Here is a 461,373-nt window from a genome sequence, read left to right as displayed (position 1 = left end):
CGGGCACAATCCGGATATCGGCTCCAGTCGGCTTTGGCGGTTACTTTCTGTCCAGCGCGATTTTCGATTTTCTAGCGACGTATCCGAAAACCAAAGTCGAGTTGCGCCTGACCGACGACAAGCTCAATCTGGTCGAGAACGGTATAGACCTCGCATTCCGCACCGGGACCCTTCCAGACTCCACGCTGATTGCCCGCAAGCTCGGCTCTACCCATAGAGTTCTGTGCGCCAGCCCGAACTATCTCGCGCGTCATGGCGTGCCGGTAGTTCCGGCGGACCTCGCCGGCCATCACTGCGTCATCGCGGGCCCGTCGACAGCCCATGCGCACTGGGTGTTGGAAGGCTCGCATGGCCAGGAAACGGTAACGGTGTCTGGACGCTTCGCCGCCAACGAAATGCAGGCGGTAATTGCCGCTGCAATCGCTGGCTACGGCATCGCCCAATTACCCCACCGGGTCGCCGAGGCGTCTATCAAGGACAGGCGGTTGCGCCGCGTTCTTGACGATTACACGACACCGATCGGCGGCCTGTATGTCGTATACCCGAGCAGCCGACACCTTTCGCCCCTGGTCAAGGCATTCATCGAGCTTGCAGCTGAGTGGTGGAGCACCGCCGAGCCGAAATTGGGTTTTTGTGTGGAAACGGGCGGGCCAACGTAACGAGATAGGCCCTGGTGGATACTAACCTTCCTGATAAAGGTCGGCGAAAGCTATAACGTGAAAACGCAATATGCTGAAACATCGTGCACGTTCATTGTCGGGGGCGTGCCTATCAGCCTCCGCACGGCCAAGTCGGCGCGAAAGAGGCTCCTGGATAGCGGCCGTCTCTTTATTGTTCGCCCTCCTGGGCGTAACCATTGGCAGCACTCAGGATCAAGGATGCAAAACGTTCCTTTCCCTTTTGCCAATCGTCCCAGATCTCTGCGAGCACGGCGGAAGAAAAGTAACTGGCGCCGGGTTGCAGTTTCGAGAGCCTGTGCTCGATACGGGCGACAAAGCGTCCTTCGAGGCTTCGCTCCAGATCATTCTTTGTTCCGAAATGATAGAGCAATCCGCCCTTGGTCATCCCTGCCTGCTCTGCGACTGCATTCAAGGTCAAACCTGTAATTCCGTGCGCCAGAAGAACGTCTTCGGCAGCATCAAGAATTTGATTGATTGTAATCGCACTGCGTCTCGAATTGGTCACTGCTGAAGTGCCTCCGATCGATCGCGAGGCTGCATGGTTTCCGGCAGCATCAAACCGAAGCTTTGCGAACGGTGCGCATCACCATTTCATAGTGCGTATTTATATAGATCGGGAGTTCAGGCAGCTTTGTATTATCCGCGCTCAGGAGCATATCGATTGCGTAGGTCAAAGCCGGGCTGATCAAGATTTGGCTAATATGGTCCTCGGCCCAAATTTCAAAGACGCCTTCTCGTACACCCTTCTGGAGAATCCGATCAAACATCGTCAGCAGCGGTTTGACGAACTGATCAAAATGGGTCGATACGAGTGTTGGAAAACTCCGGCCATCGGCAATGAGGAAACGAAGAATTTCGCGCGAATGCGGATTGACGGTCATGTGCTCGTAGAGCGTATCGAGAAATAGTCTCACGAGCTCATTGCACGACCGGTGCTGGTGCTGCTCCAGGAATTGGTTTTCGTCGAAGACCGGTTGCGAGAGTTTTCCAACGACGTCCTGGAACAGTTCTTCCTTGTTCTGAAAATAGAGATAGATCGTGCCTTTGGTGACGCCTGCGCGCGCGGCCACATCTTCGATTCGTGTTGCGGTATAGCCGCGCTCAACGAATTCCTCAAAGGCAGCCTGAAGGATTTCTTGCGGGCGTTGCGCTTTGCGGAGGGCTCGCGGCCCGAGTTCGTTATCTACCACGACAGGCCCCCGCGCATGTTTGGTTCCGACCATTTTCCCATCCTTATGCCGTTCAATTCCTGTAATTTAAACATTGACTGAACGGATAGTCAATAATATACCGCATTCACTTTTCATGGGATCTCTCATCATGTGGTCTGAACCAACCCAATCGCCCGTTAAGTCGTCCGCTCGACACAATCGGGAATTGTTGACACGAATAAGCCTGCTCGCGCTGGTACTAGTAGCCGGTTGCCAGCCAGATAACGCTCCTCCTCGATCGCCGACTCCCGTGGAGGCGGTTAAGGTTGCATTCTCGGATTATCTACAGACCGTATCTGTGTCTGGGGAAATACGGGCCAGGATAGACAGCGACCTGTCATTCAGAGTGAGTGGCAAAGTGATCGAGCGGCTTGTGGATGTGGGCGATCATGTCGCGGCCGGCGATCTCCTGGCGCGAATCGACCCCAAACAGCAACAGGCCGACCTTGCAGCGGCCAAAGCGGCTGTGCGTTCGGCGGAAGCGCAGGTTCGACAGGCATCGTCGGCGTTCGATCGGCAGAAGGCGCTTCTTGCACAGGGCTTTACCACTCGTAGCGCCTACGACAGCGCAGAAGAAGCACAACGAACCGCGCAAGGGTCGCTCGACGCGGCAAGGGCCCAGCTTGATACCGCCCACGATACGCTCTCCTACTCGGAGCTCAGGGCGGATGCTTCAGGCATTGTTACCGCTCGCCACATTGAAGTTGGGCAGGTAATGCAGGTCGCGTCCACCGCCTTCACGGTTGCCGTGGACGGACCGCGGGATGCCGTTTTCAATGTCTTTGAGGGGTCGGTGACAGGCAATCTGGGCGATCGCCGGGTCCAGCTTGCTCTGCTCGAAGACCCATTGATCACCAGCGAGGGAGTGATCAGGGAAGTTTCCCCTACGGTGGACGATGCTTCCGGTACGGTGCGGGTAAAAGTCTCTGTCCAAGACCCGCGTCCCAAAATGGCGCTGGGTTCGGTCGTGGTGGGAACGGCCAAGCTCCCTACGGTCAGCGCGGCGATCCTTCCTTCCTCGGTGCTGGCTTCCGACAACGGCAAGCCGGCGGTGTGGGTCATCGATCCGCAAACCCGCGCCGTCAGCCTGCGTGAGGTCGATGTGGCAGCATATGAGTCGATGAATGTGGTTATCGGGAGTGGTCTGAAGGCCGGTGAGCAAGTCGTGACCTCCGGAGGAAACCGGCTTCGGCCTTCGCAGATTGTTGCGGTTAAGAGCGAGGTTCAACCATGAGACGCTTTCTCGTCTATGGTGCGAGCGTTGCTCTTGCGGCATGCGTTCTCGCCTCATGCCAGCAAGAACAGGATGCTGCGGAGCCGAACATCGTGCGACCGGTATTGTCCACGGTCGTGAAGATTCAGCCGGTGCAAATTCGGGGGTTTGCTGGAAAAGTCGAAGCCCGTTTTGAAACCCAGCTCGGCTTTCGAACACTAGGTCGCATCGTTCGCCGCGAGGTTTCAGTTGGTGATCAGGTCTCCAATGGCCAGGAGTTGGCAGCGATCGATCCGCTCGCCCTCGAGTTGGCGGTGCAGTTAGCGGAAGCTAGCTTGTCGTCGGCGAGGGCACAACTTACCAATGCAGCCACAACGGAAGATCGCCAAAGAGCACTTCTGAGCCGGAACTCGGCGACCGAAGCAACGTTCGATCAAGCGCAACAGGCTCACGAAGCCGCCGTCGCTGCCGTTGTTCAGGCCGAAGCGAATCTGACGAAGGTGAAGGAAGACCTTGGCTACGCTATTTTGCGCTCCGATTTTGACGGCGTTGTCACATCCCTCCAGGCGGAAGTTGGACAGACAGTCACCGCGGGCCAGCTGGTCGCCGTTGTCGCGCGGCCGGATGTTCGGGAAGCAGTCGTCGATATCCCCGAAGCCATTGCGGGAACTATCAAGGTAGGCAGCAAATTCCAGGTCAACTTGCAGATTGATCCGTCAATTCGCGCTACCGGCACCGTGCGGCAGATCGCGCCGCAGGCCGACGAGGCAACGCGTACGCGCCGCACGCGCATTACGCTCGAGCAACCGCCGGAAGGATTCAGGTTGGGTACGACAATTACAGCATATCTCGCCACTGCGGCAGATTCACGAATACACATTCCGACCACGGCAATTCTGGACAAGGACGGCAAGGCCCTTGTCTGGCTCGTCGATGGAAAGCTTGGGACGGTCTCGACCAGAGAGGTCAAGCTGGACGGCCGTACCGACGCAGAGGCCATGGTGGTCGAAGGGCTGGTCGATGGCGACCGAATTGCGACCGCTGGCGTTCACAGCCTGAGCGAGGGTCAGAAAATCAAGATGACAGACGGGAAGTCACTATGAAGAAGTTCAATCTTTCCGAGTGGGCACTCGAACACCGCTCTCTCGTCTGGTATTTCATGATCATATTCACAATTGCCGGGATTCTTTCATACATCAATCTCGGGCGTGAAGAAGACCCCAACTTTACCATCAAGACTATGGTGATCTCGGCGCAATGGCCGGGAGCTTCAATCGACGATACGACAACCCAGGTCACCGAGCGGATCGAAAAAAAGCTCGAGGAACTCGATACCCTCGACTACACGCGCAGCGTCAGTTCGCCGGGCTCAACAACGGTTTTCCTGAATCTCAAGGATACCGTGCGCGGAGAGGCGGTGACCCAGACCTGGATCCGTGTGCGCAACTTGATCGGCGATATTTCCGGAGAGTTTCCGCAGGGCGTTGTCGGTCCCTTCTTCAACGATGAGTTCGGTGATGTCTTCGGAAACATTTACGGGTTCACCGCCGATGGTCTGAGCCGTAGGCAATTGCGCGATTATGTTGAAGATGTGCGACGGAAGATTTTGACCGTCCCCGATGTCGGCAAGGTCGAACTGGTTGGGGCACAGGACGAGGTCATTTATCTCGAATTTTCGACCAAGCAGATCGCCGCACTCGGCCTCGACCAGCAGGCCATCATCAGCACGCTGCAGGCACAAAATGCAATCACCCCGTCCGGCGTCGTGGAGACCGGCCCAGAGCGGGTAATGATACGTGTCAACGGCCAGTTTACCTCGGAAAAAAGCCTTGAGGCGATCAATCTGCGGGTCAACGATCGTTTCTTTAGGCTGAGCGACGTCGCCAAAGTAACCCGCGGTTATGTTGATCCGCCGACGAGCCTATTTCGCGTGAATGGCAAGGAGGCTATCGGCCTTGCAATCGGCATGAAGCAGAACGGCAATCTGCTTGAATTCGGCGAACATCTCAAAGCACAAATGAAGCAGATTACCGCTGACCTTCCGGTCGGCGTTGGGGTCCATCTGGTCTCCGATCAGCCGCAGATCGTGGAAGAGGCAGTGTCCGGTTTCACACGGGCCCTCTTTGAAGCCGTGGCCATCGTGCTGGCCGTCAGTTTCGTCAGCCTCGGCATGCGTGCGGGCTTTGTCGTCGCACTGGCTATTCCACTTGTTCTCGCCATCACCTTCATGGTGATGGAATATATGGGCATCTCTCTCCAGCGGATATCGCTCGGAGCGCTGATCATCGCCCTTGGTTTGCTTGTCGATGACGCCATGATTGCTGTTGAAATGATGGTGGCTCGGCTGGAGGCGGGAGACTCTTTACGAAAAGCCGCCACCTATGTCTATACATCCACCGCCTTTCCCATGCTGACGGGAACGCTCGTGACGGTTTCGGGCTTTATTCCTGTCGGCCTCAACAGCAGTTCCGCTGGTGAATTTACCTACACACTGTTCGTGGTTATCGCCGTCTCCCTCATTGTATCCTGGGTTGTCGCCGTGATCTTTACGCCGTTGCTCGGCGTAACACTTCTGCCCAAGACGATGAAGAACAAGCATGCCAATCCGGGCTGGTTTGCCCGGTTGTTTCAACGCATTCTCTTGCTTTGCATGCGGTTTCGTTGGGCGACAATTGCCGTGACAGTCGCCATTTTTGCCGTTTCACTCTACGGCATGGGCCATGTGCAGCAGCAGTTTTTCCCCAGTTCCGACCGGCATGAACTGATCGTTGACTGGAACCTGCCGCAGAACGCCTCGATCGTTCAAACCAAGGCGCAAATGGATAAGTTCGAGGCGGAACAATTGGCGGGAAATCCCGATATCGAGCACTGGAGTTCGTATGTCGGACAGGGTGCCATCCGATTCGTACTGTCCTTTGATGTTCAGCCTGCCAATCCATTCTTTGGCCAGACGATCATTGTAACCAAGAGTTTGGAAGCACGTGACCAGTTGCGGGATAAATTCCAGCAATGGCTCAAGGACCAGTTTCCCGGCACCGATGCCTTTGTACATCTCCTTGATATCGGTCCGCCGGTCGGACGACCCGTTCAGTACCGCGTCAGCGGCCCGGACCTTCAGCAAGTACGTAATTTCTCGCAACAGATGGCGAACCTCCTTGCCGAGAACCCGTCGATCGGCGACATCACGTTTGACTGGAACGAACCGTCGCGCGTTATCAAGGTGGATGTGTTGCAAGACAAGGCTCGGCAGCTCGGCATTACGTCCGAGAGCATTGCCTCGGCATTGAATGCGGTCGTTGGAGGCACCACGGTCACACAGGTCAGGGATTCTATCTATCTGGTTGACGTTGTGGCGCGTGCCCGCGCCGATGAACGGGGATCGATTGACCAGCTTCGCAATATCGAATTGCCGACCAGCAATGGCCAATCGGTACCCGCCGCTGCCGTTGCCAACTTCCACTATGAGCTGGAGCAGCCTGTCGTGTGGCGTCGCGCCCGCCAGCCCACAGTCACCGTGAAAGCAAGTATACCCGGTGCACTTCAGCCTGCGACGGTTGTTTCGCAATTGGCTCCAAAAGTGAAGGAGTTTACCGAGAAGCTTCCGGCTGGCTATGGTGTCGTTGTTGGTGGCGCTGTCGAACAAAGCAGCAAGTCTCAAGCCCCGATTGCCGCAGTTGCCCCCCTGATGCTGTTTGCAATGGTCACGCTTCTGATGATCCAGCTGCAAAGCTTCCAGCGACTGTTCCTTGTCTTCGCTGTTGCGCCGCTGGCCATCATCGGTGTGGTTGCGGCGCTGCTGCCAAGTGGCGCACCTCTCGGTTTCGTCGCACTGCTCGGCATTCTGGCGCTGATCGGCATCCTGATCCGAAACTCGGTCATTCTCGTTGTTCAAATCGAGGAATTGCGACGAGAGGGCAAAGACCCCTGGAGTGCCGTCGTCGAAGCAACCGAACACCGGATGCGGCCGATCATGCTGACGGCTGCCGCGGCCAGCCTTGCTCTCATTCCAATAGCCCGCGAAATCTTCTGGGGACCGATGGCATATGCGATGATGGGCGGCATTATCGTCGGAACAGTACTGACGCTTCTTTTCCTGCCAGCGCTTTACATCGCCTGGTTCCGGATCAAGGCGCCGGGAACGAGTTCGCCTGCCGGCCATTCGGAGGTGGTAGCAGACAGTCCGATCGCGAGCGAGAGCCTATGAAGGTGGGCAAACCGTCGAAACCTGTGAGATATACCGCCATCGCGCTGTCTTTCATGCTCTCGGCTTGTGCAACGCATCCTGGAAACGTGCTTGCGCCGGTCGCAGGGACTGCGCCGGATGCGAGTAGGGTGGACATGCTCGTCGCGACGACACGGGAACCGGTAACCGATCCGGGCGAACTCTTCTCCGGCGAGCGCGGAAAAGCAATTTCGCTGACAAATATCGTCGTCTCGGTACCACCCGACAAGAAGCGGAAAATCGGAGAGATCCAGTGGCCCGCCCGGCTCCCAGGTGATCCCGCGAGGGACTTTGTGACGCTCAAAACGGAAAAACTCGGCTCTGAAAGTCAGGTCCTCGATTGGCTAAAACACAACCAGGGACGAAAGAAGCGCGTCCTTGTTTTCGTACACGGCTTCAACAATTCCTATTCCGACGCAGTTTATCGTTTCGCGCAGATTGCGCATGATGCCGGGACGGATGCCGCGCCCGTCCTGTTCACCTGGCCGTCGCGAGCGAGCGTGTTCGATTATGTCTATGACAAGGAGAGCACGAACTTTTCCCGTTTTGCACTGGAAGAGCTACTTCGTCAGGCGGCGAAAAGTCCCGATGTAACCGAGGTCACGGTTCTCGCCCATTCGATGGGAAGCTGGCTTGCAGTGGAAGCGCTGCGTGGCATGGCCATGCGAGACAATGGCATCTCACCAAAGATCAGGAACGTCGTCCTCGCATGGCCGGATATCGATGTCGATGTGTTCCGGCGCCAGCTCATCGAAATGGGCCCTAAGCGCCCGCAATTTACAATCTTCGCCTCAAGGGGCGATCGAGCGCTCGCCGTTTCCAAATGGATTTCAGGTGATGTTGACCGTGTCGGTTCTGCCGATGTGCGGCCTTACGCATCCCAACTCAAGGCCCTCGGCATCACCGTCATTGATACAACAGACGTCAAGGCGGGCGATCCGCTCGCTCACAACACCTTCGCCGAAAGTCCGGAAATGGTGCAGCTTCTCGGTAAGCGCCTGTCCGGGCAGTCGCTCGATACAGGCGAAGTCACACTTGCCGACCGGGTCGGGATAACCGCACTGGGAACAATGCGGGTGGTGGGCTCAACTGCGGGTGCGGCAGCGACGGCGCCAGCCGCCATAGTCAGTCCTGCTGCGCGTCGCGAGTTTACTCGGCAGTTTCAGCAGGTCGGCACTTCACTTTCCCAATCGTTGAGCGGGCAAATAGCATACTAGGGTATAAGGCCATCGTGGGACACCGCTTGCGAATTGGCGTGGCTCGGCGAAGAGCTAACGCCTCACGTTCTACGCGCCAATTCAAAATCCCTGCTCAGAACGGTCGCCGTCTGATGGTTCTTGGATAGGTCGCGATGATCGTAGATTGCTCAGCGCGGTCACACAGACGATCGTTCGCGCCACCAATCCTGTGCTTGCAGTTTCCAGTAGGTGAGTTGCGCAGCGGTCAAGCCGCCAATGCCTCCAGCCCACACAAGACCAAACGGCTTGAATAATTCATAGCGATCGGACTCGCCCAGGATTGCCTCAGCGATCACCTTGCCGCCAATCGCTGTCGTGTTCAGTCCATGACCCCCAAATGCCGTGCAGTACCACACATCCGGGTGCAGTTGCCCGATCTGGGGCATGAGATGTCGTGCATATGACATCAGCCCTGACCAGGAAGTTTCGATTTTCAAGTCAGCGAGTTGCGGATAGGTGCGCGCCATTTCCCGGCGTAGTTCAGCGGCTAGGGCTGCAGATGACGCGGCCCTCGTGGTGATGCGCCCGCCCCAGAGCAGACGCTTGCCGCCCTCGACGACGCGATAATAATCCCCGGCTCGCCGATTATCGCCAACTGCGTCGGTCGTGGTGATGGCTTGGCGAATAAGATCCGGAGCTTCTTCTGTCATCATGACGTAGGTGGCGATAGGCAGAAAGCTGCGTTTCATTTTCGGAATTAGTCCCGTCGTATACCCTCCGCCTGCGACGACGACGCGCCGCGTTCTTATCTCTCCCCGAGCCGTCCGGACGATTTTCTCGGATCGACTGAAATCACATGATAAGGCCGGGCTGCCTTCAAATATTCTTCCGCCCAGTCGCTCGATTTCCCGCGCTACAGCGCGAAGATAATTGAGCGGATGTATGTGAAACGCCTGCGGATCGCGTAGCGCCTGAAAATAGCGTTTCGAGCGAAGGACATCCTGCACTTGGTCCCGGCTCATGTACTCGACAGAATAATCGAATTCGCGCTGGAGATAGTCAGCACGCGCGAGAAGAGTTTGGCTGTTCTCGTAACGAACTACGCGCATAATTCCGTGCGTGGGTGCTGCGGCGACAATGTCCAATTCACCGATTGTATCGCGCACAAATTTCATGCCTTCGATCGACAGGGCGTGCAGTTTGCGGGCGTGGTCAGCGCCCACGGCACGCTCGATCGCATCGGCGTCCTTGGCATAACCCGGACTGACAAAACCGCCATTGCGTCCGGAAGCGCCCCAGCCGATGCGTTCGGCTTCCAGTATAACGACTGCCTGGCCCGCGCGTAGCAATTGCAGAGCTGTCGTTATGCCTGCGAGGCCACCTCCGATGACGCAGGTGTCGCATTCCGCAATATCTGACAATACTGGAAAGGCGCAATTGTCGTCGATGGTTCGCCGGTAGAAAGTATCGATATAGCTCATTCGCGCTCGCTTATGGGTTGCCGTGAGGCGGGTGATCGCTGATAGGGGCGAAGCGATTGAAAACGCTGTGCCACATATATCTCCTGATGCTTCGACTATCTCCTGATGCTTCGACCGATCAGTGACGTAGGATTTTGCTCAGGAAGGCGCGGCTTCGATGAGTTTTAGGGTCGGAGAAAAACTCTTCGGGTGTCCCGGTTTCAACAACCGCGCCTTCATCCATGAATACGACCCGCTGTGCAACTTTACGGGCAAAACCCATCTCATGTGTCACCACCATCATGGTCATGCCTTCTTCGGCCACTCCTACCATCACGTCGAGTACCTCGCTGATCATCTCAGGATCGAGTGCCGAAGTGGGCTCGTCGAACAGCATGATTTTTGGGCGCATGCAGAGGCAGCGGGCAATGGCGACCCGCTGCTGCTGACCGCCGGAAAGTTCGGCAGGATAGGCATTGAATTTCTCGGCCAGTCCGACTTTCGCCAGCATTTCGCGTCCTGCAGATTCGGCTTCAGGGCGTGGAATTTTCCGAACATGGATCGGCGCGAGCGTGACGTTTTCGAGCGCTGTCTTATGCGGGTAGAGATTGAAGGACTGGAAAACGAAGCCAATCTCCGTGCGCAATTCGGTCATGTTGGTGGCGCGATCACCCAAACGCTGTCCATCGACCACAAGACTGCCGTCCTTGATCGTCTCAAGACCATTGATGCAGCGGATGAGGGTGCTCTTACCCGAACCGCTCGGCCCGCATACGACAACGACCTCACGCGGCTCGACGCTGAGCGTAATGTCCTTGAGAACGTGGAGCGCTCCGAACCATTTGTTGACGCCGCGAAATTCGATCATATCAGGCTGCCTTCATTGGTGGAGTTCGAATACTTCACAGTTGCACCTCGCCGTGGGCAGCATTCATGCGTCTCTCCAGCCGGCGGGCGAGCAGGATGAGCGGATAGCACACGGCGAAATAGCCGATGCCGACAATGGCGAACACGAGCAGCCCGTTGGGTACGCGCTGAACCACGAGCCAGCCGACACGGGTAAGGTCCGTCAGGCCAATAGCGGAGACGACGGACGAATCCTTGATGAGGAGAACGTATTGCCCAACGAGCGGCGGCAGGGAAACCCGCATCGCTTGCGGCAATACCACCTGCCGCATCCGTTGCCACTGTGACAGGCCGGACGCGAGCGCCGCCTCGACCTGACCCGTCGGCACGGAACGGATGCCGGCGGCAACGATTTCGCAAATGAAGCAGGCGGCGAGATTGGTCAGCGCGATGATGCCAGCCGTGAATGCGTCAAGTTCCACACCTAATTCCGGCAGGATAAAGAAGATAAGAAATATCTGGACGAGGAACGGTGTTCCCCGGATGAGATCGATCCAGACCCCGATGACCCTACTGATCAACCGGTTGCGGCTCGTTCTTAAGACGCCGAGTGTGAACCCGATCAAGGTACCGAGCACAAGGCTTATCCCGGACAGGGCAACAGTCATGCCAAGACCGCGCAATGCCAGAGGGTAGCTGCCGATCAGGCTTTGGAGCTGGAACCAGATCATGTGCGGCTCCCGATCGGTCGCACGCCGAGCCAGCTTGCCGACAGAACCGCCAGTAACTTCAATCCGTAATAGAGCACGAGATAGCACGCGGCAGTCGTAATGAAACCCTCAGCGGGCATGAAGCGGTCGGAGGCAAGAAGCTGACCGGCTCGTGTCAGTTCCGAAACGGAAATCAGTGAGAGCAATGCGGAGTCCTTCACCAGAACGATGGCCTGGCCGAGGAGGGGTGGAATGGTTACCCGGATGGCCTGCGGCAAGATCACAAGACGCATACGCTGGGCATAGGTCATACCTGAAGCCACGCCAGCCTCTACCTGTCCGCGCGAGATCGACAGGATGCCGGCACGGATGATCTCGGCAATGTAGGCGCCGCTGTTCAGGGACAGTGCCAGAATGCCGACGAAGAGCTCCGGCAACACCACGCCCAGTCGGGGCAGGCCGAAATAGAGAAAGTAAAGCTGTGCCAGCAGCGGCGTCGCACGGATCGCGTCGATATACATCTTGGCGGGAAGCTTCAGCACCTGTGAGCGCTGCAAGTTCATCGCACACAGGATGATGCCAACAGCAAGAGCACCTGCAAACGAAACGATGGAGAGCCAAAGCGTCGCGACGAATCCCTCCCCGAACAAGGGCAGGTATTCGACGATGGTGCGAAAGCTGAAGTTTTCAAGCATGCCGGGACGATCCCTCAGGCGGCGAAACGAGCGCAGTCACAAAGCGGTCGGATGGCTTACATGGGACCTGACAGGCCCCATGTAAAACCGTCCGCAACCACAATTGGCTAGTGGTCTTTCTTCCAGTCTTCAGAATTGACCCAGTAATCCAGGTTCTTCTGCAGACGGCCATCGAGGGCGACCTGATCGAGGAAGAGGTTCATCCAGACAAGGAGATCCTGCTCGTCGTAGCGCGTGGCGAAAGCGAGGGGTTCTTTCGATAGAGTTTCCGGCATGATCGTGAAGCTTCCGGCTGGATAGGCAGCCTGCTGACCCTTGACCGCCGACACATCGTTCACGCCGCAATCGGCCTGGCCGTTATTAATCGCATCAAGCAGGAGCGGACCGCCACCCTTGTAGCTTTTGATATCGGCATCCGGAAAAGTCGCCTTTGCCACTTTCTCACCCGTCGCGCCGAGGAGCACGGCGATCTTCGTGCCTTTCGCCTTGCATGCTTCCATTGTCCCGAACTTGCTGTCTGCCTTGGCGAAGACAGTGCTGCCCGTGTACATGAAAGGCTTGGTGAAGGCGACTTTCATCGCTCGTGCCAGTGTCGGGGTCATGTCCGCAACCAGCAGATCGGCCTTGCCGGAAAGAAGCGCCGGGATCAAGCCGTCCCAATCGTAATCCTGGAACGTGATTTTTACGCCCATTTCTTTCGCCATCAGTTCGGCAAGCTCGACCGAGCTGCCGGTGCGCTTGCCAGCCTGATCGACCATGGAAAAGGGAGGCCCTTGTGTCTGAACAGCGACCCGAAGTTCTCCGCGCTTGGTAATGTCGTCGAGAGTTCCGGCGTTTGCGAGGCTGGCGGTGGTCAGCAGCGCAAGTCCTGCTATAAATAGTTTGGCGATCTTCATTGGTATTCCTCCGTGTTATATTTATTATGTTCCCACCCTATTTGGGCTATTTGCTTCTGACGTCCGCAATCGTCCTCACCAGGAAACGTCGCAATAGTATTTTTTATATCAAGAATTACGATGTGCGTTTTGATCACCTAGTTTCAAGACGACACTTCGCGCGAGGACGCTTCTATGCCGCTCGACCAACAGCCCTTGGGCAGGCTCACCCATTTGTTGCACGCAGCCATGACAACGAACGTTTCGGTGCGCGTGATCTCTCCCGGCTCACCCACTCCCGGAATTAGTTCGCTGGTGACGCGATAGAGGTCAGCGACATCGCCAGCCACGACGACATCGACGATGATGTCGAAACGGCCGGTTACAACACAGGCCGAGTTGACGAACGGGAGCTCGGCTATCCGCAGCGCGATCTCGCGGGCGCGGCCATGCCCCCGGGCATTGATACCGACGATCGCAGAGATCAATTCGGGTCGCTCAGACAGATTTAGCAATCCGACAATTTTGATAAGGTTCTTGCTCAGGAGATTACGAAGACGCGAGCGCACGGTTGGCACTGATATCGCCATCTTTTCAGCAAGACGATTCACACCGAGCTGCGCATCTCGCGACAGCAGTTCGACCAACTTGCGATCCGTTTGATCCAAATGCTCTCGCAAGCGCCACACTTTCATAAATTGAAAAAATTGGAAGGATGTATTTCTATTATTGGAAGTATATATACTAAATTTTTTCCAATGCAATGTTTTGACTGTCCGTTGTCATGAATGAGGATTAAACACGAGACAACCACATCATCTCGAGCGAATAGACATTACGCTACAATCGAAAGTGCTCGAAATTCGCCTGTTATCGGCATCCGCACGTTACGGTCTTGAACAAACACCGGAATCAGAGCGTAATTTGAAGGGCTTCTTGCCCTTGCGGTTCGCTAGTCCACTCCTTTCGTCGCGTCCTCAACGACCGCTATTAGGCCGGTTGCGGACTCAATCTCAACGCGCAGATCAGTTTCATCAAATTTTTTAGTTGTGTTGAGTGCCTGGTGCAACGAGCCAAAACGAAGACGATAGTGTGCCGGAGACAAGCCCGTCGAGCGGCGGAACAGGCGGCCGAAGAAGCTCGTGTCCTCATAGCCGGCTTCATTGGCTATGGCTTCGATCCGCATATCGGTGGTTTCCAGCATTTGTTTGGCTTCTTCGAGCCGCAGCGCGTGCACATAGTCGAGGGGTTTCATGCCCGTCGCCTTGGCAAAGCGGCGGATAAACGAGCGTTCCGGCAGTCCGGAACGTGCTATCATGGCGGCGACCGGGGCGCGTGTCTTGTAGTTCATTGCCAGCCATTCCTGGCATCTGTTAATCACTGCATCGGTCGTCTGTCGCAGGCTCATGAGCGATGCAAATGGCTGCTGACCCATGTCATGCCACTGCAGCATGTAAACCTTGGCAACCTCCATCGCTTCCTTTAGACCAACAAAACGGGCGATAAGGTAGAGGGCAAGATCCTGCCAGCTCGATCCGCCGCCCGCCATGACGATGCGCTGCGCCTCGCCACTCAGCACGAGCGACCGATCCATCCTGACCTTAACGCCCGGATAGTTGTTCGTGAGAGTCGCTACATAGCCCCAATGAATTGTCGCCTCACAATCGGTGAGAAGCCCGGCTTCACCCAGCAGCACCGCACCTGAACAGGCGCTTGCCAGCATGGCGCCATTCGCATGGGACTGCTTAAGCCACCCTGCCTCGGGATCATAGCTTCCGGCTATGCTGTCACCAGGATTGACGAAGAAATCCGGGATGCACACGATGTCCGGCTTCGGGCATGATTTGAAATCATAGTCGGGCTTCACCCAGATTCCATTCGCGGCAAGGAACCGTTTTCTCGTGCGGGCGGCGATGTATGGGTACATGCGTTGTTCGCCAGCCTCGCCCGTCACGATAAAGGACCAATCACGGCCGGGAGAAGAAAACAGATCGAACATGCCGTACAGCGCGGATGCCGTAACTTCCGGCACAGCGAGAATGGCGACATTGATACGACTATTCGATGCGGGCATGGCAGAATTGACCGACTTTCAGCATTTCCGACTTTAGTACCGAACATCCGGCAGTGCTAGGTTCCCTGTTACAGGAGGAGCTAAGATGACACTTGACGAACTCCGCCGCGTATTGCACGGCGAACTGCTTGAGCCGGGAGCTGCTGCCTACGATGATGCCCGTATCGTGTGGAACGGGATGATCGACAAGCGACCAGCCCTGATTGCCCGTTGCCGCAATGCGGCCGACGTGCTGGCATCGGTCAATTACGCGCGGGTTCATGACCTTGCGATCGCCGTCCGAAGCGGCGGACACAATGTCGCCGGCTATGCCGCATGCGACGGCGGGCTCATGATCGACATGTCGCTCATGAATGCCGTTCGGATAGCACCTAGACTGGATGAGGCTTATGTTGAAGGCGGGGCCACATGGGCAGACGTGGATGCCGCAACCACACCTTTCGGGCGTGCCACCCCAGGCGGGCTGATTTCGATGACAGGCGTTGCCGGACTAACCCTATCCGGCGGCATTGGCTGGCTCCGGGGTACGCACGGCCTGAGCTGCGACAATATCATTGCCGCCGACGTGGTCACCGCCGACGGCCGTCTGATCCATGCGAGCGACACGGAGAATCCGGGCTTGCTGTGGGCGCTGAAAGGGGGAGGCGGCAATTTTGGCGTTGTCGTGAATTTTGCGTTCCGTCTCCACCCGATCGTCGACGAGACAATGTTCTGCGCTCCCGCCTATCCTGAGGAGCGGGCCAATGAAATTCTTCCGCAATGGCGCGACTACATGGCGACGGCTCCGGACCGGGTGAGCGGTCTGGCGGAGTTCTCTACCATTCCCCGTGATCCAGCCTATCCCGAAGACACTTGGGGAAAACGTGTGTTGGCACTCGCCACCGTCTATGATGGTCTGGCCGAGGAAGGAGAGCGTGTCATGCAGCCTTTGCGCAGCTTGGGCGAACCACTGCTCGATTTCAGCGGCCGCATGCCGTACCGCGTCCTGCAGACCCTCTATGACGGGTTGTTTCCCAAGGGCCGGGACCGCTGCTACTGGAAATCGACGTACCTTAGGAACCTGGACGACGATGTTATTGAGGCGATCACCGTGCACCTGGCGAAGCGTCCTTCTGAGATGACCTATGCTTCGATCTGGAAATTTGGTGGTGCGGTGCAGCGTGTTGCCTCCGCCGCCACCGCGTTTGGTGATCGATCCATGCCCTACATGCTCAGCCTCGATGCGATCTGGTCCAACTCTGGCGATGACGATGCCAACATCAGTTGGGTTCGCGATGTCTGGCAAGAAATGCAGCGCCATTCCACGGGCCGCATGTACCTCAACTTTCCCGGGCTCGGGGAGGGCGACAATCTCGTGCGGGACGCATACGGTGCGGAAACCTATGCACGGCTTCAGGAGGTCAAAAGGACCTACGATCCCGACAATCTCTTCCGCCTGAACCAGAATATTCTGCCGGAATGAGACCCGTCAGACTACCTGGTTCAGTTTCTGAAAGCGAAACTTCGCCCTTGCCCATTTTGCTGAAACTCGTTCGACCCCTTTCGCTTGCATTGCGGACCTTAACGAAGGACCTTCATCGCGGTGCGGTGGCCAACTCTTCGGTTCGGCGAAAATACCGATCGGCGGATTTGTCGTCGCCCTTAGCCCTGCGCCAGCAAAGCTAGGTTGTAATTCGTTTCCGGATCAGAGGGTCGCAGGCGAAGTGCCGTCAGATAGTGCTCTTCGGCGGCAGCCAACTCCCCGCTCTCATGTAGAATGACCGCTAAATTATTATGTGCCTCGGCGTATTCGGGCACAATCATCGCTGTTGGCATTCCGGCAGGCGTCTCGGATTCTTTAGTTTGGCGAGTTGTTTTTCGTTAAGACAAAGTGGAAAGCCCGCAAGGCGCATCGTCTCAACGAGGCGCTTCTGCTCGGCCTCGTTGAAGCTGGGGTCAGTCGCGAAAAGTTCGGCATTCAGATCGGGAAATGCCTGCAAAGCCTGTTGAACCCAGGATTTCGCCTCATCAAATCCTGCCAAGTGCTGCCAATGCGCCGGCCCTCAGGACCCATCTGCTGTGGGTGTAATTGGCAATCGTCTGACGGTCGAGCATACGCAAACTCTCCTCATAGCGGCCGGCCATGAAATAAGCCTAGGAGAACTGGCCCGAGGCCCACTTCGGGAAATGTGGATCGAGCTGCATCACTTGATCCACCAGTTCAGCACCACGCTCGGGCTCGCCAAACGTCGACGCCCAGCAGTATAGAAGATCAGGATTTCCGCTGCGGCCCGGGGCCAGACGGAGAGCCGTGTCGAACTCCGCCTTCGCCCGGACGAAGTCGCCCTTAACCCCCAAGCTCGTGCCCATGACGGCGTGCGCTTCTGGATCGCTAGGATCGAGCCTGACCGCCATTTCGCCGATACCAGAGGAAGCGCCAGTGATCAGTGCGGTATCATGCGAGTTCTTAGTCATCACAATCTCCATCAAGTTGAATTTGAAGCCCAATTAGAGCAAGCCTGTGCTCTCAAATGTCGTATATACATTCGACTGAGCGTAGGAGCTGACCGGTATCCACATGGACGCCTGACTGGGCTTCTCCTGAAAATTAGTCCTTCTTGTCCCAAACATTGCAGCGCCTCTCGGGTCAACATTAATGGGCATCGGCACCTCCCGCTGCTTTCGGCTTTTCGGCGAACAACAGGGCGATAGCCGCAATTGCGAGAAGGACACCGATTACCGCAAAGGTGTCGCCGAAGCCGAGGATCAGTGCCTGGCGCTTGACGAGCCGGCCAAGGGCGACCACGGCTTGCTGGGCGGCGAGGGCGTGATCGGACACGCCATGGGCCACGAAATAGCCGGTCAACTGGTCGAGGCGTTGGTGAACTTCATCCCGCCCCAGGGTGACGGATTGACCGATAATGTTGGAGTGGAACTGTTCACGCTTGGTCAGTACTGTTCCAAGCGTTGCCGTTCCAACGGCACCGCCGAGATTGCGCAGCATGTTCGTCAAACCCGATGCGGCAGCGGCATCTGCCGCGGCGATCCCGGCCGTGGTAATTGCCGTGATCGGTGTCAGAACGAGGGCTTGGCCGATTGCACGAACGATGTTCGGAATCCAGAACTGGTCGCCTGCGTTGTCGGGCGAAAGCATGACGTTCATGAAACAACTGGCAGCGAAGACGCTAATCCCCAGGAAGCCAATGTAACGCGCGTCGAAACGCTTCATCAGCATCGGAACAAGCGGGATAAGAAGCAACTGCGGCAGCCCGGTCCAGGCAAGCACATTTCCAATCTGCTCGGCATTGTAGCGCTGCACCTGCCCAAGGTATTGCGGCAGGATATAGACCGTACCGAACAGCGCGACACCGACGAGGACGTTCACCACCACACCAATGGCGAAATTGCGCTGCTTCAACAGGCTGAGCTTAACCAGGGGCTTTTCGACTGTCAGCTCTATCCAGATGAAGGTTGCGAGGAACGCGACGGCTACGGCGCTGAGCTTCAGGATGAAGGGCGACGAGAACCAGTCTTCTTTATTGCCTTCTTCAAGCACGGTTTGAAGCGCCGAGAGACCCACCGCCATGGTGAACATGCCGGCCCAGTCACCTTCTTTCAGCAGATGGAGTTGCATCGGCGTCTTGTCCAGCGTTGCGGCCAGCGCGATGGCCATGACAGCGCTTGGTAGCGCGTTGATAAAGAAGATGGTCTGCCATCCGTAGTTCTCGGTCAGATAGCCGCCGATCGTCGGGCCAATAGCCGGAGCGAAGGTGACCGAGAGGGCGAAGAGGGCGAGGCCGACCGGCTGTTGCGATTTTGGCAGCTTCGTCAACACCATGGTGAAGGCCATCGGAATCAGTACACCACCGGCAAAGCCTTGCAGGCCGCGCATGACAATCATTGAACCAAGATCATGCGCGAAGGCACAGGCTATGGAGAACAGCGGGAACAGGATCGTGTTCACAAGGATGTAGCGGCGAAACGAAAACACGTTGCTGAAATAGGCGGTGAGCGGAATGACAACGATTTCACCGATCAGATAGGACGTGGAAATCCAGGCACCGTTGTCGAGGCCTGTGCCGATACCGCCCTCGATATCGAGCAGCGAAGCATTGGTGATCTGGATGTTGAGGATCGCCATGAACGCGCCGATCATGCCGGCGAGAACAGCAACCCATTCCTTAGTGCCTGCGCCCGGTTGTGGGACCGACGCAGCGTTAAAAGTGATGGCAGACATGACACGATGCTCCTCTCGCGGCCCTTAATGGCTCTGGCGCTGGATAGCGTCCGCCTTGGTGTCGATGCTCGGTTGAACGGACATGCCAGGCCGCAGGTCGCCGCCAGCAGCGCTGTCGGAATCGAGGACGATCTTCACGGGAATGCGCTGGACGACCTTAGTGAAATTGCCGGTGGCGTTGTCGGGCGGCAGCAGCGCAAATTCCTGGCCGCTCGCGGGAGCAAGGCTATCGACGTGGCCGTGATAGACCCGATCTGGAAACATATCGACGTCGATATCGACCGGCTGGCCGGCATGCACGTCGGTGAGCTGCGTTTCTTTATAATTGGCGATAACGTAAACCGAAGCGGTTGGCACGACCGTCATCAGCTGCGTCCCTGCCTGAACGTACTGGCCGACGCGTAGCGTGCGGTTGCCGACGACGCCGTCGACGGGCGCTATAATTGTTGCGTAGGACAGGTTCAGTTCGGCCTGGTGCTGAACGGCGAGATCATGCTCCAGGGCCGCTTTTGCCTGTGCGAGCTCTGCTTTTAGAAGATCGACCTGCTTCATCGCAGCGTCTAGCGCAGCGCTATCGCGAACGACGGTGGCCTTCGCGGCGGCTATTTGCGAAGCGGCCTGCTGGGCATTCTGGATGTTGCCATAGCCGCTCGTGGCAAGCGTTGCGTACCGCTTGTTATTCTGTTCGGCAAAGATCGCATTGGCCTGGTCGACATCAATTGTGGCGCGCGCTGCTGCGATAATGGAATCCTGGATTGCAAGGGAGGCTTGCTTTGCTTCGATCGTTGTCTCGGCGGCCGCGACATCGCCCTTCGCCTGCTCGAGCGCCGTCTTGAAATCCCGATCGTCGATGCGGGCGAGGGGCTGCCCTGCCTTCACGGCTTCGTTGTCCTTGACGAGGACTTCGGCGATATAACCCGAGATTTTTGGCGCAACCGAACTGTTGTCAGCCTTTACATAGGCGTCGTCTGTCTCCACGTGGAAACGGCCCACCGTCCAGTAATCGTGGCCGTAATAGGCGCCAGCCGCGATCAGCACGATCACGGCTGTCCCGAGCAATAAACGGCGCCCGCGCTTGCGGACCGGCTTTTCGCTCGCAGCGGGCGAATAGAAAGCTTCTGGAACATGAGCGGGTTTGCCCGCATCGGCGGTTGGGACAACTTCGACAGGTTGAGCTACGTTGTTGTTGAAGGCTTGCAGCTTGCTCATTGTGGTCTCCGAATTTCCGGTCGCCGTCACATGGGCTGCGGCCTTTGGTTAATGAAAACTCCATTTAAGAAACTTGACGTTTTCCAAAATACGCCGTATAAATGCGTTGTCAATAACATTTTGGAAAATGATTATGGTCGTAAATCACAAAATTGAGAAACGCCCGCGGGGCCGACCGCAAGTTCGTTGCGACGATGATACGAAAAGTCTCATCATCGAAGCTGCCAACGGACAGTTTCACGAATGCGGCTACGCGGCGGCAAGTATGAGCGGGATTGCGCAAAACGCCGGCGTTTCGACCAAAACCCTGTACCGGCTGTTTCCCACCAAGGCAGACCTGTTTGCCTGCATGATTTCCGATCGCATTGGCCGCTTCTTCCTGGCGATCAATCCGGACGCCCCTACGAACGAAGATATGAGAGCAGGTCTCGAACGCATGCTGACCGCCTATGGCATGCTGACACTCTCGGACGACACGATTGATATCATTCGTCTCGTCATCGGCGAATCCGATCGGTTTCCGGAACTCGCGGCATCTTTCTATGAACGGGCAATCGTCAAAACGAATGCAGTGATGGAGGCCTGGCTTCGCGAACAAGTCGAGCATGGACGTCTTGCGCTTGACGATCCGCACGCTGCCAGCGGCATGCTGCGCGGAATGATGGTCATGGAGCCGCAACGCGCGGCCATGTTGCGCCAGATGCCAGCGCCCCAGAGTGAGGAAATCCGGGCACGCGCGAAAATGTGCGCGAAACTATTCCTGAAGGGATGTGCAGTCTAGCAGCTGATCCTTGGATCAGAGCTCTGTTATGCCAGGAAACACGATGAAGACGGATTGTCCAAACAAAATAGCAGGCACTCCTCTTGACAAAGTGCATACACACATATATGTTGGCGAAATGATCAAGTCGTCATCCATGGTCGCGTGCAACAGCTTCGCTACGAGGCAGGCGGCACGCTACATCACCAGGCTCTATGAGCGACACCTCGGGACAGCTCACGTTACGAGCACGCAGTTCTCGATACTGGTGTTGCTCAGCGAGACGTCGGGAATGACGATGAGTGAGCTTGCCGACGCATTAGTCATGGAGCGGACTTCACTTGTGCGCGCCATCAAGCCGATGGAAAGAGATGGCTGGCTGAAGGCGGAGCGGGTATCGCAGGATACGAGAAAACTTGTATTGTCGCTGACCTTACAAGGGCAGAACAAGGTCCAGGAAGCCTTGCCGTTGTGGCAAAAGGCTCAACAGGAATTTGAGGCCCAGGTCGGATCTGAACGAGCCGCCCAATGGCGGCATGATTTTCTAGAGTTGACGCGCGGAACGTAAGCTTTCTTGGCAGAGCAAAGCCGAGCGCCGATTAATGTGTATATACACATTAAAATGTCAATCACAAACAGAACGTAAGGAACATAGCCATGATTAGATTTCTGAAAACTGCAGGTAGTGTCATCTTCTATGGCATGATTGCTACTACGTCACCGGTTCACGCCAGTGAACAGCTTCCAAGTGTAAAAGAAGGGCAGGGCGTTGTGACCGCGCTCGGACCCAATGCGTCGGCCATAACCTATTGGGTCAGCCAGGCAGATGGTTGGCACGTCGTGACGACTGTCGATACAAAAAGTGCGGAAACCTCGGAGTCAGGCAATCACGCCGTTGTAAGATTTTCTGCGGTGCTGCAGCCGGGCCAGTCCCAATCGATTTCGATTCCGGTAACCATAGGCGAGCGGCAGCCGGAGCTGCTCATCCGCCGCGTTGCGGACCGGATCGAAGTCGAGCCAAACTCCGACTTGTTGAACTAATTCGACAAATCCGGACCTCGGCGCTATCCCCCAATCAGCGCCGAGGATCTGCGCCTTGTCCATGCGCAAGACCGACGCAAGTTGGGTAGCGGTTGTTGTCCCCGCCGCCGTAATTTATGAGGCGACTTTATGCATAGCGATCGTATGACCGCTCTTTTGAATAGCGCTCAGCCAGCAGCCCGAATTTTAAAACATAGAACAAATTTAAAGCGGCGGAGCTCGTTTATTGATTGCATCAATCATTTCCGATCAAGTGTCCATAACATCTGACTATGATGATGCTATCAACAAAAATATGTATGCAACGTGCAACTTACTGGTAGCACTCGACAATGCTGGGAAGGGTCCACACGGTCGCTTCACTTACTCAATGCAGTCGAGGCGAACCAGCGCAAAATAGTCAGCCCGTATGCACGATCCTCTCTTTCGCGCTTATCCGCAGGAAATTTACGAGGCCCTAAGTCCGACTGATCTGGAGAGCTCGGAGCCTGCCGCGCATCCCAATGCGGCATTGGTCCGAAATCCCTCAGAAAGTTTTCAACCTTTTATCCAACTTTTCACATCCTAGTTGGCCGTCATCGACACTTCGATTATTCCGTTGAATCGAAGTCGTCCTCCCTGCCGTGCAGCAGGGCGACGAGTGTGTGCAGGCCGCTGTCGAGCTGATCCATTGTCGGCGCAGCCAACGCCAACCTGACGGCATTCGGCGCATGACCGGGCGTGACGGCGAATGTCGTCGACGGCGTCAATGCAATGTCGCGTCTCGCTGCGGCAGCGACGAAAGCCTGGGAGCGCCAGTGTGCTGGCAACGTCAGCCACAGATGATAGCATTTTCCATTGGTCTGTATTTCGAAGCCCGAAAGGCGGTCAACCGCCAGTTTCTGACGCGCGCGTGCGTCTAGACGTTTCAGTCCAGCCAGCTCGGCAATCGTCCCGCCGCTCATCATCCGTTCCGCGGCCGCAAACGCAAATCCTGATGCGGTCCACCCGCCGGAACGGACCGAAGCGATCACGCTTTCCCGCAATCGATGCGGAGACACGATAAAGCCGAGCGTTAGACCCGGAGCGACCTTCTTGGAGAGACTGTCGATGAAAATGCAGGCGTCCGGCGCGAGTGCGGCAAGCGGCGGCTCATCATCGAGGAAACCGTAGACATTGTCCTCGATGATCGGAAGCCTGAGCCTTTCGACAACACGCAGCAGATCGGCCCGGCGCGCCGCAGGCATCGTCATGCCCAACGGATTCTGGATCGCCGGCTGAATGTAGATGGCCGAGAGATGGGCCTCACGGTGCGCCTTTTCTACCGAGTCTGGCCGTACACCGTCTTCGTCCATCGCCATTGGCACGAGCGCAATACCCAACCGGGCGGCGATACCCTTGATGAAGGGGTATGTCAGAGCCTCCACCCCGCAACGGCCGCCCGTAGGAACGACTGTAGCGAGAGCTGCGGCAATGCTCTGTCGCCCGTTGCCGGTGAATACGAGTTGTTCAGGGGCGGGGGACCAAGTGCCCTGCGACAGGTATGCGGCCGCAATGCTTCGGCTAGCCGGTGTTCCGACGCTGGTCGCCTGTCTCAACGCAGTATCAAGCGCGGCAGGTTTTTCGAGGCCATTCAGGCTTTTTGCGATAAGCGCGGTCTGGTTGGGAAGCATCGGGTAGTTGAACTCAAGGTCGATCCGGATGGCGCGCGGCTCAGATAGTGCCGCCGCGCCGCGCCTGGCATCGCCGGAGATGAAGGTGCCCCTGCCGACTTCGCCGACGGCAAGGCCACGGCGCAACAGCTCGGCGTAGACGCGGCTCGCCGTCGAGACGGCGATCTTGCGCTCATAGGCAAAGCTGCGCTGTGGAGGCAGGCGGTCGCCCGGCCTGAGCGTGCCGTCAGCGACTTCTTCGGCAATAATGTCAGCAAGATTTAAATATTCGGACTTCGACATTTATTGCTCCGAGTACAATGTTTTAATTGCACCGAGTACTCTATCGGAACATAATGGCTACGTCAAACCGGATTGCACCGGGAATTGCCAAGGTCTGTGGTCAATGAACACGCGGCGGCGCTCAGCAAGCGCTGGTGCCGGCGGAGTCGCATTACCGCAGAGCAACATCTGGAGGTCAAAATGTCTGCAACCCTTTCAACCATCGTGAGGCCGGCGCACGGCGCATTTCTTCGGACATTCAACGCTTGTTGGCAGCGGATCGCTCGCTATTGCGTCCGTCGCGCTGCCATTACAAGCCTGCGCGAACTCGACGACAAAGCACTCCGGGATTTGGGCATCGTGCGCTCTCAAATCGAAGCGGCTGCTTATGGCTTCGTGAACAACCCCAACCGGGCGAGGAGGTGATGATGGCCACCCCGGTTGCACCGGAGCTGACCGCTGCCACGATCTTGGTCGCGTTTGCCGGTGTATTCCTGATCAGCTTCATGAGAGGAGCGTTCGGTGGCGGATTCGCTATCGTCGGAATTCCCCTGTTGTCGATTGTAATGGATCCGGTTACCGCGGGCGGTCTGCTCGCACCCCTGTTCATCGCGATGGATCTGTTCGCGCTGCGCTACTGGAGGCCCTCGACGTGGTCGAGGCCGGACCTTGTGCTGCTCGTGCCGGGACTCATGGTCGGCATCGGGTTCGGCTATGGGCTTTTCCGCTTCCTCGACCACCGGGCCATCGCGATCGTGATGGCCGTGATCACCCTGATCTTTGTAGGCCTCTGGTTTCTGAGGGGCGGACAGGTGACGACCCGTCCGCGTTCGACGCCGAAGGCGATCGCTGCGGGTCTTACCTCAGGAGTGACCACGATGGTGGCGCATTCGGGCGGGCCGCCGCTTGCGATGTATCTGTTGCCCCTTGGCCTCAGCAAGGAAATCTACGCGGGAACAACGAGTATGTTTTTCACCGTAGGCAACGCCACCAAGGCGGTGCCGTGGCTGTTGCTGGTGAAGCCGACCGCCGGTGTCTGGGCATTGATGGCGATTTGTCTCTTGGCCATCCCCAGCGGCGTCTGGCTTGGGTGGCGGCTTAACGGAAGGCTGGACCAGCGTCAGATCTATCGCACCTGCTACGGATTGTTAGTTTTGACAGCGTTGAAACTCTTGTGGGATGGCGTTTCCGGATTTCTAGTTTGAGCGCAGTGGCACGATCCGGGCAGGAGTTGGTCAGGCAAATGTTAAGAGCAAGTGATACATTTGCCGTAATTATTATGGCCGCTGGCTTGCGGCAATAGCCCACTAGAAAGGCGTAACTTGCCGGCAGTGGTCCTAGCACTCATTAAATACACGGAGGAGATGAACCATGAGTGATCAAATCCAGGCAGATCGTCTCCATTTGGACGATCTCCATGTGGGGCAGCGCTTTGTCAGCGCCACTCACACGATCGATAAAACACAGATCAGGACGTTCGCCGCGCAATTCGATCCACAATTGTTTCATACGGACGAGGAGGCAGCCAAGAGTACGCTCTTCAAAGGTTTGGCAGCAAGCGGATGGCACACAGCCGCTATCACCATGCGGCTGAATGTGGAGGGCGGCCTGCCGCTGGCCGGCGGGATCATTGGGGCAGGAGGAGAAATAAACTGGCCGGCACCGACACGCCCAGGCGATACGCTGCACGTGGAAAGCGAGGTCATCGAAGTCACGCCGTCCCGATCAAAGCCGGATCGCGGTATCGCGGTCATCGTTAGCCGGACCATCAATCAGCGTGGCGAAATCGTCCAGACGCTCACGGCCAAACTTGTTGTTCCACGTAGAGCTACAGGCTGATCGTTGCAGGCATGCCGACTTTGCCAAAGATGGGATTTAGCAATAAAGGTGGGAATGCTTGCGGCGAAGTCTCGCTAATCGTGCAGAGGCCGACCAATGAGAGGCTATCGAACGGCAGCGTTCATTTCACAGGCAGAGACATAGGTTGGCGCTAGATTGCATCACATCTGCAAACTACGCAGGCGGCAAAAGTGCGTGATCTGTTATCTAAGAAACGCGTCCACCTCTTGAGTTCCGCGAATAGGCGATCTGCGTGGTTCGAATTAGCCCCCTTTAAGTCCACTCAGTCCAGAAAAGTGATGTTTGAAGCATTCTCGGAATTGATGGGGTTCACGCCCATTGAAATTGAGTCACGATCGCTTGGAACTGTTTCGCGTTTAGAGTCTATGGTTGCATCATCATTGGCGTTGCCCTGCGATGTCGGCTTTTTCCCACGGGCAGGTTCGTCGTTCGCAAAACGCTCGTGAGAGCATCGTTAAAAACGCAAAATGGGTGACGCATGGCGTTTTCTGGTGATCCGCGCGCGGGCAGGACCGGAGCGAGGAGGAGGCCAGGGCGAGCTTGCGCAAACGCCCTCTGCCATAGAAATCCGATCGCCATGACGTCCCCTTGCAAGAACCGCTGATCCGGGAGATTAGGCCCGAGCTTCGAGAATGAGGTTGAAGGGCGTCTCGGCAGCACGCCGAAAGTGTGTGAAGCCCGCTTTGCGGAATACTTCGGCGAGGCGGGCTTCGCCTGCCTGCGCACCAAGCACCATGCGGCCACCCTCAGAGATCGCGTGGGCGCAGCAGAGCGTGGTCGACGCGGCGTAATAGAGCCTGGCCACGGGTGAGACGTTGTCTTCGGCCCGATCGTTGGCGAAAGGCTCCACAAGCATCACGGTGCCGCCGGGTGCTAGGGCCTTGGCCGCGTGTGCCGCTGCGGCGAGCGGGTCGCCCATGTCGTGCAAGCAATCGAAGAAGCAGATCAGGTCGTAGCCGGTTCCCGGATATTCATCCGCCCGAGCTGTAGCGAAGGTTGCTTGGGCAACGCCTGCCTCAGCAGCGATCTGTCGAGCCTCGGCCACCGATTCCGGATGCGTGTCGAAGCCGCAGAAATGTGACACCGGGAAGCCTTGTGCCATAAGCACAGTCGAATGACCGTAGCCGCAGCCAACATCGGCCACGAGAGCGCCGGCCCGAAGCTTATCGACCACACCGTCGAGGGCCGGCAGCCATTCCGAAACCAGGCTGCCGCGATAGGCATTGCGGTAGAAGGCTGCGACCCCGCAATAGAGCCGCCCGTTATGATCTCCCCAAGGGACACCTTTGCCGGTCCGGAAAGCCTCCACCGCCTTGTCCTCGTCGAACCACATCGATGCAGGGACGGCCCAAGCGTTGGGAATGAAGACAGGGCTGTCCTCGTTGGCAAGGACAAAGGCCTGCTCCGGCGTCAGCTCATAGGTGTCGCTGATAGCGTGATATACAACGTAGCCGCCGGCGACCTGTGAGCCAAGCCATTCGCGCACGTAGCGTTCAGCGCAGCCGGCGCGGCCGGCCAGCTCCCGCGAGCTGAGCGGGCCGGTCCCCGCCATCGCCTTGTAGAGGCCGAGCCGGTTGCCAATGCTCACCATCACGCCGCCGTATCCGGCCGACAGATCGCCGACTGCGCGCGTGAGGAACGCATCGAGTTTAGCGGGGTCGATTGCACCGGGTTGGATACTGTCCATGTCCATGTCCATGTCTCCTGTTAAGCACCCAGAGGACCTGAGGCTTGGCAGAGGATCGCAGTTACGTTGACAGAGTGGCAGAGCGGGACTGGCCAGAATCGGGTCGTTCATGCCAGATGGCATTGCAACACAGGTGAATACTACTGATCCCCGGAATAGTGGCACGATCGCTATCTCGGTGTTATTCTGTCGTTCTTGCGTCCAGGGGATACGGAATGCCGCCTCACACCGCCTCGATGAGATCGGAGCCACTGCATGTGAGCCTCGTCGCTATTCCCGAGGCAGTGATGTCGACGCTGAGCGGCATCTTCGACGTGATGAACGCCTTCGCGATGATGCCTCCGTCAGGCAACGCCAGGTTCCATGCGCCGCCCTTTCGGGTCGAGATCGTGGGGCTCCGACCTGGCTCGCTGGAACTCGCCAGTCACGTACCTGTTATGGTCCAACGCAGCGTCGTCGCACTAGATGCAACCGACATCATCATCGTCCCTTCGATCTTGCTGGGGCCGGAGGGCTGGAAAAAGGGCCGACATCCGGAACTGGTGAATTGGCTGCGTGCGATGCATCGCCGAGGCGCTCTTCTCTGCTCAGCTTGCTCGGGCATTTTCCTGCTCGCCGAGACAGGGCTCTTCGACGGCATGGATGCGACAGTACACTATGGCTACGCCCGCGCCTTCGCGGCCGCCTTTCCGGCGGTGCCGATCCATCCGGAGCGCGTCCTGGTCATTTCTGGCAAGCGCGAGGATCTGGTCAGTTCCGGTGCCTCCATGACATGGCACGATCTGGTGTTGTACCTGATAGGCCGCCATGCTGGGGCTACCGAGGCACAGGCCGTAGCCCGGTTCTTCGCTCTGCAGTGGCATCAGGACGGGCTCGCGCCCTACATCGTGTTCGAGGGGCGCAACGATCATGGCGACCTCGCGGTCCAGGCCGCCCAGGAATGGATCGCCGCGCATTTTCCGGTGGCGAATCCTCTGGAAGAGATGATCCGACGCACCGGGCTCACCGAGCGCACCTTCAAGCGCCGGTTCACAACGGCGACCGGGCTGAGCCCGCTCGCCTATGTGCAGCGCCTGAGAATCGAGGACGCCAAGCGCCGCCTCGAGCGGACGGAGGCTTCGGTCGATGAGATCAGCTGGCAGATCGGCTATGAGGAATCCGCTTTTTTCCGCCGCCTCTTCAAGCGAGTGACCGGCCTGGCGCCGGGGGCCTACCGCCGGCGCTTCAAAATTCCCGATTACGCCCGGCCGCGCCTCCAGACGGCGCCACTCGACGGCTAAATGGTTCAGGGCAGCACCAATCAAAATGTGGCCTTATCGGCATTTTCAAAGGAATAGTTATGATAGCAGAGCATGATATTGCGACGGTTAGACTGCAGTATCGAGGAGACGAACATGTTCGAGGCAAAGGCCATCGCTGGCAGATCTGTTGCAACGTTTTGGTTACTGGCAGCATGGCAAGGGAACTGTCGATTATTTTCAGAGAGTTTCGATGTTCAAGGGCCGCCAGTTCGACCAATCTGTGATCCTGCTCTGCGTACGCTGGTACTACGCACAAGGCTTAATGTGGTGGGTACTAAGGTGGTTCTGCAATTGATGAGTTGATAACATATTGAGATATAATGATAAATTATAATTAATGGCGGAGAGAGCGGGATTCGAACCCGCGTTACGCTTTTGACGTAAACACACTTTCCAGGCGTGCGCCTTCAACCACTCGGCCACCTCTCCGCAATACGTCCGGCATGGGCCAGGCGGGTTAATTTTTCTCAGCCGGAAAGATCCGGCTTCGAGAGCACCGTCAACCATCGGTCACTCAGTCTGGATATGCACGCAACGCTTGTCGATGGTTAGCCGACAGCGACCCCGTGCGGCGCGCACTATAGTCAGAACAGTCGCTTGTTCAACTCCTATTTCAACATAATCGCGCTTTGCTGCGATTTCATCGATTCTCCGCTGAAATTGCTAAGAAATTTCTCGCACATTTCACCTTCTGCTATCAAAATACAGGTAGAATTGAATTCATTCTGCTGGTGTCGGGCGCTACAATGACGTTCCCTTTGGCCGAAGAGACCTCACGTATTTGGCGACTTATTTTTGGAGATAGATGTGATCCGATCGCTTTTCAGGCTTCTTGCCTACATTGCCCTCAGTCTGGCGATCATTGCCGCCGTTCTTGATGCCGCTCGCTCGGTCGGCGCATCGCACTTGATCATGACATCGCTGCAGGATAGCTGGCAGTCCGTTTCCGCGTCATCGCTCGCCCTTGCCGAAGCCAGCATCAAAACCCATATTTATCCCATCCTGTGGGACCCAATGATGCTCTGGGTGCTGGAAACGCCGACCTTTGTTGTTTTTGCCCTGCTCGCCTTTGTGCTCTATGCCCTGGGTTACAGGCGCCAGAACAGGGTAGGGCGTTTCGCAGCCCGTTGAAGCATTATGGAACCGCCCCTTTCGATGGAGGTACCTCGATGTTCATCATCGACATGTTCAACAAGAAAACCAAAATGCCCGAGGCTGCTCAAGCTCTACCGGGGCGAGCTACTCCCGTTGCCACCGCCGAAACACATTTCGTCAATGGACACGCGCTGAAGGGCCCATGGCCCGACAATCTCCAGACCGCCATGTTCGGCATGGGCTGCTTCTGGGGCGTCGAGCGGCTGTTCTGGCAAGTGCCCGGCGTGTATGTCACCGCCGCAGGCTACGCCGGCGGCATCACGCCAAACCCCACCTACCAGGAAACATGTACTGGACTGACCGGGCACAATGAAGTTGTGCTGGTGGTGTTCGATCCGGATGTCATTTCCTATGACGAGCTATTGACGTTGTTCTGGGAAGAGCATGACCCGACGCAGGGCATGCGGCAGGGCAATGATATCGGCACGACCTATCGCTCGGGCATCTATACGTTTACACCGGAGCAACACGCGGCTGCAGAAACAAGCCGCAATGACTACCAGAAGGCGCTCAGCGTTGCTGGCCGTGGCAAGATCACCACGGAGATTCTGGAGGTGCCGGAATTCTATTATGCCGAGGACTATCATCAGCAATATCTCGCCAAGAATCCGGCCGGCTATTGCAGCTTGCGTGGCACCGGCGTTTCCTGTCCCATTCCGCAGGCAAAGGCGATCTAACAGACTGACCTGACTGGATTTCAGAGCACCGCTTTCGCGATCGAATGATACTCCGGGCAATATTTGACCATAAGGCAAAATTTCGCGTGAAATTTGCCCGCTGGCATGCAAGATTGCTTTCGGGGCGGCTGCCGTCTGACGTGGCCGCAACGATTTTAAGGCTCAACAGAAAGTTGATCCTGCTCAACAAAATCCAGAGGGTTGGTATCAAATGAAGCGTATTGTTCTTGGACTCCTGGCTGCCACAGCACTGTCCGTCTCGGCCTTTGCTGCGGATGACAAGCCAGCCGTTATTTACGATCTTGGCGGAAAATTCGACAAATCCTTCAATGAAGCCGCGTTTAACGGTGCGGAGAAATACACGGCCGATTCCGGCGTCAAATATCGCGAATTCGAAATCCAGAACGAGGCGCAGCGCGAACAGGCGTTGCGCAAGTTCGCATCCGACGGCAATTCACCGATCGTGATCGCCGGTTTCTCTGCAGCTGCCGCGATCGAAAAGGTTGCTGGGGAGTTCCCGGATACCAAATTCGTCATCATCGACGCCGTCGTGGAAAAGCCGAATGTGCGTTCGGTCGTCTTCAACGATAATGAAGGTTCCTATCTGGTTGGCGTGATCGCTGCCAAATCGTCCAAAACCGGAACCGTCAGCTTCATCGGCGGCATGGATGTCCCGCTTATCCGTAATTTCGCCTGCGGCTATGTTGGCGGCGTCAAGGCCACGAATCCGGAGGCCAAGGTGATCCAAAACATGACCGGTGACACGCCGGCTGCCTGGAACGATCCGGCAAAGGGCGGCGAAATCGCCAAGTCGCAGATGGACCAGGGTTCGGACGTCGTCTTCGCTGCTGCTGGCGGCACCGGCATCGGCGTTCTGCAGGCAACTGCCGACGCCGGCAAGCTTAGCATTGGCGTCGATTCCAACCAGAACGGCCTGCATCCAGGCAAGGTTTTGACCTCCATGCTCAAGCGCGTTGACGTTGCGACCTATAATGCCTTCAAGGACGGAGCAGACGGCAAGTTCACCGCCGGCGTCAATGTTCTCGGTGTCAAGGAAGCCGGCGTTGACTATGCCGTTGACGACAACAACGCCAAGCTGATGACCGATGACGTCAAGAAAGCGGTCGAGGCTGCCAAGGCCGACATCATTTCCGGCAAGGTCAAGGTCCACAACTACAATACGGACAATGCCTGCCCGTACAAATAAGCGCTGATTCTTCAACGCCTCAAGGCCGCCGGCTAATTCATCCGGCGGCTTTGTCTTTCAGCCTGCAGCAAAAGTGTCGATCGAAGCTCAAGGAGAATGCCCATGACTGCGTTTGCCGTTCTTCTCAGTATTCTTGCTGCCATCACCATCGGCGCGATCAGTCCCGGTCCAAGTTTCGTTCTTGTATCCCGGATTTCTATCGCGTCATCGCGAACGCATGGCCTTGCTTCGGCTTTGGGCATGGGGGTTGGCGGCGCGTTGTTCGCGGCGCTGGCGGTACTTGGCCTGACAGCTCTGTTGATGCAGTTCGAATGGCTTTATCTCATGCTGAAGCTGCTTGGTGGGGCCTATCTGGTTTATATTGCCATCCGCATTTGGCGGGGTGCATCCGAGCCTTTGGCCTTGGCGGACACAAACGCCCCCACGGGAGGACTATCGATCTCCCGCGCATTTTTGCTCGGCTTGAGCACGCAACTCAGCAACCCGAAGACATCGATCGTCTACGCCAGTATTTTTGCCGCTCTTATGCCTCCAGCGCCACCGCTATGGCTCCTCTTTGCCTTGCCGCCTATGCTTTTTTGTGTGGAAGCCGGCTGGTACGCGGTCGTTGCCTTCGTATTCTCAGGCTCGCGCGCCCGGCTGATCTATGTCCGTTTGAAGCTGTGGATCGATCGCGGCGCTGGTGCAGTCATGGGTGCGTTAGGACTGAAGCTGATGGTCGAAGCTTTCAAGACGAGAGCCTGATCAAACTTCGCGCCAGAATGACAAGACCGGCATCGTCGCCGGTGAGTGTTTCGAAATCCTGCCAGCCGAGAGGCCGATAATAGTCGGGCTCGCTCGTGTAGAGATAAAGCTGTGTATGACCCAAATTGCGCGCCGAATTTTCAGTGGCGCCGATCAATGCTTTTCCGACACCCTGACCCCGCATCTCGGGCATCACATAGAGGCTGGCCAGCCATGGCTTCAAATGCGCATGGCTTTCAAGGTCATTGTCGATCAGAAGCGCGACGCCCACGGGCAATCCCGATGCGAAGCCGACAAATGCCTTCTGCCCGCTTGACGGATCCAGAAACCCGAGAAACCCTTCGACGGTCTCTTCCATCGTGCGACCGGCGGATTGGCCCCATTCTTCGAAATTCCAGCGCGCGCAGAGCGGCACGAGCTCCGGATGATTTTCCAGCGGTTCAACCCGGATCATCATTTGAATGTACTCCGCTCTAATAATGCGGCGGCTTGGTTACGGGAATATCGGGCGCGGTCTGCTCTTCAAGGACGAGAAACCGGTCGGTTAGAGCATCGAGCTTGCGGCGCATGCCTTCGATGACCTTCCACTGCTCGGTTACCTGGCCGGAAAGTTCCTCAATGGTCTTTTCCTGCTCGGTCACCAAAATCTCGAGGCGGGTCAAACGGTCCGTGTTATCGGCTGTCATTGCTCGTCTTCCTTACCCTGTACCCCTTTCTCTAATCCGGGTTTCGTCGCGGTTCAAGTTCGAGCGACTTGATGACTATTGAATCTTGCGTTTCTTGACTGGAAAGAAAAAAATCCCGTGTTAGGGTCAAAATTCGAAAAGACGATAAAAGCTGAACAACAGCGGATGGGGACATGGCCGAACCGGCGATTGAACTTATTGGAATTGATAAGCGTTTTGGTGCAGTCCATGCCAATCGCGACATTCATCTGCGTGTCGAAAAGGGCACGATCCACGGTATTATTGGTGAGAATGGCGCCGGCAAATCCACGCTGATGTCCATCCTCTACGGCTTCTATCAAGCTGATAGCGGCGAAATTCGCATCAATGGATCGACCGCTAAGATTACCGATCCCAATGCCGCTATCGCACTTGGCATTGGCATGGTGCATCAGCACTTCATGCTGGTGGAAAACTTCACAGTGCTGGAAAATGTCATGCTGGGCGTCGAGGGTGCCCCGCTGCTGAAGAACGGCATTGCCAAGGCCCGAGCCGAGCTGAAACGGCTTGAGAGGGAATATCAGCTCGATGTGGATCCGGATGCGATGATCGAGGAACTCCCCGTCGGGCTGCAGCAGCGCGTGGAAATCCTGAAGGCACTCTACCGCGGCGCGGAAATACTGGTGCTTGACGAACCGACAGGCGTGCTGACCCCGCCGGAGGCGGACCATCTTTTCCGTATCCTTGAACAGTTGAAGGATCAGGGAAAAACGATCGTCCTCATCACGCACAAGCTGCGCGAGATCATGGCGGTGACGGACAATGTTTCCGTCATGCGGCAGGGCGCTGTCGTTGCGACGCGCAAGACCGAGGAAACCACGGTGGAAGAGCTTGCCGAGCTGATGGTCGGTCGCCGTGTGCTCCTGCGGGTGCAAAAGGGCGAGGCCAAGCCGGGGGAAATCAAGCTTTCCGTCGAGAACCTCACAGTCCGCGACAGCCGCGGTGTGGTGATGGTGGACGACGCATCCTTCACGGTCCGTGGCGGCGAGATTGTCGGTATTGCCGGTGTGGCGGGCAATGGTCAATCACAGCTGATCGAAACCATCGCCGGTATCCGCACGGCTGTCTCTGGCCGCGTGCTTCTCGACGGGCAGGTCATCGATATTACGGGAGCCGCGGATCCGGGCGAGCTGCGCGATCGCGGCCTTGCCCATGTGCCGGAAGACCGTCATCACATGGGCCTGGTTCTGGCTTTCGAGGAATATGAGAACTCCATCCTCGGCTATCATGACGATCCGCTCTATCTCAATGGACCGTTTCTCGATCTCGACGCCATCCAGGCCGATGCGCGCAAGAAGATCGAGAAATATGACATCCGTCCGGGTGACCCCCGCCTGAAGACTGCTAATTTCTCTGGCGGCAATCAGCAGAAGATCGTCCTCGCGCGCGAAATGGAGCGCGACCCGGGCGTTCTCATCATCGGTCAGCCGACCCGCGGTGTTGATGTGGGCGCGATCGAGTTCATCCACAAGCGCATCATCGAAATGCGCGATGCGGGCAAGGCGGTCCTCCTCGTCTCGGTGGAGCTCGACGAAATCCGCTCGCTCTCCGACCGCATTCTGGTGATGTTCGCCGGGCGTATTGTCGGTGAACGCGATTCTGACGCCAGCGAAAGCGAGCTTGGCCTGCTTATGGCAGGTGTTGAACAGCAGGAGGCGGCGGAATGACGACGCAGGCACTGGTCGTCATCGATGTGCAAAACGCCATCGATGATCCGAAATGGGGCCGGCGCGGTCAGCCGGAAACCGAAGCCGCCATCGCCCGGCTGCTTGCCGCCTGGCGCGAGCGCCGCTTGCCGGTCATCCACATCCGCCACGATTCCACCGACCCGACATCGCCTTACAGGCCCGGCACGGAAGGCAATGAGTTCAAGCCGGAGGTAGCGCCGCAATTGGGTGAGCCGGTCGTCGACAAGCGCACCAACAGTGCCTTCATCGGTACTGACCTTATGGATGTTTTGGACGAATTGCAGGTGCACAGTCTCGTCATCACGGGCGTGCTGCTCGAAAACTCCGTCGACGCCACGGTTCGTATGGCAGCTAACCTGGGATTCGAGGTCACCGTGCCCGAAGATGCCGTCGCGAGCATCGACCGCAAGGATCATTGCGGCAAGCACTGGGCAGCTGAAGATGTCCACGCTTTGGCCCTTTCCATCCTTGATGGCGAATATGCCCGTATCTCAACCTCCGACGCGATCATCGAGACCTTGCCATGAGCCAGCCCTTTGCCAAATTGCCTGCCTGGGCCGACTATGGCCTCCTGCCGCTGATCAATCTGATTGTCGCTTTTTTCGTCGCCGGCCTCGTGGTCCTTCTGGTTGGTGAAAGCCCCATCGATGCGGCGGTTTTGATGGTCAAGGGCGCTTTTGGTTCGGGCGATGGTGTCGGCTACACGCTTTATTACGCGACGAATTTCATCTTCACCGGACTCTGCGTCGCGGTCGCCTTCCATTGTGGCCTGTTCAATATTGGCGGCGAAGGCCAGGCCTATATCGGCGGTCTCGGTGTTTCGCTCATCGGCCTCGGCCTTGGCGGCTTTCTGCCCTGGTGGTTGACGTTTCCTTTGGCAATCCTGGCCTCGGCACTGGTCGGTGCCCTGTGGGCGCTGATTCCGGCATGGCTACAGGCCAAGCGCGGATCGCATGTGGTCATCACCACCATCATGTTCAATTTCATCGCAGCAAGCATCATGGTCTATCTGCTTGTGGGTGTGTTGAAGCCGATGGGGAGCCAGGCGCCGGAGACCCGTGTTTTCGCTGAAGGCGGTCAGTTGCCAGGTCTTGGCTGGCTGCTCAATCTTGTCGGGCTCAATATGCGTTCGGCTCCGCTCAACATCAGTTTCCTGCTTGCTCTGCTGGCAGCATTTCTGGTGTGGGTGCTGATCTGGCGCACCAAGCTCGGCTATGAAATACGCACCATGGGCTTCAGTCCCAAGGCCGCGCGCTATGCCGGCATCAGCGAGCTGCGTATCATCATCATTACAATGATGATTTCGGGTGCACTCGCAGGCATGATGGCGCTCAATCCGATCATGGGCGCCCAGCACCGCATGCAGCTGGATTTCGTTGCGGGTGCTGGTTTTGTCGGCATTGCCGTTGCACTGATGGGCCGGTCGCATCCGGCAGGCATCGTCCTTGCTGCCATCCTCTTCGGCATGCTCTATCAGGGCGGCGCCGAGATCGCCTTCGACATGCCAAACATATCGCGTGACATGATTGTCATTATTCAAGGGCTGGTCATTCTTTTTGCCGGTGCGCTCGAACACATGTTCCGTCCGTCGCTTCAACGCATTTTCCAGCGGATCGGCCGGGCGAAACGCGAGACCGCGCCCGCTGTCGCAACGGGAGGAGGCCAGTAATGGATTCGCTCACCACCATCCTCCAGCTGTTCGATTCGACGATCCGGCTCTCCGCTCCCTTGCTTCTGGCGTGCCTGGCGGGGCTCTATTCCGAACGCGCCGGCATTTTCGACATCGGCCTTGAAGGCAAGATGCTTGCCGGCGCTTTTGCCGCTGGTGCGGCCGCCACCTGGTTCGGTTCAGCCTATATCGGCCTGCTTGCCGCCGTTCTCGTCTCCGTCGCGCTTGGCCTCGTTCATGGCTTTGCCTCCATCACCCATCGTGGCAACCAGATCGTCTCGGGCGTTGCGATCAACTTCATCGCCGCCGGCACCACCGTCATCCTTGGCCAGGCATGGTTTCAGCAGGGCGGACGAACACCCTCGCTTCCCAACGAAGCGCGTTTCAACCCGATCAACCTTCCGGGCGCGGAAGCACTGAAGGATGTGCCCGTCATCGGCCAGATCTATTACGAACTGATCTCCGGTCATTCGATCCCGGTCTATCTCGCATTCCTGCTCGTTCCGTTCACCTGGTGGGTACTCTACCGTACGCGCTTCGGTCTGCGTCTGCGTGCCGTCGGGGAAAACCCGGCTGCCGTGGACACGGCCGGCGTGTCCGTACCCTGGCTGCGCTACCGCGCGGTCATCTGCTGCGGCGTACTTTGCGGCATTGCCGGCGCCTATCTGGCGACAGCCCAGGGTGCAGGTTTCGTCAAGGACATGACCGCGGGCAAGGGCTATATCGCGCTCGCAGCATTGATCTTCGCCAAATGGCGCCCGGTTCAGGCGATGTTCGCTTGCCTGCTCTTCGGCTTTCTCGATGCGGTCGCAATCCGCATGCAGGGGCATCCCCTGCCATTGATCGGGGAAGTGCCCGTGCAATTGATGCAGGCCTTGCCCTATATTCTCACCATCGTGCTGCTCGCCGGTTTTATCGGCAAGGCGATCCCGCCCAAGGCGGGTGGTGTAGCCTATGTGAAAGAAAGATAGAATGAGCAAGGACCTCTTCGACGCGGCCTTTGCCGCCATGCAGAAAACGCATTCGCCCTATTCGCGGTTTCCGGTAGGAGCCGCCATTCGTACCAGCGACGGGCGCATCTATTCCGGCTGTAATATCGAGGTCATTTCCTATCCGGAAGGCTGGTGCGCCGAAACCACCGCCCTGTCGCACTTCGTCATGGGTGGCGGCGGTACGATCACCGAGATCGCCGTTGTCGCCGAAAAGAAGGCGAAATGCACGCCTTGCGGCGGTTGCCGTCAACGCCTGGCCGAATTCGCCGGACCTGAAACGCGCCTGCATCTTTGCGACAACAATGGCATTGTCGAAACGCTCACCATGAAAGAACTGTTTCCCTACGGCTTCGAAGCGGAAGTACTCGGCAAAGGTGCAGCATGATCGCACCTGCGACCGGAGCAATTATCCAAAAGCTCAATGGCCTGGCGCCGCGTGTTGCACTGGTGCTTGGATCCGGCCTTGGTTCATTGGTCGATGCCGTGGAAAATGCCATCCGCATCCCCTATGCCGACCTTCCAGGCTTCCCGCATAGCGGCGTTTCTGGCCATGCCGGCGAGGTCGTCGCAGGTTATCTTTCCGGCAAGCCGGTCCTGGTGCTGGCGGGCCGCGCTCACTATTATGAAAAGGGTGACGCCTCGGTCATGCGCCCTGTCATCGCTGCGCTTGCCGATCTTGGCATCGAGATGCTGATCCTGACCAATGCTGCCGGTTCAGTCCGCCACGATCTTGCACCCGGCAGCGTGATGTTGATCGAAGATCATATCAACTATTCCGGCCTCAATCCGCTCATCGGCGAGCCCTCTGACCAGCGTTTTGTTGGCATGACGACAGCCTATGACAGCAAGCTCAAGGACGCATTTGCCGTCGCGGCCGGCGAGGTGCAAGAAAAGCTGGCGATGGGCGTCTACATGTGGTTTTCCGGCCCGTCTTTCGAAACACCGGCGGAAATTCGCATGGCACGCACGCTTGGCGCTGATGCGGTCGGCATGTCCACTGTGCCGGAGGTCATTCTGGCACGTTTCTTCGGGCTGCGTGTCGCTGCCTGCTCGGTCATCACAAATTATGGAGCAGGCATGACAGGTGCGGAACTCTCGCATGAGGAAACCAAGGATGTCGCGCCGAAGGGTGGCGCACGGCTGCAGAAGATCATTCGGGCACTGGTTCGGGAGATCGGCTAAGCGATGTTGTTGCCCCAGGAAATCATCCGCCGCAAACGTGACGGACAAACACTGGATGCGGCGGACATAACCGCCTTCGTCAATGCCATGAGTTCGGGTGCAATCACCGAAGGCCAGGTTGCGGCCTTTGCCATGGCAGTGTTCTTCAATGGCATGAAACGCGATGAAGCGGTGGCTCTCACGCTCGCCATGCGCGATTCCGGCGATATTCTTGACTGGTCCGATCTGCCCGGTCCTGCGGTTGACAAGCATTCGACTGGCGGTGTTGGCGACAACGTCTCGCTGATGCTTGCGCCCATAGCCGCTGCCTGCGGCGCTTACGTTCCAATGATTTCCGGCAGGGGGCTCGGCCATACGGGCGGAACGCTCGACAAGATGGATTCGATCCCCGGTTATCGCAGCCAGCCGGACAATGCATTGTTCCGCAAGGTAGTGTACGAAGTTGGCTGTGCGATCATAGGGCAGACAGCCAATCTCGCGCCGGCCGACAAACGCTTCTATTCCATCCGCGATGTCACCGCGACGGTGGAATCCATCCCGCTCATCACCGCCTCGATCCTGTCGAAGAAACTTTCAGCCGGACTCAACGCTCTGGTATTGGATGTGAAGTCAGGCAACGGCGCCTTCATGGCCAGAAATCGCGATGCGGTGTCGCTTGCCGAGAGCATTGTCGCGGTGGCTCAAGGAGCCGGCCTGACGACGACCGCGCTTCTGACCGATATGAACGAACCGCTTGCTCTTGCTGCCGGCAATGCTGTCGAGGTGAGGAATGCTGTCGATTTCCTGACCGGGGATAGGCGGGACGCCCGTCTCGAAGCGGTCACGCTGGCGCTGGTTGCTGAGATGCTGGTCTCGGCAAAGCTCGCACCAAATCACAAGGTTGCGACGGAAAAGGCACGCGATGCCCTGAGCAGCGGCAAGGCGGCGGAAATTTTCGGGCGCATGGTGGCAGGGCTTGGCGGTCCGACAGATTTCATTTCTCGCATCAGCCATCATTTGCCGGTCGCACCGGTAACGCATGAGGTGAAAGCCCCCCAGACGGGTCATGTCTCGTCAATTGATACCCGCGCGATTGGTGTTGCGGTTGTGACGCTCGGTGGCGGCCGAATCCGTCCGCAGGATCCCATCGATCATGCGGTCGGAGTAACGGCCCTTCAGCCTATTGGCGCCCGAATGGACGAAGGCGAACCGGTCGCACTGGTCCATGCCCGCAGCCATGATGACGCCGCCGCAGCCGTGCGCGTCATCGAATCTGCTTATGGTTTTTCGGAACGCAAACCGCGCACCATCAATCCGGTATTCCGTCGCATCGGCGCCTGACTCACTTAGTCCCGTACATGCGGTCGCCAGCGTCGCCGAGACCCGGGACGATATAGCCTTTTTCATTCAAATGGCTGTCGATGGCCGCAGTGAAAACCTGCACGTCCGGATGCGCCTTGGTAAAGCGTTCTATACCTTCCGGCGCGGCGAGCAAGCAAAGGAATCGGATATTGCTTGCCCCGCGATCCTTCAGCTTCTGAATGGCGGCTATGGCGGAATTGGCCGTTGCCAGCATAGGATCAACGACGATGATCAGCCGGTTGACGATATCTTCGGGCGCCTTGAAGTAATATTCGACCGGCAGCAGCGTTTCGTGATCACGATAAAGGCCGATATGCGCAACGCGTGCAGCCGGCACGAGATCGAGCATACCTTCGAGCAGGCCGTTGCCGGCGCGCAGGATCGAAGCGAAGACCAGCTTCTTGCCTTCGATTACCGGCGCATCCATCTCCATCAAGGGTGTCTGGATCCTGATGTTGGTCAATTGCAGATCGCGCGTCACCTCATAGCACAGCAGGAGCGAGATTTCCTTGAGCAACCGCCGGAATCCCGCTGTCGAGGTATCCTTGTCGCGCATGATTGTAAGCTTGTGCTGGACAAGCGGATGGGAAACGATCGTGACGCCCATGGGAAGTCCCCTTTACTCTGAATTCACATGACCTTAGCTGCTCGACACCGATCCCGCAAAGAGCTCATCGGCAACGCGCACAGTTTTGTCGGGGTAAAGACGTTCGAGCAGCGCTGTTCGCGTATCTTCGTCGACAAAGGCGGCCTTGATTGCCGTTTCAGTCACCTTGTTGAGCATATCATCATCATAGCCGAAATAAGTCGCCGCGATCTCGTATTCCCGTGCAAGGTCCGTGTGGAAGTAGGGCGGATCATCGGAATTGAGGGTCACAGGCACACCGGCTTTTGCAAGCTCTGCAAAGGGATGCGCAGGAAAATCGCTATAGACGCTAAGCGAAATGTTCGACCCAGGGCAGCATTCGAGCAGGATTTGTTCGTCCGCCAGGCGTTTGACCAGATCGGGATTCTCGATCGCGCGTACACCATGGCCGATGCGCCCGGGTTTGAGTGCGTCCAGCGCGTCCGCAACGCTCTCCCATCCCGACAGTTCGCCCGCATGCACAGTGATCCCGAGCCCCGCACTGCGCGCCAGCGCGAACGCCGCTGTGAAATCCTTGGGGGCATGCATCCGCTCATCGCCCGCCATGCCAAAACCCGTGACCAGCGGGTGCGGATTGTCAACGATGTACTGCGCTGCTGCCAGCACGGCGTCTGGCCCTTTGTGGCGCAGGCCCGTCGCAATCATGCGGCCCTCAATGCCCGTCGCCGCCTTGGCGCGGCGCATGCCCTCGGCAAGACCTTCAATATAGGCCCGCGGGTCAAGCCCGGCGCTGATGGCATGATCTGTCGAGATGAACACCTCTGAATAGATGGCATCCTGCCTGCTCAATGACAGAAGGTAATCCTCGGCAAGATCGGCATAATCCTCTTCGGTTCGGAAGAGCATCGATGCCTGATCATAGGCACGCAGGAAGGAGGTGAAATCGTGCCAGACGAATTTGCCGCCCTGGACAAAGCTGGAAACATTGGCGCCATATTTGACAGCCTTTCGCTCGACCAGACCCGTGGAGGCGGCTCCTTCAATATGGCAATGCAATTCGGCTTTCAGGACCATTCCGGTCACTCCAAAAAAATTAAACAAATTATTCAACGCGTCGCTTCACCGCGCAACAGGACAATAGCCTTATGTGTTTCAATCTTCTATGGTCCGGGCAACGCAGATCAACAGGTAAACACAATGAGCCAGCAACGCACCGGGGCCCATGGCGGCATGGAAACATCCTTCGGCTTTCAGGATGTCAGCGATGGGGAAAAGCAGGCACGCGTCAATGATGTCTTCCATCGCGTCGCCAAGCGCTACGATGTGATGAACGACCTGATGTCGGGCGGCCTTCATCGCATCTGGAAGGATTCGATGATCGCCTGGCTGTCACCTTCCAAGACGGCGAATTGGAAAGTGCTCGACGTGGCTGGCGGTACTGGCGACATCGCCTTCCGGATCATTGAAGCTTCCAACCGCAATGCCCATGCGACCGTGCTCGATATCAACGGCTCCATGCTCGGCGTCGGGCGCGACCGTGCCGAGAAAAAAGGCCTTGCCGACAACACCGAATTTGTCGAAGCCAATGCCGAGGTGCTTCCCTTCCAGGATGCGAGCTTCGATGCCTATACGATCGCTTTCGGCATCCGCAATGTCCCGCATATTGACCGCGCCCTGTCAGAAGCCTTCCGTGTCCTGAAGCCGGGCGGGCGGTTCCTTTGCCTCGAATTTTCCGAGGTTGAACTGCCGGTCCTCGACAAGGTCTATGACGCCTGGTCGTTCAATGCCATTCCGAAAATTGGCAAGGCTGTGACCGGCGATGCCGACAGTTATCAATATCTCGTCGAGTCGATCCGCAAGTTTCCGCGTCAGGCTGATTTCGCCGAGATGATCCGCCAGGCTGGTTTCGAACGTGTGAGCTGGCGCAATTTTACCGGCGGCATCGCTGCGCTGCATTCCGGCTGGAAGTTGTGATTTCAGAGCTCTTTCCGACCATATTGACCTATTCTGTTTCTCGGCTGGCGAGACAATCCACGCGGAAGGTGGCGAGGTCGATGTGGTGCATCGGGCGAAGCCGCCTGACAAAGTGGGTGTCCGCCAGCCGGAAACCCGAAGGGACGGGGCCTGTTGCTCCAATCCCGGCGCAAAGCCACTCGCCCGCACCAAAAGTGCGGGTCTTCCTGTCTTTGCTTGTTCTTGTCACAACATGCCTCCGTCAGAATAGGTCAATATGGTCGGAAAGAGCTCTTAATGAGTAAGCTTGCAGCAACATTTCGCCTGATGCGGGCCGGATGGATCATGACGCGTGAGGGCGTCATATCTGCCTTGCCTGCGGAAGGCTTGAGCGGTCTTCCTGCGTTTGGTCATCGCATGGCCGGGCTCTTGGCCCGCCGGCGTGCAATGACCGCCCAGCGCTCCGAGCGTATGTCGCGCGCCATCAACAAACTCGGTCCATCCTACGTCAAGCTTGGCCAATTCCTGGCAACGCGGCCTGACGTGGTCGGAAATGAGGTGGCGGACGATCTTGCGCTCTTGCAGGACCAGCTTGATTTCTTTCCGATGGAGGCTTCGGTCAAGGCAATCGAAGGCTCGCTCGGACGGTCAGTCCAGGATCTTTATGTAAGCTTTAACGAACCAATGGCTGCCGCGTCGATTGCGCAGGTGCACCCGGCCTTCGTCAGAAGCAATGGCGAGCTCAAGAAGGTCGCCGTCAAGGTGGTGCGCCCGGGTGTCCGCCAGCGGTTCAACAATGATTTGGAGAGCTTTTTCCTGGTGGCGAAATGGCAGGAGCGTTATGTGCCTGCCACGCGCCGCCTGCGTCCCATCGAAGTCACGCGTACGCTCGCGCAAACCACCCGTATCGAAATGGACATGCGGCTTGAGGCGGCGGCACTGTCGGAAATTGGTGAAAACACCAAGGACGATCCGGGGTTCCGTGTTCCAACTGTGGATTGGGAGCGCACCGGACGCGACGTGCTGACGCTCGAATGGATCGACGGCGTGAAAATGTCGGACATCGAAGGTTTGCGCGCTGCCGGCCATAATCTCATCAAGCTCGCGGAAACGCTGATCCAGTCGTTCCTGCGCCACACATTGCGCGACGGCTTCTTCCATGCCGACATGCATCCCGGCAATCTCTTCGTCGATTCCGATGGTCATATTGTTGCGGTGGATTTTGGCATTACCGGCCGCCTGGGCAAGAAGGAACGCCGCTTCCTTGCCGAGATTCTCTACGGGTTCATCACCCGAGATTACGCACGGGTCGCCGAAGTGCATTTCGAAGCGGGCTATGTGCCGCATCATCATGATGTATCGAGCTTTGCCCAGGCAATCCGCGCCATTGGCGAGCCGATCCATGGCCAGCCGGCGGAAACGATTTCCATGGCGAAACTGCTGACACTGCTTTTCGAGGTCACCGAGTTATTCGACATGGAAACCCGGCCCGAGCTCGTCATGCTGCAAAAGACCATGGTCGTCGTTGAAGGCGTATCACGTACGTTGGATCCGCATTTCAACATGTGGAAAGCCTCCGAGCCGGTTGTCGGCGGCTGGATACGCCGCAATCTCGGCCCGCAAGGCATTCTCATTGATGCCCGCGACGGTGCGAATGCTCTACTGCATCTTGCCCGCCAGGCGCCCGAACTCCTGGCACGCGCCGATCGCTTGTCACAGGAACTCGACCAGATGGCGGCAAATGGTCTGCGCTTTGACGAACAGACAGCCAAGGCAATCGGCAAGGCGGAGGCGAGGCACACTCGCTCCGGGCGTATTGCTCTGTGGGTGATTGCAATTTGCCTTGTCATGATCACTTACAAGCTAGTCTCTTGAAGAAATACTGCCATTGGTGATATCAATGATTGCAAATTGCGTGGTGTCTTCGCGAAAGTGCAATCATATGGCCAGCATCACAATCCGCAATCTTGACGACACCATCAAGGAAAAATTGCGCCTGCGTGCCGCCGCGCACGGACGTTCGATGGAAGAAGAGGTCCGGCTCCTTCTCGGCGATCTGGCAAATACCACGCCGTTCGGGACTGTGGCTGCCGTGGTGGGCGAGCCTTCCGCCGTGTCGGGCTCATTATCCGGCCGGCGCGTACTTCTGATCATAGGCGGCGGTATCGCCGCCTATAAATGCCTTGACCTCATCCGGCGATTGCGCGAACGGGGCGCCCAGGTGCGGCCGGTCGTGACCAAGGCGGCGGAAGAATTTGTGACGCCGCTGGCTGTCGGCGCGCTCGCCGCTGACAAAGTCTTCACCGAGCTTTTCTCCCGCGAGGACGAGCACGATGTCGGCCATATCCGCCTGTCGCGTGAAGCCGATTTGATCGTCGTTGCGCCGGCGACGGCCGATCTCATGGCCAAAATGGCAAATGGTCTTGCGAACGACCTGGCATCTGCGGTGCTTATGGCGACCGACAAGCGCGTCCTGATCGCCCCGGCAATGAACCCGAAAATGTGGGACCATCCGGCCACGAAACGCAACCGCGCGACTCTGGAGAAGGACGGCATCCGTTTTGTCGGTCCGAACAGCGGCGAGATGGCGGAGAGTGGTGAAAGCGGTGCGGGCCGCATGGCCGAACCGCTGGAGATTGTTGCGGCGATCGAGACGCTGCTCGACCGCCGTCCCAAGCCGCTGACAGGCAAGACCGTCATCATGACCTCGGGCCCGACCCATGAGCCGATTGATCCGGTGCGCTATATCGCCAATCGTTCCTCCGGCAAGCAGGGCCACGCTATCGCCGCAGCACTGGCGAGGCTCGGCGCCACGGTACGGCTGGTTTCCGGTCCTGTGACAATTCCTGACCCCGAAGGCGTTGCGGTGACCCGCGTCGAGTCCGCGCGTGAGATGCGTGATGCGGTGGAGCAGTTCCTGCCCGCCGATGCCGCTGTCATGGTCGCTGCCGTGGCGGACTGGCGCACGGCAAAGGAGGCTGGCGAAAAGATCAAGAAAAAGCCTGGTGAAAAAGCCCCAGCACTGCAAATGGTCGAGAATCCCGATATTCTGGCCGGCGTCGGCCACAGTAAATTGCGACCACGCCTCGTTGTTGGCTTTGCCGCGGAAACCCAGGATCTGCTGAAGAACGCGCGCAAGAAGCTCGACAAGAAGGGTGCCGACTGGATCGTGGCCAACGATGTCAGTCATGAGACCGGTGTCATGGGCGGCGATCGCAACGCCGTGCGCATCGTCACCCGTTCAGGCGTGGAGGAATGGCCGGACATGAGCAAGGACGAGGTGGCCGAACGACTGGCTGCCAGGATCGCCGCTGCATTGCAGACGGTGGAGGTTTAGGGCTAAGACCGATAACCGTGAAAACGGAGTACCATCCATGATTCCCACCCTTGAAACCGACCGCCTTATCCTGCGTCCCCATCGGCGCGAGGATTTTGAGGCGGTTCACGCCATGTGGCAGCATCCCACGATCTACACGCAGATAACGGGAAAGCCATCGACCCGCGAGCAATCCTGGGCTCGCCTCTTGCGCTATGCCGGTCTCTGGCCCCTGATCGGTTATGGCTTCTGGGCAATGGAAGACAAGGCAACGGGACGCTTTGTCGGCGAGCTCGGCTTTGCCGATTTTCAGCGGGAGATCAGTCCGCCGTTCGGTGACGCGCCGGAAATGGGGTGGGTCCTTGCGCCGGAAATTCACGGCAAGGGCTATGGCAGCGAAGCGCTTGCGAGGGTTGTCAACTGGGGCGATACATTCTTCAAGCAGGATCGGGCGCTTTGCATCATATCGCCGGAAAATTCCGCCTCGTTGCGAATTGCCGAAAAGAACGGCTTTAACAAGGTCCTCGAGACAACCTATACAGATGAGCCCGTCATACTTTTGGAACGGGCGTTTCGCCCCAACTAATTGCCGTCGAGGCTGGCACGGCGCCGGCCTCGACATTGTGTAAGTAAGCCCTTACGGTTCTATTCGACGATAATCTGGGTGTATTCCTTTCTGAGTCGTTCGAAGTTGCCCCAGAATCCCGACGGCTTGTCTCCATTGAGATGATCGATGAGCACGCCGAGATGGGTGTGCCAGCCGCTCGCAACCATGACCATGGAATCGGCACTGGCAAGGCGCGTATGCGTTACCCTCAGCGAAGTGTCGGGGCCTTTCGCTTCGAGCTCGAACGTGACCTCGGAATCCTGTCCCCCGTCGGGCCAGGTAATGCTCAAGACATGTGGCGGTTCATAACGAAGAACCTTGCCCTCATTGGATGTGCCTTCCAATTTCTTGAATTCGGCCGGTGTCGTTTCGTCCGTAAGTTGCGAATGGTAAAAGGTCAGTTTGACGTCACCGCCGACATAATTGGCCATCGGGCCCTGCGCCAGCCATTTCTTGCGCTTGTCCGATTCCGTCAGATATGCCCAGACCCGTTCAATAGGGCCCGGCAGGATGCGTTCGATGCGAACCGTACGAGGCGCGGTGACAACGCCGAGCCGATCATTTCCAACATGCTCGTTCATTTCTGTCTCCTTGACGTTTTTTCAGGTGTTGATGGGTTCTTTGGCAGTTTCTCGGCCGTCTGAGCTGCGGCGTGATCCTCGGCGCGCAGGATTTCCTCAAGATCATCCAGACGCGCAGTCCAGAACCTTTCATATGTGCGCAGCCATTCCTGTGCTTCGGCAAGCCGCGCCGCTTCAAGCTGGCACATATGCGTCCTGCCCTGGACATGCCTGCGGACCAGCCCGGCACCTTCCAGGACCTTGATATGTTTCGATGCGCCCGCCAGCGACATGTTGAAGGGTGTCGCGAGATCGCTGACCGAACGCTCTCCGTCCGTAAGCCGATGCAGCATGGCCCTTCGTGTCGGATCGGAGAGGGCATGGAAGACGGCGTCGAGATGGGGTGTCTGAAATTCAACCATATGGTTTAATATCATCGCAAGCGTTATTAGTCAACCATTTGGTTGAATAACTTTCGCTTGCTATCAGATAACGAGAAAACCCTGTCCCAGAGGGTCGTTCTCTTCGACGACAAACTCCGCCTTGCCGCTGTAATAGGCATGGCCGGAAACGCGTGCGGTGATGGCATCGAAATCGCCGGCCTTGGTCTGCGAGGCAACAAAACCGGCAAAGCGCGACCCGACGATGCTCTCGAACATGCGTGCATTCCCTTCGCGGATCTGGCCTTTGGCGTGCATTGCTGCCAGGCGGGCTGTGACACCTGAACCGGTGGGCGAGCGGTCAAGCTGGGCATCGGCGAAGATACACACGTTCTTCGTCGGGCCTTCATTCCAGGCATCAACGCCATCCGTCAGGATCGAGCCGTAGAGGAACGCCAGATCCTTGTGGTCGGGGTGGTCGAGCGGCACCGCCTCTTTTACCGCTTCCGTCAAAATGGTCGCAGCCTCGATAAACTTTCGTGCCGGATCGCGGCCAAACTCGAGGCCGAATTGGTGGCAATCCGCCAGTGCATAGAAAGCGCCGCCATACGAAACGTCGAATTTGACCGTGCCGAAACCAGGCAGGTCGATGCTCTGGTCCGTAGCGAACAGGAAGGCCGGTACGCTATCGAAAGAAACGCCGCCGGATTTGCCGTCCCGCACTTCTACCGAAGCCACGACCATTCCGCAGGGACATTCAATGCGAACCGTCGTCACCGGCTCGGTCTTGGGCACGATACCGTAATCAACTGCATAGCGGCCAAGCGCGATGATCGCATGGCCGCACATGGTCGAATAACCCTCATTGTGCATGAACAGCACCGCGAGGTCAGCGCCGGGCAGATTCGGCTCCACCAGCAAAGCGCCATACATGTCGTAGTGGCCGCGGGGTTCGAAGATCAATATCTTGCGCAAGTGATCCAGCTTGTCGCGGACATAGGCGCGTTTTTCAAGGATCGTTGCCTTGGGCAGTCCAGGGTAACCGCTGGTGATGATACGCAGGGGCTCGCCGCCCGTGTGCATGTCGATGACCTTCAACGGCCCGTCCATCAGGCAATCCCCAGCAGCGCAGGCAGGTTGCGCATGTCGTCAAAAAGAATGCCGCCCGCCGCAGTCAAACCTTCCACATCCGCATGTTCATCGCCGCAATAGGAGAAGACTCGCATACCGGCGGCCGTGCCGGCTTTCGTACCGGCAACACTGTCCTCGATCACAACCGCCTGGGATGGTTCGCAGCCCATCTCCTTTGCCGCATGCAGAAACAGGTCGGGAAATGGCTTGCCGCGGGCCACCATGGAGGCGCTGTAGAGCACGTCCTGGAAATGACCGATAAGACCGGTCTTGCCGAGCGTGATATGCATCTTTTCGACATTGGCGGATGAAGCCACGCAATAGGGGAGTTCAGCCTTTTTCACTGCCGTAATAACGTCTTTAATGTAGGGGATGGCTTCGACACCATTTTCAAAAATGATGGGGATGGCCTGATACCAGCGGTCCACAAAATCCTCACCGAGTGAATAGCCTTCCGCCTCAACCTTCTCCTTCACCGCCCGCATTGGCATGCCGCAAAGATTCTTGCGGGCCTCTTCGAAGGTGATTGGATAGCCGGACGCACCGAGCATCTTGACGAGATGGTGATTGGCGAGTGTTTCGGTATCGACGAGAACCCCGTCACAGTCGAAAATAACCAGATCGGGGCGCGTCATTTCAACTATCCTTATCCGTGCCTTGTGAAAACAGCTGTTGCAGATCGCTAAATGGCACGCCTGTCTTGGTAAATTCGAAGGTGCCCTTGTCCAGAACCTCGCGCACAGCATCGCGTACCGCTGTAAAGGCAGCCGTCGTCAGGCGCGGGCCGAGTGAAATCCGGCGCACACCGGCTGACGCGAGTTGGCTGACCGTAAGCGACGCCGGAGCCAGTACACTTACCGGTTTTGAAACCGATGCGCAGATCGTGCGGATGCGCTCGAGATCGGAAATACCCGGGGCAAACAGCACATCGGCGCCAGCCTTTTCGAAGGCTTGCAAACGCTTGAGCGTGTCGTCGAAATCAGTCTTGCCATGCAGAAAATTTTCGGCGCGGGCTGTGAAAACAAAATCGCTCCTGAGCGCACGCGCGGCTTCGGCAGCGGCAGCAACACGTTCGACGGCCAGCGAAAAATCATAAATGGGCTTGTCCGGATCGCCCGAAAAGTCCTCGATGGAACAGCCGGCAAGACCGGCCGCTTCGGCAGCAAAGATTGTCTCTGCAGCGCTGTCGGCACTGTCGCCCTTGCCCTTCTCCAGATCACCGGAGATCGGTAGGTCCGTTGCCGCAACAAGATCGCGGCAATGCTGCATCATTACATCGAAGGTGATTCCACCGTCCGGCAATCCACGTGAAAACGCGAAGCCTGCGCTGCTGGTCGCGAGCGCCTTGAAACCCAGGGAGGCGAGAAATTTTGTCGTCCCCGGATCCCATGGATTGGGCATGAGAAAAATCTCGGGTCCTTCATGCAGCTGACGGAAAACCCTGCCCTTGTCCATGACGACCTCCCAGTCGAATTCAATCAAGAAGTGCCCGTTGACCCGAACCCCCCGGTACCGCGCGCCGTGTCGCTGGCATGCTGCCGCTCTTCGACAGCAAGCTGGACAACCGGTGCCAGAACGACCTGCGCAATACGCATGCCGCGTGTCACATAGAAATCGTCATCGCCGAGGTTAATCAATATTACTTTTACCTCACCACGATAGTCGGAATCAATCGTTCCGGGTGTGTTGAGACACGTAATTCCGTTCTTGAGCGCAAGGCCTGAACGGGGCCGGATCTGCGCCTCGAAACCATGCGGGATTTCAAAGATCAGACCAGTCGGTACCAGAGCCCTGCGGCCCGGCAGGAGCAGCAATGGCCTGTCTTCCGGCACGGCAGCGCGCAGGTCCATCCCGGCTGAACCGGCTGTTTCATAGGAGGGCAATTCAAGACCCTGTCCATGCGGTAGACGGACGAGGCCGAGGGCGGGGTTTCGTGGATGAGCGGAATCGGTTTCTTTAGACATGAAGAGACCTTTTTCACCAGACTGCAGGAACCGTCAACTCACAAGATTTGACACGTCCATTCTTTGCACACAATCTGATTTTATCCCCAGTCTCGCGCTGGCGATTCCCAAGAATGAAATCACACGGTATTGTCAGTCATCGCGTGACCAAAACCAGGTGATTCATGTGTCGTTGGGCAGCCTATCTCGGACCTCAGCTCTATCTTGAAGACGTTATTGCCTCCCCCTGTCATTCCCTGATCGCCCAAAGCCACGATGCGCATGAGGCCAAGACCCGCACCAATGGCGATGGTTTTGGTGTCGCTTGGTATGGCGAACGGGATGAGCCAGGCCTCTACCGCGATATCCTGCCGGCGTGGTCGGACCAAAATCTCAAGAGCCTGTCGCGTCAGATCCGTTCTCACCTCTTTCTCGCCCACGTACGCGCCTCGACCGGCGGCCCCACCAGCCGCATGAACTGTCATCCCTTTGTCTCCGGCAAATGGAGCTTCATGCACAACGGCCAGATCGGTCATTTCGACCGCTTGCGGCGCGGATTGGAAGCGCGTCTCGACGATACGCTCTACGCCCAAAAGCTTGGCTCGACCGATTCCGAACTGATCTTTCTGCTGATGCTGCAGCATGGTCTCGACAACGATCCGGCCGAGGCGCTGGTCGGGACTGTCAACGCTATCGTTGCGGAAGCCGAACGTGCCGGTGTGCCAGCCTTCATCCGGCTCACCGCTGCCTTCTCCGATGGCAAGCATCTCTACGCAGTCCGCTATGCCACGGATCGTTTCGCGCCGTCGCTCTACACGGCGAGCCTCGCGGCCAGCGCCGGCCTTTGCGTCGTCTCGGAACCTCTCGATGGCGAAGCCGGAAACTGGATGCCCGTCCCGCCCAATAGTTTTGTGACGGTCAGGAGCACCAAGCGAATTGCCATCGAGCCGTTCATGAGCGAAGAAAAATCCGGACAGCTCGTCGAAACCGTCTGACCTGCCATTCAGAATTGGCAGTCGACGGCAAGGGCTGCGGCTGATAGAAGGCGCGCAACCATTCCCTTATCGAGTTTGAGCCTTCTCTATGTCTTCTGCCGACCATCCCGTTTCCAAGCGTCGTACTTTCGCGATCATCGCGCATCCTGACGCCGGTAAAACCACGCTGACCGAAAAGCTGCTGCTGTTCGGCGGCGCGATCCAGCTCGCCGGTGAAGTCAAGGCCAAGAAGGACCGTATCCAGACCCGTTCCGACTGGATGAAGATCGAACGTGAACGCGGCATCTCGGTCGTCACCTCGGTCATGACCTTTGAGTATAAAGACTGCATCTTCAACCTGCTGGATACGCCCGGCCACGAAGATTTCGCGGACGATACCTACCGCACGCTCACCGCCGTCGATAGCGCGGTCATGGTTATCGATGCCGCCAAGGGTATCGAGGCGCGCACGCTCAAGCTTTTCGAAGTCTGCCGCATGCGCGACATCCCGATTGTCACCTTCGTCAACAAAATCGACCGCGAAAGCCGCGACCCTTACGAAATACTCGACGAGATCGAGCAGAAGCTGGCGCTGGATACGGCCCCAATCACCTGGCCGATCGGGCGCGGCAAGAGCTTTGCCGGAACGTACAATCTGCAGAACAACACGGTGCGTCAGCGCGATAGCGAAGATGTCCCGACGCCGGTCAACGGCCCGGAATCGTCTGGCGCCTCCGGTCTTTTGCCCGAAAACGAGCGTCAGGCATGGATAGACGAGGTCACGCTGGCACGCGATGCCTGCAATCCGTTCGACCTGCAGTCCTTCCGTGAAGGTCACATGACCCCGGTCTACTTCGGCTCGGCACTGCGCAACTACGGCGTTCGCGATCTGATCGAAGCCTTCTGCGACTTTGGCCCAAGCCCGCGAGCGCAGGATGCCGATACGCGCCGCGTCGAAGCGACGGAAGAAAAGATGACCGGCTTTGTTTTCAAGATTCAGGCCAATATGGACCCCAATCATCGTGACCGTATCGCCTTCCTGCGTGTGTGCTCGGGTAAGCTGTCGCGCGGCATGAAAGCCAAGCTGGTACGCACCGGCAAGCCGATGGGCCTGTCGGCCCCGCAATTCTTTTTCGCCCGCAGCCGCCAGATCGCCGATGAAGCCTGGGCCGGTGACGTAGTGGGTATTCCCAACCACGGCACTCTGCGCATCGGCGATACGCTGACAGAAGGCGAAGACCTGCTGTTCCGCGGCGTGCCGAACTTTGCCCCGGAAATCCTGCGCCGCGTGCGGCTCGACGATGCGATGAAGGCAAAGAAGCTGCGCGAAGCCTTGCAGCAGATGGCGGAAGAAGGTGTTGTTCAGCTGTTCCTGCCGGATGATGGTTCGCCCGCCATTGTCGGCGTTGTCGGCGCGCTGCAGATCGACGTTCTGACCGAGCGGCTGAAGGTGGAATATACACTGCCCGTCGGCTTCGAACCGGCACGCTTCACCATTGCCCGCTGGATTTCAGCCGACGATCCGGCTGAATTGCAACGCTTCATCAATGCCCACCGCGCCGATATTGCACACGACCTCGACAATGATCCGGTGTTTCTGGCGCAGAATTCCTTCTCGCTGTCCTACGAGGCGGAGCGCTGGAAGGCGATCCGCTTCGCTGCGATCAAGGATTATCAGGTCCGCGAAAAAGCCGCCTGATACTTGCGTTAGGTTCGGAGCTCCCGGCGCAGAATCTTGCCGACATTGCTCTTTGGTAACTCCTCGCGGAATTCGACTGAGCGCGGGCGCTTGTAGTTGGTCAGCCGCTCGGCGCAGAACGCCTTGACAGCGTCCTCGGTCAGCGCCGGATCCTTGCGTACGACGAATAGCTTGACCGTCTCGCCCGAATGTTCGTTGGGAATTCCGACGGCAGCAGCCTCGCGGATGCCGGGGTGCTCCATCGCCACTTCCTCGATCTCGTTCGGATAGACGTTGAAACCCGAGACGAGGATCATGTCCTTCTTGCGATCTACGATTTTGGTGTAGCCGCGCTCGTCCATGTAGCCCATGTCGCCGGACCGGAAGAAACCGTCCGCTGTCATGGCCTTCTCGGTCTCGTCCGGACGGTTCCAGTAGCCGGCCATCACCTGCGGTCCGCGAATGCAGATCTCGCCGACCTCCATCAAGGGAAGTTCCTTTCCATCATCGTCGCGGATGGAAAAATCCGTTGAGGAAAGGGGAAGTCCGATCATTCCGGAAAATTCCGTCGCATCCAGCCGGTTCGCCGATGCGACAGGGGAAGTCTCCGACAAGCCGTAGCCCTCGGTGATCAGGCAGCCTGTCACTTCCTTCCAGCGTTCGGCCACCGGCTTTTGCACCGCCATGCCGCCGCCAAGCGACAGGATCAGTCCCGAGAAGTCCAGTTTGCGGAAGTCTTCATTGTTCAGAAGCCCGTTGAACAGCGTGTTCAGGCCGGGGAAGATGTGCATCTTGTGCTTCTGCAGTTCCTTCACGAAGCCCGGTATGTCGCGCGGGTTCGGAATGAGCACGTTCAGCGCGCCCTGTTCCATGCCCATCATCGCGTTCACGGTCAAAGCGAAGATGTGATAGAGCGGCAAGGCACAGATGAAGGTCAGATCGCTGGGTCGCGGCTTGATGCGGTATGCAACATCGCACCAGAGCCGCATCTGTGCGACATTGGAGACGATGTTGCTGTGGGTCAGGATCGCACCCTTGGAAACGCCTGTCGTGCCGCCGGTATATTGCAGGAAGGCAATATCGGGCCCCTTCACCTCAACAGGTTTGAGGTTCAGGGCTGCACCCTTGGCCAATGCCGTCTTGAATGGCGTGTGACCTGGCAGTGACCAGGCAGGCACCATCTTCTTGACCCGCCGCACGACGAGATTCACCAGATGGCCCTTGAGGCCCATCATGTCACCCATCGCCGCTACGACCACATGCTGTACCGGGGTCTTGGTGAGCACCTTCGCCAGCGTCGCAGCAAAGTTTTCGAGGATGATGATGGCTTTCGCGCCACTGTCTTTAAGCTGATGCTCAAGTTCACGTGGCGTATAAAGCGGATTGACGTTGACGACAGTCAGGCCGGCCCGAAGGATAGCGGCGATGGTGATGGGGTACTGCAGCACATTGGGCATCATCACCGCGACGCGATCGCCTTTGACAAGTCCGCGCGACTGGAACCATGCGCCCAACGATCGCGAGTAGCGGTCGAGTTCGGCATAGGTGATGCTCTTGCCCATGCAGCTGAAGGCCGGCCGGCTGCTGTATTGCTTGAAGGTCATGGCGAACAAATCGCCAACCGACTCATATTGCAAAGCGGCGATATCGGCGGGTACGCCGTCGGGATAGGATTTCACCCACAACTTGGGCGTAGCCTTTGCCGTCTTGCTTGCAGGTTTCGCGGCATCAGCTTCCGGCTTTGGTGCTGCCGGTTTCGCCGGTGCAATTGAAGCCTTTGCAATCACCTTCGCAGGCGCTTTTGCCGGGCTGCTGGCCTTGGCCGTTTTCTCTCCTGCCTTTGCGGCAAGTACCTCTGTCTTTGACGCCGGTGTCTTGGCTTTGGCTGCCGGTTTCGCCGGTGCCTGGGTTGCAATCGGAGTCTTGGCAGTCACCTTTGCGGCCTTTGTCTTCGCAGGCGCTTTTGTCGGGCTACTGGCCCTGGTCTTATCTGCTGCCTTCACAGCAACGGCTTCGGTCTTTGGCGCCGGTGCCGGGGTTGCAATCGGAGCCTCGGCAGTCACCTTCGCAGCCTTTGCCTTCGCAGGCGCTTTTGCCTGGCTGCTGGCCACGGCCGTCTTGACACTACCGGTTGGCTTTTTCGAAGCTGGTGCAGCGGTCTTCGCCGCCTTGTCAGGTGCCGCTTTCGCGCTTGTGCGCGCGGGCGCTTTTGCCGGTGTTGTCTCTTTGGCCACATTAACCTCCCAGTTAGCTTTCTTTGAAGCCGGTACACGGTTCCCCAAAACCACGCCCATGCTACTCAACAATTCTATCTATTGCGAGAGGCGCCACCCATGCAAGTATTTACATTGACGTAAACGTAAAAATGATTGCGCCGCTAGTTATTGCAATTCATCCAAAGGGCATCATCCGGGCGCAAAGTTGCCATGGTTCGCCTCGACAAAGCACCCGCACTTCCTTCATCCTGTTCATCGATCGAAACTGGATTCGCCGTGGAAACAATAACCGTTGTCCTGCTGATGCTCCTGGCCGTCGTGGTCAGCGACTCCATCATCCGCATGCTGCCCCTGCCGGTGCCGCTGCCGCTGGTGCAGATTTGCCTTGGTGCGGCAATTGCTTCGGTCACCACCATTCGGGTGGAGCTTGATCCGGACATTTTCTTTCTGTTGTTCCTGCCGCCGCTCCTATTCCTCGATGGCTGGCGTATCCCCAAGGAAGGGCTTTTCCGCGACAAGGGCATCATTCTTGAAATGGCGTTGGGCCTGGTCATCTTCACCGTGCTTGGTCTCGGCTTCTTGGTCCACTGGATGATTCCATCTGTTCCGCTTCCCGTCGCCTTCGCTCTGGCGGCCATCGTCTCACCGACAGACCCGATCGCGGTATCGGCCATCGCGGCCCGTGTGCCGATCCCGTCGCGCATGATGCACATTCTCGAAGGCGAATCGCTGTTGAATGATGCCTCCGGCCTCGTCTGCATGCGCTTTGCCGTTGCGGCCATGCTCACCGGCTCATTCTCGTTATCCGAAGCCTTCTTTACATTTCTCTGGCTTGCCTTCGCCGGCATTGCCATCGGCGTTGGTGTCACCCTCGGCGTTACCCGTGGCAAGGCGTTCCTGACCAGGCATCTCGGCGAGGAGAGCGGGTCGCAAATCCTTATCAGTCTGCTCATTCCTTTCGGCGCCTATCTCCTAGCCGAACATGTCCATGCTTCAGGCATTCTCGCCGCCGTCGCTGCCGGCATCACCATGAGCTATGCCGAAAACACCGGCCAGTCGCTGGCACTGACAAGGGTGCGGCGCACGGCCGTCTGGGATACGGCGCAGTTTGCCGCCAACGGCGCCATCTTCGTCCTGTTGGGCGAACAGCTTCCGGGCATATTTTACGGCGCGGTCGAAAACGTCCAGCATGTCGGTAACTCAAGTCCCTGGTGGCTCCTGGTCTATGTGGTAGTGATCTACGCAGCCCTTGCAGCGTTGCGCTTTACCTGGGTCTGGGCGTCCTGGCGCATCGCATTGTCGCGTCCCGTGAACCGCCGTCAGGCAGTCGTGCGACCAAGTTGGCAACTCGTCGCCACCATGTCCTTTGCAGGCGTTCGCGGCGCGATTACCCTTGCCGGTATCCTGACGCTGCCGCTCTTTCTTACGGACGGAAGCCTTTTCCCCGCCCGCGATCTGGTCATTTTCCTTGCGACGGGTGTCATCATCCTTTCCCTGATCATGGCAAGCGTCTGTCTTCCCCGTCTCCTCAGGAATATCGACCTGCCCATCGAGGATTCGAACCAGAAAGAGGAAGACTACGCACGTATTGCCGCAGCGGAAGCGGCAATCATGGCGGTCGAGCGCGCGCAGCACGATCTGGCGGCCGGGCGAGCCGATGCTGACATCTATGCCGATGTGGCCACGCAGATCATGGAGCTTTACCGCCAGCGCATCGACGGGCGCATGCATCTTGGCGAGGAACGCGAACAGACGGCACGAAGCGAGGAGATCGGAAAGCTGCTCCATATTACTGCGCTGAAGGCAGAGCGGCAGGAAATCTACCGTCTGGTGCGGGCGAGACGGCTGGAGAGCACCATGGCCACCAAAATGGTCCGTGATATCGATCTGCTCGAAGCGAGGTATGGCTAGGCTCTTGTCAGACTACCTGATCTTCCAACACGAGCTGTGCACCCTTGGCTCCAACCATCATCGCGGCGGCATTGGTATTGCCAGAAATGATGTTGGGGAACACCGAGCAGTCGATGACACGCAAGCCTTCCAGGCCGTGAACCCGAAGGCGCGGATCGACCACCGATTGCGACGGATCGGGTCCCATGCGGCAGGTGGAAACCGGATGATAGACGGTGCCACTGCGCCTTCTGAAATCCGCAATCAATTCATCGTCGCTCTGGCAGGCGGGACCGGGCAGCAATTCCTCGACGATCAATTTTGACATTGTGGGTGTCGCGGCGATCCTGCGCAGGAACTTTACGGCATCGAGCATCTCGGCCACATCATGGCCGGTAGAAAATGCGTTCGGTATAATCCGCGGCTGCTCCAAGGGATCGTTGGAGCGAATATGGATCGAGCCGGTGCTCGTCGGGCGGCAATTGGAGAGACCGATGGAAAAGCCCGGCCAGGGATCAGGCGTCAGGATAGGCCGTTCGCCTGCCTTGGGTACGACGGTCGAAAACGCCTGGAAATAGAGCTGCATGTTGGCGCGTTTGCGCGACGGGTCGGTGCGGAAAAAACCGCCGCCCTGGTTCATGCTGATTGAGAGCGGTCCGGTTCGCAACAGCAGGTACTCGATACCGGCGAGCGCCTTGCCCCACCACGGCCGCAGCACCTGGTTCAGCGAAGGAACATTCGCCCGGTAGGTGTAGTTGATGCCGAGATGATCCTGCAGGTTCTCGCCAACCTGCGCATTGTTGTGCACCACGGGAATACCAAGCCGGCGCAGACGCACCGCATCGCCGATGCCTGAAAGCTCGAGCAGTTGCGGTGTGTTGACCGATCCGCCAGAAAGAATGACCTCGCGGTTTGCGTTCACCCTCTCGCGCTTGCCGCTACGCTCGAATTCGACGCCGGTGGCGCGGTTTCCTTCGAAAAGGACGCGGGTCACCATCGCCTGCGTGATGACGGTGACATTCGGGCGCTTCATTGCAGGCCGCAGGAATGCCCGCGCCGCGGACATACGCCGCCCGCCCTTGGTCGTCAGCTGGAACGCGCCAACGCCCTCCTGTGTCGCCCCGTTGAAATCAGGATTCCAGGCGAGTCCCGATTCCTGGGCGGCCTTGATCAACTGGTTGGCCAACGGGTGGAACAGCTTCGAGCAATCGGTCACCTGAAGCGGCCCGCCGCGTCCGAGACTGTTCGATGGTCCATCATGGTTCTCAAGCGAGCGAAAAATCGGCAGAAGGTCCGAAGCACCCCAGCCGGGATTGCCGTGGTCGCGCCACTCGTCGAAATCTTCCGAAGCGCCGCGAACATAGACCATGGCGTTGATCGAACTCGATCCGCCGAGCACCTTGCCGCGCGGCCAGTAGTCGGCATTGCCGCCGAGACCCGGGTCAGGCTCGGCCCGGTACATCCAGTTGACGGACTTGTCGTAGAACGTCTTGCCATAGCCAAGCGGCATCGAGATGAAGAACCGCCGGTCAGAGCCGCCTGCTTCAAGGACCAGTACGGAGTATCGGCCGTTTGCCGATAGGCGCTCCGCCACGACCGAACCGGCCGATCCGGATCCAACAATGATGAAGTCAAACGAGCGCATTCATTCCATTCCGGATGCGTTATTGCATGCGGGAAGGATACCCGGCTTCAGCTCCACAAACCCAAACGGCTTTCCGCCATGGCTTATGGAAATTACGACAGGGCAGGGGGTTTTGCACTCAGGTTCCGCTAACAGCCTGGTTGAAATTTTCGAAGAATTGCGTGGCGAGTTTCTTCGACGTCGACGAAATCAGGCGGCTGCCGAGCTGGGCGATCTTGCCGCCGACATCCGCATTGACTACATAGGCCAGCACTGTTTCGGCGCCCTCCTCAGTCAGGGTCACATCGGCACCGCCCTTGGCAAAACCTGCAATGCCGCCTTTGCCCTCGCCGGAAATTGTATAGGAAGAGGGTGGATTGAGATTGGTCAGTTCAACCTTGCCGTTGAAACGCGCCTTGACCGGGCCGATCTTGACGCCGACAGTGGCTTCAAGCTCCGTGTCGGAAATCTTCTCGAGGCTTTCGCATCCCGGAATACATGCTTTCAAGACTTCCGGATCGTTCAAGGCCTTCCAGACTGCGTCACGCGATGCGGCAATTCGCTCTTCTCCCGTCAAATCCATGCTCAAGTCCCTCCCTGGTGCAAAGAAGCTAGGGCATTTCCCAACCAAATAGAAGCGTTTCGATGCCGTAGGTCGGCCGGCATTTGCCGAACACATTTGCCCCGGCATTGAAAGGGCGGAGATTTTTGTCTGGATCGATTGAACTAAAACCGTTCCGGTGGCAGTTTGCCCACCATCAAGCGTGACTTCAGGAGACAGACATGGCGTCAGGACAAGCGAAAGACCTCAAGCGGTCGATTCAGGCATTGAAAGCACATTGGAAAAGTGGCGCACCGAAGAATATGCGTACGACCTTTGCCGATGATCCAAAACGCTTCTCCCGCTACTCGCTCCAGCTTGACGATCTTCTGCTCGACTGGTCGAAATGCCTTGTGAACGACGACACGCTTTCACTGCTTGCCGATCTGGCAAAAGCGGCCAGTGTCGAGGCGCGTCGGGATGCGATGTTTGCCGGCAAACCAATCAACAATACCGAAGGTCGGGCGGTGCTGCACGTTGCGCTGCGTAATCGCTCGGGCAAGCCGATCAAGGTCGATGGCGAAGATGTCATGCCCGGCATCAAGGAGGTCCTTGACCGCATGGCGGCCTTCTCAAATGGCCTGCGATCGGGTGCCATCAAGGGCGCAAAGAACAAGCCGATCACCGACGTGGTGAATATCGGCATCGGGGGGTCCGATCTTGGCCCGGCCATGGCGACGCTCGCCATGTCGCCGTATCATGACGGGCCAAAGCTGCATTTCGTCTCCAATATCGATGGCGCACACATCGCCGATACGCTTGCCGGTCTCGATCCCGCGACGACGCTGATCATCATTGCCTCGAAAACCTTTACCACCATCGAGACCATGACGAACGCCAGGACGGCGCGCAAATGGATTGCCGATGCGCTTGGTGAGAAGGCTGTTGGCCAGCACTTCGCCGCCGTTTCGACCGCTCTCGACAAGGTTGACGCTTTCGGCATCCCCGCCGACCGCATTTTCGGCTTCTGGGATTGGGTCGGCGGCCGCTATTCGATCTGGTCGGCCATCGGCCTGCCGCTGATGATTGCCATCGGCCCAGAGGATTTCGGCCGGTTCCTTGATGGCGCCCATGCGATGGACGAACATTTCCGCAAGGCTGCTTTGCCCAAGAACCTGCCGATGATGCTCGGTCTTGTCGGCTACTGGCACCGCGCCATCTCCGGTTATACCAGCCGTGCCGTAATTCCGTACGACCAGCGCCTCTCGCGCTTGCCTGCCTATCTGCAGCAGCTCGACATGGAGTCCAACGGCAAGGGCGTCACCGTCGATGGCAAACCCGTTTCCGGTCCCACCGGCCCGGTCGTCTGGGGCGAGCCCGGCACCAACGGCCAGCACGCCTTCTTCCAGCTCCTGCACCAGGGCACGGACACGATCCCGGTGGAATTCATCGTCGCAGCCAAGGGCCATGAGCCGCACCTCGATAACCAGCATGAGATGCTGCTCGCCAATTGCCTTGCCCAGTCCGAAGCCCTGATGAAGGGCCGCACACTGGAGGAAGCCAAGGCCCAGCTTGCGGCAAAGGACCTGCCGAAATCGGAAGTGAAGCGGATCGCGCCGCACCGCGTCTTCACCGGCAACCGGCCGTCGATCACGATCGTCCATGACAAGCTCGATCCCTACGCGCTCGGACGGCTGATTGCGCTCTACGAGCATCGCGTCTTCGTCGAGGCGCAGCTTTTCGGCATCAACGCCTTTGATCAGTGGGGAGTGGAACTCGGCAAGGAGCTGGCAACGGAACTCCTGCCGGTCGTTTCCGGCGAGGTCAAGCCGAAGGACAAGGACGCTTCCACGCAAGGGCTTGTCGCGCACTTGCGCAAGCGCCGGGGCAAATAAGGCTAATACAGAGCTGCGCTTATCTCTCCCACAAGGGGAGAGATAACGCGGCATCGGCTATTGGAAGTGACTGAGGAAGAGACGCAATGAAGACGGAAATGATCCAACTGGCCGGCGATGTGCCGGGCAACAGCATCGAACTGCGGGTCCTGCGTTTCGAAGGCAAGAATGAAAAGGCTGTGACAGCCTATCTGCAATCATCCTTGCATGGTTCGGAATTGCCAGGACAGGCCGCGCTGCATTTCCTCATTCCCATGCTGGAAAAGGCCGAGAGGGAAGGCCGCGTTGCTGGCTACATTACCGTCGTCCCGCAGGCCAACCCGATCGGCTCGGCGCAGTGGCTGGCGCATCAGCATCTCGGCCGCTTCGAATACTTCTCTAACGTCAATTTCAACCGGTCCTTTCCCCTGCTGGAGACGTTCGACACGTCCGGTCTTGCACCGGTCGATGCGCCGAAAGCCCTGGCCGAACGGCTGAAGGCGCAGCTCCTGCGTCTGGCATTGCCCCACGAAATCGTGCTCGACCTGCACTGCGACGATGAAAGCGAGAGCTATCTCTACATCCACCAGGCTTTTCTGCCGGAAATGTACGATCTTGCCTCGGCTTTGGGCTCGACAGCGATCCTCTCCTGGGACAGCACCGCCGATGCCGCGTTCGAGGAAGCATGCGCCCACCCGGTCTTGCAACTGCCCGAGGCACAGCGAAAGGCTCGTGCCGTCACGACGGTCGAGTTCCGCGGTCTGAACGATGTCGATGTCGAATCCGGCAGGGCCGATGCCGAGGGCCTTTACCGGTTCCTGGTGCACCGCGGCGTTGTTGTTGATCATGGTGTAGAGCTGAAGGTCGATTTCAACGGCCCTGTGACACCGCTCGAAAATGTCGAGATGATCCGCGCGCCGCAGGGCGGCATGATCCTGTTTCATGTCGATATTGGTGCCGAGGTGGAAGCCGGAGCCAAACTGGTGACGGTGGTGACGGTCCCCGGTGATCCGGACGGCGACATCACCTTGACCGCACCCCAGGCGGGCCGCATCCTCACCCGCCGCAGCCATCGTTATACAAGGCGCGGCGATGACCTGATGAAACTGCTGGGCACCAAGCGTTCTATCAATGCCAAGCCCGGCTCCCTGGAGGCTTGATGGGAACGACCCGCTCGTCGCACATCCGCGGCATTCTTTTCGACAAGGACGGTACGCTGGTTGACTTCAACCGCACCTGGTTCGGCATCACCATGGAACTGGCGCACAAGGCGGCGGATGGCGATGAGGTGCGGGCGCGGGTGCTGGTCGAAGCTGGTGGTTATGATTGGGAAATGGAAAAATTCCGCGGTGGCTCAGTTGTCGCTGCCGGAACCATTCACGACATTGTCGATCTCTGGCACCCGGAACTGACGCTCGAAGAAAAGCGGGCGCGTATCCGTGACTATGATGACTATGCCGTGCGCGAAGGCTCGCGCCGCGCCGTCGGCATCGAGGGCCTGCATGTAACGCTGGAGGCGCTGGTCAAGCAGGGTTTTGTCCTCGGCATCGCCACCAACGATTCGGAAGCCGGTGCGCGGGCGACAGCCGAAGCGCTTGGCCTGACATCATTGTTCACCGTCATCATCGGCTATGATTCCGTGGCGCGCGCCAAGCCGCATGCCGATCAGCTGCATCTTTTTGCCGCGAATACTGGTCTGGCGCCTGCTGCCATCGCCATGGTGGGCGACAATGCCCATGATCTTGAGATGGCCCATGCTGCGGGCGCCGGCCTTGCTGTTGGCGTCCTCTCTGGGAACAGCACCCTCGACGATCTCGGCCCGCTCAGCGATGCCATTCTTGGCTCGATAGCGGAACTGCCGCAGTTTCTAGCGCATCGGGAGAATTCCGCGCCGGCGTGAAGCGTCCGCCGTCAATTGCCATGATGACAATGATTTGGATGCTTGAAGCCATTCATGGTGCTATCAATTCGCTATGATCATAGCGTTGAAGCGAGGGCCGCATGGACAGTCAGGGTTTTGCCGTTGGAATAGCCGATGTGGAGGCTGCCGCGACGCGGCTTGAGGGCCAGCTTGTACGCACCCGGCTGATCGAATCCGAAGCCTTGAACGCCCGATACGATGCTCGCATCCTGTTCAAGCCGGAATGCCTGCAGCGCACCGGCTCGTTCAAGTTTCGCGGCGCCTATAACCGCATCAGCCAGTTCACCCCGCAGGAGCGTGAGCGTGGCATCGTGGCGTTTTCCTCGGGTAACCATGCGCAGGGTGTCGCCAGTTCCGCCCGGCTTTTCGGCATCAAGGCCGTCATCATCATGCCGAGCGATGCACCGCAGACCAAGATCGCCAATACGCGGTCCTACGGCGCGGAAGTTGTTCTCTTTGACCGTTACAGTGAAAGCCGCGAGGCCGTGGCGGTACCATACATCGAAGAGCGCGGCATGGTTCTGGTGCCACCCTATGACGATCCTTCCATCATGGCAGGGCAGGGTACGATCGGTCTTGAGCTGATCGCGGAGGCCAGGGAACGTGGACTGACGCTTGACGATGTCTTCGTGCCAAGCGGCGGCGGTGGTCTGATCAGTGGTATTTCGGTTGCGGTAAAGGCGGGCTCGCCGCAGACGCGCATCTGGGGCGTTGAGCCGGAAAATTTCGATGATCTGCGCCGCTCGCTCATTGCCGGCGAACGCGTAAGCAACGAGAGCGGCCATCGTTCGATCTGCGATGCGATCCTGACGCCGCAGCCGGGTGTTCTGACCTTCCCGATCAACAAACACAATCTAGCAGGCGGCATAGCCGTTTCCGACAACGCGGTCAGGGCCGCCATGCGCGATGCCGCCAACTATCTGAAATTGATTGTGGAGCCTGGCGGCTGCGTGGCGCTTGCAGCTTTGGCAACGGGCGAAGTGGATATCAGGGGCAAGACCGTTGCGGTGGTTCTTTCCGGTGGCAATGTCGATCTCGATATCTATGGCGGGCTGATCGCGGCTGCATGAACTATCGCAGGTAGGAAGAAACAAGGGAAACTGTCATCATACTGTTACTCTGCCGTCATAGCGGGTCGATACGGTTGAAATCCGTTCTCCCAGCCAGATAGCCAGAGGTAAACGCCATGAACGACCAATCTCAGACATTCCGCACAAGCCTTCTCGAGGAAAATGACGGTCCCGGCCACAACCCGACCGACAATGCCACCATGGGCGAACTCATTGCCGCGCGGTTTTCGCGCCGCGGGTTCCTGAAGGGCTCGCTTGCCGTTTCCGCCATTGCCGCAACCGTCAGCCCGATGGCGCTGATGCTCGCCGACGACGCGCGTGCCGAGAGCAAATCGGCCTTCACTTTCGAGGAAGTCGAGGCAGGTATTGACGAGAAACACCATGTCGCTGCCGGCTACGATGCCGATGTGCTCCTGCGCTGGGGCGATGGCCTGTTTCCGGATTCGCCGGAGTTCGATCCCTTGAATCAGACGCCGGAAAGCCAGGCCAAGCAGTTCGGCTACAACAATGATTATGTCGGCTACATTCCGATCGACGGTTCCTCTGAGCACGGCATCCTCGTCGTCAACCATGAGTACACCAATGAACATTTGATGTTCCCCGGCATCGTCAAGGTTGTCGAGGGCAAGCTTGAGGTTTCACCGGCTGACCAGAAGCGTGTCGATATCGAAATGGCTGCCCATGGCGGCACCGTCGTCGAGATCAAGAAGGTCGATGGCAAGTGGCAGGTCGTCAAGGACGGCAAGCTCAACCGCCGCATCACCGCGAACACGGAAATGCAGCTTTCCGGCCCCGTTGCCGGGCATGACCGCGTCAAGACCAATGCCGATTCGTCCGGCAAGAAAGTCTTCGGCATGATCAACAATTGTTCGGGCGGCGTCACACCCTGGGGTACCTACGTTTCGGGCGAAGAAAATATTCACGGCTATTTCCTCGGCAAACTGCCCGAGGACAGCAAGGAGGCCGCCAATTACAAGCGCATGGGCATCCCGGAAGGCGTCTACGACTGGGGCAATTTCCATGAGCGCTTCGATGTGTCGAAGGACCCGAACGAGGCCAACCGTTTTGGCTGGGTGGTCGAGATCGATGTGAACGATCCCAATTCCATTCCGAAGAAACGTACTGCCATGGGCCGTTTCAAGCACGAGGGTGCTGATTCCATCGTCGCCAAGGATGGCCGTGTCGTCTTCTATCTCGGCGATGATGAGCGTTTCGATTATGTCTATAAATTCGTCACCAAGGGTAAGTTCAATCCGGATGACCGCGCCGCCAATCTCGATCTCCTCGATGAAGGCACGCTCTATGTCGCCAAATTCGATGTCGACGGCACCATCGCCTGGCTGCCGGTTGTCTTTGGTGAGGGCCCGCTGACCGAAGCCAATGGCTTCCACTCACAAGCCGATGTCCTGATCGAAACCCGCCGCGCCGGTGATTTGCTCGGTGCAACGAAAATGGATCGCCCTGAAGATATTGGCCCGAACGGCGTCAATGGCAAAGTCTATGTCATGCTGACCAACAACACCAAGCGCAAGGACGATCAGGTTGATGCTGTCAACCCGCGCGCCAAGAACGCCTTCGGTCATATTGTCGAGATTGCCGAGGAAGATGGCAATTTCGCCGCCACCAAGGGCAAATGGGAAATATTGCTGAAATGCGGTGACCCGTCCGTTGCTGATGTCGGCGCCTCATTCTCCACCGACACGACGAAAAACGGCTGGTTCGGCATGCCCGACAATTGCGCGGTCGATGCGGATGGCCGCTTATGGGTGTCCACCGATGGTAATTCGCCGAAGGAAACCGGCCGCACCGACGGAATATGGGCGGTAGATACGGATGGCCCAGCCCGCGCCACGTCGAAGCTGTTCTTCCGTGTTCCCGTAGGCGCCGAAATGTGTGGGCCGCTCATGTTGCCGGATATGGCAACCATGATGGTTGCGGTCCAGCATCCCGGCGATGGTGGCGAAGATTGGAAAGGTTTCGGCCGTCCATCGTACTATGAGGACCTGTCGACCCGCTGGCCGGATTTCAAGGACAATATGCCGGTGCGTCCGTCGGTCCTCGCCATCACGAAGAAGGGCGGCGGCAAGATCGCGGTTTGAGTGGTCAATTCGTGGTTTTGACGAACGAGTGGGTTGATTTTGCGATGCACCTCCCTCTCCGTCATCCTCGGGCTTGACCCGAGGACCCACGACAAAGAAACGGTCCCGTTTCCATAAACTCGACGGAATCCAGCCGAGTACGGGTGTTGGTGCATGTTCTGTTGAAGGCAGGGTCCTGGAATGCCTTACGCGGTAATATCGCAGCGCCTTACGCACTAGAGAAGGGTCATGATCACCCCTCAACAATCTGAGGGGTGATCATGCAGCATTACTGCTTTGATGCTACCGTCACGGTCGGGTTGTCCCGCCCGAGATTCTGCAGCTCGATGTCGGCAATAGCCACCTTGCCGCTCTCCTTGGGGAAGGTGAGTTCCAGCTTTTTGAGGTTCGTCATATCGACCTTCACAAATGCTTGAAGCGGAATCGCCACCATGTTCAGCATCCTTACCTGGCCATCGGCGTAAGGCTTGTCGGCCGTATCGTCGATCAACGGCAAGTCCTTGTCTTTCGGCACGTCTCCCCCTTTCTTCTTTCTCGGAGCGTTATAGAGCGCGTCACTGAAGTCGCTTGCCTTGACGGTTGCCGTTTCCTTGCCGTCGCTGAGCGTGACCTCCACCTCCTGGCCCATGGGTCGTACCACGGCGATGCGGAATGTCAGCGAATCATAGCCCGCAGCGGAAAGGCCGGTGATGTCTTCGACGATCGATGCACCCTGTTTCGACGGATCCGTTTTCGACCAGGAAAGCTCGGCATGGTCGGCAATCGAAAGAAAGCCGCCACTGTTACTCGATCCTGCATAGGCGAAGCCTGCGAGCAATTGGGGGCTGCAGGTCCCAATCGTAGTCTCGCCTAACGGCATGGTGCAACTGGCGATACCGTTCTTGTCGAAGCCTGAAAACGTCGCCGCGTTGCCGAGTGCGTTGCGCGTGAGACTGTCGGTTTGATTGAAGCGGTGGATCAGCTTGGCGTTGCCGCCATTCGTCTGCACGGTCAGCACCGCGCGCTCGTCGCAGACTTCGTCTCCTACCGGGCAAGCTTCTGGCGGCAGTTGCTCGGTGCCATTCCAGTAATAGCCGAAATTCTGCTCACCGCCGACATGATAGCGCATAAAGGAATTGATGATGAATTTTCCACCGCGCCTCTGATCTTCCTCGTTCAGACGGACTGTGTCTTTTCTGCGCGGCTCACAATATTCGTTGGAAACGGGAACGAAATATTCTGCAACGTCAAATTTGCCGAAATAATCATCGTTTGTCCAAATGGTATTATAGTAATTGTGGTTGGCACCACGCACGAGGATCTGATAGCGCGGTGCTGTGTCGCCCGCGGGACCAAAGCGGTTATGATCGTAGGCCCGGGCGCCTTGGAGATTGTCGACGTCACCGTCGCAGGAGGGCAGCAGGTTTGCCAGCGGTACCTGGTCCAAGCCGGAATTGCCTGCAAAATCCGTCGGCGCCAGCATGAAGGCACCTTTGAATGCATAGGTCTCTGCATCTTTACCGTTCGCATACTTGCTGCCGGCAGCATAGAAGAGGTTGTATGTCTCGGCGGCGATTTTGAATTTCGCTTCGTCAATACTGGCTGGCCTTGTCCCCGCCCGTGGGATGACCGCGTCAGCGAGCAGAGTGTAAGCAAAGGGGTATGCAAATCGAAAGGCATCGGGATTGGCCTTCAACGCATCTTTCAGTTGCTTTTTCGTGACGCCCCGGCGGGTCTTGTTGAACAGGATCGTATTGGAAACGGCTTGTCCGCCGCGCGAATGGCCCATGATGCCGATGCGGGAAAAATCCATCTTGCCCTTCAATGGATTGAGCAGTCCGGGCGTTTTCCCGTCTTTTTCGAGCTGGCCATTTTCGTTGATCTGGCGCAGACGGTCGAGCGTTCCCAGGACGAGCTGCGCGCGTGAATGGCTCGACGCATCCCCTCCCGATGCGGTCAGTGTTTCGCCATTGATTGCATTTGCGTCGATCGAAAGCACGATATAGCCATGGTCCGCCAGTTCCTCGGCAAGGTAATTGTAGCCTTGGTAGTTGTCGAACTGCGGACCATGGTGCCCGTGCAGGAACACAATCACCGGACGCGGCGTTGTCGTTGTCGATTTAATCGGGTTTGCGAGCTCTTTGGGATATCGAATCCAGCCCTTGATCGGCGTGATGAAGACCTTGCGATTGCTGAAACCGCTCCAATCCCCGCTCGCCTCTGCGACGAGATCGCCCAGTTCATATTTGATCGTCGCCGTCGTCGTATACGTCTCACCATCGACCCTGTCCGTATCCGTGTCCGGGGCAATTCCGGTGAGGCGGGTTGCCGGTATCAAAATCGTTTCTTCCTCGCCACCCTTGGGTTCGGACGGCGGCGGGTCGGTCACCTCCGTCGGCCGCAATTCAGTGTCCGGAACCACCGTGACGGTGCCAAGAACCGGTTCATCTGCCACTTTCGACTCGTCGACACGTGGCTCCGGCAACACCGTATCGAATGTCGAACCTTGATCCGCTTGTTTCTCGTCGCCGCCATCGTTGCAGCCCATCAAAACGCCAAGGATGACGCCAAATAAACACGCGCGGCGCGTGCCGGATTCTACCCATTGCCTCATGTTGAAAACTCCCTGGGCCAACGCCCTCAAAATACATAAATAAAAACAACGATATCCGGCTTATGAGCCGACCCGAAAACCCGGTCTGCTCACAAACTTACAATTTCAAAAGCAAGGGCTATGCCAGACAGTGCGGGCTTAGACCAATGGACTAAGTGGTGCTGTCCGGCCAGTCGAAGGCCTGCTCACTCAAATGGCGCGCATGCTCCCGCACGTCACCGGGCCAAAGCTCTGTCAGGTCCGTGAACTGCTGATAATTGCCGGCGTAGAGCGCCTGCGCGGCCTCTTCGTAGTGCGGCTGGTTGCCGGCCATCGCCATCATGAAGCGGTCGGTCGCTTCCTGCGCCTGCCGCTTGGCAGAGCGGCCGCCTGTTGCGTTACGTGCCGTATCGACCAGCTTGCGTAACGTAACGGATGCGCCGCCCGGCTGGCTGTTCAGCCATTCCCAGTGCCGCGGCAAAAGCGTTACCTCACGTGCCGTAACGCCAAGTTTCGGCCGCCCCGGCTTGCGCGGCTCGTTATCGTTCAGCCGCGCCACGATCTCCGCATCGCTGCCGCGCAGGTCGAACTCGACCTGCCGGCCAGTCGCATCGTCGAAGATCAGGATCGTCTCGTGGGTCTCGCCCGCGCGCTTCACGCTGAGGGCCACCTCGGCTTGGCTTCCGCTGGCAATCTTCCGCGTGCCCTGAAAGGCCGTGCAGCTGTCTTCCGTCGTTTCCATAATCTCACCACCTGTTTGATGGCGACCTTTTACCCGGGTAAAACACCGCCGTCAATATACCCGGGTAAAATTAATTGCACCCATTGGCTGCGCGGCTCACGCCCGCCCTTCCAAAACGCCCCGAAATGCTCTATGTGGCGCGCATGAGCACTCCACTAGATCACATCCGTAATTTCTCCATCGTCGCCCATATCGACCATGGCAAATCCACCCTTGCCGACCGCCTGATCCAATCGACCGGCGGGCTGGAGCAGCGCGACATGAAGGAGCAGGTGCTCGACTCGATGGATATCGAGCGCGAGCGCGGCATCACCATCAAGGCGCAGACCGTCCGGCTCAACTACAAGGCCAATAATGGCGAGGACTATATCCTCAACCTGATCGACACGCCCGGCCACGTCGATTTCGCCTATGAGGTGTCGCGGTCGCTCTCCGCCTGCGAGGGTTCCTTGCTCGTCGTCGATGCCTCGCAGGGCGTCGAGGCGCAGACCCTCGCCAATGTCTACCAGGCCATCGACAACAATCACGAGATCGTCGTGGTGCTGAACAAGGTCGACCTTCCTGCCGCCGAGCCGGAGCGTATCCGTGAGCAGGTCGAGGAAGTCATCGGCATCGATGCGAGCCAGGCCGTGCTGATCTCCGCCAAGACCGGCCTTGGCATTCCGGATGTGCTGGAAGCCATCGTCAACCTGCTGCCGCCGCCGCGCGAAGGCGATCGCAGCAAGCCGCTGAAGGCCATGCTGGTCGATAGCTGGTACGATGCCTATCTCGGCGTCATCGTCCTCGTACGCATCATCGATGGCGTGCTGAAGAAGGGCCAGACCATCCGCATGATGGGCACTGGCGCCAAATATCCGGTCGAGCGCACCGGCGTGTTCACGCCGAAGATGCTCGCCGTCGACGAGCTCGGACCCGGCGAATTCGGCTTCATCACCGCCTCGATCAAGGAAGTGGCCGACACCCGCGTCGGCGATACCATCACCGAGGACAAGCGCCCGACCGATACGATCCTGCCCGGCTTCAAGCCGGCGCAGCCCGTGGTCTTCTGCGGCCTCTTCCCCGTCGATGCGGCGGATTTCGAGGATCTGCGCGCCGCCATGGGCCGCCTGCGCCTCAATGACGCCAGCTTCTCCTATGAAATGGAGAGCTCCGCCGCGCTCGGTTTCGGCTTCCGCTGCGGCTTCTTGGGGCTGCTGCATCTCGAGATCATCCAGGAACGGCTGGAGCGCGAGTTCAACCTCGATCTCATCGCCACCGCGCCGAGCGTCGTCTACAAGCTCAACATGACCGACGGCACCCAGCGCGAGCTGCACAACCCCGCCGACATGCCGGAAGTGATGAAGATCGCCACCATCGAGGAGCCGTGGATCCGCGCGACGATCCTCACCCCCGATGATTATCTCGGCTCCATCCTGAAGCTCTGCCAGGACCGCCGCGGCATCCAGATCGACCTGAACTATGTCGGCAAGCGCGCCATGGTCACCTATGATTTGCCGCTCAACGAGGTGGTGTTCGATTTCTACGACCGGCTGAAGTCCATCAGCCAGGGCTATGCCTCCTTCGACTATCACCTGTCGGATTACCGCGAGGGCAATCTGGTCAAGATGTCGGTGCTGGTGAATGGCGAGCCGGTGGACGCGCTGTCGATGATGGTGCACCGCGCCGCCGCCGAGAAGCGTGGCCGCGACCTTTGCGAAAAGCTCAAGGACCTGATCCCCAAGCATATGTTCAAGATCCCGATCCAGGCGGCCATCGGCGGCACGGTGATCGCGCGCGAAACCATCTCGGCCCTGCGCAAGGACGTGACGGCCAAGTGCTATGGCGGCGACGTCTCGCGCAAGCGCAAGCTTCTGGAAAAGCAGAAGGAAGGCAAGAAGCGCATGCGGCAGTTCGGCAAGGTCGAAATCCCGCAGGAAGCCTTCATCCAGGCGCTGAAGATGAGTGATAATTGAGGACTCCTCCACCCCTTACCCTCCCCCTTGTGGGGGCCGAAGGCGGGCGAGACCCGTGGCTCGCCCGGGAAGAGACTGCGAAGCAGTCGGGAGGGGTCTTTTGGAGGGCTCGAATCCGCACTGCGGTTGGCAAGAGTTGCCCCTCCCCGTCGCTTCGCTCCGACCCTCCCCACAAGGGTGAGGGCAAGGTCCCGTCGAAGCCCATGTATTCCTTCGCCTATAATCTTATGCGCCCAGCCACTCTCTCGCTTCTCGCCCTGATCCTGTGCAGCGTTGCACTCGCCGGCTGCACCACAACCGCGCCGCGCACCCCGCCTGCGGCCATGCCCGCCGTCCAGGGCGACCAGCCTGAACCGCCAACGCCCGGCATCAAACCGCTGACGGTGGAACAGGAAGAGCAGGTCGGGGGGTGAGTTTCATTGGTGATGGAGAACAAATACTGGCGACTAAGTTGCCACTACTACATGAAAATATTGGCTATCCGATAGGTCATAGCCTGTGAACTTACAGCATACTTTGCGGAAAGCCTGAGGATATCCTCGTCGCTTTCTAGGTCAATCGGATTGTCAGCAAGTTCACGCAAAAGAAATCTCTTAGGCATCAGAATTTCGGCAGCAAACTGATTTGCTTCGATTTCCTTCTCATCAACAGCCAAAGAAGAGGTCGCGTCGGCTGCTTTTGGATGCCTGCAGTTCACAACCAGTTGTATCTCGGTGACTTCTTTTCCTGTTCCGCCGCTGTCCTCACGGCCAAGCAATATGACCACATGGCAGACGGGTGCGCTTATTGCTCGCCCACCTGTCATACACGTTAACGGAGAACTACCATGGCTACTAATCCTCCCAAGGGTGATGGTCATCGCAACGGAGCAGTTCGCGATCGTTCGCAGACCTACAATCCCAAAACCGAAACATGGACAAAACGCGACTCGGATACGGGTCGTTTCATGGACGGCAAGAAAGACGGGACGCCATTCAAAGGCGTACGAAAAGAGAAGTAGGTTCTCGGCAATCCTCGGGTCCGCCCGAGGGTAGCAATCTTTCTAGCACCACATACCAGCCATGCACATATTGCACTGCACAATACCCAAGCTCGCGCTTATCTTATGCCTGTTGAAACAGTGCCATAAGGGAACGGGCCATGAGCTTTCTGATTGATTTTGCCACGCGCAGCCGCCGCAACAATGACAGTGCCTACCGTGAGGCTTTGGCCATGCTGCAGGGCATGAGCGCCAATGACCGTGCCGATATCGGCATCAAGCAGGCGGATTTTGCCCGCATCGCGCGCGAGATGAGCCGCCGCTGAGTTGTGCGTGGTTCGACAAGCTCACCATGAGGGAAGTGGGTGGGCTACATCGATGGTCGCCAACGTTGCAGAACTTCACTCCCTGCAAACAACACACCTCCCTCATGGTGAGCTTCATCATAGCGAGCCTGCCGAGATACGAACCACGCACTGTGCCGTGCAATGCGTGTTAGGTGAACAGGGCGGCGCTGCGATGAGACGGGTGCGGCAGGAGTTGAGCCGCCGCCGCTGAAATTTGCGCCCCAGCCGGGCTCTGAGGGAAGAAGGGCAGGCTTGGGAGGATGCTGCCCGCTTCGGTCAGGCCCGGCTTGAGGCGCGGGGCGCAGGAGGAATTCCAGGAAAAGTGGAACCGGTTTTCCGTTTAGCTACGCCGGGTAAACTCCATCACCCAGTTGGTTTCCCAGGTTTCCCCGCCATCCTTGGAGAACGCTTGCGCCCAGAGCGGCATGTCGGGCGAGGGCGTCCACAGGAAGCGCACGCGCACCGGCACGCCGTCATCCGTGTCGTCGCCGTAGAAAACCCCCTTGCCATTGTCGAAATGGCCGATGATCGGCGGAAACATCACATTGCTGCGGCTGTCGGACCAATGCAGCGACCACGACCCGTCGCGCGGGTTGAACAGGCGCACGGTCAGCCCGGCAAAACCCTTGGCCGGTATATCCATCTCGTCGATATTCGCCGTGCCTTCCAGCACCTTGTACACCTTCGACGTAGCGGGAAACTCATCCCACTCGTCCGATTGCTTGAACCGCTCCTTCAGCCGCAGGTTGCGAATGTTCCAGTCGCCGATGAGAAAATCGAAATCCGCCGCGCTGCCAAGTGTCTGTATCTCCGTATCCATCGCCGTGTCCTCCCGCGCACCATTCTGAGTGCTTTTCGTGGATGAATATAGCGCAGGGCTCCTGACAACCTTATGTCAGGAGGTGTCAGGAGGAGAGGGGTATTTTGGAGGCTGCTATCTCCCCTTGCGGGGAGCCGAAGGCGGGCGAGACCCGTGGCTCGCCCCGGTAGCGGTTTCAGCATCTTAGCGTAGCTAAGTGCTAGAAATCACAAGAGAGGGATAAGTTTTTGCACCCGCCAGTAAACCCCTCACTTGGATTTTCTAAGGGTTAGCTGCGCTAACGCCAAGAAAATCCTTTCTCTCCCGCAAGGGGAGAGATAATCGCCATCGGCTGTCGGCGCTCAACTTGCCCCCTGCAGCCCACCATCTCCCTCATGGTGAGCTTGTCGAACCACGCATTGTTGGATCGGCACGCAAAATAATCCCCCCAACTTATCCACGCCCTCCAAACCTCGTTTATTCTATCCCGGTCCTTTCCACGGGGAACTGCTTCCGGAGCCGTTCGAAGCGGGGAGAGGACCGGCGCCTCCGATGGCGGGTAACGGACCCGCTGTCCGGGGAAGTTGCGTCCAAGGGTTCCCCTGCCGGTACTAGGACCGGTGCGTGCTGGACGAGCACTGTGAGGGGCGGTGGGTCAGGTAAGGGCTACGAGCCCGGCCGCTGCCGTCGCGACGCGGAACGGATGCGATAGAAAAACGCCGGACGGGCGGTCTTCGGATCGCATATCACTACCAAAAGACGCGCTTCGACGACCGCCCGTCTTCCCAACCATTCAATGGCCAGACGCAAAAGCGGGCGTGGCAAAGCGGGCCCATAGGTTGAACGGAGCAGAGAAGGAACCGTCGATGAAGCAGGCTTATCGCATGAAGGAATTTCGATTATCACCCCCCGTGAAAGTCGGGGTGCGCCAGAACCCCTATGGCGATCCCATGCCCCCCTCGGAACTGCGCGCTCTCGAAGAACGAAGCAGCCTGCTTCTTGCCATCGCGCAGAGCGTGGCAACGGTTTTCGGTTACTACAAGACGTGTCGTCGCAAGACCTGCCAGCGGCACCGCTGCTGCAAGGAACGCGAGTCCGAATTGCGAGATTATCCCGACAGCGCGTTTCCTCCATGTGTTCCCGGGAAAGACACCACCAGTTTTTTCGTGGTGAGCGTCCAGATCATGCGTTGGGTCAACGCGGGCAAGCCCGTAACCTATAGCGAAGACGGCAGCTTCCAATGCGATGGGAAAGTGGTATCTAGAAAGACATGACAACGAAACCGCGCATCACCATTACCTATTGCACGCAGTGCAGCTGGCTCCTTCGCTCCGCCTGGATGGCGCAGGAGCTGCTCTCCACCTTTGGCGCCGACCTCGGCGAAGTGGCGCTGATCCCCGGCACCGGCGGCATCTTCGAGATCCATGTGAATGGTGATCTCGTCTGGGAGCGCAAGCGCGACGGCGGTTTTCCCGAGGCCAAGGTGCTGAAGCAGAAAGTGCGCGATATCGTCTGGCCCGAGCGCGATCTCGGTCATTCCGACGGGCATACCAAGGTGGAGGGTGCGTCCTTCGACAAGCTCAGGATGAGGGAGGAGGAGCCTGCCATGGACAAAGTGGAGGGTGCGTCCTTCGACAAGCTCAGGATGAGGGAGGAGGAGTCTGCCATAGACAAAGTGGAGGCTTCCAAGATCCCTCATGGTGAGCCTGTCGAACCACGCATGGTGGGAATCCCAGCTTCCCGAGGCGGGGCAGACGGGGTCCCCGTCAGCGACGAGCAAGGCGAGGAGCTTAAGGACGGGGCAAAGACTCTATGAGTAAGCCCGACGTTACCACGACGAAACTGGACGACGCCGCCCGCGCCGGCTGGTTGTATTATGTCGCGGGCAACACGCAGGACGAGATTGCCGCCAAGCTCGGCATTTCGCGCCAGTCGGCGCAGCGCATGGTGTCGCTGGCCGTGTCGGAAGGGCTGGTCAAGGTAAGGCTCGACCATCCGATCGCCCATTGCCTCGATCTTGCCGAACAGCTCAAGCAGCGCTTCGGCCTGAAGATGGCGGAGGTGGTGCCGACCGATCCGGGCTCCAGCTCGACGACGCTCGGCGTGGCCGATGCGGCGGCGGCGGAAATGACGCGCTGGCTGAAATCGGAAGCGCCGATCGTCCTCGGCATCGGCACTGGCCGCACGCTGAAGGCGGCGATCGAATTGCTGTCGCCGATCGAGTGTCCGCAGCACAAGGTCGTGTCGCTGACCGGCAATATCGCGCCCGATGGTTCGGCGGCTTTCTACAACGTCATTTTCAACATTGCCGACAAGATCAAGGCGCGCTCCTTTCCCATGCCGCTGCCGGTCATCGCCTCGTCGCCGGAGGAGCGCGAGCTGTTGCACAGCCAGGCAATGATTCGCCCGGTGCTGGAATTGTCGGCGCAGGCCAATGTCGCCTTTCTCGGCATTGGCGATCTCGAGGACGATGCGCCGCTCTTCGTCGACGGCTTTATTTCACGCGAAGAATTGCTGGCGCTGCGCGGCGCCGGGGCGGTCTGCGAGATCGTCGGACGCGCTTTTGATCGCAATGGCGTGCCCATCGAGGGCCTGACAAATGACCGCGTCGCCAGCGCGCATATCCCTTCGCGCGAGACAGCCATGGTCATCGCCACCGCCAAGGGGCCGAAGAAGATGCCGGGCATCGCCGCGGCGATAAAGGGCAAGCTTATCAATGGCTTGATCACTGACGAGCGTACTGCGGAAGCGCTGCTTTCCGGCGCCTGACTCTCATCTCCTGACCATCATTGCTGCAGCGCAGCGACGAATTGTACTTGACTTGTTTTGCCGTTGTGTGAGTATTTGCCCATCAGACAAGCAATTGCTCATAACATTCGGGAGGAATGAGATGTTATCAAGAACGCTTCTGCTCAGCGCCGTGTCTGCGCTCGCCATGGCGAGTTTCGCGCATGCGGAAACGCTGACCATCGCTACGGTCAACAATGGCGACATGGTTCGCATGCAGAAATTGACCGAGGACTTCACCAAGAAAAATCCGGACATCCAGCTCGAGTGGGTAACGCTCGAGGAAAACGTACTGCGTCAGCGCGTCACCACCGACATCGCCACCAAGGGCGGCCAGTATGACATCATGACCATCGGCACCTATGAAGTGCCGATCTGGGCCAAGCAGGGCTGGCTTCTGCCGCTCGACGGCCTGGGCGATGCCTATGACAAGTCCGATCTTTTGCCGGCTATCAGCGACGCCGTCTCTGTCGATGGCAAGCTCTACGCCTCGCCCTTCTACGGCGAAAGCGCCATGGTGATGTATCGCAAGGATCTTGCCGAGAAGGCCGGTGTGACCATTCCGGAAAAGCCGACCTGGGACCAGATCGCCGAAGCGGCGAAGAAGATGACTGACAAGTCGACCGAGACCTACGGCATCTGCCTGCGCGGCAAGGCCGGCTGGGGCGAGAACATGGCGCTCCTGACGGCGACGGCCAATTCCTTCGGCGCACGCTGGTTCGACGAAAAGTGGACCCCGCAATTCGATCAGCCGGAATGGAAGAAGGCGCTGCAGTTCTACGTCGACCTGATGAAGGAAGCCGGACCTCCCGGCGCCTCCTCCAACGGCTTCAATGAAAACCTCGCGCTGTTCCAGACCGGAAAGTGCGGTATCTGGATCGATGCCACGGTCGCGGCTTCCTTCGTGACCAATCCGAAGGAATCCAAGGTTGCCGACAAGGTGGGCTATGCGCTCTTCCCGACCGGCGGCGTCGAAAATCATGGCAACTGGCTGTGGGCCTGGAACCTCGGCGTTCCGGCTGGCACCAAGAAGGCGGAAGCCGCGCAGAAGTTCGTCTCCTGGGCAACCGACAAGGCCTATACCGAGCTCGTCGCCAGCAAGGAAGGCTGGGCCAACGTTCCTCCGGGCACGCGCAAGTCGCTCTATGCCAATCCGGAATATGAGAAGGCCGCTCCCTTCGCCAAGATCACACTCGACGCGATGAATGCAGCCAATACGAGCAAGCCGACCATCAAGCCGGTTCCCTATACGGGTGGCCAGTTTGTCGCCATCCCTGAGTTCCAGGGCATTGGCACAGCCGTCGGTCAGCAGTTCTCGGCGGCGCTTGCCGGTTCGATGACTGTCGACCAGGCTTTGCGGGGTGCGCAGGCGCTGACGACACGTGAGATGACCAAGGGCGGCTACATCAAGTAGGATCCTCCTGGCTCCGGACGGTTCCTGACGCGAATGTCAGGAGCCGCCCGGGCCTCCTTTTGCATTATCACTTTGACGTTCACTGCATTGGAACCTGACCATGGCTACGCTTCAGACACGCGCAACTGCCCGTTTCATGATGTCGCCCGCCGTCATCCTGCTGTTTCTCTGGATGATCGTGCCGCTTGTCATGACGCTGTACTTTTCGTTCCTGCGCTACAATCTGCTGATGCCGGGAACCGAGGAATTTGTCGGCTTTCTCAACTATCAGTACTTTCTGACCGACCCTGCATTCTTCACCGCACTCGGCAACACCCTGATGCTCGTCGGCGGCACGCTGCTGATCACCGTCATTGGTGGCATCCTGCTGGCGCTGGTGCTTGACCAGCCCTTCTTCGGGCAAGGCATCGTCCGGCTTCTGGTGATAGCACCGTTCTTCGTCATGCCGACGGTGTCTGCTCTCGTGTGGAAGAACATGCTGATGCATCCGGTCAACGGCCTGTTCGCATGGATCGCCCGCTCATTCGGGCTCCAGCCAATCGACTGGTTCGCCGAGCTGCCATTGTTCTCGATCGTCCTGATCGTTGCGTGGCAATGGCTGCCTTTCGCCACGCTGATTCTGCTCACCGCACTGCAATCGCTCGACGGCGAACAGATCGAGGCGGCAGAGATGGACGGCGCCGGGGCGATCTCGCGCTTCATCTATCTGGTGCTGCCACATATGTCGCGGGCGATCACCGTTGTCATTCTTATCCAGACGATTTTCCTGCTCAGTGTCTTCGCCGAAATCCTGGTCACGACCAATGGCGGTCCGGGCATCCAGACGACGAATATCACCTACCTGATCTATATGCAGGCGCTCCTGCAGTTCGATGTGGGCGGTGCCTCGGCCGGCGGCATTGTTGCAGTGATCCTCGCCAATATTGTCGCCTTCTTCCTCATTCGCCTCATCGGCAAGAACCTCGAGAGGTAGAGCCATGGCCCGCGCCGTCACCACACGACATAAGCTGACATTCACGATCCTCGGTTGGGCAATCGGTCTCCTGATCTTCTTCCCAATCCTGTGGACTTTCCTGACCAGCTTCAAGACGGAGGGAACAGCAGTCGCAACACCGCCGCAGTTCCTGTTCTTCGACTGGACCCTGGAAAATTATCACGAGGTTCAAATCCGTTCCGACTATATGAAGCACGTCACCAATTCCGTGGTGATCTCGGTGGGGTCAACGCTGATTGGCTTGGCTCTCGCCATCCCGGCGGCCTGGGCCATGGCATTTTCGCCAACCAAGCGCACCAAGGACGTCCTGATGTGGATGTTGTCCACCAAGATGATGCCGCCCGTCGGCGTTCTGGTGCCGCTCTATCTGATCTTCCGCGACTGGGGTTTGCTGGATACACGCCTTGGTCTTGTCGCGGTCCTGACCATGATCAACCTGCCGATCATCGTCTGGATGCTCTACACCTATTTCAAGGAAATACCGGGGGAGATCCTCGAAGCGGCGCGCATGGACGGCGCATCGCTGATGAAGGAAATTGTCTATGTGCTGACGCCCATGGCTGTGCCCGGCATCGCCTCGACCATGCTGCTCAACATCATTCTGGCATGGAATGAGGCGTTCTGGACACTGAACTTATCCGCTGCCAATGCTGCGCCGCTCACCGCCTTTATCGCGTCCTACTCAAGTCCAGAGGGCCTGTTCTGGGCCAAGTTGTCAGCCGCATCCACCATGGCGATTGCGCCTATCCTGATCATGGGATGGTTCTCGCAAAAGCAGCTGGTTCGTGGCCTGACCTTCGGCGCAGTGAAATAGGTTTTCAGGGAGGATTATTATGGGAAGTATTACGCTCCAAAAAGTATCGAAGTCATTTGGAACCACTGCGGTCATTCCAGAAATCGACCTTGAAATCGATGACGGTGAATTCGTTGTCTTCGTTGGTCCTTCCGGTTGCGGAAAATCGACCCTGCTGCGGATGATCGCGGGTCTCGAAGATCTGAGTGGCGGCAGGATCGTCATCGATGGCAAGGACATGTCCAATGAGGCGCCGGCGAAACGCGGTCTGTCGATGGTGTTCCAGTCCTATGCCCTCTATCCGCATATGAGCGTCTACGGCAACATCGCCTTTCCGCTGAAGATGGACGGGCAGGAGAAATCCGCCATCGACAAGAAGGTCAAGGATGCGGCGCATATCCTGAACCTGACCAATTATCTCGATCGCCGGCCGGGACAATTGTCCGGCGGCCAGCGCCAGCGTGTCGCCATCGGCCGCGCTATCGTGCGCCAGCCCAAGGCGTTTCTCTTCGACGAGCCGCTGTCCAATCTCGACGCAGCCCTGCGCGGAAATATGCGGCTCGAGATCAGCGATCTGCATCACCAACTGAAGACGACGATGATCTACGTGACCCATGATCAGGTGGAAGCCATGACCATGGCCGACAAGATTGTGGTGCTGAATGCCGGGCGTATCGAGCAGGTCGGCTCACCGCTTGAACTTTACCGCAGCCCGAGAAATGTCTTCGTGGCCGGGTTTATCGGTTCTCCACGCATGAATCTCATCGAGGGACAGGAAGCTGCCAAGCAAAATGCGACGACGCTGGGCGTACGGCCGGAACACGTGCGCATCACGAAGACCGAGGGTGCGTGGAAGGGCACAGTGGGAGTGACCGAACATCTCGGCTCCGACACCTTTATACACGTTCAGGTGGACGGGGTTGGCAAGATAACCGTGCGAACCGACGGCGATTTCAGCACCGAATTTGGCCAGCAGGTCTATCTCACGCCGGAGCCGGCACGGCTGCATCGCTTCGATGCTAATGGGCAGGCTATTTGATGACAACGAGTAATTGAAATGAACAGACTTGCAGGCAAGACGGCTTTCATAACGGGTTCGGCGCGCGGCATTGGCCGTACGTTCGCGGAAGCTTACATGCGCGAAGGCGCCGCCCATGTGGTGATTGCTGACATCAATCTGGAACGTGCACAGGAGACGGCAAAGGAACTTGGCAGCCAAGCACACGCGGTACGCCTTGATGTTACAAATCAGGCATCGATCGATGCAGCGGTCAAGGAAACCGTTGACAAGTTTGGCGGCATCGACGTGCTCGTCAACAATGCAGCGCTGTTCGATCTGGCGCCGATCGTCGAGATCACGCGTGAAAGCTACGACAAGCTCTTTGCCGTCAATTTCTCCGGCACATTGTTCACATTGCAGGCCGTTGCCAAGGCAATGATCGCCCGTGGCAAGGGTGGCAAGATCATCAACATGGCCAGCCAGGCTGGCCGGCGCGGCGAGCCGCTCGTGGCGATCTATTGCGCCACCAAAGCGGCGGTGATCAGCCTCACCCAGTCAGCTGGGCTCAACCTGATCGAGCACGGCATCAATGTAAACGCGATCGCGCCGGGCGTTGTTGACGGAGAGCATTGGGAGGGCGTGGATGCGCTTTTCGCCAAATATGAGAATAGGCCACGGGGCGAGAAAAAGCGTCTCGTGGGCGAAGCCGTTCCCTACGGGCGCATGGGCACCGCAGAAGATCTGACAGGCATGGCGATTTTCCTCGCGAGTAGCGAGAGCGATTATATCGTCTCCCAGACCTACAATGTCGATGGCGGCAATTGGATGAGCTGACGTTTCCCGCGCCGCGGCAAGAGCGGCGCAGGCGCATCTTACATGAAAAGAGGGGTTAGGCCCGATGACTGTTAAACTCTCCAAAGCCACGCTGCAGAACCTGCCGAAGAATGTCGGCGTCCCCAGCTATAGCCAGTCCGATCTGAAAGCCGGAATCATCCATTTCGGCATCGGCAATTTTCATCGCGCGCATCAGGCAGTTTACCTCGATGAATTGTTCAATGCCGGGTCAGATCATGAGTGGGGCCTTGTCGGTGCTGGCGTTCTCGCCTCCGACGAAACAATGCGACAGAAGCTGCAGGCGCAGGATTGGCTGACGACTGTGGTCGAGCAGGATAGCGGCCACAGGACTGCGCATGTCACCGCGTCGATGATCGACTATCTGCAGCCTGGAGACACCGCAAATACCATCGCGCGCCTCGCCGATCCAGAAATTCGCATCGTATCACTGACGATCACGGAGGGCGGTTACTTCATCGATCCGGCATCGGGTGTGTTTAATCCAAAGCATCCGGCAATCATTTTCGACGCCGCCAATATCAAAGACCCGAAGACCGTCTTCGGCCTGATCCTCGCCGGTTTGATGCGTCGTCGCGGCGAGGGCACCGCGCCATTCACCGTGATGTCCTGCGATAATATTCCGGGCAACGGCCATGTGACCAGCGATGCCGTCAGCGGGCTTGCCGCGTTGATCGACCCGAATTTGGCCCAATGGGTTAAGGACCATGTCGCGTTCCCCAACAGCATGGTCGATCGCATTACGCCTGCAACGACAGACCGGGAGAGGGGACTGCTTGCGACGGATTTCGGTGTCGAGGATAACTGGCCAGTCTTTTGCGAACCATTCAAGCAATGGGTATTGGAGGATCATTTTCCGGCGGGACGCCCGGCCCTGGAGAAGGTCGGTGTGACCTTCGTCAAGGATGTCGCGCCCTTTGAACTGATGAAAATCCGCATTCTCAACGGCGGCCACGCGGCCATCGCCTACCCAGCATCGCTGATGGATATCCATTTCGTGCACGAGGCCATGGAAGAACCGTTGATCCGCAACTTCCTGACGAAGCTCGAACGTGAGGAGATCATCCCCGTTCTGCCGCCGGTGCCGGGCACTTCCTTCGACGACTATCTCGACCTTATTGTGAAGCGGTTTTCCAATCCGAAGATCGGCGACACCATTCAGCGCCTGTGCCAGGATGGATCCAACCGCCAGCCGAAATTCATCCTGCCGACGACAGCGGACAGGCTGAAGGCGGGAAAAGGCATAACTGGACTTTCGCTGGTTTCTGCGCTCTGGTGCCGATTCTGTGCCGGGACGACCGATAGCGGCAAGCCGACGAACTATCTCGATGCAAGCGCCGAGCGATTGAAAGTGGAAGCTTTGAAGGCAAAGGGCGATCCGAAGGCATTTCTGGCAATGACCGATATATTCGGCGAAGTCGGTGTATCGCCGATTTTCGTGGAATCATTCTCGCGAATCCTGCGGACCCTGTGGGACAAGGGCGCGCGCGAGACTTTGAAGCTTTACCTTGCCGACAAGCTCTGAAATGGCAAAGCCCGCTCTTGTCATTTTCGATTGTGATGGTGTCCTTGTCGACAGCGAACCCATTTCCATTGCTGTCCTGCTTGAGATGATCGCCAAGAGCGGGACCACATTGTCCGAGGATGACGCCTATGACCGGTTCCTCGGACGCAGCATGACAACAATCAGCAAGATCTTGCATGAGGAATATGGCTTTGCTGCAAGCGAGGCAGACCTCGACGAGATGCGCGCCAACCTCTTTGCCCGTTTCGAGCTGGATTTGAAACCCATTCCGGGCATTGCTGAAACGCTACGCGCACTTGATGTGCCGCGATGCGTCGCCTCGTCGAGTCAACCGGACCGCATTCGCTTGTCCCTCAAACTCACGGGGCTGCTCGATCTTCTCGATCCGCACATCTTCAGCGCCACCATGGTCAAACGCGGCAAGCCGGCGCCGGACCTCTTTCTGCTCGCGGCAAAGACCATGAAAACTTCACCGAAGGATTGCGTCGTGATCGAAGACAGTCCCGCCGGGATTGAAGCGGCGAAAAGTGCGGGGATGCGGGTCTGTGCCTTTACCGGCGGTACGCATTCGCGCGGCGGACGGTTGGAGGCGGCCCTTGCGTCTCTTAAGCCAGACCGTATATTCAACGACATGTTGCAATTGCCCCGCTTGCTCAGAGATCTTTCGATAACTTCACCCTGATGGCCAGCTGATGCGATTTTCTGCGCTTCCGGTGCTCATGGACGCTGACTTATCAGGTTGAATTGTCAAAAGGCCTCACATGACAGCAAGTAATATCGAAAGTTCGTTGATGCCGAAATTCGTCTGTGCGGTGGATGTTGGAACAGGAAGCGCCCGTGCGGGCATTCTCGATGCGACGGGAAATCTTCTTGGCCGCGTTGAGCATCCGATTTTGATGAACCGTCCGCTTGCAGATCATGCAGAGCATGATTCAGAAGATATCTGGAAGTCGGTATGCATAGCGGTACAGGGCGCCATCGCAGCATCCAAAGTCGATCCATCCGATGTTGTCGGCATCAGCTTTGATGCCACATGTTCACTCGTTGTACGCGACGAGGATGGCATGCCGCTGACGGTCTCGACGTCGGGCGAGCAACGCTGGGATACGATCGTCTGGCTTGATCATCGGGCTCTGAACGAGGCAGATGAATGCACGGCAACGGGCCACAGGGTACTGAGCTATCTCGGCGGCGTGATGTCGCCGGAAATGCAAACCCCCAAGCTCATGTGGCTGAAACGGCATCTGCCGGATACGTGGAACAAAGCCGGCTACTTCTTCGACCTCGCCGATTACCTGAGCTGGAAAGCTTCAGGCTCACTTGCTCGCTCGCAATGCACTCTGACCTGTAAATGGACATATCTCGCGCATGAAAGCGAAGGCTGGCAGCCGGACTATCTTGAGACGATCGGCCTGGAGGACATGATAGCACGTGGGAACCTCCCTGATCATGCCAGCCCGATGGGTGCATTCGTCGGTACGTTGACGGTCGATGCAGCCAAGGCTTTGGGACTAACCACCGCATGTCACGTCGGGGCTGGGCTGATTGATGCCTATGCCGGTGCGCTCGGCGTTCTGGGCGGCTTTGCCGGGGACCTTTCGGAAATCGACCGGCACCTTGCCCTGATCGCGGGCACTTCAAGCTGCCTGATGGCGCTGTCGCAGGAGCCAATTTCCTTCAGTGGCGGCTGGGGCCCGTATTATGGCGTGGCCCTGCCGGATTGCTGGCTGAGCGAGGGCGGCCAGTCGGTGACTGGCGCCTTGCTGGATCATGTCATTCGCTGGCACGGCGCAGTCGGTGAACCAAACACGGCGATGCACAAGAAGATCACCGACCGGGTAATGGAATTGCGTGAAAAGGAAGGGCTCGATCTGGCCGGCAGGCTGCACGTTCTTCCTGATTTCCATGGCAACCGCTCGCCACTTGCCGATCCGCATGCGGTGGGCGTCATCAGCGGTCTCACGCTGGACGCGTCATTCGACAGTCTCTGCCGACTCTATTGGCGTACTTGTGTGGGTATTGCGCTCGGCGTGCGCCATATCCTCGATGCATTGAATGACAAGGGTTATGCCATTGACACCATGCATGTTACAGGCGGGCACGCGAAGAACCCGCTACTGATGGAGCTCTATGCCGACGCAACGGGTTGCACGGTGATCACCTCCGCCGCAGAGGATGCAGTGTTGCTCGGTACCGCCATGGTGGCAGCAACGGCGGCGGGGGTTTACGCTGATTTGCCTTCAGCCTGTATTGCTATGAAACAGGGTGGCCGTCCACGCCAGCCGGACCAAACAGCACGCAAGCGCTTTGATCGCGACTATCGCATTTTCCTCGAAATGCATGCCCAGCGGAAAGTACTGGACACGCTTCAATAAAGTTTAGTGAGCCTCATCCCAATTGTGCGCGGCGCGCGCATCGACGTGCAGCGGTACGGACAGTGAAATCGCAGGCATGGCGGCGTTCTCCATGACCGCGCGAATGACCGGAATTGTCGCCTCCACCTCCGCTTCCGCCGTCTCGAAGATCAGTTCGTCGTGCACCTGCAGGAGCATGCGCGCCGAGAGTTTCGCTTCGTCCAGGGCTGGCTCCATGCGTACCATGGCGCGGCGAATGATATCGGCGGCCGAACCCTGGATGGGCGCGTTGATCGCGGCGCGTTCGTTAAATGCCCGGTGTTGCGGATTAGATGAACGAATCTCCGGATAGTGCGCGCGCCGCCCGAAGATTGTCTCGACATAGCCGTGCTGGCGAGCAAACGCTTTTGTCGATTCCATATAGTCCTTGATGCCGGGGAAGCGTTCGAAGTAAGTGCGGATGTATTGGCCGGCTTCCTCGCGCGGAATGGACAGCTGATTGGCGAGACCGAAGGCTGAGATGCCGTAGATGATACCGAAATTGATCGCCTTGGCGCGGCGACGTACTTCGGAAGGCATATCCTTGACCGGCACGCCGAACATTTCCGATGCGGTCATCGCATGAATGTCGATGCCGTCGGCAAAGGCCTGAGTCAGCTGCGGAATTTCGGCGACATGCGCCAGGACGCGCAATTCGATCTGGCTGTAATCGGCGGAAATCAGCTTGTTTCCGGGCTCGGCAATGAAGGCGGTGCGAATCTTGCGGCCTTCGCTGGTGCGCACCGGGATGTTTTGCAGGTTTGGCTCGGATGAGGAGAGGCGTCCCGTAGAGGTTGCCGCCATGGCGTACGAGGTATGCACGCGCTTGGTACGTGGGTTGATATAGCCCGGCAATGCGTCGGTATACGTGGATTTGAGCTTGGTCAGCTGACGCCAGTCGACGATCTTGCGCGGTAGCTCATGGCCTTCGGCGGCAAGGTCTTCCAGCAATTGGGCCGAGGTGGACCATTGACCGGTCTTGGTTTTGGAACCGCCGGGAAGACCCATCTTCCCAAAAAGGATATCGCCCATCTGCTTCGGCGAACCGATATTGATCTTTTCGCCGGCCAGCCGGTAAATCTCTTCCTCGATGGCGGCCGCCGACTGGGCGAGGTCGCCGGACAGGCGCGAAAGGATCTGGCGGTCGACGGAAATACCGCGCTCTTCCATGCGTGCAAGCACGGGTATGAGCGGCCGTTCCAGCCGCTCATAGACCGACACCAGCCCATCGGCGACGAGACGTGGCTTCAATAGCCGCCAGAGGCGCAAAGTAACGTCGGCATCTTCGGCCGCATATTCAGTAGCGCGCTCGATCGCGACCTTGTCAAACGTAACTGACGACTTACCTGAACCAATCAGGTCCTTGTAGGCGAGGGGCTTGTGTCCCAGCCAACGGTCACAAAGATTGTCCATGCCGTGGCTGCCTTCGCCGGCATCAAGCACGTAGGAGATCAGCATCGTGTCATCGAGCGGGTGAAGATCGATGCCGTGACGATGCATGACGAGCCACTCATACTTCATACTATGTGCGATCTTGAGGACCGAGCGGTCTTCAAGAAGTGGCTTCAGCATGCGAAAGACGTCACGCTCGGGTATTTGATGCTCCACCAGTCCACCCCCAAGGAGGTCGCCCTCACCAGACTTGTGGTTGATGGGAATGTAGGCAGCGCGTCCTGGTCGCGTGGCGAGCGATAGACCGACCACTTCGGCTTGCATGGGATCGGCCGAATTGGTCTCAGTATCAAAAGTCACGATGCCGGCAGCCAATGCTTCGTCGATCCAGACCTGCAGCGTCGCAATATCGCGAATAGTTATATAAGCGCTTCGATCGAACTTCGCGGCAAGCGTCTCGTCGGTACGCGATTTGGCAAGGTCAGCAGGGGTTGCGGCTACATTCGATGCAGATTGCTTGGGCGAACCGACCGCCAGATTTGTTTCTGCCGATGCTTGACGGCCAGGAACTTGCTCATCGGCCGGCGCCACTTCAACGTCAGGTCCATGGGCCTCGGCCACCGCTTCGATCTTCAAGCGTGCCGGTTCAATCTCACTCGCATCGACGCCCGTTGCTTCGGCAGCGCGACGGGTCAATGAATTGAATTCCATGGTCTTCAAAAAGCCGATGAGCTTTTGACCGTCTTGGGGCTCCAGGCCGAAGTCCTCGATACCGACGTCAATTGGCGTGTCTTTCTTCAGTGTCACCAGCTGGCGCGAGATACGTGCCTGATCCGCATATTGAAGGATGTTCTCGCGCCGCTTTTGCTGCTTTATCTCGCCAGCGCGGGCAAGAAGCGTATCCAGATCGCCGAACTCCTCCAGCAATTGCGCCGCGGTTTTCGGTCCGATACCCGGAATGCCGGGTACATTGTCAGTCGAATCGCCAGTCAGCGCCTGTAGGTCGATCATCTTTTCGGGCGGAACGCCCCATTTCTCGATGACGTCCGGAATACCGATCTGCTTGTCCTTCATGCTGTCATACATCGACACGTTCGGTGTGATGAGCTGCATGAGATCCTTGTCGGACGAGATAATCGTCACCTCAGCGCCGGCTTCCTCAGCCATACGGGCGTAAGTAGCAATCAGATCGTCGGCTTCATAACCTTCCTTTTCGATGCAGGGCAGGTTGAATGCCTTCGTTGCCTGGCGGATCAATCCGAACTGCGGGATCAGGTCTTCCGGCGGTGCCGAGCGGTTCGCCTTGTATTCAGGATAGATTTCCTTGCGGAATGTATGCGACGAATAATCGAAGATAACCGCGAAATGCGTCGGCGTATCGCGGACCGATGTGTCCCTCGCCTCCCTCAGCAGCTTCCACAGCATATTGCAGAAACCAGAGACCGCACCGACCGGCAAACCGTCCGATTTGCGTGTCAGTGGGGGGAGAGCATGGTAAGCCCGAAAGATATATCCGGAGCCGTCGACGAGGAAGAGATGATCACCTTTTTTCATGGGCGATAGGATTAAATGATGATCTGCAAAAAGGGAATGACATGTCTTTCCGTTTCACCAGAAGATGCATTGGATTTAAGTTTATCCTGACACAGACGCATCACACGTTTGTTACAAAGATGTAATGTCGAGTGCCCTTGAATTGCCACGGTTTGCCCCCCAAATCCAAGGTGTCGACGTTAGATCGACGTCCGGGTCAAAAGGCTCGTCCCCCGCCTCACCCCGGACAGCGGCCAGCCTCATCCCCCTCTCCAGGGCTGACCGCAAATGAGTGTAGTGATCTGGTCGCCTGTGGTCCCCCCGCCACGGCGACCATTTCTTTTGTGAGCCAGCCGCTGGCACTTTTTTGTGCCGCCGCCGCCAAAATGCGCTAATAAGAATTCCCTTCATGAGTCCCGGTCCAAAGAAATCAGGAAATACCATGCCAGCTCTCGAACCTGTTTTGAACGCGATTGATACCAACCTTGACAACAGCCTGGAGCGGCTTTTCGACCTGCTGAAAATCAAGTCCATCTCGACCGATCCAGCTTTCAAGGCCGAATGCCGCAAGGCTGCCGAGTGGCTGGTCGCCGATCTGAAATCGATCGGTTTCGAGGCTAGCGTGCGCGACACGCCGGGGCACCCGATGGTTGTTGCCCATCACGACGGCCCGAGTGCTGGTGCCCCGCATGTCCTGTTCTATGGGCATTATGACGTTCAGCCGGTCGATCCATTGGAATTGTGGGAGAACGACCCGTTTGCCCCGGCAATCAAGGATGTTGGCAACGGCCGCAAGATTCTTACCGGTCGCGGTACTTCCGATGATAAGGGCCAGTTGATGACCTTTGTCGAAGCCTGCCGCACCTACAAGGCAGTGCACGGCCAACTGCCTGTGAGGGTCTCCATCCTGTTCGAAGGCGAAGAGGAGTCAGGCTCGCCATCGCTCAAGCCGTTTCTTGAAACCCATAGAGATGAACTGAAGGCGGATTTTGCTCTCGTTTGCGACACCGGCATGTGGGACACTCAAACGCCGGCCATCTCTGTCGGTCTGCGCGGTCTCGTTGGCGAGGAAATCGTGATCAAGGCCGCCGATCGCGACCTTCATTCGGGTCATTTCGGCGGGGCTGCCGCCAATCCGATCCACATTCTCACGAAGGTCCTTGCCGGTCTGCATGATGAAAATGGTGCAATAACAATCCCGGGCTTCTATGAGGGTGTCGATGAGACGCCTACCCAGATTTTGCAGATGTGGAACGGGCTGGGTTCGACGCCAGAAAATTTTCTCGGCCCCATCGGGCTTTCCATTCCTTCGGGCGAAAAAGGCCGCTCCATCCTCGAATTGACCTGGGCACGCCCGACTGCCGAGGTCAATGGCATTACTGGCGGCTATACCGGGCAGGGGTTCAAGACGGTCATTGCGGCTCAGGCTTCAGCGAAAGTGTCGTTCCGCCTCGTGCACAAGCAGGATCCCGCGAAGATTCGCGAAGCTTTCAGGGCGTTTGTTCGCGAACGCGTTCCAGCCGATTGCTCTGTGGAGTTCCACGAACACGGAGGTTCGCCAGCCATCCAGCTCTCCTACGAATCGCCATTGCTCACCAAGGCAAAAAACGCCTTGAGCGACGAATGGCCGAAACCGGCTGTACTGATCGCCATGGGGGGGTCGATCCCGATTGTTGGCGACTTCCAGCATATGCTCGGCATGGAATCGCTGCTCGTCGGTTTTGGTTTGGAGGATGACCGGATCCATTCGCCCAACGAAAAATATGAGCTGAACTCCTTCCACAAGGGTCAGCGGTCGTGGGCGCGCATTCTTGCTGCGCTTGCCAAGTAATCAGAAGAGATAATCCGATGGCCATCCGCTTTCACCGCAATGATCTTCCAGACCTGAACCACTATCAGGTTGATGCTGTCGCAATCGACACGGAGACGCTGGGACTTAATCCGCATCGTGACCGACTCTGCGTCGTGCAAATCTCACCCGGGGATGGTTCGGCGGATGTCATTCAGATCGAAAAGGGCCAGAAGGCAGCGCCCAACCTGGTAACGCTTCTTGGTGACGATGCCATCACCAAGATTTTCCATTTCGGCCGCTTCGACCTTGCCGTACTGTTCCATACCTTTGGCGTCATGCCGAAGCCGGTTTTCTGCACCAAGATCGCCTCGCGTTTGGTGCGTACCTATACTGACCGGCACGGATTGAAGGAAATTTGCAGCGAATTGCTGGATATAAACCTCTCCAAGCAGCAGCAATCGTCAGATTGGGCAGCGCCGGAGCTGTCGCAAGCGCAGCTTGAATATGCCGCGTCCGATGTTCTCTATCTGCATCGTCTGCGAACAATCCTGCAGCAGCGGCTGGATCGCGATGGGCGTGCCGAGGAGGCTGCGGCGTGTTTCGAATTCCTGCCCACCCGCTCCAAGCTCGATCTGATGGGCTGGGCGGAGCAGGATATATTTGCGCATAGTTAAGGTAGACGACTGGCCACTATTCTGCCGACGCCAATGCCTCCCTGCGAACAGGAGGGCTATCGATATGGGCCCATTGTGGCCGTTTGAACAGAAATTGCCCGTAGCCACTCCATTGGATAAGTCCGTACAGGATGACTGGGCCGAGCACCCCGCTGATGACGGTCAAGAGCGAAATCGTACCGATATCTGTGACGACACCGCTCTTGAGCAGAATAGTGCGGGCAAGCGCCATTGGCAGGAAAAAGGCGAGGTACACGACGATCGAATGCGCACCGAGCCAGCGCAGTGGCGTCACGATCTTTTTCCATGAGGAAAGGGAGCCGGCGATCAGCGCGGAGACCGATACGATGGCAAGGGCCCCAGCGGCGCCGGTAGCCAGCGAGATCAAGGGTACACTGCTCCAGCCGCCAAGCCCGCCCGATGTATAGCTCTCTCGCGGTATCCAGGCGGCAAAAGGCTCAGATGCAGGATGAAACACCAGCCAACCATTGACGAGAGCCCAGACGCCAAGAATGCCCAACGCTGTTTGCGGGCGTTGCCGCAGCCAATCGGCAAGCCGGAAAATCATCGGGGCAAAGGCGTAGCCGGCAAAGAAGTAGACAAAACGGCTGCAGAATTCGTCAATGACCAACCAGCCGGTGTGGATAGGCAATGTTTCGAGAATTGCAGCAATGATCAGAATTAGCCAGACATTGACACCCTTGAGAAGGCGCGTGACGACGAAGAACACTGGCAAGAGATAGATGAACCATAGGGTGCCGAAGGGCTGGATAAAGGCCAGAAGATAGGCGGAGAAGGCACTGCTTATACCGCTTTCCGCAACGATGCCCGGTGCCTTGAACAGGAACTGGATGGTCAGCCAGAGCATATAGAAATAGCCGAAGTGCACGATCTTGCGATCGGCGTAGCGCAGCCAGGGACGATCAATCACGAGACCCAGAAACAGGCCCGATATAAGAAAAAAGTCTGGCATGCGAAAGGGCTGCGCGAAAGCGACGACAGCATGCATCCAGCCACGTGCTCCGGCTTCGTTCTCTACGCCGAGAACCGAATGCATCATTACGACAAAGATTATGCAGATGCCTTTGGCAATATCGACCCAGTCGACGCGCGTCTTTTCGCCGGTGCTCATCGCTCATTGTCCCCAAACCAATTTCCCTTTGATACGGGAAAATGGAAAAGAGGAAGTAAAATTCGGGTGATGATTGACCTGGAAATGGCACCAGGGCCCGGAAAACAAAAAAGCCGGGCAAAGAGCCCGGCGAATTGTGAACGCTAATGCGTCCAGAGGGGAACACGCAACGAGCGAAAAATGGGAGGAGAACCGCTCGTTACGCAAGACTGAAAATAGAGCTCCCCCCGGCTCTTTTCAAGAGCTGCAAGATAATATTTTACGCGCGCGAGCATTTTTTGTCTGCGACGACCAATTTGGCCTGGTTTTAGCTGGCTGGCTGCGCAGTCTGACCGGAAAACTCCTGCATATCCTTGCAGACGCCATGGCCGCGAAGCTGACAGCCGCCGAGGCGATACTGGGCCTCCGCGGCAGGTGCAGGATTGAGGCGTGCAATGGCGCCGCCGCCGCAACCGCTCAAGATCGCCATCAGACCCGCAAGAACAACAAGACGCATTGGTTCACTCCGTGATTGTTGCGGTCAGACTAGCGTTGCCGGACGCTTTTCTCAATCAGGCGACGAGGTCCGCTCGCAATCCAATAAACCGGGCTTTAACCGCACCTTAAATCGCCGCATTTACCCTGCAACGGGTCGCGGATCATTCTTGCGGCTCATTTGGGGCGGGATTTCTTATCAATGGCACCACGCGACAGGGGCAGACAACGCATCGAGCCGGGGTTCAGTTCAGACCGCCGTTCGGGCGATGATTTGCGCGCGGATCCGGAGGACAGGCCAGTGGCGAAACGCAAGACCGCACGCAAAACCAGCAAATCAAAACGCGGCAGGTCCCGCCGTGGCAATGGCGGCGGCGGGTTTTTCAGCCTGTTGCGACGCATGGTCTACTGGTCATTCGTATTGTGCATCTGGGGCGGTATTGCCGTGGCGGGCACCGTCATCTATTTCGCGGCAAAGATGCCGCAGACGACCACCTGGTCGATCCCCGATCGCCCACCCAACGTCAAGATCGTTTCGGTGGAAGGCAATCTGATCGCCAATCGCGGTGCCTCCGGCGGTGAATCGATCAGCTTGCACGACATGTCACCTTACTTGCCTGAGGCGGTGGTCGCGATCGAGGATCGCAGGTTCTACTCGCATTTCGGCGTCGATCCGATCGGTTTTGCCCGTGCCATGGTTGCCAACGTCATGTCAGGACGATTGGTGCAGGGTGGCTCGACCATAACACAGCAGCTGGCCAAGAACCTGTTCCTGACGCCGGATCGTACGATCGAGCGCAAAGTGCAGGAAGTCATGCTTGCCCTGTGGCTGGAGCAGAAATACACCAAAGACCAGATTCTGGAGATGTATCTGAACCGGGTCTATCTTGGCTCGGGCTCCTACGGTGTTTCCGCTGCGTCCCGGCGCTATTTCGACAAATCGGCCAAGGAAGTCACGTTGCCGGAAGCGGCTCTGATCGCCGGGCTCCTTAAAGCGCCATCACGGCTGTCGCCCGCGCGCGATCCGAAAGCTGCCAGTGAACGCGCGCAGCTTGTTCTCGCTGCCATGCGCGAACAGGGCATGATCGGCGACAAGGAGCTGAACTTCGCGATGAAGCAGCCGGCAACGCGTGCGGCTTCCTATTGGAGCGGTTCGGAGCAATATGTGGCCGACCGGGTGATGGAAGAACTGCCGGCTCTGATCGGCGATGTACGCAATGACGTCATTGTCGACACGACGGTCGATCTTGGGTTGCAGAAACTCGGCGAGGCATCAATCCGTGACCTGATCAGCAAAAACGGTGAGAAGCTCAACGTTTCGCAGGGAGCGATGGTTTCGGTTGACGGCACTGGAGCTGTGCGAGCGCTCATCGGCGGTTACGACTATGCCAACAGTCAATTCGACCGCGCAAGCGAAGCCAAGCGTCAGCCGGGCTCGGCCTTCAAGCCGTTCGTCTACCTCTCGGCGCTGGAGCAGGGCTTTACACCCGAATCCGTGCGCAATGACGCGCCAATTCGCATAGGCAACTGGACGCCCGGGAACTACAATGGCAAATATTTCGGCAAGGTCACACTCGCCGAGGCGCTGGCACGCTCGCTGAATTCGGTTTCTGCGCAGCTCGTCATGGAAGTCGGGCCAAAAACGGTGGTTTCGACTGCGCATCGTCTCGGTATCGAATCCAACCTTACGTCCAATGCCTCGCTGGCGCTCGGAACATCAGAAGTCACTTTGCTCGAACTGACCGACGCCTTCGTGCCGTTCGCCAATGGCGGTTACAAGGCGCCGGTCCACATTATCCGCCGTGTGACGACCAATGAGGGCAAGGTGCTCTACGAATTCAAGAGCCCGGCGCTGAATCGGGTCATCGACCCGCGCAATGTCGGCATGATGAACGCAATGCTGCGACAGACCGTGGAAAGCGGCACGGCGACCAAGGCAAAATTTGGCTGGCCTGCAGCCGGAAAGACCGGCACCAGCCAGAATTTTCGCGACGCCTGGTTCATCGGCTATACGTCAAACCTGACAACCGGCGTGTGGTTCGGCAATGATGACGGCAAACCGACAAAGAAAATTACCGGCGGTTCGTTGCCTGCCATCGCCTGGAAGGATTTCATGGTCGCCGCGCACAAGGGCGTGCCCGTGACGCAACTACCGGGCGATTACCAGCTGCGCCAGCAGGTCAATGATGGCAATGATATCCTGCCCGGATCCGGCATCGATCCATCGGTACCGGCAGCCGAGGGTGTTCCTTCCGCGCAGCTTAATCCAACTGGCCCCATGCCGCAGGTCGATCTTGGCGATCAGACAGGCTCGACCCGTCCGGTGCCGCCGGCGAATGTTGGCGGCAATGGTGGTCAAAAAGGCCGCAAGACGACGCTGTTTGATCTGATCATGGGAAACTGATCGCTCCGGTCAGCTGGTCAGCGTGCGTTTCACCGCCGATTTCCAGCCTGCAATTTTGGTCTTGCGGGTTTTCTCGTCCATTTTTGGGGTAAACCGTGTATCGCGTTCCCAGGTTTTGGCGAACTCACGGCGGTTCGGCCAGATGCCGGCTTTTGACCCGGCTAGCCAGGCGGCGCCAAGCGCTGTTGTTTCGAGAATGACCGGACGATCCACGGGCGCATCCAGAATATCGGCGAGACGCTGCATGGTCCAGTCAGACGCAACCATACCGCCATCAACCCGCAGCACGGTTTTCGTATCGGAGGATTTCCAATCCTTGCGCATGGCATCGAGCAGGTCGCGCGTCTGGTAAGCAACCGATTCAAGCGCTGCACGCGCAAATTCCGCTGGGCCGGAATTGCGGGTAAGGCCATAGATCGCGCCGCGCGCTTCCGCATCCCAATGCGGAGCGCCAAGCCCGACGAAAGCCGGGACAAGGTAGACGTTTTGGCTAGGATCTGCCTGATCGGCGAGTTTACCTGTCTCGGGCGCTGAACCGATGAGCTTCAGCCCGTCCCGAAGCCATTGCACCGCTGCACCCGCGATAAAGATGGAGCCTTCCAGCGCATAGGTTGTTTTGCCGTTGAGACGGTAAGCAATCGTTGTCAGCAATCGGTTCTTTGACAGGACCATATCACTGCCCGTATTGAGAAGAGCGAAGCAGCCGGTGCCATAGGTGGATTTGAACATGCCAGGTTCGAAACAGGCCTGACCGATGGTCGCCGCGTGCTGGTCACCGGCAACACCAAGAATGGGGATCGCAGCGCCGAACAGATCGGCTTCGGCAGCGCCGTAGTTGGCAGCACAATCCTTGACCTCCGGCAGCATGGCGCGGGGGACGCGAAGGATTTCCAGCAGCTCATCATCCCACTCGTTTGTCGCGATATTGAACAGCAGCGTGCGCGAGGCATTGGTGGCATCGGTTGCGTGCATCTTGCCGGCGGTCAGTCGCCAGATGAGGAAACTGTCGATTGTTCCGAACAGCAATTCGCCATTGGCCGCGCGTTTGCGCGCGCCGGGAACCTTATCCAGGATCCATGAGAGCTTGGTACCGGAGAAATAGGGATCGAGCAGGAGGCCTGTCTTCCGGGTGAATTTCTTTTCGAGGCCCTGCTTCTTCAGCTTCTGACAGAAGGGCGCTGTACGCCTGTCCTGCCAGACAATAGCATTGTGGATAGGCTTTCCGGTTATCTTGTCCCAGACGATGACAGTCTCGCGCTGATTGGTGATACCGATCGCGGCAACGTCCCCTGCCTGTATCTTGGCATTCTCGATCGCTACTGCGCATGTGCTGAGAACAGACTGCCAGATTTCCTCTGGATCATGCTCGACCCAGCCGGATTGTGGATAGATTTGCGTGAATTCCTGTTGGCTCTTGCCAACTACCTTGCGATCTTTGTCAAAAATTATGGCGCGGCTCGATGTGGTGCCTTGATCGATGGCCAGGACGTATCCGTTCATGCTCTCCCCCTCATTTGCGCGCCAGGATATTTGCTTCGCTTGAGGGGATCAATCGTTGCGACACGATATGCCTCGAATTTTGCAGTGCAATGGGCTAATGGTTCTGCAACGGAGAACTCCCATGTCGAATGATGAACCACGCAAGGTACTTGTCCTGACGGGCGCAAGCAGGGGTATCGGCCACGCGACCGTCAAACGTTTCTCACGTGCCGGTTGGCGCGTCATTACCTGTTCACGTCAGAGCTTTGACGATAATTGTCCCTGGCCCGCAGGTCCCGAGGATCACATCAAAGTGGATCTTGCTGATCCAGCTGATGTCGACCATGCGGTCTCGGAGATTCGGCAAAGGCTTGCAGCGGAAGGCGGCAAACTGAATGCGCTGGTGAACAATGCCGGAATTTCGCCGAAGAACGGTTCTGGCGACCGGCTCGATTCGATCGAGACGCCAATGCAGACTTGGATGACGGTATTTCAGGTGAATTTCTTTGCGCCGATCATGCTGGCGCGCGGCCTGTTCCAGGAGCTTGAGGCAGCACAGGGATCGGTGGTCAACGTGACCTCGATTGCCGGCAGCCGCGTTCATCCCTTTGCAGGGACCGCCTATGCGACTTCCAAGGCAGCACTGGCCTCGCTGACGCGCGAAATGGCGTCGGATTTTGGTCCGCACGGCATACGCGTCAATGCAATTGCGCCGGGTGAGATCGATACGGCGATCCTGTCGCCCGGGACCGATAAGCTGGTCGAGCACCTGCCATTGCGCCGTCTCGGCAAAACGGCAGAAGTCGCCGAGACGATCTATTTCCTTTGCACAGAGTCGTCGTCCTATGTGACGGGTTCGGAAATCCACATCAACGGCGGCCAGCACGTTTAAGGATCGACCCTCCCCGCGAGGGGAGGGCATTGCACCCAACCGTCAAACGTAACGATTGACTACGTTTTCCAGATATTCCTGGCGGCCAGAACGGGGCTGGGGTTGGATTTTCTGGTCTTCGACACGCTTGGCGATGTCCTCGAGCGAGAGCTTGCCGGAGAGCATGGCCTGTGCGTCTGGCTTCGACCAGCCTGCATAGCGATCTTCGACGAAGCCGGTAAGAGCCTTGTCGTCGATCATCTTCGCTGCTGCCTTGAGGCCGCGTGCGCAGGTATCCATGCCGCCGATATGCGCGATGAGCAGATCCTGCGGATCGATTGACTGGCGGCGCAGCTTGGCGTCGAAATTGGTGCCGCCCGAGGTGAAGCCGCCGGCCTTGAGGATTTCGTGATAGGCCAGTGCCACTTCCGGAACATTGTTCGGGAACTGATCCGTGTCCCAACCAGACTGGTAATCGTTGCGGTTCATGTCGATGGAACCGAAAATACCGAGAGCGGCAGCCGTTGCGATCTCATGTTCGAAGGAATGGCCGGCAAGAATCGCGTGGCCCTGTTCGAGATTGACCTTCACTTCATTTTCGAGACCGAAACGCTTGAGGAAGCCGTAAACGGTCGCCGCATCGTAATCATACTGATGCTTGGTCGGTTCCTGTGGCTTCGGTTCGATGAGGATCGCACCCTTGAAACCGATCTTGTGCTTGTAGTCGACAACGAGACTAAGGAACCGCCCCATATGGTCGAGTTCACGCTTCATGTCGGTGTTGAGCAAAGTTTCATAGCCCTCGCGACCGCCCCAAAGGACATAGTTCTCGCCCTTCAGCCTCTGCGTGACATCGATACAGGTTTTGACGGTCGCCGCTGCGTAAGCGAAGACATCCGGATCGGGATTGGTCGCTGCGCCGGACATATAGCGGCGGTTGGAGAAGAGGTTGGCCGTGCCCCAGAGCAGCTTGGTGCCGGTCTTTTCCATTTTCCCGGCAAAATAGTCGGCGATCTCATAAAGGCGCTTGTTGCTCTCCGCAATTGTTTCGCCCTCGGGACGAACGTCCGCATCGTGGAAGCAGAAATATGGCGCGCCGAGGATTGAGAACATCTCGAAGGCGACGTCGGCCTTCAGTTTGGCGCCGTCCATCGTGTCGTTGAACCAAGGGCGCTCAAAGGTTTGACCGCCGAATGGATCGCCGCCCGGCCAGACGAAGGAATGCCAGTAGGCGATCGCAAAGCGTAAGTGATCTTCAAGGCGCTTGCCCAGCACAATCTCGTCTGGATTGTAGAAACGATAGGCAAGCGGATTGGTGCTGTCCGGCCCCTCATACTTGACTGGTTTTGTATCACCAAAAAATCCGCTGCTCATGACTGAACTCCTTTTAATGCTGGATAGAGATTGTGATAGCGATTGTACGCCGCGTCGAATTCGGCAGTGAGTCTTGTTTCCGGTTCGATGGTGTAATCGGTTGCAGGTGCGGCGCAGATTGCACGTGGATCGGCCTTCTCTGCTGCGATAAGGCCTAGGCGTGCCGCACCAAACGCCGCACCGAAATCACCGTCGGCAGGGACATCAACCGGTATATTGAGCGCCGTTGCGATAGCCTTAAGCCAATAGGTCGAGCGGGAACCGCCACCGACTGCAGTCACACGCTCGAGCTTGGTACCAGCCGCAGCAAGTGCGTGAAGGCAATCGCGGAAGGCGAAAGCGACGCCTTCGAGTACGGCCTGTGTCAGCGTTGCCCGGTCGCTGGCGTGTTCAAGGCCATGGAAGGAACCGCGGATGGTCGAATCGTTGAGCGGTGTACGCTCGCCGGAAAGATAGGGCAGGAAGGTCACGCCAGTTGGCGCGCGCAATTCATCGCCGAGTTCGCCAGTGAGCTCCGCCGGCTTGCGCGACGTGATGCCCGCATACCAGTTCAGGGCATCTGTTGCCGAGAGGATCACGCCCATCTGGTGCCATGTGTCCGGGAGCGCATGGCAGAATGTGTGAACTGCACTCTCTGGATTGGGCAAATAGGCACTGTTGGCGGCGAAAAGCACGCCGGATGTGCCGAGCGAGACAAAGGCATGACCTTCGCCGACAGTCCCCATGCCGCAAGCAGATGCGGCATTGTCACCGGCGCCACCGGCGACCACGACCGTGCTGCCCATGCCCCAGCGCGCGGCAAGGTCAGCCTTCAACACGCCCGAAACGTCGGTTCCCTCGACCAGCGAAGGCATGTGGCTGGTATCGAGGCCGGTTGCGGCAAGGAGGTCCGCCGACCATGCACGTTTGCCGACATCGAGCCACGAGGTGCCCGCCGCATCTGACATTTCCGACACATGCTCGCCGGTCAGCCACAGCCGCAGATAATCCTTTGGCAACAGCACGCGGCGCAGCTTCGCGAAAATCTCGGGTTCGTTGTTCTTGACCCAGACGATCTTCGGTGCGGTAAATCCGGGAAAAACGATATTGCCGCTGAGTGCACGAAATCGCGGATCTCTGTCGAGTTCAGCAGCTTCCTCATGGCTGCGCGTATCGTTCCACAGAATGCAGGGACGGAGAACTTGATCATTCGCGTCGAGCAGCGTTGCGCCGTGCATCTGGCCGGACAGGCCGATGCCCTTGACGGCAGCCAGCTCCTTGCCATGCGTGGCTTTGAGCGCCTGGATGGCATCCTCGGTTGCCTTGATCCAATGGGAAGGATCCTGTTCAGACCAGCCGGAATGCGGGCGCGAGATATCGAGCGTCCCGGTGCCGGAACCGACGACGGTTTGGTTCTCGTCAATCAATAATGCCTTGACGCCGGACGTGCCTAAATCGAGACCTAGATACATGGGTTTCCTTCCCTGAGTATTTTCTTACACGGCGCGTTTGAGTGGCGCTTCCTTGATGTCGCCGGGCGCGAAGATTTGCGTATCGAGATGAAGCAATGATGTCATCATGCAGCCCTGCAGAATGAGCGGATGCTCTTCCGGATAGCACCGGATATTGAGATCCTGAGTTGAACCCCATCCCGATGTGCCGGAAACGATGCCGCGCAGTTCACCTTCAATGAGATCGAAGACGCCGGCGCCCGGCCCGACCAGCGCGACGGGAACCGGGTCAATGAGGGAGAAGAGGCTGCGTAGGCCGGAGCCAATCGCCTGTCCGGCCTTGCGAAATGCTGCCCTCTCTTCACCATCGGCAGCCCGTGCACGATCGGCAACATCACCGAAAGTCGCCGCGTCGACATCTTGTGCCGGCTGGGTGTTTTCATCCTGACCGGACGTCCTCCTCAGGATGGCATAGTCGCTCGCATAGGCCTCGATGCATCCGTGCCGACCACAGCGGCAAAGTGCGCCGTTGGGAACGTGCAGCATATGACCGAATTCGGCGGCGGAGGAATGTGCGCCAACAAATTGCTGGCCTTTGAGGTAGAGACCCATGCCGATACCGTGGGAGAGCAGGATGGCCGCAAAATCCTCGGCATAATGCTCCGAGTCGATCCAGCGCAGTGCCTCGGCGATCATGTTGCAATCGTTGGCAACAGCCACTGCAACACCGTATCGTTCCGAGAGCGCTGCTCCAAAAGAGATATTGCTGTCGGGTGTGATTGGCGACCAAAGCATGGTGGCACTTGCCGCATCCGTTACGCCCTGCACGCCCATCGAGATATGCATCAGCCGTCCTGCAGTGGCTGGCCGGTTCTCCAGCAGATTGTCGAGCATCAGGCACATGGACCCGATCAGATCGTCGGTTGTCGCTTCGAGTGTGGGAACGCGCCGGAACTCCTCGGCGATCATCTGCCCCTTGTAATCGAACAGGACCGCATGGACGAGATTGAGTGCGAGCTCGACGGTTGCAACTGTAGCTATCTCCGGGTTCAACGTGAGCGCAACTTGGGGTCGTCCTCGGCGGTTGGATGTGACATCGCCGTCGCGACTTTCACCAATTATTCCCTCTGCGATGAGGGCTGTCGTGATGGCCGACACCGTGGATGGGCTGAGGCCGGTCTGGGCGACAATATCCGTGCGCGACAGGTGTCCGTGACGGCGCAGCGCCGCCAGGACAAGTCTTCGATTCTGGCGCCTGACATCGTCCGGTCGCGCGATCTCATCGATCAGCAAAATGATTTCCTCCCGAAATCTTTTTTTGTGCGCCGCAAAATTATTGTTGCGTTGCAATAGGTTATCCTACGCAAAACCAAGTTGACATGGAAATGGTTTTAAGTCACTATTTTTTTCGAGCCTCGAAATAAAGAGGTTTAGGTGCTGGCCGGAGGTGAAAGGCTTGCATCGATCAGTCAACGTGCTGCATGCACTGGGAGGGTTACCATGAAGAAATATGCAACCGCATTGGCGGGCGCTGCTGTCCTTGCCGTCTCCTTTGCCGGACCCGTTCTGGCGAAAGACAAGATCGTTGGCGTGTCCTGGTCGAATTTCCAGGAAGAGCGTTGGAAGACCGACGAAGCCGCTATCAAGAAGGCACTGGAAGCCAATGGCGACAAATACATTTCGGCTGACGCACAGTCTTCAGCTTCCAAGCAGCTGACAGACGTTGAAAGCCTGATCTCGCAGGGTGCCAACGCCCTGATCATCCTGGCACAGGATTCGAGCGCTATCGGACCGGCTGTCGAGAAGGCGGTTGCTGAGGGCATTCCGGTCGTTGGTTATGACCGCCTGATCGAAAACAAGGATGCGTTCTACATCACCTTCGACAACAAGGAAGTTGGCCGTATGCAGGCGCGCGGCGTTTTTGCTGTAAAGCCGGAAGGCAATTACGTCTTCATCAAGGGTAGCTCGGCTGATCCGAATGCTGACTTCCTTTTCTCGGGTGCACAGGAAGTGCTGAAAGAGGCAATCGACTCCGGCAAGATCAAGAATGTCGGTGAAGCCTATACGGACGGCTGGCTGCCTGCCAACGCCCAGAAGAACATGGAACAGTTCCTGACTGCCAACGACAACAAGGTCGATGCAGTGGTTGCGGCCAATGACGGTACTGCAGGTGGCGCGATTGCTGCGCTGCAGGCACAGGGTCTTGCCGGCACCGTTCCCGTTTCCGGCCAGGATGCCGATTTCGCCGCGCTGAACCGCGTCGCGCTCGGCACGCAGACCGTGACGATCTGGAAGGACTCCCGTGAACTTGGCAAGCAGGCTGCAGGCATCGCCTCGGCTCTCGCAGATGGCAAGAAGATGGAAGAAATCCCGAGCGTTCAGAAGTTTGCCGGCGGCGTCAACAAGGTTGAAGTCAATGCTGTCTTCCTGACACCCGTTCCGGTCACCAAGGACAATCTCGATGTCGTCATCGATGCCGGCTGGGTGAAGAAGGACGTCGTCTGCCAGGGTGTAAAGGCAGGTGCCGTACCGGCCTGCAAATAATACTGGTAAAATCTGTTAAGATTGAGCGCCGCTGGTCCACTGGACCAGCGGCGTTTTAAAAAGAAAATTGAAACTGGGAGAATAATATGAGTGATCCGGCCATCAGTCTTGACCGGGCCCGTGCTTCCGAACTTGGCATTGTTGCAAGGTTCTTCAAGGCGACGGAGCTCGACACACGCCTTCTCGGAATGATCGGAGCGCTGGTCATCATCTGGCTCGCCTTCCAGTTTCTTTCAGGCGGTCAATTTCTGACGCCGCGCAACCTGTGGAATCTGTCGGTGCAAACATCATCAGTTGCCGTGATGGCGACGGGTATGGTTTTGATCATTGTCACCCGCAATATTGACCTTTCGGTCGGGTCCGTTCTCGGTTTTGTCGGCATGATCATGGGCGTTACACAGGCCGAGTTTCTGCCGAAGCTGATTGGGTTCGAACATCCCGCCACATGGATCATCGCTCTTGGCATCGGCATTGCGACTGGCGCTTTGATCGGCGGCTTTCAGGGATTTATCATTGCGTTTCTCGGCGTTCCCGCCTTTATCGTTACGCTCGGCGGACTTCTGGTCTGGCGCGGTGCTGCCTGGTGGGTTACATCGGGCCGCACGGTTGCGCCCATGGACTCTACCTTCCGCCTCATGGGTGGCGGACCTGAGGGTTCGATCGGCGCGACCTGGAGCTGGGTCGTTGGTATCGTCGCTTGCCTCGCCATTGTCGGAATGATCATCAACAGCCGCCGCCAGCGCAAACGGTTCAACTTTCCCCGCCGCCCTGTTTGGGCCGAGGTGTTTATGGCCGCTGTTGGATGTGGGCTTGTGCTCGGAGCAATCGCTCTCGTAAATGCCTATTATTGGCCGATCGGCATCGTGCGCAAATATGCCGAAGCCAACAACATTACCATTCCCGATGGTGGATTGTTTATCTCGCACGGTATCGCAGTTCCTGTGCTGATCGCCGTCGCGACGGGCATCATCATGACCTTCGTCACGACCCGCACGCGCTTTGGCCGCTATGTCTTTGCGATGGGCGGAAATCCGGAAGCCGCTGATCTTGCCGGTATCAACACGCGCTGGGTAACGATGAAAATCTTCATCATCATGGGCATCCTCTGCGCTATTGCCGGCGCGATCTCCACCGCGCGCCTGAATGCCGCGACCAATGCGCAAGGCACGCTTGACGAACTCCTGACCATCGCTGCTGCAGTTATCGGTGGCACATCGCTGGCTGGCGGCGTCGGTACGATAGCCGGTGCAATGATTGGTGCCTTGCTGATGCAGTCACTGAGCTCCGGCATGGTGCTGCTTGGTCTCGATACGCCTTTGCAGAATATCGTTGTCGGTCTCGTTCTTGTTGTTGCCGTCTGGCTCGACACGATCTATCGCCGCCGTACCGCTTGAGGGAGGAACAATTATGACCAACACACAGGCACCTCTCATCGACATGGAAAACATATCGATCGCCTTCGGTGGTATCCGGGCGGTCGATGGAGCGTCGATCAATCTCTATCCTGGCGAAGTGGTGGCTCTTCTCGGCCATAATGGTGCCGGCAAGTCGACGCTGATCAAGATCCTCTCGGGCGCCTACAAGCGTGACAGTGGCACGATCAAGGTCAATGGCGAAGAAGCAGCAATCAGCAATCCACGCGATGCCAAGGGTTACGGTATCGAGACCATCTACCAGACATTGGCGCTGGCGGACAATGTCGATACGGCTGCCAATCTCTATCTCGGCCGCGAGTTGATGACGCCCTGGGGCACACTCGACGACGTGGCGATGGAGCACAGCGCACGCGAAGTCATGGGTCGATTGAATCCACGCTTTCAACGCTTCAAAGACCCGGTCAAGGCACTCTCCGGCGGTCAGCGCCAGTCGGTAGCCATTGCCCGCGCGATCCTCTTCAACGCACGCATCCTGATCATGGACGAGCCCACCGCCGCGCTCGGACCACAGGAAACGGCGCAGGTTGGCGAACTGATCAAGCAGCTGAAAAGCGAAGGAATCGGCATCTTCCTCATCAGCCACGACATTCATGACGTCTTCCATCTTGCCGACCGCGTGGCGGTGATGAAGAACGGTCAGGTTGTCGGCACCGCCAAGGTCGGCGATGTCAACGAGGATGAAGTGCTCGGCATGATCATTCTCGGCAAATGCCCGCCCGGAGCGATACCGGGACCCGGCGCCGTGAACTAAAACTTAATAAAAAGGCCGCTTCTAGCGGCCTTTTTATTGGATGATGCTGGGAAAATCAGATCGATTCGACCTGCTGAACTTCCGGAACGAAATGCTTCAGGAGATTCTGGATCCCGTGCTTCAGGGTTGCCGTGGATGACGGGCAGCCCGAGCAAGCGCCCTTCATGTGCAGGAAAACAGTGCCGTTTTCATAGCCGCGGAATGTGATGTCGCCGCCGTCCTGAGCGACGGCCGGGCGTACCCGGGTTTCAAGCAATTCCTTGATCGTATCGACGATTTCGGTATCGGCGCTATCGAAAAACTCGCCATCTGTCTCGCGCTGTGCGGTGTCGGCAACCTGGGATGCATTCGCCATGACCGGAACGCCGGACATGAAATGTTCCATGATCGCGCCGAGGATGGCGGGTTTCAGATGCTGCCACTCCGGGCCTTCGGTCTTGGTAACTGTGACGAAGTCATAACCGAAAAACACGCCGGTAACGCCGGGAACAGCAAAAATCTTGCCAGCAAGCGGTGAAGCTTCACCGGCACTTGCCGCGTCGCGAAAATCAGCAGTTCCTTCCTCAAGCACCACCTTTCCAGGCAGGAATTTCAAGGTCGCCGGATTAGGCGTTGCTTCAGTTTGGATAAACATGGCGGATCTCGCGTGTCTAGTTTAGAACCATTCAAAGGGGGATATAGGCCTTTAAACCCAACTCTTCAAGTCAAGATTGTATCACGTTTCGGCGAAGCAATCATGTAATCGCGTCGATATCTTCATCGGAGAGGTTATAGGGTACGACTGTCACCGGAATGGAAAAGGATTCGCGCCCAGCAAGTGACTGTACAAGAGGGCCGGGGCCTTCCTTGCCGGAACCGGCAGCCAGAACGAGAATGGCGATGTCCTGGTCTTCTTCGATCAATTTCTGGATCTGTTCGGATGTTACGCCCTCGCGCACGACAAGTTCCGACTCGATCCCGATCGTTTCGCGTACACTGGCGGCGAACTTGCTGAGCGTAGAATTGGCCCGCTCCTCGGCTTCAGCACGCATGATCTGTTCGACGCCCAAAAACGCCTGAAAATCAGCTGAATCGATGACGAACAGCAGCAAAAGCACGCCGCCAGTGGTCTTGGCCCGGCGTGAGGCATAGGCAACCGCTCGTTCACACTCCGGCGTCTCGTCGATGACGGCCAGAAATTTGCGGCGGTGACCCGCCTCGCGGCTCAGACGTTTTGATACCATATGCCCAACCTGCCCTATGCACTGATCGTTCGCAAGACCTGCCCCGGCTGCTGCCTAGTCCTGCAGAAAGCCCATAATATCACGGACATTGCGCAACGTCTTCTCGGCAAGAACGCTTGCGCGTTCGCCGCCATCTTTCAGAATCGAATCGACAAAGCCGGAATCGGCCGAAATGCGACGCATCTCCGCAGCGATCGGCGAAAGCTTTTCCACCGCAAGGTCGGCGAGAGCTGGCTTGAAGACGGAGAACTGCTGTCCGCCGAAATCGCGGATGACACTTTCCTTGTCGCTATCAATCAGCGCGGCATAGATTCCGACGAGATTGTCCGCTTCCGGGCGTTCCTTCAAACCTTCAACATCGGATGGCAATGGTTCCGAATCGGTCTTTGCCTTGCGGATCTTCTTCGAAATCGTATCCGCGTCATCGATAAGATTAATGCGGGACAGATCGGAAGGGTCGGATTTCGACATTTTCTTGGTGCCGTCGCGCAGGCTCATGACGCGTGCGGCGGGACCGCCGATGACTGGCTCCGTTAGCGGAAAAAAGCTGGCAATCGTTTCGTCGCCGGATTGCGTCTCGACGCCGAGGCCAAGTTCCGCAATGCGGTCCGAAAAATCCGTATTGAATTTCTGGGCGATGTCGCGCGTCAACTCCAGGTGCTGCTTCTGGTCTTCACCGACAGGCACATGGGTGGCACGGTAGGCGAGAATGTCGGCAGCCATCAGGTTGGGATAGGTAAAGAGGCCAACAGATGCGTTTTCACGGTCCTTGCCGGCCTTGTCCTTGAACTGGGTCATGCGATTCAACCAACCCATGCGGGCAACGCAATTAAAGATCCAGGCAAGTTCGGCATGCTGGTGAACGCGGCTCTGATTGAAGACAATATGCTTCTTTGCATCGATACCAGAGGCAAGGAAGGCGGCCGTGACTTCCCGCGTGTTCCGCATCAGTTCCGCAGGGCCACCCCAGACGGAAAGAGCCTGAGTGATCGCATGCTGGTCGACAACACAGTAAATGCAATTATTGCTTTCCTGCAGCGCAACCCAACGGCGGATTGCACCCAGGTAATTGCCGAGATGCAAATTGCCGGTTGGCTGGACACCGGAAAAGACGAGCGGTTCAAACGTGCTCATGAACTGTCCTTGATCGTTCGGGGATCGGGCCTTGCGGGCGCCGATAGCAATGAAGTCGCGGTTTTGGCAGAGGGGCGCGCTGTATTCAAGCCTTATCGACGCCAAGCCCTATTTGAGTTCCAGCAGATCCCATTTATTGCCATAGAGGTCTTCGAACACCGCTACACTTCCATACGCTTCGTGACGCGGTTCTTCGAGGAAACGCACCCCGGCTCGGACCATCTTGGCGTGATCATCCGTAAAATCGTCGCTATACAGAAAAAATGCGACGCGACCACCGGTCTGGTTGCCGATGCTCGCTTCCTGCGCCGATCCATCCGCCTTGGCAAGAAGCAGCCGGGCGCCATTATTTTCGGATGCGATGACCACCCAACGCTTGGTATCGGAGAGTGGCGTATCAATGACAAGGGAAAAGCCGAGCACGTTCGTATACCAGGCAAGCGCCTCGTCATAGTCGCGAACAACGACCGTGATCAGGCCAACGTGCCGGCTCATGGTGCAGTATCCTCCGGCGGCGTTTTTGCCCTGCGTTTCACATTGCGGCGTATCATGCTGAAACTGGCGCCGCCCGTACCGAAGGCAAGCGCGAAATAGAGTATCATAGACAGGACGACCAGCGACATTACTGCGACAGCCTGCGTATACAGCGGCGCATGCGGTGCAAGTGCGGGACCCATCCACACAATTGCGTAATAGAGCGCAAGCCCCATGAGGCCGGCGGAAACGAACAGACGCGGAATACGTGTAAGAAGCGGGATGTCGCGGCCCCAATGGCCACGCCAAACAAGCGTTGCGAAAAGCAAAAGCGCGTTGGTCCATCCGGCGACGACTTCGGCGGTTGCAATACCCGTCTCCGCCAGGATCGGGAATAGGGTGAGGGCTAAAGTAACATTCACAACCACTGCAATAGCGGCGAAGATCATCGGCGTGCGCGTATCCTCGCGCGCGAAGAAGCCGGGCAGAAACGCCTTGATCAACACGAAAGCCGGAAGGCCAAGCCCGTAAATCGCAAGAATATTGCCGACGGTGTGTGTCGACGCGGTAGAGAAATTACCGCGTTCGTAGAGCATGCGAACGATGGGCTCCGACATGACCAGCAACGCAGCCGCAGCGGGTAGCGTCAGGAACAAGGTGAACTCCACCGATCGGTTCTGCAGGCTGCCCGCCTCCTTCAGATTACCGGAGCGCAAGGCACGGGCTAATTCTGGCAGGAGAACGGTTGCGACCGCGATGCCGACCACACCGAGAGGCAGCTGATAGATCCGGTCGGCATAGGCGAGGGACGAGATGGCACCCGACTTGGCCGAGGCAATATTCGTATTGATGAGCAGATTGATCTGGGTGATGCCACCGGTGACGGCGGCCGGCAGGGCAAGCACCAGCAGACGTTTGACATTGGCGGTCAGGTGCGGCAACCGGAACCCGATGGAGATGCCGGCATTGCGTACCGCGAACCAGACAATAGCAAGCTGAACCACACCCGAGACCATTACACCCCAGGACAGAGCATAGCCCACTTGCCTTCCATCCTGGCCCTTCAGCCAGGCATAGCCCAGCACGCCAATCAGGATCACGTTCAGAAAGACCGGCGCAATCGCCGCAGCGAAATAGCGGTGCAGGGAATTCAGCATCCCGCTCATCATCGCTGCAAGCGACATGCAGGCGAGATAAGGGAACATGATGATGGCCATCGACACAGTATTGTCGAACTTCATCGCATCCTCGACGAAACCGGGTGCGATGACGAAGCGCACGATCAGCGGCATCGACAGTTCCATCAGGATCGTCAGGCTGAGGAGCACTGTAAAGAGGACACCAAAGACCTCTTCGGAAAAGCGCCGTGCACCCTCGAGACCATTGGCTTCGATTTCCTTCGCAAACAAGGGTACAAAGGCTGCGTTGAATGCCCCTTCCGCAAAGAGCCGCCGGAAGGTGTTGGGAAAGCGGAAAGCCGCATTGAAAGCATCTGCTACCGGACCTGTACCCAGTGCGCTGGCCATCAGCATCTCTCGGGTGAAGCCGAAGACGCGGCTCATCAGCGTGCCGGACGCTACAGTCGCGAATTTCTTGACCAGACTCATTCTACTCTGCCGACATGAGGATATTTTGCCGTTGTGGCTGCGCGGTTGTGATGTCGCCTTCACCAAAGATAGCGAGCAGTTTCTTGCGGATGCGGTTCTGTCTTGTCGCGTTGGTGATCTGATGGCCGACGAGGTCGGTGACGTAGAACACGTCGATGACCTTTTCACCGAAGGTCGTGACATGCGCCGAGGCGATATCAAGCGATAGATCGGAAATCACACCGGTAATTTCCGAAAGGAGGCCGGGGCGGTCCAGCCCCTCCACTTCGATGACGGTGAATTTGTTCGAAAGCGTATTGTTGATTTCGACGCGCGGTGTGATCCGGAACGCCTTGACGGCGCGTTTCGGTTTGGTACGGGCGGCCAGCATTTCCGGTAGGTAAGACTTCCCGGACAGTACGTCCTCGATCAGGCGGCCAACCCGCATTGCACGGCGCCGTTCGTCATCATCCGTCGGAAATTCGCGACTGATGAGGATCGTATCGAGCGCGCGTCCATCACTGGTCGTGAATATCTGCGCATCGACAATATTCGCACCGGCTGCAGCACAGGCGCCAGCGATGATGGAAAGCAGACGCGGATGATCGGGCGATAGAACGGTAATTTCCGTTACGCCCTCGAAATCATGAGTTTTGACCATGGTTGCAAGGGTTTTTTCGCTTGAGTCGGACTCGCGTACGAAGTTGGCGTGGCGAATCTGGTCATCGAGGCTGACAGTCAAAAGGTAGTTTTGATAATGCAGTGCCAGATAGGATTGGCGCTCGACCTGAGGCCAGGACGAGAGCGCATGGTCGAGTTGCGCGCGAGCATGGTCGGTGCGCTCCTTGCGCGAGACTTCCGAAAAGCCACCGGTCAGCATCAATTCCGTCTCATAGAAGAGATTGCGCAACAACTGGCCCTTCCAGCCATTCCACACGCCCGGTCCAACGGCCTTGATGTCGCAAATCGTGAGAACCAGCAGCAGCTTCATCCGGTCGAGGGTCTGCACGATCTCGGCGAAATCCTCGATCGTCTTGCGGTCGTTGAGATCACGCGACTGTGCCACCATACTCATAGTCAAATGCTGTTCGACGAGCCAGGCAACGGTTTCCGTATCGGTTTTCGACAGGCCAAGGCGCGGGCCAACGCGCCTCGCGATGCGGGCACCAACGATGGAATGATCTTCCGGACGGCCCTTGGCTATATCATGCAGCAGCAAGGCCACGTAGAGGAGTTTACGGTCCTTCTTCAGGCCGGGCATGATCTGGTTGGCGAGGGGGTGTTCCTGCCCGAGATCGCCGTGATCGATTTCCGACATCACCGCGATACAACGCAACAGATGCTCATCGACAGTATAGTGATGATACATATTGAACTGCATCATCGCGACGACCTTGCCGAAGTCGGGAATGAACTTGCCGAGAACGCCGGATTCGTTCATGCGTCGCAGGATGAGTTCGGGATTGCGCTCCGAGGTGAGGATTTCAAGGAAGAGCCGGTTTGCCTCGGGATTTTCCCGCAAGTCGGTCTTGATCAATGAAAGTGATCGCGTCACCAGTTGCATGGCATCCGGGTGAAATTCCAGCCCGTGCTCGTCGGCCAGATGAAACAGGCGGATCAGATTGACGGGATCCTTATGGAAAACACCGTCATTGGCGATGGTGATGCGGTGATTGTCGACAACGAAGTCGCTTGTGCCAGCAAGTTTGCGCTTGCGCCGTGAGAAGGTAAGAAAAATCCGGTTGAAGCCCGGAACATGCTTGGCCTGTTCCTCTTCCAGCGCCGCGCAGATGATGCGGGTGAGGTCCCCGACTTCCTTGGCGACGAGGAAGTAGTGCTTCATGAATCGCTCGACATCGCGCTGGCCGGGATGCGCTGTGTAGCCGAGCCGCCGGGCAATCTCGCTCTGGATATCGAAAGAAAGTCGCTCCTCGGCCTTGCCGGTCAGGAAATGCATGTGGCAGCGCACTGCCCATAGAAGATCTTCCGCCTTACGGAAAATCTTGTGTTCAGCAGGGGATAGGACGCCAAGTGTTACCAGCTCGTCGCTCGTCTTTACGCGGTAATAATATTTGGCGATCCAGAACAGCGTATGCAGATCGCGCTGGCCGCCCTTGCCTTCCTTGACATTGGGTTCAACCAGATAGCGTGTTGCGCCCGCCTTGCGGTTGCGTGCATCGCGTTCGGCGAGCTTGGCCTCGATGAACTGTGGGCCGGTTCCCTTGACGACTTCCTCGTCGAAGCGTTGCACCAGTCTGGTGAAGAGCTCTTCATTACCGCAAAGATACCGTGCTTCAAGGATCGTGGTCCGGATGGTCATATCGGACAGCGAAAGGCGGATGGACTCGTCAAGGTTTCGCGTGGCGTGACCGACTTTGAGCCCCGCATCCCAAAGCATGTAGAGAATATACTCGACGACCTGTTCGCCCCAGGGTGTCTGCTTGTAAGGCAGCAGAAACAACAGATCGATATCCGATCCAGGTGCCAAGCCACCACGCCCGTATCCGCCAACGGCGATAATAGTCATGCGTTCCGCTGTGGAGGGATTTACCGCGGGGTAGACGTGGGTGATGGCGAAGTCGTAGAGGGCCGAAATAACCTGGTCCATAAGCCAGGAAAGCCGGATAGAGCAGAGTGTACCACCTGCGTCCTTCATCAGCATTTCTTCCGCAGTCTTGCGGCCCGCGCTCAGCGTTTCTTTCACCAACTGCAATACACTGTTGCGATCGACGGAAGCTGCGCCTTGTTTCTTCGCGGATTTGACCAGATCTTCAAACTGACGATGAAGTTTGGCCGGGTTGAGTATCTGTTCCAGTTTCAGGTCTGAGGCGCTCATGAACACGACTTTACGAATGATGGCCGCACGCTATAGCGCGAATTTACTTCAAACGAAACGATTACATTTGAAGTGAGCGTTTCTCGTGGCATTCAAGATGTCGGGTTTGTGGCCAGGCCTTTCAATCGGTAGAGCGTATCCAGCGCTTCGCGCGGCGTCATCTCGTCCGGATTGACCATGGAAAGGGCGGAAAACAGAGCGCTATCTTTGCCTTGAACTGGCTTTGGCGGCTGACGTTTCACCTCGACCGAGAATAGCGGAAGATCGTCGATCAGCTTGTCCGCCTTGCCGGAAGTCTCCCCCGCTTCGAGCTGGTGCAGAACGTCGCGGGCACGGTTGACCACTGCCTCGGGTAACCCGGCGAGGCGGGCGACCTGCACACCATAGGACCGGTCAGCCGCCCCCTTGGCAACCTCATGCAGGAAGACGACATCGCCGTCCCATTCCTTGACCCGCATCGTCACATTGCTCAGCCGTTCAAGTTTTTCCGAAAGCGCGGTCATTTCGTGGAAATGCGTAGCGAAGATTGCCCGGCACTGGTTCTTTTCGTGCAGGTATTCGACCGCCGCCCAGGCAATGGAGAGGCCGTCGAACGTGGCGGTGCCGCGACCGATTTCGTCGAGGATCACCAGCGAATGGTCGCTGGCCTGATTGAGGATGGCAGCGGTTTCCACCATTTCGACCATGAAGGTAGAACGCCCCCGCGCAAGATCGTCGGAAGCACCGACGCGCGAAAACAGACGGTCGACAATGCCGATATGGGCGGAGCCTGCCGGAACAAAGGAACCCATCTGCGCCAGGATCGCGATCAGCGCGTTCTGGCGCAGGAATGTTGATTTACCGCCCATGTTTGGGCCCGTCAGCAGCCAGATTGCGCCTTTGCCCGCGCCTTCTGGAGAGAGATTGCAATCATTGGCGACGAAAGGATTGGCTGCCTGCCGCCGAAGCGATTGCTCAACAACCGGATGGCGCCCCGCGACAATCTCGAATGCAAGGCTGTTATCGACGAGCGGACGGCAGTAGCCCTGTTCTTCGGCAAGAGCTGCCAACGACACGGAAACATCAAGAGCCGCCAAGGCTGCGGCACCTGCTCGTATCGCGTCGGCATTGGCAACCGTTTCATTGGTCAGAGCTTCAAAGATGCCAAGCTCGATGGAAAGGGCGCGTTCAGCGGCATTGGCGATCTTGGTTTCGAGTTCTGCCAGCTCCGTTGTCGTAAATCGCATGGCATTGGCGATCGTCTGACGGTGGATGAACTTTCCCTTGGCTTCATCGGTATCGGTCATGACCGAGCTGTTGTTAGCGGTCACTTCGATGAAATAGCCAAGCACATTATTGTGCTTGATCTTCAGCGATTTAATCCCTGTCGCTTCCATATAGTCGGCTTGGAGGCCGGCGATAATACGCCGCGAATGATCGCGCAGCGCCCGCATTTCATCCAGTTCGCCGTTGTATTGTGCCCGCACAAATCCGCCATCACGCTTCAAAAGCGGCAACTCATCGGCGAGTGCCCGATCGAGATGCGTCGCGAAATCAATTGGCAGCCCACCAAGACACTCGCGGACCAGTGCGAGTTCAACAGGCAACTCCTCTCCTTGAAATAGCTTGGCGATTTCCCCTGCGGCTTCGAGGCCGCGGCCGAGAGCACCCAAATCGCGTGGGCTGCCACGCCCGACGGCAAGCCGCGACAGGGCGCGAGGCATATCAGGTACCCCCTTCAGCGCTTCGCGCATCAAATCGGCCAGTGATTGACGTGCGAGAAAATAAGAAACGGAATCAAGCCGTTCCGCAATAATCATCGGATTGGTGAGGGGCGAGGTCAGCCGTTCCGCGAGAAGCCGGGCACCCCCGCCCGTCACCGTGCGATCGATCGCTTTCAACAGACTTCCATCACGATTGCCGGAAAGCGTGCGCAAGAGTTCAAGATTAGCTCGTGTAGCGGGATCGATGAAAAGTGATGAGCCTTCCGACTCCCGCTCGGGCCGCATCAGAGGGGGGCGCTCGGCAATCTGGGTCTTCTCGACATAGGCAATGGCGCCAGAAATAGCTGAGAGCTCGGCACGCGAAAACTGGCCAAAGCCATCAAGCGTGCTGACATCGAAATAACGCTGGATGCGGTTTTCCGCCGTGGCACTGTCAAAGAGACTCGGCGGCTGCGGGCTCACGGAACGACCGATGACATCGAAAACCGGCCGCAGATCCGGGTCATGGAATACCGGGTCCGCGACAACCAACTCGCGTGGATCGACTCGCAGAATGTCGGCGAGCAGCCGGGAGGGATCGGTCTCACTGACACGGAATGTGCCGGTGGAGATATCGATCCAGGCAAGCGCGAACTGGCCCTGGCCGGATCCCTTGATGCGGCCGAGCGTCATCAGGTAATTGGCTTCCGACGGATCGAGGAGCCTTTCCTCCGTGATCGTTCCCGGTGTTACCAGGCGCACAACGTCCCGTTTGACGACAGATTTCGCTCCGCGCTTCCTCGCCTCGGCCGGATCCTCGATCTGTTCGCATACGGCGACACGAAAGCCGCGCGCGATCAGCTTTTGCAGGTAATCGTCAGCGGCATGAACGGGCACACCACACATCGGGATATCTTCACCGAGATGTTTGCCGCGCTTGGTCAGCGTAATGCCAAGCGCCCGCGAAGCTTCGACCGCATCATCGAAAAACAGCTCGTAGAAGTCACCCATGCGATAGAACAACAGGCTATCGGGATTCGTCGCCTTGATCTCGATATACTGCTCCATCATGGGCGTTGGTCGCGCCAATGGCTCAGCCTCGTAGGGCGAAGGTTCGTTGTAAGATGCCAGTTCGGCCAAGACAGTCTCCTGATATTCAGGAGCAATCTATTCGCTATCGCAGGATTTACACACCTCTAAGCAGCTCATCGATCGCTTTTCTCCACAGATGATGAGGTGACCGCGGAATGTAATATGACTTTAGCCGAAGCGTTTCGCTTCAGCGGCATAATGACTGATATAGCGTTCCGAAATGCGGCTGACTGGCAGGATAATGAAGACATCGGTTGTACCAAAATCGTGATCGACCACAGCGCCGTCGCCAATCATCGCGCCAAGGCGCAGGTAACCCTTAATCAGCGGCGGCATGGCAAACAGCGCGACCCTGGAGTTGATGGCCTCGGTGGGGACAAGATCCATTGGCTGGTACAGTGCGGGCAACGCGCGAACATCCCAATCGGGTGTGGCACGGCAATTGTGCTGCAGGAAAGACAGCGGCAGTGCATGGGCGGCCGGAACCGTACCGTGGAAGGACGCACACCCGAACATCACACCAATGGAATGGTGTCGGCAATAGGTCCATATGCCCTGCCACAGCAACTCAACGGTCCGTTTTGACCGGTATTCGGGCAAGACACAGGAACGCCCAAGTTCGAGAAATCGCAATTCGGGCTTCGCAGCTACAAGGCGGTCAATCGAATATTCGCTGGCTGAATAGAAGCCACCTGTCTCAAAGGCTTTTTCCGAGCGCAGAAGCCGGTACGTACCGACGATCTGCTTATGCTTGGGTCCTGGAATCGACGTATCATAGACAAGAAGATGGTCACAGAAGGGATCAAAGCGATCGGCGTCGCGCTGTTCCATTGTCGCAGAGCCTTTGGCCCCGAGCTCATCAAAAAACACTTTGAATCGGAGCTGCTGCGAAGACGCTATTTCGTCCTCTGTCTGCGCAAGGCACACTTCCATTGTGCCGATGCGACCTAGCACCGAAACAAGGCGTGGCGCCGTAAACGGCGAGGGTGTTGAATCAACCTGCGACATCATGCGCTGATCTTTAGTAGCTGATGCAGGTTCAAGCAAGGCAATGCCCATAGCGATTCGCTCTCTTACGAGGTTAATCGGTAAATCGTTTATCTCTGAATACAACAAATGGATGACGGCTACATGACGTGGAAACGGGCTAATTTCCCGTATTTGCGTCAGTTTTCTCCTGGCTCCCCGCCTCGGGCACGCCGGTCGCGCAGCCAGACAAAAATTTCCTCGATCACCACCATTGCCGCACCAATTGATATGCAGGCATCGGCGAGATTGAAGACGGCAAACGACCACGATGGCAGGTGGAAAAGAATATAGTCGACGACATATCCATGCAGACTGCGGTCAATGAGATTTCCGATCGCACCGCCAATAATCAGCGCAAAGCCGAAGCGGGAAATCCAGCGTGCTGATGCGGTGCTCCACCAAAGATAGCTGACAAATCCAATGACAATGACCGTCAGTCCGATCAGGGCAAGATCGTGGAGGCCGCTGAGCATTGAAAAGGCGATGCCATTATTGTGAACACGAAAAAGTGCCAGAAAGGGCAAGAGATCAATCTGTTGCTGATAGTCCATGCCGGTCTCGACCAGATATTTGATGATCTGGTCGCTGATTACAGCGAAGGCAATGACGGCAAAAAGACTGTAAATGGATCTATTTTTCATCAATCTTTTTTTCTTACGTTCCACTGTCGAGCTTCAGTGCGTCACGCCTGATCTCGAACAACATGACGCCCGTTGCAATGGCAAGATTAAGCGAATCGGCACGGCCTTCCTGTGGAATGCGTGCGAGTTTGTCGCAGGCAGAGGCCAACGGGTCAGGCAGCCCCTGCTGCTCGTTGCCCATCATGAGGATGACCGGTTTGTTGGCATAGGGAATCGTGCGGTAATCGACGGCACCTTTAAGGTGGGTTCCGACGACCAGTCCCGAAAAACTCTTTCGCCAGGATAGAAATTCAGCTTCGGTGGCGCGTACCAGCGGCATGGCAAAAACCGAACCCATGGTGGCGCGAACAGTTTCCAGCGAAAACGGATCAGTCGTATCGCCAATCAGGATGATCCCCTTAGCACCCACGGCATCTGCCGTGCGGATGATCGTTCCGAGATTGCCTGGATCCCGCACGCGATCGAGCGCGACATAGACCTCGTTGCCCTGCGGTTTGATTGCGGACAGGGAATGGACTTTCTGTTCAAAAACACCGACGACCATTTGCGGGTTGTCACGCCGCGTGATGGCAGCGATTATCTTTTCGCTGACTTCGAGTACGTCACCGCCCTTGGCAATGGTCCGGGCAGCGACCTGCTCGACGAGAGAATTGCCCTTGCCAGCCTTGGAGTAGACCAGGGTTCTGATCGTCCAACCAAGATCAAGCGCATCAATGATCAGTTTCAGGCCTTCGGCAAGAAAAACACCCTGCTGGTCGCGGAACTTTTTCATCGCCAACGCGCGCAAATCCTTGACGATCGGGTTGGTCAGGCTGGTGACTTCCTTGACCTTGCCGGGGCGAGCAAGTCCGCTGCCCCGCTGGTAATCTTCGTGTCTGGTCATTTCGCACCCCAGCGGCTGAAAAGGGAGGTGGAGAGGGCGCGCGCCGATGAGCGTTCGCGCAGGATAAGCTCACCGGACTGTACCTCGCCGCCAAGACCGGTGAACGCGTCCCGCATCAGCTCATGGATGGCGAAAAACGAGGCGCGAATTGAATAGGCGGTCAATACCACAGCAAGTGGGTTAGGCGTGAGTATGGCGCGACAGAGATCGACCATATCAGGCAGATTGTCGAATAATTGCCAGACTTCGCCATTCGGTCCGCGGCCATAGGCCGGCGGGTCGAGCAGGATAATATCGTAGCCGCTGCCGCGCCGTTCTTCGCGGGCGACGAATTTCATCGCGTCCTCGCAGATCCAGCGAATGGGTTTGCCGGAAAGCCCAGCCATTTCCTGGTTTTCCCGTGCCCAGACGATGGCTTTCTTCGATGCATCCACATGCGTGACTTCAGCGCCGGCACGTGCTGCGACCAGCGAGGCAACACCCGTATAGCCGAAAAGGTTCAGTACTTTGACAGGGCGTTTCGCGTTGCGGATCAGGCTATCCATGTGGGACCAGTGCGTACCCTGCTCAGGGAATACACCCACATGCCGGAAGGACGTGAACCGGCCAAAAAACGGGATACCGTCAAAGGCAAGCGGCCAGGTCTCGCCGAGCGGCACTTTAGGAAAATGCCAGCGGCCGACACCTTCCTCATCCGTATTGCCGGTAAAGATCGCGTCAGCCTTGTCCCATTCGGCCCTGTCCGAGGCGGGGAGCCATATGGCCTGACCTTCGGGCCGTACGATCCGGTAGGGGCCGTATTGCTCAAGCTTCAGCCCATTGCCACTGTCGAGTAACGCATAATCGTCCGAAGGAAGAGTTTCGAGGATCAACCCGGTTTTTTCCTGCGGACGCGCGCCGGTGCGCCGGATCAGCACCCGCTTCGGCTGCGGTTCCGCACGTGGCGTGGTCTTTGTCTGCACATCGCCATCCGAAATGCGCGTTGACTTGGCAAATTGCGGGCGCGGCTTGGTAGCGCTCTGCCGATGTGCGGCGCTTGTTGGAATATTGCCTTTCGGACCTGTGCCCTTGGCCTTCCTGATTTTTCCGCCAGGCGATTTCAAATCGTGCTTTCCTCGTAGTGCTTTGGAGGTTTCCTATGCCATGACGAGGAAAGGCGAAAGCAAAAACGCTCAAGCTGATGCTGAGATTGCCTTTTCATAGATAAGAATCCCCGCGGCAAGGTCTTCCAAGGCCGCGCCAACTGACTTGAACAGCGTGATTTCGTCTGCTGATTGACGGCCGTTGATAGTTCCACGCGTTAAATCAAACAAATCGCCGATCACGTGGCTTGTCGTCACGATGCCGGCCTTGATAGGTTGCACGATATCGCCGCCTTCTTTCAAAGCGCCGTCCTTTGTATCGACAAAAACCCGGGCGCGCTTGACACACTCGTCATCGCTCTCGCGCATCGACGGCGTAAAGGCACCGATCAGATCGACATGGGCGCCTGGTTTCAGATGCCTGCCCAGGATGAGCGGCTCTGTGGAAAGCGTTCCGGCGCTGATGATATCGGCTTCAGAAATCGCGGCATCCTTGTCCTTGACGGCCTTGGCGTTGAAGCCATCCGCAACGAGATCGGCGGCAACTTTTTCCGCACCGGCGAAATTGCGGTTCCAGATTGAGATTTCCGTGATGGGTCGGACAGCGCTGTGCGCTCGTGCCAGAAAGCCGGAAAGTGCGCCCGCACCAAGCACAACGAGCTTTGACGCATCCGCGCGCGCGAGGTAGCGGGCGGCCAGTGCCGATGCACCTGCCGTGCGCCACAGCGTGAGGCGTTGCCCATCGATCAGCGCCTTGGGTTCGCCGGTCTTGCCATCGAGCAAAAGATAGACGCCCATGACAGCGGGTTTCGAAACGACGCCATTATCAGGCGATACGGTAACGATCTTGACGCCCATGTAACCTTTCGAGGAATCGCCGAGGGCATCGAAATCCGACCAGGCAGGCATCAGTAGCAATGTGGAGGCAGCGCCGTCCGGGCGATCAACAGTGTGATGGTGGCGCACGGGCTGGATAACGCCCTGGCGGAATGCCTGCTCGATCGCAGTGATCATGTCCGGCCAGTTCAACAGCCCGTCGACCTCGGCCGGGGAGATCAGTTTCATGATAAATCCTTGATTATATGTCGCTCAATAGAGCGAAGGAAGATTCGGTGTAGAGGTCGTCTCGGCCGCGGCTTTTCGCGCTTCCTTACGCAAAAGCTCTGCTTCCAGTTTGCGCTGGCGCGCCAGCTTCCGGTGTTTTCCCTGATTGTACCAGGTCGCCAAACTGCCAAGAACCAGCCCGATAATGAGGGCGATAAATAGCCAGACGAACAATGGGGCAGAATAGGAAAGGAGGGGGTTTCCGGGATTGAACGGGTCGATCGTAAGGGACACCGCTCCGCGATTGGCCACCGACAATGCGATCAGAATGATGGCAAGCGGCACAAGAATGAGGGCGACGACAATGCGATTGACCATATTTCTCTCCTGGGCGCCGCTTCAAAACGCGCGGTGAATGCGCCTCACCCCTGGGTGTTGAGCCTGTCGCGAAGTTCCTTGCCGGTCTTGAAGAAAGGTACCCACTTTTCCTCGACATCGACACTTTCACCGGTGCGTGGGTTGCGGCCGCTGCGCGCCGGGCGGTTTTTTACTGAAAAAGCGCCAAAACCGCGGAGCTCGACCCGATTGCCTTCAGCCAGTGCGTCGGTGATCTCGTCAAAGATGGCACCGACAATGTTTTCCACGTCACGTTGAAACAAGTGTGGATTGCGGTTGGCAATGATCTGTACGAGCTCTGATTTGATCACAGCGAAATCCCTTCCGGTTCAAGATCAGGCGGGCATAGTCAAAAAGCTACAAACTTAACGACTATGTCACTGATCTTATGTGTTTAATATCTTATTGCGCCCCGACAGGCTTGCCGTCAACGTGCCAAACAGAAACGAGCCCGTCAAGGAAGATACGATCTCCGGTCAATTCCCGCAGTATTCCAGCACTTTCCTGCGGAATGCCGAGAAATTGAGCAAGCATTTTCAGCGCGGATTGGGAGAAGAACAGACCGAGCGACGACTTTTCGACAGGTTTCCATTCGATAACGGGCAATTTGTCATTAACGCCCCTGGTTTTTAGCCAGCCGATGGCTTTGTCTTCGCCGCCGAGCTCATCAACGAGCTTGTTGGCAACCGCCTGACGCCCGGTAAAGACTGACCCGTCGGCCAGCGCCAGCGCTTGTTCGTGAGTGAACTTGCGCCGTTCCTGTACGAGGCCAACGAACCAGTCATAGGAGTCGATGATCATGCGATGGATCATGGCTTTGGCTTCGTCACTGGCGGGATTGAAGAAGTTGGGCTCTGCCTTGAGCGGGCTCGATTTAATTGTCTCGACCTTGACACCGAGCTTCGTGAGGAGTTCCGAGATGTCGGGATATTGGAACAGCACACCTATAGAGCCGATGATCGACGATTGACGGGCCACAATGTGATCGGTGGCGCTGGCAATCATATATCCGGCCGAAGCGGCCAATGTCCCAACCTGCGCAACGACGGGCTTCTTCATGGCAAGTTTGCGGACAGCTTCGTAGATCGCCTCGCCGCCGGCCGTCGTACCGCCGGGGGAATCGATAGAAAGGATGACACCTTTTACCGCATCCGAATCCTCAACATCCTGCAGGCGTTTGAGCAATTCATCATTCTCAAAAATTGTTCCCTCGACGCGAACCTTGGCGATATGCGGCGCAGATTTGCCGGAGAAACTGTCTGATCCTGTCGTAAAGAAATAGAGAGAAATCAATGCAAGGGCGAGAAGAAGGAGCGTGAACGCCCGCCAGAATGTCAACTTTCTGCGGAGCCGTCGTCTGTCGATAATTGCGTCAGCGGTATTTGCCATCGTCCTATCCGTTCGCTCTCAAGTTCGGTTCGGTACTCTTCTGCGACAACATCTTATGGAAGTCCAGACGTCACACTGCGTCGTTTGATCGGCACACGCACCTTGTATCTCGTTCAATGACGGCATACTTGTTGCCTCGAATACAACTTGTGCGACAGGTACTCGTCCATTTCATCGAAAAATAACCATATTGGCGTTCAACTAGCCATATCATTGTAATCGGTAAGCGCAGCCAGTCTTATGTCCATCGAAAGAAACGATCTGCATCCGGAACGTGATGCTACCGCTGATGCTGACCACCATGCCGAGGTGGCACGGCAATTTGCTGCCTCCGATAAGGATTCCACGGTTTTTCGCGCAGCTGAACGGCATTCCCGGCGTGTTCGCTTCTTGAAGTTTGCTTTGCCGACCGTCGCCTTGATTGGCGCAGCGGTGTTTTCCTGGTTTACTTTCTTTTCAACATCCAGCGTGCCAAGCAATATTTCGCTCGACAATGCTGGAATCGAAGACGGCAAGCTGGTTATGACCAATCCCAAGCTCGACGGGTTCACCAAGGACAAACTGCCTTACAAAATGAGCGCGGTGCGGGCATTGCAGGAAGTGGGCAATAGCAACGTGATTTCCCTCGAAGGGATCGATGCGGAAATTCCGCTTGGCACAGAGTTGCGTGCTCAGGTTAAGGCGAAGTCCGGAGTCTTCGACAATGCGAACCGGCAGTTGACACTCGACAGCGACATAAGCTTGACAACATCCGATGGCATTACAGCACGGCTACAATCGGCTGATATCGATATAGCCGGGAACGCCATGTCGACCGATCAACCGGTCAGCATAAACAACAGCAATTCGAGTATTACCGCAGACAGCATGCAAATCACTGAAAACGGTAAAGTAATGACTTTTGAAAAGCGCGTAAGGCTTGTCATTCAGCCTACAAAGCTGCAAGAAGGTGGCAAGGAAATCAAATCGCCAGAGTAATGTCTGAGAGTGATTGCTGATTTCAAGGGAATATCCTGGATTTAGGAGAGAAGACGATGTCGTGCGGGGCAAGACTGATCAGCATTTCGACCGTTGCATTGGGTATATTGGCATCTTCCATGATCATTCCTGCTGCGGCACAGGATGCCGGCGCTGGGAAGGGCATCAAGCTCTCTGGCGACCAGCCGATCCAGATCGACGCAGACAAGCTGGTCGTGCATGACAATGAGGGCACCGCGACCTTTACCGGCAATGTCACAGTTGTTCAGGGGGCAACGCTGCTGAAGGCTGGCTCGATGATTGTTTACTACGTCAAGGGCGCCAAGAAAGACTCTGCCGACGCCACTGCGGCTGACGCGCCGAAAACCGGCGGGCTTGCCGGACCAGCGTCGCAGGACATCGATCATCTCGAGGTCAATGACAAGGTTTACGTGAAATCCGAGGATCAGGTCGCGACTGGCGATCACGGCACGTTTGATATGAAAACGGAAGTGCTGGTTCTGACCGGTAACAAGGTTGTCCTGACACAGGGCGACAATGTCGCCATCGGCTGCAAATTGACTGCACAGCTCAAGACTGGTGAAGCCCAGCTTGAAAGCTGCAAGAGCGGCCCGACAGGCCGCGTCTCCATCGTTGTCGCACCCAAGAACGCGCCGAAGAACTGAGCCTGTAGTGTCCTTGTTTTCGCGTCGCTCCACCAGCAAGATTTCCGTGCGGCCAGACTCCAGCGTTTCTGAAATGCGACCTGCCGATCCAGCGGCAAAGGATCGTATGAAGGGGACACTGGTCGCGCGTGGCATCACCAAGAGCTATAATGGCCGCCAGGTCGTGAACGGCGTCTCCTTCGGGGTCCGCTCTGGCGAAGCCGTTGGCATTCTTGGGCCTAACGGTGCGGGTAAGACGACGTGTTTCTATATGGTCACCGGTCTTGTGCCGGTCGACAAGGGCACAATCGAAATTGACGGATTCGATGTGACGACGATGCCGATGTATCGCCGTTCCCGGCTCGGTATCGGCTATCTGCCTCAGGAAGCATCGATTTTCCGCGGTCTTTCTGTCGAAAACAATATCAAAGCCGTTCTTGAGGTGGTCGAAAAGGATCGGAGCGCGCGAGCGCAAGAACTCGATTCTCTTCTCGAGGAATTTCATATCGCCCACTTGCGCAAGGCTCCGGCGATCTCGTTATCTGGCGGCGAGCGTCGCCGCCTCGAAATTGCCCGTGCTTTGGCGTCCAGGCCTAATTTCATGCTGTTGGACGAACCTTTTGCCGGTGTTGATCCGATTGCCGTTGCAGATATTCAGCAGTTGGTGCGCCATCTGACTGGTCGCGGTATTGGAGTGCTCATCACCGACCATAATGTGCGCGAGACACTCAAGCTGATCGATCGGGCCTATATCATTCATGCTGGTCAGGTGCTTACCCATGGCCGCCCGGATGAAATTATTGCCAATCAGGATGTTCGCCGGCTTTATCTCGGTGATCAGTTCAAGCTCTGATTTTTCCTGTTTTAGGGCTTTACTTGTAAAAAATTGCGCTTCTAACACTCGTTTTGGTTGAAAATTAGCGTGGCGCGACGTTTTTTGACTTGTTGTGATTGACAAGCAAGGATTGGGCCAGTTCTGTACATCCGCAAGGAATTTCGTACAGGAGCGTCTTCGTTTATCATGGCCTTGTCGCCAAAACTCGATCTCAGGCAAACTCAAGCGCTGGTGATGACGCCGTTGCTCATGCAGTCGATTCGGCTGCTGCAACTGACGCACGTTGAACTCGAACAGTTCATCGAACAAGAGATCGAAAAGAATCCCCTGTTGGAGCGCGATGAGACCTATGGCGAACGTTTTTCGCTCGACGAACGGAATCCTGGGGATGATCGCGGCTCTGGCGAGGCAGGTGATTTCAACAGGGTTGCCATAAGCGGGGACTCCGACGCGCATGAGGATCGCCCCGATCCGAATGGGCAGAACGATCATTGGCTCGTCAGTGGCGAGTCGACAAGTTCCGGCTCGATGTCCGATACGTTCGACAGTTCCCTTGAGAATATTTTCCCCGACGATCCGGGCACACAGGATTTTATTGCGGGCGATCTTGCCTCGCAATGGAAGTCGTCGTCAGGCGATGGTTACGTTTCCGTCGGTGGCGAAGGCTATAATCTCGAACAGGTAACGGCGTCGCCACTCACCCTGCGCGATCATGTCGGCGAGCAGATCATCTTTGCCTTCGAAAATGCTGCTGACCGCATCATTGCGGCGGAACTGGCTGATCATCTCGATGAAATGGGATATTTGCGCGCTGATGTTGACGAGGTCGCCGAAAGGCTCGGCGTCGACGTGGCCCATGTTGAAAAACTCATTGCCGTACTGCAAGGGTTCGAACCGGCCGGGCTTTTCGCGCGGGATCTCGCCGAGTGCCTGGCTCTGCAGCTTCATGCAAGGAACCGGCTTGATCCGGCCATGAAAACGCTGTTGCAACATCTGGAACTTCTCGCAAAACGCGATTTTCACACTCTGAAGAAACTATGTCATGTGGCTGATGCGGACATTCTCGACATGCTGCAGGAGATCCAGCTTCTCGATCCAAAACCAGGAACAGCGTTTTCTTCCGGGATAGCCGACAGCATCATTCCTGACGTACAGGTGGATGTGGCACCCGACGGAACCTGGCGGATCGAACTCAATCCGGATGCCCTGCCGCGCGTGCTGGTCAACAACAGCTATTACGCAACGGTATCGAAGGCCAAGGTATCGCCTGCAGAGAAAACGTTTCTCAGCGAGTGTTTGCAGAATGCCAATTGGCTAACCCGCAGTCTCGATCAGCGTGCTCAGACGATTCTGAAGGTCGCCAGCGAGATCGTTCGCCAGCAGGAAAACTTTCTTCTGCATGGCATTGCCCACTTGAGACCGTTGAATTTGCGCAATGTGGCCGATGCAATTGGCATGCATGAGTCGACCGTCAGCCGTGTTACGGCAAATAAATATATGCTGACCATGCGCGGTGTCTTTGAACTGCGTTATTTTTTCAATGCGGCCATTTCCGCAACTGAGGGGGGCGAGCAGCATTCCTCGCAATCGGTTCGCCACCAGATCAGGCAACTTATCGACGCTGAAGCGCCGGATGACATTCTATCGGACGATACAATCGTCGATCTGCTGAAGGAACAAGGGGTCGATATTGCCCGGCGCACTGTTGCCAAGTATCGGGAGGCTATGAACATTGCTTCTTCTGTCCAAAGACGGCGCGAGAAAAAAGCCCAAACCTCTGTGCGCAAGAGCGATGGAAGGTCTGGATTCGTCCGCCACGCGGGTGTAGGATTCACGCGAGTGGGCAAGTGAGCCGGACCAAAGAAGTTCGGTCAGGGAGAGAAGCGCCGGTAATTTGCGACAATCGGAGCGAAAGCGCGCGTTAGGACATGAAGAATCAAAGGTGAAATGTGATGGAAAGCTCGCACGGAATGTGCGGGATGTCTTTGCTCGGCTCTCAACAACAGTGTAGATTGGCTCGGGCAATGAAAATCACAATGAAGGTGAGGTATCATGAGTCTGCGTGTATCTGGGAAACATATGGACATTGGTGACGCTTTCCGCATTCGGATTGAAGAGCGGATCGGGGAGATGGTGACCAAATATTTCGATGGCGGATATACCGGCCACGTAACCGTGGAAAAGCAGGGATCGCGATTTATTGCCGACTGCCTCATCCGCTTGGATACGGGTACGGTGCTGCAGGCAGCAGGCGAAGCGCAGGATCCGGTTCTTGCCTTTGACGCAGCGGGAGAGCGTGTCGACAAACGCCTCCGCCGCTACAAGCGGCGCTTGAAATCGCATCAGGCCCCAGGTTCGAATGGTGTTTTCGATGACGTTTCCTACCGCGTCATGGCGCCCGTGCCGGATGATGATGAAGATATTCCAGAAGACTATGCTCCAACCATCGTCGCAGAGACGTCGATGGCACTCAGAAGCATGAGTGTGGCATCAGCGGTCGTGGAACTCGATCTGAAAGATAGTCCTGTGGTTGTCTTCCGCAACTCTGGAAGTACGCAGGTTAATATCGTATATCGCCGCCCTGACGGAAATATTGGCTGGATAGATCCCTCGGCAGTGGCCGGCCAAAACGCTGCCCGGTAATGAGCAAAACGGATTCGTAGCGAAATTTGAACTATCGTTCGCGCTCGTGTAAGAGCGCGGACGGTAACTGGAAGGAAGAGAGATAATGGATCTGGGTGATCTCATTCAGCCTGACGCTGTCCTGCCCGCATTGAAAGTCAATTCCAAAAAACAGCTTTTGCAAATCATGTCGGAAAAGGCAGCCGCCTTGACCGGTTTGAGTGAGCGAGAGGTATTTGACACCGTCATGCAGCGCGAGCGCCTTGGCTCCACTGGTGTCGGCAATGGAATCGCCATTCCACACGGGAAGATCAACAGCGTCAAACGCATTGCTGGCGTTTTCGCCCAGCTCGAGACGCCTGTCGATTTCGAAGCGCTCGACGACCAGCCGGTCGATATCGTGTTTCTGTTGCTTGCGCCCGAAAATGCCGGTGCGGATCATCTCAAGGCCTTGTCACGGATCGCCCGTATGCTGCGGGATCCAGAGCGTATTGCAAAACTGCGCACTGCCCATGATGCGAGCCTGCTCTATGAGCTTTTAACGTCGCAGCCCACTTCAAACGCGGCTTGATTCACCGTTTATGCGTTTCAGCGAAAGCCGCCTCCGGGCGGCTTTTTCATGAGGAACGGTCGATCTTCCGCCCGTAAAGCTCAAGCCGATGATGGATAATGTCGTAACCAAGAGATCTGGCGATCTCCTCCTGCAGCTTTTCGATCTTGTCCGACTTGAATTCAATAACTGCGCCCGTATCGACGTCGATCAGGTGATCATGATGTTCACCGTGCGCCTGCTCAAATCGTGAGGGCCCGCCATTGAAGGCGTGGCGATGGATTGCTCCCATCTCCTCCAGCAGATTCATTGTGCGATACACGGTTGAGAGTGAAATGCTGTCATCGATCTCGATGGCGCGATGAAAGATCTTCATCGCGTCCGGGTGATCTTCCGTTGATGTCAAAATATCGAGAATGATCCGGCGTGGACGAGTGATGCGCACGCCTGCATTGCGCAGCTCTTTTTCATAATCCGGCTTCTGATTCAGGGCATGTTTCATGCGCGCAATTATGCGCCAGATCGGCGTCAGTTGCAAAGATTCTCAACTGGATAATCCAGCGAAACAGTTCGCGTGTTTCATTCAGGCCCTTCTCACGGCGAGAAAGAGACCGCCGCCAGCGAGTGAACGCGGGCGGCGGATTGATGTTACCCGGTAATGGCGGCGGCATCACTGACTGTGCTGCTTGGCGGCACTTCCACAAGTACCTTGTGCTCGCCTGAGGTTTCCAGCGGAATTCCACCATCGGCCTTGGTCAGCTTCTTGCCGTTGACGGTGACCTTCTTGCCGCCCTTGGCGGCCGGCTTTACCTCGACAGTGTAGCGGGCATCACCGTTGCGCAGTACAAAACTGAAACCGTCCCAATCCGATGGCAAGGCCGGATCGACGAACAGCCGGTCGTTCTGCCGGCTGATGCCGAGAATGCCTTCGGTTGCAACGCGATAAAGCCAGCCGGCCGAGCCAGTATACCAGGTCCAGCCGCCGCGTCCGCGCATCGGATCGACCGAATAGACATCCGCAGCCACCACGTAGGGCTCGACCCGATAGGATTCGGCCTTTTCCGCGTCCAGCGAGTGGTTCACCGGATTGAGTTTCCTGAACCAGCGATAGGCCTCATCAGCATCGCCAAGTCTCGCCATGGCAAGCACGGCCCATGTTGCGGCATGGGTATATTGCCCGCCATTTTCACGTACGCCAACCGGATAGCTCTTGATGTAGCCGGGATCGTGCCGCGACTTGTTGAAGGGCGGTGTGAACAGCTTGATGATATCCACTTCGTCATCGACGAGATGCGTTGCCACCGAATGCATGGCCTGCTTCGCCCGGTCCGGTTCGCCATAACCAGACAACACGCTCCACGACTGCGCGATGGAGTCGATCTTGCACTCTTCGCTCTTCTTCGAGCCAAGCGGTGAGCCATCGTCGAAATAGCCACGGCGATACCATTCACCATCCCAGCCGTCCTTTTCGAGAGCCGCCTTCAGGCTTTCGATATGAGCTTCCCAGCGCTGGATGCGATCCGTATCCTTGAAGTGTCTGGCGATGGGCAGGACGTCGCGCAACGTGCTGATCAGGAACCAGCCAAGCCAGACGCTTTCACCCTTGCCCTCTTCGCCGACACGGTTCATGCCATCGTTCCAGTCGCCGGTCAGCATCAGCGGCAGGCCGTGGGAGCCGGTACGGGCAATGGCGAGATCGAGCGCGCGGGCAGCATGCTCGTAGACGCTGACCTTCTCGCTGGAGATTGTCGGCTGATAGAAGGCATCGTGCTCGCCATCTTCCAGCGCCCGCCCCTCGATGAACGCGACCTGCTCGTCGAGAATGCTCATATCGCCAGTTACCGAGGTATAATGGGCGATGGCGTATCCGAGCCAGACAACGTCGTCGGAGATCTTCGTTCTCACACCGGCCCCTGTTGTCGGCAGCCACCAATGTTGAACATCACCTTCCTTGAACTGGCGGGCGGACACATTCAAAATCTGCTTTCGAGCAAGCGATGGATCGAGAATGAGCATGGACAGCGTGTCCTGCAGCTGGTCCCGGAAGCCGAAGGCACCACTTGCCTGGTAGAAGGCCGAACGCGCCCAGATGCGGCAGGCAAGGCTCTGATAGGGCAGCCAGCGATTGACCATCACGTCGAATGCATCGTCCGGAGTATCGACCTGCAATCCATCAAGGAAGTTCGTCCAGATCGCTTTGGAGGCCGAGAGCGTTTCCTCGAATGGACGCTTGTTATGTTCCGCGAGGATGCGGCGTGCCTCGTCGGCATTGCCGGCATCGCCCATATAGAACAGCACTTCCCTGGTTTCACCGGCAGCAAGTTCGATATCGATTGCAAGCGCGGCACATGGATCGCCACCCGCCTCGACAAGGTTCGACAAAGTCTTCGCCTGAAGCACGGCTGCTGGCCGATCGACCGTACCGAGCGCGCCCAGGAATTCGGCGCGGTCGGCTGTAACGGATTGCGGCTTCACATTGCTGGCGAAGAACGCAACGTTTGTGCGACGGTCGATGCCGTAGGGGTTGCGGGCGAACAGTACGCCAGTTTCCGTGTCACAGGACGGCACGATGAACGGCGCAGTCTTGGCCCGGGCATTGCCAAGCATCCACTCCACAAAGCCGTAGACGCGCAGTCGCTTGGCCGAACCGCCGTGATTGGTGATCTTGAGGCTTGATACACGTACTGGCAATTGCGGATCGACGGTATGGGTCAATTCCAGCCCGACGTTGCCATGACGCGAGAGGAAGGTTGAATAGCCCTGTCCATGTCGCGTTTCGTACTGGACGGAAGGATCGCGCAACACTGAAGCCGTGGGGGCGAATGCTGTGTTTTTATCGAGGTCCAACACGTAGATCGCTTCACCGGAACGGTTGATAACCGGATCATTCGACCATTGCGTCAGCTGGTAGTCACGGCTGTTGCCGGACCAGGTAAAGCCTGCCCCTTCCGCCGAGACATGGAAGCCGAAGCCGGGGTTGGAAATGACGTTGATCCAAGGTTGCGGCGTGTGGGTGTGGTTTGCGAGACGAATGACATATTCGCCGCTCGGCATGTCAAAGCCGCCAAAACCGTTCCAGAAAGCCAGATCGTCTCCGGAAGTTTTCGACCGGCGTTTGCTTATCAATTGCGTCGGTGCGGGAGCGATACCGCGCATCTCGTCAAGACCCGTGTCGACCGTTGCAATGACCTTCCCTCCGGCGTCGGCAACGGGAACAAGATCTGCACTGAGGCCTTCCATCCGTTTCAGCTGTTCGGCCAGCGAGCCGTTCTGTGCATGCATGACGATACGGGCCGAAGCCAGCAGGGTGTTGTAGCTTGCATCACTCATCTGGTCGCGGCGAACAGTGAAAATATGAACGCGTGGTCCCAGCTGGGCACCGCGCGCACGGCTGTTTTCGCAGATCGCTTCAAGACCACGCTGAAAATCCTGGGCGTAGGAAAAGGAGCGTTCGTTGATGACGACCACATCGACAACGAGACCCTTTGCCCGCCAATATTCATGCGCCCGGAGGAGGTTCCGTAAGGTCTCCATGTCAGCTTCATCATCGATGCGCAGGGCAAGGATCGGGAAGTCACCGGAGATGGACATCGGCCAAAGTTCGGATTGACTGCCAAGACCGTTTGCAATGCTTTCGGATGGCATCCGCAAAGTCTTGTCAGGATAGATCAGGCTGGTTGCAACGCGCTGAAAGACTTGCGCCTCGTCGGGGTTGATCCCGATATGATGGAGACGCACCTGCGAACTCGTCCAGGACAACGAGAATTCGCGAGCGAAGCAATCCGGATGGCGGAAGCGTCCAACGACTTCTTCCAGCTCCTGCCGGTTTGAGCGCACGAGCGTCCAGAACACCAGCGTAACCTTCTTGTGTGCCGGTACGCGAACGCGACAGCGCAACGAAGCGATCGGGTCCAGCACAAATCCCTGGCTGCCACTCAGGGTCGCGCCTTCGTCGAAAGCCGCGGGATTGCGCAGGGAACGCCCGCGCCCAATAAAGGCTCTCCTGTCGGTTTCGGCCTGGACTTCGCGCATGGCACCCGAACTGTCGCTAACCATATGCGCAACATGAATGTCCGGTTCGCCGTTGCCGCGCTTGCGGCGCGTAGCGTAGATCGTATCGCCGCGCTGATCGATCTCGGTTTCCACGAACATCTTGGCAAAAGCCGGATGAGCCGTGTCTGTATCATCATTGGTCAACACCAGTTCTGCATAGGACGTCACTTCAATGATACGGTCCTTGGTCCCTGTATTGGTGATGACGATGCGACGGCCTTCGCCATCGGAATCGGAGGCGACAATGGCCTCCACTGTGGAATGCAGCGTGCCGGTTTCCTTGATGAACTCCGCCTTATAGTCGGTGAAGATCGTCGTACTTTTTTCGCCTGCAACGCGCACCGGATCACCCGTCGCCGACCACCATTCGCCATTTTCCATATCCCGCAGGAACACGAAGGTGCCGTAGCCGCTTTCCAGCATGTCAGGCTGAAAGCGCGTGATCGCAAGTCCATTCCAGCGGCTGTAACCGCCGCCATTGGCCGTGACCATGACCGAGTAATGGCCATTCGACATGAGCTGCGTCGCGCGGGGAGCACTCAGCGGGTTCTGTATGATGTGGATGGAAGGTGTCTCTTCGCTACTCTCGACCGCCTTGCGCATCGGATTCTCGGCTTTGGCCTGGAGAACTGGAATCTCACGCGGTGCCTTCTCCTGCAACAGAAGCTCTGCGGCTTCGATGACAGGGTCGGCGTGGAAACGGTCACGCATACGGCCTTCAAACACGACATTGTTAACGGCGACGATCGACATGCCGTGATGGTGCGCCATGTAATTGCGGACCACAGCATATTCTTCGTCGTCTCGAACACGTGACTTGGTAAAATCCACGGCGTCGTAGAAACCGTACTTGCCAAGAGCACCCATGTCGCGCAGGCGCTGCAGATTCTTGACTGCTGCCGCAGGCTGATACTGGCTCGCCATGATACTTGCATAGGGGGCCACGACATAATTCTTGGAGAGCCCGCGCTTGAGACCAAGCGTGGGGACACCGAAGTTGGTGTACTGATAGTTCATCTCCGGATCACGCGCATTGTAGGCGGCTTCCGAAATGCCCCATGGCAGGCCCTTGGACTCGCCATATTCGATCTGACGCTGAACGATCAGCTTGTTGGTCTGGTCCAGCATGCTGCCGAGTGGTTCGATCATGACCAGAGGCGGCATGAGGTACTCGAACATGGACCCGGACCAGGAGATCAGCGCACCACGCCAGCCAACCGGGACCAGCAGGCGCCCAAGCCGGAACCAGTGATCGACCGGGATGTCGCCCTTGGCTATGGCGAACAGGCTCGCCAGACGCGCTTCGGAAGCCAGAAGATCGTAGCAGCTTGCGTCCAGCTCATTGGTCTCCACACGGAAGCCGATTGACAGCAGGCGCCGTTCCTTGCGCTCAAGGAAGGTAAAGTCCGTATCGAATGCCAATTGCCGTGCACGTGTCGCAAGCGTCACCAAACGCTCACGCAAGACGTCCGTGCCCTCATGCGTGCCAATGGCATCGTCCGTATGAGCCTGGCACGTCTTGACCAGCAAGAGTGCCCATTCATTGGCCGTTGCGCTGACGGGACTTTCAAGTTCACCGTGCAATTCTTCGGTGAGGCGTTGAATGTCGCCGGCAAAAAGTGACAGGTTGATCGTGCGCAGAGAAGCCGTCTCCGGCTCTTCCTTGATCGTGGTGATTGCTCGGCGGAAATTCGAAACGCGCTCATCGAGACGGCGGCGCAAGGGTCTGAGAACCCGTCGGTCATCCGGAATATCGCTGATCGCTTCTTCCAGAATATCGCTAACGTCGAGAACACCATCGAGATCGCTCTGTAGATAGACCGAGGGTGCCTCTGCCCATTTCTCAAGCGCGGAGGAAAGGGCAACGAGATGGCCCGCAAGATTGCCGCTGTCTACCGCCGAAACATAGAGCGGAAGCAATGGCCGCAAGGTGGTTGTCTCATACCAGTTGTAGAGGTGGCCGCGATATTTCTCCATCTTCTCAAGGGTGTCGAGCGTTTGGTCGATACGCGTCAGCGTTTCATTGAAGCCGATCCAACCGAAATCCCGTGCTGCGACAGTCGAGAGAAGATACATGCCGATATTGGTCGGCGATGTGCGCGTGGCGATGACCGGATGAGGATCTTCCTGGAAATTGTCCGGCGGAATGAAATTCTGCTCCTTGGTCACGAATGTATCGTAATAGTGCCAGGTCCGACGGGCATAGCGGCGCAGTTCGCCCTTGTCGGAAGAGCGAACATTGAGATCGTCCAGCGGTTTGGCTGACCGGCTGACCAGCCATGCAATCGTCGGCGAAAGGAACCAGATCACTGCAAAGGGCACAGCGAGGAACCACGCCCGGCTGTGAGCAGCAAGTGGCAGGCCAATGGCAACCACGGCAACAAGCATCGCAGGCCACATCAGCTGCGTGTAATAGCTCAATGTGTCGGGGGAACTGGTCTTGGCCTGGGCAGCGGCGCGCCATTCGAGAAGGTGCTTACGCGAGATAAACAGGCGATAAAGCGTGCGCACGATCGCATCGGCCATCAAGCAGGCCATGTTGGCGAGGAACGTGATGCGCAGTGCAATATCTGCTGCACCCGAGAAAATATCGGTAAAGATCGCCTGTACATGCCCCTTGAGCGACAGGTTCATGTCTGTCGGCACGAGATTGGTGAACAGAATCATCGTCGGAACGATGAACATGCTGAAGATCAGGAAACACTGCCACAGAGTGGCGAGTCCTGGCGGGAGCAATGTCCACCCGGCTATGGCTGCAATGATCCAGAATATCGGCGCCAGGGAGCGGCGCAGATTGTCGACCATCTTCCAGCGCGTGACAGCCGTCACACCGGGCTTGGTGCTGAATAGATAGGGCAGCAGCTGCCAATCGCCGCGAGTCCAGCGATGGTGGCGGGAGATGTCGACGTTGTAGCCGGTCGGATAATCCTCGACCACCTCGACATCGCTGACGAGAGCACTGCGTGCATAACCGCCTTCGAGCAGATCATGGCTGAGGACAGAATTTTCGCCGATCTTGCTGTCAAGAGCTGCTTCAAAAAAGTCGACGTCGTAAAGTCCCTTGCCGGTGAATGTTCCTTCACCAAGAACGTCCTGGTAAACGTCGGAAACCGCGAAGACATAGGGGTCGATGCCGCGGTTTACGGAGAAGACTCGCTGCAGGAACGAGGCATCGTCGCCGGTGGTAAGCGAGGGCGTCACCCGCGGCTGAAGAATGGAATAGCCGCTGACCACGCGACCCGATTTCGGCCTGTAGATAGGACGATTGAGCGGATGCACCAGCTTGCCTGCGAGGCGGTTGACCGAATCCGGTGTCAGCCGTGTATCGGAATCGAGCGTCATTACAAATTTGATGTCGGTCGGCACTTCCTCATTCGTGGGGAAATAGGTCGTGTCCTTGTCGCCGCGCAAAAGCATATTGAGTTCGTGCAGCTTGCCCCGCTTGCGCTCCCAGCCCATCCAGCAATTCTCTTGTGCATTGAACAGGCGCTTGCGGTGCAGCAGGAAGAAGCGAGGATTGTTCTGGGTGTAATGGTTGTTGAGCGCAGTGATTTTTTCGCGCGCATAGTCGAAAATATCGAGATCGTCGTCGGTCTGCTCGACCTTGCTGTCGGCCCAGTCGGTCAGGAGCGCAAAATAGACCTCGCCTCGCGGATTGGTGAGATAGTGCACCTCGAGATTGCGGATGTGTTCATCGACGGAATCACGCGATGTGATCAATGTCGGCACGGCAACAAGGGTCTTTGCCTCCTGTGGCAGTCCGTTCTTGTATTCGAAGCCAATGAGCCGCGTTGGCGGCATGAACATTGGTATGATCCAGTTGACGAACCCGTTGGCCGTCTCCATCGTGGGGAATACAGCAAGAAGGGTGAATAGCAGCGTCAGATCGCTGGATAGGCCGAAACGCCGCAGCCAATAGTGGATCAGGAGCAGGATGGCGATCGAGAAGAACGACGCCGGCGCCCAGAGCCCTGCCAGGCCAAGTTTGCGGTAAAAGCGCACCCAGCGCTCAAGAACTGTCGGCCTATAGCTACAGGTTGCTTCAAGTTCCGCGCGGCCTTCGCCGGCAAGATAATAGCCGACGTCCCGTTTCCGCTGCTCGGTGACACCAACCTCGGCACCTGTCTCTTCCGCGCTCTTATGTGCGAGATCGAGGGCTGCCTCGGTAATGTCCTGTTCGCTCTTGCCCGAACGGCGGGCAATCTTTTCAATGGCAACGCGATAGGCATTGCGCGAATGGAAATCGAGCGCATCAAAATTGGAATGCTCGCGCAGCACGGCGTCCACGCCGCTGACAGTTTCGAACCAGGTGATCCAGTCGACGTCGTCAATGGATTTCAGGCTGCGGATGAGATTGCCCATCGTCACGCCGCCGGTAGACTGGCGCGTATGTTCCTGGATGATGGCATCTTCAGCATCGCTGCCGTTCTTTTCGAGCTCTTCTTCGAGCCATGCCACCGCCGCACCGGAATGGGTAGCGCCGCCGCGCAGTCGATAAAGCAAATGGGTGGCAAAGGTACTGTCGCGCGCCGCAGTGGCATACTGGGCCAAAAGCTGCGGCAGCGTATCCTTGTCGGAATTCAGGGTGATTTCATCGGCGACACTGTTGGCGTAGGCGCGCATACGGCGGGCGCGCTCGACGCGTAGGGACAGGCGCCGGGCATTTTCGATCAGGATAAACCGGACGGCAGACGGCAGCGCCCACAATTCACCGATATGCAGCGGCCCGACGGTCTGGAAGCCTTCAACGATGGCACTCAGGCTGTTCAGCGAAAATTGGCTGTCGGTATGGGCGACATACAGCCATGCAAGCGCCATGACCCGCGGAATTTCCGGCTTGCTTGTCAGTGACGGCAATTGCCGGAAGAATTTTTTGGGAAGGTCGCGCTCGACCTGCTGGATATTCTGGTCGACGAGGTAATAGTTGTCGAGCAACCATTGTGCCGCCGGTGTGATGGTCTCCCCTTTGCGCGCTGCGGCATCGGAAGAACGATAGGAATGCAGGATCAGACGGGCGTTTTCAACGGTTCGCTGCTCGAAAACCATCGGCTCGTAATCGGGCAGGCGGACATCCTCGCCTCTCGCCACGCGGGCTCCCAGGTCCCTCAGATCATCAATGGACTTATAATGAGCTCTGATGGGGTTGGGCTGGACAGAAAGGATCTGACCAACAGTTTTCTTCTGGGATGCGAATGCTTGAAAAAAACTCAATACGGGCATTTGCCTTCGTTTCGGTTGGGAAGAAAAAATCTTCGAGATTGCAACACAGAGTTGGTGATGGGTCGAGTACCCATGAGTCAGTTTACGATCTAATCAGGTCATGGCAATTAAGCTATCACCACTTTTGTTGTTAGCGATCAGTTTTGATGAAAATGAGTCAGATTTCCATTAGGCTTTGTGTGTAGTTTTGAACCATTGCCGCGAAACACGCGGATTGTTCGGAAAGTTCGCTTCCAAACAAGAAAGACCGGGATTTGCTCAATCCCGGTCCTCGTGTTCGATGCTGTTTGTGTCAGCTCTTTGGAAATGTCCGCCAATGCTTGGGACGGAATGCAATCCCGCTCATTTCCTTCGCGGGATGTTCGGCAGAAATTCCTATTTCGATGCGTTCGGAAGCTCCGCCGACTTCAAGCTCGACCCGCCTTGTCGCGCCCACACGGCGGCTTGCCACCACGGTTCCGGTGATGCATGCGTCAGAATTTTCAACAAGTTCGACATCGTGGGGCCTGAAGTATAGCGATGCGTCGCCGTCGGGAAGATCGCTCTTGAGGCCAATCTTCCGGTCAGCAAGCCACAATTCGCCGTTTTCGACACGGACCCCGAGGACGCTCGATTCGCCGATGAAACTATAGACGAAGGGTGAATTCGGCTTGTCATAGACCTCATCGGGAGTCCCGATCTGCTCGATCCTGCCTTGGCTCATGACGACGACACGGTCCGCCAGTTCCAACGCCTCATCCTGGTCATGCGTCACAAAGACTGTGGTGTGCTTGGTCTTATCGTGGATCTCGCGCAGCCAGCGGCGCAATTCCTTGCGCACTTTTGCATCAAGTGCACCAAAGGGCTCGTCGAGAAGCAGTATCCTGGGTTCGATCGCCATCGCCCGGGCGAGGGCAACGCGCTGGCGCTGGCCGCCGGAGAGCTGCGCTGGATAGCGCTTTTCGAGACCGGAAAGCTGAACGAAATCCAGAAGTTCCGATGAGCGCCGGCGAATTTCCTCGCTGCTCGGGCGATTGGAATTGGGCCGAACCTTCAGACCAAAACCAACATTGTCGATCACCGTCATATGCCGGAACAGCGCGTAGTGCTGGAAGACAAATCCAACATTGCGCTCCTGTACCGATTTCAGTGACGCATCTTCGTCACCGAAGAAAACCTTGCCTTCAGTTGGCGACTCAAGGCCGGCAATCAGCCGCAAAAGCGTTGTCTTCCCCGATCCGGATGGTCCAAGCAGGGCGATCAGCTCGCCCGAATTGATTTCAAGCGACACGTCGTGCAGCGCTGGAAAGCGATCGAATTCCTTGCGTACACCACTTACGCGAACGTCCATTTTTATTCCTCTCAGTGTCCGCCGGCTGCGCGAAGCTCCGTCCCGTATCTCAGCTCCAGGAGAGACTTGAGAACGAGAGTTACCAGCGCAAGCAACGCCAGAAGCGAAGCCACCGCAAAAGCAGCGACAAAATTATATTCGTTGTAAAGAATTTCGACATGCAGTGGCATTGTGTTGGTCAGGCCGCGAATATGGCCTGAAACGACGGACACTGCGCCAAATTCCCCCATGGCCCGGGCGTTGCACAAAAGCACGCCATAGAGCAAGCCCCATTTGATATTGGGGAGGGTGACATGCCAGAACGTTTGCCAGCCATTGGCACCAAGCGAGAGGGCTGCTTCCTCGTCCGTTGTGCCTTGTTCCTGCATCAGCGGGATCAGTTCCCGTGCAACGAAGGGGAAAGTGACGAAAACGGTAGCAAGGACGATGCCGGGAACCGCAAACAGAATTTCAATTCCGTGCGATTTGAACCAGGGTCCAAGCACGCTGTGCGAGCTGAACAGGAGCACGTAGACAAGGCCGGAAATGACCGGCGAAACTGAAAACGGCAGATCGATCAAGGTAGTCAAAAACGCCTTGCCCTTGAATTCGAACTTGGCGATTGCCCACGCTGCAACGACGCCAAAGATGACATTAAGCGGTACCGCAATGGCTGCCACGAGCAAGGTCAGGCGTATCGCAGCGAGCGCGTCGGCTTCGGCAAACGCGGCGAAATAGGCGGCAGGTCCCTTCCGGAAGGCCTCGACAAAAACCGAAACGAGCGGCAGCACAAGGAATAGCCCGAGGAAAATCAGGGCTGTACCAGTCAACAGGTAGCGGGCCGTTCGTCGTTCTGTCGTCGCATGCCGGGCCATGGCCGTCGGGTCGGTGGTTCGCGGCTGATCAACTGCCATAACCATACCTCCTGCGGCTCCAGGCCTGAATGAGATTGATCACAAAGAGCATGAAAAACGAAATCATAAGCATGATCGTGGCGATCGCCGTCGCTCCGGCATAGTCGAATTCCTCCAGACGGATCACGATCAAAAGCGGCGCAATTTCGGAAACGTAAGGCAGGTTGCCGGCGATGAAGATGACGGAGCCATATTCACCAACAGCACGGGCAAATGCCAAGGCGAAACCGGTGAGAATTGCCGGTTGCAATCCTGGCAGAAGCACCTGGGTAATTGTCTGAAACCGATTGGCACCGAGCGTTGCGGCAGCCTCCTCCACCTCCTTGCGAATTTCTTCCATCACTGGCTGCACTGTCCGGACAACGAATGGAAGACCGACGAAAATCAGGGCGATGGTGATACCGACCGGTGTAAACGCGACCTTGATGCCTAGAGGCTCCAGCAAATGCCCAATCCAGCCATTCTTGGCATAGATCGACGTCAGCGCGATACCTGCGACGGCCGTTGGCAGCGCAAAGGGCAGGTCGACGATGGCGTCGACGATGCGTCGACCCGGAAACCGATAGCGTACAAGCACCCATGCGACAACAACGCCGAAAACGACATTGATCACAGCCGCCACAAGGGACGTGCCAAAGCTGATCTTCAGGGCGTTTACAGTGCGTGGGTCAATGGCGACATGCCAAAATCCTGAAAAGCCCAAGGATGCGGAGCGCCATACGAGGCCTGTTAAAGGGATGAGTACAATCAATGCGAGGTAGGCAAGAGTGAAGCCGAGTGTCAATCCAAACCCTGGAATGACACTCGGCCTCTTAAACCGCCAACCCGCTTTCGCGAGGTTGGAAATCATGCTGTTACTGTTTCGGCTTATAAATCTGGTCAAACGTTCCGCCATCTCCGAAGTGGTAGGGCTGTGCTTTCGCCCATCCACCGAAGATTGGATCATCGATCGTCACCAGTTTCAACTCCGGTAATTTTTTCACTAGGTCGGCTGGGACCAATTCCGGTTCTGCCGGACGGTAGAAGTGCTTTGCGGCCAGTGTCTGACCCTCTTCCGAGTAGAGATACTGAAGATAGGCTTCTGCCGTTTTGCGCGTGCCTTTCGCGTCGACATTCGCATCAACGACGGCAACCGGTGGTTCGGCCAGAATCGACTGTGGCGGAACGACGATATCAAACTTGTCGGCGCCGAATTCGGCCAGCGAAAGATAGGCTTCGTTTTCCCAGGCTAGCAGCACGTCACCAAGTTCACGCTGGGCGAAGGTGGTCGTCGAACCGCGGGCACCGGTGTCAAGAACCGGAACGTGCTGGAACAGCGTGCTGATATAGTCCTTGATCTTGGCTTCATCGCCGCCAAATTGGCCGTAAGCCCAGGCCCAGGCCGCCAGATAGTTCCAGCGCGCACCGCCCGAGGTCTTCGGATTCGGCGTGATGACTTCTACACCGTCCTTGACCAGGTCGCCCCAATCCTTGATGCCCTTCGGATTACCTTTTCGCACAAGAAAGACAATTGTCGACGTATAGGGGGCAGAATTGTGCGGATATTTAGTACGCCAGTCGGGATTGATCTTGTTGGTCTTGGCGATGGCTGAAATATCGCTTTCGAGCGCCAGCGTCACAACATCGGCGTCGAGCCCGTCAATGACAGCGCGTGCTTGTTTACCCGAACCGCCATGGGAGGTCTGGATTGTGACTGTCTCACCCGTGTCGGCCTTCCATTTCGCTGCGAAAGCCGCATTGAAGTCCTTGTAGAACTCGCGTGTCGGGTCATAGGACACGTTCAAAAGCGTAGTGTCCGCACGGGCAGCAGACATCGGCTGAAAGGCGACCGTTGCTGTGAGCAACACAGCCGCCAGTGATAGGGAAAGTCGGGAATGTTTCATGCCTGCCTCCGTATGATTAGAACTGAAGCGTAGCAGAGCCCCTCCAAATAGGGGCGTTAGAAAGAATTCCTTTTATATGGAAAAATTAGAATATTCTACCAGATCATCATAGGCTACTGAAACAGTCGTCTATTCCACAGGAGCATAGGATTTCCGCCCTGCCTCTGAGAGCTGCGTAATGGTGTACGGAAGCGGCCGTAAAACCCTCGAACCGACCCATTCTCGAGAAGTGCTTATTGCCGAATAAACCTTCCAGGCCGGATCGCCCCTCTAGACGACAGCTATTTGCGAAACAGAAGTTTCATCGGCGTAGCGTCGGCTATTTTCATATAGCCGGCGGGCTGTGCATCGGTAAGTGCCTGCGTCTTGATCGGCATCACGAAAATTGCTGCCGTCAAAAGCGCAGTCGCGGCGATGGAAAGGCGGCGTTCCATGCGTGAATTGATGATCATGCTCTTTCCCTTTCTCAATGATATTTCGCCCGAAGGGGGCGGGAAATGATGTCGTCGATAGCGGATTTCGGAATCGGCAAAAGCACCTGATCCAATTCGACCAGGGTTTCAGCAAAAGTGATCGCAGCGTTCTCGACTTCCTCCTGGCGGGAGGGGCATGCCATGGCATTGAGGCAGGTTCGTGCCGCAACCATGTCGCAATTCTGAAGACCGGCGATCAACCCCAAAGTCAGGCATTCTTCCCGGCAAACATGATGTGAGCCGAACGGAAAGGTTTTGAGCGGACAAAGCGCACAATGGCGCAAGGTGCGGATGAAAAATGACAGCTCGGAAAGCGCACGGTTGCCGTTACGGCTACCGAGGAGTTCGCTGTAGAGGCCGTAGGCCATCTCCCATGCGATGACAGAACCAGTTTCGAAACCGGCGGCCCAACGCCGGTAACCCTCTAGCACTAGCTTTTCCGGCGTGCGGTCGAAATAGCAGCCTGTGCCATTGCCGGCTTCAGATGCGCGCGGATACATCGTTACCCCCATCCTGTTCATTGTTGCATGTCAGGGCTGGAGGCCCGTTGCGGCAGATAGGGACGGCTGGGTGCGTCAGCCTGTTAGGGCCCGAAGTAGAAGATAAATGCTGCCTGCGCAGCAGGGAAACCACGCGCAAGCGTGGCAGAAAAAGACCTATCATAGGGTCCTCCAATCGAAAGGGTTCAAGGCCCAGACATCAAAGGGATGCGCTCTTGCGCTTTTTGCATAAAGGCTTTGGAAAATTGCAATGTCAAACATTAATTGTTTAAAACCTATAAAAATATCAATAGGTTAGAATAATTCTAGGAAATTATGAGTTTTTTAGTATACAAATGTCGGCATTGACAGGAAATGAGCATATTCGCCCCCGCCGAACGGCGGTCCGAAGGGGGCAATGTCGTGTCCGGATCAACCTGCAATCAGCAGCCGTAATTTCTTCATGGCGATGTCCGGGCTTTCCTTGTAGTCGATCGTGCTTTTCAGTCGGGCATCGCGATCGAGCAGCATGACGGATGCGGTATGGTCCATCGTGTAGTCGCCATTTTCAGTTGGCACTTTCTTGGCATAGATCTTCCATCCCTTGAGAAGCTTTTCCACTTCGTCCGGCTTGCCGGTGATGCCGGTGATTCGGTCCGTGAAAGCGGATGTATAGCCCTTCATTACATCAGGCGTATCGCGTTCGGGATCGACGGAAATGAAGAAGACGCGCAGATCCTTGCCTTCATCGCCAAGCGTCTTGAGCCAGCCAGCCATTTCGAACAGCGTGGTCGGGCAGACTTCCGGACAATGGGTGAAGCCGAAGAACAACGCCGTCGGATGGCCTTTGAAGGCGGCTTCGGTAATCGGAGCGCCATTCTGATCGATCAGGGTAAAGGGCACGCCAAGTTGCGCGCCTTCAGCCTTGTTGCCGAAACGGGTATTAGCGTAGGTGAACACCAGAAAGAGCGACAGGGCGGCAATGACCGCCCACAGCCCAAAGCGCAAAAGACGAAAATTCATCAGTTATGTTCCATGCCGGCTGCGTTTGCCGGTCCGACCATGAATTGGACCTCGACCTTGCCTGCCTTGGCAAACTCAAGCGTGACAGGCACCATATCGCCCTCTTTCAGTGGCGCGGTAAGATTGATCATCATCAGATGCGTGCCGCCTGGGGAGAGCTCAGCGGTGCCGCCGGCGGGGACTTCGAGACCGTCTTTCAATTGACGCATCTGCATCACATTGCCGTCCATCTTCATTTCATGCACTTCGACACGTTGGGCCGCCGGGCTCGAGCCGCCGATCAGGCGATCGGCTTCCTTCGACTGACTGGTGATCGTGACATAGCCGCCGCCAACCTTGGCGCCCGGCAGCGTGGCGCGCGCAAATGCTCCGCTCAATACAAGATCGCCCACTTTTACAGGGGCCATCATATCGTCGCTCATCGCGGCAGCGTCGCCTTTGCCCATGGCGGAATGGTCATGTGATTGAGCCGCGGCAAAGGAAGCTGAGCTGGCCAGCAGCGCGAGCGCGGCAATTCGGGAAAAGGATCTCATTGGATGTCTCCGATTGCTTAAGAGAATACACGTTTCAAAGGCGAGGGGATGCGTGTGACTAGCTGGTCGAGAACCAACATGGCCAGGATAGCGAACCCGGTAAGCGGAAAGAGGATGCCGAAGCCGAGAATGATGAGCTTCAGCGTGACAAAGACACTCTTTTGCGATGGCATCGGCGGGACGCCGAGCCGGCCTGAAGGCCGACGCCTCCACCACATGACAACCGCCGAAAGCGAAGTCAGGACAATGGCAAGGCAGGTCATAAGCATGACGATCTGGTTGGCCAGGCCCAGATACTCGCCTTGGTGAACGCCGATGCCGAATTCGATTGCCCTGGCCCCCGCGCCATAATCGGCAAACTTCAGATCAACGAGCGGTTTGCCGGTATACTGGTCGAAGTGGATCGTTCGTTGCTTGGCAATATCGTCCGGGAAAATGGCCGCCGTATAGACCCCCTTCTTGCCGGACGGGAGCGAAACCTCGAAACCCGGTGCCATGCCTGCAGCGTTAGCCGAAGCAACGACCTGATCGAGACCGATAGGCTGTGCGGTGTCGCTTGGCGTCGATGTCGGCACCGGAGCGCTTTCGACCGTCCATCCGGCATGGGTCAGCACATCCTTGGTGGGGATCTTTGAAACCGGCACATCGTCCCAGAGCTGCGCCGGATAACCGAGGCCAGCGCTCGACAATGTCACGTTGACCTTGTCGCCCCAATAGCCCGACCAGGGCATGCCTGTTATTGCCAGGAAGAAGATCAGGGCACCCGCTGTGGCGCCGGTCACCGCATGAACATCCCGCCAGAACACGCGTTTGTCGGGCGTGCCCCGCACGCTAATGACGCCGCCGGTCTGCTTGCGCGGCCACCAGAGATAAAAGCCGGTAACGACGAGAATGAGCGCGAGCCCGCCGACCGCCTCGACGATGCGATTGAACGCGAAACCGAAATAGTCGAGGCTGTGGATCTTCTTGACGACCCAGTTGAATTCCTCTTTCTCGCCGACCTTGCCAAGAACGGAGCCGCTATAAGGATCGACGAACACGAGAACATTGCCGGTATTGGTGCCGACAGTAACGCGAGCCGATTGCGTTGGCACAGTGGGAGCACGATAGCGCAATACTTTCGCCCCCGGTATCGCGGCCTTGGCATCGTCGGTCAGCAGCGATGGAGCCAGAGCTTCGCCGCGCGGCTGCACCACATTGCGATAGGCGAAGGCCGTATTGTCGATCTCGTCCTTGAACAGGTAGAGACTGCCGGTGATGGCCAGGTTGAGCATGAAGGGGATGACCAGAAGGCCGGCGAAGAAGTGCCAGCGCCAGATGGCGCGGTAGAGCGAAAGACTGATGTCATTGGGCTTCTCGGAAGCCAGGCTTGAGACGGTCATAGGTGTTCCATTCGTCTGACAGCAAAGGTGGCGGACTGCATCTGCAGGCCGTCGCGACGCGCCGCGGACGGCGCATTGTTTCTGTCAGGCGAGGGGAGGTGCTTGTGGCGGAGCCGATGGGGGATAGAGGCTGCGCGCGATCAGGATCGCTTCGCGCTGTATCGCAAGCGATTGAGCCGGCTGTACTTTTGGACCAGCCGTGAAGGTCGGTGCGGGCAGAATGAACGATGCGGAAAGCCGGCAGGCCTCGCAACCGGTGCCATGCCAGGCGCTCTTGTGCAGGTCCCTATCGTCGATGCCTGGGAGACAAAGTACGGGAACAGTGCCATCTGGCAGCGTATAGGCCGCAAGATCGATCTGGTCAGCGCGCTTTGCTTCGATCGGCTGGTGCGCGAAAGCAACGAACACGAGCGCCAATGCGCACAGCATGCGCACCGCCAATCGCCAATCGTTCCAAATCTTGCGCATCAACGCCTCATATTCCAGTCAGATGCAGACAAGTACATTAGCCCGGCGCCGAAATCTATGCGGCAAAGCGACAGCGAATGTTTAGATACTGGTGATCTCGACCAGCCATGCGTTCTTGGGGATGCTGGTGAATGCCAACCCTTCGGTAGCAAACAGATGAATTACATCGTCTAGCCCAAACGCATCTCGTGGCGAAACCTCCGCGGCCGAGCGGAAAAGCACAAATGTTTCCTCTGCATTTGCCACGATCCCGGCTTGGTCAAGCCGTCTGACATTGGCCGAAAATCGTCCGCGCCGAACCATGACGTTGAGATCCGTGACTTCGCGAATAACCTCGGCGCTGGTCGGCACATCGCCGGGGAAGGCGATGGCCGGAGAGGTCGGGCCAATCAATGTCGCTTGGCCGCCGCCGATCGTTAGCCGCATCTCGCCGTCCAACACGGCGAGAACCCGGTCAACATTGGCAAACGCGGAAAAAGGGCCAGAGCTTGGCACTTTTGCCATGCTGATGCGCCAGTCGAAATCGCTAACCGTTGCACCTGACGGTGAAATCGCGATCTCGGTCGTGAATCCGCCGCCATTTTTCCATGGCATTTGCCGGTGATCGCCGGCGCGCAGAATGCGCATCAGCCAAGAATACCCGGCAGGTTCAGACCCTTTTCCCTGGCGCATTCAATGGCGATCTCATAACCCGCATCGGCGTGACGCATCACCCCAGTGGCAGGATCGTTCCACAGCACGCGACCAATACGCTCCGCAGCATCGTCGGTGCCGTCACAACAGATCACCATGCCGGAATGCTGCGAGTAGCCCATGCCGACGCCGCCACCATGATGCAATGACACCCAGGTGGCACCTGAAGCGGTATTGAGCAACGCGTTCAAAAGCGGCCAGTCGGAGACCGCATCGGACCCATCCTTCATCGCTTCCGTTTCGCGGTTGGGCGAGGCGACGGAACCGGAATCGAGATGGTCGCGACCGATGACGATCGGCGCCTTGAGCTCACCGGTGCGCACCATTTCATTGAAGGCGAGGCCAAGGCGATGGCGGTCACCGAGACCTACCCAGCAGATACGGGCCGGCAGACCCTGGAAGGCGATGCGCTCACGAGCCATGTCGAGCCAGTTGTGCAGATGCGTGTTGCCCGGGGTCAGTTCCTTTACCTTGGCGTCGGTCTTGTAGATGTCTTCCGGATCGCCCGAAAGCGCCGCCCATCGGAACGGACCAATGCCCCGGCAAAACAGGGGGCGGATATAGGCGGGGACGAAGCCGGGGAACGCGAAGGCATTTTCCAAGCCCTCGTCCTTGGCCACCTGCCGGATATTGTTGCCATAATCGAGGGTCGGTATGCCCCGGTTCCAGAATTCGATCATCGCTTCGACATGTTCACGCATCGATGCACGCGCGGCTTTCTCAACGGCCTTTGGATCGCTTTCGCGCTTTTCGCGCCATTCTGCCATGGTCCAGCCCTTCGGCAGATAGCCGTTGATCGGGTCATGAGCGGAGGTCTGGTCGGTGACGATATCGGGACGCACGCCGCGGCGCACCAGTTCCGGAAGCACATCCGCCGCATTGCCAAGCAAGCCGACGGATTTGGCTTCGCCCGCCTTGGTCCAGCGGTCGATCATCTCCAGGGCTTCATCCAATGTTTCAGCCTTGGCATCGACATAGCGGGTGCGCAGCCGGAAATCGATCGAGTCGGGATTGCACTCGACCGCCAGGCAGCAGGCACCGGCCATGACGGCGGCGAGCGGCTGCGCGCCGCCCATCCCGCCAAGTCCGCCGGTCAGGATCCATTTTCCCTTGAGGTTGCCGCCATAATGCTGGCGGCCTGCCTCGACAAAGGTCTCATAGGTGCCCTGAACAATACCCTGCGTTCCAATATAGATCCACGAGCCGGCGGTCATCTGGCCATACATGGCCAGACCTTTCTTATCGAGTTCGTTGAAATGGTCCCAGGTCGCCCAGTGCGGCACGAGATTGGAATTGGCAATCAGCACGCGGGGGGCATTGGCATGGGTCTTGAACACACCGACCGGCTTACCGGACTGGACGAGCAGCGTCTCATCCTCGTTCAGCGTCTTCAGCGTGGATACGATCTTGTCGAAATCGTCCCAGGTACGGGCCGCACGGCCAATGCCGCCATAGACCACCAGCTCATTGGGGTTTTCGGCAACATCCGGATCGAGATTGTTCATCAGCATCCGCAGGGGCGCTTCGGTCATCCAGGATTTGGTGTTGAGCTGATTGCCCCGGGGGCTGCGGATTTCGCGGATGTTGTGCCTTGGATTGTTCATTTCCTGCTCCCCAATTTGATGGCGGTCTGTTCGATGATTTCGAGAATGTCCTGGAGATGCCTGCGCAATTTTTCCGCCTTGGCCTCATCAAGGGCAAAGGGCGGTGTTTCAGTCGCCAAATGCGATGATTGCGTCAGTTCCATCTGGATGGCGTGGATGCCAAGGTCTGGCTGGCCGTAGTGGCGCGTCGTCCAACCACCCTTGAACCGGCCGTTGATGACGGCGTCGTAACCGCGTGCCGCAAAGACGATACGGCCGACCGCCGAGGCGATTTCGGGTGAACAGCTCTTGCCCTCATTGGTGCCGATGTTGAAATCCGGCAGCTTGCCCTGAAACAGAAACGGGATATGCGAGCGGATGGAGTGACAGTCATAGAGTATGGCGAGGCCACAAGCCTCACGCACCCGCTTGATCTCTTCGGCCAGAGCGGCGTGATAGGGGCGGTGAAACTGCTCGAGCCGTGATTTCGTATCCGCCGGCGTCGGCTTTTCGCCATTACGCCAGATCGGCTTGCCGTCGAAATCCGTGTCCGGGATCAATCCCGTGGTGTTTTGCCCAGGATAAAGACTGACGCCTTCCGGATCGCGATTTGCATCGATCACATAGCGATGGAATGTGGCTCGTACCGTTGTTATGTCCGGAAGCAGGCCATCATAAAGCTTGTCGATGTGCCAGTCAGTGTCGGCAAGCAGCTGGCCGTTTTCATTAAGCCGCCCCCAAATATCGGAGGGAACATCCGTCCCTGTGTGCGGGAATCCGAGAATGATCGGGGATAACCCCCGGTTGACTTCGACAACACTCATAGGCCCGTGTCCAGAACCGGAAGAATTTCGGCAGAGATCGCGGCGTTGAGCGCACCTGAAGCAACAAGATCGGAAACTGCTTTCAGATCGGGTGCCATATAGCGGTCCTCATCGAGTGTCGGCACTGCCGCACGAATAACGCTGTGGGCGCGCATCAGTTCCGGGCTGGTCTGCAGCGGGCTGCGCAAGTCGACGCCCTGCGCAGCGGTCAACGCTTCGATACCGATGATCGAGAACAGATTATCGGTCATTTGCAGGAGCCGGCGCGCACCATGACAGGCCATTGACACATGATCTTCCTGATTGGCCGAAGTTGGTGTCGAATCGACCGACGCCGGATGGGACATCTGCTTGTTTTCCGACATAAGCGCTGCGGATGTAACTTCAGCGATCATCAACCCTGAATTGAGGCCAGGCTTCCGGGCAAGGAAGGCGGGCAGTCCGTAACTGAGGGCCGGATCGACCAGCAACGCGATACGGCGCTGCGCGATCGAACCGATCTCGCAGATGGCCAGCGCAATCTGGTCGGCTGCAAACGCCACGGGTTCGGCGTGAAAATTGCCACCCGAGACGACAGAGCCATCGCTCAGCACGAGCGGGTTGTCGGTCACGGCATTGGCTTCGATTTCCAGCGTACGGGCTGCCATGCGCAACAGGTCGAGGCAGGCGCCGTCGACCTGCGGCTGGCAGCGGATGCAATAGGGATCCTGCACGCGCTCGTCGCCTTCGATATGGCTCATCCGAATGGGCGAGTTTTCGAGCAGCCGGCGCAAGGCAGCACCGGTATCGATCTGGCCGCGATGACCGCGCAGGCTGTGAATATCCGGGTGGAACGGTGCCGAGGAACCCATGGCGGCATCGGTCGAAAGGGCGCCCGTGATCAGCGCCGACTGGCCAGCCCGGTGAGCCCGGAAGAGACCTGCCAGGGCAAGGGCGGTCGAAACCTGCGTCCCGTTGATGAGCGCGAGGCCTTCCTTCGCCGCCAGAACAACGGGTTTCAGCCCCGCCTTGGCAAGGCCATCGCCTGCGGGCAGCTGCTTGCCATCAAACATGACATCGCCTTCGCCGATCATCGCTGCCGCCATATGTGCCAGCGGTGCAAGATCCCCGGAAGCGCCGACAGAACCCTTTTCCGGAATGACCGGGATCACGCCCTTCTCCAGCATGGCTTCGATGAGGCTGATGAGCTCAGGGCGGACACCGGACGCGCCGCGGCCGAGTGAGATCAACTTCAGTGCCATGATCAGGCGGACGATGTTTTCGGGCAATGCATTGCCGACACCGCAACAATGCGAAAGGATCAAATTGCGCTGCAGGGTCTCGACGTCCGCCGCCTCAATCTTGATCGAGGCGAGCTTACCAAAGCCGGTATTGATGCCGTAGATAGGCTCGTTGCCGCCGGCAATTTCGGCGATGCGACGGGCCGCGGCCTCGATCCCCGGATGAAAGGAAGGATCGAGCTTGGCGGAGCCTCCCTGCCAATAGATTGTTTCTAAAACAGCAATTGGCACGGAGCCGGGGTGAAGCGTGATGGTCATTATGATGCTTTCAAAACAAGCTGATGGAGTGGGTTGAAGCCGATGCGGTAGCAGAGTTCCGCTGGTTGCTCTGCGTTCCAGATGGCGATTTCGGCGCGCTTGCCGGGCGCTATGGTGCCAATCTCGGCTTGCAGGCCAAGCGCGTGTGCCGCCTCGCGTGTGGCCCCAGCGAGTGCTTCTTCCACCGTCAGGCGAAAGAGCGTGCACGCCATGTTCATGGTCAAAAGCAGCGAGGTGAGGGGCGAGGTACCGGGATTGCAATCGGTCGCGACGGCAATGCGAACGCCTGCATCGCGCAAGGTTGCTACGGGCGGCGCGCGCTCTTCCCGCAGCGCGTAGAAGGCACCGGGCAGAAGCACCGCGACGGTTCCCGCCGCCGCCATGGCTTTCGCACCCTCTTCGTCAAGATATTCAAGATGATCGGCCGATAGTGCGCCGAAGGACGCTGCAAGCTTGGCGCCACCGAGGTTCGACAACTGCTCTGCGTGCAGCTTCACCGGCAGACCGAGCGCCTTGGCCTTTTCAAAGACGCGGGAGATTTGCGCGGGTGAGAAGGCAATACCCTCGCAAAATCCATCCACCGCATCGACTAGGCCCTCCGCGTGGGCGGCTTCAAGACCGGGCAGCACCACTTCTGAAATGTAGTCGTCAGCGCGGCCGCGAAACTCAGGCGGCACGGCATGGGCTCCGAGGTAACTGGTCAGGATCCGCACCGGACGCATTGTGCCAAGGCGGCGCGCGACACGCAGCATCTTCAGTTCAGCCTCGATGTTGAGCCCGTAGCCAGACTTGATTTCGATGGTCGAAATGCCCTCAGCCAAAAGCGTATCGAGCCGGGGCAGGCTTTGCGCGACAAGTTCGTCCTCGCTCAAGCCGTTAGTCGCCTTGACCGACGAGACGATGCCGCCACCGGCCCGCGCGATCTCCTCATAGCTAGCGCCTTCCAGCCGCATTTCGAACTCGCGGGCACGGTTGCCGCCGAAAACCAGATGCGTATGGCAATCGATCAAGGCCGGGGTTGCCAGCCTGCCGCCGAAATCCTGGCGCTCTACACTGTTCCAGTCGCCTGGAACATCCTGCCCGACCCAGACGATCCGCTCGCCATCAATGCCAATCGAGCCATTCTCGATCAGGCCATAGGGCGCGCCGGTATGCTCCAGCGTAGCGATCTTCAATCCGGACAGAATTTTTCTCATCGGCCTTCACAGCGTCCCCATTATGGTCTTGCTCATATCATTATTATGTATATACATATTATGTCAATCGGTTGCGGGAGAAGAAATGAGCGAAGCCACAAAATCTGTTTTTGCGCGGAAAGCCCTCACGCCGAAAGGCTGGGAAGACGACGTCCTCGTGCACATGGATGTCGCAGGTCGCATCGCTTCGGTCGAGCCAAAAAGCGCAGTTTCATCAAATGCTTACTCGGTTGACGTCCTGCTCCCCGCGCAGGCCAATCTGCACAGCCACACCTTCCAGCGCGGCATGGCCGGGCTTTCCGAAGCGCGCAGCCCGGCTGGACGTGACAGCTTCTGGACATGGCGCGAGATCATGTACCGCTTTCTTGATATCCTGGGCCCCGAAGACATCGAGGCGATCGCCGCCTTTGCCTTCGTCGAGATGCTGGAGTCGGGTTATTCCAGCGTCGCGGAGTTCCATTATGTTCACCATCAGCCGGGCGGCGAGCCCTATGCCAACTTAAGCGAATTGTCGGAGCGGATCGCAGCGGCGGCCAGCGCGACCGGCATTGGTCTGACGCTGCTGCCAGTCGCCTACGCGCAGGGCGGCGTTGACGGGCGCACACTGGCGGGCGGGCAACTACGCTTCGGCAACGATCTGGAGCGTTATGTCAAACTGGCACAAGCTGCTGAAAAGGCTGCAAAAAGCGTCAGCCTCGACGCAGGTTTCGGTGTCGCCCCACATTCGATCCGCGCCGTGAACGAGCGCGACCTTAAGGCGCTGGAACAGCAATTCCGCGGGATGCCCTTCCACATTCATATTGCCGAGCAGATACCGGAGATCGAAGAGGTGAAGGCGGCCTATGGCCAGCGCTCGATGAGCTGGCTGCTCGATCATCTGCCGGTCAATGAGCGCTGGTGCCTGATCCATTCCACCCATATGACGCCGGAGGAAACGCAGCGGGTTGCACAAAGTGGCGCCGTGGTTGGACTTTGCCCGATCACAGAAGCCAATCTAGGCGACGGAATATTCAATGGAGTCAACTACTTGAGCGAAGGTGGCCGCTTCGGCACCGGATCGGATTCGAACATCCGCATCTCGCCATCGGAAGAATTGCGTCAGCTCGAATACAGCCAGCGGTTGCGGGATATCGCGCGCGTTACCCTGTCGGTCCAAGGCAAGTCCTGCGGCCGCACGCTTTATGACACGGCTTTGGCGGGCGGTGCTCAGGCTCTCGGTCGCGATGCGGGCAGCCTTGTGCCCGGCAAATGGGCGGACATGATCTCCTTAGATGTTGAAAGTGCTGCACTTTTTGGCCTGACCGGCGACAGGTTGCTTGACGGCTGGATTTTTGCGGGCGACAGGCAGGCCGTCAGCGATGTCTGGTCGGCGGGGCGCCATGTGGTGCACGAGGGCCGGCATCGCGACCGGACGGCGATAGTCAAAACCTACAAAACTCGCCTGGCAGCGATACTGGAGAGAGTGTGACGGCAACCGCGCGAAAATCATTCCATGCCATCAAGGCGGAGATGGCGCGGCGCATCGCCGAGCGAGTCTGGGCGCCCGGCGCGCTGATTCCGGGCGAGGAAGTGCTGGCCGTCGAGTTCAGCTGCGCAAGGGCCACGGTTAACCGCGCCTTGCAGGAACTGGCGCGCGGTGGCGTGCTGGTGCGCAAGCGCAAGGCTGGCACCCGCGTCGCACTCCACCCGATGCGCGAGGCGCGCTTCGTCATTCCGATCGTGCGCCAAGAGATTGAAAACAAAGGCGGAATCTACCAATTCCGCCTGCTGTCCAATAAAGTTGAGAAGGCACCGGTGACCGTCACCAAACGGCTCGGCCTCACCAAAGCCAAAGAGATGCTGCATGTCCGCTGCCTGCATCTTTCCGATGGCAAGCCCTATCAATACGAGGATCGCTGGGTCAATCTCGATGCCGTACCCTCTATCCGCCATGAGACATTCGAGACGATCAGCCCGAATGAATGGCTGGTCACCCATTCGCCGTTCTCACAGGCCGAAATCGTTTTTCATGCCGATCTGGCGGGGGGTGAAGAGGCTGAAATCCTTGGCGTCAACGAGAAGGATTCGGTGTTCGTCATCGAACGTCTGACCTTCGTGCTGCAAAAGCCCATCACCTTCGTTCGCATGAGCCACCCGGGCTCGCACCGCATGGTCACTCAACTCTAGGCAACCAAATTGCACCGCGCGGTTGATAAAATGGTGCCAGAATCGCAGATTCGCGTGCCATTTTCGCCGGTTCCTTGCGAATTCTGACCGTTCTCGTGCGAAACCGCCCAATAGCTGGGGAAACACGTTCAAGTTTCGCGACTCATCGTGCCACGAGCCGTGCCGGCCGGTACACCGCCTCGACAGATTCGCGATGAATGGGTCAGGCCATCGGTTTCGTGGACAAATGACCATTGGCGTTTCGCTTCAACTGCACTATTTGAAAGCATCTTCGTATTACGCAATTCCGATTGGGAAAACCGCTTCACACTTTTCCTGGAATTGCTCCAAGGAATGACAGGGATGGAATTGCAATGGCAGGCGTGACGAAAGACCAGGTCCTCGAACAGCTGAAGACAGTGACCGGTCCAGACTTCAACAGCAATATCGTCGAGCTCGGCCTCGTTTCGGATATTTTCATTGCCGATGGCAAGGTGTTCTTCTCGATCACCGTGCCAGCCGCGCGCGCCCAGGAACTGGAGCCGCTGCGCGCTGCCGCCGAGCGCGTCGTCAAGAACATGCCGGACGTCACCGGCGCCGTCGTCGCGCTGACCGCGGAGAAGAAAGGCGGGCCGACCAGCGACGATGCACCGCCCAGAGCCGCGCCGTCACCACGCCCCGTACAGCGGCCGGCACCGGCGGGTGCGGTTCCACCACCGCGCGTACCCGCCCAAGGTGCACCGGCACAGCCTGGACATACGCACGGCCACGCCGCGGCGCCGGTCAAGGCTGGTGTACCCGGCGTCGGCGCGATCATCGCGGTTGCCTCGGGCAAGGGCGGTGTCGGCAAGTCGACCACGGCGGTCAACCTCGCTCTGGGGTTGCAGGCCAATGGCCACCGCGTCGGCATTCTCGATGCGGACATTTACGGGCCTTCCATGCCGCGCCTGCTTGGCCTGCATGGCAAGCCGGAAGTGATATCGGGCCGGGTGCTCAAGCCGATGGAAGGCTACGGCCTGAAAGTCATGTCGATCGGCTTCCTGGTCGATGAGGAAACCCCGATGATCTGGCGCGGACCGATGGTCATGTCGGCACTGACGCAGATGCTGCGCGAGGTGCAGTGGGGCGATCTCGATGTACTGGTTGTCGACATGCCGCCCGGCACCGGCGACGCGCAATTGACCATGGCGCAGCAGGTACCGCTGGCGGGCGCCGTCATCGTCTCGACGCCGCAGGATCTGGCGCTGATCGATGCGCGCAAGGGCCTCAACATGTTCAAGAAGGTCGATGTGCCTTTGCTCGGCATTGTCGAGAACATGAGCTATTTCATCGCGCCGGACACCGGCGCCCGTTACGACATTTTCGGCCATGGCGGCGCGCGCAGGGAAGCGGAGCGCCTCGATGTGCCGTTCCTCGGCGAAGTGCCGCTGGTCATGGAAATCCGCGAGACGTCCGACAGTGGAAAACCGGTGGTCGTGAGCAATCCCGATGGTCCGCAGGCAAAAGCCTACCGCGAAATCGCCGCCAAGGTCTGGGACCAGCTTGCTGCGGCGAAGGGTGGAAGGGCGGCTCCGGCGATCGTGTTTGAGTAGAGCCGTAGCTGTTCCGGATTAAATGGTTCTAGATCTCAAGGCTCTTGCCTTTGCGGAAGCGCAGGGCCCCTTATTTTTCTTGGGCTTATCTCCATCGGGTAATTTGCATCTTCCCACGCGGAACATCCATCGGCGAAATAGGAGACTTTTGTATAGCCCCATGCCAAGGCTTTGGCAGATGCGAAGGCCGCGTCCGCGCAATACTTGCCCTGGCAGGCGAAGATGACGTCCTCGTTCTTGCCAACGGCCTGGGAAAGCGCGTCTGCCGAGAGAACAGTTGTTGCTGGCAGGTTGATGGATCCAGGGATATGTGTGTGATCGAAACCTACAGTACTGCGAACATCAACAAGCTTGGCGCCTTGGTCGTACAGCCGTTTGGCCGTGGCCGCAGCTATTTTTGACGTGCCGTTAATTGAGAATTCGCCGTTGACCCTGCTGACAGGTCGCGCATAGGTCTCATATGGAATATCCGTTCCTGCTCCCTCCGGCACGCCGGCCTTGCGCAAACCCTCCAGCAGCTGGTTGCGATAGGCCGGGTCATAATCGAACATGTCGTCATACCATCGCCATGCGATTCCCTGCACCGTTAGCGGACCCCGGCCATCCGGTACGGCAATGCCATTGAATTTGGCGATGTTGAGCTGAACGCCACCCGTGCGCCCCAGATGGCCCAGACCCGACGCCAGTGTTGCGTAGTCGTCGGCAATATCCCATTCCAAGGCGATCAGGAATTTGAGCGTCTCGACCGCGTTCTCATATTTCTCCTGGTGGAATAGGGAGATCGCCAATGTCCGGAGATAATCCGGTGGATATTTCGGATCGAGACGCATGGCCAGCCGCACTGCCTGTTCCGCTTCTGCCGCTCGGCCGGTGGCGTTCAGAAAGCGTGCCTTGCGGATGTGGCTTTCAGGCTCGTTCGGGTCGAGCCTGATTGCGCGGCTGATTTCAATGAGGGCCTGGTCATAACCGCCATGCGCCGCCAGAACCTCCGACGAGATCGCATAGGCGAGGGGGCATTGGTACAGCATGGCCATCGGCAGGCTCTGATCGACACGATGCATCGCTTTTTGGAACGCCAGATTGCCAGAGTCCCAACGGGAAACCGCCATTCGCCAGTTTGCTGCAGCGAGTGCTGCATGAGCGCGGCTATAATAGGTGTCCAGGCCTACGGCTGTATCGAAAAGCGCAATTGCCTTTAGCGTTTCCTTGTCGGTGTTGCGGCGAAAATGCCCCCAACCCTGGAGCAAGGCGTCATAGGCTTCGGGGGTCGTCTCCGCCGGTTCCGGTTCAGTCGCCTGTGCGGCCGCGACGTCGATCGGCAGCGTCGATGTGATTTCTCCGATGATCTTGTTCTGGAGCGCAAAAATGGTGGCCATGGTCCCATCATAACGCTTGTCCCATAGGCGCTGATTACTGATCGCGTCTATGAGCTGCGTCTCGATCCGAATTTGCTTCCCATCACGCCGCAGATTGCCCTCCAGTACATAGCGCACGCCCATATCCTCGGCGATGTCTTGCACCTTCGTGGGCCTGCCCTTGTAAGTGAACGCCGAATGGCGAGCGACAACGAAAATGCCCGGCAATTTCGATAGCCCTGTGATCAGATCTTCCGTTATTCCGTCGGCGAAATAGGCCTGCTCGGGATCGGAACTGAAATCATCGAACGGCAGGACGATGATCGACGGCTTGTCGGGAAGTGGAAACTTCATGCGGGCAATGAACGCTGTTTCCGCATTTGTCTCGCTTGGCCGTGACCAGAAAGCAGACCCGGCAGCTGATAAGACAAGCAGGGCAAGTACCGCGAGCATGGCCCATTGGTGCCATGGCCTGATGCTGAATCGCTTGTCGCGTGCGGCTCCTTCGAACCGTACGCGATACGTACGCACGGGCCGCGTGATGTTCTTCACATGCCGCTCGCCGATGAATTCCAGGGGCAGTTCGAGCTTGCCCTGTAATTGATCATAGGCGGTCCCGGATACGAAGAGCCCGCCCGATTCGCAGAGCTGTTCCAGGCGAGCGGCGACGTTTACCCCATCGCCGAGCAGGTCATCACCTTCAACCACGACGTCGCCGAGATTGACGCCCATGCGAAAAATAATGCGGTGATCGGGTGGTGTCGCCGATTGGCGTGCAGCAATTTCCCTTTGCATAGCAACCGCGCAAACGACAGCGTCGACGACTGAACCAAATTCCACAATCGCGCCATCGCCCATGAGCTTGACAATCCGCCCGTGATATTCGGCCAGCAAGGGCCCGATGACTTCGGAGCGCAAAGCTTTCATTGCGGCCAGCGTGCCAGCCTCGTCGGCCTCGATAAGTCGCGAATAACCCACAATGTCGGCAGCAAGAATTGCAACCAGCCGCCGCTCGGCGTGATCTGCTCCCATGGCACCCTCTCCAGCAAGGTGAAGAAGCCCTTGCTATTGGGTCCTGCGTTGGACGGGACACTACCGTCTTTCCGACCTCGCGAATTCTACTCTCGTTTCCTTCTCTCTGCGAGTGAGGTCTTTTTGGCGATCCTGTCATTTGCTGTTCGATATTGCGTGCTCGTGCGCGCCAATGGCTCACGCCATTTCGACCAGATTCATAGCTCCGCGTAGACAAAACTTGCTCTAGCGTATCGCGCCGGTTCGGGGCATCTTGGTGATGGGAGAATAGTGAACATGGCTGAGGGAGGATGGCCAATGCGCTGCTTTACGATACTTGGACCCTCGCAGACCGGCAAATCCACGGTGGTGGAAAAGCTGGCCGCGCTGGAAGGTGCACCGAAGAGATCGGTCTCTCCATACGGGCTGGGCCTGACGGAGTTCACCTTCGGCAATGAAGCATGGTGTGCATTGGATACGCCGGGATCGGGCGAAGCCCTGGCCCATGCGCAGGATGCGCTCCTGGCAAGCGATGCCTGCATCCTGTGTGTTTCACCCGCGCCGGAAGAGGCTGTCCTCGCGGCCCCGTATCTGCGGGTCATCGAAGCATCGGGAACGCCGTGCATCCTCTTCGTCAACCGGATGGATGAACCAAGGGGACGGCTGAGAGATGTCATCGCCTCCCTGCAGGACTATGCCAGCCACACGCTGATCCTCCGGCAGATTCCAATCAGGGAAGGTGACAAGATCGTTGGCAGTTGCGACCTGATTTCGGAGCGGGCCTGGCGCTACCGGGAAGGCCAGCCATCATCGCTGATCGAGATCCCCGAAAGCGACGTGGAGCGTGAACACGAGGCGCGGGCCGAATTCCTCGAGCATCTTTCCGAATTCGACGATTGGCTCCTGGAAGAACTTATCGAAGACCGCGAACCGCCCAGCGACGCCATCTATGCCATCTCCTCGCGGGTTCTGCGGGAGAACAAGATCATCCCGGTACTCGTCGGCGCCGCAAGCCACAGCAACGGTATCATGCGGTTGATGAAGGCACTCCGCCATGAAGCACCGCCGGTCGAGACGCTGCGAAAACGGCTCGCCGCTGCTGGCAACGGCAATGAAACTGCATTGGCGGCCGTTGGCTTTCATGCCTACTATCGCCAGAATGTTGGCAAGACCGTGCTTGTCCGTGCGATTGCCAATGGGCTGAAACAAGGGGCGGTGCTGGGTGGATCACGGTTGGGGCCGGTGCAGGATCCAGGAACGGGCAAGCCCATTGCGACGGAAACGCCAGCAGCGGGATATGTCTTCGCCACGGTCAAGTCCGATCACCTGCCTGTCCCGTCGCTGCTGACGGCCGATGCCGCTCTCCCGGCACCCGAATGGACGGCACCGCCGACACCGATGCTCGAAAGAATCCTGGTACCGGCAAGCGAACGCGACGAAACCAAGCTTTCGGAAACACTGGCGAAACTTACCGAGACGGATCGCGGTCTGAAGGTCGTGCAGGAGGAGGGGACCGGTGCCCAGCTGATCTCCGCCCAGGGACCTGTGCACTTGCGCGATCTTTGCAAGACGCTGGCCGAGGTCTTCCACGTGGATGTATCGGACCGGATGCCCAGCCCGGTTTACCGGGAGACGATTTCAAAATCGTCGGACGTTCATTACCGCCATCGCAAGCAGACCGGCGGCGCCGGACAATTTGCGGACGTGAAACTGAGCGTCCACCCCAATGGGCGCGGCGACGGTTTCACCTTTGCCGAAACCGTCAAGGGTGGCGCCGTTCCGCGCAACTTCATCCCGGCCGTCGAGGCGGGGGCTCGCGAGGCGATGGAAAAAGGTCCCCTGGGTCTTCGGGTCATCGATGTCGGCGTGACGCTGACCGATGGCCAGCACCATTCCGTCGACAGTTCGGAGTTCGCGTTCCGGGCGGCGGGCAAAATGGGTGTACGCGATGCGCTTGCCCAAGCTTCCGCCGTGCTGATGCAGCCGATATTCCGGGTGGAGATTCACATCCCTTCCATCCACTCCGGCAGTCTTGTGCCGATCGTCTCGGCCTTCAAGGGGCAGGTCCTCGGGTTCGACCGGGACGAATCGGCAAAGGGGTGGGATAATTTCCGGGCTCTCATTCCCGGCAGCGCGCTCGACGAACTGGCACGTTCTTTGCGCTCCGCTACGCAGGGCATCGGCACCTACTCCAAGAGCTTCGATCATTTCGAGGAATTATACGGCAAGGAAGCGGAGGCGATCATACAGGCGCACGGGTCGCACGCGAATTAGAGCACGTTTGTCGGGGCAAGCCACCGGTCTTGCGCTAGAGCAAATTTTGTCTATTTAGAGCCAGTTCTGTTTCCCGGACGGCGAGGCAATCCACGCGGAAGGTGGCGAGGCCGATGTCTTTCCATCGGACGAAGCCAGCTGACAAAGTGGTTGGCCGCCATCCGGAAACCCGAAGGGCCGGGTGAATTCGGGCCAAATCCTGCGGTCTTCGGCGTCGTCCGATGGATAAACATCGGCCTCGCCAAAGCCCTTGACCTTGTCCACGAATTCCCTCCGGCAGAACGACTCTAAATAGATAAAACTTGCTCTAGATCGTCTCCTGTTTTGGCGGAGGCAATGCATCCCCCTCATCCGACCCTTCGGGCCACCTTCTCCCCGCTGGGGAGAAGAAAGAGGTGGCAAGGGTGGAGCGCACTATTCTCCCTTGGGGAGAGGGCGCGATTTTGTCTAAACAAGCATTGCGCTAGTTGGCTGTGTCGATGATTTCGAGTCGACGCTCGATCCGGTCCAATCGGCTGTCGGTTCGATCTGCCCTTCCCGCCAAGCTGGCAAAATGGTTCATTTCAGAAGAAGCAAAACCTGCCATAGCGATCTCAAGCGCAGTCATCCGTGTTTTGATGTCCTTCGTCTCGGATTTGATCGAGGCAACATCAGCACGGATTGCACGAAGATGGTCCAGCACCAAATTGTAAGTCGTATTCGTCATTGGAAATCCTAAGCTAAAATAATGCTCAGATTCTATCAGATCGAAACGCAAGGTCCAGAGCCGATCACGTGATCACGCTGGGCTTGTCGCGGCCCGTATGGACCTTGATACCGGCGAGATCCTCGGCGGCGCGGATGAGATCGGCAAGCGCGCTCTGGGTTTCCAGATCATGGCGCTTCGGATCGGGCTCGTAGCGCTCGACATAGACGCGGATCGTTGCGCCCGACGTTCCGGTTCCCGACAAGCGGAAGACGACGCGCGAGCCGCCTTCGAACAGGACGCGGATGCCCTGGTGCTTGCTGACCGACTTGTCGACCGGGTCGTGATAGGCGAAATCATCGGCGGTCTCGATGGTCAGGCCCTGGACCGACGTTCCGGGCAGCTTTGGCAGTCTCGCGCGCAGATCGTCGATCAGCGTATTGGCCGCAGCGGTATCGACGCCCTCATAGTCGTGACGCGAATAATAGTTGCGGCCATAGGTTGCCCAATGTTCCTTGGCGATCTCGATGGCGCTGACACGCCGCACCGCAAGGATGTTGAGCCAGAGCAGAACGGCCCAGAGCCCGTCCTTTTCGCGTACATGGTTGGAGCCGGTGCCGGCGCTTTCCTCACCGCAGATCGTCGCCATGCCGGCATCGAGCAGATTGCCGAAGAATTTCCAGCCGGTCGGCGTTTCATACATGCCGATCTTCAGCTTCTCCGCGACGCGGTCGGCGGCGCCGCTGGTCGGCATGGACCGGGCGATGCCCTTGAGCCCTGCCTTGTAGCCGGGTGCGAGATGCGCATTGGCCGCAAGCATCGCCAGCGAATCGGACGGGGTGATGAAAATGCCCTTGCCGATGATGAGATTGCGGTCGCCATCGCCGTCGGAGGCGGCACCGAAATCCGGACCATCGGGAGACATCAGGAGATCATAGAGGTCCTTGGCATAGACGAGGTTCGGGTCCGGATGGTGCCCGCCGAAATCCGGCAGCGGCACGAAATTGACGCAGGTGCCTTCCGGTGCGCCAAGGCGGTGTTCGAGAATTTCCTTGCCATAGGGTCCGGTGACCGCATGCATGGAATCGAAGCGCAGGGTGAAGCCTGATTTGATCAGCGCGCGAATCGCATCGAAATCGAACAGTTCCTCCATCAGCGCGGCGTAATCGGCGACCGGATCGAGGATCTCCACATCCATGCCGGCGAGTTTTTGCGTGCCGATGGTGTCGATATCGACGTCCGGCGCCTCGGCGATGACATATTGCGTTATCGTCTTGGAGCGGGCGAAGATCGCTTCGGTGATTTTTTCCGGCGCAGGTCCGCCATTGCCGATATTGTATTTGATGCCAAAATCCTCGGTCGGGCCGCCGGGATTGTGGCTGGCGGAAAGAACGAGCCCGCCAAACGCCTTGTATTTGCGGATGACGTTGGAGGCGGCGGGCGTCGACAGGATGCCGCCCTGGCCGACGAGGACCTTGCCGAAGCCGTTGGCGGCCGCCATCTTGAGGGCGATCTGCACCACCTCGCGATTGTAGTAGCGGCCGTCGCCGCCGATCACCAGGGTCTTGCCCTTGAAGCCCTCGAGCGAATCGAACACCGACTGGATGAAGTTCTCGACATAGTTTTTCTGCTGGAACTCCGGGACTTTCTTGCGCAGGCCGGAGGTTCCGGGCTTCTGGTCGTCGAATGGCGTGGTGGGAACGGTTTTGAACATGATGTTTTCCTGGCCAGTTTATGCGCAACTTCTGAAGTCTACAGGGCGCAATCTATGGGCGGCCTATCGATCAGGTCAACACGGCAAAATTCGGTTCGGCAAATAAAAAGGCCGCTCGAAAGCGGCCTTTTCGATTAATCCATGAGCCAGCAAATTACCTGACGACGACCTTGGCGCCGACTTCCGCGCGGTTGTAGAGGTCGATAATGTCCTGGTTCATCAGGCGGATGCAGCCGGAGGACATGGCCTTGCCGATCGACCACCATTCCGGCGTGCCGTGCAGGCGGTAGCCGGTGTCGCCACCCTTGTTGAAGAGGTAGAGCGCGCGGGCGCCGAGCGGATTCTGCAGACCGGGATCCATGCCATCGCGGAATTCGGCAAGTTCAGGCCGGCGCTGGATCATTTCCTTCGGCGGTGTCCATGTCGGCCATTCGCGCTTCAGTGCAACGCGTGCGGAACCGTGCCATTCGAAGCCCTGCTTGCCGACGCCGATGCCATAGCGCATCGCCTTGCCGCCACCGAGGACGTAATAGAGATATTTCGCACCCGTATCGACGATGATCGTCCCCGGTGCCTCGCCGCCCTCATAGCGGACTTCCTGACGCAGGAACTGCGGCGGGATCTTGGTGCGAGGAATTGCGGGAATGACATAGCCGGCGTCAACGACGGAATTATAGGAAGCGGTCGAAAAGCTGAATCCGATGGTCGAACAGCCGCTCAGAACGGTTGCACCCATCAGTCCAACCGCAAGGACGATAGTCTTCAGTTGCATGGTCACCCCATTGAATATTATGCGAATCTGTGTTGGCTTTTTCTATTGCCTCTGTAGGGCCACTATTGTTAATGCCTGATTAACCGTAAAGCGTAGTTTCCTGTTAACCATGCCTTTCTTCAACGTTGCGGTGCGTTTTCTCGCGCATGGTTGCAAATTTGCCGATATTGTTCAGGCCATGCCCCTTGTGATTCCAGGTCAGACAAACCCGCTCGCCGACGGGCGGCAATCGGAAAACGCCATGCTGGTGCGGCGCGGCGTGCAGCGGCTTTTCCTTGAGCTCGGTCTAGCAGTGATGCCGGAACTGCCGCTGGCATCGGGCCGCCGCGCCGATCTCGTGGCACTGACGCGCAGCGGTGAAATCTGGATTGTCGAGATCAAGTCGTCGATCGAGGACTGGAAGGTGGACCGCAAGTGGCCGATCTACCGCGAGCATTGCGACCGGCTGTTCTTCGCCACGCATCCCGGTGTTCCGGCGGAAATCTTCCCGCAGGATTGCGGGTTCATCCTTTCCGACGGCTATGGTGCGGAGATCATCCGCGATGCGCCGGAGCACAAATTGGCAGGCGCAACGCGCAAGGCCATGACGCTGCGATTTGCCCGGGTCAGTGCGGCGCGCATGACGCTGGCCGAGCTGTCAGGCATCCATCTGCCCGAGACGGATTTGGAGTAGGTACATACGGCAGATGCCGATTATCTCTCCCCTTGCGGGAGAGAAAGCGATTTTCTTGGATTTAGCCCCTTTGCTAAATTCTTGGAAAATCCAAGTGAGGGGGTAGTTCGGGGAAGCAAATCCCCTCTCTTGCGATTTCTAGCACTTGAGCTTCGCTGCGCTCGCTAAGATGCTGAAATCGCTTTCTCCCCCACATGGGGGCAGATAAGCGTGGCACCTAACGAGGTGCACGCTTTGCCAATATGCGCTGCAGGGTGCGGCGATGCATGTTGAGGCGGCGGGCCGTTTCGGAAACATTGCGGTCGCACATTTCGTAGACGCGCTGGATGTGTTCCCAGCGGACCCGGTCCGCTGACATCGGATTCTCCGGCGGGGCGATTTTCTCACCGGAGCGCCGGGTCAGCGCGGCAAAGACCTCATCCGCATCGGCAGGCTTCGACAGATAGTCGATAGCGCCGAGTTTGACCGCGTTAACGGCCGTCGCAATATTGCCATAGCCGGTCAGGACGATTGCCCGTGTATCCTCGCGGCGCGCGCGGATGGCCTCGATGATGTCGAGACCATTGCCGTCGCCAAGGCGCATGTCGACGACCGCATAGGCGGGAGCCTGGGTCTTGACGCTGGCAAGACCCGCTTCAACCGAGTCGGCGATGGCGACAGTGAAGCCGCGGGTCTCCATGGCACGCGCAAGGCGCTGCAAGAATGGCTTGTCGTCGTCAACAAGAAGAAGCGTGCGATCACCGCCAATGGCTGCAATATCGTCCTGATCCGTGTTGTCCATCAGGTTTTCCTGCTCATTTTCTACAAATATACTCCGTAGAGCATTGTGCGGTAAATAGAATGCGTTTCATTACCGTATAATGCTCTAATGGTTCGCAATGAACAAAATGTCAAAGATTATCAATCTGGCATCAATTGATTGCGCGGCCAGGTCACGACGACTTCCGCGCCCTGGCCCGGATCGTTGCGGTTGCGGAAGGTAATGGAGGCCCCTGAGCGCTCCAGCAGCGTCTTGGCAATGAACAGGCCGAGGCCCAGTCCGCCGCCATGTTCATTGGTCTCGCGATCGCGCCCGGTGGTGTAGGGCTCGCCGATACGGTCCAGAATATCGGGCGCGAAACCCTTGCCATCGTCGCTGACGATGATCTCCAGGCTCTTGTCGGTCCAGCCCCAGTTGACCTCGATGGTCTCGCGGGCAAAATCGACCGCGTTCTCGACGAGATTGCCAAGGCCATAGATGATGCCAGGATTGCGGCGGATGACCGGCTCGATACCCTCGCCGCGCAATTTGGTCACCTTGATGTTGATGCCGAAATTGCGATTGGGCTCGATGACTTCCTCGATCAGCGAGGAAATCTTCAATCGCGACATGTGTTCCTCGCTGGTCGAGGAAAGGCTCGTCAGCCGTTTCAGGATTTCGCGGCAGCGTTCCGTCTGTGAGCGCAAGAGCTCGATGTCTTCGGCGTAGCGTTCGTCCTGCTTCAGGCTTCGCTCCATTTCCTTGGCGACAAGCGCGATGGTGGCAAGCGGCGTGCCGAGTTCGTGGGCGGCGGCAGCAGCAAGCCCATCCAGCGCGGAAAGGTGCTGTTCACGCTGCAGGATCAGTTCGGTGGCGGTCAGGGCGTCAGCGAGCAGGCGGGCCTCTTCGGCGACGCGGTAGGCATAGACGGCTGTGAAGGCCAGCGCCGAAACCACGGAGCACCAGACGCCGGCGATCAGCACGAAGGGCAGCTGCATCGTCTCGCCGGGATACCAGGGCAGCGGCAGATACACGTTTGCCAGGAGGGTGGCGCAGATGGTAACGAGCAGGCCGAGCGCCGCGGTCGCATAGGCCGGCAGCGACGTCGCGGAAATGATGACCGGGACGATCATCAGCACGGCAAACGGGTTTTGCAGCCCGCCGGTCATGTAGAGCAGGCCCGCCACCTGCAGGATATCGAAGGCAAGAACCGTAATCGCCGCGCGCGGCTCGAGCCGGTGGTTGATCGGATAACGGAACGACATCAGAAGGTTGAGCCATGCCGAGCAGGCGATCAGCGCGAAGCAGATGCTGACGGGGAAGGGAAATTTGAGATAGAGAGCGACGAAAAGTACAGCGATGCTCTGGCCGGCGACGGCAAGCCAGCGCAAGCGGATGAGCGTTGTCAGCCGCAGGCGGCGCGACAGATAAGATGAGCGTATGCCGAAATCCTGAACCATGGGGTGCTAAAGATCGGAGTCTTTGCTAACAGGCAAGAGCGAGAAAGCCCGGACCTCGTCGCGAAATCTGCAAAACGCAGTCTCCGCCTGGAGTGCTCTGTTCCGCACAACCTCACTGTCCAGCATCAATCCATAGCTGTTTCGTTCGCGGTGGCGAAAGGCACGCAGCACGTCCATGGCCTTATAACATTCATCGGTGATTACAGCCCCGCGAATGCCAGGAAATGGATGTGCCATTCGCTTCAGAAGTGAAATGTGCCAACCTTCACTGTGATCGACTTTGGCATCATCAACGTCGTTCGCGATCATTCCCATAACCCGTTCGCAGCCGGTATAGATTTTTTCGAGTCCTGAGGCGAGGCCTTGTATCGCGAGCCACAACCAGGCGGGTTCTGCATTTATCCCGTCGCGTTCGTAGATGGCGACGGCGCGAACCAGCATCTCGACCTCACTACCAATGTCACTCAGTTCATTTTCTATATCAACGAAGATGCCTCGCACAGACCGCCTCCTTGCTAAAACGGTCGCGTTTATGAGGAGGTATGTCATCAAAATAGATGACGTCGAACCGGAAACCTTGCAGGCAATCTTCGACGATACCCTCAATCCCATATTTTAGGTGACGAGGACATTCAAGAACGAGGAAATCAATGTCCGACGACTGACCGAAACGTCCGTTGGCGAGCGAACCGATTACCTTCACTTCTACCCCAAGTTCAGCGAGCGCTTCACTTGCAGCACGCGCACGGGAAACGGCCAGGCTTCGCCGGGTAGCAATCCGCGTGGCAGCGGATGGCTTGGAAGTGACAGCAATAGTCTTGTCAGCGCTCGGCACGGTCATTCCTGTATTTTTCTCATTTGGTAGATATGAGATTTCTACAGGGTCAAGTCAAATCCGCGCTGAATGCGTCACGTCCCGCGCGGCTTGGCGCGGCTGGTCGGCGTCGCGGAAGCCGGATCTTCCGGCCAGACATGCTTGGGATAGCGGCCGCGCATGTCACTGCGCACGTCTGACCACGAGCCTTTCCAGAAGCCCGGCAGGTCGCGGGTAATCTGGATCGGGCGGTGCGCCGGCGACAGCAGCTCAAGCAGCAAGGGGATCGTTCCGCCGGCGATAGCCGGATGCGTGGCAAGCCCGAACAATTCCTGCACGCGCACGGCCAGCACCGGTTCACCGGCATCGTAGCGGATCGGAATATTGGAACCCGTAGGCACCTCGAAATGCGTTGGCGCAAGTGCCTCGATCTTGCGCTGCAGATCATAGGGCACGGTAGAGCGCAGGCCCTCTATCAGCACGTGTGCCGGAATCTGGCCGAGTTGCGCCGTACCTTTCAGGAATGGCAGAAGCCAGTCGTCGAGCGTTGCGATGAGGGCAGCGTCGTCCATAGCGGGCCATGGTGCGCCAAGACCCTGATGCAGCCACGCGAGGCGGCGGCGCAGGATCGTCGCCTCTTTCGACCACGGCAGGATGTCGAGCCCGTGGGCGCGGACCGCGGCGATGACGCCGCGATCAGCCTCCTCGCCACTCGGCGCGGGCAGTGTCTTTTCGGAAAGCGCAATCGCACCGATGCGCGTGGCGTCGCGCGCCTGCAGGGCATTGCGAACCGGATCGTAGGTCACCTGCCGGCCGTTGACGATACGATTTGCCAGCGCCTCGCGGATTCCCGCCTCGGTCACCTCCGCTGCAGCAAGAATGCGTGCGCGCCCGGCACGTCCGGCGAGATCGGCAACGACCAGCCACGGCGATTTTGCCAGAGATGTGGTGGGATCGACTTCACCGCCCCGCCCGTTGGCGAGCGTGAACTGGCCATTGCCGCGTGCCTTGGCGAGGCGGTCGGGATAGGCACCAAGCAGCAGGCGGCCGACACTGTCCAGTTCCGCTGGTGCCGGTCCGCTATTTCCCGCCAGGCGTTTTGCCAGCGAACGTGCACGTATAGCGCGGTCACCCCGCTCGCGCTGGAAGCGGATGAGCCGAACATCGAGATCGATATCGTTGCCGCCGAGACCGCGTTCGGTGAGAAGCACGGCGAGTTCCGCAGCCCGCAAACCCTGCCCGCGTTCGCGCGCGGTCAGGACCATGTGAGCCAGCCGGGCGGGCAGAGCCAGCGCTCGCATGGCGTTGCCCATCGGCGTGACGCGGTCACCTTCCAGTGCGCCCAGGTTCTCCAAAAGTGCCTTGGCCTCCTTGATCGCCGGAGCCGGCGGCGCGTCGAGAAAGCCAAGGGTCGCCGGATCGGCAACGCCCCAAGCCGCGCAATCGAGGACAAGTCCGGTGAGGTCAGCTTCGAGGATTTCCGGCGGGGCGAAGGCTTCGAGTGCTGCCGTCTGCTCGGCGCGCCACAGGCGCAGCGCAATGCCGGGCCCGGTTCGCCCGGCGCGGCCGGCGCGCTGGTCGACGGCGGCGCGTGCCGCCCGTACAGTCTCCAGCCGGGTGAGGCCCGTTGCGGGTTCGAATTTCGGCAGGCGCGCCAGGCCGCTGTCGATGACGACGTGCACGCCGTCGATGGTGATCGAGGTTTCGGCGATGGACGTGGCAAGCACCACTTTGCGTTTGCCAGCGGGCGCCGGCCTGATCGCCTGGTCTTGATCGCGGCCCTCCAGCGCGCCGTAAAGCGGCACGATAAGTGTATCCGCGCCCACGCGGCCCTCGAGTGCGTCAGCCGTGCGCTCGATTTCGCGCTGGCCGGGGAGGAAGGCGAGGATGCTGCCGGTCTCGCTCCCCAGAATGTCACGAATGGCCTTGGCCATGGCGTCCTCGATCTTCTCGTCGGGATTGCGGGTCCGATAGCGGAGATCAATGGGAAACGAGCGGCCCTTGCTTTCCAGCACCGGCGCATCCCCGAGCAGCGATGCCACGCGCGCGCCATCCAGCGTCGCCGACATGACGAGGATCTTCAGGTCCGGGCGCAGTGCACCCCTCACGTCCAGCGCCAGCGCCAGGCCGAAATCCGCGTCGAGGCTGCGCTCGTGGAATTCATCGAAAAGCACGGCCGCAACATCGGTGAGGTCCGGATCGTCAAGGATCATCCGGGCGAAGACGCCTTCGGTGACGACGAGGATACGGGTCTTTGCCGACACCTTGTTATCGAGCCGCATGCGATAGCCGACAGTCGCGCCGACATCTTCACCCAGCAGGTTGGCCATGCGGCTTGCCGCGGCGCGCGCAGCAAGGCGGCGCGGCTCGAGCAGGATGATGGTGCGGCCCTCCCGCCAGGGTGCGTTCAAGAGATGAAGGGGAATGAGCGTCGTCTTGCCGGCACCAGGCGGCGCCACCAAAACCGCGGCGTCACCCTTTGCCAGAGCAGCGTCGAGCTCGCTCAGGATCTCGGTGACGGGGAGGGCAGGCAGGTCTTTCACGCGTTCGGTCCATTCGCAAGCATCGCGGCGTTTGACAAGGTTTGCTCGCCCAAGTCCACAAATTTTCGCATGGGGATGTCCAGGCGGCTCAATCCCAAATGGCAGGACTGAAGAACCCACGCCATTTTGACTAAATAATACGCAATTTCGTGCGCCGATTAAACTTTAGGCTAATTGACGTCTGCAGCTCTCATTTGAAAAGCTTTTCTTTTTACGGAGCTTTTTTAAAATGAATTTCAGAATTTTCTTATTATCGGTTTTGGCTTTTCTCGCAGCTTGCAATGAGCCGGATAATCCGACGTCCGGGGGGACCTTTGACAATAAACTGGAGGAGCAGCAGGTACGTCTGGATGGCCAGGCGGCGGACGACAAGCCGGCAACACTTCAAGAAACGGCAAGGCTGAATGCCGATGAACTGGTAAAGGCAGGCAAGATCAGGGATGCCGTCGATACGCTGCAAAGCGCCGGGCTGGAGCAGGAAGCCTTCGATCTGGCAGCGCCGGTAGACCACGCGGTGGATGACACGAACACATACGATACCACGGTGAGTGGCACGCTTGATCTGGCGCTCGTGGATGAAACCCCGGCCACCAAACGGCATGAAATGGTCATCGGCGGTCAGTCTATCAAATTCACGGCATCCGCGGGGCATCTCCTGGCCTATGCGCCGAAAGATCCGGACAAACCGGACCAACCCAAAGATGCCCAAGCGGCAATTTTCTATACGAGCTACACGCGCGATAATTTGCCCCTCGACAAAAGGCCGGTTACCTTTTTCTTCAATGGCGGCCCCGGTTCCGCTTCCATCTGGCTCCATATGGGAGCGCTCGCGCCCTGGCGTCTAGCGACCGGCAATCCCGAGGTGGCTGAAGGCGCGGAAATAGCTGCACCTACTGATTTCCCGCTCGTTGAAAACCGGGAAAGCCTTCTTGACCAATCCGATCTCGTCTTCGTCGATCCGCCCGGTACCGGCCATTCGGTTGCCGTAACGACCTACGACAAATCCGATCCGGCCAACCCAAAAACGGTCATTTCCCATACGAACCAGTATTTTTGGGGCGTCACGCGTGATGCGGATCTGATGCGGGATTTTATTACCCGCTATATCAATCTGCACAATCGTCAAAGCTCGCCCAAATATCTGTTTGGTGAATCCTACGGTGCGGGTATTCGTGTGCCGATCCTGTCCAATCTGCTGCTGAACGCCAAGGGCAGCCGGTATGATCCCGATCCCTCCGGCAAGCCGGCAAATTATCTGGCTGGCTCCATATTGCTGTCGCCGGTACTCGATATGAGCGTGAACTGCACGCAAAATATGGTGCTTACGGTGACCCCTTGCGGAGCATGGCTGCCCACATTCGCACTGATTGCGGACTACCATGGAATAGGGACAATGCGCGGAAATCTGACGGTTGCAGATTTCATCGACAAGGCTAAAAAGTATGTCGATGACATTTATCTGCCGGCCATAGATGCGGGGAAATCTAAAAAAAATGGGACAGGTTTCTCAAGGAAAATCCGCAATTCCCGGCAGACATGCAAAAATATACAGGCTTTGATGCGTTCGACGGGGCAAGCAGTCCGATTCTGAGTTTTGCCGACTTCAAATCAAGGCTGGTGCCGGGTTACCTGCTCAATGTCTATGACGGTCGCATGAAGGTTCTGAGCGGCGTACCTTATAATTTTGACTATTATGAGCAAGTCGGTTTCCACAATGCTTTCGCGAAATTTCTTCCGGCCTATATCGGTTACACCGCCAAATCTTATTATACGCACCTGAACTCGGATAACATCTCGCCCAACCGTTATTGGAACTGGAATCGCGGAGGACGCGAAACCAGGGCGACCACGACTGCAGTACCGGATGTGATGAGTGGCCTGAGCGTCGATCCCTCATGGAAAATCATGGTGGCGCATGGGTTTTACGATCAGGTAACGCCGTTCTACCCGACGGAACTCGATCTGCGCAAAGTGAAACTGACGGAGAGGATACCGCTCAAGACCTATGAGGGCGGCCACATGCTCTATTATCAGGAGAGTTCCCGCATTCAGTTCAAAAAAGATCTGGTGGAATTCTATCAGGCCCCGCCCTATTCGGCGCCGCCTGTCCATAATACGTCCTCCATGGCTGCGAATTAGGAGAGAACCAATGAAGAAATTTTGTTTCTTAAGCGCCGCCGCCTTTGCCGTTGCCGCCTTTCTCCCCGCATCCGTTTTGGCCGGGAGCCTGATCAAACCGGTCATTATCCAAACATCGCATCCGCTCCTGGTGACGATCGCCGATGGGATGGCCTATCCGCCGCCGCCCGGGACCGTGCGGCCCGAGTTCAATCAGGAAAATGTGCAGGCGGAGGCCGACCTTCAGTTGCAGGAGAAATATGATGCTGCGACCAAAAACGGCGCCAAACCACTGACTGCCGAACGCGCCAATGCGGTCGGGTGGGGGTTCATTGCGGATAGTTTTGCCGCAATTGACAGCAACCGGAATGGAATCGCCAGCCTGGTGGAAATATCCGCCTATCTGGATAGCCGCTCTGCAGTCCCCATTGAACGCAAGGCTAGCTCAAAAGTCCGTATCATTGAGTGATCCGGAAAGTTGCGGACAGAGAAAATCATCGGCGTCGTTTGCGAACGATAAATGTCGTTCGTTCGATTGACGATCGGCCATGCCATCCCGATAGTGCACACTTGCAAATCAGCATGTTGCACAGACGCATAGGGAGACATTCATGAAATCGCGCGCCGCCGTTGCCTGGGAAGCCAAAAAGCCACTGACCATCGAGACAATCGAGATCGGCGGCCCCAAGCCCGGCGAAGTGCTCGTCGAAATCATGGCGACGGGCGTGTGCCATACCGATGCCTACACACTGTCCGGCCTTGATTCGGAAGGCAAGTTTCCGGCGATCCTCGGCCATGAAGGCGCGGGCATCGTGCGTGAACTCGGCGCTGGCGTGACATCGCTTAAGGTTGGCGACCATGTCATCCCGCTCTACACGCCCGAATGCCGCCAGTGCAAAACCTGCCTGTCGCAGCGCTCGAACCTGTGCACCTCGATCCGCGCCACGCAAGGCCAGGGCGTCATGCCCGACGGCACCAGCCGCTTCTCCTGCGATGGCGGCGAAGTGTTCCATTATATGGGCTGCTCGACGTTCTCGAACTTCACCGTCCTGCCGGAGATCGCGCTGGCCAAGGTGCGCGAAGACGCGCCCTTCGACAAGATCTGCTATATCGGTTGCGGCGTCACCACCGGCATCGGTGCCGTGATCTATACGGGCAAGGTCTGGCCGGGCGCCAATGTCTTGGTCTTCGGCCTTGGCGGCATCGGCCTCAACGTCATCCAGGGCGCCCGCATGGTCGGCGCCGACAAGATCATCGGCGTCGATCTCAACCCCGGCAAGGTAGAGATGGCCAGGAAGTTCGGCATGACCCACTTCATCAATCCCAACGACGTCGGCAATGACAAAGTCGTGTCGGCCATCCAGGACCTGACTGACGGCGGCGCGGATTTCTCCTTCGATGCTACCGGCAACACCAATGTCATGCGCCAGGCGCTGGAATGCTGCCATCGCGGCTGGGGCACCAGCATCGTTATCGGCGTGGCGGAAGCCGGCAAGGAAATCTCGACGCGGCCGTTCCAGCTCGTCACCGGACGCAACTGGCGCGGAACGGCCTTTGGCGGCGCACGCGGCCGCACCGACGTTCCGAAGATTGTCGACTGGTACATGGAGGGCAAGATCGATATCGACTCGCTCATTACGCACAAAATGCCGCTCGAAGAGATCAATACCGCCTTCGACCTCATGCATGAGGGCAAGTCGATCCGCAGCGTCGTAACCTTCTAGAGCCTCGAGCGATCATGAACGCGCCTAACTACAAGGTTGTTTTGTCCGGCCTCGATGAACTCTCGCCGCGCGACCTCTACGCCATGCTGAAATTGCGGGTGGATGTCTTCGTCGTCGAGCAGAAGTGCCCTTATCCCGAGCTCGACGGCAAGGATGCCGACGCGCTGCATCTGCGCCTGCTTCTGGCTAAGGAACTCGTCGCAAGCGCGCGTATCCGCAAACCGGCGAAAAGCGACCCGGCAGCGCGGATCGGCCGGGTCGTCGTCTCGCCCGAACATCGCGGCAAGAAGCTCGGCGACCGGCTGATGGTCGAGGCGATCGCGCAATGCGAAAGACTCTATCCGCAAAGCCCGATCAAGCTCTCGGCGCAGAGCCACCTGAAGCGCTTCTACGAATCCTTCGGCTTTGTGCCGGTGTCGGAGGAATATCTCGAGGACGATATCCCCCACATCGACATGCAGCGGCCGGCCGCCATTGCATCGGAGTAGACAGGGCATGTGGAAGCGCCACAATCCATTTTATCTTGCTGCAATTATCGGCCTTGCCACGTTGGCGCTGGCTTTGGCGTTCGCGCCGCATGTTGCCTACGCCGCCGCGGCCAATGCGTTTTTTGTGGTTTACCTGACGCTCTCGGCCATCAAGGTCCGCAAACTGACGCCGGAATATCTGCGCAAGAATGCGGCGCGGTCGGATGAACCGGTCTGGATCATCTTCGCGGTCACCTTTGGCGCGGTTGTCGTCGCCGTCGGTTCGCTTTTCGTGTTGCTGAATTCCGGCCAGAACCCGCAACCCTTCGATCTTTCTCTGGCGCTTGCCGCGGTTTTTCTTGGCTGGATGACAATCCATATGATGGCAGCCATTCACTATGCCCATCTCTATTGGCAGCCGGACGAGGATGCCGAGGGGACCAAGGACAAGCCGCGAGAACATGTCGGCGGGCTGGATTTTCCCGGCGGCAAGGAGCCAGGAGGCATCGAGTTTCTCTACTTTTCCTATGTCATCGGCATGACGGCGCAGACCTCGGACACCGCCATCACCAGTACAGATATGCGCAAGATTAATTTGTTACATGCCATTATATCGTTCTTTTTCAATACGGTGCTTGTTGCCGCTGCGGTCAACGTCGCCGTTTCGCTCGGCCAATAACGAACACGACACGGGGAATTTATGGAAACGCTATCGATTGCCAAGAGTTTCGAGGGTACGCAAGGGGTCTATCGCCATCGCAGCGACGCCTGCCAATGCGACATGACCTTCGCTGTATTCCTGCCGCCGCAGGCGAAGAACGGGCCGGTGCCTCTGCTGTGGTATCTGTCGGGCCTGACCTGCACCCATCAGAACGTCATGGACAAGGGCGAATACCGCCGCATCGCTGCCGAGCTCGGCATTGCCATCATCTGCCCGGACACGAGCCCGCGCGGCGAAAACGTTCCGGACGAGAAGGATAATTGGCAATTCGGCAGCGGCGCAGGATTTTATCTCGATGCGACTGAAGAGCCCTGGTCAACCAATTATCGCATGGCTACCTATATCGCCGAGGAACTGCCTGAACTCGTGGCCGCCAATTTCCCTGTCGACATGAAGCGCCAGAGCATCTTTGGCCATTCCATGGGTGGCCATGGCGCCATCACGCTGGCCTTGAAAAATCCGGGCCTTTTCAAATCCGTCTCGGCCTTTGCGCCGATTGCCCGGCCCATCGTTGCCGGCTGGTCGCGGCCGGCTTTCGAGAAATATCTCGGCAAGGATGAGGCGGCGTGGCGCGCCTATGACAGCGTCGCGCTGATCGAGGACGGCCACAGGCTGCCGGAACTGCTTGTCGATCAGGGCAAGGCCGACGGGTTTCTCGACGATGGCCTGCGGCCGTGGCTTCTGGAAGAGGCATGCGAGAAGGCCGGGATACCGCTGACCCTCAACATGCGCGACGGCTACGATCACTCCTATTTCTTCATTTCCACGTTCATGGCCGATCATATCGCCTGGCACGCGCAGCGGCTCTAGGGTCCTGACCCTAGTTTCGCATCGCCATCTGCATGCGTGGATCCCTGCCAAAGGTGGCGATGCTGAAGCCAAGCCGCAGGTCTGGCAAGTCGCAGATAGCGTTGACGCCGTAGTTGGAAAAATGCAGGCGCCACGTCGTCATGCGTACCGGATGCGGCATGGCAAAGCAGGTGCAGGAGAGCAGAGCGAGATTGGCGCCGCCAAGCGGATCGCGCACGGAACTGTAGCGGATGAGTTCGATCCCGGCCTCGTGGGCCTTGTCGGCGATGTCTAGGCAGGGCGAATAATCGGTCGGATGCGTCCATTGCTCCGTCAGCTCCGAAAAAGGTGCGGCGGTCAGGTCAATGGCGTTGGTCGTGGCATAGCGCGCTTCGAAGGCCGTGAATTCCAGCGGGTTGCGCGGCCATGGCGTGCCGGGGCTTTCGACGAAGAAAAGCAGCCGGTAGAAGGCAGTTTCCGCGACGGCGGTTTCCACGATCTCGCTGGCATAGAAGACGCCGGGCGAATAGCCTTCGCGCCGGAAGCGTGAATTGCCGGGATAGCGGCCATAACGGAACGGCGTCGCCAGCAGATAGTCCAGATGCACACAATCGGGCGGCAGAGTAGGCTTGGTGGTCTCCAGCTCGTCTTCAAGCAGAGCCTGCTCGTCGAGCGTGTCGACCAGCTTCATGGTGGAGACACGGTGCTGCGCCTCGACGAGACGCCAGCAGGCACCGTGCATAGAACGCGATTCAGATCGGAGCGCGTCGGGCGTCCAGATAGGCGAGGACATGGGCGAGACCGTCAATGGTTTTGATCCGGTTGAGCGGCTTGCCGCCAAGCATGGTGTTGTCAGTTCGTATCCACTGGCGCGCGACCGCATCATCGCCGCCGACGATCGCATCGAGCGAGCGGTAGAGGCGGATGAACAGAAGAGCGAGTTCGTAGCTCTTGCCGGTGAGCGGTGCGCCGTCGAGATTGCGCTTCAGCCGCGATATACTGGGCTCGGACAGGCCGACGACGGTGGAAAGTTCCCTGGCGGTCAGACCCAGCAATTCCGACGAACGCAACAGCGCCTTGGAGACCACGGCGGTCTTCCCTGGGGTTGCTGGTAGGTGTTGCGCGGTGGTTCGCATGAGTCGTTCCTTTCACTGGAAATATATATAGAATAAATTTCTGGTGAAATCAACTACGCCGGTTATCTCTCCCCTTGCGGGAGAGAAAGCGATTTCAGCATCTTAGCCACTTTGCTAAGTGCTAGAAATCGCAAGAGAGGGGATTTGCTTCACTGAACTTACCCCTCACTTGGATTTTCCAAGGGTTTAGCAAAGGGGCTAAACCCAGGAAAATCCTTTCTCTCCCGCAAGGGGAGAGATTATCGGCATCAACCTTCCGACGCATCTACCGCCTCGCCGTCACGGTCATCGGCAGGCCGCCATCCGGCTGGGTCGTGAGTTTTTGCACCGGCCAGGGTTTGATGGTTCCCGCCATGTCGAAACGGTAGCGATGGAGCAGCGTTGCCAAAGCAATGATGGCTTCCTGCAAGGCAAAGCTGGCGCCAATGCAGACGCGCGGCCCGGCACCGAACGGCAAATATTGGAAGCGGTCGATCTTGTCGCGATTTTCTGGATGGAACCGGGATGGCATGAAGGCTTCCGGATTGTCCCAGTAGAGCCGGTGGCGATGCACGGTCCACGGCATGACAAGGACAGCCGCGCCCTTGGGCAGTTTCAGATCCTTGTACTGGTCATCCTCGATCGGCTCGCGGTTGATGGAGGGTGCCGGGGGATAAAGCCGCATGGCTTCTTCGAAGGCGGCGCGGGTGAAGGGCAGGGCGTCCAGCCATGCATGTGGCGGCGGGACTTTGGCCTGATCCATGAAGGCATCGATTTCCTGCTCGATGCGATCGCGCTCCCATGGCGCCCGTGCCAGTAGGTAAAGCGTCCAGCCAAGCGCTCGCGCTGTGGTCTCGTGTCCGGCGCCGATGAAGGTGATGATATTGTCCTCGATCTCGGCGCGCGACAGGCCCTCGGGCCCCTCGGCCTTGAGCAGCAACGTAAGGAAATCATTGGGGACCTTGTCGCCTTCCTTCTCCATGCGGGTCTTGCGCATCTCCATCGTGTTGGCGACGATCTGGCGGAAGAAGGCAAGGGCGCGCCGCCCCCGAATCTGGGTAAAGCGCGGCAGCCAGGCCGGCGCGCCGAGAAGATCGAGCGGATCGACGCGGCCCATGGTCTCGAACAGGCGGTCGACCTCGTGCGAAAACTGATCGGGATCGCCGGCGATCTCGCCGGAAAACAGCGTTTCGGCGAGAATGTCGTAGGTCAGCATCGTCATGTCGCGCGACACATCGGTGGTGCCGGTGAGACCTTCGTAGCGATCTGCAAAAACATCGGTTGTCCGCTTCATCGCCTCGGCGAAACCGTGGATGTGGCGCGGCGTGAACACTGGCGCCATGGCCTTGCGCGAGCGCTTCCAGACGTCGCCTTCCGCCGTCAGCAGCCCATCGCGCAGGATCGGACGCAGAATGCGCTGGCGCACCGCGGCCATCTTGTAATTCCTGGCATTGTCAACGAGCACATGGCGGATGAGGCCGGGATCATTGGCGATGATGGTATGCGCAAAGGACCAGTCGATTGAGACCCATGGTTCGTTGTAGGAAGGCTCGCCCCACAATTCGAGCGGATTGCGGTAAATGGTGCGGATCAGCTGTAATGTGCCGACCGGTCCGGTGCGCGGGATCGGAGCAGGTGGAACAAAAGCGGCTTGTACGGTATCCATTGGGCCTCCTCGGGTCTCATGTGGGGACAGGCGTGCGTGATTTCCACAAAATCGACCATTATACTTTCGCCCGATGACCATGGTTCTGCGGTGGTTTCGCCTTGACGCCAAGGCGCGAATGAGGTCTGTTTCGACGCATATTTTATGCGCCCTGATGACTGCAATCACAGACAATTTTTCAGATATTCAATTTCAACCGATCTTTATTGTGAGGCTTTTTCATCATGCTTTTTCGCCTGTGCTGGCTTTTGCTGGCGGTTTTCCTTGCATCGTGTAGCGGATCGGATTCGGAGGAGGATCATGCCGCCAGCACGTTTGAAACTCTGTTTGAATGGCCCCGGCCACCGACGCCGAGCCCCGATCGGCATACCCTCCTTTTGGAGCGATCCCGATTACGGGCCAGAGGGCAATTTCGGTCCGCGCGATTTTACCGAAACGCCAACCAGCAACGTGCACACGATTTACTTGAATGGCAATGCGATACAATTCGCGGTAACTGCCGGTCATCTGAAGGCGGAAGGTTCGCGCTACCCCTCGGCGAGCAGCCATGGGAAGGCAGCAATTTTCTATACTGCCTATACGCGCGATGAACTGCCCAAGGGCACGCGGCCGGTGACGTTCATTTTCAATGGCGGGCCCGGCGGCGCGTCGGCCGTGCTTGACCTGAATTTTCTTGGACCAAAACGGATCGACTGGAATGCACCCCAATCGGCAACTTTGCCCCTAGTCGACAACCCCAACACTTTGCTCGAAAAGACCGACCTCGTCTTCGTTGATCCAGTCGGTACTGGATATTCCAAGGCGGTATATCCCAGTCGGAACGATGAATTCTGGAGCGTCGATGAGGACGCAAGCGTGCTCACCGATTTCATCATCCGTTACATCAATGCCAATCATCGTCAGGAATCGCCCAAATATATGTATGGAGTTTCGTATGGGGGCATTCGCGCTCCAGTCATCGGACGGATGCTCTTGGAAAGCGGGACAGCCAAATATGCCGACAAGAAAAATTCAAAGAACGTTCTCACCGGTTTGATCCTGAACTCGCCGATGCTCGACTATGAGGCAGACTGCCTGTCGAGTTATGTATCGTGCGGCGGTTCGGTTCCGACCTACGCAATGGTCGCTGACTATCATAAAAAATCAACAGAGCGCAGCGGCAGGCCAATCGAGACATTTCTGGCTGACGTCCGCCCCTTTGTCCTGAAATACAATGACAACTATAAATCGTCGTTCAGTGGCGTCGATCAACGAGCGCCCGATCGTTCAAAATGGGAAGCTTTCCTCAAACAACCTGAGGCGCCGCCCTTCCTCAACAGGCTCTATCAGCTAACGGGGATAGGCAAAATTTACGAGCCTGGCGATAACGCTTCCAACAACCCCTGGATAGCCGAACCAAACATGGACAGCTTTGAATTCGGCTGGTTTTTCGAGGCAGGCAAAGACAGGAAACTCTTGCTTGCCGACGGGCGGGAGACCATTGCATTTGACGATACCGATTTCGCAATTGACCGTGAATCCTATTTTTCCCCGCTTGCTCAACGCTATCAAGAGCAGTTTATCGGCTACTATTCCAATTTGCGTTATATGAGGAGCAACGGTGAAATCATCGGCAAGTGGGATTTCTGGTCACATCATCCCGATGATCTGGTCAATCCTGGCAGGTTTGTGTCAAGTGTTCCCGATCTTTCCGAGAGCATTAGCCTCAAACCTGATTTGAAGATTTTGGTTCAGCACGGATATTATGACCTGAATACGCCTTTCCATCAGTCCGAACTTGTTCTTGCCGCATTGCCGGAAGCGATGAAAGTGCCGGTTAAACTGTATGAAGCCGGTCACGGTATTGGTCCTGAAGATGGCCCAAAGGACAAACTCTTCCTCTACACCCGAGTGCGGAACGACCTTAACGCATTTTATGATCAGCCTGCAGGCATGCTGACTGCCATGTGGTCACCTTCTCGGGGCGCCGAACCGCCATCAAAGCGCTCGAAACAAGGCGCGGTTCCCCTTACCCGCGAAAGCGTAAGCGCCGCCGTCGACGCGCGCATCAGAGCCCTTTTCGATCGTGCGGCTGACCCCGCGATACAGCTCGTTACCCTCAGTTCGGCGGAAAAGTCGGGCGTGGGTTACTTCATCGGTCAATTTGCGGATATGGACCGGGACAGTGACGGAGCGCTCTCCTTCAAGGAGGTCAAGGGTTTTTTCGACGCGCAGTCGCCAATTGCGAAGCCTGAATCGAAGGCGCAACAGGGTATCGAAAAGCAGGAGATTCAGATCATAGAGTAACGCAGATTGTGCGCGGGATCGGAGCAGGTGGGACAAAAGCAGTTGTTGCCTGTTCGTCGCGCCGGTTACTCGATCGGTCTTTGACGCGGGAACGGGTATAAATCGTCAAAAAGTCCACCAATTGGCCATGATCCGTGGATAGAGCGGGTCTCATGAATTGGAAAAACCGACATTAAACACTATATCTAGGACTGTAACCGGGCATGATTCGCCCGGGCTATGATATAAGGACGGGCGCCCCGTTCCCCTTCCAGGAAAAGATTGAATCTACATGAGTGATACACCCGAGCTGACAGTCGAAACCTCGCCGGAGTACGGTGCGGAATCCATCAAGGTTCTCAAGGGGTTGGATGCGGTTCGCAAACGGCCCGGCATGTATATCGGTGATACGGACGACGGGTCCGGCTTGCACCACATGGTCTACGAAGTCGTCGACAATGCCATCGATGAGGCACTGGCGGGCCACGCGACGCGCGTCACCGTGACGCTGAATCCCGACGGTTCCTGCACGGTGACCGACAACGGCCGCGGCATTCCGACCGATATGCACTCCGAAGGCGTATCGGCCGCCGAAGTCATCATGACGCAGCTGCATGCCGGCGGCAAGTTCGACCAGAACTCCTACAAGGTTTCCGGCGGTCTACATGGCGTCGGCGTTTCGGTCGTCAACGCGCTCTCCGTCTGGCTGAAGTTGAAGATCCGCCGCCAGGGCAAGATCCACGAGATGAGCTTCACCCACGGCGTCGCCGATGCGCCGCTCAAGGTTACCGGCGATGCGGGCGAGGAGACGGGAACAGAAGTCTCGTTCCTGCCGTCGACCGACACATTCACCATGGTCGAGTTCGACTTCAAGACGCTCGAACACCGCCTGCGCGAACTGGCCTTCCTCAATTCCGGCGTGCGCATCCTGCTTGCCGATCGCCGGCATGCCGATCCGGTTGACCTGGAGCTGTTCTATGAGGGCGGCCTGACCGCCTATGTGCGCTATCTCGACCGTTCGAAGAAGGAACTGGTCAACGAGCCGATCTATATTCGCGGCGAACGCGATGACACCACGGTGGAAGTCGCCATGTGGTGGAATGACAGCTACCACGAGAACGTCCTCTGCTTTACCAACAACATTCCGCAGCGCGATGGCGGCACGCACCTTGCCGGTTTCCGTGGCGCGCTGACGCGTCAGATGACCGGCTATGCCGAGACGTCGGGCCAGGCAAAGAAGGCAAAGGTCACGCTGACCGGCGACGACTGCCGCGAAGGCCTGACGGCCGTGCTTTCCGTCAAGGTACCGGATCCGAAATTCTCGTCGCAGACCAAGGACAAGCTTGTTTCCTCGGAAGTGCGCGCGGTCGTCGAAAGCCTCGTTAACGAAGCGCTCTCGACCTGGCTCGAAGAGCACCCGGCGGAAGGCAAGATTCTTGTCGACAAGGTCATTCAGGCGGCCTCCGCCCGTGAAGCAGCGCGCAAGGCGCGCGACATCACCCGCAAGAACTCGCTCAGCATCAGCTCGCTGCCGGGCAAGCTTGCCGATTGCCAGGAAAAAGACCCGGCCAAGTCCGAAATCTTCATCGTCGAGGGTGACAGCGCGGGTGGTTCCGCCAAGGGCGGCCGTTCACGCCAGAACCAGGCGATCCTGCCACTGCGCGGCAAGATCCTCAATGTCGAGCGCGTCAAGCTGGACCGCATGCTCTCCTCCGACCAGATCGGCACGCTGATCCTGGCGCTGGGCACCAGCATCGGCAAGGATGAGTTCAATCCGGACAAGCTGCGCTATCACAAGATCATCATCATGACCGACGCCGACGTCGATGGCGCACATATTCGGACGCTGCTCTTGACGTTCTTCTTCCGCCAGATGCCGGAACTGATCGAGCGCGGCCACATCTATATTGCGCAGCCGCCGCTCTATAAGGTGTCGCGCGGCAAGTCCTCGCAATATATCAAGAATGAAGCCGCCTTCGAGGAATTCCTCATCGACTCGGGGCTTGAGGAAGCATCGCTCGAATTGAGCACCGGCGAAGTGCGGACCGGTATCGATCTGCGTGCCGTGATCAATGACGCGCTTGCCGTGCGTCATCTGCTGCAGGGGCTGAACACCCGCTATGACCGCGCGGTCGTCGAGCAGGCGACCATTGCCGGAGCGCTCAATCCGGAAGCCATCTCCGATACGGTAAGGGCGCAAAGCCTGGTGACGGAAGTCGCCGGTCGCCTCGACCTGATTGCCGAGGAAACCGAAAAGGGCTGGACCGGCCGTCTTGCAACACCGGACGACGGCCTCGACGGCTATATCTTCGAGCGTTCGCTGCGCGGCGTGAAGGAAACGGTCACTCTCGACATGGCACTGATCGGCTCTGCCGATGCGCGTCAGCTCGACCGCTATTCGGGCCGGTTGCATGACATTTATGCCAAGCCGCCAGTCCTGCGCCGCAAGGAAAAGTCCGATTCAGTTGCCGGCCCGATTGCACTGCTGGAGGCTGTGTTTGCCGCCGGGCGCAAGGGCCTGTCATTGCAGCGCTACAAGGGTCTCGGCGAGATGAATGCCGACCAGTTGTGGGAAACGACGCTCGATCCCAATGCGCGCTCGCTACTGCAGGTTAAGGTCAACGACGCCACCGACGCCGACAGCCTGTTCTCCAGGCTGATGGGCGACGATGTGGAGCCCCGCCGCGAGTTCATTCAGGACAATGCGCTGAGTGTGGCCAATCTGGATGTTTAGGAATGGATCGGTGGTGCAGTGATTTCAATGCACCACTGTTTATTCGGATAGCTAATCGAAGAACCCTAACCCAGACGTTCGGCGATCCAGAGCTTGATAAGGGCTTGTCGGGTCACGCCAAGCCGCCGGGCCTGTCTGTCCAGACCTTCCACTACCCATATGGGAAAGTCGACATTTACCCGCTTGAGTTCTTCGTTGGGCCGGCGGGCCTTCGACCAATCCACCTGTTCGGCAATATCTGCCCCCTCGTCGAAATTGCGGTCAAAATCACTCGTTTTCATAGTATTCGATTTCCTGTCTTCGGGCCCGGCGAACCGAAATGATGCGAACCTTATCGCTTCTGTGAACGCATATTGCTGACCAATGCTTGCCTCTGAGTAAGCCAATTACGAGAAAACGCGGCTCTCCATCCAATTTGGCTGGAGCTTCCAGCATCCGTTCATCTTTCCAGAGCGATTGTGCTTCCTCAAAATCAATACCGTGTTTGATTTTATTGGACGCGCTCTTTGCCGGATCGTACTCAAACAGCATGGATCAGTATTGGTATAAGAAATATACCATTTCCGCACATGTGTCGACGAAAATATCGGGTTCGATGTTTGGTCATGCCTGATGCTATCGTTTGACACCAACCACCACCACGACCTGCAGGTTGAATCGAACCCCCGCGTTTTTATACTTTTGTACAATTACTCTCTTGCCTGTTCGTGAGCGTCATGATCTTTTGTCGAAAAGGAAGTGAGGTTCCGGGGATTGGCCACGATTACCCGGCGAACATGCGGACTTTTCAAGCCAATCTAATCGGGAATAGAAATGCAGCCTGTCTTTGATGGTCACAACGATGTGCTTTACCGGTTGTGGAAACATTCGAGAGACGGGGCCGACCCGGTTCAGGAATTCATCGAAGGCACGAGTTCCGGCCATATCGACAAGATCAGGGCGCTCAAGGGCGGTTTGATCGGCGGCCTCTGTGCCATTTACGTCCCTTCCGGCGATCTTGCCTTCAAGGCGCCCGATGCCAACGGCCATTATTCGACACCGCTTGCTGCGCCGCTGGAGCGCGCGCCCTCGCTCGATATCGCGCTTGAAATGGCTGCGATCGCCCTGAAACTGCAGCGGGCCGGCGGCTGGAAGCTCTGCCGCAGCACCGCCGAGATTGCTGAATGCATGCGCACGGACATGTTTGCCGCTGTTCTCCATATGGAGGGTTGCGAGGCAATTGGCGCGGACCTGGCGGCGCTCGATGTTTTCTACGCGGCGGGGCTGCGTTCGCTCGGCCCGGTCTGGAGCCGCAACAATATCTTTGCCCACGGCGTGCCCTTCGCCTATCCGATGGATCCCGATACCGGTCCCGGTCTGACATCCGCAGGTGAAGAGCTGATCGAGGCCTGCAATAGCCTCGGTATCCTCATCGATCTCGCGCATATCACAGAGAAAGGTTTCTGGGATGTGGCGCGCATCAGTGAGCAGCCGCTCGTCGCCAGCCACTCCAATGTCCATGCTCTGACACCTGTCGCGCGCAACCTGACGGACAGGCAGCTCGATGCGGTGCGCGAAAGCAAAGGGCTGGTCGGTCTCAATTATGCCGTCGCGATGCTGCGTCCCGATGCACGGGAAAATGCCGATACGCCGCTCACCGATATGGTTCGCCACATCGACTATATGGTGAACCGCATGGGCATCGACTGCGTGGCGCTTGGTTCTGATTTTGACGGTGCTAAAATCCCGGGAGAAATTGCTGACGCAAGCGGCAACCAGAATCTTGTCATGGCGTTGCGCGATGCCGGATATTCGGAAGACGATCTTGCAAAGATCTGCCGTGAAAACTGGCTGCGCGTATTGCGCGTCGCCTGGCACGAAGAAAACCAAGAAACGGAGGCCTAGGATCTAGGCCAGAGCTCTAAAACAGGGAACCAGTACAATGTTGATGACCAAGATGAACCCAAAATTCCGGCTTCTGCTCGGTGGTGCGGCAGTCTCCGCCATTCTGCTTTCCGGTGTGCCGGCTTTCGCGGAAACGCCTGCCGATACGCTGGTCGAAGCCTTTGCCATCGACGATGTTATCACGCTCGATCCCGCTGAGGCTTTCGAGCTTACAATGGGCGAAATCAACGGCAATACCTATGACAAGCTTGTTCGGCTCGATATCAACGATCCTTCGAAGATCGTTGCAGATATCGCCGAAAGCTGGACCGTTTCCGATGACGGCCTGACCTACACGTTCAAGCTCAAGCCGGATCTGAAATTCGCTTCGGGCAACCCGATCACCGCCGAGGATGTCGCCTATTCGTTCGAGCGCGCCATCAAGCTCGACAAGAGCCCGGCTTTCATTCTGACCCAGTTTGGCCTGAAGGCCGATAATGTTGCCGAGAAGGCCAAGGCAACCGATGCGTCAACCTTTGTCTTCACCGTGGATCAGCCCTATGCGCCGAGCTTCGTGCTGAACTGCCTGACCGCGACCGTCGCGTCCGTCGTCGACAAGAAACTGGTCTCCGAACACGTTGTCAGTGACGATTTCGGCAATGCCTGGATGAAGACGGGCTACGCCGGTTCCGGCCCGATGAAGATCCGCGACTGGCGCGCCAACGAGATCATCGTTCTGGAGCGCAACGACAATTATTATGGCACCAAGGCGTTGCTCAACCGCGTCATCTACCGCCACGTCAAGGAAAGCGCGGCGCAGCGCCTGCTGCTCGAAAAGGGTGACATCGATGTTGCCCGCAATCTCGAGCCAAACGATCTGGAGCAGGTCGTCAAGAACAAGGATATCACGACTGTCAATGCGCCGAAGGGTACGATCTACTATTTCAGCCTCAACCAGAAGAACCCGAACCTGGCGAAGCCAGAAGTGCGCGAAGCACTGAAATACCTCGTCGATTATGACGCAATCGGCGAAAAGCTGATCAAGGGCATTGGCGAAATCCACCAGACCTTCCTGCCCAAGGGCATCCTCGGCGAACTGGACGAGAACCCCTACAAGCTCGATGTCGAGAAAGCCAAGGGCCTGCTTGAAAAGGCAGGGCTCAAGGATGGCTTCTCTTTCACCATGGATGTACGCAACAACCAGCCGGTGACCGGCATTGCCGAATCCGTGCAGCAGACCATGGCGCAGGCCGGCGTGAAGCTGGAAATCATCCCGGGCGATGGTAAGCAGACGCTGACCAAATATCGCGCCCGCACCCATGACTCTTACATCGGCCAGTGGGGCGTCGATTACTGGGATCCGAATTCCAATGCGGAAACCTTCACCACCAATCCGGATAATGCCGATACGGGTACCAACAAGACCCTGGCATGGCGCAATGCCTGGGATGTGCCGGATCTGACCAAGGAAACCAAGGCAGCCCTGCTCGAGCGTGATGGCGCCAAGCGTGCGCAGATGTATCAGGATCTGCAGAAGAAGGTTCTCGAAACCAGCCCGTTCGTGCTGATTTTCCAGCAGACCGAAGTTGCAGGTCTTCGCGCGAACCTGAAGGGTTTCAAGCTCGGACCTTCATTCGATACGAACTACGTCTTCAACGTATCGAAATGATCGGGGGTTACCCCGAGAGCTGAGAGAATGAGCAGTACCGAAACACAATTGGAGTCCAGGCGTACAGGCGCCTGGGCCTCAAATCTCTTATGGGCGATTGGCAGGTTTCTGCTGATCGGCGCCATCACATTTCTGGGGCTTCTTGCCGTCACGTTTTTCATAGGGCGGGTCATACCGATCGATCCAGCGCTTGCCATTGTTGGCGACCGGGCGCCCGCGCATGTCGTGGAACGCGTGCGAGAGGAATATGGCCTCAACCTGCCGATTTACCAGCAGTTCGTGATCTATATAAAAGACGCATTGCAGGGCAATTTCGGCAATTCGGTACTGACCACCAATCCCGTCATGACCGATATCAGGCGGGTCTTCCCGGCAACCATGGAGCTGGCCACATTCGGTACGCTCATTGGTGCCTTGTTCGGTGTGCCGCTCGGCGTGCTGGCCGCAGTCAAGCGCGGCAGCATCATCGATCAGATCGTCCGCATCATCGGCCTTATCGGCTATTCGGTGCCGATTTTCTGGCTCGGGCTGCTGGCCCTGCTGGTATTCTACGCAAAGCTCGGCTGGACCTCCGGCCCTGGCCGTATCGACGTGGTCTACGAATATACATTCACTCCGATCACCGGCTTTTACCTGCTCGATGCGATCTTGCAGCGCAACTGGGATGCGTTCTGGAATATTTTCAGCTTCATCATCCTGCCTGCGTCGCTGCTCGGCTATTTTTCGCTCGCCTATATCAGCCGCATGACGCGCTCTTTCATGCTCAACGAGCTTGAACAGGAATATATCGTTGCGGCGCGCGCCAAGGGCCTGTCGGAAACCCGCATCATCTGGGGCCACGCGCTGCGCAACGCGGCTGTTCCGCTGGTGACGGTGATCGCGCTTTCCTATGCCGGACTGCTGGAAGGCTCTGTCCTCACCGAGACCGTATTCTCCTGGCCGGGACTTGGCATGTACATCACCAATTCGCTGCAGAACGCCGACATGAATGCGGTGCTGGGCGGAACCATCATCATCGGCACGGTCTTCGTTGCCATCAATCTGTTGTCCGATGTCCTGTATCGGGCGCTTGACCCACGGACGCGCGCGCGATGAGTGAGCTTTCTCCTACCAAACCCTTCTCGCGCCGCGAATGGCTGATGAGCGACCGGCCGCAGTCGCGTATGCAGGCAAGGCTTGGCCGCGCCTATCTGGTCTGGAGCCGCTTCGCCAGCAACCGGCTGGCCGTTGTCGGCCTCGCTATCATCATCGCGCTGCTGCTGGTTGCGGCCTTCGCCAATGTGCTTGCCCCGCACTCGCCGGTAGCAGGCGATCTGCGCAATGCGCGCCTGCTGCCGCCCGGCGGCGAATACTGGCTCGGAACAGACGATCAGGGGCGCGATATCCTCTCGCGCCTCATTTATGGTTCGCGGTTGACGCTCTATGTCGTCATCCTCGTTGCCATTATCGCCGCGCCCATCGGGCTGCTTGTCGGCACGATCGCCGGCTATGCCGGGGGCTGGGTCGATTCCATATTGATGCGCATTACCGATATTTTCCTCGCCTTCCCCAAGCTCATCCTGGCACTGGCCTTTGTGGCTGCACTTGGTCCCGGCATCGAAAACGCCGTCATCGCCATCGCCATCACCTCTTGGCCGCCCTATGCGCGCATCGCACGGGCCGAAACGCTGACAGTGCGCAATTCCGACTATATCGCCGCGGTGCAGCTGATGGGTGCCTCGCCGACGCGCATCGTCCTGCGCCACATCATGCCGCTGTGCCTGTCCTCGCTGATCGTGCGGGTGACGCTCGACATGGCAGGCATCATCCTGACCGCCGCAGGGCTCGGCTTCCTAGGCCTCGGTGCGCAGCCGCCGCTGCCCGAATGGGGCGCGATGATCGCCTCCGGCCGCCGCTTCATCATGGATCAGTGGTGGGTGGCCGCAATGCCAGGCTTTGCCATCCTGACTGTCAGCCTCGGCTTCAACCTGCTTGGCGATGGTCTGCGCGACGCCCTCGATCCGCGAGGTAGCAACCAATGAGCACGATGCTTAACGTCGAAGACCTGCGGGTCCAGTTTCCGACCCGCACCGGTGTTATCGATGCGGTGCGCGGGGTTTCCTTCACCCTTGGCCGTGAACGTCTTGGCATTGTCGGCGAATCCGGCTCCGGGAAATCACAGACCGGCCGGGCCATCATGGGGCTGACGCCACCCCATGCGAAGATTACTGCCAGGACATTGAATTTCGATGGCATCGACCTGCTCAGCGCATCGGTGAAGCAGCGGCGGGCACTGCGCGGCAATCGCATTGCCATGATCCTGCAGGACCCGAAATATTCGCTCAACCCGGTCATGAGCATCGGCCGGCAAATCGTCGAAACCTTGCGGACGCACGAAAAGGTAAGCAAGGCCGAGGCGCGCAAGCGTGCGCTCGATATGCTTGCCGCCGTACAGATCCGAGATCCGGAGCGGGTCTATGATTTGCACCCGCACGAGGTCTCCGGCGGCATGGGCCAGCGCGCCATGATCGCCATGATGCTGATCACCGGGCCCGAACTGCTGATTGCCGACGAGCCGACCTCGGCGCTTGATGTTACCGTGCAGTTAGATGTCCTGCGCATACTCGACGATCTGGTGCGCGACCGCGGCATGGGGCTGATCTTCATCTCGCATGATCTGCGTCTCGTCTCGTCCTTCTGCGATCGGGTCATCGTCATGTATGCGGGGCGTATCGTCGAGGAAATCGCCGCGACGGACCTGCACAAGGCGAAACATCCCTATACGCAAGGCCTGCTCAACTGCATGCCACAGATCGACAATGACCGGCATCCGCTGCCAGTACTCGACCGCAAGCCGGAGTGGGCGGCATGATGAATGCGCTGACGACTGAAAATCTCGAAGTGGTGTTCAACCGGTTTCGCGCTCTGCGCGGTGTAAGCATCGAGGTGTCGCCGGGCGAATCCTTCGGTCTTGTCGGTGAGTCCGGTTCCGGAAAATCCACGCTCCTGCGTGCCGTAGCAGGCCTCGCGCCAGTCAGTGGCGGGACGATTACCGTCAACGGCAAGACGCTCGGCTCGACGCGGACCAAGGCGTTCTACCGCGAAGTGCAGATGGTGTTCCAGGATCCTTATGGTTCGCTGCACCCGCGCCAGACAGTGGACCGGCTGTTGCTGGAGCCGCTGGTCATCCATGGCTTCGGCGACATCGAAAAGCGCATCCTGCGCGCACTGGATGAAGTGGGGCTCGGATCGAGTTTTCGCTTCCGCTATTCGCACCAGCTCTCCGGCGGCCAGCGCCAGCGCGTTGCCATCGCCCGCGCTCTGATCCTGGAGCCGTCGATCCTGCTTCTGGACGAACCGACCTCGGCGCTCGATGCCTCGGTCCAGGCGGAGGTCTTGAACCTGCTTGAGCAAATTCGGCGCGACCGCAAGCTGACATTCGTCATGGTCAGCCATGATCTGGCCGTCGTCACCCATATGTGCGACCGCTTGATGGTGATGCAGAATGGTGCAGAGGTGGAGCGTCTGACAGCATCGGAGCTGGCCAAGCGCAAGGTGACGCAGGAGTACACGCGAAACCTGCTGGTGGCGAGCCAGGGGTTTGTCCGGCCGGACGCAGCGCTCTAGGGCAGAAACTTTCATATGATTTTTACCATTTCGGTAATGAATCCGCGGAAATCGCGTCTCGGCACCCCGATCGTGAAAATCTGAACGAATTTCCTAAGCGGGCATTTACTCCAGGAAATCAATTGTTCCACTCAACGACTGGAGTGGGACATGAAGCGTTTTCGAGATTTCCTGAAAGACCGCAGCGGGGCCACGGCCCTTACATTCGCATTGATGCTCGTGCCGATCATGGGGATGACCGGGCTTGCTGTCGACTACAGCGTCGCGACCAATGAACGGGCCACGTTGCAGGATGCTGCCGATGCGGCGGCGCTAGCTGGTGCGTCAGTATTTACCGGTGCAAACAAGCAAGCTGCCGAAGATCGCGCAAGGGCTTATCTGAAGGCAAATCTCGGGATGGCCAAATACGGTGCAGTCACAGTCAATTTCAGCGCTGCGAACCAGCGAATAACCGTCAGTCTCGCTGGGCAGACTCAAACAACGTTCATGCGTATCCTCAATCAGGACACGATGGCGGTTGGTGTCAATGCGCAGGCATTGGCACCCCTGAAGCCAAGCAGTGCTACAATCAAGGTCGATAATATCTACGGTCACTGGTTCAAGCGCGTCACCGTTGTTGCCGTAAAAAACGGCGTTGAGACCACTGTTGGAACGGTTGTGTATCAACCCACAGATCACAGCTTTGAGAGTGGAAGAGGCACCGGTACAACCGTTCCGACAAAGGATCAGATGACAACGATCACGCTTTCAGATTACGACAGCGTCTATTTGAAAATGCAAGTCAAGGAAGACGGCTGTGATATAGGATATCGCAATCCCGACGCATCGAAAACGATTGTTAAATGTGTAGTTGACGCGAAGAAGACCAGTTACAACAGGACGTATACGACAAACAATAAGGACACGGTACATTATCTCTTTGTCGACGGGAAACAGCTTCCCCCTCAGTCAACGCCACCCCTCACGGACATTTTCAGCTGTGACGGCGGAACTCATAAGCATGCTTGGGAAGACGGAGGTGGTTGGGCGAAACAGGACGTCTTCTACACCGTGACATCGGCCTGCAAATCCGTCGATGGCGAACTTGTCCGTCTGACACACTGATCAACCGAGCGGCGCAATTGACTTTGATCTTGCGCCGCTCCATCATGACTTCATTCCGAGGGGGGCACTGTACAGTGCTGAGATAGCGTCGAGCTGGACCCTTGAACCTGATCCGGGTTATGCCGGCGTAGGAACGGGAATTGAGCATTCTTCACGCCCTCTGCCTTGTCTTCGCACATATCCGGATCTCCAACCTGTTCACGATGGAGTCCAGACTGTGCGACCAAAAGTAGATTTCCGGCTGAATGCCATCGTCGATGTCGACGCGATCGGCGGCGACAAGGATCTGGGCGAGCTTGCACTTGCAGCCGCCCGTGGCGGCGCCACGATCATCCAGTACCGCGACAAGAATTCACCGACGCGCTCGATGGTCGAGCGGGCGCGGGCAATCCATGCGGCGCTGAAGGGCACGGGTGTGACGCTGGTCATCAATGACCGCATCGACGTGGCGCTGGCTGCTGGGGTCGAGGGTGTGCATATCGGCCGCGAGGATATGACTGTCGGCGATGCCCGTGCCTTGCTTGGACCGGGTGCGATCATTGGCCTGACCGTTAAAAACGAAGCCGACGCGCAGGCAGCCATCCAGGGCGATATCGACTATGCCTGCATTGGCGGTCTGTTCGAGACACCGGCCAAGCATAATCCCGACGGTCCGATCGGCTTCGACGGCTTCAGCCGCCTGGCGCCGATCATCCGCAGGGTGAAACCAAGCCTGCCGATTGGCGCTATCGCCGGCATAGACCTTGAGCGGACGCCGCCTGCCATTGCTGCCGGAGCGGACGGTGTCGCGGTCATTTCGGCGATCTTCCGCCAGGCCGATCCGCAAGGCGCAGCCGCTGCCTTGCGCGCCGTGGTCGATGCATCGCTCAAGGAGCGGGCATGACCGCAATCGCCCCGACCGCCATTGCCATGACCATTGCCGGGTCCGACAGCGGCGGTGGGGCGGGAATCCAGGCGGATCTGAAGACCTTCTCGGCGCTCGGCGTCTATGGCACGAGCGTGCTCACCGCCATCACCGCACAGAACACGCGCGGGGTTACCGCCATCGAGAATTTGTCACCCGGCATTATCCGCGCCCAGATCGACGCGGTGCTGTCGGATATCGACGTGCAGGCGATCAAGATCGGCATGGTTTCGACGGTCGAGACAATCGAGACCATAGCAGGGGCGCTCGAGCATTGGGGTCGAAGGGCCGTGCTCGATCCGGTGATGGTGGCGACGTCGGGCGACCGCCTGCTGCAACCGGAGGCGATTGAAGCTTTGCGGCAGCGACTACTGCCGCATGCACTGGTGCTGACGCCCAACCTGCCTGAAGCGGCTTTGCTGACGGGCGAAGCCATCGCGGCAGACGAAGCGCAAATGGCACGGCAGGCGGAGCGGTTGCTGGCACTTGGCCCTGCGGCTGTGCTGATCAAGGGCGGTCATGCGAAGGGCGAATTGAGCACCGATCTGTTATTTGATGGCGAGACAGTGCATCGCTTGTCGAGCCCGCGCATCGCGACCAATCATGATCATGGCACAGGCTGCACGCTGGCAGCGGCGATTGCTGCCGGGCTGGCGAAGGGCGCGGATTTGCGCGGGGCGGTGGGGCAAGCGAAGGCGTATCTGACGGCGGCGATGGCCGCTGCCGATGATCTCAGAGTGGGGCAGGGACGCGGGCCGGTGCACCATTTTTACCGGTGGTGGCCGGCGTCGCAGCCGTCATGATGTCCTGCCGCTCGAATGGCAGGGGAACCACCGCCGGAAGCACGACCTGTTCCTCGACATAGGCAAGTTGCGTCGGTGTCGTGAGCGTGGGCGTCTGGGTGACCGGTTCAGATGCGGGCGCACCAGCTGTTGCAGTGGCGGCCACCGCAGGGGCGACAGGATCCGTGTCCGGCTCCAGCACGCCCAGCAGGCCCTTGCGCTTGGCCTGATAATAATAGCCGCGGGAATAAAGCCGCACCGCTTGATCCGGATTGTTATCGGCGACCTTGTAGGCCCCCGCCAGATATTTCACGCCATATTTTAGGTTGGTCTCTGCGTCGAGCAAGTCCTTGGCGCTGCCGTCATGGCCGAGGCCACGCGCTGTTGCCGGAAGCAGTTGCATCAGCCCCCAGTAAGGGCCATTGCGCGCTTCAGGATTGAAGCTGCTTTCGCGCTTGACCACGCGGCGAACGAGCGATTCCGGCACCGCGTAGGCCACGGAATATTTGGAGATCAGGCCATCGACCGATTTGTTCGAGGTCTTGGCCGCTGGCTTGGTTTCCGCAGCGCCGGCGAGGCGCGGCGATGGCTCGGGAACCGGGGCGGAAGCCGCATTGGGCAGTTTCGGGTCGGTTGTCGTGCAGGCGCCGAGTACGAGAGCCAGGCTCAGGCAGGCGAAGGTGCGCAGCAATCGGGTATCAGGCAGCATTTGTCACCGGTTCGAAGAGGCGGATGTCTAATGGTTGGCTTCTCATAGCTTGTTCGGATGGCTCTGCGGCAATCACTTTCCAATACAGATTGTTACAAATGGCGTAACGCAAGATGCGGCGGCCTGACTATGAGACGGTCGAGACGTTGGAGCACGCCTTGACTCCAACATATATATCAATGTATCAATTGAATATTGGTAAGGCCAGTTTACCAATCGAGTGCGGAAAGGGAGAGCCGTGCGGGGAGGATCAATGTTCGCAGCCATTCAGCCGCGCCGGCTATATCGCCAGGTGGCGGACCAGATTCGCACCCTGATCGAAAGCGGCAAGTTTGCCGTTGGCGAACGGCTGCCGGGTGAGCGCGAACTTGCCGAGGAACTTGGCGTATCCCGCCCGACCATTCGGGAAGCTCTGATTGCGCTCGAAGTGGAAGGACTTGTACATATCCGCATGGGGTCCGGCATTTATGTCACCGGTCTGCAACGCGAAAAGCCTGTCCTGGCGCCAGCGGAAGATCTGGAGGGGCCGTTCGAACTCCTGCGCGCGCGTTCGCTCATCGAATGCGCCATTGCCGAGGAGGCCGCGAAGGTCATAACGCCCGATCATACTGAGGCCATGGACGCTGTCCTGACCAAGATGGCACAAACGTTCAACAGTCCGCGTACATCCATTGCGCTCGATCGGACCTTTCACACGACGATTGCCAACATCATCGAAAACTCGGCGCTCAACCGCTTTGTCGGTGAGCTCTTCGACCAGCGCATGACGCCGTATTTCGAAAAGCTCGCGAGTTATTTCGAAAGCCCTACGTCGTGGCGCGAGGCATTCGAGGAGCACCGGGCCATTCGCGATGCCATCGCCTCCGGCGATCCGGCGCGCGCCAAGGAAGCCATGCGGTTTCATCTGCAGCAGTCGCAATTGAGATTTTCCAGGAGTTTCGATGAAGACCTGGAAAGCGAGAAAGGCCGTTCCGCGAAGGGCGGCCGAAACGGAAACATCAAGATCTGAATTCAAATCTGGGAGGAGAAAGACATGAAGATCAAACTGACAACAATTCTGGGCGCGGTTGCCGCGCTCGCATTATCGGCCGCAGCGGCACAGGCGCAGACCGCGCTGAAGTGGGCGCACGTGTACGAAACATCCGAACCATTCCACACGGAATCCGTCTGGGCTGCGGAAGAGATCGGCAAGCGGACCAATGGCCGCTACAAGATCGACGTTTTCCCGGCATCGCAGCTGGGCAAGGAAGCCGACATCAACCAGGGTCTGAAACTCGGTACCGTCGACATCATCATTTCCGGTTCGAGCTTTGCCGCACGCGACTACAAGCCGATCGGCGTGACCTATTTCCCCTACATTTTCCGCGGTCCGGAGCATCTGATCGCCTATACCAAGAGTGACGTATTCAAGCGGCTCGCGGCCGGTTATGAGGAAAAGAGCGGCAACCACATTGCTGCCGTCAGTTATTACGGCACCCGCCAGACCACGTCGAACAAGCCCATCGCCAAGTGTTCGGACATGCAGGGCCTGAAGATCCGTGTGCCCGACGTTCCGGCCTATCTCGCCATGCCGCGTGCCTGCGGCGCCAACACGACGCCGATCGCCTTCGCCGAGGTCTATCTCGCACTGCAGAACGGCACGGTCGAGGCGCAGGAAAACCCGCTGACCACCATCGAAGCCAAGAAATTCTTCGAGGTGCAGAAGAACATCATCCTCACGGGCCACATCGTCGATCACCTCAATACGGTGGTTTCCAAGCAACTCTGGTCCAGCCTTTCCGATGAAGACAAGAAGATCTTCAGCGACGTGATGCTGGAAGCGGCCGAAAAGACCACAAAGATCATTGCCGACAAGGAAAAGGCACTGGTCGCGAGTTTCAAGGAACGTGGCTTGAGCGTGACCGATATTGACAAGGCCGACTTCGAGAAGAACGTCGTGGAGAAGGTGAAGTTCGAGGATTTCGGCTACGAGAAGTCCGATTGGGAAGCCATTCGCGCCATCAAGGAATGACCTACCATGGCCGGGCGATCTTGTTGCCCGGCCATTTCTCCTGAGGCCTGACGACCGGAGACTCACCCATGTCAAAAGAAGTTCACACACAGATTACCGCCGAGGAAATCGCCCATTCCTTCGAGGAAGCGGCGCCTGTCGCGAATGTTGCGGATTATGCGATCGAAGACTGGCTGACGCTCATCGTCTTCTGGCTGATGACCGGCTGCGTCTTTCTGCAGTTCTTCACGCGCTATGTCATGAACGACAGCTATGCCTGGACGGAGGAGATCGCCATCAATTGCCTGATCGGCGTGGTGTTTCTCGGATCGGTGCTGTGCGTGCGCGTATCGCGGCACATCCAGGTGGACGTGCTCTACCACTACCTTCCGGCATCCATTGCCCGCGTCCTGGCGATCTTCGTCGATCTGGTGCGCATAGCCTTCTTCGTCTACGCCGTCTGGTTGATGTGGCGCTATGTCGACATCGTCGCCGACGAGCGCATGGTGACGGTGGACCTGCCCCGCAACATCGTTTTCTACGGTGTCCTGCTTGCATTCGTCCTGATGCTGTTTCGCGCCATTCAGGTTTTCATTAGCAATATTCGCCGCGGTTATTCCGTTCTGGAACGCCCCGAAGAATTCCAGAAGATCGAGGATTGATCGATGCTATTGCTTGTCGGAACATTTCTCGTCCTCATGCTCGTCGGCGTGCCGGTGGCCATTTCCATGGCCGTCGCGTCGGTTCTCTATCTCGTGTTCTTCGGCGTTGCCCCTGACATCATCGTCGCGCAGCGCATGATCGCCGGCGTCGAGAGCTTTCCCCTGCTCGCCGTACCCTTCTTCATCCTTGCCGGCAATCTGATGAACTCCGCCGGCGTCACCGGCCGCATCTATTCCTTCGCCGTGTCCCTTGTCGGCTGGATGAAGGGCGGTCTGGCACAGGTCAACATCATCGGTTCTGTGATCTTTTCCGGCATGTCGGGAACGGCGCTTGCCGATGCTGCCGGTATCGGCACCATCGAGATCAAGGCAATGAAGGACCACGGTTATCCCGTGGAGGCGGCTGTCGGCGTGACCGCTGCGTCGGCAACGCTCGGCCCGATTTTCCCGCCATCGCTGCCCTTCGTCATCTACGGCATGATGGCCAATGTCTCCATCGGCGCCCTGTTCATGGCCGGCATCTTGCCAGGGGTCGTCATGACCGTGCTGATGATGGTTACCGTCGCCATCTTCGCCTATATCAAGAGGTGGGGTTCCGATGCGCCATTCGAGGTGAAGCAGCTTCTGGAAGCCTCGCTTGAAATCGTCGTGGTTTTCGCCGTCCCGCTGGTCATCTATCTGCTGACCCTGACCGGTCTGTCCGTCAATGCCTCCGTCGGTATCGCCCTCGTCCTCTTGCTGGCTGCCGACTGGTATTTCGACTTCTCCGCGGTCATGGCACTGATGACGCCGGTCATCCTGATCGGCGGCATGACCATGGGCTGGTTCACACCGACGGAAGCGGCCGTGGCGGCCGTGCTTTGGTCGCTGTTCCTCGGCCTGGTGCGTTATCGCACGATGACACTTTCGAGCCTCGCCAAGGCCAGCTTTGATACGATCGAGACCACCGCATCGGTGCTCTTCATCGTGACCGCGGCCTCCGTCTTCGCCTGGCTGCTGACCGTGAGCCAGGCAGCCCAGCTGCTGTCGACGGCCATTCTCTCGATCACCGAGAACAAGTGGGTCTTCCTGATCCTGGTCAATCTGCTGATGCTGTTCGTCGGCTGCTTCCTCGACACGATCGCGGCCATCACCATCCTGGTGCCGATCCTTCTGCCGCTCGTGCTGAAATTCGACATCGATCCGGTGCATTTCGGTTTGATCATGACGCTCAACCTGATGATCGGCCTTCTGCATCCGCCGCTCGGCATGGTATTGTTCGTGCTGTCGCGGGTAGCCAAGCTTTCGGTCGAGCGTACCACCATGGCAATCCTGCCCTGGCTCGTTCCGCTCTTCATCGCACTGATCGCCATCACCTTCGTGCCGGCGATTACCCTCTGGCTGCCAACACAATTGGGTCTGATCAAATGAGTACCAAAAGTATTGCTGCAACTCTCTTCGGCGCGGAAGATCTTCGCGTCGTGGATGTCGAACTCGGCGATCTCCAACCCAACATGGTGCGGGTCAAGTTCGGTGCCGGAGGCATATGCGGCTCGGATATGCACTACTTCCGTCATGCAAGGACTGGTGATTTCGTTGTCACCTCACCGCTCATCCTCGGCCATGAGGTGGCCGGTGAGATTGTCGAGGTCGGCAGCAATGTCAGCGGAATGGCTGTGGGCGAACGGGTTGCGGTCAATCCGTCCCGCTGGTGCGAACAGTGCGTCTATTGCCATGAGGGGCGCGCCAATCTTTGCGAGAATATCTATTTCATGGGCTCGGCCTCGAAGACCCCGCATATGCAGGGCGGGTTTGCCAGCCTGTTCGATGCGACCGCAGCGCAATGCGTCAAGGTGCCGTCGGACCTGCCTTTCCAGGCGGCAGCGCTGGCCGAACCGCTGGCGGTCTGCCTGCACGCGGTGCGCCGTGCGGGACATGTGAAGGGCTTTTCGACCATCGTCTTCGGCGCCGGTCCCATAGGCCTTCTGACCATGCTTGCGTTGAAACATGCGGAAGCGGGCTCGGTCACCATGGTCGACGTCGCCGCCGCACCGCTGAAATTTGCCGAAGAGCTCGGTGCCGACCAGATCGTCGATCTGTCGAAGGGCGAAGAGCAGCTGGCGGAACTCGCGGCGGCCACACCTTTCGACATCGCCTTCGAGATCTCCGGAACGGCGGCAGGGCTTGCCTCGGCCATTCGCACCGTCCGGCGCGGCGGCACGGTGGTGCAGGTCGGCAACCTTGCCGGCGGGACAATTCCCGTTCCCGCCAATGCGGTGATGGCGAAGGAACTGGACCTCGTCGGAACCTTCCGCTTCGGCGAGGAGTTCTTCGAGGCGGTCGAGTTGATCGTCGAGGGCAAGATCGATGTGCTGCGGCTGGTAACTGGCGAGTACAAGCTTTCCGATGCGCCTGAAGCCTTCCGGGTGGCCCTCGACAGGTCGCGCAGCGTCAAGGTGGTCCTAACGGCCTAAACCTTTTTGGTAATAGGACAGGGAGCGACAATTTGCTGTAGTTGTTCTCGCTTGGCGTAGCTGCGCAAATCGGCTAACAAGCGCTGGTAAAGCTGAAATGTTTAACCATCCTGCGCTAGATTTTTTATTCTTTCGCAAGTTCAGAGATCCGGAAAGTAAACGTGCCGCGAGTCTATATGTCGTTGTATTCACTTCCGAAAATCGTAGCTTTGATGGGGCTGGTGCTTGGCCTCGCAAGCGGCTGCACCACGGCCGCGACGCTCGATCCGGTTGGCACGGGTGTTGCGCCCGTTTCGGAAAAATCCGCGTCCATCGTTGTCGATGGCAGCACGGGTGTCGTACTTTATCAGGCGAGCGCCGATCTGCCGCGTATTCCTGCATCGCTGACCAAGATGATGACGCTGTACCTGACATTCGAGGCGCTGCAATCCGGCCGCATAACCAAGTCGACGCTGATTCCCGTGTCGGCCCACGCGGCATCCCAGGCACCAAGCAAGCTCGGCTTCAAGCCGGGTCAGACAATCGATATCGATACGGCGATCAAGGCGATCGTGGTGAAATCCGCCAACGACGTGGCGGTAGCACTAGCCGAATACCTCGGTGGTACGGAGGAACAGTTTGCCACGCTGATGACCGACAAGGCGCACCGGCTCGGCATGAGAGGCACGACGTTCCACAATGCCTCGGGACTGCCCGACCCGCAGCAGATCACCACGGCACGAGACATGGCGCTGCTTGGCCTTGCCTTGCGCAGGCATTACCCCCAGCAATATTATTATTTCGGCACCCAGGATTTCGTCTTCAACGGCAAGCTTGTTCGCGGTCATAACCGGGTGCTTAGCCAGTTGAACGGTGCAGACGGCATCAAGACCGGCTATGTCCGGGCTTCCGGGTTCAATATCGTCACCTCCGTCAGCGACAATGGCCGCCAGCTTGTTGCGGTGGTCATGGGTGGCAATACGGCGAAGATCCGCGATGCGCAGGTCGTCAGCCTGGTGAACACTTATCTACCTCAGGTTGCTTCCCGCTGAAGGCAGCCTCTGCCGGCATGAACCATTTCTTGTGAAGCTCATGCCGGCGTGACCACTGCCGGGGTAGAACCTAATCCCAGTCTGGTGCGAGATTGCGCGGACTGACGATGCGGCCATCCGGTCGTGCGAGAGCGTGCAGGGCCCGCATCTCATCCGACGACAGCTCAAAATCGAAGATCTGGAAATTGCTCTTCGCGCGTTCTTCACTGACGGTCTTCGACAGGGTGACCACGCCGTCCTGCTGCACGAGCCAGCGCAGAACCACCTGGGCTTCGCTCTTGCCATGGGCAGCAGCAATCGCCTTGATGGTCGGATCGCCGATCACCTTGCCATCGGCCATGGCGTAGTAGGCGGTGATGCTCATCCCGGACTTTCGTGCTGCATCGAGCACGGGCGTCTGATCGAGATAGGGGTGATATTCGACCTGGTTGGTGACGATCGGCGCCTTGCTCAGCGCAACTGCTTCCGCCATCAAAGCGGTGTTGAAATTGCTGATGCCGATATGGCGAACCTTGCCGGCATCACGCACTTCGTTCAAAGCGCCTATACGTTCCGCCAAGGGTACATCGCTCTGCGGCCAGTGCAGAAGCAGAAGGTCGACGTAGTCGGTCTTGAGTTTCTTCAGGCTTTCATCGACTGACCGGATGAAATCGTCATGCCGGTAACGGTCGACCCAGACCTTGGTCGTGAGGAAAATATTGGCGCGGGGAACGTCCGAGCTGGCGATCGCCTGGCCGACCTCGGCTTCATTGCCATATATCTGCGCCGTATCGATGTGGCGGTAGCCGAGTTTGAGGACTGCCGGGACCATGCGGAGCACGTCGGCGCCCGGCATACGGAACGTGCCGAAGCCGATTGCGGGGATCTTTGCGCCATTGGCGTCTACATTGAACATTATTCTTCCTTTCGATATTTCAGGCGATGACGAGTTGCGCGGCAGCACGCCTGTCGAGCATCTGGCTCCAGAGGGTCAGGCCGAGCGCGCCAACCACGAGAAGGGCACCGACCCACGGCGTTGCGCCGAGACCGAGCGGTGAGGCGACGATGATGCCGCCGAGGAATGCGCCGCCGGCAATGCCGAGATTGAAGGCGGCGCTGTTGAGGGCCGAGGCCACATCGACGGTATCAGGCGTATGGATCTTGGCAAGCTGTACCACGTAGAGCTGCAGACCTGGCACATTGGAGAAGGAAAGCGCACCAAGCGCGGCGAGCGTCACCAGAGACCATATGGGCGATACGACGGTGAATGTGAAGGCCGCAAGGACAATGGCCTGCAGCAGGAACATGACCGCGAGAGCACCAACCGGATTGCCATCGGCGACGCGTCCGCCGACCATATTGCCGACCGCGATGGAGAGACCGTAGAGGACGAGGATAAGGCTCACCGTCGAGCCGGCATAGCCGGTGATTTCCTGCAGTACCGGGGCGAGGAAGGTGAACATGACGAAGGTGCCGCCATAGCCAAGCGCCGTCATGGCAAAGGCGAGAAGCAGGCGGCCGCTGCCCAGCACACGCACCTGATCGATGAGGCGGGCCGGAGCGGCCTTGGCGATCTGCGACGGAAGCAAGGCCGCAATGGCGATGAACGCGATCACGCCGAGTGCGGAGACGGCCCAGAAGGTTGCACGCCAGCCGAGTTGCTGGCCGATGAAGGTGCCGAGTGGGACGCCGGTGACGATGGCAGGCCGAGGAACATCATGGCGATGGCGGAGGCACGGCGGTTGGGCGCTACCAGATCGGCCGCAATGGTGGCACCGACGGAGAAGAACACGCCATGGGCAAAGGCGCTGAGCACGCGGGCGACGAGCAGCAGTTCGTAGCTTGGTGCGAGCGCGGCGGCGGTATTGCCGACGATGAACAGCGCCATCAGGCCGAGCAGCAGCGGCTTGCGCTCGATGCGGCCGGTGAGGGCGGTAAGGATCGGCGCGCCGAAGGTGACGCCAAGCGCATAGACGCTGACGATGAGGCCGGCGAGCGGCAGGGAGATATTCAGATCGCCGGCAACAGTGGGCAGAACGCCGACGATGACGAACTCTGTCGTCCCGATGGCATAGGCGCTGATTGTCAACGCCAGAAGAGCGAGAGGCATTGTCTTGTCCTTTGAATGGAGGCTGTCTTGGGAACCAGCCTGAGAATTGCGAAAATGCGGAACGAATCCGGTTGGGGCTGAATATGCCCCTTCGCCATTACCTTGATAATTACCTGGTATTGCTCAATACTTGTGAAGTGAGTTCACAAGTGAAGAGGTGTCTGCATGGACAATCGAGCCGGCGAGATGGATGTTTTCGTGCAGGCAGTGGAACTCAACAGCTTCTCCGCTGCCGGGCGGCGGCTCGGTTTGTCACCTTCCGCTGTGAGCAAGATGATCAGCCGCATCGAAGAACGCCTCGGCACCCGCCTTCTCGTCCGCTCAACCCGCACGCTGCAATTGACACCGGAAGGCGAGATCTATCATCAGCGGGCGTTGCGCATTGTCGCGGAGATCGAAGAGGCCGAACGGGCGGTGGCCTTTGGCGCGTCAGCCGCTCCACGCGGATTGCTCCGGGTCAATTCGTCGGTGCCTGTCGGGGTTACCTGCATTCTGCCGCTGGTGCCGAAGTTCCTGGAGAAATATCCGGATGTCGTTCTCGATGTTTCCTTGAACGATGGCGTTGTCGACCTGATTGAAGAGCGGGCCGATATCGCCATTCGTGTCGGTCCCATGCGCGATTCCACACTCAAAGCGCGCAAGCTCTTTGAAAGCCGCCTCGTTGTAATCGCGTCACCGGCATATCTCGCCGAACACGGCGAGCCACTGCACCCGCGCGACCTGCCCCTGCACAATTGCCTCAACTTCAATTTTCGCCGCGTGCTCAATGAGTGGCCCTTCAGAAATCCAGAAACCGGTGAAACGGACACGCTGGCCGTGTCGGGAAACTTCCTGGCCAATAATGGCGCAACTGCTCGCGATATGTGCGTTGCCGGGCTTGGCATTGCACGGCTCGGACTTTTCCATGTGCGCGAAGATATTCAAGAAGGCCGACTCGTTGTGCTGCTGGAGGAGTATAATCCCGGCGATCTGGAACTGACACACGCGGTCTTTGTCGGGCATGAATACCTCGCGACACGCGTGCGCAGTTTTGTCGATTTTCTGTCGGAGAATATCGGCTCCTGTGCCGAGTTGCCTGTACCCAACGGTGTCCTGACCAATTCGGGGTGAAGTAGGTGATGACCGAGGCCAAAAGACTTGAAGTTGTGCGCCGCGCTTATGCCAGACAAATTCTGGCCAGCGTCGGCGTTGATGATGCGCGTATCGAGCAAGCCTTTGCGCAAGTGCCGAGAGAAGATTTCCTCGGCCCGGGACCCTGGCCGATAAGCCGTTTCGGCCTGGGCTATGTTTACACCCCGAACGATGACCCCACGTATCTCTACACGGATGATCTGGTCGGGATAGCGCCGGAACGGCATATCAACAATGGCGAGCCTTCCCTGCATGCGCACCTGTTGTGGTTCGCGCAGGTGGAGGAGGGCGAGCATGTTGTGCATGTCGGAACCGGCACTGGCTACTACACGGCCATCATGGCTCAGTTGGCCGGACCCTCCGGGCGTGTCACCGGCATCGAGCTGGAAGCTGATCTGGCGGAGCGCGCGAAGGAATACCTGGCCGTGTACCCGAATGTCGAGATCGTCCAGGGGGATGGAACGGTCGTGCCGTTTGAACCAGCAGACGTGATCTACGTCAATGCAGGGGCGACGCGGCCCGCGGATTTTTGGCTGGACCGGCTCAAGGAGGGCGGCCGGCTGGTCCTGCCTCTGACCACGGATGACGGGTTTTCGTCGCTCGGCCGCGGCATGCGACCGCGGGGTGCCGTATTCGTCATCACGCGGCAAGGCGAGGAATTCTCGGCACGCTGCGTTTCCGGCGTTGCCATCTATCCCTGCGCCGGGATGCGGGATGCCAAGTCGGAGAAGGCTCTCGCGATCGCCTTTGGGAATGACGGTCTGAAACGGGTAACACGCCTGTATCGAACCGAGGACATTCCGGAGGATCGATGCTGGCTGAAGGGCCCCGGATGGTGCTTCGCTTACGAATGAAGCGATGAAACCGGATCAGCCTCTTTGGCTGCCGGCGTCCGGTTCTTGAGATTGAGAAGATTTCCGGAAAGAATCAACGCCGCGCCAACAGCCGTGAAGATGTCGATGCGCTCGGCGTAGATCAGCCAGCCGAGCACGGCCATCAGCGGCACGCGCAGGAAATCCATAGGAATGACCACCGTCGCATCGGCATAGAGCAGGGCCTTCGCCATGCAGAAATGCGAGAAAGTGCCGGTGAAGGCGATGATGATTACCCATGGCAGGACGTGCAGCGAGGGCCATTGCCACACATGCAGCGCAGGCAGCAGGCCGATGGCGGACTGGATGGTCAGCATCCAGAAGATGATCTTCACGACGCTGTCGGTGCGGGTCAGCGATTTGACCATGGTGAACGAAATGCCGAAGGTGAAGGCAGCGCCAAGCACGATCAACTGACCAACTTCAATTGTTGCAAGACCAGGCCGGACGATGATGGCGACGCCGATAACGCCCAGCGCGATGGTCAGGATCCGCCAGATGTTCAGCCGTTCCCCGAGAAAGGCAACGGCCATGAGAGCCGTCCAGGCTGGCGTGGTGAATTCGATGGCGATCACCTGCGCCAGTGGGATCAGCGACAATGCCTGCAGCCAGGCGAATTGGCCGGCATAGTGCGCGGTATTGCGTCCGAGATGCTGCCAGATGCGGTTGGTCTTCATTGCCCGGAAGCCGCCGGAAGAGCGGATCAATGGATAGAGCATGACAAGGCCGATGACCGAGCGCATCTCCATGATCTGGAAGACATTCAGTTCCCTGGAGGCTTCACGGCCGGAAATCGCCATGAGGATGATGGCGGTGAGCGATCCCATCATCCAGAACGCCGCCTTCAGATTGGACTGCTGCACCTCCATAATCGGGTGGGCTATTTCGCGTAGACGCTGGCAAAATCCGCGAAGCCCTTGACCTCGATCGGATTGCCGGATGGATCGCGGAAGAACATAGTCCACTGTTCGCCGGGCTCGCCCTTGAACCGGACCAGCGGCGGCATGACGAAATCGACGTCTGCCTGCTTCAGCCGGTCGGCCAGCACATTCCAGTCTTCAAGCGGCAGAATGACACCGAGGTGCGGCATCGGAACCATATGGTCGCCGACCTTGCCGGTATTCGTCGTCTCGAACGGCTTGCCGAGATGCAGCGATATCTGGTGGCCGAAGAAATCGAAATCCACCCAGGTGTCGGTGCTGCGGCCTTCTTCACAGCCCAAAATGCGCCCGTAGAATCTCCGGGCTTCGTCGAGATCGGTTACGTGATAGGCGAAGTGAAACAGTGAGCGCATTGGAATGTCCTGAAGCGGGGCGGGAGTGCGCCGGAAAGACTTGCTCTAGCAGCAAGGTGAAAACCAGACAATGAGCGGTTGCAGGAAATGCAGCGTTTCCACCTCTGTCCGAGGGAACCAAGTGAGCCAACTATGAGTTGTAGAGAGCTACATTCGTCTGCATCCCGAAAAACAGGAAGTTTGAAATGTCGATTTTGATCAGTCTTCTGATCACCGTTCTGGTGATCTTCCTAGTCCTCTACCTCATTCAAATGCTGCCACTGGATGGCCGCGCAAAACAGATTGCCCAGGTGATCGTGATCGTCATAGGCATTATTTCTCTGCTGCGATATCTCGCTGTTTTCTAAGCATCGAAGCGGGCGGAACCGTCGGCTCCGCCCTTTTCAGCTATTTTCCAGTTGGCCCAGCAACCAGTCGCGGAAAGCGCGAATCTTCGGCACGTTGCGCCGCGCTTCCGGGTAAACAAGCCAGTAGAAATGGTCGGCGGTGCCGACAATATTGAACGGTTGGATAAGCTGGCCTTGTGCCAGCTCGGTCTCATAGAATACAGGGGTCAGGATTCCTACACCCTGTCCGGCAATGACGGCTTTCCCCTCAAGATGCTGGTCGCCAAAGCGGCTGCGCGGATCGCCGCGCAAATCGGGTTCGGCAATTCCCGCCGCACCGAACCAGAGTTTCCACCAGGGATCGCTCGGATCGACGATCGGCAGTTTGAGCAGGTCCTCAGGTTTTTCGATACCGCCGATGGTGGCAGCCAGCGCAGGGCTGAGCATAGGCGTGAAGTCGGCATCGAAGATCTTGTGTGTGATCATCCCCGGCCATTGTCCGCTGCCCGAGCGTATGCCGACATCGGCATCATCGCGTGAAAAATCAACGACTTCGCGGGTGGCCTGTAGCCGGACGGCCAGTGCAGGCTGTGCCAGCTGGAACGAGCCAAGGCGCGGAACCAGCCAATTGGCGGCAAAAGTCGGGATTGTTGTGATGGTCAAAACGCCGTCGGCATTCTCGCGGGTGGCAGCAATTGCCCCACGCATCAGATCAAAGGCCTCGCTGATCACCGGCGACAGCCGTGCTCCGACCTCGGTCAGGATCACCTGGCGCGGACGGCGCAAGAACAGCGCCGTACCGATGCGCTCCTCAAGAAGCTTGATCTGATAGCTGACCGCCGCCTGCGTCATACTGAGCTCTTCGGCGGCCTTGGTGAAACTGCCGTGGCGCGCCGCGGCTTCAAAGGCCCGGATGGCGGCAAGGGGTGGGAGATTCATGCATGCCCTCGCATAAGGTGTCCTTATGCATGATACGTGGCGTTTTGTTGGAAAACAAGCGCGGCAAGGCGCATCTAGTACTCAACGCCAAAGACGCAATGCGTCGCCAACATTCGGAGTTGAGGTCATGAACACTGTATCAACACCACTGAGCAAAGTCGTAAGCCACGGCTCCTGGTGGAGCCGGATTGCCAATCCGGCAAAGCCAGACAATAACAATGAACAATCATCCCCCATCGATGCGGAGGATTTCTCGGACCACATGCTGCGCGATATCGGCCTGCACGATGGCCGCCCCATGCGGGGCGAGCGGCCGGAGCCAAACGATCTGACCGAGTTGTTCAAGGACTATACAAAACGGTCCCTGTAACGATGATACGCTTCAGGAGTCGAAGTCAGTCTCGAGTTGCTTTTCGAGTGCGACAAGGTCATCGGGCAGCGGCATGCCCATGGCCTTGAGCTCGTTGAGCTGTTCACGCAGGTTCTCATGAATCTCATGGGCATCCGTTGGCCGCTGGACCATCGCTTCGAGCAGGAGGGCTATCCGGGCCTTGATGTCTTCGAACGCCATGATGGTTCCTTTCTCGTCTCATGCACTAACACCATTATGGTAGCAGATTATGTGCCGCCGGAATATTGCGTATCAGAGACCTTTTCCATCCATTCGGCAGATTTGCCGTCAAGCATTTCCTGCATGGCGATATGAACCATGGTGGTTGACGGACCTGCACCGTGCCAGTGCTTTTCACCAGGTGGAATCCACACCGTGTCGCCAGCCTTGATCTCCCGCAAAGGTTCTCCCCAAACCTGAACAAGCCCTAAGCCGGAAACCACGTGCAACGTCTGGCCAAGAGGATGCGTATGCCAGGCAGTGCGTGCGCCGGGCTCGAACCTGACCGCTACCGCCTGGAGGCGGGCAGGCGCTGGCGCCTCAATGATCGGATCCTGCCAGACGGTACCGGTGAACCAATCCGACGGGGCGCGACGCGACGGAACCGAGCCAACTGCTTTAATATCCATTACGCACCTCCTTTGGCTTCCGGCATGTCTGTCCAATCCTGCGTGTCAGGGAATGGCGTTGCCGCTGCCGATGCTACCACCGAATCGAGAAATCCCGGAAAGCGTTTCTCCAGGTCATCGCGGCGCAGCGTCAGCATACGCTTCGTGCCCTCGGGGCGAACATGAATGACACCCGCTTCACGCAGTTTTGCCACGTGGTAACTGAGTGCGGTCTTCGAACCGAGTTGAAGAAACTGACCGCAGGTCATCGCCTTTTCGCTGTTGCGGGCAAGAATGGCGATCATCATAAGGCGCGTTTCGTCGCCAAGCGCGGCAAGAACGATGGGAAGTGCAATGTCCTCGGTGTCCGGATGCGGGAGATAATTTGTCATGGGCATGTAATAGCAATTGGCAGGAGAGATTTCAATGTTCAACATTTATTGAACTTTGTGCTTGACTTTTGGCCGAGAAAGTTTCTTAGTTCAACGATCATTGAACATTAAGGTCTAATCTCATGGATATTCGTCTCGTCGGATTGGCGCTTGGCACGTTCGCCATCGGCATCGAGGGATTCGTGGTTGCCAGCCTCCTGCCGCAGATTGCCGGGGACACTGGTGTCACGCTCGTCCAGGCTGGCTATCTCGTCGTTACCTATGCCTTTGCCTATGCGATCGGCGCACCTGTCGTTGCCGCGCTGACCGGATCGCTTGACCGGCGCATTGTGCTGACCGGCAGCACCCTGGTCTTCGTCTCCGGGGCCCTTCTGGCCGCCGTTTCACCCACCTATCTTCTGTTGATGGCTGCACGGCTACTGATTGCCGTGATGGCTGGCCTCTATGCGGCAACGGCGCAAGCGACCGCCGTCGCCATTTCCGAACCGCATCATCGCGCCCGGGCGATCGCCGCCATTGTTGGCGGAACGACGCTTGCCGTGGCCTTCGGTGCGCCGCTTGGAGCCTTCATCAGCGCCTTCGCGGGATGGCGCGGCACCTATCTTTTCATCGCACTCATCGGGGCGTTTGCAGCACTGGTCGTCTGGTTCATGCTGCCACGCGGCCTCTACGCGGACCGGCTGACCATCGCGCAGCGTCTCGGCGTGATCCGCCATCCTGGGCTGCTTCCGGCGCTGCTAACAATGCTGCTCTATATGACCGGTCCGTTTGCTGTGTACACCTATATCGCTGCGGTCGCCGTGGATGGTACGGGTCTCAGCCGCTCGCTGATGCCTGTGGTCCTCCTCGCATTCGGTATCGGTGCGGCGATCGGCAATGTCCTCGGCGGACAGTTCTCCGACCGCTTTGGCGCGACGCGAACCGTAGTCATAGCCTCGGTTCTCAATGCTGTCGTGCTGATGTCGGTAAGCTGGATCATGACCTTGCCGAACGATATTGCCGGCCCGAGCCTGATTGCGATCATGGTGATCTGGGGCGTCATTGCCTGGATGTTCCCGCCAGCGCAGGCAAGCCGCGTCCTCGCCATCGCGCCGGAAAGCGCGCCGCTGGCCCTGTCGCTGAACTACTCGGCGCTCTATCTTGGCGTGGCATTCGGCTCGATGATCGGCGGTCAGGTCATCGCCCATATCGGCCTTGAATATCTCGGCTGGATCGGCGGCTTGTTTCCGCTCATGGGACTGGTTGTGATGCGGCTGGCCAACAGCGGCGCCCGCAAGGAGGAATTGTCGATCGCCTAGACTAGGGTGACAGGATCTATTCGGCTTTGACAGCCTTGTGCCCGGTGGTCTCGGTGATCGAAATACGGAAATAGACCGGTTCCAGGGATCGCTCCTGCTCCCTGATGACAGTCTTCACGTAGGCAGGCTGCCACCATTGGGCATGCTTATTCAAAAGTGCATGGGCTGCGTTTCTGGCGTCGACGTGATGGGGTTCTCTCGTCAACTCTTCGAAGCGCCCGGTTACGATGACACTCTGCCAATTATTGGTGGAGGAAATTTCGTCGAACTCGACGCAGACGTGCGGATTGGCGCGCATATATTCGACTTTGCGGCCGGCAGTGGTGAAAGAATAGAGAAAGACGCCGTTATAGGCAAAGGTCAGCGGCACCACATAAGGCTGATTATCCTTCACGCAGGCCAGTCTGCCGATCGTTGCCCTTTCGAGCAATTCCCGGATTTCCTGCTGAGTCATCTCTTTGATAATCATGATGCGCACCCCTGTGGGGCCAGAATTTCAGCCCCGATATGGAGCGTCAAGAGTTTTCTTTCTGTTCGAATGCACTGCGGTCCTTGCTGCTCCACATGTCGGCCGCCTCGAGATTGTCTTCCATGGCGATCCGCTCATGCTTCTCTTCGTTATCACGAATCCGGTACTGCAAAGACCCGCCCGAAGCCGGGAGCGTTGCCATGATGCAGAATGTGGCCGTCGACTTCATCTTGCTGCCGCCCCAGCCCTTCATGCGGACTTTCTGGCCAATGGCAAAGCGGTGGACAGGTGTTTCGACTATGGGGTAGCGCCGTCGCATGTTCATCAGGTTTCTCCTGGTAAGGGAATGAATGGTTGAATTGACGATATGTTTTCTTAGCGTCGCCAGCGCAGGTCTCCTCGAAGAGGAGCTTCTCTGCTGCATTCCATTGCGCGCTTTTGAAAATCGACAGTTTGGAAAGAGATTGGCGGGTCGAGTGTCTCTGACGCCGCGAAGAGCCAAGGCTTGGCCAAAATACGATCCAGACAGGATGACGAGCAATAGCGCTTTAATTGAGGCGGACGCCTGTTTTCGAAGAGAAAGATAAATATTACAAATATATACCAGCAATATCATCTTTTGTGTTATGATAGTTTTCTAAAAAAATCGCAAATAAGTCAAACAAATTCGCTGATAAAGCCTGAATTTGACATCAGCATTATTTATACCAGAGCGATAAGATATTGGAGTTCGCTGAAACTCATTATACGAGACGGGAATATTTGTTCGATGAAAGTTACCAAGTTTGAAAGCAATCGAAGCCGAAACGCGAGGGCCTTGAGTGCCTGGGAGAACGAAGGCGGAGCCGTGGCCAGTGGTCACCGCAATCATCATTATGGCAGGCGCATCGAGGCAAACAAATCCTGGACGGTCTATCATGTCTTCAGCGGCGTGCCGGCAAATTTCGGCAGCGGATCCATGGTTGATCTCAGTGAAAAAGAGGCCACAACGATGATGATTTCCCTTAATGCCAACAATGCGGAAAGACGCAGGGCCATCAAGCTCAAGCAGGCCCCGCTTGTCGCCCCGCAATTTTGATCGGTATTGACGATGGCGCTTAATTTTCCCAATCGCAGCCGCAGTTATGACCCGGTGAGCAAGCGCGTGCGCTTCACAGGCTATGACGGCTTGTTCCAGGTGCCCTTCCTCGTCGAGATCGACGCGTTGTCCGAAGCAACAGCAACACCCGATTCAGTAGAGAACGCCTACCTCGCGGCTTTCGACGCCGCCCGGACGTCGATACAGGCGGCGGCGATGAAAGCCTATGCGCATGGCCGCAAGGCAATATACGTGCTGACCGCCGCGGATATCCGCTAGGCGGCCACGACGGCGTATCAATTCGCACGGGATAAAGAAAAGTGTGGACCGGATGGGACAGGCGCTCGTCTGCCGTTTCGTTGGCCAGGATTGGAAACCGGAAAAACGCTCCTGTTCGCCTTGCCATCGTGTTCGGTTGACACGGTCACACACTTTTCACTGAGTTAACGGGTCGGTTGGAGGATTGTTCCCGGCGCGTCTCTTACGTGACGGGCACTGCCGGGAGCGTCCTGGCTTCGCGAAACGAGATAAGCCTGTGGCGATTTTCATCCCAGAGCACCAGCTTAACGCAGCGCAAGCTCTCCAGGATGGTGATACGACCGACATCGCTGAGTTCCGGATAATCCTTGAGCACTTCCGGCAGCCGGTAACAGGGAACCCTGCTGGAGAGGTGATGGACATGATGAATGCCGATATTGCCGGTCATCCAGCGCAGCACTCCCGGCAGCACATAATGGGATGATCCGTGCAGCGCGGCTTCCTGGAACTGCCAGTCGTCACCCTTCGACCAATGCGTCTCTTCGAACTGGTGTTGCACGTAGAACAGCCAGATACCGGCAGCGCCCGCCAGGGTGACGATCGGCAGGTGGATGAGAAGGAACGGGCCGACACCAATCAGCCACATCAGACATACCGCCATAACCGCTATTCCAAGATTGGTCGCCATCGTCGAGACCCAAGGCTCTACTCCCGCTCGCATCATGCCGAAGGGCAGTCTCTGCTTGAGAATGAAAACCCAGATGGGCCCGATGCCGAACATCACTGCCGGATGGCGATAAAGCCGGTAGCCCAACCGACCCCAGCGCGAAAGGGCACGGTATTCGGCAACAGTCAGGGTGGTGATGTCGCCATCGCCGCGTTCGTCGAGATTACCAGCGGAGGCGTGATGCAGGGCGTGGGTGCGCCGCCAATAGTCGTAAGGCGTCAGCGTCAGAACGCCGATAACCCGTCCGGTCCAGTCGTCGGTGTGGCGGTGCGCAAAGAAGGAGCCGTGGCCGCAATCGTGCTGGATCATGAAGAGCCGCAGCAGGAAGCCAGCTGCCGGAACGATGAGCACGAGGCCCCACCAAAAACCGTAATGCACCGCCGTCCAGGTAAGTGCCCAGAAAATGGCGAAGGGGACGACGGTAACGGCAAGCTCGAACGCGCTGCGTCCCCGATGCGGCTTGCGATAGTTAGAGAGAATTTTGGGCCAAGAGCGTTCGCCCGGGCCAATTGCGGGTAGGATTTTGGAGGAAGAAGTTTTCATCGGCCATAATAGGCTTGGCGGCGTGGCGCGCGCAAGATGGCGGATCGAAAAACCTTTGGGTGATGATACGGCGGAACAGTTCAGGGGAAATGCGTCCGCATCGCTTACTTGTTCGTGGTACGCCAGATGTCCTTCTCGTTTTCGTCCGGCGTCATGGCGCGATAGAACCAGAGTCCCTTGTCATGGTAACGAAGCCGCATGATGCGGCCGCTGATCATATCCCCGCCAAGGGATTTTACCGGCCTGTCAGCCGAGTAGGGCCGCCATTCCGAACCATACAGAACCCGGGAAACCAATGGCCACATCCTGCGTCCTCTTGAGCTGAAACCCATTTTAGGATGAACCGGCGTGACAGGATCGTGACCCATATTCATCCTGTTCAAATGACTATTTCGGGTTGCAGGACGGCCCCGCGCCGCGCTGACAGGAAGCGTCGCACGGGCACGTCATACAGGTGGTAGAGCAGGGCGCTGCCGGCAATCAGGCACGGCATGAAAACCCAAAGCACACTGCTGCCGGCCAGTCCGGCTCTCCCGGCAACGTGTGTGAACATGAAAAGAAGCGGAAAGTGCACCGCATAGACCGGATAGGATATGTCCCCGAGGAAGCTTGCCAGAGGGCGAAGCTGCAAGGGGCATTCCAGCACGGTCCCGTAGTAAAGGATGGCGGGGCAGATGAGCAGCGCGATCACAAGATCGATCATTGTCCGGTATTGCTGAGGCGCGGGTAGGCATAGAGCCAATATGAGCGCAGTGATCGGGATCAGGGCCGCCCACGAGACTTTCCAGCCAAGGGCGGTCCTGTTGCGTGCCAGCAAGACACCCATGGTGAAGGCGAAAGTCACGCGTGCGAAGCCCGCATGGAGGGTTTCCCAATTCCAGCCGACATTGAGCGACTGCGCATGAATGACCGTGACCATCATTGCCAGAGCCGACAGGGCAGCCAGGCCAACCAGCGAACGGGACTTCCAGTGGACCAGCCACAGAGCAAAAACAATGTTGATAGCGATCTCCAGAAAAAGCGACCAGGCCGGTCCGTTCAATGGAAAAAGATCGTCCAGAGGCGGGAGTGTCGGAAGAATGGCAAGGCCAAAGACCGTCGAAAGCACGATTTGCGAACCGGTCAACGCATGGGGAGCAGCAAGCACCCAGGCACCGACGGCCTTGGCCATACCGAGGAGCAATCCGACGAGATAGAGCGGATAGAGCCGGGTCAGCCGTATGATGGCGAAGCGCTGAGGAGACGACAGGCCATTGCGCAGTTTTGCTTCATATATGCCTGCGATGACGAAGCCACTGAGCGCAAAAAAGAAGTCTACCGCGATATATCCTGCCGGGGCTATAATGGTCGTGACCGGACCCGCATGATAAAGCACGACCAAAATCGCAGCAACTCCGCGCATGGCATCCAGAGTATAATATCGTCTGCTTATGGGCATCCGGGCCCCCACTGAAACTACTGTTCGGTGCATGGGGCCAGCTTGGTTTTAGCTTTTCATATGCCTGAACTGCAATTTTGACCTGAGTAATTATTCTTGTGTTTTTATCAGTCACGGCCAAAGTGGCATGAACCGGCCCTCGCGTCATCGCTCAATTCGGATTAGTCCTTGGTCGATCGACGGGATGCCTCTCTGGCAGTCACAGCAGCGCCCTCTGAAATGCCAGCGGCACTTAGCGCCAGATCGCGTGGAACATGCCCCCGAAAAAGTATGGTCCAAAACTCCATACAGCCGCCCAGAGCCCGGCACCGAGGACGTTTGCCAGGAAGAAACTGTGCCAGGGCATGCCAACGGACCCCGCTAACAGTCCATTCAATTGCCGCAGTACAACGACAAAACGTGCGCTGAAGACAATGAAGGGTCCGCGACGCCGAAACAATTCTTCCAGCTTTGCAAGCCGTTCCGGAGTGAGTTTGACGAGCCAGCCATATCGCTGCAGGAGTGGCCGGCCACCAAAATGCCCAATAGCATAGCCTGTACTGTCGCCGAGTACCGCGGCGGACCAAACAGCGAAAAACAGGTCAATGATCGCGATGTCACCTCGGATCGCGAGAAGCGATGACGCAACAAGCGCACTTTCACCGGGAAGCGGCGCCCCCAGCGATTCCAGGTATACGATGACGAAGATCGCATAGAGCCCGTATTGCTGTATGTAAGGCTCGATGAATGACGCGCCGTTGTGCAGGAATTCCACAGGTTTGCTTTCGGTTGCATGAAATGATTCCGGAGGTAGTCAAGGCATACATCTCTGTCACCTCGTAACGGCGCCTTCGCACGGTTCGTGCGATCTACTCCTCAGAGCGGCTCGTGGTGTCACGATTGCGGTCGTATCGTCTCGTGAGTGGAAACGGCGGCAACCAGGACTCGCGACGGACGCTCCAGAGTTCGTAGGTTGGCATCAGTTGGTCAGGGGCATCCAGGGAGCCCAGGTTCACTTCGATTTCGTCCGCGGAGCGAGCGAAAACGGACGAGCCGCAGCGGGGACAGAAATACCGCCCGGCGTAGTCGCGTGTTTCGCCATCGATCGTCACCGCATCCTGAGGGAACACCGCGGAAACGTGAAAAAGCGCCCCATGATGCTTGCGGCAGTCGAGACAGTGGCAAATGCCGACCCGGTAGGGAAGGCCCGACGCCACAATTCGGACGTTGCCGCACAGGCAACCGCCCGTGAATCGGTCCATGCTGCGTCTCCTCAAAATCAAGCGGGCGGAATGTTTACAACGAACAGCACTGTCATGGCAATTGCCCGCTGCGGGCGCGAACGACGCCGCAAGATCGCAAGCCCCAACATAGCTCCGCAGAAATCTTGCAACTTTGCGCGGTTAGGAACATGGTTGTGGCTCAAGTCGCGCGGGATTTTTGTGACCGATGTGCATGCCGTTGCTTTAACGTAGCTTTTCAAATCACAAAGGACCTCCATCATGCCCGATCTTAAGGAAGGCCTCGATCGCCGCGATTTCATAATCGCATCTATAGCCACGGTCGGCGCGTCGGCTGCTCTCACCGTCAACGCTGGTGCTGCGAATGCCCAGGACGCAGCGGCACCCTCTGCCCATCCGGCATCAGGTACGGCCTATACCGGCGATGTTATCCAAGGGAAAAAGGTTGTCAGCGCGCTTGACGTCAACGACCTGGAGCCGGGTCAGAGGCACTTCTTGTATTTTCAGGGTGTGCAGATGCCCACGGGGCAGCACTGGTATGTGTCCGTGACGGTCGCCAAGGGAGCCAAGCCGGGCAAACGCGTCGTCCTGGTCAGTGGTGTGCATGGCGACGAGATGAGTTCTGTACATACGGTCCAGACCGTGATGAACCAACTCGATCCAGCGGAGATGTCGGGAACGGTGATGGCGGTCACGGACGTGTCCCGCCCGGCCATGGAAGCCATGCAGCGCAGATGGCCCAATTCGGGCAGGGGCATTGATCTGATCGATATGAATCGCGAATGGCCCGGGAACGAGAACGGTGCCACCGCGACCAGCCGGCACGCCGGGCTCCTGTTCAACCGTCTCCTCCGCCCGAACGCCGATGTTGCGATCGACTTCCATACCGGGACAACTGGATTCGACGTCACCGCATTCAATATTGCCAGCATGGATGTGCCCGAGATCAAGGCGATGGTGGAACTTTACCCCGTCAGCCAGATCTTCGACAATCATGCCTATCCCGGTGTCCTGCATAACGCGTTTGTCGACGCGGGCATCCCGTCCTTTTGCCCGGAGATCGGCGCTGCGCGCGTCCTGGACATTGAGATGATCTCCCTGTTCGTGGAAGGCACCATGAACGTCCTCAAGCATCACGGCATCATTGTCGGCCCAATGGGACGTACGGGCAAGGACGTGGGTGTTTTTGTCGGCAGCAGTGCGTTCCCGATCCTGGCAACCCAGGGCGGGTTGGTCGAGTATCTGGTCAAGCTCAACGACAAGGTCGAAGCCGGACAGAAGGTGGCCATCCAGCGCAATAGCTTCGGCGAGGTGGTTGCGGAGTATACAAGCAGCGTGGCTGGAGAGATGACTGGCAAGCGCAGCGATGCAATGTCCGAGCCCGGCAACCCCTTGGCATTTATCCTTTTCAACAAGGCGGCCCCGGAGGGAGTTGAGACCTATCCCGAGTAGTTCACAGTGTGAGCGATCTTTGCTTGTCCTAGTCGTCTTGCGATTGCGGCGAGCAAGAGCGTAACCTGGTGCCTTTTGGTCTGGAATGGTGATGAGATGGCGCACCCGACAGGATTCGAACCTGTGACCTCTGCCTTCGGAGGGCATTTGGCATGCCCCCGAACCCTGCTGCAAAGCCGACGCTTCCAAGGAAAGGCAGCGACAGACCCAGCGGGCTGCCGTGACGAATGAATTCGCGGCGGCTAACCCTGCCGTCCACGAGACCGTCGATCAGATGGTTTTCGAGATCAGTCCGGCCACGCCGGAGAATGCCGAGAATCTTTTAGTTCTTCATGGCTCTTTTCGTTCCCTGTTATTTATGATTGGTGACTCCGTGAGCTAAAGTAAAATCTGTCTCCCCACAGATTTTGTGATGTAGGCACTACTCATCGATCGACGTGATGACGGGGGCCTGATCAGGGTCTCACGCAGCACGACCGTAGAAGCCAATGCTCGTCGTGAGTGTACCTTTTTCACTCGCCGAGTTGTGGCTCGCTCCTAAATTGGCCAAGCTTTTGGAATTTTTCCCGCATATTGCCTTCGATATCCGGGTTGAAGACGATCCTATTGATCTCGCACGTCAGAATATTGATCTGAGGATAAGTTATGGAGAGTACCACTACCCGGCATTGAAGGTAGTTCCGCTTATGCATGACGCTGTCCTGCCAATGTGTGCCCCAACGTTCTGGCAAACGCATGGTAATGACGCATTTAATTTGGCGGACATCCATGAGAGTCAGTTCATCCACACAAATTGGGGGCCACACTACGTTTCGCATCCCACATGGGCGGATTGGTTTTCACAGATTGGGAGTTCCCGTCGGGTCGACCCGTCGCAAGGCCGGCGTGTCGGGCTTTCGAGCCTAGCAGTTTCTTCCGCGAGGCTGGGTTTGGGGATAGCACTGGGGCAGAAAACTGTTGCCCTCGGTGATCTGGAAGCTGGTCGTCTAATTTCGTTGTCGTCGGTTTCGGTTCCGTTAGGTCACCCCTATTGTGCATTCATCCCACGTTCAAAAAGTGAGCGGGAAGACATCAAACAACTGGTAGACCTTCTCAGCGATTCGCCCGGATTGTAGACGTGAATACACCCCATGCAGACATGCACATAACTTGTCGCTTGCTACGTTGGGACTCGTTGCTCGAGTTGTGAGAATAGAATCACCATAGGTTTATCAACAGGTAATAAACGCGGACCTTCGGCGTCTGATGGACTTCCCGTCATTTGAGATTGTGGGTCGCGAGTTTGATCGCACTCGTCCCCACCAGGGTCGCATGTGAACCCGCGGGGCATGGCATCTCGATCCGTCTTGTGTGTTTAGTAATCATTATGAAGCTGAGCTTAAAGACGCATCCTGATATCGGCGTCTTATCAAGGAATGCCGCTCGGCCTATCCTTCTCGGCGTCTGAAAGATTGAGAAGGAATGAGGCCTTGAGCTCACGAAATCGGTTCGTTGCGTCCGCGTTAGTTGCTGTGGCTATGTTCGCCTGTTCAGGTGCAACGGCTGATCAAAAGGTGATACCAGAGCCCTTGACGATCCAGGAGCAAGGTAGCTTCGCAGTCGGCGGCACCGTGATCACTACCCCCGGAACCTACAATAATAACAAACCTACATCCGAAGGGCAGAGTCTCCACGGGGATCATCTCTACGCTTTTTATCAAGTTCCGCAAAATTCAAAAGCGCTGCCTATCGTCATGCTGCATGGCGCCTTTCAGTCGGCGCGTAGCTGGGAAACGACATCGGATGGGCGCGAAGGTTTTCAGAACATCTTCCTGCGTCGGGGATACCCGGTCTATTTGGTCGACCAACCGCGTCGCGGGCGAGCAGGCAACAGCACCGTGGCTGCGACGATCGAGCCAACTCCTTATGATCAGCTTTTCTTCGATCAGTTCAGGATCGGCACCTGGCCGAACTACTTTGACGGCGTGCAGTTCGACCGCAAGCCGGAGACGCTCAACCAGTTCTTCCGTTCAGTTACGCCCAATACCGGGCCATACGATGCCGGGGTGATTTCGGCCTCGATGTCGGCGCTGTTCGGCTGGCGAAGTGGGGGCCGCGGACTACACGCAGAACCCGTTCACGCTGACCTATGAAGGCGCGATCACGAAGAATGAGCCGGGCAAGGTCAATATTCACCCGGTCACGTACAAGCTCAACGGCCTCGACATTTCCGCCAACGTTTATACGCCGGCAAACTACGATCCGCAGCAGAAATATCCTGCAATCGTCGTGGCGCACCCGAACGGCGGGGTGAAGGAACAGGTCGCGGGTTTATATGCGCAGCGCCTGGCGGAACAGGGCTATATCACGATCACCGCGGATGCCGCGTATCAGGGCGCGAGCGCCGGCCAGCCGCGTAGCGTGGACAAACCCGTATACCGCATCGAGGACATCCACGGTATGGCAGACTTCATCACCCGCTATTCGGGCGTCGATGTCGCGCGCCTGGGCCTGCTCGGCATCTGCGGTGGCGGTGGATATTCGTTGGCCGCGGCGAAAACCGACAAGCGGTACGAGTCAATCGCGACGTTGAGCATGTTCAACTCCGGACGGGTTCGTCGCAATGGCTTCGCGGATTCGCAACTGGACACCATCCAGGAACGCCTGCAGCAGGTTTCAGATGCCCGCGCGCAGGAAGCGGCCGGCGGAAAAATTCTCTATGCGGGAGATGCCAATCTGACGGACGAGCAGATCGCCAAATTGCCGTTTGAAATGTATCGGCAGGGCTACGAGTACTACTGGAAGACGCACGCGCACCCCAACTCGACCTTCAAGTACACCATGAGCAGTTTGCTGGACCTGATGCGCTGGGATGCCACCGACCAGATCGAACTGATCGACAAGCCGCTTCTGATGATCGCGGGCAGCAAGGCCGACAGTTTGTACATGAGCGAGGATGCATTCGCCAAGGCCACCGGCACGAAGGACAAGGAGCTGTTCAAGATCGATGGCGCAACACATATCGAAACCTACTGGGTTCCCAAATATGTGGATGCCGCAATGGACAAGCTGACGCCGTTTTTTGCCCGAACCCTTGTTTCCGACCGCTCATAACCCGTCGGCCCCATATCTTTACCGATGGAATGGAGTATCCAATGAAATTTCTCAGCAATATGTCACTCCTTGTTCTGTTTCTGGGCGCCATGGCGGTTCCCGCGTACGCCCAAGATCAGACACCCGCCGCGTCCGATGCAACCACCCCCCAGCAGCCGTCGCGCGCCCAGCAACTGTATGGCGATATCGCACCAAAGATGGCCGAACTGACGGACGAGGTACTGTATGGCGACATCTGGGAGCGTCCGGAGCTTTCCAAACGGGATCGAAGCCTGGCGACTGTCAGCGCGCTTGTCGCCATGAACCGCCCCGACCAGCTTCGTTCGCACCTTGCCATCGCCAAGCGCAACGGTGTCACCGAGACGGAACTGGTTGAGACGATCACCCATCTCGCATTCTATTCGGGCTGGCCGAACGCAGTGTCCGCGATCGCGGTCGCCAAGGAAGTCTTCAAGAAATGACGCAGACGCGTCAAACCGCAGAACGCCAAAGGAACGCAGTGAAACGCCAGGCCTTAACAATCACCTCCCTTGTCCTCGCCGCTTCGGTCGCCTCGGCTCAGTCCGATCAGGCGATCGCGGTGACGCGCGCCGGATCGCAACCGTCCACTATAGGCTCCGCCGAGAGTTTCACGGGTTCCGTCCGCATCGACTCACGCTTTAAGGGAAGTGGAGCGGCGCGGATAAGCGGCGGAACCGTCACTTTCGAGCCGGGAGCACGAACCGCCTGGCACACGCATCCACTTGGTCAGACGCTGATCGTAACGACGGGCATCGGCCGCGTGCAGAACTGGGATGGCGCCGTTCAGGAGATCCGGCCCGGTGATACCGTCTGGATTCCGCCCGGCGTGAAGCATTGGCATGGTGCAAGCGCCACGGTCGGAATGAGCCATATCGCTTTCTCTGAAGCGCTCGACGGAAAAACTGTCGAATGGATGGAGCAAGTTTCCGACGAGCAGTACGAGCGTTGATCGCCAGCCAAGCGAAACCGCCGCAGGCCGCCAGCGGCGGCCTGTTGACCACCCCATTTTTTCTCCGAACCCAAAGCGAGCTTGCTCTTGAAGATTTTTACAATTCCACTTGCATTGAGTGCCTTTGCCGCCTGCGCCGTTTCTCTGGTCGGTTGGCAAGTCCATGCAGAAACCAACCGGGTCAAGTTTCCCGACCTCGATGGGCTGGTGCACTACACGACTGTCAAGCGCGGCAATGTCATGGAACACATCATGACGACGCCTGCGGCTATCGAGGCCGTCAAGAGCGGCCAGCCGATTCCGGCGGGCACGCATTTTGTGCTGGTCGATCACCGTGATGGCGAGCTCTATCGGTACTTCGTCATGCAAAAGGGCGAAGGCTTTGGTGCGGACTATGAGGAGAACCGCCGCACCGCCGACTGGCAATTCCAATGGTTCTGGCCGGACAAGTCGATCAACATGGACGAAAACACCGCACGCTGTCAGTCGTGTCATCGCAGCCAGGAAAGTAGCGATTACCTTTACACGGCCTATCGCATCCCCCGGTTTAACGGCACTCCGGTCGAGTAGGGTGGGAGGCCAAGCGTTTGAGCCGCGTTTTCGTTTGTCGACTGGTATTCGATTTCATAGCCGCTGGCCTGCTGCTGTTCGGTCTCTCCTATTGGTGGCTCGGCAACATCGCCCATGAGGTGGCCGGAACCGCGATGTTCCTGCTGGTCATCGTGCACAATATTTTCAATCGCCGCTGGTATGGTACGATTCCGAAGACCCATCGCGAAGCGCGCCGACGGTTCAACATCGCGGTGACGTTTCTGCTGCTTGTTGCGATGCTGGCGTTGCTCGTAACCAGCGCGCTCATTTCCAATGCGCTGTCCGGTATCATGTCGGCCTATGGCGGCTTCGCCGTGCGGCAGATCCATACGCTGGCAGCATACTGGGTCCTGGTGATCCTATCCGTCCACCTGGGTTTGCGCTGGCCGATGATCATGGGTGTGGCACGCAAGCTGCCCGGCGTTTCAAAACCCAACGCCATACGGAGGCTTGTCCTGCGGGTGATAGCTGTCCTTGTTGCGACCCATGGGGTCTGGAGTTCGTTCGAGCTGGCCATCGGTACAAAGCTCTCCATGCAGATGACGCTCGACTGGTGGAATTTCGAAGAGTCAGTCGCAGGCTTTTTCATCCACTGCATCGCGATCGCCGGGCTTTACATGTTCCTGACCTACCATGCCATGAACTGGGTTCAGCGCAGGAAGCGCAAAAATCTCTGCGATGCTGTTAATGCCCATGTGGATGTCCAAACGCAGCAGGCTCGAATTCTGTCTAGGGTTGATCGCGCTGCCGAGGAGTATCGAAATACCTAACCTAACGCGCTTGGACCTACACCAGACCTCCGCCTCCGCCGCCCTCGCTGACGCGGAACGCAATGGATTCTGGCTCGCCGTTATCGGCCGAAGCTGCGCCCTCGTTGCGATCGCTTTCTTCTACCTGGCGATCTATGGGTATCCAAATAACGTCTACGTGGCGGGCGCAATCCTGGTGACCGCTGCGATCGGTCTGATTCCGCTGCGGCTGGTCAATAGCCGATATGAACGCATGGCCCGCTTCGTCCTGTTCGCATTCGATGCGGCGGCCGCGAGTGCCATACTTGCCTTCGCGCCGCTGAGCAGTGGGGATAATGTTCCTCAGAACCTCGTCTTTCTCTCCAGTCGCACCGAATATTACTACGTAATCCTGGCGACCTCTATTCTGGCGCTATCCCCGGCGCTGGTCATATGGACTGGACTTTGTGCCGTAATCGGTCTTGCCGGCGCCACCACATGGATCATGTTGGGCATGGAGCGCATCGTCAGTCTCGGAGATCTGCCGGCTTCGCCCTCGCGCGCGGATGTGCTTGAGGTCATCCTCAGTCCCGACTTCCTCGGCATTCCGGTTCGCATGATCGAGGGAGTGGTGATCGGGCTTGTTACGTGTATAGCGGCGCTGGCTGTCCACCGCGCGCGCAATGTAGTTCGAGCAAATGCCGCCGCCGAGGCCGAGCGAACCCGGATCCAGCGGATTTTTGGCCGTTATGTCCCGCCACAAGTGGCCGAGCAGCTCATCCAGGCCGGGCAACTGGCACCTCAGCAGCGCGCAGCGACGATCCTCTTCGCCGACATCGAAGGCTTCACGCGCCTATCGGAGACCTTGTCGCCCCCGCGCGTGATCGGAATGCTCAATAGCTTTTTCAGCGCAGCGACATCGATTGTCGACGACCGGGGCGGGGTTGTCGTAAACTATATCAGCGATGCATTAATTGCAGCGTTCAACGCACCTCTTCCCGCCGAGGACCATCCGGCGCGCGCGGTCGATGCTGCTCGCGATCTCCTTTATCTCGTTTCTGGACGCGAATTCGACGGCCACCGGATCCGTCTACGGATCGGTATAGCCACCGGGCCGGTGGCCGCCGGCACCGTCGGGGGTGAGGAACGCCACACATACACGTTATATGGCGATACCGTGAATTTGGCTCAGCGGCTCGAAAGGCTTAACAAGGAATTTGATACTGACTGCCTGATCAGCGGCCCTACTTTCGAGGCCGCGCGTTCAAACTGCGGTGATGCGGTCGCTATGGGGTCGGTGCAGGTGCGCGGACGTGAAAGCGCCGTTGAGGTTTTTGCTCTTAGCGGGCAATCACGGCGCTAGAGTGCCCCGCAACTAGGTGCTTCCGCCCTGTATGGTCATGCCATTAGGCCTGACCGGCGCGTCTGGGCGAGCCGCGTCAATTCCCGCGATAGCGGAGATTTTCGATAAGCAGCGTCAGGGCGGGCGAGGAGTGCCGCCGACTGGGATAGTAGAGGTGATAACCGGGGAATTTCGGGCACCAATCCTCCAGAACCCGCACCAATTGACCCTCGGCGATGTAAGGAAGGACCTGATCTTCGGGTATATAGGCGACCCCAAGACCGTCCAATGCTGAACTTAATCTCATGCCGAGACTGTTAAAGACGAGCTGTCCTTCTCCACGCACCTTGACCTCCCGATCATCCTTCTCGAGGCCCCAGGGAAATAGCCCGCCATAGGTCGGAAGCCGAATATTGATGCACTTGTGCGCGGCAAGATCTTGCGGTGTCTGCGGCAGCGAATATTGCTCAAAATACGCAGGTGATCCGACGACCGCCATCCGCATATCCGGTCCGATGCGCACGGCGATCATGTCTTTTGCAACTTGCTCGCCCATGCGAACCCCGGCGTCGTAGCCCTCAGAGACGATATCGGTCAGACCGTAGTCGATGATGATTTCAATTTGGATATCCGGATACTCGGGCAGGAAGCGTTTGAGAGCGGGTTGCAGAACAGAGATCGCAGGATGCTCGCCGGCAGTAATGCGAACTGTGCCGGCAGGTTTCTCGCGAAGCTCGCTCAAGGCGGCCAGTTCAGCTTCGATTTCTTCGAAACGCGGTGCGACGGTACGCAGCAAGCGTTCGCCAGCCTCCGTCGATGCGACGCTGCGCGTGGTGCGGGTCAGAAGCCGCAGGCCTAATCGCTCCTCGAGATTGCGGATGGTTTGGCTGAGGGCCGAGGGCGAGACGCCAAGTTTGGCGGCGGCGCGTGTGAAGCTCCGTTCCCTGGCAACGGTCGCAAATGCGGCAAGGTCGTTAAAGTTTTGCATCTGTATTTGTTAGCTCATCTAAAAGGCTCATGCGAATTATAGCATCTTATCGCAAGCTGCGGCAGGCGCTAAATTTATAGGCATCGCCGTTTGGTGGCCTCAGACAAGTACGCGTTTTCAGGATTTTCTGGCGCCACAGATCGCGGCGCGATCCTCGCCATCATCCGCAACCGTTCTGAAACGATCTGTCGCGGTGCTGGACGGCCCGCTCGATCGGTTGGAGACTGCAATGCAAACCCGCAAACTTGGAACACTGGAAGTATCCGCGCTCGGCCTTGGCTGCATGAGCATGAGTGCGGCTTACGGCCCGCCAGCTGACAACCAGGAGATGATCAAACTCATCCGCGCCGCCCATGATCGCGGTGTGACCCTGTTCGACACGGCTGAAGCCTACGGTCCGTTCGTCAATGAGGAGCTCGTCGGCGAGGCGATCCAGCCCATTCGGGACCATGTGTTGATTGCCACAAAGTTCGGCTTCGACATCAACCTTGAGACGGGCGATCGCCGTGGCGGCACCAACAGCCGGCCCGAGCATATCAAGGCGGTGGCCGATGCCTGCCTGAAGCGTCTGAAGACCGATCGCATCGACATTTTCTATCAGCATCGGGTCGATCCCGATGTGCCGATCGAGGACGTGGCGGGCGCGGTCAAGGAGTTGATCGCTGAGGCAAGGTCGAACACTTCGGTCTGTCGGAAGCTGGTGTTCAGACCATCCGCCGCGCGCATGCAGTGCAGCCTGTTACCGTCGTGCAAAGTGAATATTCCCTGTTCTGGCGCGGGCCGGAAGACGATCTTCTGCCGACGCTCGAGGAACTTGGCATCGGGTTTGTTCCTTTTAGTCCCCTCGGCGCAGGTTTTCTGACCGGCAAGATCGACGAGAATACCAAGTTCGATCCCACGGACTTCCGCAACAGTGTTCCACGCTTCTCCCCCGAAGCCCGCAAGGTCAACATGGCTCTGGTCGATATCGTCAATTCTGTCGCCGAGCGCAAGGGCGCGACACCCGCACAGGTCGCTCTCGCTTGGCTGCTGGCGCAGAAGTCGTGGATCGTACCGATCCCTGGCACTACCAAACTCCATCGTTTGGAAGAAAACTTGGGCGCGGTGGATGTGACACTCACTGGAGAGGATCTGGGGGAGATCGCAACGGCGCTGTCGAAGATCGAAGTTCAGGGTGAACGTCTGCCCGAGTCGGTGCTCAAGATGACCGGGCTCTGATTGTAAGGAGGGACGAACGGTGACAGATTCTGAAAATCCGACACGAAGAGAGATCCTCATGACGTCGCTGCTATTGTCTCTCACAGCAGGTGGAACGGCGTCCGTCTCTCCAACTGAGGCCGCGCGGCGCGCAGACGGCAAGTCACTTGTGGCTTATTTTTCGCGGAGCGGGAACACACGCGTCATTGCAGGCCAGATCAGCCGGACGCTGCCGGCCAACCTGTTCGAGATCGAACCCGAGCGGCCTTACCCCGATGATTACTTCGAGATGGTCGAGCAGGCGCGCCAGGAACGTAACAATGGCTATGAACCGCCGCTGAAAACCACGGTCGTGGGTGTCGCGTCGTATCAGACACTATTCCTAGGCTTCCCGATTTGGGGCGAAACGGCGCCCCCGGTTATCCGGTCGTTTCTAACCGCCCTTGATCTTTCGGGAAAGACTTTGATCCCCTTCATCACCCACGGCGGCTACGGCCTCGGAAACAGTCTTGCGGTCGTGCGCCAGCACGCGCCGCGAGCCCGGATAGTCGATGGCTTCTCCATGCAGGCGCCGCAGGAGCGACAGACGGTAACGCGGGTCATGGAGTGGCTTGGCAGCCTGAAGAGTGTTGATTGAACCTGACACCGCGCCAAAACGGGCACAGCAAATGCCCGCCCAGAGATCAGGAGCCTGCAACAATTAGCATTTACGCGGAACGAACTATGTGAAATGTACGGATCCACTGCGGACCTATGCCAAAATCAAATTGAACGATCCATCGACGACATGTTCTCGGTCTGTGCTGCGAAAGTCGCATAATGGCTTGTGTGGAACCGCACTCTCAAATGCCGCATTAAGTGACTCGGTAGTTCGAAGCCGCTCAAAGCGCCCATTGGAAATCACTCATTCCGATTTGCATTCAAGAATGATTTCCTCGGGGGCACGAAGGAGGCGGAGCTTGCGCAAAATTGGACATCTAACCACCTTGGAAGCTGAATCTTTGTCCTTCCGCGCTAAACGCTAAACAGCTCTCGATGTTGCGAATTCGTTCGCTGTAGAATTGCAGGCAAACGCGAAGCCGTGGGTGCTGCATCGGTCGGGACGTAAGCGGCCCTTTTACGCGGTGGGTCACTCTTCGCAGAGTGTCGTGAGGGCTGTCGCCGAAAGCTTGTCGAGTGCCAGATCCGGCAACAGGTCGTTGTCGGCGACAAGATTGCGGCCCACCGCCGCCGATAACAGGCTGGTGCCGGCTTCGTGCAGCAGCGCAGGCCGGCCGGCAATGCGGCCAAGAAGGCTGGTCGGTACGAGTCCGAAGGGCACGTCCTCGTAGATATATCTGCTGTCAGCGGTCGCGGGCCCGAAGCCGCCGCGACCCTCGCGGTGCATCTGCTGGTTCATCTCCGAAACAGTGCCCATCGGCACGTGGAAAGAGAGCGAAAAATGTTCCTGCACCGTACGGACAGAAAGTCCGAAGCTCTCGGCTATCCGGAGCCGTTCAAGGTCAAGCGCCTCAATCAAGTTCCCCACGGCGGGGGTGACGTGTTCGCCCTGTCCCCATGTCTCACCCTGCTCCATACGGGTCAAGTTGAGAAGCGCGATACCAAGATGGTTCTGCGGGTTGAGGTTCGATAGCGCGATGGCGAGAAGCCCATCGCGTTCGACGAAACGGTCGCCGAAGAGCTCGGTGCAAATGGCGGTGCCCTCGGCCCCCGTGGATTTTGGCAGGGTCGCGACGTCGACCTTTTGACGTATTGTATTGACCGAAACGCTAACTCCATCCAATTGTTGGCGGCCGGTCAAAAGGGTCGTGCCCCAGACAATGATGGGTAACCGTACACCGCGCTCTGCCAACCGCTTCGACAAATAGAGCGCACCGAAGGAGGTGTGTGAACTAATGATCACGGGCTGGCCAGATTTGAGGTGCGGCAGTGCGGAATCAAAGACCAAGCGATGACCGTTAGCGGGCAGGGCGATGATGATCGCATCGGTCCCGGAGACTGCTTCGGCGCAATTGTGGGCGACCTTAACCCGGCCGGAAAACTCGACCGCACCCGTTGCGGTAAGCAAAGCGCCCGCGGCGAGCTTTCGGACACGTGCGCCGGACGGAGACCATAGAACCGGCTCGTGACCGGCTTTGGCAAGGAATGCCGCCATACCGAAGGCGATTGCGCGCGCACCGAGAATACCAATCCGCATCGATCTGCTTCCCTTTTCCTCGTCTCGTTTGCCTTGCGCCATACAATTCGCAGCATTTTATACCCGAGTAACGACCGCCATACCGGCACAATTTTTCCCGCTGCCGAGCCCCGCCCGAATACTTTTCTACGAGAACGGCGAACAAAGAAAACTTGTGTTTTGTCACTAGCGCACAGAATGCGTTTTATGCACTATATCACTGTCATAATGCAAGGAATGCATGGTACCGATGGAAATCCGCGACCTGGAAACGTTTCTGGCAGTCATGTCGACCGGTAGTATAACCGGCGCCGCCCGTCTGCTTGATCGTTCCCAGTCGCAGGTCACGCGTCTAATACAGGATCTGGAAACCTCACTCGGCTTTCCGTTGTTCGAGCGGAATGGCCCCAAGATCGCCCCAACCGACCAAGGTATCGCATTTCATGACGATGCCGAGCGTTTCGTCAGCGGTATAGGCCATTTGCGGGATCGGGCGAAAGCGATTGCCGCGAGGGAGCCTGAGCCGATCGAGCTTGCTGCAACGCCGGCTTTCGCCAGCGGTATCATTCCGCTGGCGCTCGCGGAATTATCGGAAGACCGGCTGCCGCACGTAATCCATCTTCGCAGCATGCCGGCGGAGGCGGCTGTGCAGTCGGTCCTTGCCCGAACTGCGGACTTCTGCGTGACATCGCTGCCCGCCGATCAACCGGGTCTTGAGGTGCAGGGCTTCTTTGAGGGGCGGTGCGTAGCCGCAGTCGCGCCTCACGATCCGCTCGCGGCTCAAGCGGTCATTTCAATCGCCGATATCGCCGATCGTACGCTAGTGACTATGGCCAATCCGTTTCGTCTGCGCCATCACGTCGACCAGGCACTAGAAGCCGCAAAAGTGCAGCCCAAGCGCGTGATAGCAACCAATGCGGCCATGAATGCCGTGCAGATAGCGTCGACTGGTCTGGGTGTAGCGATCATCGAGCCGGCGACGGCCTTCGGCCTGCAATCGGCGCCGGTCGCGATTCGCCCGCTGGATGTCAATATTCCCTTCTTCTGGGCGATCTTTTCTGCCGCCGCCCGTCCACTATCGGCCTGCGCACATGAACTGATCGAGCGCATCGTGCGCATTGCCTCCGAGCGGATGCCGGATTTCGTCAGTCATGATCCGCGTCAGATGGCGCGCATCGCAGACAGGGGAGTCGCCGGGAAAACCGCTCGCGGCGCTGGGCAGTCGGATATTTGGCGCCGCAGGGGCCGCGTGACGAAAACGCCCGAGAACGAAATATGAGCCTGCCAAAATAAAAGAGGAGAATGACATGAAAGACATTACCGTGAATCGCCGCTCGACGTTAAAGCTGCTGGCCGCTGGCACAGGCGTCCTTGCTGCGCCAGCAATCATCCGTCCAGCTCTCGCCCAAAGCAAAGTTGTTAATATCACCACCTACGACAAGTTCGTGCCGCAGTCATTTATTGACCAGTTTCAGAAGGACAGCGGCATCGAGATCCGCATCCGGCTGACCGACGATCAGGGCAAGCAATACAATCTGCTCACAGCCGAAGGTGCGGCGCCCACTACCGACATCGTGACCGTTACCGGTCACCGCCTATCGCAGTTCATGGGGTCTAACCTGCTCGCGCCGCTCGACACCGCCCGTCTGAAGAACTGGGGCAAGCTCGCGTCCACATACAAAGGCGCCCCGCAGCTTACCGTCGACGGCAAAACCTATGGCCTGCCGCTGCTCGCCGGCTTCGAGGGACTTGCCCGCAACACGGAATATACCAAGGCCTCCGACAGTTGGGAGATCATGTTTGATGACGAATACAAGAACCTGACCTCCTACATTGTCTCTGACTTCCTCTCTATCGTCATGCGATATCAGGGCAGTGATGGCGACTACGTGACCTACGAAAATAAGGCGGACGTTGCTCAAGCTGCCACCGACAAAGCCCGCGATTTTATGATCAAGCATAAGGACAAGGTGCGCAAATACTACGACGCGGCGTCCGAAGTGCAGCAGATGTTCGTCAATGAGGATATTTACCTCGCACAGACGTGGTCGGGGCCCGCTGCCAAGCTTATCATGGATGGCCATCCCATCGAGATCTCGGTTCCGAAGGAAGGTACTTACGGGTTCCTCTACTCGTTCAACGTCGTCAACAACGCCCCGAACGGCGATGCTGCCTATGCCTTCCTCGACGCCATCCTCTCCTCGCCGGAGATCGGCGCGGCGATGACGCGCCAGTCCGGCTTCGCCTCGGCATTCGATGGTGTCGACAAGGTACTCGACGACAAGGAGCGCGCCGCTATGGCGCTGCCGCCGGAACAGGTCGAGCGCGTCCAATTCTTCAGCTCGGTTAACCGCGCCATGAAAAACGAGATGATCGACAAGGCCACTGCCGAAATCAAGGCGGCCTGAAGACCGGACGCATAGCGGCCGGCTGTTCGGCCGGTCGCTCACCAAGAATGATTGACTAGAGCTGGGAACTACCGAAATGGTGGACACAACGACGCAACCCCGAGCCGCCGCCTCGCTGGCGTCGCCCCGCTATGCCGGATGGATTGGCAGGGTGGTGGATTCCGGCCTCTACCGCAATACGATTGGACGCCTGGCGGACAGCCGCTGGATCAGGCTCGCCGTGCTTGCAGGTGTGCCGCTTATTTGGCTGGCCGTGTTGCATATTGGGCCAATCGTCCAGATGACCAACATCAGTTTCATAGCCAATTATCCGCCGCAGCCGGGAAAAAGCAGCGACTATACCTTTGCCAATTATGCGCTGTTCTTTTCCGACAGGCTTTATTTCATGCCATTCATCCGCAGCCTGATCTTCGCCGGCGTAGTCACCCTCTCGACGCTGGTGATTGTCTATCCGGTCGCCTACTACGTCGCCAAGGTAGTCCGGCCGAAGAACCGCATGCGCGCCCTGCTGCTGTTGCTCATCCCGTTCTGGGCTGGGGAACTCATCCGCACCTTCTCGATCATCATGCTGCTCGCCAATCGCGGCGCTGTGAACGTGCTGCTTCGGGAGTTGGGCTTTATCGACCGACCGATACCCATGCTTTACACTTTCTTCTCCCTGAGTTTCGGCGTCGTTTATCTCCTGGCGCTCTACATGCTGCTACCACTCTATTCGGCCATCGAGAAGATTCCAACGCCGCTGATCCATGCCGCGGCCGATCTCGGCGCCGGCCCCTTCCAACGCTTCCGACGGGTTATCCTGCCGCTTTCCAAAGACGGCATCGTTTCGGGTTGCAGCCTTGTCTATCTGACGGCCGTCGGTGTCTTTGCTGCACCTTTGCTGCTCGGCGGCCCGAATGCCGTCATCTTTCCGGAAATCATCGCCATGCTGTTCCACGGCTCGAACGACAAGTGGCCGGAGGGTGCCGCCTTCTCAATGATCATGCTCGTCGTATCGCTCACCACCGTTGGCCTGTTCATGCGCGTCGTCGGCGGTCGTTCCATTCGGCTGATGTGAGGAGGGTCCGATGAGAAGCTATTTTAACGACCTGCCCAGAACAGTACTCGGCGCATCCTACTGGCTCTTTTCAATCTATCTCGTGCTCCCCCTGGCGCTCATGATGGCGATGAGCTTCAAGGAAGCCAATTTCATCGCCTTCCCGATCGGCAACTGGACGCTCGACTGGTATGGCAAGGTGCTGCATGACAAGCAGTTTCTGGAAGCGTCGCTCTATTCCATCGGCATTGCCCTTGCGACCACCATCTGCGCCACGATCATCGGGGTCTGGATCGCGCTCCTGGTCTCGGCGGAAAACATCTGGGGCAAGGCCGCCATCTTCGCGCTCGCTTGCCTGCCCGCTGTCGTGCCTGGGCTGATCAATGCCATCTCAATGCGCATCTTCATCCGCACGGTGGACATTCCGACAGGCACTTTCGCAATCATCTTGTCGCATACGGTCCACGCGGTGCCCTTCGTGGTAATCATGGTGATGACCCGTCTTCGCTCCATGCCTGCCAACCTGGTGGATGCGGCTCGGGATCTCGGCGCCGATCCGTTTGTTGCTTTCCTGCGCGTTACAATCCCCTATCTGATGCCGGCTCTCCTGGGCGGAATGATTTTCTGCGTACTGACCAGTATCGACGACTTCGTGCGCACGTTCTTCCTCGGCGGCTACCAGCCGACGCTGCCCATGCTGATCTTTGCCAAGGTGCAGGGCGGCATGTCGCCGGAAATCAACGCCATGGCGACGATCGTACTCGTCGTTACTACTGTAGTCGGCCTCTACGCCGAATATCTCACCCGTCGTTCCAGGAGTTGACGCGAATGCAGCCTGTTGTCCACTTCAAGAATGTAAACAAGTTCTACGGGGAGCTGCCCGCCGTGGAGAACCTCGACCTCGCCATTGAGCCCGGCCAGTTCGTCACTTTGCTCGGACCTTCCGGCTGCGGAAAGTCGACAACACTGCGTATGCTCGGCGGCTTCGAGGATCTCACTACCGGGGAAATCTACCTCGATGGCAAGCCGATCTCGCATCTGCCTCCGCACAAGCGCAACGTCAACATCGTCTTTCAGGACTATGCCCTTTTTCCGCACCTGACGGTCGGACGTAACATCGCCTTCGGGCTGGAGTTGAAGGGCATGGAGTCGGGCGCGATCCACAAGCGGGTCACCGAGCTGCTCTCGCTTGTCGCGCTTGAGGACTATGCGGAGCGGATGCCTGCGCAGCTTTCGGGCGGCCAGCGCCAGCGCGTGGCTTTGATGCGGGCATTGGCACCTGATCCAAACGTTCTGTTGCTGGACGAGCCGCTCTCGGCGCTCGACGCGAAACTGCGCCAGCAGATGCAGATCGAGCTCAAATCCATTCAACAGAAGACCGGAAAGACTTTTATCTTTGTTACCCACGACCAAGAGGAGGCACTGACAATGTCCGACGTCATCGTTGTTATGAACAAGGGTAGGATCGAGCAGATAGGTAAGCCCTCCGAGCTCTACGCCCGACCGCATAGCCGCTTCGTCGCCGATTTCATCGGCCAGAGTAATTTGCTCGAGGGCACGATCGTTTCCGTCGTGGACACAGTCGCAACCTTCGACTGGCGGGGTAATATCGTGCATGCCGACCTGAATGGTTCGACGCCGACGCCGGGTGCGCAGGCCACCCTGGCGCTCCGGCCAGAGACACTTTACTGCCTGACGGCAAAGCCCGATGGCCGGCTGGCACTTAAGGGACGCATTGTCCATCGGGTCTTCAAGGGCGCCCATACGTCGCTCACCATAACCCTCGAAAATGGAGCGAGCCTTGTCGTCCAACTCGACCCGGTAGCGCTTTCGCATATTGAGGGCGACGAGGTCTGGGTGGGCTGGCGTGAACGGGACGCAGTACTGCTGGCGAGCTGAACTGGAGACGGATCATGATCAATAACCAACAGCAACAGCATCGGCTTGCTGACCTGAATGCGCGGGTGAAGCAAGATCTGAGCTACCTGAACTACCCGCCGGCCAATTGGTCAATGCCGGTGACGACAGAGAAAGGGCAGCCCGTCAGCGACGTCGTTGTCATCGGCGGCGGCATGTGCGGTCTTGTCGCCTGGCAAGCGCTGACGCGCGCTGGCATCACCAATCTGCGCATCGTCGACCGCGCGCCGAAAGGTTTCGAGGGGCCATGGGTCAACTATGCGCGCATGGAAACGCTGCGCTCGCCGAAAAACCTGCTCGGCCCGGCGCTTGGCATTGCTTCACTCAGCTTTCGTGCCTGGTTTACTGCGCTCTACGGCGAGGCCGAATGGGAGGAACTGTTTCGCATACCGCGTCCCATGTGGATGGAATACCTGAACTGGTATCGCGACGTCATGACGATACCCGTCGAGAACCAGACCCAAGTAACCCGCATCCTGCCGCGCGCGGACGGTCTCCTGGAGCTCGAAATTGGCGGCGGGCAAGCGCCCATTCTTACCCGCAAGCTGGTGCTGGCGACCGGCCGCGACGGGCTCGGCGAGCCCACTATCCCGGATTTCGTCAATGGCATGGAGCGGCTGAAATCGTGGGCGCATTCGGCTGACGACATCGATTTCGAACGGCTGAAGGGCAAGCGCGTCGTCGTCATCGGCGTCGGCGCCTCGGCGGTCGACAATGCGGCGGAAGCCTTGGAGCAAGGCGCGGACGAGGTCCGTCTTCTCGCCCGACGCAAAGAGATGCCGACGATCAACAAGCTGATGGGTATCGGCTCATATGGCGTAACAGCCGGCTTCGCGCAAATTTCGCCGGAATGGCGTTGGCGGCTGATGGATTATGCCGCTAAGCAGCAGACGCCTGCTCCGCACAATTCGACGCTCCGCGTCAGTCGTCATCCGAACGCCTATTTCCATTTCGACTGCGGCATCCGTTCAATGCAGGAGGAGGGCGGCGAGGTTGTCATCACCACAATCAACGACCGTATTTTCCTCACCGATTTCGTTATCCTCGGCACCGGCTTTTCCATTGATCCCATGAGTCGCGATGAACTCGCCCCCTATCAGGACAAGATTGCCTGCTGGGGAGACCGCTACACGCCGCCGCCGGGCGAACGGAACACCGAACTCGGGCGATTCCCGTGGCTTCATGACGACTTTTCCTTCACCGAAAAGGTTGTCGGCACGGCACCATGGTTAAAGGACATCCATTGCTTCAACTACGCCGCTTCGGTCAGCGTCGGCAAGGTCAGCGGCGACATTCCAGCGATCAGCGAGGGTGCGCTCTGGCTGGCCCGGGGCGTCGCCGCCTCACTCTTCATCCGCGACATCGACTACCATTGGGAGGCGTTGCTCGCCTATGAGAAACCTGAACTCGATGGAACCGAATGGACGGATGCCGACGCACCGGATCTTGTGCAGAAGACGGCTTGAGGTCCGATGGAACACCTTTCAGTAGATTGAGGATAAACATGAGCGCTCCTTCCAACTTCGACGTGATCGACACTGTTCTCGGCCTCGACCGCTTTGCGGACTTCAAGGCTCTGCGCGAGCAGCGCGCAAAGCTGAAGCACCTGACGCAGACGAGCTATCAGGCCGCTCTTCGCCCCGCCGAGCCGCGCAACTTCTCTTACCCGCTGAGAGCCGCATTGGCCGCGCGCATGGTAGCACTTTGGAAGTCACAGGAGCTTGTCTCCCACTACCACGCACTTCTGGACAGCGAAGAGGGCGGTTCGGAACTCCGCGCGATTACCGATCCGGCGTCAGAGGCCGCGGGGGTTAATTCGCGCGTTGCCGCAATCCTCGCCCATGTCGACTTGGTGACGCTTTCTCCGAAGGATGCGACCCGCGCCAACATCGACAAGCTTGCGACTGCCGGTCTCGACGATCGGGATATCGTGACGCTCGCCGGCTTAATCGCCTTCGTCAATTATCAGGTGCTGGTCGTGGCCGGCCTCAAGATGCTGAGAGACAACTGACATGTCGCACGCCGTACACGAATTCACCGTCGAGGCACTCGATTGGAAGCCCTATGTGAAGCCAGTCGACATGGACGCGGCAACGCCTGAGCAGCTCGAGGCGCTGAAGACGACGCCGTCCAACAGGAAAATTTCAGACTACGTGCTGGTACTTGCCAACGAGCCGGAAACGCTGAACGAACGCACGCCGCTCTTCAACGACATCATGTATAGCGAAGGCGGTCTTTCGCGCGGCGGTCGCGAGATCGGGGCACTTGCAGCCTCTTTTGTAAACCGCTGCATATATTGCGCGTCGGTGCACGCGGCCCGCTACATCCAACTCGAAAAGCAACCGGACGTGGTGGCAGAGGTCTTCAAGAACGGCCTCGACGCGGACCTGCCGGAGTTCGAACAGGCACTATTCAATTTTGGCGTCGATCTGACGGCGCATCCCGATAAGGTCGGCACCTATCAGTTCTACCATCTGCGCCAGATCGGCATGGACGATCTCCAGATCCTCGATCTCATCCATGCGGTCGCAATCTTCGGCTGGGCCAACCGGCTAATGCACACGCTTGGCGAACCGCATCGGCAGGAGTGAGTCGAAGCGAAGTGCACTCGTCGCGAGCGATGAGCTTGAGGAGCGGCCATGCAATGAACGCTCCGCCGTGCCAACGACGAAGGCCATCGCCACGAGATGCGCACGCGATAGTCTGTCGAGTAATCCGCCATTTCCGTCCAGTGGAGCCGGTGGTCACCTTTGCCGGGCGCACGAACAGCGCAATAGCGGCCGCTTCCTTGGGGGAGCCAACACGGCTCAGCAGCAACCGGTCGGCCGCCCACCCGAAGCAAACATTTGCTTCGATACTCTCAAATATCACTTACGTTTGAGTCCATCGCGCCAAGCAATCGCTTCTAGTTCGACCCGGACGGCGTCCTCGACGGCAATCACGGGTCGTGCCTGGAATTCAAAAGCAGGCCAGGTCGAGCATACCTTGTGAACGGCCAACGGATCATCGCAATCCACCAACATATGCCCACCCCACTCGCCCACTCGCACAACGAATAACTCGATCTTGAAATTGGCGGGTGCCTTCCATTGAGTGAAAACCTCCAGTATCCGCTTCTGGGCATTCTCGTACTCCGTAGGCGATCCTTGCGGACGTTCGAACCAGCTGATCATGTACTTCATCGTCATCCTCCACTATTTGAGCTGAAATCCTCGGAACGACTTAATCTTGAACAACAGCCTTGCGCGATTGGGCTTCCTTGACAAGTCGGCTCTTGGCGCTATGCGGACATTCCCAAACACCGATCAATTGAATTCGCGAGATTGCCATTCCACCGTTCGTTTCATGACGGCGACGTCGATCTCGCGCGCAACGGGATTGGATCGAATCCCTTCAGCGATGGCGATTAACCAAGTCAGCGTGACATTGGAGGATTCCGATGGAGTCGCTTAGCGAAGAGCGCGCGGGGGCTAGCGGAAGGAAGGATGGCTTCGATCATTGTAATTGCATCTATCGAAGTTGGTCGAGCAACTCCTTGGCATCAATGACATCGCGCGTATCAAAGCCCTCGGTGAACCAGGCGTAGACAGGCGCGAGCAGGTCGCAGGCTTTCCGCCGGTCTCCACGGTGGGCCCACAGGCGAGCAAGCGAGGTCGATGCGCGCAGATCGAGGGATGCGGCGTGCTGTTCCTGAGCTACCTCGATGGCGCGGAGATAATGTGCTTCGCTTCGCTCGACATCGAGTGCTGCTGAGCCGAGTAGTAGGAGATCTCCAGCGATCCGGTGAAGTTCCGACTCCCAGAGGCGCGCGCCGCTGGCCGCCACCTCGGCTATTGCTGGCTTCAATGCATTCATGCCGGCGTCTGCCTCGCCGGCCAGTCCACAGACGCTGGCGAAAAGGCACACATGAAAGCCAGTCACCTCCACGTCATCAGACAGGTCGGCTGCAAGGGCCTCTTGGATCGTGGTCATGCTCGTTCGAGCCTGCTGTTTGTTACCAAGCGCCGAAATGTAGGCCCTCTGCAGCGTGGCATAGGGTATCCAGCGGGGCACTCCATCACGCGCCATCTGCAACACCATCTCGATCTTTTCCCGAGCCGCGGCAGCATCGCCGCGAAAGCAGTGAAGGATGATCGCATACCAAAGGGCGTGCATAATGCTGGGGCGATGCGACAGTTTGCGGGCCAGGGCCAGGGCTTCTTCTGCTCGGGCCAGCGCCCGGTCTGGAAAGCCGAGCATCCACAGGCTTACCCCCTCGTGGGCAATGGCGCACACCGCAGGGTCGTGACCGCCGTACATGAAAGCGTGAGAAAAATGCTCGGGTCGGTAGAGGGCGAGACCCTGTGCCGTGTGCTCGCATACCGACTGCCACTCGCCGAGGCAGTATCGCGTCGTCCATTGGGTGTGCTGGGCTTCCAGCAGCAGGGAGTGGTCCCCGGAGCGCCGGGCAATCGTGACGAGCTGGTCGGCAAGGTCACGCGCCGTGCGCATCTGCCCCCGGGCGCGATTGCAGGTCCACAGTCCACGCAAGACGGGGAAGAACTGGGATGTCTCGCTGCCGAGTATGTTGCATAGCTCGTGTGCCCGTGTGTAGGCGGCCATGGCCTCGGCTGATCCATGGCCCTTAGCGGCGACCTGTGGAATGCCGAGTGCAAGCTGGAGGTCGATCTCGCGGTTGTGGCGTTCCGGAGTCTCGGGAAGTGTCGCGAGAAGATCGAGGCCGTTGGAGAGGTGGGCGATGGCTTCTGCGTTGGCCGAGCGATAATTGGCGCGCAGGCCCGCCTTGTGCCAGTACGATACGGCATCATCGAGCAGACCGCCCTCGGTTGCATGATGGGCAAGCACCTCCGGCTCCGCCTCCGCTCGGTCGGGAAAGCGTTCGCGGAGGACCGTGGCGATCCGGCAGTGGAGTTGCTGGCGTCGGCTCTTCAGCAGCGACTCGTAGGCGGCATCCCGCACCAGCGCATGCTTGAAAGTGTAGATTGCATCCGGGGGCGTGTCCCGGCAAAACGCGAGTTCGGCGCGGACGAGTTCATCCAGAGCGGTCCTGAGCTTCGGCTCGTCCATCTGCGCGGTCGCGGCGAGCAACTCGTAGCTGAACTCGCGGCCTATGACAGCGCCGATCTGCGCTATCTCCTTAACCGGCATCAACCGATCGAGGCGAGCCAGGAGCGAGTCCTGCAGCGTCGAGGGGATGGCAAGCAGCGGCAGCGAGCCGGTGAGCTCGTAGCGCTCGCCGGTTTCGCGGAGCAGTCCCGATTCGAGCACCGCCTTTGTGAGCTCCTCGACGAATAGCGGCACGCCTTCGGTCTTGGCGAGAATATGTGCTTGCACGTCGGCAGGAAGCGGCCGCCCGCCGGAGAGATGGTCGATCAACACCGCGCTTTCGCTCCGCCCGAGACGATTGAGGGTCAGCAGGGTCACATGCGGCCGGCCGGTCCAGCGTGGTATGAACTCGGGCCGAAAGGTAACAATCAGCAAGACCGGCATGCGCTCGATCCGATCGACGACGCGATCGAACAGCTCGAGGCTCGTGGGATCGAACCAGTGAACATCTTCGGCCGTCATGAGCACCGGCTGCTTTGCCGCGAGGCCTTCAAGTTGGGCAAGCAGTACTTGAAACGTCTTCGCTTTTTTCTGTTCCGGTCCATACTCGGGGAGGGAGTATTGACCTGATGTCGGGATCGCCAAATGTTCAGTGATTAATGGGATCGCCAATTTCGGGTCAGATACAGCCAAGACAAGCAGTGCCTGCAGCTTGGCCAACTTCACCTCGGGCACATCGTGGTGTTCGATTCCGGCTGCGCGCCGCAGCTGGTCCATCACCGGGAACAGTGCGCTGTTCGTGTGATAGGGGGAGCCGTGATAGCGCAGCGACAGGCATTCCTCGCCATGAAGTCGCTCACGCAGGGCGACCGCGACGCGCGACTTGCCGATGCCCGGCTCGCCCGACAGCAGAGCTACCTGACCGATGCCATCCTTTGCCAGCCGCCAGCATTCGAGGAGCGCGGCCAGTTCCTGATCGCGGCCGACGAGCGACGCGAGCCGCATCCCGTGCAGCGCCTCGAAGCGGCCCTCGGCTTGGCTCTCGCCAATGACCAGCCACGCCTGCACCGGAGTGGCGAACCCCTTGAGGTCGTGAGTGCCGAGATCCACCAGCTCGAAAAGCTCGCCAAGCAGCAGCCGCGTCGAGGCGGCGATGACCACACAGCCGACCTCGGCCAGGGATTGCAGTCGTGCCGCCAGGTTCGGCGTTTCGCCGACCACCGCCGCCTCCTGCGCAGCGCCCTCGCCAACGAGATCGCCCACGACCACCAGACCCGTTGCGATGCCCACCCGGGCCCCCAAGGGTTCTTTGGCTGGCGTCGCCAGCCGGGCGACTGCTGCGGCGATGGCGAGGCCGCCCCGCACCGCCCGTTCGGCCTCGTCCTCGTGCGCCCGCGGCCAACCGAAATAGGCCAGCACTCCGTCTCCCATGAACTTCGCGACGTGGCCATCCATGCGCGTGATCTCCGCGGCCACCGCGTGTTGGTACGTCCGGATCACCTCGGCCATTTCTTCCGGGTCCAATCGACCTGACAATGCGGTGGATCCGACGAGATCAACAAACATCACCGTCAGTTGGCGACGTTCGGCTTCCGGGCTGGGCGTTGAACCGGCCGCTGGCATGTCAGACTTGCCGAGCTCCGCAATCGCGGCCAACACGAGCTTCCTCGGGCCCATCGGGAGGCCCAGCGCTTCAAGGTCCGCATCCGACAGATGCGGGAGCACTTCGGGAGTGATCTCGTTCTTAGCGAAGGTCGTGGCATATTTGGCGAGCCCAAGGCCCGCGAGCCACCCGGCAATGTCCATGACATCCTCCGTGTAGTTCCGAGGTATACCCGACTATTGCGGCATACTGGCCTCAACCGGGTAGTGGGCGTCCTCCCAGGCGGGGAAGCCACCAGCAAAATGGTAGACGTTCTTGAACCCCCATACCAAAGCTTTGGCCGATGCGTAGGCCGAGTCTCCGCAATATTTGCCATGGCATGAGAAGATGACTTCCTCGTCCTTGTTTGCGGCGTTCGAAAGCGTGTCGTTGGATAAATTCTCCACGACAGATAAGTTGATGGCTCCTGGTACATGCCCGCGATTGAAGCTCAGGGTGGTGCGCACATCGACCAGTTTGACGCCGCGGTCGTGCAGCCGCTTGGCCGTGGGCGCGTCTATTTTCGTGGTACCCCTGACGTTGTACTCGCCGTTGCTCTTGCTTATCAGTCGAGCGTAGTCGTCATATGAAATATCAGTCCCGGCTCCCTCCTGCACCCCGGCTTTTCGCAGGCCCTCCTGCAGACGATCGCGGTAGGTCCTTTCGTAATAGAAAATGTCACCATACCAATACCACCCCAGTTCCTGAACAGTGAGAGGGGAGTAGCCGGCAGGAACAGTGAGCGCATCGTACTTTGCGATGTTGGCCTTGACGCCATCGGTGCGCCCGAGATGACCGAAGCTCGACACCAGCGTGGCATAATCCTCGGCCACATCCGATTGTCGAGTCACAAGGAGTTCGAGGCTCTCGACCGCATTCTCGTACTTCTCCTGGTGGAACAGCGACATCGCAAGGACCCGCAGATAGCTTGGCGGGTATTGCGGATCGAGCCGCATGGCCTGTCGCACTTCCCGTTCGGCCTCCGGGGCACGGCCCGTGGCGTTCAGGACACGCGCCTTGCTGATATGATTTTCTGGATCGTTCGGAGCGAGTTCCATGGCTCGGCTGACTCCGGCAAAAGCTTCGTCATAGTGGCCCTGTCTTGCCAGCACCTCGGCCGAGATCGCATAGGCAAGCGGATTTGGCTTTCGCATTGCCAAGGCCAGGTTTTGATCCACGCGTTCCATCGCCTTCTGAAAGCCGAGACTGGCCGCCTCCCAATTGGAAACCGCAATTCTCCAATTCGCCGAAGCGAGCGCCGCATAAGCACGGCTATAATTGGGATCGAGAGCGACTGCCGTTTCGAAAAGAGGAATTGCCTTGAGCGTCTCATCCTCGGTGTCACGGCGCAGATGGTCCCAGCCCTGGAGCAAAGCGTCGTAGGCCTGCGGGCTCTTGGTCTCCACCTGCTCGGATTCAGCTTTCTCCGCAGTCGTGAACTCGACTGTGAGTGCAGACACGATCTCGCCGATGACCTTGTCCTGAAGCGAAAAGATGTCGCTCATCGCGCCGTCATAGCGGTCAGCCCACAAATGATGACCTCCAAGAGCGTCTATGAGCTGTGCGTTGATGCGGACCTGGTCGCCCTGGCGTCGCACGCTGCCCTCCAATACGTAACGGACCCCTAGATCCTCCGCAACCTGCTGCACCTTCGTGGGTTTGCCCTTGTAGGCAAACGTGGAATTCCGAGCGATAACGAAGATGCCCGACAGCTTCGAAAGGTCCGTGATCAGGTCTTCCGTCATGCCATCGGCGAAATAGGCCTGTTCGGGATCCGAGCTGATGTTGTCAAACGGCAGGACCGCGATCGACGGCTTGTCAGGGAGGGGGAGTGCCATGCGGGCCATCGACGCCGTTTCGACACTCGTCTTCCACGGGCTTAACCATAGGACAGGGGCGGCAGCCAAGAGAAGCAGGGCAATTGTCGCGGGAATGCCCCATTTGCGAAAGTGTCGGATCTTAAACCGCCGACTGCGCTCGGATCCCTCGAACCGTACGCGATAGGTACGCACGGGCCGCGTGATGTTTTTCACATGCTGTTCGCCGATAAATTCCAGCGGCAGTTCGAGCTTGCCTTGCAACTGGTCATAGGCAGTACCGGATATAAAAAGCCCTCCGGACTCACATATCTGCTCCAGGCGAGCGGCGACGTTTACACCATCACCCAGCAAATCATCGCCCTCAACCACGACGTCGCCGAGATTAATGCCCATACGGAAGAGAAGGCGGCGTTCAGGTGAAACCTCCGCCTGGCGTGTTGCGACCTCCTTTTGCAAAGCCACCGCGCAAGCAACAGCATCTACCACAGAGCCGAATGCCATGATCAAGCCGTCGCCCATCTGCTTAACAATGCGCCCGTGATATTCCGCCACCAATGGGTCGATTGCTTCGCAGCGCAACGCTTTCATCGCGGTCAGCGTGCCAGCCTCGTCAGCCTCGATAAGTCGCGAATAACCCACAATGTCGGCGGCGAGAATTGCGACCAGCCGCCGCTCGGCATGATCTACTCCCATGGCCACCCTCTCCAGCGAGGTGAAGAACGCCTCGCTATTGGGTCCCTCGGTCGACGGGAACACTCACCGTCTTTCCGGCCTCCATAATTCTACTCCCGTTTCCTCCTCGCTGCGAGCAGGTTCTTTGGAGCGCAAGGTTCTTGCCCGCGTCTCGTTCAATCCAGTCGAGTCGCGACGAGTTTGCCGTCCATCATCATCGGGATGATTGCCAGTTTCTGGTCGGTCCCGCGCGATAGAATGTAAATGCCAAGCGCCTGGAAATCGACGACCGATGCGGGCTCGTGCCCTGTCTATTGTTGGGAAGAGAAGAAAACGGGCAGATTCCCTAGGGTCCTTCAAATGCTCAGTGGTCGAGATCAATACCATCGACGACGCGTATCGGTCAAAGTTTGCCCAACAGCGACGCCCAGCAGGAAACCGATAATACCGACGATGCCAAGTATAGAAGTCGTGGTGCCGGGGTTTTCGCGCGCAATCTCGGAAACTGCTTGAGCTTGCGTGCGCAGTTGCTGCGTTGCCCGTGAGGCCAGCGACGATGCGCCTTCAGACAGATCGGAGGCCTGGTCATGCGCATTGTTCAGTATTTTGGTGCTTCGCTTCGCTATCGTTCTGTTGATTTTCGCGATCTCGTTTCGAAGCGCCGCGATCTGTTTCTCCAGGGATTTTTGCATATTGTCAGCACTCGGTAGTGCAGGCTCAGGTGCGTCGGCCATGGGATTATTCCTTGAAATGCAGCTGCTAAGAAACGGTATTCACGCGGATTTGTTCCGAAGCGAGCTTAAGCTGTATCTGCAAATATTTGCTTGAAATGCCTTGTATCCGATGTAGTCCCGTGGGTTCCTACCCGTTTGGAGAGCCTCCACCGTCAACCGCTCCACAATACTTTATGGTTCCAACACGCCACTTCTCTAAATCAAGAGCTCAGTCAGCATCCGTCGGAGGCGGCGTGGGATGCCTGCGTTCCTCTAACTCGGCGGCGGTCCACTCAAGGAAGAGGCTGTAGGCGACCGCAAGCAGCGCCGGGCCGAGGAATATGCCAATGAGGCCAAAGGCGAGAACCCCACCAAGCAACCCGAACAGACCGAGCAGCACGGGCAGATTGTTGGCCTTACCGAGGACATAAGGCCTGAGGACATTGTCGATGCTACTGACAAGCAGCAAACCCCATGCCACAACGAAGACGCCCCACCAAAACATTCCCTGCATAATGAGCCATAGCGCCACCGCGCCCCACACAAGCGGGGGGCCGACGGGGACAAACGACATAACGAACGTGAGGAAACCAAGCACTAACGCCTGAGGAACGCCGGCGATCCAGAAACCGATACCAGCCAAGAGGGCTTGCGCAAGTGCCGTACCGATTAGGCCGTAAACGACGCCCTTCACGGTTGCTCCGACCACCATGAGCAGCTGTTGGCCGCGGGAGCCGGCGAATCGTTCGCTGATTTCGCGCATATAGGCTGTCATCCGTCGGCCGTGGAGATAGAAGAAAAAGGCGGTGAATACACTCAGCACGAGTTCAAGAAGGCCAATCCCGAATACCGTTCCGCCAGTTACGGCGATATCGGTGACGGGGCCGACCAACTTCTTGAGCTCAACGATGAAGGCGGGAGCGTCGTGAGCCAAGCTCTGCCAATAGCCAGCCAAGCTCGCCCCAACCACCGGCACCCCCTCGACCCAACGCGGTGGCGCCGGAGGACCTTGCTCGAGAATGCGGATCGTCCCCGTGATCAGGCTGCCTATGCTGTCCGCCAGAGCCGCCACCATGACGGCAAACGGGGCGACAAGAACGAGGACTACCAGCAATGTCATCAGGGCGGCCGCCAGTGCTTTGTAGCCGCCGACTGCCCGCTCGCACTTCTTATAGATGGGCCATGTCGAGAAACATATGACCGCCGCCCACAGGATGGCCGACAGAAAGGGCCAAAGCACAACAACGCAGCCGATCGCCAGCAAAAGAAGCGCAGCGACCCCCAAAATCTGTTCGATCGGCTTGCCGAGAGGTATCACTACCGATCACTCCTCGTCGGGCGGCTTGCTCGCTGCAAGGTGACTTCTACCGAAGCCCAAAATAACCGAGTACAAAGAGTACAATGACGACTGCTCCGACCAGCCATATGAGGTTGTTCATGCTATGCTCCTTGTCTGCGGCATCTCAACAATGCCGATAAACAGTCCGGTATCTCGTTGAGGCCGTATGGGATTGCTCAATACCAGTGTCCACGGCCGTGCCAACCGCTTCCGGCTAGTAGAACAATGAGAAGAACTACGATTAGAAGGGTGGTGGTATCCATGGACGTTTCCTATGAGTGCTCTTAGCCGCTCCGCGGCTCATGCCCTGAGCAAATGCGTGTTACTCGTGATGGCACTCCAATCTCAAGTAACGTGCGGCACCGCGCTATTGTTCCAGTGGAACGATCTGAAATCCTTCGCTATGAGATCTCGCTTGTAATCAACTGCGCCAGCGCGTTTCCGCCCCGGCGGCGATCCCATATCATAATGGCGGACGTGTTAAGTTTACGATGCCGGTCCATGAACTGCGTCCTCGGCACCTCGGGAGCGATCATGGGCACTAGATGATCAAGGGCTCAAGCGCGACCGTTCAAATGCTTTGCGCGTTCTCGGTAGGCTGCGTCGAAATCGCCGATATTATTTGACAACGCCTAATAGTCCATTTCGGACTTCGTCATTCAGTGCTGAGGTCGCTGGGCATTTTCCTTTCATCAAGACCGGCAGATGACATGAAAACCTCTCGTTCACCGTCCGGCCTACTCAAAACCGGATCGATAGCTAGCGCAAAGCGAGCCGATCAGAATGATGAACGAAAGGAAACGCCTATGTCTATTTCTAAGTGGAGCGCAATGGCTGCAGTCACCCTTCCTAAATACGGCGCTGACATCTCCGTGGATACCGCCAAGGTTATTGCCGCTGCAGCAACCAAGGAATGTGCTGCTCACAGCTGGCCAATGGCTATTGCAGTGACCGACACACACGGTGCCCTTGTATACTACGAAAAGATGGATGACACCGAACTCTCCCAGGCCGCCGTTGAAAAGGCCGCCGCAGCAGCCCTCTACAAGCGCCCGACACGTGCATTCTACGACGTAACTGCGAAAGCCGGTCCGTTCATGCTGACCATGCCTGGCGTCCTCGCTGCTCCTGGTGCGTGGCCGGTGATCAAGGACGGCAAGATCATCGGCGCTCTCGCTGCCAGCGGTGGCACGGGGGATCAAGACGACGTTTGCGCCAAAGCTGGCCTAGCCGCCCTCTAACGGTCATAGCGCGCGCGAGTGCGCCCCTTTCAAAGGAATAGGATCATGTTCAAATTCAATCCTGTCGATATTGCGTTGACCCTTGCACTGATCGCGGCTCCGATCATGCCAACACCCGCTGAGGCCGCTGAAAACTTTAGTGGCAGCAACACTGACGTTCGCACCATTCTGGCTTACAAAGCCTCCACCACTGCTTTGGAGAAGTTTCTGCCTGAGGGCTGGGAGCTTAGCCCGATCAAAGAAGGACCCTCTGCGGGCGCGAATCTGCAGGTCGAGTTCGTAGATCAGCTGTTTGCAGTTGGGACTGATGGAAAAGTCGGTGCGCCATACCGGTATGTGCTGTTTGGGATTCCCGTCCGCAAAAAGGGCAGTAGCGAAGATGTCCTGATGCTGTTCGACGGCTTGTCTCGCTGCGGCGCAGGCCCATACGAAATTGCGGAAAAAGCTACTGACGACGTTACTCGTTCGGTGAAGTACAGCTCGAATCCATCGGTGGTCACTGAATCGTGGACATTCGAAGGAGGCGGAGAGAAGGTTTCTCTGCAAGCAGAATTTGAGCGCGGTCCTCTCAAAACAGAGAAGGCTGAGAGCCATGTATATTCGCAGTTGAAGCCAAGCTTCTCCCGCATCTACCGTTACAACGAAGCAACTGACGTCGTTCAGGCTGAAGGTGCGAAGTCGGAACGTCTCCGCTCGTTTTTGCTCAAGGCAGAAGGCGGAAAACTTACCGCTGTCTTCGACGGGTCGCAAAGCCTGGTTTCCGTTGTCTCGCTGCCGGTTTATTCCCGCGACATCTTCGTGCCGACGCCGTAATCCACCCCCCGCCGTGGTGACAATCAGCGGGACCGCCAAATTCCCGTTACAATCCGACTGTCGCCGCGAGTGTCGCGGGCCGCCGCCTCTCCAGGCCTCGGCCTGCGAATGCTTTGTCCCTGAACTGGTCTCCGCTGCGGCTTTAATCCGAGTATCTCATGACACACCAACCACACACACGCTTGCAGACGCTCGCGGCGGAATCGGCGATGATCCTGGGAGCATTTCTCCTCGGCACTTCCGAATTCGCCGCCATGGGCCTGCTACCCGAAATGGCCCGCGATAGCCACGTCACGATTGATGTTGCCGGAACCTCTGTCACTGCCTACGCTCTTGGCGTCGTCATCGGCGCTCCGTTGATCGCAACAATGGCGGCTAAAACGCCACGCCACATGCTGCTGGTCTTTCTCCTTCTCTTCTGCGCGGCCGGAAATGCATTGTCTGCACTTACTGGTAGCTTTTCGACACTGATCGCAGCACGTTTCATGTCCGGCCTTCCTCACGGAGCATACTTCGGGATCGCATCCCTCATTGCAGCAACGTTGGCTCATCCGGGTAGGCGGGCGCAAGCCGTTGCCCGAGTTATGATGGGGCTAGGCCTTGCCAACCTTATAGGCGCTCCGGTCGGGACTTTCCTCGGAGAGCATACGACGTGGCGTCTAACGTACTTCCTGTTGGCAGCGCTGGCGGCCCTTGCGGCTATCATCTGTCGGGCCAGCGTTCCGGCAATTCAGGCTGCGCACGGCTCCGGTCCTCTCAAGGAATTGAGCGCTTTGGCAAAACCACAGGTTTGGCTGGCTTTCGGGATAGGTTCAGTCGGTCTCGGCGGCCTCTTCGCGGTATATACCTATCTGGTGCCAACCCTGGTGTCCGTCACTGGAATATCCGAAAGTCACGCCCCGCTCGTTTTGGTCGTGATCGGGCTTGGTATGTTCGTTGGAAACTTCTTGGGTGGTTGGCTCGCGGATCGAGGCATAATGCGGGCGATAGGCATACTGCTGGTCTTGAACCTCGTGGCCTTCGCGATCTTCTTCTTTAGTGTTCACAACACGATTGCGATCTCCATCAGCGTCTTCGTTGCTGGATTGGCGGCGCTCGCTCTCGTGCCGCCGTTGCAGGCCCGTCTTATGGATGTCGCTGGACACGCACAGGCGCTGGGCGCAATGCTAAACGGTTGCGCGATCAATGTTGCCAATGCGCTTGGTGCTGCCCTTGGCGGAGCGGTTATCGCGGCTCACTTCAGTCCGGCATCAACACCTTGCCCTCGATCCTTCACAGGGCCGATAGCCAACCTGGACCGGGCTTGTTCTCTCGCATGAACTTAATGAACGCGCCAAGGGCGGCAGGCATCTGCCGCCTGCTCGGATAAAAAAGATAGATGCCTGATATCCAGGAACTCCAGCCGTCGAGGAGCTGGACAAGTTCTCCCGACGCCAACGCATCTTTGACAAGGACTTTAGGAAGCAATCCGATCCCTCCACCGCCCCGAACGACCGAAGCTAGAACGCGCAAATCGTTGGCGACAAAGTGCGCACCTGTCGAAGGTTCAACCTTTTCCTCACCTTTTGTGAGCACCCACGGGTGGACAGTGCCGTCCCAAGAGGACCTCAATCGGATGCACCGATGTTCGTTGAGGCTAGCAGGGGTATCTGGTTCACCTTGCTTCTGAAGGTACTCAGACGAAGCCATAACCACTTCTTCGAATGGATCGACGAGGCGCACAGCGACCATATCCTTCTCGATCCGCTCACCGACCTGGATACCAGCGTCGATCCGACTTTCGACCAAGTCAACGTGAAGATCGTCGACCAGCATCTCTAGCTCGATGTCGGGATGAGTAGAAAGAAAGCGTCCAATCAAGGGGCCAACAATGAGCGTGGAAGCGGTCCTGGAGCCAAGAATCCGTAGGCGACCACCGGTCTCACTGCGAAATCTGTTCAGTCCGTCAAGAGCTACATCAAGGCTCGCCAACAGTGGCTCCAAGGAAGCTAGGAAATCCGTCCCTGCGTCAGTAAGGGAGACGCTGCGGGTCGTACGCGTTAAAAGGCGCACCCCAAGCTTCTCCTCCAAGCCGCGAAGGGTCTGGCTGAAAGTTGGAACCGAGACGCCGACATTGGCGGCGGCTCGCGTGAAGTTGAGTTGGCGTGCGACCTCGACGAAAGCAGTTAGCTCGCGCATTTCAGGTTTGTACAATAAGCGGCTCCCTGCCTTAGACCGACCCGATGTCAGTTGTAGAGTGCCCCACGGTAACTGGGATGTCACGCGAGTGCGCGATATCGCGATCACCGAAACCAGTTTTGCGCCGTCAAAAATGGGACCGTGCTACCTTCGCCCTGGCACGGAGAGTGCTCTTTAGTCGCTGCTCGATCTCCTGAGCAGTTCGATGGGGAAAGCGCCTGTGAAGCTCGTCGGACACTTCTCGGATATCACTACGGTCCATCGAAGATGCCCGGTCAGAGACTGCAGCGATGGCATTCAATAGGTTGTCATCGTCGGTCATGACGAGGAAACAGCTACCGACAGTGGCTGCTGCCAGAAACCGTATGAGTGAGAATCGTTCATATTGAAGCTTTCTCGTATCCCTTGAGCTTTTTCATGAACGCGCCAAGGTGTGGAAAGAGTTCGCTAAACAGCGGCTCCGCTCGATGCCGCAACACGACCTCGGTGAAGAGCTTGAGGCCGATGGTGAATTCAGCGGTCTCGCCATCGGGGAGAATAGCTTTATCGCGCATAAGTTCGAGAATCCGGATTAGATCGTCGTGATTGCTGGCATCAAACGTAAGAGTTCTGGCGTCAGAGGCGAAAGCAGCTTCGCCAAGTTCCTCGACTGTTATTCGATATGTGTGGGGCATTGAACGGGTCTCTTTCGTAGTGATCACCGACCGCAGATGGCCGCCGCCGATATGTCCTCAGCCCTTGTCAAAGTGTTGAATGTTCAGGCTGGGGGAGCCAAGCGTTCGATCCAACGCGTAAAATGATCAACCCAGGTTTCGAGATACCTCTTGGTGGATTCGACAACAACGTTGTCGTCAGCATCAACCAGGTCGTCGTTCCACGAGAGATAGATTTCTGGCTGCCCCATAACGACGACCTGGATCGCACCCAGGACGCTGCGAAGCTGGCTTTGCCCAACGGCCGATCCTATTGCACCCGGCGACGTACCGATGATTGCCCCAGGCTTGCCTGAGAAAGAGTTCTGGCCATAGGGACGTGTGCCCCAGTCGATGGCATTCTTGAGTACCGCTGTGAAGGATCGGTTATATTCAGGAGACATGAACAAAACGCCGTCTGCTTTTGCGATCCGCTGTTTTAGCTCGATCACCGCTTCAGGCACGTTTTCCCAAAGTTCGTCATTATACATTGGCACGTTAGCCAAATCGATGATGTCGAATTCAAGATGGTCCTTAGCCAGCCGGGCCAGCACCCGCGCGAGTTTTCCATTGATGGACTCGCGGCGCAGCGAGCCAACCAAAACTGCAACCTTTTTCATTGTATAGTCTCACACTTGATTTGGGATCAGCGGGGTATGTCCGCATTGGCATTACAGATAGAAACATGCTAAAATAATGTCAAGATATGTCTTAGATATAAGTTGAGAAACAAATGGAAGATAAACATAACGGTTCGCAGACGTCATCAAGCCGCCGCATGCTCGACAGCGACGAATTGGGATTGCTTCTGCTCCTTCTCATAGAAGGTAGCGACCCCCGGCATGGCTACGACTTGATCAAGGAGATCAAGAGGAGGTCGGGTGAAACCTACGCTCCGAGTTCGGGGATTGTGTATCCGCGCCTCGCCTTGATGATGGATCAAGACCTTCTGCAATCGTCGGCTCCAGACGTGCAGAAGCGTGCCTATCACCTAACCGAGCAAGGGATGCGGCATCTCGAAGAGCATCGAGATGAAGCTCAAGGTGTTCTGGCAAGGATTGAGGCCTTGCGTTTTCGAGGGGCAAATGTGTCAGCAGGACCGGTGGGTCGCGCTATGCAGAACTTGAAAACGGCGCTTGGCCAACAGCTCGCAGGAGACCCACCGAGAGAGCTACAGCTCGACGTCGCGGAGATAATCGATGAGGCGGTGCGGAAGATTGAGCGGTTGTAAGATCATTCTCCGGGGTGTCCACCGCCACATCAAATTATTGCGCTCCTAAAGTACACGATACCGCAGCGGGATTGTTCGATGTCGTGACCACTGACGTCAGCCCGATTTAGCGGCCTCAGATAGCGAACTGATATGTTGCAGGGACGAAATAGTATCCATCCCCCTTGCGATCCAGGAAGCCAATGGAGGGATGAGGCATGTGGTAGCCAAGGAAGGGAACCTTATCGGATGCAATCATGTCCAATACTCTCTTCCTGGTTGCCGCAGCGGCTGGCTTGTCCATGTCAAAGCGAACCTCCCAGTTTGGACGCTGCAATCCGAGTGCGTAGTGGACGACTGTGTCTGCCGCAAGGACGACGCGTCGTCCGTCGGACTCGATATTCAAAATCATGTGGCCCGGCGAATGCCCTGGTGCTGCGAGGGCAGTAATGCCCGGCAAGACACCCTCGCCGTCCGATACGAATGAAATACGTGGCGCAAGCGGTTTGACTTTCTCGATGACGTCGCGGTGGTTTGGTTCCGCCGCAGACCCGATCCGCGCCTCCGAGACCCAGAAGTCGAACTCGGTCGCGTTCACGGCATAGCGAGCTTTGGGAAACGTCTCGGCTCCAGCCTCTCGCAGCCCGCCAACGTGGTCTCTGTGTAGGTGGGTGAGGAACACCAAACTGATCTGATCGGGCGTGTATCCGGCGAATTGCAATGCGGCGAGCATTTTGCCAGCACCATTTGGCCTTCCATTTTCGCCGAAGCCGGTGTCGACAAGGATGACTTCGGTGCCGGTGTCGATGATGAGGGGCGCGTAGCTGACTACGAACTTGTCAGTCGGAAGGAAGTTTTCCTTTAGAAGTGCTTGGACCTCGTGTGGTTTGCGGTCCGTTCCATAGGTTTCCCAAGGTCGATTCTGAATTGTGCCTCCATCACTGACAATGGTGATCTTGAACGAGCCCACTTGGATTCTGGTTACGCGAAAATCCGACGGGGCTTCCGCTTCCTGAGCAAATGCGCTGGCGACGAAGGTATTCGATTGAAGCAGATATGGCGTTGCGAGACCCGACGCTGTTGCTCCAAGGAACCGTCGGCGTGTGGGCGATTGGATTTCGGTCATGAGTCGTCCTTGCGTGGTAAGGGCTTAAAATCGGCGCAGGAAACTTCATAATTAAAATATATCTCAGACACATCAAGACACGTCTTTGTTACTGTGGCCGGCGCGCGATCTGCCCGCTTCGCAGTCGGGCCAAAGAACGGCCCATTCTTCAGTCTGGCTTAAAGGTCCATTCCGAACCTCGTAATTCTCCCGGCTCCTCTAGTGGGGTAACTCCTGAGGCACGAAAGGTCACGCAATCGATAACCAGCGTGGCCCCAAGGCATCGTCCGGCCAAAGGAGTGATTTTATGAAGGCCTCTTGGATTTCGGCTGCGCTACTCGCCGCCTCAATTACCGTCTCGTCCGCTTATGCTCAGGATGGAGCGTGGCGAATGGCCAAGCCAATGCCCGTCGCGCAGAGCGAGAATTCGAGCGCCGTGATAGACGACAAATGGTACATCATCGGTGGCATCGATGTGCCCCAGACCGCGCCCGTCGGTTCCGTCATTGTTTATGATGCTAAAGCAGACAGTTGGTCTCGCCTAAAGGACATGCCGGAGCCAGCACACCACACCGCTACTGTCGGCCTCGACGGTAAGGTCTACGTGTTCGGCGGGTTCGTCGGGACGCCAGGTGCGCGGCGGTGGCAGCCAATTGCGGACTCTTTCTCGTACGACCCCAAAACTAATAGCTGGTCGAAGCTTGCACCGATGCCGATCGCTCGCGGTTCGGCGCAGGCTGTCGCATTGAACGGGAAGATTTACGTGATTGGGGGTGCCCATACTCATGAACACGGCCGCGAAATGAAAGAACCCCTCTGGGCCGGGGTGCCGAACATTGTCGGAAGGACAGTCGAGGAGTACGACCCCGCCACCAATACCTGGCGCGAGCGTGCCCCTATGCAGGTCGAGCGTAACCATTTCTTAGCGGCGGGAGTTGACGGCGAAATTTATGCGATTGACGGTCGAGTTGGCCTTCCTTTTGTGACAAAGAGCGATGTCACAGACCTCGTAGAAGCCTACGATGCGAAAGCCGATACGTGGACTTTCAAGTCCAGGTCACCGACCAGGCGCGGGGGCGTTTCAGGTGCAGCCTACAATGGCAAGATTTATGTGACTGGCGGCGAATATCAGGACCCTGAGGGCAAGCGGACATACTGGGCCCTTGAAGCCTATGACCCCAAAACCGACACTTGGCAAACGCTCCCGCACATGCAGATCGCACGGCACGGTTTCGTGGCTGGGTTCATTGGCAACGAATTCCATGTTGCTGGCGGATCGTTTCAATCGGACGGTATGCCCGGCATCAATGCTCAAATGGACACACACGAGGTCTACGCCGTGGCTAAGTAGCCTCGGGTCGCACAAATCGTGGTCGAACGAGCGTTTCCGCTCCACCACGATCACTCACATAGTCTGCATGGTGATGTCACGTTAACATGGGAAATACAGCCGGGACTGTCCTCTCGCCCGCATGATAGGGTCGCGATTGGATGCGTAGGCAGGGTCAAACTGAACGCCGAATAACAGTCTGGCTACGTCACCGAACGATCACGGGTTCCATCCGCCGCTGCCGTATTGACGGGTAATGATCTCGATAAGATGACCGTTCGGGTCCTCGAAATAAACGCCACGGCCTCCATCGTGGTGATTGATCTCGCCCGGCTGCGTCCGGCTAGGGTCAGCCCAGTACGGGAGATTCCGTTCACGAATCCTACTGAAGATCTCGTCGAACTCGGCTTCGCTGACCAGGAACGCATAATGCTGCGGCGTGATTTCGCCGTCGGTATCCATGTAGTCGAGGTTGGCACCGTTTTCGGTTGTGACCATCTGGAAAGGTCCCCAGTGCCTCGGGGCTGGAAGGCCAAGCATTTCCGCCAAGAATTTTGCCGATGCCTCGCTGTTGCGGGCCAACAGTATTGTGTGGTTGAAATCGATAGCCATGCCATTACTCCCTGTGATCTCTCCTCGCACGTTGCTCAGAGTTGTTCCACGACTGAAGCGATGCGGCACGAGATGGGATCGAAGACCATGATACCTCCAGAGTATAGACGGAACATTACTTAAATTGTGGACAGAACGAAAGACACCGAGGGTTTTCAGACTTCGGCTTTCCACCCGTTGCAGTCATCCGATTGATTTATGGACGGTGCACGTTGAACGGCCCAGGTCGATCCCAGCGGTCATTCGGCCCCTGGCGCCAATGCCGCTGTTGTCCGCTCCCGGTCGGTCAGGCTGCATTCTGGGCCCGATGGTACGCAACTAGAGCATTGGCGTGCCCATGACCCATTTTGTGCTCCGACTTGAGTGTGGAAACCATCTCCATGTGCTTCTTTCCTTCATTTCATCCAGCACCTTCAGCCAGTGGCTTATCGGCTTGCCGTATGTCTTCTCAATAGAAGGAAAATACGAAGCAGGGCCTTTCACCTTCGTCTCTGCCGACATCTGAGCTAACTCCTATCTTTGCCATCATCACGTCTATGAATCTGTTTCACCACAGGACGATTGATGGGCGCAAAATCCGACATCCGACTCATGATTATTTCTGCGGACCGCCTTGGATATTTCACGCCAAGCTAACAACCCTCTTTCCGGTCTTCGTTGAGCGGCACCGTAAAGTTATTGGCGAGGGAATACGGTCAGGCAGCGGCAGCGAGATGTGCAATTTCGCGCCACGTTGCCACGGCTGCACTGCGAAGATCACGATAGTCGGAGGATGAAAGGGCGTGTCTGGGAAAGTGAGACAGATTGGCAATCGGGTCGTGGATGGAGACGAAACGCTGAAGCTGGCTCGCTGACTTGAAGCGCTTCACCCACAGAGAAATGTCCTGGGTGAACATCGCGTCGACAACTCTAGGTTCTGCTTTTAACGATGCGACCGCTTGATCCCGCCAGTTTTCGGCAGCGAACCCCTGGGTCCAACTATGTAGCAACATCATGATTGCCATGGCTAGTTTCACGTTAGTTTCTCCGCCGCGACACCATCTGGTTGCTTTTTTCCTGATAGCAAGACTGTGCATGCTGCATCCTTGTCACATGGATTCGCCGAGCTTCAAATCCCTCTGGTGAGTATTTGGTGAGTTGTACTTTTTGGGTGAGAATGAAGGTACGGACAAAGCCCAGAAAGACTGGCGCACCCGACAGGATTCGAACCTGTGACCTCTGCCTTCGGAGGGCAGCACTCTATCCAGCTGAGCTACGGGTGCATGGGGCTTGCGGAAAGCTCGCATGCGCGAAGCGTTCTAACCGATGCGGCGCCCCGCTTCAATGGCGAATTTTGCTGATAGACAAGAAGTTGCGCAAACTTAATAAAGGCAGATCTCTTTAGGTTCGGGCCAAAGGGCGGCGTGTTGCAAGAGCACGGCTTCCAACCGCGATAACGAGCGCGACGACGATCAGACACCCCGCAACTGCAAACGTGATCCGCATACCGGTGGCAACGGCCTCGGGACGCGCCGTCGTAATATCGATCGTCGCCGACGCAAGCGCGAACACAGCGCCCATCACGGATGCACCGGTGATGAGCCCGAGATTGCGCGACAGGTTGAGCATGCCGGAAATGACGCCGCGCTGGTCCGGGCTGATATCTGTCATGACGGCGGTGTTGTTGGCCGTCTGGAACAGCGCGTAGCTGGTAGTGATGACGATGAGCGGGACTATGTAGCCGGGGAGGCCAAACGCCACCGGCATCAGGGAAAGGGTGAAGCAACCGGCCGCCATTCCGCCGAGCCCTATGACGGTCATGCGCCCGGCGCCAAAGCGGTCCGCAATGCGACCGGCCGGGACACCGGTCAGCGCTCCGGCAATCGGACCGGCCGACAAGACGAGACCAACAAGAGCAGCATCGAGCCCAAATACACGCGAAAGATAGAACGGTCCGACCACCAGCGTGACCATTATCACCGTGGAGACGAGCGCGCTCGTGGCGAGGCTCGCACTCAAGCCCCGGTCGCGGAACACCGCCAACCGGATCAAAGGGGATGCTGCTCTCGCCTCGACGAGCACAAACAAGCCGATTCCGCAGCCAGCAGCCAACAGCAGCGCCGTGTTGAGCGGACCGAAACTGCCGCGCCCGATCGTTACGGCGAGCGCATAGGCCCCAAGCGTCAGGGCAAGCAGCAGGGTACCCAAATGGTCAAAGCCAGCCCGATCCGCCTTCGGCGCCCGATGATCAACGGGCAGATAGCGAAGCGCGAGAAAAAAAGTCAGGAGACCAACCGGTACGTTGATGAGGAAGATTGCCCGCCAGCCGAATCCGGCAATCAGAACGCCGCCGAGCGATGGGCCGAGAGCGGTGCCAATCGAAGACATCGTACCAAGCAGCCCCATGGCGCTGCCAGTCTTTGCCTTTGGAACCGTCTCTCCGATAAAGGCCATGGTGAGGGCCATCATGATCGCCGCGCCGAAGCCCTGCACCGCCCGGGCGACAATGAGCAGCCAGAGCGTGGGCGCCATGCCGCTCACAGCCGAAGCCAGGGTAAACAGGATGAGCCCTGCCAGCAGCAGCCGGCGGCGGCCGGTGATGTCACCGAGCCTTCCGACGCTGACGATCAAAGTGGTGATGGCGAGGAGATAAGCCAGCACAATCCACTGGACCTGCCCGAAGGAAGCGTTGAACGCCTGTGCCATCGCCGGCAAGCCAATAGTGGCGATGCTGGTGCCGAGCGAGGACAGCAACATGGATAGTGAAAGGCTGGCGAGCGCCCAGCGAACCGAGGGTATTCGCTCAGCAGGGATGGCCTCATCTAGTGGAGCAATTATTGGCTTCATCATGAACTCCTTCTTCTGGTTCACCCCCGAAATGGAGTTCCCAGAAACGTAGTTCTTTACCTGACATGGCGGAAGGCGCATCATTTGCACTCTATTCGTGCGTTTGACGCTATGCCAGATCGAACCGATCATGCTACGATCGATGTATGCCGCGTCCCGATCTCAATCTGCTTGTTACCCTTGATGTGCTGCTTAGCGAAGGCAGCGTTGCCCGTGCCGCCCGACGGTTGCGGCTTAGTCCGTCGGCGATGAGCCGGGCGCTGGCACGCTTACGTGAGACGACGGGCGACCCACTATTGGTCAGGGCCAGTCGCGGTCTCGTTCCCACACCCCGAGCGCTCGAACTGTGCGAACGTGTCAGTCAGCTCGTGCAGGAGGCAGAAACGGTTCTTCGCCCTGCTGAGAAGCTCAACCTCAAACAGCTCGTTCGAACATTCACGCTGCGGACCCGCGAAGGCTTTGTTGAGAATTTCGGACCAGATCTCATTGCGCGCGTCAGCAAGGAGGCTCCTGGCGTGCGGCTATCCTTCGTGCAGAAAACAAGCAAGGACAGCACGTCTCTTCGCGACGGGAGCGTCGATCTGGAAACAGGGGTTCTAGGGAAGTCGACCAGTCCGGAATTGCGTGCGCAAGGCTTGTTTCGAGACCGCTATATTGGCGTCGTGCGGAAGGGGCACGCGCTGAGCCAAGGCGAGATCACACCCTCCCGGTATGCGGCGGGCAAGCACATCGGTGTCTCGCCGCGGGATATCGACAAGGGGGCGATTGATGAAGCCTTGAAGTCGTTTGGGCTGGAACGGGAGATCGTCACCATCGTCGGCGGTTTTTCAGCCGTGCTGGCTCTCGCTCGGGCCTCCGACCTGATTGCCAGCGTTCCCGAACGGCACACCGGAGCCCTGCGCACCGGAATGTTTAGTTTTCCGCTTCCGGTCGCCATGCCGGAGGTCACAATTTCACTGCTCTGGCACCCGCGGCAGGATGCCGATCCGGCGCATCGCTGGTTGCGCGCGTGTGTGCGGGACGTTTGCGCGGAGTAAACCACCCTACATCGGGAATATTGCGGGCAAGAACCATTGGCATCACGGTTCGTTTGCATGAAGATGGCTCCCTAAAGGGAACAAGCAATATGAACCTGCGCTTTGTCGAAACATTTCTTTGGATCGTCCGGCTGGGCAGTTTTAGCGCCGCTGCGGAGAAATTGAACACAACGCAAGCCTCGATTTCCAACCGCATCGCCACACTGGAGCGCGAACTTGGTGTTCAGCTGTTCGATCGTGATATGCGCACGGTAAAATTGACGCCTGTCGGTCAGCAGGCAGTTTCCAAGGCAGAGGAAATTGTGAAGGCGGTCGGTGAATTCCGTGAGGCGATTGCTGATCCGACCAGTCTGAAAGGTTCGGTCAGTATCGGAACCATCGATTCGATCGTTCATTCCTTCCTGCCGCGTCTCGTCGAGCGCGTCCAGGACCGGTATCCAGGAATTGCTATCGATCTCAACGTCGATACGAGCCTCAATATGGCGCGGGAAATAATCGAGCGGAAAATCGATCTCGCTTTGATCATGGGCCCCGCACTCGATCATGGCTTGGTGAATATCGATCTTGGCACTTATCGTTGCGTATGGGTGGCGAGCCCGAAATATGGGCTGGCGGGAAAGCAACTGACGCTGGCTGATCTTGCAAGCTATCCCCTGTTGGCCTTTTCAAAGGGAAGTGTTCCTCACCATGGGCTGTTGCAGCAGTTTCGTGAAGCAGGGATCGAGGCGCCAACGATCTCAAACTCCAATTCGCTTGCCACGATCATGCGCCTTGCCAAGGATGGTCTTGGTGTAGCGCCTTTGCCCCGCGTCATCCTCGGAGAATATGTCGATGCGGGCGCTCTGGAAATTCTCGATGTTACGCCCGCATTCCATCCGCTTACGTTTCATGCGGTCTATGCCGATCATCCGGACAGTCTTCTCCCGTCGATCATTGCGCAGATGGCAGCGGAAGTATCCCTTTGCATGGCGGATGCCTGAGCCCATCGAGGGCCTATAAGAAAATTCTATGGGACTGCTCAAGTATTTCGAGTTTGTCTGGGGCCGATATTTTTCGCACGATCTATCCATCGAAAATGGAGGAATGAGCGTGAAAGTCAGTCTGGTCCAAATGAACTCGCAGGATAGCAAGGCCGCCAATCTTGAAACGGCTGCGCGTCTCATCAACGAAGCGGTTGAGAACGAGTCGCCCGATCTTATCGTATTGCCCGAATATTATGCCTTCCTCGGTGAAGGCCGCGACAATATCTATGCCAACGGCGAGACGTTTCCGGATGGCGACGGCTACCGGCTGATGTCGGGCCTTGCCGCTCAGCACAAGGTCACCATCCATGCAGGCAGCGTTGTCGAGCAGGACGGCAATAAATACTACAACACCACCATCGTCTTCGGTCCCGACGGCGGCGAACTGGCGAAATACCGCAAGATCCACCTGTTCGACGTGGATACGCCAGGGGGCACGATCTATCGCGAGTCCGATACGATCAGCCGCGGCGAGGATGTCGTGACCTATCAGGTCGGCGATACGAAAGTCGGCTGTGCCATCTGCTATGACGTGCGCTTCCCCGAGCTATTCCGCAAACTGCGCGACGAGGGCGCCGAAGTCATCGTTCTTCCAGCAGCCTTCACCCTGATGACCGGCAAGGATCATTGGGAAGTGCTGGCCCGCGCCCGTGCAATTGAAACCCAGACCTATTTCCTCGCCGTCGGCCAGACGATGTCGCATGCCGAGGGGCGCAAATGGTGCTGGGGTCATTCCATGGTCATCGATCCATGGGGCCATATAGTGGCGCAATGTTCCGATGGTGTCGGCACCACCAGTTCCAAGCTCGACCTCGGTTACGTCACAAAAGTGCGCGGTGATGTCCCCGTCGCCCGCCACCACGTTCTTTGAGAGGTCGGATCATGTTTGAAGTCAATGAAATGCCGCGCCAGATCGATGCGGACCTGATCAGGCTCATGGAACGGGTCGAGACAGCCACGATCGGGCACTTCCTGCATTCGGGTTTTGTCGATCGCGAAATTCGCGCTGTCCTTCCGGAAAAGCGTGTTGCCGGAACCGCTGTCACGGTTCGCATCCCGCATGCGGACTCGACCATTTTGCATTATCTGACCAAGATCGTGCGGCCGGGCGATTTCGTTGCCATCGAACGGTGTGGCGATGATCGCCACGCCTGCTGGGGCGGTGTCGTCACCCATGCCATGAAACTCGCCGGTATTATCGGTGCGGTGATCGATGGGCCTGCAACGGATTTTTCCGAGATACGCAAGGTGGAAATGCCGATGTGGTGTCGTGGTCCTTCGCCGATAACGACAAAAATTCTGGGATTGGAGGGCGCGATTAACGTCCCGGTTACAGTCGGCGGTCAAGTTATCAAGCCAGGCGATGCAATTATTGCGGATGAGAGTGGCGTTGTCGTACTCGCACCGTCGCAGGCACGAGCCGCTGCCGAGAAAGCGCTCGGCATGCAGGAAAACGAAATCGCTTTGCTCGAACGTTTGCGCAATGGCGAATTCCTTCCCGACATTTCGGGAGCAACGAAAATCGTGGAGGGTCAAAAGCGTCAGGTCGCTTGATCGATACCAATCAACTCATAAAAACAGGGAACGAGATGATGTTTGCAAAACTTTCAATTGCTGTTTCAGCGCTCACAATCGCTGCGGTCTCCAGCGCCTCAGCGGAGACCATCACACTGACTGCCTATAGCGGGATATTTCAGGACCACTACACGAAGGCCGTGATCGAGCCTTTCATGAAGAAGTATCCCGACATTACCGTACAGTTCTACGGCATGCCGAATTCGGCGCAGATGCTTGGCACATTGCGTGCGCAAAAGAGCAGCCCTCAGATAGACGTGGCCATCCTTGATGTAAGCGTGGCAAAGGCGGGCACGGATGAGGGCTTGTTTGACAAGGTCGATGAAAGCGTTTCGCCGAACGTCAAGGATCTCTATCCCAACGCGCGTACCGAGGGTGTGGCGGGGGTCGGCGTTACCTTCGACAATCTGGTCATCATCTACAATACGGATCAGGTGAAGGACGCGCCGAAGTCCTGGAACGCGCTTTGGGACAAGCAATATGAGGGCAAATTGATCATCCCCGCAGTGCCGGATATTCAGGGGACGACATTCACTATTATTGCCAACAAGCTTGCCGGCGGCACCGATTACAAGTCCGACGTTTCCGCAGGCATCGCCAAGATTGGCGAGCTGGCTCCCGGTGTGCAGACCTGGGAGCCCAAGCCGGACGTCTATGCGCCCATCGCCAATGGACAGGCGGCAATGGCCATTGGCTGGAATGCCCGCGCGCAGATCTATTCCTTAACGTCAGGCGGGAAGCTTGGCGTCGCGCTGCCTGAAGAGGGAAGCGGGTTCCAGATAAACACGATCAATCTGGTAAAAAATGCCCCTGCGGGCGATGCCGCGAAGAAGTTCATCGACTACGCGCTCAGCCCCGAAGCGCAAGCGGCATTTACCAGTGAAATGTTCTATGCGCCGACAAACTCGAAGACGGTTGTTGCCGAGGCCGCTTTGAAACGCACGGCGGCAGACGATATGGATAAGATGATCGATATCGACTGGCTGGCGGTGGCAAAAGTCCGCGACAGCATCACCGAGCAATGGCGCCGCCGTATCATCCCGCTCAGCCGCTAAACTTCGAACAGCGAAAATTTGGAGGCTACAATGATGCATCAGACCATCAAACGCGATGGCGTTGAAACCGTTGGCGACCCGTATCTCTGCCTGGAAGGCGTCAATAAGAAATATGGTCTTGTCGAGGTCATTTCCAACCTGAACCTGGAGGTCAGGAAGGGCGAACTCATTGCCCTGCTTGGTCCTTCCGGATGCGGCAAGACAACGACATTGCGGATGATCGCCGGTCTGATCGCACCCACCGCCGGCAAGATCGCCGTCGGTGGCCGCGATGTGACCCATATCGCGCCTCATGGGCGCGATATGGGTCTGGTCTTTCAAAGCTATGCCCTGTTCCCGCATATGACCGTGGCGAAGAACGTGGCGTTCGGTCTTGAAATGCGCGACCTGTCACGTGCCGAGATTGCGAAGAAAGTTGCAAAGGCGCTTGCCATGGTCCAGCTCGAGCATCTTGCCGGGCGAAAGCCGCGGGAACTCTCTGGCGGCCAGCAGCAGCGCGTCGCCCTGGCTCGTGCCCTGGTCATCGAGCCCTCGATACTCTTGCTCGATGAGCCGCTTTCAAATCTCGATGCAAAACTCCGTGACGAGATGCGGGCGCAGATCCGTGACATCCAGCAGCAGCTCGGTATCACGACGGTCTTCGTCACCCATGATCAGGTGGAAGCCCTGAGCATGTGCGATCGCATCGTCGTCATGAAGGGCGGGCTCATAGAACAGGTCGGAACGCCGCACGAAATCTACGAACGGCCCGCGACCCCATTTGTAGCGTCTTTTGTGGGACGCACGAACCGCGTCAAAGGCAAGCGAACGGGGGATGCCGGTATACAAATAGGGTCTTCGATCGTCCGTTCGGCGAACGTGGAAGCGCAAGGCGATGTCACGGTGATGGTGCGCCCCCACCGGGTTCTCATCGATTGGGATGCAACTTCAACAGGTCAGGGCGAAACGGCAAACCGGATCGCCGCATCGCTTTCACGCATCACTTTCGTTGGCGATGTCATCCAGTATCACTTCGACGTCGATGGTTCCGAGTTCATCGTCGAAGAGTCCACGAAAAAGTCGCAAGCCAGCCATCGCCCCGGTGACAAGGCCGTGCTGTCCTGGAACGTCGAGGACACGCTGGTTTTCGGAGTGGATCAATGACCACGGCAACCTTCGATCAGCCTGTCGGAGCGCAGAAATCGTCCAGCGCTGCCGGCATAGCCATTGCCCTGCTGTTGCCGATCGCCCTGGTCAACGCCATCGGCTTTATTCTTCCCGTTCTCAATCTGGCAAGAATGTCGTTCAATGAGGCCCTGCCGGGCGGCGGCATTGCTGAAGCGTTCACCGCCGCCAACTGGACGGGGTTGCTTCAGGATAGCTTCTACATCGAACTCATCACGAATTCGATCGTTGTCAGTTTGGGTATTACCCTCGCAACCCTGCTGGTGAGCTATCCGATCGCCCTGTATCTTCATCGCGCGTCCGGTGCCTGGCGGACATTCCTGACGGTTCTGGTTATTTCGCCGCTGCTGACGTCTGCTGTGGTGCGAACCTATGGCTGGATCGCGCTCCTTGCCGAACAGGGCCCGGTTGCCAATGTGATTGCAGCGATGGGGTTTCAGCCGCCGCGGATGATGTTCAACACCACGGGCGTCGTCATCGGACTGACCGAGATACTCATGCCCTATATGATCCTGTCGCTGATGGCCGGATTCGGCCGGCTCGATCCCAAGGTCGAGGAGGCTGCCCGAACGCTTGGCGCTACACCTTTCAGGACGTTCTGGCGCGTTATTCTGCCTCTGACTGTCCCTGGTATCGCGCTTGGCTGTCTTCTTTGCTTCGTCCTTGCCATCTCCTCCTTCATTACGCCCAAGCTCATGGGCGGCGGACGGGTATTCCTGCTGGCAACGGAAATCTACGATCAGGCAATCGTAACGCTGAACTGGCCACTGGCCGCCACGCTGTCGATGCTGGTGCTCATCATCTTCGGAGCGGCATTGGCTGTCTATTCGCGCATCCTGCGTATGATCGAAGGGTAACGGTAATGGAAGAAAATCCCACCTCCTGGTTCATGCGGGTGACCGTAACCGTCCTGTTCCTGTTTCTTCTGGCGCCGGTGCTGCTCGTATTCCCGATATCCTTCAGTGGCGACCAGGTTCTCGCTTTTCCGCCGAGTTCATGGTCACTGCGCTGGTATGAAGCTTTGCTCGAAAACAAGGTGATGATGTCGGCGTTCCTGACCAGTCTTGGCCTTGCAACCGTCGTCACGATCCTGTCGCTGATCATCGCCATTCCCGCATCCTATGCGATCGTCAGGCTGAAGGTCACGGGATCGGAGTTCCTGTTCAACCTGTTCACCGTGCCATTGCTATTGCCGACGATCGTTCTTGGCCTCGCCATCCTGATCATTTTCGCTTCGATAGGTTTCCTGGCGACATTCACGGGACTGGTCATCGGCCATCTCGTGATCACGCTTCCCTATGCGTTGCGGGTACTGTCCGTATCGCTCGGCAATCTCAATCTTGCCTGCGAGGAGGCGGCTTCCTCGCTCGGTGCCAAACCATTGGTTATCTTCCGGAGGGTTACCCTGCCGATGATGGCGCCGGGCATCGTTGCGGCGACCGCACTGTGTTTCCTCGTTTCCTTCGATGAAGTGGTGATCACGCTGTTCCTGACGGGCCCGAGAATGACCACGCTGCCCGTTGAACTATTCCATCATGTCGAGAGCCAGGCTGATCCGCTGGTAGCAAGTGTTTCGGTCCTTCTGATCCTGATGACGCTGGCTGTGGTCATGATCGTGGACCGGACAATGGGTCTGACGAAAGCCTTTGTAAAATAGCTGGCAGAGGCAGGCTTTACGTCACCTCGGTCGACTGCGAATGCCTTGGCGAACGAATGCGGGTGTGGTGGCGAGGGGCTCGCCTGCTGTCCGGCCCTGATCGCTGATCAGGTGCCGGAAGGCGTCCATCGAAGCTGGCTCGCCCAGATAGAACCCTTGTCCCGCCGTGCATAGTTCGCCCGCCAGGAATTTGAGCTCGTCGGGCGTCTCGATGCCTTCGGCAAGGACTGGCAAGCCGAGCCCGCGTCCAAGCCCGAGAACGGCCTTGACGATGGCTGCTGCCTGTTCGTTCTTATCGACCGACTTGATGAAAGATCGATCGATCTTGATCATGTCGAAAGGAAAAGCCCGGACGTTCGACAGCGATGAATAGCCTGTGCCGAAATCGTCCATGGCAATGCGCACGCCAAGTGATTTCAACTGGCGCAATGTAGAAAGTGCCCGGTTGGTATCCTTGATCAGGGAAGTCTCGGTGATCTCAAGCTCCAGCCGCTGTGGCTGAAGGCCCGTCTGCAACAGGACGCTGTGTACCCGCTGCGGAAAGTCGTGACTATAGAGCTGTACCGCTGAAACATTTACCGCCACGGTCAACGGTCTCTCCCAGCTGGCCGCCTCCTGGCAGGCGACAACGAGCGCCCACTCACCCAATTGAAGGATAACGCCGCTTTCTTCGGCAATGGGAATGAACGTTGTTGGTGGCACATCGCCCAGGCGCGGGTTTTGCCAGCGCATCAACGCTTCGAAGCCGGTGATCTCCCCGGTATCGATCTGCATTTGCGGCTGATAGACCATGCGCATTTCGTTACGGGCCAAAGCGTGGCGCAGTTCCTGCTCGATCAGCCTGCGTTCCTTGGCTTCGATACCCATTGTCGCTTCGAAGAAACGATAGGTGTTCCGGCCTTCGGCCTTGGCGCGGTAAAGTGCCTGGTCCGCATGATTGAGCAACGTCTCGCGATCGTTCCCATCGAGCGGAAAGATCGCAATGCCAATGCTGGTCGATATCATCGAGCCGGTTTGCGCATTTTCGTTTTCCGCCTCGAGCGCGTCGAGAATGCTGTCGGCGAGCCGGCTCGCCGCCATTGGGGTGACGAGACCAGGCGCGATTATAGCAAATTCATCACCGCCCAGCCGCGCAAGCATGTCGGCCTGCCCGAGGAGCTGGCTGATGGTCTTGGCAACGCGCTGCAGGATTTCGTCGCCTGCCGCATGACCGAAAAGGTCGTTGGCTTCCTTGAACCGGTCGAGATCGAGGCAAAGCAGTGCAACGAAATTCTCGCCATTGATGTCGGTCGCTGCCATTTGCTGATCGAGCCGTGCGTTGAAGCTTCGGCGGTTTGGCAGAGCGGTCAGGGCATCATGATGGGCAAGATAGCTGATATGGGCCTCTGCCTCCTTGCGGGAGCGAAGGTCACGCACCGCGATGGCGCGATGCCGCTTTTCACCGAAATCGATGGTGCGCGCAATCAATTCGACCGGGATCGGTGCATTTGACGTAACCAGCTCCGCCTCGATCGAGTCGTTCTGATCGCTCATCAGCCTGGAGCGAATATTCGGATCCGCCAAGAATGTTTCGATCGACTTTCCAACAAGCGAGCGATTGGCCATCCCTACCATTGTGGCAAAACTGTCATTCGCGGTAACGATCGTTTCGCCATCGCAGATCACAAGACCTTCGACGGCTGCGTTCACCAGCTTGCGCATGCGTTCAATCTCGCGTGCGCGGCGGCGGCCGCGTATGTCGACACCAACACCGATCAGGCTGGCAACAAGGATAACAATGCTGCCCAACGCGACGGCCGCCGCGAGGAATTGAGAAGGAATTGCACCTGACGAAACGGTGATCGATGAATCCGGCGTGATCGAAACCGCGCCCATGGCAATGAAGTGGTGACTGCAGATCGCGAGGGTGAGCAGGATGGTTGCCGCAATCCTGTTCGCCATACCGCCTTCGCGACGCAGACGGCGGCGGCGCCGAAGACGATACCGAGCGCGACCGCCATAGTGACCAGGACCGGGTTCCACACGATGCGGCCCTCGACCTCGAAGGCAGCCATACCGGTAAAATGCATGGCCGCGATCCCCGCACCGATAATCGCCCCACCCGCGAGATCCGCATTGGGGCGTTCGCTGGTCACGGCAAACAGGGCACCGAGCCCGGTCATGGCAATCGCCATCAGCAGGGAAGCAGCCGTCAGCATGGCATTGTAGCCATGCGGAAGGTTAGGGGAAAAAGCGAGCATCGCAATGAAATGCGTAGCCCATATGCCGCAGCCGAAGGCAACAGCCACAACCCAGGCCCAGAATTGTTTATGAATGGCGCGACGCGCGTGACGAAGCAGATTGGCCGCTGCATAGGATGCAAAAATGCAGACAGTTGCTGCAAGAAGAACAAGGCGGAGATCATGCTCGTTGACGATACAATTGTATACAGTCAGCATTCCAGCCCCCCGTAGCCCGCTTTTAATGTCAAGAATGCTATTTCTTGATCTGTTAAGGCCAGCTTAAGGGAATTATATTTGCAGGTATAAATAGGAATGAAGTAAACAAAGGAAATATGACTTTTTATTGCAGGTTTGTACGGAAATATTGTAGGAAGATACAAAAGTTCACGAGAGCGAATATTCGCAACAGAGGTGCCGTTCCCGGTAGCCTCACCGGGAACGGCATTGGATTAATCCGGAGATCACTCGATGTCGAAAGAAACACCCTGCGCAAGCGGAAGTGCCGAGGAATAGTTCACCGTATTGGTGGCGCGGCGCATATAGGCCTTCCACGCATCGGAGCCCGATTCGCGTCCGCCGCCGGTTTCCTTCTCGCCGCCAAAGGCGCCGCCGATTTCCGCACCGGACGTGCCGATATTGACATTGGCTATGCCGCAATCCGAACCGTCCGGGCTGAGGAAGCGCTCGGCCTCCTGCAGGTTAAGCGTGAAGATCGAGGACGAGAGACCGGCGCCGACGGCATTGTGGTCGGCGATCGCCTTGTCGAAATTGCTGTACTTCATGACATAGAGGATGGGCGCGAAGGTTTCTTCCGTCACCGGACCGTCCTGCTTCGGCATCTCGACGAGAGCCGGGCGGACATAGTAGGCTTTGTCATGACCGGTATCGACGCGGGCGCCGCCGGTCACCTTGCCGCCGTGGTCACGGGCCGCAGCCAAGGCGTTCTGCATGTTATCAAAGGCTGCCTTGTCGATGAGCGGACCGACCAGTGCCGCTGTCTCCAGCGGACTGCCGACGGTGACGCTCTCATAGGCCTTCTTCAGGCGTGGAACCAGCGTGTCATAGACACTCTCGTGCACGAAGAGACGGCGGAGCGTCGTGCAGCGCTGACCAGCCGTACCCATGGCACCGAAGGCAATGGCGCGCAGCGCCATATCAAGATCGGCGGAGGGGCAGACGATGCCTGCATTGTTGCCGCCGAGTTCAAGGATAGAACGGGCGAAACGCTTGGCGAGACGCGGTCCGACCTCGCGGCCCATGCGGGTCGAGCCGGTTGCCGAAACGAGCGCAACCTTGGGATGATCGACGAGAGCTTCACCCACTGTACGATCACCCATCAGAACCTGAGCAAGACCTGCGGGAACGTCGCCGAAACGGGCTGCGGCGCGGTCAAAGATCGCCTGGCAGGCAAGGGCGGTAAGCGGCGTCTTTTCCGATGGTTTCCAGACAACGGCATTGCCGCAGACGAGTGCCAGTGCCGTGTTCCACGACCATACGGCAACCGGGAAATTGAAGGCGGAGATAACGCCAACGACACCGAGCGGATGCCAGGTCTCCATCATGCGATGGCCGGGGCGTTCCGTTGCAATGGTGAGGCCGTAGAGCTGGCGTGACAGGCCGACGGCGAAATCGCAGATGTCGATCATCTCCTGCACTTCGCCGAGACCTTCGGACGGGATCTTGCCGGCTTCGATGGAGACGAGACGGCCAAGTTCGCTCTTCAGCGCCCGCAGTTCCTCGCCGAACAAGCGCACGAGTTCGCCGCGCTTCGGCGCGGGAACCAGTCGCCACTCGCGGAATGCGCCTGCGGCCTTCTCGATGGCCTTAGCCGTATCATCAGCGGAATGAACGGCGATATCGGCGATTTTCTCGCCGCTCACCGGGCTGAATGAAGGCATTGTTCCGCCCGTGTAGGCGGCTTCGTTCACACCCAGCTTGGAAAGGAGTGCTTTAACTTCTTGAGCAATGGTCATCTTGCTTCCCTTTGTGCTTGCCTGTTTGGCCAAGTGGCCCAAGGCCTGATCGTTGACCGGTTTTTATCAGCCGGTACGGATTTTTGATACAGCCGCGCTTCAGCTTGCGAGCGCGACGGGTTTGAAATGCTGCCGGCAGCGTTCGATCGAGGCCTTTTGCAGGCCCTCATAATGCGCGAATTCATCGAGCACCGGCGTGCCGAGATCAGTTTCGAACTCCCGCTGGCTCGGGCTGGCCGTAAACTTCTGGCTGTCATCGTCGCCAAGATTGGATTGGAAAATACCGGCGGCGCTGACAGGAAGAAAGTCCTCATAGACGATCGGGTCGAACCGGACAGCGCCGAGCGCCACAAGTGCCTCGATATCGCAAGTATCACGGGCGGACAGGCCGCTTTGCGGGAAAGTCGGGACTGGCGTGTACCGGAAGTAGCCGAGGCCCTGCTTGCGGATTCTGTCCCAGTCATCCGGAAAGGCTTTGAAGGCGTCGGTGAGAGCTGCGATGTAGGCATCGGCGTTGGACCCGTCCGGGGCGGGGCGGACCACTTTGCGCGATTCAGTCAGGAGGCGGTCATAGAGCGCCCGGCCCTTGGGTGTGAGGGCAACGCCGCGCTGCTCGATCTCGCCGAACCGGGCCGTATGCGAGCCGGTTTCCCACTCACCTTGAGCATTGCGGAACGACACACTTTCTTCCAGTGCCTTGAACGATGTCTGGCGCAGGAGGATAGGACAAGCGCGCGTGGGAGGGCCTTCGATCACGGCCTTCGGTGAAATGCCGTAGGCCGGCATCAGATCCTGCACCGCATCGATGTCGAGCGTGCGCGGCGTCAGATGGTTGATATGCGGTCCCTTGAAGGACACGACGTCGGCGATCAGCCGGTGAGCATCGTGCAGCCGGCGGTAAAGGTCGCCGCTGACGCTTGCCTGATCATGCCAGCGGAATGTCGCGAGGATTTCCTTCACGAAAAGTGCGGCGTCGTCCAGTTCAAGCCCGCCTTGAGCCTCCGCCTTTTCGACGAGGGAAATTGCCTTGGGCGAAAATATCTGCCGCGCCTGCAGCGTCTTGCGCGCTTCTTCGCGCAGTTCGGCGTCTGCAATCAGATCAAGCCGCAACAGCGAGGTGAAGACGCGGAATGGATTGATCTTAAGTGCCGCGTCACCCACAGGACGGAAAGCGGTGGAGTGTACCGGAACGCCGGCTTCGCTCAGATCGTAATAACCGACCGGATACATGCCCATGACCGCAAAGACCCGGCGCAGCATTGCGAGTTCGGCTGGAGTGCCGACACGGATCGCGCCGTGGCGCTCTTCCGAAATTCGGTCCAGCGTGTCGGTCTGTTCCAGCCGGTGCCTCAGTTCCGGCGAGGCGGCCAGAGTCTGCGCATTCACCTTGGCGACCAGCGACAAAAGCGTTCCGTAGGCGGGGACCTCGGTTCGGTACATGGACGACATGGCCGCCGAAAATGACGCCCGGATCACGTCTGTCGAGATAAACGTAGCTGCGTTCATTGAGTAATATTCCGATTTGTTATTACGACAGCAAATTTTTGTGCTGTCATGCTCAATCTGGATTATAGATGGGAAACCAGCCTGCGGATTGCGATGATTCATACTGGGTTGATGCGAGACAAGAATGAAGTTAACTCGGCGCCTGATCCCTGACATCGATATTTTGCAGACGTTCGAGTGTGCTGCGCGGCATGGCAGTTTCACCCAGGCGGCGAAGGAGCTCAACCTGACCCAGAGCGCCGTCAGCCGCCAGATGAGCGAACTCGAAAGCCAGATCGGGGTCCTGTTGTTTGAGCGCGTTCGGCAACGCGTGGTATTGTCCGATGCCGGTCAGAAATTCCTTCCCGAAGTGCGCCGTTTGCTTGGTCTCACCGAGGAGACCATGCTGCGCGCCATGGCGGCATCGCAATCCGCATCCTCGCTAAGCATCGCCACCTTGCCGACCTTTGGCAGCCGCTGGCTGATGCCAAGGCTTCCTGATTTTCTGCGCCGCCATCCGGAAATGGCGCTAAGCGTCGCGTCGAGGTCACAGCCTTTCGATTTCGAGGAGGAGCCCTTCGATCTAGCCATCCACTATGGCCAGCCGGTCTGGGCGCACGCGACATGCACTTATCTCTGCAGCGAATTGATCGTGCCGGTCGGGAGCCCGGATCTTTGCGCGGCAAATCCGGTCAGGACACCCGGTGAACTGGCAAACTCGGCGCCGCTTCTTCATCTTTCGACGCGGCCCAAGGCGTGGGCCACCTGGTTCGAGACAGTACAGGCGGATATCGTCAGTCCTTACAAGGGACATCGCTTCGAGCACTTTTCCATGGTGATCGAGGCAGCCCTGGCCGGGCTCGGCTTTGCCTTGTTGCCGCGCTATCTGATCGAGCAGGAGCTCGCATCGGGGCGGTTGCTGGTGCTCTTTGACCAGCCGCTCCAAACCGAAAACAGCTATTATCTCGTTGTGCCGGATCATAAGAAGGAAAATCCGCTGGCGCAGAGCTTCTTTAGCTGGATTGCCGATCAGGTCACTGACAGGCAGACGGTCGCACCGGTCATTCGCTAATCGCATCATGTCTTCGAGGAATTTCATTTCCGCTGGCAAAATCGCGCCCTATAACGACAATTGACTTGATGCGCCGGTTGCTGCCGGTCCGACCCACGACGGTGATCCCATGCTGAATGATGAACGCTCCCATGGCTTGTGGGAAAAGACAGCGCCGCCTGCACCCAAGACGGAGCGATTGCAGGGCGATATTTCCGTCGATGTTGCGGTCATCGGCGCTGGCTTCACCGGATTGTCGGCGGCTCTGCATTTGGCGGAAGCCGGGACCAAGGTTGCCGTTGTCGATGCGGTCGAGATCGGGTTTGGTGGTTCTGGCCGCAATGTTGGTCTCGTCAATGCGGGCATGTGGGTCATGCCCAATGATCTGCCGGGCGTCCTGGGGCAGGTTCACGGGGAACGCCTTCTGGAACTGCTGGGCAATGCACCTCAGTCGGTGTTCAACCTTGTCGACAGGCACAAGATCGATTGCGAACTGGAACGCAACGGCACCTTGCATTGCGCGGTTGGCAGTGACGGGGTGAAACAACTCGAACAAAGAGCCGAACAATGGCTTTCGCGCGGGGCAGCGGTACGCCTGCTTGATGCGAGGGAAACCGCGACAAAGGTCGGCTCTACGGCCTATTCAGCTTCACTGCTCGACAACCGGGCTGGGACGATCCAGCCGCTCGGCTATGTCCGCGGGCTGTCAACGGCGGCACTGGGCGCCGGTGCTGCCATCCATACCGGAACGCCGATGACCGCAACGGAACGCGCCGGCAATCGCTGGATCGTGCGCACGCCGTCGGGCACGGTATCAGCTGAATGGGTGGTGGTCGCCACCAACGCCTACACAACATCGCCCTGGCCGGAGCTGCGGTCGGAACTGCTGCATCTGCCCTATTTCAATTTCGCCACGGCCCCGCTGCCTGAGGTCGTCAGAAATACAATCCTGCCGGAACGTCAGGGTGGCTGGGACACGAAGGAGATCCTGAGTTCCTTCCGTATGGACAAGGCGGGACGGCTGGTTTTCGGCAGCGTCGGTGCTTTGCGCGGTACCGGCATGCCTGTTCACAAGGCCTGGGCGGCGCGATCCATTCGCAAGCTTTTCCCGCAGATCAAGGATGTGTCATTCGAAGCAGGCTGGTATGGCCAAATCGGCATGACCAGCGACAACCTGCCGAGGTTCCACACGCTGGCGCCGAAGATCATCAGCTTCAGCGGTTATAATGGCCGCGGCATCGCGCCGGGCACCGTGTTTGGCCGCATCCTCGCCGAGCATATTGTCGGCAAGATCACCGACGCGGATTTACCGCTTCCGGTGACCCAACCAAAGGAACAAGGCTTGCGGACACTCCGCGAAGGCTATTACGAGGTCGGCGCGCAACTGGCCCATCTGGTCGGGAACAGGTTTTGAGACTTATCGCCGGTTGTGGCGTTCGTTTAACAGCACAATCAGCCATCCACCTGCAGCGAGTGCAAGCGGGAGGATAACAAAAGCGAATAGCTGAATGCCGTTCATTGCTTTAATCCGCTTAAGGTTCTTCGTGCCGCCAAATGTAGTGCTATTGCCGCGAAAAGCCAAATCCCAGTCCCAATCAAAAAAATCGAGGATGAGACAAAGGTCCCCGGCGCGGTGTAAATGGCGGCGGCACTAGGAGCTAGAACCCCAACTGTCACGCAAGAGGTCGAGGCTCGGTCGATTGAATTTGCAAGCAACTTGGTGCGCTCATTGTGAATGACCGACATGGTTACAGTTCTCAGGCCGTTAATAGATTGACCGTTCAAATAAAACTATGACTCTTGAGGGATGCGCGCTAGCCCGACAATAGGCTAACCTGATGCGCTGCCGCCGCGTTAACCCGACCTTCGCAATCGCTTGCCATTCTACGGCTCCCGGCATATCTCTAGGAAATGGACAGCAAGAAGCCGATGCGGCACACCAGACCGAGCGTCTCCGCCAGCATTCTCGCCGCGGTCAGGAACCGCAACAAACGCCCGACTGGCGTTACCCGAATCGTGCGCGATGATTTGCTGATCGCGTCCTACAACGTTCACAAATGCGTAGGCATCGACAAGAAGTTCGACCCCGACCGTATCGCCCATGTCATTGGCGAGATTGGCGCGGACGTCATTGCGATCCAGGAAGCCGACAAGCGTTTTGGCGAAAGATCGGGACTTCTTGATCTCGCCCGCCTGCATCGTGAAAACAGTCTTGTTCCCGTTCCAGTGACATCGCTTTATCCGAAAGGCCATGGCTGGCATGGCAATCTGTTGCTGTTTCGCGAGGGTGTCGTTCGCCGTGTGCAGCAGCTCGGGCTCCCGGGTCTTGAACCGCGCGGCGCCCTGGTGGTCGACATTGACCTTGACGCCGGGCCTCTGCGTATCATTGCTGCCCATCTCGGATTGCTCCGGCATTCCCGGCAACAGCAGTCGGAAGCTATCTTGAGAGCTGTCCATGCCGACCCGTCGCGCCCGACCTTGCTGCTGGGTGATTTGAACGAGTGGCGTGTGGGCAAAGGCTCTTCGCTGCACTTTTTGCATCCGGTTTTCGATCCGGCGAAGAATGCTGTGCCGAGCTTCCCGTCACGTTTTCCCGTATTGGCGCTTGACCGCGTTCTCGGCCATCCGCACAGCCTTGTCACGGCTATCGAGGTTCACGATACGCCTTTGGCTCGTGTGGCTTCCGACCATTTGCCGATCAAGGCTCATGTCAACCTGAAGTCGGCTTTGACTGAGACGGGCGTCAGAGATAGGGCGATCCTAGCCAGATAATCCGGTCGAGCAGGCGCACCCAGAACGAGCGTGCGCGCAGGCTTTGCAAGAGAACCGGTTTGGCCGATGCCATCGCCTGTTCGACGAGGCCCTCCACTTCGGAAGCGAATTGCGCATCCATGACCTCGAGATCCACCTCAAAATTCAGCCGCAGGGAACGCGGATCGAGGTTGGACGAGCCGACATAAGCCCACAAGCCGTCGATCGCCAGCAATTTTGAATGATTGAAATTGCCGCTGGCACGCCAGATACGGCAGTGGCCCTTGAGTATCTGGTCGAACTGGGCGGTCATGGCGCGATCGACGAGTTTTAGATTATTGATCGCAGGGACAACGATATCGACCTCCACCCCGCGGCGTGCAGCCGTAACGATCGCGCTGATCAACTCCCGGTCCGGCAGGAAATAGGGCGACATGATGCGGATGCGAGTCTGGGCGATGGAGAAAGCCCCCATCAGCATGCGGTGATTGGCTTCAAGGCTCCTGTCAGGCCCGGACGGGATGGCGCGGATGAAAACCGGTTCGCCTGCGTGCTTCTCCTGCGGGCCGATGAGCCAGCGCTCGCCCGAAAGGACCTCCTTGGTGGTGAATCGCCAATCTTCCGAGGCAATGTGGAACAGATCCGTGACGATAGGACCGGTGAGGCGGAAATGCGTGTCGCGCGCATTGTCTTCTCCCACAATCTCTGCCGAAAAACCGGCGCGGATATTCATGCCGCCGGTGAAGGCGACTGTACCGTCCACGATCAGAATCTTGCGGTGGGTTCGGAGATTCGCATAGGGCAGACGCAGGCCCATGATGATGTTGCCATTGAACACATCCACCGGGACACCGCCCTTGGCGAGGTAGCCCACAATGCTGGGAATCGAATAGCGGGCGCCTACGGCATCGATGAGCACCCGAACCTGGACGCCGCGTCTGACGGCCGCTATCAGCGCGTCGGCTATACGCAGCCCGATCTTGTCGCGGTCGAAGATGTAGGTCTCGACGAGGATGCTGCGCTTTGCAGCAGCGATCGCCTCAAGCATCGCGCAATAAGCGCCATCGCCGCTTTGCAGCATGACAATTTCATTGCCGGTCGTGAGCCGGCATCGGCTTACCCGATCGCCAAGTGTCTTCATGGCGACAAAGCGCTTCTCGAAATGCGCGAGGACATGCTGCTCGCTCGCGTCGAAACGCATCAGGTGGTCCTGACCGATCTCGTGCAGGAAAGCGCGTTGCGATGAGATCGAGGAGCGCCTGATGCGGTTGATGCCAGCGACTGCATAGATCACCGCGCCGATCACGGGCGACAGGATGATCACGCCGACCCATCCGATGGCGGCGCGCACCTCTTCCTTGGTCATCGTTGCGTGAACTGCTGCTGGCACGCCGAGGACGATCGACAGCACAAAGAAAATTTGCGGCCAATAGGTAGGGAGGTAATCAGCCATTGCTGGAGAATTTCATATCAAGACATCGAATCCCGGCGTGAACGCCATTCGGCCAGCGAAACCGGCTGGTCGGGGATGCGGATCTCAAAACTGGTTCCTGCTCCTTCGTTCTCACGCAATTCAATGGTCCCCCCATGGGCGCGAACAAGTTCATGAACAATGGCAAGTCCGAGACCCGTGCCGCCAGAGCGGGCCGAGCCTTTGAAGGCTGTGAACAGATTCTCGCGCGCCTTCGGTGGCAGACCCGGCCCGGTATCCTCGACGCCGATAATTGAAGTGGTGCCGATCTGTCCCGCTGTAATTGTCAACCGCTTGACGACCGATGGGTCGCTTCGCGAGTCGCCGCTCATCGCCTGGACCGAATTGCGGCAGAGATTGGAGATAATGCGGAAAAACTGATCGGGATCGACATCGATCTCGAAGGATTCCGGCACAAGGTTTTTGAAATCTATCCCGGATTTTGTATCGAGCCCCATCTTGGCATCAAGATCGAGCATCTCCTCGACGTCGCTGACAACGGTGCGCAGCTTCACGCGGCGGCGCTGCGGTGGCGCTTCCTGTGTGCCGCCATAGGCGAGAACTGTCTGCGAATAATTGATGGCGCGGTCGATCGTACGCACCAGTTTCGGCACGAAACGCTGGATCGCCGGATCGTTGGTGTTGGCGAGATGATCGGACATGAGCTGGGCGGATGCCAGAATATTGCGCATGTCGTGATTGATCTTGGACACCGCGAGGCCGAGATCGGCGAGGTGTTTCTGTTCCGAAAGTGTACGCTGCAATTGGCGCTGCATATCGGCCAGCTCGCGCTGGGCAATGCCAAGTTCATCCTCGCGCTGCTCCGGCTTGATGATCTTCTGCGGGTCATCGGGCGCTTGCGCAAAAGCCAGCATGTTGGCACTCATGCGCTGGATGGGGCGGATGAGCAGGCGGCTGATGGCGAGAAACACGAGGCTCGCAGTGATCAGCGAAATGAACAGTGAGATCAAAGCGACATTTCGGGCATAGCGCAGCATCGCATTGCGCAAGGGCGCATCGGATGTCAGCAATTCAATGATTTTTCCGGTATCGCCAACCGGACCATAGACCCGGATGACGCGGTGTCCGCCATTGATCAGGGTATCGAAGGCATCACGAATCACGGTGACCGGATCGGTCACCGTGATATCGATGTGTTTGTCGACCTTCGAAGGCATTTCGGAAACGGCCAGAAGACGGGATGCGCCTTTCTCGCGCAGCGCGATCGCTTTCGTGCCGGTTGCGAGCAGCACGTCATCCTGCACAGATTGCGGGATGTCCTTGTCGTCGCTCGCGGCAAGAACGACGCTGGCCGCTGCGACGGTGTTAAGCCGGTCCGAGAGCCAGCGTATGCGCATGTCGGCCATTGTGGGTACGAAAATCATCACTTCAGCCAACAGGCCGAACAGGAGCGTGAGGCGCAGCAACTTGCCGGAGAGACGCTTCAGAACCGGCAAACGCCTGCCGGCATGCAGCTGCATGTCGGTCTTTTCTGGCTTTTGCTGAGTTGCCGTCATTTGTACTCCACAGGCATTTGATGTAAGTCAAACGCTTTCCCGGCACAATAGAGCCTTTCTTGCCTGGATAGAAGCAATTCTGTTTCTCGGATGGCGAGACGGTCGACGCGGAAGGTGGCAAGAAAGGCTCTAATCAGTTGCCCAATTTTGCCTGTTTTTGAATCACGTCAATCAATTGACTTATCGGCATCAGCCCTCTATAAGCCGCGCACGTCCGGGTTGACCGCCCCGGCGGCGTATTCTTATGCGCTAATGGCGGTCCTGATATGCTCCTGTCAAAGAACAGACCACAAGAAGGGCCGCACACCGCGGTATTTAACAAATGAAGCGTACTTATCAGCCATCCAAACTTGTCCGCGCACGTCGTCACGGGTTCCGCGCCCGCATGGCAACGGCAGGCGGCCGCAAGGTTATTGCAGCGCGTCGCGCTCGCGGTCGCAAGCGGTTGTCGGCATAAGGCAGTCCGCACGGGTCCGTGCGGTTGGCACTACAAAATGAATGAGCAAAAGCCACTCCGCCTTCGTAAGAGAGCGGAGTTTTTGGCTGTTCGGGCTGGAGAAAAGCGCCGCGGTGTTTTTTTCCTCCTGGAAATCAAGGAACGGGAGGATCAGGATGGTCCGCCGCGCGTTGGTTTCACGGTCACCAAAAAGAACGGAAATGCTGTTATCCGCAATCGCATCAAGCGTCGCCTCCGAGAGGCTGTACGCGTCAATGTTGCAGATGACATGCAGCCTGGAACCGACTATGTGATCGTTGCTCGCCGCGACGCGCTCAATGCGCCGTTTGCGGACCTGACCCGGGAACTCTCGAAACGGGTTTCCAAGAAAACACAGACTCGGCGTTCGACGAAGCCTTAAGCGGCGCGGCACGACCCGACCCAAGGACTGACAATGGAAACGAACCGTAATTTCTTTATCACCATTGCCTTGTCCATTGTGATCCTGACGCTTTGGCAGGTGTTCTACATGAACCCTAAGATCGAAGCGCAGCGCGAACAGGCCCAGATCGAGGCCACGCGGCAAGGACAGACGCGCGTTGACGGGCAGGCGAGCACGCCTGCGGGAACGACTGCTGATGGAACGACGAACCTGCCAGCGTCGACGCCGGCAACGCCCGGCGCCAATATTCCCGGCCAGTCGCAGGACGCTGCCCAGTCAGGCAGCCTGACCCGCGCTGCTGCCCTTGGCCAGTCGAGCCGCGTCAAGATCGATACGCCGAGCCTTCGCGGCTCCATCAGCCTGACGGGCGCACGCCTCGATGATTTGCAGCTGAAGGAATATCACGAGACGGTCGACGACAATTCGCCGAATATCCAGTTGTTGAGTCCGGCACCGCTGGCCGACGGCTATTTCGCCGAGATCGGTTTCACCGGCAATGACCTGACAGGCACGGTTCCCGGCCCGGCGACAGTCTGGACCGTCGAAGGCAACAATACATTGACGCCGTCTACGCCTGTTACGCTGACCTTCACCAATGAGAAGGGCCTTATCTTCAAGCGCACGTTCAGCGTCGATGACAATTACATGTTCACCGTCAAGGACGCGGTGACCAATGCGACCGCTGCGCCTATTTCGCTTGCCTCATACGGCCGCGTCACACGCTTCTCGAAGCCTCTGCATGCGAGCACCTATGTCCTGCATGAAGGTCCGATCGGCGTGGTTGGCGATGACGGTCTTCAGGAATATACCTTCGCCGCGATCGAGAAGGAAAAGGAAGTCTCGCCGCCAAAGGCAACAACGGGCGGCTGGATTGGCATTACCGACAAATACTGGGCGGCGACGCTCATTCCTTCGACCGCCAAGCCATTCCAGGCGCGCATGTCCTATTTCGAAGACGGCCGTCCACGTTTCCAGAGCGACTACCTGTCCGATCCGACGACCATCGAGCCGGGCCAGTCGGCAACGATCGAGAACCTCATCTTTGCCGGAGCCAAGGAAGTCGGCAAGATCAATGCCTATGAAAAGGAACGCAACATTCGTCAGTTCGAATTGCTGATCGACTGGGGCTGGTTCTATTTCATCACCAAGCCAATGTTTTACCTGATCGACTGGCTCTACAAGGCCATCGGCAATTTCGGCGTGGCCATCCTGGTCGTGACCGTTCTCCTCAAGGCTGTTTTCTTCCCGCTTGCCAACAAGTCCTATGCTTCCATGGCCCGCATGAAGCTGGTTCAGCCGAAGATGACTGAAATCCGCGAGAAATATGCGGATGACAAAGTAAAGCAGCAGCAGGCGATGATGGAGCTGTACAAGACGGAGAAGATCAATCCGATCGCCGGTTGCTGGCCGATCCTGATTCAGATCCCGGTTTTCTTCGCGCTGTACAAGGTTCTCTATGTTACCATCGAAATGCGCCATGCGCCGTTCTTTGGCTGGATTCAGGATCTGGCTGCACCCGATCCGACATCGGTGTTCAACCTCTTCGGTCTGTTGCCCTGGGCCGTTCCAGCCTACCTGATGATCGGTGTCTGGCCGTTGATCATGGGCGTGACGATGTTCCTGCAGATGCGCATGAACCCGACACCGCCAGATCCGACGCAGCAGATGATCTTCAACTGGATGCCGCTGATCTTCACATTCATGCTGTCGAGCTTCCCGGCCGGTCTGGTCATCTACTGGGCGTGGAACAACACGCTGTCGATCACTCAGCAGGGCATCATCATGAAGCGCCAGGGCGTGAAGGTCGAGTTGTGGGACAACCTGGCGGGAATGTTCAAGAAAAAGCCCAAGCCGGCTGAATAAACGGGTTCCCCGGTTGCCCATTGAGTAACAAAAGCCCCCGGCCTGACCGGGGGCTTTCGTTTTACGGCGGTTGACAAGGTGTCGATAAACATTGATTGCAGGTCGTACGCGACATGCCGAGAAACGGACGGAAGAAAAATTGAGCGAAGCGCAGGAAACGACAAACAGGCTGATCGAGACGGGCAGGTTGCTCTTCGCGCAGGGCTGGGTATTCATCCGCGGCGTTCCCGCCATGAAGTTCCTGCCACCCGAAGGGCCGCTCGAAATAGCCTTCGCCGGCCGGTCCAATGTCGGTAAATCCTCGCTGATCAATGCCATCATCGGTCAGAAGGGCTTGGCCCGTACATCCAACACTCCAGGGCGGACGCAGGAACTCAACTATTTCGTTCCGGAGGGTCATTCCGGCGAAAATGGAGATCTCCCCCCGCTCGCGGTCGTCGACATGCCGGGATACGGCTTTGCCGAAGCGCCGAAGGAACAGGTCGATGCCTGGACACGGCTTGTTTTCGATTATCTGCGGGGCCGGACGACGCTCAAGCGCGTGTACCTGCTCATCGATGCCCGCCACGGCGTGAAGAAGAACGATGCCGAGGTGCTGGATCTTCTGGATCGTGCTGCCGTATCCTATCAGATTGTCCTGACCAAGATCGACAAGATCAAGGCCGCGGGCGTGCCGCGCCTCATGGAAGAAACGGCGCAGGCCATCAAGAAGCGCGCCGCCGCCTATCCGGTGATTTTGGCCACGTCGTCCGAAAAGGGCGCAGGGCTGGACGAGTTGCGCGCTGCCATCGCCTTGCTTCTCGAGGAATAGCAGGCAGGCATAAAAAGGCCCCGCATGATCCGGGTTATCGATGGATCACACGGGGCAAGTGCGCAGATGCCCGTCTGCGCAATCAGGCAAGTTTCCCGATTTACATTTTTGGCAGAAGAACCTTGTCGATGACGTGGATGACGCCGTTCGACTGCTTGACGTCGGCAATCGTCACATTGGCGACGGTGCCGTTTTCATCGGTGAGAGTGAGCTTCTTGCCCTTGTACTTGGCGGTCCAGACGCAGCCGCCAACAGTCTTGACCGGATGGGCGCCTTCGTCGTCATCCACCATCTTCATGATGGTTTTGGCGGAGGCATCAGCGGCGACCACATGACAGGTCAGGATCTTGGTCAGTTTGTCCTTGTTTTCCGGCTTGAGAAGAGTCTCCACTGTGCCCTTGGGCAGTGCCGCAAAGGCTTCATTGGTCGGGGCGAACACCGTGAACGGTCCCTTGCCCTCAAGGGTCTGGACAAGGCCAGCTGCCTTGACTGCGGCAACCAGCGTCGTGTGATCCTTCGAGTTCACCGCATTTTCGATGATGTTCTTGTTCGCATACATCGGGGCACCGCCCACGGTCGGGTTCTTGGCAAAAGCTGCGCCGGCAATCAGGACGGTTGAAAGCGCAATCAGGCGAAGTGATTTGTTTAACATCTCTATCTCCACTGTTTGTTTCCCCTCGGATGAGGTCAGCGAAGATACGGAAGGCTGCAGATTTAAGTTTCAGCCTGGTTCAGTTTTTATTTTGAGAGTTTTCTAGATACCGCGAACGGTTCCGGCAGCGACCACAGCTCCCGTCGGTGCTCCGCTCGGCGAGCCGCCAATGGGCTCGACCGAAATGGCCAGCGTTGTACCGTCACGCAGTTTCGTAGCAACAGCCTGTGGTAGATCAAATTCGGTCACTTGCGGCGACTTTAGCAGGCCGAGTGAAACCGGGGCCTCGTTGCCGGCGATCAACCATAGTTCAAGTGACTTGTCCTGCGGAATGTCGCCGGAAACCAGTGTCATTTTCAGTTTTTTCGTCGGATCGTCATAGATCGCCAGGGTACGGACCGGACTTCCTGCTGCCTCCAGGGACGCAACCAGTTGAGGTTTCGGTGTGCTAGGCTCGATCAGATCGCGGCCAAAACCAATGACGGCGAGGGCGAGGGTGGCAAATGCGAGGCCGCGCCAGAAATTGACGCTGCTCCATAACGGGATGCTGGGCAGAGATGTTTCCGTTCCAAACAGGCGATGATCTATCGCGCCTTTCAGATAATGCGGCGCTGTGGCCGGAGCGAACTGGTCATTCAGCGGATCGAAATGTTCCTGCCAACGCGCGACAAGGCGGGCGAAAGACTTGTCCGTTTCGATACGGCGCGCAACTTCGCGCCGCTGCGGTTCGGGAAGCACGCCCAGCACATATTCGGCGGCGACGAGATCGTCGCCTTCCGGGATTGTGTCGTCGGGTGGTATCGAGCTCATCCCTCCAGGCATTCCTTCAGTTTTAACAGGCTGCGGCGCAGCCAGGTTCTCATCGTATTCAAAGGCACATTGTAGCGGCTTGCCAATGCCTCGTAACTGTCGCCATTCAGATAAGCGCCCCGAACGGCATCAGCCCGCACTGGCTCCAGCTGACCAAGGCAATCATGTAGGCGCCGCGCTTCGCCGGCAGCCATCGCGGACTGTTCGGGATTGGGTGACGGCTCGGCAACGTCTACGGCCTGGTCCAGCTCGGCTGCAGCAGGCTTGCGCGCGCGCAGCACATCGATGCAGTGATTGCGGGCAATCGCGACCAGCCAGGAAATCGGGCTGGTATTGGCGACGGCAAATCGATCTGCCTTGTTCCATATCTTGACGTAGATATCCTGCAGCGCGTCTTCTGCTTCCGTCCGGTTACCCAAGATACGCAGACAGACACCAAAAAGTTTCGCGCTGGTGGAGGCGTAGAGCACATCGAAAGCCGCCCGGTCTCGAAGCGAGACACGCGAGATCAACTCCGATATGCCTTCAGGCGTCATGCTAATGGCGTTTCCAGCATCTTGTTTGCGCAATTTAAATCTGGCGACAGGTTGCGCTGTCAATGGCGCGATGACAAAAACGTTGGCGAACAGGCTAAATCATGTTTGCCCGAAACCGTCATTAGCGATAAGAACCCCCCGTCCTTCCCAAGCCGGAGCTTGCGTATCCATGTCCGATGCCGACCAAACCGCCGAAATCCAGGCAAGTCTGCTTTCCGCAGCTCTGCCTTTCATGCAGCGCTATGAAAACAAGACCGTGGTCGTGAAATATGGCGGACACGCCATGGGTGATGCGGCTCTGGGCAAGGCATTTGCCCGCGACATCGCGCTTCTGAAGCAGTCCGGCATCAATCCCATCGTCGTTCATGGCGGCGGTCCGCAGATTGCCTCGATGCTGGCGCGCATGGGTATCGAATCGAAATTCGAGGGCGGCCTGCGCGTTACCGATGCGAAGACGCTTGAAATCGTCGAGATGGTTCTCGCCGGTTCGATCAACAAGGAAATCGTCGCCCTCATCAATGCCGAAGGCGAATGGGCGATCGGCCTGTGCGGCAAGGACGGCAATATGGTTTTTGCCGAAAAGGCCAAGAAGACCGTCATAGATCCCGATTCCAACATCGAAAAGATTGTCGATCTGGGCTTTGTCGGTGAGCCGGTGGAAGTTGATCGCACCCTGCTCGACCTTCTTGCCCGCTCGGAGATGATCCCCGTCATCGCGCCGGTTGCTCCTGGGCGTGACGGCCATACCTATAATATCAATGCCGATACCTTTGCCGGCGCTATCGCGGGCGCGCTTGCGGCCTCGCGGCTTCTGTTCCTGACCGACGTGCCGGGTGTGCTGGACAAGAACAAGGAATTGATCAAGGAGCTCTCCGTCAGTCAGGCTCGCGCCCTGATCAAGGACGGCACGATCTCCGGCGGCATGATCCCGAAGGTGGAGACCTGCATCGACGCGATCAATCGCGGCGTCGAGGGCGTGGTGATCCTCAACGGCAAGACGCCGCATTCGGTCCTGCTCGAACTCTTCACCGAACGTGGTGCGGGGACGCTGATTGTTCCCTGATCACCTTTTGAGATGATCGAGGGGGATTCTACCTGGCCCCTTGATGTTTTGCAGCACAAGCTGGGTGTGCACATCGCGTACACCCTTCAGCCGCATCAGCCGGTGCATGACGAAATCGTTGAGGTCGTCGACGGTAGGCACCATGACGTGCAACAGGAAATCGTGCTCGCCGGTCATGGTCCAGCACGATGAAACCTCGTCCATGCGCTGGATCTCGGCGATGAAGCGCTCGGGCGAGTCGTCGCTATGGGTGTTGAGGCGAACCTGCACGAAGACTTCGACCATCAGCCCGATCGACCGCCTGTCGATGGTAGCGGCGAAACCCTTGATGACGCCGCTTTCCTGCAGCTGTTCGAACCGGCGCGCACAGGGCGTTGCCGACAGGCCGATCATTTGTGCGAGGTCCGTTACGGCAACGCGTCCATTGCTCTGCAGAATCTGCAGCATCTTGATTTCAAAGTCGCTCAATTGAGGTGATGCCACTCGAAATCCTCCAAATTTGACAATAATTCACCCATCATTGTGCGATACTGAGCTGATTAGGTCAAATTCTCTCATTTCCTCGTCGTATCCTTCGGCAAAGATCGGAAAATCGAGGAGGATACCATGACGATCAGCGTTGAAGCCTATGCCCGCGAATGCGCCGAGCAGGGATTGCGTGGCAACTACGCCGTTTGCCATGCGGATTTCACCGTCGAGCAGCAATACGACTATTCGGATGAGGACCAGGAAGTATGGCGCACCCTCTGCGATCGCCAGACGAAATTGACGTCGAAGCTTGCCCATCACAGTTATCTCGACGGCGTGGACGCGCTCGGTCTTCTGGATCGCATTCCGGATTTCCATGAGGTCAGCGAGCGGCTGCGCAAATTGACCGGCTGGGAGATTGTCGCCGTGCCGGGCCTGATCCCGAACGAGCCGTTTTTCGATCATCTTGCCAACCGGCGCTTTCCGGTGACCAACTGGCTGCGCAGCAAGAAAGAACTCGACTACATCGTCGAGCCCGACATGTTCCACGACTTCTTTGGCCATGTTCCCATCCTGAGCCAGCCGGTCTTTGCGGATTTCATGCAACTTTACGGTGAGAAGGGCGGTGCCGCTTCACGCATGGGCGGCGAGCAGTTGGCGGCCCGGCTTTACTGGTACACAGCGGAATTCGGGTTGATGCAGGAGGAAGGCGAGCTGCTCAAGGCGTTTGGCGCTGGCCTCATGTCATCGTTCACCGAATTGCAGTTTGCGGTAACCAGTCCCGACGCGCACCATGTGCCGTTCGATCTGGAAACGGTAATGCACACCGCCTATGAAATCGACAAGTTCCAGCGGGCCTATTTTGTTTTGCCATCATTTGCGGCGCTCAGAGATGCCTTCGAAAAGGCCGATATGCCGAAGCTGATTGCACGCTGGAAAGATGCGGAGCCGATGGATCCCGCGACCGTATGATGCCGCGCACGCAACCGGCTGTCAGCAGCCGGTTGCCGCAATTTCAGGCCGCATTCTTCATCTTGGACTGAATGCACACACAGTTGCGGCCGTTGCGCTTGGCCTCATAAAGCCGGCGGTCAGCGATCTGGAAATAATCGGCTATGTCGCCGCTCGATACGCCAACGATACCGCCAATACTGACACTGAGCGGTACACGTTCGTTTTCCGGTGTCCGGAATTCGATGTCGTTTACTTTGGAGCGGATGGTCTCGGCAATGGACTTAACCTGGTTCTCGTTGTCCGTCGCGAGATAAACGGCGAATTCCTCGCCGCCGATACGTCCTATACTGTCAGCCTGCCCGATACAGCCGCTGATACATTGCGCGATGGCCATCAAGGCACCATCGCCGTTGTAGTGACCGTGCATGTCGTTGATCTTCTTGAAATGGTCGGCGTCGATGATCAGGAGGGAACCTGCCTGTTGCGCGCGCACCCGGTCCACATAGTTGAAGAACGTCTCGCGATTGAGCAGTCCCGTCATGCTGTCGCGTGACGATTTCTCATACAGTTTGGCGTTGGTGATCTCCAGCTCCTGCATAACCCTGTTGAGGGTCTCAAGCGTCAGCCGCAGCTTCTCGGCCTGGCGGAAAACCAGGAAGGAGATGGCCGGGGAGATCAGCAGGGGACAAACGGTGGCGATGACATATCCCCTCGGGTCGTGCATGTCGTTGGCAGTCATCATGATTCCCGTGATCAACAGGGAACACGCCACTGAAATGACCATGACCATCGCGCATTTGAGGAGAATTCTATTCATGAACTGGCGACCTGAAGCCCTTCTTAGGTACTACGACGAATTAATGAAGCGGCTGTTAGCAGAAAAATTAAAAACGGTCGTAGTTCAGACTTTTTTCGTCTATTGATTCGGGAGTGAAACAGAATGCCTTGTGTCTGTTTCGGCTTCTTGTAAAACGGCGGAACCTGAGTCGCGTATGACAAATAAACCGGATCCCTTGAATTTTGCCCATGTGACTGATTGGGTCTTCGATCTCGACAATACCCTTTATCCGCATCATTCCAATCTGTTTTCCCAGATCGATGTGAAAATGACGGGGTATGTTGCCGATCTCCTGAAGCTTTCCCATGCGGATGCGCGCGAACTCCAGAAGCGGTTCTACAAGGATTATGGCACGACCCTCAAAGGTCTGATGGACCGCTACGATATCGATCCGGACGATTTTCTGCAGAAGGTCCACGACATCGATTATTCCTGGCTCGTACCAGACCCTTCATTGTCCACAGCCATCAAGCAACTGCCCGGCCGCAAGTTCATCTTCACCAATGGCGATCGCGGCCATGCCGAGCGTGCGGCCGGTCAGCTTGGCGTTCTCGAGCAGTTCGACGATATTTTCGACATCAGAGCGGCGGCACTGAACCCAAAGCCCGCCCGTGCGGCCTATGACCGGTTCCTTGATCTGCACAAGATCGATCCGGCCGCGAGCGTCATGTTCGAGGATCTGGCGCGCAATCTCGTCGAGCCGAAGGCCTTGGGTATGACCACGGTCCTGATCGTCCCGCACAATTTCGAGCCGACATTCTCGGAAATCTGGGAGCGCGATCCCGGCAATACCGACCATGTCGATTATGTTACCGACGACCTTGCCTCGTTCCTCAATTCCATTTTGCCGAAGCTGATGAGCGAGACCGTCTGATACGGTTACTCCAGGTCGTAGAAGGTTCGGATAACCTCCCAGGCTTCCTCGGCTTTGTCGACAAAGGTAATCAATTCGCGATCTGACGGCGAGATGACACCCTGTTCGGCGAGGAAATCGAAATTGATGGCCTTTTCCCAGAACGATTTGCCAAACAGCAGGAAGGGAATGCGCTCCATCCGTCCCGTTTGGATGAGCGTCAGCGCCTCGAACGTCTCATCCATCGTACCGAAGCCGCCCGGAAAGATTGCCATGGCTTTGGCACGCATCAGGAAATGCATTTTGCGGATGGCAAAATAGTGGAAATTGAAGCAAAGCTCCGGCGTGACATAGGCATTGGGTGCCTGTTCGTGCGGTAAAACAATATTGAGGCCGATCGTCGGAGCGCCAACATCCGCGGCGCCGCGATTGCCCGCTTCCATCACGCCTGGACCGCCGCCGGTTACGACCACGAACTCGCGATTATAGGTTGTGGAGGAGTAGATGGAGCAAAGCTGCGCGAATTTGCGCGCTTCGGCGTAATAACGCGAATTGGCTTCGAGGTTTTTTTTCTGCGTCTCGTTCTTGGCGGCCCAGGCAGCACCCCCCGGCTCGGGGATACGCGCGCCGCCGAACAGGACAACGGTGGAACGGATGCCGCGTTCAGCGAGCGCCATCTCAGGCTTCAGCAATTCCAACTGCAGTCGAACGGCACGCAAGTCGCGGCGCGTCATGAATTCAGGATCGGCGAAGGCCAGCCGGTAGGTAGCCGATTGGGTTTGCGGCGTGTCAGGCGCTGTCTCTACACGGCGCACCGCTTCTGAGGAGTGGGAAAACGGCGTCCAGCTATTTTTTTCATCGGTATTCAATTGTTCTACTCCTTCTGCGGACGCGTATGACGCTTACAGACATAAAATTCCAATCACCATCTAACATGGTAATGCCGAGATTGACCCTCTCCCAGACTTAACTTACTAGGCCATTGTTCTTAACCGCCCGTGTAATGGAGTGACCTCAAAATGTCCAAGCCCGATCTGACCAGTCTCGAAAAGACGATCGACAAGGCCTTCGATGAGCGCGATGCAATCAGCACCGAAACGCGCGGCGAAATTCGCGAAGCCGTCGAAACGTCGCTGCTGTTGCTCGACAGCGGTACCGTACGTGTTGCCGAGAAGCAGGCAGATGGGGTCTGGAAAACCAATCAGTGGCTGAAAAAGGCTGTTCTCCTGTCGTTTCGTCTCAATCCAATGGGCATTATTGAGGGCGGTCCGGGCGGCGCAGCCTGGTGGGACAAGGTGCCCTCGAAGTTCGATGGCTGGGGCGCGACAGAATTTGCCAAGGCAGGAATCCGCACTGTCCCGAACGCCATCGTCCGCCGCTCGGCCTATATCGCACCGGGTGTGATTCTGATGCCGTCCTTCGTTAATCTCGGCGCCTATGTCGGCGAGGGTACGATGGTCGATACCTGGGCGGGCGTGGGTTCGTGTGCCCAGATCGGCAAGCATGTGCATCTTTCTGGCGGCGTCGGCATCGGCGGCGTTCTGGAGCCGATGCAGGCGGGGCCTACGATCATCGAAGACAATTGCTTCATCGGTGCGCGTTCGGAAGTGGTCGAGGGATGCATCGTTCGCGAAGGCGCTGTCCTTGGCATGGGTGTATTCATCGGTAAATCGACTAAGATCGTTGACCGTGCGACCGGCGAAATTTTTTACGGCGAAGTGCCGCCCTATTCAGTGGTGGTTGCCGGTACATTGCCGGGCAAGCCTTTCCCCAACGGCGAGCCGGGCCCGGGCCTTTACTGCGCGGTGATCGTCAAGCGCGTCGACGAAAAGACACGCTCAAAGACGTCTATCAACGAGCTGCTGCGCGACTGATTTTAGTGGATCGGAGAGGGTCGTCTCGCCCTCTCCGGCACGTTTTCAGGCTCGTGCCGTCCGAATCTCCTCAACCGAATGGCTTCGGAGCGGCTTTCCCTCCGCCTGCTTCACGCAGCCGACAACCTTCTGCGTGAGGGGTATCGCGACATTTTTCTCGCCCGCCAATCGAACGATTTCACCCTGAAGATAGTCGATTTCCGTTGGGCGGCCACGTGAAAGGTCCTCCCACATGGAAGAACGGGCGCGAGGATCGATATTGAGCATCTTCTTCGCGACAATGCGGAAAAGAAAGTTGGGCAGGCGCAGGATCCAGGGAAGCAGCCCGGGCGACACGCCCTGAATCTTTGATGGCACGATGCCATGCGCTTTCATGACGTTCAGGCCCTCGATCATTTGATCGGCCAGAAGGAGCCGCCAGTTTCGATCAGCAAGCTGCTTGGCAAGAGGCAGATTCGACAAGGCGTTGGCTGCATTGTTAAGATTCATCAACAGTTTGCCCCACAGCACGCCCTGCATGTCCGGACTGTGGCGAACGTCGAGGCCTTGCACGGAAAGTTCATCGGCAAGGTCCCCCGGCTTATCGTCGATAAGAACGGTGCCTTCGGTCGTCCGCCTTACGATCAGCGCTGCGCCATCCGTTTCGGACTGAACGACGTTGAATGGCACCATACCGGAAATCACAGTGAAGCCAGTCGGCAGATTTCGGTGCAGGACCCTCGCGTTGTTGATGCCGTTTTGCAGGCTTATAACGATTGCCGTTGACGGCGCATGCCGGGCGATCAGCTTGGCGATCTCTTCCGTCGCACCGCTCTTGACGGCAACGAGAATGATGTCTGCCTGCTCGAAAGCCGCGGCCGGGTCGACTGCGAGCGCCAACCGCTCCGGCGGAACCAGTTTCTCCGTTCCATCCAGATCGACGATCTTAAGGCCATTTTGCCGGAGCGCGGCCTCAACACGTGGTCTGACCAGGAAGATCACATCCCTGCCTGCCGCCGCAAGACATCCGCCGACATAACAACCAATCGAACCGGCACCGGCAATGACAATCCGGCTATCGTCTGAGATCATGGTACTGGCCCCTGACTGACGCTGAGCACGCATTAAAACAGATGCGGCAATTGCGATCCAGTGCGTGACAGGATCATGCTTTTCTATTATCGCTTTGGACATGAAATCATCGACCGATCCTGTTCAGAACCTCGCCAAACTCATTGCTTGCCCGTCGGTGACGCCTGTCGAAGGCGGTGCCCTGACAGCGCTTCAGGCTATGCTTTCGCCGCTCGGCTTTTCCGTGGAAAGGCCGGTCTTCAGCGAGGATGGCACGTCCGATGTCGAGAACCTCTATGCGCGGCGTTCCGGCAACGGACCGCACCTGATGTTTGCAGGTCATACGGATGTCGTGCCCGTGGGCGATGAGGCAGCATGGACCTATCCCCCGTTCTCTGCTGCCATCCACAATGGCGAGATGTATGGGCGCGGTGCCGTCGACATGAAGGGCGGCATTGCCTGTTTTGCCGCCGCCGTGGCTCGCTACCTTGACAAGAATGGCGAGCTCAAGGGTTCGATTTCGTTCCTGATCACCGGTGACGAGGAAGGCCCGTCCATCAATGGGACAGGCAAGCTGCTGGAATGGGCCAAGGCGAAGGGCGAAAGCTGGGATGCCGCCATCGTTGGTGAGCCGACAAATCCGGACAAGCTCGGCGACATGATCAAGATCGGCCGGAGGGGCTCACTGTCTGGTACGATTGTCGTCAATGGCGTGCAGGGTCATGCCGCCTATCCGCATCTTGCCGACAATCCGGTGCGCGGCCTGGTAACGCTGGTGGACAGCCTGCTCTATCCCGTATTTGACGAAGGGACAAAGGACTTTCAGGCAAGCAATCTGGAAATCACCACCATCGACGTCGGCAATACAGCGGTGAATGTCCTCCCGGCCAAGGCAACGGCGATATTCAACATTCGCTACAATGACACGTGGACCGATGAAACGCTGATGGCGGAGATCCACAACCGCCTCGACAAGGCGTCCGGACGCAGCAAACTGCGCCCGGGCAAGAAAACACCTGTGAACTACGAACTGATCTGGCGCCACCGGCCAAGCCATGTATTTTTTACCCATGACGAGAAGCTGATTGGGACGCTGACATCGTCCGTCGAAGCTGTAACCGGCAACCGGCCACAGCTTTCGACCTCTGGCGGCACCTCGGATGCCCGCTTCATCAAGGATTATTGCCCGGTGGTCGAGTTTGGTCTTGTGGGCAAGACGATGCATATGGTTGATGAGCGGGTGGCGCTTGCGGATCTTGAAACGCTGACCCAGATCTATGAACGCTTTATCGCCGACTTCTTTGCGTAAACGAACATGAGTGATAATGCCGGATTTTGATGAAATTCAACGGTATCTGTGGGGCGCCTGGCGGATGATGAATGGTCATGCCGACGGCCTCGATCTGCTGGATTTTTCCGAAGACGGATTCTGGCAGTCGTTCCATGCCATCACGATTTCATTGCCGCCGCTGGTCCTCGGCTGGATTATCTTCGCCAATGACATGATTGCGCTGCGCCCGGAAACGGGAAACCGCTTTTCCATCATGGGCAGGGTGGCGTTCGTCGATCTTGCCGCTTGGGTCCTGCCGTTGGTCGTCTTGGCTTTCAGCGCCCGGCAACTCGGCATAGCCAAGCGTTTCAGTCCTTATGTGGTCGCCAGCAATTGGGGAACAGCAATCGCCGCCTGGCTGATGGTGCCTGCGACGCTGGCGCGGGTCTTGCTGCCGAATTGGCCGGGCCTGGCCACCGGATTCGGCCTCCTGCTCTATGGGGCCATCATGTTCCTGACCTACCGGCTGACTCACGTAGCGCTGAAGAAATCGCATACTTACACAGCAGCGTTCTTTGTTGCCCTTGTTGCCGGATCGCTATTCCTGATGGTCCTGCTTCAGGGCGTGCTGGGCATCGCCCTGCCAGACCCTGTGGTGATCGGATAATCCACGCCAATGAGATACAGGCCGTAGGGCGGTGCGACGGGGCCGCAGGCCTTGCGATCGCGCGCGGCAAGCGCTGCCGTGACATCATCGGCGTCCCAGCGGCCGCAACCGACTTCATTAAGCGTTCCGGCAAAGGAACGGATCTGGTTGTGCAGGAAGGACCGGGCAGACGCTCTGATTTCGATGATTTCGCCATTACGCGAAACGCTTAAATGATCGAGTGTTTTGACCGGGCTTTTCGACTGGCACTGCGTTGCCCGGAACGTGGTGAAGTCATGCGTGCCGATGAGCCGCTGCGCCGCGTCGTGCATGGCGTCCGCGTCGAGCGGCTTCTTCACCCACCAGGCGCGATGCGCTTCCAGCGGGGCGGGAGGCCGGCGATTGATGATACGGTAGAGATAGTGCCGGCCCGTCGCCGAAAACCGCGCATCGAAATTGCCGCCGACCAGCTCGACATTGATGATGCCGACGGTTTCTCCGGCGATGACCAGATGTGCGTTCAGCGCTTCGCGCACCTTTGAACTGCTCCAGTCCTTCGTCAAATCCACGTGGGCGACCTGCGCAGTCGCGTGCACGCCGGAATCGGTGCGTCCTGCTGCGCCAAGAGAGATCGTTTCGCCGCAGAATTTGAAGATGGCCTGCTCGATGGCCGCCTGGACGGTGTGACCGTTTTCCTGCCGCTGCCAGCCCGCATAGGGAGTGCCGTCATACTCAATGGTCAGTTTGTAGCGCGGCACTAAAGCGCTCCAAAGGCTGGAGCATAGATCAGTGTCCCGGATGACGGCGCATCGCCAAAAGCATAGGCTTGGAGATAGTCGCCTTGATAAGGGCTCTCGAAACCCGCCGCCCTTTGGTGCTCGTAGCCGAAGCGCCCGTAATATTCAGGTTCGCCCAGGACAATCGACAGGGTCTCGCCAGCGGCAGCCAGGTGTTCATGCGCTATTCGCACCAGTTTGCTTCCAGCGCCCTTTCCCTGATGGGCAGGCGCAACCGCTAGTGGAGCAAGCGCAACGGCATCGAAATCCTCTGCTCCGGCCAGCTTCAGTCGCGAAAACAGGATGTGTCCGATGATGACCTTGTCGTTCAGGGCCACCAGTTCGAGCACGACATCATTGTCGTGCCGCAGGCGGCGAACGAGATTCGCTTCATCGGTTCCCGCGAAAGCCGTTACCAGGATGTCAGAAATGAACGGGTAATCGTCGGAATGCGCCGCACGGACGGTGATGCCATTCATGGCAGCCGCATCCCCTGCGCGATCTTGGCGCCGCGCTGGAATTCCTGCCCGTCCATGACCTTGCCGCCAGCACGCTGAAGCGAGCGCAGGCGCACTGCACCTTCACCGCAGGCGATACGCAAATCGTCGTCGAGCACCGTACCAGGTTCCCCAACACCGGTTGCCAGGATCGAGCGCAGCAGCTTCACACGTTCCAGATTTTCGCCGATTTCCATCTCGCACCAGGTTCCGGGGAACGGCGCGAGGCCACGAATTCGGTTGTGAACATCGATGGCGGGTAGCGTCCAGTCGATACGAGTCTCTACCTTGGTGATTTTCGAGGCATAGGTGACGCCTTCCTCGGCTTGCGGCGTCAGCGTCAGGCTGTCGCGCTCCAGCGCTGCCATCGCGCGCACCATCAGATCGGCGCCAGCCATGCTGAGCTGGTCATGCAGTTCGCCGGCGGTCATGTCGGCCGTGATCTTGATCTTTTCGGCCATGGCGACCGGACCGGTATCAAGACCCTCGTCCATTTTCATGATCATGATGCCGGTTTCGACATCGCCCGCCATGATCGCGCGCTGGATCGGTGCGGCGCCGCGCCAGCGCGGCAGTAGCGAAGCGTGCCCGTTATAGCAGCCAAGCCGTGTGCCCTCGAGAATTGCAGGAGGCAGAATCAGTCCATAGGCGACGACGACAGCGACATCGGCCTGGAGATCGCGAAATGCCTGCTGCTCGTCTTCGCCCTTGAGGCTCTTTGGCGTGCGCACCTCGATACCGAATTGTTCGGCGTTGCGCTGCACGGGCGAGGGCGTCAGTTCCAGCCCCCGGCGGCCTGCGGGACGTGGTGGCTGGCTATAGACGGCGACGATTTCGTGACCCTGGCCGATTAAGGCATTGAGGATGGGCACTGAAAAATCCGGCGTTCCCATGAAGATGATGCGCAAGCTCATCGGCTCACACCGCCAGCCGGCTCGGCGGACGGTCCTTGGCGAGTTTCTTGAATTTCTTGACCACCATCTCGCGCTTCAACCGCGATATGTGGTCGATGAAGAGAACGCCGTTGAGGTGATCGATCTCATGCTGCAGGCAGGTTGCAAGCAGTCCATCGGCCGCTACTTCCTGCTGTTTTCCTTCGATATCAAAATAGGACACGCGCACGGTCGCCGGACGCTCGACCTCCGCATAGTAGTCCGGAATCGAGAGGCAGCCTTCCTCGTAGATGTTACGGTCATCGCTAGAAGCCAATACCTGCGGATTGATGAAAATCTGAGGAGCTCTCGGCTCATCTTCCTTGGAAAGGTCGATCACCAGCATGCGCAATGGTTCGCCGACCTGAATGGCGGCAAGGCCGATGCCGGGCGCATCATACATGGTATCGAGCATATCGGTCGAAAACTTGCGCAAATCGGCGTCAAAGCGCTCCACAGGTTTTGAAACCTGGCGCAACAGCGGATCGGGAAGAATAACAAGCGGTTTGATAGACATGAGCATCACCTAATATCTCACCTTTGAGCCGTCAATCCGAGGTTAAAGTCATTTGTGAAAATGTTCTCGTTTTGATCTCACATTTGCGCTCCGAATCGGTTAGTCTGCGCATTATGGAGACGTCAATTTCGCTCGATCAAACGCTATTTCAGCTCGGCGCCAGCACCGTCTCTGTCGGCGCAGCCCTTCTTGCAGCCGCGGCAATCACCGCGCTCGTCGTGGTTTTCGCTGTCATCGCCGTGTGGCGTTCGGCACGCATGCGGCTCGTCGCCGAAATACAGGCCGAAGACCGGGCACGCGATGCGGAAGCGCGCATGGGCGAAATTCTGAAGAGCCAGTCGGAAATGCAAGGTCGCATGCAGACTATGGCCGAGCTGTTCGGCTCGCGCCAGGCCGAGCTCAATCAGTCGATCCGCGAACGGCTCGACGGAATGACCAGCCGTATCGGCCAGACGATGACCGAACAGACGCAGTCGACGCACGAAAACCTGGCGAAACTGCAGGAACGGCTGGCTGTCATCGACACCGCGCAGAACAATATCCAGGCACTCGCCGGACAGGTGGTGCAACTGCAGGCGATCCTTGCCAACAAGCAGACGCGCGGTGCCTTCGGTCAGGCGCGGATGGAGGCGATCGTCGCCGATGGCCTGCCGCAGGGCGCCTATGAGTTCCAGGCTACGCTTTCCAACGGCAGCCGCCCCGACTGTGTCGTGCGGATGCCGAACGGCGCCCCTAATCTCGTCATCGATGCAAAGTTCCCGCTGGAGGCGTGGAACGCCATTCGCGCGTCCGAAAGCCCGGAAGCCAAGAAAATGGCGCTCGCGCAGTTCCGCCGCGATGTGGAAATCCACATTCGCGATGTGGCGGAAAAATACCTGATCAATGGTGAAACCCAGGACACGGCATTTCTTTTCGTGCCGTCCGAATCGATCTTCGCCGAAATCCATGAGAATTTCGAGGGCGTGGTGCAGAAGGCGCATCGCTCGCGCATCGTCATCGTTTCGCCATCGCTGCTGATGCTGTCCATTCAAGTCATTCAGGCCGTGCTCAAGGATGTGCGTATGCGCGAACAGGCGCATCTGATCCAGGGCGAGGTCATCCGGCTGATGGAAGATGTGGGCCGCCTCGACGATCGGGTTCGCCGCCTGCAGACGCATTTCGGCCAGGCCAACAAGGATATCGACGACATCCTCGTCTCTTCCAGCAAGGTAACCAAGCGCGGCCAGAAGATCGAGGCTCTGGAATTTGCCGAGGCTCCGGTCGGCGATGTCGTAAAAGACGCAGATTCCGCCCGTACTGCTGCGTCAGCGACAGGCCAATTGCGCCTGCGCGTCGTCGATGGGGAAGATTGAGCCTGGTTGCTGGTCTAATGCGGCTGCGGCAGCAAATGGTCGGAATGGCGCTAGCCGCCGCGTCTGTCATGCGCTAACCCTGCCTGCAAATAGGGCAGGGCATCATGGCTGAATCCACAATTGAACAGGCGATCTTCCTCGGCATCGATACGGGCGGCACCTATACGGACGCAGTCCTGTGGTCCGAGCAACGCGGTGTCATCGCCAAGGCCAAGGCTCTCACCACCCGGCATGATCTGAGCGTCGGCATTTCGGGCGCGGTTGAGCGTATCGTTACGGAAGCATCCGTGCGTCCAGCAGACATCAGGCTTGTTTCGATGTCGACGACGCTTGCCACCAACGCGCTCGTGGAGGGGCACGGTGGTCGCATCGCGCTCGTCATGGTCGGTTTCTCCAAAGCCGATCTGGAAAAGGCCGATCTTGGAACCGCTCTGGGCTCGGACCCGGTGGTGTTCATTCCAGGCGGGCACGATGTCTATGGCCGCGCGCAGCCGTTCGATCCGGCAGCCTTGATCGAAGCCTTGCCACGCTTGCAGCAGGACGTCACCGGCTTTGCCGTTTGCGCCTATTTTGCCGTGCGCAATCCGGAGCATGAAATCGCTATCCGCGACCTCGTGCGCAAGGAAACCAGACTTCCTGTCACCTGCAGTCATGAATTATCGGCCAAGCTGAATGGCCCGCGCCGCGCCCTGACCACCGTGCTCAATGCCCGGCTCATTGCCATGATCGACCGGCTCGTGGCTGCAACGGAAGGCTTTCTCGACCGGCGCGGCATCCATGCGCCGCTGATGGTGGTGCGGGGCGATGGCGCGCTTGTCTCAGCGGCATTTGCCCGGCACCGGCCGATCGAGACGATACTCTCGGGACCGGCGGCTAGTCTTGTCGGTGCCAGACATATGACGGGCCTTGATAATGCGATCGTCTCGGATATTGGCGGCACGACGACCGACGTCGCGGTTCTGGACAAGGGCCGTCCGCGCCTCGATCCCAACGGTGCGACCGTCGGGGGCTTCCGCACCATGGTGGAAGCGGTGGCCATGCGCACCTTCGGCCTCGGCGGCGACTCGGAAGTATCGCTCGACGACAATGCCATGGCGCCAAGCATCAAGCTCGGACCGAGGCGGCTTGTGCCGCTGTCCCTGCTTGCAACCAATCATGGTGCGGCAGTCATCGATCATCTGGCGCGTCAGGTAAAAGCTGCCAATGCCGGGCGGCTCGACGGACGGTTTGCGCTTCTGACCGGCGTTCCGGCACAGATGGCATCAGGATTGAGCAAAGGCGAGGCTGAACTTTATGAACGCGTCACCGTCGAGCCACGGCCGCTTGACCGGCTGTTGAATTCTGTCTCGCAGGCGGCAACCATCAACCGGCTTGTGGCGCGGGGGCTGGTTCATCTTTCGGGCTTTACGCCGTCGGATGCCTGTCATGTACTTGGCCTACAGAACAACTGGAACGCGGAAGCGGCGCGCTACGGCGCCGTTCTCTATGCACGGCGCAAGGATGGCGCCGGACGCCCGCTCTGCGACACACCGGAGGAAGTTTCCCACCGTACCTTTGACGCGCTGATCCGGCGTTCATCCGAAGTGGTTCTCGAAACGGTCTTTGCCGAGGACGGGCTGGAAGGGCCGGAGACTGTGGCGAGCTCGCTGGTGCAACAGGCTCTTTCAGGCAAAAGCGGGATTGCCGGCGTTCGGCTCGATATAGACCGGCCAGTGATCGGACTGGGCGCGTCGGCGCCAGTCTATTATCCGGCAGTCGGCGACATGCTCGGCACCGAATGCATCGTTCCGGTCGATACCGATGTTGCCAATGCTTTGGGCGCGGTTGTCGGGCAGGTGCGTGTGTCGGTCGAGGCGCATATCAGCCAGCCCGTAGAGGGTTTGTTCCGTGTCATGGCAGGCGAGGTGGTCAGGGATTTCCAGATCGAAGAGGAATCGATCGCCTTTGCGGAAAGTGTCCTGAAGCAGCAGGCCGGGTTATTGGCGCTGGAGGCTGGAACCGACGAAGCCCAGATTACCATCGCCCGAGACATCAGTGCTGCAACCGTCGAAGATCAGCGCAAATTCATCGAGGCCGTGCTCATAGCCACCGCTTCGGGCAGACCGCGCATTGCACATTAGGTCATTCTTTCCATCAAGGCATAAATCCTGTTCACTATTGATGAATTGACGCGGAATGCTCCGATGTGTTCAAGGGTAGGATGACGAAAATCTTGAAGGAACCGATCATGGGCGAGCGTATCGAAATCAACGGGTTGCAGGTGGCGAAGAAGCTCCACGACTTTGTGGTCAACGAAGCTATTCCCGGAACCGGTATCGATGCCGCACAATTCTGGGCAGGATTTGCGCAGATTATTGATGATCTGGCGCCCAGGAATCGAGAATTGCTGCAAAAACGCGATGCTTTTCAGCAAAAGCTGGACGATTTTTACAGGGAGAAGCGCAACTCCGGCTATAGCCAGGAAGAATATGAAACCTTCCTGAGGGAGATCGGTTATCTGCTGCCCGAAGGCGGCGCATTTTCCGTATCCACCAGCAATGTCGATCCGGAAATCGCGGTGACTGCCGGCCCGCAGCTCGTTGTTCCGGTGATGAATGCCCGTTACGCGCTGAACGCCGCCAATGCCCGCTGGGGGTCACTCTATGATGCGCTCTACGGCACGGATGCCATTCCGGAAGAGGGCGGCGCTGAAAAGGGCAAGGCGTTCAATCCCGTGCGTGGCGCCAAGGTTATTGCCTGGGCCAAAGCATTTCTGGATGAAAGCGCGCCGCTCGATGGCGCGAGCTGGGCGGATGTTGCCGGTCTTGGTGTTGAAAATCAGAAACTCGTCCTGAGCGCCAACGGTAGATCGGTTGCACTCAAGGACGAAGGCCAGTTTGCGGGTTATCGCGGCGATGCCAAGGCTCCGACCGCAATCCTGCTGGTCAAGAATGGCCTGCATGTCGAGATTGTCGTCAACGCCGACCATCCGATCGGCAAGAGCGATCCTGCCCACATTGCCGATGTCATGCTGGAATCCGCTCTGACGACGATCCAGGATTGCGAGGACTCCGTTGCCGCGGTCGATGCCGAGGACAAAGTGGTTGTCTATCGCAACTGGCTCGGTCTGATGAACGGCGATCTCGAAGACACATTCGATAAGGGCGGCAAGACAGTCACGCGCAAGCTCAATGCCAACCGCGACTATACCGGCAAGGATGGCAAGCCACTGACAGTGCCTGGCCGTTCGCTGATGCTGGTGCGTAACGTGGGCCACCTGATGACCAATCCGGCCATTCTCGACAAGAACGGCAATGAGATACCGGAAGGCATCATGGATGCGGCGATCACCGCTTTGGCCTCCCTCCATGATATCGGGCCGGGCGGACGGCACATGAATTCGCGCGCCGGTTCCATGTATGTGGTGAAGCCGAAAATGCATGGTCCGGAAGAGGTCGCATTCGCCTCCGAGTTGTTCGGGCGTGTCGAGACATTGCTCGGTTTGCAACCCAATACGATCAAGATGGGTATCATGGACGAGGAACGCCGCACGACGGTGAACCTGAAAGAAGCAATTCGCGCCGCCAAGGAGCGAGTCGTCTTCATCAACACCGGATTCCTCGATCGCACCGGCGATGAAATCCACACCTCCATGGAAGCCGACCCCATGATCCGCAAGGGCGACATGAAGCAGGCCTCCTGGATCGGCGCCTACGAAAACTGGAACGTCGATGTCGGCCTCGAATGCGGACTTTCCGGCCATGCGCAGATCGGAAAGGGCATGTGGGCCATGCCCGACCTGATGGCCGCAATGCTCGAGCAGAAAATCGCCCATCCCAAGGCTGGCGCCAACACCGCCTGGGTACCATCGCCGACCGCTGCGACTTTGCACGCTACCCATTATCATAAAGTCAATGTCGCCGAGGTGCAGGCGGGGTTGAAGGTGCGTGGCCGGGCAAAGCTCAGCGACATCCTGTCGGTGCCGGTCGCTTCGCGCCCCAACTGGACGCCTGAGGATATCCAGCGTGAACTCGACAACAATGCGCAAGGAATTCTCGGCTATGTTGTACGCTGGGTCGATCAGGGCGTCGGTTGTTCCAAGGTTCCGGACATCAACAATGTCGGCTTGATGGAGGACCGTGCCACGCTACGCATCTCCGCCCAGCACATCGCCAACTGGCTGCATCATGGTGTCGCCACAGAGGCGCAAGTGCTTGAAACCCTGAAACGAATGGCGTCAGTGGTCGACAAGCAGAATGCGGGCGATCCGCTCTACCAGCCAATGGCAATGGATTTCGACGGTTCCATCGCCTTCCAGGCTGCCTGCGATCTCGTTTTCAAGGGCCGCGAACAGCCGAACGGCTATACGGAACCAGTCCTTCACCGGCGTCGGCTGGAACTGAAAGCCAGGCAGGCCGCAGCCTGATCAGCACAAATGGCCACCTTTCGCCGCGCCAGATATCTCGTTCTTCTCATTTCATTGATGGTGGGAAACACGGGGCTGGCGACGGCGCAGGAGGAAACGCCCGCGATCGAGATTGTCGACTGGGGACTGACCAGCGCCAAGGAGGTCGGATCCGAAGTATCGCCCGATACACCGACGGGATTGAACCGGCTGGTTGAGGGGCCAGTCAACGTCACGCGAACCGAGAACATTCATGCCTGCATCGGCACAAGTTTCGGCGTTCTTTATGAGGCCTCCGATATCGGGGATACCGGCGTGCTCCCGATCTCCGTGGTGGTCCTGCATCCGCTGATCAGGACACCGGATGGACGTTCGATGCAAAAAAGCAGCTGGCCCGACAGCGCCGTTCAGCAGCAGCGCTATGCCGGCTGGGTTTTCGAAAGGGATTTCGAACTGGTCTCCGGAGCATGGACCATCTCGCTGCGCGATCTGTCGGGCAAGGAACTTGCCGCCAAGAGCTTCAAGGTGATTGCAGGCAACTGCCCGATTTCCTGAGGCGCTTATTCTGGTAGGTTTACTGATCAATCGACAAGCGAGGGACTCGAACCAGATGAGCCGTATAGAAATGTTTGGCCGCTTTGTCGGCGCGCTTGTGATCGCATTTTTTTACGGATGCAGCTTGGCAGGTGCTTCTGGTTCCGATCTCTATCGGTCACAGGCAGTCGTCTCCGGTCAAGGAGAGGCAAACAGGGCCATCGGTCTGGCGCAGTGTCTGGAAGATGTTCTGGTCAAGGTTTCCGGCGATCCGCGGCTGATCGGAGACCCCAAGGTTGTCGGGCTGACCCGGCAAGCCGCCGGGTTTGTTGCGAATTTCCAGTATCGGGACCGTATGTCGGGCATTCCGATACATGATGAACAGGGCTCCTACGACAGACCCCCATGATCTTACCGTCGATTTCGACAAGGCAAAAATCGATGCAGCTTTGCAATTGCTTGGGCGGCAGCCGTGGTTATCGCCCCGGCCGCGTGTCATTGTTTTCCTTGCTGTGCACGGAAGAAAGGACAACTTCGCGTTGGTCAGCGATAGCGATCATGATCCGGACATGCGTACCGCGCTTGCAGCGGCAGCCGATCGGGTCGGTTTGCGGATGGCATTGCCAACACAGGCGCAACTGGCACTAAAGGGCCAGAGCAGTGAAATCCAAGCTCGAGATAGCGATGTCGCATTGGCCGGAACCTTGACCTGGAGTGACAGGGCGCTCGGTTGGGTCGCAGACTGGCGGTTGAACTCACTGGGGAAGACATATCATTGGCAAATCCGCGGTGTTGGTTTCGATAATGCCTTTCGCAACGGCCTGCGCGGTGCGGCGCAGGTTCTCTCAGGTCATGGTCAGCCAGGCTAGATCGATGCTTCAACTAACGGCGCATTGATACGGGCATCATATGATGCCAAATTTCATGCCTGGAAAAGGATGAATGAATGCGTACCACACTTGCAATAGATGACGACTTGCTCGCGGAGGCGCAGGCTTTGACCGGGTTGAGCGAAAAAAGCGCACTCGTGCGAGCCGCGCTGAAAGCGCTTGTCGAGCGGGAGAGCGCTCGTCGTTTAGCTCTATTGGGCGGCAGCGAACCGGACCTCAAACCGGTGCCACGCCGTCGGCCTAAACGGGCTACATGATCCTCATCGATACTTCCGTATCGATAAACCATTTTCGGGTCAGAGGGCGACATTGTTGACACGGGACAAACGATTGGCGGGAGTAGCCGCGCAATTGAAACTGTGCCGGGAATTGCATTGATAAGGGCAGTTGTGCTTTGCGCCACTTGTTTGCTGGCTGATTCTTGTTTAGGCGATGGCGCATGAAACTGCTTGCGCTTGATACCGCTGCCAATCTCTGTTCGGTTGCCATTCTCGATGTCGAAACCGGGACTGTCCTGGCAGAGATGAGCGAAGATATCGGCAAGGGGCATGCCGAGCGCTTGATGGCGGTGATAGAACAGGCGATGGCGGCGGCCGGGGTTTCCATTACCGATACCGGCAAGATCGCCGTCAGCGTTGGCCCTGGCTCATTCACCGGCGTCCGCGTGGGAGTATCGACGGCACGTGGTTTCGCACTTGCCTTGAAATGCCCGGTAGTTGGCATCAGCACGCTCGAGGCGTTGGCCTATGATGCAGCGAAACTGGTCCCGGGCAGCCCAATTCTGTCGATCATCGATGCGCGCCGTGATGAACTCTACGCGCAATTCTTCGGCGGGGACGGATCAGCGCAATCAGAGCCCATGGTGACGGCACTGCCACTAATTCTCGAACAATTGGCGGAGCGTGGCCCTGGTCTTGTCCTTGCGGGTTCCGGTGCGCAGCTCATCAACGAGAAGCTGGATCGACTGCTCGACATCGCTGTAACGACAGCAACCGGCAGCATCGAAGCCTTCGCCCGGCTTGGTGCATTGCACGCCGCCGACGAAGAAGCGCCAAAGCCGCTTTATCTCCGTGGCCTCGACGTAAAGCCACAGCAAGGCTTTGTCCTGAAGAGGAAGGTCACGGAATGATCGGCTTTCCTTTCGATAATCTGCGGCCGCGTAGTTTCGTCATCGAACCGCTCGTTCGCGCTGACGCCGCAAACCTCGCTGCCATCCACGGCCTGACCTTCCGTCAACCGTGGAGCGATGACGATTTTCATGCCCTGCTGGTTGAGGATAATGTGTTCGGGTTCATCGCCAGGGAAGTGGGCAATCGCAAGGCGCAACCTGGCGGATTCGTGCTGGCGCGGCTTGTGATGGACGAAGCAGAAATTCTGACGATCGCCGTCGCACCCCAGGCGCAGCGTAAGGGTCTTGGCCATGCGCTGATGGATGCAACGCTCCGCCATCTGCATAATGCCCGTGCCAGCATGCTCTTTCTGGAAGTTGACGAGCTCAATAAGGCGGCCTTGGCGCTCTACCGCAGGCTTGGTTTCAAGCAGGTTGGAAAGCGTCCCGGTTATTACGAAACGGCCAAAGGACGCTCGGCGGCCTTGACGATGCGCCGCGATCTGAAGCCGGGGCGCTGACATGATGGCCTGGTTGCGTTTCACTGTGATGGCGACGGCGTTTGTCCTCACCATTCTTTTCCTCGTACCTTTGCAGTATCTATTTTTGAAGACTGGATTGGGTTTGCGCACGACCACGCCGATCCTCTTCCATAGGATCGTAAGGCGCCTGCTCGGTTTCCGTATCCATTTGCATGGGGAAATGGCAGAGGGCCGCCCGCTTCTGCTTGCCGCCAATCACACATCGTGGACCGACATTGTCATCCTTGGCTCCTTGCGTGAAATGGCCTTCATAGCAAAGGCTGAAGTGGCAAATTGGCCGCTGTTTGGCATGCTCGCCAAACTGCAGCGTACGGTTTTTATTGAGCGGGAGAAGCGCGGCAAGACCCATCAACAGGCCAGTGTAATTGCAACGCGCCTTGCTGCAGGCGATGCCATGGTCTTGTTCGCCGAGGGCACAACCTCCGACGGCAATCGCGTTCTGCCATTCAAGACATCGCTTTTCGGCGCTGCGCAGGTGGCAATTCGCGAAACCGATGTGGATACAGTCACCGTACAGCCAGTGGCAATCGCCTATACGCGCGTTCACGGCATGCCGATGGGCCGCGTTCATCGGCCAATCGTCGCCTGGCCGGGCGACGTACCACTCGGACCAAGCCTGGTCGGCCTTCTGAAGGAGGGTGCTGTCGATGTCGACGTGTGGTTCGGCGAACCCGTTGTTATCGACGGCAAAAGCGACCGCAAGGCTTTGGCGCGGACGATGGAAGCCCGGGTACGCGCGATGGTTCAATCTTCGCTGATGGGCCGTGATTCTGTCAGCGGCCCAGCGGAAAGCAGCGACGAGGCTATTCTCAACGGCACCAAAAACCTTTAGAAGCCTGCCCATGGACGATATCAGCATCAATCATAAGCCGGACAGCACTGCCGGATCCCAGACGCATTCGCCTGCGCTTGCCAACACGCGCAAGGTCTATGTGAAGACCTATGGCTGCCAGATGAATGTCTATGACAGCCAGCGCATGACCGACAGCCTCGCGGCTGAGGGTTATAGTCCGACCGATACGGCCGATGATGCCGATCTGGTGCTGATCAATACCTGTCATATTCGCGAGAAAGCTTCGGAAAAGCTTTATTCGGCGCTGGGACGTCTGCGCAAGATGAAGGATGCGCGAGCGAAAGAGGGCCGCGAGCTGACTGTCGGCGTTGCCGGCTGTGTCGCGCAGGCTGAAGGCGACGAGATTACGCGCCGAGCCCCGGTCGTCGACCTGGTGGTCGGTCCGCAGACCTATCACCGGCTGCCGCAGGCGCTGGCCCGCGTGCGTCAGGGCGAACGCGTCGTCGAGACCGAATATGCGATCGAAGATAAATTCGAGCACTTGCCTGCACCGGCAAAAGAACAAACGAGAAGCCGCGGCGTCACTGCGTTTTTGACCGTGCAGGAGGGCTGCGACAAGTTCTGCACCTTCTGTGTGGTGCCGTATACCCGTGGTTCGGAAGTATCGCGACCCGTGGCGCAAATTCTGAAAGAAGCGGAAAAGCTTGCTGATGCGGGCGTGCGCGAACTGACGCTGCTTGGCCAGAATGTCAACGCCTGGCATGGGATGAGCGCGGATGGCCGTGAATGGGGATTGGGTGAGCTTCTCTATCGATTGGCTGAAATTCCGGGCATTGCACGCCTGCGCTATATAACCAGTCATCCGCGCGACATGGACGACACGCTGATCAATGCGCATCGTGACCTCGATATGCTTATGCCTTACCTGCATCTGCCGGTTCAGTCGGGTTCCGATAGCATTCTCAAGGCGATGAACCGCAAACATACCGGCGCTGATTATCTGCGCCTGATCGAACGCATTCGCAGCGCCCGATCGGATATCGCACTATCAGGTGACTTCATCGTCGGCTTTCCGGGCGAGTCGGAAGCAGATTTCGAGGCGACAATGCAGATCGTGCGCGATGTCACCTACGCCGCGGCCTATTCGTTCAAATATTCCCCGCGCCCCGGCACGCCGGGCGCCGATATGGACAATCATGTCGAGGAAGCGGTGAAGGATGAGAGGTTGCAGCGTCTGCAAGCACTGCTCAGTGAACAGCAATACGCTTTCCAGCGCAGCCTTATCGGAAAATCCATGGATGTGCTGATTGAAAAGGCCGGAAGGGTGTCCGGCCAGATGGTCGGGCGATCTCCCTGGTTACAACCTGTAATTATAGATGTACACGGCGGTGGAATCGGCGACATTATCAATGTGCGAATCATCGACACCGGGACCAACAGTCTGATTGGTGTTCGGGAGATGAACTCGGCGAGCAGTGGGACTATATAAAAGGCTGAACACTTTTTTAGGAGAGCCGTTTGAACGCCACCGAAAAACTGAAACCCGCTCCCTCGGGAGCCTCGGATCTGGCGCATATCGTACTGACATTTGATAACAACCGGCTGGCGAGTGCGCTGTTCGGCCAGTTTGATGAAAATCTTGCCCGTATTGAGCAGAAATTGGGTGTCGATGTTCGCTCAAAAGGCAACCAGCTCGCCATTCGCGGTGAGCCAGGCGCCACCGAACAGGCGCGCAGGGCACTCGACCAGCTCTACGAACAATTGCAGAAGGGCCATGACATTTCCGCGTCCGATGTCGATGGTGCGTTGCGCATGGCGATTGCCGCCGACGATCAGTTGACGCTCCCCACAATGGAAAACAAGAGCAAGATGGCTGCCGCCCAGATATCGACCCGCAAGAAGACGATCTTTGCCCGCACGCCGACGCAGGACGCCTATATGCGCGCGCTTGACCGCTCGGAACTCGTGTTCGGTGTCGGGCCGGCCGGTACAGGCAAGACCTATCTTGCAGTCGCTCATGCGGCGATGCTCCTCGAACGCGGGCTTGTAGACCGGATCATCCTCTCGCGTCCGGCAGTGGAAGCGGGCGAACGCCTCGGCTTCCTTCCCGGCGACATGAAGGAAAAGGTCGATCCCTATCTGCGTCCGCTTTACGATGCGCTCTACGATATGATGCCCGCTGACAAGGTCGAGCGGGCGATCGCTGCCGGCGTTATCGAAATTGCACCGCTCGCGTTCATGCGTGGCCGCACGCTGGCCCATTCGGCGATCATTCTCGATGAAGCGCAGAACACGACGGCCATGCAGATGAAGATGTTCCTGACGCGTCTCGGCGAAAACGGACGTATGATCATCACGGGCGATCCGAGCCAGATCGACTTGCCGCCCGGCCAGAAATCCGGCCTCGTGGAAGCGCTGAGGATCCTCGACGGTGTGAGCGGCATCGTCACCGTCCGGTTCACGGACGTTGACGTGGTGCGTCATCCGCTCGTCGCGGCAATAGTCCGGGCCTATGACAAGGAAGGCGCCAAGCCCTAGAGCTTGGCGACACCACCGTGATTGATATCGACATATTGGTTGAAGCGGAAGGCTGGGCGGCTGAGTCCAGCCTTCGGCAATTGTCGACCAGTGCCATTTCCGCTGCGTGGGAAGAACTTGACCGGGGCGATCAGCCCGAGAGCGAGCTCAGCCTGGTCTTTACCGATGACGCGGCGATCAAGGAACTCAACAATGACTGGCGCGACAAGGACAAGCCGACCAACGTCCTGTCGTTTCCGGCGTTCACCTTGAAACCCGGTCAGAAGCCGGGGCCCATGCTTGGCGATATCGTCATTGCCCGGGAAACGGTGGAGCGCGAAGCGGTCGATGAGGACAAACCCTTCGATCACCACCTGATGCATCTCATCGTCCATGGATTTCTGCATCTACTCGGCTATGATCACCTGACCGAAGCCGAGGCGGAGGAGATGGAAGGACTGGAGCGCAAAATTCTGGGGCGCCTTGCAATCCCGGACCCATATGCGCTATCCGTCATTGACGATCAATTCGATTGAGGACCATGTCTGACACGTCGCACCAGAACGATCCTGCCGCACCCTCCAGGGGAATAGCCGGGCAGGAGAGTGATGCCGAAGGGCAAAGTATCACCAGAGCGCAAGGCCAAGAAAAGCGCTCGCTTCTTTCTACCCTTTTTCCATTTCTGCGCGCTCGCCCGGGAACATCCCTCAGGGAAGACCTCGATGCGGCGCTGGCAGAGGATCATCATGGCGACGCGGCGTTTTCGCCCGAAGAACGCGCCATGCTGCACAATATCCTGCGTCTGCGCGAATTGCGGGTCGAGGATGTGATGATCCCGCGTGCCGATATCGAAGCGGTGGACATCACCACGACGCTCGGCGACCTTCTGGAAATGTTCGAGAAGTCTGGCCATTCGCGCATGCCGGTCTTTGCGGAAACGCTGGATGATCCGCGCGGCATGGTGCACATCCGTGATGTCGTCAATCACATCACCAAGATTTCGAGGGTGAAAGCGCCGCGCAAGTCGGCCGCGCGCACGCCGAAGGCGCCGGTTACCGCGAAGTTCAATCTTTCCAACGTCGATCTCACCAGGACGATTTCCGAATTGAGCCTGATGCGGCCGGTTCTCTTCGTACCCCCATCGATGCTTGCGAGCGACCTGATGGGGCGCATGCAGGCGCAACGCATTCAGATTGCCCTGGTCATCGACGAATATGGCGGGACCGACGGTCTGGTTTCGCTGGAAGATATCGTGGAAATGGTCGTTGGCAACATCGAGGATGAACATGACGACGATGAAGTGATGATCGTCGAAGAGCCGGAAGGCGTGTTTATCGCCGATGCCCGGGCCGATCTGGATGAAGTCTCGGAAAAAATCGGCTCCGGATTTGTCATTGGTGAACATGGCGAGGATGTCGATACCGTTGGCGGGCTGATCTTTTCGATTCTCGGACGCATTCCGGTACGTGGCGAGATGGTGCAGGCTGTACCTGGGTATGAGTTCCACGTGCTGGAAGCCGATCCTCGCCGTATACGCAAGGTTCGGATCGTGCCCTTGCGCCATGCCGAACGTCGCCCCCGGGGGACGCGGCAAGGCGTGGCTGACGAGCCGGCGGAAACGGACGAATGATTGGCGCAAGTCTCACCCTTTAAGACTGAGAAGAAATCAGAAGTGGTGGGGCATGGCATGATCCAACGGCTGGCCGGCAAGGTCATTCTCCTGTCAGGCTGGAAACGTGTTGCTCTGGCCTTCCTCATGGGAGCGCTGGCGAGCTTCGCGCTTCCTCCCTATGACTTTTTTGCCGTTTGTTTTATTTCGTTCCCGGTCCTCGTCTGGCTGATCGACGGCGCCGTCGACAATGCTGGCTCCGGTCCAGTCCGCCGATTGCTGCCCGCTGCCATGGTTGGCTGGTGGTTCGGTTTTGGTTATTTCGTCTTCGGCCTCTGGTGGATCGGTAACGCGCTGCTTGTGGATGCGGAAAATTTTGCCTGGGCCATTCCCTTCGCCGTTTTAGGCGTGCCTGCCTTACTTGCCTTCTTTTATGCTTTTGCCGCTGCACTCGCCCGCCTGTTTTGGAGTGATGGCCTTGGCCGTGTTCTGGCTCTTGCCTTTGGTTTCGGCATGGCCGAATGGTTGCGGTCCTTTGTCCTTACCGGCTTCCCGTGGAATGCCGTAGGTTATGCAGCCATGCCGGTGCCGGTGCTGATGCAATCGTCCATCATTGTCGGATTAATGGGGATGAATGCGCTGGCCGTTATCGTCTTTGCCATGCCGGCCTTGTTTGCGGATCGCCGCGATCTGAAGACCGGCCTGGTTCTTGCCCTTATCCTGGTCTGCGCTCATGTCGGGTTCGGTGTCTATCGCCTCGGGACCGCCACGGTCGAAGCCAAGGGGCCGCAGGTTCGCATCGTACAACCGTCGATTGCCCAGGACCTCAAATGGGACGCCAATGCCCGGCAGGGCATCTTCGATAAGTTCCTTGCCATGACCGGAGAAGCACCGAAGGATGGTAAGCCCCAGCCTCAGGTAATCATCTGGCCGGAAACCTCGGTTCCCTACATCCTGACAAAGGCGCCGGAAGCGCTGAAGAGCATTGCCGATGTGCTGAAGGACGGACAGGTTCTGCTTGCGGGTGCTATCCGCATGGAGGAGCCGAGCGGCAACGAAGACCCGCTCTACTATAATTCGATTTATGCCATCGATAGCGATGGCGAAATTACTGGTGCCGCGGACAAGGTTCATCTCGTTCCTTTTGGTGAATACGTGCCGCTGGAGAGTATTCTGCGCAAACTTGGCGTCAGCGAAGTCGTTGAATTGCCGGGCGGATTTACTGCCGCGACGACCCGGCGCTCGCTTCCGGTCCTGGACGGCTTCAATGCATTGCCGCTGATCTGCTACGAAGCAATTTTCCCGGCCGAAATGGCCTATCAAGGTCCCCCGGCAGATGCGATCGTCAATGTAACCAACGACGCATGGTATGGCGACACACCCGGTCCCTACCAGCACTTCCGGCAGGCGCAGTTGCGCGCAGTTGAGCAGGGACTCCCCCTTGTTCGGGCGGCCAATAATGGCCTTTCCGGCGTTGTCGATCCCTACGGTCGAATCATCGACGCACTCGCACTTGACGCTGTCGGCGTGGTGGATGTGACGCTTCCTGGGAAGGTGCAGCTACCGCTGAGCGAAGATTCTCGTTGGTATCAATTCTGGGTTGTAATTGGCATGGTTCTGATTGCAACGCTGGCGTATTTTTTGCGCCAGAGGACAAGGGTTGGTTGACATTTCTGACGTTGCCCTGTCGAATAACGCCATATTTGGCCCGTTGATATATTGGTGATAAAATTCATTTTCAGCCCCATTTCATACGAATGAGATTTTCATGTCTGATAATAAAAAGAGACCTAATCCAGTAGACGTGCACGTCGGAGCGCGGATTCGATTGCGACGCAACATGATCGGTTTGAGCCAGGAAAAGCTTGGTGACAGCCTTGGAATAACATTTCAGCAAATCCAGAAATACGAAAAGGGTATGAACCGTGTCGGCGCCAGCCGATTGCAGGCCATCGGCAACATTCTCAACGTGCCGGTCACCTTTTTCTTTGACGACATGCCCGGCCAGTCCGACAAACCAAAGGGATTCGATGAAGAGAGCGAGACCACCTATGTCGTCGGCTTTCTAAACAGCTCGGAGGGCATCCAGCTCGCTCGCGCATTCGCAAAGATAACGGATGCCAAGATCAGGCGGAAGATTCTCGACCTCGTGCGCACATTGGGTGACGAGGAAGAATAATCGACTGAAACGCTCCTGATCGCTGCAGGCTCGTCCCGAGCTTTAGAAAAAAATTCTCAAAGTGCCGATTGTTTGAAAATGAAAGCAATTGACTGATCCTCTCGACCTTGGCAAAGACTACGCAGCTCCGCCCGGGCTTTGCCGGGCGGGTGTTCGTTTGCTTTCAAGAGGGGTTCCCCGTGACACGCAGTTCATATCTTTTTACCAGTGAGTCTGTATCGGAGGGTCATCCAGACAAGGTCTGTGACCGCATTTCCGATGAAATCGTAGACATGATCTATAAAGAGGCAAAGAAGACGGGTGTTGATCCGTGGACTGTGCGTATCGCTTGCGAAACCCTGGCAACCACCAACCGCGTTGTAATCGCCGGTGAGGTGCGTGTGCCGGACACGCTTCTGAAGAAGGACAAGAGCGGTGTGGTGATCAAGGATGCCAAGGGCCATCCGGTGATCAATCCATCGCGGTTCCGCGCGGCTGCCCGCCGTGCCATTCGCGATATCGGCTATGAGCAGGACGGCTTCAACTGGAAGACCGCGAAGATCGAGGTCCTCTTGCACCCGCAGTCCGCGGACATTGCACAGGGCGTCGACAATGCGGCCGATCGCCAGGGCGAAGAAGGTGCGGGCGATCAGGGCATCATGTTCGGTTATGCCTGCCGTGAAACACCGGACCTCATGCCTGCTCCGATCTATTACTCCCACAAGATTCTCGAGCTTTTGGCTGCTGCCCGTCACAAGGGTGAAGGCGATGCCGGCAAACTTGGACCGGATGCCAAGAGCCAGGTCACAGTCCGCTACATCAATGGCGTTGCAGCCGAAACCACGCAGATCGTTCTGTCGACACAGCATCTCGATGCGAGCTGGGATTCCACGAAGGTTCGCAAGGTTGTCGAGCCTTACATTCGTGAAGCTCTGGGCGACCTGAAGATTGCCGACGATTGCGTCTGGTACATCAACCCGACCGGCAAGTTCGTCATCGGCGGTCCGGATGGTGATGCCGGCCTGACCGGCCGCAAGATCATTGTCGACACCTATGGTGGTGCAGCTCCCCATGGCGGCGGCGCGTTTTCCGGCAAGGACACAACCAAGGTCGACCGTTCTGCCGCTTATGCTGCACGCTACCTTGCAAAGAACGTCGTTGCCGCCGGCTTTGCCGACCGTTGCACGATCCAGCTTTCCTATGCGATCGGTGTCGCCCAGCCTCTTTCGGTTTACGTTGACCTGCACGGAACGGGTAACGTGAAGGAGGATGCGGTCGAAGCTGCCCTGCGCAAGGTCATGGATCTTTCGCCTACCGGCATCCGCAAACACCTCGACCTCAACAAGCCGATCTACGCCAAGACGTCCGCCTATGGTCATTTTGGCCGCAAGCCGGGCCGTGACGGTTCCTTCTCCTGGGAGAAGACCGATCTGGCAAAGCAGCTGAAGTCCGCTCTGGCCGCTTGAGCGGCCATTGCATCCATGCCCATGAGTGAACCAAGGCGCGAACGTTCTACGGAAGCATTCTTCGGCAGAAGAAGCGGTAAGACGCTGCGCCCTATGCAGCGTTCGATCCGCGATGAATTGCTGCCGCTGCTCAAACTCGATCTGACCACACCGGCACCCGCCGACCTTCGCAGTCTGTTTACTGCGGAGGTCGAGGTGGTGCGGATGGAGATCGGCTTTGGCGGCGGTGAGCATCTGTTGCATGAAGCATCGCGCTGCCCCAAATCCGGATTTATCGGCGTCGAGCCTTTCGTCAACAGCATGGCGAAGCTGGTTGTCGATCTGCACGAAAATCCCTTGCAGAACATCAGCCTCTACGATGACGACGCAACGCAGGTACTCGACTGGCTACCGGCTGCTTCGTTGGACGGCATCGATCTGTTCTACCCGGACCCCTGGCCGAAGAAGAAACACTGGAAGCGCCGCTTCGTCAGCCAAAAAAATCTCGACCGCTTTGCCCGGGTCCTGAAATCAGGAAGCCGTTTCCGTTTTGCCTCGGATATCGATACTTATGTGAACTGGACACTGCAGCATTGCCGTGCCCACGACGAATTCGAATGGCAAGCCGAGACTTCAGCCGATTGGCACACGCCCTATGAGGCATGGCCCGGCACGCGCTACGAACAAAAGGCGCATCGTGAAGGCAGGATCGGCGCCTATCTGACGTTCCTGCGGCGTTAGGACGTATCTCTGCTCCCCTTCAATTTGTTTTGCATTTCGCGTGACAGCTTCCTGACAGTTTTCTAGTATCATTTTACGGATGAGGAGACTGCTGGGAGGCTGTCCATACATTCATATCGTCAAGTCTGGGGTTTGGTTTCGTTTGCCAACCAGCTTTGACTTTCGGCACCTTCCCGCTTCTTCAGAGACCTATCAAAAATCGATGGCCGATGGCCGTCATGGGAGGACTTCCAGAATGCGTAAGATGTTGCTTGCTTTCGTTGCTGCCGGAGCGATGGTTCTGTCCGGTCAGGCTTTTGCCGCCGACTACAAGATCATGGCTCCTGCAGCTCCAGGCGGCGGTTGGGACCAGACCGCGCGCACAATCCAGACCGCCCTGCAGGACGAGAAAATCTCCGGCAGCGTTCAGGTCGTCAATGTGCCGGGTGCCGGTGGTACGATTGGCCTCGCGCAGTTTGCCAACTCGGCCAAGGGTGATCCATCGCAGCTCATCGTTGGCGGCTATGTCATGGTCGGCGCGATCTTGACCAATGCCTCGCCGGTCACACTCGATCAGGTTACGCCGATTGCGCGTCTGACCGGCGAGTTTGAAGCGCTGGTCGTTCCAGCCGCGTCGCCGATCAAGTCCATGGCCGACCTCGTCGAGAAGCTGAAAGCCGATCCAGGCGCCGTATCGTGGGGTGGTGGTTCTGCAGGTGGTACCGACCACATCACTGCTGGCCTGATCGCAAAGGCCGCAGGAGTTGACCCGACGAAGGTCAATTACATCGCCTTCTCCGGTGGCGGCGAAGCATTGGCTGCTATCCTTGGTGGCCAGGTTACAGTCGGCATTTCCGGTTATGGCGAATTCGAATCGCAGATCAAGTCGGGGGCCCTGCGCATCATCGGCATTTCGAGCGATGCCAAGGTCGAAGGCATCGATGCTCCGACCTTCAAGGAAGCTGGCGTTGACGTTTCCATCCAGAACTGGCGCATGGTCGCTGCTGCCCCCGGCATTTCCGCGGAGCAGGAAGCGGCAATCGGCGCCGACGTTGAAAAGCTGGTGAAGTCGAAGAGCTGGCAGGATCAGCTCAAGGCCAAGGGCTGGGCTGACACTTACCTCGCTGGCGACGCATTCAAGGCACAGCTGGCAAAGGATACCGAAGCAACATCGGCAATCCTGAAAGATATTGGCCTCGTAAAATGACGCAAGAGTCACCGTCTTCCGAAGAGCGCCGCCCCGACAGGGCGGCGCTGGTCATTGCCGCCGTTATTGCGATACTTGCGGCGGTCATCGTTTACAGCACGGCAACGGCCCATGGCGGAAGCGCGACGAGAATCGGTCCGTCGGCGTTTCCCTATACCATTGCTGGATGTTTGTTTGTCCTGGCGATCTGGACGGCCTTCGAAGCGATGCGCGGCGATTTTCCCGAACGCGAAGAACAGGAAATTCAGCCTGTTATCTGGGTCATCGGCGGCCTGGCCGCTCAGATGCTGCTCCTCCATATCACTGGCTTTGCCATCGCGACCGCACTGCTGTTTGCCGCCACTGCGCGCGCTTTTGGCAAGGGCCCGTTGTGGATGACGATTCCGATCGGCATCGTTCTGTCATTCATCGTCTGGGTCATTTTCGCCAAGGGGCTGCAGTTGTCGCTCCCGGCCGGACCGCTCGAACGTCTCATTTAAGGGAAGGCTCTGGATCCCGCTATGGATAGTTTTACCTTATTGGCACATGGTTTCGCCGTCGCGATGCAGCCGCTCAACCTGCTTTATGCTTTGGTTGGCGTGACATTGGGCACTGCTGTCGGTGTTCTTCCAGGCATCGGACCAGCACTTACAGTCGCACTGCTGCTTCCCGTCACCTATAAGCTTGATCCTGGCGGATCGCTTATCATGTTCGCGGGTATCTACTACGGCGGCATGTATGGCGGCTCAACCACGTCGATCCTGTTGAATACACCGGGCGAGAGCTCTTCGATCGTCACTGCCCTTGAGGGGAACAAGATGGCGCGGGCTGGGCGGGGTGGTCCTGCACTTGCAACGGCGGCTATTGGTTCCTTCGTTGCCGGTTTGATCGCGACAATGGCGCTTGCGCTGATCGCTCCGACCATCGTCAAATTTGCACTGTCGTTTGGACCTGCGGAATATTTCGCCCTGATGATCCTGGCGTTCATGACCGTTTCGGCGGCGTTCGGCGATTCCACGTTGCGTGGGCTGACTGCGCTGTTCCTCGGCCTGGCACTTGGCCTGATTGGCATTGATCTTCAGACCGGGCAGGCTCGCCTTGCGTTCGGCATCCCGGACCTGCTCGACGGCGTGGAAGTCACAACGCTGGCGGTCGCGCTCTTTGCGATCGGCGAGACATTGAGCGTTGCTGCCTCCCATCGGTACGGCGAAGAAAAGATTGAGCCGGTCAAGGGTTCGGTCTGGATGAGCAGGGAGGATTGGTCGCGTTCCTGGAAGCCATGGTTGCGCGGAACGTTCATCGGATTCCCGATTGGCGCGATGCCCGCTGGCGGCGCCGAGATCGGCACGTTCCTGTCCTATTCGGTGGAAAAGCAGTTGGCGAAGAAGCCGGAAGAGTTTGGCCATGGCGCCATTGAAGGCGTTGCTGGACCTGAAGCCGCCAACAACGCGTCGGCTGCCGGAACGCTGGTTCCTCTGCTGACGCTTGGTCTGCCGACCAGCGCAACCGCTGCGATCATGCTTGCAGGATTCCAGCAATTTGGCCTTCAACCCGGGCCGCTGCTGTTTGCCAACAATCCACAGATCGTCTGGGGCCTGATCGCCAGCTTGCTCGTTGCAAACTTCATGCTGCTGGTTCTGAACCTGCCGCTGGTGGGACTTTGGGTGCGGTTGCTGTCGATCCCGCGGCACTGGCTCTATGCGGGAATTCTCGTCTTCGCCACGCTCGGTACCATTGGCGCCAATCCTTCGACGTTCGAACTTGGCATGCTGCTGGCGTTCGGTGTGCTCGGATATATTTTGCGCCGCTTCGGCTACCCGATCGCGCCGGTCGTTGTCGGTTTGATTTTGGGGCCGATGGCCGAACAGCAGTTGCGGCGTGCACTGGCGATCAGCCAGGGTGATGTGACAGTGCTCGTCGGGTCGCCCATAGCAGTGATTCTGCTGGTGCTTGCAGTTTGCGCTGTCGTCGTGCCGCTTATTATGCGCGCGCGCGGCAAAGGCAAGGTGCTCTCGGCGCTGGCGGCGAGTGAAGACTGATCAGCTCAGCCGTCGTCCACCGGGACTGATTAGTTCCGGTGGATGGTGCTGAACTGGACCGGATCGATGCCGAGGGCACGCAGGTCGGAAGCAACCGGCGGATGGCCGATACGCGTTGCCGATGCAACTGCCACAGCGCTGCCGAACACGTTGAGCAGGCGGCCGATCTTCGTCGGAATATGTCTCTTGGTCATTTTTCTATCCTTTCGCATGATGCTGCGATGCAACATAAATAGGAGAGATGCCCGCATAAGTTTAGGTCTGATAGTGCAGGGCAGCTATGCGAAAATGCATTGCCCAATGGGCGAGCGGCAAACAACGGGCAGAAATTCACCTCTGCGCTTGAAACCTGCATGTCATTTCGGTATATAGAAGTCATATTCTTGGTCGATAGAACAGGAGTGGGTCCAGACCGGTCCCGCTCTTTTTTGTTTCTTGGGGCCGAAACAGGGAAAAAATTTGCGTGACAGACGGCGCTGAAACAGAGCACGAGACGGCCTCCGCTGGGCTCGAAGAACGGATTATCACTGAAACAGGTGTTGATGCCCGTGTAGCAGGTATCATTGAGCCGGTATTGGGCTCCATCGGTTTTCGCCTGGTGCGTGTTCGCCTTTCGGGTCTCAATGGACTGACTTTGCAGATCATGACCGAGCGCCACGACGGCACAATGACCGTCGAGGATTGCGAACTGGTCAGCAGGACATTGTCCCCGGTGCTGGACGTCGAGGATCCGATCGACCGCCATTACCATCTGGAAGTGTCGTCGCCCGGTATCGACCGTCCGCTGGTTCGCAAATCGGATTTCGTCACCTGGACCGGTCATATCGTCAAGATCGATACGTCCGCCGTCCTCGATGGGCGCAAGAAGTTTCGCGGCCGGATCGCTGAAGTTACCGGCGATGCCGTGACGGTCGAGAGCGATCAGGCGAGCTATGGCGACAAACCTGTCGTCGAGGTGCCGTTCGAAATGATCTCGGAAGCGCGGCTTATTTTGACGGATGATCTCATTCGCGATGCCCTGCGCCGCGACAAGGATTTGCGCGAAGGCCGGATTCCGGAAGACAGCGCAGGCTCCGCAGACGAGGCAGAAGCTTCGGCCGCCGAGCAAGAACAGACAAAACAGGATTGAATTTCATACGCCCGCGGGAGAAGCGTGGCGGTGAACCCAAGGAGAAGAACATGGCAGTCAGTGCAAACAGGCTAGAACTTCTGCAGATCGCCGATGCGGTGGCACGCGAGAAGTCGATTGACCGCGAGATCGTGATTGCGGCGATGGCCGATGCCATTCAGAAAGCCGCTCGCTCGCGTTATGGCCAGGAAACCAATATCCGCGCCGATATCAATGCGAAGACCGGCGAAATCAAATTGCAGCGCCTGCTCGAAGTGGTCGAAACGGTGGAAGATCCGGTCACCCAGATCGGCATGGACGCCGCTCGCGACCGCAATCCCGATGCGCAGCCCGGCGATTTTCTCGCCGACCAGCTGCCGCCGATGGATTTCGGCCGTATCGCTGCCCAGTCTGCCAAGCAGGTCATCGTGCAGAAGGTGCGCGAGGCCGAGCGTGATCGTCAGTATGACGAATACAAGGATCGCGTCGGTGAAATCATCAACGGCAGCGTCAAGCGCGTGGAATATGGCAATGTGATCGTCGATCTTGGCCGCGGTGAAGCCATCGTACGCCGTGACGAATTGATCCCCCGCGAAACTTTCCGCTACGGCGATCGTGTGCGCGCCTATGTCTATGACGTGCGCCGCGAACAGCGCGGGCCGCAAATTTTCCTGAGCCGCACCCATCCGCAGTTCATGGCAAAGCTCTTCACCATGGAAGTGCCGGAAATCTATGATGGCATCATCGAGATCAAGTCGGTCGCCCGCGATCCCGGCTCGCGCGCCAAGATTGCTGTGATTTCCCGTGATTCCTCGATCGATCCTGTCGGTGCCTGCGTTGGTATGCGCGGTTCGCGCGTTCAGGCCGTTGTCGGCGAGTTGCAGGGTGAAAAGATCGACATTATTCCATGGTCGCCAGAACCCGCTTCGTTCATCGTCAATGCGCTTCAGCCTGCTGAAGTTGCAAAAGTTGTTCTCGACGAAGACGCCGAGCGTATTGAAGTTGTGGTCCCGGATGACCAACTATCACTTGCAATCGGTCGTCGGGGTCAGAATGTACGTCTGGCCTCGCAGCTCACAGGCTGGGATATCGACATCCTCACCGAGCAGGAAGAGTCCGAGCGACGCCAGAAGGAATTCGTCGAACGCTCGAACCTCTTCATGGAAGCGCTTGATGTCGACGAGATGGTCGGCCAGGTTCTTGCGTCCGAAGGTTTTGCAAGCGTCGAAGAAATCGCCTACGTGGATAGCGACGACATTTCCTCCATCGATGGTTTCGATGAGGAAACGGCGACAGAAATCCAGCAGCGCGCCCAGGAATATCTTGGCCGCATCGAAGAGGAACGGGATGCCCGCCGCAAGGAATTGGGGGTTGCCGATGAACTTCGTGATCTGCCGGGCATGACGAATGCAATTCTCGTGGCTGTCGGCGAAGACGGCGTCAAGACGATCGAAGACTTCGCCGGATATGCGGTTGATGAATTGACGGGCTGGCGTGAACGCAAGGATGGTGAGACAATCAACTATCCCGGCATCCTGTCGTCGTTCGAAGTCAGCCGCGCCGATGCCGAGCAGATGGTTCTTGCCGCGCGCCTCAAGGCGGGCTGGATCACAGAAGAAGATCTTGCTGCCGCCGAGCCTGAAGCAGAGGCAGATGAAGAGGTCGCCGGTTAACGCTCGATCCTGGAAGTGCATGATTTTTTGAACAAGGTCATGCGGAAATGATGAAGAGTGATCAAGGCGTGGAACCGGAAATGAACGACAGGACGTGCATTGTCACGCGTGAAAGCGGTACTGTCGATGATATGATCCGGTTCGTCGCCGGCCCCGATGGTGGGACGATTGTTGCTGATTTGAAGCGCAATCTTCCCGGCCGGGGGTGTTGGGTGAAGGCCCAGCGGCGTTATATTGATGAAGCGGTCAAGCGAAAGCTCTTTCCGCGCGGTTTGAAAAGCAATGTCATTGTTCCCGAAGATTTCGGGCTGGTCGTGGACCAGATGCTTGCAAAATCAGCGCTCGGAAGTTTTGGGTTGGCGCGAAAGGCCGGTGTTGTGGTAACAGGGGCCGCAAAAGTGGACGCTGCCATCCGCAACGGCACTGCTGCTCTCGTTCTTCACGCATTTGAAGCGGCGGAAGATGGCGTCCGCAAACTTGACCAGGCCCGCCGTTCGGTTGTTTATGCGGGCGGACCGGAAATACCCGCCCTTTCATTGTTCGAAAGCAGTGAAATGGATTTGGCATTGGGTGGGGTAAATGTGATACATGCTGCCGTACTCAAGGGAACGGCAGCTGCCGGGTTCGTTAAACGAGCCTGGCTGCTACAGCATTTTCGCGATGGCCCCACGGATCGGGCCGACGCTAAAGCGGCAGCTGCCGCGAAGGAAACGGAAACGGAATGAGCGATACAAAATCGACAGACGACAAGACGCTTGGCGTCAACAAGAAAACCCTGACCCTGAAGCGGCCCGGCGTTGAGCAAAGCACGGTGCGCCAGAACTTCAGCCACGGGCGTACGAAGTCTGTTGTCGTTGAAACCAAGAAGCGCAAGTTCAGCCTGCCGGACCACAAGCCGGAGGTTGCACCTCCCGTTGTCGCGGCTCCGGCTCCGGCCCCATCGCCAGTTGCAGCGCCTGCGCCCGCAGCAGCGGCGCCAGCGCCAGCGCGCCCTGCCCCACAGCCGGCTGCTGCTGCACCGCAGCCAACAGCTGCTCCAGCGCCGCGTCCGGCAGCGCCTGCCGCAGCTGCGCCTGCCGCTCAGCCAAGCACACGCCCATCTGCGCCTTCGCAGCAACAGCGCCCGGCACAACAATCCTACCGTCCGTCCGGCCAGCGTTCGAATGATCGCTCTGGCATGGTGCTGAACACGCTTTCGACCGCCGAACTCGAAGCGCGCCGCAAGGCGCTTGAAGGTTCGAAGGCCCGCGACGCGGAAGATCGCGCCAAGGCTGCCATTGAAGCTGCACGCCGTGCGGAAGAAGATGCGTTGCGCGCCAAGGAGCGTGAAGATTCCGCCCGCCGTCAGGCTGAGGAAGAAGAACGCCTGCGCAAGGAAGCCGAGGCCAAGCACAAAGCGGAAGAAGAATCCCGCAAGCGGCAGCCTGAAGTGAAGACGGCCGACGATGCAACGGCGAAAGCGCCGGTACGCAGGCCGAATGCAGCTGAAGAGGACGATGATCGCCGAGGCCCAGCCGGAGCGCGTCGCGGTGGCAGCGCTGCGCCAGCCAAGCCGGAAGTCCGTACACCTAAGGTTGTCAAAGGTGAGGATGAACGCCGCCGTGGCAAGCTGACATTGGGCTCCGCCCTCAATGATGAAGGCCGCAGCCGTTCGCTATCCGCCATGCGCCGCCGCCAGGAGAAGTTCAAGCGCGGTATGCAGCAGGAGAGCCGCGAGAAGATCGCGCGCGAAGTTATTCTACCTGAAACCATCACCATCCAGGAACTCGCTCAGCGTATGGCCGAGCGTTCGGTCGATGTCATCAAATTCCTGATGAAGGAAGGCCAGATGATGAAGCCGGGCGATCTGATCGACGCCGATACAGCGCAGCTGATCGCCGAGGAATTTGGCCACACGGTCCGCCGCGTTGCCGAGTCCGATGTTGAAGAGGGTATCTTCAACGTGCAGGACGATGAGGCGGCATTCGAGTCGCGCCCGCCGGTTGTCACCATCATGGGTCACGTCGATCACGGCAAGACCTCGCTGCTCGATGCGATCCGCAAGGCCAATGTTGTTTCCGGCGAGGCTGGCGGCATTACCCAGCATATCGGTGCCTATCAGGTCGAACAGAACGGCCAGAAGATCACATTCATCGATACTCCGGGCCACGCCGCGTTTACGGCCATGCGTGCCCGCGGTGCGCAGGCAACGGATATCGCCATTCTGGTCGTCGCTGCCGATGACAGTGTCATGCCGCAGACGATTGAATCGATCAACCATGCCAAGGCGGCCGGTGTTCCGATCATCGTCGCGATCAATAAGATCGACAAGCCCTCGGCTGATGCACAGAAGGTCCGCAACGGCCTGCTCCAGCATGAAGTCTTCGTGGAATCGATGGGCGGTGAAACACTCGACGTCGAAGTTTCGGCAAAGACCGGTGTCGGCCTCGACAAGTTGCTCGAAGCTATCCTGCTTCAGGCGGAAATTCTCGACCTGAAGGCCGATCCGACGCGTACGGCCGAAGGTGTTGTCATCGAAGCCAAGCTTGATCGTGGTCGCGGCTCGGTTGCCACCGTTCTGGTGCAGAAGGGTACATTGCATCCGGGCGACATCATCGTTGCAGGCAGCGAATGGGGCCGCGTCCGCGCCCTCGTCAATGACCGTGGCGAAAACATGAAGGAAGCCGGACCAGCGACGCCGGTCGAGGTCCTTGGTCTGCAGGGTCCGCCGCAAGCTGGCGATCGCTTTGCCGTCGTCGAAAACGAAGCCAAGGCACGCGAGATTTCCGAGTACCGCACACGCCTTGCCCGTGAAAAGGCTGTGGCAAAGCAGGCCGGTTCACGCGGTTCGCTCGAACAGATGATGAGCCAGCTGCAGGTAACAGGCCTGAAGGAATTCCCGCTTCTCATCAAGGGTGACGTGCAGGGTTCGATCGAAGCCATTGCTGGCGCGCTGGACAAGCTCGGAACCGACGAAGTGCGCGCGCGCATCATTCATTCGGGTGCCGGTGGTATCACGGAAAGCGATATCGCGCTCGCCGAGGCTTCCAATGCCGCGATCATCGGTTTCAACGTGCGTGCCAACAAGCAGGCGCGTGATCTGGCCGAGCGTGAAGGCATCGAAATCCGTTACTACAACATCATCTACGATCTCGTGGACGATGTGAAAGCGGCCATGTCCGGTCTTCTTTCGCCAGAGCGCCGCGAAACCTTCCTCGGCAATGCGGAGATTCTGGAAGTCTTCAACATTACCAAGGTCGGCAAGGTTGCCGGTTGCCGGGTTACGGAAGGCAAGGTTGAGCGTGGTGCAGGCGTACGCCTCATCCGTGACAACGTTGTCATTCACGAAGGCAAGCTCAAGACACTCAAGCGCTTCAAGGACGAAGTCTCCGAAGTGCCGGCGGGCCAGGAATGCGGTATGGCGTTTGAGAACTACGACGATATGCGCGCAGGCGATACGATCGAGGCTTTCCGCGTCGAACATGTGACCCGCACGCTCTAACACTGCCCTTATCTCTCCCCTTGTGGGAGAGAAAGGATTTTCTTGGATTTAGTTCTTGCTAAATCCTTAGAAAAGCCAAGTGAGGGGATTTTTTACAATAATTATTATCCCCTCTCTGGCGATTTCTAGCACTTGAGCGAAGAGCTCAAGATGCTGAAATCGCTTTCTCCCCCGCAAAGGGGGAGATAAGGCGGCATCTCCCTTATTTGGATATAACAATAATGGCTCGTTCTGCTTCATCATCCGGCCCCTCTCAACGCCAGTTGCGCGTCAGTGAGCAGGTGCGCCACGCGGTTTCCCAAGTACTCCAGCGCGGTGATGTTCGTGATGACACACTGGTAAATGCTGTTGTTGCCATTTCAGAAGTGCGCATGTCGAACGATCTGAGAATTGCCACCTGTTTTGTATCGCCGATCGGTGCTGCGGACAGCGAGGGTGTTATCAGTGCCTTGAACAAGCATTCGAAGTTCATTCGGGGCCGTGCGGCCACTTACCTCAAGCAGATGAAATATATGCCGGAATTCCGTTTCCGCATCGACACGAGCTTCGACAATTACGCCAAGATCGACGCGCTCCTGCGCAAGCCCGAAGTGACGCGCGACCTCACTGATGATGAGGATGATGATGGTGGCGATCCGAATCCGGGGGATGTTCCAGGCCACGGCGACGGCAACGATTGAATGGCCGATAATAAATGACAAGACAGCGCAAGAAAAAGGGCCGTCCGGTTTCCGGCTGGCTGATCTTCGACAAGCCGAAAGGCATGGGATCGACAGAAGCCGTTTCCAAGATCAAATGGCTGTTCAAGGCTGAAAAGGCAGGCCATGCCGGTACGCTTGATCCCCTGGCATCGGGCATGCTGCCGATTGCCCTCGGTGAGGCCACCAAGACTGTTCCCTATGTTATGGACGGTACGAAGATCTATCGCTTTACCGTCGCCTGGGGTGCTGAGCGTACGACAGATGATCTCGAAGGCGAAGTAACCGTAACATCGGATAACCGTCCGGATGAAGCGGCTATCACGGCGTTGCTACCCAAATATACGGGCGTCATCCAGCAGATTCCGCCCAAATTCTCGGCGATCAAGATCGCTGGTGAGCGTGCCTATGATCTGGCACGCGGCGGCGAGGAGATCGAGATACCTGCCCGTGAAGTCGAGATCGACCGGCTGGAATTGGTAGAACGCCCGGATGCCTCGACCGCGATCTTCGAAGTCGAATGCGGCAAGGGCACCTATGTGCGCTCGCTCGCACGCGATATGGGCCGGGATCTAGGCTGTTACGGCCATATTTCGGATTTGCGCCGTATCGAGGTTGCGCCCTTCAATGAGTCCGATTTTGTCACGCTGGCGGAACTCGAGGCTGCCCATCCGCCAGTTCCGACTGAAGAGGAAGGCGAAGACCGTTCCTATGAGCGTCTCGCCGAGCGTTTCTCGGTCATGGATGCGTTCCTGATCGATACGGTTGCAGCGCTGGAAAGCCTGCCCCAAGTTGCCGTCTCTGATGATCAGGCTCACCGCATTCGCATGGGCAACCCTGTGATCCTGCGTGGACGCGACGCGCCCGTCGAAGCCGATGAGGCCTGCGTGACCGCCAAGGGCAAGCTTTTGGCGATCGGTTTCATCGAACAGGGCCAGTTCAAGCCGAAGCGTGTGTTTACGGCGTGAAATCGCCAGAATCATTTGCGGCTGGTAATTTGTCACATTTTCGACTATACGGCCCGCAGCGATAGGCTTTGCCTTCGCTTTAACCGGCCCCCGCTGGACGACATCCCGGCCGTGGGCATCCTGTTTTCCTCTTCAAAAGAAAGGATATACGATGTCGATAACCGCTGAACGCAAGCAGGCAGTGATCTCTGAATATGCAACCAAGCCAGGCGATACCGGTTCTCCGGAAGTCCAGGTTGCCGTTCTGACAGAGCGCATTGTCAACCTGACCGAGCATTTCAAGGACCACAAGAAGGATAACCATTCCCGCCGTGGTCTTCTCAAGCTCGTCTCGACGCGCCGCAGCCTTCTTGATTATCTCAAGAAAGTTGACCAAGGCCGCTACCAGACGCTGATCGAAAAGCTCGGCCTGCGCCGCTAATGCATTAGACCGGCGGGCGCGTCAATCGCTCCGCCGGTCTCTCTCATCCCCCTGGGGATGAACACTACCATGAGACAGATCATGGGGCAGGATTGCAGGCAACTCGGGCAAACGAGTTGCACGTTGTCTTGCCCGTGATTGGTCTGAAACGAAACGGGAGAGAGATGCTGCTATCCAAAAGGATGCGCGTTTTTCCCCACTGAAGGACAAGACATGTTTAATCAACACAAAGTTGAAATCGAATGGGGCGGTCGTCCGCTCATTCTCGAAACCGGCAAGATCGCCCGTCAGGCTGACGGCGCCGTTCTCGCCACCTACGGTGAGACTGTCGTACTCGCTACCGTCGTTTCCGCCAAGGAACCGAAGCCAGGCCAGGACTTCTTCCCCCTGACAGTCAACTATCAGGAAAAGACTTACGCCGCCGGCAAGATCCCAGGTGGCTATTTCAAGCGCGAAGGCCGTCCGAGCGAAAACGAAACGCTGGTTTCGCGCCTGATCGACCGCCCGATCCGCCCGCTCTTCGCTGACGGCTACAAGAACGACACACAGGTTGTTCTGACGGTTATCCAGCACGATCTCGAAAACAACCCCGACATCGTCTCGATGATCGGTGCTTCCGCTGCCCTGACGCTTTCCGGCGTACCTTTCATGGGCCCGATCGGCGCCGCACGCGTCGGCTACATCGGCGGTGAATACAAGCTGAACCCGACCGTTGATGAAATGGTTGAATCGAGCCTCGATCTGGTTGTTGCCGGTACAGGCGATGCAGTTCTGATGGTTGAATCGGAAGCCAAGGAATTGGCTGAAGACGTTATGCTCGGCGCTGTGATGTTCGGTCACAAGAACTTCCAGCCGGTCATCGACGCGATCATCAAGCTCGCTGAAGTTGCTGCAAAAGAGCCACGCGACTTCCACGCAGAAGACCTTTCTGCAGTCGAAGCTGCTGTGCTGACGGTTGCCGAAGCAGATCTGCGCGCAGCCTACAACATCATCGACAAGCAGCAGCGTTATGCTGCCGTCGATGCCGCCAAGGCCAAGGTCAAGGCGCATTTCTTCCCGGAAGGCGTTGAAGAGCCGGAATTTTCTGCAGAGCAGATCGCGACTGTCTTCAAGTCGGTTCAGGCGAAGATCGTTCGCTGGAACATTCTCGACACGGGCAGCCGCATCGATGGCCGTGACCTTTCGACCGTACGCCAGATCGTTTCCGAAGTCGGCCTTCTGCCGCGCACCCATGGTTCGGCCCTGTTCACCCGCGGTGAAACACAGGCCATCGTGGTTGCAACGCTCGGCACCGGCGAAGACGAGCAGTATGTCGACTCTCTGACCGGCATGTACAAAGAAACCTTCATGCTTCACTACAATTTCCCGCCCTATTCGGTCGGTGAAACAGGTCGCATGGGTTCGCCCGGCCGCCGCGAAATCGGTCATGGCAAGCTCGCTTGGCGCGCTATCCACCCGGTTCTGCCTGCCAAGGAACAGTTCCCCTACACGCTCCGTACGGTCTCCGAGATCACCGAATCCAACGGTTCGTCCTCGATGGCAACGGTTTGCGGCACATCGCTGGCTCTGATGGATGCGGGTGTTCCGCTGCTCCGTCCGGTTGCCGGTATCGCCATGGGCCTGATCCTCGAAGGCGAGAAGTTCGCTGTTCTCTCCGACATCCTCGGCGATGAAGATCATCTCGGCGACATGGACTTCAAGGTCGCTGGTTCCGAGAACGGTATCACGGCTCTCCAGATGGACATCAAGATTGACGGCATCACCGAAGAGATCATGAAGGTTGCCCTGGCCCAGGCCAAGGACGGCCGTATCCACATCCTCGGCGAAATGGCGAAGGCCATCACCGAAGGCCGTTCGGAACTTGGCGAATTTGCACCGCGCATCGAAGTCATGAACATTCCGACAGACAAGATCCGTGACGTTATCGGTTCCGGCGGCAAGGTCATTCGCGAAATCGTCGAAAAGACCGGCGCGAAGATCAACATCGAAGACGATGGCACGGTCAAGATCGCATCGTCCTCAGCCAAGGAAATCGAAGCTGCCCGCAAGTGGATCCATTCCATTGTTGCCGAACCGGAAGTCGGCGAAATCTACGAAGGCACGGTCGTCAAGACGGCTGACTTCGGCGCATTCGTCAACTTCTTCGGACCGCGCGATGGTCTCGTCCATATCTCGCAGCTCGCTTCGGATCGTGTTGCCAAGACTTCAGATGTGGTCAAGGAAGGCCAGAAGGTCTGGGTCAAGCTCATGGGCTTCGACGAACGTGGCAAGGTTCGCCTGTCGATGAAGGTTGTCGATCAGGAAACCGGCAAGGAAATCGTTCAGGAAAAGAAGGCTCAGGAAGACGCTGAGTAATCTTCTGGAATAGACTACGATAGAAGCGCGCCCCCGTGGCGCGCTTTTTTCTTGCGACGACATATCTATAGATGGATTTAACTATGGCCCACGGTGCGCTCCAGACGCTCTTTCTGCCCTTCGAAGACGAGATACTGCCTGTGCCAGGTAATGGCGCTCGTTGGTTGTTCCTTGGTGCCGAGGCGGATCGCAATATCGCAAGCGACTGGCACGGTGTCCTGACCTGCCTGCAGCCATTCAAACCCTACTACCTTGCATTGCAGAAGGCCGGCTTTAATGCGGTCCCCCGGTTACAAGGCGAGGAGCGCTTCGATGGCGCGCTGATCCTGATCGGCAAGCATCGCGGCCGCAACGAGGCCTGGCTGGCGCAGGCTTTGAACCAGGTCAATCCCGGCGGAACCATCGTGGTTTCCGGCGACAAGAAGCTTGGTGTCGACAGCTTCCGCAAGACGGTTGAGACCATGGCGCCTGTTACGGACAGACTGTCGAAACACCATGCGGTCGCTTTCTGGTTCACGCGGCCGGAAGAGTTGAATAGCGATAGAATTCAATCGCTTATTGCCGAGCCGACCAGGCTGGAAGATCGCTTCACGACGGGCCCGGGCATGTTCTCGCATACCGCCATCGACAAGGGTTCGGCCTTGCTGGTCAAACATTTCCAAGGGCGGATAAGCGGCCATGTGGCGGACTTCGGTGCCGGCTGGGGTTACCTTGCCAGCGAAGTGCTGAACCAACCGGAGAAACTCAAGTCGCTGGCGCTTTATGAGGCCGATTTCGAGGCACTTGAAGCTGCCAAACAGAACATCTCTGCCGGTGAAATCCCGGTGAGCTTCCATTGGCACGATGTGAATAGTGAAGCAATTACCGAGATTTACGACACAATCGTCATGAACCCGCCATTCCATGCCGGGCGCAGTGCCGACCCGACGATGGGGCAGGGCTTCATTGCAGCCGCTGCGAAACGCCTGAAGCCGGGCGGCAAGCTATTGCTCGTCGCCAACCGGCAGATGCCCTATGAGGCGGGACTGAAATCACTGTTCAAAGCGGTGCTGCCGCTTGAGGACAATGCCGGCTACAAAATCATCGAAGCGAAGAAGTAGCTCTACCCGGGACAACTATTTTGCCACCAAGGGTGGAAAAATCCGTCTCATTTTGACCGATTCTTGTATGATTTTTGCAGGTTGTCGTGTGGTTTTCACACAAACCTATTCAAAACCTGTCCCGTTACCGGGACAGGCCGTTGCAAGAAATCATTCCTTGCCGTCGTCGGATTTCTTCAATTCTTCCAAGGTCGGCATCGACACAATGTTGTAGCCGGAGTCCACATAGTGGATCTCACCGGTAACGCCGCTCGAAAGATCTGACAGCAGGTAGAGGGCCGAGCGGCCGACGTCTTCGATATCGACCGTCCGGCGCAGCGGCGCGTTGCGCTTCTGGTACGAGAACATGGCACGGGCATCGCCGATGCCGGCGCCTGCCAACGTTCGCACAGGACCCGCAGAAATTGCATTGACGCGAATGCCTTCCGGACCGTAGTCGGCGGCCAGATAGCGGACCATGGCTTCCAGCGCCGCCTTGGCCACACCCATCACATTGTAGTTGGGCATGACGCGGGTGGAGCCGCCATAGGTCAGCGTCAGGATCGAGCCGCCATCCTTCATCAGCTTCGAGGCCCGCTGTGCGACCTCGGTAAAGGAATAGGCCGAGATCACCATGGTGCGGCTGAAATTGTCACGCGTGGTCACATCGGCATAGCGGCCCTTGAGCTGCGACTTGTCGGAAAAGCCGATGGCGTGAACCACGAAGTCGATGCTGCCCCATTCCTTTTCCAGCGTCTCGAAGACCGCATCGACAGTTGCGATATTCTCGACATCGCATGGCAGCAGCAATTTCGAGCCGAGCTGTTCGGCGAGCGGCGCAACGCGCTTGCCGAAAGCGTCGCCCTGATAGGTAAAGGCAAGTTCGGCACCGTTATCGGCCAGTTCCTTGGCGATTCCCCAGGCAATGGAATGGCTGTTCGCGACCCCCATGATGAGACCGCGCTTGCCCTTCATCAATTCACCCATATTTTCCCCTCAACCCTCGTAGCGCTGGTAGACCAGCGATGCATTCGTGCCGCCAAATCCGAAGGAATTGGTCAGGACCGTGTTCAATTTGACATTGTCGATCCGCTTGCGTGCAATGGGCATGTCGCTGAATGCCGGATCGAGTTCTTCGATATTGGCACTCTCGGCGATGAAGTCATTGTTCATCATCAGCAGCGAGTAGATTGACTCGTGCACGCCCGTCGCGCCCTGCGAATGCCCCGTCAGCGATTTGGTAGCCGAAATTGGCGGGCACTGGTTGCCAGAACCGAAGACTTCGCGGATGGCCTCGATTTCCTTGAGGTCACCCACTGGCGTCGAGGTCGCATGCGGATTGATGTAGTCGATGGGACCCTTGACGTTGGCGATCGCCATACGCATGCAGCGTGCGGCGCCTTCGCCGCTCGGGGCGACCATATCAGCGCCGTCAGATGTCACGCCGTAGCCGACCAGCTCGCCATAAATCTTCGCACCACGCGCCTTGGCATGTTCCAGTTCTTCGAGAACCAGAACGCCCGCGCCGCCGGAAATGACGAAACCATCGCGGTTCTTGTCATAGGCGCGCGAGGCCACCGAAGGGCGGTCGTTATATTTGGATGACATGGCACCCATGCCGTCAAACAGCACAGAAAGGGTCCAGTCGAGATCCTCGCAGCCGCCGGCGAACATCATGTCCTGCTTGCCGTACTGGATCATCTCATAGGCGTTGCCGACGCAATGGTTGGAGGTCGCGCAGGCTGACGAGATGGAATAGTTGACGCCCTTGATCTTGAACCACGTGGCAAGCGTTGCCGAAGCGGTCGAGGACATGGCCTTCGGCACCGCAAACGGACCGACCTTCTTGCTCGACCCGGATTCGATGGTCTTCTCGGCGGCTTCGACGATAGTACGGGTGGACGAGCCTCCCGATCCCATGATGATGCCGGTGCGCTCATTGGAGATGAGGCTTGCATCGAGCCCTGCATCGGCGATCGCCTGATCCATGGCTACGTGGTTCCAGGCGGTGCCGCCGCCGTGGAAGCGCATGGCGCGGCGGTCTACCAGCGTTGACGGATCAAGTGTCGGGGCGCCGTGAACCTGACTGCGAAAACCATGTTTCGCATATTCTTCAGCGAAGACAATTCCCGATTTCGCTGTACGCAGGGATTCAAGCACCTCCTGCGTATTATTGCCGATAGAGGACACGATACCCATGCCCGTCACAACCACTCGCCGCATCGCGATCTCCTTGAAGGGTTTGCGCTGACTGAATCCTCAGGCAGCGCTATCCTTGAACAGGCCAACCCGCAGGTCAGTTGCTTTATAGATAGTCTCGCCATCGGCTTTTAACCAGCCATCGGCAATGCCAAGCACCAATCGACCGCGCATCACACGCTTGAAGTCGATGCCATATTCGACAACTTTGGTCTTGGGCGTGACCATGCCGGTAAACTTCACTTCACCGGTCGAGAGGGCGCGGCCCTTCCCGGGCTCACCGAGCCAGCCGAGATAGAAGCCGGTCAATTGCCACATTGCGTCGAGGCCGAGGCACCCGGGCATGACAGGATCGCCAATGAAATGGCAGGGGAAGAACCATAGATCCGGCTTGATGTCGAATTCGGCGCGGATATAGCCCTTGCCGTTTTCGCCGCCTGTTTCAGAAATCTCGGTGATGCGGTCAAACATCAGCATGGGTGGTGCTGGCAATTGGGCATTGCCCTGACCGAACATCTCTCCGCGGGCACAGGCGAGGAGCTCTTCATACCCGTAGCTTGATTTCTGTTCTGGCATTCTGTCTCCCATCAGTTAGTTCAAGGCTTGCGCTCGGATCGCGAGATACGTTTGACGCGCGCGGACACTATCATACAGTGTTTCCGCCTGAAAACGCTGTCTAGAGCAAACCACAGGCAAATGGAACCCTTGGCTTCATCAAGCCTCCTGCGAATTTCATATGACAGAACGATTCCAGGAATCCCAAGCTTTCCCCTAGACGAATGGTGTAATTGCTGCCTATTGATCGATTTCGCAAGACAGCATATATCAATCATGTAACACGATAGACAACGCGTCTGTGGTGTGACTTTCGATATCAGTTAACGGAGTGGCAGACGGGCCATGCATATTTCTTATGAGATAGACGCCGATGTATCCTTGCAGGAGCGCTTGCGCTTTGCAGGATTGCGGCCGACCCGTCAACGCGTTGCCCTTGCCAGCCTGATCTTTTCCAAGGGTGACAGGCACCTTTCCGCCGAGGAACTGCACGAAGAGGCGCAGAGCGCCAATGTGCCGGTTTCGCTGGCGACAGTTTATAATACACTGCATCAGTTCACCCAGGCCGGAATGCTGCGCATTCTCGCCGTCGAAGGCGCCAAGACCTATTTCGACACCAATGTTTCCGACCATCATCACTTTTTCGTTGAAGGTGCGAACGAAGTAATCGATATCCCCGATGGCTCAGCCATGGTCGGCCATTTGCCGCCCGTGCCGGAAGGCATGGAAATCGTCAACGTCGATATTATCATCCGGTTGCGCAAAAAGCGCTGATGATCCGGGAAAGCGGCCGTTGCGGCCGTTTTTTTGTATGACCTGATCCCCCGGGTCACATCCCCTATTCGCCATTATCATCACGAGTGGGCGTAGGTGTTGGGTATATTGCCAACAGTGCTATCTGTTGATAAAATTGCCAACATGAAGAGGGGGCCAAAAGCCGAACTGATCCTTAAAGAACGTTTGGAACTGGCCACGGGTCTCTTTGCCGAAATCGTAATTTGGCGTGTACCGGAGCCGGTTCGTGGCAGTTCGCATGATTTCAAGTACCGACTGGCCCTGATCGAGAACAATATCGGCGTCGTTCGCTACGACAACGAGGCAGGAAAAGGCGATCACAAGCACATTGGAGTAGATGAGGCGATCTATCAGTTTTCAGGACTTGATACATTGCAAGCCGACTTCTGGCACGACATTGAACGGAGGCTGAAACGATGAATACTGTAACGGTAGGCGTATCGAGCCTGGATGAAGCCAAGCAGCGCCTGGCAGGAGCGTTTCGCGGCGAAAAGCAGGGTACCTTTCTGACATTTGCCTCTGTGGAACTGCTGTGGCAGACAATCACGCCTCGACGATGGGATGTCATACGATCAATGACGGGCCAGGAAGCGATGACATTGCGCGGTCTCGCCCGAAAGCTGGAGCGTGATGTGAAAACGACGCATGGGGACGTGCATGCGCTACTGGATGCAGGCATTCTCGAAAAGACCGCCGATGGCAGAATTGTTTTTCCCTATGATGCTGTGCATGTGGATTTTACGATCACCAAGGCTGCATAGGTTCCGGCAGCTTATTTGTACATGTCAGTACCAATCGTTTGGAGGCGCTGCACCGCCCTGCGTCACAGGTCATAGGCGATTGATGCGGGAGTTCGTCGAGCGCCAGCGAGCGGCACGCGAATATGATGCATTCTTGAGCAAGAAAGTTGAGAAGGCGCGAGCTTCGATGCGAGCCGGGCAGGGTCGCTCCAGTGAAGAAGTTGAAGCGGATTTCACGGCGCGTCGAGCTGAGTTGTTACAGAAGGCGAACAAGGCTGGCGCGTGAAAGTTCGATGGAGCCGAAAGCGACCGTGCCGCTGTGGTGGGCTGCTGCCGGGATGGATGAGCTCAATCGTCGAACTTCTCATCCGGATAGGCGCCCCAGATGTCCGGCTGGCGCACCCAGCCGCTGGCGCCACTGAATGCCAGGCGGCAAAAATTGCCATTGCAGGCCTTCAGCGTCCCCAATACGCCGGGCTGAACCTTTGCCACGACACCCGATTTGTCATCGGGGCTGCGGTAGACGTTGAGCATGACGCCATCCTTGTCACGCTGCCACGGCGCGGTCATCGCCGTACGCTTGCCCGACAGCAGCGATTGATACACCCAACCCTCCGTACCTTCCGAATCGCGGATACGCCGCCAATTGTCGTATTCCTGGATAATTTCGACCGGCAGGCCGGATTTCAGGAAGAGCCAGGTCACCGCATAGTCGCGGCCCGGCCCCACACGCAGGTTGACGCGGCCAGGTTTCAGGCTGACGAAGCGTGGCAATGGCAGGCCGCTTGGGCCGACCTGTGCCGCCGCTTCGGCTTTCGACACGGCCGGCACGCTGAGCGGGATGCTCAAGGCCAGGGCAGCCGCGATGCTGCCGGCAGTCAGGAAAGAGCGAATATTTCTCAGGTTCAACAAAATCAGTCCTTCATCGTTCCGGACCTGCATTAGCCGATTTTGCGGCAGAATGGAGAACGATCCCTATTTTTCTTTGTCTTTGATGCGCCGCCTTGATAGACAGGTGGAGGAACGCACAAGAGCAATTGCAGTTTGCAATGACTTGGTTAAAGAGGTCTCAATAGCGTCTCTAAAAGGGAGGGGAATATTGGTGAGCAAGAAGCCTCTGGTCGTCATCACCCGTAAACTGCCGGATCCCATCGAGACACGCATGCGCGAGCTCTTCGAAGCGCGGCTGAATGTAGATGACCGGCGGCTGTCAAAGTCGGAACTGATTGACGCCGTCAAATACGCCAATGTTCTCGTGCCGACCATTACCGACCATATCAGCGAAGAGATCATCAACGCTGCCGGTCCGAACCTCAAACTGATTGCCAATTTCGGCAACGGCACGGACAATATCGATGTGGCTGCCGCGGCCAAGCGCGGTATCACTGTCACCAACACGCCGAATGTCCTTACCGAAGACACGGCGGACATGACCATGGCGTTGATGCTGGCATTGCCGCGCCGCCTCGTCGAAGGCGCTGCCATCCTGCTCGACGATGGCAAATGGGAGGGCTGGGGCCCGACCTGGATGCTCGGCCGCCGTATCTGGGGCAAGCGCCTCGGCATTGTTGGCATGGGCCGTATCGGCACTGCGGTTGCCCGCCGCGCCAAGGCCTTCGGCCTGTCGATCCATTATCACAACCGCAAGCCGGTGAACCCGAAGACCGAAGAGGAACTGGAGGCGACCTATTGGGAAAGCCTCGACCAGATGCTGGCGCGCATGGACATCATCTCGGTCAATTGCCCTTCGACGCCGGCGACCTTTCATCTGCTCTCCGCCCGTCGCATCGCCCTGATGCAGCCGACCGCCTTCGTCGTCAATACGGCGCGCGGTCAGATCATCGACGAACACGCGCTGATCGAGCAGCTGGAACACGGCAAATTGTCCGGTGCGGCGCTGGACGTGTTCGAGCATGAGCCTGCGGTCAACTCCAAGCTGCGCAAGCTTGCCAAGCAGGGCAAGGTGGTGATTGTGCCGCACATGGGCTCGGCGACGCTCGAAGGGCGCATCGACATGGGCGAGAAGGTGATCATCAACATTCGCACCTTCATCGACGGGCACCGCCCTCCGGACCGGGTGTTGCCGGACAGGGTTTAGTCATATTGCGAGGGATGCCGCGTTATCTCTCCCCTTGTGGGAGAGAAAGCGATTTCAGCATCTTAGCCTCTTGGCTAAGTGCTAGAAATCGCAAGAGAGGGGATTTGCAATCATTGTAGTATCCCCCTCTCTTGGATTTTCTAAGGATTTAGCAAAGAGGCTAAATCCAAGAAAATCCGTTCTCCCCCACATGGGGGGAGATAAGCACCGAGCCATCGGCGCTGATCCGGAGCCGGTGACCGGCAAAGCCTGCGAACTCCCCCCGATCCAACCTGAGCGCTATCGGCGTTGCGTGGCCCATTTCCTGCGCGACGATCAACCCGAGCAGCAGGATCGCGTCCGGCTCATGCAGGATAATCGCGGCGGGTGCGAGCCCGGCGCTGACCAGTTCCAGCAGCACGGCGGCAGCCGAGGACGAGCCGATGGTGCCGGGCAGGCACAGCACCTTGCCGCTGATCGACACGCCATGCTGCGGGTGGCGCACATCGGCAATCAGCCCGGTCTTCGGATTGACCCCGCCCCAGAAGCTGGTGGGGGCGGTCAGGACCAGCGCCTCGCCCTGGGCGCCCTGACCCTCGACAAGGATTTCGCCCCTCATGACGCAGCCTCGAAAACGGGGCGGCCGTTGACGGCGCTTGCCACACATTCAGCCATGGAGCCGTAAATAACGCCGTAGCCGGTATTGCCCGGCGCGTAATGGGCGAACTTGCCGGAATTGGTCATCAGCACGGCGCCGGCAATATCCGGCAGGATTGGCGTGACGACGACGCAGGTATCGGCGACGATGATGACGCCGCTGGCTTCGAGTGTCTGGCGGCGGCCATCCTGCTCCAGCGCGGCGAGCGCATGGCGGCCGGTGCAGGCATAGAGCGGCACCTTGAGCTTGCGCCCGGCGATCAATGTTTCCAGCCGCTCGAATTCCGCAACCGAGAGGTGCGGGCTGCCGATGGCGACGGCATCGATGCGCCCGGTATCCATCGCGGTGGAAAGGCGGCGGCGCGAATCGGCGATCATCTCCCCCGTCACCCGGATCACCGCTTGCGGCGGCTGGTGGTGCAGGGCGGTAGCAAGGTCCGGCGCTTCCGGGGTGACGCCCGCCACATGGAACAGGCCGACGGCACCCGCCGAGGCGGAGGCCGCGCCGAAGGCCTTGAGGGCATCCTCGCCGGGATGCACGGCGATGCCCGCCACCACGCCGACCGCATCGCCGATCTCGCGGCCGTAGAGGCTGCCGAGGATCGGCCAGGCGACTTCGGACTGCAGGAACGCTGGGTCGAGGCCGGTCACGTCGAAGACCACCGTGGCGCGGCGGTTTTCCGGGCGGTGAAAGCCGTAATAGGGGGCGAAGCCGGAAATGGCGCAGGCAATATCGAGGAAATCGCCATAGCGGTTGGTGCGCGCGCCGAGCACCGAATTGCAGAACACCACGGCATTGGATTCGCCCCAGGCGACGTCGCTGCCGAGCGCCGGGCGGTGGCCGGCCTGGTAGGGTGCGCAGGTCCAGCTTGGCTCGCAGCCAAGCTTGCGGTAGGCGTCCATCATCCGCCGCGCCATGTCGCGCTCATGGACTGGCAGGCGGTTCTTCGAACAGCCGGTCAAATCGAGCGAGCCGACATTGAGCGTGGCGCGCACCGCAACCTTGCCGCCACCCTCGACCAGCTTTTCGGCAAACAGCGTGCCGGAATCGCCGTGATAGAGCGCGCCGTCGATATGCGCCGAGGCGATGGGGATCAGCGATGGGGCACCCATCAGCCGGGCGGTGGCGGCGACGATGCGCATGGCCATGGCAGCACCTTCCCCGCGCGCGCCAGCCACGATTGCCTGCTGTTCCGCGGAAAGCTCGAGCGCCATGGCGTCAGGCCTTGCGCGCTTTGTACTTGATGGTCTCGAAGCGCGAGCTCAGTGCATCATAGAGCAGCAGCCGGCCGATCAGCGGCTCGCCGATGCCGGTGATGAGCTTGATCACCTCGGTTGCCTGCAGCGTGCCGATGACGCCCGGCAGCACGCCGAGCACCCCGGCCTCGGCGCAGGCGGGAAGCAGGCCCGGCGGCGGCGGATTGGGGAAAAGGTCGCGGTAGGAAGGGTTCGGCTCGCCCGCCGCATTTTCCGCATAAGGCATCAACGTCGTCACCGAACCGTCGAACCGCCCGAGCGCCGCCGAGACCAGCGGCCGCTTCTGTACGAGGCATGTATCCGCCAGCAAATAGCGCGTATCGAAATTGTCGGAGCCGTCGACGATGATGTCATAGCGGCGCACTAGATCGGCGGCATTTTCCGGCGCAATGCGGGTTTCATGCGTCTCGACGGTGACATGCGGATTGATCGCCGCAATGGCGCGCGCCGCGCTTTCCACCTTGGCCGAGCCGACGAGATCGCTCGAATGGATGATCTGCCGCTGCAGATTCGACAGCGACACCCGGTCGTCATCGGCGATGCCGAGCGTGCCGACGCCCGACGCCGCCAGATATTGCAGCACCGGCGCGCCGAGCCCTCCGGCGCCGACGACGAGCACGCGGGCACGCTTCAGCTTCTGCTGGCCGGGCCCGCCGATCTCGCCAAGGATGATATGGCGGGCATAGCGCTCGATTTCGGACGGGGAGAGGGGGGTGCTTTGCGGATCAGTCATGACGACACAGTAAGATATGATGGGCCGATAGGAAACAACGCCGCTGCTTTATCTCTCCCGCAAGGGGAGAGATATCCGGCGTACGCCTCAGGCCAGAAACTTCAGCCCGCCAATGCCTGAAACGATCAGCGCGATACAGACGAGGCGGATCACCGTCGCGGGTTCGGCGAAGAGATACATGCCGAGCAGCGCCGTGCCGACCGTGCCGATGCCGGTCCACACCGCATAGGCGCTGCCGACCGGCAAGTCGCGCACGGCAAGGCCGAGCAGCACGATGCTGATGACCATGCTGGCGACAGTGAGAACAGTGGGGGTGAGGCGGGTGAAGCCCTCGGTATATTTGAGCCCGATGGCCCAGCCGATTTCAAAGAGACCCGCAACGACAAGTATAATCCAGGCCATGACGACCATCCTTCACATGTTTGATCGGGCCGTCCCGGATTTGTCTGGAAACGCTTGTGAAGCGTGGAGGCCGTCCTCCGTTGATTTACTTAGTGAGCAGCGCGGGAATTGGCAAGGTTGCGAAGGGATGAGTAATTTTGGTGTTTAAGATCAAGCGGAGTGAAGGGAGCAGCCACACTCCGTACAGCGCTACAAGTTTCCGCTTTGCGCCAGCTGCGGACCTCCGCAACGGGGCCGTCAAGCCTTTGGTGTTGCGCCGCGCCGCTCGAGCGCGGTCTTGCGGATGATGTCCGCGATCTCCGGGCTGCTGCTAGACAGGATCTGGAAATCCACCGCGTACAGCGACAGTAGCGAGACCTCGGTCGCTGCGCTGACGGTCGCCGAGCGGGGCTCACCGCAGATCAGCGCCATCTCGCCGAAGAAGCTGCCGGAGCCCAGCTCCACCGGGTTCGGTGTCGCGACGCTGACGCGGCCCTCGACGATGAAGAACATCCGGTCGCCAGTCTCGCCCTTGCGGCAGATTACGGCGCCGGCCGGCACGACGCGAGGCCTCAGCGCTCGCACGATCTCGATGAGCGCGGCCGGGCCAAGCCTCTGGAACAGCGGCACGGCCGCAACCAGCTGCCAATTGCGTACGAAGTCCTGGCGACGGACTTCCTGGTAGAAGCCGGTGGCGAGGATGCCGGCCCAGAGAGCAAAGATGCCGATTCCGCTCATCATGACCAGCCCGGCAAGGACGCGGGCGGCGAAGCTTTGCGGAATCGCATCGCCATAGCCGGTGGTCGACAACGTCACGACCGCCCACCACATCGCCTGGGGGATGCTGCCGAACTTGTCAGGCTGGACGTCGCGCTCGATGATATAGGCCGCGAGCGCCGCGCCGAACATAACGATGCCGAAGATCGAGGTGACGCCGATCAGGTTGCGCGCCTCGTTGGTCAGGACCCTGCCCATCAGCCGGACGAAGGTCGAATCGCGCAGCGGCTTTAGCAGCCAGATGGCACAGTAGAGACTCTGGTCGCGCGTGCCGGCGAACAGGAACGCGGCCATCGGGACCAGAACAGCGAGCACATCGATGGCGATTGCCGGCATCCTGTCCCATACGTCTCTTGCCCGCTGCACGATCAGCGTCTCGATCAGTTGCACGACATAGACGGCCCAGATGCCGGCGAGCAGGACCCCCAAAGTGAGCCTGGTCCCTTCGCTCATGTCCGGCGTCGTGAGTGCAGCTACCGCGACGAGACCAACCGCAGCGAGAAGCGCGCTGAGCGGCGCAGAAATCTTCGAGAAAGGCAGTGGCGACATTCAATACCCCCGACCGGCCTTGGCACCCTCTTAAAATAGGATGCCTTCAGGCCAAGCGCAAAGGGCAGACGAGTCAGTGTGGTGTCCGTCATTGCGACTGTTCGCACGTGCTGCCAACCCGGGATGTGAACATGCGTTTCGGGTTTACCTGGAAGCGCTGTGAGCGCGGTGGCCGTCCTCCGGGAATGTATTCAGGGAGCATAGGCGGAATTGGCAAGGTGGCGAGGGGATGAGGAATTTTGGTGGGTAAGGTCAAGGGGAGTGAAGGGGGGAGGTTGGAGCAACATCATTCTCGGATGTTGATGGTGGGACCGGAGCGACCGCGGTCAAGTGCGCTTGTCGCGCTCCTCCGAATGAGTGTTAACGATATACTCCAACTCCCATTCAGTCCGGATAGCTTCGTCCGTTGGACTGAGGGCGTCTGGATCACGATCCTTTGGAACGAACTCATCGGCGTTCTTCCTCCACTCGTACGGATAGATAAACCAAGGGACGATCAAGAATGCAGCGCCGATAAAATAACTCCAGATCGTTGGAGCAGGTACTCCGAAGTAGTTGACGTAGAGCATCGCAGCTCCAACGAGGCTAAAAATCATAGAGCGTCCGACAATCTTATCCTGCTTCAGATCGTAAAGAGTAACCTCCAGACCATTGATATAGGATCGTACTTCTTCAGGTAAATCGTCACTGGTCGCCGCTGGATGTTTAGGCTGCATGCGGAACGAATCAAGGATTCGCTTGTCTGCTTCGCTCATCTTTCCCTTGTAGGTAGGTTTGCGATACCACGGCAGCAACTCAGCCTTTTTCTTGCGACGTTTCCACATTGCCTATCTCTCCCACTTCATTGGTGTCGCGTTTAGCAGCAGCCTCGCCTCGCTTTTTCTGCATCTCTTCATTCAGACTCATACGTAGCCGAACGGGGCGAGCCGGATCACGTTGGTCGTTAGGGATTTCGCAGATATGTACGACCTTGAACCGGCATGTTCTCATCACGAGGTTTGCAAGAAGTTCTTCAGCAACGTTTAACAGATTTGCTACACAGATCGTCATTTCATCCACAATATCCGATTCCGGGATGTCTGTGCGTTCCCAACGAGGCGGTACGAGGCCTCGGTGGTCAATGCGGACATTATGAATAGTAAGCGTCCCGGAATTCTCGCCGGGATGTTCGTATGCGTTTCTCCGCCGAATAAGTTCTGCCATCCAATCATTGTTTGACCGTAGCCCGCGCACTAGGTGATCAGATTCCCCAAATGTAGCGATGGCCCATTTGACAAGATTGCTATCCCCCTTTCCTTTCATGGCGGCGAATGCGCTAGCATCAGTTAGTTTACATCCATATGCGACACGGAAAAGTCCAAGCAGGTCCCTAAGGTAGTTCTTTGCCTCATAGAGGAAGTCCTGAACATCGCCCTCAAGGTCAACGACATACGGAATCTCTGACACGCGAGGATCTTTTTGGATGTGCTTGTCGACGCGTGCTATGTCCTTGTTCAACTTATTATTGATCGTTGATATCCGTTTATCGCACCGGACAAGTCGCGGTGTTAGCTTAGTTATATATAGTTCGGCGATCGCTTCATTTTGAGCTTTATCTAGCCCAGACCAATTCAGGAGTTCACCCGTCTGTATACCGAGACGAGCTACAATTGGGTTAGTAGTCCCAACATCGGAAACTTTTTGGGTTCTAAAGGCCATGGAACACACCCTCGAATCGAATACTTCTTTATACCAAAAATTTAGCGTTCACGGCCCACGGCGGGGTTCAGGGACCACAGGAGCTTGTCGTGCCCGATGAGGATTGGATGGAGAGCCGGGACGTAAACGTCTTCGAGATGTTTGTTGCGCACGGCGCCGGATTTTGGGTACGCCGAACGACTTGGGTAGGAACCTGCGCCAGAGTAGTCCGGGTTGGGGCGATGACAGCCCCTGGACCATATTTCGGCAATCCGTCCGTTCTGATGGATGTGTACACTTTGGATGGTCAGCTGACGGACGAAGCTGCACAACTGCCAGCCGCTGGCACTTATAAGACGTGGAGACAGATTGAGCCTCCGGTCTGGGCCGTTTCTGCCAACCTGCGTCAACTAGAGGATCCAGCGCTCGATGCGGCGCTCGCTCGTTTCGACAAGAAACGGCACAAAAGCGATTCTAGACAGGGTGCTGATAAAGTCGAAAAGATTTGGCTAGTTGTCACCTATGCACAAAAGGAGGAGGCCAAAAAGCTTGGTGCACGATGGTCTCCCACCGAGAAAGCGTGGTGGCTTCCAGCGAGCAATTCGGCCGCAATAGATGAGGCACGGAAGCTGCCGTTCTTGTCAGGATGACAGCTTCGCAAATAGGTGAGCCAGCCGCTCTGATCGAATAGGAGGCAGCGACAGTGGTTTAACACTCACTTCGGCGCTTAACTCTGCGTGGTTCGACAGGCTCACCATGAGGGAATTGGTCCCACAACCTCTCCGTCGTCCTCGGGCTTGACCCAAGGACCACGGATGACGGACAGTGGTCCACAATCACCACCAAAACTGGACACCCCACCCATGACACACTTCCACAAAGGCGCCAGAGTTGAGTGGGGCAAGGGCGTTGGCACCGGCAAGATCGTCGAGCAGTTCACCAAATCTGTGACGAGGACCATCAAGGGTGTCGAGGTGACGCGCAAGGCTTCCAGGGATGAGCCCGCCTATATGATCGAACAGGACGATGGCGGCAGGGTTCTGAAAAGCGCTTCGGAGCTCAAGGCGGCGAAATAGCTGTGCGTGGTTCGACAGGCTCACCATGAGGGAGGTGGGTTGGTTCAGCATCGGGATTTTGAGGTGACTCACAATGGCGGAGGTGGGTTGATTCATACGAGAGGTGGGTTGAGCATGAGCGAGGCGGTTGATCGGGTAATCAGTCGGCAACGCTGCCCTTCTGGACTCCCTGCAATTCTCCACCTCCCTCATGGTGAGCCTGTCGAACCACGCACTACTGCATCGCGAAGCTGTGCTTCAGACATGTTTGATTCAAACATTCGCCGCCGCATAAACCGGTTGGTAACCATCATTCTTCATTCTCCAATTCAGTCAGCAAGTGACGATCCAGCGATGTTTCGCTCGGCGTGGCCTCAGTTTTGCCACGGCGATAATGGTTTTGCGCTGGCTGGCGCGTGGGTTGAAGAGTTGTGGGTGCGAGTATCATGGCGTTTGGTGTCAAGACGGTCAGGGGCGTCAGGCCCTCAGGGTTAAATGGCCGTCATCCGGGACGCCGGCTTCTATCCGCCACTCTCCTTGCCGGACTTGGTGTCATCACCTCTCTCGGAGCGCTTGCGACGGTCGCAGTCATGCATGGCGCGTTCATGCCGCATGGCGCGGATCGCGGCGGCATTCAGGGATTGGCACAGCGCCCTTTCGCGGCGAGCTCGCTGGCACTTGTCGCCCCCTATGAGGCTGCGCCCAGGAACCCGAAATATCCCCGCGTGCCGGACCTGACGCACACGCCCTGGCAGGCCATCACGATGGAAGAAGGCGCGGTGATCGGGCCAACCGGCGAGATCAGCGTGATCACGCCGCCAAGACCGAGGATCGCGGCGATCAAAGCGCAGGCGCCCTTGGCCGCCGAGGCGTTCGGCGCGCGTGCCTCGGGCATCGACCTCCTGGCTGACGAGGATTTTGGCGCCCGCGCGACGGGCCTCGATACGATGCAGGTCGCTTCGATCCAGACCTACAGCATCATCGATGCGACGCTGCCTGTCACGGCACCGCCCGCCGAGGGCCCCTCGGTCGCAGCCCTGCAGGACGCACCGCCGCCTGCGGACTATGCCAGCCAGGGACCGTTCAGCCTCGTGCTGGCCGAGGCCGACCCCTCGCAGGACGTGGAAGGTTTGACTGCCGTCCCGCTGCCGGGAATGCGGCCCGACAGGCCGGCGGAGACGTCGAAGGGCGGGCTGAAGGTGCTGGCCTATGCGCCGCAGGACAATGATATCCGCGATGTCGCGCCGACCTACGAACCGCCTGCACCCCGGCTCGCCGCCCGTGGCCGCACGGCGATCTACAGTATCGAGGCGAAGACGGTCTACATGCCGAATGGCGAGAAGCTGGAAGCGCATTCGGGGCTCGGGCCCATGCTCGACAATCCGCGCTATGTGCACAAGAAGATGCGCGGCGCCACACCGCCGCATACCTACAAGCTGACCATGCGCGAGAAGCTGTTCCACGGGGTCGAGGCGATAAGGCTCAATCCGGTCGAGCCCGGCAAGATCTTCGGCCGCGACGGACTTCTGGCGCATACCTATATGCTCGGGCCGCGCGGCGATTCCAACGGCTGCGTGTCGATCAAGGATTACCGCCGCTTCCTCGCCGCTTTCAAGCGGGGCGAGATCACGCAGCTCGTCGTGGTCGCGCGCATGCCGTCATCGTCGCTTTTCGCCTCAAGATAAGCGGGCTCCAAGGCCTCAGGGCTTGGGCAGGGCCTTGTCGGCACGGCATTTTGCCAGCGGCAGGTTCTTGCCGGAAACGACCTTGGTGATGCGCTGGTCCTTGGCATTGGTCTCCACCGTGAGGCAGCCGCAGCTATAGCCATGGCCCGTGCCACGGCTCGTGTCGACGAACTGCTTTGGATCGCCGTCAGGGATGTTATCGACCCCGGCCGCATCGGGGCCCTCGGCCTGGCCCTGCGAGGTGATCGTCCAGGTCGCGTCCTTGTCGATGAGAAAAAGATCCCCGGGTGTCGGGTTCTCGATCCAGCCGCAGCGCACTTCGCCCGAAGGCGCCGGCGCAGCCAGGTTGGCGGTGGACTGGATCGTTGCAACCTTTATGTCGACATTCTTGCAAGTGTTGTCATTGCAGATGCCGTTGATCCAGATCTCGCCGTCGCCAAACATGATGCCTTTCCAGTTGACGAAGAGGTCATCCAGCTTCTGCTTGACCACGGCGTCGGTGATCTCCCTGGTCATGATTGCATCGTAGTTCTTGACGAACTGGCTGGCCGATTTGATCGTCGATGCCTTGCCGTTGATTTCGACGCCGATCGGATAGCGCACAGCGGCGGCAACGGCTGCCGTGTCATGTGCCTTCACGGCCGCCTGGAAGCTGTTGATGACCGCCAGATAATTGTCATGGCTGCCAAAGGCATTGTCCAGCGCATCGTTCAGCGCCTTGTCCTGAGCAAATGACAATCCGGCAGAAAGGGTGAATAGCATGGCGGCAGCGACAAGAAGGGGGACTGTTCTGGTGAACATGGGCTTCCTCTCCGGCTGTGGGCTGGTCAATTTCCCGACATGGAACGACCACGTTTTGGCCACATTAGGTGAGGCTCGTCAAGCCTTCAACCCTGAATTGTGTCAGGCAAGAGGACAACCTTGCTGGTTGTCGCGGAGGCGAGGGCTGGTACCCCGCCTCCACCCTCGTTCAGAAGATGCAGTTCACCGACTGGCCGAGCGCCATGGCCCCGGCATAGCGAGCCTGCGGGCCCTGCTGCAGGGGATGGAAGCGCGCGCCCTGTATATCGCGGAAGCGCTGTTCAAGCCCGTTGCTGCGATAGAAGCCGCTGCCCCCGGCAAGTTCCAGCGCCAGTTCCACCGTCTTGATCGCATGTTCGGCGACAAGGGAGCGGCCGATCATGATCTCGTTGACGCTTTCGGCGGACGGCGTATTGCCTTCGGCGGTCTTGACCATCCATTGATGCGCAAGCTGTGCGGCACGCAAAGACGTGTCCATGCGGCCGGCCAGATTGAACGCGTTTTCGTTTGGCTTCTTCTTCTTGGCCAGGTGGATGGCGATGTCGCGGGCGCTTTCGGCGACGCCGAGATAGACCGCATAGATCAGCGGAAAGGCTGTCGTGGCGATGACCTGGAACACCGGATGCCATTCGCCGGCCTTGCGTGAGAAGGCGACGCCCGCATCGGGGATGAACAGGTCTTCGAGCACGACATCGTTCGAACCCGTGCCGCGCATGCCGAGCGCCTTCCAGGTGTCGACGATCTTGACGGCATCGGCCTTCATCGATGCGCCGAAATGGATGACGTTCTCGGAACCGTCTTCCGCCCGGCAGATGGCGCCGGTCATCAATATATCGCCGGCATTGGCGCCGGACGTGAAGACTTTGCGCGCCGAGATGCGGTAGCCGCCCTCGACCTTTTCCGCAATGCCGGAGCCGCCGATCCAGTCGGAACCGCCGCTGGACAGAAGGATGAGCTTCTCGGCGGCGACGCGTTTCAGCAGGGGTTCGACGGCGGCCACCTTCTGATGGCGCCAGCGCCATGCGGGGATCGCGACCTGGTGGGTGTGCATGGAAAAGGCGAGCGCAGTCGACGAGCAGGCATGGGCCATGACGCGCAGCATCTCGGCAAGCTCGGCGACTTCAGCCCCGCCGCCGCCAAGTCCGCGCGGTACGCCGACCTCGACGAGGCCGGCTTCCTTCAGCAATTTGTAGTTCTCGGCGACGAAGGTATCGTTCGCGTCGAACTCGGCCGCACGCGCGGCGAGGGTAGGCGATAATGAATGGGCAATATCGATCGCATTGCCAGGTGGCGCTGCGTCCGTATCGATGGGTGATTTATTTGCCAGAGTGTTCATATTCTCCTCCTTTTGGGCCATTGCTGACCGCGGGACAGAATCCTCCTCTCCAAGCCTCCTGTCCAGTACACGATCTGTACTACCCCGTAGGTTTTATCGGGCTTTTGCGGTATCCTCCTTCTCTAAGAAATATGGTGGGAAAATATGGAACAGCGCGGAGGATACGGCCAGTTCTGCCCGGTGGCGATGGCTTCGGAAATACTGTGCTCGCGGTGGACGACGCTGGTGGTGCGCGAGCTCCTGCTCGGCACGACCCGCTTCAACGATCTGCGCCGCGGCGTGCCGCGCATGTCGCCTGCGCTGCTGTCGAAACGGCTGAAGGAACTGGAGCGGGCGGGTGTTATCGTTGCGGTTCCCAATGCCAATGGCGTTACCGAATATCATCTTTCGCCGGCCGGCGAGGATCTGCGCCCCATCGTCCTGGGCATCGGCGCGTGGGGGCACCGCTGGGTGGAATCGCAGCTGACGCTCCGAAACCTCGATCCCTCGCTGCTGATGTGGGACATGCGGCGCAATCTCAATCCGAAGCCGCTGCCGAAACAGCGCTGCACGATACAGTTTCTGTATCCGGAATTGCCCGAGTCAAAGCAGAACTACTGGCTGGTCGTTGACGGAACCTCGGTGGACCTCTGCGGTTTCGATCCCGGTTTCGACGTCGATCTGCTGGTGACGAGCTCCTTGAAGAGCATGACCGCGATATGGATGGGGCTGACCGTCGTGCGCCGCGAGGTCGAGGCCGGCAATCTCGAATTCGACGGCGACCCGAATATTGCCAGCGCCATGCAGCAATGGCTCGGATTGAGCACATTCGCCGCCGAGCAGCGCAGGGTGTCGTAGAGGCGGTCATGACAGAGCCGGAGAAAGGCGCGTCATTCAAGGAGCTGGAGCAGCAGGGCTGGACCAGCAAGGCTTCCGGATATGCCGCCTGGCTCGGCGGGATCACCAGTGGCGCTGCCGATCCGCTGCTCGACGCAACGCATGTCACCCGAGGAACGCGCCTGCTCGATGTTGCCAGCGGTCCCGGATATGGCGCTGCCCGGGCGACGGCGCGCGGCGCTACCGCGATTGGCATCGACTTCGCCCCGTCAATGGTCGAGCATGCGCGGCGACACTTTCCGCAGACGCAGTTTGCCGAAGGGGACGCGGAGAACCTTGCTTTCGACGACGGCAGCTTCAATGCGGTGATCTGCGCCTTCGGCCTGTTGCATATGGCAGAGCCCGACCGGGCGATAGCGGAAGCGTTCCGCGTGCTTGGCGCGGGTGGCCACTATGCCTTCACGGTCTGGTCCACGCCGGACCGGCACGAGTTCTTCGAACTGGTTCTCGGCGCCATCAGGGAGCATGGGCGTCTCGATGTGCCGTTGCCCCCGGCACCCTCGCTCTTCCGCTTCAGCGATCCTGTCGAAAGCCGGAAGGTGCTGGCATCGACCGGCTTCGATGCCATCACGGTCACGGAGATACCGCTGGTCTGGCGCTGCGCAAGCGCGCAGGATGCCGTCGAGGTGATCTACAAGAGTACGGTTCGCACGGCCATGCTGCTCGAGCAGCAGACGGCGGAGGAACGCCAACGCATTCACCAGGCCATCATGGATGGCGCCACGCGGTTCAGACAGGGCGGCGGATATGCCATGGCTTTCCCCGCCGTGCTGGTTGCCGGGCATAAGTCTTGACCGATGCTATTTCAATGACAGCCGGCCCTGTATCAGTCTGTCGCGGCGCTTAGCCGAGCGAGTTGATGATCTCGCGATAGGCTGCCTCGGGGAAGGCCTTCAAGGTGCGCGTGCGCACATTGCCTTTCATGGCGAGGGAAAGGGCGAACCGCGCCATCACCGCATCGTCGGACGCCTCTCCAACGACAACCATGTCGTACTCGCCCATGGTGAGGTAGAATTCCTTGAAGGAGCCGCCCATCTCGGCGAGAAGCTTCCTCGCCGCGTCGAGCCTTGCCGGTGACTCGCGAACACTCTTTACACCTTGGTCGGTCCAGTTGATGAGCATCACATAAGTGGTCATTTCACACCTCCCGCGCGGCACGGCGCGCGCCGGTGGCCGCGAATTATCCCCTCGCTCCCCATCGCCAAAACTATACGCCCCTTGCCGCAAGCGAACAATGCGAGCGGCGTAGTACAATGGTTGTAGGCGGGAGCGTTCTGCTTAGCGTTCGACGAACGAGCGAAGCCGCGACAGGGCATCGTCCCATTGCTGCGAGACACTTGCGAGATAGGCGCGCACCTCCTCGATCGGCTCGGGCCGGAAGGCGAATTGGCTTGTCCGTCCGACTTTGGTGCTGACGACCAGCCCGGCATTCTCCAGAACGTGCAGATGCTTGGTGATGGCCTGTCTTGTCAGGCTGGTATCGGTCGAGAGGCCGGCAATCGAACGCGGCTGCCCGTCGCTGAGTTTTGCAAGCAACGACAGTCGAGTGCGAGCGCCGAGGGCGGCAAACACATGCGCGGCGAACTGCGGCGCGGGGTCGGGCGCGTGGATATTATCGCTCAACATATGCCTTGATATTCTTCACCTGTTCCTCCCATCCACCTTCGTTCATGCGCAGGGCTTCCGGCATACGGTGCTTGGGCATGGCATCGAAGCCGGATTCGGTGACCGTCAGGCGCGTGCCGGTTGACGTGGGTTCAAGCCGGAACTCAACGAGCGTCGGCGGTTCACCGGAATAGTCGACATCGGGATCGATGGCGTAGGGATGCCATGTCATTGAGAACAGGCGCGGCGCGTCGATCTCTTTGACCGTCGCCTCCCATTTGATGTGTTCATAGCCGGGATAGGTAATGCGGCCGGTCGAGACCTGTCCGGCAACGAAGGGACCGTCCAGCTTGACCCGGAACCATTCGCCAAACTCCTCGTGATCCGTCAGCGCCCGCCAGACGCGCTCGACAGGGGCGTTCAGCTCGATGCTTTTCTCGATACGATCGGTCATAAGTGCAACCTCCTGGTTGCGCTTACTATGACAAGGTGAGATGGGAAGTGCAACCAAAAAGTTGCTCTTTTGATTGATGCGTTCAACGAGATCATGGCCGCCGAAGCGTAGAGCTGCGAATTTTCGCGAGCTCATTCGCAGACTGCCAATTTGCTCTGCTGCTCGTGAGTTTTCCCCACAACGTAAAATTGACTAAACTACTCCAGAAATGTATCTGCACACCATTCATTGCGTCCGCGATTTTTCAGAAGTGGTTTGGGCATTTCAATGGTTCCATTCTTTGTCGAACGCCTCTCCGATGGCGGCAATATGCCCGCCCTGATCATTCCTGACCGGGCCATCGTCACATATGATCAGCTGGCAGCTCGCGTTACGGACCAGGCGTCGGCATTCGGCACAGAAAAGCGCCTGATCGCCATTGATGCGAGCCTTTCCGAACACGCGATCATTGCCTATCTGGCAGCACTTGCGGGCGGGCACGCGATCGCGCTGCTGCCGCCGGGCGACACGAGCGTTGCGGTTCGCTTTGAGGAAAGGTTCAGGCCAGATATCCATTTCCGTCAATTTGAAGGCCGGTGGCGTGCCGCCGAGACAGCGCAACCGTCGTCTGAAATCCTCCATCCTGATCTTGCATTGCTTCTGTCGACCTCCGGCAGCACTGGCGAGGGTAAATGTGTGCGGCTCTCCAGTGCAAACCTTGCTGCCAATGCGGCCTCCATCGCGGAATACCTGCACCTCGATAGCGATGACCGCGGAACGCTGGTGCTGCCGCTGCACTATTCATACGGGCTCTCGGTTCTCAACTCCCATCTGGCTGTGCACGCCAGCCTCTTCGTGCCCGGCAAATCGATTCTTGACCCCGGCTTTATCCATGACCTGCGCGACAATCGCTGCACAAACATTCCGGGTGTCCCATATTCCTTCGAACTTTTCGAAAAGATAGGTTTCCGCGACCAACGCCTGCCGCACCTACGGCTGATGACGGTGGCAGGCGGGCGGCTGCCGGCCGATCTCGTGCGCCTCTACAGCGATTATCTTGCACAGAACGGCGGCGAACTCTTTGTGATGTATGGGCAGACGGAAGCCACAGCGCGAATCGCCTTTGTCCCCCCGCACCTGCTCAATGACAATCCGGACAGCATCGGGCTCGCGATTCCGAATGGAGTGCTCGGTCTGGTCGACGAAGATGGACGCGAGATCCGTATGGCCGATACACCCGGTGAGCTGGTCTATCGCGGCCCCAACGTCATGATGGGCTATGCTGCCAGCCGCGCTGATTTGAACCGCGGAGCGGAACTGGCCGAACTGAAGACGGGAGACCTGGCGGTTCGCAACAGAGACGGGCTTTATCGTGTCGTCGGCCGTCGCAGCAGAATGTCGAAGATCGCAGGTTTGCGCATTGGTCACGATGCGCTCGAGCAGGCATTGTCATTGAAGGGTGTCCAGGCAGCTGTTTTCGGCGACGACCAGTCCATCGTTGCCATGTACACCTCGGCGCACTCGGAAGATGCCGTTCGCAAGACACTGATCGAAACGAGCGGTTTGACGGCCATGCACGTTGCCGTTAGCCGGCAGGACAAGCTGCCGCGCCTCGCGTCCGGAAAAATCGATTATCAACAGCTTAAGGCTAGCTATGAGGACTGCCGGTTCCGCAGGACCGAAAATGTCAGGGAAGTGTTCAGGGAGGCGTTCTTTCCACAGAGGACCGCGGATCAGGATACCTTCGTGTCGCTGGGCGGTGACTCGCTGCGCTATGTACGGCTGTCATTGAACCTTGAGCGCATCCTGAACCATCTTCCCGAGGGCTGGGAGAACAGGCCGATCGCTGAACTCGCCACCATGCAACAGGCCAAGACCCGGATGCAGAGCCTTGGCATCGATCTGGTGATCCGGACCCTGGCGATCCTGCTTGTCGTCATCCAGCACGCTACCCTTTGGCCCGCGCCAGGGGGCGCTGCCGCGATGGTCATGCTGATCGGCTACAGCCTCGCACGCTTCCAGAGCGGCAATCTGTTCTCCGGTCGCGTCGCCAGAGTCTTCCGGCCCGTAATGTCGGTACTTGTGCCCTATTATCTGATCATCGCGCTCTACGGAGTTGTCTGGGGCAAGATGCCGTGGGGATCCGTATTTCTCGTGGGGAACTTCGGCCTCACCGATCCGGCCGAACGAACCATGCTGCCGTTCCTGTACTGGTTCGTCGAAGCCTATGTCCAGATGGTGGTGATCTGGGCCGGGTTGTTCGCCATTCCTGCCATGCGTAAAGCTGGCGCAAAAACCCCATTCTTCTTTGGGCTATCAATTCTTGCAGCGGCAATGGCGCTTCGTTTCCTCGGACCGGTTGTCTGGCCGCTTGGCGACCGGGAGGTTTTCACCGTACCGTGGATTCTTTACCTGACCGCTTTCGGCTGGCTGGCGTATTTTGCCGACAATGTGTCGAGAAAGATTCTGGTTCTTGCTGCCGGAGCGGTCATCTTTCCACTGGTTGCCTATTACGGTGGAAACTGGGTCGGTTCTTGGGTGAAGTACATGCTGCAGTTTGCGTTTCTTGGGGCTCTGCTGTTCGCCCCGCGCTTGCCAATGCCACGATGGGTTGCGGGTTTGGTGCTCCCGATCTCAGCCGCAAGCTATTACATCTACCTGTTCCACAGGTTCGTGCCGGAGCTGGTATTGGCTCCGCTGGAAGCAAAATTGCCCTGGCCTGTGTTCGCGGCCGCGTCGATCATCGGTGGCATCGCCGCTGGCCTGCTCGCCCGGGAACTTCTGAAGAACGTGCCGCATTGGACGACGCTCGTCAGATTGCCCCGCGCAGCCTGGAGGAAGGCGGCGGCGTTCCCGGCGGCTGGTGGCTTTACCCGGCGAGCCGTCTGAGGTTCGTTTTTTCGTCTGAAGCCGGTATTGCGTCAATAATCCATGCCTCCGCCAGCGTGCATGGCAGGCGCCGGACTCTTCCTTGGAATGTCAGCGACCATTGCCTCCGTCGTGACCAACAGGCCTGCGATGGATGCGGCACCCTGAAGCGCACTGCGGACCACCTTTGCGGGATCGATGACGCCCATGTCGTATAGATTGCCGTATTCCCCGGTCTGGGCATTCCAGCCAAAGGAAAAATCGTCATTTTCGCGCAGTTTGCCGACGATAATCGATCCCTCGGCCCCGGCATTCTCGGCGATCTGGCGAGCTGGAGTCTCGATAGCGCGGCGTATGATGTCGATGCCGACGCTCTGATCGGCATTCTTTCCCTGCAGACCTTTGAGCGCTTGGGCCGACCGCAGCAGGGCTACGCCGCCACCTGGCAGAATGCCCTCTTCGACCGCCGCGCGGGTTGCATGCAGGGCATCATCGACGCGATCCCGCCTCTCCTTGACCTCGACTTCCGTCGACCCGCCAACCCGGATGACTGCAACACCCCCGGCAAGTTTCGCCAGCCGCTCCTGCAGTTTTTCACGATCATAGTCGGATGTCGTGTCCTCTATCTGCGCCTTGATCTGGGCGACACGTGCGGCGATATCGGATTTTGAACCAGCACCATCGACAAGCATGGTGGTTTCTTTCTCGATCACGACCTTCTTGGTACGGCCCAGCATGTTGAGCGTCACGCTTTCAAGCTTGATCCCCAAATCCTCGCTGATGGCGGTGCCACCGGTAAGGATGGCGATATCCTCCAGCATGGCCTTGCGGCGATCACCGAATCCCGGAGCCTTGACCGCAGCCACTTTCAGGCCGCCGCGCAGCTTGTTGACGACCAGGGTCGCCAGTGCTTCACCTTCGACGTCTTCGGCAATGATGAGCAGCGGCTTGCCGGACTGGATGACTGCTTCCAGAATTGGCAGCATCGCCTGCAGGTTCGAGAGTTTCTTTTCATGAATAAGGATATAGGGGTCTTCGAATTCGACCCGCATCTTCTCCTGATTGGTAACGAAGTAGGGAGAGAGGTACCCCCGGTCAAATTGCATGCCCTCGACGATTTCGAGCTCGGTTTCGGCCGTCTTGGCTTCCTCGACGGTAATGACGCCCTCGTGCCCGACCTTTCCCATGGCATCCGCCAGATATTGTCCGATCTCGGTATCGCCATTGGCGGAGATCGTGGCGACCTGGGCGATTTCGGCGTTGTTCGAGATCTTGCGGGCATTGCGCTTCAGTTCTTCGACCACCGCATCAACGGCGAGATCGATGCCGCGCTTCAGGTCCATCGGGTTCATCCCGGCAGCAACAGCCTTGCCGCCTTCGCGTACAATGGCCTGCGCGAGGACTGTCGCTGTCGTCGTGCCATCGCCGGCGATATCGCTGGTCCTCGACGCGACTTCGCGCAGCATCTGCGCGCCCATGTTCTCGAACTTGTCCTCAAGTTCGATCTCCTTGGCAACGGTAACGCCGTCCTTTGTGATACGCGGCGCGCCATAGGACTTTTCGATAACGACGTTGCGGCCTTTCGGCCCGAGCGTCACCTTGACGGCATCTGCAAGGATATCGACACCCTGCAGCATGAGATCGCGGGCATCACCGCTGAATTTGACTTCTTTTGCAGCCATTTGTCTTTACTCCTCTTTTTCAGGAAAAATCGTAATCTCCCCTTGAAAACACAATAGAATCGGACAAGATTCAGTGTGATGCATGAGTTGATCCACAAGGGTAATATTCATGACCACGAGAGCATTCGAACTTCAGTTGAAGGGTTACGGGCTGACGACAGCGGAAATACATTATCGCCTTCCCGACCACCCCAGCTTCCTCCAGCTATATATATGGCAGGAGTACGATCTTGCTCCGACTTTTCCGGAATTGAAAGGCTTTCTTGATTTCTGGTGCAAGGACATCGAGGGCCCATTGCACTCGGTCCGTATCGTGCATCAGCGTCTGATCGAGCCGCGCGAATGGCGGGCCGTCGACGGCATCATTTCAATACATTGAAAGACCTCAGAGCCTCGGGTCGTGGAGGCCTACACCCTGCGCAACCGTATAGGGCTTGTCTTCTCACGTTTCACCAGCCGCTTGGCCTCAAGGTCCAACTGGACGGTCTTCGCCCACCAGCCTGCCTTCGAACCGCCCGGAAACAGGTCTTGCGGCAGTTCGCCGGCAAGGCGCTCACTGATTTCAGCCAGCGTCAGGCCGGGTGATCTGCCTGGTAGGACCTTGAGATAGGCCTTGCGCATGGCATCGTACATGGCCCGGTCGACTTGTCTGCCTTTGCCCGGATGGTTGATGTTCTCGACTTCGATCCTGTCCTGCTGTTCCATTTGGTTCCTCCTACAGCTTATGGTTTGCCAAGGACGAATGAGCAGGGTTTGATCCGACAATCGCGAGGACTGCCGGATCATCGTTTTCTATGCCGCTTCGGAATATCCAGGCCGCGCTGCACGGCCGGGCGTGCGAGGCCGCGTTCCAGCCATGCCGGCACGTGCTTCAGGCTGGCATAGCCGACGAGGTCGCCCGCGCCGTAGAAGCCCACCAGATTGCGCACCCAGCCCAGCATCGAAATATCGGCAATGGTATATTCATCGCCCATGATCCATTGCCGCCCGTCAAGGCGTGTTTCAAGGACGCCGAGCAGGCGCTTCGATTCATCTGCGTAGCGCTGGAGCGGGCGCCTGTCCTCGATCTCGCGGCCCGCGAATTTATGGAAAAAGCCGACCTGGCCGAATATCGGTCCGATCGCCGCCATCTGGAAGAACACCCACTGGATGGTCTCGTAGCGCCCGGCCGCATCGGCCGGGATGAGCTTGCCGGTCTTTTCGGCCAGATAAAGCAGGATCGCCCCGGACTCGAACAGGCCAATCGGCTTGCCGCCCGGACCGTCCGGATCGACGATTGCCGGGATCTTGCTATTGGGGTTCAGCGAGAGAAATTCCGGCGTCCAGCTCTCGTTCTTGCCGATATCGACGGCATGCGGCTCATAGGGCAAGCCAATCTCTTCGAGCGCGATCGAAACCTTGACGCCGTTCGGGGTCGGAAAGGAATAGAGTTGCAGGCGGTCGGGATGCTTGGCCGGCCATCGGGCGGCGATGGCGAAGGCGGACAGATCTGGCATGGAAACTCCGTGGTCTGGTAGGGCGATGATTCTGCGCGGACGTTAGCACGGCGGCACAGACGCTTCCATTCGCGCGGGTTGGATGAGATTGTTCGCTTTTTACGAAAAGCAATTCCGGCTTTTGCCGACTAATCCGAACGGGAGCACGCCCCCATCTTCATGCCAAGATGGTTGGCCGGCCAGACGCCGGTCCCAAACAGCAGGAGAAAGAACATGAATCGCTTGTCTGGAAAAGTTGCGTTGATTACCGGTGCAAGTGCCGGCATTGGCCGCGCCACCGCCAAACTCTTCGCAAAGGAGGGCGCCAAGCTCGTTATCGGAGCCCGCCGCAAGGAGGAACTTGATGCGCTGGTGGCCGAAATCGAAGCCGATGGCGGCGAAGCAGTCGCTCTGGCCGGGGATGTCCGTTCCGAAGATTATGCCAAAGCGCTCGTTGCGCTCGCTGCCGAGCGTTATGGCAAGCTCGATATTGCCTTTAACAATGCCGGTACGCTTGGCGAAGCAGGGCCGAGCACGGGTGTGTCGGAGGCGGGCTGGAACGATGCCATCGCGATCAACCTCACCGGCTCGTTCCTCGGTGCAAAGCACCAGATCGCCGAAATGCTCAAGCAAGGCGGTGGGTCGGTTATCTTTACATCGACATTTGTTGGCTACAGCTTCGCCTTTCCAGGTGTGGCCGCCTATGCCGCGAGCAAGGCTGGGCTCATCGGCCTCACGCAGGCGCTTGCCGCCGAATATGGTGCGCAGAACATACGGGTGAATGCCATCTTGCCGGGCGCTGTCGATACGGACATGTATCGCGAAATGAACAATACGGCCGAATCGCAGGCATTCATCACCAACCTGCATGCGCTGAAGCGTGTGGCCACTGCGGAAGAATTGGCGCGGTCGGTCCTCTATCTTGCTTCCGACGATGCTGCATTCGTCACGGGCACGGCTTCGCTGGTTGATGGTGGTGCTTCAATTACCCGGACATAATCCGGCTGAAGAAAGGGAGCCAGGTGGCTCCCTTTAACTGCCGTTGGCGGGCCGCCACAAAAGGCGCGGCATCCTAGCCCGGGACACGCCCGCACAGCCGGAAAAACATGTGCGAAGTCACCAGCGCATCGGGTCTGGACAGGTAAAGTTCGAGCATCGCGAGATCGGTTTCCAGTTCGCGGCGCTTGATGAAGCCGCCGTCGACCAGCTTGTCAGCGACATTGTTGATGAAGTCGCGCAGGATCGTCCGGCGATCATGACCGGGCGGGTAGACATGGACCACGGCATCTACCCGGATGTCCACGACGCCGGCCTCGCGAAACAGGCGGTGGGTGCGCCGGCCAACGAAAAGGTCGATCCCCTGCGCCGCCGAATAAGCGGTGTAAGCGTCAACAAGACGGGTCCATTCGGGCAAAGGCGGATCGCAGATGTGGGCGAGAAAATCCGCCTCGAAACTGGCGACCCAGCCTCCCGGGCGCACCAACGATACCATTTCACGCACGATAAGTTCGGGCTTCGGCACATTGACAAGGACGAGGCGCATGTGTGCGCCGTCAAACGATGCGCGGGGCATGCCCGTATCGTAGGCGTCGCCCTCACGAACCTCGACCTGCGTCAAGCCGTGATCGGCGACGAAGTGGCGCGCCAGCTCGACAAAATGTGCACTGCGCTCAATGCCCAGAACCGATCCGGTAGGGCCGACGCGCTTGCCCAGGAGGTGTAGGACACCTCCGGGACCGCAGCCGAGATCGACGACGCGTTCGCCCTGTTTGATCCCGATCTTCTCGAATTGAGCGTCGGAATCCGGGGCGAGGTTGGCGATCTGACGCTTCAGCCGCATTTCTTCGGCTTCGGCACGTCCAAGCAGGTAGACATCTGGCTGTGTCATGGCTGGTTCCCTCAGCGTGAACACATATCAATGACATTGGGTTGCTATAGAGAATGCGCCCGCCCACCCGCATGGTCAACACATCCGGAATGTGAGTTGCTACCGGCTGAATGGAATCAAAGCGCGGATGCGCGGATCCCGCAGGTACAGCCCGCCCCAGATCATCAGGCCAAGATAGACACCGAACAGGGTGTGGCTGAACAGCGGGTTTGCGATACGCACATGCGTGGCGATTGCGCCACCAAGATAACCGGTCAAAAGAATTGCGCCCAGGACCGCTGTGCGCGGATAGGCATAGAGCAGTGTGCAAACAAGCGTCAGAATGCCGAGGAAGCGAGCAAAATTTGCACTGCCTGGGTAGCCAAGTTGGGCCGTCGTTTCCGTGACCACGTCCAACGGCACCAGTTTTATGCCGCCGTCGAAGATCAGAAACAGGATGACAAGACCGCTGAGAACGCGACCAGCCCAGACCGCCCTGCTTGAAGAGATTGTTGTGCTCCGTTCGGTGAATTCCATGACTATGTCCTTCCAATGGTTCAATGTTATTGTCTGAAGACTGTCAGAAGGACGATTGGACGATGACGGTCCCGACAGTACTGTCCGATTATTTTTGCCGTAACCGCAAAAAGGGCCAAACAAAGCAGCGAGAAAGCGTTTGATCAGGCTGCCCGCACTTCGCCGTGCGACACATCGAAGAACTGAGCGCGGCCCTCAAGGCTTTTGAACAGCGCCTTGTCGGTGCCGGTCATGAAGGCCTGGCCACCCAGTTCCTCGATAATATCGAAAAGTGCCGCGCGGCGGCCTTCATCGAGATGCGCGGCAATCTCGTCGAGGAGCAGGATCGGCGCCATGCCCGCAAGTTCGCCGGTCAGCCGTGCATGGGAAAGGATGAGGCCGATCAGCAGCGCCTTCTGCTCACCGGTAGAGCAATGCTCTGCCGGCATGGCTTTGGGCCGGTGGCGAACAAGGAGATCCGAGCGGTGCGGACCGTCCAGCGTGCGTCCGGCAGCGCGGTCGCGGCTGCGGCCGTCATGCAACGCGCGCCGGAAGGTTTCCTCGACGTCGGTGGCGGATTCTATCCCGACACGCTGTTCGAGTTCGCCTTCAAGCAAGCAGTCAGCCTTGGGGAAGGGGCTGTCGTCCGGCAAGCGCTCGATCATGCCATTGATGAGCCGCATGAGTTCAGCCCGCGCGGCTGCAATGGCGATGCCGAGCTCGGCCATCGGGGTCTCTATCGCGTCAAGCCAGGAATCGTTGCTGCGCTCTTCCGTAAGCAGACGGTTACGGCTGCGCATCGCCTTTTCATAGTCGAGGACGCGCTTGCCATGAGCGGGGTCGATGGCGAGGACCATGCGGTCGAGAAAGCGCCGCCGGTCGGCAGCAGGGCCGGTGAACAGCCCGTCCATAGCGGGAACGAGCCAGAGAATGCGCGAATAGTCGAGCAGTTCGTCGGCGCCAGCTGCGGTCACCCCATTGATGCGGACGCGGCGCGCGGTAGCGCCCGGTGCATTGCCGGCAAGGCCGGTGCCGACATCGACCGAGCCCTCGGTGGTCTCGATGGCCGCGTGGATGGCGAAGCCGTCCGGCGCATTGGTGCGGGTGACGTCCGTATAGGTTGCGCGCCGCAAGCCCCGTCCGGGCGACAGGAACGATATGGCCTCGAGCAGATTGGTCTTGCCGGCGCCGTTCTCGCCGGTCAGAACGACATGCGACGGCCCGAGCCGCAGCGACAGGCTTTCATAATTGCGGAAATTGGCAAGCTTCAACCGGCTGATCGCAACGCGGGCCGGTTTGCCCGCGTCCGTGGAGGGATCATCGGTCATGGGAACAATGCTTGGCGGGTACTACACCCGCATCGGCATGAGCACATAAAGCGCATTTTCGTCGCCCGTATCCCGCACCAGTGTCGGCGAGCCCGCATCGGCAAGCATGAAGATCGCTTCGGAGCCGGTCAGTTGCGCGGTGATGTCGAGCAGATATTTGGCATTGAAGCCGATTTCGATCGGATCGGAGTCATAATCCGCCGCCAGCTCATCCGTTGCGCTGCCGGAATCCGGGTTATTGACGGTCAACGTCAACTGGCCATCGGCGATCGTCAGCTTGACGGCGCGGCCGCGCTCGCTGGAAATTGTCGAGACGCGGTCGACAGCGGAAGCAAAACTCTGGCGATCGATCGTCAGTTTCTTGTCATTGCCTGACGGAATGACGCGCTGATAATCCGGGAAGGTGCCATCGATGAGCTTGGAGGTCAGAACCACCGAGCCGATGGTGAAGCGGATCTTGGTCTCCGACAGTTCAACCGTGACGGCCACATCCGGATCATCGACGAGCTTCTGCAGTTCAGCGACCGTCTTGCGCGGGATAATGATGCCGGGCATGCCCTCGGTACCCGATGGGGCTTCGAGTTCGGCACGGGCGAGGCGGTGGCCATCGGTGGCGACCGCCCGCAATTTCAAGGTGCCGTCGCTTTCAATGGCGTGGAAATAGATGCCGTTGAGATAATAGCGGGTTTCTTCGGTGGAGATCGCAAATTGCGTCCGCTCGATCAGGCTTTTGAGGGCGCTCGAAGGCATGCGGAATGTGTGGCTGAAGGAACCGGCGGTCAGCTCTGGAAAATCCGACTGCGGCAGGCACTGCAGGCGGAAACTCGACCGGCCCGACGTCACGGCCATGGAATTGCCGTCGGTATTGGTCGCCAGCATCACTTCGGCACCATCCGGCAGCTTGCGCACGATGTCGTAGAGCAGGTGGGCGGGAACGGTGGTCGCACCGGATTGCTCGATCTGCGCCGCCGTTGCTTCCGTCACTTCGAGATCGAGGTCGGTTGCCTTCAGGGCGAGGCTTGCGCCATCCGCGTTCAGGAGGACATTCGACAGGATCGGAATGGTGTTGCGCCGTTCGACCACGCGATGGACATGATTGAGCGACTTCAGAAGGTTGGAACGTTCAAGAGTTACACGCATGATAAACCGGTCTCGCTGACATCAATTCCAGCCAAAGCGCCACGGGCTTGCGACGCTTTACTGGCGAGGGGACAAATTTCCCCCAGGGTCAAGCAAATTGGCAGAAATTCATGTCAAAAAGCAAGCCTGCGGCGGGCATCAACGTACCACACCGCAGGCTTTCTGTTGATAAACTATTGGGCCTGATCGTTGATGAGGCGCTTGAGGAGCTCGAGCTCCTGCGACAGTTTCTGGTCCTTGCCGACGATATCCTCGATCTTGCGCACGGCATGGAGAACCGTGGTGTGATCGCGCCCGCCGAAGCGGCGACCGATTTCTGGCAGGGAGCGCGGTGTAAGCATCTTGGCGAGATACATAGCGATTTGACGAGGTTTGACGATCGTCCGCGTGCGCCGGTTCGACAAGAGGTCCTGCTTCGACACATTGTAGTGCCGTGCAACGATGCGTTGGATTTCCTCGATGCGGATACGCTTGGCTTCGCCGCCGCGCATCAAATGACTCAAGAGTTCATCGACGCGATCGACTGAAAGGTTCGGCTCGAATGTCTGGCGGAACAGAAGCTGATTGAACGCACCTTCGAGTTCGCGGCCGCTGCCGGTAACGGACTGGGCGACATGATCGAGGATTGCCAGGGGAATATCCAGCGACTGGTCCTCGGCTTGGGCGGCGGCAAGGCGGCGCTTGAGGATTTCCAGGCGCATTGTGTAGTCCGGCGCGATCATTTCCAGGGCGACACCGCCCTGAAGGCGCGAGCGAACGCGCGCATCCAGCGATTCCAGCTCTGATGGCGGGCGGTCGGCGGCGACGACGACCTGCTTGGCGCTGTCGAGCAGTGTATTGATCAGATGGCAGAATTCATGCTGGATCGACTTGCCCTGCAGGAACTGCATGTCATCGATGATCAGAAGGTCGATATCGCGCAACTGTTCCTTGAACGACAGGGCATTGTTGTCGCGGATGGCCGTCGCAAAGCGCCACATGAAATATTCAGCGGTGAGGTAGACGACACGGGCGCGTTCGGGGCGCTTCAGCGCCTCGGCGGCGATCGCCTGCAGGAGGTGCGTCTTGCCGAGGCCGACAGAGGCGTGGATGAACAGCGGATTGAAACGGACGGCACTGGCGCCGGCATCGGCTATGGTGCGGGCAGCGGCAAGTGCAACGCGATTGGGTGTCCCATCGACAAAGGTGTCGAACGTATAGCGTGGGTCAAGCGGCGAACCGAAGACGGAATTCTGGGCGCGATCAGCAAAATGTGCGGGTGCCTTCTTGTCCAGCACGGTGTTGCCGACAGGAAAAACCGGCTTGTCGCGGGCAAGGGCGCGGGTTTCGGCACGCGGCGCCGTTTCGGCATCACAGGCTGGCCGGGCAGCACGGCTGGCGCTGCGGAAAACAATCTCGACCTTCAGAATCTGCTCGTCTTCTTCGCGCCACAAGGCAGCGATCATGTCGGAGTAGTGGTTGTTGATCCAGGAGCGCAGGAATGCGGTCGGAACCGACAGGCGAACAATGCTCTTGGACGTCTCGTCCAGCTTCAGGCGGCCAAACCAGCTCGAATAGACTTCGCTGCCGAGTTTGGCCTTAAGCTTCAGCTTGACGCGCTCAAAGATCATATCGCCTTGACTGCTGGCCCCATCCATATCGTCCCCTTCCATATGGAGCGGGACCATGGCTTTTGTGCCGTTTTCCATTATTCCGCTGGTCATTGTCATTGCCTCATCCTGATATATTTCGATCGGGTCTGTAGTATGCCCGTGTTTTTTTGGTGCAGGCGATTGATCGCCCTGCAATGTTCCAGCCCACCGCCCCAGTGGTCGGCCCGAAAATTCTGAATCTAATGTTTGGAGGTTGTAGCGATCACGCGGTGCAGGACTGAATTAATCTCGTCCAGAATATTTATAACTACCACGTTCGCATCCCTCTCAGTTCAGGCGCAGAAAGACTCCCGCCCGGCTCCCGCCAGCGTCGTCAACTCGCTCGTTTTATGAAACAACCCAAGTCCGTTGGACCTGAGTACCGACAATACATACCCGTTACGCAAACAAGAAATTTGCGCCCGAAACCACAATTTTATAAGCCTGTTAAATGGGTCTTTGCCCACCCCTTTGATGTCTGGACCTTACAAAAACCTTTGCAGGAAGGGCAAGGGCAGCACCAAGGGTTTTTTGATGAATTAAGGGTTAACGGATTTTCATTTTTTTAACTATCTCCGGTTCAACGAGGAAAAAGCCTTCGGATTCAAAGCCTTTTTTGGAATGCCAATTTTGTTGCACTGCGGACTCTCGCGATCAAAAAAAAATATTAAATTATCGCTTGACACAGGCTGGGGCTACAGATTCTCCGCGCTCGGTTTGCACCATTACGGCTACCTTCCATAAGCCATTGAAAACAAACGGAAAATGATGATTGACGCTTTTTGTCCTAATCCGTTTGTAACGGTCATATGTCATGGTTTTGATAACCCACAATCTTTTCCCCGGGTAACGAATTTATTCCCAGAATCGCGGCAAATAAAAAAACCCGGCTAAATAGAAGCCGGGTTTTCAAATATAAATATTAGGGTCTGTTTATGCAGACATGCCCTTCAGGCGTGCCGACAGGCGCGATACTTTGCGCGACGCCGTATTCTTGTGAAGGACGCCCTTCGACGCTGCGCGCATTACTTCCGGCTCGACCGCCTTGAAGGCGAGCGTAGCGGCAGCCTGGTCGCCACTTGCCACCGCGTCTTCGAACTTGCGAAGGAAGGTGCGCACGCGCGAGCGGCGGGATTTGTTTACTTCGGTGCGGGCTTCGATCTTGCGCGCCGCTTTCTTGGCCGAAGGAGTGTTGGCCATGATGCCTCTCTTTTCTGTCAGCTAATCGGCAGCCTCAAAGCAGCCGTCACAAAATAATAGGGTGGCCGAGGGGCCACCGAACGTTGTCGGGCTTATAGATGACGTTTGCTTTTGCGTCAACTTGGAATCTGTATGGTTCAAAAGCAAATTTTGCCATCAGCGGTTTTTGAAGTTCGGAGTGCGTTTTTCGGCAAAGGCGGCCATTCCCTCCCTCTGATCTTCGAGGGCGAACATGGAGTGGAAGACGCGCCGTTCGAACCTCAGACCCTCCGACAGCGTCGTTTCATAGGCGCGGTTGATCGTCTCCTTGGTCATCATCACGACGGGTAGGGAGAAGGAGGCAATCTTCTTGGCCGCCTTCAGGGCTTCGTCAATCAGCTCACCGGCGGGAACGACCCGGGAGACCAGTCCGCAGCGCTCCGCTTCGGCAGCATCCATCATGCGGCCGGTCAGGCACAGATCCATGGCCTTCGACTTGCCGACAAAGCGGGTGAGTCGCTGTGACCCGCCCATACCCGGCATGACCCCGAGTGTAATTTCCGGCTGGCCGAATTTGGCGGTTTCGGCTGCGATGATGAAATCGCACATCATGGCAAGTTCGCAGCCACCGCCAAGCGCGTAGCCGGCCACTGCGGCGATCAGGGGCTTGCGCAGCCGCGTGACCCGCTCCCATTCGCTGAAATAGTCACCGAGATAGGCATCGGCAAATTCCAGCGTCTGCATCTCCTTGATGTCGGCTCCGGCCGCGAAGGCCTTTTCCGAGCCGGTTATGACAATCGCACCGATGCCATTGTCCTTGTCGAAGGACTCAAGAGCCGTATTCAGCTCGGCGAGGAGGGCGGAATTCAGCGCGTTGAGTGCCTGCGGGCGATTGAGCTGGATGAATCCGACTTTTTCGCGCGTCTCGACAATGATGTTCTCGTAGGTCATCCGGTTTTCCTCCTAATGCTGGCAGACGGGGCAATAGAATGTCGAGCGCCCGCTTTGAACGATACGCGATATGGTGCCACCGCAACCTGAACGCGGGCAAGGGGCGCCTTCGCGATCATAGACAGAAAATGAATGCTGGAAATATCCAAGCTCGCCATCGGCCTGGCGGTAATCCTTCAGGCTTGATCCACCCGCCTTGATGGCATCGGCGATGACAGAGCGGATAGAAGCTGCGAGGCGTTCAGACATCCCGGTTGCGGCACCATTCTCACCGGCAATAGTGCCCGCCATGCGCCTAGGCGACAGTTCGGCGCGCCACAGAGCCTCGCACACGTAGATATTGCCGAGCCCGGCAATCAGCTTCTGGTCTAGCAGCGCCGCCTTCAACGGTGCGCCCTTGTTGTGGAAGAGTTTGGCGAGCAACGCCCCATCCAGCCGGTTGCCGGTGGGCTCGGTGCCGAGATCCTTGATCAGGGGATGCATGTTGAGGCCGCCCGGCTCGGCAAACAGCATGAAGCCGAAGCGCCGCGGGTCATTATAGATGATGCGGTTTTTCGCCCCGTCCTTTGCGCCCAGATGCATCACCACATGGTCGTGCACGGCGTTTTTGGAGCGCTCATGCTGGAAGGTTCCCGGAACCTGATCCCCGTCGTCCTGCTCGATGCGGTAGGAACCTGACATGCCGAGATGACTGATCAGGCCGAGACCGTCATCGAGATGCACGATGAGATATTTGGCGCGGCGCTCCAGCGCCTCGATCCGGCGGCCGGTCAGCCGTTCGACAAAGCGGTCCGGGAAGGGAAAGCGCAGGTCAGGTCGTCTTTGCTCGACGGCAAGGACAGTCGCGCCTTCCATGAACGGCTGCAATCCGCGCCGGACGGTTTCAACTTCAGGTAGTTCAGGCATCTGGAGACCGGTCCCCTGTGCCCTTCAGGAAGCTCTTGCCATGCAGGCCAGGCGCGATGCCGAGATGTGCCGCGACTGTCTCGCCAATATCAGCGAAGGTCGGACGAATGCCGAAGGAACCGCGAGGCAGGTCCGGGCCAAAGCAAAGGACGGGAACCCGCTCGCGCGTGTGGTCCGTACCTTTGTACGTCGGGTCGCAGCCATGATCGGCGGTGAGAACCAAAAGATCGCCCTGGCGCAGCTTGGCCAGTGCTTCGGGCAGGCGCCTGTCAAACGCCTCGAGCGCCGCCGCATAGCCGGGCACATCCCGGCGGTGGCCATAAAGCATGTCGAAATCGACAAAATTTGTGAAAACGAGATCGCCATCCTGCGCATCGTCCATGGCGATCAGGGTTTCGTCGAACAATGCCATGTTGCCGTTGGCCTTGCGCACTTGGCTGACGCCCTGATGGGCATAGATGTCGCCGATCTTGCCAATGGCGATGACGGTGCGTCCAGCCTGTGTCAGGCGGTCAAGCAGCGTCGGCTCCGGCGGCGGCACGGAATAATCGCGGCGGTTGCCGGTGCGATTGAACGTTTCCCGGGTTTCGCCGACAAATGGCCGTGCGATCACGCGGCCGATGTTCAGGGGATCGACCAGTTCACGGACAATCCGGCAGAGCTCATATAGCCGGTCGAGACCAAAATATGTCTCATGCGCGGCGATCTGGATGACGGAATCCGTGGATGTGTAGAAGATCGGCTTTCCGGTCTTTATGTGTTCCTCGCCATGTTCCTCGATGATTTCGGTACCAGAAGCATGTTTGTTGCCGAGAATGCCGGGGAGTGCTGCCCTGCGCACAGCATCGGCGACGAGATTGTCCGGAAAAGTAGGGATTGTTTGCGGAAAATAGCCCCAGTTAAACGTGACCGGCACGCCGGCAATTTCCCAGTGCCCGGATGGCGTGTCCTTGCCGTTCGAGACTTCCTCCGCGGCTCCCCAAAGTCCGACAGGCTCGGGCTCCTGGGCCGAGAGCGGCAATTCGGCCGCGAGATTGGCTGCATGCAGAAGCCCAAGCGCGCCCAAATTGGGCAATTTCAGCGGTCCCGAGCGAAGGCCAGCCTTGTCGCCATGTCCAGCTGCACAGGCCTCGATAATATGACCAAATGTATTCGAGCCCTCATCGCCAAACGCCTTGGCATCGGGTGCACCGCCAATTCCAAAGGAATCGAGTACAAAAAGAAAAGCGCGGGACATGCCTCACTCCGTTTAAACCAGACATCACAGATAGGTCATACAGTGCGCCATGACAAATCAATGGCACACGTAACCATTATCCGCCGGTTGTGGAGTAAATTTATCAGCAGTTGGAACAGGCGACAGCAACACCTTGGCGAACGCGGCCAAAGGACGTCTTTGCCATGGAGAGCCCCATCGTCGATACGCCGGCTGTCGTGCTCACCGTGTCTTTGAAGTTAAAGGGCATCAAGGGAACATAGGCCATTGACGTTTCGACACGGATTACCGATGTCCCGGGTATCATCAGATTGGCATCGATGACCACGGTGCTACCCGCCGCAAAAGGTGTCGTGAATGAACTGTTGACCATTCGCCGCGACCAGGCGACCGTGGCCGAGCCTGAAGCCGGAATATTGATGGCTGTCACGGTAATCTGAGGTACGTCACTCTTGTAAGGCAAAAGAATAGCTGCGGCGATATTCATGATGCCTTTGATCTGGTCCGTGGTGATTGTCTGCTGCTGTGTCACGAGATCGGCGACCATATTGGTGGCGCGGCCGAGCTTCTTGTTGACGTCGAACCCCGAGGTCACTTCAACGCTGCCGAGATAGAGCACGATCAGGACAGGTGCGATGAACGCGAATTCCATTGCCGCGACGCCGCGTCTGTCTCTCAGGAAGCGCTTGGCGAGTGTCGCTAGTCTTCCGGCCGCCATTATCTGTCTTTTATAGGCTTTCATGTATCACCTTCGGAAGAATGCAGGAGCAGTTTGTTTGACTGGGTTGCTTGGCGTCAAAGATAGGGTTCGTTTCTCCAGGTCGCAGTCGAAAAGAGCATTGTCTTTCCCTGGCCCTCGACAGTTTCGATGCGATGTTTCATCAGGTCGGTGAGGACCGGCCAGCGATAGAAGATGCGCAATTGATTGATCGTGCTCGCGCCGCCGGGCGCGATCGTCAGCTTGGTCGTATCGACATCGCCGGCCGAGTTGAGCGGGAGTGTCAGGGGAACCGCGGCGAAACTTGTGTAAGTCTGCAAATCAACAAACAGGTCGGGACAACCGGTGGCATGCATAAACAATTTGGGGCAAATTTCATTCTTTAGCGCGCCGTCAGCTTTGATGGCGGCAGCCGTGATCTCCCCCGTGCGCAGCCTCCGTGCGATGTCGTCGGCAGCGTTTGACATGACCTGCTGCGCGGTGAAGCTCAGGCTGACTTCGATAATGGCGAAGATCAGCAGGAAGAAGGGAAGGGCGATCAGGGCGAATTCGATTGCCACCGTGCCGCGCCTGTTGGCGCAGAAGCGCGCAGTCAATGAGGGGCGCGAACGTGCGTTTTCGGCAAGGCTCTGATCATCAAGAAATTTATCGGTATTCCGCAACATGGTTTTCTCCGCACCATTTAGGCCGGGGAAATTCTTATCATGCCAGATGTTAGAATCTCGTTCGAAGACCAGTGCAAATTGCAACTATTGGATTCACTGTTTCTCAACCGTGATCGGGTCGTTGCAGTTCAATTGCCGCCGATCTGGGCGTCAGATGCCTTTTCAGCCTCGGTCTTCTGCGCTGTCTCGCAATAGGGTGTGCATGAGAGTGTCTGGACATAGGCGCGGCGGTAAACGCGGGTCGTATTGGCCACACTGCGGCTGACCATAACCTGGTCATCGACGATCGCGGCGCCATCCGCATCCATGATGACGATATTGGTGATCCCGAAACCCTTGCCGGTAAGAACAACGGTGCGCGAATCCTTGACGACGGCATCGGCGATTTCCGGATCTCCCACGACGACCGTATCGGCGGGCCGGGCCAGTTTCAGAATTCTTGCCTGGTTCATCACGACATGAATGCCGGTTTCGGCATTGGTCGTCGTGACTGCTGACAGGACAGCCGCCAGGGTCATTCCTGCTGCCAGTCCATAAGAGCGGATGTGGTGGCCTCTAATGCGAACCATGGGGAAACCCTTCGAAAAAACGCTAGATCAACCATGGCGGGGATTGGTGAAGGAAAGCTTAAATCTGCGAACGGATTGTTAAGTATGATTCATAGAGCATGATCTGATCGTATATGGGAAAGAGCCATAGCTCTTTTGAAACCGGCAAGAATAGATAGAAATTATAACAAATTCCGGCAGTGCCTTTTACTCTTTTGATACGAGAACTTTGATTTGTGCCTGATTTACATTTCCGTAACGGTATTTCTTAAGGTGAATGCAATTCGCCGCAGCTAGCTTTTCATGATTATTAAAGACGGTGGTGGAACAAGCGAGAGGTTTGACATGAAACGCAGCGTGAATGCGATCCTCGACGTTTTTGCCCGCTTCCAAAGGGATGAGACTGGTGCGACTGCCATTGAATATACGCTGATCGCGTCACTCGTCAGCATCGGCGTCATCGTTGGGGCGGGGATACTCGGGGTATCAGTCAAGGATCTGTATATCGGTCTTGCTGACGACGTAACAGAAGCCATGAATTGACAAGCACGGATCATATTTATGATTGAAGCGGCCATACTCATCGTTTTTCCATTTGCCATGGCGTTTGCAGGCGTTTCAGACTTGTTATCCATGACAATTCAAAACCGTGTCTCGCTTATCCTTGTTGTATCCTTTGCGGTTCTTGCGCCCCTGACGGGCATGCCGTGGGACCTCTACGGAATGCATTTTGTTGCGGGAGCGGCAGTCCTTGCCGCCACATTCGCGCTGTTCGCCACAGGAACGATGGGCGGGGGCGATGCAAAACTCATGTCCGCCACCGCCGTCTGGCTGGGATGGAATCTTGGACTGGCCGAATATCTTCTGACCATGTCCATACTCGGCGGTCTGCTGACGATCGCAATCCTCCGCTACCGGAGCTCGCATTTTGCCGTCGCCTATACCGAGCGGTTTGAGTTCATGCGCCGCCTTGCGAGAAAAGATGTAGGCGTGCCTTATGGAATTGCACTTGGCTTGGCCGGCTTGCTGACCTTCCCGGCTTCGCCTTTGTGCCTGTGGGTGATCAATCGCCTGGCGCACATCTGAAAGCAACAGCCTTACTCATAGAGGCTGCCCAAATAGTAAACGTTAAGTGCCGTTAATCATACTTTTAAGCAAAACGTTAACCTTAATTACACGATTGGTAAGTCAGAGTGCGACCTTAGTATCTAAGACGAAAGTCTAGTGGGGCGCGGAATGCAAAAAGCACGTCTTGTCATTTTGATCGTAGCGGTCGCTGCTGCGGGTGCAGCTGGCTATATAGCCACGCGCATGAAGCCGACCACGGTTGTTGTCGAATCCGCGCAACCGCAGATCAAATTGCAGGATGTTCTGGTCGCTACCGAAAACCTCGGCGTCGGAGCAGAAATGACGGGCCAAATGCGCTGGCAGGCATGGCCGGAAGATGCCATCGCTGATGGATATATCAAGCGCGCCGACCGGCCGAAGGCGGAAGAAGAGTTGCGGGGTTCAACTGTACGCCTGCAGATTTTCCCAGGCGAACCAATTCGCGAAGCAAAATTGATTGGCAAAGGCCAAAGCTTCATGTCCGCGCAGCTCCCGGCCGGCATGCGGGCCGTCGCAACGCAAATTGCTGCCGAGACGTCCGCAGGCGGGTTCATTCTGCCCGATGACTATGTCGATGTCATTATGATCCGCCAGATGGAAGGGGAGCAAAAGCAGTATGCGACCGAAACCATTCTGAGCAACATCCGTGTCCTGGCGATCGACCAGACAATCCAGGAAGACGAGACGGGACAAAAGACCAAGGTTGGGTCGACTGCGACGCTCGAACTGACGCCGGAACAGGCAGAAATCCTGACGGTTGCCCAGCAGATGGCAAGCCGTCTGTCACTGGTTTTGCGCTCCGTTCAGGATGCCCAGGAACAGACGGGACCCGGTGCGGAATATCTTGTCAATTCGCCGGGCCGGGCCGGCAACGTCAAACTGATCAAGTCGGGGACAGTTACCGAAATTTTGGGGCGCAAATAAAATGGGGTTTGGGTCATTCATCATCATGGATAAGCGCGGCGATCGCCTATCCCGTTCCTGGAGAGCAGTAGCGGTTGTCCTTGGCTGCGGATTGGCAGCCGTTCCATTGCACAGCACGGCAATTGCCGAGAGCAACGTCGTGAAGCTGAACCAGAGTCAGGGCGGGGCCAAGCGCATCAATCTGGGCTTGAGCAAGTCGCTGGTTGTTGACCTTCCGGCCGACGCTTATGACATTCTCGTTGCCAATCCGACGGTCGCCGACGCTGTTACCCGCACGGCGCGCCGCATCTATCTCTTCGGCAAGCAGGTCGGGCAGACCAATGTCTTCGTCTTTGGCCCGAATGGTGAGCAGCTTGCCAGTTTCGATCTGGTTATCGAGCGCGACGTCGCGGGGCTTGAGAGCAGCCTGAAGAAATACATTCCGGATTCCGACATCAAGGTCGAACTCATGAATGACAACGTGATCCTGACCGGAACAGTCCAGACGCCGCTCGATGCCAAGAGGGCGAGTGACCTCGCCAATCTTCTGGTCTCAGGCGGTGAAGCGACAACGGGACAATATGCGATCACTGCATCCGGACAGGGCGGCAGCAATGGCGGCGGCGGTTCGGACGTTGCGATCAGCGATCCGGACGAAGCACGCCAAACCAGCAAGATCGTCAATCTCATTCAGATCGTGGGCGAGGATCAGGTCACCCTCAAGGTGACGGTGGCCGAGGTCAGCAGATCAGTCATGAAACAGCTTGGCGTCAATTTGATTGCGCGGGGCAGTTCGGATGGCATCGACTATTCCGCCGTGTCCGAAAACCTGGCATCGCTCGTGGGCAAAAGCCTCTCCAATTCAGGCGCAAGTCTCGGGGCCCAAATAGGCAGCACCGCCATTCAGTCCTATCTCAATGCAATGGAACTGGCAGGCGTGATGAAAACCCTCGCCGAGCCGACATTGACGGCGGTCTCTGGCGAAAAGGCCACATTCAAGGTCGGCGGCGAATACAATCTGATCGATGGACAGACTGTCGAGGAGCGCTCGGACGGTACTGAGCGGGTCGGCCAGACCCATAAGGTCATCGAATACGGCATTGGCCTCGAGTTTTTGCCGGTTGTATTGTCGCCAGGACGTATCAGCCTGAGAGTGCGAACTTCGGTATCGGAGCCGACGCTGGAATCGCCGGTGGCGGTGAGTGCAGGTATCAGCAAACCTTCCACCACTATTATCTCCCTACGCAAACGGCTCGCCGACACGAATGTCGAGCTGCCCTCTGGCGGTTCCATCATGATTGCAGGCCTCATACGTGACGAAACACGGCAGGCCATCTCCGGTTTTCCCGGTTTGTCGAAGGTTCCGGTCCTCGGCACCTTGTTTCGCAGCCGTGAATTTGTGCGCAACGAAACGGAACTTGTGATCATCGTCACGCCATATCTTGTACGCCCGGTTGCACGGACGGCGCTCGCCCGCCCCGACGATAATTTCAATCCCCCCAGTGATGCCGCCGGCATTTTCCTCGGCAAGGTCAACCGTGTCTACGGCACGAAGGAAGCCAACCTGCCTGACGGGCGCTACGAGGGCGTCGTCGGTTACATCTACAAATGAGCAAGGACCAGGCGATGTCAGTAGCGAACAAGTCTCTCCCCATGAAGCCGGTCCTGGCTCTGCTTGCCGTAACATTGCTGGCGGGCTGCGCATCGCGCGACATGACCGTCAACAGCATTCCGGATGACTACCGGACCAACCATCCGATCGTGATCTCGGAGAAAGAGCAGATTGTCGATATTCCGATCGGTCATGCGGACACCAAATTGTCGATGTCACAGCGCAGCATCGTCCAGAACACGATAGCCAATTATCGCAGCAACGGTTCCGGTGTCATTCATATCCTGCTTCCGACCGGTTCGCCGAACGAGCGGGCCGCCTCACGCTTGCGAAATGACGTCGCTGCAACCCTGCGCCGGGGCGGCGTCAAGCCATTCAACATCTCCAGCGAGCGCTATCCCGCTGGCGGCAGCGAGTCGCCGCCCATGCGCCTGGCCTATTCGGCGATGACGGCGTCGACCGCGCCATGCGGTCAATGGCCGAAGGATGTGCTCGATACGGCTGACAACAAGCATTATGCCAATTTCGGCTGCGCCAATCAGAACAATCTGGCCGCACAGACCGCCAATCCGGCCGACCTGCTCGGACCGAGAGCAACGACGCCAATCGATGCTGAACGGCGCGGCGTCGTCATCGACGGCTACCGGAAAGCAGATTCGTGGGTCTACGAGCCGGCCATGGAAGTCGATTATTAATGATTTGGTTCACCCCCAGCCGCAACAGTGGAAAAGAGCATGAGTCAGTTGGCCTTTGAAACAGAAAATCAGCCAGGGGATAACAGCGACCGATCCACGGGATCGGGTCTGCACGCTCATCGGCCGATTCCACGGATATCGATCCAGGCCTTTTGCGAAAGCGACGCTGTTGCCAAGCAGATCGGGCGTGCAAGCGAAGACCGCCGCATGGCCAAGGCCCACACCCAAGTGCATATGGGCGGCGTAGAGCGCGCCGTCGAATTGTTCCAGACGGTGCCGACGCCCAACCTGATTCTGTTGGAAACATCGGTCGCACCGCGCGATATGCTGCAAAACCTTGCCGCGCTATCGGAGGTGTGCGACCCCAGCACCAAAGTGGTTATCATTGGTCATTACAATGACGTCTGGCTCTATCGCGAGCTGATCCGCAATGGTATTTCCGAATATATGGTCGCGCCAATCGATTTGGCCGAAATCATCGGGGTGATCGGCGGGTTGTTCGTCGATCCGGAGGCAAAGCCCCTTGGCAATGCCATTGCGTTCATCGGTGCAAAGGGTGGTGTCGGCGCCTCGACCATTGCACACAACATTGCCTGGGCAATCTCCTCGCTCTTCAAGAACGAGGTGGTTATCGCCGATATGGACCTGCCCTATGGCACGGCGAACATCAATTTCGATCAGGACCCGGCACAAGGGATTGCGGAAGCCGTATTTTCTCCCGAGCGCATCGATGATGTCTATCTCGATCGCCTGCTGGCGCAATGTGCCGAAAACCTTTCGCTTCTTGCAGCCCCGTCAACACTCGATCGCGTCTTCGATTTCCGCGACGATTCCTTTGCCCACCTGATCGATGTGGCGCAGCGGTCCGTTCCCCACGTCATTCTCGATGTGCCGCACTCCTGGAACGGATGGACCCGCACAACGCTGGCGCGTGCCGATGAGGTGGTTATCGTCGCATCGCCGGAACTGGCGAATCTTCGCAACACGAAGAACCTGCTCGATACGCTGAAGCAGCTTCGCCCCAACGACGCGCACCCCAGGCTCATACTCAATCAGGTTGGTATCCCCAAGCGCCCCGAAATCGCTCCGCTCGATTTTTGCAGTCCGCTCGGGATCTTGCCGATGGCCACGATCCCCTTCGATCCGGCGCTGTTTGGCAGTGCTGCAAACAATGGACGGATGCTGGCAGAAACCGATTCTGGCAATCCGATTGTTCAGAGCATCAACGAGATTGCCCACATCCTGACGGGCCGCATGACGCTGAAGGCCAAGAAGAAGCCGGGACTGTCTTCGGTTTTGTCCAGGTTGAAGCGCAAGAAGTAGAAGAGGCATCATGTTCGGTAAACGCGGCGGCGCCGGTGGAAATCAACAGGTTCAGGAATTTCGGGCGGTAGCGCTCGAGACAGTGTTGCCGCCTGTTGCAGCAATAGCGGCCGAAGCCAGCCGGTTGCCCCGGGATATTCTGGAGCCAAGGCGTTCTCCGGTCGAGGCTCCAAAGCCGGTCGCACCGCCGTTGCGCGAGAAGAATGAAGCCTATTACGATACGAAATCGCAGGTTTTCGCTGCACTGATCGACACCATCGATCTTGCGCAACTGTCAAAGCTTGATCCCGAGGTCGCACGCGAGGAAATCCGCGATATCGTCAATGACATCATCGCGATCAAGAACTTCGCCATGTCGATTTCAGAGCAGGAGGAACTGCTCGACGACATTTGCAACGATGTTCTCGGCTACGGCCCGCTTGAGCCGCTGCTTGCCCGCGACGACATAGCCGATATCATGGTCAATGGTGCCCGCAAGACCTATATCGAAGTGCAGGGCAAGGTCCAGGAATCCGGCGTCCGGTTCCGCGACAACCAGCAGCTTCTCAATATCTGCCAGCGTATCGTCAGTCAGGTTGGCCGCCGTGTCGATGAATCGAGCCCGATCTGCGATGCGCGTTTGCCCGACGGTTCCCGCGTCAATGTCATTGCGCCGCCGCTCGCCATCGACGGCCCGGTCCTGACCATTCGTAAATTCAAGAAGGACAAGCTGACCCTTGACCAGCTCGTCCGCTTCGGTGCGATTTCTCCGGCCGGCGCGGAATTGCTGCAAATCATCGGGCGTGTCCGCTGTAACATCGTCATCTCCGGCGGTACGGGTTCGGGCAAGACGACACTTCTGAATTGCCTGACGAATTACATCGACAAGGATGAGCGCATCATCACCTGCGAGGACTCGGCGGAATTGCAATTGCAGCAGCCGCATGTGGTGCGCCTCGAAACGCGACCGGCGAACCTGGAAGGCGAAGGCGAGATCACCATGCGTGAGCTCGTCAAGAACTGCCTGCGCATGCGTCCCGAGCGGATCATCGTCGGCGAAGTGCGCGGACCGGAGGTCTTCGATCTCCTTTCGGCGATGAACACCGGCCACGATGGGTCCATGGGAACCATCCACTCCAACAGTCCGAGGGAATGCCTGAGCCGTATCGAATCGATGATCGCCATGGGCGGCTTTGCCCTGCCGCAGAAAACCGTGCGTGAAATCATCGTCGGTTCTGTCGATATCATCATCCAGGCGGCGCGCCTTCGCGATGGTTCGAGGCGCATTACCCACGTGACCGAGGTCATCGGCATGGAAGGTGATGTGATCATCACACAGGATCTGGTCGTCTATCAGATCACCGGCGAGGACGCCAATGGCAGGTTGACCGGGCACCATGTTTCGACCGGTATCAGCCGGCCGCATTTCTGGGAAAAGGCGCGCTACTACAATGAAGACCGCCGTCTCGCCAATGCTCTCGATTCAATGGAAACGGTGAGGAACTGACCATGGCGGCGCTGGGGGAAGCAAGAAATGTTCGGGCTTGATCTGGCGCAACTCGCCTTTGTCGGCCTCATCGCGCTGGCGTTCGCGGGCCTGGCCTACGTCTTCTTCTTTGAATCGATGGCCCGTCAGAAGAAGACGGACGATCGCCTAAAATCTGTCAAGCTGGCCGCAACGGACAGCCTCGGCAAGTTTGCGGTTCGGGACCGCCAGGCCGAAGCTGTCAAACGCCGCAAATCCGTTCAGGATACGTTGAAGGACATCGAAGTACGCCAAAAGCTGCGTGACAAGAATATCAAGTCGCCGCCGCTTAAGATGCTGATCCAGCAAGCCGGGATGAAGGTGCCGGTGCACCGGTTCTATCTCTATTCCGTCATTACGGGCATCATCGTCGCCGTATTGGGTGTCGTTCTTGGCTCGCCGCTCTATCTCGCGCCGGGATTGTTTCTGGTAGGTGCTTTCGGTCTGCCCCGCTGGTTCGTCTATTTTCGGCGGGGTCGTCGCATCAAGGCTTTCCTCAGGGAGTTTCCCAACGCCATCGATGTGATTGTGCGTGCCATTCGATCCGGCCTGCCGCTCAATGATGGAATTCGGCTTATTGCGCAAGAATCGCAGGAACCGGTACGCGGCGAATTTCGCCGTTCGGTAGATGCTCAGCAGGTTGGCGTGAGCATTCCTGAATCGGCGATGCGCATGTCCGAATATATGCCGTGCCCCGAAGCCAGCTTTTTCGGCATTGTTATCCAGATCCAGTCACAGGCGGGTGGTAACCTTTCCGAAGCACTCGGCAATCTTTCTCGTGTCCTGCGCGACAGAAAAAAGATGGAAGCCAAGGTCCAGGCGCTATCGATGGAAGCCAAGGCTTCGGCCTATATCATTGGTGCGCTGCCGTTCATCGTTGCAACACTGGTCTATTTGACCAGCCCTAAATACATCATGATCCTTTTCCAGACCGACACGGGTCACGTCATCCTCGGTTGTGCCGCCACATGGATGTCGATTGGCATCATGGTCATGAAGAAGATGATCAACTTCAAGTTCTGATCGGAAAGACTTCGGATGATTACCACCATTGCCAAAGCCATGCACGACCCGGCCTTCATCTTTGCGGTCCTTGTCGGGATCTCCATTTTTGCGACACTCGTGACTTTTCTCATGCCGATGCTTTCAGGCTCGGGTTTGAAATCGCGGATGAAGTCGGTTGCGCTGGAGCGGGACCAAATCCGCTCGCGTGAACGGGCGCGCATGGCGACCGAGAGCGAAGGTCGCCGCAAGAATTCCGGTAATTCCTTGCGCATAATGGAACGGCAAGGCGTCCGGCAGTTCGTCGAGAGGCTGGATCTTCAACGGGCACTTGCCGACGAGAAGACGGTTTCCTCCCTGCGCACGGCCGGCTTTCGCGGACAGAATGCCCTCAACATCTTCCTGGCGGCACGTTTCGGGCTGCCATTCGTGACGCTCGGCCTGGCTGCCTTCTGGATTTTCGGCATGGGTGGCCTGGCTGACAAGTCGACGATGATCCGGATGGCTGCCTGTTTCGCCGGCGCCTATGTCGGCTTTTATCTGCCAAATCTCTATGTGCGCAATGCCGGTAGCAAACGTCAGCAATCAATCCAGATGGCTTGGCCCGACGCGCTGGACCTGATGCTGATCTGCGTTGAATCGGGCATGTCTATCGAGGCAGCTTTCAAGAAGGTTTCTGAGGAAATCGGCGTTCAGTCCGCCGAGCTTGCCGAAGAACTCGTGCTGACCAATGCCGAGCTTTCATTTTTGCCCGAGCGGCGTCAGGCCTATGACAATCTTGCGATCCGCACCGGGCTCGACACGGTCAAATCGGTGGTGCAGGCCCTCGTTCAGTCCGAACGCTACGGAACGTCAATTGGAAGTGCTTTGCGTGTCCTTTCCGATGAAAGCCGCGAGGCGCGCTTGATGGCTGCCGAGAAGAAGGCGGCTGCATTGCCGCCTAAACTGACTGTGCCGATGATCGTCTTCCTGCTGCCGGTGCTCTTCGCCGTCATTCTTGGCCCCGCCTTCATTCAGATATCCGCACAGGGCGGTATATTCGGCCCGGCGTCGCCCAAATGATATGACTTGCTCATTAAAAAAGCCGCTCGAAATGGAGCGGCTTTTTTGATGTTCTGGAATGGAGATCAGCTCTTCGGCTTGTTCTTGTCCTTGAGCATGCTCCACGAATTCTGCTGCGATAGCATCGACCGCAGATACTTGATATTGGCCTGCGCCTGCTGCGGCGAGAGTTCCTGCTTTGCGATCGTCTCGGCCTCGTCAAACCGGCCCTGCAGGCCCACAACCAGCGCGAGATTTTGCCGGACGCGGCTATCGGAACCCGATGCGCTGACAGCTTTGCGCATATAGCTTTCCGCCGTGCTCAGCTCACCCGAAAGCACGTAGGACATACCCATATTGGAAAGGATCGAGGCCTCGCTGGGATTGATCTGCAGTGCCTGGCGGTAAAGGTCGCGGGCTTCACCGGTCTTCCCCAATTGATCGAGAATGGCGCCCTGGGCTGAAAGCAGTTTCCAGTCGGGATATTCCGGCGTCTGGGCGCGCTGCAACGCATCGAGCGCGGCTTCGAATTCACCGCTGCTGGCGAGCGCCTTACCATAGGCTGCAAGAACCTCGCGATCTTTTGGATATGCAATGGCAAGGCTGCGCATCACGGCAAGCGCCTGGTCGCTGCGGCCGGTCATGCGCAGCACCGTGGCAAAATTCACCGCCGCCGTCTTATCTTTCGGATTGGCCTGATAGCGGGCACCAAGACTGGTCGAAGCCTGCATCAACTGCTGCTCGTTCATCTGGTCAAAATTACCGGTGGGAACGGCGGCGGCGGCGCTTGCAGGTGCGATCGACCCGGTAGTGGTCTTGTCCGTTGTGGCACAACCAGTCATGCCCGCTGCTACCGCGACGATAGCGACGGAAAAAATGAAGCGGCGATTACGTTGAATAATGCCTGCGCTTGTCATAATTTGCCCCATCCACAGCACAAATCATCTGTGCATTAACCCATTCCCATGGATTAGAAATATTCTGTTAACCCTAACGGACCGTTAATGACGTCCCCGTGGGATGCGCAGATTGATCGAGGAGAAATGCCATGCCTGCTGAAATCACCAGGAAAAAAACCGCGAACAGCAAGCCGGTGTGGTTTGTACAACAGGGCGGCCTGGATAGTGCTGGACTGGACGGTGGAGCGCTCGCCTGGGCCAACGCCAATGGCTTCGATGGACAGCCGGGGCGGGTATTGATCATCCCCGGTGAAAAGGGTGAAATTTCCGGCGCCCTGCTTGGCATCGGAAAGGACGATTCCAGACTTGCCGCCGGAAAACTGGCGACCGGCCTGCCAAAGGGTTCCTGGCACCTGGCAAGCCCCGTCGATGAGCCTGACCTTGCAGCGCTGGCTTTTCTTCTCGGTGGTTACAAGTTCGCCCGTTATGCGAAAAAGGACGATGTTGACGTCACGCTGACGCTGCCCGACGGCGCGGACAAGGCCGATGTGAAACGCCTTGCGAAGGCCGTCACTTTGGCACGCGACCTCATCAACACGCCGACCAATGATATGGGGCCTGAAGCGCTGGAAGCTGCGGTGCGTGATGTGGCCGGCGAGTACAAGGCTTCGGTCAGCGTTATCAAGGGCGATGAGTTGTTGAAGAAGAACTTCCCGATGATCCATGCCGTCGGCCGGGCAGGGAGCGAAGAGCCGCGGCTGATCGATCTCGAATGGGGCAGGAAGGATGCGCCGAAGGTCACGCTGGTCGGCAAGGGCGTGTGCTTTGACACCGGCGGTCTCGACATCAAGCCATCGAGCAGCATGTTGCTGATGAAGAAGGATATGGGCGGTGCCGCCAATGTTCTGGCGCTGGCGAGCATCATAATGGATGCAAAGCTGCCGGTGCGGTTGCGCGTTTTGATCCCCGCCGTCGAAAACTCGATTTCTGCCAATGCCTTCCGGCCGAGCGATGTGCTGACCAGCCGCAAGGGCCTGACGGTCGAGATCGGTAATACCGATGCGGAAGGGCGCCTCGTACTGGCCGACGCGTTGTCGCTGGCCGATGACGAGGAACCGGAAATCCTCATCGACATGGCAACGCTGACGGGTGCAGCACGCGTGGCACTCGGTCCGGACCTGCCGCCCTTCTATTCCAATGATGACGCCTTCGCTTCTGACATTGCCAGGGCTGCCGACGCGGTTGCCGATCCGCTCTGGCGCATGCCGCTGTGGCAGCCCTACGATGCGAAGCTTTCTTCGCGCGTCGCCGACATGAACAATGTGACGAGTGACGGCTTTGCCGGTTCGATCACGGCGGCTCTGTTCCTGCAGCGTTTTGTCGGCAAGGCGAACATTTGGGCGCATTTCGATATTTTCGGCTGGAATCCTGTCGAGAAGCCGCATGCACCCATTGGCGGCGAAGCTCAGGCTATCCGTGTGCTTTACCATCTTTTGAAAGAGCGCTATCCGGCCAAATGAGCTGCTTGCACCTTTCGCGCTCAGGTCTAAAATGGAACGGAACCGAAATGATCTCGGATGCCGTTCATGAATATCGAGTTGAAGCCGATCCAGGCGCTGACATTGTGGAAGGAAGTTGCGCTTTCGGAAGTGCGCGATGACGCCCATGATCTCACCATGCGCCAGCTGGCTGTGCTCCTGACCGTCTATCTTGAGCCGCCGCCGCATACGATACGCGGCATGGCTGCAAAGCTCGAAGTGACAAAACCGGTCATCACCCGTGCTCTTGACACAATGGGCGGCTATGGGCTGGTCGATCGCCACCGCGACGAAAAGGACAAGCGCAATGTTCTCGTCAAGAGAACGGTAAAGGGTGCGCTCTATGTTGAAAGGCTCGGCGATCTTGTCATCGCCAAAGCAAGAGGATTACCGCTTTGAAAGCTGAAAACCCGACATTGGACAAACGGTTGAACGCGTTCCGGCCGGACCTTGCGGACGAAAATCTGCGCGGTACGGTTGAGGCAGAGCGCTTCGCCGCCGGCAAGCCGATGCGTATCGCCGATCCTGTGGTCGATGTCCGCTCCGAACCGCGCGGCGATGCCGCTATTACCACGCAGTTTCTTTACGGCGACGATGTCCTCGTCTTCGAGGACGACAATGGCTGGTGCTGGGTTCAGAACGAGCGTGACGGCTATGTCGGTTATGTCGTGGATACCACACTCGACCGCCGGGCGAATGAACCGACGCATGTGGTCATCGCTCCGCGGACATTCGTCTATCCGGGTTCGGATCTGAAGTTTCCGCGGACGAAGGCGCTATCGATAGGTTCACTGGTGACCATCGAGGGCGGTGAGGAACGGCGCGGGACGCTCTACGGCATGTTGCCGAGCGGCGAGGCGGTCATTGCCAAGCATCTGGTTCCGATCGACGAGGTCACGGACGACCATGTCGCCGTCGCCGAAACGCTGATGCATACACCCTACCTCTGGGGTGGCGTTTCGGGGTTTGGTATCGATTGCTCGGGCCTCGTGCAACTTTCTTTGCTGATGACCGGACTGCCGGTATTGCGCGACACCGACATGCAGGCGGCTTCCATTGGCGATCTCATCGAGCCGGACAAGGACTATCACAATCTGCAGCGCGGTGACCTCGTCTTCTGGAAAGGCCATGTCGCAATGATGGCAAGCCATTCAATGCTGCTGCATGCCAGCGGCCATGCGATGAGCGTCACCCTCGAGCCGCTGCGCGATGCCATCGAGCGTATCGCCTATCTCTATGGCAAACCGACTGCGGTGCGGCGATTGTAGGGTGAAGTGCCCGCCGCTTGCGCAGCGGGCAGCACTGCATCAGGCAGCCGTCAGTTCCGCCACTTGCCTTAAGGTCTTGATGATCTGCAGGCAGGCGCGGGCAGCTTCCTGGCCCTTGGTCAGGAAATGCCGGGTGAAGAAGTCGATATGTTGTGCATGTTCCTGAAAGTGGTGCGGCGTCAGCACGGCCGATAACATGGGAACGCCGGTTTCCATCTGTGCCGTGAGAAGTGCATTGACCACGGTTCCGGCAACGAAATCGTGCCGGTAGATGCCGCCATCGACAACAAGGCCGGCAGCGACGATCGCATCGTAACGCCCGGTCTGTGCCAGCTTCTTGGCAAGAAGCGGGATATCGAACGAACCCGGTGCGTCATAAACGTCGAACCGCTCGGGTTTGACACCCTGGCGCTGCAGCTCGCCTTCGAAGCCGATGCGGCATTGATCGACGATATCCGCATGCCATCGCGCTTGGATGAAAGCGATGCGCGGTGCTGGTGATGAACTATATGGGGTATTGTTATTCTGGAACTGATCCATGTCTTTCTCCTTCGAGTTGACGTGAATCAGGGCACAACCAAAGACAGCAAAATACCGCCTTTCGGCGGTCCGGCCTTTCAGTTGTTCTCTTTCATCCGGACTATACCGTCGGCTTCGGAATTGCACCGAAATCTGCTGACCTCTCCGGAGTGCCGGAAAGCGCTCGCGGGCTCGCACCTGACACCTTGAGGGCACCCAGTGATCACCGCCGGTGGGGAATTGCACCCCGCCCTGAGAACACTTAACGGCCGCACCATAGTCGAAGCGTTGGGTGCGGCAAAGGCAAATTTTGCTAATACTGCGCCGCCCTGTCGACGATATTTTTCAACGGCTCACCGCGCTCATAGGATTCGATCTGCGCGACGATTTCCGGAACAAGTGCCTGGGGGCTGGAGCTCGCGGCCGCATGCGGCGTGATCATGACCTGCGGGTGGGTCCAGAGCGGGCTGTCCTTCGGCAGGGGTTCCTTGTTGAACACGTCGAGCGTCACTGCCGACAGCATGCCGCGGTCGAGCGCCGCCAGAATGTCGGCTTCGTTCTGCAATCCGCCACGACCGGCATTGATCAAGGTCGGAGCGCCGAGCGGACCGTGCGGCTTCATCTGCGCAAACATGGTCATCGACAGGATACCCTTGGTTTCCGGCGTCAGTGGTAATAGGCAGACGACAATATCGACCTCCTTGAGGAAATCCCTCAGGCCGTCCTTGCCAAAATGCGTGGTGACACCCTCTATGGTCTGCAGGCGGCGGCTCCAGCCGCTGACCCTGAAGCCGAGCATGCGCAATTTCTGCGCCGCGTCGCGCCCGAGAACACCGAGGCCGAGAATACCAACCGTTACCTCATGCGCCGCGGGCTGGCGGCGGTCCTCGCGCCAGACGCGCTGGCTCTGCTGCTGGCGGTAGCGAAGGCCGAGCCGTTGATGGTCGAGCACCTGCCAGACCACATATTCGCTCATGCGCATGGTCAGGTCCGGGGAAACGATACGGACGATCGGAACATCGGGTATTTGCTGGTCGTGAAAAACGTGATCCACACCGGCGCCGAGCGAGAAGATCACTTCGAGATTGGGCAATCCGGCAAGCGATCCCTGACGCTGTTTCCATACGAGGGCGTAGCGAATCTTGTCCTTGTCCGTATCGGCATTGAGCACGAGCTTGCGGCTTGGTGCCGTCTTGGCAAATTCAGTCTGCCATACCTCCGGATCCCACCCCGTAACGGCCAACAGAATTGTATCGCTTGCATTCCCAGTCATTCACTAACCGCTCCCTGTTCGGCCGTTTCTATCCTGAAGGCGGCAGCCATCAGGGCTTTTGTATAGTCGGTCTTGGGTCGTGCGAAGATTTCCTCCGATGGACCATATTCCACTGCCTTGCCATTGCGCATCACCAGCACGTCATTGGCAAGCGCCTTGACCACCTTTAGGTCGTGGCTAATAAAAAGATACGCCAGATTGTGCTTCTGCTGCAATGAGCGCAAGAGATCGACGACCTGTGCCTGCACGCTCATGTCGAGCGCCGATGTCGGCTCGTCCAGCATGACGAAACGCGGATTGAGCACCATGGCGCGTGCTATCGCGATGCGCTGGCGCTGACCGCCAGAAAACTCATGCGGATAGCGGAAACGGTTTTCCGGATCGAGGTTGACTTCCTTCAGCGCCGCAACGACACGGGCGTCGCGCTGATCGGCTGAAAGCCCGGGCTCATGCACCTGCAACCCTTCGGCGATGATGTCGGAAATCGACATGCGCGGCGACAGGGAGCCGTAGGGGTCCTGAAAGACAATCTGAAGCTCGCGGCGCAGCGGACGCATCTGCTTGAACGAATACTGGTTGATGTCCTTCTCGCCAAAGCGGATCACACCTTGCGACGAGATCATCCGTGACAGGGCAAGGCCGAGCGTCGTCTTGCCGGAGCCGGATTCGCCGACGACGCCGAGTGTCTGACCGGCGCGGATCGTGACGTCGATCCCATCAACCGCCTTTACGTGGTCGACAGTCTTGCGCAGGAAGCCTTGCTTGATCGCGAACCAGACCTTGATCTGTTCCCCGCGCATGACCGGATCCGCCGTAAGATCGGCCGATGGCGGATTGCCTTTCGGCTCGGCAGCGAGAAGATGCTTTGTATATGCATGCTGGGGATTTTCGAAGATTTGCCTGGTCGGGCCGGTTTCGACGATCTTGCCGCCGGTCATGACGCAGACGCGGTCGGCGATCTTGCGGACGATGCCGAGATCATGGGTGATAAAGAGCATCGACATGCCCTGCGCGGCCTTGAGATCCGCCAGGAGCTTGAGGATCTGCGCCTGCACCGTCACATCGAGCGCCGTGGTCGGCTCATCGGCGATCAGCAGTTTCGGCTTGTTGGCAAGGGCCATGGCGATCATGACGCGCTGGCGTTGTCCGCCGGAGAGCTGGTGCGGATAGGCGGACATGCGCTTTTCCGGCTCGCGAATGCCGACTTCCTCGAGTAGCGCCAGGGTCCGCTGCCGCGCCGCCTTGTCGCCCATGCCCTGATGCAGTTTCAAGACTTCGCTGATCTGGTCCTCGATCGTGTGAAGCGGATTGAGCGATGTCATCGGCTCCTGGAAGATCATGGTGATGTCATTGCCACGGACGCGGCGCAGATCGGTCTCATCCTTGTCCAGAAGGTCCTCGCCATTGAACAGGATCTGGCCTGAAGGGTGCGAGGCAGGCGGATAGGGCAGCAATTTCAGGATCGACAACGCCGAGACAGATTTGCCGGAACCGGACTCGCCGACAAGCGCCACGGTTTCGCCCTGCGCAATGTCGAAGGAAATATGATCGACCGCAATCGACTCGCGTCCATTTTGCGTGAATGCAACGGAAAGGTCGCGAACAGAGAGGAGGGGGGCACTCATTTGAAAGCCTTGCGCGGATCGAAGGCGTCACGTGTCGCTTCGCCAACGAAAATCAGCAGCGACAGCATCAGCGATATGACGATGAAACCCGTGAGGCCGAGCCAGGGCGCCTGCAGGTTGTTCTTGCCCTGCGCCAGCAATTCACCAAGCGATGGCGAGCCGGGTGGCAGGCCGAAGCCGAGGAAATCGAGCGACGTCAGCGTGGTGATCGATCCATTGAGGATGAAGGGCAGGAAGGTCAATGTCGTCACCATGGCGTTGGGCAGGAGATGCCGGAACATGATCGTCCGGTCACGCACGCCGAGCGCCCGCGCGGCATTGACATATTCGAAGTTGCGGGCGCGCAGGAATTCAGCGCGGACAATGCCGACAAAGCTCACCCAGGAGAACAGCAGCATGATGCACAGGAGGATCCAGAACCCGGGCGGCAGGATTGAAGCCATGATCAGCAGCAGATAGAGTGTTGGGACAGAAGACCAGATTTCGATGAAGCGCTGGGCGATAAGATCGAGCCAGCCGCCGAAATACCCCTGCAATGCGCCTGCGGTTACGCCGATGACGGCGGAAGCGGCAGTCAGGATCAGGCCGAAGAGCACCGAGATGCGGAAGCCGTAGAGCGCGCGGGCGAAGACATCCCGCGCCTGGTCGTCGGTGCCGAGAATGTTCATATTGCCGAAGGTGCAATTGGCATCGTTGACACCCTGCGCATAGCGGGCGCAGCGCTCTTCCGGCGTATAGAGCCAAAAGGGCTTTGACGGCGCGGTATCGGGCAGCTCATTGTTGACGGTGCGGTAGGAATAGCGGACCGGCGGCCAGATCGCCCAGCCATTGGCATTGATCTCGTCCTGGATCATCGGGTCGCGGTAATCGGTGACCGCATAGAAGCCACCGAATTTCTCTTCGGGATAGTCGACGAGCACGGGGAACAGGATCTCGCCCTTGTAGGAAACGAGGATCGGCTTGTCGTTGGCGATGAATTCGGCGAAGAGCGAGCCAATGAACAGAAAGAGGAAAATCCATAGGGCCCACCAGCCGCGCCGGTTGGCCTTGAAGTTCTGCCAACGGCGCGCATTGAGCGGCGACAGGCGCGGTCGGCGAACGGGGAGGGCCCTGGGTGTGGATTGCGCGCCGGCGATATCGGTCATCAGACATCCCTCCGCTCGAAATCGATACGCGGATCGATCCATGTGTAGAGAAGATCGGAGAGAAGACTGACGACGACGCCGACAAGCGCGAAGATATACACCGTGGCGATCACCACCGGGTAATCGCGGTTGATGATCGATTCATAGCCAAGGAGGCCAAGGCCATCGAGCGAAAAGATCGCCTCGATCAGGAGCTGACCGGTGAAGAAGATGGAGATGAAGGCGCTGGGGAAGCCGGAAATGACGATCAGCATAGCATTGCGGAACACGTGGCCGTAGAGGATCTTGCGCTCGCTCAAGCCCTTGGCGCGGGCCGTCGTCACATATTGCTTGCGGATTTCATCGAGGAACGAGTTTTTGGTGAGCAGCGTCGTCGTGGCGAAGGCGGAGAGCAGCATGGCAGTCAGGGGCAATGCCAGGTGCCAGGCGTAATCGACGATCTTGCCGAAGAGGGAGAGCTGCGAGAAATTGTTCGAAGTCAGACCGCGCAAGGGGAACCAATCGAAGAACGAGCCGCCGGCAAAGAAGACAATCAGCATGATGCCGAACAGGAACCCCGGTATCGCATAGCCGACGATGATGACACCGCTGGTCCATATATCGAAGGTCGAGCCGTCCTTGATGGCTTTGCGGATGCCGAGCGGGATGGAAATCATGTAGGAAAGCAGCGTCATCCACAGTCCGAGAGAAATGGAGACGGGCAGCTTCTCCTTGATGAGATCGATAACACTGATGTCGCGGAAATAGCTCTTGCCGAAATCGAAGCGGATGTAGTTCCACACCAACAGGCCAAAACGTTCCAGCGGCGGCTTGTCGAGACCGAACTGCTTTTCCAGGCTGGCAATGAAGGCGGGATCGAGCCCCTGTGCGCCGCGATATTTCGAATTGTTTGTCCCAACGCCAAGCTGGTCCTGGCTCTGGCCGAAATCCGCGCCACCGCCACCAATGCGATCCATGGCGTTGCCACCCTGGCCGGTAAGCTGGCCGATGATCCGTTGCACCGGACCACCGGGGACGAATTGCACAATGACGAAACAGACAAGCAAAACCCCGAACAGGGTCGGTACCATCAAAACCAGGCGGCGGAGAATATAAGCTCCCATCAGGAGCTCCCTGTCAATGCCGCGATCATATCAAACCTTGCCAATTGCCTTTGCCTTTGCTTCGTCAAACCACCAGAGCGTCTCAACCGGAAAACCGTAATCGGGCTTTGGCTCCTTGAAGCCGAACATGTCCCAATAGGCGACGAGGTGATTCGCTGAGTACCAATTTGGAATCCAGTCACGTCTTATACGCAAGAGTCGATCAAGAACACGCAGGATTGAAATCAATTCGGTGCGGGAATGCGCGTCGCTGACTTTCGCGATGAGTGCATCAATAACCGGGTCGGCAATGCCCGGGAGGTTGTAGGAACCCGGCGCTGAAGCCGATCTCGAGCCGAATATCGACTCAAGCGATTCCCGTGTCGGAGTAGCAGTAAGCTGAATGGCCATACCCATTATGTCGAAATCGAAATCCTGCAGCCTCGTCTGGTACTGCGCCGGGTCGACAAGCCGCAACGAGGCATTGATGCCGATCGCCTGGAGATTGTTGATGAAGGGCGAATAGACGCGGGTGAATACCTCCGCCTGGATCAGCATTTCGAGGTTGAGCGGCTTGCCTGCTCCGTCCACAAAGCGGTTGCCGTCGCGCTTGAAACCGGCTTCGGTCAGGAGTTCCACGGCGCGTTTCAGGTTCTTGCGGTCTCGCCCCGATCCGTCGGAGGTCGCCTGGATCACCGCTTCGCCGAAAATACTTTCGGGCAGCCTGTCGCGAAACGGCTCCATAAGCGCGAGTTCTTCGGGCGGAGGCTTGCCGCTTGCGCGGAAATCCGACTGTTCGAACAGCGATTGCGACTGCTCATACATGCCGTAGAACAGGTTCTTTTGCGTCCACTGGAAGTCGAAGCACAGCGCAATGGCCTCGCGCACCCTTGGGTCGCGAAAATGCTCGCGGCGCTGGTTGACCGCCCAGGCCTGCAATTGCGGGCGCTTCTCACCGGAGACTTCGCGCTTCAACACGCGCTTCTGCTGGATCGCCGGGAAATTATATTCGATCGCCCAGGTCTTGGCCGTGTGTTCCATGCGCCAGAAAATATCGCCCTTCTTGAAGGCCTCGAATTGCGGCTGACGGTCGCGGTAGAAATCAATCTTGATCCGGTTGAAATGGTTCAGCCCGCGCCGCACCGGCAGGTCTTTGGCCCAGTCATTGACAACCCGTTCATACTCGATGCCCTGACCGGCGGAAACGCTGCCAACGCGATAGGCGCCCGAGCCAAGCGGCGGCTCCAGTGTCGAAGCATCGAAATCGCGGGTCTCATACCAGGTCTTTGACAGGATCGGCATATTGGCGGCGACGTCGAGAATGGCGCGATCGGAGTGCTTGCCGGTGAAGGTGATGCGAAGCGTGCGATCATCTTCCGCAACGATTTCCTTCATTTCCGTGAGAAGCAGCAGAAGCTCGGGGTGGCCTTTCTTTTGCATCGTCTGGAAGCTGAAGACGACATCATGGGCTGTCAGAGGCGAACCGTCATGAAACCGTGCTTCCGGTCGCAGCTTGAATGCGAACGAGTTGCGGTCGGCGGAGACGGTCACGGTCTCCGCTACCAGCCCGTAAATGGAATCCGGCTCATCGAGCGCCGAAGCCATCAGCGTATCGAAACATAGTTCCATCCGTGGTGGCGCGTCGCCCTTCGCCGAGAAGGTGTTGAGCGTGTTGAAGGTTTGCGGTGACTGGTTGAACAGCCAGTTCGGCGGCGAGAAGGCAAATGTGCCGCCCTTCGGCGCATCCGGGTTGGCATAGTCGAAATGCGTGAAATCCTTGGGGTATTTCAGTTCGCCAAAGGCCGAGAGTCCGTGCAGGGGCACACCCGTCGCCACTTCCGCCAGCGCGAGGCGCGGTGCCATTGCAGTCAGGATCGTCGCGCTGGAGACTTTCAGGAGATCGCGGCGATTGATCATTCGGCACGGGCCTTCAGAGCCTGCTCCTTGGTGGTGTCGACCCACCAGGAGAACGGGTCAATACCGACATAGTCGGGCTGCTTCTCCGGCATGCCGAACTTGTTCCAATAAGCGATCTTGATCCGGTCGTCATACCATTGCGGTACGACGTAGTAGTTCCACAGCAGAACGCGATCGAGCGCGTGGGTCGCGGCAACCAGCTCTTCGCGATCCTTGGCAAAGATCACCCGATCGATCAGTTTGTCGACCGCCGGGTTCTTGATGCCCATATAGTTGCGGCTGCCCGGTATGTTCGCAGCCGCGGAACTCCAGAAATCACGCTGTTCATTACCTGGTGACAGGCTTTGGCTCAGGACCACGCTCGGCGTTGTTATGTCGAAATCAAAATCATTCAGTCTCGCCGTATATTGCGCGCTATCCACAACGCGTATCTGAGCATCGATGCCGAGCTTGCGCAAGTTCGCCATGAATGGCCCGATGAAGCGTTCATCGGAAGGATCGTCCGCCAGAAATTCGATCGCAAGGGGCGCGCCGGTCTTGGTGTTGACGAGTTTTCCGTTTTTCTGGTCGTAACCGGCTTCGCGCAGCAGCATGACCGCATGGCGCAGATTATCCCGCTGTGACTGCGGGGTATCGTAAACGGGCAGCTTGTATTCTTTTGTAAACACGTCTGCAGGCACTTCGCCCTTCACCGTCTCAAGAATCTCCAGCTCCTTCCCCGTGGGCAGGCCGCTTGAGGCGAGTTCCGATCCGGAAAAGTAGCTGTTAATGCGTTTGTACTGGCCGAAGAACAGGTTCTTGCTCATGCTCTCGAAATCATAGGCCCAGTTCAGGGCTTCACGGACTTTTGGATCCGCGAATTTCTCTCGCCTGGTATTGATGAGAAATCCCTGCATGCGTCCTGAAGAGCGCAAGGGGAACACCGCCTTGATGACATCACCGCGTTTGAAGGCAGGAAAATCATACTCACGCATCCATTTACCGATGCTTGCTTCACCGCGATAATCCTCGAAACCGCCTTTCTTGAAAGCTTCCCATTCGGCGTTCTGATCGCGGAAATACTCGTAGCGGACACGATCGAAATTATTCCGGCCCACATTGTCGGGCAAGTCCTTGCCCCAATAATCCGCGACACGGCTCCACACGATTGTCTTGCCTGGGACGACACTTTCGATCTTGTAAGCAGACGACCCAAGCGGAATTTCCATCGTGGGTTTGGTTATATCGCGCTGCTTGCCGGAGGCATCTTTCCCCTCCCACCAGTGCTTCGGCAGAACCGGAAAATCGCCCATGATGCTCGGCAGCTCGCGATTTCCAGCGCTTGAGAAGGTGAATGTGACCTCGTGATCCCCGGTTTTCTCGGCCTTGGTCACATCGTGATAGTATTTGTTATAGACGGGACTTTGCGCCTTCAGAACCTCAAATGACCATATCACATCATCAACGGTAATTGGCTGGCCGTCATGCCATCTGGCCGCCGGCCTCAGGCGAAATTTGACCCACGAAAAATCATCCGGATAGGCCATGGCCTCTGCAATGAGGCCGTAGTTCGTTGCAGGCTGGTCGAGTGCTTGGCTGAGAAGCGTGTCATAGAGCAGCCCTCCGCCGACGGTGCTCGGAAACCCTGCTGCAGCGACTCCCTGAACCACGAATGGATTGAGACTGTCGAATGAACCATAGCTGGTCTGGTTTAGCGTACCGCCCTTCGGGGCATCCGGATTCACATAGTCATAGTGTTTGAAATCCGGACCGTATTTCGGTTCGCCCAAGACGCTCGTTGCATGCCGCCATTCCGGTTCTGCCGCATGTGCATTCTGAAAGGTGCCAAGGGTGGCGAAGGCGAGGAAGGCAAGGCTGGCAACAAACGGGCGAAATCGCAAATCAAGTCTCCACAGGTTCTCTTTGATCATCAGTCTAAGAGAAAATGCGGCAGAGAACAGGCCTTCGCTGAAAAAACACGCGGTGTTGATACAAAAAAGCCGGGCACTTGGCCCGGCTTTCGCATGCTCTGATTGTCGACCTCAGTTGGCAGGGGCTGCAGGGGCAGCGCCTTCGGCTGGGGCGGCTGCGCCCTCAGCGGGCTTGGCTGCGTCGCCGGCCGGAGCTGCATCGGCAGCAGGCAGAGGCTTCGGACTGTCGGACAGGGTGCGCAGATAAGCGATCAAGTCGGCGCGCTCATTGTCCTTCTTGTCGCCGGCAAAGCCCATGGCCGTGCCTTTGATGTAGCCCTTCGGTGAAGTCAGGAAGTGGTTGAGGTGATCAAAGGTCCACTTTTCAGCGCCGCCCTTGGAGAAATCCTTCATGGCGCCGGAATAGCTGAAGCCTGCATGGGTTGCGATCGGACGGTCGACAATGTCCCAAAGGTTTGGGCCAACCTTGTTCGCTCCGCCCTTATCGCCCGTATGGCAGGCAGCGCAACGCTTGAAAATCGCTTCGCCGCGGGCCGCATCGGCAGAAGCCAGAAGCGTCGCGATCGGCACGGCGGCAGCAGCTGGGGCGCCAGCTTCAGCTTCACCACCAGCCTCGGCGGCCTCGATGATAAAGCCGGGTTTTTCGGGTGCATGTGAGTCGAATATGAAATCGGACAGGATGCCTGCCGTCATGACAACGAATACGGTTGCCAGAAACGCCATGGCATATTTGTTGAATGGGGTCGATTCCATCGTCGATCATTGCTCCATTTGTGTCCTGTTCAAATGTGCTGGACGCGGAGTTCCTGTTCGCGCTTGCCAGTGCAATACAGGAGCTTTGTGTTCAACACACTTGCGGAGGTTCTCAATATCTGGTCAATGCAGATCGCTGCATTTTGTGACGAGAGTCCCCTCGTGATCGCGCGGAAACTAGGTCTTTTGCTTTGCGTTTGCAACACATATAAGGGCGGTTCTGCCTGAGACTTTTTGACACCGTAGGCGCATGTGCAACGATGAAAATACTGACACTTATACCTGCCCGAATGGCTTCCACCCGGCTTCCAGACAAACCCTTGGCCGATATTGCCGGCAAGCCGATGATCGTGCATGTAGCTGAGCGGGCCAAGGCTGCGGGGCTTGGCCGCACCGTGGTAGCGACTGACAGCCTCGATGTGAAGTCAGCCGTGGAAGCCCACGGCCTCGAAGCGGTCATGACGCGCAACGATCACGAATCCGGCTCGGACCGCATTTACGAGGCGCTGCTGGCGTTGGATCCTGACGGTACCGTCGATGCTGTGGTCAATGTGCAGGGCGACTTGCCGACCATCGAGGCGGATATCATAAAGCGTGCGCTGTTGCCGCTGCAGAACGGCCCCGCCGACATCGGCACGCTCGGCGTCGAGATCCGCCGCGACGACGAGAAGACCAATCCGAACGTGGTGAAGATCATCGGCTCGCCGATCGGCGAGGACCGGATGCGGGCGCTCTATTTTACCCGCGCCACCGCGCCATGGGGCGACGGTCCGCTCTATCATCACATCGGGCTCTATGCCTATCGGCGCGCTGCGCTCGAGCGTTTCGTTGGTCTTGGCCCGTCGCCGCTGGAGCGGCGCGAGCGCCTCGAACAGCTGCGTGCGCTGGAGGCAGGCATGCGCATCGACGTGGAAATCGTCGATTCGGTGCCGCTCGGCGTCGATACCCCCGAAGATCTCGAACGGGCACGAGACATTCTTACTTCTACAAAAGGCAATCGATAATGGCTAAGACCAACCGCATCTCCTTCCAGGGGGAACCCGGCGCGAATTCCGACACGGCCTGCCGCAACATGTTTCCCGAGATGGAGCCGATGCCTTGCCCGACGTTCGAGGATGCGTTCAACGCAGTTGAAAGCGGCGCCGCTGACCTTGCCATGATCCCGATCGAAAACACAATCGCCGGCCGTGTCGCCGATATTCACCATCTCCTGCCGGAATCGCGCCTGCATATAGTCGGCGAGTATTTCCTGCCGATCCATTTTCAGCTGATGGTCCTGCCAGGCACGAAGCGCAGCGACATCACGTCCGTTCACAGCCACATCCACGCGCTTGGCCAATGCCGTAAATATATCCGCAAGAACGGCTGGAAGCCGGTAATTGCCGGAGATACAGCGGGCGCAGCGCGGCTTGTTGCCGATGTCAACGACAAGACAATGGCCGCACTGGCGCCGCGTCTCGCCTCGGATCTTTACGGCCTTGATATTCTGGAAGAGGATGTCGAGGACACCGAAAACAACGTCACGCGTTTCGTCGTTCTCAACAAGACCAAGAAATGGGCACCTCGCGCCTCCGACGAGCTCATGATGACGACCTTTGTTTTCCGCGTCCGCAACGTTCCGGCGGCGCTGTATAAAGCCATGGGCGGTTTCGCTACCAATATGGTCAACATGACCAAGCTCGAGAGCTACCAGATCGACGGCAAATTCACCGCCACGCAGTTCTATGCTGATATCGAAGGCCATCCAGAAGACAAGAACGTCGCGCACGCGCTGGACGAGTTGGAGTTCTTCTCCAAGGAAGTGCGTATCCTCGGCGTTTACCCGGCGGATACGACCTTCCGCAGCACGCAGGGCGAAGAAGAGTAGGGTCTAGACCCCGCTATCGACCCAGCTTCGGATGAGGTGGGCGGCAATGGCACCAGGCGGCGGGGTCATCAGCCCGTCCGCATGGGTGCGGTCAAGCATCGTGGCGACTTCCTCGCGCGAAAACCAGCGGCCATCCTCAAGTTCGGCTCTATCGAGAGTGAAATCATCGGACAGCGCCTCGGCATGGCATCCGATCATCAGCGAATAGGGGAAGGGCCAGGGTTGGCTGGCGTGATAAAGCACACGGCCGACCGGCAGGTTGGTTTCCTCCAGCGTCTCGCGGCGCACAGCATTTTCGATTGTTTCACCCGGCTCGATGAAACCGGCGAGACACGAATACATGCCCGGGCCGAAATGCGCGCCGCGCGCCAGAAGACATTTGTCGCCGCGCACCACCATCATGATCGCTACCGGATCGGTGCGGGGGAAGTGCTGGGCCTCGCAATTGGGGCAGGTGCGCCGGTAGCCGCCGTCACGCATAACGGTTTCGGTCCCGCAGCGCCCGCAGAACGTGTGATTCTCGTGCCACGTCAGAAGCGACACTGCCTGCGCCATTGCGCCGAGCTGGTCGGGCGGAATGAGGCCCTGCGTATAGACAGAGCGGTAGTCGATCGCCTTGATCGCCTCAGGCAAAGCGTTGAAATCAAAGCCGCTTGGCGATGCGAGAATCGGCATATCATCCTGCATGCCAAGATAGATGGTCTTGTTCGGAGCAGGCAAAAGGGCTGCAGCCTTGTCCAGGCCGAAAAGCGCATTGCCTGTATCGCCCTGGGTAACCAGCACCTGACCCTGTCCGATCAGCAGCATCCGTGCATTGGCATTTGCCAACGCAAGGGTCACAACATCGTCGCTACGCTTTTCCGAATGGCGATTGATCCTGTTGCCGGCAAAGCCGACGAAATGGCTCGCTTCCGTTTCCGGAACATCAAAGAGGCGAAACGACATGGGTGAACTCCAGAAAACCGGTCCGGAATGGGACTATATTGACTAGATAGCCTTGAGTATGGCGCTCGCAAAGTCCCTTGCGTCTTTTTCGCCATAAGGTTCGCGCGTGCCGTACCCCCAGACAGGTCCGGGCCAGGCGGGATCGCCGGTATTGCGGGCGATCACATGCAGATGCAGCTGGCGAACGATGTTGCCGAGCGCGCCTGTATTGATCTTTTCGCAATTAACCACAGATTTCAGAGCCTGTGCCGCAATCCCCGTCTCGAAAGTCAGCATTGTCTGATCCAGCGGGGTCAATTCATGAATCTCGCAGATTCCGGGGCGTTGGGGCACCAAGATGAGCCAGGGCCAGCGGCGGTCATTCATCAGGCGCAGATCGCAGAGGCCTAGCCTTGCAATGGAATATGTGTCAGCTGCAAGCTTACTATCGAGCGTAAAAGTCATGATTCATCCTAGATAACAGTTTTTTCGCTGTCCCGCTTGCTTTTTGCGTCTGAATTGACGATATGAGCCTCGGGAGGTTGGTGGTGGACGAGCCACTCGCCAACCGGGTCAGGTCCGGAAGGAAGCAGCCCCAACGAGCCAGGCACGGGTCGCCGTGCCAGCCTCCCACCCTTCTTCTTTGTCACCTGGCCTGTGTCAAAGCCGTCAAGCGGCATTGACGCTGCGGTGCATGGCGGTCCAAACTTGTGACGCACGCGAGAAGTTAATGCAGGAGCGGAATCAAACGCGATGGACACCAAAACGGCAGACAGCGCCTATCGCGTGCTCGCCCGCAAATATCGCCCGCAGAATTTTGATGATCTGATCGGCCAGGAGCCGATGGTCCGCACGCTGACCAATGCATTCGAGACCGGGCGCATCGCGCAGGCGTGGATGCTGACCGGTGTACGCGGTGTCGGCAAGACCACCACGGCCCGCATTCTGGCCCGCGCGCTCAATTACAAGACCGCGGAAATCGACAAGCCCACGATCGACCTGTCTGTGCCCGGCGAACATTGCCAGGCGATCATGGAAGGGCGGCACGTCGATGTGATCGAGATGGATGCCGCCTCCCATACCGGTATCGACGATATACGCGAGATTATCGAACAGGTGCGCTACCGCCCGGTGTCGGCGCGCTACAAGGTCTACATCATCGATGAAGTGCACATGCTCTCCAATCAGGCCTTCAACGGTCTGTTGAAGACGCTGGAAGAGCCGCCACCGCACGTCAAATTCATCTTTGCCACAACGGAAATACGCAAGGTTCCTATCACGGTCCTGTCGCGCTGCCAGCGCTTCGACTTGCGCCGTATCGACACCAGCGTTTTGATCCGCCACCTGAAGAAGATCGCCGAGTTGGAAGCGATCACCGTAGACGATGCGTCGCTGAGCATGATCGCCCGGGCAGGCGAGGGGTCCGTGCGCGATTCACTGTCAATATTCGATCAGGCCATTGCCCACGGTGCGGGCACTGTCGATGCGGACGCAGTCCGCTCCATGCTTGGACTTGCTGACCGCGCCCGCATCATCGATCTGTTCGAGATGCTGATGCGCGGTGATGTCGCTACGGCCCTGCGGGAATTCCGGGCGCAGTATGATGTCGGCGCAGATCCAAGTGTGGTCCTGACCGATCTTGCCGATTTCAACCATCTGGTGACGCGAATCCGTTTCACACCCGATGTCGCCGATGACATTTCGCTGTCGGAAGACGAGCGCACACGCGGTAGGGATTTTGCCGGGAAGCTTTCCATCCGGGTCCTATCGCGTACCTGGCAAATGCTGCTGAAAGGTATTACCGAGGTCGATAATTCCAGCCGCCCGGTTCAGGCGGCAGAAATGCTGCTGATCCGGCTGGCTCACGCCGCCGACCTGCCGACGCTTGATGAAGCGTTGAAATCACTGGAGGATGGCGGATCGCTCTTGCCGCAAGCGCCGCGCGCCGACGGACCGCGCCCCGGGAATGGTGGCGCACCCATGGCGCGCGCTACCGATGCGGTGGCATCGTCGCGCGGCTCGGTCAGCTCCAATGGCGGCGCCACCATGCTTCTGGTGGAACCGGCAGCGCGGCCCGAGCCGATCGCTCCGCCACCGCCAGCGGTCGAAGAAGGACCCGCGGTGCCAGTGGACAGCATCGAGGACATCATTGCGCTGGCCGAAAAGCAGCGCGACATGCAGTTCAAGATCATGGTCAAGAACTGCGTGCGCCTTGTCAGCCTCAAGCCTGGACGGCTTGAGATCAACTTGACCGACAATGCGCCAAAGACGCTTTTGACCGACCTGTCACAGAAGCTGAGCGACTGGACGGGCATCCGCTGGATGGTCTCACTGTCGCGTGAGCAGGGCAGTGCCACGATCAATGAAACCGAAACGGCAAAACGTAACTCGCTGTTGAGCGATGCTCGCGCCGATCCGGATGTGGCGGCGATCCTGTCGAAATTTCCCGGCGCCAAGATCATCAATGTGCGCATCGCGACACCCGCCGGGCAAACTGACGGCGAAATGACGAACGGCGGCGTGCTGGGCGATGATGCGCTCGCGCCCGTCGAAGAAGATGACTGACGAACAGGAGTTTTTTCCATGCGTGACATAATGGGCATGATGAAACAGGCCAAGGAAATGCAGGCCAAGATGGCGGCGATGCAGGAAGAAATTGCTGCGCTCGAGGCGGAAGGGCATGCGGGCGGCGGTCTCGTCACCGTCAAGCTCTCCGGTAAGGGTGCGCTGACGGCATTGACCATCGATCCGTCGCTGTTCAAGGAAGATGACATCGAAGTCATCGAAGACCTGATCATCGCCGCGCACAATGAGGCCAAGGCGAAAGTCGAGGCGATCATGGCCGAGAAGACGCAGGCGCTGACCGCCGGATTGCCCATACCGCCCGGTTTCAAGCTGCCGTTTTGACGCTTAGGCGGCTTCTTTGCTAAATCCTTAGAAAGCCCAAGAGAGGGGATTCTGCTGGATATGTGGCTCACTATCCCCTCTCTTGCGATTTCTAGCACTTGGCAAGAGCCAAGATGCTGAAATCGCTTTCTCCCCCGCAAGGGGGGAGATAAAAAGGCGACATGTCGAAGCGAATCGCCGGTCCTGAAATTGAACGCCTGATCCAGCTGCTGGCCAAAGTGCCGGGGCTCGGGCCGCGTTCCGCCCGTCGGGCGGCCCTGCATCTCATCAAGAAAAAAGAGGCACTGCTGATTCCACTGGGTTCGGCCATGCAGGATGCTGCCGAAAAGGTGCGCATCTGCTCGACCTGCGGCAATGTCGATACCTCCGATCCTTGTATGATCTGCACCGATCCGCGCCGCGAACTTGGGACGCTCATCGTCGTCGAAGATGTTTCCGATCTCTGGGCGCTGGAGCGTGCAGGGTCGATGAATGTGCGCTACCACGTGCTTGGCGGGCGGCTGTCGCCGCTCGACGGTATCGGGCCGGACGATCTCAACATCATGACGCTCGTTGGCCGGGTGGCGGAAGGCGAAATCAAGGAGGTAATCCTCGCGGTCAACGCGACGGTGGAGGGCCAGACGACGGCCCATTACATCACCGACCAGCTTGCAGGCTTCGATGTTCGAATCACCAGGCTTGCCCATGGCGTGCCGGTAGGAGGTGAACTCGATTATCTCGACGAAGGAACATTGACGGCGGCATTGCGCGCCCGAACATCACTTTAGGGAGAACGCTTTGATAGCACGCCCATTGAGATTTGCCCTTGGGGCGGTGATCGGAGTGTTTCTCAGCCTGTCGGCAGGTGCAGGATTGGCGGCGTCGAAACCCGAGATCGAAGCACAGTTTCAATCCTGGCTTGCCAATAATCTTTGGCCGGAAGCCAAGGCGAAGGGCGTTTCCAAAGCGACCTTCGATCAGGCATTCACCGGTGTGACGCTGAACTTCGATCTGCCGGATCTGGTGATGCCTGGCGAGAAGGCACAGACGCCGCAAAAACAGGTGCAGACCGAGTTCGGCTCGCCCGGTAAATACTTCAACGCCAAGACGGTGAACGCGGTCACCACCGGCGGAACGGCGCGAGCCGGGCAATATGCGCGGATATTGAAGGCGGTCGAAAACAAGTACGGCGTGCCGGGCGAGATCGTCCTGGCTATCTGGGGCCGCGAAAGCGGTTATGGCAGCGTCAAGATCCCTTACAATGCGTTCACGGTTCTCGGCACCAAGGCCTTCATGGCAACGCGCAAGGACATGTTCCGTAAGGAACTTGTTGCGGCGCTGGAGATCGTTCAGAAGGGTTACATCGGCGCTGGCAGCATGAAGAGCTCCTGGGCGGGCGCGCTGGGTCAGCCGCAGTTCATGCCGACCTCCTATATCGAGCACGCGGTGGATTTCGACGGCGACGGTAAGCGCGATATCTGGAACTCGGTGCCGGACACGCTGGGGTCCATCGCGCATTACCTCGCGCAATATGGCTGGCAGCGCGGTCGCGACTGGGGCTACGAGGTCAATGTTCCCGGCAGCGTCAGCTGTGCGCTCGAGGGCCCGGATCAGGGCAAGCCCTTCTCAGCCTGGGAAAAGCTCGGCATCACTCGTGTCAACGGCAAGCCATTTCCATCCAGTGAGACCAAGCGCGAAGGCTTCCTGTTGATGCCGGCCGGGCGGCATGGCCCGGCCTTCATCGTCACCAGGAATTTCTACGTTCTCAAGGAATACAATATGAGCGATCTCTACGCGTTGTTCATCGGTCATGTCGGGGATCGCATCGCGCGTGGGGCGACCGGCTTTTCTGCTGGCTGGGGTGACGTTGGCGGGCTCAATCGTTCGGACATCGCCGGTCTGCAGAAGGTGCTGGAGAAAAAGGGGTATGACGCCGGGGGTGCGGATGGCTTCCCGGGTTTCAAGACCCGCCGCTCGATCGGTGACTGGCAGGCGAAACAGGGCACGGCGCCGACCTGCTTTCCCGACAGGAGCCTGATCAAGGCTATTCGCTGAAGAATTCCTTTCGTTCCCGTCTCGAAAAGCTCTAAAACTATTCTCGTATCGAGAATGGGAGCCAAATCATGCCAGCCAACGAGCGATCGAAACACATTACCCAAGGCGTTGCGCGGTCGCCCAACCGTGCCATGTATTATGCACTTGGCTATGAAAAGGCTGATTTCGACAAGCCGATGATCGGCATTGCCAATGGCCATTCGACAATCACGCCCTGCAACGCGGGCCTGCAGCCTTTGGCCGATGCGGCTGTCGCCGCGGTGAAGGCGGCAGGTGGCAATCCGCAGATCTTCGGCACCCCGACCATTTCCGATGGTATGGCGATGGGCACCGAAGGCATGAAATATTCGCTGATCTCGCGCGAAGTAATCGCCGATTGCATCGAGACCTGCGTCAACGGCCAGTGGATGGACGGCGTTCTCGTGATCGGCGGCTGCGACAAGAACATGCCGGGCGGGATGATCGCAATGGCCCGCACCAATGTGCCCTCCATCTATGTCTACGGCGGAACCATCAAGCCGGGCAATTGGAAGGGCAAGGACCTGTCGATCGTCTCATCCTTCGAGGCCGTCGGCTCCTTCATGGCCGGGAAGATGAGCGAGGAGGATTTCGAAGGTATCGAGCGCCATGCCTGTCCATCGACTGGCTCTTGCGGTGGCATGTACACCGCCAACACCATGAGTTCAGCCTTCGAAGCGCTGGGAATGTCGCTGATGTCGTCGTCGACCATGGCCAATCCTGATGCGGAAAAGGCTGACAGCACTGCGGAATCGGCACGCGTGTTGGTCGACGCCGTGCGCAAGAATATCCGGCCACGCGATATCATCACGCGCAAATCCATCGAGAATGCCGTGGCGCTGATCATGGCGACAGGCGGCTCGACCAATGGCGTGCTGCACTTCCTTGCCATCGCGCATGCGGCGGAAGTGGAATGGACGCTCGATGAGTTCGAGCGTGTGCGCCGCAAGGTGCCGGTGATCTGCAATCTCAGGCCATCCGGACAGTATATGGCGGTGGATCTGCATAAGGTCGGCGGCATTCCGCAGGTGTTGAAGATCCTGTTGAATGCGGGCCTCCTGCATGGCGATTGCCTGACCATCACCGGACGCACACTTGCCGAGGAGCTTGCGCATATTCCGGATGCGCCGCCTGCCGATCAGAACATCATTCGCCCCATCGACAAGGCGCTCTACAAGGAAGGGCATCTCGCCATCCTGAGAGGCAATCTCGCGACCGGCGGTGCGGTCGCCAAGATCACCGGCCTGAAAAATCCCGTCATCCAGGGACCGGCACGCGTCTTTGACGACGAACAGTCAGCCATGGATGCGATCCTTTCCGATAAGATCAGGCCCGGCGATGTGCTGGTTCTGCGTTATCTTGGACCGAAGGGTGGACCCGGCATGCCCGAAATGCTGGCGCCCACTTCGGCCATCATCGGCCGCGGCCTTGGCGAAAGTGTCGGGTTTATCACGGATGGCCGCTTTTCCGGTGGAACCTGGGGCATGGTCGTCGGCCATGTCACCCCGGAAGCTTTCGAAGGCGGCACCATTGCGCTGGTTCAGGAAGGCGACACGATCACCATCGACGCCCACAGGCAACTGCTGCAACTTGAGGTTGGTGAGGCTGAGATCGAGGCACGCCGCAAGCAATGGAAACAGCCGCCGCCGCGGTATACGCGGGGTGTGCTGGCCAAATTCGCCAAGCTGGCAAAGTCGGCAAGCGAAGGAGCGGTCACGGACTGACATATTGTCTTGGAGGCAAATACAGTCTGTCAAAGCCTCTCTGGTATGAAAGAGCGCGGTGAAATGCGATCCTGACGCCTTGTCAATGGTCGGGAAAAGACAGATGCCAGCTTTGGTGAACGGGCAATGGGTCAAGGGCGATGTCGCCGCCAGCGAAATGAAGGGCGGCGCATTCCACCGCGAAGCCACGCATTTCCACAACTGGATCACGCCCGACGGCCAGCCCGATGCGTCCGGTAGACCGGCATTTCCGGCAGAACGGGATCGTTATCAACTGTTCGTTTCCTACCTCTGCCCCTGGGCGTCGCGTACGCTGATCTTCCGCAACCTCAAGGGTTTGCGCGAGATCATCCGCATTTCGGTCGCCGAACCGGCAATCGGGGAGAATGGCTGGACCTTTGCGGAATCGCAGGACGCTGGTCCCAAGGCGCCACCGATCCGCTACCTCTATCAGCTCTATACGGCGAGCGAACCAAACTATACGGGCAAGGTTTCCGTCCCGGTGCTGTGGGATCGCAAGGAGGGGAGGATCGTCAATAATGAATCGGCCGATATCATCCGCATCTTAAACACGGCCTTTGATGGCGTGACGGGCGACAACTGGGACTTCTACCCGGAAGAACTGCGCCCCGAGATCGATAAATGGAACGATCTGATCTATGAAAACATCAACAACGGCGTCTACCGTGCCGGTTTCGCCAAGTCTCAAGGTGCTTATGACGAGGCGGCGGCCAATGTGTTCAAGGCGTTCGACAGGGTAGAAGCGCACCTGACGGACCATCGCTACATTGCTGGCCACCATCTGACGGAGGCGGACTGGCGCTTGTTCGTGACCCTGGTGCGTTTCGACGCCGCCTATCATGGCGCCTTCAAGTGCAATATCCGCCGCCTCTGCGATTATCACAATCTTTCCAATTATTTGCGCGAGCTTTACCAGTGGCAGGATGTGCGCTCTACGGTGAAGATCGATCACATCAAGGCCGGGTATTATTCCATCGCCCACGTCAATCCGACCGGTATCGTGCCGCTCGGACCTGTGCTTGATCTCGAAGGGCCGCATGATCGCGAGCGACTGCTCGGCAAGGGAATTATCCGGCGCTGAGCACCAGCAATGAGGCAACCCTGCGGATTTGTGCCCCGGATCAGCGCCTTGATCCGGGGTTTCTATTTTTGCCATTCAACAGCCTTGTCATTCATACCCATATGTGAAAAAGATATTCACAAGAGAAGATATGGGGAGGATGGGAGATGCCATTTGGAGTGCGCGTTCGTCCGGATGACGGGGGCATGCAGCGATGACTGCTTTTGCACCGACAGTTGGTGTTTCCACTACCCATCCGAAAAATATGCCGGCCGATCATGCAGCGTTGCCGGTGTGGAATGCGGAAAACTGGTTCTACGAGGACTGGCCGGTAGGCCAGAAAATCCGCTCGCTGCGCCGGACGATCTCGGAGAGCGACAGCCATCTCTTCAACATGCTGGTCACGGATATTCACCCTTACGTACAGGACCAGATGTTCGCCGAGAGCGAGGGCATTTTTGGCAAGCGGCTCGTTGCCGGAGCCTTCGTGTTTTCGGCTGGGCTTGGCCTTGTCGCGACCAATTGCGTCAACGCCTTTTCCTATGGCTATGACAAATTGCGCTTCATCAAGCCGGTCTTCCTCGACGACACGATCTACACCATCCGCACCAATCTGGATAAGCGCCCGCGCTACAAGGAACTGGGACTGATCCGCGCCAGCTACGAAGTGTTCAAGAATGAGGGCGAACTCGTCCTCTACTGCGAGCACCTGCAGACAGTGAAATATCAGAACCCCGCCGATTTCATTGGAAAGACCGAGAAATAATGACTGCCGAGACTACCGAACTACCACTGACAGGCTTGCTTGTCGTCGATATGAGCCAGTTCCTGTCAGGCCCCTATGCTTCGCTGCGGCTGATGGATCTCGGAGCCCGCGTCATCAAAGTCGAGCGTCCGGATGGCGGCGATCTCTCCCGCCGGCTCTATCTCAGCGATACGGAAATCGGCGGCGATTCGACCATTTTCCATGCAATCAACCGCGCCAAGGAAAGCCTTGCCATCGATCTCAAGAACGAGGCCGATCTTGCGGCGCTGAGGACATTGCTGGCCAAGGCCGATGTGCTCATCCAGAATTTCCGCCCCGGTGTGATCAAGCGGCTCGGTCTCGACTATGAAGCGGTCAAGGCGATCAATCCACGCCTCGTCTATGCCAGTATCAGCGGCTATGGCGAAGAGGGCCCATGGGTGGCGCGTCCGGGTCAGGATTTGCTGGCGCAGTCGCGCTCCGGCCTGATGTGGCTGAACGGCGACGAGAGTCAGGGTCCGGTGCCGTTCGGCCTCGCGGTCGGCGATATGCTCGCCGGTGCGGCGACCGTGCAGGGCATTCTCGCCGCGCTGGTACGCCGCGGCATCAGCGGCAAGGGCAGCCATATCGAAACCAGTCTCCTGGAATCGCTTGTCGACTTCCAGTTCGAAGTGCTGACCACACATTTGAACGATGGCCGTCGCCTGCCGAAGCGTTCGGATTTCCGCAGCGCCCACGCCTATCTCTCCGCGCCTTATGGCGTATATCAAACCAGTGACAGCTATCTGGCACTGGCCATGACGCCATTGCCGAAACTGGCAGATCTTTTGGAGCTCGAGGAGCTCGCGCCCTATCGCGATGTGCCCGCCTCTTGGTTCACCGCACGCGACGAGATCAAGCGCATCATCGGAGCCAAGCTCGCGACGGAAACCACGGAGCACTGGCTTGCCGTTCTTGAGCCGGCCGATATCTGGTGTGCCAAGGTACTGAACTGGGAGGAGCTTCTGCAAAGCGAGGGCTTCAAGGTTCTCGATATGCTGCAGACCGTCGAACGGGAGGACAATGTCTCGATCCTCACGACGCGTTCGCCTCTCCGCATCGATGGCCAGCGGGCAAAATTCGACCGCGCCGCGCCGCGTATCGGTGAACACAGCGAGGCTATCCGCAAGGAGTTCGGCCTGTGAGCGTCATCAAGCTGAAGGGGATGACGTGGAGCCATCCGCGCGGCTATGACCCCTTGGTCACCTGTTCGAAACCCTGGAAGGAGCAGACGGGCGTCAGCATCGAATGGGAAAAGCGGTCGCTGCAGGATTTCGAATCCTTTCCCGTGGAAGAACTGGCGCGGGAATATGACCTGATCGTCATCGATCATCCGCATGTCGGTCAGATCACCGCCGAAAACTGTCTCGCGCCGCTCGATGTTGCCGGGCGCCAGGCCGAACGCGATGCGCTTGTGAAAGGCAGTGTCGGCCAATCCTATCCGAGCTATCGCTGGCAGGGCCGGCAATGGGCGTTTCCGATCGACACCGCGGCCCAGGTTGCCGCCTGGCGCCCGGACCTTCTCGATCAACCGCCGGTCATATGGGAGGATGTTTTGGTGCTGGCGTGGGAAGGCAAAGTTCTCCTGCCGCTTCGTGCGCCGCATACGCTGATGACGTTCTATACGCTCAGTGCCAATATGGGATCACCCTGTGCCGCGGCGAAACTCGGTGATCTGATCTGTCCCGAGAATGGCGCAAGAACATTCAATATGATGCGTGAGATTGCTTCGCGGATCGACCCGGTCTGTTTTGCAATGGACCCGATCGCGGTGCTGGAAAAGATGGCGGAAGCAGGCTCGACCATCGCTTATTCGCCCCTGATCTATGGCTATGTCAGTTACGCCATCCAGGGCTTCAGGCCCAATCTTGTCGCTTTCGCCGATATCCCGACCGTGGGCCAGAATGGTCCTGTGGGTTCCGCACTCGGCGGTACTGGGATTGCCGTGTCTGCCTTCTCGCCAAATCGCGATGCAGCAATCGATTTCGCCTACTGGATTGCCAGTGGCGAGGTGCAGCGCGGACTCTATGCCTCAGCCGGGGGCCAGCCCGGCCATGCGGATGCCTGGGAGAGCGAAACGGTCAACAAGCAAACGTCAGATTTCTATTTTGCCACGCGCACGACACTGGAAGGGGCTTGGGTGCGGCCGCGCCACAATGGATATATGGCCTTTCAGCAGGCAGCTTCCGATCGCCTTAATGCGGGGCTTCTGCAAAGCCACGAAGCAAGAAATGTCGTTGACGACCTGAACCGGCTGTTCCGGCAGAGTTTTGCCAGTTGAGGCAAGCGCTAGGAGGAGTGACGCATCTGGCCGGCGCGGCCATACCTGCCTGGGCAAATGCCGTAGCCGCTCTGGCAGCTCGCTGGGTTTGGAACGGAAGTTTCCGTCTTGCGCGGGGACCAGGTGGCATAGGTTGACCCGCACGCGCTCAACAAGAGACTGCCCAACAGGGTTGCGAAAGTGACGAACTTCATTCTCTGACCTCAGCTGCAACAACAAATCCTGCAGCCTGACTTGCCGGAAATGCTGATGAAAGTCAAAGTTGCATGGATTCTAGAGGCAAGTTGCAGAACGGCCAGCTCTACGCATAGCGCTTTTCTTGTTCGCTATTGCTTCCGCGCACCGCCGGATGAGAATTGATCGCGGTGATCACAGCGAGTGCGGCAAGCGAATTGACATCCCTATTGCCCCGGTTGAACGCAGTCATGACCGTTTCGGAGATGATTTTTGCTTCGGTATCCGAGCTGGATTTCACCACCAGGGTCGCCGCGGCCTTGTCATAGGCGGCTTGCATCACGTTCCAGTCGTCCTGGGAATACATTGGATTAGGAGGATTATCGAAAGGCATGGAAATGTTCCTTTCTTGGGTGAAGCAAAACTCCGGCGACGCGAAAAACGTAATCCCTCAATTGTGGCATGGCAATTCGAAACGGATTATCGCGGTGTTGAAATGGCTTACCGCAACGCACCATCGATATGCCCGGTGCCAAATATGGCAAATGTACAATTGCCATCGTAAGCCGGCTTTCAGCCTTCCTGACTGCGATTAAACGGGCCTGTTTTCGGCAGCTCACAAATTCGATTCCGCCTCGGTCCTCTCCCTGATGTGGCGGGAAAGACGTGACCATCGCGGGCTGAACCAAGGCGTGACCAGCGAGATCTTCTCGAAGCGCTGGCTGGAGAACGATGGGTCATGCTCCTCGAACGTCCAGACCTTGAAATTCGTCAGTTCATGCGGCCCGAAAGTATGAATCAACGGAATGTCGGCGGCATCCCGCCCGCGCGCGACAACGATCCTGCCGATGCGGCGCTGATTGTGCCGCGCATCGAATGTGTGCCATTTGCCGTCGAGAAACACCTCGAACCACGCATTGAAATCCATCGGGGCAGGGTCGGCGGGGACGCCAATATCGCCCAGATAGCCGTTTACATAGCGCGCAGGAATATTCATGCATCGACAAAAGGCGACCGCCAGATGCGCAAAATCCCGGCAGACACCGGCGCGTTCCTCGTGTGCTTGTGCTGCCGTGCGCGTCGCCCGGGCAAAACCATAGCTGAATGTCAGGCGCTGGTTGACGTAATCGCAGATCGCCTGAACCCGGCCCCAGCCAGGTGTCAGATGTCCGAACAGGTCCCATGCCAGATTACTCAACTCGTCTGTTTCGCAGTATCGGCTTGCCGAAAGATACGTCAGACACTCGGTCGGGAGCTTGTCGACGCTGACTTCCTGCGCTTCCTCGTCAACAGGATCGGGCAAGCCATCATCCTTGATGACGGCATCGTATTTCAACGAGAGGTTCCCCGCTGGCGCCAACATTCGCAGGCAGGCATTGCCGAAGAGGTCGCGAAACGTTTCGAGCCGCACGTCCGGTGTGGCGGTTGGTCCTCGTTCGCACTGGACATCGCCCAGCCGTGCCGATTCGAGATTGAGATAGGTAGTCATAGGGGTTGGTTCATTGCACCTGATGGCAATCTCGTAACCGATGCGGATCAACATAGGGTATCCCTCCCGAGGTTTTGAGGAAAACGCAGTGACCCAATTCAGGTTCCGCACCTGGGAATTTTAAATGAGATAGCGCCGCTGATGCGCAAGTGCGGTTCAGTCGCCGGCCACGTCGATAATCTTCAGTATTTGTTGACCATAGCCCCATAGAATTTGAAACAAAAGCTGTTTTGCCCTGTTGGGATGACAGAGGGTGCCGATCCGGGAGGTGCCTGACGCGAGAACAGGCGAGTTTTCTCATCTCGCTGCAATTCGATTGGATGGATCATGGCAGCAAAACATTTGGCTTCGCGCCACCCAATGGCGAGTGTCGTCCGCGATCAGGTCGTGCGGCCGGATTTTCGGCGGGCGATGGAAAGTGCAAACCCGATCCCGGTCGGGAAGGACATTCCGAAACGCTTTCTTGACCTTCTGGACCGGCTCGACGAGGCGGAAGCAAGCAAGAAAAAGCGCGGTTGAGGCACCTCGTGCTTAGGTCCTGACCCTAGTTCTGACGATGCATCAGATTACCCTGGTAATCAGGGTGGGCGAACCGACCCGACTTCGCATGGTTGACAACACTGCCAAAGGACAGAGCGAAGGCGAGGAAAATAAAGAACACAATGCCGAGACGCTGAACAAGCATGACGGATACCCCGTGGAACATTGCAAGGATATTTGCAGGGACCTGAACGCTGCCTGAACCTGACATTCACTCAATATTTCGATAGATTACTAATTCCTTGTTGGCATGCCCTGATCTATGCTGGCAGCGCCATCGAAGCGGTCAATTCGACCGAGTTCCAAATGCGCAGGCAGGCAGGTCCGGCATGAGCAAAGCTTTCGACGCAATCATCATCGGGGCAGGACAAGCGGGGCCCTCGCTTGCCGGACGGCTGACGGCCGCCGGAATGAAAGTGCTCATGGTTGAGCGCAAGCTGTTCGGCGGCACATGCGTCAATACGGGCTGCATGCCGACAAAGACACTCGTTGCCAGTGCCTATGCTGCGCATCTTGCGCGGCGCGGGGCCAACTACGGCGTCACTATCGATGCGCCCATCCGTATCGACATGAAGCGGGTGAAGGAGAGGGCCCATACCGTTTCCTTTAATTCTCGTAGCGGTGTCGAGAAGTGGCTGCGCAGCATGGACGGCTGCACCGTCGTCAAGGGCCATGCGCGTTTCACCGGGCCGCACGGGATCGACATCGATGGCCAGGCTTTCACGGCCCCTCGCATCTTCATCAATGTCGGCGGCCGTGCCAATGTTCCCGATATGCCGGGCGTGAAGGATGTCGACTTCCTCACCAACACGTCGATCCTGGCGCTGGATACCTTGCCAAGGCATCTCGTCGTTGTTGGCGGCAGCTATATCGGGCTCGAATTCGCGCAGATGTACCGGCGTTTCGGCGCAGAGGTGACTGTCGTCGAAAAGGGGCCGCGGCTGGTCGCGCGCGAAGACGAAGATATTTCCGCAGCGATCAAGGATATTCTGGAAGCCGAGGGGATTTCATGCCGCCTCGATGCGGAATGTATCGCTTTCAAGCCGCATGCGGACGGAACGCAAGTAAATCTCGATTGCAGCGTGGGTTCACGCAGTGCTGTTGGCTCGCATGTGCTGCTGGCGATCGGCAGGCAGCCTAACACAGACGATCTCGGACTCGACAAGGCCGGTATCAAACTCGATGAACGCGGTTATATCGAGGTCAATGACCAGCTTGAAACAAACGTCGCTGACGTATGGGCGCTCGGTGATTGCAATGGGCGCGGTGCCTTCACCCATACGGCCTATAATGATTTCGAGATCGTCGCGGCAAATCTTCTCGACAAGGAAAACCGCAAGGTCAGTGATCGTATACTCGGCTATGCACTCTACATCGATCCGCCGCTCGGACGGGTGGGAATGAGCGAGTCGCAGGCACGCAAGACGGGCAGGCCGCTACTGGTCTCCAAGAGGCCGATGACACGGGTCGGCCGCGCTGTGGAAAAAGACGAGACCCAGGGCTTCATGAAGGTCGTCGCGGATGCCGAAACCCAGAAGATTCTCGGCGCAGCCTTTTTGGGCACCGGCGGCGACGAGGCTATCCATGGCATTCTCGATATCATGAACGCTGATGTCGGATACCCTGTGCTGAAATGGGCGGTGCCCATTCACCCCACCGTTTCCGAGTTGATTCCCACACTGCTTGGCGATCTCAAGCGCATGGAGTGAGGATTACCGCGCCGGGTGCATCCGGTTGATTGACTGAATTAATGTATTATCAATATGCTGTATTTCTGTTTGAGTATGCCTGTTTTGCCTCTTTGATCACCTTTTTCGAATATAAACATTCCATTTTAGATGCGAGAATTATTTCATGTTATTCAATTGCTTAAAATATTTCCTATGCACCTTTGCGTTTCTCTCCGGTACTGGGATTGCGTTTGCCCAGCAGGCGTCGCCCGCTCCGGCAGATACCGCACCCGCGCCACAACAAAGCAGCGAAGCTGAAGTTCGGTCAGTTCAATATGGTGACTGGTTCTACCGCTGCATCGATACCAAGACAGCCGAGGGTTCTATCGTTCCCAATTGCGAGGTGGCGCAAGTTTCGCAAGTCAACCAGAACGGCAAGGATGTGAATGTGCTGACACTCGCCTTCGCCAGGACAGCGCCTGACCCCGCGAAGAAGGACACGAAACAGGCTCCCGATCTTCTTCTGACGGCGCTGGTTCCCCTCAATATATTCCTGCCATCGGGCTTCATGATCGACGCGGATGGCAATTCGGTCGCCGAATTCAGTTACCGCAATTGCAATGAAGCAGGATGCTGGGCGCAGCAGAAACTTGATCCGACGGTGATTGCGGCACTGCAGAAAGGTACCAATGGCGGTGCTCGCCTGCGCCTGATGAACGGGCAGAACGTCAGCATCAAGTTCTCACTGAAAGGTTTGACACAGGCGCTGACCGCGCTTCGTTGAGTGGGCAGGCCAGGACGCGCCCAATCGATCTAAACTCGCAGCTTATTCCATGACGGCGCTGTGGTCGACGGGTGCGGCGCTCGGTGCCGGCTTGCGCAGCAGCATGACCAGCGGGATCGACACGATCGACATGATCATCAGCAGCTTGAAATCGTCCATATAGGCGATGATCGTCGCCTGCGTCGTGATGATCCCGTCCAGCGCCGCGCGGCTTGCAGCTTTCAGCGGATCGAGATGCTGCATTACCGCGGGAGCGTTGAAGGCATGGTTGAAGGGCGTGACATAGGCTGCGATCGACGCGTGGTTGGTCTGCACATTCTCGGTGATCAGCGCCGTGACGACAGCAATACCCACGCTGGAACCGATATTGCGGGAAAGATTGTAAAGGCCGGTGCCTTCACCGCGCATGTGGGCGGGCAGGGTGGCAAAGGCAATTGTCGTCAGCGGTACGAACAGGAAGCCGAGGCCTGCGCCCTGAATGAAACCGACGGAGACGATGGTCCATTGCGAGACATCCGGGGTCCAGCCAGTCATATCGTACATCGCCCAGGCCGTAAGGCTGAAGCCGAACACCAGCAAGGCGCGGGTGTCGATCTTGCCGATCATCCGGCCGACGATGAACATCGAGGCCATCGTACCGATGCCGCGTGGCCCCATGACAATACCGGCGGTGATAACCGGGTAATCCATCAGGGTCTGCAGATAGGGCGTCATCAACGCAAGCGAGGCGAGATAGGTCACGCCAATGACGAAGATGAAGAACATGCTGACGGAGAAGTTTCGGTCGAGAAACAGCCGTGGATTGACGAAGGATTTCTTCGCCGTGAAGGTGTGGACGAGGAAGAGATAGAAGGCACTGGCGCAGATCAGCGCCTCGATCTGAATCTCGGTCGACGAAAACCAGTCGAGCTGTTCGCCCCGGTCCAGAAAAAGCTGCAGCGTCGCGATGGCAAGGCTCAGTGTGCCAAAGCCGAACCAGTCCAGCTTGGCACTCGCCTCGCGCGTCGTTTCCGAGACGAAGGCGCCGATGCCGAAAAACGCCAGCATACCGATAGGGACGTTGATGTAGAACACCCAGCGCCAGCTGATATTGTCGGTGAGCCAGCCGCCGATGACCGGCCCCAGGACCGGTCCGACCATGACCGAGACGCCGAACAACGCCATGGCCTTTCCCCGTTCTTCCACCGAATAGATGTCCAGGAGAATACCCTGCGACAGTGGCACCAGGGCGGCGCCAAACAGGCCTTGCATCAGCCGGAAAACCACGATCTGCGGCAGGGATTGGGCTAGACCGCACAGCACCGATGCGGCGACGAAGCCGACAATGGCGGTCAGCAACACATTCTTGCGCCCGAAGCGCGCTGCGAGGAAGCCGGAAGGCGGCGTCATGATCGCGGCAGCGACGATATAGGAGGTGAGGACCCAGTTGATCTGGTCGGCGCTCGCCGAGACACTGCCCTGAATATAGGGCAGCGCCACATTGGCGATCGTGGTGTCGAGCGCCTGCATGATCACCGCAAGGATGACACAGGCGGTGATCGCCCCGCGATTGGCAATAACCGGCGCGGCGCTGGGGGTTGCTGCGATGGTGTTAGACATGATCCTTGCTACCGAAAAGCCCGAGGAGGTCTTCAGCAAACTTTGGCAGGCCCCGGGCGTGGCCGGTATCGACGCCCACAGTCACGCTCATGCCCACGCGCAAGGGGGGCTTGCCTGTCGTGTCGTCAATGCTGACCAGCATGGGAATACGCTGGACCACTTTCACCCAGGTACCGGTGGTGTTCTGGGCCGGAAGCAATGAGAAACTGGACCCGGAGGCCGGGCTGACGCTGGCAACCGTGCCTTTCCACTCGACGCCGGGATAGGTGTCGACGCTGATTGCCACCGGCTGGCCGTCGCGCACATAGGTGAGCTCGGTTTCCTTCGGGCTCGCGGCGATCCACATATGGGTCGTGGAGACGAGGCTGAAGCCCGACTGTGATGCCTGGAGATAAGCACCAACCTGCAACGAGCTGACATTGGTGACGATGCCGTCGAATGGCGCCCGGACAATGGTCCGGTCAAGATTGCGCTGGGCATTGTCGACGGCGGATTGCGCCTGCAGATAGGACGGGTTCTGTTCGACCGGCTGATCAGCATTGCCGCCGAGCTGTGCCAGGGTTGCTGCCGCTTCGGCCTTGGCAACATCGACCTTCTGCTGTGCCGCGTCCAGATCATGCTTGGCTTGATCATAGGTCGCGCGGGAGGCAAACGAGCTCGCATTCAGGTCCTGCTGGCGTTGCAGCGACTTTTCGAAGAAGGGAATGTCGGCTTCAGCCTGCGTGATCTCGGCGAGCGATTGCTTGTAGCTAGCCTCGAGGTTGAGGATCTGGTTACGCACCACGCCAAGTTGCGCCTTCGCGCCGGCAAGAGCGATGCTGTACGGAGCAGCATCGAGGCGGAAGAGCACCTGGCCCTGCTTGACCTGCTCGTTATCATGGACGTCGAGCGACTGGACCATTCCGGAGACGTCAGTCGAAACGCCGACCATATCCGCCTGCACATAGGCATTGTCCGTCGACATGATCTGTCCACCCGTCGCGTAGATGTACCCGCCGGCTATCAACACGACCGGCAGCAGCGCGAAGAGCATCGTCCGCTTGAGGCTGCGGCGCGGGCGCGCCGGAGCAGCCGGTGGTAAAGGCGCGGTTTCCTTGGCAACGGGTACGGAAGGCGCGGTCTCGATTACCGGATCGCGCTTTTCCATCACCACGTCGTCGGCGGTGTCTGTATTGGCGGGAATGCGTAGGGAAGTTGAACCGTCAGCCATGATTTTTCTCTTTATTCTCGACCGGCGTCTGGCAGGCGTCGATCAAATTGGTCTTCATTAGAGTCAGGGTACGAACGAGATGTTCCCGGTCTTCCGCCGGAATGTCCGCAAGAGCCTCGGCGCGGGTGGCTTCACCAATCACCCGTATGGAGGCCAGCAGCGGTCGCGTTTCCTCGCGCAGATAGAGCAGCCAGATGCGGCGATCGGTGGAATGCCGGCGCCGCTCGATAAGGCCGCGTTCCTGAAGCTTGTCGAGGATGCGAACCAGGGTAATCGGCTCGATCTCGAGAATTTCAGCGAGGCCGGCCTGATGGATTCCCTCGTTATTGGCGAGATAAGCCAAGGTCTGCCACTGCGACCGGGTCAGTCCCAGGTACTTTGCGCGCTGCTCGAATCGCTTGCGCAATAGCCGAGCAACGTCGTGCAGCAGGAAGCCTAGCGTGGGTGCATTGTTCATGATTGGAAGTCTACTAGTCGTAAGTAAGCTTATTACATCCTTGCATATAGCAGGCGTGCTTGACTATAAAAAGGCGACAGCTTGCCTCAGCTGCAAAAAAGATCAGCCGCGCCATCAAAAAGTCGTGACGCGGCTGCGTTGAGTGCTGCGGAATAACCGTGTGGTTGGTGCGGCTATTCGCGCTGAAGATCGAGGATCCAGGTTTGGCCCACCAGATCGTGCCCGAAAGAATGATGCTTTTCCTCTTCGACAAGACGAAAACCTGTCGCCTGGTAGATGCGGCGGGCTGAAACCAGGACATCGTTCGTCCAAAGCCGGATCTGCCGGTAACCGAGCTCCCTGGCTCGCTCGACGCATGTCGCAACGAGCTCGCGTCCGATACCGAGGCCGCGGGCGCTTGGCTCGACATAGAGGAGTCTCAGCTTGGCTATGGTTGGGTCTTCGCTTTGCATGAGAAAAACAGACCCGGCTATTTGACCTGCACGCTCCGCAACCCAGCCAGCCTCGCGCGCGGGATCGAAATTGGCGACGAATTTCCCAAGGATTTCGCAGGCGAGACCCTCGTAGGTCCAGTCCCACCCATATTCCTCGTGATAGAGCAATGCTTGCCTGTGGGCGATCCATCCGAGATCGCCGGGTCGCAAATCACGATAGGTGAGCTCGCTGCCATGCTGTTTTCCGCTATCGAGAATGGCGTGAACCTGGCGCATCGAGGAGATCAATTGCGAGCGCGCATCGGTGTCAAGTGGCGCCAGCAGCCCCTCTATTTGCAACTGCGAACCCTGGTCGAGCGCAGCAAACGCCTGTTGGCCGGCCGGCGTGAGTGAAATCGGGCGCTGCTTTCCATTGCCAGGGCGGGCACGGCTGCTGACGAGGTTGCGCTTGGCGAACCGCGCCAGAATACGGCTGAGATGGGCCTTGTCCATTTCCAGGCTGCGCCCGATTTCGGCCGCCGTTTGCTCGCCGTTTTTTGCAAGCTCATAAAGGACGCGGGCTTCGGCCAGTGTGTAGTCGCTGGCAAGCACGTGCTTGTCGAGCAACCCGATTTCCTTTGTGAAAAAGCGATTGAACTTACGAAATTCCTCTACAGCGCTCATGGCTCACTCCGAGTGTGTTGTCGGTGACAACATACTGTCGATTTGAAATCATCACAAGCAGGCAACTGGCATATGCTCGCGTGGGAAATGTCGCTTCAACATCTGCGGACCCATGATGAATACGCAGTCCGCGGCCTATTTCTCTGGCCATATCCCAACGTCTACGTCGAGACCACCTGCGCAGATGGAGGTTGATACCGAATCAGTATCCCATTTTTTGAGCGTCAATGGATTAACCAGAGCGCACCCGGTAACCCGGTTCGCTTCCAACGATATTTAGGGGCATTATCATACAACCCGATCATGATGCGATCCTGTTCACATGCAGCCGCAAGCCAGGATCTAAGAAATTCAGTTCTTTGCCGAAGGAATTCATTGGAGGAGCCCCGGAATTGCTGATATCTGACGCACCGAGTTTGGATGAAAGTTCGACAAGATTTGTTGTTGTCAGTCATCATACAACATGATAGAGAATCTGCATTCGGTGATCTGGAGCGTCGGCCAGGCAGTTTTGTCCTTGATGGTCAGGTACCCGAGCGAGGCAGAGCATTGGGAGACGAGATGTGAAAATAACTGATGTCAGTGTGCGGCGCTTTGGACATACGACTCATAGGCATGCCGACAGCGCGGGTCACGCCCATCCAGGCCCTGCACACAAGGTCGAGCTTGCTTTGCTGACTATTGCCACCGACGACGGGAGTGAGGGGCACTGCTTTTCGCCAGTAGAGATCGTGCGGCCACACGTCATTGATAAGTTTGTGAAGAAGGTACTGCTCGGCCAGGATCCTTTCGATCGTGAACGTCTCTGGCAGGACCTTGCACACTGGCAACGCGGGAGCGCGGCGCAGCTTACCGATCGCACACTTGCCATTATCGATTGTGCGTTGTGGGATCTGGCCGGCAGAAAGCTTGGAATTCCAGTTCACAAACTCATCGGCAGCTATCGCGACAAGGTCCCCGCATACGGGTCGATCATGTGCGGTGATGAGTTGGAGGGAGGGTTGGCAACGCCCGAGGATTACGGTCGATTCGCCGAAACGCTGGTGAAACGCGGTTATAAAGGTATCAAGCTGCACACATGGATGCCCCCTGTTTCGTGGGCTCCTGACGTCAAGATGGATATCAAGGCCTGCGCCGCAGTGCGCGAGGCCGTGGGTCCGGACATCCATTTGATGCTTGATGCCTTCCACTGGTATTCCCGAACAGAAGCACTTGAACTTGGCCGGGGACTTGAAAAACTTGGATTTGCCTGGATCGAAGAGGCGATGGATGAGCAAAGCACAGCCTCGTATACGTGGCTGGCGGAAAATCTCGATATTCCTGTTCTCGGACCGGAAAGTGCGGGAGGCAAGCACTATAACCGTGCCGAATGGATTACGTCCAAAGCCTGCGATATTCTCCGCACCGGGGTACACGACGTTGGTGGCATCTCTCCCGCACTCAAGACGATGCACCTGGCTGAATCGTTCGGGATGAATTGTGAGGTCCACGGCAACGGCGCACCCAATCTCATCATTACTGCCGTTTCAAAAAACGTCCGATGGTATGAGCGCGGTCTCCTGCATCCATTCCTGGAATATGACGATGGGTTCGAATATCTGAACACGCTCGCAGATCCGATGGATGAGAATGGCTTTGTCCATCTCTCCGACAAACCCGGTCTTGGCGAAGACATCAATTTCGATTTCATCAATGACAATCTGGTCGACTGACAACGATTGCACGGCAAGAGAATAGGACAACAAAAGTGAACTACAATTCAAACAGCCGGCCCGTCTATGATCCGCAGGAACTCAAATCCGTCCTGTCATCCGGATTGATGTCATTTCCTCTCACAGATTTCGATGAACAAGGTGAATTCGACGCCTCCGGTTACAAATCGCGGCTCGAATGGTTGATGCCCTATGGAGCCACAGTTCTCTTTGCAGCTGGGGGAACGGGCGAAGGTTTCTCACTGACTCTCGCTGAGCATGCGCAGGTTATCCGCGCGGCAGTCGACACCTGTGGTTCCCATACTCCGATCATTGCCGGTGCGGGGTATAGCACACGAATGGCAATTGAGATGGCACGCACTGCCCAGACGGCAGGCGCTGCGGGGATACTGCTTCTTCCCCACTACCTGACCGAAACCAGTCAGCAGGGCCTCGCCGCTCATATCGAGGCCGTGTGCCGGTCGGTAGAAATTGGCGTAATCGTTTATAACCGCAATGTCTGTCGATTGGACGCTGACACGCTCGAACGATTGGCGGAAAGGAACCGCAACCTCATTGGTTTCAAGGACGGTATTGGCGATATTGAAGCCGTTACCCTAATCCGCAGCAGACTGGGTGATCGATTGAGCTACCTTGGTGGCCTCCCGACCGCGGAAGTCTATGCCGAGGCGTATAATGCGGCAGGCTTTCCTGTCTACTCGTCGGCTGTCTTCAATTTCATACCAAAGACTGCGATGGAGTTTTACGGTGCTGTGCGCACTGGTGATCGCACGGTCACGGAGCGGCTCCTGAAAGAGTTCTTCCTGCCCTACATCGGTATTCGCAATCGAGGCGGCGGGTATGCTGTCAGTATTGTCAAAGCTGGTGCGCGCCTTGTCGGCAAATCAGCTGGACCGGTCCGTCCACCCCTTGTGGACTGCACGGAACAGGACCATCAGGACTTGCAGGCTCTGATTGACAGGCTTGGACCGCAATAGTTCACGGGCGTCCCGCGCGCGCTAAACCGGGATGCCTGAAACGCTATTGACCGAGCGCCGAACCCATCCATTGAATCGCTGCGTCCTGCTGCGCGGGTCCAAAGGCGTGACCGGCTGGCCAAATCCTGGTTTCCAGATGCGTTGCGGCGCCTGCGTCCGACCAACGGGAGGCAAGTGCGGCGAATGCTGCCTCTACGGTTTCTCGGGGGAAGTGCGGATCTCGGTCCCCCGCAAAGAAAAGCGCGGGGCGCGGAGCGACAAGTGCGGCAATATCCGGATAATCCAGTTTTCCGGCAAGTGGTGGATGCAACATGTAATACGCCGATTGCCCGCGCAATAAATTGGCTCCTGGTTGCATCAGCCCGGCGAGTTGCCCCATCCAATTGATTGCCACCGAGGCACGAATTGTCGAGGTGAGAGCAGCTACCTGCCATGCGCGGAACCCTCCGAATGAGAAGCCCATGCTTGCCACGAAGCGTTCATCGACTTGCGGCAGTGCGCTCAAAAACAGCGCGGCCTGCACATCTTCGGAAGCCACGACCGCGGCAAGCGAAGTCCCAAACTGCATCAGATTGGCTGCCAGCGCCTGCTGCGTGTCGTACCCGTTTCCCTGGCGGCTGCTCCAGCCCAAGGCATCGGCACATAAAACGACGTAGCCGCGTTTGACGAGAACATCACCGAGATAACGATTGCCGTAGCAGCGCTTGATCCATTCCCTTGCAGATCGTGCTTTGTCGGGGTTCGAAGTTTGAATCAGCTTTTCTTTGCCAATGTCAAAGCGCGAACCGTGATCGTGCAGCAATAAAACCGCGGGACTCTTTTTCCTCACGGAAGGCAGAAGAAGAAAGGCTTCGGTTTTCTCTCCGCTGCTGAACGTGAGTTCCAGAAGCCGCGTCTGGTGAGATTTATGATCTCGCTGATCAAGCGTCCGCGATTGTGCAGCTTGTGCATTGCCGGCGCCAAGCGCTTCCGCAACAAATGCCCGGTTCGTAGACTGCCATTGTGCGAAAGTTGAAGTGTCCGCATTGAACGATCTGGTAAAATGGACCGTATCCCGCAATTGTCTGGACAATGCGGACATGTTGTCCTGATCAATCATCTCCGTTCGGGTATGGTCTGTTGGAGCCGATCGCGGCTACCGCTCAAATGCATCCGCATTGTTGCGCGGGCGCCATCTGTATCGCCCCGGCGGATGGCAAAGAGAACCTGACGGTGCTCGGAGTTGATGCGCTCCAGATATTCCGAGAGTGTAAACTCTTCGAAACGATGGGTCTGCAACCGTGCTCTGGGAATTAAAACTTCACCGAGGTAGTTGAAGATCTTCAGAAAGTGATCGTTCTGGCTTGCACGGGCGATTGCACGGTGAAAATTCAGGTCTGCTTCAATGCTGTCGCTGCCAGTCTTGATAGCGTCTGCCATGGTGTCGCAAGCGGACTCGATTGCAAGAATGTCACTTTCACTGCGGCGCTGGGCGGCGAGCGCCGCTGCTTCTGACTCCACTGCAATTCGAAGTTCCAGCCCTTTGACGACCTGTTCAAGTACCGAGAGATCCTCCTCCGCGATGCGGAAGGCCGGCAAGGCCGTATTCTGCACGACGAAGGCGCCCACACCCTGTTGTGTCGAGACCATGCCGCCAGCGCGAAGGTTGGCGATAGCTTCGCGAACGACCGTGCGGCTGACGCCGAATTCGTCGATCATCTCCTTCTCGGTCGGAAGTCTTGCACCTCGAGGAAATTCGCCTGACTTGATCCGGTCTGTTACTTGCCGGACCAATTGTGCGGTGAGTGTCTCTCGCCTTCTTGTGTTCATTCGATCCTCATTGGACAAGCCACAGCTGTATCGGATGCTTTACTCACGCTACTCGATCATACTCAATGCTCGCGTTGATCAGTTCACGCGCATAGGGATGTTTTGCACGACCTTCACTAAGTTCTGTGCGATTCATGATTTCGACAATGCTGCCCGACTGCATCACGGCAAGTCGCTCACACATGTAATCGATCACAGCCAGATCGTGAGACACGAACAAATAGGTCAATTTTCTTGCGAGCCTGATCTCGTTGAGCAGATTGAGTACTTCTGCCTGCACAGACACGTCCAACGCCGACGTTGGTTCATCGAGGAGCAAGACGCTGGGTTCCAAAATCAGCGCTCTGGCAATCGCCACGCGTTGTCTTTGCCCGCCCGAAAGTTCGTGCGGATAGCGCGTCAGGAATGAAGAATTCAGACCGACGTCAAGGAGCGCCTTCTCCATGCGTTCTTGCTGACGATCAAGCCTGTGGATACGCAGCGGTTCATGAAGTGCGGTCTTGATGGATTGGCGAGGGTGGAGCGATCCGTATGGATCCTGAAAGACCATTTGGACAACACGACAATAGTCAGCGCCGGGTATCTCTGCGATTGGTCGCCCGGCAATGGCGATCTGACCCGACCAAAATGTCAGCAAGCGGGCAATGCAGCGCAAGATTGTTGACTTTCCCGAGCCGGATTCGCCCACCAGACCGAATGACTCACCGGACGCAACGGCGAAGCTGACATCATTGAGAATCTTCTTCTGGGCAGTTCCGGTTCCAAGATCGATCGTAAGTCCTTTGATGGTTACATCGCTCATCGCGTTTCCTCCGCTGCAATTTTTGCAAGACCAATCTCACGACTGAGGACGGGCAGGGGGCTTCGGCTTCCGCCAATATGTGGCTGCGCGGCGAGCAGTCCCCGTGTGTATGGGTGGGAAGCCTGCATGAGATCCCGCGCCGCGCACGATTCCACAACCTCGCCGGACCGCATGATCAGAACCCGGTCGCAGAAGTTGCGCACGAGGTTGAGATCATGGCTGATCATGATCAGCCCGATGCCCTTTCTTGTCACAAGCTCATTGAGAATATTGAGGACCTGCATGCGAACGGTCACGTCAAGCGCTGAAGTCGGCTCATCGGCGATGATCAGTTGCGGTTCGGGTATCAGCATCATTGCGATCATGATGCGCTGCCCCATGCCACCGGATACTTCGTGCGGGTAGAGATCGTATACCCGTTCCGGATCCCTGATTTGAACTGCTTCCAGCATTTCCAACGTCTTCTGCCGGGCCTGCTGGTTTGAGGCACGCGTGTGAACGCGGTATGCCTCTGCGATCTGATTGCCCACTCGGTGCACGGGATTGAGCGAAAACTTGGGATCCTGCAGGATCATCGAGATGCGACGCCCGCGGATCGTCAGCATCTCGCGTTCGCCGGCTTTCACGAGGTCGGTGCCCTGAAACTGAAGTCTGTCTGCGGTGATCCGGGCAGAGGGTAGCAGCTTCAGCAATGCCCGGCCGATCGTCGATTTGCCGGAACCGGATTCACCAACGATACCCAGCCTTTCGCGGCCGAGGGTAAAAGACACCCCCCGCACCGCATCAGAGTATCCCTTGTCCTTGCGGTAACTCACGCAAAGGTTGGAAACGTCAAGCAGCTGATCCGTATCAGTCATGGACTTCTCCTCAACGCTGCTTGGGGTCGAGGGCATCGCGCAACCCGTCACCCAGTAAATTGAAGGCAAGACTTACGAGCAATATGGCCATGCCCGGAAATGCCACCAGCCACCAGCTGTCAAGCATGTACCGGCGTCCTGTCGCAATCATCGCCCCCCATTCGGGCAATGGCGGCTGAGCGCCGAGACCAAGAAAGCCGAGACCGGCCGCGGTCAGAATAACGGTTGCCATACTCAGAGTTATTCGCACAAGCACTGACGGGAGGCACATCGGCATGATCGATTTCACGATAATGCGGATCGATGAAGCGCCTTGCATGCGCGAGGCCGAAATATAGTCGGCGGACCGGAATGTAAGCGTCTCCGCTCGCGCCAGGCGGGCAATCGGCGGCCAGGAAGTCAATGCAATTGCGATAATCGCGTTTTCGAGCCCTGCACCCAATGCTGCAACGAAAGCGAGTGACAGGATCAGCCCGGGGAATGACAGAAATATATCTGTTATCCGCATCATGACTGTGTCGCACCAGCCGCCGAAATAACCTGCGGTCGTGCCAACCAAAAGACCGACGGGTCCAACAACAATCGAAACGAGGGTGATGATCGACAGCGTTATTCTGGTACCGTGAATGATGCGGCTGAAGATGTCGCGCCCAAGCTCGTCAGTGCCGAACCAGTTCAGGGCATCCGGGGGCCGAAGCGCATTGGGCAGATTGACGAGATTTGGATCGTGGGTTGCAATCCATGGGGCGAAGATCGCGCTAAGCACCAATATGGTGATGACAACGAGGCCGAAGCAGGACGAGACGTCGTTTGATAACCGTTTGAAAACGGCGCCCAATGCTTTCAGCGGTCCAGAAAACCGCGCGGAAATACCTACGGTTGGCATGGCTTTGGTATTGTACAGGCTTTTGGTTGTCATCGCGTCCTCGGATCGAACACTTTGTAAAGGACATCGGAAAGCAAATTCAGGCAGATGAAAATGATGCCGACAATGAGCACGCAGGTCATGACAGCGTTCATGTCACCGACCAGCATATTGTTCGTCATGTATTGTCCGAAACCGGGCCAGGAGAACACGGTCTCAATCAGCACGGCGCCCTCGAGCAGGCTTCCATAGGCCAGAGCTACGATCGTCACGAGCTGTACGCGGATGTTGGCGAATGCGTGGTACCAGATGGTCCGGCTGTTGGAGAGGCCCTTGACCCTTGCGGTGACTACATACTCCTGGTTCAATTGATCCAGCATGAAGCTGCGCGTCATGCGGGTGATGTATGCCATTGACGAGTAGCCCAGTATGCTTGCCGGCAGAACAAGATGATTGACCGCATCATGGAAAACTTCCCAGTCCCCGGCCAATGCAGCGTCAATCAACAGGAACCCGGTCGTCTCCGGGGCCAGCCCGATATTGTAGTCTGACATACGTCCGCCACCACCCACGAGGCCGAGCGTCGCATAGAAGACGATGAGGCCTATCATGCCTATCCAGAAAATGGGCATCGAATGGCCGAGCAGGGTCACGACACGAATGACATGGTCCGTCAGGCGATTACGGCGTACGGCCGCGAGTATTCCAAGCGGTATTCCAAGACCGGCACCACAGATAATCGCGAATGTGGCCAGTTCGATGGTGGCGGGCATGACGTGTGCAATGTCATTGATGACGGATTGGCCCGTGCGGATGGACACGCCGAAATTGCCGGTCAGGATATCGCCGAGATAGCGCAAGAACTGTTCGTAAACTGGTCTATCCATACCGAGACGTTCGGCCACCATGCGATAAGTCGCTGCGTCTGCTTCCTCGCCAATAATCGCACGAACCGGATCGACCGGCATCAGTCGGCCAATACAGAAGGTAAGCACAAGAAGCCCAAACAGCGTCACCAAAATCGTGGCACCTTGGCGTATCCCTGCGTAAACACGTTCGTGAGTCATATGAATGTCTCTTGCGTTCTATTTTTACGGCCGCTGTCACGCCCTGGTTTTGGCGCGGCAGCGGCCGATGATGGAATTCAGCGCGCCTTGGTTATGGTGCTGAGGTCGGTAGACCAGGACGGATTGAGAGCCAGTCCCTTGACATCCGCGCGTGACGCTACGGAGTCGACGACTTCGGAGAAGGGCTGGATGGACGGCACCATATCCGCATAATAGGTCTGGATTTCACCATACCTCGTCACCTGGCGTTTGGTGTCGGTCTCGATCAGAGCGTCATCAATCATCTTGTTCAGCTTCTCATCGTAAAATGATGTTCGCCAGCCCTGAAAATTCGTTAGTTTTGCATCGTCCGCATTGTTGGGATTATAGGCGATGGCGCGCAGATTGGAGTCGGGATGCGGTAGCTGACCGCCGCCGCCGCGGCCCACGAGCAGCTCAAACTTTCGTTCACGCATTGCGCCGTAAATCTGATCTCCAGACCCCGTGATGACTTCGGCCTTGATGCCGCCCTGAGCGAGGCTTGCCTGAATGGCGGTCGCAAGATTGAGGAACGGTGCATCGGATAGGGCACGCAGTGTCGTGGAGAAGCCTTCGGGATATCCCGCTTCAGCCAACAGGGCCTTTGCCTTCTCGACGTTGAGTTTGTAGCCGGCGTCGGGAAGAGCCCCGAGAAGGCCTGTCTGAATGGGGCGGTCGTGCGGCTTGCCAAAGAAGGGGAGAACAGTCGCGTTCAAGCCCTCATAATCGATGAGATAGCGCAGCGCCTCGCGCACCTTCGGCTTGTTGAATTTTTCATCCTTCATCGACACCGCGAGGTAATAGAAGCCACTGCCCCCGATTGTCTGCACCACAACGTCCTTGTTGGACTGCAATGCGGTCAAATCTGCCGCGGACATCGAAAAAGCGACATCGATGTCGCCCTTTTCCAGCATGAGCCGCTGGCTTTGCGATTCGGGGAGGTGCCGCATGATGATGCGGCGCATGGCTGCCTCCTTGCCCCAATGATTGTCATTGCGGCTCAACAGCACCCGCTCGTTGGACTTCCATTCCTGCAACACGAACGGTCCGGAGCCGGCTGAATGCGTTGTAAGCCAGGCACCCCCCATGTCGCCATTCGCTTCGTTTGCCATGACTGTCTTGCTGTCGAGGACAGAGCCCGGTCCAACAATACCAAGGGTCAAGACGATGATTTGCGGATCTACCTTCTTGGGAAGCGTAATCACAACCGTCGAGGGATCGGGGGCGGCAAAGCTTGCGTCGGCATTGGCAGCCGAGAATCCATGGGTCTTCAGGAAGGAAGCCTGGGCAAGATTAAGTTTCATCAAGCGCTTGAACGACCACACAACGTCCTCGGCGGTTACGGGATTCCCCGAGGCAAATTTCGCACCGGAGCGCATTTTGAAGGTTATTGATTTACTGTCCTCGCTTATTGCCCAGCTTTCGGCCAGTTGAGGATTGGCCTGCGAACGGTTGACCGGGTCAAGCGATACCAAACCCTCATAGATGTTGGCGAGAACTTGAACAGTCTCCTTGCCAGTGATCGCTGCTGGATCAAGCGTCAGGATATTCGACATCGAGAAGCCAACCACAAGCTGGTTCGGCGGCGTCTCCGCAAGTGCCAGCGTTGCAAACGGAATTGTACCAAGCATTGCGGCCGCTACAGCCTTTGTAAGGACATTCATAAGTGGGGATCCTCCTCCCGCCGCCGAAAAATGTGGCGCGTATCGTGAATGATTTAAAAGTTGCCTCCTGCAACTTGATTTCAAACATATGACATCTTACAAGTGGTGTCAAATGAATTGGCGCTGTATGCGATGGGCGCGGTTCGTTTTGAAATGGTTGGTGATTATTATGTATATATATATCAGTATCTTGCATCAATAATCGAGCCAAGGACCATCTCACAGAGCGATGTATGCAATGGCAATGATTCGATCTCGCGCTTATCGCTGTGGCTGGCTAATCATAAGTCTAATCGGAGCAATATGACCTCTATGGAAGGAAAGATAGTATGACTGAAACGTCTTTTACGTCGCGCTTTGCGGTATCACCAGCGGAAGCGTCGAAATTCGGGACAAGTGATCTTCGTGCCAATTTTCTTGTGACGGACCTTTTCAGTCCCGATCAGATAAATCTGACCTATTCGCATTATGATCGGATGATTATCGGTGGTGCAAATCCTGTCTCGCAAGAACTGAAGCTCGAAACCATCAAGCCGACAGGAACAGCGAACTTTCTGGATCGGCGGGAACTGATCGTCGTGAATATCGGCAAGGGCGGTTTTGTCACCGTCGACGGGCAGCGCTTCGAACTCGGTCACCGGGACATGATCTATGTCGGAATGGGGGCCATGGATGTGCGTTTTGCATCTGCCTCGCAGGAAGAGCCGGCCTGCTTCTATCTTATCAGTGCGCCAGCCCATCAATCCCATCCAACAAAATGCATCGGTATCAGTGATGCGAAAAGGGTGGATCTGGGTTCGCAGGCGACATCGAACCAGCGATCTATTTTCCAGTTCATCCATCCGGAAGGCGCAAAGACATGTCAGCTGGTCGTGGGGATGACCACGCTTGCACAAGGTTCCGTCTGGAACACCATGCCTGCCCACGTGCACGACCGCCGGTCGGAGGCGTATCTTTATTTCGGACTGGCGGATGATGCGCGTGTGATGCATTTGATGGGCGAGCCCCAGGAAACCCGTCACCTCATAGTCGCCGACAGACAGGCAGTCTTGTCGCCCGGCTGGTCGATCCATTCCGGCTCCGGAACGTCGAACTATAGCTTTATCTGGGCAATGGCGGGCGACAATGTGGATTACACGGATGTTGATCCCGTTGCAGTTGGAGAACTCGCATGACGGATCTCAGTTCGTTCAGCCTCGAAGGCAAGACCATTGTGGTGACCGGTGCGAATACGGGGATAGGCCAGGGCATCGCAGTGTCCGTTTCCCGTGCAGGGGGATCCGTTGTTGGTGTCGGGCGATCGGACATGACAGAAACTGCCCGCATGATCGAGACGAACGGAGGCAAATTTACGCCTGTTCTTCGCGATCTAAGTGACGTGGAACAAGCGATCCGTGTGGTCGATGAGATATGGCAGGAATGCGGGGCAATTGACGGACTGGTCAACAATGCGGGGATCATCCGGCGTGCCGACGCGCTTGATTTCAGCCTTGAGGATTGGGACGAGGTCATGGATGTCAACCTGCGTTCCGTTTTCTTCATGTCCCAGGCCCTTGCCAAGAATATCGTCGCAGAAGACAGGCGCGGCAAGATTGTCAATATCGCCTCGATGCTGAGTTTTCAGGGCGGCATCCGGGTGGCGTCATATACTGCTTCCAAATCAGGCTTGGTCGGCATCACCCGTTTGCTCGCGTGCGAGTGGGCGGCAAAAGGGATCAATGTCAATGCGATTGCTCCCGGATATATCGTCAGCGCCAACACGGAAGCACTCCGCAACGATCCTCACCGCAGTGAAGCAATCATTTCCCGAATACCAGCCGGACGATGGGGGGATCCTGAGGACATCGGGGATGCCGCCGTATTTTTGTTGGCCAAGGCTTCACATTACATGCATGGCGCAGTCGTTCCGGTCGATGGCGGCTGGCTCGCAAGATAGGAGAACTGAAAATGTCAGACATCAAATTGTTCGCGCAGCCAGATGAAGTAGCCTGGACTCTTCTCGATAACGGCAACCGCCGTCGAGTGATTGTCTACACCGACGAATTGATGCAGGTCGAATTCGACTTCGAGGAAGGCGCAGTTGGTGCGATGCATTCACACCCGCACGTGCAGGCAAGCTACGTTGCCGAGGGGCGCTTTGAAGTGACGGTAGACGGCAAGTCGGCAATTATTGGTAAGGGAGGGAGTTTCATTGTCCCTTCCGGTGCACAGCACGGGGTCAAGGCGCTGGAAAAAGGCCGCCTGGTTGACACGTTCACACCGCATCGTTCGGATTTCCTCGACGGATGAGCGACCGACGCGGATTTCCGGGCGCAAATCGACGCCAACGTCTATGGCCTGCTGCCTGAATACGAGCAGGGCGTCGGGACTATCCGTGGCATCATAAAAGGCAACGGCCGTGACGTCAGTGACCCCGCCAAGGTTGCTGACGTCATCGTGGACCTTGCAAGCCGCGATGCAGCCCGGCATATCTTGCTGCTTGGGAGTGATGCTCTGTTCTTCTTGAGGCAGGTTGAAGCGGCGAGAACGGAGGCGCCGGCGGTAGGCGTCTGCCTCGCATTTCGACCAATGCCCTTGACGCCAATCTGGCTTACTTCAGCGACACGCACGGCCAGTATTTCTCGCCGCAGCTCAGTTCACAACTCAAGGATATGCACCGATCACGTCAAGCGTGGAAACTGATGCGCGCCCTCTTGCCAATAATAATACTATATTATAATAATTTTATTGAGGTCTGGGAGGATCTTACGGAATAGACCTAAATCGGGAGGAATAATCATGTCGTTCATGAAGAGAATTCTGCTTGCCAGTACGGTTGCCGTGTCCTTTGCGGGAGCAGCAGGCGCGTCTGACTTGACGGTCGGCTTCTCGCAGATCGGATCGGAATCAGGCTGGCGCGCAGCCGAAACATCCGTTTCCAAAATTGAGGCAAAGAAACGCGGGATCGATCTCAAGATCGCAGACGCACAGCAGAAACAGGAAAACCAGATCAAGGCGATCCGCGGCTTTGTCGCCCAGGGCGTCGATGCCATTTTTGTTGCGCCTGTCGTTGCGACAGGTTGGGATACGGTTCTCGCTGAGGCCAAGGAAGCCGAAATACCGGTTATCCTGCTTGACCGCACGATCGAGACTGCCAATGACGACCTGTATCTGACAGCGGTAACTTCGGATACCGTGCACGAGGGCAAGGTAGCGGGTGAATGGCTCGTCAAGACGATTGCGGGCAAGCCCTGCAATGTTGTCGAACTGCAGGGAACAGTAGGATCGAGTCCCGCTATCAACCGCAAGAAGGGTTTTGAGGAGGGCATCGCACCTGCCTCAAACATCAAGATCACCCGCAGCCAGACGGGCGACTTTACGCGTGCCAAGGGCAAGGAAGTCATGGAAGGCTTCCTCAAGGCTGAAAATGGCGGCAAGAACATCTGTGCGCTCTATGCCCACAATGATGACATGGCTGTTGGCGCAATTCAGGCCATCAAAGAGGCCGGACTGAAGCCGGGCAAGGACATCCTTGTCGTCTCGGTCGACGCTGTGCCGGACATCTTCAAGGCGATGTCCGAAGGAGAGGCGAACGCCACTGTCGAGCTGACGCCGAACATGGCAGGTCCTGCTTTCGACGCCCTGAAAGCCTACAAGGAAAGCGGCAAGGCGCCACCAAAGTGGATCCAGACCGAGTCCAAGCTCTATACGCAGGCTGATGATCCGAAGAAGGTCTACGAAGAGAAAAAGGGGCTGGGGTACTAATCACTCCGTCATGGCTGGCCGTCTCGAAAGGGCGGCCAGTCCCCACCCGACAAAACCGCTCACGGGAGAGGGCGCAATGACGGACCATCCTGTTCTGCTGGCCGCTCGAGGCATATGCAAATCCTTCATTGGCTTCCAGGCACTGGACACTGTCGATTTGACCATCCGGCAAGGCGAGATACATGCGCTGCTGGGGGAGAATGGTGCCGGCAAGTCAACACTGATCAAGGTGCTCACTGGCGTCCATCAGCCGGATTCAGGCGTGATGGAGCTCGACGGACAGCCCGTTCACGTTCGCGATACGCTGCACGCGCAACATCTTGGCATTGGCACGGTTTACCAGGAAGTAAACCTGCTTCCGAACATGTCTGTCGCGGACAATCTCTTTGTCGGCCGCCAGCCGATGCGCTTCGGCTTCATCGATCGGCGCCGCATGGAGAAGCGTGCGCAGCAGCTCCTCAGCCAATATGACCTTCACATTGATGTTTCGTCGGATCTATCCCGCTATTCAGTCGCGGTGCAACAGCTCGTCGCCATTGCGCGGGCAGTCGATATGTCAGGGCGGATTCTCATCCTCGATGAGCCGACCGCGAGTCTTGATCGCCACGAAACAGAAATCCTCTTCGCAACACTCAGGCGGCTCAAGGAGCGTGGCCTCGGAATCGTCTTCATCACGCATTTCCTTGATCAGGTCTATGAAATCTGCGACCGGGTCACAGTACTGCGCAACGGCAAGGTTGCCGGGACCGAACTGACATCCCAACTGCCGAAAATCGAGCTTGTATCGCTGATGCTTGGCCGTGCGCTTGCCGCAGTGACGCACAATGTCCGCCGGGATCGGCCAGAACCGGAAAAGAAACAATTTTCCTTCAAAGGCATGGGTCGCAATCGCAGTGTCGCGCCGTTCGATCTCGACATTGGCGAGGGCGAAGTAATCGGCATGGCGGGCCTGCTGGGCTCAGGGCGGACCGAAACGGCACGCCTGCTGTTCGGCATCGATTCTGCCGATAGTGGCCAGGCGGCAGTGGATGGCGTTCCCGTCCGCATACGGTCGCCGCAGGACGCCGTCGCGTTAGGTTTCGGGCTCTGCCCCGAAGACCGAAAGACCGACGGCATTATCGGCGACCTTTCGGTGCGCGAAAATATCGTGCTGGCTCTACAGGCGCAAAAAGGCTGGTTCAAACGATTGTCCCGAAAACAGCAGGTTGCACTCGCTGACAAGTTCGTCAAAGCGCTGGACATCCGCACCACGGATATCGAGAAGCCGATCAAGTTTCTTTCCGGCGGCAACCAGCAGAAAGTCATTCTTGCCCGCTGGCTCGCCACAAATCCGCGCTTCCTCATTCTGGATGAACCGACGCGCGGCATCGACGTCGGCGCTCATGCGGAAATCATCGCCCTGATCAACCAGCTTTGCGATAACGGCATGGCGCTTCTCGTGATCTCATCAGAAATCGAAGAGATCGTCGCCTACAGCACACGAGTGGTTGTACTGCGCGACCGCGCGCATCGGGGTGAGTTTACAGGCGACGACATCACAACCACGAAAATCATGCAGAAAATCGCTGCGGAACCAGGAGAGGTGCACGCATGAACCGCATTAATGCAGTTGCATTGACCAAGGCCTCGCCGCAACTCCTTTCGCTGGCCCTGATTCTGTTTCTGAATTATCTGGCGTTCCCCGGCTTCTTTGACATTCGTTTACAGGATGGGAGGTTGTTCGGCAGTCTCGTCGATGTGCTTAATCGGGGTGCGCCCGTGATCATTCTCGCCATTGGCATGACGGCGGTGATCGCCAGCCGTGGAGTTGATCTCTCTGTGGGCGCGGTCATGGCAGTGTCGGGAGCCATCGCCGCCACATTGACCGTTGCCGGGTATTCACTGCCTGTGGTCATCTTTGCGGCGCTCGGGACAGGACTTCTCTGTGGTCTGTGGAATGGGTTGCTCGTTGCCTATTTCGATCTCCAACCAATCGTTGCAACCCTCATCCTGATGGTAGCAGGCCGCGGCATCGCGCAGCTCATCACGGAAGGGTCGATCATTACCTTCACCGACCCGGGTCTGATCTTTTTCGGGACGGGCTCGGTTCTGGGCATACCGATGCCAGTGCTGATTGCCGTTACGCTACTGGTGTCTGCGATCATTATCGTTCGACGTACTGCACTTGGACTGCTGATCGAGTCGATAGGCGTCAATCGCAGCGCCAGCAGCTATGCGGGGTTGAACAGCAAGCTGCTGCTTCTTGTCATTTACGCCTTTTGCGGTCTGTGTGCGGCGCTGGCGGGCATCATCGTTGCCGCTGATATCCGCGGGGCGGATGCCAACAATGCCGGGCTTTGGCTGGAACTCGACGCGATCCTTGCCGTTGTCATTGGCGGAACGTCACTGTTCGGCGGACGCTTCTCGATCCTGATGTCAGCACTTGGCGCCATCATCATTCAGGCGATGAATACCGGGATCCTGCTCTCTGGCTTTCCGCCGGAATATAATCTCATCCTCAAAGCCGTGGTGATCATCGTGATCCTGCTGGCGCAGTCTTTCTCATCCGCGGGTGGCTGGCATTTCCTGAAAACTGAATTCCGCGCGAAGGGAGCAAAGCGCCAATGAACACGCGGCTTCTTCCCTTCTATGCAACGCTGCTCATCTGCGCGCTCGCCTATACTGCCTGCGCCATGCAGTTTCCCGCCATTTTGTCCACTCGGGTTGCCGGTAATCTCTTGACCGACAATGCCTTTCTCGGAATCGCAGCTGTTGGCATGACGTTTGTCATTCTTTCGGGAGGCATAGATCTTTCGGTCGGATCGGTCATCGCCTTTACCGGCGTCCTGCTTGCCGTGCTCATCACGAAATATGGTGTGCATCCGCTGGCGGCTTTCGCCATCGCGCTCATCATAACCACGACTTTTGGCGCGATCATGGGCGTCATCATCTATTATCTCGATGTGCCGGCTTTTATCGTGACCCTGGCCGGGATGTTCCTGATGCGCGGGATATGCTTCGTTATGACGACGGATTCCATTCCGATCAATCACGAATTCTATTCGATCCTGCAAGGCATGTATTACCGGTTACCGGACGGCGGGAGATTGACCTTCATCGGTTGCCTGATGGTGCTGGTTTTCCTCGTGGGTATCGCGATGGCTCATTTCAGCAAGTTCGGCTCCTACATTTATGCGGTCGGTGGGAACCGCACATCGGCTGAATTGATGGGCATTCCCGTGGCCCGGACGACCATCACCATCTATGCCTTATCGGGATTCCTGTCCGGACTCGCAGGTATCGTCTTCTCACTTTACACATCCGCCGGCTACTCGCTGGCCGCGGTCGGGGTTGAGCTTGATACGATCGCCGCTGTTGTCATCGGGGGCACGTTGCTGACGGGCGGTGTCGGCTATGTCGCAGGCACTTTTGTCGGTGTGATCATTCAGGGCATCATCCAGACCTACATCGTCTTCGACGGAACCTTGTCCAGCTGGTGGACCAAAATCGTCGTGGGTGCTCTGCTCTTTGCCTTCATCGCGCTGCAGCGGACTCTCGTTTTCCTTTCAACGAGGAAGGCAATGGTCAATGCCGCCTCCTGACCTGCCCGAAAATCAGCTAGCCAATTATGACTTCCGCACAGCCGGTCATTCGCATACGCATCATGGCCATGTGATGCGTGATCTTGGTTTGAAGATTGTCAGCGGGTTCTACGCCGAAGACAGTATCCTGCCGGGTGACGCCGAGTTTCTTCAGCAGTTTCGTGTATCGAGAACGGTGCTTCGCGAGGCACTCAAGACGCTTGCAGCAAAGGGATTGATTCAGCCCAGAGCCAAGATTGGAACCAGGGTGCTGAAACGGCAACACTGGAATCTGTTCGATCCGGACATTCTCATCTGGCACTTCGAGGCAGGCGCCAGTCCCGAATTTCTATCGAGCTTGCTCGAAATGCGCCTTGCACTGGAGCCCGAGGCTGCAGGTCTTGCCGCGTTTCGCCGAAGCGATCAGCAGCTCGAAAGCTTATACGATTGCGTGGGCAGGATGGATGGGGCCGGTCGCTCGGCTTCGGATTTCGTCAACAGCGATCTGCAATTTCACATTGCTATCGCTGACGCGTCTGGCAACCCGTTCATGCGTTCGATCAGCACGCTGATCGAGGTGGCGCTTGTCACCACTTTCACAATCAGTTCGCCGATCCCGAACCCGGAAAGGCATGGGCAATCGGTGGCACGGCACAAAGCCATCGTCGATGCCATCAATGTCAGGGATGTCCAGGCTGCGAAAGCCGCAATGCGCGCTGTCATTGCGGACGGAGCCGAACGCGTTCTTGCGACGACGGCCTCGATGCTTCCCGGCCCTTGTCCAGTCGGGCAATGATACACGGGAGGCCGCGGGCACTCTGGGCATGTCGGTCCAGATGCTCGAAGAGGTCTACGGCCATCACCAAGTTTCTGGTCAGTAAATGGTCGGGCACAAAACCCACATCAGCTAAGTAATTGAAAAATGTGGTGCCGCTTAGGTGACTCGAACACCTGACCCCATCATTACGAATGATGTGCTCTACCGACTGAGCTAAAGCGGCAGGGAAGGAACTTCCCGATCCTTGAAATCGGCCATCACGAATGTGCCGACGGATGACGCGCCTGATACCTTTATTGCGTTGCGATTGCAAGCCTTGTGATGATTGCATTTTTGAACATGCGGGGGTGAAACCGGCAATTCACATGCGCTTGTTCGTTGAAGGCCGCGCAAATTAGAATTTTTCTATTTTGACGATAGACAAGCGCGCAAGAGCGGTTAATCTTCATTTACCACATGAAGTCCGCAAAGAGACACATGAGTCAACGTTCTGGGAGGAACCTATGGCCAAAGTGGAACTTGTCGTGAATGGGCGAGCCGTCACAGGCGAAGCCGAAGATCGCACACTGCTTGTGCATTTCCTGCGTGAAAATCTTGGATTGACCGGCACCCATGTCGGGTGTGACACATCGCAATGCGGTGCATGCGTGGTCCATATCGACGGCAGGGCGGTCAAGTCCTGCACGATGCTGGCGGCCCAGGCTTCCGGCTCGGCGGTCACCACCATCGAGGGTCTCAACCCCAGTGGCGAACTGCATCCGCTTCAGGTTGCGTTTCGTGAAAATCATGCCCTGCAATGCGGCTTTTGCACGCCGGGCATGCTCATGAGTTCGGTCGACATGATCCGGCGGCATCCGGACGGACTCGACGAAGCAACCGTACGAGCTGAACTTGAGGGCAATATTTGCCGCTGCACCGGTTACCACAACATCGTCAAGGCTGTGCTCGACGCATCGGACAAAATGGGCAAGGGCGCCGTCAAGGCCGCCTGATCATCTGAATTTCAGCCTTGCAGCCTGCTTGCCTTGGAGCCTCAGACATCTCTCCACGCGAAGCAGCTGCGACAGGGAGAAGTAGCCATGGGTGTCGAAGGTATCGGAGCACGCGTTCTCCGCAAGGAAGACAAGAGATTTCTCACCGGCAAAGGCCGTTACACCGACGATATGGTCGTGCCCGGCATGAAGCATGCTGCGTTTGTGCGCAGCGCCCATGCCCATGCGAAGATTACGGGCATCGACACCGCAGCCGCGAAGAAGATGCCCGGCGTTATCGGTGTAATGACGGGCAGGGAGTTGAAAGCCGATGGTATCGGCAATCTGATCTGTGGCTGGATGGTTCATTCGAAAGATGGCACCCCGATGAAGATGGGCGCCTGGTCGCCGCTTGCGACGGATACGGTGCGCTATGTTGGCGACGGAGTGGTAATCGTGGTCGCCGAAACAAAGGGGCAGGCGCGCGATGCCGCCGAGGCTGTCGAGGTAACCTACGAAGAACTGCCTGTGGTGGTGAGTGCTGTCGAGGCACTCAAGGATGGCGCCCCACAACTCCATCCCGAAGCACCGGGCAATCTGATCTTCGACTGGGATCTGGGCGACGAAAAAGCGACGAATGATGCCTTTGCCAAGGCCGCTCATGTCACCAAAATGGACATCGTCAACAATCGGCTTGTCCCGAATGCGATGGAACCGCGCGCAACGCTCGGTGTCTATGATGCGGCGGAGGACCACTACACGTGCTGGACCACGTCGCAGAATCCGCATGTTGCGCGTCTGGTGATGAGCGCATTCTACAATGTCGCGCCCGAAAACAAATTGCGCGTCATCGCCCCGGATGTCGGTGGCGGCTTCGGATCGAAAATCTATATTTATCCGGAAGAAATCATCTGCCTCTGGGCATCGAAAAAGACCGGCGTGCCGGTGAAATGGGTAGCGGATCGTAGCGAAAGCTTCCTTGCCGACGCGCATGGCCGCGACCATGCCACCCATGCGGAACTGGCCCTTGACAAGGACAACAGAATCCTCGGGCTAAAGGTTCAAACCGTCGCCAATCTCGGCGCCTACATGTCGCTGTTTTCGAGTTCTGTCCCGACCTATCTCTATGCGACGCTTCTCTCTGGCCAATATGACATTCCGGCCATCCACGCCAATGTGAAGACGGTCTACACCAACACGGCGCCGGTCGACGCCTATCGCGGAGCCGGGCGGCCGGAGGCCACCTTTGTGCTTGAGCGTATTATGGAAACGGCGGCGCGCGAATTGCGGGTTTCGCCAGCGGAGCTTCGCCGGAAGAATTTCATACGGTCCTTCCCGCACCAGACGCCGGTGATCATGAATTATGATGCGGGCGATTTCGACGCGACTCTGGATGCTGGCCTGAAGGCGGCGGACTATGCGGGCTTCGAGAAACGCCGCGAGGAAGCCGCCAAGCGTGGCAAGCTGCGCGGCATCGGCATGAGTTGCTACATCGAAGCATGCGGCATTGCACCTTCGGCGGCGGTCGGTTCACTGGGTGCTGGCGTCGGATTGTGGGAGAGTGCGGAAGTGCGGGTCAATGCGGTCGGCACGATCGAAATCCTGACCGGCTCACATTCGCATGGGCAGGGCCACGAGACGACATTCGCACAGCTTGCGGCGGAGCGTTTTGGTGTTCCGATCGATAGTATTTCGATTGTCCATGGCGACACCGACAAGGTGCAGATGGGTATGGGAACCTACGGTTCGCGCTCCGGCGCAGTCGGCATGTCGGCCATCGTCAAGGCTCTGGACAAGGTGGAAGCCAAGGCCAAGAAAATTGCCGCCCACCTTCTCGAAGCGGACGAGGCGGACATAGAAATCAAGAATGGCGATGTCAGGGTAGCCGGCACGGACAAGTCGCTGCCCTGGTTCCAGGTCGCGTTGGCCGCCTATACGGCTCACAACCTTCCCTCCGGCATGGAGCCGGGGCTGAAAGAGGGCGCCTTCTACGACCCCTCCAATTTCACCTTCCCGGGTGGTTGTCATATTTGCGAAGTCGAGATCGACCCGGAGACGGGCGTAACCGAGATCATCCAGTTTGTCGCCGCCGACGATTTTGGCAAGATCATCAATCCGATGATCGTGGAAGGGCAAGTGCATGGCGGCATCGCGCAGGGTATCGGCCAAGCACTGCTGGAAGGTACGCATTACGACGATAGCGGCCAGCTCCTGACGGCGAGTTACATGGACTACACCATGCCACGCGCGCAGAACCTGCCGTCGTTCAACATCATGACGACGGAAACGCCATGCCCGTCCAACCCGCTCGGTATCAAGGGCTGCGGCGAGGCCGGAGCGATAGGTTCGCCGCCCGCTGTGATCAATGCCATCACCGATGCAATCCACAACAACGACCTGACCATGCCGGCGACGCCTCAGACCGTGTGGGCTGCCATCCAGGCCGCGAAGTGAAGGGGAAGCGCCATGTATGAGACAAAATATCATCGTGCCACCTCGGTCGAAGGGGCTGCAAGATTGATGGGCGAAGCGGAGGACGGCAAGTACCTCGCCGGTGGAATGACACTGATCCCGACCATGAAGCAGCGCCTGGCCTCGCCTAGCGATCTTGTCGATCTGAGACGGATCGAAGCGTTGAAAGGTATCAAGGTCAATGGCCGCACGGTGCGGATTGGCGCGGTCACCACACACTATGACGTCTCGACCAATGCGGAACTCGCGAAGATCTGCCCGGCCATCACCAATCTCGCCAGCCATATCGGCGACCCGCAGGTGAGAAACATGGGAACGATTGGCGGCTCGATTGCCAACAATGATCCGGCCGCTGACTACCCCTCCGCCCTGCTGGCGCTTGACGCAACAATCATCACCAACCAGCGTTCGCTCCCTGCATCTGAGTTCTTTGTTGGCTTGTTCGAAACGGCGCTCGAGGAGAACGAGATCGTCACGGCGGTGGAATTCACGGCGCCTGACAAGGCGGCTTACAAGAAATTTCCCAATCCGGCATCGCTCTACGCCATAGCAGGGGTTTTTGTCGCCAAATCTGGCGACCAGATCCGGGTCGCGGTAACTGGCGCCGGCGAAAACGGTGTTTTCCGTCTGGGCGACGCTGAGACAGCCTTGGCCAATAATTTCACCCCATCGGCACTGGATGGTCTCACAGTGGATCCCGACGGCCTCCTTTCCGACATGCATGCCTCGGCCGATTACCGCGCCAACCTGGTGAAGGTGATGGCGAAAAGAGCGGTAGCGGAAATCGCGAACAGGCCGATGTAGCCATTACAACCGGCTAAGCACGATCACTGCATAGCGGCAGGGCTCGTCGCCGTCATTGGCGAACGCACAATCATTTGGCGCGCCGAGTTCAAGGCAGTCGCCTTGCTCGAGCGTGTGGGTTTTCTCCCCTTCGGAGAAGACGAGTGTGCCGCTCAGGACCCATATCAACTGCCGGAGGAACAGATAGGCAGACGCCGGAAGCACCACGCGCGTTTTGGGCGGCAGGTCGATGTGCACCACATCCATCGGAAGATCCGAAGCAGGCGAGACGTGGCGGCGCACGTAACCGCTGTCCGGATCGACCCACATGGGCTGGTCCTTTTGACGCAACAGCCGCCCTTCCTGCATTTCTGCCCGCGCCATCAAGGTTGACATGGTCAGACCGAAAGCACCGGAAAAGCGGGCGAGCAGCGTAGCGGTGGGGCTGCTTTCGCCGCGCTCCACCTTGTTGATCATGGCGCGGGACACGCCGGATTTTTCGGCAAGCTCGGTCAGGGACCAACCGCGTCCTTCCCGTTCGATACGAATGCGGGCCCCAATTTTCTGATCGACACTATCCACTTTATGAGACATAGTGAAACTATAGTAGACGAAGTGAAGGGGTGCAAGTCGTGATTGTGCGTGACGCTGTGGATAGCGATCTTCCGGATATTCTTGAAATTTACAATGATGCCGTTCTGAACACGACAGCGATCTGGAATGAGGTCGAAGTCGACGTTGAAAACCGCAGAACCTGGCTGAAAAATCGCCAGGGACAGGGCTTTCCGGTCATTGTCAGCGTCAATGATGAAGGACGCGTAACAGGCTACGCCTCGTTCGGTGATTGGCGCGCCTTTGATGGCTATCGGCACACCGTCGAACATTCCGTCTATGTAAACAAAGAGATGCGCGGAGCGGGCATTGGCAAGATATTGATGCTGGCGCTCATTGAAAGGGCGCGCCGGCTTGGCAAGCATGTGATGATCGCTGGAATTGAAGCGAACAATGAAGCTTCAATCCAGCTGCACAAGAAGCTCGGTTTTGAGACCGTTGGCTATCTGCCGGAAGTTGGCACCAAGTTTGGCAAATGGCTCGACCTAGCGTTCCTGCAGATCACGCTGGACAAGGCCGCGCCGCGCTAAGCGGCGCAGAGCGCCGCTTTCGCCGCATGATATTCCCGCTCGAAGCGCGCTACGAGATCGCCTGCAGGAAGAATTTCCTTGATGGCGCCAATGCCTTGCCCGCAACCCCAGATATCCTTCCAGGCTTTGGCGCCGGTCGTCGCGGCTTCGAAGTCCATCTTTGACGGGTCGGCTTCCGGCAGGTGATCGGGATCCATTCCGGCCTTGGCTATCGACGGCTTGAGGTAATTGCCGTGGATTCCAGTAAAGTAATTCGAATAGACAATGTCGGATGAGGCGGACTCGACGATCATTTGCTTGTAGCCATCGACCGCACGCGCTTCGTTGGTGGCGATGAACGGCGAGCCGATATAGGCAAGGTCAGCGCCCATGGCCTGCGCGCCCAGAATGGCGCGACCAGTGGCGATGGCACCAGATAACAGCAATGGACCGTCGAACCATTCGCGGATCTCCTGGACGAGGGCGAAGGGTGAAAGGGGCCCTGCGTGACCCCCGGCGCCGGTTGCAACCGCTATCAACCCATCCGCGCCTTTGCGAATGGCGGAATTCGCGTGGCGGTTGTTGATGATGTCGTGGAGCACGATCCCGCCATAGGAGTGGATCGCCTCATTGACCTCGGGAACCGCGCCCAAAGACGAAATAACGATGGGAACCTTGTACTTCACGCACATCGCCAGGTCATGTTCGAGCCGTTTATTGGAACGGTGAACGATCTGGTTGACAGCGAAGGGAGCGGCGGGACGATCCGGATTTTTCTCGTCGTGGTTGCGGAGTCCCTCGGTGATTTCAGCCAGCCACTCGTCAAGCTGCGCTTCAGGCCGGGCGTTCAGTGCCGGAAAAGACCCGACAATGCCGGCCTTGCACTGGGCAAGTACCAGGGGCGGGTGCGAAACGATGAACAGCGGCGCGCCGACAACCGGAATGCGCAGCTTGGATTTCAGGATTTCCGGCAAAGCCATGTGCATCTCCCAATGCTGAAAATTTTGACGTTTGCGTAAACGTAACTCTTTTTACCAGACCTTTGGCATTGAGCAAGAGAAAGGTATCTACTGCACAGCGCAAAAGTCGTTCGCAGAGGATCAACTCGAAAATCGGTGATCCGGATTGCGGACGGCGAGGGCGATGGCATCGGCGACGTCCTCCTCTCTGTCCCGCAAGATGCTCGTGGCGACGCGAATATAATTGATCGGCCGGACCGAGCATTTCTCACCCGCAAGCACTGCGATGCCGCGCGCAGCAAGGGTCACCAATGCGAATTGCTCGGACTCGACGGGGATCCACAGGACAAGCCCGTCTCCTCCCGAGAGATGAACATTGCGCTCGGCGAGTGCGCGCATCAACCCGTCCCGCCGCTGTTTATAGATGGTTCGGGCTCGCAGCATGCTCTTACCCGTCGCCTCATCGTGGAGCAGCCAAGCCACGGCGGACTGCAGGGCTCGGCTGGTCCAGCCCGCGCTGAAACTCCGGTACGACTGGATCTGCTCGACGATACGCGTCGAACTGGACAGGACGGCGAGCCGTAAATCCGGGCCTAGGCTCTTGGAATAGGAAACAATGTGGATGACCCGGTCGGGAAAGTAATTGCCAAGGGTCGCGGGGGGTAAGGCTGAAACGTCGCCAACGCCGTCATCCTCGATGATAAGCGCGTCGCTATCCTTGAGAACGGCTGCGAGTTCAGCAAAACGGGACACGCTTACGCCGCATCCCGTGACGCAATGGGTGCGCGGCTGAAACAGGAATGCGGCGGGCTTCTTCTGTAATGCCGCCGCGAGCGAATCCGGCAGCGGCCCATCGGCATCGCATTGCACGGGAAGAATATGTGCGCCGAGATCCTCTAGAATGTCGAGGAGGCGCATGGCGGTCGGGTCCTCGATTGCAATGAAGGATCCCGGCATGACCAGCGCGTGCAGAAGAGCATAGACGGCGTTGTAGCCGCCGTTGGTAGCAAGAAAGGCTTCCGGCCTGTATGGCCATCGCTGCTCCACCGCCGCCTGCAGATCTGGAAGGATCCGGACGCGCCGGTAGCTGTTGAGATTTTCCGCCGAAGCGCCATGTCTGAGCGCGTCGCCGAGCGGCGGCAGCAACTCGACGTCGGGAACCGCCATGGAGAGGTCGAGAACTTCATCGCCATAATCGCCTGCACTGGCCAGCCGGGCAGGACGCGGTGCGATCCGGTCGCCGCTCACCCATGTGCCGTTGCGTCCGCGGCCGGTGATGATCTTTTGCCGCCGCAACTCGCTCCATGCTTCGGACACGGTCGCGGGGCTGATGCCGAGCGTGAAGGCCAGATCGCGGATTGCCGGTAGTTTGGTGCCGACGGGGATGGCGCCTGCGCGGATGAGGGCGCTGGTCTCGATGGCGATGCCGCGCATCGTCCGGTCGCTCAATTTTTCAGCAAACCATTCAACCGAAGCAGTTTCGCTCATGTTCATCCTCTTTTTAATGTTCAGTAACGTAATAGTATTTGATCAGTCAAGAATGAACATTTAGCTTCCCGCTGGAAAAATGCAAACCTGCGAGGAAATGTCTTGCGTATTACTGTTCGATTGGCTGTCCGCGATTGGGATTATCTGACACCGCTTGTGCTTGGCGATGTCAGCTCGGACAGGCTGGACCTGAAGATCGACCGGGTTGGCACGCTCGTTTCGAGTATCGGCACCGATCCGCAATATGATGCTGGGGAAATCTCGTTCAGCCGTTATGCCGGAGGCCGGGCGAGGGGCGAGACGGATGTGCTCGGCGTTCCGAATTTCATCATGCGCGGTTTTCGCCATCGCTGCATAATTACCGTCAAGGACAGCCCCATCACCCGTCTCGAACAATTGGCAGGCAAGAAGATCGGTGTCACCGGCTGGCGCGATTCCGGCAATACCTGGACGCGTGCTGCCCTTGCCCATGCGAGTGTCGGCATCGAGGATGCTTACTGGTACGCCGGCCGTCTGACCGAGGCGCACCCGATTGTCGACCGGCTTGATGGTTTCGGTCGTCCCGGCCGCATCGAAGCTGCGCCGGGCGAGCGGCCGATGATGGAACTGCTCGAGACCGGCGAGCTCGATGCAGTTTTCACGCCTTTCATGCCCGACAGCTTCTTTGGCGCCAATTCGAGCTTCCGCCATGTCCTGCCAGATTTCCGCGCCGAAGAGCTCTCCTATTTCCGCGAGGTTGGTTACGTGCCCGGGATGCATCTGCTCGGCGTAAAGGCTTCATTCGCGGTCGAGTATCCCTGGCTGGCTCAGGAGTTGAGTGATCTTTTCGACGAGTCGCAGCGGGTCTGGTTGAACAAGCGCCGCAAATACGCCGACACGACACCGTGGATCATCGAGGAACTCGGCCACGTCGCGCGCGATCTTCCTCAAGGCTGGAATGAAAGCGGTTTTACCGCCAACGAACGAATGATCGCCGATTTTGCCGAACAACTGCATGTGCAAGGACTGACACCGATGCTGCTTACGCCAACCGATCTTTTCCCCAATGAAATAAGCCGCTCTTCCAAAACTGGCCGCGTGGGAGTTTCAGCATGAAGGTGGCGCTTGGACAATTTGCCGTCAGCAAGGTCTGGCAGGAAAACGCCGATATCTGCGTGAACCTGATCAAGCGCGCCCAGGAAGGCGGTGCCGATCTGCTCGTGCTGCCTGAGGGTATTCTTGCCCGCGATATCACCGATCCGGATATCGTGCTGAAGACAGCCCAACCGCTTGACGGGCCGTTCATGACGCAGCTTCTCGCCGAGAGCAGCAAGAGCGCTCTGACCATCATGATGTGTGTTCATGTGCCGACCGGTGGCCAGCGCGTTTTCAATAATCTCGTGACCATTCGCGGTGGCGAGATCATTTCGCAGTATCTGAAGCTTCATCTCTACGACGCTTTTGCCGCCAAGGAATCCGCGAATGTCCAACCCGGGTCAGTCATTCCCGAATTGATCGAAGTGGCCGGCCTGAAGCTCGGCTTGATGACCTGCTACGATTTGCGCTTTCCGGAACTTGCCCGCCGCCACGCCGTTGATGGTGCTGATGTGCTGATCCTGCCCGCGGCTTGGGTCAAGGGACCAGGCAAGGAGGCGCATTGGGACGTGCTTGTCACCGCGAGAGCCTTGGAAAACACCTGCTATATCGTGGCCGTCGGCGAATGTGGCGAGCGCAATATCGGTGCCAGCATGGTTGTCGACCCTCTCGGCGTTGCAGTTGTTCGCGCCGGTGAAGTACCGGCACTGATTTTCGCCGAGATCGAACCCAAACGCATCAGCCACGCGCGATCGGTTTTGCCGGTCCTGGCAAACCGTCGCTTCGCACGACCCGAACTCGCCTGACCAACTGAATTTTATTGAAACAAGAAAAGGGGAATGAACATGAAACTTATGAAAATGGCATCAGCCGCGTTGCTCGTAACATCTGTCCTGGCGGGATCGGCCATGGCTGAGGAGACAGCGGTTCCCAAACAGACCGTAAACGAGGCGCTGAAGGCAAAGCTGCCGGAGGAAATCCGCAAAGCCGGGAGCATGATTTCAGTGAATAACGGCTCGTTCCCGCCCTATGAGATCGTCACCGGCACGACCGAGATGACCGGTGCCAGTGCCGATCTGACCAATGCACTTGGCGAGCTTCTGGGCGTCGAGATCAAGCATGCCACCGTCAGCGGCCTGTCGGCTCTGCTCAGCGGCATCAATTCCGGACGTTATCAGTTTGCCTTTGGCCCGGTTGGCGATTTCGCCACCCGCGAGGAGGCCAATGATTTTGTCGATTATGTGCAGGAATATGTTGTATTCGCCGTGCAGAATGGCAATCCGAAGGGCATTACCTCGCTTGATGCTGCTTGCGGCAATCGTATTGCCGTGATGGCCGCAGGCTCGGCCGAGAAGGTCATCAAGGCACAGGCAGAAAAATGCACCAAGGATGGAAAGCCGGCGATCGAGGTGCAATCGTTCACCGACCAGCCAAGCTCTATCCTGGCTGTCCGGTCGAAGCGCTCTGATGCCTTCTTTTCTTCGCAAGCTCCACTGACCTATTTCGTTCAGCAGACCAATGGCCAGCTTGAACTTGCTGCAACAGGAGAGAAGAACGGCTTTGATAACCTCTACCAGGGCGCTGTAGTGCCGAAAGGTTCGCCGCTGGCGGAGGTGCTTCACGATGGCCTGAAAATTCTCATGGACAATGGTACCTATGCCATCATCATGAAGAAATGGGGACTTGAGAAGAACATGATCAAGGAGCCCGGGATCAATCTTGCGGGCAAGGGTGCTAAATGACCCAGAACAACCCGACAATGGCATTGCCCCCTACGGGCGATGCCGAGGCTGCGCTTCGCGATGTCGCGAATGCGCACAAGCCCTTTCGAACGGACCGTTGGCTTCTCTGGGGCATCACGCTGCTCATTGCGGCGAACTTCCTCTGGATCGTCGCCCATAACGAGAATTTCGGCTGGCCGACCGTAGCGCAATGGTTCACCGAAGAAACAATCCTGCGCGGCCTCTACGTTACTCTTGGCCTGACTGTGGTCGCCATGGCCATTGGCGTGGTGATCGGGCTGCTTCTCGCCATTGCCCGCATGTCTAATGATCGGCTCGCCAGTTCACTGGCGGGTCTTTACATATGGTTCTTCCGTGGCACGCCTCTGCTGGTCCAGCTCATATTCTGGTACAATCTCTCCACGCTCTTTCCGGAGATATCGCTTGCGATTCCATTCGGGCCGACGCTTGCCAGCTGGAACACCAATGACCTGATCACACCGATGACGGCGGCAATTGCCGGCCTTGCGCTCAATGAAGCGGCCTACATGGCTGAGATTATCCGCGGCGGGCTGCTTTCCGTCGACAGGGGCCAGATCGAAACCACGGAAGCCTTCGGCATGACGCGCGCCCGGGCTCTATGGCGGATCATCATCCCGCAGGCCATGCGCTCCATAGTCCCGCCAACCGGCAACCAGTTGATCAGCATGATCAAGGCAACATCGCTCGTTAGCGTCATCGCCATGGCCGATCTGCTCTATTCGGTGCAGGCTGTCTATAACCGAACCTTCGAAGTCATCCCAATGCTCATGGTTGCCGTCATCTGGTATCTGTTCATCACCTCAATCCTTAATGTCGGGCAGGGCTTTATCGAGCGCTATTACGGGCGTGGTGAGCGCGGCTCTGCGACGGCAGTGAAGAAACAGGAGCAAGTTGTCGTGGCAGAGATTTCAGCAATGGTGCCGGAGGGCAGCAAATGACCGCCGCTTTGTCCATAAATGCTGTTGAAGCCGTCCAACCACTGGTTCAGGCACGCAATGTGCACAAGGCCTTTGGTGAAGTCGAAGTACTCAAGGGTATCGATCTCGACGTTGCGCCCGGTGAGGTTGTCGTCGTTCTTGGACCTTCAGGTTCAGGCAAATCAACATTCCTGCGCTGCGTCAACCATCTTGAAGCAATTGATCGCGGGTCCATCGTCGTTGCAGGGGAGCAGATTGGCTATTCCCTGCACAATGGCAGGCTCAACAAACTGCCTGCCCGGGCAATTGCCGTACAGCGGCGGCAGATCGGCATGGTGTTCCAGCAGTTCAATCTCTATCCACACATGACGGCACTGCAGAACATCATCGAAGCACCGATCGGCGTGCACAAGCAAAGCCGCAGGCAAGCGACCGAACTGGCTATGGAACTGCTGGCCCGCGTCGGGCTGACGCACAAGGCCGACGCCTATCCCCGGCAATTGTCCGGCGGGCAGCAGCAGCGCATTGCCATCGCCCGTGCACTTGCCATCAAGCCGAAGCTCATGCTGTTCGACGAGCCGACGTCGGCGCTTGACCCCGAATTGGTGGGTGAAGTGCTGGCGACGATGCGCGATCTCGCCGATCAGGGCCTGACGATGATTGTCGTTACGCACGAGATCGGATTTGCGCGCGAAGCGGCCGACCGGGCCGTGTTCATGGATGGTGGAATTATCGTTGAACAGGGAAGGCCGGATGACGTGCTCGGTAATCCGCAACACCCCCGCACGCGGGCTTTTCTCAGCCGCTTCATCTAAATAGTGTGATTTTCGGCCCCCGACGTAGTGCGAGGGGCCGAATGCACAATATTCTGCGACCGAAGTCCTTATCGGTGAAACTGCCATCATTGCGCCGCGAGAGTCTTGAATAAGCAGTCAAATAGGCTATGGCTACCCATTCATACGAGCTGCTTTGAAGGGAAAATCGTCGAGTTGGAAGCGATCGAGCAAGCGATCCGGAACGCATTGGCGAAATCGGATGCCAATAACCCTGCGATTCGTCAGAAAATCTACGAATCCGCCTGGGGTGCGCATGAGCGCTCACTGGCTGCCAACGGGGCGCTGGACGATGATCAGCGTGAGGATCGCCGCGAACGCTTGAAAGCGTCCATCACCCGGATCGAAAAGGAAATTCAGACGGAGGGTACGCTGACGCCGCCTCCGGCACCCGCTCCGGTCGCTGAAAAGCGCGAGCCGGTTCTTTCACGCGAAACCATTCAACCACTCCAGCCGGAAGAAGCCAGGGTCGAGCCCTCGCTGGGTATCGTGTCGGAGCCGGAATTCGATACGCCTGAAACCGTATCTACGGACTCTGTTACCGCCGACAACTATCGCCCTGACCGCCTGCGGCCACGCCTGCAGCGCAAAGCCGAACACAGGAAGGCGAGTGGTTTGACCAAACTGCTCATCATTCTTGCCATGCTAGCGATTGCGCTCGGCGTCCTGTGGCTCGTCGCCTCCGGGATCATCAATTCGAAGCCATCCAGTGTCCCGCCGAGCACCGGCAATCCCGCTGCCAGCGACAACCATGAGCCGTTGAAGGAAGGGCAGCTATCGTCCGAAGGGACGTGGATCACGATCTTCGACCCATCCGATTCGACGCGCGTGTCGGTGGCCGGACGGGCGACGGCCAGTGTCGATGGCGATCAGCTGGAGAAATTCCTCCGCATCAAATCGCCCAGCGAAGCCGATGACGTCAACTTTGAGGTCGGAGAGGGCGTTCTCGAACAACTCATGGGCAAGCAGGCAGTATTCGATATCATCGCCAAGACCGAGGACGGCACCAGCACGCAGATTGCCGTCAGCTGCGACTTCGGCACTCTTGGTGATTGCGGGCGTACGCGTTTCGACGTTTCCGATGCCAATGGCGAATATCTGGTGCAGAAGCAGTTTCCGACTGACAAGAAGCCCAGTGGGGGCGGTGTGATCAAGATCAATTCGGATGTTTCCCAGACCGGGAAGTCGGTCGACATCATTTCCATCCGTGTCCAGATTGCGAACTGATGACTCGCGCATTCCTGCCTTCCGGTGATCTGATCGCGGACCGCCGTGCCTCCTATGCGGACATGTTGTTCGAGACCGGCGATCATGCGGCCGCGGCCGACCTGATGCGGCAGGCGCTGGAGATTGTGCCGGGCTGGACCGCGGGATTGTTCCGGCTTGGCGAGATGGAAGAGGCAGCGGGGAAGGGCGATGCGGCCGCCGAGGCCTGGCGCCGAGTGCTGCAGCTCGACGCGAACGATCGTTTCGGCGCGGCATTGAAACTCGCAGCGAGCGGCCATGCAACTGCACCGGACACACCGCCGACTGCCTATGTCGAAAGCCTGTTCGACGCCTATGCACCAACATTCGAGACTGCACTGCTGGACCGGCTGGACTACCGCGTACCCGAATTGCTGGCGGTTGCCATCAAGGCAGCAGCATCGGGAACGCACTTCCGGTCCGCGCTCGACCTTGGTTGTGGTACAGGCTTGATGGGTCCTTATGTCCGTGCCGAGACGGATCACCTCGCCGGCATGGACTTGTCCGAAGCTATGCTGCAGAAGGCGGCGGAAAAACAAATCTACGACAGCCTGGCAAAGGGCGACGTCAACCAGCTGGATGCGCTACCCCATAGCGCAGATCTCGTTATCGCCGCGGATGTCTTCGTCTATGTCGGTGATCTCGACCGCGCCTTTGCCAATGTAGCGAGAATCCTCGCGCCCGATGGACTTTTTGCATTTTCCGTCGAGAACCACGCGGGCGAGGATGAACTGATCCTGCAGCCATCGCTGCGTTATACGCATTCCGAACGCTATGTCCGAAGGCTGCTGGCGGAGCATTCCATGACGCCCCTGAGTGTCGGGCGCGAGGCAATTCGCCTCGATCGCGGCGAACCGCTACAGGGGCTCATTGTGGTGGCGAAGCGTCTGGCTTGATCAATCCTTGCGGAACACCAGACGACCCATCCAGCCGGTGATGACAGCGAGAAGGACTGCGAACAGACCATAAAGCAGGCTGTGCTGATTGGCTGCACGATAGATGCGGAATTCGAGGCCAGCTTTGACGATGTTGAGACTGGTGGCGCTTTCACGCAAAAACTCGCCGTTGCGGAACAGATAGGCCCGCGCCACGTGCTTACCCACCGGCACATTGGCAGGCAGCGAAAGCGTTGCGCGAAACAGGGTCGATGACAGGAACTGCACATCGCCCATACGCTGGCTGTAGAGCTGCTGTTTCAGCTTTAACCGCGGCAGCTCCTTGGTGAACTCCTTGAGAGCGAAACTGGATTCAAAGCCATCCGGCGTCGGTTCATAAAAGATGTTGTTCACACCAAGGCCAAGCTGGGCAAACACCTTCGGTGTGGTGATATCCTGCAGGCTGCGGGTCGATGCCAGTGAGTACGAGGCCGGAATGTGCTGGAAAGTGACCGATTCCGTGTTGATCCAGATGCCGAAGAACCGGTCCTTGCGGCGCACGACGAAATTGCGTTCCGGCCCTTGCAGGATCACGATAATATCGTAGCGGCCCTGCCTCTGGATCAGCGGGTCCGCATTGTCCAGCGCGCCAAAGACTGTCAGATCGGTCCCGCGAAAGCCGGACGTAATGGCAATCGTATCAGTGGAGAGTCCGATTTCCACCGTCTCCTTGTTCGGCAACACCTGTGCAACGGCGGTGTTGCCTGCCCCCAGTCCGATGATCAATACCAGAACCTTTGCAAGGGCTTTCATGATCCCCCCGACGCAAGAGCCAGGGAAATGGAATAAAGATCGTCCGGGGTGACGAAAAGCTCGATAGCCAGACGCAGGCCAACCGCCAGAACCAGCATTGCAAGCAAGGCACGCAACTGCTCGCCGCGCAGCTTCTGGCCAATGCGGGCGCCATACTGCGCCCCGATCACGCCGCCTGTCATCAACAGCATCGCCAGTACTATATCGACGGACTGATTGGTCGTTGCCTGCATGACCGTGGTGAAAGCGGTGACAAATACGATCTGGTAGAGCGAGGTGCCGATAACCACATTGGTCGGTACCTTGAGCAGATAGATCATGGCCGGAACCATAATGAAGCCGCCGCCAACACCCATGATCGAAGAGAGGAAGCCGATTGCTCCCCCCAAAACGAGAACAGGGATGATGCTGACGTAGATTTTCGACGCGCGGAACCGCATCTTGAAGGGCAGGCGATGCACCCAATTGTGCTGCCCGGGCTTCTTCAGGGTGGCGAGCTGCCCTGCGCGTGTCCGCCGCATGGACTGGACACTCTCATACAGCATCAGGCCGCCGACGGTGCTCAGAAACACCACATAGAGCAGTGAGACGATCAGATCGAGCTGACCGAGTTCCCGCAAAAGAACAAAGACGTAGATGCCGACCGCGGCGCCGATTATGCCGCCGATGACCAGCAGTGATCCCAACTTGACGTCCAGCGTCCCTCGCCTGAAATGTGTCAGGGCGCCACTGAACGACGAAGCAATGACCTGGTTCGCGCCGGTGGCGACTGCAACTGCTGGTGGAATATTGTAGAAGATCAACAGCGGCGTGATCAAAAACCCGCCGCCCACGCCGAACATGCCCGACAGGAATCCCACCGCCGCGCCCATGCCGAAGAGCACGAAGATATTGACCGAAATCTCGGCTATAGGCAGGTAAATACCCAATGCAAACCCCGAACTCATCATGGTGCTACGACACTGTCGTAACACCACAATGACAGCAATTCTTTAAGGTTTCTTGCCCTCTCGACGGGCTTGAGTCAAACACTGACTCAAGCAAGTGCAGCATATCGGTTCAAACACGAACCCATTTGTCGCAGCAGCATGCTGGCCGTTGTTTTGACCGGAAATTCACCTGGTAGATGCCAGGCACCTAGCCGTTCGTCTTGAGCAGGTTCCTCACAAGGTCCTTGTCGATATTGCCCGTTGGCTTCAATCCATTGTCCTTCTGGAACGCCATGATAGCGTCACGCGTCTTGCTACCGATCTTGCCGTCCGAACCGCCGGCATCGTAGCCATGCTTGTTCAGGATGAGCTGGATGTTGCGAATTGCTTTTTCCATGTCGATGGAACCGGTCGTCGTCGGGTTTTCCCGCCACTCGTTGGGCACGCTGAGGGCATTGGTGTCCGGGTTCATCTGCTTTGGCTTCCAAAGATCGACGGCCGTACGCGCACGCTCGAGTTGTTCGGGGAGCATGGCCTTCGCCACTTCATCGCGTTTCTGCGCGGCGTCCTTGTCACCGGCATTCGCGGCAAGCGCGAACCACTTGTAGCTTTCTTCGAGATTTTGCGGGACGCCCATGCCCTTGGCCGAAAGGACAGCCAGGTTGAACTGACTGTCCTTGACGCCGAGTTCAGCTGCCCTGGCAAACCAGCGGGCGGCAGATTCATTGTCCGGCGCGCCATTCGTACCTGCTGCAAACAATACGGCAAGATTGTGCATGGCGCTCGCATTCCCCTGTTCGGCGGCGAGCTGATAGTAGGTCTTGGCCTTCGCCAGGTCACGGGTGAGTCCCAGACCCTTCTCGTAGAAATTGCCGAGGCGATACTGTGCCGGAGCAAAGCCGCGTTCTGCGGCAAGATTGTACCACGAGGCTGCCTTGCCGTAGTCGCGTTCAACGCTGCGTCCGTCCGTGTAGCGGTCACCGATTTCGAACAGTGCCTTGGAATCGCCGTTGGTTGCCGCCGCGCGCAACGGCTCCGGCCCAGCCTCTACTGGAATGGCTGGAATGGCCGTGGCGGATTCAGTGGCCGTGGACGGTGCGGAGGTAGCAGCCGCTTCGATTGTAGAGGGAGTGTTCTGCTGGGCAGCAATCAGACTTGCCACGCTGTCAGGGGCGGGCTGTGACGCTGCCAGCTCAGTTGCCCTGCTATTCTCCGCCGGAGCTTCCGGTTCGATGGTCGCAGCAGCATCGGCAGGTCGCACGGCTTCAGAAGCACTGGAAGCCGTGACCTGAGAAGGTGCTTCTGGGTCCGGCACTCCTGGTTGGGCTTGCGTTGATGCCACATCCAGTGCGGCCGGATGGTCAAGGAATGCGTTCTTCAACTGGAGGCCCGCGATCGCGATCATGATTGCGCCGATCGCGAGGAGGATCGGCTTGCGCTGGCGTGAGAAGAGGCCACCTTTCGTGCTGTCTTTTTCCGAAGCAAGGGCAGGGGATCGCTTCTGGCTTTCAACTTCCGATGCTGCTGCCTGAGCTGCCCGCCGGGCGGCTGCGATGAAATCGGCCTTGCCCGCAGACGCATCGCCAGCAAGAGGCGTGTCCCGGCGGTTATCGCGAACCCGCTTGAGGATTGAATTGAGATCAGGCATGCCGGAACCGGGTTCGAGCGGACGGTTGAGAATGTCCGGATCGAGTTCCATTTTCACATCGGATTTCCCGGCTTCGTCTGCCTCATCCATTGCAGGATCCTGAGGCGTGGCTTCCTGCTTGTTGCGCCCCTTCAGGCCGCGTGCCAGGCTACCAAACAGCGATTTCTTCTCGCGTGGCGCGTGATCTGCGATTTCGGCATCGCCGGCGAGTGTGACGTCCGGCGAAACGTCCTCATCCTTTGAAAAACTGGGGGCATCAAAGGCGGGTTCAACGTCGAGATTCGGGTCGTAGGCGAGCTCGGGTTGTCTTTCGGGCTCGTGAACGGTGATCATGTCAGACCTTGTTCCGACAATGCCTTGCACCGGTGCGAAACCACTTTCCAATGAGGCGAGACGATCGACGATCTTGAGCAGTGTGTCATGGATCGCTTCGAATGTCTTGGTGTTGCGCTCCTCGGATTTGCGCGCCAGCATTTCCAGCGTCTTCAAATCGTCCGCCAGTTCGCGCGCAATCATGCTGTCCTGGGCACTGCCGAAATTCGCCGTATTGCGGATTGCCTCGGCTGCAGCGTTGCGGGCAGCTTCCACGACGAGATCGCGACTGGCGGCAATCGACTCTTCGATCGCTTCGAGACGCGGTGGGATGGCAGCCATTTCCGCATGACGATCATTCGACTGGGACAGGTGCTCGGCCAAGCCTGCAATCTGCAATTCGAGATTGCGGATGGCATCCTGAGTGCCGTCAACCTGAGGCACATTCTCGGCAATGTAACGTGCCATATCGTCGAAGCGGGCTTCGAGATTGTCAGTCAGACGAATGTCGCTGTGCTCGGCCATCATGTGATGATCGTCGAGCCGCCGGGTGAGTTCTTCGAAACGCTGGTCGATTTGCTCGACGAAGGCGGGATCAGCAGCGGCGAGCTGAGGCATGGTTTCGAGCTTGTGGATGATCTGCATCACACGATCTTCCAGATCGCGGAAGTCGGAAATGCTGATCGATGCCGGTGCATTCTGCAGGTGACGTGTGACGGCTGAGAGTTGTTCCGACAAAACGTCAAGGCTGGGTATCGGTGCTGCTTGCTGTTCGGTCAGGTGATCGACGCGCTGGGCAAGTTCGCCCATGCGCTGGAGGATCGTGTCGGACGTGCGATCATGCGTTGCTGTTTCGATCTTGGTCGCCAGTGAGGTGATCCGCGCCTCGAGCCGCTCGAAGGCATCGGCGTCGGCATTGCGGGTGGACGCAGGCCGCGAAGTGGCAACAATGGCGCGGCTGATTTCGTCCAGTCGCTCGTCGACCTGCTGCATGAATTTGCCGGTCAGCGAAGTGCCGTTCTTGCGTGACATCTGTTCGACGGCACTCGAAAGCAACATGAGCTTGTCTTCGACGTTTTTCAGCGGCAATGAGTGCGGCAGGACATCCACGGCCTGACGAATTTCGTTGAGCCGGCCTTCCAGCGATCCCAGCGAGGCGCTAGTCTCTTTCGAATTGAACGGGTTGCGCTGCGCAAAGGCGTCAAAGCGCTCATCCATTGCGTCCCAGCGATTGCCAAGGCTCTTCACTGACTCCTCGCGCGCCAGCGTGTCTACAGTTCGCTTCAGTTCTTCAAGATCACCACGCAGCATCGACAGATGACCCGTCTCCGGCCGGGTCGCCGGGGTGCGATCATTGAAACGATCACCGGAAGCCGTCGACTGGCGCAGCCGGTTCATGGTCCCGTTATGCGGCTCGGCGCGGCTCGGCGCGGGTGTTTCGATTTCGTCGCTCATCTCTTCGCGCAGTTGCTTTAGCTGGGCTGCTATGGCCGAGAGATCATGCTTGCCGTCGGAGCGCTGATTTGCGGAGGCTGGTGCCGGTTGCGCCACGCCATATCTTGGCGCTGCTGAACGGCCCGCGCGCGACGCCAGGGCGGCGAAGCGGTCGGCGATGTCCTGGCTCTCTTCGTGAATTTCCGGCTTCGGCTCCATTGCGCGGCGCAACTGGCCTTCAAGTGTTTCAAGAGTACGGTTGAGACTGTCCAGCGACGTCGCATCGCGGCGCGCGCGGTTCACATTGACCTGTTCCATTAGTGACCTTTGGTTCGTCATGGACGTCTGCTGCCTGGGTTAACGCCAGCGTAGGGGCGCGTTCAAAATCCTGACCGTCTGGAGCAGTGGTGCTGGTCTCGGTTTGCCGAAAAGCAGAATGTGTCCTTCAAGACGTCCATTCGGGCTAATCCGGAAAGCCGGGACAGGTTTGCCCCATGCGGTCCGACAAGCCGTGAAAAACAAATCACATATAGACACGGATCACCGACACCGTGACATTGGCGAAACGTGGTAAACAACTGGTTAAGACAGCCGATCAATCGTTAAAAAAGTCATCCGGCTACGCAAATCCAGGAACCTGTTTCATCGGGAATTCATGCTGAGGCTCTAAAGCGGGATGATCAGCCGCCAAGGTTTAATCATGGGAACAGAAATTCACAAAATTTTGACGTTTACGGAAACGTCAAAATTTGTTAGAGGTGATGAAAATCGGACGGTACCCAAGTTCCGGTGCTGTATTTGCTCGTTTATGTTTTGGAGGAAACCTGATGCCGAGTTATCGCGCGCCTGTTGAAGACACGCTGTTTATCCTGAACGATGTCCTTGGTCTTGAACGCTACAACAACCTGCCGGGTTTTGCCGATGCATCGCCGGACATTGTCGAGGCGATTCTCGGCGAAGGTGCTAAGCTCGCCGAGAACGCGCTGTTCCCGGTCAATCAGTCCGGTGATCATGAAGGTTGCGTGCGGCATGATGATGGTTCAGTCACAACGCCGAAGGGTTTCAAGGAAGCGTTCGACCAGTATCGCGAAGGCGGCTGGGTCGGTCTTGCCGTACCACAGGAGTTTGGCGGCCAGGGCCTTCCCTATGTGCTGCATGTGGCTGCAGGAGAATATATGGCATCGGCCAACATGGCGCTGGTCATGTATCCCGGCCTGACCCAGGGTGCGATCGCCGCCATCCTAACCCATGGTACGGACGAGCAGAAGCAGGCCTACCTGCCCAAGATGACCGACGGTACATGGACCGGCACGATGAACCTGACCGAGCCGCATTGCGGAACCGACCTCGGTCTGTTGCGCAGCAAGGCTGTGCCAAACGCCGACGGGTCCTACAGGATCTCCGGGCAGAAGATTTTCATCTCGGCCGGCGAGCATGACATGGCTGAGAACATCATCCATCTGGTTCTTGCCCGTATCGAAGGTGCACCCGAAGGCACCAAGGGCATATCGCTCTTTATCGTTCCGAAATTCAATCTCGATCAGAATGGCAATCCCGGAACGCGCAATGGCGTGTCGTGTGGTTCGATCGAAGAGAAGATGGGCATCCACGGCAATTCAACCTGCGTCATGAATTATGACGAGGCCACGGGATACCTCATCGGTGGTGAGAACAAGGGTCTGCGCGCCATGTTCACGATGATGAACGAGGCGCGGCTGGGCGTTGCCCTGCAGGGCCTCTCCATTGGCGAGATCGCCTACCAGAACGCAGCCATCTATGCGCGTGACCGCATCCAGGGTCGCTCTTTGACCGGGCCGAAAGCGCCGGACAAGAAGGCTGATCCCATCATCGTTCATCCCGACATCCGCCGCATTCTGTTGACGATCAAGTCGTTCAACGAAGCCGGCCGCGCGTTCATCCTCTGGTCCGCTCTGAAGTCAGATGTGGCGCATCGTTCCGGCGATGAGGCCGAGCGGCAGTTGGCCGACGACATACTTGGTTTGATGACACCGGTTCTGAAGGGCGTCCTGACTGACAAGGGTTTTGAGCACGCTTGCATGGCTCAGCAGGTTTTCGGCGGCCACGGCTATATCGAAGAACATGGCATGAGCCAGTATGTGCGCGATGCGCGCATCGCCATGATCTATGAAGGCGCCAATGGTATCCAGGCCCTGGACCTCGTCGGACGCAAGCTCGGCGCCAATGGCGGCCGTGCGGTGATGGCCTTCTTCAAGGAAGTCGGTGATTTCTGCGAGGAAAACCGCAGCGATGAGAATCTTGCCTTCTTCACCAAACATCTGAAGAAGGGTCTTAACGATCTGCAGGCCGCGTCCATGTGGTTGATGCAGAACGGTATGGCCAACCCGGACAATGCCGGTGCTGCCTCGACCGATTACATGCATCTCTTCGGCCTGGTTTCCCTAGGTTACATGTGGGCGCGCATGGCCAAGGCATCGCATGCCAAGTTGGCACAGGGCGCCGAAAACAGGGCCTTCCACGAGACCAAACTGGTCACCGGCAAGTTCTTCATGGAGCGCGTCATGCCGGAAACCTCGGCGCATCTTGCCCGCATCCAGACTGGAGCAGACACGATGATGGCGCTGCCTGCAGAAGCATTCTAAGCTGCTCAAAGCCAATTTCGAGCCGCCGTCTTGCGGCTCGTCCATGACTGTTTCGGGAGGTTTGTGATGGGTCTGCGACCGGAAGAAGTATTGGGTGTTCCAAAACCTGACTGGAAGACCGACGACGTCGTGATGCTGGAGGATATGGCGACGAAGTTCCTCGAGGCCGAGGTTCTGCCGCATTACGACCGTTTCGAAAAGCAGGAAATATTTGACCGCTCTGTCTGGGAACTCGCTGGCGAGAACGGGCTACTCTGTGCTTCCATGCCGGAGGAGTATGGTGGTGCCGGTGGCACCTATGCGCATGAAAGCGCGATCCTGGAAGCCATCAGCCATGTCGGCGTCGACGGTTTTGGCATAGCCCTGCACAATTCGATCGTCGCTCCCTATATCCTCCACTATGGATCGGAAGAGCAGAAGCAAAGATGGCTGCCGAAAATGGCGACTGGCGAGCTGATCGGCGCCATTGCCATGACCGAGCCCGGTGCGGGTTCGGACCTTCAGGGCGTCAAGACCAGCGCGAAGAAGGATGGTAATCACTACGTCGTCAATGGATCGAAGACGTTCATCACCAATGGGCAGCTGGCCAATCTCGTCATCGTCGTAACCAAGACCGATCCGGCGCAGGGCGCAAAGGGCACCTCGCTCATCGTCGTTGAAACTGACGGTCAGGAAGGTTTCGAACGGGGTCGCAACCTCGACAAGGTCGGGCTCAAGTCGAATGACACGTCTGAACTTTTCTTCAATGATGTCCGTGTGCCAACCTCCAACCTTCTTGGCACCGAAGAGGGCCAGGGCTTTGTCCAGCTGATGCAGCAATTGCCGCAGGAACGTCTGCAGATCGGCGGCACGGCGATTGCCATGGCCGAACGGGCCATTGCCATCACTTCTGACTATGTCAAGGAGCGCAAGGCGTTCGGCAAGGCAGTCATCGATTTCCAGAACACGCAGTTCAAACTGGCCGAGCTCAAGACAGAGGCCACGATCGGCCGCGTCTTCTACAACCACTGCGTCGAGCGCCATTTGAATGGCGGGCTCGATCCGGTCACCGCTTCCATGGCGAAGTACTGGCTCAGCGACCTGCAGAACAAGGTGGTCGACGAATGCCTGCAGCTGCATGGCGGCTACGGCTATATGAATGAGTATCCGATCGCCCGCATGTTCCGCGACGCCCGCGTCCAGCGGATCTATGGCGGCACCAACGAAATCATGAAGCTTTTGATCGCCCGCAGCCTTTGAGCTGCCGGTTCGAACAGGGAGAATGAAATGACTGAGGCATATATCTATGACCATGTGCGCACACCGCGCGGCAGAGGCAAGAAAGACGGGAGCCTGCATGAGGTTCCCGCTGTTCGTCTCGGCGCCAAGGTGCTCGAAGCCCTGCGCGACCGCAACGACCTCGACACAGGTCTGGTCGATGACATCATCTATGGCTGCGTTGATCCGGTCGGCGAAGCAGGTGCGGTCATTCCGCGCTCTTCGGCGTTCGAAGCGGGCTATGATTTCAAGGCGCCGGGCATGCAGATATCGCGTTTCTGCGCTTCTGGTCTCGACGCGGTGAACTTCGCTGCTGCCAAGATCGTGCAGGGTGCGGATGACATCGTGATCGCGGGCGGCGTTGAATCGATGTCGCGTGTCGGCATGGGTATGTCGGGGGGCGCCTGGTACATGGATCCGTCGGTCGGCCTGCCTGGCTATTTCATGCCACAGGGCGTTTCCGCCGATCTGATTGCCACGAAATATGGCTTCAGCCGCGATGATGTCGATGCCTATGCAGTGGAAAGTCAGAAGCGCGCCGGCGAAGCCTGGAAAAAGGGCTATTTCAAGAACTCTGTTCTCGAAATCAAGGATCAGAACGGCCTGACGATCCTCGATCATGATGAGCATATGCGCCCGACGACAGATATGCAGGCGCTGGCTTCGCTCAACCCATCCTTCGTCATGCCTGGTGAAATGGGCGGCTTCAACGCTGTCGGCATTCAGGCCCACCCGGAAGTCGAGACGATCAATCACGTGCACCACGCGGGTAACTCGTCCGGTATCGTTGACGGCGCCGCCGGCGTATTGCTCGGCTCAAAGAGCGCCGGCAAGGCGCTTAGCGCCAAGCCGCGTGCCCGTATTCGCGCTTTTGCCAATATCGGCTCTGATCCGGCTCTCATGCTGACCGGCCCGGTTGATGTGACTGAAAAGCTGCTGAAGCGCGCCAAAATGAAGATTTCGGACATTGACCTGTTCGAGTTGAACGAGGCTTTTGCCGCCGTGGTCCTGCGCTACATGCAGGCTTTTGACATTCCACGCGACAAGATCAACGTCAATGGCGGTGCGATCGCCATGGGTCATCCGCTCGGGGCCACTGGCGCGATGATCCTCGGCACCGTCCTGGATGAACTGGAGCGCCGCGATCTCAACGTTGCACTCGTCACATTGTGCATCGGTGCGGGCATGGGCACCGCAACCATCATCGAACGCGTCTGAGGAGAACAGAAGATGAGCTATACAAACTTCAAATTCGACGTCGACGCGGACGGCATTGCACTCGTGACTTGGGACATGCCCGACAAGTCCATGAATGTCTTCACCGAGGAGGTGATGAAGGAACTCGATACCATCGTTGACCGTGTCGCCAAGGACGAAGCGATCAAGGGTGCGGTGATCACCTCCGGCAAGGACACGTTCTCTGGCGGTGCGGACCTGACCATGCTCAAGCGCATGCTCCAGCTTTTCCAGGAGGAAAAGGCGAAGGATCCGAAGAAGGCTGTTGAACTACTGTTCGAAAACACCGGCAAGATGGGCGGCCTGTTCCGCAAACTGGAAACATCCGGCAAGCCGTGGGTTTCGGCGATCAACGGTACCTGCATGGGCGGCGCCTTCGAAATGTCACTGGCCTGCCACGGCCGTGTGGTTTCGGATGATCCGGCAGTGAAGATGGCCCTGCCGGAAGTCAAGGTTGGCATTTTCCCTGGCGCCGGCGGCACGCAGCGCGTTCCGCGCCTCACCAACCAGCAGGATGCCTTGCAGATGATGACGACGGGATCCAGCCTGACAGCGTCGCGCGCCAAGGCGATGGGACTGGTGCATGAAGTCGTCCCCGCCAAGAAACTCGTCGAAGCGGCGAAGAAGATGATCAAGGCTGGTCTGAAGCCAGTTCAGCCATGGGATGAAAAGGGCTTCAAGCTTCCGGGTGGCGCCATCTATTCGCCTGCAGGCGCCAATCTCTGGCCCGCTGCGACGGCGATCCTGCGCCGCGAGACCTATGGCAATTATCCAGGCGCGGCCTCGATCCTGAAATCCGTCTACGAGGGCCTGCTCGTACCATTCGATACCGCGCTTAAGATCGAACAGCGCTATTTCACCAAGATCCTGCAGACGACAGAAGCCGGCATGATGATCCGCTCACTGTTCGTCTCCCTGCAGGAGTTGAACAAGGGCGCACGCCGTCCGGCTGATGTCAAACCGACCAAGTTCAAGAAGATCGGCGTTGTTGGCGCTGGCTTCATGGGCGCGGGAATTGCCTATGTCACGGCCAAGGCGGGTATCCCGGTGGTGCTCCTCGACCAGAGCCTGGAGGCAGCCGAAAAGGGCAAGGCGCATTCCGCCGATCTCATCACCAACGAAATGCAAAAAGGCAGGGCGACGGCCGAGGACAAGGAAAAGCTGCTTGGTCTCATCACGGCATCATCGGACTATGCTGATCTGGACGGTGCCGATCTCGTCATCGAGGCGGTGTTCGAAGACCGTGAAGTCAAGCGGGTGGTAACGGAAAAGGCCGAGGCCGTGCTGAAGCCGGCGGCGGTCTTTGCCTCCAACACCTCGACACTGCCGATCACCGGACTTGCCAAGGTCTCACAGCGCCCGAAGAACTTCGTCGGCATTCACTTCTTCTCGCCGGTCGACAAGATGATGCTGGTCGAAGTCATCCTCGGCAAGAAGACGTCGGACAAGGCCCTTGCCGTTGCGCTCGATTACGTCCGTGCGATCAAGAAAACGCCGATCGTCGTCAACGACACGCGCGGCTTCTATGTCAATCGCTGCGTCCTGCGCTACATGTCGGAAGCGTACAATATGCTGGTTGAAGGCGTACCGCCTGCGATGATCGAGAACGTCGCGCGCATGGCGGGCATGCCGGTCGGGCCGCTGGCACTCAACGACGAGACGGCGATCGACCTGTCACAGAAAATCCTGAAAGCTACACTGGCCGATCTTGGACCGAAAGCCGTTGATCCGCGGCACGTGGAATTGGTCAACACGCTTGTGGACAAATATGACCGCCGTGGCCGCAAGAACGGCAAGGGCTTCTACGACTATCCGGCCAAGCCCGCCAAGAAGCACCTATGGCCAGAATTGAAGATGCTTTATCCGCAACAGGATCCCGACAAGATCGACATTGAGGTCTTGAAGCAGCGCTTCCTCTTCACCATCGCCCTCGAAGCTGCCCGTGTCATGGAAGAAGGCATCGTCACCGACCCGCGCGAGGCGGATGTCGGCTCGATCCTCGCTTTCGGTTTTGCACCTTACACCGGCGGGACCCTGTCCTATATCGACGGCATGGGTGCGGCCAAATTCGTCGAGATCGCCAAGGGGCTACAGCGGAAATATGGGCCGCAATTCAAGGCGCCGAAGCTCCTGCTCGATATGGCCGAGAAGGGCGAGACCTTCTACGAGCGTTACAATCCCTACCCGGTTGAGGACAAGAAGCAGGCTGCTTGATAGTCGCAATCAGCCATTTGAAAAGGGCGGGCTCTAGTCCGCTTTTTTCTTTTGACGAGTAAGAAAGTTTTCCGCAATTTTACTCGACTTTTCCGAGATTCCTTCCTAAAACAATAGAGAAGGTATTTTTTCCTGCCTCTGGAACAAACCATGTTTTCACATGACCGCATCTGGGCGGCCATCGACGCGCTGGCAGAACGCCATTCCCTGTCCGTTTCCGGATTGGCGAAGCGGGCCGGACTTGATCCAACGACGTTCAACAAATCGAAGCGATATGCCGTCGACGGACGCGCGCGCTGGCCCTCGACTGAATCTCTGGCAAAAATCATGGAAGCCACCGGCGCCTCGCTGGACGAGTTCATGATGCTCGTCGTCGGCAAGGCAACACGCGCCGGCGGGGCAGCAACGCGGTCTGTGCCGCTTCTCGGATTTGCGCAGGCTGGCGCTGGCGGTTTCTTCGATGATGGTGGCTTTCCCGTGGGGCAGGGCTGGGATGTCGTCGAGTTTCCAGTCGGTTCCGGCGATGCTGTCTACGCACTGGAAGTGTCAGGCGATTCCATGCTGCCGCTATACCGTGATGGCGATACGATCATCGTCTCCCCCGGCGCGGCCGTGCGGCGTGGTGACCGTGTGGTGGTGCGCACCAAGGACGGCGAGGTCATGGCCAAAATCCTTGCGCGGCAAACACCGCGAACCATCGAATTGCAATCGATGAATCCTGAACATCCCAATCGCACTTTTGACGCGGTCCATATTGACTGGATCGCCCGGATCCTGTGGGCAAGCCAGTAGGAACTTTTTCCGCATGCGCCAGTTGCCACTTTATGTTCTGACCGTTTTCGTGGCTCTGGGACTGGTCTACGCTTTTGTCGCGCCATTCCATGGCGGCCTCGATACACCGGCAATTGCAAGCCAGGGTGTCGAGGTCACGCCCGAAAACTTCGAATTGCCGGATGATATGAAGAATGATGTCCCGGATGAGGGGCAAAAGGCTGCGCAACCGCAGGGGCGGGTGACTTCTCCGGACGCACGACAGGTCGATCCGGACGTGTCGTCGTTGCCGGATATTCAGTCAACGCCACTGGAACGTGTCGAACCGCGCCAGCCATTGAGCGAGTTAGGGCAGGCAGCGCCTCCCGCACCGCCTCCGGCCGCGGTGCCGGTCGACAATACGGCAAGGCCGGTGCTGCTCTACCGTCCAGTCGCGATTGCCGCTGGCACGATCGAAGCGTCGGGTTACAAGATCGCGCTCGAGGGCATTGACACACTGCCCATCGATGAGACCTGCAGTGCCGAAGGCGGCGCAACCTGGCCCTGCGGCATGGCTGCGCGGACGGCTTTTCGCAACTGGCTGCGCTCAAGAGCGATCGAATGCAACGTGCCGGGCCAGCCATCGGACGAGCTGATTGCCACCCAATGCAAGCTTGGAAATGCTGATCTTGCCGGGTGGCTTGTGGAGAATGGCTGGGCCAGGGCCAAGGATGGCACGCCCATGGGCGATACGATGAAGAAGGCTGAGGAAGCCAAGCGCGGCATCTTTGGCAGCCCGCCACCAGCTCTTCCCGCTATCGGCGAATTGCCGCTGCCATCCTTCAGTACACCATTGCCACCGGAAGAACCTGTTCTGGCACCACCGCCATTGGCGGTGCCGAACGCGCCATTCCCGCCAAGGCCTCAGTAGATCTATGCGCTACGCTTCGTGGCAGACGGCCTCGATGTTGTGGCCATCCGGATCAAGCACAAACGCCGCGTAGTAATCAGTGTGGTAGTGCGGGCGCAGTCCGGGCTGGCCATTGTCGCGGCCCCCTGCCGTTAAAGCGGCTTTGTAAAAGGCATCGACGGCAGCACGGCTGGTGACGCGGAAAGCGACATGCACCGGCGGCTTGTTTGGTGTACCGCTGACGACCCAGAAGTCCGGTTTGCCTCCTTCACCAAAGCCGGCAACGTCCTCGCTGCCCGTGACAGAAGCCGGAAATTCTACGATCAATTCATAGCCGATTGCGGCAAGTGTTTCGGAATAGAACTTCTTGCTTTGCTGGTGATTGCTGACAGCGACGCCTGTATGATCGATCATTCGGTCCTCCCACGGAATTTAACGATGTCTGCCTATGATAGTTGCCCCGCCAGTGCCTTTGCAATGAGAGCGCGTGTCTCGGCGATACCGTAAAGCGCGACGAAAGAGCCAAAACGCGGACCGCGTTCCTGCCCGATCAGCACTTCATAGAGCATCTGGAAGAAAGAGACGGATACGCCTGGTCCGCCTTCCGGGCTCTTCTTCGTATGATCCTGGTAACGTTCGATAGTGCGTGCGACGTCGAGAATCGCGTTCTGGATTTCATTTCCGTCAGCGTCGCTAGGAAGAGTTGCCAACTTCTTGTCCATCTTTTCCAGTGCGCCACGTTCCACTTCGTCGGGCGTGCGGAATTTCTTCGATGGCTTTACGAAATCATTGAAGTAGCGGATTGCGTAACCTACCAGCGCATCCAGTTCAGGATTGCTCTGGGCCGTGACGCCCGGTGCGTAACGGGAAATGAATCCCCAAAGAACGCTGCTGTTCTCGGCATTGGAAGCGCTGACAAGATTTAACAAGAGCGCGAACGGAACCGGCATTTCGACAGCTGGCGGATTGCCATTGTGTAGGTGCCAGACAGGATTGTTCAGCCGGTCCTTCCAGGATTGGCGCCCATAAGCGGAGAGATAAGTAAAGTATTCGTCCACTGCCTTGGGTATGACGTCAAAATAAAGCCGCTTCGCCGTTCTCGGCTTCTGGAACATATAAAGACCCAGACTTTCGGTTGGCGCATAGGTCAACCATTCGTCAATGCTGATACCATTACCCTTTGACTTGGATATCTTCTGGCCAACATCGTCGAGAAACAGTTCATAGACGAAATGCTCGGGAGCGCGGCCACCCAAAATCTCGCAGATTCGGTCGTAGATAATTGCATTTGTCTGGTGGTCTTTGCCAAACATCTCGAAATCAACGCCGAGGGCTGCCCAGCGCATCCCGAAGTCAGGCTTCCACTGCAGTTTGACGTTACCGCCCGTCACAGGAAGGGTCGTCTCGACGCCGTTCTCGTCGTCAAAAGTTACGGTGCCGTTCTTCGCGTCTATGTTCTTCATCGGAACGTAGAGAACTCGGCCGCTTGTCGGAGAAATCGGCAAAAAGGGGCTATAGGTTGCCTGACGCTCCTCGCCGAGTGTCGGCAGCATGACCTTCATAATGTCGTCATAGCGCTCGGCAGCACGCAGCAGCACCTCGTCGAAGCGGCCAGATTTGTAATACTGCGTCGCGCTGGCAAATTCGTAGTCGAAACCGAATGTATCGAGGAAACGGCACAGCATGACATTGTTGTGGTCTGCGAAACTGCTGTAGTCGCCGCCAAACGGATTGGGAACAGCCGACAGCGGCTTGTGCAGGTGCGGCACCAGGAGCGAGCTATCCGGTACATTGTCCGGAATCTTGCGCATTCCGTCCATGTCATCGGAGAAGCAGAGCAGTTTTGTCTTGACCCTGTCGCCGGTCAGAACGCGAAAAGCATGGCGCACCATCGAGGTGCGCGCCACTTCGCCAAAGGTGCCGATATGGGGCAGCCCAGAAGGGCCGTATCCGGTTTCGAACAGGATGGTGTCAGGGTAGCCGGTCTTCTCGTAGCGTGTGATGATCTTTTGCGCCTCTTCGAAGGGCCATGCTTTGGCCTCAGCTGCCGCCGCGATCAATTCCGGGGTCAGTTCGATTTGGGTGTTTAGGCGCGAAGTCATTCGGTTTTCCTGTTTTTTCCTGCCATTTGATGGAGCGCGCGGACACTATGGCGGCCGGTTGCCCGCGTCAATCGCATGGGCTCGTGTGAAGGCAATCCGGTGATGATTTTCGAAGGATTGGCGTGTCCTCAATAAAAATCGACTGGAAAATACCGCAGATAGAGTTCCGAGATTGTCCCCTTTGCTTCCATGGCCTTCAGGGCGAAATTGAACGCTTCGATAAGCTTGCTGTTTTCAAGTGTCGCCGCGATCACCATGCCATCGCCAAGAAATTGCGGCGCGCTATACAACCCGCCAATAAAGGCACAACAATTTCCGGCTTCTGGGCTGCCAATCCAGAAAGAAAGATCAGAGCCATCGCCAAAGATGGCATCGATCTTTTTCGCCTGCAGATCCTTGAACATGAGGTCACGCGACGGATAGCCGACCCAATGTCCTTTCGGAAAATAATCCGCAAAAATTGCCTGATGCACTGACCCCGCGATAACACCAACTGTCTTCTTGTCGAGCGCATCGGCTAGAGGCTCCTGCAGCGGCGTGTTTTTCACTGCCATAAAGCGAGCAGGCAGTCGCATATAGGGTGCCGTGAAGATGTATTTTTCGCGCAGGGCCGCAGTTGGCTTCAGACCTGCAATAATCGCTTCCGCCTCGCCATTTTCGAGTGTCGGTTGCAATTCATTCCATGGACGCGCTTCGATCTGGCATATGGCCGTTACATTGAGTTCGTCGCAGATTGCTCTCACAAGATCGATATTGAAACCGGAAATGCGCCCTGTGCTGTCGATGAAATTGAAGGGTGGGTAGTCCACGGTGGTCACGAAACGAATGCGTTCGACGGTTGAAAGATCCGGTTTCGAAACGTGTTCGCGGCCATCCCAATAGTGCGGAAAATCCGATGCAATGGCTGCCAGCGGTGCGCCCGTAACGAGACTAAGGGTAAGAAATACGATTGTTCGGATATGCATTCGGTCTCAACATGACGGTGTGATTTGCACATAGGCTAGCATGAACGAACTCACCGGGACAGGTCGCACCGACCACGCAAGGTTTGCGGCACGCGCATTGCGAAAAAGCGACGACAGTCATGAATACGTAATGACAATAAGATTTTTATCGTATTGAATGCCAATTATTCGCATTTTATCGGTATCAACTGGAAGTATACCAAGATTTCTACCGTTGATATACTTATATTGAACGGTTTCAATTTTTAATTGCAGGGTTTTAAAATGGTAGTATTAAGCATCGCTGATTTTTGTCTATACCGAGAGCCGGTAGCGAAGGTGGGGGGCCTTCGTCCCTAGTGGTCCTTCGTGAGATTGCGAGAGATAGAGGTTTCGCTCGCGGTGCGGCTTTGCCGCGCTCGAATGCCGAAATCGTTGATTATTGGAGCATTCAGGCAGGCTTTCGTCAACGGTACGTCGTTCATTGAGGAACTCTACGCGTCGGGGAAAATCTACCAAGCACTGATTGCGCGTTGTATAGCCGAGGAAGTGGGGTTGGTATTTGAAGACATACCCGCGGATGTGCGTGTCGTCCTTCCCACTGGTTCAGATTTGGTTGCTTTGCGCGATATAAGGCACACGGTCGTTCTGACCCCTGACGACACCACGCTGATCTATATGGTGCCGACAATGAGCGATATTGAGGTGATCAAGAGAAATCTTCCGGAAAGTCCCAATATTGCGGCACGCCTCAGGGTAACGACGCCATCAGTTTTGGCTGGATTCTTGCGATCAAGCCACGAAAAAAACCTTGTTGATGGGGCCATCCGCATGGTCGAAATGACCAATTCCGAACACTCGGCAAGGATTGTTGCCACCGGCAAACAAGGGGCGGCGATCGGTGTGCTCATCGCCTCCTGCTTGTTCACGCTTGTCCTTAATCCGCAGCTGCTCTGGTTGCTATTGCATGTCCTTTTCTCGCTGTTTTTCTCTGCGTGCATTTTGTTGCGGCTTTTTGCACGCAACAACATTGGCAATGTGGAAGGTCGATCAATACAAACCTTTTCTCCGGCAGATTTACCGACCTACAGCGTCATGATTGCACTTTACCAGGAAGCGGATGTGATCCCGCAGTTGGTAACCGCGATGATGAAACTCAATTGGCCGCGATCGAAGCTGGAAGTTCTTTTTCTGTGCGAGGCAGACGACTGTGCGACGATTGCGGCACTTCAAGCTGAAATCTTGCTCCCGTGCTTCAGGATCATCCCCGTTCCCTGTGCTCATCCGCGCACCAAGCCTAAAGCACTAAATTATGGGCTGCAGCTGGCAAAGGGCGATCTCGTCGTTGTCTATGACGCTGAAGATCGTCCACATCCGGATCAGTTGCTGGAGGCCTGGCGGCGCTTCACAACGAGCGGCGAAAATCTTGGCTGTGTGCAGGCGCCTCTTGTAATAGTCAATGCCTATGAAGGGTGGCTCGCACGCCTGTTTGCCTTTGAATATGCCGT

General features: G+C 57.9%; 433 protein-coding genes, 3 tRNA genes, 1 other RNA gene, 8 pseudogenes and 2 riboswitches (2 of these 447 only partly in view). Of the genes and pseudogenes, 243 read left to right on the top strand and 202 right to left on the bottom strand.

Annotated features, from left to right (window positions below):
* On the top strand, nt 1-659 hold the 3' portion of the coding sequence (locus BLM14_RS17485) for a LysR family transcriptional regulator (RefSeq protein ID WP_100001455.1). 271 nt of this gene lie to the left of the window's left edge; the window shows 659 of its 930 coding nt (coding positions 272-930); its start codon lies off the left edge, out of view; its stop codon occupies nt 657-659.
* Nucleotides 660-828: 169 nt separating this feature from the next.
* Here BLM14_RS17485 and BLM14_RS17480 read toward each other — a convergent pair whose 3' ends face one another.
* Complete coding sequence (locus BLM14_RS17480; protein ID WP_204251971.1) at nt 829-1,185, bottom strand: TetR/AcrR family transcriptional regulator; 357 nt, start codon at nt 1,183-1,185, stop codon at nt 829-831.
* Nucleotides 1,186-1,234: 49 nt separating this feature from the next.
* On the bottom strand, nt 1,235-1,903 hold the full coding sequence (locus tag BLM14_RS17475) for a TetR/AcrR family transcriptional regulator (protein ID WP_100000555.1): 669 nt from the start codon (nt 1,901-1,903) through the stop codon (nt 1,235-1,237).
* A gap of 154 nt (nt 1,904-2,057) precedes the next feature.
* Here BLM14_RS17475 and BLM14_RS17470 point away from each other — a divergent pair, with 154 nt between their 5' ends.
* Genes BLM14_RS17470 through BLM14_RS17455 form a run of 4 tightly spaced genes read left to right on the top strand, consistent with a single transcriptional unit; the run spans nt 2,058 to nt 8,543 of the window.
* Nucleotides 2,058-3,125: an efflux RND transporter periplasmic adaptor subunit gene (locus BLM14_RS17470; RefSeq protein WP_335672081.1), complete on the top strand. Its 1,068-nt coding sequence runs from the start codon at nt 2,058-2,060 to the stop codon at nt 3,123-3,125.
* Complete coding sequence (locus tag BLM14_RS17465; RefSeq protein WP_100000554.1) at nt 3,122-4,207, top strand: efflux RND transporter periplasmic adaptor subunit; 1,086 nt, start codon at nt 3,122-3,124, stop codon at nt 4,205-4,207. The genes BLM14_RS17470 and BLM14_RS17465 overlap by 4 nt, the downstream gene beginning before the upstream one ends.
* The gene (locus BLM14_RS17460) at nt 4,204-7,308 is read left to right on the top strand and encodes an efflux RND transporter permease subunit (RefSeq protein ID WP_100000553.1); all 3,105 of its coding nucleotides are present in this window, start codon (nt 4,204-4,206) and stop codon (nt 7,306-7,308) included. Before BLM14_RS17465 ends, BLM14_RS17460 begins: the two co-directional genes overlap by 4 nt.
* Entirely contained in the window at nt 7,305-8,543 is a 1,239-nt protein-coding gene (locus BLM14_RS17455; RefSeq protein WP_237143396.1) for an alpha/beta hydrolase, read from the top strand. The genes BLM14_RS17460 and BLM14_RS17455 overlap by 4 nt, the downstream gene beginning before the upstream one ends.
* Nucleotides 8,544-8,701: 158 nt before the next feature.
* Here the strand turns inward: BLM14_RS17455 and BLM14_RS17450 are convergent, their stop codons facing one another.
* The 7 genes from BLM14_RS17450 to BLM14_RS17420 all read right to left on the bottom strand — a co-directional run bounded on the left by BLM14_RS17450 (nt 8,702) and on the right by BLM14_RS17420 (nt 15,164).
* Nucleotides 8,702-9,985 carry an NAD(P)/FAD-dependent oxidoreductase gene (locus BLM14_RS17450; RefSeq protein WP_100000552.1) on the bottom strand — a complete coding sequence of 428 codons (1,284 nt, stop codon included), beginning with the start codon at nt 9,983-9,985 and terminating at the stop codon, nt 8,702-8,704.
* A gap of 118 nt (nt 9,986-10,103) precedes the next feature.
* Nucleotides 10,104-10,832 (bottom strand): amino acid ABC transporter ATP-binding protein, encoded by a 729-nt coding sequence (locus BLM14_RS17445; protein ID WP_100000551.1) that lies wholly within the window; start codon nt 10,830-10,832, stop codon nt 10,104-10,106.
* A gap of 34 nt (nt 10,833-10,866) precedes the next feature.
* Nucleotides 10,867-11,541: an amino acid ABC transporter permease gene (locus BLM14_RS17440; protein WP_100000550.1), complete on the bottom strand. Its 675-nt coding sequence runs from the start codon at nt 11,539-11,541 to the stop codon at nt 10,867-10,869.
* Entirely contained in the window at nt 11,538-12,215 is a 678-nt protein-coding gene (locus tag BLM14_RS17435; protein ID WP_100000549.1) for an amino acid ABC transporter permease, read from the bottom strand. Before BLM14_RS17435 ends, BLM14_RS17440 begins: the two co-directional genes overlap by 4 nt.
* A gap of 107 nt (nt 12,216-12,322) precedes the next feature.
* A complete protein-coding gene (locus BLM14_RS17430; RefSeq protein WP_100000548.1) occupies nt 12,323-13,111 on the bottom strand; it encodes an ABC transporter substrate-binding protein in 789 nt (262 codons plus the stop codon).
* 143 nt (nt 13,112-13,254) lie between these two features.
* Entirely contained in the window at nt 13,255-13,770 is a 516-nt protein-coding gene (locus BLM14_RS17425; RefSeq protein ID WP_100000547.1) for an Lrp/AsnC family transcriptional regulator, read from the bottom strand.
* 272 nt (nt 13,771-14,042) lie between these two features.
* Entirely contained in the window at nt 14,043-15,164 is a 1,122-nt protein-coding gene (locus tag BLM14_RS17420; RefSeq protein ID WP_100000546.1) for a GlxA family transcriptional regulator, read from the bottom strand.
* An 85-nt stretch (nt 15,165-15,249) separates the two neighbouring features.
* Here BLM14_RS17420 and BLM14_RS17415 point away from each other — a divergent pair, with 85 nt between their 5' ends.
* On the top strand, nt 15,250-16,626 hold the full coding sequence (locus tag BLM14_RS17415) for an FAD-binding oxidoreductase (protein WP_100000545.1): 1,377 nt from the start codon (nt 15,250-15,252) through the stop codon (nt 16,624-16,626).
* A 179-nt stretch (nt 16,627-16,805) separates the two neighbouring features.
* Here the strand turns inward: BLM14_RS17415 and BLM14_RS32695 are convergent, their stop codons facing one another.
* The 4 genes from BLM14_RS32695 to BLM14_RS17390 form a co-directional block, all read right to left on the bottom strand.
* Entirely contained in the window at nt 16,806-16,967 is a 162-nt protein-coding gene (locus BLM14_RS32695) for a tetratricopeptide repeat protein (RefSeq protein WP_418314239.1), read from the bottom strand.
* A gap of 330 nt (nt 16,968-17,297) precedes the next feature.
* Nucleotides 17,298-17,618, bottom strand: coding sequence for a tetratricopeptide repeat protein (locus BLM14_RS17400; RefSeq protein WP_133123937.1), 321 nt, complete (start codon nt 17,616-17,618; stop codon nt 17,298-17,300).
* A 178-nt stretch (nt 17,619-17,796) separates the two neighbouring features.
* Nucleotides 17,797-19,380 carry a DHA2 family efflux MFS transporter permease subunit gene (locus tag BLM14_RS17395; RefSeq protein ID WP_100000541.1) on the bottom strand — a complete coding sequence of 528 codons (1,584 nt, stop codon included), beginning with the start codon at nt 19,378-19,380 and terminating at the stop codon, nt 17,797-17,799.
* A 24-nt stretch (nt 19,381-19,404) separates the two neighbouring features.
* Nucleotides 19,405-20,589, bottom strand: coding sequence for an HlyD family secretion protein (locus BLM14_RS17390; RefSeq protein ID WP_100000540.1), 1,185 nt, complete (start codon nt 20,587-20,589; stop codon nt 19,405-19,407).
* Nucleotides 20,590-20,722: 133 nt separating this feature from the next.
* Between BLM14_RS17390 and BLM14_RS17385 the strand changes: the two genes are divergently transcribed.
* The 3 genes from BLM14_RS17385 (at nt 20,723) to BLM14_RS17375 (ending at nt 22,390) form a co-directional block, all read left to right on the top strand.
* Nucleotides 20,723-21,370, top strand: a complete 648-nt coding sequence (locus BLM14_RS17385; protein ID WP_100000539.1) for a TetR/AcrR family transcriptional regulator — start codon at nt 20,723-20,725, stop codon at nt 21,368-21,370.
* 28 nt (nt 21,371-21,398) lie between these two features.
* The gene (locus tag BLM14_RS32690; protein ID WP_418314238.1) at nt 21,399-21,917 is read left to right on the top strand and encodes a MarR family winged helix-turn-helix transcriptional regulator; all 519 of its coding nucleotides are present in this window, start codon (nt 21,399-21,401) and stop codon (nt 21,915-21,917) included.
* 89 nt (nt 21,918-22,006) lie between these two features.
* Nucleotides 22,007-22,390, top strand: coding sequence for a hypothetical protein (locus BLM14_RS17375; RefSeq protein ID WP_100000538.1), 384 nt, complete (start codon nt 22,007-22,009; stop codon nt 22,388-22,390).
* A 590-nt stretch (nt 22,391-22,980) separates the two neighbouring features.
* Here the strand turns inward: BLM14_RS17375 and BLM14_RS17370 are convergent.
* Entirely contained in the window at nt 22,981-24,324 is a 1,344-nt protein-coding gene (locus tag BLM14_RS17370) for an aminotransferase-like domain-containing protein (RefSeq protein WP_100000537.1), read from the bottom strand.
* A 180-nt stretch (nt 24,325-24,504) separates the two neighbouring features.
* Between BLM14_RS17370 and BLM14_RS17365 the strand changes: the two genes are divergently transcribed.
* From BLM14_RS17365 to BLM14_RS17355, 3 genes are all read left to right on the top strand, one after another.
* A complete protein-coding gene (locus BLM14_RS17365; RefSeq protein WP_100000536.1) occupies nt 24,505-24,729 on the top strand; it encodes a YjiS-like domain-containing protein in 225 nt (74 codons plus the stop codon).
* Nucleotides 24,729-25,508 (top strand): sulfite exporter TauE/SafE family protein, encoded by a 780-nt coding sequence (locus BLM14_RS17360; RefSeq protein ID WP_204251969.1) that lies wholly within the window; start codon nt 24,729-24,731, stop codon nt 25,506-25,508. Before BLM14_RS17365 ends, BLM14_RS17360 begins: the two co-directional genes overlap by 1 nt.
* Nucleotides 25,509-25,674: 166 nt before the next feature.
* Nucleotides 25,675-26,142: a MaoC family dehydratase gene (locus BLM14_RS17355; protein ID WP_204251968.1), complete on the top strand. Its 468-nt coding sequence runs from the start codon at nt 25,675-25,677 to the stop codon at nt 26,140-26,142.
* A 634-nt stretch (nt 26,143-26,776) separates the two neighbouring features.
* On the opposite strand, the gene BLM14_RS17350 is transcribed toward BLM14_RS17355, so the two are convergent.
* Nucleotides 26,777-27,850: a class I SAM-dependent methyltransferase gene (locus BLM14_RS17350; protein WP_100001446.1), complete on the bottom strand. Its 1,074-nt coding sequence runs from the start codon at nt 27,848-27,850 to the stop codon at nt 26,777-26,779.
* Between the two features lie 215 nt (nt 27,851-28,065).
* Here BLM14_RS17350 and BLM14_RS17345 point away from each other — a divergent pair, with 215 nt between their 5' ends.
* Both BLM14_RS17345 and BLM14_RS32685 read left to right on the top strand, forming a co-directional pair.
* The gene (locus BLM14_RS17345) at nt 28,066-29,130 is read left to right on the top strand and encodes a GlxA family transcriptional regulator (RefSeq protein WP_100000534.1); all 1,065 of its coding nucleotides are present in this window, start codon (nt 28,066-28,068) and stop codon (nt 29,128-29,130) included.
* Nucleotides 29,131-29,341: 211 nt separating this feature from the next.
* Nucleotides 29,342-29,413 (top strand): annotated as a pseudogene (locus BLM14_RS32685) (IS6 family transposase); the annotation flags it as partial.
* Between the two features lie 76 nt (nt 29,414-29,489).
* Here the strand turns inward: BLM14_RS32685 and BLM14_RS17340 are convergent.
* Nucleotides 29,490-29,580: transfer RNA gene (locus tag BLM14_RS17340), tRNA-Ser, on the bottom strand.
* A 378-nt stretch (nt 29,581-29,958) separates the two neighbouring features.
* Here BLM14_RS17340 and BLM14_RS17335 point away from each other — a divergent pair.
* From BLM14_RS17335 to BLM14_RS17320, 4 genes are all read left to right on the top strand, one after another.
* A complete protein-coding gene (locus tag BLM14_RS17335; protein WP_100000533.1) occupies nt 29,959-30,282 on the top strand; it encodes a hypothetical protein in 324 nt (107 codons plus the stop codon).
* 38 nt (nt 30,283-30,320) lie between these two features.
* Nucleotides 30,321-30,983, top strand: a complete 663-nt coding sequence (gene msrA, locus BLM14_RS17330) for a peptide-methionine (S)-S-oxide reductase MsrA (RefSeq protein ID WP_100000532.1) — start codon at nt 30,321-30,323, stop codon at nt 30,981-30,983.
* A gap of 211 nt (nt 30,984-31,194) precedes the next feature.
* Entirely contained in the window at nt 31,195-32,190 is a 996-nt protein-coding gene (locus BLM14_RS17325; protein WP_100000531.1) for a BMP family lipoprotein, read from the top strand.
* Nucleotides 32,191-32,292: 102 nt separating this feature from the next.
* Nucleotides 32,293-32,934 (top strand): LysE family translocator, encoded by a 642-nt coding sequence (locus tag BLM14_RS17320; RefSeq protein ID WP_100000530.1) that lies wholly within the window; start codon nt 32,293-32,295, stop codon nt 32,932-32,934.
* Here the strand turns inward: BLM14_RS17320 and BLM14_RS17315 are convergent.
* Both BLM14_RS17315 and BLM14_RS17310 read right to left on the bottom strand, forming a co-directional pair.
* The gene (locus tag BLM14_RS17315) at nt 32,918-33,391 is read right to left on the bottom strand and encodes a GNAT family N-acetyltransferase (RefSeq protein ID WP_100000529.1); all 474 of its coding nucleotides are present in this window, start codon (nt 33,389-33,391) and stop codon (nt 32,918-32,920) included. The two genes, BLM14_RS17320 and BLM14_RS17315, sit on opposite strands and share 17 nt — an antisense overlap.
* Nucleotides 33,392-33,407: 16 nt before the next feature.
* The gene (locus tag BLM14_RS17310; protein ID WP_100000528.1) at nt 33,408-33,620 is read right to left on the bottom strand and encodes a SlyX family protein; all 213 of its coding nucleotides are present in this window, start codon (nt 33,618-33,620) and stop codon (nt 33,408-33,410) included.
* 173 nt (nt 33,621-33,793) lie between these two features.
* On the opposite strand from BLM14_RS17310, the gene BLM14_RS17305 reads away from it, so the two are divergent.
* From BLM14_RS17305 to deoA, 7 genes are read left to right on the top strand one after another with little or no spacing between them, the layout of a single operon-like run.
* Nucleotides 33,794-35,326: an ABC transporter ATP-binding protein gene (locus BLM14_RS17305; RefSeq protein WP_100000527.1), complete on the top strand. Its 1,533-nt coding sequence runs from the start codon at nt 33,794-33,796 to the stop codon at nt 35,324-35,326.
* Nucleotides 35,323-35,874, top strand: coding sequence for a cysteine hydrolase family protein (locus tag BLM14_RS17300; RefSeq protein WP_100000526.1), 552 nt, complete (start codon nt 35,323-35,325; stop codon nt 35,872-35,874). The genes BLM14_RS17305 and BLM14_RS17300 overlap by 4 nt, the downstream gene beginning before the upstream one ends.
* The gene (locus tag BLM14_RS17295) at nt 35,871-37,016 is read left to right on the top strand and encodes an ABC transporter permease (RefSeq protein WP_100000525.1); all 1,146 of its coding nucleotides are present in this window, start codon (nt 35,871-35,873) and stop codon (nt 37,014-37,016) included. Before BLM14_RS17300 ends, BLM14_RS17295 begins: the two co-directional genes overlap by 4 nt.
* A complete protein-coding gene (locus tag BLM14_RS17290) occupies nt 37,016-37,987 on the top strand; it encodes an ABC transporter permease (RefSeq protein ID WP_100000524.1) in 972 nt (323 codons plus the stop codon). Before BLM14_RS17295 ends, BLM14_RS17290 begins: the two co-directional genes overlap by 1 nt.
* A gap of 1 nt (nt 37,988) precedes the next feature.
* Entirely contained in the window at nt 37,989-38,393 is a 405-nt protein-coding gene (locus BLM14_RS17285) for a cytidine deaminase (RefSeq protein WP_100000523.1), read from the top strand.
* Nucleotides 38,390-39,190 (top strand): purine-nucleoside phosphorylase, encoded by an 801-nt coding sequence (locus BLM14_RS17280; protein WP_100000522.1) that lies wholly within the window; start codon nt 38,390-38,392, stop codon nt 39,188-39,190. Before BLM14_RS17285 ends, BLM14_RS17280 begins: the two co-directional genes overlap by 4 nt.
* Nucleotides 39,191-39,196: 6 nt before the next feature.
* Nucleotides 39,197-40,510, top strand: coding sequence for a thymidine phosphorylase (gene deoA, locus BLM14_RS17275; protein WP_100001444.1), 1,314 nt, complete (start codon nt 39,197-39,199; stop codon nt 40,508-40,510).
* A gap of 1 nt (nt 40,511) precedes the next feature.
* Here the strand turns inward: deoA and upp are convergent, their stop codons facing one another.
* Together upp and BLM14_RS17265 are read right to left on the bottom strand one after the other, a co-directional pair.
* Nucleotides 40,512-41,138 carry a uracil phosphoribosyltransferase gene (gene upp, locus BLM14_RS17270; RefSeq protein ID WP_100000521.1) on the bottom strand — a complete coding sequence of 209 codons (627 nt, stop codon included), beginning with the start codon at nt 41,136-41,138 and terminating at the stop codon, nt 40,512-40,514.
* Nucleotides 41,139-41,171: 33 nt separating this feature from the next.
* On the bottom strand, nt 41,172-42,191 hold the full coding sequence (locus BLM14_RS17265; RefSeq protein ID WP_100000520.1) for an adenosine deaminase: 1,020 nt from the start codon (nt 42,189-42,191) through the stop codon (nt 41,172-41,174).
* A gap of 123 nt (nt 42,192-42,314) precedes the next feature.
* On the opposite strand from BLM14_RS17265, the gene ubiE reads away from it, so the two are divergent.
* From ubiE to BLM14_RS17245, 4 genes are all read left to right on the top strand, one after another.
* Complete coding sequence (ubiE, locus tag BLM14_RS17260; protein WP_100000519.1) at nt 42,315-43,091, top strand: bifunctional demethylmenaquinone methyltransferase/2-methoxy-6-polyprenyl-1,4-benzoquinol methylase UbiE; 777 nt, start codon at nt 42,315-42,317, stop codon at nt 43,089-43,091.
* A 276-nt stretch (nt 43,092-43,367) separates the two neighbouring features.
* On the top strand, nt 43,368-44,945 hold the full coding sequence (gene ubiB, locus BLM14_RS17255; protein WP_100000518.1) for a 2-polyprenylphenol 6-hydroxylase: 1,578 nt from the start codon (nt 43,368-43,370) through the stop codon (nt 44,943-44,945).
* Nucleotides 44,946-45,012: 67 nt separating this feature from the next.
* Complete coding sequence (gene coaBC / locus BLM14_RS17250; protein WP_237143393.1) at nt 45,013-46,407, top strand: bifunctional phosphopantothenoylcysteine decarboxylase/phosphopantothenate--cysteine ligase CoaBC; 1,395 nt, start codon at nt 45,013-45,015, stop codon at nt 46,405-46,407.
* A gap of 37 nt (nt 46,408-46,444) precedes the next feature.
* A complete protein-coding gene (locus tag BLM14_RS17245; RefSeq protein ID WP_100000517.1) occupies nt 46,445-46,972 on the top strand; it encodes a GNAT family N-acetyltransferase in 528 nt (175 codons plus the stop codon).
* Nucleotides 46,973-47,031: 59 nt separating this feature from the next.
* Here the strand turns inward: BLM14_RS17245 and BLM14_RS17240 are convergent, their stop codons facing one another.
* From BLM14_RS17240 to dut, 6 genes are all read right to left on the bottom strand, one after another.
* Entirely contained in the window at nt 47,032-47,574 is a 543-nt protein-coding gene (locus tag BLM14_RS17240) for an SRPBCC family protein (protein WP_100000516.1), read from the bottom strand.
* On the bottom strand, nt 47,571-47,975 hold the full coding sequence (locus tag BLM14_RS17235) for an ArsR/SmtB family transcription factor (protein WP_100000515.1): 405 nt from the start codon (nt 47,973-47,975) through the stop codon (nt 47,571-47,573). Before BLM14_RS17235 ends, BLM14_RS17240 begins: the two co-directional genes overlap by 4 nt.
* A gap of 63 nt (nt 47,976-48,038) precedes the next feature.
* A complete protein-coding gene (locus BLM14_RS17230; protein WP_100000514.1) occupies nt 48,039-49,043 on the bottom strand; it encodes a proline racemase family protein in 1,005 nt (334 codons plus the stop codon).
* Nucleotides 49,043-49,699, bottom strand: a complete 657-nt coding sequence (locus BLM14_RS17225) for an HAD family hydrolase (protein ID WP_100000513.1) — start codon at nt 49,697-49,699, stop codon at nt 49,043-49,045. The genes BLM14_RS17230 and BLM14_RS17225 overlap by 1 nt, the downstream gene beginning before the upstream one ends.
* Nucleotide 49,700: 1 nt before the next feature.
* Entirely contained in the window at nt 49,701-50,519 is an 819-nt protein-coding gene (locus tag BLM14_RS17220) for an isocitrate lyase/PEP mutase family protein (RefSeq protein ID WP_100000512.1), read from the bottom strand.
* 23 nt (nt 50,520-50,542) lie between these two features.
* Nucleotides 50,543-51,028, bottom strand: a complete 486-nt coding sequence (gene dut, locus BLM14_RS17215) for a dUTP diphosphatase (protein WP_100000511.1) — start codon at nt 51,026-51,028, stop codon at nt 50,543-50,545.
* Between the two features lie 164 nt (nt 51,029-51,192).
* Between dut and BLM14_RS17210 the strand changes: the two genes are divergently transcribed.
* On the top strand, nt 51,193-52,002 hold the full coding sequence (locus BLM14_RS17210; RefSeq protein ID WP_100000510.1) for a class II glutamine amidotransferase: 810 nt from the start codon (nt 51,193-51,195) through the stop codon (nt 52,000-52,002).
* Between the two features lie 88 nt (nt 52,003-52,090).
* The gene (locus BLM14_RS17205; protein WP_100000509.1) at nt 52,091-53,680 is read left to right on the top strand and encodes a peptide chain release factor 3; all 1,590 of its coding nucleotides are present in this window, start codon (nt 52,091-52,093) and stop codon (nt 53,678-53,680) included.
* Nucleotides 53,681-53,688: 8 nt separating this feature from the next.
* On the opposite strand, the gene BLM14_RS17200 is transcribed toward BLM14_RS17205, so the two are convergent.
* Nucleotides 53,689-55,428: a long-chain fatty acid--CoA ligase gene (locus tag BLM14_RS17200; RefSeq protein ID WP_418314237.1), complete on the bottom strand. Its 1,740-nt coding sequence runs from the start codon at nt 55,426-55,428 to the stop codon at nt 53,689-53,691.
* Nucleotides 55,429-56,151: 723 nt separating this feature from the next.
* Between BLM14_RS17200 and BLM14_RS17195 the strand changes: the two genes are divergently transcribed.
* Nucleotides 56,152-57,786, top strand: coding sequence for a Na+/H+ antiporter (locus BLM14_RS17195; RefSeq protein ID WP_100001440.1), 1,635 nt, complete (start codon nt 56,152-56,154; stop codon nt 57,784-57,786).
* Between the two features lie 7 nt (nt 57,787-57,793).
* On the opposite strand, the gene BLM14_RS17190 is transcribed toward BLM14_RS17195, so the two are convergent.
* Together BLM14_RS17190 and BLM14_RS17185 are read right to left on the bottom strand one after the other, a co-directional pair.
* Nucleotides 57,794-59,410, bottom strand: coding sequence for a GMC family oxidoreductase (locus tag BLM14_RS17190; RefSeq protein WP_100000507.1), 1,617 nt, complete (start codon nt 59,408-59,410; stop codon nt 57,794-57,796).
* 118 nt (nt 59,411-59,528) lie between these two features.
* A complete protein-coding gene (locus BLM14_RS17185) occupies nt 59,529-59,972 on the bottom strand; it encodes a CoxG family protein (RefSeq protein ID WP_100000506.1) in 444 nt (147 codons plus the stop codon).
* Nucleotides 59,973-60,172: 200 nt separating this feature from the next.
* Between BLM14_RS17185 and pgi the strand changes: the two genes are divergently transcribed.
* The 5 genes from pgi to BLM14_RS17160 all read left to right on the top strand — a co-directional run bounded on the left by pgi (nt 60,173) and on the right by BLM14_RS17160 (nt 66,894).
* Nucleotides 60,173-61,825 (top strand): glucose-6-phosphate isomerase, encoded by a 1,653-nt coding sequence (gene pgi, locus BLM14_RS17180; RefSeq protein ID WP_100000505.1) that lies wholly within the window; start codon nt 60,173-60,175, stop codon nt 61,823-61,825.
* Nucleotides 61,826-61,911: 86 nt separating this feature from the next.
* Nucleotides 61,912-62,964 (top strand): M14 family metallopeptidase, encoded by a 1,053-nt coding sequence (locus tag BLM14_RS17175; protein WP_100000504.1) that lies wholly within the window; start codon nt 61,912-61,914, stop codon nt 62,962-62,964.
* Nucleotides 62,964-63,704: an HAD family hydrolase gene (locus BLM14_RS17170; RefSeq protein ID WP_100000503.1), complete on the top strand. Its 741-nt coding sequence runs from the start codon at nt 62,964-62,966 to the stop codon at nt 63,702-63,704. Before BLM14_RS17175 ends, BLM14_RS17170 begins: the two co-directional genes overlap by 1 nt.
* A 101-nt stretch (nt 63,705-63,805) precedes the next feature.
* Nucleotides 63,806-64,795, top strand: coding sequence for a threonine ammonia-lyase (locus BLM14_RS17165; protein ID WP_100000502.1), 990 nt, complete (start codon nt 63,806-63,808; stop codon nt 64,793-64,795).
* Nucleotides 64,796-64,911: 116 nt separating this feature from the next.
* Nucleotides 64,912-66,894: a PhoX family protein gene (locus BLM14_RS17160; RefSeq protein ID WP_100000501.1), complete on the top strand. Its 1,983-nt coding sequence runs from the start codon at nt 64,912-64,914 to the stop codon at nt 66,892-66,894.
* Nucleotides 66,895-67,162: 268 nt separating this feature from the next.
* On the opposite strand, the gene BLM14_RS17155 is transcribed toward BLM14_RS17160, so the two are convergent.
* Nucleotides 67,163-69,487: an alpha/beta hydrolase family protein gene (locus tag BLM14_RS17155; protein WP_204251967.1), complete on the bottom strand. Its 2,325-nt coding sequence runs from the start codon at nt 69,485-69,487 to the stop codon at nt 67,163-67,165.
* Nucleotides 69,488-69,638: 151 nt separating this feature from the next.
* Nucleotides 69,639-70,208 carry a DUF2239 family protein gene (locus tag BLM14_RS17150; RefSeq protein ID WP_100000500.1) on the bottom strand — a complete coding sequence of 190 codons (570 nt, stop codon included), beginning with the start codon at nt 70,206-70,208 and terminating at the stop codon, nt 69,639-69,641.
* Nucleotides 70,209-70,351: 143 nt separating this feature from the next.
* On the opposite strand from BLM14_RS17150, the gene lepA reads away from it, so the two are divergent.
* Both lepA and BLM14_RS31105 read left to right on the top strand, forming a co-directional pair.
* Nucleotides 70,352-72,160, top strand: a complete 1,809-nt coding sequence (gene lepA, locus BLM14_RS17145) for a translation elongation factor 4 (RefSeq protein WP_100001436.1) — start codon at nt 70,352-70,354, stop codon at nt 72,158-72,160.
* Entirely contained in the window at nt 72,157-72,573 is a 417-nt protein-coding gene (locus BLM14_RS31105; protein WP_133123939.1) for a hypothetical protein, read from the top strand. Before lepA ends, BLM14_RS31105 begins: the two co-directional genes overlap by 4 nt.
* Before the next feature lie 47 nt (nt 72,574-72,620).
* Here the strand turns inward: BLM14_RS31105 and BLM14_RS17135 are convergent, their stop codons facing one another.
* Nucleotides 72,621-72,917, bottom strand: a complete 297-nt coding sequence (locus tag BLM14_RS17135; RefSeq protein ID WP_157929549.1) for an ImmA/IrrE family metallo-endopeptidase — start codon at nt 72,915-72,917, stop codon at nt 72,621-72,623.
* A gap of 69 nt (nt 72,918-72,986) precedes the next feature.
* On the opposite strand from BLM14_RS17135, the gene BLM14_RS31580 reads away from it, so the two are divergent.
* Nucleotides 72,987-73,160, top strand: a complete 174-nt coding sequence (locus BLM14_RS31580; protein WP_100001434.1) for a hypothetical protein — start codon at nt 72,987-72,989, stop codon at nt 73,158-73,160.
* Between the two features lie 140 nt (nt 73,161-73,300).
* Nucleotides 73,301-73,465: a hypothetical protein gene (locus BLM14_RS31575; RefSeq protein ID WP_100000497.1), complete on the top strand. Its 165-nt coding sequence runs from the start codon at nt 73,301-73,303 to the stop codon at nt 73,463-73,465.
* A 361-nt stretch (nt 73,466-73,826) separates the two neighbouring features.
* Here BLM14_RS31575 and BLM14_RS17120 read toward each other — a convergent pair whose 3' ends face one another.
* Nucleotides 73,827-74,306 carry a hypothetical protein gene (locus BLM14_RS17120; protein ID WP_100000496.1) on the bottom strand — a complete coding sequence of 160 codons (480 nt, stop codon included), beginning with the start codon at nt 74,304-74,306 and terminating at the stop codon, nt 73,827-73,829.
* Between the two features lie 845 nt (nt 74,307-75,151).
* Between BLM14_RS17120 and BLM14_RS17115 the strand changes: the two genes are divergently transcribed.
* The 11 genes and pseudogenes from BLM14_RS17115 (at nt 75,152) to BLM14_RS17065 (ending at nt 86,025) form a co-directional block, all read left to right on the top strand.
* Nucleotides 75,152-75,559: a hypothetical protein gene (locus BLM14_RS17115; RefSeq protein ID WP_100000495.1), complete on the top strand. Its 408-nt coding sequence runs from the start codon at nt 75,152-75,154 to the stop codon at nt 75,557-75,559.
* Nucleotides 75,556-75,828 (top strand): annotated as a pseudogene (locus tag BLM14_RS17110) (Rdx family protein); the annotation flags it as partial. The gene BLM14_RS17115 and the pseudogene BLM14_RS17110, both read left to right, overlap by 4 nt.
* A gap of 269 nt (nt 75,829-76,097) precedes the next feature.
* Nucleotides 76,098-77,054 (top strand): sugar-binding transcriptional regulator, encoded by a 957-nt coding sequence (locus BLM14_RS17105; RefSeq protein WP_100000494.1) that lies wholly within the window; start codon nt 76,098-76,100, stop codon nt 77,052-77,054.
* 121 nt (nt 77,055-77,175) lie between these two features.
* A complete protein-coding gene (locus BLM14_RS17100; protein WP_100000493.1) occupies nt 77,176-78,486 on the top strand; it encodes an ABC transporter substrate-binding protein in 1,311 nt (436 codons plus the stop codon).
* Nucleotides 78,487-78,586: 100 nt separating this feature from the next.
* A complete protein-coding gene (locus BLM14_RS17095) occupies nt 78,587-79,459 on the top strand; it encodes a carbohydrate ABC transporter permease (RefSeq protein WP_100000492.1) in 873 nt (290 codons plus the stop codon).
* A gap of 4 nt (nt 79,460-79,463) precedes the next feature.
* Complete coding sequence (locus BLM14_RS17090) at nt 79,464-80,294, top strand: carbohydrate ABC transporter permease (protein ID WP_100000491.1); 831 nt, start codon at nt 79,464-79,466, stop codon at nt 80,292-80,294.
* Between the two features lie 19 nt (nt 80,295-80,313).
* Nucleotides 80,314-81,312, top strand: a complete 999-nt coding sequence (locus tag BLM14_RS17085) for an ABC transporter ATP-binding protein (protein WP_100000490.1) — start codon at nt 80,314-80,316, stop codon at nt 81,310-81,312.
* 18 nt (nt 81,313-81,330) lie between these two features.
* Nucleotides 81,331-82,107, top strand: coding sequence for an L-iditol 2-dehydrogenase (locus BLM14_RS17080; protein ID WP_100000489.1), 777 nt, complete (start codon nt 81,331-81,333; stop codon nt 82,105-82,107).
* A 64-nt stretch (nt 82,108-82,171) separates the two neighbouring features.
* On the top strand, nt 82,172-83,650 hold the full coding sequence (locus BLM14_RS17075; protein WP_100000488.1) for a mannitol dehydrogenase family protein: 1,479 nt from the start codon (nt 82,172-82,174) through the stop codon (nt 83,648-83,650).
* A 1-nt stretch (nt 83,651) separates the two neighbouring features.
* Entirely contained in the window at nt 83,652-84,332 is a 681-nt protein-coding gene (locus tag BLM14_RS17070; protein WP_100000487.1) for an HAD family hydrolase, read from the top strand.
* 109 nt (nt 84,333-84,441) lie between these two features.
* Nucleotides 84,442-86,025 (top strand): FGGY-family carbohydrate kinase, encoded by a 1,584-nt coding sequence (locus tag BLM14_RS17065; protein ID WP_100001432.1) that lies wholly within the window; start codon nt 84,442-84,444, stop codon nt 86,023-86,025.
* A 3-nt stretch (nt 86,026-86,028) separates the two neighbouring features.
* Here BLM14_RS17065 and polA read toward each other — a convergent pair whose 3' ends face one another.
* Nucleotides 86,029-88,989 (bottom strand): DNA polymerase I, encoded by a 2,961-nt coding sequence (polA, locus tag BLM14_RS17060; protein ID WP_100000486.1) that lies wholly within the window; start codon nt 88,987-88,989, stop codon nt 86,029-86,031.
* A 421-nt stretch (nt 88,990-89,410) separates the two neighbouring features.
* Here polA and BLM14_RS17050 point away from each other — a divergent pair, with 421 nt between their 5' ends.
* Nucleotides 89,411-90,799, top strand: a complete 1,389-nt coding sequence (locus BLM14_RS17050) for a M20/M25/M40 family metallo-hydrolase (RefSeq protein WP_100000484.1) — start codon at nt 89,411-89,413, stop codon at nt 90,797-90,799.
* A gap of 17 nt (nt 90,800-90,816) precedes the next feature.
* Complete coding sequence (locus BLM14_RS17045; RefSeq protein ID WP_100000483.1) at nt 90,817-91,434, top strand: ribonuclease D; 618 nt, start codon at nt 90,817-90,819, stop codon at nt 91,432-91,434.
* Between the two features lie 16 nt (nt 91,435-91,450).
* On the opposite strand, the gene BLM14_RS17040 is transcribed toward BLM14_RS17045, so the two are convergent.
* Together BLM14_RS17040 and BLM14_RS17035 are read right to left on the bottom strand one after the other, a co-directional pair.
* Nucleotides 91,451-92,566 (bottom strand): acyltransferase family protein, encoded by a 1,116-nt coding sequence (locus BLM14_RS17040; protein ID WP_100000482.1) that lies wholly within the window; start codon nt 92,564-92,566, stop codon nt 91,451-91,453.
* A 307-nt stretch (nt 92,567-92,873) separates the two neighbouring features.
* Nucleotides 92,874-93,062 (bottom strand): hypothetical protein, encoded by a 189-nt coding sequence (locus BLM14_RS17035; protein ID WP_100000481.1) that lies wholly within the window; start codon nt 93,060-93,062, stop codon nt 92,874-92,876.
* A 180-nt stretch (nt 93,063-93,242) separates the two neighbouring features.
* Here BLM14_RS17035 and BLM14_RS17030 point away from each other — a divergent pair, with 180 nt between their 5' ends.
* On the top strand, nt 93,243-95,444 hold the full coding sequence (locus tag BLM14_RS17030) for a transglycosylase domain-containing protein (protein ID WP_100000480.1): 2,202 nt from the start codon (nt 93,243-93,245) through the stop codon (nt 95,442-95,444).
* A 9-nt stretch (nt 95,445-95,453) separates the two neighbouring features.
* On the opposite strand, the gene glpK is transcribed toward BLM14_RS17030, so the two are convergent.
* A complete protein-coding gene (glpK, locus tag BLM14_RS17025; RefSeq protein WP_100000479.1) occupies nt 95,454-96,944 on the bottom strand; it encodes a glycerol kinase GlpK in 1,491 nt (496 codons plus the stop codon).
* A gap of 121 nt (nt 96,945-97,065) precedes the next feature.
* Here glpK and BLM14_RS17020 point away from each other — a divergent pair, with 121 nt between their 5' ends.
* Entirely contained in the window at nt 97,066-97,815 is a 750-nt protein-coding gene (locus BLM14_RS17020) for an SDR family NAD(P)-dependent oxidoreductase (RefSeq protein WP_204251966.1), read from the top strand.
* Between the two features lie 42 nt (nt 97,816-97,857).
* Here BLM14_RS17020 and xylA read toward each other — a convergent pair whose 3' ends face one another.
* The 3 genes from xylA to BLM14_RS17005 are packed head-to-tail and all read right to left on the bottom strand — an operon-like array spanning nt 97,858 to nt 101,891.
* Nucleotides 97,858-99,168, bottom strand: coding sequence for a xylose isomerase (gene xylA, locus BLM14_RS17015; RefSeq protein WP_100000477.1), 1,311 nt, complete (start codon nt 99,166-99,168; stop codon nt 97,858-97,860).
* Nucleotides 99,165-100,619: a xylulokinase gene (gene xylB / locus BLM14_RS17010; RefSeq protein WP_100000476.1), complete on the bottom strand. Its 1,455-nt coding sequence runs from the start codon at nt 100,617-100,619 to the stop codon at nt 99,165-99,167. The genes xylA and xylB overlap by 4 nt, the downstream gene beginning before the upstream one ends.
* Before the next feature lie 24 nt (nt 100,620-100,643).
* Nucleotides 100,644-101,891 carry an ROK family transcriptional regulator gene (locus BLM14_RS17005; RefSeq protein ID WP_335672067.1) on the bottom strand — a complete coding sequence of 416 codons (1,248 nt, stop codon included), beginning with the start codon at nt 101,889-101,891 and terminating at the stop codon, nt 100,644-100,646.
* 207 nt (nt 101,892-102,098) lie between these two features.
* Here BLM14_RS17005 and xylF point away from each other — a divergent pair, with 207 nt between their 5' ends.
* From xylF to BLM14_RS16990, 3 genes are all read left to right on the top strand, one after another.
* Nucleotides 102,099-103,142: a D-xylose ABC transporter substrate-binding protein gene (gene xylF / locus BLM14_RS17000; RefSeq protein ID WP_100000475.1), complete on the top strand. Its 1,044-nt coding sequence runs from the start codon at nt 102,099-102,101 to the stop codon at nt 103,140-103,142.
* 86 nt (nt 103,143-103,228) lie between these two features.
* A complete protein-coding gene (locus tag BLM14_RS16995; protein WP_100000474.1) occupies nt 103,229-104,536 on the top strand; it encodes a sugar ABC transporter permease in 1,308 nt (435 codons plus the stop codon).
* 13 nt (nt 104,537-104,549) lie between these two features.
* A complete protein-coding gene (locus BLM14_RS16990) occupies nt 104,550-105,329 on the top strand; it encodes an ATP-binding cassette domain-containing protein (protein WP_100000473.1) in 780 nt (259 codons plus the stop codon).
* Nucleotides 105,330-105,384: 55 nt separating this feature from the next.
* Here BLM14_RS16990 and BLM14_RS16985 read toward each other — a convergent pair whose 3' ends face one another.
* The 15 genes from BLM14_RS16985 to sppA all read right to left on the bottom strand — a co-directional run bounded on the left by BLM14_RS16985 (nt 105,385) and on the right by sppA (nt 121,820).
* Nucleotides 105,385-105,963, bottom strand: coding sequence for a NifU family protein (locus BLM14_RS16985; RefSeq protein WP_100000472.1), 579 nt, complete (start codon nt 105,961-105,963; stop codon nt 105,385-105,387).
* A 100-nt stretch (nt 105,964-106,063) separates the two neighbouring features.
* On the bottom strand, nt 106,064-106,552 hold the full coding sequence (locus BLM14_RS16980) for a universal stress protein (RefSeq protein WP_100000471.1): 489 nt from the start codon (nt 106,550-106,552) through the stop codon (nt 106,064-106,066).
* Nucleotides 106,553-106,606: 54 nt separating this feature from the next.
* Nucleotides 106,607-107,686 (bottom strand): tryptophan--tRNA ligase, encoded by a 1,080-nt coding sequence (gene trpS, locus BLM14_RS16975; RefSeq protein ID WP_100001428.1) that lies wholly within the window; start codon nt 107,684-107,686, stop codon nt 106,607-106,609.
* A gap of 108 nt (nt 107,687-107,794) precedes the next feature.
* Entirely contained in the window at nt 107,795-108,181 is a 387-nt protein-coding gene (locus tag BLM14_RS16970) for a VOC family protein (protein ID WP_100000470.1), read from the bottom strand.
* Nucleotides 108,178-109,767, bottom strand: coding sequence for a murein biosynthesis integral membrane protein MurJ (murJ, locus tag BLM14_RS16965; RefSeq protein ID WP_100000469.1), 1,590 nt, complete (start codon nt 109,765-109,767; stop codon nt 108,178-108,180). Before murJ ends, BLM14_RS16970 begins: the two co-directional genes overlap by 4 nt.
* A gap of 1 nt (nt 109,768) precedes the next feature.
* Entirely contained in the window at nt 109,769-112,582 is a 2,814-nt protein-coding gene (locus BLM14_RS16960) for a [protein-PII] uridylyltransferase (RefSeq protein WP_100000468.1), read from the bottom strand.
* Nucleotides 112,583-112,674: 92 nt separating this feature from the next.
* Nucleotides 112,675-115,335 (bottom strand): DNA mismatch repair protein MutS, encoded by a 2,661-nt coding sequence (mutS, locus tag BLM14_RS16955; protein ID WP_100001426.1) that lies wholly within the window; start codon nt 115,333-115,335, stop codon nt 112,675-112,677.
* Nucleotides 115,336-115,524: 189 nt separating this feature from the next.
* Nucleotides 115,525-116,364 (bottom strand): l-ornithine N(alpha)-acyltransferase, encoded by an 840-nt coding sequence (gene olsB / locus BLM14_RS16950; protein WP_100001424.1) that lies wholly within the window; start codon nt 116,362-116,364, stop codon nt 115,525-115,527.
* A gap of 158 nt (nt 116,365-116,522) precedes the next feature.
* Nucleotides 116,523-117,026 (bottom strand): signal peptidase II, encoded by a 504-nt coding sequence (gene lspA / locus BLM14_RS16945; RefSeq protein ID WP_100000467.1) that lies wholly within the window; start codon nt 117,024-117,026, stop codon nt 116,523-116,525.
* 13 nt (nt 117,027-117,039) lie between these two features.
* Nucleotides 117,040-117,909, bottom strand: a complete 870-nt coding sequence (locus BLM14_RS16940) for a TrmH family RNA methyltransferase (protein ID WP_100000466.1) — start codon at nt 117,907-117,909, stop codon at nt 117,040-117,042.
* Nucleotides 117,906-118,871 carry a class I SAM-dependent rRNA methyltransferase gene (locus BLM14_RS16935; RefSeq protein ID WP_237143563.1) on the bottom strand — a complete coding sequence of 322 codons (966 nt, stop codon included), beginning with the start codon at nt 118,869-118,871 and terminating at the stop codon, nt 117,906-117,908. Before BLM14_RS16935 ends, BLM14_RS16940 begins: the two co-directional genes overlap by 4 nt.
* 210 nt (nt 118,872-119,081) lie before the next feature.
* On the bottom strand, nt 119,082-120,056 hold the full coding sequence (lhpI, locus tag BLM14_RS16930; protein WP_100000465.1) for a bifunctional Delta(1)-pyrroline-2-carboxylate/Delta(1)-piperideine-2-carboxylate reductase: 975 nt from the start codon (nt 120,054-120,056) through the stop codon (nt 119,082-119,084).
* A gap of 24 nt (nt 120,057-120,080) precedes the next feature.
* Nucleotides 120,081-120,413 (bottom strand): LapA family protein, encoded by a 333-nt coding sequence (locus BLM14_RS16925; RefSeq protein WP_100000464.1) that lies wholly within the window; start codon nt 120,411-120,413, stop codon nt 120,081-120,083.
* Between the two features lie 44 nt (nt 120,414-120,457).
* The gene (locus tag BLM14_RS16920; protein WP_100000463.1) at nt 120,458-120,742 is read right to left on the bottom strand and encodes an integration host factor subunit beta; all 285 of its coding nucleotides are present in this window, start codon (nt 120,740-120,742) and stop codon (nt 120,458-120,460) included.
* Between the two features lie 91 nt (nt 120,743-120,833).
* Complete coding sequence (gene sppA / locus BLM14_RS16915) at nt 120,834-121,820, bottom strand: signal peptide peptidase SppA (RefSeq protein WP_100000462.1); 987 nt, start codon at nt 121,818-121,820, stop codon at nt 120,834-120,836.
* A 390-nt stretch (nt 121,821-122,210) separates the two neighbouring features.
* Between sppA and lptC the strand changes: the two genes are divergently transcribed.
* The 6 genes from lptC (at nt 122,211) to ptsN (ending at nt 127,470) form a co-directional block, all read left to right on the top strand.
* Complete coding sequence (gene lptC, locus BLM14_RS16910) at nt 122,211-122,798, top strand: LPS export ABC transporter periplasmic protein LptC (protein WP_237143392.1); 588 nt, start codon at nt 122,211-122,213, stop codon at nt 122,796-122,798.
* 56 nt (nt 122,799-122,854) lie between these two features.
* Nucleotides 122,855-123,463, top strand: a complete 609-nt coding sequence (locus BLM14_RS16905) for an LptA/OstA family protein (RefSeq protein WP_100000460.1) — start codon at nt 122,855-122,857, stop codon at nt 123,461-123,463.
* Between the two features lie 73 nt (nt 123,464-123,536).
* A complete protein-coding gene (gene lptB / locus BLM14_RS16900; protein WP_100000459.1) occupies nt 123,537-124,295 on the top strand; it encodes an LPS export ABC transporter ATP-binding protein in 759 nt (252 codons plus the stop codon).
* A 168-nt stretch (nt 124,296-124,463) separates the two neighbouring features.
* Nucleotides 124,464-126,128 (top strand): RNA polymerase factor sigma-54, encoded by a 1,665-nt coding sequence (rpoN, locus tag BLM14_RS16895; protein ID WP_100000458.1) that lies wholly within the window; start codon nt 124,464-124,466, stop codon nt 126,126-126,128.
* A 201-nt stretch (nt 126,129-126,329) separates the two neighbouring features.
* Nucleotides 126,330-126,920 (top strand): ribosome hibernation-promoting factor, HPF/YfiA family, encoded by a 591-nt coding sequence (hpf, locus tag BLM14_RS16890; protein ID WP_100000457.1) that lies wholly within the window; start codon nt 126,330-126,332, stop codon nt 126,918-126,920.
* An 85-nt stretch (nt 126,921-127,005) separates the two neighbouring features.
* Complete coding sequence (gene ptsN / locus BLM14_RS16885) at nt 127,006-127,470, top strand: PTS IIA-like nitrogen regulatory protein PtsN (protein ID WP_100000456.1); 465 nt, start codon at nt 127,006-127,008, stop codon at nt 127,468-127,470.
* Nucleotides 127,471-127,516: 46 nt separating this feature from the next.
* Here ptsN and BLM14_RS16880 read toward each other — a convergent pair whose 3' ends face one another.
* The 17 genes from BLM14_RS16880 to hutI all read right to left on the bottom strand — a co-directional run bounded on the left by BLM14_RS16880 (nt 127,517) and on the right by hutI (nt 151,020).
* On the bottom strand, nt 127,517-127,951 hold the full coding sequence (locus BLM14_RS16880; protein WP_100001420.1) for a Fur family transcriptional regulator: 435 nt from the start codon (nt 127,949-127,951) through the stop codon (nt 127,517-127,519).
* 146 nt (nt 127,952-128,097) lie between these two features.
* Nucleotides 128,098-136,722, bottom strand: coding sequence for a glycoside hydrolase family 94 protein (locus BLM14_RS16875; protein WP_100000455.1), 8,625 nt, complete (start codon nt 136,720-136,722; stop codon nt 128,098-128,100).
* Nucleotides 136,723-137,014: 292 nt separating this feature from the next.
* Nucleotides 137,015-138,052 carry a sulfate/molybdate ABC transporter ATP-binding protein gene (locus BLM14_RS16870; RefSeq protein ID WP_100000454.1) on the bottom strand — a complete coding sequence of 346 codons (1,038 nt, stop codon included), beginning with the start codon at nt 138,050-138,052 and terminating at the stop codon, nt 137,015-137,017.
* 11 nt (nt 138,053-138,063) lie between these two features.
* Nucleotides 138,064-138,951, bottom strand: a complete 888-nt coding sequence (cysW, locus tag BLM14_RS16865) for a sulfate ABC transporter permease subunit CysW (protein WP_100000453.1) — start codon at nt 138,949-138,951, stop codon at nt 138,064-138,066.
* A complete protein-coding gene (gene cysT / locus BLM14_RS16860; protein ID WP_100000452.1) occupies nt 138,935-139,795 on the bottom strand; it encodes a sulfate ABC transporter permease subunit CysT in 861 nt (286 codons plus the stop codon). The genes cysW and cysT overlap by 17 nt, the downstream gene beginning before the upstream one ends.
* Nucleotides 139,796-139,799: 4 nt before the next feature.
* Entirely contained in the window at nt 139,800-140,759 is a 960-nt protein-coding gene (locus BLM14_RS16855; protein WP_418314236.1) for a sulfate ABC transporter substrate-binding protein, read from the bottom strand.
* Nucleotides 140,760-141,109: 350 nt separating this feature from the next.
* Entirely contained in the window at nt 141,110-141,280 is a 171-nt protein-coding gene (locus tag BLM14_RS31100) for a hypothetical protein (protein ID WP_157929548.1), read from the bottom strand.
* Nucleotides 141,281-141,294: 14 nt separating this feature from the next.
* Nucleotides 141,295-141,801 (bottom strand): hypothetical protein, encoded by a 507-nt coding sequence (locus tag BLM14_RS16850; RefSeq protein WP_100000450.1) that lies wholly within the window; start codon nt 141,799-141,801, stop codon nt 141,295-141,297.
* A 411-nt stretch (nt 141,802-142,212) separates the two neighbouring features.
* Nucleotides 142,213-142,803, bottom strand: a complete 591-nt coding sequence (locus BLM14_RS16845; protein ID WP_100000449.1) for an SCO family protein — start codon at nt 142,801-142,803, stop codon at nt 142,213-142,215.
* Nucleotides 142,803-143,336: a copper chaperone PCu(A)C gene (locus BLM14_RS16840; RefSeq protein ID WP_100000448.1), complete on the bottom strand. Its 534-nt coding sequence runs from the start codon at nt 143,334-143,336 to the stop codon at nt 142,803-142,805. Before BLM14_RS16840 ends, BLM14_RS16845 begins: the two co-directional genes overlap by 1 nt.
* Nucleotides 143,337-143,353: 17 nt before the next feature.
* Complete coding sequence (locus BLM14_RS16835) at nt 143,354-144,718, bottom strand: PepSY-associated TM helix domain-containing protein (RefSeq protein ID WP_100000447.1); 1,365 nt, start codon at nt 144,716-144,718, stop codon at nt 143,354-143,356.
* A gap of 84 nt (nt 144,719-144,802) precedes the next feature.
* Complete coding sequence (locus tag BLM14_RS16830; protein ID WP_100000446.1) at nt 144,803-145,186, bottom strand: hypothetical protein; 384 nt, start codon at nt 145,184-145,186, stop codon at nt 144,803-144,805.
* An 81-nt stretch (nt 145,187-145,267) separates the two neighbouring features.
* A complete protein-coding gene (locus BLM14_RS16825; RefSeq protein WP_100000445.1) occupies nt 145,268-145,813 on the bottom strand; it encodes a HutD/Ves family protein in 546 nt (181 codons plus the stop codon).
* Nucleotides 145,813-147,483: a urocanate hydratase gene (gene hutU / locus BLM14_RS16820; RefSeq protein ID WP_100000444.1), complete on the bottom strand. Its 1,671-nt coding sequence runs from the start codon at nt 147,481-147,483 to the stop codon at nt 145,813-145,815. The genes BLM14_RS16825 and hutU overlap by 1 nt, the downstream gene beginning before the upstream one ends.
* Nucleotides 147,480-148,286, bottom strand: a complete 807-nt coding sequence (hutG, locus tag BLM14_RS16815) for an N-formylglutamate deformylase (RefSeq protein ID WP_100000443.1) — start codon at nt 148,284-148,286, stop codon at nt 147,480-147,482. Before hutG ends, hutU begins: the two co-directional genes overlap by 4 nt.
* On the bottom strand, nt 148,283-149,824 hold the full coding sequence (hutH, locus tag BLM14_RS16810; RefSeq protein WP_100000442.1) for a histidine ammonia-lyase: 1,542 nt from the start codon (nt 149,822-149,824) through the stop codon (nt 148,283-148,285). The genes hutG and hutH overlap by 4 nt, the downstream gene beginning before the upstream one ends.
* Complete coding sequence (hutI, locus tag BLM14_RS16805) at nt 149,824-151,020, bottom strand: imidazolonepropionase (RefSeq protein ID WP_100000441.1); 1,197 nt, start codon at nt 151,018-151,020, stop codon at nt 149,824-149,826. The genes hutH and hutI overlap by 1 nt, the downstream gene beginning before the upstream one ends.
* Before the next feature lie 85 nt (nt 151,021-151,105).
* Between hutI and BLM14_RS16800 the strand changes: the two genes are divergently transcribed.
* The 3 genes from BLM14_RS16800 to BLM14_RS16790 all read left to right on the top strand — a co-directional run bounded on the left by BLM14_RS16800 (nt 151,106) and on the right by BLM14_RS16790 (nt 154,757).
* Nucleotides 151,106-152,488: a formimidoylglutamate deiminase gene (locus BLM14_RS16800; RefSeq protein ID WP_100000440.1), complete on the top strand. Its 1,383-nt coding sequence runs from the start codon at nt 151,106-151,108 to the stop codon at nt 152,486-152,488.
* Between the two features lie 41 nt (nt 152,489-152,529).
* Nucleotides 152,530-153,186, top strand: a complete 657-nt coding sequence (locus BLM14_RS16795; RefSeq protein WP_100001418.1) for a GntR family transcriptional regulator — start codon at nt 152,530-152,532, stop codon at nt 153,184-153,186.
* Between the two features lie 353 nt (nt 153,187-153,539).
* A complete protein-coding gene (locus BLM14_RS16790; RefSeq protein WP_100000439.1) occupies nt 153,540-154,757 on the top strand; it encodes an Mrp/NBP35 family ATP-binding protein in 1,218 nt (405 codons plus the stop codon).
* A gap of 35 nt (nt 154,758-154,792) precedes the next feature.
* Here the strand turns inward: BLM14_RS16790 and BLM14_RS16785 are convergent, their stop codons facing one another.
* Nucleotides 154,793-157,144 (bottom strand): rhodanese-like domain-containing protein, encoded by a 2,352-nt coding sequence (locus BLM14_RS16785; RefSeq protein ID WP_100000438.1) that lies wholly within the window; start codon nt 157,142-157,144, stop codon nt 154,793-154,795.
* A gap of 297 nt (nt 157,145-157,441) precedes the next feature.
* On the opposite strand from BLM14_RS16785, the gene BLM14_RS16780 reads away from it, so the two are divergent.
* Nucleotides 157,442-159,397: an elongation factor G gene (locus BLM14_RS16780; RefSeq protein WP_100000437.1), complete on the top strand. Its 1,956-nt coding sequence runs from the start codon at nt 157,442-157,444 to the stop codon at nt 159,395-159,397.
* 54 nt (nt 159,398-159,451) lie between these two features.
* On the opposite strand, the gene BLM14_RS16775 is transcribed toward BLM14_RS16780, so the two are convergent.
* The 4 genes from BLM14_RS16775 to BLM14_RS16760 form a co-directional block, all read right to left on the bottom strand.
* On the bottom strand, nt 159,452-159,661 hold the full coding sequence (locus BLM14_RS16775; RefSeq protein ID WP_100000436.1) for a hypothetical protein: 210 nt from the start codon (nt 159,659-159,661) through the stop codon (nt 159,452-159,454).
* Nucleotides 159,662-159,860: 199 nt separating this feature from the next.
* Nucleotides 159,861-160,154 (bottom strand): hypothetical protein, encoded by a 294-nt coding sequence (locus BLM14_RS16770; protein ID WP_133123940.1) that lies wholly within the window; start codon nt 160,152-160,154, stop codon nt 159,861-159,863.
* 13 nt (nt 160,155-160,167) lie between these two features.
* A complete protein-coding gene (locus tag BLM14_RS16765) occupies nt 160,168-161,796 on the bottom strand; it encodes an alpha-D-glucose phosphate-specific phosphoglucomutase (RefSeq protein WP_100000434.1) in 1,629 nt (542 codons plus the stop codon).
* Nucleotides 161,797-161,950: 154 nt separating this feature from the next.
* Entirely contained in the window at nt 161,951-162,568 is a 618-nt protein-coding gene (locus BLM14_RS16760) for a L,D-transpeptidase (RefSeq protein WP_100000433.1), read from the bottom strand.
* A 178-nt stretch (nt 162,569-162,746) separates the two neighbouring features.
* Between BLM14_RS16760 and BLM14_RS16755 the strand changes: the two genes are divergently transcribed.
* Nucleotides 162,747-163,241 carry an MmcB family DNA repair protein gene (locus BLM14_RS16755; RefSeq protein WP_100001417.1) on the top strand — a complete coding sequence of 165 codons (495 nt, stop codon included), beginning with the start codon at nt 162,747-162,749 and terminating at the stop codon, nt 163,239-163,241.
* A gap of 217 nt (nt 163,242-163,458) precedes the next feature.
* Here BLM14_RS16755 and BLM14_RS16750 read toward each other — a convergent pair whose 3' ends face one another.
* From BLM14_RS16750 to hrpB, 5 genes are all read right to left on the bottom strand, one after another.
* Nucleotides 163,459-164,022, bottom strand: coding sequence for an ActR/PrrA/RegA family redox response regulator transcription factor (locus BLM14_RS16750; protein ID WP_100000432.1), 564 nt, complete (start codon nt 164,020-164,022; stop codon nt 163,459-163,461).
* Between the two features lie 119 nt (nt 164,023-164,141).
* Nucleotides 164,142-165,440, bottom strand: coding sequence for an ActS/PrrB/RegB family redox-sensitive histidine kinase (locus tag BLM14_RS16745; protein ID WP_100000431.1), 1,299 nt, complete (start codon nt 165,438-165,440; stop codon nt 164,142-164,144).
* A 6-nt stretch (nt 165,441-165,446) separates the two neighbouring features.
* On the bottom strand, nt 165,447-165,941 hold the full coding sequence (locus tag BLM14_RS16740) for a ribonuclease toxin HepT-like protein (RefSeq protein WP_100000430.1): 495 nt from the start codon (nt 165,939-165,941) through the stop codon (nt 165,447-165,449).
* The gene (locus BLM14_RS16735; RefSeq protein WP_100000429.1) at nt 165,922-166,281 is read right to left on the bottom strand and encodes a nucleotidyltransferase family protein; all 360 of its coding nucleotides are present in this window, start codon (nt 166,279-166,281) and stop codon (nt 165,922-165,924) included. Before BLM14_RS16735 ends, BLM14_RS16740 begins: the two co-directional genes overlap by 20 nt.
* A gap of 68 nt (nt 166,282-166,349) precedes the next feature.
* Complete coding sequence (gene hrpB / locus BLM14_RS16730) at nt 166,350-168,797, bottom strand: ATP-dependent helicase HrpB (protein ID WP_100001415.1); 2,448 nt, start codon at nt 168,795-168,797, stop codon at nt 166,350-166,352.
* A 229-nt stretch (nt 168,798-169,026) separates the two neighbouring features.
* Between hrpB and BLM14_RS16725 the strand changes: the two genes are divergently transcribed.
* From BLM14_RS16725 to fghA, 7 genes are all read left to right on the top strand, one after another.
* Complete coding sequence (locus BLM14_RS16725) at nt 169,027-170,388, top strand: S10 family serine carboxypeptidase-like protein (protein WP_100000428.1); 1,362 nt, start codon at nt 169,027-169,029, stop codon at nt 170,386-170,388.
* Nucleotides 170,334-170,936 (top strand): hypothetical protein, encoded by a 603-nt coding sequence (locus tag BLM14_RS16720; protein ID WP_100000427.1) that lies wholly within the window; start codon nt 170,334-170,336, stop codon nt 170,934-170,936. Before BLM14_RS16725 ends, BLM14_RS16720 begins: the two co-directional genes overlap by 55 nt.
* A 10-nt stretch (nt 170,937-170,946) precedes the next feature.
* Complete coding sequence (locus BLM14_RS16715; RefSeq protein WP_100000426.1) at nt 170,947-171,384, top strand: hypothetical protein; 438 nt, start codon at nt 170,947-170,949, stop codon at nt 171,382-171,384.
* A 142-nt stretch (nt 171,385-171,526) separates the two neighbouring features.
* The gene (locus BLM14_RS16710) at nt 171,527-172,639 is read left to right on the top strand and encodes an S-(hydroxymethyl)glutathione dehydrogenase/class III alcohol dehydrogenase (RefSeq protein ID WP_100000425.1); all 1,113 of its coding nucleotides are present in this window, start codon (nt 171,527-171,529) and stop codon (nt 172,637-172,639) included.
* Between the two features lie 14 nt (nt 172,640-172,653).
* The gene (locus BLM14_RS16705; protein WP_100000424.1) at nt 172,654-173,127 is read left to right on the top strand and encodes a GNAT family N-acetyltransferase; all 474 of its coding nucleotides are present in this window, start codon (nt 172,654-172,656) and stop codon (nt 173,125-173,127) included.
* A gap of 7 nt (nt 173,128-173,134) precedes the next feature.
* Nucleotides 173,135-173,785, top strand: a complete 651-nt coding sequence (locus tag BLM14_RS16700) for a DUF1345 domain-containing protein (protein ID WP_100000423.1) — start codon at nt 173,135-173,137, stop codon at nt 173,783-173,785.
* 21 nt (nt 173,786-173,806) lie between these two features.
* Nucleotides 173,807-174,637 (top strand): S-formylglutathione hydrolase, encoded by an 831-nt coding sequence (fghA, locus tag BLM14_RS16695; RefSeq protein ID WP_100000422.1) that lies wholly within the window; start codon nt 173,807-173,809, stop codon nt 174,635-174,637.
* A gap of 10 nt (nt 174,638-174,647) precedes the next feature.
* Here the strand turns inward: fghA and BLM14_RS16690 are convergent, their stop codons facing one another.
* The 3 genes from BLM14_RS16690 to BLM14_RS16680 all read right to left on the bottom strand — a co-directional run bounded on the left by BLM14_RS16690 (nt 174,648) and on the right by BLM14_RS16680 (nt 177,397).
* Nucleotides 174,648-175,409, bottom strand: a complete 762-nt coding sequence (locus BLM14_RS16690; protein ID WP_100000421.1) for an RES family NAD+ phosphorylase — start codon at nt 175,407-175,409, stop codon at nt 174,648-174,650.
* A complete protein-coding gene (locus BLM14_RS16685) occupies nt 175,369-175,752 on the bottom strand; it encodes an MbcA/ParS/Xre antitoxin family protein (protein WP_100000420.1) in 384 nt (127 codons plus the stop codon). Before BLM14_RS16685 ends, BLM14_RS16690 begins: the two co-directional genes overlap by 41 nt.
* 265 nt (nt 175,753-176,017) lie before the next feature.
* On the bottom strand, nt 176,018-177,397 hold the full coding sequence (locus BLM14_RS16680; RefSeq protein ID WP_100000419.1) for a cytochrome P450: 1,380 nt from the start codon (nt 177,395-177,397) through the stop codon (nt 176,018-176,020).
* A gap of 300 nt (nt 177,398-177,697) precedes the next feature.
* Between BLM14_RS16680 and BLM14_RS16675 the strand changes: the two genes are divergently transcribed.
* Nucleotides 177,698-179,683, top strand: a complete 1,986-nt coding sequence (locus BLM14_RS16675) for a S10 family serine carboxypeptidase-like protein (RefSeq protein ID WP_157929547.1) — start codon at nt 177,698-177,700, stop codon at nt 179,681-179,683.
* 271 nt (nt 179,684-179,954) lie between these two features.
* Entirely contained in the window at nt 179,955-182,396 is a 2,442-nt protein-coding gene (gene gyrB, locus BLM14_RS16670) for a DNA topoisomerase (ATP-hydrolyzing) subunit B (RefSeq protein ID WP_100000417.1), read from the top strand.
* A 65-nt stretch (nt 182,397-182,461) separates the two neighbouring features.
* Here gyrB and brnA read toward each other — a convergent pair whose 3' ends face one another.
* Both brnA and BLM14_RS16660 read right to left on the bottom strand, forming a co-directional pair.
* A complete protein-coding gene (gene brnA / locus BLM14_RS16665) occupies nt 182,462-182,677 on the bottom strand; it encodes a type II toxin-antitoxin system BrnA family antitoxin (protein ID WP_100000416.1) in 216 nt (71 codons plus the stop codon).
* Nucleotides 182,664-182,927, bottom strand: coding sequence for a BrnT family toxin (locus tag BLM14_RS16660; RefSeq protein WP_100000415.1), 264 nt, complete (start codon nt 182,925-182,927; stop codon nt 182,664-182,666). The genes brnA and BLM14_RS16660 overlap by 14 nt, the downstream gene beginning before the upstream one ends.
* A 282-nt stretch (nt 182,928-183,209) precedes the next feature.
* Here BLM14_RS16660 and BLM14_RS16655 point away from each other — a divergent pair, with 282 nt between their 5' ends.
* The 9 genes from BLM14_RS16655 to thiD all read left to right on the top strand — a co-directional run bounded on the left by BLM14_RS16655 (nt 183,210) and on the right by thiD (nt 192,345).
* Nucleotides 183,210-184,280, top strand: a complete 1,071-nt coding sequence (locus BLM14_RS16655; RefSeq protein ID WP_100000414.1) for a dipeptidase — start codon at nt 183,210-183,212, stop codon at nt 184,278-184,280.
* A gap of 40 nt (nt 184,281-184,320) precedes the next feature.
* Nucleotides 184,321-185,928, top strand: a complete 1,608-nt coding sequence (locus BLM14_RS16650) for an ABC transporter substrate-binding protein (protein WP_100001413.1) — start codon at nt 184,321-184,323, stop codon at nt 185,926-185,928.
* 27 nt (nt 185,929-185,955) lie between these two features.
* Nucleotides 185,956-187,023: an ABC transporter permease gene (locus tag BLM14_RS16645; protein ID WP_100000413.1), complete on the top strand. Its 1,068-nt coding sequence runs from the start codon at nt 185,956-185,958 to the stop codon at nt 187,021-187,023.
* On the top strand, nt 187,020-187,949 hold the full coding sequence (gene nikC, locus BLM14_RS16640; protein WP_100000412.1) for a nickel transporter permease: 930 nt from the start codon (nt 187,020-187,022) through the stop codon (nt 187,947-187,949). The genes BLM14_RS16645 and nikC overlap by 4 nt, the downstream gene beginning before the upstream one ends.
* On the top strand, nt 187,946-188,779 hold the full coding sequence (locus BLM14_RS16635; protein WP_100000411.1) for an ABC transporter ATP-binding protein: 834 nt from the start codon (nt 187,946-187,948) through the stop codon (nt 188,777-188,779). The genes nikC and BLM14_RS16635 overlap by 4 nt, the downstream gene beginning before the upstream one ends.
* On the top strand, nt 188,776-189,534 hold the full coding sequence (locus BLM14_RS16630) for an ABC transporter ATP-binding protein (RefSeq protein ID WP_100000410.1): 759 nt from the start codon (nt 188,776-188,778) through the stop codon (nt 189,532-189,534). The genes BLM14_RS16635 and BLM14_RS16630 overlap by 4 nt, the downstream gene beginning before the upstream one ends.
* 150 nt (nt 189,535-189,684) lie before the next feature.
* Nucleotides 189,685-190,638, top strand: a complete 954-nt coding sequence (locus tag BLM14_RS16625; protein ID WP_100000409.1) for a TadE/TadG family type IV pilus assembly protein — start codon at nt 189,685-189,687, stop codon at nt 190,636-190,638.
* A 48-nt stretch (nt 190,639-190,686) separates the two neighbouring features.
* Nucleotides 190,687-190,789, top strand: a riboswitch (TPP riboswitch).
* Nucleotides 190,790-190,855: 66 nt separating this feature from the next.
* Nucleotides 190,856-191,521: a thiamine phosphate synthase gene (thiE, locus tag BLM14_RS16620; protein WP_100000408.1), complete on the top strand. Its 666-nt coding sequence runs from the start codon at nt 190,856-190,858 to the stop codon at nt 191,519-191,521.
* On the top strand, nt 191,518-192,345 hold the full coding sequence (gene thiD, locus BLM14_RS16615; RefSeq protein WP_100000407.1) for a bifunctional hydroxymethylpyrimidine kinase/phosphomethylpyrimidine kinase: 828 nt from the start codon (nt 191,518-191,520) through the stop codon (nt 192,343-192,345). Before thiE ends, thiD begins: the two co-directional genes overlap by 4 nt.
* Before the next feature lie 184 nt (nt 192,346-192,529).
* Here the strand turns inward: thiD and BLM14_RS31860 are convergent.
* A pseudogene (locus BLM14_RS31860) lies at nt 192,530-192,955 on the bottom strand (transglycosylase SLT domain-containing protein); the annotation flags it as partial.
* A gap of 331 nt (nt 192,956-193,286) precedes the next feature.
* Between BLM14_RS31860 and BLM14_RS16605 the strand changes: the two are divergent.
* The 6 genes from BLM14_RS16605 to BLM14_RS16580 all read left to right on the top strand — a co-directional run bounded on the left by BLM14_RS16605 (nt 193,287) and on the right by BLM14_RS16580 (nt 199,169).
* Entirely contained in the window at nt 193,287-194,042 is a 756-nt protein-coding gene (locus BLM14_RS16605) for a FadR/GntR family transcriptional regulator (protein WP_100000405.1), read from the top strand.
* A 24-nt stretch (nt 194,043-194,066) separates the two neighbouring features.
* Nucleotides 194,067-195,044 carry a sialic acid TRAP transporter substrate-binding protein SiaP gene (locus BLM14_RS16600; protein ID WP_100000404.1) on the top strand — a complete coding sequence of 326 codons (978 nt, stop codon included), beginning with the start codon at nt 194,067-194,069 and terminating at the stop codon, nt 195,042-195,044.
* Nucleotides 195,045-195,112: 68 nt separating this feature from the next.
* Nucleotides 195,113-195,685, top strand: a complete 573-nt coding sequence (locus tag BLM14_RS16595; protein WP_100000403.1) for a TRAP transporter small permease — start codon at nt 195,113-195,115, stop codon at nt 195,683-195,685.
* Between the two features lie 3 nt (nt 195,686-195,688).
* Nucleotides 195,689-197,095, top strand: a complete 1,407-nt coding sequence (locus BLM14_RS16590; RefSeq protein ID WP_100000402.1) for a TRAP transporter large permease — start codon at nt 195,689-195,691, stop codon at nt 197,093-197,095.
* On the top strand, nt 197,092-198,138 hold the full coding sequence (locus BLM14_RS16585) for an L-idonate 5-dehydrogenase (RefSeq protein ID WP_100000401.1): 1,047 nt from the start codon (nt 197,092-197,094) through the stop codon (nt 198,136-198,138). The genes BLM14_RS16590 and BLM14_RS16585 overlap by 4 nt, the downstream gene beginning before the upstream one ends.
* Before the next feature lie 176 nt (nt 198,139-198,314).
* Nucleotides 198,315-199,169: a D-alanyl-D-alanine carboxypeptidase family protein gene (locus BLM14_RS16580; protein ID WP_100000400.1), complete on the top strand. Its 855-nt coding sequence runs from the start codon at nt 198,315-198,317 to the stop codon at nt 199,167-199,169.
* A 70-nt stretch (nt 199,170-199,239) separates the two neighbouring features.
* On the opposite strand, the gene BLM14_RS16575 is transcribed toward BLM14_RS16580, so the two are convergent.
* Together BLM14_RS16575 and BLM14_RS16570 are read right to left on the bottom strand one after the other, a co-directional pair.
* Nucleotides 199,240-200,064 (bottom strand): aldo/keto reductase, encoded by an 825-nt coding sequence (locus BLM14_RS16575; RefSeq protein ID WP_100000399.1) that lies wholly within the window; start codon nt 200,062-200,064, stop codon nt 199,240-199,242.
* Between the two features lie 19 nt (nt 200,065-200,083).
* A pseudogene (locus BLM14_RS16570) lies at nt 200,084-201,258 on the bottom strand (MFS transporter).
* Nucleotides 201,259-201,423: 165 nt separating this feature from the next.
* Between BLM14_RS16570 and BLM14_RS16565 the strand changes: the two are divergent.
* Both BLM14_RS16565 and BLM14_RS16560 read left to right on the top strand, forming a co-directional pair.
* On the top strand, nt 201,424-202,368 hold the full coding sequence (locus tag BLM14_RS16565) for a LysR family transcriptional regulator (protein ID WP_100000398.1): 945 nt from the start codon (nt 201,424-201,426) through the stop codon (nt 202,366-202,368).
* Between the two features lie 8 nt (nt 202,369-202,376).
* Entirely contained in the window at nt 202,377-203,243 is an 867-nt protein-coding gene (locus BLM14_RS16560) for a protein-L-isoaspartate O-methyltransferase family protein (protein ID WP_100000397.1), read from the top strand.
* Here BLM14_RS16560 and BLM14_RS16555 read toward each other — a convergent pair.
* On the bottom strand, nt 203,234-204,130 hold the full coding sequence (locus BLM14_RS16555; RefSeq protein ID WP_204251965.1) for a DMT family transporter: 897 nt from the start codon (nt 204,128-204,130) through the stop codon (nt 203,234-203,236). The genes BLM14_RS16560 and BLM14_RS16555 overlap by 10 nt on opposite strands.
* A gap of 11 nt (nt 204,131-204,141) precedes the next feature.
* Nucleotides 204,142-204,555 carry a VOC family protein gene (locus BLM14_RS16550; RefSeq protein ID WP_100000396.1) on the bottom strand — a complete coding sequence of 138 codons (414 nt, stop codon included), beginning with the start codon at nt 204,553-204,555 and terminating at the stop codon, nt 204,142-204,144.
* A 185-nt stretch (nt 204,556-204,740) separates the two neighbouring features.
* Between BLM14_RS16550 and BLM14_RS31570 the strand changes: the two genes are divergently transcribed.
* A complete protein-coding gene (locus tag BLM14_RS31570; RefSeq protein WP_100000395.1) occupies nt 204,741-204,902 on the top strand; it encodes a Thivi_2564 family membrane protein in 162 nt (53 codons plus the stop codon).
* Between the two features lie 36 nt (nt 204,903-204,938).
* Here the strand turns inward: BLM14_RS31570 and BLM14_RS16540 are convergent, their stop codons facing one another.
* Nucleotides 204,939-205,820, bottom strand: a complete 882-nt coding sequence (locus BLM14_RS16540) for a LysR substrate-binding domain-containing protein (RefSeq protein ID WP_100000394.1) — start codon at nt 205,818-205,820, stop codon at nt 204,939-204,941.
* A 127-nt stretch (nt 205,821-205,947) separates the two neighbouring features.
* Between BLM14_RS16540 and BLM14_RS16535 the strand changes: the two genes are divergently transcribed.
* The gene (locus tag BLM14_RS16535; protein ID WP_100000393.1) at nt 205,948-206,190 is read left to right on the top strand and encodes a hypothetical protein; all 243 of its coding nucleotides are present in this window, start codon (nt 205,948-205,950) and stop codon (nt 206,188-206,190) included.
* Nucleotides 206,191-206,202: 12 nt separating this feature from the next.
* Here BLM14_RS16535 and BLM14_RS16530 read toward each other — a convergent pair whose 3' ends face one another.
* Genes BLM14_RS16530 through BLM14_RS16520 form a run of 3 tightly spaced genes read right to left on the bottom strand, consistent with a single transcriptional unit; the run spans nt 206,203 to nt 207,256 of the window.
* On the bottom strand, nt 206,203-206,391 hold the full coding sequence (locus BLM14_RS16530; protein ID WP_100000392.1) for a hypothetical protein: 189 nt from the start codon (nt 206,389-206,391) through the stop codon (nt 206,203-206,205).
* Nucleotides 206,392-206,438: 47 nt separating this feature from the next.
* Complete coding sequence (locus BLM14_RS16525; RefSeq protein ID WP_100000391.1) at nt 206,439-206,840, bottom strand: (R)-mandelonitrile lyase; 402 nt, start codon at nt 206,838-206,840, stop codon at nt 206,439-206,441.
* A complete protein-coding gene (locus BLM14_RS16520; protein ID WP_418314188.1) occupies nt 206,840-207,256 on the bottom strand; it encodes an ArsR/SmtB family transcription factor in 417 nt (138 codons plus the stop codon). The genes BLM14_RS16525 and BLM14_RS16520 overlap by 1 nt, the downstream gene beginning before the upstream one ends.
* Nucleotides 207,257-207,333: 77 nt before the next feature.
* Here BLM14_RS16520 and BLM14_RS16515 point away from each other — a divergent pair, with 77 nt between their 5' ends.
* The gene (locus BLM14_RS16515; RefSeq protein ID WP_100000389.1) at nt 207,334-208,509 is read left to right on the top strand and encodes an MFS transporter; all 1,176 of its coding nucleotides are present in this window, start codon (nt 207,334-207,336) and stop codon (nt 208,507-208,509) included.
* A gap of 16 nt (nt 208,510-208,525) precedes the next feature.
* Here BLM14_RS16515 and BLM14_RS16510 read toward each other — a convergent pair whose 3' ends face one another.
* Both BLM14_RS16510 and BLM14_RS16505 read right to left on the bottom strand, forming a co-directional pair.
* Nucleotides 208,526-208,978, bottom strand: a complete 453-nt coding sequence (locus tag BLM14_RS16510) for a pyridoxamine 5'-phosphate oxidase family protein (protein WP_100000388.1) — start codon at nt 208,976-208,978, stop codon at nt 208,526-208,528.
* 46 nt (nt 208,979-209,024) lie between these two features.
* Nucleotides 209,025-209,303: a hypothetical protein gene (locus tag BLM14_RS16505; protein WP_100000387.1), complete on the bottom strand. Its 279-nt coding sequence runs from the start codon at nt 209,301-209,303 to the stop codon at nt 209,025-209,027.
* A 444-nt stretch (nt 209,304-209,747) separates the two neighbouring features.
* Between BLM14_RS16505 and BLM14_RS16500 the strand changes: the two genes are divergently transcribed.
* On the top strand, nt 209,748-210,056 hold the full coding sequence (locus BLM14_RS16500) for a hypothetical protein (protein ID WP_100000386.1): 309 nt from the start codon (nt 209,748-209,750) through the stop codon (nt 210,054-210,056).
* Between the two features lie 12 nt (nt 210,057-210,068).
* Nucleotides 210,069-210,335 (top strand): DUF1488 family protein, encoded by a 267-nt coding sequence (locus tag BLM14_RS16495; RefSeq protein WP_100000385.1) that lies wholly within the window; start codon nt 210,069-210,071, stop codon nt 210,333-210,335.
* Between the two features lie 202 nt (nt 210,336-210,537).
* On the opposite strand, the gene BLM14_RS16490 is transcribed toward BLM14_RS16495, so the two are convergent.
* From BLM14_RS16490 to BLM14_RS16470, 5 genes are all read right to left on the bottom strand, one after another.
* The gene (locus tag BLM14_RS16490; protein WP_100000384.1) at nt 210,538-211,584 is read right to left on the bottom strand and encodes a fatty acid desaturase; all 1,047 of its coding nucleotides are present in this window, start codon (nt 211,582-211,584) and stop codon (nt 210,538-210,540) included.
* Nucleotides 211,585-211,688: 104 nt separating this feature from the next.
* Entirely contained in the window at nt 211,689-211,889 is a 201-nt protein-coding gene (locus BLM14_RS16485; RefSeq protein ID WP_100000383.1) for a hypothetical protein, read from the bottom strand.
* 74 nt (nt 211,890-211,963) lie between these two features.
* On the bottom strand, nt 211,964-212,986 hold the full coding sequence (locus BLM14_RS16480) for an acyltransferase family protein (protein ID WP_162293167.1): 1,023 nt from the start codon (nt 212,984-212,986) through the stop codon (nt 211,964-211,966).
* Nucleotides 212,987-213,254: 268 nt separating this feature from the next.
* Nucleotides 213,255-213,776 (bottom strand): DedA family protein, encoded by a 522-nt coding sequence (locus tag BLM14_RS16475; protein WP_100000381.1) that lies wholly within the window; start codon nt 213,774-213,776, stop codon nt 213,255-213,257.
* Between the two features lie 94 nt (nt 213,777-213,870).
* Nucleotides 213,871-214,263 (bottom strand): GFA family protein, encoded by a 393-nt coding sequence (locus tag BLM14_RS16470; protein WP_100000380.1) that lies wholly within the window; start codon nt 214,261-214,263, stop codon nt 213,871-213,873.
* Nucleotides 214,264-214,503: 240 nt separating this feature from the next.
* Between BLM14_RS16470 and BLM14_RS16465 the strand changes: the two genes are divergently transcribed.
* The 9 genes and pseudogenes from BLM14_RS16465 (at nt 214,504) to BLM14_RS16415 (ending at nt 222,439) form a co-directional block, all read left to right on the top strand.
* A complete protein-coding gene (locus BLM14_RS16465) occupies nt 214,504-215,694 on the top strand; it encodes a M14 family metallopeptidase (RefSeq protein WP_100000379.1) in 1,191 nt (396 codons plus the stop codon).
* A 488-nt stretch (nt 215,695-216,182) separates the two neighbouring features.
* Nucleotides 216,183-216,809: a LysR substrate-binding domain-containing protein gene (locus BLM14_RS16450; RefSeq protein WP_100000378.1), complete on the top strand. Its 627-nt coding sequence runs from the start codon at nt 216,183-216,185 to the stop codon at nt 216,807-216,809.
* A gap of 402 nt (nt 216,810-217,211) precedes the next feature.
* Nucleotides 217,212-217,769: pseudogene (locus tag BLM14_RS16445) on the top strand (alpha/beta hydrolase family protein); the annotation flags it as partial.
* A gap of 10 nt (nt 217,770-217,779) precedes the next feature.
* On the top strand, nt 217,780-218,787 hold the full coding sequence (locus tag BLM14_RS16440) for an alpha/beta hydrolase (protein ID WP_100000377.1): 1,008 nt from the start codon (nt 217,780-217,782) through the stop codon (nt 218,785-218,787).
* A gap of 41 nt (nt 218,788-218,828) precedes the next feature.
* A complete protein-coding gene (locus tag BLM14_RS16435) occupies nt 218,829-219,248 on the top strand; it encodes a carboxymuconolactone decarboxylase family protein (RefSeq protein WP_100000376.1) in 420 nt (139 codons plus the stop codon).
* The gene (locus tag BLM14_RS16430) at nt 219,245-219,757 is read left to right on the top strand and encodes a (R)-mandelonitrile lyase (protein WP_100000375.1); all 513 of its coding nucleotides are present in this window, start codon (nt 219,245-219,247) and stop codon (nt 219,755-219,757) included. The genes BLM14_RS16435 and BLM14_RS16430 overlap by 4 nt, the downstream gene beginning before the upstream one ends.
* A gap of 87 nt (nt 219,758-219,844) precedes the next feature.
* Complete coding sequence (locus tag BLM14_RS16425) at nt 219,845-220,327, top strand: cytochrome P460 family protein (RefSeq protein WP_100000374.1); 483 nt, start codon at nt 219,845-219,847, stop codon at nt 220,325-220,327.
* A 17-nt stretch (nt 220,328-220,344) separates the two neighbouring features.
* The gene (locus tag BLM14_RS16420; protein WP_100000373.1) at nt 220,345-221,118 is read left to right on the top strand and encodes a DUF4405 domain-containing protein; all 774 of its coding nucleotides are present in this window, start codon (nt 220,345-220,347) and stop codon (nt 221,116-221,118) included.
* Nucleotides 221,084-222,439, top strand: coding sequence for an adenylate/guanylate cyclase domain-containing protein (locus BLM14_RS16415; protein WP_237143391.1), 1,356 nt, complete (start codon nt 221,084-221,086; stop codon nt 222,437-222,439). The genes BLM14_RS16420 and BLM14_RS16415 overlap by 35 nt, the downstream gene beginning before the upstream one ends.
* A 76-nt stretch (nt 222,440-222,515) precedes the next feature.
* Here BLM14_RS16415 and BLM14_RS16410 read toward each other — a convergent pair whose 3' ends face one another.
* Nucleotides 222,516-223,406 carry a LysR family transcriptional regulator gene (locus BLM14_RS16410; RefSeq protein ID WP_204251964.1) on the bottom strand — a complete coding sequence of 297 codons (891 nt, stop codon included), beginning with the start codon at nt 223,404-223,406 and terminating at the stop codon, nt 222,516-222,518.
* Nucleotides 223,407-223,635: 229 nt separating this feature from the next.
* Between BLM14_RS16410 and BLM14_RS16405 the strand changes: the two are divergent.
* Nucleotides 223,636-224,624, top strand: a pseudogene (locus tag BLM14_RS16405) (aldo/keto reductase).
* A 58-nt stretch (nt 224,625-224,682) separates the two neighbouring features.
* On the top strand, nt 224,683-225,240 hold the full coding sequence (locus BLM14_RS16400; RefSeq protein ID WP_204252027.1) for a flavodoxin: 558 nt from the start codon (nt 224,683-224,685) through the stop codon (nt 225,238-225,240).
* Between the two features lie 492 nt (nt 225,241-225,732).
* Here the strand turns inward: BLM14_RS16400 and BLM14_RS16395 are convergent, their stop codons facing one another.
* Nucleotides 225,733-226,800 (bottom strand): NAD/NADP-dependent octopine/nopaline dehydrogenase family protein, encoded by a 1,068-nt coding sequence (locus BLM14_RS16395; protein ID WP_100001410.1) that lies wholly within the window; start codon nt 226,798-226,800, stop codon nt 225,733-225,735.
* A gap of 220 nt (nt 226,801-227,020) precedes the next feature.
* On the opposite strand from BLM14_RS16395, the gene BLM14_RS16390 reads away from it, so the two are divergent.
* The 8 genes from BLM14_RS16390 (at nt 227,021) to BLM14_RS16355 (ending at nt 234,731) form a co-directional block, all read left to right on the top strand.
* Nucleotides 227,021-228,058: a LysR family transcriptional regulator gene (locus tag BLM14_RS16390; RefSeq protein WP_100000369.1), complete on the top strand. Its 1,038-nt coding sequence runs from the start codon at nt 227,021-227,023 to the stop codon at nt 228,056-228,058.
* 28 nt (nt 228,059-228,086) lie between these two features.
* On the top strand, nt 228,087-229,187 hold the full coding sequence (locus tag BLM14_RS16385) for an extracellular solute-binding protein (RefSeq protein ID WP_100000368.1): 1,101 nt from the start codon (nt 228,087-228,089) through the stop codon (nt 229,185-229,187).
* Nucleotides 229,188-229,263: 76 nt separating this feature from the next.
* A complete protein-coding gene (locus BLM14_RS16380; protein WP_100000367.1) occupies nt 229,264-230,244 on the top strand; it encodes an ABC transporter permease in 981 nt (326 codons plus the stop codon).
* Nucleotides 230,245-230,254: 10 nt separating this feature from the next.
* On the top strand, nt 230,255-231,046 hold the full coding sequence (locus BLM14_RS16375; protein WP_100000366.1) for an ABC transporter permease: 792 nt from the start codon (nt 230,255-230,257) through the stop codon (nt 231,044-231,046).
* Nucleotides 231,047-231,051: 5 nt separating this feature from the next.
* Nucleotides 231,052-232,122: an ABC transporter ATP-binding protein gene (locus BLM14_RS16370; RefSeq protein WP_100000365.1), complete on the top strand. Its 1,071-nt coding sequence runs from the start codon at nt 231,052-231,054 to the stop codon at nt 232,120-232,122.
* 14 nt (nt 232,123-232,136) lie between these two features.
* Nucleotides 232,137-233,606 (top strand): NAD(P)-binding domain-containing protein, encoded by a 1,470-nt coding sequence (locus BLM14_RS16365; RefSeq protein WP_100000364.1) that lies wholly within the window; start codon nt 232,137-232,139, stop codon nt 233,604-233,606.
* 38 nt (nt 233,607-233,644) lie between these two features.
* On the top strand, nt 233,645-234,151 hold the full coding sequence (locus BLM14_RS16360) for a CMD domain-containing protein (protein WP_100000363.1): 507 nt from the start codon (nt 233,645-233,647) through the stop codon (nt 234,149-234,151).
* Between the two features lies 1 nt (nt 234,152).
* On the top strand, nt 234,153-234,731 hold the full coding sequence (locus BLM14_RS16355) for a peroxidase-related enzyme (protein WP_100000362.1): 579 nt from the start codon (nt 234,153-234,155) through the stop codon (nt 234,729-234,731).
* Between the two features lie 276 nt (nt 234,732-235,007).
* On the opposite strand, the gene BLM14_RS16350 is transcribed toward BLM14_RS16355, so the two are convergent.
* From BLM14_RS16350 to BLM14_RS16330, 5 genes are all read right to left on the bottom strand, one after another.
* Nucleotides 235,008-235,322, bottom strand: a complete 315-nt coding sequence (locus tag BLM14_RS16350; protein WP_100000361.1) for a DUF3303 domain-containing protein — start codon at nt 235,320-235,322, stop codon at nt 235,008-235,010.
* A gap of 328 nt (nt 235,323-235,650) precedes the next feature.
* Complete coding sequence (locus BLM14_RS16345) at nt 235,651-238,992, bottom strand: adenylate/guanylate cyclase domain-containing protein (RefSeq protein ID WP_100000360.1); 3,342 nt, start codon at nt 238,990-238,992, stop codon at nt 235,651-235,653.
* 33 nt (nt 238,993-239,025) lie between these two features.
* The gene (locus tag BLM14_RS16340) at nt 239,026-241,341 is read right to left on the bottom strand and encodes a rhodanese-like domain-containing protein (RefSeq protein WP_100000359.1); all 2,316 of its coding nucleotides are present in this window, start codon (nt 241,339-241,341) and stop codon (nt 239,026-239,028) included.
* 356 nt (nt 241,342-241,697) lie between these two features.
* On the bottom strand, nt 241,698-242,054 hold the full coding sequence (locus BLM14_RS16335; RefSeq protein ID WP_100000358.1) for a hypothetical protein: 357 nt from the start codon (nt 242,052-242,054) through the stop codon (nt 241,698-241,700).
* A 208-nt stretch (nt 242,055-242,262) separates the two neighbouring features.
* The gene (locus BLM14_RS16330) at nt 242,263-243,351 is read right to left on the bottom strand and encodes an AI-2E family transporter (RefSeq protein WP_100000357.1); all 1,089 of its coding nucleotides are present in this window, start codon (nt 243,349-243,351) and stop codon (nt 242,263-242,265) included.
* A gap of 827 nt (nt 243,352-244,178) precedes the next feature.
* Here BLM14_RS16330 and BLM14_RS16325 point away from each other — a divergent pair.
* The 3 genes from BLM14_RS16325 (at nt 244,179) to BLM14_RS16315 (ending at nt 246,745) form a co-directional block, all read left to right on the top strand.
* Nucleotides 244,179-244,613 (top strand): GlcG/HbpS family heme-binding protein, encoded by a 435-nt coding sequence (locus tag BLM14_RS16325; RefSeq protein ID WP_100000356.1) that lies wholly within the window; start codon nt 244,179-244,181, stop codon nt 244,611-244,613.
* 45 nt (nt 244,614-244,658) lie between these two features.
* The gene (locus tag BLM14_RS16320) at nt 244,659-245,426 is read left to right on the top strand and encodes a hypothetical protein (RefSeq protein ID WP_100000355.1); all 768 of its coding nucleotides are present in this window, start codon (nt 244,659-244,661) and stop codon (nt 245,424-245,426) included.
* 158 nt (nt 245,427-245,584) lie between these two features.
* The gene (locus BLM14_RS16315) at nt 245,585-246,745 is read left to right on the top strand and encodes an MFS transporter (protein ID WP_100000354.1); all 1,161 of its coding nucleotides are present in this window, start codon (nt 245,585-245,587) and stop codon (nt 246,743-246,745) included.
* Here BLM14_RS16315 and BLM14_RS16310 read toward each other — a convergent pair.
* The 3 genes from BLM14_RS16310 to BLM14_RS16300 form a co-directional block, all read right to left on the bottom strand.
* A complete protein-coding gene (locus BLM14_RS16310; RefSeq protein WP_100000353.1) occupies nt 246,699-247,619 on the bottom strand; it encodes a LysR family transcriptional regulator in 921 nt (306 codons plus the stop codon). The two genes, BLM14_RS16315 and BLM14_RS16310, sit on opposite strands and share 47 nt — an antisense overlap.
* A gap of 365 nt (nt 247,620-247,984) precedes the next feature.
* Nucleotides 247,985-248,278 (bottom strand): DUF3861 domain-containing protein, encoded by a 294-nt coding sequence (locus tag BLM14_RS16305; protein ID WP_100000352.1) that lies wholly within the window; start codon nt 248,276-248,278, stop codon nt 247,985-247,987.
* A gap of 83 nt (nt 248,279-248,361) precedes the next feature.
* Nucleotides 248,362-248,916 carry an NADPH-dependent FMN reductase gene (locus tag BLM14_RS16300; RefSeq protein WP_100000351.1) on the bottom strand — a complete coding sequence of 185 codons (555 nt, stop codon included), beginning with the start codon at nt 248,914-248,916 and terminating at the stop codon, nt 248,362-248,364.
* Nucleotides 248,917-249,029: 113 nt separating this feature from the next.
* Here BLM14_RS16300 and BLM14_RS16295 point away from each other — a divergent pair, with 113 nt between their 5' ends.
* Nucleotides 249,030-249,527 (top strand): PadR family transcriptional regulator, encoded by a 498-nt coding sequence (locus BLM14_RS16295; RefSeq protein WP_100000350.1) that lies wholly within the window; start codon nt 249,030-249,032, stop codon nt 249,525-249,527.
* Between the two features lie 115 nt (nt 249,528-249,642).
* Here BLM14_RS16295 and BLM14_RS16290 read toward each other — a convergent pair whose 3' ends face one another.
* Nucleotides 249,643-250,632, bottom strand: coding sequence for an MBL fold metallo-hydrolase (locus tag BLM14_RS16290; protein ID WP_100000349.1), 990 nt, complete (start codon nt 250,630-250,632; stop codon nt 249,643-249,645).
* 370 nt (nt 250,633-251,002) lie between these two features.
* On the opposite strand from BLM14_RS16290, the gene BLM14_RS16285 reads away from it, so the two are divergent.
* Nucleotides 251,003-251,962: a Kelch repeat-containing protein gene (locus tag BLM14_RS16285; RefSeq protein WP_162293166.1), complete on the top strand. Its 960-nt coding sequence runs from the start codon at nt 251,003-251,005 to the stop codon at nt 251,960-251,962.
* A gap of 198 nt (nt 251,963-252,160) precedes the next feature.
* Here BLM14_RS16285 and BLM14_RS16280 read toward each other — a convergent pair whose 3' ends face one another.
* The 5 genes and pseudogenes from BLM14_RS16280 to BLM14_RS16260 form a co-directional block, all read right to left on the bottom strand.
* Nucleotides 252,161-252,553 carry a VOC family protein gene (locus BLM14_RS16280; RefSeq protein ID WP_100000347.1) on the bottom strand — a complete coding sequence of 131 codons (393 nt, stop codon included), beginning with the start codon at nt 252,551-252,553 and terminating at the stop codon, nt 252,161-252,163.
* A 286-nt stretch (nt 252,554-252,839) separates the two neighbouring features.
* A pseudogene (locus tag BLM14_RS16275) lies at nt 252,840-253,054 on the bottom strand (DUF4287 domain-containing protein).
* A 194-nt stretch (nt 253,055-253,248) separates the two neighbouring features.
* Nucleotides 253,249-253,422: pseudogene (locus BLM14_RS16270) on the bottom strand (IS6 family transposase); the annotation flags it as partial.
* A gap of 316 nt (nt 253,423-253,738) precedes the next feature.
* Nucleotides 253,739-253,815, bottom strand: a tRNA-Arg gene (locus tag BLM14_RS16265).
* 118 nt (nt 253,816-253,933) lie between these two features.
* Nucleotides 253,934-255,379 carry an MFS transporter gene (locus BLM14_RS16260; protein WP_100001408.1) on the bottom strand — a complete coding sequence of 482 codons (1,446 nt, stop codon included), beginning with the start codon at nt 255,377-255,379 and terminating at the stop codon, nt 253,934-253,936.
* 146 nt (nt 255,380-255,525) lie between these two features.
* On the opposite strand from BLM14_RS16260, the gene BLM14_RS16255 reads away from it, so the two are divergent.
* From BLM14_RS16255 to BLM14_RS16220, 8 genes are all read left to right on the top strand, one after another.
* The gene (locus BLM14_RS16255; protein ID WP_100000346.1) at nt 255,526-256,416 is read left to right on the top strand and encodes a LysR family transcriptional regulator; all 891 of its coding nucleotides are present in this window, start codon (nt 255,526-255,528) and stop codon (nt 256,414-256,416) included.
* 89 nt (nt 256,417-256,505) lie between these two features.
* Nucleotides 256,506-257,396, top strand: coding sequence for a LysR family transcriptional regulator (locus BLM14_RS16250; RefSeq protein WP_100000345.1), 891 nt, complete (start codon nt 256,506-256,508; stop codon nt 257,394-257,396).
* Between the two features lie 130 nt (nt 257,397-257,526).
* On the top strand, nt 257,527-258,309 hold the full coding sequence (locus BLM14_RS16245; protein ID WP_237143561.1) for a carbon-nitrogen hydrolase family protein: 783 nt from the start codon (nt 257,527-257,529) through the stop codon (nt 258,307-258,309).
* Nucleotides 258,310-258,320: 11 nt separating this feature from the next.
* Nucleotides 258,321-258,992, top strand: a complete 672-nt coding sequence (locus BLM14_RS16240) for an RraA family protein (protein WP_100000344.1) — start codon at nt 258,321-258,323, stop codon at nt 258,990-258,992.
* A 38-nt stretch (nt 258,993-259,030) separates the two neighbouring features.
* The gene (locus BLM14_RS16235) at nt 259,031-260,068 is read left to right on the top strand and encodes an ABC transporter substrate-binding protein (protein WP_237143390.1); all 1,038 of its coding nucleotides are present in this window, start codon (nt 259,031-259,033) and stop codon (nt 260,066-260,068) included.
* A 30-nt stretch (nt 260,069-260,098) separates the two neighbouring features.
* Nucleotides 260,099-261,211, top strand: coding sequence for an ABC transporter ATP-binding protein (locus BLM14_RS16230; RefSeq protein WP_100000343.1), 1,113 nt, complete (start codon nt 260,099-260,101; stop codon nt 261,209-261,211).
* Nucleotides 261,208-262,089 (top strand): ABC transporter permease, encoded by an 882-nt coding sequence (locus BLM14_RS16225; RefSeq protein ID WP_100000342.1) that lies wholly within the window; start codon nt 261,208-261,210, stop codon nt 262,087-262,089. The genes BLM14_RS16230 and BLM14_RS16225 overlap by 4 nt, the downstream gene beginning before the upstream one ends.
* Nucleotides 262,090-262,094: 5 nt before the next feature.
* The gene (locus BLM14_RS16220; RefSeq protein ID WP_100000341.1) at nt 262,095-262,889 is read left to right on the top strand and encodes an ABC transporter permease; all 795 of its coding nucleotides are present in this window, start codon (nt 262,095-262,097) and stop codon (nt 262,887-262,889) included.
* A gap of 21 nt (nt 262,890-262,910) precedes the next feature.
* Here BLM14_RS16220 and BLM14_RS16215 read toward each other — a convergent pair whose 3' ends face one another.
* The 4 genes from BLM14_RS16215 to hglS form a co-directional block, all read right to left on the bottom strand.
* Entirely contained in the window at nt 262,911-264,677 is a 1,767-nt protein-coding gene (locus tag BLM14_RS16215; protein ID WP_237143389.1) for a sensor domain-containing protein, read from the bottom strand.
* Nucleotides 264,644-265,327 (bottom strand): MHYT domain-containing protein, encoded by a 684-nt coding sequence (locus BLM14_RS31855; protein WP_237143388.1) that lies wholly within the window; start codon nt 265,325-265,327, stop codon nt 264,644-264,646. The genes BLM14_RS16215 and BLM14_RS31855 overlap by 34 nt, the downstream gene beginning before the upstream one ends.
* 245 nt (nt 265,328-265,572) lie before the next feature.
* Complete coding sequence (amaB, locus tag BLM14_RS16210; RefSeq protein ID WP_100000340.1) at nt 265,573-267,084, bottom strand: L-piperidine-6-carboxylate dehydrogenase; 1,512 nt, start codon at nt 267,082-267,084, stop codon at nt 265,573-265,575.
* Nucleotides 267,085-267,183: 99 nt separating this feature from the next.
* The gene (gene hglS / locus BLM14_RS16205) at nt 267,184-268,590 is read right to left on the bottom strand and encodes a 2-oxoadipate dioxygenase/decarboxylase HglS (protein ID WP_100000339.1); all 1,407 of its coding nucleotides are present in this window, start codon (nt 268,588-268,590) and stop codon (nt 267,184-267,186) included.
* 124 nt (nt 268,591-268,714) lie between these two features.
* On the opposite strand from hglS, the gene BLM14_RS16200 reads away from it, so the two are divergent.
* The 3 genes from BLM14_RS16200 to BLM14_RS16185 all read left to right on the top strand — a co-directional run bounded on the left by BLM14_RS16200 (nt 268,715) and on the right by BLM14_RS16185 (nt 272,392).
* Nucleotides 268,715-269,641 carry a LysR family transcriptional regulator gene (locus tag BLM14_RS16200; protein WP_100000338.1) on the top strand — a complete coding sequence of 309 codons (927 nt, stop codon included), beginning with the start codon at nt 268,715-268,717 and terminating at the stop codon, nt 269,639-269,641.
* Nucleotides 269,642-269,750: 109 nt separating this feature from the next.
* Nucleotides 269,751-271,034 (top strand): NAD(P)/FAD-dependent oxidoreductase, encoded by a 1,284-nt coding sequence (locus BLM14_RS16195; protein WP_100000337.1) that lies wholly within the window; start codon nt 269,751-269,753, stop codon nt 271,032-271,034.
* A gap of 515 nt (nt 271,035-271,549) precedes the next feature.
* A complete protein-coding gene (locus BLM14_RS16185; protein ID WP_100001402.1) occupies nt 271,550-272,392 on the top strand; it encodes an endonuclease/exonuclease/phosphatase family protein in 843 nt (280 codons plus the stop codon).
* Here the strand turns inward: BLM14_RS16185 and BLM14_RS16180 are convergent.
* Entirely contained in the window at nt 272,364-273,824 is a 1,461-nt protein-coding gene (locus BLM14_RS16180; protein ID WP_100000335.1) for a phospholipase D-like domain-containing protein, read from the bottom strand. The two genes, BLM14_RS16185 and BLM14_RS16180, sit on opposite strands and share 29 nt — an antisense overlap.
* Before the next feature lie 17 nt (nt 273,825-273,841).
* Nucleotides 273,842-275,359 carry a sensor histidine kinase gene (locus BLM14_RS16175; protein ID WP_100000334.1) on the bottom strand — a complete coding sequence of 506 codons (1,518 nt, stop codon included), beginning with the start codon at nt 275,357-275,359 and terminating at the stop codon, nt 273,842-273,844.
* Between the two features lie 322 nt (nt 275,360-275,681).
* Between BLM14_RS16175 and rpmH the strand changes: the two genes are divergently transcribed.
* The 4 genes from rpmH to yihA all read left to right on the top strand — a co-directional run bounded on the left by rpmH (nt 275,682) and on the right by yihA (nt 278,911).
* A complete protein-coding gene (rpmH, locus tag BLM14_RS16170; protein ID WP_040853797.1) occupies nt 275,682-275,816 on the top strand; it encodes a 50S ribosomal protein L34 in 135 nt (44 codons plus the stop codon).
* Nucleotides 275,817-275,853: 37 nt separating this feature from the next.
* Nucleotides 275,854-276,216: a ribonuclease P protein component gene (gene rnpA / locus BLM14_RS16165; protein WP_100000333.1), complete on the top strand. Its 363-nt coding sequence runs from the start codon at nt 275,854-275,856 to the stop codon at nt 276,214-276,216.
* A gap of 33 nt (nt 276,217-276,249) precedes the next feature.
* Entirely contained in the window at nt 276,250-278,100 is a 1,851-nt protein-coding gene (gene yidC / locus BLM14_RS16160) for a membrane protein insertase YidC (RefSeq protein ID WP_100000332.1), read from the top strand.
* Between the two features lie 139 nt (nt 278,101-278,239).
* The gene (yihA, locus tag BLM14_RS16155) at nt 278,240-278,911 is read left to right on the top strand and encodes a ribosome biogenesis GTP-binding protein YihA/YsxC (protein ID WP_100000331.1); all 672 of its coding nucleotides are present in this window, start codon (nt 278,240-278,242) and stop codon (nt 278,909-278,911) included.
* Nucleotides 278,912-279,011: 100 nt separating this feature from the next.
* Here the strand turns inward: yihA and BLM14_RS16150 are convergent, their stop codons facing one another.
* From BLM14_RS16150 to BLM14_RS16140, 3 genes are all read right to left on the bottom strand, one after another.
* Nucleotides 279,012-279,563, bottom strand: a complete 552-nt coding sequence (locus tag BLM14_RS16150) for a fasciclin domain-containing protein (RefSeq protein ID WP_100000330.1) — start codon at nt 279,561-279,563, stop codon at nt 279,012-279,014.
* 102 nt (nt 279,564-279,665) lie between these two features.
* Entirely contained in the window at nt 279,666-280,373 is a 708-nt protein-coding gene (locus tag BLM14_RS16145; protein ID WP_157929545.1) for an anti-sigma factor, read from the bottom strand.
* Entirely contained in the window at nt 280,370-280,909 is a 540-nt protein-coding gene (locus tag BLM14_RS16140; RefSeq protein ID WP_100000328.1) for a sigma-70 family RNA polymerase sigma factor, read from the bottom strand. The genes BLM14_RS16145 and BLM14_RS16140 overlap by 4 nt, the downstream gene beginning before the upstream one ends.
* Before the next feature lie 169 nt (nt 280,910-281,078).
* Here BLM14_RS16140 and argB point away from each other — a divergent pair, with 169 nt between their 5' ends.
* A complete protein-coding gene (gene argB / locus BLM14_RS16135; protein ID WP_100000327.1) occupies nt 281,079-281,972 on the top strand; it encodes an acetylglutamate kinase in 894 nt (297 codons plus the stop codon).
* On the opposite strand, the gene BLM14_RS16130 is transcribed toward argB, so the two are convergent.
* Nucleotides 281,973-282,419: an Lrp/AsnC family transcriptional regulator gene (locus BLM14_RS16130; RefSeq protein ID WP_237143559.1), complete on the bottom strand. Its 447-nt coding sequence runs from the start codon at nt 282,417-282,419 to the stop codon at nt 281,973-281,975.
* Nucleotides 282,420-282,578: 159 nt separating this feature from the next.
* On the opposite strand from BLM14_RS16130, the gene phhA reads away from it, so the two are divergent.
* On the top strand, nt 282,579-283,412 hold the full coding sequence (gene phhA / locus BLM14_RS16125; protein ID WP_100000325.1) for a phenylalanine 4-monooxygenase: 834 nt from the start codon (nt 282,579-282,581) through the stop codon (nt 283,410-283,412).
* A 43-nt stretch (nt 283,413-283,455) separates the two neighbouring features.
* Here phhA and BLM14_RS16120 read toward each other — a convergent pair whose 3' ends face one another.
* Entirely contained in the window at nt 283,456-284,211 is a 756-nt protein-coding gene (locus BLM14_RS16120; protein ID WP_100000324.1) for a GGDEF domain-containing protein, read from the bottom strand.
* A gap of 175 nt (nt 284,212-284,386) precedes the next feature.
* On the opposite strand from BLM14_RS16120, the gene BLM14_RS16115 reads away from it, so the two are divergent.
* Nucleotides 284,387-285,106, top strand: a complete 720-nt coding sequence (locus tag BLM14_RS16115; RefSeq protein WP_100000323.1) for a pyrimidine 5'-nucleotidase — start codon at nt 284,387-284,389, stop codon at nt 285,104-285,106.
* Between the two features lie 5 nt (nt 285,107-285,111).
* Here the strand turns inward: BLM14_RS16115 and BLM14_RS16110 are convergent, their stop codons facing one another.
* Nucleotides 285,112-285,954 (bottom strand): LOG family protein, encoded by an 843-nt coding sequence (locus BLM14_RS16110; RefSeq protein WP_100000322.1) that lies wholly within the window; start codon nt 285,952-285,954, stop codon nt 285,112-285,114.
* Nucleotides 285,955-286,104: 150 nt separating this feature from the next.
* Between BLM14_RS16110 and dapD the strand changes: the two genes are divergently transcribed.
* Nucleotides 286,105-286,959, top strand: a complete 855-nt coding sequence (dapD, locus tag BLM14_RS16105; protein WP_100000321.1) for a 2,3,4,5-tetrahydropyridine-2,6-dicarboxylate N-succinyltransferase — start codon at nt 286,105-286,107, stop codon at nt 286,957-286,959.
* 45 nt (nt 286,960-287,004) lie between these two features.
* Here dapD and BLM14_RS16100 read toward each other — a convergent pair whose 3' ends face one another.
* Nucleotides 287,005-288,030 carry a 2-dehydropantoate 2-reductase gene (locus BLM14_RS16100; RefSeq protein WP_100001400.1) on the bottom strand — a complete coding sequence of 342 codons (1,026 nt, stop codon included), beginning with the start codon at nt 288,028-288,030 and terminating at the stop codon, nt 287,005-287,007.
* Between the two features lie 100 nt (nt 288,031-288,130).
* Between BLM14_RS16100 and dapE the strand changes: the two genes are divergently transcribed.
* Both dapE and BLM14_RS16090 read left to right on the top strand, forming a co-directional pair.
* Nucleotides 288,131-289,318, top strand: coding sequence for a succinyl-diaminopimelate desuccinylase (gene dapE / locus BLM14_RS16095; RefSeq protein ID WP_100000320.1), 1,188 nt, complete (start codon nt 288,131-288,133; stop codon nt 289,316-289,318).
* A gap of 16 nt (nt 289,319-289,334) precedes the next feature.
* Complete coding sequence (locus BLM14_RS16090; RefSeq protein WP_100000319.1) at nt 289,335-289,946, top strand: hypothetical protein; 612 nt, start codon at nt 289,335-289,337, stop codon at nt 289,944-289,946.
* Here the strand turns inward: BLM14_RS16090 and truA are convergent.
* From truA to def, 4 genes are read right to left on the bottom strand one after another with little or no spacing between them, the layout of a single operon-like run.
* The gene (gene truA / locus BLM14_RS16085) at nt 289,898-290,683 is read right to left on the bottom strand and encodes a tRNA pseudouridine(38-40) synthase TruA (protein WP_100000318.1); all 786 of its coding nucleotides are present in this window, start codon (nt 290,681-290,683) and stop codon (nt 289,898-289,900) included. The genes BLM14_RS16090 and truA overlap by 49 nt on opposite strands.
* On the bottom strand, nt 290,683-291,180 hold the full coding sequence (locus BLM14_RS16080; RefSeq protein ID WP_100000317.1) for a GNAT family N-acetyltransferase: 498 nt from the start codon (nt 291,178-291,180) through the stop codon (nt 290,683-290,685). Before BLM14_RS16080 ends, truA begins: the two co-directional genes overlap by 1 nt.
* Complete coding sequence (gene fmt, locus BLM14_RS16075; RefSeq protein ID WP_100001398.1) at nt 291,177-292,106, bottom strand: methionyl-tRNA formyltransferase; 930 nt, start codon at nt 292,104-292,106, stop codon at nt 291,177-291,179. Before fmt ends, BLM14_RS16080 begins: the two co-directional genes overlap by 4 nt.
* A gap of 10 nt (nt 292,107-292,116) precedes the next feature.
* Nucleotides 292,117-292,647: a peptide deformylase gene (def, locus tag BLM14_RS16070; RefSeq protein WP_100001396.1), complete on the bottom strand. Its 531-nt coding sequence runs from the start codon at nt 292,645-292,647 to the stop codon at nt 292,117-292,119.
* Nucleotides 292,648-292,760: 113 nt separating this feature from the next.
* On the opposite strand from def, the gene BLM14_RS16065 reads away from it, so the two are divergent.
* From BLM14_RS16065 to BLM14_RS15965, 21 genes are all read left to right on the top strand, one after another.
* Entirely contained in the window at nt 292,761-293,999 is a 1,239-nt protein-coding gene (locus BLM14_RS16065; protein ID WP_100001394.1) for a DNA recombination protein RmuC, read from the top strand.
* Between the two features lie 104 nt (nt 294,000-294,103).
* Complete coding sequence (locus tag BLM14_RS16060) at nt 294,104-296,119, top strand: hydantoinase/oxoprolinase N-terminal domain-containing protein (protein WP_100000316.1); 2,016 nt, start codon at nt 294,104-294,106, stop codon at nt 296,117-296,119.
* A 107-nt stretch (nt 296,120-296,226) separates the two neighbouring features.
* Complete coding sequence (locus BLM14_RS16055) at nt 296,227-298,404, top strand: malate synthase G (RefSeq protein ID WP_100001392.1); 2,178 nt, start codon at nt 296,227-296,229, stop codon at nt 298,402-298,404.
* A 9-nt stretch (nt 298,405-298,413) separates the two neighbouring features.
* Nucleotides 298,414-298,938 (top strand): DUF3859 domain-containing protein, encoded by a 525-nt coding sequence (locus tag BLM14_RS16050; RefSeq protein WP_100000315.1) that lies wholly within the window; start codon nt 298,414-298,416, stop codon nt 298,936-298,938.
* Nucleotides 298,939-298,993: 55 nt separating this feature from the next.
* The gene (locus BLM14_RS32375) at nt 298,994-299,326 is read left to right on the top strand and encodes a DUF2066 domain-containing protein (RefSeq protein ID WP_100000314.1); all 333 of its coding nucleotides are present in this window, start codon (nt 298,994-298,996) and stop codon (nt 299,324-299,326) included.
* Entirely contained in the window at nt 299,292-299,786 is a 495-nt protein-coding gene (locus tag BLM14_RS32370) for a DUF2066 domain-containing protein (RefSeq protein ID WP_100000313.1), read from the top strand. The genes BLM14_RS32375 and BLM14_RS32370 overlap by 35 nt, the downstream gene beginning before the upstream one ends.
* A gap of 77 nt (nt 299,787-299,863) precedes the next feature.
* Nucleotides 299,864-300,064, top strand: a complete 201-nt coding sequence (locus BLM14_RS16035) for a type II toxin-antitoxin system VapB family antitoxin (protein ID WP_100000312.1) — start codon at nt 299,864-299,866, stop codon at nt 300,062-300,064.
* Nucleotides 300,065-300,246: 182 nt separating this feature from the next.
* Nucleotides 300,247-300,936 (top strand): tRNA (adenosine(37)-N6)-threonylcarbamoyltransferase complex dimerization subunit type 1 TsaB, encoded by a 690-nt coding sequence (gene tsaB / locus BLM14_RS16030; protein WP_100000311.1) that lies wholly within the window; start codon nt 300,247-300,249, stop codon nt 300,934-300,936.
* Nucleotides 300,933-301,436 carry a ribosomal protein S18-alanine N-acetyltransferase gene (gene rimI, locus BLM14_RS16025; protein ID WP_100000310.1) on the top strand — a complete coding sequence of 168 codons (504 nt, stop codon included), beginning with the start codon at nt 300,933-300,935 and terminating at the stop codon, nt 301,434-301,436. The genes tsaB and rimI overlap by 4 nt, the downstream gene beginning before the upstream one ends.
* Nucleotide 301,437: 1 nt before the next feature.
* Nucleotides 301,438-302,289 carry a lyso-ornithine lipid O-acyltransferase gene (olsA, locus tag BLM14_RS16020; protein WP_100000309.1) on the top strand — a complete coding sequence of 284 codons (852 nt, stop codon included), beginning with the start codon at nt 301,438-301,440 and terminating at the stop codon, nt 302,287-302,289.
* Between the two features lie 10 nt (nt 302,290-302,299).
* Nucleotides 302,300-303,739, top strand: a complete 1,440-nt coding sequence (miaB, locus tag BLM14_RS16015; protein ID WP_100000308.1) for a tRNA (N6-isopentenyl adenosine(37)-C2)-methylthiotransferase MiaB — start codon at nt 302,300-302,302, stop codon at nt 303,737-303,739.
* 29 nt (nt 303,740-303,768) lie between these two features.
* Complete coding sequence (locus tag BLM14_RS16010; protein ID WP_237143387.1) at nt 303,769-304,788, top strand: PhoH family protein; 1,020 nt, start codon at nt 303,769-303,771, stop codon at nt 304,786-304,788.
* Between the two features lie 17 nt (nt 304,789-304,805).
* A complete protein-coding gene (gene ybeY / locus BLM14_RS16005; protein ID WP_100000307.1) occupies nt 304,806-305,303 on the top strand; it encodes an rRNA maturation RNase YbeY in 498 nt (165 codons plus the stop codon).
* A 5-nt stretch (nt 305,304-305,308) separates the two neighbouring features.
* Nucleotides 305,309-306,397 (top strand): hemolysin family protein, encoded by a 1,089-nt coding sequence (locus tag BLM14_RS16000; protein WP_100000306.1) that lies wholly within the window; start codon nt 305,309-305,311, stop codon nt 306,395-306,397.
* A gap of 57 nt (nt 306,398-306,454) precedes the next feature.
* Nucleotides 306,455-308,044: an apolipoprotein N-acyltransferase gene (lnt, locus tag BLM14_RS15995; protein ID WP_100000305.1), complete on the top strand. Its 1,590-nt coding sequence runs from the start codon at nt 306,455-306,457 to the stop codon at nt 308,042-308,044.
* Nucleotides 308,045-308,144: 100 nt separating this feature from the next.
* Nucleotides 308,145-308,555 carry a helix-turn-helix domain-containing protein gene (locus BLM14_RS15990; RefSeq protein WP_100000304.1) on the top strand — a complete coding sequence of 137 codons (411 nt, stop codon included), beginning with the start codon at nt 308,145-308,147 and terminating at the stop codon, nt 308,553-308,555.
* A gap of 179 nt (nt 308,556-308,734) precedes the next feature.
* On the top strand, nt 308,735-310,000 hold the full coding sequence (gene metK / locus BLM14_RS15985; protein WP_100001389.1) for a methionine adenosyltransferase: 1,266 nt from the start codon (nt 308,735-308,737) through the stop codon (nt 309,998-310,000).
* A 21-nt stretch (nt 310,001-310,021) separates the two neighbouring features.
* Nucleotides 310,022-310,720 carry a tRNA (guanine(46)-N(7))-methyltransferase TrmB gene (trmB, locus tag BLM14_RS15980; protein ID WP_100001387.1) on the top strand — a complete coding sequence of 233 codons (699 nt, stop codon included), beginning with the start codon at nt 310,022-310,024 and terminating at the stop codon, nt 310,718-310,720.
* 235 nt (nt 310,721-310,955) lie between these two features.
* Entirely contained in the window at nt 310,956-311,906 is a 951-nt protein-coding gene (locus BLM14_RS15975) for a Bug family tripartite tricarboxylate transporter substrate binding protein (RefSeq protein ID WP_100000303.1), read from the top strand.
* Nucleotides 311,903-312,385, top strand: a complete 483-nt coding sequence (locus tag BLM14_RS15970) for a tripartite tricarboxylate transporter TctB family protein (RefSeq protein WP_100000302.1) — start codon at nt 311,903-311,905, stop codon at nt 312,383-312,385. The genes BLM14_RS15975 and BLM14_RS15970 overlap by 4 nt, the downstream gene beginning before the upstream one ends.
* 21 nt (nt 312,386-312,406) lie before the next feature.
* Nucleotides 312,407-313,924 carry a tripartite tricarboxylate transporter permease gene (locus tag BLM14_RS15965; protein ID WP_100000301.1) on the top strand — a complete coding sequence of 506 codons (1,518 nt, stop codon included), beginning with the start codon at nt 312,407-312,409 and terminating at the stop codon, nt 313,922-313,924.
* Nucleotides 313,925-313,953: 29 nt separating this feature from the next.
* Here the strand turns inward: BLM14_RS15965 and BLM14_RS31565 are convergent, their stop codons facing one another.
* Nucleotides 313,954-314,118 carry a hypothetical protein gene (locus BLM14_RS31565; RefSeq protein WP_165788439.1) on the bottom strand — a complete coding sequence of 55 codons (165 nt, stop codon included), beginning with the start codon at nt 314,116-314,118 and terminating at the stop codon, nt 313,954-313,956.
* Nucleotides 314,119-314,387: 269 nt separating this feature from the next.
* Between BLM14_RS31565 and rimP the strand changes: the two genes are divergently transcribed.
* The 9 genes from rimP (at nt 314,388) to BLM14_RS15920 (ending at nt 325,728) form a co-directional block, all read left to right on the top strand.
* Nucleotides 314,388-315,053: a ribosome maturation factor RimP gene (rimP, locus tag BLM14_RS15960; protein WP_100000300.1), complete on the top strand. Its 666-nt coding sequence runs from the start codon at nt 314,388-314,390 to the stop codon at nt 315,051-315,053.
* Between the two features lie 50 nt (nt 315,054-315,103).
* Nucleotides 315,104-316,705 (top strand): transcription termination factor NusA, encoded by a 1,602-nt coding sequence (gene nusA, locus BLM14_RS15955; protein WP_100000299.1) that lies wholly within the window; start codon nt 315,104-315,106, stop codon nt 316,703-316,705.
* Nucleotides 316,706-316,785: 80 nt separating this feature from the next.
* On the top strand, nt 316,786-317,430 hold the full coding sequence (locus BLM14_RS15950; RefSeq protein ID WP_418314187.1) for an RNA-binding protein: 645 nt from the start codon (nt 316,786-316,788) through the stop codon (nt 317,428-317,430).
* A complete protein-coding gene (infB, locus tag BLM14_RS15945) occupies nt 317,427-320,186 on the top strand; it encodes a translation initiation factor IF-2 (RefSeq protein WP_100000298.1) in 2,760 nt (919 codons plus the stop codon). The genes BLM14_RS15950 and infB overlap by 4 nt, the downstream gene beginning before the upstream one ends.
* 221 nt (nt 320,187-320,407) lie before the next feature.
* Complete coding sequence (gene rbfA / locus BLM14_RS15940; RefSeq protein WP_100000297.1) at nt 320,408-320,866, top strand: 30S ribosome-binding factor RbfA; 459 nt, start codon at nt 320,408-320,410, stop codon at nt 320,864-320,866.
* Nucleotides 320,867-320,880: 14 nt separating this feature from the next.
* A complete protein-coding gene (gene truB, locus BLM14_RS15935) occupies nt 320,881-321,852 on the top strand; it encodes a tRNA pseudouridine(55) synthase TruB (protein ID WP_100000296.1) in 972 nt (323 codons plus the stop codon).
* A 46-nt stretch (nt 321,853-321,898) separates the two neighbouring features.
* Nucleotides 321,899-322,273 carry a 30S ribosomal protein S15 gene (rpsO, locus tag BLM14_RS15930; protein WP_100000295.1) on the top strand — a complete coding sequence of 125 codons (375 nt, stop codon included), beginning with the start codon at nt 321,899-321,901 and terminating at the stop codon, nt 322,271-322,273.
* A 213-nt stretch (nt 322,274-322,486) separates the two neighbouring features.
* A complete protein-coding gene (pnp, locus tag BLM14_RS15925; protein ID WP_100000294.1) occupies nt 322,487-324,628 on the top strand; it encodes a polyribonucleotide nucleotidyltransferase in 2,142 nt (713 codons plus the stop codon).
* 83 nt (nt 324,629-324,711) lie between these two features.
* On the top strand, nt 324,712-325,728 hold the full coding sequence (locus BLM14_RS15920) for a class I SAM-dependent methyltransferase (RefSeq protein WP_100000293.1): 1,017 nt from the start codon (nt 324,712-324,714) through the stop codon (nt 325,726-325,728).
* Nucleotides 325,729-325,878: 150 nt separating this feature from the next.
* Here the strand turns inward: BLM14_RS15920 and fabI are convergent, their stop codons facing one another.
* The 3 genes from fabI to fabA are packed head-to-tail and all read right to left on the bottom strand — an operon-like array spanning nt 325,879 to nt 328,482.
* Entirely contained in the window at nt 325,879-326,694 is an 816-nt protein-coding gene (fabI, locus tag BLM14_RS15915; protein ID WP_100000292.1) for an enoyl-ACP reductase FabI, read from the bottom strand.
* A gap of 9 nt (nt 326,695-326,703) precedes the next feature.
* Complete coding sequence (gene fabB / locus BLM14_RS15910) at nt 326,704-327,930, bottom strand: beta-ketoacyl-ACP synthase I (protein WP_100000291.1); 1,227 nt, start codon at nt 327,928-327,930, stop codon at nt 326,704-326,706.
* Nucleotides 327,931-327,966: 36 nt separating this feature from the next.
* On the bottom strand, nt 327,967-328,482 hold the full coding sequence (gene fabA / locus BLM14_RS15905; RefSeq protein WP_100000290.1) for a 3-hydroxyacyl-[acyl-carrier-protein] dehydratase FabA: 516 nt from the start codon (nt 328,480-328,482) through the stop codon (nt 327,967-327,969).
* 324 nt (nt 328,483-328,806) lie between these two features.
* On the opposite strand from fabA, the gene irrA reads away from it, so the two are divergent.
* The 3 genes from irrA to BLM14_RS15890 all read left to right on the top strand — a co-directional run bounded on the left by irrA (nt 328,807) and on the right by BLM14_RS15890 (nt 330,017).
* Nucleotides 328,807-329,235 carry an iron response transcriptional regulator IrrA gene (gene irrA / locus BLM14_RS15900; protein ID WP_100000289.1) on the top strand — a complete coding sequence of 143 codons (429 nt, stop codon included), beginning with the start codon at nt 328,807-328,809 and terminating at the stop codon, nt 329,233-329,235.
* Nucleotides 329,236-329,352: 117 nt separating this feature from the next.
* Nucleotides 329,353-329,676: a toxin-antitoxin system TumE family protein gene (locus tag BLM14_RS15895; protein WP_237143557.1), complete on the top strand. Its 324-nt coding sequence runs from the start codon at nt 329,353-329,355 to the stop codon at nt 329,674-329,676.
* Nucleotides 329,673-330,017, top strand: coding sequence for an HVO_A0114 family putative DNA-binding protein (locus BLM14_RS15890; RefSeq protein ID WP_100000287.1), 345 nt, complete (start codon nt 329,673-329,675; stop codon nt 330,015-330,017). The genes BLM14_RS15895 and BLM14_RS15890 overlap by 4 nt, the downstream gene beginning before the upstream one ends.
* 327 nt (nt 330,018-330,344) lie before the next feature.
* Here BLM14_RS15890 and BLM14_RS15880 read toward each other — a convergent pair whose 3' ends face one another.
* Nucleotides 330,345-330,908, bottom strand: a complete 564-nt coding sequence (locus BLM14_RS15880; RefSeq protein ID WP_418314186.1) for an SH3 domain-containing protein — start codon at nt 330,906-330,908, stop codon at nt 330,345-330,347.
* Nucleotides 330,909-331,158: 250 nt separating this feature from the next.
* Here BLM14_RS15880 and BLM14_RS15875 point away from each other — a divergent pair, with 250 nt between their 5' ends.
* Complete coding sequence (locus BLM14_RS15875; protein ID WP_418314235.1) at nt 331,159-332,094, top strand: 2-hydroxyacid dehydrogenase; 936 nt, start codon at nt 331,159-331,161, stop codon at nt 332,092-332,094.
* A gap of 160 nt (nt 332,095-332,254) precedes the next feature.
* On the opposite strand, the gene BLM14_RS15870 is transcribed toward BLM14_RS15875, so the two are convergent.
* From BLM14_RS15870 to BLM14_RS15840, 7 genes are all read right to left on the bottom strand, one after another.
* Nucleotides 332,255-332,692, bottom strand: a complete 438-nt coding sequence (locus tag BLM14_RS15870) for an aconitase X swivel domain-containing protein (protein ID WP_100000285.1) — start codon at nt 332,690-332,692, stop codon at nt 332,255-332,257.
* The gene (locus tag BLM14_RS15865) at nt 332,689-333,945 is read right to left on the bottom strand and encodes an aconitase X (protein WP_100000284.1); all 1,257 of its coding nucleotides are present in this window, start codon (nt 333,943-333,945) and stop codon (nt 332,689-332,691) included. Before BLM14_RS15865 ends, BLM14_RS15870 begins: the two co-directional genes overlap by 4 nt.
* A gap of 4 nt (nt 333,946-333,949) precedes the next feature.
* Nucleotides 333,950-334,720, bottom strand: coding sequence for a molybdopterin-synthase adenylyltransferase MoeB (locus BLM14_RS15860; RefSeq protein ID WP_100000283.1), 771 nt, complete (start codon nt 334,718-334,720; stop codon nt 333,950-333,952).
* An 87-nt stretch (nt 334,721-334,807) separates the two neighbouring features.
* Nucleotides 334,808-335,122 (bottom strand): quaternary ammonium compound efflux SMR transporter SugE, encoded by a 315-nt coding sequence (sugE, locus tag BLM14_RS15855; protein WP_100001382.1) that lies wholly within the window; start codon nt 335,120-335,122, stop codon nt 334,808-334,810.
* Between the two features lie 237 nt (nt 335,123-335,359).
* A complete protein-coding gene (locus tag BLM14_RS15850; protein ID WP_100000282.1) occupies nt 335,360-336,427 on the bottom strand; it encodes a cyclic nucleotide-gated ion channel in 1,068 nt (355 codons plus the stop codon).
* A gap of 326 nt (nt 336,428-336,753) precedes the next feature.
* Nucleotides 336,754-337,251: a hypothetical protein gene (locus tag BLM14_RS15845; RefSeq protein WP_100000281.1), complete on the bottom strand. Its 498-nt coding sequence runs from the start codon at nt 337,249-337,251 to the stop codon at nt 336,754-336,756.
* A complete protein-coding gene (locus BLM14_RS15840) occupies nt 337,223-338,125 on the bottom strand; it encodes a hypothetical protein (protein WP_100000280.1) in 903 nt (300 codons plus the stop codon). Before BLM14_RS15840 ends, BLM14_RS15845 begins: the two co-directional genes overlap by 29 nt.
* 89 nt (nt 338,126-338,214) lie before the next feature.
* On the opposite strand from BLM14_RS15840, the gene BLM14_RS15835 reads away from it, so the two are divergent.
* From BLM14_RS15835 to BLM14_RS15825, 3 genes are all read left to right on the top strand, one after another.
* Entirely contained in the window at nt 338,215-338,754 is a 540-nt protein-coding gene (locus BLM14_RS15835) for a DUF5710 domain-containing protein (RefSeq protein WP_133123975.1), read from the top strand.
* A 213-nt stretch (nt 338,755-338,967) separates the two neighbouring features.
* The gene (locus BLM14_RS15830; RefSeq protein ID WP_100000278.1) at nt 338,968-339,180 is read left to right on the top strand and encodes a hypervirulence associated TUDOR domain-containing protein; all 213 of its coding nucleotides are present in this window, start codon (nt 338,968-338,970) and stop codon (nt 339,178-339,180) included.
* A gap of 425 nt (nt 339,181-339,605) precedes the next feature.
* Complete coding sequence (locus tag BLM14_RS15825; protein WP_100000277.1) at nt 339,606-340,844, top strand: DUF2778 domain-containing protein; 1,239 nt, start codon at nt 339,606-339,608, stop codon at nt 340,842-340,844.
* 15 nt (nt 340,845-340,859) lie between these two features.
* Here BLM14_RS15825 and BLM14_RS32530 read toward each other — a convergent pair whose 3' ends face one another.
* On the bottom strand, nt 340,860-341,645 hold the full coding sequence (locus BLM14_RS32530) for a DUF4087 domain-containing protein (protein ID WP_335672062.1): 786 nt from the start codon (nt 341,643-341,645) through the stop codon (nt 340,860-340,862).
* A gap of 169 nt (nt 341,646-341,814) precedes the next feature.
* Nucleotides 341,815-342,981, bottom strand: coding sequence for an acyl-CoA dehydrogenase family protein (locus tag BLM14_RS15815; protein WP_100001379.1), 1,167 nt, complete (start codon nt 342,979-342,981; stop codon nt 341,815-341,817).
* A gap of 144 nt (nt 342,982-343,125) precedes the next feature.
* On the opposite strand from BLM14_RS15815, the gene BLM14_RS15810 reads away from it, so the two are divergent.
* Both BLM14_RS15810 and BLM14_RS15805 read left to right on the top strand, forming a co-directional pair.
* Complete coding sequence (locus BLM14_RS15810; protein WP_100000276.1) at nt 343,126-343,818, top strand: winged helix-turn-helix transcriptional regulator; 693 nt, start codon at nt 343,126-343,128, stop codon at nt 343,816-343,818.
* Nucleotides 343,819-343,826: 8 nt separating this feature from the next.
* Complete coding sequence (locus tag BLM14_RS15805; protein ID WP_157929543.1) at nt 343,827-344,651, top strand: class I SAM-dependent methyltransferase; 825 nt, start codon at nt 343,827-343,829, stop codon at nt 344,649-344,651.
* Nucleotides 344,652-344,700: 49 nt separating this feature from the next.
* Here the strand turns inward: BLM14_RS15805 and BLM14_RS15800 are convergent, their stop codons facing one another.
* The 3 genes from BLM14_RS15800 to BLM14_RS15790 form a co-directional block, all read right to left on the bottom strand.
* Nucleotides 344,701-344,994, bottom strand: a complete 294-nt coding sequence (locus tag BLM14_RS15800; RefSeq protein WP_100000274.1) for a GYD domain-containing protein — start codon at nt 344,992-344,994, stop codon at nt 344,701-344,703.
* Nucleotides 344,995-345,135: 141 nt separating this feature from the next.
* Entirely contained in the window at nt 345,136-345,483 is a 348-nt protein-coding gene (locus BLM14_RS15795; protein ID WP_100000273.1) for an ArsR/SmtB family transcription factor, read from the bottom strand.
* Nucleotides 345,470-345,916, bottom strand: a complete 447-nt coding sequence (locus BLM14_RS15790; protein ID WP_100001377.1) for an SRPBCC family protein — start codon at nt 345,914-345,916, stop codon at nt 345,470-345,472. The genes BLM14_RS15795 and BLM14_RS15790 overlap by 14 nt, the downstream gene beginning before the upstream one ends.
* Nucleotides 345,917-346,183: 267 nt before the next feature.
* On the opposite strand from BLM14_RS15790, the gene BLM14_RS15785 reads away from it, so the two are divergent.
* Nucleotides 346,184-348,784, top strand: a complete 2,601-nt coding sequence (locus BLM14_RS15785; protein WP_100000272.1) for an AMP-binding protein — start codon at nt 346,184-346,186, stop codon at nt 348,782-348,784.
* A 32-nt stretch (nt 348,785-348,816) separates the two neighbouring features.
* Here BLM14_RS15785 and groL read toward each other — a convergent pair whose 3' ends face one another.
* Nucleotides 348,817-350,445, bottom strand: a complete 1,629-nt coding sequence (groL, locus tag BLM14_RS15780) for a chaperonin GroEL (RefSeq protein ID WP_100000271.1) — start codon at nt 350,443-350,445, stop codon at nt 348,817-348,819.
* 109 nt (nt 350,446-350,554) lie between these two features.
* On the opposite strand from groL, the gene BLM14_RS15775 reads away from it, so the two are divergent.
* The gene (locus BLM14_RS15775) at nt 350,555-350,824 is read left to right on the top strand and encodes an usg protein (protein ID WP_100000270.1); all 270 of its coding nucleotides are present in this window, start codon (nt 350,555-350,557) and stop codon (nt 350,822-350,824) included.
* 29 nt (nt 350,825-350,853) lie between these two features.
* On the opposite strand, the gene BLM14_RS15770 is transcribed toward BLM14_RS15775, so the two are convergent.
* Both BLM14_RS15770 and BLM14_RS15765 read right to left on the bottom strand, forming a co-directional pair.
* Nucleotides 350,854-351,150, bottom strand: a complete 297-nt coding sequence (locus BLM14_RS15770) for a DUF6958 family protein (RefSeq protein ID WP_100000269.1) — start codon at nt 351,148-351,150, stop codon at nt 350,854-350,856.
* A gap of 77 nt (nt 351,151-351,227) precedes the next feature.
* Nucleotides 351,228-351,941: a glutathione S-transferase N-terminal domain-containing protein gene (locus tag BLM14_RS15765; RefSeq protein WP_100000268.1), complete on the bottom strand. Its 714-nt coding sequence runs from the start codon at nt 351,939-351,941 to the stop codon at nt 351,228-351,230.
* 213 nt (nt 351,942-352,154) lie between these two features.
* Here BLM14_RS15765 and BLM14_RS15760 point away from each other — a divergent pair, with 213 nt between their 5' ends.
* A complete protein-coding gene (locus tag BLM14_RS15760; protein ID WP_100000267.1) occupies nt 352,155-352,919 on the top strand; it encodes an SDR family oxidoreductase in 765 nt (254 codons plus the stop codon).
* 73 nt (nt 352,920-352,992) lie between these two features.
* On the opposite strand, the gene BLM14_RS15755 is transcribed toward BLM14_RS15760, so the two are convergent.
* From BLM14_RS15755 to BLM14_RS15700, 12 genes are all read right to left on the bottom strand, one after another.
* Entirely contained in the window at nt 352,993-353,808 is an 816-nt protein-coding gene (locus BLM14_RS15755; RefSeq protein ID WP_100000266.1) for a methyltransferase domain-containing protein, read from the bottom strand.
* Nucleotides 353,809-353,907: 99 nt separating this feature from the next.
* Nucleotides 353,908-354,324 (bottom strand): DoxX family protein, encoded by a 417-nt coding sequence (locus BLM14_RS15750; protein ID WP_100000265.1) that lies wholly within the window; start codon nt 354,322-354,324, stop codon nt 353,908-353,910.
* 143 nt (nt 354,325-354,467) lie between these two features.
* Entirely contained in the window at nt 354,468-355,631 is a 1,164-nt protein-coding gene (recF, locus tag BLM14_RS15745; RefSeq protein WP_100000264.1) for a DNA replication/repair protein RecF, read from the bottom strand.
* Nucleotides 355,632-355,652: 21 nt separating this feature from the next.
* Nucleotides 355,653-356,771, bottom strand: coding sequence for a DNA polymerase III subunit beta (gene dnaN, locus BLM14_RS15740; RefSeq protein ID WP_100000263.1), 1,119 nt, complete (start codon nt 356,769-356,771; stop codon nt 355,653-355,655).
* A gap of 173 nt (nt 356,772-356,944) precedes the next feature.
* The gene (dnaA, locus tag BLM14_RS15735) at nt 356,945-358,381 is read right to left on the bottom strand and encodes a chromosomal replication initiator protein DnaA (protein ID WP_418314234.1); all 1,437 of its coding nucleotides are present in this window, start codon (nt 358,379-358,381) and stop codon (nt 356,945-356,947) included.
* Nucleotides 358,382-359,335: 954 nt separating this feature from the next.
* The gene (rpsT, locus tag BLM14_RS15730) at nt 359,336-359,602 is read right to left on the bottom strand and encodes a 30S ribosomal protein S20 (RefSeq protein ID WP_100000262.1); all 267 of its coding nucleotides are present in this window, start codon (nt 359,600-359,602) and stop codon (nt 359,336-359,338) included.
* 156 nt (nt 359,603-359,758) lie between these two features.
* The gene (locus tag BLM14_RS15725) at nt 359,759-360,532 is read right to left on the bottom strand and encodes an enoyl-CoA hydratase (RefSeq protein WP_100000261.1); all 774 of its coding nucleotides are present in this window, start codon (nt 360,530-360,532) and stop codon (nt 359,759-359,761) included.
* Between the two features lie 12 nt (nt 360,533-360,544).
* On the bottom strand, nt 360,545-361,438 hold the full coding sequence (mutM, locus tag BLM14_RS15720) for a bifunctional DNA-formamidopyrimidine glycosylase/DNA-(apurinic or apyrimidinic site) lyase (RefSeq protein WP_100000260.1): 894 nt from the start codon (nt 361,436-361,438) through the stop codon (nt 360,545-360,547).
* The gene (locus BLM14_RS15715; RefSeq protein WP_100000259.1) at nt 361,431-362,675 is read right to left on the bottom strand and encodes a phosphopentomutase; all 1,245 of its coding nucleotides are present in this window, start codon (nt 362,673-362,675) and stop codon (nt 361,431-361,433) included. Before BLM14_RS15715 ends, mutM begins: the two co-directional genes overlap by 8 nt.
* Before the next feature lie 103 nt (nt 362,676-362,778).
* Complete coding sequence (locus BLM14_RS15710; protein WP_100000258.1) at nt 362,779-363,396, bottom strand: TadE/TadG family type IV pilus assembly protein; 618 nt, start codon at nt 363,394-363,396, stop codon at nt 362,779-362,781.
* Between the two features lie 53 nt (nt 363,397-363,449).
* Nucleotides 363,450-364,037 (bottom strand): TadE/TadG family type IV pilus assembly protein, encoded by a 588-nt coding sequence (locus BLM14_RS15705; RefSeq protein WP_100000257.1) that lies wholly within the window; start codon nt 364,035-364,037, stop codon nt 363,450-363,452.
* Between the two features lie 128 nt (nt 364,038-364,165).
* A complete protein-coding gene (locus BLM14_RS15700; RefSeq protein WP_100000256.1) occupies nt 364,166-364,606 on the bottom strand; it encodes a pilus assembly protein N-terminal domain-containing protein in 441 nt (146 codons plus the stop codon).
* Nucleotides 364,607-364,930: 324 nt separating this feature from the next.
* On the opposite strand from BLM14_RS15700, the gene BLM14_RS15695 reads away from it, so the two are divergent.
* From BLM14_RS15695 to BLM14_RS15655, 9 genes are all read left to right on the top strand, one after another.
* Nucleotides 364,931-365,128 (top strand): Flp family type IVb pilin, encoded by a 198-nt coding sequence (locus BLM14_RS15695; protein WP_237143386.1) that lies wholly within the window; start codon nt 364,931-364,933, stop codon nt 365,126-365,128.
* 18 nt (nt 365,129-365,146) lie between these two features.
* Complete coding sequence (locus tag BLM14_RS15690) at nt 365,147-365,671, top strand: A24 family peptidase (protein WP_100000255.1); 525 nt, start codon at nt 365,147-365,149, stop codon at nt 365,669-365,671.
* A gap of 150 nt (nt 365,672-365,821) precedes the next feature.
* The gene (gene cpaB, locus BLM14_RS15685) at nt 365,822-366,616 is read left to right on the top strand and encodes a Flp pilus assembly protein CpaB (RefSeq protein WP_100000254.1); all 795 of its coding nucleotides are present in this window, start codon (nt 365,822-365,824) and stop codon (nt 366,614-366,616) included.
* Nucleotides 366,617-366,641: 25 nt separating this feature from the next.
* Nucleotides 366,642-368,207 (top strand): type II and III secretion system protein family protein, encoded by a 1,566-nt coding sequence (locus BLM14_RS15680; RefSeq protein WP_100001372.1) that lies wholly within the window; start codon nt 366,642-366,644, stop codon nt 368,205-368,207.
* 14 nt (nt 368,208-368,221) lie between these two features.
* Nucleotides 368,222-368,902, top strand: a complete 681-nt coding sequence (locus BLM14_RS15675; RefSeq protein ID WP_100001370.1) for a CpaD family pilus assembly protein — start codon at nt 368,222-368,224, stop codon at nt 368,900-368,902.
* 39 nt (nt 368,903-368,941) lie between these two features.
* Nucleotides 368,942-370,225, top strand: a complete 1,284-nt coding sequence (locus BLM14_RS15670; protein WP_100000253.1) for a CpaE/TadZ family protein — start codon at nt 368,942-368,944, stop codon at nt 370,223-370,225.
* Between the two features lie 10 nt (nt 370,226-370,235).
* Complete coding sequence (locus tag BLM14_RS15665) at nt 370,236-371,711, top strand: CpaF family protein (protein WP_100000252.1); 1,476 nt, start codon at nt 370,236-370,238, stop codon at nt 371,709-371,711.
* Nucleotides 371,712-371,738: 27 nt separating this feature from the next.
* Nucleotides 371,739-372,752 carry a type II secretion system F family protein gene (locus BLM14_RS15660; RefSeq protein WP_100000251.1) on the top strand — a complete coding sequence of 338 codons (1,014 nt, stop codon included), beginning with the start codon at nt 371,739-371,741 and terminating at the stop codon, nt 372,750-372,752.
* Nucleotides 372,753-372,767: 15 nt separating this feature from the next.
* Nucleotides 372,768-373,793: a type II secretion system F family protein gene (locus BLM14_RS15655; protein WP_100000250.1), complete on the top strand. Its 1,026-nt coding sequence runs from the start codon at nt 372,768-372,770 to the stop codon at nt 373,791-373,793.
* Nucleotides 373,794-373,858: 65 nt separating this feature from the next.
* Here BLM14_RS15655 and BLM14_RS15650 read toward each other — a convergent pair whose 3' ends face one another.
* On the bottom strand, nt 373,859-374,689 hold the full coding sequence (locus BLM14_RS15650; RefSeq protein ID WP_100000249.1) for a tetratricopeptide repeat protein: 831 nt from the start codon (nt 374,687-374,689) through the stop codon (nt 373,859-373,861).
* Between the two features lie 131 nt (nt 374,690-374,820).
* On the opposite strand from BLM14_RS15650, the gene BLM14_RS15645 reads away from it, so the two are divergent.
* The 3 genes from BLM14_RS15645 (at nt 374,821) to BLM14_RS15635 (ending at nt 377,477) form a co-directional block, all read left to right on the top strand.
* On the top strand, nt 374,821-376,191 hold the full coding sequence (locus BLM14_RS15645; protein WP_100000248.1) for a leucyl aminopeptidase family protein: 1,371 nt from the start codon (nt 374,821-374,823) through the stop codon (nt 376,189-376,191).
* Between the two features lie 66 nt (nt 376,192-376,257).
* A complete protein-coding gene (locus BLM14_RS15640) occupies nt 376,258-376,608 on the top strand; it encodes a MarR family transcriptional regulator (protein WP_100001368.1) in 351 nt (116 codons plus the stop codon).
* Nucleotides 376,605-377,477 (top strand): C40 family peptidase, encoded by an 873-nt coding sequence (locus BLM14_RS15635; RefSeq protein ID WP_100000247.1) that lies wholly within the window; start codon nt 376,605-376,607, stop codon nt 377,475-377,477. The genes BLM14_RS15640 and BLM14_RS15635 overlap by 4 nt, the downstream gene beginning before the upstream one ends.
* Before the next feature lie 39 nt (nt 377,478-377,516).
* Here the strand turns inward: BLM14_RS15635 and BLM14_RS15630 are convergent, their stop codons facing one another.
* From BLM14_RS15630 to BLM14_RS15595, 8 genes are all read right to left on the bottom strand, one after another.
* Entirely contained in the window at nt 377,517-378,017 is a 501-nt protein-coding gene (locus BLM14_RS15630; protein WP_100000246.1) for a 6,7-dimethyl-8-ribityllumazine synthase, read from the bottom strand.
* Between the two features lie 79 nt (nt 378,018-378,096).
* A riboswitch (FMN riboswitch) is annotated at nt 378,097-378,260 on the bottom strand.
* Between the two features lie 49 nt (nt 378,261-378,309).
* The gene (locus BLM14_RS15625) at nt 378,310-379,269 is read right to left on the bottom strand and encodes a 2-hydroxyacid dehydrogenase (protein WP_100000245.1); all 960 of its coding nucleotides are present in this window, start codon (nt 379,267-379,269) and stop codon (nt 378,310-378,312) included.
* Nucleotides 379,266-380,894, bottom strand: coding sequence for an ABC transporter ATP-binding protein (locus BLM14_RS15620; RefSeq protein WP_100000244.1), 1,629 nt, complete (start codon nt 380,892-380,894; stop codon nt 379,266-379,268). Before BLM14_RS15620 ends, BLM14_RS15625 begins: the two co-directional genes overlap by 4 nt.
* The gene (locus BLM14_RS15615) at nt 380,891-382,039 is read right to left on the bottom strand and encodes an ABC transporter permease (RefSeq protein WP_100000243.1); all 1,149 of its coding nucleotides are present in this window, start codon (nt 382,037-382,039) and stop codon (nt 380,891-380,893) included. The genes BLM14_RS15620 and BLM14_RS15615 overlap by 4 nt, the downstream gene beginning before the upstream one ends.
* Nucleotides 382,039-383,142 (bottom strand): microcin C ABC transporter permease YejB, encoded by a 1,104-nt coding sequence (locus tag BLM14_RS15610; RefSeq protein ID WP_100000242.1) that lies wholly within the window; start codon nt 383,140-383,142, stop codon nt 382,039-382,041. The genes BLM14_RS15615 and BLM14_RS15610 overlap by 1 nt, the downstream gene beginning before the upstream one ends.
* Nucleotides 383,143-383,172: 30 nt before the next feature.
* Complete coding sequence (locus tag BLM14_RS15605; RefSeq protein ID WP_100000241.1) at nt 383,173-385,038, bottom strand: extracellular solute-binding protein; 1,866 nt, start codon at nt 385,036-385,038, stop codon at nt 383,173-383,175.
* The gene (locus BLM14_RS15600; RefSeq protein WP_100000240.1) at nt 385,035-386,948 is read right to left on the bottom strand and encodes an extracellular solute-binding protein; all 1,914 of its coding nucleotides are present in this window, start codon (nt 386,946-386,948) and stop codon (nt 385,035-385,037) included. The genes BLM14_RS15605 and BLM14_RS15600 overlap by 4 nt, the downstream gene beginning before the upstream one ends.
* Before the next feature lie 111 nt (nt 386,949-387,059).
* Nucleotides 387,060-387,701: a c-type cytochrome gene (locus BLM14_RS15595; protein WP_100000239.1), complete on the bottom strand. Its 642-nt coding sequence runs from the start codon at nt 387,699-387,701 to the stop codon at nt 387,060-387,062.
* 260 nt (nt 387,702-387,961) lie between these two features.
* Between BLM14_RS15595 and BLM14_RS15590 the strand changes: the two genes are divergently transcribed.
* On the top strand, nt 387,962-388,705 hold the full coding sequence (locus tag BLM14_RS15590; RefSeq protein ID WP_100000238.1) for a 3-deoxy-manno-octulosonate cytidylyltransferase: 744 nt from the start codon (nt 387,962-387,964) through the stop codon (nt 388,703-388,705).
* Nucleotides 388,705-389,568 carry a prephenate dehydratase gene (locus BLM14_RS15585; RefSeq protein WP_204251963.1) on the top strand — a complete coding sequence of 288 codons (864 nt, stop codon included), beginning with the start codon at nt 388,705-388,707 and terminating at the stop codon, nt 389,566-389,568. The genes BLM14_RS15590 and BLM14_RS15585 overlap by 1 nt, the downstream gene beginning before the upstream one ends.
* Nucleotides 389,569-389,571: 3 nt before the next feature.
* Here BLM14_RS15585 and nudC read toward each other — a convergent pair whose 3' ends face one another.
* Together nudC and BLM14_RS15575 are read right to left on the bottom strand one after the other, a co-directional pair.
* Complete coding sequence (gene nudC / locus BLM14_RS15580) at nt 389,572-390,513, bottom strand: NAD(+) diphosphatase (protein ID WP_100000237.1); 942 nt, start codon at nt 390,511-390,513, stop codon at nt 389,572-389,574.
* Between the two features lie 42 nt (nt 390,514-390,555).
* On the bottom strand, nt 390,556-390,960 hold the full coding sequence (locus BLM14_RS15575; protein WP_100000236.1) for an HIT domain-containing protein: 405 nt from the start codon (nt 390,958-390,960) through the stop codon (nt 390,556-390,558).
* A gap of 69 nt (nt 390,961-391,029) precedes the next feature.
* Here BLM14_RS15575 and ffs point away from each other — a divergent pair.
* The 10 genes from ffs to BLM14_RS15525 all read left to right on the top strand — a co-directional run bounded on the left by ffs (nt 391,030) and on the right by BLM14_RS15525 (nt 401,321).
* Nucleotides 391,030-391,126, top strand: an RNA gene (gene ffs / locus BLM14_RS15570) — signal recognition particle sRNA small type.
* A gap of 119 nt (nt 391,127-391,245) precedes the next feature.
* Nucleotides 391,246-393,057, top strand: coding sequence for a DNA polymerase III subunit gamma/tau (locus BLM14_RS15565; RefSeq protein ID WP_100000235.1), 1,812 nt, complete (start codon nt 391,246-391,248; stop codon nt 393,055-393,057).
* 18 nt (nt 393,058-393,075) lie between these two features.
* Complete coding sequence (locus BLM14_RS15560; protein WP_100000234.1) at nt 393,076-393,399, top strand: YbaB/EbfC family nucleoid-associated protein; 324 nt, start codon at nt 393,076-393,078, stop codon at nt 393,397-393,399.
* 161 nt (nt 393,400-393,560) lie between these two features.
* Nucleotides 393,561-394,166 carry a recombination mediator RecR gene (gene recR, locus BLM14_RS15555; protein WP_100000233.1) on the top strand — a complete coding sequence of 202 codons (606 nt, stop codon included), beginning with the start codon at nt 393,561-393,563 and terminating at the stop codon, nt 394,164-394,166.
* A gap of 10 nt (nt 394,167-394,176) precedes the next feature.
* Entirely contained in the window at nt 394,177-395,433 is a 1,257-nt protein-coding gene (locus BLM14_RS15550; RefSeq protein ID WP_100000232.1) for a lytic murein transglycosylase, read from the top strand.
* Nucleotides 395,434-395,501: 68 nt separating this feature from the next.
* On the top strand, nt 395,502-397,175 hold the full coding sequence (gene ilvD / locus BLM14_RS15545; RefSeq protein WP_100000231.1) for a dihydroxy-acid dehydratase: 1,674 nt from the start codon (nt 395,502-395,504) through the stop codon (nt 397,173-397,175).
* 103 nt (nt 397,176-397,278) lie between these two features.
* The gene (locus BLM14_RS15540) at nt 397,279-398,277 is read left to right on the top strand and encodes a glutathione S-transferase family protein (RefSeq protein ID WP_100000230.1); all 999 of its coding nucleotides are present in this window, start codon (nt 397,279-397,281) and stop codon (nt 398,275-398,277) included.
* A 193-nt stretch (nt 398,278-398,470) separates the two neighbouring features.
* Complete coding sequence (locus BLM14_RS15535) at nt 398,471-399,022, top strand: MaoC family dehydratase (RefSeq protein WP_100000229.1); 552 nt, start codon at nt 398,471-398,473, stop codon at nt 399,020-399,022.
* On the top strand, nt 399,022-400,185 hold the full coding sequence (locus BLM14_RS15530; RefSeq protein ID WP_100000228.1) for a CaiB/BaiF CoA transferase family protein: 1,164 nt from the start codon (nt 399,022-399,024) through the stop codon (nt 400,183-400,185). The genes BLM14_RS15535 and BLM14_RS15530 overlap by 1 nt, the downstream gene beginning before the upstream one ends.
* The gene (locus BLM14_RS15525; protein ID WP_100000227.1) at nt 400,182-401,321 is read left to right on the top strand and encodes an extracellular solute-binding protein; all 1,140 of its coding nucleotides are present in this window, start codon (nt 400,182-400,184) and stop codon (nt 401,319-401,321) included. The genes BLM14_RS15530 and BLM14_RS15525 overlap by 4 nt, the downstream gene beginning before the upstream one ends.
* A 301-nt stretch (nt 401,322-401,622) precedes the next feature.
* Here BLM14_RS15525 and BLM14_RS15520 read toward each other — a convergent pair whose 3' ends face one another.
* Nucleotides 401,623-401,889, bottom strand: a complete 267-nt coding sequence (locus tag BLM14_RS15520) for a hypothetical protein (RefSeq protein WP_133123974.1) — start codon at nt 401,887-401,889, stop codon at nt 401,623-401,625.
* A 222-nt stretch (nt 401,890-402,111) separates the two neighbouring features.
* Entirely contained in the window at nt 402,112-403,038 is a 927-nt protein-coding gene (locus BLM14_RS15515) for a transglutaminase-like domain-containing protein (RefSeq protein ID WP_100000225.1), read from the bottom strand.
* 273 nt (nt 403,039-403,311) lie between these two features.
* Here BLM14_RS15515 and BLM14_RS15510 point away from each other — a divergent pair, with 273 nt between their 5' ends.
* From BLM14_RS15510 to BLM14_RS15495, 3 genes are all read left to right on the top strand, one after another.
* Entirely contained in the window at nt 403,312-403,503 is a 192-nt protein-coding gene (locus BLM14_RS15510) for a hypothetical protein (RefSeq protein ID WP_133123973.1), read from the top strand.
* Between the two features lie 350 nt (nt 403,504-403,853).
* Complete coding sequence (locus BLM14_RS15500) at nt 403,854-405,233, top strand: FAD-containing oxidoreductase (protein WP_100000222.1); 1,380 nt, start codon at nt 403,854-403,856, stop codon at nt 405,231-405,233.
* Nucleotides 405,234-405,378: 145 nt separating this feature from the next.
* A complete protein-coding gene (locus BLM14_RS15495; RefSeq protein WP_100000221.1) occupies nt 405,379-405,978 on the top strand; it encodes an invasion associated locus B family protein in 600 nt (199 codons plus the stop codon).
* 42 nt (nt 405,979-406,020) lie between these two features.
* On the opposite strand, the gene BLM14_RS15490 is transcribed toward BLM14_RS15495, so the two are convergent.
* The 4 genes from BLM14_RS15490 to BLM14_RS15475 all read right to left on the bottom strand — a co-directional run bounded on the left by BLM14_RS15490 (nt 406,021) and on the right by BLM14_RS15475 (nt 410,341).
* On the bottom strand, nt 406,021-407,577 hold the full coding sequence (locus tag BLM14_RS15490) for a DHA2 family efflux MFS transporter permease subunit (RefSeq protein WP_100000220.1): 1,557 nt from the start codon (nt 407,575-407,577) through the stop codon (nt 406,021-406,023).
* The gene (locus BLM14_RS15485) at nt 407,570-408,787 is read right to left on the bottom strand and encodes an HlyD family secretion protein (protein WP_100000219.1); all 1,218 of its coding nucleotides are present in this window, start codon (nt 408,785-408,787) and stop codon (nt 407,570-407,572) included. The genes BLM14_RS15490 and BLM14_RS15485 overlap by 8 nt, the downstream gene beginning before the upstream one ends.
* Nucleotides 408,780-409,244 (bottom strand): MarR family winged helix-turn-helix transcriptional regulator, encoded by a 465-nt coding sequence (locus tag BLM14_RS15480; protein ID WP_100000218.1) that lies wholly within the window; start codon nt 409,242-409,244, stop codon nt 408,780-408,782. Before BLM14_RS15480 ends, BLM14_RS15485 begins: the two co-directional genes overlap by 8 nt.
* 173 nt (nt 409,245-409,417) lie before the next feature.
* Nucleotides 409,418-410,341: a bifunctional helix-turn-helix transcriptional regulator/GNAT family N-acetyltransferase gene (locus BLM14_RS15475; protein ID WP_100000217.1), complete on the bottom strand. Its 924-nt coding sequence runs from the start codon at nt 410,339-410,341 to the stop codon at nt 409,418-409,420.
* 563 nt (nt 410,342-410,904) lie between these two features.
* Between BLM14_RS15475 and BLM14_RS15470 the strand changes: the two genes are divergently transcribed.
* Together BLM14_RS15470 and kdgD are read left to right on the top strand one after the other, a co-directional pair.
* Nucleotides 410,905-412,053: a mandelate racemase family protein gene (locus BLM14_RS15470; RefSeq protein WP_100000216.1), complete on the top strand. Its 1,149-nt coding sequence runs from the start codon at nt 410,905-410,907 to the stop codon at nt 412,051-412,053.
* A 107-nt stretch (nt 412,054-412,160) separates the two neighbouring features.
* A complete protein-coding gene (gene kdgD, locus BLM14_RS15465) occupies nt 412,161-413,030 on the top strand; it encodes a 5-dehydro-4-deoxyglucarate dehydratase (protein ID WP_100001364.1) in 870 nt (289 codons plus the stop codon).
* A 43-nt stretch (nt 413,031-413,073) separates the two neighbouring features.
* Here the strand turns inward: kdgD and BLM14_RS15460 are convergent, their stop codons facing one another.
* The 7 genes from BLM14_RS15460 to BLM14_RS15430 all read right to left on the bottom strand — a co-directional run bounded on the left by BLM14_RS15460 (nt 413,074) and on the right by BLM14_RS15430 (nt 420,112).
* Entirely contained in the window at nt 413,074-414,111 is a 1,038-nt protein-coding gene (locus tag BLM14_RS15460; RefSeq protein ID WP_237143383.1) for a dienelactone hydrolase family protein, read from the bottom strand.
* Between the two features lie 14 nt (nt 414,112-414,125).
* Nucleotides 414,126-414,839, bottom strand: coding sequence for a FadR/GntR family transcriptional regulator (locus BLM14_RS15455; protein WP_100000214.1), 714 nt, complete (start codon nt 414,837-414,839; stop codon nt 414,126-414,128).
* Between the two features lie 43 nt (nt 414,840-414,882).
* Nucleotides 414,883-415,641, bottom strand: a complete 759-nt coding sequence (locus tag BLM14_RS15450) for an ABC transporter ATP-binding protein (RefSeq protein ID WP_100000213.1) — start codon at nt 415,639-415,641, stop codon at nt 414,883-414,885.
* On the bottom strand, nt 415,638-416,498 hold the full coding sequence (locus tag BLM14_RS15445) for an ABC transporter ATP-binding protein (RefSeq protein ID WP_100000212.1): 861 nt from the start codon (nt 416,496-416,498) through the stop codon (nt 415,638-415,640). The genes BLM14_RS15450 and BLM14_RS15445 overlap by 4 nt, the downstream gene beginning before the upstream one ends.
* 10 nt (nt 416,499-416,508) lie before the next feature.
* Nucleotides 416,509-417,417, bottom strand: a complete 909-nt coding sequence (locus tag BLM14_RS15440; RefSeq protein WP_237143382.1) for an ABC transporter permease — start codon at nt 417,415-417,417, stop codon at nt 416,509-416,511.
* The gene (locus BLM14_RS15435; RefSeq protein WP_100000211.1) at nt 417,414-418,430 is read right to left on the bottom strand and encodes an ABC transporter permease; all 1,017 of its coding nucleotides are present in this window, start codon (nt 418,428-418,430) and stop codon (nt 417,414-417,416) included. Before BLM14_RS15435 ends, BLM14_RS15440 begins: the two co-directional genes overlap by 4 nt.
* A 77-nt stretch (nt 418,431-418,507) precedes the next feature.
* Entirely contained in the window at nt 418,508-420,112 is a 1,605-nt protein-coding gene (locus tag BLM14_RS15430) for an ABC transporter substrate-binding protein (RefSeq protein WP_100000210.1), read from the bottom strand.
* Between the two features lie 329 nt (nt 420,113-420,441).
* Here BLM14_RS15430 and kduI point away from each other — a divergent pair, with 329 nt between their 5' ends.
* From kduI to BLM14_RS15390, 8 genes are all read left to right on the top strand, one after another.
* Nucleotides 420,442-421,287 carry a 5-dehydro-4-deoxy-D-glucuronate isomerase gene (gene kduI / locus BLM14_RS15425; RefSeq protein ID WP_100000209.1) on the top strand — a complete coding sequence of 282 codons (846 nt, stop codon included), beginning with the start codon at nt 420,442-420,444 and terminating at the stop codon, nt 421,285-421,287.
* Complete coding sequence (gene kduD, locus BLM14_RS15420; RefSeq protein WP_100000208.1) at nt 421,284-422,048, top strand: 2-dehydro-3-deoxy-D-gluconate 5-dehydrogenase KduD; 765 nt, start codon at nt 421,284-421,286, stop codon at nt 422,046-422,048. Before kduI ends, kduD begins: the two co-directional genes overlap by 4 nt.
* A gap of 11 nt (nt 422,049-422,059) precedes the next feature.
* Nucleotides 422,060-422,401 (top strand): cupin domain-containing protein, encoded by a 342-nt coding sequence (locus BLM14_RS15415; RefSeq protein WP_100000207.1) that lies wholly within the window; start codon nt 422,060-422,062, stop codon nt 422,399-422,401.
* A 498-nt stretch (nt 422,402-422,899) separates the two neighbouring features.
* A complete protein-coding gene (ytfQ, locus tag BLM14_RS15410; RefSeq protein WP_162293205.1) occupies nt 422,900-423,856 on the top strand; it encodes a galactofuranose ABC transporter, galactofuranose-binding protein YtfQ in 957 nt (318 codons plus the stop codon).
* 76 nt (nt 423,857-423,932) lie between these two features.
* Complete coding sequence (ytfR, locus tag BLM14_RS15405; protein ID WP_100000205.1) at nt 423,933-425,450, top strand: galactofuranose ABC transporter, ATP-binding protein YtfR; 1,518 nt, start codon at nt 423,933-423,935, stop codon at nt 425,448-425,450.
* Nucleotides 425,447-426,463, top strand: coding sequence for an ABC transporter permease (locus BLM14_RS15400; protein ID WP_100000204.1), 1,017 nt, complete (start codon nt 425,447-425,449; stop codon nt 426,461-426,463). Before ytfR ends, BLM14_RS15400 begins: the two co-directional genes overlap by 4 nt.
* Complete coding sequence (gene yjfF, locus BLM14_RS15395; RefSeq protein ID WP_100000203.1) at nt 426,460-427,437, top strand: galactofuranose ABC transporter, permease protein YjfF; 978 nt, start codon at nt 426,460-426,462, stop codon at nt 427,435-427,437. Before BLM14_RS15400 ends, yjfF begins: the two co-directional genes overlap by 4 nt.
* Entirely contained in the window at nt 427,424-428,212 is a 789-nt protein-coding gene (locus BLM14_RS15390) for a FadR/GntR family transcriptional regulator (protein ID WP_100000202.1), read from the top strand. The genes yjfF and BLM14_RS15390 overlap by 14 nt, the downstream gene beginning before the upstream one ends.
* A gap of 129 nt (nt 428,213-428,341) precedes the next feature.
* On the opposite strand, the gene BLM14_RS15385 is transcribed toward BLM14_RS15390, so the two are convergent.
* Nucleotides 428,342-428,417, bottom strand: a tRNA-Thr gene (locus BLM14_RS15385).
* 280 nt (nt 428,418-428,697) lie between these two features.
* Between BLM14_RS15385 and BLM14_RS15380 the strand changes: the two genes are divergently transcribed.
* From BLM14_RS15380 to BLM14_RS15370, 3 genes are all read left to right on the top strand, one after another.
* Nucleotides 428,698-429,186: a (2Fe-2S)-binding protein gene (locus BLM14_RS15380; RefSeq protein WP_100000201.1), complete on the top strand. Its 489-nt coding sequence runs from the start codon at nt 428,698-428,700 to the stop codon at nt 429,184-429,186.
* An 87-nt stretch (nt 429,187-429,273) separates the two neighbouring features.
* The gene (locus BLM14_RS15375; RefSeq protein ID WP_100000200.1) at nt 429,274-431,619 is read left to right on the top strand and encodes a xanthine dehydrogenase family protein molybdopterin-binding subunit; all 2,346 of its coding nucleotides are present in this window, start codon (nt 429,274-429,276) and stop codon (nt 431,617-431,619) included.
* Between the two features lie 12 nt (nt 431,620-431,631).
* Entirely contained in the window at nt 431,632-432,441 is an 810-nt protein-coding gene (locus tag BLM14_RS15370) for an FAD binding domain-containing protein (RefSeq protein ID WP_100000199.1), read from the top strand.
* Between the two features lie 3 nt (nt 432,442-432,444).
* On the opposite strand, the gene BLM14_RS15365 is transcribed toward BLM14_RS15370, so the two are convergent.
* The gene (locus BLM14_RS15365) at nt 432,445-433,014 is read right to left on the bottom strand and encodes a helix-turn-helix domain-containing protein (protein WP_100000198.1); all 570 of its coding nucleotides are present in this window, start codon (nt 433,012-433,014) and stop codon (nt 432,445-432,447) included.
* Between the two features lie 38 nt (nt 433,015-433,052).
* On the opposite strand from BLM14_RS15365, the gene BLM14_RS15360 reads away from it, so the two are divergent.
* Nucleotides 433,053-433,562, top strand: a complete 510-nt coding sequence (locus BLM14_RS15360) for a GNAT family N-acetyltransferase (RefSeq protein WP_100001361.1) — start codon at nt 433,053-433,055, stop codon at nt 433,560-433,562.
* Here BLM14_RS15360 and BLM14_RS15355 read toward each other — a convergent pair.
* Both BLM14_RS15355 and BLM14_RS15350 read right to left on the bottom strand, forming a co-directional pair.
* Entirely contained in the window at nt 433,559-434,521 is a 963-nt protein-coding gene (locus BLM14_RS15355) for an NAD(P)H-dependent flavin oxidoreductase (RefSeq protein ID WP_100000197.1), read from the bottom strand. The two genes, BLM14_RS15360 and BLM14_RS15355, sit on opposite strands and share 4 nt — an antisense overlap.
* Before the next feature lie 120 nt (nt 434,522-434,641).
* Nucleotides 434,642-435,988 carry an aminotransferase-like domain-containing protein gene (locus BLM14_RS15350; RefSeq protein ID WP_100001359.1) on the bottom strand — a complete coding sequence of 449 codons (1,347 nt, stop codon included), beginning with the start codon at nt 435,986-435,988 and terminating at the stop codon, nt 434,642-434,644.
* Nucleotides 435,989-436,090: 102 nt separating this feature from the next.
* Between BLM14_RS15350 and BLM14_RS15345 the strand changes: the two genes are divergently transcribed.
* From BLM14_RS15345 to BLM14_RS15315, 7 genes are all read left to right on the top strand, one after another.
* A complete protein-coding gene (locus tag BLM14_RS15345) occupies nt 436,091-437,083 on the top strand; it encodes a nitrate ABC transporter substrate-binding protein (protein WP_100000196.1) in 993 nt (330 codons plus the stop codon).
* A complete protein-coding gene (locus tag BLM14_RS15340; RefSeq protein ID WP_100000195.1) occupies nt 437,080-437,868 on the top strand; it encodes a deaminated glutathione amidase in 789 nt (262 codons plus the stop codon). Before BLM14_RS15345 ends, BLM14_RS15340 begins: the two co-directional genes overlap by 4 nt.
* Nucleotides 437,869-437,907: 39 nt before the next feature.
* Complete coding sequence (locus BLM14_RS15335; protein WP_100001357.1) at nt 437,908-438,804, top strand: ABC transporter substrate-binding protein; 897 nt, start codon at nt 437,908-437,910, stop codon at nt 438,802-438,804.
* Nucleotides 438,801-439,763, top strand: coding sequence for an amino acid ABC transporter permease (locus BLM14_RS15330; protein ID WP_100000194.1), 963 nt, complete (start codon nt 438,801-438,803; stop codon nt 439,761-439,763). Before BLM14_RS15335 ends, BLM14_RS15330 begins: the two co-directional genes overlap by 4 nt.
* Nucleotides 439,760-440,557: an amino acid ABC transporter ATP-binding protein gene (locus BLM14_RS15325; protein ID WP_165788437.1), complete on the top strand. Its 798-nt coding sequence runs from the start codon at nt 439,760-439,762 to the stop codon at nt 440,555-440,557. The genes BLM14_RS15330 and BLM14_RS15325 overlap by 4 nt, the downstream gene beginning before the upstream one ends.
* Before the next feature lie 174 nt (nt 440,558-440,731).
* Nucleotides 440,732-441,802, top strand: coding sequence for a hypothetical protein (locus BLM14_RS15320; protein ID WP_100000193.1), 1,071 nt, complete (start codon nt 440,732-440,734; stop codon nt 441,800-441,802).
* On the top strand, nt 441,802-442,716 hold the full coding sequence (locus BLM14_RS15315) for a class I SAM-dependent DNA methyltransferase (RefSeq protein WP_100000192.1): 915 nt from the start codon (nt 441,802-441,804) through the stop codon (nt 442,714-442,716). Before BLM14_RS15320 ends, BLM14_RS15315 begins: the two co-directional genes overlap by 1 nt.
* Here the strand turns inward: BLM14_RS15315 and BLM14_RS15310 are convergent, their stop codons facing one another.
* The 3 genes from BLM14_RS15310 to BLM14_RS15300 all read right to left on the bottom strand — a co-directional run bounded on the left by BLM14_RS15310 (nt 442,717) and on the right by BLM14_RS15300 (nt 448,170).
* Nucleotides 442,717-443,508, bottom strand: coding sequence for a TIGR02186 family protein (locus tag BLM14_RS15310; RefSeq protein ID WP_100000191.1), 792 nt, complete (start codon nt 443,506-443,508; stop codon nt 442,717-442,719).
* The gene (locus BLM14_RS15305) at nt 443,505-444,437 is read right to left on the bottom strand and encodes a sulfite exporter TauE/SafE family protein (RefSeq protein ID WP_100000190.1); all 933 of its coding nucleotides are present in this window, start codon (nt 444,435-444,437) and stop codon (nt 443,505-443,507) included. Before BLM14_RS15305 ends, BLM14_RS15310 begins: the two co-directional genes overlap by 4 nt.
* Before the next feature lie 208 nt (nt 444,438-444,645).
* Complete coding sequence (locus BLM14_RS15300; RefSeq protein ID WP_100000189.1) at nt 444,646-448,170, bottom strand: peptidoglycan-binding protein; 3,525 nt, start codon at nt 448,168-448,170, stop codon at nt 444,646-444,648.
* 488 nt (nt 448,171-448,658) lie between these two features.
* Between BLM14_RS15300 and BLM14_RS15295 the strand changes: the two genes are divergently transcribed.
* The 6 genes from BLM14_RS15295 (at nt 448,659) to BLM14_RS15270 (ending at nt 456,840) form a co-directional block, all read left to right on the top strand.
* Complete coding sequence (locus BLM14_RS15295) at nt 448,659-450,452, top strand: acyl-CoA dehydrogenase C-terminal domain-containing protein (RefSeq protein WP_100000188.1); 1,794 nt, start codon at nt 448,659-448,661, stop codon at nt 450,450-450,452.
* A 66-nt stretch (nt 450,453-450,518) separates the two neighbouring features.
* On the top strand, nt 450,519-451,691 hold the full coding sequence (locus BLM14_RS15290) for an acyl-CoA dehydrogenase family protein (protein ID WP_100000187.1): 1,173 nt from the start codon (nt 450,519-450,521) through the stop codon (nt 451,689-451,691).
* A 27-nt stretch (nt 451,692-451,718) separates the two neighbouring features.
* Nucleotides 451,719-452,927, top strand: coding sequence for an acetyl-CoA C-acetyltransferase (locus tag BLM14_RS15285; RefSeq protein ID WP_100000186.1), 1,209 nt, complete (start codon nt 451,719-451,721; stop codon nt 452,925-452,927).
* A 12-nt stretch (nt 452,928-452,939) separates the two neighbouring features.
* Nucleotides 452,940-455,159, top strand: coding sequence for a 3-hydroxyacyl-CoA dehydrogenase NAD-binding domain-containing protein (locus BLM14_RS15280; protein ID WP_100000185.1), 2,220 nt, complete (start codon nt 452,940-452,942; stop codon nt 455,157-455,159).
* A 150-nt stretch (nt 455,160-455,309) separates the two neighbouring features.
* Nucleotides 455,310-455,951, top strand: a complete 642-nt coding sequence (locus BLM14_RS15275; RefSeq protein WP_100000184.1) for a LexA family transcriptional regulator — start codon at nt 455,310-455,312, stop codon at nt 455,949-455,951.
* A 13-nt stretch (nt 455,952-455,964) separates the two neighbouring features.
* Nucleotides 455,965-456,840 carry a thermonuclease family protein gene (locus BLM14_RS15270; protein WP_100000183.1) on the top strand — a complete coding sequence of 292 codons (876 nt, stop codon included), beginning with the start codon at nt 455,965-455,967 and terminating at the stop codon, nt 456,838-456,840.
* 9 nt (nt 456,841-456,849) lie between these two features.
* On the opposite strand, the gene BLM14_RS15265 is transcribed toward BLM14_RS15270, so the two are convergent.
* The 3 genes from BLM14_RS15265 to BLM14_RS15255 all read right to left on the bottom strand — a co-directional run bounded on the left by BLM14_RS15265 (nt 456,850) and on the right by BLM14_RS15255 (nt 459,886).
* Nucleotides 456,850-457,233 carry a VOC family protein gene (locus tag BLM14_RS15265; protein ID WP_100000182.1) on the bottom strand — a complete coding sequence of 128 codons (384 nt, stop codon included), beginning with the start codon at nt 457,231-457,233 and terminating at the stop codon, nt 456,850-456,852.
* A gap of 32 nt (nt 457,234-457,265) precedes the next feature.
* The gene (locus BLM14_RS15260; RefSeq protein WP_100000181.1) at nt 457,266-458,921 is read right to left on the bottom strand and encodes a lysine--tRNA ligase; all 1,656 of its coding nucleotides are present in this window, start codon (nt 458,919-458,921) and stop codon (nt 457,266-457,268) included.
* Nucleotides 458,922-459,049: 128 nt separating this feature from the next.
* Nucleotides 459,050-459,886, bottom strand: coding sequence for a transporter substrate-binding domain-containing protein (locus BLM14_RS15255; protein ID WP_100000180.1), 837 nt, complete (start codon nt 459,884-459,886; stop codon nt 459,050-459,052).
* A 402-nt stretch (nt 459,887-460,288) separates the two neighbouring features.
* On the opposite strand from BLM14_RS15255, the gene BLM14_RS15250 reads away from it, so the two are divergent.
* Nucleotides 460,289-461,373, top strand: partial view of a glycosyltransferase gene (locus BLM14_RS15250; RefSeq protein ID WP_100000179.1) — the 5' portion only. 697 nt of this gene lie beyond the right edge of the window; the window shows 1,085 of its 1,782 coding nt (coding positions 1-1,085); the start codon lies at nt 460,289-460,291; its stop codon lies off the right edge, out of view.

The organism is Phyllobacterium zundukense, from assembly GCF_002764115.1.
Lineage (GTDB): Bacteria > Pseudomonadota > Alphaproteobacteria > Rhizobiales > Rhizobiaceae > Phyllobacterium > Phyllobacterium zundukense.
The sequence above is the reverse complement of the archived record's forward strand: the minus strand, read 5'-3'. Positions and strand labels throughout refer to the sequence as shown.

Coding starts and splice junctions, on each gene's coding strand:
- BLM14_RS17475 (WP_100000555.1), bottom strand. CDS start 1,903: ATGGTCGGAACCAAACATGCGCGGGGGCCTGTCGTGGTAGATAACGAA.
- BLM14_RS17465 (WP_100000554.1), top strand. CDS start 3,122: ATGAGACGCTTTCTCGTCTATGGTGCGAGCGTTGCTCTTGCGGCATGC.
- BLM14_RS17460 (WP_100000553.1), top strand. CDS start 4,204: ATGAAGAAGTTCAATCTTTCCGAGTGGGCACTCGAACACCGCTCTCTC.
- BLM14_RS17455 (WP_237143396.1), top strand. CDS start 7,305: ATGAAGGTGGGCAAACCGTCGAAACCTGTGAGATATACCGCCATCGCG.
- BLM14_RS17450 (WP_100000552.1), bottom strand. CDS start 9,985: ATGAGCTATATCGATACTTTCTACCGGCGAACCATCGACGACAATTGC.
- BLM14_RS17445 (WP_100000551.1), bottom strand. CDS start 10,832: ATGATCGAATTTCGCGGCGTCAACAAATGGTTCGGAGCGCTCCACGTT.
- BLM14_RS17440 (WP_100000550.1), bottom strand. CDS start 11,541: ATGATCTGGTTCCAGCTCCAAAGCCTGATCGGCAGCTACCCTCTGGCA.
- BLM14_RS17435 (WP_100000549.1), bottom strand. CDS start 12,215: ATGCTTGAAAACTTCAGCTTTCGCACCATCGTCGAATACCTGCCCTTG.
- BLM14_RS17430 (WP_100000548.1), bottom strand. CDS start 13,111: ATGAAGATCGCCAAACTATTTATAGCAGGACTTGCGCTGCTGACCACC.
- BLM14_RS17420 (WP_100000546.1), bottom strand. CDS start 15,164: ATGCCCGCATCGAATAGTCGTATCAATGTCGCCATTCTCGCTGTGCCG.
- BLM14_RS17415 (WP_100000545.1), top strand. CDS start 15,250: ATGACACTTGACGAACTCCGCCGCGTATTGCACGGCGAACTGCTTGAG.
- BLM14_RS32695 (WP_418314239.1), bottom strand. CDS start 16,967: ATGATTGTGCCCGAATACGCCGAGGCACATAATAATTTAGCGGTCATT.
- BLM14_RS17400 (WP_133123937.1), bottom strand. CDS start 17,618: ATGACTAAGAACTCGCATGATACCGCACTGATCACTGGCGCTTCCTCT.
- BLM14_RS17395 (WP_100000541.1), bottom strand. CDS start 19,380: ATGTCTGCCATCACTTTTAACGCTGCGTCGGTCCCACAACCGGGCGCA.
- BLM14_RS17390 (WP_100000540.1), bottom strand. CDS start 20,589: ATGAGCAAGCTGCAAGCCTTCAACAACAACGTAGCTCAACCTGTCGAA.
- BLM14_RS17385 (WP_100000539.1), top strand. CDS start 20,723: ATGGTCGTAAATCACAAAATTGAGAAACGCCCGCGGGGCCGACCGCAA.
- BLM14_RS32690 (WP_418314238.1), top strand. CDS start 21,399: ATGCCAGGAAACACGATGAAGACGGATTGTCCAAACAAAATAGCAGGC.
- BLM14_RS17375 (WP_100000538.1), top strand. CDS start 22,007: ATGATTAGATTTCTGAAAACTGCAGGTAGTGTCATCTTCTATGGCATG.
- BLM14_RS17370 (WP_100000537.1), bottom strand. CDS start 24,324: ATGTCGAAGTCCGAATATTTAAATCTTGCTGACATTATTGCCGAAGAA.
- BLM14_RS17365 (WP_100000536.1), top strand. CDS start 24,505: ATGTCTGCAACCCTTTCAACCATCGTGAGGCCGGCGCACGGCGCATTT.
- BLM14_RS17360 (WP_204251969.1), top strand. CDS start 24,729: ATGATGGCCACCCCGGTTGCACCGGAGCTGACCGCTGCCACGATCTTG.
- BLM14_RS17355 (WP_204251968.1), top strand. CDS start 25,675: ATGAGTGATCAAATCCAGGCAGATCGTCTCCATTTGGACGATCTCCAT.
- BLM14_RS17350 (WP_100001446.1), bottom strand. CDS start 27,850: ATGGACAGTATCCAACCCGGTGCAATCGACCCCGCTAAACTCGATGCG.
- BLM14_RS17345 (WP_100000534.1), top strand. CDS start 28,066: ATGCCGCCTCACACCGCCTCGATGAGATCGGAGCCACTGCATGTGAGC.
- msrA (WP_100000532.1), top strand. CDS start 30,321: ATGTTCATCATCGACATGTTCAACAAGAAAACCAAAATGCCCGAGGCT.
- BLM14_RS17325 (WP_100000531.1), top strand. CDS start 31,195: ATGAAGCGTATTGTTCTTGGACTCCTGGCTGCCACAGCACTGTCCGTC.
- BLM14_RS17320 (WP_100000530.1), top strand. CDS start 32,293: ATGACTGCGTTTGCCGTTCTTCTCAGTATTCTTGCTGCCATCACCATC.
- BLM14_RS17315 (WP_100000529.1), bottom strand. CDS start 33,391: ATGATGATCCGGGTTGAACCGCTGGAAAATCATCCGGAGCTCGTGCCG.
- BLM14_RS17310 (WP_100000528.1), bottom strand. CDS start 33,620: ATGACAGCCGATAACACGGACCGTTTGACCCGCCTCGAGATTTTGGTG.
- BLM14_RS17305 (WP_100000527.1), top strand. CDS start 33,794: ATGGCCGAACCGGCGATTGAACTTATTGGAATTGATAAGCGTTTTGGT.
- BLM14_RS17300 (WP_100000526.1), top strand. CDS start 35,323: ATGACGACGCAGGCACTGGTCGTCATCGATGTGCAAAACGCCATCGAT.
- BLM14_RS17295 (WP_100000525.1), top strand. CDS start 35,871: ATGAGCCAGCCCTTTGCCAAATTGCCTGCCTGGGCCGACTATGGCCTC.
- BLM14_RS17290 (WP_100000524.1), top strand. CDS start 37,016: ATGGATTCGCTCACCACCATCCTCCAGCTGTTCGATTCGACGATCCGG.
- BLM14_RS17285 (WP_100000523.1), top strand. CDS start 37,989: ATGAGCAAGGACCTCTTCGACGCGGCCTTTGCCGCCATGCAGAAAACG.
- BLM14_RS17280 (WP_100000522.1), top strand. CDS start 38,390: ATGATCGCACCTGCGACCGGAGCAATTATCCAAAAGCTCAATGGCCTG.
- upp (WP_100000521.1), bottom strand. CDS start 41,138: ATGGGCGTCACGATCGTTTCCCATCCGCTTGTCCAGCACAAGCTTACA.
- BLM14_RS17265 (WP_100000520.1), bottom strand. CDS start 42,191: ATGGTCCTGAAAGCCGAATTGCATTGCCATATTGAAGGAGCCGCCTCC.
- ubiE (WP_100000519.1), top strand. CDS start 42,315: ATGAGCCAGCAACGCACCGGGGCCCATGGCGGCATGGAAACATCCTTC.
- ubiB (WP_100000518.1), top strand. CDS start 43,368: ATGAGTAAGCTTGCAGCAACATTTCGCCTGATGCGGGCCGGATGGATC.
- coaBC (WP_237143393.1), top strand. CDS start 45,013: ATGGCCAGCATCACAATCCGCAATCTTGACGACACCATCAAGGAAAAA.
- BLM14_RS17245 (WP_100000517.1), top strand. CDS start 46,445: ATGATTCCCACCCTTGAAACCGACCGCCTTATCCTGCGTCCCCATCGG.
- BLM14_RS17240 (WP_100000516.1), bottom strand. CDS start 47,574: ATGAACGAGCATGTTGGAAATGATCGGCTCGGCGTTGTCACCGCGCCT.
- BLM14_RS17235 (WP_100000515.1), bottom strand. CDS start 47,975: ATGGTTGAATTTCAGACACCCCATCTCGACGCCGTCTTCCATGCCCTC.
- BLM14_RS17230 (WP_100000514.1), bottom strand. CDS start 49,043: ATGGACGGGCCGTTGAAGGTCATCGACATGCACACGGGCGGCGAGCCC.
- BLM14_RS17225 (WP_100000513.1), bottom strand. CDS start 49,699: ATGACGCGCCCCGATCTGGTTATTTTCGACTGTGACGGGGTTCTCGTC.
- BLM14_RS17220 (WP_100000512.1), bottom strand. CDS start 50,519: ATGGACAAGGGCAGGGTTTTCCGTCAGCTGCATGAAGGACCCGAGATT.
- dut (WP_100000511.1), bottom strand. CDS start 51,028: ATGTCTAAAGAAACCGATTCCGCTCATCCACGAAACCCCGCCCTCGGC.
- BLM14_RS17210 (WP_100000510.1), top strand. CDS start 51,193: ATGTGTCGTTGGGCAGCCTATCTCGGACCTCAGCTCTATCTTGAAGAC.
- BLM14_RS17205 (WP_100000509.1), top strand. CDS start 52,091: ATGTCTTCTGCCGACCATCCCGTTTCCAAGCGTCGTACTTTCGCGATC.
- BLM14_RS17190 (WP_100000507.1), bottom strand. CDS start 59,410: ATGCGCTCGTTTGACTTCATCATTGTTGGATCCGGATCGGCCGGTTCG.
- BLM14_RS17185 (WP_100000506.1), bottom strand. CDS start 59,972: ATGGATTTGACGGGAGAAGAGCGAATTGCCGCATCGCGTGACGCAGTC.
- pgi (WP_100000505.1), top strand. CDS start 60,173: ATGGCGTCAGGACAAGCGAAAGACCTCAAGCGGTCGATTCAGGCATTG.
- BLM14_RS17175 (WP_100000504.1), top strand. CDS start 61,912: ATGAAGACGGAAATGATCCAACTGGCCGGCGATGTGCCGGGCAACAGC.
- BLM14_RS17170 (WP_100000503.1), top strand. CDS start 62,964: ATGGGAACGACCCGCTCGTCGCACATCCGCGGCATTCTTTTCGACAAG.
- BLM14_RS17165 (WP_100000502.1), top strand. CDS start 63,806: ATGGACAGTCAGGGTTTTGCCGTTGGAATAGCCGATGTGGAGGCTGCC.
- BLM14_RS17160 (WP_100000501.1), top strand. CDS start 64,912: ATGAACGACCAATCTCAGACATTCCGCACAAGCCTTCTCGAGGAAAAT.
- BLM14_RS17155 (WP_204251967.1), bottom strand. CDS start 69,487: ATGAGGCAATGGGTAGAATCCGGCACGCGCCGCGCGTGTTTATTTGGC.
- BLM14_RS17150 (WP_100000500.1), bottom strand. CDS start 70,208: ATGGAAACGACGGAAGACAGCTGCACGGCCTTTCAGGGCACGCGGAAG.
- lepA (WP_100001436.1), top strand. CDS start 70,352: ATGAGCACTCCACTAGATCACATCCGTAATTTCTCCATCGTCGCCCAT.
- BLM14_RS31580 (WP_100001434.1), top strand. CDS start 72,987: ATGGCTACTAATCCTCCCAAGGGTGATGGTCATCGCAACGGAGCAGTT.
- BLM14_RS31575 (WP_100000497.1), top strand. CDS start 73,301: ATGAGCTTTCTGATTGATTTTGCCACGCGCAGCCGCCGCAACAATGAC.
- BLM14_RS17120 (WP_100000496.1), bottom strand. CDS start 74,306: ATGGATACGGAGATACAGACACTTGGCAGCGCGGCGGATTTCGATTTT.
- BLM14_RS17115 (WP_100000495.1), top strand. CDS start 75,152: ATGAAGCAGGCTTATCGCATGAAGGAATTTCGATTATCACCCCCCGTG.
- BLM14_RS17105 (WP_100000494.1), top strand. CDS start 76,098: ATGAGTAAGCCCGACGTTACCACGACGAAACTGGACGACGCCGCCCGC.
- BLM14_RS17100 (WP_100000493.1), top strand. CDS start 77,176: ATGTTATCAAGAACGCTTCTGCTCAGCGCCGTGTCTGCGCTCGCCATG.
- BLM14_RS17095 (WP_100000492.1), top strand. CDS start 78,587: ATGGCTACGCTTCAGACACGCGCAACTGCCCGTTTCATGATGTCGCCC.
- BLM14_RS17090 (WP_100000491.1), top strand. CDS start 79,464: ATGGCCCGCGCCGTCACCACACGACATAAGCTGACATTCACGATCCTC.
- BLM14_RS17085 (WP_100000490.1), top strand. CDS start 80,314: ATGGGAAGTATTACGCTCCAAAAAGTATCGAAGTCATTTGGAACCACT.
- BLM14_RS17080 (WP_100000489.1), top strand. CDS start 81,331: ATGAACAGACTTGCAGGCAAGACGGCTTTCATAACGGGTTCGGCGCGC.
- BLM14_RS17075 (WP_100000488.1), top strand. CDS start 82,172: ATGACTGTTAAACTCTCCAAAGCCACGCTGCAGAACCTGCCGAAGAAT.
- BLM14_RS17070 (WP_100000487.1), top strand. CDS start 83,652: ATGGCAAAGCCCGCTCTTGTCATTTTCGATTGTGATGGTGTCCTTGTC.
- BLM14_RS17065 (WP_100001432.1), top strand. CDS start 84,442: ATGCCGAAATTCGTCTGTGCGGTGGATGTTGGAACAGGAAGCGCCCGT.
- polA (WP_100000486.1), bottom strand. CDS start 88,989: ATGAAAAAAGGTGATCATCTCTTCCTCGTCGACGGCTCCGGATATATC.
- BLM14_RS17050 (WP_100000484.1), top strand. CDS start 89,411: ATGCCAGCTCTCGAACCTGTTTTGAACGCGATTGATACCAACCTTGAC.
- BLM14_RS17045 (WP_100000483.1), top strand. CDS start 90,817: ATGGCCATCCGCTTTCACCGCAATGATCTTCCAGACCTGAACCACTAT.
- BLM14_RS17040 (WP_100000482.1), bottom strand. CDS start 92,566: ATGAGCACCGGCGAAAAGACGCGCGTCGACTGGGTCGATATTGCCAAA.
- BLM14_RS17035 (WP_100000481.1), bottom strand. CDS start 93,062: ATGCGTCTTGTTGTTCTTGCGGGTCTGATGGCGATCTTGAGCGGTTGC.
- BLM14_RS17030 (WP_100000480.1), top strand. CDS start 93,243: ATGGCACCACGCGACAGGGGCAGACAACGCATCGAGCCGGGGTTCAGT.
- glpK (WP_100000479.1), bottom strand. CDS start 96,944: ATGAACGGATACGTCCTGGCCATCGATCAAGGCACCACATCGAGCCGC.
- BLM14_RS17020 (WP_204251966.1), top strand. CDS start 97,066: ATGTCGAATGATGAACCACGCAAGGTACTTGTCCTGACGGGCGCAAGC.
- xylA (WP_100000477.1), bottom strand. CDS start 99,168: ATGAGCAGCGGATTTTTTGGTGATACAAAACCAGTCAAGTATGAGGGG.
- xylB (WP_100000476.1), bottom strand. CDS start 100,619: ATGTATCTAGGTCTCGATTTAGGCACGTCCGGCGTCAAGGCATTATTG.
- xylF (WP_100000475.1), top strand. CDS start 102,099: ATGAAGAAATATGCAACCGCATTGGCGGGCGCTGCTGTCCTTGCCGTC.
- BLM14_RS16995 (WP_100000474.1), top strand. CDS start 103,229: ATGAGTGATCCGGCCATCAGTCTTGACCGGGCCCGTGCTTCCGAACTT.
- BLM14_RS16990 (WP_100000473.1), top strand. CDS start 104,550: ATGACCAACACACAGGCACCTCTCATCGACATGGAAAACATATCGATC.
- BLM14_RS16985 (WP_100000472.1), bottom strand. CDS start 105,963: ATGTTTATCCAAACTGAAGCAACGCCTAATCCGGCGACCTTGAAATTC.
- BLM14_RS16980 (WP_100000471.1), bottom strand. CDS start 106,552: ATGGTATCAAAACGTCTGAGCCGCGAGGCGGGTCACCGCCGCAAATTT.
- trpS (WP_100001428.1), bottom strand. CDS start 107,686: ATGAGCACGTTTGAACCGCTCGTCTTTTCCGGTGTCCAGCCAACCGGC.
- BLM14_RS16970 (WP_100000470.1), bottom strand. CDS start 108,181: ATGAGCCGGCACGTTGGCCTGATCACGGTCGTTGTTCGCGACTATGAC.
- murJ (WP_100000469.1), bottom strand. CDS start 109,767: ATGAGTCTGGTCAAGAAATTCGCGACTGTAGCGTCCGGCACGCTGATG.
- BLM14_RS16960 (WP_100000468.1), bottom strand. CDS start 112,582: ATGAGCGCCTCAGACCTGAAACTGGAACAGATACTCAACCCGGCCAAA.
- mutS (WP_100001426.1), bottom strand. CDS start 115,335: ATGATGGAGCAGTATATCGAGATCAAGGCGACGAATCCCGATAGCCTG.
- olsB (WP_100001424.1), bottom strand. CDS start 116,364: ATGTCGCAGGTTGATTCAACACCCTCGCCGTTTACGGCGCCACGCCTT.
- lspA (WP_100000467.1), bottom strand. CDS start 117,026: ATGAAAAATAGATCCATTTACAGTCTTTTTGCCGTCATTGCCTTCGCT.
- BLM14_RS16940 (WP_100000466.1), bottom strand. CDS start 117,909: ATGACCAGACACGAAGATTACCAGCGGGGCAGCGGACTTGCTCGCCCC.
- lhpI (WP_100000465.1), bottom strand. CDS start 120,056: ATGAAACTGATCTCCCCGGCCGAGGTCGACGGGCTGTTGAACTGGCCG.
- BLM14_RS16925 (WP_100000464.1), bottom strand. CDS start 120,413: ATGGTCAATCGCATTGTCGTCGCCCTCATTCTTGTGCCGCTTGCCATC.
- sppA (WP_100000462.1), bottom strand. CDS start 121,820: ATGGCAAATACCGCTGACGCAATTATCGACAGACGACGGCTCCGCAGA.
- BLM14_RS16905 (WP_100000460.1), top strand. CDS start 122,855: ATGTCGTGCGGGGCAAGACTGATCAGCATTTCGACCGTTGCATTGGGT.
- lptB (WP_100000459.1), top strand. CDS start 123,537: ATGCGACCTGCCGATCCAGCGGCAAAGGATCGTATGAAGGGGACACTG.
- rpoN (WP_100000458.1), top strand. CDS start 124,464: ATGGCCTTGTCGCCAAAACTCGATCTCAGGCAAACTCAAGCGCTGGTG.
- hpf (WP_100000457.1), top strand. CDS start 126,330: ATGAGTCTGCGTGTATCTGGGAAACATATGGACATTGGTGACGCTTTC.
- ptsN (WP_100000456.1), top strand. CDS start 127,006: ATGGATCTGGGTGATCTCATTCAGCCTGACGCTGTCCTGCCCGCATTG.
- BLM14_RS16880 (WP_100001420.1), bottom strand. CDS start 127,951: ATGAAACATGCCCTGAATCAGAAGCCGGATTATGAAAAAGAGCTGCGC.
- BLM14_RS16875 (WP_100000455.1), bottom strand. CDS start 136,722: ATGCCCGTATTGAGTTTTTTTCAAGCATTCGCATCCCAGAAGAAAACT.
- BLM14_RS16870 (WP_100000454.1), bottom strand. CDS start 138,052: ATGGACGTTCGCGTAAGTGGTGTACGCAAGGAATTCGATCGCTTTCCA.
- cysW (WP_100000453.1), bottom strand. CDS start 138,951: ATGGTTATGGCAGTTGATCAGCCGCGAACCACCGACCCGACGGCCATG.
- cysT (WP_100000452.1), bottom strand. CDS start 139,795: ATGATTTCCAACCTCGCGAAAGCGGGTTGGCGGTTTAAGAGGCCGAGT.
- BLM14_RS16855 (WP_418314236.1), bottom strand. CDS start 140,759: ATGTCTGCTGCCCGTGCGGACACTACGCTTTTGAACGTGTCCTATGAC.
- BLM14_RS31100 (WP_157929548.1), bottom strand. CDS start 141,280: ATGATCATCAATTCACGCATGGAACGCCGCCTTTCCATCGCCGCGACT.
- BLM14_RS16850 (WP_100000450.1), bottom strand. CDS start 141,801: ATGTATCCGCGCGCATCTGAAGCCGGCAATGGCACAGGCTGCTATTTC.
- BLM14_RS16845 (WP_100000449.1), bottom strand. CDS start 142,803: ATGAATTTTCGTCTTTTGCGCTTTGGGCTGTGGGCGGTCATTGCCGCC.
- BLM14_RS16840 (WP_100000448.1), bottom strand. CDS start 143,336: ATGAGATCCTTTTCCCGAATTGCCGCGCTCGCGCTGCTGGCCAGCTCA.
- BLM14_RS16835 (WP_100000447.1), bottom strand. CDS start 144,718: ATGACCGTCTCAAGCCTGGCTTCCGAGAAGCCCAATGACATCAGTCTT.
- BLM14_RS16830 (WP_100000446.1), bottom strand. CDS start 145,186: ATGCGCAAGATTTGGAACGATTGGCGATTGGCGGTGCGCATGCTGTGC.
- BLM14_RS16825 (WP_100000445.1), bottom strand. CDS start 145,813: ATGCGCATTCTGCGCGCCGGCGATCACCGGCAAATGCCATGGAAAAAT.
- hutU (WP_100000444.1), bottom strand. CDS start 147,483: ATGAACAATCCAAGGCACAACATCCGCGAAATCCGCAGCCCCCGGGGC.
- hutG (WP_100000443.1), bottom strand. CDS start 148,286: ATGAGTGTTGTCGAAGTCAACCGGGGGTTATCCCCGATCATTCTCGGA.
- hutH (WP_100000442.1), bottom strand. CDS start 149,824: ATGACCATCACGCTTCACCCCGGCTCCGTGCCAATTGCTGTTTTAGAA.
- hutI (WP_100000441.1), bottom strand. CDS start 151,020: ATGAGAAAAATTCTGTCCGGATTGAAGATCGCTACGCTGGAGCATACC.
- BLM14_RS16800 (WP_100000440.1), top strand. CDS start 151,106: ATGAGCGAAGCCACAAAATCTGTTTTTGCGCGGAAAGCCCTCACGCCG.
- BLM14_RS16795 (WP_100001418.1), top strand. CDS start 152,530: ATGGCGCGGCGCATCGCCGAGCGAGTCTGGGCGCCCGGCGCGCTGATT.
- BLM14_RS16790 (WP_100000439.1), top strand. CDS start 153,540: ATGGCAGGCGTGACGAAAGACCAGGTCCTCGAACAGCTGAAGACAGTG.
- BLM14_RS16785 (WP_100000438.1), bottom strand. CDS start 157,144: ATGGGAGCAGATCACGCCGAGCGGCGGCTGGTTGCAATTCTTGCTGCC.
- BLM14_RS16780 (WP_100000437.1), top strand. CDS start 157,442: ATGCGCTGCTTTACGATACTTGGACCCTCGCAGACCGGCAAATCCACG.
- BLM14_RS16765 (WP_100000434.1), bottom strand. CDS start 161,796: ATGTTCAAAACCGTTCCCACCACGCCATTCGACGACCAGAAGCCCGGA.
- BLM14_RS16760 (WP_100000433.1), bottom strand. CDS start 162,568: ATGCAACTGAAGACTATCGTCCTTGCGGTTGGACTGATGGGTGCAACC.
- BLM14_RS16755 (WP_100001417.1), top strand. CDS start 162,747: ATGCCCCTTGTGATTCCAGGTCAGACAAACCCGCTCGCCGACGGGCGG.
- BLM14_RS16750 (WP_100000432.1), bottom strand. CDS start 164,022: ATGGACAACACGGATCAGGACGATATTGCAGCCATTGGCGGTGATCGC.
- BLM14_RS16745 (WP_100000431.1), bottom strand. CDS start 165,440: ATGGTTCAGGATTTCGGCATACGCTCATCTTATCTGTCGCGCCGCCTG.
- BLM14_RS16735 (WP_100000429.1), bottom strand. CDS start 166,281: ATGACCGTGCCGAGCGCTGACAAGACTATTGCTGTCACTTCCAAGCCA.
- BLM14_RS16725 (WP_100000428.1), top strand. CDS start 169,027: ATGAATTTCAGAATTTTCTTATTATCGGTTTTGGCTTTTCTCGCAGCT.
- BLM14_RS16720 (WP_100000427.1), top strand. CDS start 170,334: ATGCAAAAATATACAGGCTTTGATGCGTTCGACGGGGCAAGCAGTCCG.
- BLM14_RS16715 (WP_100000426.1), top strand. CDS start 170,947: ATGAAGAAATTTTGTTTCTTAAGCGCCGCCGCCTTTGCCGTTGCCGCC.
- BLM14_RS16710 (WP_100000425.1), top strand. CDS start 171,527: ATGAAATCGCGCGCCGCCGTTGCCTGGGAAGCCAAAAAGCCACTGACC.
- BLM14_RS16705 (WP_100000424.1), top strand. CDS start 172,654: ATGAACGCGCCTAACTACAAGGTTGTTTTGTCCGGCCTCGATGAACTC.
- BLM14_RS16700 (WP_100000423.1), top strand. CDS start 173,135: ATGTGGAAGCGCCACAATCCATTTTATCTTGCTGCAATTATCGGCCTT.
- fghA (WP_100000422.1), top strand. CDS start 173,807: ATGGAAACGCTATCGATTGCCAAGAGTTTCGAGGGTACGCAAGGGGTC.
- BLM14_RS16690 (WP_100000421.1), bottom strand. CDS start 175,409: ATGTCCTCGCCTATCTGGACGCCCGACGCGCTCCGATCTGAATCGCGT.
- BLM14_RS16685 (WP_100000420.1), bottom strand. CDS start 175,752: ATGCGAACCACCGCGCAACACCTACCAGCAACCCCAGGGAAGACCGCC.
- BLM14_RS16680 (WP_100000419.1), bottom strand. CDS start 177,397: ATGGATACCGTACAAGCCGCTTTTGTTCCACCTGCTCCGATCCCGCGC.
- BLM14_RS16675 (WP_157929547.1), top strand. CDS start 177,698: ATGCCGCCAGCACGTTTGAAACTCTGTTTGAATGGCCCCGGCCACCGA.
- gyrB (WP_100000417.1), top strand. CDS start 179,955: ATGAGTGATACACCCGAGCTGACAGTCGAAACCTCGCCGGAGTACGGT.
- brnA (WP_100000416.1), bottom strand. CDS start 182,677: ATGAAAACGAGTGATTTTGACCGCAATTTCGACGAGGGGGCAGATATT.
- BLM14_RS16660 (WP_100000415.1), bottom strand. CDS start 182,927: ATGCTGTTTGAGTACGATCCGGCAAAGAGCGCGTCCAATAAAATCAAA.
- BLM14_RS16655 (WP_100000414.1), top strand. CDS start 183,210: ATGCAGCCTGTCTTTGATGGTCACAACGATGTGCTTTACCGGTTGTGG.
- BLM14_RS16645 (WP_100000413.1), top strand. CDS start 185,956: ATGAGCAGTACCGAAACACAATTGGAGTCCAGGCGTACAGGCGCCTGG.
- nikC (WP_100000412.1), top strand. CDS start 187,020: ATGAGTGAGCTTTCTCCTACCAAACCCTTCTCGCGCCGCGAATGGCTG.
- BLM14_RS16635 (WP_100000411.1), top strand. CDS start 187,946: ATGAGCACGATGCTTAACGTCGAAGACCTGCGGGTCCAGTTTCCGACC.
- BLM14_RS16630 (WP_100000410.1), top strand. CDS start 188,776: ATGATGAATGCGCTGACGACTGAAAATCTCGAAGTGGTGTTCAACCGG.
- BLM14_RS16625 (WP_100000409.1), top strand. CDS start 189,685: ATGAAGCGTTTTCGAGATTTCCTGAAAGACCGCAGCGGGGCCACGGCC.
- thiD (WP_100000407.1), top strand. CDS start 191,518: ATGACCGCAATCGCCCCGACCGCCATTGCCATGACCATTGCCGGGTCC.
- BLM14_RS16605 (WP_100000405.1), top strand. CDS start 193,287: ATGTTCGCAGCCATTCAGCCGCGCCGGCTATATCGCCAGGTGGCGGAC.
- BLM14_RS16600 (WP_100000404.1), top strand. CDS start 194,067: ATGAAGATCAAACTGACAACAATTCTGGGCGCGGTTGCCGCGCTCGCA.
- BLM14_RS16595 (WP_100000403.1), top strand. CDS start 195,113: ATGTCAAAAGAAGTTCACACACAGATTACCGCCGAGGAAATCGCCCAT.
- BLM14_RS16590 (WP_100000402.1), top strand. CDS start 195,689: ATGCTATTGCTTGTCGGAACATTTCTCGTCCTCATGCTCGTCGGCGTG.
- BLM14_RS16585 (WP_100000401.1), top strand. CDS start 197,092: ATGAGTACCAAAAGTATTGCTGCAACTCTCTTCGGCGCGGAAGATCTT.
- BLM14_RS16580 (WP_100000400.1), top strand. CDS start 198,315: ATGTCGTTGTATTCACTTCCGAAAATCGTAGCTTTGATGGGGCTGGTG.
- BLM14_RS16575 (WP_100000399.1), bottom strand. CDS start 200,064: ATGTTCAATGTAGACGCCAATGGCGCAAAGATCCCCGCAATCGGCTTC.
- BLM14_RS16565 (WP_100000398.1), top strand. CDS start 201,424: ATGGACAATCGAGCCGGCGAGATGGATGTTTTCGTGCAGGCAGTGGAA.
- BLM14_RS16560 (WP_100000397.1), top strand. CDS start 202,377: ATGACCGAGGCCAAAAGACTTGAAGTTGTGCGCCGCGCTTATGCCAGA.
- BLM14_RS16555 (WP_204251965.1), bottom strand. CDS start 204,130: ATGGAGGTGCAGCAGTCCAATCTGAAGGCGGCGTTCTGGATGATGGGA.
- BLM14_RS16550 (WP_100000396.1), bottom strand. CDS start 204,555: ATGCGCTCACTGTTTCACTTCGCCTATCACGTAACCGATCTCGACGAA.
- BLM14_RS31570 (WP_100000395.1), top strand. CDS start 204,741: ATGTCGATTTTGATCAGTCTTCTGATCACCGTTCTGGTGATCTTCCTA.
- BLM14_RS16540 (WP_100000394.1), bottom strand. CDS start 205,820: ATGAATCTCCCACCCCTTGCCGCCATCCGGGCCTTTGAAGCCGCGGCG.
- BLM14_RS16535 (WP_100000393.1), top strand. CDS start 205,948: ATGAACACTGTATCAACACCACTGAGCAAAGTCGTAAGCCACGGCTCC.
- BLM14_RS16530 (WP_100000392.1), bottom strand. CDS start 206,391: ATGGCGTTCGAAGACATCAAGGCCCGGATAGCCCTCCTGCTCGAAGCG.
- BLM14_RS16525 (WP_100000391.1), bottom strand. CDS start 206,840: ATGGATATTAAAGCAGTTGGCTCGGTTCCGTCGCGTCGCGCCCCGTCG.
- BLM14_RS16520 (WP_418314188.1), bottom strand. CDS start 207,256: ATGTTGAACATTGAAATCTCTCCTGCCAATTGCTATTACATGCCCATG.
- BLM14_RS16515 (WP_100000389.1), top strand. CDS start 207,334: ATGGATATTCGTCTCGTCGGATTGGCGCTTGGCACGTTCGCCATCGGC.
- BLM14_RS16510 (WP_100000388.1), bottom strand. CDS start 208,978: ATGATTATCAAAGAGATGACTCAGCAGGAAATCCGGGAATTGCTCGAA.
- BLM14_RS16505 (WP_100000387.1), bottom strand. CDS start 209,303: ATGAACATGCGACGGCGCTACCCCATAGTCGAAACACCTGTCCACCGC.
- BLM14_RS16500 (WP_100000386.1), top strand. CDS start 209,748: ATGAAAGTTACCAAGTTTGAAAGCAATCGAAGCCGAAACGCGAGGGCC.
- BLM14_RS16495 (WP_100000385.1), top strand. CDS start 210,069: ATGGCGCTTAATTTTCCCAATCGCAGCCGCAGTTATGACCCGGTGAGC.
- BLM14_RS16490 (WP_100000384.1), bottom strand. CDS start 211,584: ATGAAAACTTCTTCCTCCAAAATCCTACCCGCAATTGGCCCGGGCGAA.
- BLM14_RS16485 (WP_100000383.1), bottom strand. CDS start 211,889: ATGTGGCCATTGGTTTCCCGGGTTCTGTATGGTTCGGAATGGCGGCCC.
- BLM14_RS16480 (WP_162293167.1), bottom strand. CDS start 212,986: ATGCGCGGAGTTGCTGCGATTTTGGTCGTGCTTTATCATGCGGGTCCG.
- BLM14_RS16470 (WP_100000380.1), bottom strand. CDS start 214,263: ATGGACCGATTCACGGGCGGTTGCCTGTGCGGCAACGTCCGAATTGTG.
- BLM14_RS16465 (WP_100000379.1), top strand. CDS start 214,504: ATGCCCGATCTTAAGGAAGGCCTCGATCGCCGCGATTTCATAATCGCA.
- BLM14_RS16450 (WP_100000378.1), top strand. CDS start 216,183: ATGCTCGTCGTGAGTGTACCTTTTTCACTCGCCGAGTTGTGGCTCGCT.
- BLM14_RS16435 (WP_100000376.1), top strand. CDS start 218,829: ATGAAATTTCTCAGCAATATGTCACTCCTTGTTCTGTTTCTGGGCGCC.
- BLM14_RS16430 (WP_100000375.1), top strand. CDS start 219,245: ATGACGCAGACGCGTCAAACCGCAGAACGCCAAAGGAACGCAGTGAAA.
- BLM14_RS16410 (WP_204251964.1), bottom strand. CDS start 223,406: ATGCAAAACTTTAACGACCTTGCCGCATTTGCGACCGTTGCCAGGGAA.
- BLM14_RS16400 (WP_204252027.1), top strand. CDS start 224,683: ATGACGTCGCTGCTATTGTCTCTCACAGCAGGTGGAACGGCGTCCGTC.
- BLM14_RS16395 (WP_100001410.1), bottom strand. CDS start 226,800: ATGCGGATTGGTATTCTCGGTGCGCGCGCAATCGCCTTCGGTATGGCG.
- BLM14_RS16390 (WP_100000369.1), top strand. CDS start 227,021: ATGGTACCGATGGAAATCCGCGACCTGGAAACGTTTCTGGCAGTCATG.
- BLM14_RS16385 (WP_100000368.1), top strand. CDS start 228,087: ATGAAAGACATTACCGTGAATCGCCGCTCGACGTTAAAGCTGCTGGCC.
- BLM14_RS16380 (WP_100000367.1), top strand. CDS start 229,264: ATGGTGGACACAACGACGCAACCCCGAGCCGCCGCCTCGCTGGCGTCG.
- BLM14_RS16375 (WP_100000366.1), top strand. CDS start 230,255: ATGAGAAGCTATTTTAACGACCTGCCCAGAACAGTACTCGGCGCATCC.
- BLM14_RS16370 (WP_100000365.1), top strand. CDS start 231,052: ATGCAGCCTGTTGTCCACTTCAAGAATGTAAACAAGTTCTACGGGGAG.
- BLM14_RS16365 (WP_100000364.1), top strand. CDS start 232,137: ATGATCAATAACCAACAGCAACAGCATCGGCTTGCTGACCTGAATGCG.
- BLM14_RS16360 (WP_100000363.1), top strand. CDS start 233,645: ATGAGCGCTCCTTCCAACTTCGACGTGATCGACACTGTTCTCGGCCTC.
- BLM14_RS16355 (WP_100000362.1), top strand. CDS start 234,153: ATGTCGCACGCCGTACACGAATTCACCGTCGAGGCACTCGATTGGAAG.
- BLM14_RS16350 (WP_100000361.1), bottom strand. CDS start 235,322: ATGAAGTACATGATCAGCTGGTTCGAACGTCCGCAAGGATCGCCTACG.
- BLM14_RS16345 (WP_100000360.1), bottom strand. CDS start 238,992: ATGGACATTGCCGGGTGGCTCGCGGGCCTTGGGCTCGCCAAATATGCC.
- BLM14_RS16340 (WP_100000359.1), bottom strand. CDS start 241,341: ATGGGAGTAGATCATGCCGAGCGGCGGCTGGTCGCAATTCTCGCCGCC.
- BLM14_RS16335 (WP_100000358.1), bottom strand. CDS start 242,054: ATGGCCGACGCACCTGAGCCTGCACTACCGAGTGCTGACAATATGCAA.
- BLM14_RS16325 (WP_100000356.1), top strand. CDS start 244,179: ATGTCTATTTCTAAGTGGAGCGCAATGGCTGCAGTCACCCTTCCTAAA.
- BLM14_RS16320 (WP_100000355.1), top strand. CDS start 244,659: ATGTTCAAATTCAATCCTGTCGATATTGCGTTGACCCTTGCACTGATC.
- BLM14_RS16315 (WP_100000354.1), top strand. CDS start 245,585: ATGACACACCAACCACACACACGCTTGCAGACGCTCGCGGCGGAATCG.
- BLM14_RS16305 (WP_100000352.1), bottom strand. CDS start 248,278: ATGCCCCACACATATCGAATAACAGTCGAGGAACTTGGCGAAGCTGCT.
- BLM14_RS16300 (WP_100000351.1), bottom strand. CDS start 248,916: ATGAAAAAGGTTGCAGTTTTGGTTGGCTCGCTGCGCCGCGAGTCCATC.
- BLM14_RS16295 (WP_100000350.1), top strand. CDS start 249,030: ATGGAAGATAAACATAACGGTTCGCAGACGTCATCAAGCCGCCGCATG.
- BLM14_RS16290 (WP_100000349.1), bottom strand. CDS start 250,632: ATGACCGAAATCCAATCGCCCACACGCCGACGGTTCCTTGGAGCAACA.
- BLM14_RS16285 (WP_162293166.1), top strand. CDS start 251,003: ATGGCCAAGCCAATGCCCGTCGCGCAGAGCGAGAATTCGAGCGCCGTG.
- BLM14_RS16280 (WP_100000347.1), bottom strand. CDS start 252,553: ATGGCTATCGATTTCAACCACACAATACTGTTGGCCCGCAACAGCGAG.
- BLM14_RS16260 (WP_100001408.1), bottom strand. CDS start 255,379: ATGAAGCCAATAATTGCTCCACTAGATGAGGCCATCCCTGCTGAGCGA.
- BLM14_RS16255 (WP_100000346.1), top strand. CDS start 255,526: ATGCCGCGTCCCGATCTCAATCTGCTTGTTACCCTTGATGTGCTGCTT.
- BLM14_RS16250 (WP_100000345.1), top strand. CDS start 256,506: ATGAACCTGCGCTTTGTCGAAACATTTCTTTGGATCGTCCGGCTGGGC.
- BLM14_RS16245 (WP_237143561.1), top strand. CDS start 257,527: ATGAACTCGCAGGATAGCAAGGCCGCCAATCTTGAAACGGCTGCGCGT.
- BLM14_RS16240 (WP_100000344.1), top strand. CDS start 258,321: ATGTTTGAAGTCAATGAAATGCCGCGCCAGATCGATGCGGACCTGATC.
- BLM14_RS16235 (WP_237143390.1), top strand. CDS start 259,031: ATGTTTGCAAAACTTTCAATTGCTGTTTCAGCGCTCACAATCGCTGCG.
- BLM14_RS16230 (WP_100000343.1), top strand. CDS start 260,099: ATGATGCATCAGACCATCAAACGCGATGGCGTTGAAACCGTTGGCGAC.
- BLM14_RS16225 (WP_100000342.1), top strand. CDS start 261,208: ATGACCACGGCAACCTTCGATCAGCCTGTCGGAGCGCAGAAATCGTCC.
- BLM14_RS16220 (WP_100000341.1), top strand. CDS start 262,095: ATGGAAGAAAATCCCACCTCCTGGTTCATGCGGGTGACCGTAACCGTC.
- BLM14_RS31855 (WP_237143388.1), bottom strand. CDS start 265,327: ATGCTGACTGTATACAATTGTATCGTCAACGAGCATGATCTCCGCCTT.
- amaB (WP_100000340.1), bottom strand. CDS start 267,084: ATGACCATTGCTCAAGAAGTTAAAGCACTCCTTTCCAAGCTGGGTGTG.
- hglS (WP_100000339.1), bottom strand. CDS start 268,590: ATGAACGCAGCTACGTTTATCTCGACAGACGTGATCCGGGCGTCATTT.
- BLM14_RS16200 (WP_100000338.1), top strand. CDS start 268,715: ATGAAGTTAACTCGGCGCCTGATCCCTGACATCGATATTTTGCAGACG.
- BLM14_RS16195 (WP_100000337.1), top strand. CDS start 269,751: ATGCTGAATGATGAACGCTCCCATGGCTTGTGGGAAAAGACAGCGCCG.
- BLM14_RS16185 (WP_100001402.1), top strand. CDS start 271,550: ATGCGGCACACCAGACCGAGCGTCTCCGCCAGCATTCTCGCCGCGGTC.
- BLM14_RS16180 (WP_100000335.1), bottom strand. CDS start 273,824: ATGGCTGATTACCTCCCTACCTATTGGCCGCAAATTTTCTTTGTGCTG.
- BLM14_RS16175 (WP_100000334.1), bottom strand. CDS start 275,359: ATGACGGCAACTCAGCAAAAGCCAGAAAAGACCGACATGCAGCTGCAT.
- rpmH (WP_040853797.1), top strand. CDS start 275,682: ATGAAGCGTACTTATCAGCCATCCAAACTTGTCCGCGCACGTCGTCAC.
- rnpA (WP_100000333.1), top strand. CDS start 275,854: ATGAATGAGCAAAAGCCACTCCGCCTTCGTAAGAGAGCGGAGTTTTTG.
- yidC (WP_100000332.1), top strand. CDS start 276,250: ATGGAAACGAACCGTAATTTCTTTATCACCATTGCCTTGTCCATTGTG.
- BLM14_RS16150 (WP_100000330.1), bottom strand. CDS start 279,563: ATGTTAAACAAATCACTTCGCCTGATTGCGCTTTCAACCGTCCTGATT.
- BLM14_RS16145 (WP_157929545.1), bottom strand. CDS start 280,373: ATGAGCTCGATACCACCCGACGACACAATCCCGGAAGGCGACGATCTC.
- BLM14_RS16140 (WP_100000328.1), bottom strand. CDS start 280,909: ATGACGCCTGAAGGCATATCGGAGTTGATCTCGCGTGTCTCGCTTCGA.
- argB (WP_100000327.1), top strand. CDS start 281,079: ATGTCCGATGCCGACCAAACCGCCGAAATCCAGGCAAGTCTGCTTTCC.
- BLM14_RS16130 (WP_237143559.1), bottom strand. CDS start 282,419: ATGCTGCAGATTCTGCAGAGCAATGGACGCGTTGCCGTAACGGACCTC.
- phhA (WP_100000325.1), top strand. CDS start 282,579: ATGACGATCAGCGTTGAAGCCTATGCCCGCGAATGCGCCGAGCAGGGA.
- BLM14_RS16120 (WP_100000324.1), bottom strand. CDS start 284,211: ATGAATAGAATTCTCCTCAAATGCGCGATGGTCATGGTCATTTCAGTG.
- BLM14_RS16115 (WP_100000323.1), top strand. CDS start 284,387: ATGACAAATAAACCGGATCCCTTGAATTTTGCCCATGTGACTGATTGG.
- dapD (WP_100000321.1), top strand. CDS start 286,105: ATGTCCAAGCCCGATCTGACCAGTCTCGAAAAGACGATCGACAAGGCC.
- BLM14_RS16100 (WP_100001400.1), bottom strand. CDS start 288,030: ATGATCTCAGACGATAGCCGGATTGTCATTGCCGGTGCCGGTTCGATT.
- dapE (WP_100000320.1), top strand. CDS start 288,131: ATGAAATCATCGACCGATCCTGTTCAGAACCTCGCCAAACTCATTGCT.
- BLM14_RS16090 (WP_100000319.1), top strand. CDS start 289,335: ATGCCGGATTTTGATGAAATTCAACGGTATCTGTGGGGCGCCTGGCGG.
- BLM14_RS16080 (WP_100000317.1), bottom strand. CDS start 291,180: ATGAATGGCATCACCGTCCGTGCGGCGCATTCCGACGATTACCCGTTC.
- def (WP_100001396.1), bottom strand. CDS start 292,647: ATGTCTATCAAACCGCTTGTTATTCTTCCCGATCCGCTGTTGCGCCAG.
- BLM14_RS16065 (WP_100001394.1), top strand. CDS start 292,761: ATGGAGACGTCAATTTCGCTCGATCAAACGCTATTTCAGCTCGGCGCC.
- BLM14_RS16060 (WP_100000316.1), top strand. CDS start 294,104: ATGGCTGAATCCACAATTGAACAGGCGATCTTCCTCGGCATCGATACG.
- BLM14_RS16055 (WP_100001392.1), top strand. CDS start 296,227: ATGGGCGAGCGTATCGAAATCAACGGGTTGCAGGTGGCGAAGAAGCTC.
- BLM14_RS16050 (WP_100000315.1), top strand. CDS start 298,414: ATGGCCACCTTTCGCCGCGCCAGATATCTCGTTCTTCTCATTTCATTG.
- BLM14_RS32375 (WP_100000314.1), top strand. CDS start 298,994: ATGAGCCGTATAGAAATGTTTGGCCGCTTTGTCGGCGCGCTTGTGATC.
- BLM14_RS32370 (WP_100000313.1), top strand. CDS start 299,292: ATGATGAACAGGGCTCCTACGACAGACCCCCATGATCTTACCGTCGAT.
- BLM14_RS16035 (WP_100000312.1), top strand. CDS start 299,864: ATGCGTACCACACTTGCAATAGATGACGACTTGCTCGCGGAGGCGCAG.
- tsaB (WP_100000311.1), top strand. CDS start 300,247: ATGAAACTGCTTGCGCTTGATACCGCTGCCAATCTCTGTTCGGTTGCC.
- rimI (WP_100000310.1), top strand. CDS start 300,933: ATGATCGGCTTTCCTTTCGATAATCTGCGGCCGCGTAGTTTCGTCATC.
- olsA (WP_100000309.1), top strand. CDS start 301,438: ATGATGGCCTGGTTGCGTTTCACTGTGATGGCGACGGCGTTTGTCCTC.
- miaB (WP_100000308.1), top strand. CDS start 302,300: ATGGACGATATCAGCATCAATCATAAGCCGGACAGCACTGCCGGATCC.
- BLM14_RS16000 (WP_100000306.1), top strand. CDS start 305,309: ATGTCTGACACGTCGCACCAGAACGATCCTGCCGCACCCTCCAGGGGA.
- lnt (WP_100000305.1), top strand. CDS start 306,455: ATGATCCAACGGCTGGCCGGCAAGGTCATTCTCCTGTCAGGCTGGAAA.
- BLM14_RS15990 (WP_100000304.1), top strand. CDS start 308,145: ATGTCTGATAATAAAAAGAGACCTAATCCAGTAGACGTGCACGTCGGA.
- trmB (WP_100001387.1), top strand. CDS start 310,022: ATGAGTGAACCAAGGCGCGAACGTTCTACGGAAGCATTCTTCGGCAGA.
- BLM14_RS15975 (WP_100000303.1), top strand. CDS start 310,956: ATGCGTAAGATGTTGCTTGCTTTCGTTGCTGCCGGAGCGATGGTTCTG.
- BLM14_RS15970 (WP_100000302.1), top strand. CDS start 311,903: ATGACGCAAGAGTCACCGTCTTCCGAAGAGCGCCGCCCCGACAGGGCG.
- BLM14_RS15965 (WP_100000301.1), top strand. CDS start 312,407: ATGGATAGTTTTACCTTATTGGCACATGGTTTCGCCGTCGCGATGCAG.
- BLM14_RS31565 (WP_165788439.1), bottom strand. CDS start 314,118: ATGACCAAGAGACATATTCCGACGAAGATCGGCCGCCTGCTCAACGTG.
- nusA (WP_100000299.1), top strand. CDS start 315,104: ATGGCAGTCAGTGCAAACAGGCTAGAACTTCTGCAGATCGCCGATGCG.
- BLM14_RS15950 (WP_418314187.1), top strand. CDS start 316,786: ATGAACGACAGGACGTGCATTGTCACGCGTGAAAGCGGTACTGTCGAT.
- infB (WP_100000298.1), top strand. CDS start 317,427: ATGAGCGATACAAAATCGACAGACGACAAGACGCTTGGCGTCAACAAG.
- rbfA (WP_100000297.1), top strand. CDS start 320,408: ATGGCTCGTTCTGCTTCATCATCCGGCCCCTCTCAACGCCAGTTGCGC.
- truB (WP_100000296.1), top strand. CDS start 320,881: ATGACAAGACAGCGCAAGAAAAAGGGCCGTCCGGTTTCCGGCTGGCTG.
- pnp (WP_100000294.1), top strand. CDS start 322,487: ATGTTTAATCAACACAAAGTTGAAATCGAATGGGGCGGTCGTCCGCTC.
- BLM14_RS15920 (WP_100000293.1), top strand. CDS start 324,712: ATGGCCCACGGTGCGCTCCAGACGCTCTTTCTGCCCTTCGAAGACGAG.
- fabI (WP_100000292.1), bottom strand. CDS start 326,694: ATGGGTGAATTGATGAAGGGCAAGCGCGGTCTCATCATGGGGGTCGCG.
- fabB (WP_100000291.1), bottom strand. CDS start 327,930: ATGCGGCGAGTGGTTGTGACGGGCATGGGTATCGTGTCCTCTATCGGC.
- fabA (WP_100000290.1), bottom strand. CDS start 328,482: ATGCCAGAACAGAAATCAAGCTACGGGTATGAAGAGCTCCTCGCCTGT.
- irrA (WP_100000289.1), top strand. CDS start 328,807: ATGCATATTTCTTATGAGATAGACGCCGATGTATCCTTGCAGGAGCGC.
- BLM14_RS15890 (WP_100000287.1), top strand. CDS start 329,673: ATGAATACTGTAACGGTAGGCGTATCGAGCCTGGATGAAGCCAAGCAG.
- BLM14_RS15875 (WP_418314235.1), top strand. CDS start 331,159: ATGCGCGAGCTCTTCGAAGCGCGGCTGAATGTAGATGACCGGCGGCTG.
- BLM14_RS15870 (WP_100000285.1), bottom strand. CDS start 332,692: ATGAGGGGCGAAATCCTTGTCGAGGGTCAGGGCGCCCAGGGCGAGGCG.
- BLM14_RS15865 (WP_100000284.1), bottom strand. CDS start 333,945: ATGGCGCTCGAGCTTTCCGCGGAACAGCAGGCAATCGTGGCTGGCGCG.
- BLM14_RS15860 (WP_100000283.1), bottom strand. CDS start 334,720: ATGACTGATCCGCAAAGCACCCCCCTCTCCCCGTCCGAAATCGAGCGC.
- sugE (WP_100001382.1), bottom strand. CDS start 335,122: ATGGCCTGGATTATACTTGTCGTTGCGGGTCTCTTTGAAATCGGCTGG.
- BLM14_RS15850 (WP_100000282.1), bottom strand. CDS start 336,427: ATGTCGCCACTGCCTTTCTCGAAGATTTCTGCGCCGCTCAGCGCGCTT.
- BLM14_RS15845 (WP_100000281.1), bottom strand. CDS start 337,251: ATGTGGAAACGTCGCAAGAAAAAGGCTGAGTTGCTGCCGTGGTATCGC.
- BLM14_RS15840 (WP_100000280.1), bottom strand. CDS start 338,125: ATGGCCTTTAGAACCCAAAAAGTTTCCGATGTTGGGACTACTAACCCA.
- BLM14_RS15830 (WP_100000278.1), top strand. CDS start 338,968: ATGACACACTTCCACAAAGGCGCCAGAGTTGAGTGGGGCAAGGGCGTT.
- BLM14_RS15825 (WP_100000277.1), top strand. CDS start 339,606: ATGGCGTTTGGTGTCAAGACGGTCAGGGGCGTCAGGCCCTCAGGGTTA.
- BLM14_RS32530 (WP_335672062.1), bottom strand. CDS start 341,645: ATGTTCACCAGAACAGTCCCCCTTCTTGTCGCTGCCGCCATGCTATTC.
- BLM14_RS15815 (WP_100001379.1), bottom strand. CDS start 342,981: ATGAACACTCTGGCAAATAAATCACCCATCGATACGGACGCAGCGCCA.
- BLM14_RS15810 (WP_100000276.1), top strand. CDS start 343,126: ATGGAACAGCGCGGAGGATACGGCCAGTTCTGCCCGGTGGCGATGGCT.
- BLM14_RS15805 (WP_157929543.1), top strand. CDS start 343,827: ATGACAGAGCCGGAGAAAGGCGCGTCATTCAAGGAGCTGGAGCAGCAG.
- BLM14_RS15800 (WP_100000274.1), bottom strand. CDS start 344,994: ATGACCACTTATGTGATGCTCATCAACTGGACCGACCAAGGTGTAAAG.
- BLM14_RS15795 (WP_100000273.1), bottom strand. CDS start 345,483: ATGTTGAGCGATAATATCCACGCGCCCGACCCCGCGCCGCAGTTCGCC.
- BLM14_RS15790 (WP_100001377.1), bottom strand. CDS start 345,916: ATGACCGATCGTATCGAGAAAAGCATCGAGCTGAACGCCCCTGTCGAG.
- BLM14_RS15785 (WP_100000272.1), top strand. CDS start 346,184: ATGGTTCCATTCTTTGTCGAACGCCTCTCCGATGGCGGCAATATGCCC.
- groL (WP_100000271.1), bottom strand. CDS start 350,445: ATGGCTGCAAAAGAAGTCAAATTCAGCGGTGATGCCCGCGATCTCATG.
- BLM14_RS15775 (WP_100000270.1), top strand. CDS start 350,555: ATGACCACGAGAGCATTCGAACTTCAGTTGAAGGGTTACGGGCTGACG.
- BLM14_RS15770 (WP_100000269.1), bottom strand. CDS start 351,150: ATGGAACAGCAGGACAGGATCGAAGTCGAGAACATCAACCATCCGGGC.
- BLM14_RS15765 (WP_100000268.1), bottom strand. CDS start 351,941: ATGCCAGATCTGTCCGCCTTCGCCATCGCCGCCCGATGGCCGGCCAAG.
- BLM14_RS15760 (WP_100000267.1), top strand. CDS start 352,155: ATGAATCGCTTGTCTGGAAAAGTTGCGTTGATTACCGGTGCAAGTGCC.
- BLM14_RS15755 (WP_100000266.1), bottom strand. CDS start 353,808: ATGACACAGCCAGATGTCTACCTGCTTGGACGTGCCGAAGCCGAAGAA.
- BLM14_RS15750 (WP_100000265.1), bottom strand. CDS start 354,324: ATGGAATTCACCGAACGGAGCACAACAATCTCTTCAAGCAGGGCGGTC.
- recF (WP_100000264.1), bottom strand. CDS start 355,631: ATGACCGATGATCCCTCCACGGACGCGGGCAAACCGGCCCGCGTTGCG.
- dnaN (WP_100000263.1), bottom strand. CDS start 356,771: ATGCGTGTAACTCTTGAACGTTCCAACCTTCTGAAGTCGCTCAATCAT.
- dnaA (WP_418314234.1), bottom strand. CDS start 358,381: ATGATCTTTGAGCGCGTCAAGCTGAAGCTTAAGGCCAAACTCGGCAGC.
- rpsT (WP_100000262.1), bottom strand. CDS start 359,602: ATGGCCAACACTCCTTCGGCCAAGAAAGCGGCGCGCAAGATCGAAGCC.
- BLM14_RS15725 (WP_100000261.1), bottom strand. CDS start 360,532: ATGACCTACGAGAACATCATTGTCGAGACGCGCGAAAAAGTCGGATTC.
- mutM (WP_100000260.1), bottom strand. CDS start 361,438: ATGCCTGAACTACCTGAAGTTGAAACCGTCCGGCGCGGATTGCAGCCG.
- BLM14_RS15715 (WP_100000259.1), bottom strand. CDS start 362,675: ATGTCCCGCGCTTTTCTTTTTGTACTCGATTCCTTTGGAATTGGCGGT.
- BLM14_RS15710 (WP_100000258.1), bottom strand. CDS start 363,396: ATGAAAGCCTATAAAAGACAGATAATGGCGGCCGGAAGACTAGCGACA.
- BLM14_RS15705 (WP_100000257.1), bottom strand. CDS start 364,037: ATGTTGCGGAATACCGATAAATTTCTTGATGATCAGAGCCTTGCCGAA.
- BLM14_RS15700 (WP_100000256.1), bottom strand. CDS start 364,606: ATGGTTCGCATTAGAGGCCACCACATCCGCTCTTATGGACTGGCAGCA.
- BLM14_RS15695 (WP_237143386.1), top strand. CDS start 364,931: ATGAAACGCAGCGTGAATGCGATCCTCGACGTTTTTGCCCGCTTCCAA.
- BLM14_RS15690 (WP_100000255.1), top strand. CDS start 365,147: ATGATTGAAGCGGCCATACTCATCGTTTTTCCATTTGCCATGGCGTTT.
- cpaB (WP_100000254.1), top strand. CDS start 365,822: ATGCAAAAAGCACGTCTTGTCATTTTGATCGTAGCGGTCGCTGCTGCG.
- BLM14_RS15680 (WP_100001372.1), top strand. CDS start 366,642: ATGGATAAGCGCGGCGATCGCCTATCCCGTTCCTGGAGAGCAGTAGCG.
- BLM14_RS15675 (WP_100001370.1), top strand. CDS start 368,222: ATGTCAGTAGCGAACAAGTCTCTCCCCATGAAGCCGGTCCTGGCTCTG.
- BLM14_RS15670 (WP_100000253.1), top strand. CDS start 368,942: ATGAGTCAGTTGGCCTTTGAAACAGAAAATCAGCCAGGGGATAACAGC.
- BLM14_RS15665 (WP_100000252.1), top strand. CDS start 370,236: ATGTTCGGTAAACGCGGCGGCGCCGGTGGAAATCAACAGGTTCAGGAA.
- BLM14_RS15660 (WP_100000251.1), top strand. CDS start 371,739: ATGTTCGGGCTTGATCTGGCGCAACTCGCCTTTGTCGGCCTCATCGCG.
- BLM14_RS15655 (WP_100000250.1), top strand. CDS start 372,768: ATGATTACCACCATTGCCAAAGCCATGCACGACCCGGCCTTCATCTTT.
- BLM14_RS15650 (WP_100000249.1), bottom strand. CDS start 374,689: ATGACAAGCGCAGGCATTATTCAACGTAATCGCCGCTTCATTTTTTCC.
- BLM14_RS15645 (WP_100000248.1), top strand. CDS start 374,821: ATGCCTGCTGAAATCACCAGGAAAAAAACCGCGAACAGCAAGCCGGTG.
- BLM14_RS15640 (WP_100001368.1), top strand. CDS start 376,258: ATGAATATCGAGTTGAAGCCGATCCAGGCGCTGACATTGTGGAAGGAA.
- BLM14_RS15630 (WP_100000246.1), bottom strand. CDS start 378,017: ATGGATCAGTTCCAGAATAACAATACCCCATATAGTTCATCACCAGCA.
- BLM14_RS15625 (WP_100000245.1), bottom strand. CDS start 379,269: ATGACTGGGAATGCAAGCGATACAATTCTGTTGGCCGTTACGGGGTGG.
- BLM14_RS15620 (WP_100000244.1), bottom strand. CDS start 380,894: ATGAGTGCCCCCCTCCTCTCTGTTCGCGACCTTTCCGTTGCATTCACG.
- BLM14_RS15615 (WP_100000243.1), bottom strand. CDS start 382,039: ATGACCGATATCGCCGGCGCGCAATCCACACCCAGGGCCCTCCCCGTT.
- BLM14_RS15610 (WP_100000242.1), bottom strand. CDS start 383,142: ATGGGAGCTTATATTCTCCGCCGCCTGGTTTTGATGGTACCGACCCTG.
- BLM14_RS15605 (WP_100000241.1), bottom strand. CDS start 385,038: ATGATCAATCGCCGCGATCTCCTGAAAGTCTCCAGCGCGACGATCCTG.
- BLM14_RS15600 (WP_100000240.1), bottom strand. CDS start 386,948: ATGATCAAAGAGAACCTGTGGAGACTTGATTTGCGATTTCGCCCGTTT.
- BLM14_RS15595 (WP_100000239.1), bottom strand. CDS start 387,701: ATGGAATCGACCCCATTCAACAAATATGCCATGGCGTTTCTGGCAACC.
- BLM14_RS15590 (WP_100000238.1), top strand. CDS start 387,962: ATGAAAATACTGACACTTATACCTGCCCGAATGGCTTCCACCCGGCTT.
- BLM14_RS15585 (WP_204251963.1), top strand. CDS start 388,705: ATGGCTAAGACCAACCGCATCTCCTTCCAGGGGGAACCCGGCGCGAAT.
- nudC (WP_100000237.1), bottom strand. CDS start 390,513: ATGTCGTTTCGCCTCTTTGATGTTCCGGAAACGGAAGCGAGCCATTTC.
- BLM14_RS15565 (WP_100000235.1), top strand. CDS start 391,246: ATGGACACCAAAACGGCAGACAGCGCCTATCGCGTGCTCGCCCGCAAA.
- BLM14_RS15560 (WP_100000234.1), top strand. CDS start 393,076: ATGCGTGACATAATGGGCATGATGAAACAGGCCAAGGAAATGCAGGCC.
- recR (WP_100000233.1), top strand. CDS start 393,561: ATGTCGAAGCGAATCGCCGGTCCTGAAATTGAACGCCTGATCCAGCTG.
- ilvD (WP_100000231.1), top strand. CDS start 395,502: ATGCCAGCCAACGAGCGATCGAAACACATTACCCAAGGCGTTGCGCGG.
- BLM14_RS15540 (WP_100000230.1), top strand. CDS start 397,279: ATGCCAGCTTTGGTGAACGGGCAATGGGTCAAGGGCGATGTCGCCGCC.
- BLM14_RS15535 (WP_100000229.1), top strand. CDS start 398,471: ATGACTGCTTTTGCACCGACAGTTGGTGTTTCCACTACCCATCCGAAA.
- BLM14_RS15530 (WP_100000228.1), top strand. CDS start 399,022: ATGACTGCCGAGACTACCGAACTACCACTGACAGGCTTGCTTGTCGTC.
- BLM14_RS15520 (WP_133123974.1), bottom strand. CDS start 401,889: ATGCCTTTCGATAATCCTCCTAATCCAATGTATTCCCAGGACGACTGG.
- BLM14_RS15515 (WP_100000225.1), bottom strand. CDS start 403,038: ATGTTGATCCGCATCGGTTACGAGATTGCCATCAGGTGCAATGAACCA.
- BLM14_RS15510 (WP_133123973.1), top strand. CDS start 403,312: ATGGCAGCAAAACATTTGGCTTCGCGCCACCCAATGGCGAGTGTCGTC.
- BLM14_RS15500 (WP_100000222.1), top strand. CDS start 403,854: ATGAGCAAAGCTTTCGACGCAATCATCATCGGGGCAGGACAAGCGGGG.
- BLM14_RS15495 (WP_100000221.1), top strand. CDS start 405,379: ATGTTATTCAATTGCTTAAAATATTTCCTATGCACCTTTGCGTTTCTC.
- BLM14_RS15490 (WP_100000220.1), bottom strand. CDS start 407,577: ATGTCTAACACCATCGCAGCAACCCCCAGCGCCGCGCCGGTTATTGCC.
- BLM14_RS15485 (WP_100000219.1), bottom strand. CDS start 408,787: ATGGCTGACGGTTCAACTTCCCTACGCATTCCCGCCAATACAGACACC.
- BLM14_RS15480 (WP_100000218.1), bottom strand. CDS start 409,244: ATGAACAATGCACCCACGCTAGGCTTCCTGCTGCACGACGTTGCTCGG.
- BLM14_RS15475 (WP_100000217.1), bottom strand. CDS start 410,341: ATGAGCGCTGTAGAGGAATTTCGTAAGTTCAATCGCTTTTTCACAAAG.
- kdgD (WP_100001364.1), top strand. CDS start 412,161: ATGTCATTTCCTCTCACAGATTTCGATGAACAAGGTGAATTCGACGCC.
- BLM14_RS15460 (WP_237143383.1), bottom strand. CDS start 414,111: ATGTCCGCATTGTCCAGACAATTGCGGGATACGGTCCATTTTACCAGA.
- BLM14_RS15455 (WP_100000214.1), bottom strand. CDS start 414,839: ATGAACACAAGAAGGCGAGAGACACTCACCGCACAATTGGTCCGGCAA.
- BLM14_RS15450 (WP_100000213.1), bottom strand. CDS start 415,641: ATGAGCGATGTAACCATCAAAGGACTTACGATCGATCTTGGAACCGGA.
- BLM14_RS15445 (WP_100000212.1), bottom strand. CDS start 416,498: ATGACTGATACGGATCAGCTGCTTGACGTTTCCAACCTTTGCGTGAGT.
- BLM14_RS15440 (WP_237143382.1), bottom strand. CDS start 417,417: ATGACAACCAAAAGCCTGTACAATACCAAAGCCATGCCAACCGTAGGT.
- BLM14_RS15435 (WP_100000211.1), bottom strand. CDS start 418,430: ATGACTCACGAACGTGTTTACGCAGGGATACGCCAAGGTGCCACGATT.
- BLM14_RS15430 (WP_100000210.1), bottom strand. CDS start 420,112: ATGAATGTCCTTACAAAGGCTGTAGCGGCCGCAATGCTTGGTACAATT.
- kduI (WP_100000209.1), top strand. CDS start 420,442: ATGACTGAAACGTCTTTTACGTCGCGCTTTGCGGTATCACCAGCGGAA.
- kduD (WP_100000208.1), top strand. CDS start 421,284: ATGACGGATCTCAGTTCGTTCAGCCTCGAAGGCAAGACCATTGTGGTG.
- BLM14_RS15415 (WP_100000207.1), top strand. CDS start 422,060: ATGTCAGACATCAAATTGTTCGCGCAGCCAGATGAAGTAGCCTGGACT.
- ytfQ (WP_162293205.1), top strand. CDS start 422,900: ATGAAGAGAATTCTGCTTGCCAGTACGGTTGCCGTGTCCTTTGCGGGA.
- ytfR (WP_100000205.1), top strand. CDS start 423,933: ATGACGGACCATCCTGTTCTGCTGGCCGCTCGAGGCATATGCAAATCC.
- BLM14_RS15400 (WP_100000204.1), top strand. CDS start 425,447: ATGAACCGCATTAATGCAGTTGCATTGACCAAGGCCTCGCCGCAACTC.
- yjfF (WP_100000203.1), top strand. CDS start 426,460: ATGAACACGCGGCTTCTTCCCTTCTATGCAACGCTGCTCATCTGCGCG.
- BLM14_RS15390 (WP_100000202.1), top strand. CDS start 427,424: ATGCCGCCTCCTGACCTGCCCGAAAATCAGCTAGCCAATTATGACTTC.
- BLM14_RS15380 (WP_100000201.1), top strand. CDS start 428,698: ATGGCCAAAGTGGAACTTGTCGTGAATGGGCGAGCCGTCACAGGCGAA.
- BLM14_RS15375 (WP_100000200.1), top strand. CDS start 429,274: ATGGGTGTCGAAGGTATCGGAGCACGCGTTCTCCGCAAGGAAGACAAG.
- BLM14_RS15370 (WP_100000199.1), top strand. CDS start 431,632: ATGTATGAGACAAAATATCATCGTGCCACCTCGGTCGAAGGGGCTGCA.
- BLM14_RS15365 (WP_100000198.1), bottom strand. CDS start 433,014: ATGTCTCATAAAGTGGATAGTGTCGATCAGAAAATTGGGGCCCGCATT.
- BLM14_RS15355 (WP_100000197.1), bottom strand. CDS start 434,521: ATGGCTTTGCCGGAAATCCTGAAATCCAAGCTGCGCATTCCGGTTGTC.
- BLM14_RS15350 (WP_100001359.1), bottom strand. CDS start 435,988: ATGAGCGAAACTGCTTCGGTTGAATGGTTTGCTGAAAAATTGAGCGAC.
- BLM14_RS15340 (WP_100000195.1), top strand. CDS start 437,080: ATGAAGGTGGCGCTTGGACAATTTGCCGTCAGCAAGGTCTGGCAGGAA.
- BLM14_RS15335 (WP_100001357.1), top strand. CDS start 437,908: ATGAAACTTATGAAAATGGCATCAGCCGCGTTGCTCGTAACATCTGTC.
- BLM14_RS15330 (WP_100000194.1), top strand. CDS start 438,801: ATGACCCAGAACAACCCGACAATGGCATTGCCCCCTACGGGCGATGCC.
- BLM14_RS15325 (WP_165788437.1), top strand. CDS start 439,760: ATGACCGCCGCTTTGTCCATAAATGCTGTTGAAGCCGTCCAACCACTG.
- BLM14_RS15315 (WP_100000192.1), top strand. CDS start 441,802: ATGACTCGCGCATTCCTGCCTTCCGGTGATCTGATCGCGGACCGCCGT.
- BLM14_RS15310 (WP_100000191.1), bottom strand. CDS start 443,508: ATGAAAGCCCTTGCAAAGGTTCTGGTATTGATCATCGGACTGGGGGCA.
- BLM14_RS15300 (WP_100000189.1), bottom strand. CDS start 448,170: ATGACGAACCAAAGGTCACTAATGGAACAGGTCAATGTGAACCGCGCG.
- BLM14_RS15295 (WP_100000188.1), top strand. CDS start 448,659: ATGCCGAGTTATCGCGCGCCTGTTGAAGACACGCTGTTTATCCTGAAC.
- BLM14_RS15290 (WP_100000187.1), top strand. CDS start 450,519: ATGGGTCTGCGACCGGAAGAAGTATTGGGTGTTCCAAAACCTGACTGG.
- BLM14_RS15285 (WP_100000186.1), top strand. CDS start 451,719: ATGACTGAGGCATATATCTATGACCATGTGCGCACACCGCGCGGCAGA.
- BLM14_RS15280 (WP_100000185.1), top strand. CDS start 452,940: ATGAGCTATACAAACTTCAAATTCGACGTCGACGCGGACGGCATTGCA.
- BLM14_RS15275 (WP_100000184.1), top strand. CDS start 455,310: ATGTTTTCACATGACCGCATCTGGGCGGCCATCGACGCGCTGGCAGAA.
- BLM14_RS15270 (WP_100000183.1), top strand. CDS start 455,965: ATGCGCCAGTTGCCACTTTATGTTCTGACCGTTTTCGTGGCTCTGGGA.
- BLM14_RS15265 (WP_100000182.1), bottom strand. CDS start 457,233: ATGATCGATCATACAGGCGTCGCTGTCAGCAATCACCAGCAAAGCAAG.
- BLM14_RS15260 (WP_100000181.1), bottom strand. CDS start 458,921: ATGACTTCGCGCCTAAACACCCAAATCGAACTGACCCCGGAATTGATC.
- BLM14_RS15255 (WP_100000180.1), bottom strand. CDS start 459,886: ATGCATATCCGAACAATCGTATTTCTTACCCTTAGTCTCGTTACGGGC.